General features: G+C 60.4%; 391 protein-coding genes, 7 tRNA genes, 3 rRNA genes, 1 other RNA gene and 4 pseudogenes (2 of these 406 cut by a window edge). 220 read left to right on the plus strand and 186 right to left on the minus strand.

Translation table 11 applies throughout. From position 1 onward, the window contains the following. The 3 genes in view from asd to J3Q04_RS02775 are tightly spaced (at most 42 nt apart) and all read right to left on the minus strand, a layout consistent with a single transcriptional unit that may run on beyond the window. Positions 1–180 carry the 5' end (the start) of an archaetidylserine decarboxylase gene (gene asd / locus J3Q04_RS02765; RefSeq protein ID WP_434608095.1) on the minus strand. 681 nt of this gene lie to the left of the window's left edge, so only the first 180 of its 861 coding nucleotides appear in the window; the start codon lies at positions 178–180; its stop codon lies beyond the left edge, outside the window. A gap of 17 nt (positions 181–197) precedes the next feature. Next, complete coding sequence (locus tag J3Q04_RS02770) at positions 198–1013, minus strand: rhodanese-like domain-containing protein (protein WP_420766179.1); 816 nt, start codon at positions 1011–1013, stop codon at positions 198–200. Positions 1014–1055: 42 nt separating this feature from the next. Beyond that, positions 1056–2594 carry an HDOD domain-containing protein gene (locus tag J3Q04_RS02775; RefSeq protein ID WP_420766180.1) on the minus strand — a complete coding sequence of 513 codons (1539 nt, stop codon included), beginning with the start codon at positions 2592–2594 and terminating at the stop codon, positions 1056–1058. 166 nt (positions 2595–2760) lie between these two features. On the opposite strand from J3Q04_RS02775, the gene motA reads away from it, so the two are divergent. Next, positions 2761–3612 (plus strand): flagellar motor stator protein MotA, encoded by an 852-nt coding sequence (motA, locus tag J3Q04_RS02780; protein ID WP_198797221.1) that lies wholly within the window; start codon positions 2761–2763, stop codon positions 3610–3612. 162 nt (positions 3613–3774) lie between these two features. After that, positions 3775–4845 (plus strand): flagellar motor protein MotB, encoded by a 1071-nt coding sequence (gene motB / locus J3Q04_RS02785; protein ID WP_434608092.1) that lies wholly within the window; start codon positions 3775–3777, stop codon positions 4843–4845. Positions 4846–4925: 80 nt separating this feature from the next. Here the strand turns inward: motB and rsgA are convergent, their stop codons facing one another. Next, complete coding sequence (rsgA, locus tag J3Q04_RS02790) at positions 4926–5957, minus strand: small ribosomal subunit biogenesis GTPase RsgA (protein ID WP_053117887.1); 1032 nt, start codon at positions 5955–5957, stop codon at positions 4926–4928. Between the two features lie 118 nt (positions 5958–6075). Between rsgA and orn the strand changes: the two genes are divergently transcribed. Then, positions 6076–6618: an oligoribonuclease gene (gene orn, locus J3Q04_RS02795; RefSeq protein WP_420766315.1), complete on the plus strand. Its 543-nt coding sequence runs from the start codon at positions 6076–6078 to the stop codon at positions 6616–6618. Between the two features lie 246 nt (positions 6619–6864). After that, entirely contained in the window at positions 6865–7476 is a 612-nt protein-coding gene (locus J3Q04_RS02800; protein WP_420766182.1) for a trimeric intracellular cation channel family protein, read from the plus strand. On the opposite strand, the gene queG is transcribed toward J3Q04_RS02800, so the two are convergent. Next, entirely contained in the window at positions 7458–8537 is a 1080-nt protein-coding gene (queG, locus tag J3Q04_RS02805) for a tRNA epoxyqueuosine(34) reductase QueG (protein WP_420766183.1), read from the minus strand. The two genes, J3Q04_RS02800 and queG, sit on opposite strands and share 19 nt — an antisense overlap. Before the next feature lie 63 nt (positions 8538–8600). Between queG and J3Q04_RS02810 the strand changes: the two genes are divergently transcribed. The 13 genes and pseudogenes from J3Q04_RS02810 (at position 8601) to J3Q04_RS02870 (ending at position 23611) form a co-directional block, all read left to right on the plus strand. Continuing rightward, positions 8601–10100 carry an NAD(P)H-hydrate dehydratase gene (locus tag J3Q04_RS02810; protein WP_434608089.1) on the plus strand — a complete coding sequence of 500 codons (1500 nt, stop codon included), beginning with the start codon at positions 8601–8603 and terminating at the stop codon, positions 10098–10100. Continuing rightward, on the plus strand, positions 10088–10558 hold the full coding sequence (gene tsaE, locus J3Q04_RS02815) for a tRNA (adenosine(37)-N6)-threonylcarbamoyltransferase complex ATPase subunit type 1 TsaE (protein WP_434608087.1): 471 nt from the start codon (positions 10088–10090) through the stop codon (positions 10556–10558). The genes J3Q04_RS02810 and tsaE overlap by 13 nt, the downstream gene beginning before the upstream one ends. Continuing rightward, complete coding sequence (locus J3Q04_RS02820; protein ID WP_434560970.1) at positions 10559–11989, plus strand: N-acetylmuramoyl-L-alanine amidase; 1431 nt, start codon at positions 10559–10561, stop codon at positions 11987–11989. After that, on the plus strand, positions 11986–13899 hold the full coding sequence (mutL, locus tag J3Q04_RS02825; protein ID WP_434608084.1) for a DNA mismatch repair endonuclease MutL: 1914 nt from the start codon (positions 11986–11988) through the stop codon (positions 13897–13899). The genes J3Q04_RS02820 and mutL overlap by 4 nt, the downstream gene beginning before the upstream one ends. After that, positions 13899–14870 (plus strand): tRNA (adenosine(37)-N6)-dimethylallyltransferase MiaA, encoded by a 972-nt coding sequence (miaA, locus tag J3Q04_RS02830; RefSeq protein WP_434608083.1) that lies wholly within the window; start codon positions 13899–13901, stop codon positions 14868–14870. Before mutL ends, miaA begins: the two co-directional genes overlap by 1 nt. 92 nt (positions 14871–14962) lie before the next feature. Beyond that, complete coding sequence (hfq, locus tag J3Q04_RS02835) at positions 14963–15223, plus strand: RNA chaperone Hfq (protein WP_003186419.1); 261 nt, start codon at positions 14963–14965, stop codon at positions 15221–15223. A gap of 12 nt (positions 15224–15235) precedes the next feature. Beyond that, complete coding sequence (gene hflX / locus J3Q04_RS02840) at positions 15236–16537, plus strand: ribosome rescue GTPase HflX (RefSeq protein WP_420766189.1); 1302 nt, start codon at positions 15236–15238, stop codon at positions 16535–16537. 85 nt (positions 16538–16622) lie between these two features. Then, a complete protein-coding gene (gene hflK, locus J3Q04_RS02845) occupies positions 16623–17798 on the plus strand; it encodes an FtsH protease activity modulator HflK (RefSeq protein ID WP_420766190.1) in 1176 nt (391 codons plus the stop codon). After that, positions 17798–18667, plus strand: a complete 870-nt coding sequence (hflC, locus tag J3Q04_RS02850; RefSeq protein ID WP_420766191.1) for a protease modulator HflC — start codon at positions 17798–17800, stop codon at positions 18665–18667. The genes hflK and hflC overlap by 1 nt, the downstream gene beginning before the upstream one ends. A gap of 323 nt (positions 18668–18990) precedes the next feature. After that, a complete protein-coding gene (locus J3Q04_RS02855) occupies positions 18991–20178 on the plus strand; it encodes an ATP phosphoribosyltransferase regulatory subunit (protein ID WP_420766192.1) in 1188 nt (395 codons plus the stop codon). A 55-nt stretch (positions 20179–20233) separates the two neighbouring features. Beyond that, complete coding sequence (locus J3Q04_RS02860; protein WP_003186407.1) at positions 20234–21526, plus strand: adenylosuccinate synthase; 1293 nt, start codon at positions 20234–20236, stop codon at positions 21524–21526. Between the two features lie 1125 nt (positions 21527–22651). Next, positions 22652–22705: pseudogene (locus J3Q04_RS02865) on the plus strand (hypothetical protein); the annotation flags it as partial. 201 nt (positions 22706–22906) lie between these two features. Next, positions 22907–23611: a methyl-accepting chemotaxis protein gene (locus J3Q04_RS02870; protein ID WP_420766316.1), complete on the plus strand. Its 705-nt coding sequence runs from the start codon at positions 22907–22909 to the stop codon at positions 23609–23611. 115 nt (positions 23612–23726) lie between these two features. On the opposite strand, the gene J3Q04_RS02875 is transcribed toward J3Q04_RS02870, so the two are convergent. From J3Q04_RS02875 to J3Q04_RS02890, 4 genes are all read right to left on the minus strand, one after another. Beyond that, positions 23727–25292: an ABC transporter permease gene (locus J3Q04_RS02875; protein WP_434608079.1), complete on the minus strand. Its 1566-nt coding sequence runs from the start codon at positions 25290–25292 to the stop codon at positions 23727–23729. Continuing rightward, positions 25292–26302 (minus strand): extracellular solute-binding protein, encoded by a 1011-nt coding sequence (locus tag J3Q04_RS02880; protein ID WP_434608077.1) that lies wholly within the window; start codon positions 26300–26302, stop codon positions 25292–25294. Before J3Q04_RS02880 ends, J3Q04_RS02875 begins: the two co-directional genes overlap by 1 nt. 164 nt (positions 26303–26466) lie before the next feature. Further along, a tRNA-Leu gene (locus tag J3Q04_RS02885) sits at positions 26467–26553 on the minus strand. Positions 26554–26728: 175 nt separating this feature from the next. Beyond that, positions 26729–26815, minus strand: a tRNA-Leu gene (locus J3Q04_RS02890). A 226-nt stretch (positions 26816–27041) separates the two neighbouring features. On the opposite strand from J3Q04_RS02890, the gene rnr reads away from it, so the two are divergent. The 13 genes from rnr (at position 27042) to J3Q04_RS02955 (ending at position 45496) form a co-directional block, all read left to right on the plus strand. Continuing rightward, entirely contained in the window at positions 27042–29660 is a 2619-nt protein-coding gene (rnr, locus tag J3Q04_RS02895; protein ID WP_434608075.1) for a ribonuclease R, read from the plus strand. Then, positions 29657–30418 (plus strand): 23S rRNA (guanosine(2251)-2'-O)-methyltransferase RlmB, encoded by a 762-nt coding sequence (gene rlmB, locus J3Q04_RS02900; RefSeq protein WP_420766196.1) that lies wholly within the window; start codon positions 29657–29659, stop codon positions 30416–30418. Before rnr ends, rlmB begins: the two co-directional genes overlap by 4 nt. A gap of 304 nt (positions 30419–30722) precedes the next feature. Continuing rightward, entirely contained in the window at positions 30723–31151 is a 429-nt protein-coding gene (gene rpsF, locus J3Q04_RS02905; RefSeq protein WP_420766197.1) for a 30S ribosomal protein S6, read from the plus strand. A gap of 28 nt (positions 31152–31179) precedes the next feature. Then, complete coding sequence (gene rpsR / locus J3Q04_RS02910; protein WP_002551829.1) at positions 31180–31410, plus strand: 30S ribosomal protein S18; 231 nt, start codon at positions 31180–31182, stop codon at positions 31408–31410. Between the two features lie 36 nt (positions 31411–31446). Beyond that, positions 31447–32340, plus strand: a complete 894-nt coding sequence (locus tag J3Q04_RS02915) for a hypothetical protein (RefSeq protein ID WP_420766198.1) — start codon at positions 31447–31449, stop codon at positions 32338–32340. A gap of 18 nt (positions 32341–32358) precedes the next feature. Continuing rightward, a complete protein-coding gene (gene rplI / locus J3Q04_RS02920; RefSeq protein ID WP_003186385.1) occupies positions 32359–32805 on the plus strand; it encodes a 50S ribosomal protein L9 in 447 nt (148 codons plus the stop codon). A 117-nt stretch (positions 32806–32922) separates the two neighbouring features. Next, the gene (gene dnaB, locus J3Q04_RS02925; protein WP_420766199.1) at positions 32923–34320 is read left to right on the plus strand and encodes a replicative DNA helicase; all 1398 of its coding nucleotides are present in this window, start codon (positions 32923–32925) and stop codon (positions 34318–34320) included. Between the two features lie 203 nt (positions 34321–34523). Next, complete coding sequence (locus J3Q04_RS02930) at positions 34524–36824, plus strand: YgiQ family radical SAM protein (RefSeq protein WP_420766200.1); 2301 nt, start codon at positions 34524–34526, stop codon at positions 36822–36824. A 297-nt stretch (positions 36825–37121) separates the two neighbouring features. Continuing rightward, complete coding sequence (locus J3Q04_RS02935; protein ID WP_420766201.1) at positions 37122–38048, plus strand: NAD synthetase; 927 nt, start codon at positions 37122–37124, stop codon at positions 38046–38048. After that, positions 38045–38506 (plus strand): hypothetical protein, encoded by a 462-nt coding sequence (locus J3Q04_RS02940; RefSeq protein ID WP_420766202.1) that lies wholly within the window; start codon positions 38045–38047, stop codon positions 38504–38506. The genes J3Q04_RS02935 and J3Q04_RS02940 overlap by 4 nt, the downstream gene beginning before the upstream one ends. A gap of 175 nt (positions 38507–38681) precedes the next feature. After that, the gene (locus J3Q04_RS02945; RefSeq protein WP_434608071.1) at positions 38682–41975 is read left to right on the plus strand and encodes a DUF2126 domain-containing protein; all 3294 of its coding nucleotides are present in this window, start codon (positions 38682–38684) and stop codon (positions 41973–41975) included. A 141-nt stretch (positions 41976–42116) separates the two neighbouring features. After that, a complete protein-coding gene (locus J3Q04_RS02950; protein WP_434608069.1) occupies positions 42117–44603 on the plus strand; it encodes a circularly permuted type 2 ATP-grasp protein in 2487 nt (828 codons plus the stop codon). Beyond that, a complete protein-coding gene (locus J3Q04_RS02955) occupies positions 44603–45496 on the plus strand; it encodes a transglutaminase family protein (RefSeq protein ID WP_420766205.1) in 894 nt (297 codons plus the stop codon). Before J3Q04_RS02950 ends, J3Q04_RS02955 begins: the two co-directional genes overlap by 1 nt. A gap of 121 nt (positions 45497–45617) precedes the next feature. On the opposite strand, the gene J3Q04_RS02960 is transcribed toward J3Q04_RS02955, so the two are convergent. Further along, complete coding sequence (locus J3Q04_RS02960) at positions 45618–45815, minus strand: hypothetical protein (protein WP_434608067.1); 198 nt, start codon at positions 45813–45815, stop codon at positions 45618–45620. Between the two features lie 68 nt (positions 45816–45883). After that, positions 45884–46471: a TIGR00730 family Rossman fold protein gene (locus tag J3Q04_RS02965; protein ID WP_434608065.1), complete on the minus strand. Its 588-nt coding sequence runs from the start codon at positions 46469–46471 to the stop codon at positions 45884–45886. A gap of 339 nt (positions 46472–46810) precedes the next feature. Between J3Q04_RS02965 and azu the strand changes: the two genes are divergently transcribed. Beyond that, on the plus strand, positions 46811–47257 hold the full coding sequence (gene azu / locus J3Q04_RS02970; protein ID WP_434560950.1) for an azurin: 447 nt from the start codon (positions 46811–46813) through the stop codon (positions 47255–47257). A gap of 111 nt (positions 47258–47368) precedes the next feature. On the opposite strand, the gene nadE is transcribed toward azu, so the two are convergent. From nadE to J3Q04_RS02985, 3 genes are all read right to left on the minus strand, one after another. Beyond that, positions 47369–48196, minus strand: a complete 828-nt coding sequence (nadE, locus tag J3Q04_RS02975) for an ammonia-dependent NAD(+) synthetase (protein ID WP_420766209.1) — start codon at positions 48194–48196, stop codon at positions 47369–47371. Positions 48197–48200: 4 nt separating this feature from the next. Beyond that, positions 48201–49427 (minus strand): nicotinate phosphoribosyltransferase, encoded by a 1227-nt coding sequence (pncB, locus tag J3Q04_RS02980; protein WP_420766210.1) that lies wholly within the window; start codon positions 49425–49427, stop codon positions 48201–48203. 136 nt (positions 49428–49563) lie between these two features. Continuing rightward, positions 49564–50475, minus strand: coding sequence for a LysR family transcriptional regulator (locus tag J3Q04_RS02985; protein WP_420766211.1), 912 nt, complete (start codon positions 50473–50475; stop codon positions 49564–49566). Positions 50476–50666: 191 nt separating this feature from the next. Here J3Q04_RS02985 and amaB point away from each other — a divergent pair, with 191 nt between their 5' ends. From amaB to J3Q04_RS03025, 8 genes are all read left to right on the plus strand, one after another. Then, positions 50667–52157 carry an L-piperidine-6-carboxylate dehydrogenase gene (amaB, locus tag J3Q04_RS02990; protein WP_420766212.1) on the plus strand — a complete coding sequence of 497 codons (1491 nt, stop codon included), beginning with the start codon at positions 50667–50669 and terminating at the stop codon, positions 52155–52157. Positions 52158–52304: 147 nt separating this feature from the next. Next, on the plus strand, positions 52305–53588 hold the full coding sequence (amaA, locus tag J3Q04_RS02995) for an L-pipecolate oxidase (RefSeq protein ID WP_434608062.1): 1284 nt from the start codon (positions 52305–52307) through the stop codon (positions 53586–53588). A gap of 370 nt (positions 53589–53958) precedes the next feature. After that, positions 53959–55095, plus strand: coding sequence for an ABC transporter substrate-binding protein (locus J3Q04_RS03000; protein ID WP_420766214.1), 1137 nt, complete (start codon positions 53959–53961; stop codon positions 55093–55095). A 191-nt stretch (positions 55096–55286) separates the two neighbouring features. Next, the gene (locus J3Q04_RS03005) at positions 55287–56201 is read left to right on the plus strand and encodes an ABC transporter permease subunit (RefSeq protein WP_420766215.1); all 915 of its coding nucleotides are present in this window, start codon (positions 55287–55289) and stop codon (positions 56199–56201) included. A gap of 2 nt (positions 56202–56203) precedes the next feature. Beyond that, positions 56204–57484 carry a high-affinity branched-chain amino acid ABC transporter permease LivM gene (gene livM / locus J3Q04_RS03010; protein ID WP_434608059.1) on the plus strand — a complete coding sequence of 427 codons (1281 nt, stop codon included), beginning with the start codon at positions 56204–56206 and terminating at the stop codon, positions 57482–57484. Continuing rightward, complete coding sequence (locus J3Q04_RS03015) at positions 57481–58353, plus strand: ABC transporter ATP-binding protein (RefSeq protein WP_420766217.1); 873 nt, start codon at positions 57481–57483, stop codon at positions 58351–58353. The genes livM and J3Q04_RS03015 overlap by 4 nt, the downstream gene beginning before the upstream one ends. Next, on the plus strand, positions 58350–59066 hold the full coding sequence (locus J3Q04_RS03020) for an ABC transporter ATP-binding protein (RefSeq protein ID WP_053117959.1): 717 nt from the start codon (positions 58350–58352) through the stop codon (positions 59064–59066). Before J3Q04_RS03015 ends, J3Q04_RS03020 begins: the two co-directional genes overlap by 4 nt. An 850-nt stretch (positions 59067–59916) precedes the next feature. Then, positions 59917–60681, plus strand: a complete 765-nt coding sequence (locus J3Q04_RS03025; RefSeq protein ID WP_434608057.1) for an SDR family oxidoreductase — start codon at positions 59917–59919, stop codon at positions 60679–60681. 72 nt (positions 60682–60753) lie between these two features. Here J3Q04_RS03025 and J3Q04_RS03030 read toward each other — a convergent pair whose 3' ends face one another. The 9 genes from J3Q04_RS03030 to J3Q04_RS03070 form a co-directional block, all read right to left on the minus strand. Beyond that, on the minus strand, positions 60754–61887 hold the full coding sequence (locus J3Q04_RS03030; protein WP_434608054.1) for an AGE family epimerase/isomerase: 1134 nt from the start codon (positions 61885–61887) through the stop codon (positions 60754–60756). Positions 61888–62068: 181 nt separating this feature from the next. Then, complete coding sequence (locus tag J3Q04_RS03035; protein ID WP_434560938.1) at positions 62069–62641, minus strand: HupE/UreJ family protein; 573 nt, start codon at positions 62639–62641, stop codon at positions 62069–62071. A gap of 30 nt (positions 62642–62671) precedes the next feature. After that, complete coding sequence (gene ureG, locus J3Q04_RS03040; RefSeq protein WP_420766222.1) at positions 62672–63286, minus strand: urease accessory protein UreG; 615 nt, start codon at positions 63284–63286, stop codon at positions 62672–62674. Positions 63287–63295: 9 nt separating this feature from the next. Beyond that, the gene (locus J3Q04_RS03045; RefSeq protein ID WP_434608051.1) at positions 63296–63970 is read right to left on the minus strand and encodes an urease accessory protein UreF; all 675 of its coding nucleotides are present in this window, start codon (positions 63968–63970) and stop codon (positions 63296–63298) included. Continuing rightward, positions 63967–64467 (minus strand): urease accessory protein UreE, encoded by a 501-nt coding sequence (ureE, locus tag J3Q04_RS03050; RefSeq protein WP_434608049.1) that lies wholly within the window; start codon positions 64465–64467, stop codon positions 63967–63969. Before ureE ends, J3Q04_RS03045 begins: the two co-directional genes overlap by 4 nt. Positions 64468–64835: 368 nt before the next feature. Continuing rightward, a complete protein-coding gene (locus tag J3Q04_RS03055) occupies positions 64836–65222 on the minus strand; it encodes a hypothetical protein (protein WP_420766225.1) in 387 nt (128 codons plus the stop codon). Further along, the gene (locus J3Q04_RS03060; protein ID WP_434608047.1) at positions 65219–66631 is read right to left on the minus strand and encodes a PAAR domain-containing protein; all 1413 of its coding nucleotides are present in this window, start codon (positions 66629–66631) and stop codon (positions 65219–65221) included. The genes J3Q04_RS03055 and J3Q04_RS03060 overlap by 4 nt, the downstream gene beginning before the upstream one ends. 357 nt (positions 66632–66988) lie before the next feature. Then, complete coding sequence (locus tag J3Q04_RS03065; RefSeq protein WP_039592574.1) at positions 66989–67621, minus strand: TetR family transcriptional regulator; 633 nt, start codon at positions 67619–67621, stop codon at positions 66989–66991. Positions 67622–67773: 152 nt separating this feature from the next. Then, a complete protein-coding gene (locus J3Q04_RS03070) occupies positions 67774–68325 on the minus strand; it encodes a hypothetical protein (RefSeq protein WP_434608045.1) in 552 nt (183 codons plus the stop codon). A 390-nt stretch (positions 68326–68715) separates the two neighbouring features. On the opposite strand from J3Q04_RS03070, the gene J3Q04_RS03075 reads away from it, so the two are divergent. Next, positions 68716–70791 carry an AsmA family protein gene (locus J3Q04_RS03075; RefSeq protein ID WP_434608043.1) on the plus strand — a complete coding sequence of 692 codons (2076 nt, stop codon included), beginning with the start codon at positions 68716–68718 and terminating at the stop codon, positions 70789–70791. A gap of 116 nt (positions 70792–70907) precedes the next feature. Here the strand turns inward: J3Q04_RS03075 and J3Q04_RS03080 are convergent, their stop codons facing one another. Together J3Q04_RS03080 and J3Q04_RS03085 are read right to left on the minus strand one after the other, a co-directional pair. Then, positions 70908–71438, minus strand: a complete 531-nt coding sequence (locus J3Q04_RS03080) for a ferritin-like domain-containing protein (protein WP_420766229.1) — start codon at positions 71436–71438, stop codon at positions 70908–70910. Between the two features lie 56 nt (positions 71439–71494). Next, complete coding sequence (locus J3Q04_RS03085) at positions 71495–72436, minus strand: LysR substrate-binding domain-containing protein (RefSeq protein WP_434608040.1); 942 nt, start codon at positions 72434–72436, stop codon at positions 71495–71497. 130 nt (positions 72437–72566) lie between these two features. On the opposite strand from J3Q04_RS03085, the gene J3Q04_RS03090 reads away from it, so the two are divergent. From J3Q04_RS03090 to J3Q04_RS03105, 4 genes are all read left to right on the plus strand, one after another. Continuing rightward, positions 72567–73205 carry an FMN-dependent NADH-azoreductase gene (locus J3Q04_RS03090; protein WP_434608038.1) on the plus strand — a complete coding sequence of 213 codons (639 nt, stop codon included), beginning with the start codon at positions 72567–72569 and terminating at the stop codon, positions 73203–73205. 102 nt (positions 73206–73307) lie between these two features. Further along, positions 73308–74198, plus strand: a complete 891-nt coding sequence (locus J3Q04_RS03095) for an alpha/beta fold hydrolase (protein ID WP_434608036.1) — start codon at positions 73308–73310, stop codon at positions 74196–74198. 151 nt (positions 74199–74349) lie between these two features. Beyond that, positions 74350–74622, plus strand: a complete 273-nt coding sequence (locus J3Q04_RS03100; protein ID WP_434608034.1) for a PsiF family protein — start codon at positions 74350–74352, stop codon at positions 74620–74622. 110 nt (positions 74623–74732) lie between these two features. Then, entirely contained in the window at positions 74733–75746 is a 1014-nt protein-coding gene (locus tag J3Q04_RS03105; RefSeq protein ID WP_420766234.1) for an AI-2E family transporter, read from the plus strand. A gap of 120 nt (positions 75747–75866) precedes the next feature. Here the strand turns inward: J3Q04_RS03105 and J3Q04_RS03110 are convergent, their stop codons facing one another. Further along, a complete protein-coding gene (locus J3Q04_RS03110; RefSeq protein WP_434608031.1) occupies positions 75867–77141 on the minus strand; it encodes an Hsp70 family protein in 1275 nt (424 codons plus the stop codon). Between the two features lie 296 nt (positions 77142–77437). Between J3Q04_RS03110 and J3Q04_RS03115 the strand changes: the two genes are divergently transcribed. The 5 genes and pseudogenes from J3Q04_RS03115 to J3Q04_RS03135 all read left to right on the plus strand — a co-directional run bounded on the left by J3Q04_RS03115 (position 77438) and on the right by J3Q04_RS03135 (position 89256). Beyond that, positions 77438–78376 carry a DnaJ C-terminal domain-containing protein gene (locus J3Q04_RS03115; RefSeq protein ID WP_434608029.1) on the plus strand — a complete coding sequence of 313 codons (939 nt, stop codon included), beginning with the start codon at positions 77438–77440 and terminating at the stop codon, positions 78374–78376. A gap of 222 nt (positions 78377–78598) precedes the next feature. Continuing rightward, the gene (locus J3Q04_RS03120) at positions 78599–78898 is read left to right on the plus strand and encodes a chaperone modulator CbpM (RefSeq protein WP_420766237.1); all 300 of its coding nucleotides are present in this window, start codon (positions 78599–78601) and stop codon (positions 78896–78898) included. A 220-nt stretch (positions 78899–79118) separates the two neighbouring features. Next, a pseudogene (locus tag J3Q04_RS03125) lies at positions 79119–80036 on the plus strand (dermonecrotic toxin domain-containing protein); the annotation flags it as partial. A gap of 2784 nt (positions 80037–82820) precedes the next feature. After that, the gene (locus J3Q04_RS03130) at positions 82821–84056 is read left to right on the plus strand and encodes an NEL-type E3 ubiquitin ligase domain-containing protein (RefSeq protein WP_434635625.1); all 1236 of its coding nucleotides are present in this window, start codon (positions 82821–82823) and stop codon (positions 84054–84056) included. Between the two features lie 142 nt (positions 84057–84198). Further along, the gene (locus tag J3Q04_RS03135) at positions 84199–89256 is read left to right on the plus strand and encodes an NEL-type E3 ubiquitin ligase domain-containing protein (protein ID WP_434608027.1); all 5058 of its coding nucleotides are present in this window, start codon (positions 84199–84201) and stop codon (positions 89254–89256) included. 46 nt (positions 89257–89302) lie between these two features. On the opposite strand, the gene ureC is transcribed toward J3Q04_RS03135, so the two are convergent. The 11 genes from ureC to urtA form a co-directional block, all read right to left on the minus strand. Continuing rightward, complete coding sequence (ureC, locus tag J3Q04_RS03140) at positions 89303–91003, minus strand: urease subunit alpha (RefSeq protein ID WP_434608025.1); 1701 nt, start codon at positions 91001–91003, stop codon at positions 89303–89305. Between the two features lie 138 nt (positions 91004–91141). Next, the gene (locus J3Q04_RS03145) at positions 91142–91447 is read right to left on the minus strand and encodes an urease subunit beta (protein WP_420766241.1); all 306 of its coding nucleotides are present in this window, start codon (positions 91445–91447) and stop codon (positions 91142–91144) included. Continuing rightward, positions 91444–91977, minus strand: a complete 534-nt coding sequence (locus tag J3Q04_RS03150; RefSeq protein WP_434608022.1) for a GNAT family N-acetyltransferase — start codon at positions 91975–91977, stop codon at positions 91444–91446. The genes J3Q04_RS03145 and J3Q04_RS03150 overlap by 4 nt, the downstream gene beginning before the upstream one ends. A 5-nt stretch (positions 91978–91982) precedes the next feature. Further along, positions 91983–92516 (minus strand): GNAT family N-acetyltransferase, encoded by a 534-nt coding sequence (locus tag J3Q04_RS03155; RefSeq protein WP_420766243.1) that lies wholly within the window; start codon positions 92514–92516, stop codon positions 91983–91985. A 9-nt stretch (positions 92517–92525) separates the two neighbouring features. Then, entirely contained in the window at positions 92526–92828 is a 303-nt protein-coding gene (ureA, locus tag J3Q04_RS03160) for an urease subunit gamma (RefSeq protein WP_420766244.1), read from the minus strand. A 148-nt stretch (positions 92829–92976) separates the two neighbouring features. Beyond that, complete coding sequence (locus J3Q04_RS03165; RefSeq protein WP_434608020.1) at positions 92977–93819, minus strand: urease accessory protein UreD; 843 nt, start codon at positions 93817–93819, stop codon at positions 92977–92979. 31 nt (positions 93820–93850) lie between these two features. Then, positions 93851–94549 (minus strand): urea ABC transporter ATP-binding subunit UrtE, encoded by a 699-nt coding sequence (gene urtE, locus J3Q04_RS03170; protein ID WP_434560905.1) that lies wholly within the window; start codon positions 94547–94549, stop codon positions 93851–93853. Between the two features lie 131 nt (positions 94550–94680). Beyond that, positions 94681–95553, minus strand: a complete 873-nt coding sequence (urtD, locus tag J3Q04_RS03175) for an urea ABC transporter ATP-binding protein UrtD (protein WP_434608018.1) — start codon at positions 95551–95553, stop codon at positions 94681–94683. Then, positions 95550–96629 (minus strand): urea ABC transporter permease subunit UrtC, encoded by a 1080-nt coding sequence (gene urtC / locus J3Q04_RS03180; protein WP_420766248.1) that lies wholly within the window; start codon positions 96627–96629, stop codon positions 95550–95552. Before urtC ends, urtD begins: the two co-directional genes overlap by 4 nt. Beyond that, positions 96629–98131 carry an urea ABC transporter permease subunit UrtB gene (urtB, locus tag J3Q04_RS03185; RefSeq protein WP_434608014.1) on the minus strand — a complete coding sequence of 501 codons (1503 nt, stop codon included), beginning with the start codon at positions 98129–98131 and terminating at the stop codon, positions 96629–96631. The genes urtC and urtB overlap by 1 nt, the downstream gene beginning before the upstream one ends. A gap of 162 nt (positions 98132–98293) precedes the next feature. Continuing rightward, entirely contained in the window at positions 98294–99559 is a 1266-nt protein-coding gene (gene urtA / locus J3Q04_RS03190; RefSeq protein WP_420766250.1) for an urea ABC transporter substrate-binding protein, read from the minus strand. Positions 99560–99829: 270 nt separating this feature from the next. On the opposite strand from urtA, the gene J3Q04_RS03195 reads away from it, so the two are divergent. Then, positions 99830–101365 (plus strand): class I SAM-dependent methyltransferase, encoded by a 1536-nt coding sequence (locus J3Q04_RS03195; RefSeq protein WP_434608012.1) that lies wholly within the window; start codon positions 99830–99832, stop codon positions 101363–101365. Here the strand turns inward: J3Q04_RS03195 and J3Q04_RS03200 are convergent. From J3Q04_RS03200 to cbiE, 10 genes are all read right to left on the minus strand, one after another. Further along, the gene (locus J3Q04_RS03200; protein WP_434608009.1) at positions 101340–102350 is read right to left on the minus strand and encodes a FecCD family ABC transporter permease; all 1011 of its coding nucleotides are present in this window, start codon (positions 102348–102350) and stop codon (positions 101340–101342) included. The two genes, J3Q04_RS03195 and J3Q04_RS03200, sit on opposite strands and share 26 nt — an antisense overlap. Beyond that, complete coding sequence (locus J3Q04_RS03205) at positions 102347–103294, minus strand: ABC transporter substrate-binding protein (RefSeq protein WP_434608007.1); 948 nt, start codon at positions 103292–103294, stop codon at positions 102347–102349. Before J3Q04_RS03205 ends, J3Q04_RS03200 begins: the two co-directional genes overlap by 4 nt. Then, the gene (locus J3Q04_RS03210) at positions 103291–104079 is read right to left on the minus strand and encodes an ABC transporter ATP-binding protein (RefSeq protein WP_434608005.1); all 789 of its coding nucleotides are present in this window, start codon (positions 104077–104079) and stop codon (positions 103291–103293) included. Before J3Q04_RS03210 ends, J3Q04_RS03205 begins: the two co-directional genes overlap by 4 nt. 202 nt (positions 104080–104281) lie before the next feature. Further along, positions 104282–105661: a PepSY-associated TM helix domain-containing protein gene (locus J3Q04_RS03215; protein ID WP_434608003.1), complete on the minus strand. Its 1380-nt coding sequence runs from the start codon at positions 105659–105661 to the stop codon at positions 104282–104284. Between the two features lie 242 nt (positions 105662–105903). Then, on the minus strand, positions 105904–106350 hold the full coding sequence (locus tag J3Q04_RS03220) for a DUF2946 domain-containing protein (protein WP_434608001.1): 447 nt from the start codon (positions 106348–106350) through the stop codon (positions 105904–105906). 12 nt (positions 106351–106362) lie between these two features. After that, the gene (locus J3Q04_RS03225) at positions 106363–106842 is read right to left on the minus strand and encodes a copper chaperone PCu(A)C (protein ID WP_434608000.1); all 480 of its coding nucleotides are present in this window, start codon (positions 106840–106842) and stop codon (positions 106363–106365) included. A 45-nt stretch (positions 106843–106887) separates the two neighbouring features. Beyond that, on the minus strand, positions 106888–107286 hold the full coding sequence (locus J3Q04_RS03230; protein WP_434607998.1) for a DUF2946 domain-containing protein: 399 nt from the start codon (positions 107284–107286) through the stop codon (positions 106888–106890). Positions 107287–107459: 173 nt separating this feature from the next. Beyond that, positions 107460–108182: a cobalt-precorrin-6A reductase gene (locus tag J3Q04_RS03235; RefSeq protein WP_434611673.1), complete on the minus strand. Its 723-nt coding sequence runs from the start codon at positions 108180–108182 to the stop codon at positions 107460–107462. An 11-nt stretch (positions 108183–108193) separates the two neighbouring features. After that, positions 108194–109291 carry a cobalt-precorrin-5B (C(1))-methyltransferase gene (locus J3Q04_RS03240; RefSeq protein WP_434560883.1) on the minus strand — a complete coding sequence of 366 codons (1098 nt, stop codon included), beginning with the start codon at positions 109289–109291 and terminating at the stop codon, positions 108194–108196. Next, a complete protein-coding gene (gene cbiE / locus J3Q04_RS03245; protein WP_434607996.1) occupies positions 109284–110495 on the minus strand; it encodes a precorrin-6y C5,15-methyltransferase (decarboxylating) subunit CbiE in 1212 nt (403 codons plus the stop codon). The genes J3Q04_RS03240 and cbiE overlap by 8 nt, the downstream gene beginning before the upstream one ends. Positions 110496–110855: 360 nt before the next feature. On the opposite strand from cbiE, the gene cobG reads away from it, so the two are divergent. The 5 genes from cobG to J3Q04_RS03270 all read left to right on the plus strand — a co-directional run bounded on the left by cobG (position 110856) and on the right by J3Q04_RS03270 (position 122633). Beyond that, entirely contained in the window at positions 110856–112175 is a 1320-nt protein-coding gene (gene cobG, locus J3Q04_RS03250) for a precorrin-3B synthase (protein WP_434607993.1), read from the plus strand. Beyond that, complete coding sequence (locus tag J3Q04_RS03255; RefSeq protein WP_434560877.1) at positions 112168–112794, plus strand: precorrin-8X methylmutase; 627 nt, start codon at positions 112168–112170, stop codon at positions 112792–112794. The genes cobG and J3Q04_RS03255 overlap by 8 nt, the downstream gene beginning before the upstream one ends. Continuing rightward, complete coding sequence (locus J3Q04_RS03260; RefSeq protein ID WP_434611672.1) at positions 112794–113525, plus strand: precorrin-2 C(20)-methyltransferase; 732 nt, start codon at positions 112794–112796, stop codon at positions 113523–113525. The genes J3Q04_RS03255 and J3Q04_RS03260 overlap by 1 nt, the downstream gene beginning before the upstream one ends. Continuing rightward, the gene (gene cobJ, locus J3Q04_RS03265; RefSeq protein WP_434607991.1) at positions 113522–115222 is read left to right on the plus strand and encodes a precorrin-3B C(17)-methyltransferase; all 1701 of its coding nucleotides are present in this window, start codon (positions 113522–113524) and stop codon (positions 115220–115222) included. Before J3Q04_RS03260 ends, cobJ begins: the two co-directional genes overlap by 4 nt. Positions 115223–115559: 337 nt before the next feature. Beyond that, positions 115560–122633, plus strand: a complete 7074-nt coding sequence (locus J3Q04_RS03270) for a TcdA/TcdB pore-forming domain-containing protein (protein ID WP_434607988.1) — start codon at positions 115560–115562, stop codon at positions 122631–122633. A gap of 100 nt (positions 122634–122733) precedes the next feature. Here J3Q04_RS03270 and J3Q04_RS03275 read toward each other — a convergent pair whose 3' ends face one another. Then, complete coding sequence (locus tag J3Q04_RS03275; protein WP_434607986.1) at positions 122734–123396, minus strand: hypothetical protein; 663 nt, start codon at positions 123394–123396, stop codon at positions 122734–122736. A 223-nt stretch (positions 123397–123619) separates the two neighbouring features. Between J3Q04_RS03275 and J3Q04_RS03280 the strand changes: the two genes are divergently transcribed. Then, positions 123620–124444: a hypothetical protein gene (locus J3Q04_RS03280; protein WP_434607984.1), complete on the plus strand. Its 825-nt coding sequence runs from the start codon at positions 123620–123622 to the stop codon at positions 124442–124444. 18 nt (positions 124445–124462) lie between these two features. On the opposite strand, the gene J3Q04_RS03285 is transcribed toward J3Q04_RS03280, so the two are convergent. From J3Q04_RS03285 to prmA, 8 genes are all read right to left on the minus strand, one after another. Further along, a complete protein-coding gene (locus J3Q04_RS03285; RefSeq protein WP_230148745.1) occupies positions 124463–125059 on the minus strand; it encodes a MarC family protein in 597 nt (198 codons plus the stop codon). 62 nt (positions 125060–125121) lie between these two features. After that, on the minus strand, positions 125122–127896 hold the full coding sequence (locus tag J3Q04_RS03290) for a response regulator (RefSeq protein WP_434607982.1): 2775 nt from the start codon (positions 127894–127896) through the stop codon (positions 125122–125124). A gap of 99 nt (positions 127897–127995) precedes the next feature. Beyond that, positions 127996–129291: a phosphoribosylamine--glycine ligase gene (gene purD / locus J3Q04_RS03295; RefSeq protein WP_434560865.1), complete on the minus strand. Its 1296-nt coding sequence runs from the start codon at positions 129289–129291 to the stop codon at positions 127996–127998. A 189-nt stretch (positions 129292–129480) separates the two neighbouring features. Continuing rightward, positions 129481–131088 (minus strand): bifunctional phosphoribosylaminoimidazolecarboxamide formyltransferase/IMP cyclohydrolase, encoded by a 1608-nt coding sequence (purH, locus tag J3Q04_RS03300; RefSeq protein ID WP_434607979.1) that lies wholly within the window; start codon positions 131086–131088, stop codon positions 129481–129483. Positions 131089–131171: 83 nt separating this feature from the next. Continuing rightward, positions 131172–131492 (minus strand): DNA-binding transcriptional regulator Fis, encoded by a 321-nt coding sequence (gene fis, locus J3Q04_RS03305; protein WP_007921650.1) that lies wholly within the window; start codon positions 131490–131492, stop codon positions 131172–131174. Next, the gene (gene dusB / locus J3Q04_RS03310) at positions 131489–132496 is read right to left on the minus strand and encodes a tRNA dihydrouridine synthase DusB (protein WP_434560863.1); all 1008 of its coding nucleotides are present in this window, start codon (positions 132494–132496) and stop codon (positions 131489–131491) included. The genes fis and dusB overlap by 4 nt, the downstream gene beginning before the upstream one ends. Positions 132497–132680: 184 nt before the next feature. After that, positions 132681–133904: a DUF3426 domain-containing protein gene (locus J3Q04_RS03315; protein WP_434607976.1), complete on the minus strand. Its 1224-nt coding sequence runs from the start codon at positions 133902–133904 to the stop codon at positions 132681–132683. Positions 133905–133934: 30 nt separating this feature from the next. Beyond that, entirely contained in the window at positions 133935–134813 is an 879-nt protein-coding gene (prmA, locus tag J3Q04_RS03320) for a 50S ribosomal protein L11 methyltransferase (protein WP_434607973.1), read from the minus strand. Positions 134814–135004: 191 nt separating this feature from the next. On the opposite strand from prmA, the gene J3Q04_RS03325 reads away from it, so the two are divergent. Then, positions 135005–138982 (plus strand): dermonecrotic toxin domain-containing protein, encoded by a 3978-nt coding sequence (locus J3Q04_RS03325; RefSeq protein WP_434607971.1) that lies wholly within the window; start codon positions 135005–135007, stop codon positions 138980–138982. A gap of 79 nt (positions 138983–139061) precedes the next feature. On the opposite strand, the gene accC is transcribed toward J3Q04_RS03325, so the two are convergent. From accC to J3Q04_RS03350, 5 genes are all read right to left on the minus strand, one after another. After that, positions 139062–140417 carry an acetyl-CoA carboxylase biotin carboxylase subunit gene (gene accC / locus J3Q04_RS03330; protein WP_420766275.1) on the minus strand — a complete coding sequence of 452 codons (1356 nt, stop codon included), beginning with the start codon at positions 140415–140417 and terminating at the stop codon, positions 139062–139064. Positions 140418–140434: 17 nt separating this feature from the next. Beyond that, positions 140435–140899, minus strand: coding sequence for an acetyl-CoA carboxylase biotin carboxyl carrier protein (gene accB, locus J3Q04_RS03335; protein WP_434560857.1), 465 nt, complete (start codon positions 140897–140899; stop codon positions 140435–140437). Positions 140900–140947: 48 nt separating this feature from the next. Continuing rightward, positions 140948–141400, minus strand: coding sequence for a type II 3-dehydroquinate dehydratase (gene aroQ, locus J3Q04_RS03340; RefSeq protein WP_420766277.1), 453 nt, complete (start codon positions 141398–141400; stop codon positions 140948–140950). A gap of 349 nt (positions 141401–141749) precedes the next feature. Then, positions 141750–143696: a methyl-accepting chemotaxis protein gene (locus tag J3Q04_RS03345; protein ID WP_434635432.1), complete on the minus strand. Its 1947-nt coding sequence runs from the start codon at positions 143694–143696 to the stop codon at positions 141750–141752. A 51-nt stretch (positions 143697–143747) separates the two neighbouring features. Then, positions 143748–145418 carry a diguanylate cyclase gene (locus J3Q04_RS03350; protein WP_434607968.1) on the minus strand — a complete coding sequence of 557 codons (1671 nt, stop codon included), beginning with the start codon at positions 145416–145418 and terminating at the stop codon, positions 143748–143750. Positions 145419–145836: 418 nt separating this feature from the next. Between J3Q04_RS03350 and J3Q04_RS03355 the strand changes: the two genes are divergently transcribed. The 6 genes from J3Q04_RS03355 to J3Q04_RS03380 all read left to right on the plus strand — a co-directional run bounded on the left by J3Q04_RS03355 (position 145837) and on the right by J3Q04_RS03380 (position 152536). Beyond that, on the plus strand, positions 145837–146904 hold the full coding sequence (locus J3Q04_RS03355; protein ID WP_420766279.1) for a DUF2333 family protein: 1068 nt from the start codon (positions 145837–145839) through the stop codon (positions 146902–146904). Positions 146905–146907: 3 nt separating this feature from the next. Then, complete coding sequence (locus tag J3Q04_RS03360) at positions 146908–147465, plus strand: NUDIX hydrolase (protein WP_434607966.1); 558 nt, start codon at positions 146908–146910, stop codon at positions 147463–147465. Positions 147466–147634: 169 nt separating this feature from the next. Further along, positions 147635–148006: a translation initiation factor Sui1 gene (locus tag J3Q04_RS03365; RefSeq protein ID WP_420766281.1), complete on the plus strand. Its 372-nt coding sequence runs from the start codon at positions 147635–147637 to the stop codon at positions 148004–148006. A 209-nt stretch (positions 148007–148215) separates the two neighbouring features. Further along, positions 148216–150129 (plus strand): arginine decarboxylase, encoded by a 1914-nt coding sequence (gene speA, locus J3Q04_RS03370; RefSeq protein ID WP_039593533.1) that lies wholly within the window; start codon positions 148216–148218, stop codon positions 150127–150129. 302 nt (positions 150130–150431) lie between these two features. Then, complete coding sequence (locus J3Q04_RS03375) at positions 150432–151742, plus strand: type VI secretion system Vgr family protein (protein ID WP_434560853.1); 1311 nt, start codon at positions 150432–150434, stop codon at positions 151740–151742. After that, positions 151739–152536 (plus strand): DUF4123 domain-containing protein, encoded by a 798-nt coding sequence (locus tag J3Q04_RS03380; protein ID WP_434607962.1) that lies wholly within the window; start codon positions 151739–151741, stop codon positions 152534–152536. The genes J3Q04_RS03375 and J3Q04_RS03380 overlap by 4 nt, the downstream gene beginning before the upstream one ends. Before the next feature lie 3 nt (positions 152537–152539). Here J3Q04_RS03380 and J3Q04_RS03385 read toward each other — a convergent pair whose 3' ends face one another. Both J3Q04_RS03385 and J3Q04_RS03390 read right to left on the minus strand, forming a co-directional pair. Beyond that, entirely contained in the window at positions 152540–153889 is a 1350-nt protein-coding gene (locus J3Q04_RS03385; RefSeq protein ID WP_420766284.1) for an MATE family efflux transporter, read from the minus strand. 70 nt (positions 153890–153959) lie between these two features. Then, positions 153960–154253: a hypothetical protein gene (locus tag J3Q04_RS03390; protein ID WP_420766285.1), complete on the minus strand. Its 294-nt coding sequence runs from the start codon at positions 154251–154253 to the stop codon at positions 153960–153962. A 164-nt stretch (positions 154254–154417) separates the two neighbouring features. On the opposite strand from J3Q04_RS03390, the gene J3Q04_RS03395 reads away from it, so the two are divergent. Genes J3Q04_RS03395 through J3Q04_RS03410 form a run of 4 tightly spaced genes read left to right on the plus strand, consistent with a single transcriptional unit; the run spans position 154418 to position 156683 of the window. Further along, positions 154418–154723 carry a MazG-like family protein gene (locus J3Q04_RS03395; protein ID WP_434607959.1) on the plus strand — a complete coding sequence of 102 codons (306 nt, stop codon included), beginning with the start codon at positions 154418–154420 and terminating at the stop codon, positions 154721–154723. Beyond that, positions 154720–155469 (plus strand): methyltransferase, encoded by a 750-nt coding sequence (locus J3Q04_RS03400; protein ID WP_434607957.1) that lies wholly within the window; start codon positions 154720–154722, stop codon positions 155467–155469. Before J3Q04_RS03395 ends, J3Q04_RS03400 begins: the two co-directional genes overlap by 4 nt. Before the next feature lie 25 nt (positions 155470–155494). Beyond that, positions 155495–156103, plus strand: a complete 609-nt coding sequence (locus tag J3Q04_RS03405; RefSeq protein ID WP_434607954.1) for a DUF4136 domain-containing protein — start codon at positions 155495–155497, stop codon at positions 156101–156103. Positions 156104–156125: 22 nt separating this feature from the next. Beyond that, a complete protein-coding gene (locus J3Q04_RS03410; protein ID WP_420766289.1) occupies positions 156126–156683 on the plus strand; it encodes a DUF4136 domain-containing protein in 558 nt (185 codons plus the stop codon). Positions 156684–156713: 30 nt separating this feature from the next. Here the strand turns inward: J3Q04_RS03410 and J3Q04_RS03415 are convergent, their stop codons facing one another. Further along, entirely contained in the window at positions 156714–157568 is an 855-nt protein-coding gene (locus tag J3Q04_RS03415; RefSeq protein ID WP_434607951.1) for a MaoC/PaaZ C-terminal domain-containing protein, read from the minus strand. Between the two features lie 2 nt (positions 157569–157570). Further along, a complete protein-coding gene (locus tag J3Q04_RS03420; protein ID WP_434607949.1) occupies positions 157571–158923 on the minus strand; it encodes a 3-oxoacyl-ACP reductase in 1353 nt (450 codons plus the stop codon). Positions 158924–159067: 144 nt separating this feature from the next. On the opposite strand from J3Q04_RS03420, the gene J3Q04_RS03425 reads away from it, so the two are divergent. After that, the gene (locus J3Q04_RS03425) at positions 159068–160345 is read left to right on the plus strand and encodes an acetyl-CoA C-acetyltransferase (protein WP_420766292.1); all 1278 of its coding nucleotides are present in this window, start codon (positions 159068–159070) and stop codon (positions 160343–160345) included. On the opposite strand, the gene J3Q04_RS03430 is transcribed toward J3Q04_RS03425, so the two are convergent. Continuing rightward, the gene (locus J3Q04_RS03430) at positions 160332–161360 is read right to left on the minus strand and encodes a bile acid:sodium symporter family protein (protein ID WP_434607947.1); all 1029 of its coding nucleotides are present in this window, start codon (positions 161358–161360) and stop codon (positions 160332–160334) included. The genes J3Q04_RS03425 and J3Q04_RS03430 overlap by 14 nt on opposite strands. A gap of 79 nt (positions 161361–161439) precedes the next feature. Here J3Q04_RS03430 and J3Q04_RS03435 point away from each other — a divergent pair, with 79 nt between their 5' ends. Beyond that, positions 161440–162231 (plus strand): AraC family transcriptional regulator, encoded by a 792-nt coding sequence (locus J3Q04_RS03435; RefSeq protein ID WP_434607943.1) that lies wholly within the window; start codon positions 161440–161442, stop codon positions 162229–162231. 209 nt (positions 162232–162440) lie between these two features. Continuing rightward, positions 162441–163334 carry a PA4780 family RIO1-like protein kinase gene (locus tag J3Q04_RS03440; RefSeq protein WP_434607941.1) on the plus strand — a complete coding sequence of 298 codons (894 nt, stop codon included), beginning with the start codon at positions 162441–162443 and terminating at the stop codon, positions 163332–163334. A gap of 59 nt (positions 163335–163393) precedes the next feature. Here the strand turns inward: J3Q04_RS03440 and cueR are convergent, their stop codons facing one another. The 3 genes from cueR to J3Q04_RS03455 form a co-directional block, all read right to left on the minus strand. Further along, complete coding sequence (cueR, locus tag J3Q04_RS03445) at positions 163394–163795, minus strand: Cu(I)-responsive transcriptional regulator (RefSeq protein WP_434607939.1); 402 nt, start codon at positions 163793–163795, stop codon at positions 163394–163396. Beyond that, positions 163792–166185, minus strand: coding sequence for a heavy metal translocating P-type ATPase (locus J3Q04_RS03450; protein WP_434607937.1), 2394 nt, complete (start codon positions 166183–166185; stop codon positions 163792–163794). The genes cueR and J3Q04_RS03450 overlap by 4 nt, the downstream gene beginning before the upstream one ends. 127 nt (positions 166186–166312) lie before the next feature. Next, entirely contained in the window at positions 166313–166696 is a 384-nt protein-coding gene (locus J3Q04_RS03455; RefSeq protein ID WP_434560831.1) for a hypothetical protein, read from the minus strand. A 147-nt stretch (positions 166697–166843) separates the two neighbouring features. On the opposite strand from J3Q04_RS03455, the gene J3Q04_RS03460 reads away from it, so the two are divergent. Together J3Q04_RS03460 and J3Q04_RS03465 are read left to right on the plus strand one after the other, a co-directional pair. Then, on the plus strand, positions 166844–167041 hold the full coding sequence (locus J3Q04_RS03460) for a heavy-metal-associated domain-containing protein (protein ID WP_420766298.1): 198 nt from the start codon (positions 166844–166846) through the stop codon (positions 167039–167041). 93 nt (positions 167042–167134) lie between these two features. Continuing rightward, a complete protein-coding gene (locus J3Q04_RS03465) occupies positions 167135–168337 on the plus strand; it encodes a multidrug effflux MFS transporter (RefSeq protein WP_420766299.1) in 1203 nt (400 codons plus the stop codon). A gap of 1 nt (position 168338) precedes the next feature. On the opposite strand, the gene J3Q04_RS03470 is transcribed toward J3Q04_RS03465, so the two are convergent. Together J3Q04_RS03470 and J3Q04_RS03475 are read right to left on the minus strand one after the other, a co-directional pair. Then, a complete protein-coding gene (locus J3Q04_RS03470; RefSeq protein ID WP_420766300.1) occupies positions 168339–168509 on the minus strand; it encodes a hypothetical protein in 171 nt (56 codons plus the stop codon). Positions 168510–168662: 153 nt separating this feature from the next. After that, the gene (locus tag J3Q04_RS03475) at positions 168663–169676 is read right to left on the minus strand and encodes a zinc-binding alcohol dehydrogenase family protein (protein ID WP_434607934.1); all 1014 of its coding nucleotides are present in this window, start codon (positions 169674–169676) and stop codon (positions 168663–168665) included. Positions 169677–170033: 357 nt separating this feature from the next. Between J3Q04_RS03475 and J3Q04_RS03480 the strand changes: the two genes are divergently transcribed. After that, positions 170034–170768 (plus strand): ArsR/SmtB family transcription factor, encoded by a 735-nt coding sequence (locus J3Q04_RS03480; RefSeq protein WP_420766302.1) that lies wholly within the window; start codon positions 170034–170036, stop codon positions 170766–170768. Between the two features lie 85 nt (positions 170769–170853). After that, on the plus strand, positions 170854–172233 hold the full coding sequence (locus tag J3Q04_RS03485; RefSeq protein WP_434607932.1) for an MFS transporter: 1380 nt from the start codon (positions 170854–170856) through the stop codon (positions 172231–172233). 116 nt (positions 172234–172349) lie between these two features. On the opposite strand, the gene J3Q04_RS03490 is transcribed toward J3Q04_RS03485, so the two are convergent. Next, positions 172350–173303, minus strand: a complete 954-nt coding sequence (locus tag J3Q04_RS03490; protein ID WP_420766304.1) for an adenosine deaminase — start codon at positions 173301–173303, stop codon at positions 172350–172352. Between the two features lie 164 nt (positions 173304–173467). Here J3Q04_RS03490 and J3Q04_RS03495 point away from each other — a divergent pair, with 164 nt between their 5' ends. Continuing rightward, positions 173468–174559 (plus strand): calcium:proton antiporter, encoded by a 1092-nt coding sequence (locus J3Q04_RS03495; protein ID WP_420766305.1) that lies wholly within the window; start codon positions 173468–173470, stop codon positions 174557–174559. Positions 174560–174618: 59 nt separating this feature from the next. On the opposite strand, the gene J3Q04_RS03500 is transcribed toward J3Q04_RS03495, so the two are convergent. The 5 genes from J3Q04_RS03500 to J3Q04_RS03520 form a co-directional block, all read right to left on the minus strand. After that, positions 174619–175977, minus strand: coding sequence for an 8-oxoguanine deaminase (locus tag J3Q04_RS03500; RefSeq protein WP_434607929.1), 1359 nt, complete (start codon positions 175975–175977; stop codon positions 174619–174621). Between the two features lie 149 nt (positions 175978–176126). Further along, positions 176127–176813, minus strand: coding sequence for an SDR family oxidoreductase (locus tag J3Q04_RS03505; protein WP_420766307.1), 687 nt, complete (start codon positions 176811–176813; stop codon positions 176127–176129). 423 nt (positions 176814–177236) lie between these two features. Further along, complete coding sequence (locus J3Q04_RS03510; RefSeq protein ID WP_420766308.1) at positions 177237–177830, minus strand: IMPACT family protein; 594 nt, start codon at positions 177828–177830, stop codon at positions 177237–177239. A 6-nt stretch (positions 177831–177836) separates the two neighbouring features. After that, complete coding sequence (locus J3Q04_RS03515) at positions 177837–178499, minus strand: TetR/AcrR family transcriptional regulator (RefSeq protein ID WP_420766309.1); 663 nt, start codon at positions 178497–178499, stop codon at positions 177837–177839. A gap of 104 nt (positions 178500–178603) precedes the next feature. Then, positions 178604–179524, minus strand: coding sequence for a LysR family transcriptional regulator (locus J3Q04_RS03520; RefSeq protein ID WP_434560819.1), 921 nt, complete (start codon positions 179522–179524; stop codon positions 178604–178606). Between the two features lie 122 nt (positions 179525–179646). On the opposite strand from J3Q04_RS03520, the gene J3Q04_RS03525 reads away from it, so the two are divergent. The 13 genes from J3Q04_RS03525 to J3Q04_RS03585 all read left to right on the plus strand — a co-directional run bounded on the left by J3Q04_RS03525 (position 179647) and on the right by J3Q04_RS03585 (position 200257). After that, positions 179647–180996 (plus strand): aspartate aminotransferase family protein, encoded by a 1350-nt coding sequence (locus J3Q04_RS03525; RefSeq protein ID WP_434607926.1) that lies wholly within the window; start codon positions 179647–179649, stop codon positions 180994–180996. Positions 180997–181058: 62 nt separating this feature from the next. Continuing rightward, complete coding sequence (locus J3Q04_RS03530; protein WP_434607924.1) at positions 181059–182552, plus strand: CoA-acylating methylmalonate-semialdehyde dehydrogenase; 1494 nt, start codon at positions 181059–181061, stop codon at positions 182550–182552. A 636-nt stretch (positions 182553–183188) separates the two neighbouring features. Further along, a 16S ribosomal RNA gene (locus tag J3Q04_RS03535) occupies positions 183189–184727 on the plus strand. Between the two features lie 65 nt (positions 184728–184792). Continuing rightward, a tRNA-Ile gene (locus J3Q04_RS03540) sits at positions 184793–184869 on the plus strand. Between the two features lie 27 nt (positions 184870–184896). Beyond that, positions 184897–184972, plus strand: a tRNA-Ala gene (locus J3Q04_RS03545). Positions 184973–185222: 250 nt separating this feature from the next. Beyond that, positions 185223–188114, plus strand: a 23S ribosomal RNA gene (locus J3Q04_RS03550). 154 nt (positions 188115–188268) lie between these two features. Next, positions 188269–188384: ribosomal RNA gene (gene rrf / locus J3Q04_RS03555) — 5S ribosomal RNA — on the plus strand. Together the 16S, 23S and 5S rRNA genes with 2 tRNA genes alongside form the textbook arrangement of a ribosomal RNA operon. A 155-nt stretch (positions 188385–188539) precedes the next feature. Next, complete coding sequence (gene recC, locus J3Q04_RS03560; RefSeq protein WP_434607922.1) at positions 188540–191992, plus strand: exodeoxyribonuclease V subunit gamma; 3453 nt, start codon at positions 188540–188542, stop codon at positions 191990–191992. After that, complete coding sequence (gene recB, locus J3Q04_RS03565) at positions 191989–195678, plus strand: exodeoxyribonuclease V subunit beta (protein ID WP_434607920.1); 3690 nt, start codon at positions 191989–191991, stop codon at positions 195676–195678. The genes recC and recB overlap by 4 nt, the downstream gene beginning before the upstream one ends. After that, positions 195675–197762, plus strand: coding sequence for an exodeoxyribonuclease V subunit alpha (gene recD / locus J3Q04_RS03570; RefSeq protein WP_434607918.1), 2088 nt, complete (start codon positions 195675–195677; stop codon positions 197760–197762). Before recB ends, recD begins: the two co-directional genes overlap by 4 nt. 146 nt (positions 197763–197908) lie before the next feature. Next, a complete protein-coding gene (locus J3Q04_RS03575; protein ID WP_434607916.1) occupies positions 197909–198484 on the plus strand; it encodes a YfiR family protein in 576 nt (191 codons plus the stop codon). Next, positions 198481–199749, plus strand: coding sequence for a diguanylate cyclase domain-containing protein (locus J3Q04_RS03580; RefSeq protein ID WP_420765645.1), 1269 nt, complete (start codon positions 198481–198483; stop codon positions 199747–199749). The genes J3Q04_RS03575 and J3Q04_RS03580 overlap by 4 nt, the downstream gene beginning before the upstream one ends. A 4-nt stretch (positions 199750–199753) precedes the next feature. After that, positions 199754–200257, plus strand: coding sequence for an OmpA family protein (locus tag J3Q04_RS03585; protein ID WP_420765644.1), 504 nt, complete (start codon positions 199754–199756; stop codon positions 200255–200257). Here J3Q04_RS03585 and J3Q04_RS03590 read toward each other — a convergent pair. Next, positions 200254–201201: a LysR family transcriptional regulator gene (locus J3Q04_RS03590; RefSeq protein ID WP_434611670.1), complete on the minus strand. Its 948-nt coding sequence runs from the start codon at positions 201199–201201 to the stop codon at positions 200254–200256. The genes J3Q04_RS03585 and J3Q04_RS03590 overlap by 4 nt on opposite strands. A gap of 141 nt (positions 201202–201342) precedes the next feature. Between J3Q04_RS03590 and J3Q04_RS03595 the strand changes: the two genes are divergently transcribed. Together J3Q04_RS03595 and mmsB are read left to right on the plus strand one after the other, a co-directional pair. Next, entirely contained in the window at positions 201343–202869 is a 1527-nt protein-coding gene (locus J3Q04_RS03595; protein ID WP_434607913.1) for a CoA-acylating methylmalonate-semialdehyde dehydrogenase, read from the plus strand. A gap of 10 nt (positions 202870–202879) precedes the next feature. Then, positions 202880–203767, plus strand: coding sequence for a 3-hydroxyisobutyrate dehydrogenase (mmsB, locus tag J3Q04_RS03600; protein WP_434607911.1), 888 nt, complete (start codon positions 202880–202882; stop codon positions 203765–203767). A gap of 119 nt (positions 203768–203886) precedes the next feature. Here mmsB and J3Q04_RS03605 read toward each other — a convergent pair whose 3' ends face one another. Both J3Q04_RS03605 and J3Q04_RS03610 read right to left on the minus strand, forming a co-directional pair. Next, entirely contained in the window at positions 203887–204231 is a 345-nt protein-coding gene (locus J3Q04_RS03605; protein WP_003177747.1) for a cupin domain-containing protein, read from the minus strand. A gap of 98 nt (positions 204232–204329) precedes the next feature. After that, positions 204330–205211, minus strand: a complete 882-nt coding sequence (locus J3Q04_RS03610) for a LysR family transcriptional regulator (protein ID WP_420765641.1) — start codon at positions 205209–205211, stop codon at positions 204330–204332. Positions 205212–205424: 213 nt separating this feature from the next. On the opposite strand from J3Q04_RS03610, the gene J3Q04_RS03615 reads away from it, so the two are divergent. Beyond that, complete coding sequence (locus tag J3Q04_RS03615) at positions 205425–206189, plus strand: sulfite exporter TauE/SafE family protein (protein ID WP_434607909.1); 765 nt, start codon at positions 205425–205427, stop codon at positions 206187–206189. Here the strand turns inward: J3Q04_RS03615 and J3Q04_RS03620 are convergent. Further along, positions 206179–206493 (minus strand): putative quinol monooxygenase, encoded by a 315-nt coding sequence (locus J3Q04_RS03620; protein WP_434607907.1) that lies wholly within the window; start codon positions 206491–206493, stop codon positions 206179–206181. The genes J3Q04_RS03615 and J3Q04_RS03620 overlap by 11 nt on opposite strands. A 198-nt stretch (positions 206494–206691) precedes the next feature. Between J3Q04_RS03620 and J3Q04_RS03625 the strand changes: the two genes are divergently transcribed. Together J3Q04_RS03625 and J3Q04_RS03630 are read left to right on the plus strand one after the other, a co-directional pair. Next, positions 206692–207282 (plus strand): NAD(P)H-dependent oxidoreductase, encoded by a 591-nt coding sequence (locus J3Q04_RS03625; protein WP_420765638.1) that lies wholly within the window; start codon positions 206692–206694, stop codon positions 207280–207282. 42 nt (positions 207283–207324) lie between these two features. Further along, entirely contained in the window at positions 207325–208251 is a 927-nt protein-coding gene (locus tag J3Q04_RS03630) for a LysR substrate-binding domain-containing protein (RefSeq protein ID WP_434560799.1), read from the plus strand. Positions 208252–208371: 120 nt separating this feature from the next. Here J3Q04_RS03630 and J3Q04_RS03635 read toward each other — a convergent pair whose 3' ends face one another. Continuing rightward, positions 208372–209817 (minus strand): SulP family inorganic anion transporter, encoded by a 1446-nt coding sequence (locus J3Q04_RS03635; RefSeq protein WP_434607904.1) that lies wholly within the window; start codon positions 209815–209817, stop codon positions 208372–208374. 273 nt (positions 209818–210090) lie between these two features. Here J3Q04_RS03635 and J3Q04_RS03640 point away from each other — a divergent pair, with 273 nt between their 5' ends. The 6 genes from J3Q04_RS03640 (at position 210091) to J3Q04_RS03665 (ending at position 215023) form a co-directional block, all read left to right on the plus strand. Next, positions 210091–211440 carry a gluconate:H+ symporter gene (locus J3Q04_RS03640; protein ID WP_434607902.1) on the plus strand — a complete coding sequence of 450 codons (1350 nt, stop codon included), beginning with the start codon at positions 210091–210093 and terminating at the stop codon, positions 211438–211440. A 21-nt stretch (positions 211441–211461) separates the two neighbouring features. Then, positions 211462–212322, plus strand: coding sequence for a MurR/RpiR family transcriptional regulator (locus J3Q04_RS03645; RefSeq protein WP_434607900.1), 861 nt, complete (start codon positions 211462–211464; stop codon positions 212320–212322). Position 212323: 1 nt separating this feature from the next. After that, positions 212324–213790: an N-acyl-D-amino-acid deacylase family protein gene (locus J3Q04_RS03650; protein WP_434611668.1), complete on the plus strand. Its 1467-nt coding sequence runs from the start codon at positions 212324–212326 to the stop codon at positions 213788–213790. 131 nt (positions 213791–213921) lie between these two features. After that, positions 213922–214290, plus strand: coding sequence for a glyoxalase superfamily protein (locus J3Q04_RS03655; RefSeq protein ID WP_434560793.1), 369 nt, complete (start codon positions 213922–213924; stop codon positions 214288–214290). A 71-nt stretch (positions 214291–214361) separates the two neighbouring features. Then, on the plus strand, positions 214362–214607 hold the full coding sequence (locus J3Q04_RS03660; protein WP_039592371.1) for a FitA-like ribbon-helix-helix domain-containing protein: 246 nt from the start codon (positions 214362–214364) through the stop codon (positions 214605–214607). Further along, complete coding sequence (locus J3Q04_RS03665; protein WP_434560789.1) at positions 214604–215023, plus strand: type II toxin-antitoxin system VapC family toxin; 420 nt, start codon at positions 214604–214606, stop codon at positions 215021–215023. The genes J3Q04_RS03660 and J3Q04_RS03665 overlap by 4 nt, the downstream gene beginning before the upstream one ends. A gap of 53 nt (positions 215024–215076) precedes the next feature. Here J3Q04_RS03665 and J3Q04_RS03670 read toward each other — a convergent pair whose 3' ends face one another. The 8 genes and pseudogenes from J3Q04_RS03670 to J3Q04_RS03705 all read right to left on the minus strand — a co-directional run. Then, complete coding sequence (locus tag J3Q04_RS03670; protein WP_434635627.1) at positions 215077–215940, minus strand: methyl-accepting chemotaxis protein; 864 nt, start codon at positions 215938–215940, stop codon at positions 215077–215079. A gap of 42 nt (positions 215941–215982) precedes the next feature. Beyond that, positions 215983–216996 (minus strand): annotated as a pseudogene (locus tag J3Q04_RS03675) (methyl-accepting chemotaxis protein); the annotation flags it as partial. 338 nt (positions 216997–217334) lie between these two features. Beyond that, on the minus strand, positions 217335–218075 hold the full coding sequence (locus J3Q04_RS03680; protein ID WP_434560787.1) for an SDR family oxidoreductase: 741 nt from the start codon (positions 218073–218075) through the stop codon (positions 217335–217337). Next, positions 218072–219229: an alkene reductase gene (locus tag J3Q04_RS03685; RefSeq protein WP_434607897.1), complete on the minus strand. Its 1158-nt coding sequence runs from the start codon at positions 219227–219229 to the stop codon at positions 218072–218074. The genes J3Q04_RS03680 and J3Q04_RS03685 overlap by 4 nt, the downstream gene beginning before the upstream one ends. Positions 219230–219264: 35 nt before the next feature. Next, positions 219265–220734, minus strand: a complete 1470-nt coding sequence (locus tag J3Q04_RS03690) for an NAD-dependent succinate-semialdehyde dehydrogenase (protein WP_434607895.1) — start codon at positions 220732–220734, stop codon at positions 219265–219267. A 93-nt stretch (positions 220735–220827) separates the two neighbouring features. Beyond that, a complete protein-coding gene (locus J3Q04_RS03695; RefSeq protein WP_420765626.1) occupies positions 220828–221511 on the minus strand; it encodes a type 1 glutamine amidotransferase domain-containing protein in 684 nt (227 codons plus the stop codon). Positions 221512–221829: 318 nt separating this feature from the next. Next, positions 221830–222432 carry a TetR/AcrR family transcriptional regulator gene (locus J3Q04_RS03700; protein ID WP_420765625.1) on the minus strand — a complete coding sequence of 201 codons (603 nt, stop codon included), beginning with the start codon at positions 222430–222432 and terminating at the stop codon, positions 221830–221832. Positions 222433–222616: 184 nt separating this feature from the next. Further along, positions 222617–222724 (minus strand): annotated as a pseudogene (locus tag J3Q04_RS03705) (phosphonoacetaldehyde hydrolase); the annotation flags it as partial. Between J3Q04_RS03705 and J3Q04_RS03710 the strand changes: the two are divergent. Further along, entirely contained in the window at positions 222707–223555 is an 849-nt protein-coding gene (locus tag J3Q04_RS03710; RefSeq protein WP_434607892.1) for a LysR substrate-binding domain-containing protein, read from the plus strand. The pseudogene J3Q04_RS03705 and the gene J3Q04_RS03710 overlap by 18 nt on opposite strands. 131 nt (positions 223556–223686) lie before the next feature. Here J3Q04_RS03710 and J3Q04_RS03715 read toward each other — a convergent pair whose 3' ends face one another. Both J3Q04_RS03715 and J3Q04_RS03720 read right to left on the minus strand, forming a co-directional pair. Continuing rightward, positions 223687–224568, minus strand: a complete 882-nt coding sequence (locus J3Q04_RS03715) for an NmrA family NAD(P)-binding protein (RefSeq protein WP_434607890.1) — start codon at positions 224566–224568, stop codon at positions 223687–223689. 180 nt (positions 224569–224748) lie between these two features. Further along, positions 224749–225384: a glutathione S-transferase family protein gene (locus J3Q04_RS03720; protein WP_434607888.1), complete on the minus strand. Its 636-nt coding sequence runs from the start codon at positions 225382–225384 to the stop codon at positions 224749–224751. Positions 225385–225551: 167 nt separating this feature from the next. Between J3Q04_RS03720 and J3Q04_RS03725 the strand changes: the two genes are divergently transcribed. Together J3Q04_RS03725 and J3Q04_RS03730 are read left to right on the plus strand one after the other, a co-directional pair. Next, complete coding sequence (locus J3Q04_RS03725) at positions 225552–225977, plus strand: MarR family winged helix-turn-helix transcriptional regulator (RefSeq protein ID WP_434560767.1); 426 nt, start codon at positions 225552–225554, stop codon at positions 225975–225977. Positions 225978–226043: 66 nt separating this feature from the next. Then, positions 226044–226592: a nuclear transport factor 2 family protein gene (locus J3Q04_RS03730; protein ID WP_434607884.1), complete on the plus strand. Its 549-nt coding sequence runs from the start codon at positions 226044–226046 to the stop codon at positions 226590–226592. 132 nt (positions 226593–226724) lie between these two features. Here the strand turns inward: J3Q04_RS03730 and J3Q04_RS03735 are convergent, their stop codons facing one another. Further along, entirely contained in the window at positions 226725–227288 is a 564-nt protein-coding gene (locus J3Q04_RS03735; protein ID WP_434560763.1) for a TetR/AcrR family transcriptional regulator, read from the minus strand. A gap of 97 nt (positions 227289–227385) precedes the next feature. Between J3Q04_RS03735 and J3Q04_RS03740 the strand changes: the two genes are divergently transcribed. From J3Q04_RS03740 to J3Q04_RS03755, 4 genes are all read left to right on the plus strand, one after another. Then, the gene (locus tag J3Q04_RS03740) at positions 227386–228030 is read left to right on the plus strand and encodes a glutathione S-transferase (RefSeq protein ID WP_434560761.1); all 645 of its coding nucleotides are present in this window, start codon (positions 227386–227388) and stop codon (positions 228028–228030) included. 72 nt (positions 228031–228102) lie between these two features. Beyond that, a complete protein-coding gene (locus J3Q04_RS03745) occupies positions 228103–229071 on the plus strand; it encodes an alpha/beta fold hydrolase (protein ID WP_434607881.1) in 969 nt (322 codons plus the stop codon). A 110-nt stretch (positions 229072–229181) separates the two neighbouring features. After that, positions 229182–230183 carry a quinone oxidoreductase family protein gene (locus J3Q04_RS03750; protein ID WP_434607879.1) on the plus strand — a complete coding sequence of 334 codons (1002 nt, stop codon included), beginning with the start codon at positions 229182–229184 and terminating at the stop codon, positions 230181–230183. An 832-nt stretch (positions 230184–231015) separates the two neighbouring features. Continuing rightward, positions 231016–231318 (plus strand): hypothetical protein, encoded by a 303-nt coding sequence (locus J3Q04_RS03755; RefSeq protein ID WP_434607877.1) that lies wholly within the window; start codon positions 231016–231018, stop codon positions 231316–231318. A gap of 405 nt (positions 231319–231723) precedes the next feature. Here J3Q04_RS03755 and J3Q04_RS03760 read toward each other — a convergent pair whose 3' ends face one another. The 13 genes from J3Q04_RS03760 to J3Q04_RS03820 form a co-directional block, all read right to left on the minus strand. Next, positions 231724–234954, minus strand: coding sequence for a type I restriction endonuclease subunit R (locus J3Q04_RS03760; protein ID WP_434607875.1), 3231 nt, complete (start codon positions 234952–234954; stop codon positions 231724–231726). Next, a complete protein-coding gene (locus J3Q04_RS03765; protein WP_434607873.1) occupies positions 234947–236155 on the minus strand; it encodes a restriction endonuclease subunit S in 1209 nt (402 codons plus the stop codon). Before J3Q04_RS03765 ends, J3Q04_RS03760 begins: the two co-directional genes overlap by 8 nt. Positions 236156–236306: 151 nt before the next feature. Then, positions 236307–238385 carry a type I restriction-modification system subunit M gene (locus tag J3Q04_RS03770; RefSeq protein WP_324184416.1) on the minus strand — a complete coding sequence of 693 codons (2079 nt, stop codon included), beginning with the start codon at positions 238383–238385 and terminating at the stop codon, positions 236307–236309. Between the two features lie 425 nt (positions 238386–238810). Then, entirely contained in the window at positions 238811–239086 is a 276-nt protein-coding gene (locus J3Q04_RS03775; protein WP_324184417.1) for a hypothetical protein, read from the minus strand. Further along, positions 239083–240063, minus strand: coding sequence for an integrase domain-containing protein (locus tag J3Q04_RS03780; RefSeq protein ID WP_434607869.1), 981 nt, complete (start codon positions 240061–240063; stop codon positions 239083–239085). The genes J3Q04_RS03775 and J3Q04_RS03780 overlap by 4 nt, the downstream gene beginning before the upstream one ends. A gap of 944 nt (positions 240064–241007) precedes the next feature. Then, positions 241008–242264, minus strand: a complete 1257-nt coding sequence (locus J3Q04_RS03785) for an integrase domain-containing protein (protein ID WP_434607867.1) — start codon at positions 242262–242264, stop codon at positions 241008–241010. Between the two features lie 187 nt (positions 242265–242451). Continuing rightward, positions 242452–242845, minus strand: a transfer-messenger RNA (tmRNA) gene (ssrA, locus tag J3Q04_RS03790). Positions 242846–242940: 95 nt separating this feature from the next. Further along, positions 242941–243222 carry a hypothetical protein gene (locus J3Q04_RS03795; protein WP_420765600.1) on the minus strand — a complete coding sequence of 94 codons (282 nt, stop codon included), beginning with the start codon at positions 243220–243222 and terminating at the stop codon, positions 242941–242943. 128 nt (positions 243223–243350) lie between these two features. Beyond that, on the minus strand, positions 243351–246161 hold the full coding sequence (locus J3Q04_RS03800) for an FAD-binding and (Fe-S)-binding domain-containing protein (RefSeq protein ID WP_434607864.1): 2811 nt from the start codon (positions 246159–246161) through the stop codon (positions 243351–243353). Then, positions 246158–246829, minus strand: coding sequence for a LutC/YkgG family protein (locus J3Q04_RS03805; protein ID WP_420765598.1), 672 nt, complete (start codon positions 246827–246829; stop codon positions 246158–246160). The genes J3Q04_RS03800 and J3Q04_RS03805 overlap by 4 nt, the downstream gene beginning before the upstream one ends. Continuing rightward, entirely contained in the window at positions 246826–248283 is a 1458-nt protein-coding gene (locus J3Q04_RS03810; protein WP_434607861.1) for a LutB/LldF family L-lactate oxidation iron-sulfur protein, read from the minus strand. The genes J3Q04_RS03805 and J3Q04_RS03810 overlap by 4 nt, the downstream gene beginning before the upstream one ends. Then, positions 248280–249104, minus strand: coding sequence for a (Fe-S)-binding protein (locus J3Q04_RS03815; RefSeq protein ID WP_434607858.1), 825 nt, complete (start codon positions 249102–249104; stop codon positions 248280–248282). Before J3Q04_RS03815 ends, J3Q04_RS03810 begins: the two co-directional genes overlap by 4 nt. Before the next feature lie 149 nt (positions 249105–249253). Then, positions 249254–250948 (minus strand): lactate permease LctP family transporter, encoded by a 1695-nt coding sequence (locus J3Q04_RS03820; protein ID WP_434607855.1) that lies wholly within the window; start codon positions 250946–250948, stop codon positions 249254–249256. Between the two features lie 264 nt (positions 250949–251212). Here J3Q04_RS03820 and J3Q04_RS03825 point away from each other — a divergent pair, with 264 nt between their 5' ends. Beyond that, positions 251213–251980, plus strand: coding sequence for an FCD domain-containing protein (locus J3Q04_RS03825; protein WP_434607853.1), 768 nt, complete (start codon positions 251213–251215; stop codon positions 251978–251980). Between the two features lie 120 nt (positions 251981–252100). Here the strand turns inward: J3Q04_RS03825 and smpB are convergent, their stop codons facing one another. Beyond that, positions 252101–252583 carry an SsrA-binding protein SmpB gene (gene smpB / locus J3Q04_RS03830; protein WP_434560725.1) on the minus strand — a complete coding sequence of 161 codons (483 nt, stop codon included), beginning with the start codon at positions 252581–252583 and terminating at the stop codon, positions 252101–252103. 118 nt (positions 252584–252701) lie between these two features. Between smpB and J3Q04_RS03835 the strand changes: the two genes are divergently transcribed. The 3 genes from J3Q04_RS03835 to J3Q04_RS03845 are packed head-to-tail and all read left to right on the plus strand — an operon-like array spanning position 252702 to position 254852. Continuing rightward, positions 252702–254105, plus strand: coding sequence for a sodium-dependent transporter (locus J3Q04_RS03835; protein WP_434607850.1), 1404 nt, complete (start codon positions 252702–252704; stop codon positions 254103–254105). Positions 254106–254112: 7 nt separating this feature from the next. Then, positions 254113–254556: a type II toxin-antitoxin system RatA family toxin gene (locus J3Q04_RS03840; RefSeq protein ID WP_420765592.1), complete on the plus strand. Its 444-nt coding sequence runs from the start codon at positions 254113–254115 to the stop codon at positions 254554–254556. Next, positions 254553–254852 (plus strand): RnfH family protein, encoded by a 300-nt coding sequence (locus J3Q04_RS03845; protein WP_434607847.1) that lies wholly within the window; start codon positions 254553–254555, stop codon positions 254850–254852. Before J3Q04_RS03840 ends, J3Q04_RS03845 begins: the two co-directional genes overlap by 4 nt. A gap of 62 nt (positions 254853–254914) precedes the next feature. Here the strand turns inward: J3Q04_RS03845 and bamE are convergent, their stop codons facing one another. Then, positions 254915–255442 (minus strand): outer membrane protein assembly factor BamE, encoded by a 528-nt coding sequence (bamE, locus tag J3Q04_RS03850; RefSeq protein WP_039592330.1) that lies wholly within the window; start codon positions 255440–255442, stop codon positions 254915–254917. A gap of 97 nt (positions 255443–255539) precedes the next feature. Here bamE and fur point away from each other — a divergent pair, with 97 nt between their 5' ends. Beyond that, positions 255540–255944, plus strand: a complete 405-nt coding sequence (fur, locus tag J3Q04_RS03855) for a ferric iron uptake transcriptional regulator (RefSeq protein WP_420765589.1) — start codon at positions 255540–255542, stop codon at positions 255942–255944. 77 nt (positions 255945–256021) lie between these two features. Here fur and recN read toward each other — a convergent pair whose 3' ends face one another. After that, positions 256022–257695: a DNA repair protein RecN gene (recN, locus tag J3Q04_RS03860; RefSeq protein ID WP_420765588.1), complete on the minus strand. Its 1674-nt coding sequence runs from the start codon at positions 257693–257695 to the stop codon at positions 256022–256024. 241 nt (positions 257696–257936) lie between these two features. Between recN and grpE the strand changes: the two genes are divergently transcribed. The 8 genes from grpE to J3Q04_RS03900 all read left to right on the plus strand — a co-directional run bounded on the left by grpE (position 257937) and on the right by J3Q04_RS03900 (position 268383). Continuing rightward, on the plus strand, positions 257937–258503 hold the full coding sequence (gene grpE, locus J3Q04_RS03865; RefSeq protein WP_039592327.1) for a nucleotide exchange factor GrpE: 567 nt from the start codon (positions 257937–257939) through the stop codon (positions 258501–258503). Between the two features lie 101 nt (positions 258504–258604). After that, positions 258605–260521, plus strand: a complete 1917-nt coding sequence (gene dnaK, locus J3Q04_RS03870) for a molecular chaperone DnaK (protein WP_420765587.1) — start codon at positions 258605–258607, stop codon at positions 260519–260521. A gap of 290 nt (positions 260522–260811) precedes the next feature. Next, positions 260812–261936, plus strand: coding sequence for a molecular chaperone DnaJ (dnaJ, locus tag J3Q04_RS03875; protein WP_420765586.1), 1125 nt, complete (start codon positions 260812–260814; stop codon positions 261934–261936). A 9-nt stretch (positions 261937–261945) separates the two neighbouring features. Further along, complete coding sequence (dapB, locus tag J3Q04_RS03880; RefSeq protein WP_420765585.1) at positions 261946–262752, plus strand: 4-hydroxy-tetrahydrodipicolinate reductase; 807 nt, start codon at positions 261946–261948, stop codon at positions 262750–262752. 255 nt (positions 262753–263007) lie between these two features. Beyond that, complete coding sequence (gene carA, locus J3Q04_RS03885) at positions 263008–264144, plus strand: glutamine-hydrolyzing carbamoyl-phosphate synthase small subunit (RefSeq protein WP_420765584.1); 1137 nt, start codon at positions 263008–263010, stop codon at positions 264142–264144. Positions 264145–264249: 105 nt separating this feature from the next. Beyond that, positions 264250–267471 carry a carbamoyl-phosphate synthase large subunit gene (gene carB / locus J3Q04_RS03890; protein WP_420765583.1) on the plus strand — a complete coding sequence of 1074 codons (3222 nt, stop codon included), beginning with the start codon at positions 264250–264252 and terminating at the stop codon, positions 267469–267471. A 2-nt stretch (positions 267472–267473) separates the two neighbouring features. Further along, complete coding sequence (greA, locus tag J3Q04_RS03895; RefSeq protein ID WP_420765659.1) at positions 267474–267950, plus strand: transcription elongation factor GreA; 477 nt, start codon at positions 267474–267476, stop codon at positions 267948–267950. A 28-nt stretch (positions 267951–267978) separates the two neighbouring features. Beyond that, positions 267979–268383 (plus strand): MFS transporter, encoded by a 405-nt coding sequence (locus J3Q04_RS03900; protein WP_420765582.1) that lies wholly within the window; start codon positions 267979–267981, stop codon positions 268381–268383. 10 nt (positions 268384–268393) lie between these two features. On the opposite strand, the gene J3Q04_RS03905 is transcribed toward J3Q04_RS03900, so the two are convergent. Then, entirely contained in the window at positions 268394–268702 is a 309-nt protein-coding gene (locus tag J3Q04_RS03905) for a YhbY family RNA-binding protein (RefSeq protein WP_181287543.1), read from the minus strand. Between the two features lie 107 nt (positions 268703–268809). Here J3Q04_RS03905 and rlmE point away from each other — a divergent pair, with 107 nt between their 5' ends. The 17 genes from rlmE to J3Q04_RS03990 all read left to right on the plus strand — a co-directional run bounded on the left by rlmE (position 268810) and on the right by J3Q04_RS03990 (position 284787). After that, positions 268810–269460 (plus strand): 23S rRNA (uridine(2552)-2'-O)-methyltransferase RlmE, encoded by a 651-nt coding sequence (gene rlmE / locus J3Q04_RS03910; RefSeq protein WP_039592319.1) that lies wholly within the window; start codon positions 268810–268812, stop codon positions 269458–269460. A 192-nt stretch (positions 269461–269652) separates the two neighbouring features. Beyond that, the gene (gene ftsH / locus J3Q04_RS03915) at positions 269653–271563 is read left to right on the plus strand and encodes an ATP-dependent zinc metalloprotease FtsH (protein WP_420765581.1); all 1911 of its coding nucleotides are present in this window, start codon (positions 269653–269655) and stop codon (positions 271561–271563) included. Positions 271564–271571: 8 nt separating this feature from the next. Continuing rightward, the gene (gene folP / locus J3Q04_RS03920; protein ID WP_434607838.1) at positions 271572–272423 is read left to right on the plus strand and encodes a dihydropteroate synthase; all 852 of its coding nucleotides are present in this window, start codon (positions 271572–271574) and stop codon (positions 272421–272423) included. Between the two features lie 16 nt (positions 272424–272439). Beyond that, on the plus strand, positions 272440–273777 hold the full coding sequence (gene glmM / locus J3Q04_RS03925; protein ID WP_420765579.1) for a phosphoglucosamine mutase: 1338 nt from the start codon (positions 272440–272442) through the stop codon (positions 273775–273777). Between the two features lie 66 nt (positions 273778–273843). Continuing rightward, the gene (gene tpiA / locus J3Q04_RS03930; RefSeq protein WP_420765578.1) at positions 273844–274599 is read left to right on the plus strand and encodes a triose-phosphate isomerase; all 756 of its coding nucleotides are present in this window, start codon (positions 273844–273846) and stop codon (positions 274597–274599) included. 4 nt (positions 274600–274603) lie between these two features. Then, positions 274604–274987 (plus strand): preprotein translocase subunit SecG, encoded by a 384-nt coding sequence (gene secG, locus J3Q04_RS03935; protein WP_420765658.1) that lies wholly within the window; start codon positions 274604–274606, stop codon positions 274985–274987. 21 nt (positions 274988–275008) lie between these two features. After that, positions 275009–275094: transfer RNA gene (locus J3Q04_RS03940), tRNA-Leu, on the plus strand. A 97-nt stretch (positions 275095–275191) separates the two neighbouring features. Further along, positions 275192–275268, plus strand: a tRNA-Met gene (locus J3Q04_RS03945). A gap of 136 nt (positions 275269–275404) precedes the next feature. Continuing rightward, positions 275405–275863 (plus strand): ribosome maturation factor RimP, encoded by a 459-nt coding sequence (gene rimP, locus J3Q04_RS03950; RefSeq protein ID WP_420765577.1) that lies wholly within the window; start codon positions 275405–275407, stop codon positions 275861–275863. Between the two features lie 59 nt (positions 275864–275922). After that, positions 275923–277404, plus strand: coding sequence for a transcription termination factor NusA (gene nusA / locus J3Q04_RS03955; protein ID WP_420765576.1), 1482 nt, complete (start codon positions 275923–275925; stop codon positions 277402–277404). Between the two features lie 27 nt (positions 277405–277431). Beyond that, the gene (gene infB / locus J3Q04_RS03960; RefSeq protein ID WP_434607835.1) at positions 277432–279951 is read left to right on the plus strand and encodes a translation initiation factor IF-2; all 2520 of its coding nucleotides are present in this window, start codon (positions 277432–277434) and stop codon (positions 279949–279951) included. A gap of 159 nt (positions 279952–280110) precedes the next feature. After that, complete coding sequence (gene rbfA / locus J3Q04_RS03965; protein WP_181287552.1) at positions 280111–280512, plus strand: 30S ribosome-binding factor RbfA; 402 nt, start codon at positions 280111–280113, stop codon at positions 280510–280512. Between the two features lie 3 nt (positions 280513–280515). Then, the gene (gene truB / locus J3Q04_RS03970) at positions 280516–281433 is read left to right on the plus strand and encodes a tRNA pseudouridine(55) synthase TruB (protein ID WP_420765573.1); all 918 of its coding nucleotides are present in this window, start codon (positions 280516–280518) and stop codon (positions 281431–281433) included. A gap of 143 nt (positions 281434–281576) precedes the next feature. After that, a complete protein-coding gene (gene rpsO, locus J3Q04_RS03975; RefSeq protein WP_011332409.1) occupies positions 281577–281846 on the plus strand; it encodes a 30S ribosomal protein S15 in 270 nt (89 codons plus the stop codon). 194 nt (positions 281847–282040) lie between these two features. Beyond that, positions 282041–284146 carry a polyribonucleotide nucleotidyltransferase gene (gene pnp, locus J3Q04_RS03980; RefSeq protein WP_420765572.1) on the plus strand — a complete coding sequence of 702 codons (2106 nt, stop codon included), beginning with the start codon at positions 282041–282043 and terminating at the stop codon, positions 284144–284146. 127 nt (positions 284147–284273) lie between these two features. Next, a tRNA-Thr gene (locus tag J3Q04_RS03985) sits at positions 284274–284346 on the plus strand. Between the two features lie 135 nt (positions 284347–284481). Beyond that, a complete protein-coding gene (locus J3Q04_RS03990; protein WP_420765571.1) occupies positions 284482–284787 on the plus strand; it encodes a DUF6388 family protein in 306 nt (101 codons plus the stop codon). 38 nt (positions 284788–284825) lie between these two features. Here the strand turns inward: J3Q04_RS03990 and nadC are convergent, their stop codons facing one another. Beyond that, positions 284826–285674 carry a carboxylating nicotinate-nucleotide diphosphorylase gene (nadC, locus tag J3Q04_RS03995; RefSeq protein WP_434607831.1) on the minus strand — a complete coding sequence of 283 codons (849 nt, stop codon included), beginning with the start codon at positions 285672–285674 and terminating at the stop codon, positions 284826–284828. Positions 285675–285907: 233 nt separating this feature from the next. On the opposite strand from nadC, the gene J3Q04_RS04000 reads away from it, so the two are divergent. From J3Q04_RS04000 to J3Q04_RS04015, 4 genes are all read left to right on the plus strand, one after another. Continuing rightward, on the plus strand, positions 285908–288118 hold the full coding sequence (locus J3Q04_RS04000) for a DUF1631 domain-containing protein (protein ID WP_434607829.1): 2211 nt from the start codon (positions 285908–285910) through the stop codon (positions 288116–288118). Positions 288119–288181: 63 nt separating this feature from the next. After that, positions 288182–288742, plus strand: a complete 561-nt coding sequence (gene ampD / locus J3Q04_RS04005) for a 1,6-anhydro-N-acetylmuramyl-L-alanine amidase AmpD (RefSeq protein ID WP_434560713.1) — start codon at positions 288182–288184, stop codon at positions 288740–288742. Then, positions 288739–289575 carry a regulatory signaling modulator protein AmpE gene (gene ampE / locus J3Q04_RS04010; RefSeq protein WP_434560711.1) on the plus strand — a complete coding sequence of 279 codons (837 nt, stop codon included), beginning with the start codon at positions 288739–288741 and terminating at the stop codon, positions 289573–289575. The genes ampD and ampE overlap by 4 nt, the downstream gene beginning before the upstream one ends. A gap of 1622 nt (positions 289576–291197) precedes the next feature. After that, positions 291198–291878 (plus strand): methyl-accepting chemotaxis protein, encoded by a 681-nt coding sequence (locus J3Q04_RS04015; RefSeq protein WP_434674609.1) that lies wholly within the window; start codon positions 291198–291200, stop codon positions 291876–291878. Between the two features lie 133 nt (positions 291879–292011). Here J3Q04_RS04015 and J3Q04_RS04020 read toward each other — a convergent pair whose 3' ends face one another. Together J3Q04_RS04020 and cra are read right to left on the minus strand one after the other, a co-directional pair. Then, complete coding sequence (locus J3Q04_RS04020) at positions 292012–292788, minus strand: TatD family hydrolase (RefSeq protein ID WP_434607827.1); 777 nt, start codon at positions 292786–292788, stop codon at positions 292012–292014. A gap of 16 nt (positions 292789–292804) precedes the next feature. Next, on the minus strand, positions 292805–293800 hold the full coding sequence (gene cra / locus J3Q04_RS04025) for a catabolite repressor/activator (RefSeq protein ID WP_434607825.1): 996 nt from the start codon (positions 293798–293800) through the stop codon (positions 292805–292807). A gap of 286 nt (positions 293801–294086) precedes the next feature. Between cra and ptsP the strand changes: the two genes are divergently transcribed. The 4 genes from ptsP to J3Q04_RS04045 all read left to right on the plus strand — a co-directional run bounded on the left by ptsP (position 294087) and on the right by J3Q04_RS04045 (position 301390). After that, entirely contained in the window at positions 294087–296951 is a 2865-nt protein-coding gene (gene ptsP / locus J3Q04_RS04030; RefSeq protein WP_434607823.1) for a phosphoenolpyruvate--protein phosphotransferase, read from the plus strand. After that, complete coding sequence (pfkB, locus tag J3Q04_RS04035) at positions 296951–297892, plus strand: 1-phosphofructokinase (protein WP_434560703.1); 942 nt, start codon at positions 296951–296953, stop codon at positions 297890–297892. Before ptsP ends, pfkB begins: the two co-directional genes overlap by 1 nt. Positions 297893–297905: 13 nt before the next feature. After that, positions 297906–299651, plus strand: a complete 1746-nt coding sequence (locus J3Q04_RS04040; RefSeq protein WP_434607820.1) for a PTS fructose-like transporter subunit IIB — start codon at positions 297906–297908, stop codon at positions 299649–299651. A gap of 197 nt (positions 299652–299848) precedes the next feature. Continuing rightward, positions 299849–301390 carry an alkaline phosphatase D family protein gene (locus J3Q04_RS04045; protein ID WP_434607818.1) on the plus strand — a complete coding sequence of 514 codons (1542 nt, stop codon included), beginning with the start codon at positions 299849–299851 and terminating at the stop codon, positions 301388–301390. Positions 301391–301525: 135 nt separating this feature from the next. Here the strand turns inward: J3Q04_RS04045 and J3Q04_RS04050 are convergent, their stop codons facing one another. Further along, positions 301526–304051 carry a PepSY domain-containing protein gene (locus J3Q04_RS04050; RefSeq protein ID WP_434607816.1) on the minus strand — a complete coding sequence of 842 codons (2526 nt, stop codon included), beginning with the start codon at positions 304049–304051 and terminating at the stop codon, positions 301526–301528. 216 nt (positions 304052–304267) lie between these two features. Next, positions 304268–306586, minus strand: a complete 2319-nt coding sequence (locus tag J3Q04_RS04055; protein ID WP_434607813.1) for a TonB-dependent receptor — start codon at positions 306584–306586, stop codon at positions 304268–304270. 207 nt (positions 306587–306793) lie between these two features. Between J3Q04_RS04055 and J3Q04_RS04060 the strand changes: the two genes are divergently transcribed. The 4 genes from J3Q04_RS04060 to J3Q04_RS04075 all read left to right on the plus strand — a co-directional run bounded on the left by J3Q04_RS04060 (position 306794) and on the right by J3Q04_RS04075 (position 311699). Beyond that, positions 306794–307474 (plus strand): Fe2+-dependent dioxygenase, encoded by a 681-nt coding sequence (locus J3Q04_RS04060; protein WP_434560693.1) that lies wholly within the window; start codon positions 306794–306796, stop codon positions 307472–307474. A 57-nt stretch (positions 307475–307531) separates the two neighbouring features. After that, positions 307532–308242 carry a tetratricopeptide repeat protein gene (locus tag J3Q04_RS04065; RefSeq protein WP_434611665.1) on the plus strand — a complete coding sequence of 237 codons (711 nt, stop codon included), beginning with the start codon at positions 307532–307534 and terminating at the stop codon, positions 308240–308242. A 257-nt stretch (positions 308243–308499) separates the two neighbouring features. Then, positions 308500–310731, plus strand: coding sequence for an alpha-xenorhabdolysin family binary toxin subunit A (locus J3Q04_RS04070; RefSeq protein ID WP_434607810.1), 2232 nt, complete (start codon positions 308500–308502; stop codon positions 310729–310731). A gap of 89 nt (positions 310732–310820) precedes the next feature. Continuing rightward, positions 310821–311699, plus strand: coding sequence for a hypothetical protein (locus J3Q04_RS04075; protein WP_434607807.1), 879 nt, complete (start codon positions 310821–310823; stop codon positions 311697–311699). Between the two features lie 42 nt (positions 311700–311741). Here the strand turns inward: J3Q04_RS04075 and J3Q04_RS04080 are convergent, their stop codons facing one another. The 5 genes from J3Q04_RS04080 to J3Q04_RS04100 all read right to left on the minus strand — a co-directional run bounded on the left by J3Q04_RS04080 (position 311742) and on the right by J3Q04_RS04100 (position 316873). Beyond that, complete coding sequence (locus J3Q04_RS04080; protein WP_420765555.1) at positions 311742–312905, minus strand: type III PLP-dependent enzyme; 1164 nt, start codon at positions 312903–312905, stop codon at positions 311742–311744. A 501-nt stretch (positions 312906–313406) separates the two neighbouring features. Beyond that, the gene (locus J3Q04_RS04085) at positions 313407–314564 is read right to left on the minus strand and encodes an osmoprotectant ABC transporter ATP-binding protein OsmV (protein WP_434607804.1); all 1158 of its coding nucleotides are present in this window, start codon (positions 314562–314564) and stop codon (positions 313407–313409) included. After that, entirely contained in the window at positions 314561–315214 is a 654-nt protein-coding gene (locus J3Q04_RS04090) for an ABC transporter permease (protein ID WP_420765553.1), read from the minus strand. Before J3Q04_RS04090 ends, J3Q04_RS04085 begins: the two co-directional genes overlap by 4 nt. Positions 315215–315229: 15 nt before the next feature. After that, positions 315230–316132 (minus strand): glycine betaine ABC transporter substrate-binding protein, encoded by a 903-nt coding sequence (locus tag J3Q04_RS04095; RefSeq protein ID WP_434607802.1) that lies wholly within the window; start codon positions 316130–316132, stop codon positions 315230–315232. Positions 316133–316156: 24 nt separating this feature from the next. Next, entirely contained in the window at positions 316157–316873 is a 717-nt protein-coding gene (locus tag J3Q04_RS04100) for an ABC transporter permease (RefSeq protein WP_420765551.1), read from the minus strand. Between the two features lie 333 nt (positions 316874–317206). Between J3Q04_RS04100 and J3Q04_RS04105 the strand changes: the two genes are divergently transcribed. From J3Q04_RS04105 to J3Q04_RS04115, 3 genes are all read left to right on the plus strand, one after another. Further along, complete coding sequence (locus J3Q04_RS04105; protein ID WP_434607800.1) at positions 317207–318790, plus strand: peptide chain release factor 3; 1584 nt, start codon at positions 317207–317209, stop codon at positions 318788–318790. 425 nt (positions 318791–319215) lie between these two features. Then, positions 319216–319464, plus strand: a complete 249-nt coding sequence (locus tag J3Q04_RS04110) for a hypothetical protein (protein ID WP_434611663.1) — start codon at positions 319216–319218, stop codon at positions 319462–319464. Between the two features lie 191 nt (positions 319465–319655). Next, positions 319656–321497, plus strand: coding sequence for a glycosyltransferase (locus J3Q04_RS04115; protein ID WP_434607798.1), 1842 nt, complete (start codon positions 319656–319658; stop codon positions 321495–321497). 165 nt (positions 321498–321662) lie between these two features. Here the strand turns inward: J3Q04_RS04115 and J3Q04_RS04120 are convergent, their stop codons facing one another. Next, positions 321663–322022 carry a DUF6124 family protein gene (locus J3Q04_RS04120; RefSeq protein WP_434607796.1) on the minus strand — a complete coding sequence of 120 codons (360 nt, stop codon included), beginning with the start codon at positions 322020–322022 and terminating at the stop codon, positions 321663–321665. 198 nt (positions 322023–322220) lie between these two features. On the opposite strand from J3Q04_RS04120, the gene J3Q04_RS04125 reads away from it, so the two are divergent. Next, on the plus strand, positions 322221–322472 hold the full coding sequence (locus J3Q04_RS04125; protein WP_420765549.1) for a hypothetical protein: 252 nt from the start codon (positions 322221–322223) through the stop codon (positions 322470–322472). Positions 322473–322693: 221 nt separating this feature from the next. Here J3Q04_RS04125 and J3Q04_RS04130 read toward each other — a convergent pair whose 3' ends face one another. The 10 genes from J3Q04_RS04130 to J3Q04_RS04175 form a co-directional block, all read right to left on the minus strand. Then, positions 322694–323674, minus strand: a complete 981-nt coding sequence (locus J3Q04_RS04130; protein WP_030139820.1) for a peptide ABC transporter ATP-binding protein — start codon at positions 323672–323674, stop codon at positions 322694–322696. Then, a complete protein-coding gene (locus J3Q04_RS04135) occupies positions 323674–324642 on the minus strand; it encodes an ABC transporter ATP-binding protein (RefSeq protein ID WP_420765548.1) in 969 nt (322 codons plus the stop codon). Before J3Q04_RS04135 ends, J3Q04_RS04130 begins: the two co-directional genes overlap by 1 nt. Before the next feature lie 10 nt (positions 324643–324652). After that, positions 324653–325564: an ABC transporter permease subunit gene (locus J3Q04_RS04140; protein WP_434607793.1), complete on the minus strand. Its 912-nt coding sequence runs from the start codon at positions 325562–325564 to the stop codon at positions 324653–324655. A gap of 10 nt (positions 325565–325574) precedes the next feature. Further along, positions 325575–326585, minus strand: a complete 1011-nt coding sequence (locus J3Q04_RS04145; RefSeq protein WP_063322947.1) for an ABC transporter permease subunit — start codon at positions 326583–326585, stop codon at positions 325575–325577. 76 nt (positions 326586–326661) lie between these two features. Beyond that, positions 326662–328257, minus strand: a complete 1596-nt coding sequence (locus tag J3Q04_RS04150) for an ABC transporter substrate-binding protein (protein WP_434607790.1) — start codon at positions 328255–328257, stop codon at positions 326662–326664. Between the two features lie 75 nt (positions 328258–328332). Further along, positions 328333–329769, minus strand: a complete 1437-nt coding sequence (locus tag J3Q04_RS04155) for an OprD family porin (protein WP_434607788.1) — start codon at positions 329767–329769, stop codon at positions 328333–328335. A gap of 172 nt (positions 329770–329941) precedes the next feature. Continuing rightward, positions 329942–331543, minus strand: a complete 1602-nt coding sequence (locus tag J3Q04_RS04160) for an ABC transporter substrate-binding protein (RefSeq protein ID WP_434560671.1) — start codon at positions 331541–331543, stop codon at positions 329942–329944. A gap of 300 nt (positions 331544–331843) precedes the next feature. After that, on the minus strand, positions 331844–333469 hold the full coding sequence (locus tag J3Q04_RS04165) for an ABC transporter substrate-binding protein (RefSeq protein ID WP_434607785.1): 1626 nt from the start codon (positions 333467–333469) through the stop codon (positions 331844–331846). A 255-nt stretch (positions 333470–333724) separates the two neighbouring features. Next, positions 333725–335326, minus strand: a complete 1602-nt coding sequence (locus J3Q04_RS04170) for an ABC transporter substrate-binding protein (protein WP_434607783.1) — start codon at positions 335324–335326, stop codon at positions 333725–333727. 697 nt (positions 335327–336023) lie between these two features. Then, the gene (locus tag J3Q04_RS04175) at positions 336024–336740 is read right to left on the minus strand and encodes an SIMPL domain-containing protein (protein ID WP_434607781.1); all 717 of its coding nucleotides are present in this window, start codon (positions 336738–336740) and stop codon (positions 336024–336026) included. A gap of 343 nt (positions 336741–337083) precedes the next feature. On the opposite strand from J3Q04_RS04175, the gene J3Q04_RS04180 reads away from it, so the two are divergent. The 4 genes from J3Q04_RS04180 to J3Q04_RS04195 all read left to right on the plus strand — a co-directional run bounded on the left by J3Q04_RS04180 (position 337084) and on the right by J3Q04_RS04195 (position 341719). After that, positions 337084–338346 carry an ATP-binding protein gene (locus tag J3Q04_RS04180; protein ID WP_420765538.1) on the plus strand — a complete coding sequence of 421 codons (1263 nt, stop codon included), beginning with the start codon at positions 337084–337086 and terminating at the stop codon, positions 338344–338346. Beyond that, positions 338339–338899 (plus strand): response regulator transcription factor, encoded by a 561-nt coding sequence (locus J3Q04_RS04185; protein WP_003177957.1) that lies wholly within the window; start codon positions 338339–338341, stop codon positions 338897–338899. Before J3Q04_RS04180 ends, J3Q04_RS04185 begins: the two co-directional genes overlap by 8 nt. A 90-nt stretch (positions 338900–338989) precedes the next feature. Then, the gene (locus J3Q04_RS04190; RefSeq protein WP_420765537.1) at positions 338990–340717 is read left to right on the plus strand and encodes an ABC transporter ATP-binding protein/permease; all 1728 of its coding nucleotides are present in this window, start codon (positions 338990–338992) and stop codon (positions 340715–340717) included. 255 nt (positions 340718–340972) lie between these two features. Beyond that, positions 340973–341719 carry a FadR/GntR family transcriptional regulator gene (locus J3Q04_RS04195; RefSeq protein WP_420765536.1) on the plus strand — a complete coding sequence of 249 codons (747 nt, stop codon included), beginning with the start codon at positions 340973–340975 and terminating at the stop codon, positions 341717–341719. Between the two features lie 192 nt (positions 341720–341911). Here the strand turns inward: J3Q04_RS04195 and J3Q04_RS04200 are convergent, their stop codons facing one another. After that, positions 341912–342295 carry a hypothetical protein gene (locus J3Q04_RS04200; protein WP_434607778.1) on the minus strand — a complete coding sequence of 128 codons (384 nt, stop codon included), beginning with the start codon at positions 342293–342295 and terminating at the stop codon, positions 341912–341914. 371 nt (positions 342296–342666) lie between these two features. On the opposite strand from J3Q04_RS04200, the gene kdgD reads away from it, so the two are divergent. The 5 genes from kdgD to J3Q04_RS04225 all read left to right on the plus strand — a co-directional run bounded on the left by kdgD (position 342667) and on the right by J3Q04_RS04225 (position 349291). Then, positions 342667–343578, plus strand: coding sequence for a 5-dehydro-4-deoxyglucarate dehydratase (kdgD, locus tag J3Q04_RS04205; RefSeq protein WP_186613371.1), 912 nt, complete (start codon positions 342667–342669; stop codon positions 343576–343578). Between the two features lie 128 nt (positions 343579–343706). After that, a complete protein-coding gene (locus J3Q04_RS04210; protein WP_434560661.1) occupies positions 343707–345152 on the plus strand; it encodes an aldehyde dehydrogenase family protein in 1446 nt (481 codons plus the stop codon). A gap of 85 nt (positions 345153–345237) precedes the next feature. After that, positions 345238–346602, plus strand: a complete 1365-nt coding sequence (locus J3Q04_RS04215; RefSeq protein ID WP_434560659.1) for an MFS transporter — start codon at positions 345238–345240, stop codon at positions 346600–346602. Positions 346603–346614: 12 nt separating this feature from the next. After that, positions 346615–348168 (plus strand): galactarate dehydratase, encoded by a 1554-nt coding sequence (gene garD / locus J3Q04_RS04220; RefSeq protein WP_434607775.1) that lies wholly within the window; start codon positions 346615–346617, stop codon positions 348166–348168. A gap of 181 nt (positions 348169–348349) precedes the next feature. Further along, positions 348350–349291, plus strand: coding sequence for an AEC family transporter (locus J3Q04_RS04225; RefSeq protein WP_434607773.1), 942 nt, complete (start codon positions 348350–348352; stop codon positions 349289–349291). A gap of 136 nt (positions 349292–349427) precedes the next feature. Here J3Q04_RS04225 and J3Q04_RS04230 read toward each other — a convergent pair whose 3' ends face one another. From J3Q04_RS04230 to gatC, 6 genes are all read right to left on the minus strand, one after another. Next, a complete protein-coding gene (locus J3Q04_RS04230; protein WP_420765530.1) occupies positions 349428–349808 on the minus strand; it encodes a carboxymuconolactone decarboxylase family protein in 381 nt (126 codons plus the stop codon). Beyond that, entirely contained in the window at positions 349805–350866 is a 1062-nt protein-coding gene (locus J3Q04_RS04235; RefSeq protein ID WP_434611661.1) for a calcium/sodium antiporter, read from the minus strand. The genes J3Q04_RS04230 and J3Q04_RS04235 overlap by 4 nt, the downstream gene beginning before the upstream one ends. Positions 350867–350915: 49 nt before the next feature. Continuing rightward, complete coding sequence (locus J3Q04_RS04240) at positions 350916–351293, minus strand: septal ring lytic transglycosylase RlpA family protein (protein WP_420765529.1); 378 nt, start codon at positions 351291–351293, stop codon at positions 350916–350918. 106 nt (positions 351294–351399) lie between these two features. Continuing rightward, positions 351400–352845 (minus strand): Asp-tRNA(Asn)/Glu-tRNA(Gln) amidotransferase subunit GatB, encoded by a 1446-nt coding sequence (gatB, locus tag J3Q04_RS04245; RefSeq protein WP_434560651.1) that lies wholly within the window; start codon positions 352843–352845, stop codon positions 351400–351402. Positions 352846–352855: 10 nt separating this feature from the next. After that, on the minus strand, positions 352856–354307 hold the full coding sequence (gene gatA / locus J3Q04_RS04250) for an Asp-tRNA(Asn)/Glu-tRNA(Gln) amidotransferase subunit GatA (RefSeq protein WP_434607770.1): 1452 nt from the start codon (positions 354305–354307) through the stop codon (positions 352856–352858). 16 nt (positions 354308–354323) lie between these two features. Further along, a complete protein-coding gene (gatC, locus tag J3Q04_RS04255) occupies positions 354324–354611 on the minus strand; it encodes an Asp-tRNA(Asn)/Glu-tRNA(Gln) amidotransferase subunit GatC (protein WP_039592252.1) in 288 nt (95 codons plus the stop codon). A gap of 214 nt (positions 354612–354825) precedes the next feature. Here gatC and mreB point away from each other — a divergent pair, with 214 nt between their 5' ends. From mreB to tldD, 8 genes are all read left to right on the plus strand, one after another. After that, positions 354826–355863 carry a rod shape-determining protein MreB gene (mreB, locus tag J3Q04_RS04260; RefSeq protein WP_002555108.1) on the plus strand — a complete coding sequence of 346 codons (1038 nt, stop codon included), beginning with the start codon at positions 354826–354828 and terminating at the stop codon, positions 355861–355863. 171 nt (positions 355864–356034) lie between these two features. Next, positions 356035–357123, plus strand: a complete 1089-nt coding sequence (gene mreC, locus J3Q04_RS04265) for a rod shape-determining protein MreC (protein ID WP_434560647.1) — start codon at positions 356035–356037, stop codon at positions 357121–357123. Beyond that, on the plus strand, positions 357120–357608 hold the full coding sequence (gene mreD, locus J3Q04_RS04270) for a rod shape-determining protein MreD (RefSeq protein WP_249876151.1): 489 nt from the start codon (positions 357120–357122) through the stop codon (positions 357606–357608). The genes mreC and mreD overlap by 4 nt, the downstream gene beginning before the upstream one ends. A 98-nt stretch (positions 357609–357706) precedes the next feature. Beyond that, positions 357707–358303, plus strand: a complete 597-nt coding sequence (locus J3Q04_RS04275; protein WP_434607767.1) for a Maf family protein — start codon at positions 357707–357709, stop codon at positions 358301–358303. A 56-nt stretch (positions 358304–358359) separates the two neighbouring features. Further along, positions 358360–359817, plus strand: coding sequence for a ribonuclease G (rng, locus tag J3Q04_RS04280; RefSeq protein WP_420765526.1), 1458 nt, complete (start codon positions 358360–358362; stop codon positions 359815–359817). Positions 359818–359877: 60 nt separating this feature from the next. Continuing rightward, complete coding sequence (locus J3Q04_RS04285; protein WP_434607764.1) at positions 359878–363681, plus strand: YhdP family protein; 3804 nt, start codon at positions 359878–359880, stop codon at positions 363679–363681. 76 nt (positions 363682–363757) lie between these two features. Next, positions 363758–364621 carry a carbon-nitrogen hydrolase family protein gene (locus J3Q04_RS04290; protein WP_434560641.1) on the plus strand — a complete coding sequence of 288 codons (864 nt, stop codon included), beginning with the start codon at positions 363758–363760 and terminating at the stop codon, positions 364619–364621. A gap of 5 nt (positions 364622–364626) precedes the next feature. Then, the gene (gene tldD, locus J3Q04_RS04295) at positions 364627–366069 is read left to right on the plus strand and encodes a metalloprotease TldD (protein WP_186710681.1); all 1443 of its coding nucleotides are present in this window, start codon (positions 364627–364629) and stop codon (positions 366067–366069) included. Positions 366070–366113: 44 nt separating this feature from the next. On the opposite strand, the gene yjgA is transcribed toward tldD, so the two are convergent. Continuing rightward, entirely contained in the window at positions 366114–366638 is a 525-nt protein-coding gene (yjgA, locus tag J3Q04_RS04300) for a ribosome biogenesis factor YjgA (protein WP_420765523.1), read from the minus strand. 153 nt (positions 366639–366791) lie between these two features. On the opposite strand from yjgA, the gene pmbA reads away from it, so the two are divergent. Next, positions 366792–368138, plus strand: coding sequence for a metalloprotease PmbA (gene pmbA, locus J3Q04_RS04305; RefSeq protein WP_420765522.1), 1347 nt, complete (start codon positions 366792–366794; stop codon positions 368136–368138). Between the two features lie 218 nt (positions 368139–368356). On the opposite strand, the gene J3Q04_RS04310 is transcribed toward pmbA, so the two are convergent. The 10 genes from J3Q04_RS04310 to J3Q04_RS04355 all read right to left on the minus strand — a co-directional run bounded on the left by J3Q04_RS04310 (position 368357) and on the right by J3Q04_RS04355 (position 375399). Next, a complete protein-coding gene (locus J3Q04_RS04310) occupies positions 368357–368632 on the minus strand; it encodes an HPr family phosphocarrier protein (protein ID WP_420765521.1) in 276 nt (91 codons plus the stop codon). Positions 368633–368647: 15 nt separating this feature from the next. Continuing rightward, positions 368648–369505 carry an RNase adapter RapZ gene (gene rapZ, locus J3Q04_RS04315; protein WP_420765520.1) on the minus strand — a complete coding sequence of 286 codons (858 nt, stop codon included), beginning with the start codon at positions 369503–369505 and terminating at the stop codon, positions 368648–368650. A gap of 2 nt (positions 369506–369507) precedes the next feature. Next, entirely contained in the window at positions 369508–369972 is a 465-nt protein-coding gene (gene ptsN / locus J3Q04_RS04320) for a PTS IIA-like nitrogen regulatory protein PtsN (RefSeq protein WP_420765519.1), read from the minus strand. A 12-nt stretch (positions 369973–369984) separates the two neighbouring features. Continuing rightward, positions 369985–370293 (minus strand): ribosome hibernation-promoting factor, HPF/YfiA family, encoded by a 309-nt coding sequence (hpf, locus tag J3Q04_RS04325; RefSeq protein WP_090281780.1) that lies wholly within the window; start codon positions 370291–370293, stop codon positions 369985–369987. A gap of 75 nt (positions 370294–370368) precedes the next feature. Continuing rightward, positions 370369–371865, minus strand: coding sequence for an RNA polymerase factor sigma-54 (locus tag J3Q04_RS04330; RefSeq protein WP_434560635.1), 1497 nt, complete (start codon positions 371863–371865; stop codon positions 370369–370371). Positions 371866–372060: 195 nt separating this feature from the next. Next, the gene (gene lptB, locus J3Q04_RS04335) at positions 372061–372786 is read right to left on the minus strand and encodes an LPS export ABC transporter ATP-binding protein (RefSeq protein ID WP_047228667.1); all 726 of its coding nucleotides are present in this window, start codon (positions 372784–372786) and stop codon (positions 372061–372063) included. After that, positions 372786–373334, minus strand: coding sequence for a lipopolysaccharide transport periplasmic protein LptA (lptA, locus tag J3Q04_RS04340; RefSeq protein ID WP_420765517.1), 549 nt, complete (start codon positions 373332–373334; stop codon positions 372786–372788). The genes lptB and lptA overlap by 1 nt, the downstream gene beginning before the upstream one ends. Next, positions 373321–373893, minus strand: a complete 573-nt coding sequence (lptC, locus tag J3Q04_RS04345; protein ID WP_420765516.1) for an LPS export ABC transporter periplasmic protein LptC — start codon at positions 373891–373893, stop codon at positions 373321–373323. Before lptC ends, lptA begins: the two co-directional genes overlap by 14 nt. Before the next feature lie 7 nt (positions 373894–373900). Further along, the gene (locus J3Q04_RS04350) at positions 373901–374425 is read right to left on the minus strand and encodes a KdsC family phosphatase (protein WP_039592232.1); all 525 of its coding nucleotides are present in this window, start codon (positions 374423–374425) and stop codon (positions 373901–373903) included. After that, a complete protein-coding gene (locus J3Q04_RS04355) occupies positions 374425–375399 on the minus strand; it encodes a KpsF/GutQ family sugar-phosphate isomerase (RefSeq protein ID WP_420765515.1) in 975 nt (324 codons plus the stop codon). Before J3Q04_RS04355 ends, J3Q04_RS04350 begins: the two co-directional genes overlap by 1 nt. A gap of 272 nt (positions 375400–375671) precedes the next feature. On the opposite strand from J3Q04_RS04355, the gene J3Q04_RS04360 reads away from it, so the two are divergent. From J3Q04_RS04360 to hisC, 10 genes are all read left to right on the plus strand, one after another. Continuing rightward, positions 375672–376481 (plus strand): ATP-binding cassette domain-containing protein, encoded by an 810-nt coding sequence (locus J3Q04_RS04360; RefSeq protein WP_434607757.1) that lies wholly within the window; start codon positions 375672–375674, stop codon positions 376479–376481. Then, positions 376481–377278 (plus strand): lipid asymmetry maintenance ABC transporter permease subunit MlaE, encoded by a 798-nt coding sequence (mlaE, locus tag J3Q04_RS04365; protein WP_420765513.1) that lies wholly within the window; start codon positions 376481–376483, stop codon positions 377276–377278. Before J3Q04_RS04360 ends, mlaE begins: the two co-directional genes overlap by 1 nt. Further along, on the plus strand, positions 377278–377745 hold the full coding sequence (gene mlaD / locus J3Q04_RS04370; RefSeq protein ID WP_420765512.1) for an outer membrane lipid asymmetry maintenance protein MlaD: 468 nt from the start codon (positions 377278–377280) through the stop codon (positions 377743–377745). Before mlaE ends, mlaD begins: the two co-directional genes overlap by 1 nt. A gap of 11 nt (positions 377746–377756) precedes the next feature. Continuing rightward, positions 377757–378410, plus strand: coding sequence for an MlaC/ttg2D family ABC transporter substrate-binding protein (locus tag J3Q04_RS04375; RefSeq protein WP_420765511.1), 654 nt, complete (start codon positions 377757–377759; stop codon positions 378408–378410). A gap of 8 nt (positions 378411–378418) precedes the next feature. Beyond that, a complete protein-coding gene (locus J3Q04_RS04380; protein WP_434560631.1) occupies positions 378419–378724 on the plus strand; it encodes an STAS domain-containing protein in 306 nt (101 codons plus the stop codon). Positions 378725–378838: 114 nt separating this feature from the next. After that, entirely contained in the window at positions 378839–379078 is a 240-nt protein-coding gene (locus J3Q04_RS04385; protein ID WP_003221710.1) for a BolA family protein, read from the plus strand. Between the two features lie 22 nt (positions 379079–379100). After that, on the plus strand, positions 379101–380366 hold the full coding sequence (murA, locus tag J3Q04_RS04390; protein WP_144922830.1) for a UDP-N-acetylglucosamine 1-carboxyvinyltransferase: 1266 nt from the start codon (positions 379101–379103) through the stop codon (positions 380364–380366). Between the two features lie 126 nt (positions 380367–380492). Further along, positions 380493–381128, plus strand: coding sequence for an ATP phosphoribosyltransferase (gene hisG, locus J3Q04_RS04395; protein ID WP_047699553.1), 636 nt, complete (start codon positions 380493–380495; stop codon positions 381126–381128). A gap of 123 nt (positions 381129–381251) precedes the next feature. Beyond that, complete coding sequence (hisD, locus tag J3Q04_RS04400) at positions 381252–382577, plus strand: histidinol dehydrogenase (protein ID WP_434607752.1); 1326 nt, start codon at positions 381252–381254, stop codon at positions 382575–382577. 1 nt (position 382578) lies between these two features. Beyond that, the gene (gene hisC, locus J3Q04_RS04405) at positions 382579–383631 is read left to right on the plus strand and encodes a histidinol-phosphate transaminase (protein WP_434607750.1); all 1053 of its coding nucleotides are present in this window, start codon (positions 382579–382581) and stop codon (positions 383629–383631) included. A gap of 204 nt (positions 383632–383835) precedes the next feature. Here the strand turns inward: hisC and J3Q04_RS04410 are convergent, their stop codons facing one another. From J3Q04_RS04410 to algW, 3 genes are all read right to left on the minus strand, one after another. Then, entirely contained in the window at positions 383836–384555 is a 720-nt protein-coding gene (locus tag J3Q04_RS04410; RefSeq protein ID WP_434607748.1) for a DUF4198 domain-containing protein, read from the minus strand. Positions 384556–384675: 120 nt separating this feature from the next. Beyond that, complete coding sequence (locus tag J3Q04_RS04415) at positions 384676–384954, minus strand: hypothetical protein (RefSeq protein ID WP_434611704.1); 279 nt, start codon at positions 384952–384954, stop codon at positions 384676–384678. A 156-nt stretch (positions 384955–385110) separates the two neighbouring features. After that, the gene (algW, locus tag J3Q04_RS04420; RefSeq protein ID WP_420765507.1) at positions 385111–386271 is read right to left on the minus strand and encodes a Do family serine endopeptidase AlgW; all 1161 of its coding nucleotides are present in this window, start codon (positions 386269–386271) and stop codon (positions 385111–385113) included. Positions 386272–386375: 104 nt separating this feature from the next. Here algW and J3Q04_RS04425 point away from each other — a divergent pair, with 104 nt between their 5' ends. The 3 genes from J3Q04_RS04425 (at position 386376) to cysN (ending at position 390213) form a co-directional block, all read left to right on the plus strand. Continuing rightward, a complete protein-coding gene (locus J3Q04_RS04425; RefSeq protein ID WP_434560621.1) occupies positions 386376–387134 on the plus strand; it encodes a Nif3-like dinuclear metal center hexameric protein in 759 nt (252 codons plus the stop codon). 253 nt (positions 387135–387387) lie between these two features. Next, positions 387388–388305, plus strand: coding sequence for a sulfate adenylyltransferase subunit CysD (gene cysD / locus J3Q04_RS04430; protein WP_030139871.1), 918 nt, complete (start codon positions 387388–387390; stop codon positions 388303–388305). 9 nt (positions 388306–388314) lie between these two features. Further along, entirely contained in the window at positions 388315–390213 is a 1899-nt protein-coding gene (gene cysN / locus J3Q04_RS04435) for a sulfate adenylyltransferase subunit CysN (RefSeq protein ID WP_420765505.1), read from the plus strand. A gap of 170 nt (positions 390214–390383) precedes the next feature. On the opposite strand, the gene J3Q04_RS04440 is transcribed toward cysN, so the two are convergent. The 3 genes from J3Q04_RS04440 to J3Q04_RS04450 form a co-directional block, all read right to left on the minus strand. Then, a complete protein-coding gene (locus tag J3Q04_RS04440) occupies positions 390384–391292 on the minus strand; it encodes an acyltransferase (protein WP_434607745.1) in 909 nt (302 codons plus the stop codon). Next, positions 391293–393392 carry a phosphate acetyltransferase gene (gene pta, locus J3Q04_RS04445; RefSeq protein ID WP_420765503.1) on the minus strand — a complete coding sequence of 700 codons (2100 nt, stop codon included), beginning with the start codon at positions 393390–393392 and terminating at the stop codon, positions 391293–391295. A gap of 89 nt (positions 393393–393481) precedes the next feature. Continuing rightward, entirely contained in the window at positions 393482–393820 is a 339-nt protein-coding gene (locus J3Q04_RS04450; RefSeq protein WP_420765502.1) for a DUF3565 domain-containing protein, read from the minus strand. Between J3Q04_RS04450 and J3Q04_RS04455 the strand changes: the two genes are divergently transcribed. From J3Q04_RS04455 to J3Q04_RS04465, 3 genes are all read left to right on the plus strand, one after another. Next, the gene (locus J3Q04_RS04455) at positions 393789–394274 is read left to right on the plus strand and encodes an FKBP-type peptidyl-prolyl cis-trans isomerase (RefSeq protein WP_265066092.1); all 486 of its coding nucleotides are present in this window, start codon (positions 393789–393791) and stop codon (positions 394272–394274) included. The two genes, J3Q04_RS04450 and J3Q04_RS04455, sit on opposite strands and share 32 nt — an antisense overlap. Before the next feature lie 122 nt (positions 394275–394396). Continuing rightward, on the plus strand, positions 394397–394879 hold the full coding sequence (locus J3Q04_RS04460; RefSeq protein ID WP_434607742.1) for a glutathione peroxidase: 483 nt from the start codon (positions 394397–394399) through the stop codon (positions 394877–394879). A 188-nt stretch (positions 394880–395067) separates the two neighbouring features. Beyond that, positions 395068–396171, plus strand: a complete 1104-nt coding sequence (locus tag J3Q04_RS04465; protein WP_434607740.1) for an NADH:flavin oxidoreductase — start codon at positions 395068–395070, stop codon at positions 396169–396171. Positions 396172–396226: 55 nt separating this feature from the next. Here the strand turns inward: J3Q04_RS04465 and J3Q04_RS04470 are convergent, their stop codons facing one another. Together J3Q04_RS04470 and cysZ are read right to left on the minus strand one after the other, a co-directional pair. Then, entirely contained in the window at positions 396227–397426 is a 1200-nt protein-coding gene (locus tag J3Q04_RS04470; RefSeq protein WP_434607738.1) for a glycosyltransferase family 4 protein, read from the minus strand. A 40-nt stretch (positions 397427–397466) separates the two neighbouring features. Continuing rightward, on the minus strand, positions 397467–398222 hold the full coding sequence (gene cysZ, locus J3Q04_RS04475) for a sulfate transporter CysZ (RefSeq protein ID WP_434607736.1): 756 nt from the start codon (positions 398220–398222) through the stop codon (positions 397467–397469). A gap of 312 nt (positions 398223–398534) precedes the next feature. On the opposite strand from cysZ, the gene trxB reads away from it, so the two are divergent. Further along, entirely contained in the window at positions 398535–399497 is a 963-nt protein-coding gene (gene trxB / locus J3Q04_RS04480) for a thioredoxin-disulfide reductase (RefSeq protein WP_420765497.1), read from the plus strand. Between the two features lie 195 nt (positions 399498–399692). Here the strand turns inward: trxB and J3Q04_RS04485 are convergent, their stop codons facing one another. The 6 genes from J3Q04_RS04485 to folM all read right to left on the minus strand — a co-directional run bounded on the left by J3Q04_RS04485 (position 399693) and on the right by folM (position 403513). Continuing rightward, on the minus strand, positions 399693–400943 hold the full coding sequence (locus J3Q04_RS04485; RefSeq protein WP_434607734.1) for a 2-aminoadipate transaminase: 1251 nt from the start codon (positions 400941–400943) through the stop codon (positions 399693–399695). A 180-nt stretch (positions 400944–401123) separates the two neighbouring features. Next, positions 401124–401462, minus strand: coding sequence for a HopJ type III effector protein (locus J3Q04_RS04490; RefSeq protein ID WP_434607732.1), 339 nt, complete (start codon positions 401460–401462; stop codon positions 401124–401126). Beyond that, a complete protein-coding gene (locus J3Q04_RS04495) occupies positions 401455–401751 on the minus strand; it encodes a DUF1244 domain-containing protein (protein WP_420765494.1) in 297 nt (98 codons plus the stop codon). Before J3Q04_RS04495 ends, J3Q04_RS04490 begins: the two co-directional genes overlap by 8 nt. 97 nt (positions 401752–401848) lie before the next feature. Continuing rightward, on the minus strand, positions 401849–402229 hold the full coding sequence (folX, locus tag J3Q04_RS04500; protein WP_420765493.1) for a dihydroneopterin triphosphate 2'-epimerase: 381 nt from the start codon (positions 402227–402229) through the stop codon (positions 401849–401851). Next, positions 402230–402787: a GTP cyclohydrolase I FolE gene (folE, locus tag J3Q04_RS04505; protein ID WP_434560605.1), complete on the minus strand. Its 558-nt coding sequence runs from the start codon at positions 402785–402787 to the stop codon at positions 402230–402232. Between the two features lie 21 nt (positions 402788–402808). After that, positions 402809–403513, minus strand: a complete 705-nt coding sequence (gene folM / locus J3Q04_RS04510; RefSeq protein ID WP_420765491.1) for a dihydromonapterin reductase — start codon at positions 403511–403513, stop codon at positions 402809–402811. 346 nt (positions 403514–403859) lie between these two features. On the opposite strand from folM, the gene J3Q04_RS04515 reads away from it, so the two are divergent. Continuing rightward, on the plus strand, positions 403860–404819 hold the full coding sequence (locus tag J3Q04_RS04515) for a MerR family transcriptional regulator (RefSeq protein WP_434560603.1): 960 nt from the start codon (positions 403860–403862) through the stop codon (positions 404817–404819). A 7-nt stretch (positions 404820–404826) separates the two neighbouring features. Here the strand turns inward: J3Q04_RS04515 and J3Q04_RS04520 are convergent, their stop codons facing one another. Next, positions 404827–405432, minus strand: coding sequence for a hypothetical protein (locus J3Q04_RS04520; protein ID WP_434607729.1), 606 nt, complete (start codon positions 405430–405432; stop codon positions 404827–404829). Positions 405433–405481: 49 nt separating this feature from the next. Continuing rightward, positions 405482–405955 (minus strand): PAS domain-containing protein, encoded by a 474-nt coding sequence (locus J3Q04_RS04525; RefSeq protein WP_434560601.1) that lies wholly within the window; start codon positions 405953–405955, stop codon positions 405482–405484. A 154-nt stretch (positions 405956–406109) separates the two neighbouring features. Here J3Q04_RS04525 and J3Q04_RS04530 point away from each other — a divergent pair, with 154 nt between their 5' ends. From J3Q04_RS04530 to J3Q04_RS04545, 4 genes are all read left to right on the plus strand, one after another. Continuing rightward, a complete protein-coding gene (locus tag J3Q04_RS04530; protein WP_434607727.1) occupies positions 406110–406568 on the plus strand; it encodes a flavodoxin in 459 nt (152 codons plus the stop codon). A gap of 132 nt (positions 406569–406700) precedes the next feature. Further along, positions 406701–407483, plus strand: coding sequence for a class II aldolase/adducin family protein (locus J3Q04_RS04535; protein WP_434607725.1), 783 nt, complete (start codon positions 406701–406703; stop codon positions 407481–407483). Then, positions 407483–408385: an alpha/beta fold hydrolase gene (locus J3Q04_RS04540; RefSeq protein WP_434607723.1), complete on the plus strand. Its 903-nt coding sequence runs from the start codon at positions 407483–407485 to the stop codon at positions 408383–408385. Before J3Q04_RS04535 ends, J3Q04_RS04540 begins: the two co-directional genes overlap by 1 nt. Positions 408386–408532: 147 nt before the next feature. Continuing rightward, positions 408533–409444, plus strand: coding sequence for an SDR family oxidoreductase (locus J3Q04_RS04545; protein WP_420765484.1), 912 nt, complete (start codon positions 408533–408535; stop codon positions 409442–409444). Positions 409445–409486: 42 nt separating this feature from the next. Here J3Q04_RS04545 and J3Q04_RS04550 read toward each other — a convergent pair whose 3' ends face one another. Beyond that, on the minus strand, positions 409487–410251 hold the full coding sequence (locus J3Q04_RS04550; RefSeq protein ID WP_434560595.1) for an N-acetylmuramoyl-L-alanine amidase: 765 nt from the start codon (positions 410249–410251) through the stop codon (positions 409487–409489). Between the two features lie 742 nt (positions 410252–410993). On the opposite strand from J3Q04_RS04550, the gene J3Q04_RS04555 reads away from it, so the two are divergent. The 4 genes from J3Q04_RS04555 to J3Q04_RS04570 all read left to right on the plus strand — a co-directional run bounded on the left by J3Q04_RS04555 (position 410994) and on the right by J3Q04_RS04570 (position 417751). Beyond that, complete coding sequence (locus J3Q04_RS04555) at positions 410994–412787, plus strand: DUF1302 domain-containing protein (RefSeq protein ID WP_420765482.1); 1794 nt, start codon at positions 410994–410996, stop codon at positions 412785–412787. A 22-nt stretch (positions 412788–412809) separates the two neighbouring features. Beyond that, positions 412810–414177: a DUF1329 domain-containing protein gene (locus J3Q04_RS04560; protein ID WP_434607721.1), complete on the plus strand. Its 1368-nt coding sequence runs from the start codon at positions 412810–412812 to the stop codon at positions 414175–414177. Positions 414178–414322: 145 nt separating this feature from the next. Further along, positions 414323–416875 (plus strand): LuxR C-terminal-related transcriptional regulator, encoded by a 2553-nt coding sequence (locus tag J3Q04_RS04565; RefSeq protein WP_434607719.1) that lies wholly within the window; start codon positions 414323–414325, stop codon positions 416873–416875. Positions 416876–417049: 174 nt separating this feature from the next. Continuing rightward, entirely contained in the window at positions 417050–417751 is a 702-nt protein-coding gene (locus J3Q04_RS04570; RefSeq protein ID WP_434607717.1) for a hypothetical protein, read from the plus strand. Here the strand turns inward: J3Q04_RS04570 and J3Q04_RS04575 are convergent. Next, positions 417716–418537, minus strand: coding sequence for an IclR family transcriptional regulator (locus J3Q04_RS04575; protein ID WP_434607715.1), 822 nt, complete (start codon positions 418535–418537; stop codon positions 417716–417718). The genes J3Q04_RS04570 and J3Q04_RS04575 overlap by 36 nt on opposite strands. Positions 418538–418688: 151 nt before the next feature. On the opposite strand from J3Q04_RS04575, the gene hmgA reads away from it, so the two are divergent. Genes hmgA through maiA form a run of 3 tightly spaced genes read left to right on the plus strand, consistent with a single transcriptional unit; the run spans position 418689 to position 421949 of the window. Beyond that, positions 418689–419993 (plus strand): homogentisate 1,2-dioxygenase, encoded by a 1305-nt coding sequence (gene hmgA, locus J3Q04_RS04580; protein WP_434607713.1) that lies wholly within the window; start codon positions 418689–418691, stop codon positions 419991–419993. 3 nt (positions 419994–419996) lie between these two features. Then, complete coding sequence (fahA, locus tag J3Q04_RS04585; RefSeq protein ID WP_434607712.1) at positions 419997–421301, plus strand: fumarylacetoacetase; 1305 nt, start codon at positions 419997–419999, stop codon at positions 421299–421301. A gap of 9 nt (positions 421302–421310) precedes the next feature. After that, positions 421311–421949 (plus strand): maleylacetoacetate isomerase, encoded by a 639-nt coding sequence (gene maiA, locus J3Q04_RS04590; RefSeq protein WP_434607710.1) that lies wholly within the window; start codon positions 421311–421313, stop codon positions 421947–421949. A 125-nt stretch (positions 421950–422074) separates the two neighbouring features. Here the strand turns inward: maiA and J3Q04_RS04595 are convergent, their stop codons facing one another. Continuing rightward, positions 422075–422878 (minus strand): SirB1 family protein, encoded by an 804-nt coding sequence (locus J3Q04_RS04595; RefSeq protein WP_434560581.1) that lies wholly within the window; start codon positions 422876–422878, stop codon positions 422075–422077. Positions 422879–423063: 185 nt separating this feature from the next. On the opposite strand from J3Q04_RS04595, the gene J3Q04_RS04600 reads away from it, so the two are divergent. Then, complete coding sequence (locus tag J3Q04_RS04600; protein WP_434607708.1) at positions 423064–424083, plus strand: Glu/Leu/Phe/Val dehydrogenase dimerization domain-containing protein; 1020 nt, start codon at positions 423064–423066, stop codon at positions 424081–424083. 76 nt (positions 424084–424159) lie between these two features. On the opposite strand, the gene J3Q04_RS04605 is transcribed toward J3Q04_RS04600, so the two are convergent. After that, positions 424160–424420, minus strand: a complete 261-nt coding sequence (locus tag J3Q04_RS04605; RefSeq protein ID WP_003205410.1) for a YebG family protein — start codon at positions 424418–424420, stop codon at positions 424160–424162. A 291-nt stretch (positions 424421–424711) separates the two neighbouring features. Here J3Q04_RS04605 and J3Q04_RS04610 point away from each other — a divergent pair, with 291 nt between their 5' ends. After that, positions 424712–425212 carry a phosphate-starvation-inducible protein PsiE gene (locus tag J3Q04_RS04610; RefSeq protein ID WP_434560577.1) on the plus strand — a complete coding sequence of 167 codons (501 nt, stop codon included), beginning with the start codon at positions 424712–424714 and terminating at the stop codon, positions 425210–425212. On the opposite strand, the gene J3Q04_RS04615 is transcribed toward J3Q04_RS04610, so the two are convergent. Further along, entirely contained in the window at positions 425209–425526 is a 318-nt protein-coding gene (locus J3Q04_RS04615) for a DUF3509 domain-containing protein (RefSeq protein WP_420765471.1), read from the minus strand. The two genes, J3Q04_RS04610 and J3Q04_RS04615, sit on opposite strands and share 4 nt — an antisense overlap. 507 nt (positions 425527–426033) lie before the next feature. Here J3Q04_RS04615 and J3Q04_RS04620 point away from each other — a divergent pair. Continuing rightward, positions 426034–426444, plus strand: coding sequence for an HPF/RaiA family ribosome-associated protein (locus J3Q04_RS04620; protein ID WP_039591615.1), 411 nt, complete (start codon positions 426034–426036; stop codon positions 426442–426444). Positions 426445–426505: 61 nt separating this feature from the next. On the opposite strand, the gene J3Q04_RS04625 is transcribed toward J3Q04_RS04620, so the two are convergent. After that, entirely contained in the window at positions 426506–427381 is an 876-nt protein-coding gene (locus tag J3Q04_RS04625) for a helix-turn-helix domain-containing protein (RefSeq protein WP_434607705.1), read from the minus strand. 136 nt (positions 427382–427517) lie between these two features. Here J3Q04_RS04625 and J3Q04_RS04630 point away from each other — a divergent pair, with 136 nt between their 5' ends. Continuing rightward, on the plus strand, positions 427518–428420 hold the full coding sequence (locus J3Q04_RS04630) for a DMT family transporter (protein ID WP_420765469.1): 903 nt from the start codon (positions 427518–427520) through the stop codon (positions 428418–428420). Between the two features lie 44 nt (positions 428421–428464). Here J3Q04_RS04630 and J3Q04_RS04635 read toward each other — a convergent pair whose 3' ends face one another. The 4 genes from J3Q04_RS04635 to J3Q04_RS04650 form a co-directional block, all read right to left on the minus strand. Next, complete coding sequence (locus J3Q04_RS04635) at positions 428465–429436, minus strand: 2-hydroxyacid dehydrogenase (RefSeq protein WP_434607702.1); 972 nt, start codon at positions 429434–429436, stop codon at positions 428465–428467. Positions 429437–429636: 200 nt separating this feature from the next. Then, positions 429637–430383 carry a YkgJ family cysteine cluster protein gene (locus tag J3Q04_RS04640; protein ID WP_434607700.1) on the minus strand — a complete coding sequence of 249 codons (747 nt, stop codon included), beginning with the start codon at positions 430381–430383 and terminating at the stop codon, positions 429637–429639. Between the two features lie 76 nt (positions 430384–430459). Beyond that, a complete protein-coding gene (locus J3Q04_RS04645) occupies positions 430460–430786 on the minus strand; it encodes a hypothetical protein (protein WP_420765466.1) in 327 nt (108 codons plus the stop codon). Between the two features lie 133 nt (positions 430787–430919). After that, complete coding sequence (locus J3Q04_RS04650; RefSeq protein ID WP_420765465.1) at positions 430920–431822, minus strand: chemotaxis protein CheV; 903 nt, start codon at positions 431820–431822, stop codon at positions 430920–430922. Between the two features lie 292 nt (positions 431823–432114). On the opposite strand from J3Q04_RS04650, the gene J3Q04_RS04655 reads away from it, so the two are divergent. Continuing rightward, entirely contained in the window at positions 432115–433677 is a 1563-nt protein-coding gene (locus tag J3Q04_RS04655) for a glucan 1,4-alpha-maltotetraohydrolase domain-containing protein (protein WP_434607696.1), read from the plus strand. Between the two features lie 18 nt (positions 433678–433695). Here J3Q04_RS04655 and norR read toward each other — a convergent pair whose 3' ends face one another. Then, positions 433696–435249 carry a nitric oxide reductase transcriptional regulator NorR gene (norR, locus tag J3Q04_RS04660; protein ID WP_434607694.1) on the minus strand — a complete coding sequence of 518 codons (1554 nt, stop codon included), beginning with the start codon at positions 435247–435249 and terminating at the stop codon, positions 433696–433698. Positions 435250–435399: 150 nt separating this feature from the next. Here norR and hmpA point away from each other — a divergent pair, with 150 nt between their 5' ends. The 7 genes from hmpA (at position 435400) to cyoE (ending at position 442999) form a co-directional block, all read left to right on the plus strand. After that, complete coding sequence (gene hmpA / locus J3Q04_RS04665; protein ID WP_434607691.1) at positions 435400–436581, plus strand: NO-inducible flavohemoprotein; 1182 nt, start codon at positions 435400–435402, stop codon at positions 436579–436581. 274 nt (positions 436582–436855) lie between these two features. After that, the gene (locus J3Q04_RS04670) at positions 436856–437365 is read left to right on the plus strand and encodes a disulfide bond formation protein B (RefSeq protein ID WP_420765461.1); all 510 of its coding nucleotides are present in this window, start codon (positions 436856–436858) and stop codon (positions 437363–437365) included. 787 nt (positions 437366–438152) lie between these two features. Beyond that, positions 438153–439100 carry a ubiquinol oxidase subunit II gene (gene cyoA, locus J3Q04_RS04675; RefSeq protein ID WP_420765460.1) on the plus strand — a complete coding sequence of 316 codons (948 nt, stop codon included), beginning with the start codon at positions 438153–438155 and terminating at the stop codon, positions 439098–439100. 3 nt (positions 439101–439103) lie between these two features. Continuing rightward, a complete protein-coding gene (gene cyoB / locus J3Q04_RS04680) occupies positions 439104–441134 on the plus strand; it encodes a cytochrome o ubiquinol oxidase subunit I (RefSeq protein WP_434607688.1) in 2031 nt (676 codons plus the stop codon). 3 nt (positions 441135–441137) lie between these two features. Beyond that, the gene (locus J3Q04_RS04685) at positions 441138–441764 is read left to right on the plus strand and encodes a cytochrome o ubiquinol oxidase subunit III (RefSeq protein WP_039591598.1); all 627 of its coding nucleotides are present in this window, start codon (positions 441138–441140) and stop codon (positions 441762–441764) included. After that, on the plus strand, positions 441765–442100 hold the full coding sequence (gene cyoD, locus J3Q04_RS04690) for a cytochrome o ubiquinol oxidase subunit IV (protein WP_039591596.1): 336 nt from the start codon (positions 441765–441767) through the stop codon (positions 442098–442100). An 11-nt stretch (positions 442101–442111) separates the two neighbouring features. Beyond that, positions 442112–442999, plus strand: coding sequence for a heme o synthase (gene cyoE / locus J3Q04_RS04695; protein ID WP_434607686.1), 888 nt, complete (start codon positions 442112–442114; stop codon positions 442997–442999). Positions 443000–443190: 191 nt separating this feature from the next. Here the strand turns inward: cyoE and J3Q04_RS04700 are convergent, their stop codons facing one another. The 6 genes from J3Q04_RS04700 to J3Q04_RS04725 all read right to left on the minus strand — a co-directional run bounded on the left by J3Q04_RS04700 (position 443191) and on the right by J3Q04_RS04725 (position 448345). After that, positions 443191–443895, minus strand: a complete 705-nt coding sequence (locus J3Q04_RS04700; protein WP_434560559.1) for a hypothetical protein — start codon at positions 443893–443895, stop codon at positions 443191–443193. Positions 443896–444016: 121 nt separating this feature from the next. Continuing rightward, positions 444017–444760 carry a DUF72 domain-containing protein gene (locus J3Q04_RS04705; RefSeq protein WP_434607684.1) on the minus strand — a complete coding sequence of 248 codons (744 nt, stop codon included), beginning with the start codon at positions 444758–444760 and terminating at the stop codon, positions 444017–444019. Between the two features lie 76 nt (positions 444761–444836). Further along, positions 444837–445850 (minus strand): sensor domain-containing diguanylate cyclase, encoded by a 1014-nt coding sequence (locus tag J3Q04_RS04710; RefSeq protein ID WP_434564149.1) that lies wholly within the window; start codon positions 445848–445850, stop codon positions 444837–444839. A 141-nt stretch (positions 445851–445991) separates the two neighbouring features. Continuing rightward, positions 445992–446741: a hypothetical protein gene (locus J3Q04_RS04715; RefSeq protein ID WP_434607682.1), complete on the minus strand. Its 750-nt coding sequence runs from the start codon at positions 446739–446741 to the stop codon at positions 445992–445994. Next, the gene (locus J3Q04_RS04720; protein ID WP_420765454.1) at positions 446734–447351 is read right to left on the minus strand and encodes a hypothetical protein; all 618 of its coding nucleotides are present in this window, start codon (positions 447349–447351) and stop codon (positions 446734–446736) included. Before J3Q04_RS04720 ends, J3Q04_RS04715 begins: the two co-directional genes overlap by 8 nt. An 85-nt stretch (positions 447352–447436) precedes the next feature. Next, a complete protein-coding gene (locus J3Q04_RS04725) occupies positions 447437–448345 on the minus strand; it encodes a LysR family transcriptional regulator (RefSeq protein ID WP_434607680.1) in 909 nt (302 codons plus the stop codon). A 98-nt stretch (positions 448346–448443) separates the two neighbouring features. Here J3Q04_RS04725 and J3Q04_RS04730 point away from each other — a divergent pair, with 98 nt between their 5' ends. Then, positions 448444–449619 carry an aspartate aminotransferase family protein gene (locus tag J3Q04_RS04730; protein ID WP_434607678.1) on the plus strand — a complete coding sequence of 392 codons (1176 nt, stop codon included), beginning with the start codon at positions 448444–448446 and terminating at the stop codon, positions 449617–449619. A 152-nt stretch (positions 449620–449771) separates the two neighbouring features. Next, positions 449772–450506 (plus strand): OmpA family protein, encoded by a 735-nt coding sequence (locus tag J3Q04_RS04735; protein ID WP_420765451.1) that lies wholly within the window; start codon positions 449772–449774, stop codon positions 450504–450506. Between the two features lie 231 nt (positions 450507–450737). On the opposite strand, the gene ehuA is transcribed toward J3Q04_RS04735, so the two are convergent. The 4 genes from ehuA to ehuB all read right to left on the minus strand — a co-directional run bounded on the left by ehuA (position 450738) and on the right by ehuB (position 453850). Then, complete coding sequence (gene ehuA, locus J3Q04_RS04740) at positions 450738–451607, minus strand: ectoine/hydroxyectoine ABC transporter ATP-binding protein EhuA (RefSeq protein WP_434607675.1); 870 nt, start codon at positions 451605–451607, stop codon at positions 450738–450740. Then, positions 451607–452263: an ectoine/hydroxyectoine ABC transporter permease subunit EhuD gene (gene ehuD, locus J3Q04_RS04745; protein ID WP_420765449.1), complete on the minus strand. Its 657-nt coding sequence runs from the start codon at positions 452261–452263 to the stop codon at positions 451607–451609. The genes ehuA and ehuD overlap by 1 nt, the downstream gene beginning before the upstream one ends. After that, a complete protein-coding gene (gene ehuC / locus J3Q04_RS04750; RefSeq protein ID WP_045156852.1) occupies positions 452260–452919 on the minus strand; it encodes an ectoine/hydroxyectoine ABC transporter permease subunit EhuC in 660 nt (219 codons plus the stop codon). The genes ehuD and ehuC overlap by 4 nt, the downstream gene beginning before the upstream one ends. Before the next feature lie 73 nt (positions 452920–452992). After that, positions 452993–453850, minus strand: coding sequence for an ectoine/hydroxyectoine ABC transporter substrate-binding protein EhuB (ehuB, locus tag J3Q04_RS04755; RefSeq protein WP_420765448.1), 858 nt, complete (start codon positions 453848–453850; stop codon positions 452993–452995). A 290-nt stretch (positions 453851–454140) separates the two neighbouring features. Between ehuB and J3Q04_RS04760 the strand changes: the two genes are divergently transcribed. From J3Q04_RS04760 to J3Q04_RS04790, 7 genes are all read left to right on the plus strand, one after another. Then, a complete protein-coding gene (locus tag J3Q04_RS04760) occupies positions 454141–455535 on the plus strand; it encodes a PLP-dependent aminotransferase family protein (RefSeq protein WP_434607672.1) in 1395 nt (464 codons plus the stop codon). 307 nt (positions 455536–455842) lie between these two features. Beyond that, positions 455843–456814 (plus strand): hydroxyectoine utilization dehydratase EutB, encoded by a 972-nt coding sequence (gene eutB / locus J3Q04_RS04765; protein WP_434607671.1) that lies wholly within the window; start codon positions 455843–455845, stop codon positions 456812–456814. A 21-nt stretch (positions 456815–456835) separates the two neighbouring features. Further along, positions 456836–457828, plus strand: coding sequence for an ectoine utilization protein EutC (eutC, locus tag J3Q04_RS04770; protein WP_420765445.1), 993 nt, complete (start codon positions 456836–456838; stop codon positions 457826–457828). A 39-nt stretch (positions 457829–457867) separates the two neighbouring features. Beyond that, entirely contained in the window at positions 457868–459058 is a 1191-nt protein-coding gene (gene doeA, locus J3Q04_RS04775; protein ID WP_434607669.1) for an ectoine hydrolase DoeA, read from the plus strand. Between the two features lie 3 nt (positions 459059–459061). Continuing rightward, a complete protein-coding gene (doeB, locus tag J3Q04_RS04780) occupies positions 459062–460063 on the plus strand; it encodes a N(2)-acetyl-L-2,4-diaminobutanoate deacetylase DoeB (RefSeq protein WP_434607667.1) in 1002 nt (333 codons plus the stop codon). A 187-nt stretch (positions 460064–460250) separates the two neighbouring features. After that, positions 460251–460730 (plus strand): Lrp/AsnC family transcriptional regulator, encoded by a 480-nt coding sequence (locus tag J3Q04_RS04785; RefSeq protein ID WP_434607665.1) that lies wholly within the window; start codon positions 460251–460253, stop codon positions 460728–460730. 130 nt (positions 460731–460860) lie between these two features. Then, on the plus strand, positions 460861–461373 hold the 5' portion of the coding sequence (locus tag J3Q04_RS04790; protein WP_434607663.1) for an NAD-dependent succinate-semialdehyde dehydrogenase. It continues 975 nt past the right edge of the window; the window shows 513 of its 1488 coding nt (coding positions 1–513); it begins with the start codon at positions 460861–460863; the stop codon falls past the right edge of the window.

The following is a 461373-nucleotide window of genomic DNA, read 5'->3' on the forward strand; positions in this document are numbered from 1 at the left end:
ATAGGCAGTGAGGTCTTCCACCAGCGCCTGGGACATGTCCACCTGGTAACGCTTGGCGAACCAGGCCGTGAAGGCGTTCTTGAACCAGCGAACGCGACACTCGGCGATGCAGCCGGCCAGCCGCGACAGCAGGTGGTGCGGCAGCAGGTATTGGGAGAGGATGAACAAGCGGTTTTTCATTAACTGTCCTTAAATCTTCAAAGCTCGATGGGCGTGTCGGGATGATTGCCCCATTCGCCCCATGAACCGGCATAGCCCTTGACCCGCGGATAACCGAGCGCCTTGGCCACCAGATAGGTGAAGCCAGAGCGGTGGTGGGTCTGGCAGTGGGTGATGACTTCTTTATCGGGCGTGATGCCCAGCTGTTCGAGAATCTGCGGCATGTCCTTGCGGATGCGCAGGCTGCGCGCAGGATCCATGCCGGCCGTCCATTCGAAATTGACCGCGCCGGGGATGTGTCCGCCCCGGGCCGCCACGACTTTTTCACCGGAATATTCCAGCGGGCCGCGCGCATCCCAGATCGCCAGGTCTTTCGAGCCAAGACGGCTTTGCAGGTACTCGCGAGTGGCGGTGGGTTCGTCGTGCAGCACCAGGCTGACATCGCCGGCGGCCGGCGCCGGGGTGTCGATCGACACCGGCAGGCCCTGGTCCAGCCAGGACAACAGCCCGCCGTCGAGATAGTGGTAGTTGGAGTGCCCGATCACGTCGAGCAGCCAGATAAAACGCCCGGCCCAGCCGCCGCCTTCGTCGTCATACACCACATAGACCGCGCCAGGGTTATGCCCGAGTTCGCCGAACAGCGTTTCCAGGTCGGCCTTCGCCGGCAACAGTCCCGGCGCCGGGGGCTGGCCCAGTTGCGTGCGTTTGGGATCGACGAAGCGCGCGCCAGGAATATGGCCGGTGCTGTAGCGCGCCGCGCTGGTCAGGTCCACCAGAATCAGATTGGGAGCATCGAGGCGCGGCAAGAGCTCGTTGGGCTCGATTACCAGCGGCAAGCCAGAGAAGTCAGGCATGTGAGGTCTCCTGGGGCGCAAAGGGAAAGGATTGTAGCAAGTTCAGCGGCCACGGTTGGTAAAGCTGTGCAGGGCCCTTTCGATGCATTGCACGGTTTTGCCGAAAGCCTGAACGGTCACGTCCGAGAACGGACCGCCACCCTGGTCCGCGACCACTAGCATGATCACCCGTCCATTACACGTCAGTGAGCGCAACAGCAGGTGCTCGCCTCGGAACAGGGCGCGAAGGCCCGGAGGCAGCAAGGCGGAAAACTGGGCGTTGTTCTCTGGAGTCAGGCGAACCTGGGCCTGTTGAGCCAGTAGTCGCTGCAAGACCTTGCTTTGGCTGATGGAGAAGCTCATCGCCGCCGCTTCCTTGGGCAGGCCGGCGGTCTGATGCACACGAACGCTGGTCTGGCTGCGATCGGGCATTAAAATCATCACCCGGCGCATGCCGCACGCCACCAGGGTATCTCGCGCCGAAGTGGTCAGGTGCATGGCGTTGCTGAAAGGGCTCGGTTCCACCAACAGCGCGGCGCATTGCTTGCGCCATTGGGACAGGTCCTGGGCGCTGGGCGGGGCGGCGGGCAACAAGCCGGGATGCACGCGGCGGCTGCCCGGGGGCCAGATCAGTGCCACGGCGGGGTGCCAGAGGTCCGGCATGGTGTGCTGGCGAGCACTGTTGGCGGCTTGTTGATGCAGTTGCTGCTGAAGTTCGTCCATCGGCATCTGCAGATACAGGCTGGTGAGGTATTGCCAGCGAGCGCTGTGCGGGCTTTCCCAGGCCTCTTGCGCCGACAATGCCAGACCATTGGCCAGCAGCACTGTATTGGCGGGTTGATTGAGCCAGCGCCGCAGCGTTGGGTCGTCGTCCAGGCGATTCTGCTGGCGTAGCGGATGTTCGCTGTCGCGGGCGATGCGCAGCACTTTCATCAGTTCGCGGCGTTCATTCAGCAGCAGGCGATAGCCTTGTGCCACCCAGATGGGCAGGCGCCACGCCTCCACCAGCGCGAGGCAGATGTTCAGCAGGCTGACGCCGAACAGTTCGCGCTCGACCTGTCTGGCCGGCTGGCGTTTATGGACGACCCGCAGCTCCCATTCCGCCAGCAGGCGTGGATGGGTCAGGGCCAAGGGCCAGAGCGGCGACAGGAACAACAGGCTGCCCCAGTGGATGTCCTGCCACAGCCGCGCCAGGCGGCTAGCGAAAAAACCATTGGCCTGTTGTGTGGCGTGCTGGCTGATCAATTGCAACTGGCGCAGGGCGACCGGTATCTGGTGCGCCGGTAGCGAAGGCAGGCGCGCGAGCAATTCCTCGGTGCGCTTGAGGCCGAGGCGGTTGATCGCCACTTCGAGGTTTTCAGCCGGCTCCGCCAGGCTGCCGTGGGTGTGATGGTTGGCTTCGCGGATGACGCTCAGGGCCAGCGCGGGGCTGTCCTGCATCAATTCGGCGATGTCGCGCAACGAGCGGCGGCTGTCGGAAATGGCCTTGCAGACCAGGTCATGACTGGCCTGGGGCACCGGCAAATGGACGCCTTCGAGCAGCTTTACCCAGCCTTCGATCGTGGTCGGTCTTGGAGTTGGAACGTTCGTTTCGTTAGCCATGGTTGGACGTGATCTTCGCATGAGGTATCTACGCCCGGAACGGGGCAAATTGGCTTTTCGCCGGAACTGGCTATAGTCTGGCGCAGTTTTGCCGATAAGTAGAAGAAGAGATTTTTCAGCTTCCGAATATGACCTTGAACCCGACTTAAATAAGTACTTTCTATCTATGGCTAAAATTATCGGCATCATTGTCGTGTTCGCGAGCGTGCTCGGCGGATACGTGCTTTCCCATGGCAAGATCGCTGCGCTGATCCAACCGTTCGAGGTGATGATCATCGGCGGTGCGGCTCTTGGCGCATTCCTCCAGGCGAACCCTGGCTATATGACCATGCATGTGCTCAAGAAATCCTTGAGCATGTTCGGCTCGCGCTTCAGCCACACCTTCTATCTTGAGGTGCTGGGGCTGGTCTACGAGATCCTCAACAAGAGCCGCCGCGAAGGCATGATGGCGATCGAGGGCGACATCGAAGACGCCGCCGCCAGCCCGATCTTCGCCAAGTACCCTTCGGTGCTGAAAGACGAGCGCATGACCGCGTTCATCTGCGATTACCTGCGCATCATGTCGTCCGGCAACATGGCGCCCCATGAGCTGGAAGGCTTGTTCGACATGGAGCTGTACAGCCTCAAGGAAGACCTGGAGCACCCATCCCACGCAGTCAACGGCATCGCCGACGGCATGCCCGGCTTCGGTATCGTTGCGGCGGTATTGGGTATCGTGGTGACCATGGCGTCCCTGGGGGAAGGCGACCAGGCTTCCATCGGCCTGCACGTGGGTGCGGCACTGGTGGGTACCTTCTTCGGTATTTTGGCCGCGTACGGTTTCTTCGGCCCGCTGGCCCACTCCCTGGCCCATGACGCCAAGGAAGAACTCAATGTCTATGAAGCCATCAAGGCTTCCCTGGTGGCCTCGGCCTCGGGCATGCCACCGTCCCTGGCGGTGGAGTTCGGCCGCAAGGTCCTGTACCCGGCGCACCGTCCAAGCTTTGCCGAGCTGGAACAAGCGGTTCGCGGTCGATAGTGCTCTGCTTTGCAGATACGTTCCTTTTTTGGCGAGTGACTGTTGCTGCCAGACAAGGCGCCGCGACGAGTCATAGCCCGCTATGGCGAGGAGCGGCAACACAGTATGGCAGCAACAGGCACCGTCAAAATGGAACAGTATTTGTGAAGCAGAGCACTCGTTATGGAGAATAACCAACCGATCATCGTCAAGCGCGTCAAGCGTATAGCTGGCGGGCATCACGGCGGCGCCTGGAAAATCGCTTTCGCTGACTTTGCCACGGCGATGATGGCGTTCTTCCTGGTGCTGTGGCTGCTGTCCACGGCGACGCCGGAACAGAAGATCGCGATCGCCGGTTACTTCAAGGACCCGGTGGGTTTTTCCGAGAGCGGCACGCCGTACATCATCGATCTGGGCGGCTCGCCTGTCCTGGCGCCGGAAAATACCCTCAACCCCGAGGTCAAGTCCCAGCCCCAGCCCGACAAGGCGACCGTCGACGCCAATGAGGCCGAGGGCATGGCCGAGCAGGTCGAGCGCGAGCGCCTGGAATTGCTCCTGCAAGAGTTGCAGAACAAGGTCGAAGAAAATCCCGAATTGCAGAAATTCAAGGACCAGATCCTGTTCGAGATCACGCCGAACGGCCTGCGCATCCAGATCATGGACGCCGATAACCGGCCGATGTTCGACTCTGGCAGCGCGCGGCTCAAGCCGTATTTCGAAGACATCCTGCTGGCCATGGCCGACACCATCAAGGCGGTGCCGAACAAGATCAGTATCAGCGGCCATACCGATGCCAAACCGTACGTGGGCAAAGGCGATTTCGGTAACTGGGAACTCTCGGCCAACCGCGCCAACGCGGCACGTCGCGCCCTGGTGGCGGGCAGCTATCCGGATGAGCAAGTGGCGCGGGTGGTCGGTTATGCGTCTTCGGCACTGTTCGATCGCCAAGACCCTTTCAATCCGGTCAACCGGCGTATCGATATCGTGGTGTTGACCAAGAAGGCCCAAAAAGCCATCGAGGGTTCACAAGCAGACGATTCGGTGCCCGATTCGGTGCCCGGTTCGGTGCCCGATTCGGCCCAAGGCGAGGGCGCGCCAGGTGAAGTGTCGGTGCCACCGGCCGCGCCAGGTGCAGCGGTCGATCCGAACGCCTTGCCGGCGGACCAGCAGCCGGTGCCGGCCCACGAGTTGCGCGAACGCCTGAACCTGTTCGACGACGCCGCACCGAAACCGGCCGAGCCGCCGGCGCAGTGATCCACAAAAAAGCCGACATCATTGTCGGCTTTTTTGTGGTTATCGGTTTACTTGAGACTCGTCACCATAGTGACCAACAGTCAGTAACTGCTCTCCGGCAGGCTGGCAATGATCGAGCGGTAACTGTTCATCCGTTGCTGGTGCACGCGGCCTTCTTCCAGTGCCTTGAGCAAGGCGCACCCGGGTTCGCGATCATGCTTGCAGTCGCGGAAGCGGCAGGTGCCGATCAGCTCGTTGAATTCGATGAAGCCGGCTTCGACATCCGCCCGGCTGACGTGGCCCAGGCCGAATTCGCGGATGCCCGGCGAGTCGATCAGTTCGCCGCCGCCGGGAAAGTGGAACAGCCGCGCGGTGGTTGTGGTGTGCGTGCCCTGGCCGGACAGCTCGGACAACGGCCCGACGCGGGTCTCGACCTCTGGCAGCAGGCTGTTGACCAACGAAGACTTGCCGACGCCGGACTGGCCGACGAACACGCTGATGCGTCCGTCCAGTTGCCGCTGCAATTGTTCCATGCCGTTGCCGTGATGGGCGGAGACCTCCAACACTGGGTAACCCAGGTCCCGATAGACCGACAGCAGTGCATTCAGCGCCGGGGCGTTGTGCTCATCGATCAGGTCGAACTTGTTGAGCAGCAGCAGCGGACGGATGCCGGCGTGTTCGGCCGCTACAAGGTAGCGGTCGATCAGGTTGGCGTGGGGCTCGGGCAACGGAGCGAACACGATGACGATCATGTCGACGTTGGCGGCCACTGGCTTGAGTTGGCCCCGGCTGTCGGGACGGCACAGCTCGGTGTGCCGGGGCAGTTGCGCGACGATCACGCCGATGCCCTGGTTGCCGGCACGCCAGACCACTTGGTCGCCGGTCACCAGCGCTGGCAGGTTGGCGCGCAGGTGGCAGCGGAACACCTGGCCGGCCAGTTCGCCTTCCTGGGCCTCGACCTCGACCTGCACACCGAAGTGAGCGATCACCAGGCCGGTCTGCTCGGGGCCCAGGTCACCGCCTTCCAAGGCTTCGACAGCGCTGGATTCGCGCTTGGCGGCACGGGCGGCACGCTCGCCCTGGATCTTTTCGATGCGCCAGTTCTGACGACGATTGAGTTGGCGTTTGGCCATGGGTGTTCCGTATGAAGAAATACATCGATTGGTTTAAAACGGCGGCGAGTTTAGCACGCCCAAGGGGCTGCCTAAGCTAAACTGCGCAGCTAAGCCGAGGAGCTCCCCCATGCAAAACCTGCAAAACCCGCAGAACCTGATCTGGATCGACCTGGAAATGACCGGTCTGAACCCTGACACCGACGTCATCATCGAAATGGCCACCATCGTCACCGACAGCGATCTCAATACCTTGGCCGAAGGGCCGGTGATCGCAATCCATCACAGTGACGAGATCCTGGCCGGCATGGACGAGTGGAACACCCGCCAACACGGCGGCTCGGGCCTGACCCAACGGGTGCGCGAGAGCAAGATCAGCATGGCCGAGGCTGAAGCCCAGACCATCGCTTTCCTCGAACAATGGGTGCCTAGGGGCAAGTCGCCGATCTGCGGCAACAGCATCTGCCAGGACCGTCGCTTCCTGTACACCCACATGAAATCCCTGGAAAGCTATTTCCATTACCGCAACCTTGACGTCTCCACGCTCAAGGAACTAGCCGCTCGCTGGGCTCCCGAAGTGCGCGACAGTTTCCAGAAAGGCAGTACGCACCTGGCCCTGGACGACATCCGCGAATCCATCGCCGAGCTGAAGCATTACCGCAAGCACTTCATCAAGTTCTGAGCCAACCCCAAGCGATTGGCGGGCAAGCTTTTGTGGCGAGGGGATTTTCCCGTTGGGCTGCGGAGCAGCCCCTTGACCTGATGTCTGGTTGTGTCAGGCCGGTCGGTGTTGGTTGTATTTGGGGCTGCTTTGCAGCCCAGCGGGGATAAATCCCCTCGCCACGCTCCGGCAGCCGGCGGATCTTGCCCTCTTTTGGTGCCCGCCCAAACTGGCTAGACTGCGCGCCTTCCCGCAAGGACCGCCACCATGTTGCTGATGCTGTATCTGATCGCCATTACCGCCGAAGCCATGACCGGCGCGCTATCCGCCGGGCGGCGTGGCATGGACTGGTTTGGTGTGGTGCTGATCGCCTGCATCACGGCGCTGGGTGGTGGCTCGGTGCGCGACGTGTTGCTCGGTCACTACCCGCTCACATGGGTCAAGCATCCGGAATACCTGGTGCTCACCACCGCGGCTGCGATGCTCACGGTGTTCCTGGCGCGCTGGATGCGTCACCTGCGCTCGCTATTTTTGGTGCTCGATGCCGTGGGGTTGGTGGCATTTACGCTGATTGGCTGCATGACTGCGCTGGAAATGGGCCATGGCATGTTGGTCGCCTCGGTGAGCGGCGTGATCACGGGGGTATTTGGCGGCATCCTGCGGGATATCTTCTGTAACGATATTCCGCTGATCTTCCGTCGCGAGCTCTACGCCAGCGTCTCGTTTGCCGCCGCGTGGTGCTATTTGTTATGCGTCTACCTGCAATTGCCCAGCGAGCAGTCGATCCTCATCACATTGTTTGGCGGTTTTCTGCTGCGGCTCCTGGCGATTCGTTTTCACTGGGAAATGCCTAAGTTCGTCTATAACGACGAAGTCTGACGCGTGGCGTGCTGGCGCAGCGCCCATTCCACGTGTTCGCGCACCAGTTCCGACGGATAATCGCGCCGCGCCTCCAGCGCTTGCAGCACGGGAATCGTTGACGGCGCGTTGCCCAGGCCCACCGCCAGATTGCGCAGCCAACGTTCGTACCCAGCACGGCGCAACGGTGAGCCTTCGGTACTGCTGAGGAATTTTTCCTCGTCCCACATGAACAGCTCCGCCAGCCCGGCGTTGTCCAGGTTGTGCCGTGGCTTGAAGTCGCTTTCGCCGGATGGCCGGGCGAAGCGGTTCCATGGACAAACGATCTGGCAGTCATCGCAACCGAACACCCGGTTGCCGATCAAGGGCCGCAGATCCTCCGGAATGGCGTTCTTCAACTCGATAGTGAGGTATGAAATGCACCGTCGGGCATCCAGTACATAAGGGCCGACGAAGGCATTGGTCGGACAGATGTCCAGGCAAGCGGTGCATTTCCCACAATGCTCGGTGCCGTGGGGCGGGTCCACCGGCAACGGCAGGTCGACAAAAAGCTCGCTGAGGAAAAAATAACTGCCGGCCTTGCGGTTCAGGACCAGGGTGTTCTTGCCGATCCAACCCAGGCCGGCCTGTTCGGCAATGGCTTTTTCCAGCACCGGCGCGCTGTCGACGAAGGCGCGATAGCCGAAGGGGCCGATGGCCTCTTGGATTTTTTCCGCCAGTTGCTGCACGCGCTTACGGATCAATTTGTGGTAATCGCGGCCCAACGCATAACGCGAAACGTAGGCTTTTTCCGGTTCGCCAAGTAATTGGGCCATTTGGGTGTCGCCCGCCAGGTAATCCATGCGCAGCGACACCACCCGCAGCGTGCCGGGCACCAGTTCTTCAGGGTGCGAGCGTTTGCTGCCATGGGCGCCCATATAGTCCATTTCGCCGTGGTAGCCGGCCTCGAGCCAGCGTTGCAGATGTTGTTCATGCTCGGCCAGGTCCAGGCCGCTGATGCCGACCTGCTGGAAGCCCAGCTCGCGGCCCCATTCCTTGATGGATTGGGCGAGGGTGGCAAGGTCTGTGGGAATGGCAGGCATGAGGCGAGAGAAACCGGAGCTGAGATGCGTATAATTCTGCCAGACATCGGAGCCCGAAGACGCATGCCGCAGACTAAAGATGATTTTCCCGACGCGCTGTACAGCGCCGCGCAGGTCCGGGCCTTGGATGCACAGCTGATCGCGGCAGGCACCAGCGGCTTCGAACTGATGCAGCGTGCCGCCCGCGCCACGTGGCGAGCTATCGTGCGACGTTGGCCGCAAAGCGCTGAATTGACCGTGCTGGCCGGGCATGGCAACAACGCCGGCGATGGCTACCTGGTCGCTGCCCTGGCTCGCCGAGCCGGCTGGTCGGTACGGGTCCTGGCCGTGGGCGAGCCCCGGCGCCTGTTGGGTGATGCCGCCAATGCCCATGCAGAGGCCGTGGCCGTGGGTGTGTCGGTGGAGCCTTGGTCGGACGATAGCGAGCTGCGGGGAGTGCTGCTCGACGCGCTGCTCGGCACCGGGACCACCGGCGAAGTGCGCGAGCCTTATATCCGGGCGATCGATACGATCAATGTCAGCGGTTTGCCGGTCGCGGCGGTGGATATACCGTCGGGGCTGTGTGCGGACACCGGCCGAGTGCTCGGGACCGCCGTGGCGGCTGACCTGACCGTGACGTTCATCGGCTTGAAGCTTGGCTTGTTCACCGGGGATGCGGCGGATCGAGTCGGTGAGTTGGTGTTCAACGACCTGCACGCCGACCCTGACATTGTTGAGTCGGCGCCTTCCAGTGCCCGCCTGCTCCTGCCAGTTAATCTGCCGCGCCTGACGCCTCGCCCGCCCACGTCCCACAAAGGCAAGTTCGGTCACGTGCTGTTGATCGGCGGCGACCGGGGTTTCGGCGGCGCGATCCAGATGAGCGCCGAAAGTGCGCTGCGCTGCGGCGCGGGCATGGTTTCGATGGCCACCCGCAGCGAGCACGTCGCCTCGGCGCTGGTCCGTTTGCCTGAGGTGATGGTGCAGGGCACTCATTCGGCCAATCAATTGATGGGCTTGCTCAAGCAGGCCAACGTCCTGGTGGTCGGCCCGGGCTTGGGCCAGGCTGCCTGGGGACGCAGCCTGTTGTCGGCGGCGGCCAATGCTGCGCTGCCCCAGGTGTGGGACGCCGATGCCCTGAATCTGTTGAGCCTTGGCGCGGTCAGCCTGCCCGAACATTGCGTCATTACCCCGCATCCGGGCGAGGCAGCGCGATTGCTGGGGATATCCACGGCTCAGGTGCAGGCCGACCGCTCGGCGGCGGCTCACGCCTTGAGCCAGAAATACACAGCTACCGTGATCCTCAAGGGGGCCGGCAGCTTGATCGCCAGCCCGGACGGCCGCCTGGCGGTTTGTACCCAAGGCCACCCGGCCATGGCCACCGCCGGCCTGGGGGATGTGCTCGCCGGGGTCGTCGGCGCGTTGCTGGCCCAGGGGCTGGAAGCGTTCGAGGCCGCATGCCTGGCGGTCTGGCTGCATGCCAGCGCGGGCGTCCAGTGCGGTCGCTCGGGCCGGGGATTGGCGGCGACCGATCTGATCCCGGCCATTCGTCAGTTGTTGGAGGAGCATTCACCGTGTCTGAAGTAACCCTGTACTTGGCGGACGAACAAGCCATGACACAATTTGGCGCGCGTATCGCGCAAATCACCGCAGGGCATGGCTTGATCTTTCTCGAGGGCGACCTCGGCGCGGGAAAAACCACCTTGTCCCGTGGCATCATCCGTGGTCTCGGGCACGTCGGCTCAGTCAAGAGCCCTACTTTCACCCTGGTCGAGCCCTACGAGATCGGCGACATCCGAGCGTTTCATTTCGATCTGTATCGGCTGGTCGATCCCGAAGAGCTGGAGTTCCTCGGCATCCGTGATTACTTCGAAGATGACGCCTTGTGCCTGATCGAATGGCCCCAGAAAGGTGCAGGCTTTTTGCCAAAGCCGGACCTGACCATTACCATTGGCGCGCAGAATGGCGGGCGTTCGCTGAAACTGACACCGCAAGGCTCGCGTGGCGAGTCGTGGTGTGCCGCCTTGGCTTTGGAAACTAATTAAATGATGGGGTTTGGTATGCGCTTTCGCGCGGTGGTTGCTGTCGTAGGACTGTTGCTTACGGCACTGGCCGTCGATGCTGTGGCTGAGACAAAGGTCAACAGCGTTCGCCTCTGGCGGGCGCCGGACAATACCCGGCTGGTGTTCGACCTGACAGGCCCGGTGCAGCACAGCGTATTCACCCTGACCGCCCCGGATCGCCTGGTGATCGACATCAATGGCGCGTCCTTGGGCGCGCCGCTGAACGTGCCCACCGCCAACACTCCGATTACCGCCATGCGCTCGGCCCAGCGTACGCCGACCGACCTGCGGGTGGTCGTCGACCTGAAACAGGCGGTGACCCCGAAGAGCTTCACGCTGGCGCCCAACGCCCAGTACGGCAACCGGCTGGTGGTGGACCTGTTCGATAACCCGGCCGATGCCGCGCCGACACCGCCGCCGCCGACCAAAGTCGCCACGGTGCCCGCCGTGCCGGTCACGCCCACTGAACCCGCGATCAAGCTGCCACCGGCCCCGGCCGGCAAACGCGACATCATTGTGGTTATCGACGCCGGACACGGTGGCGAAGACCCTGGCGCCTCGGGTTCGCGCGGGCAGCGTGAGAAGGACGTGGTGCTGTCCATCGCCCGCGAACTGCAACGCCAAGTCAACGGCATGAAAGGCTTCCGCGCCGAACTGACCCGCACGGGCGACTATTTCATTCCCCTGCGCGGACGCACGGAAATCGCCCGCAAGAAGGGCGCGGACCTGTTCGTCTCGATCCATGCCGACGCCGCACCCTCCAAGGCTGCGTTTGGCGCCTCGGTATTTGCCTTGTCCGACCGTGGTGCCACTTCCGAGACCGCCCGCTGGCTGGCCGACAGTGAAAACCGTTCCGACCTGATCGGCGGTGCTGGCAACGTCAGCCTCGACGACAAGGACCGGATGCTCGCCGGTGTGTTGCTGGACTTGTCGATGACCGCCTCGTTGACCTCCAGCCTGAACGTCGGCCAAAAAGTGCTGAGCAACATCGGCCGCGTCACGCCATTGCACAAGCAGCGGGTCGAGCAGGCCGGGTTCATGGTGCTCAAGTCGCCGGACATCCCGTCGATCCTGGTGGAAACCGGGTTCATTTCCAACGCCAACGAAGCCTCTAAACTGTCGTCGTCAAGCCACCAGCAGGCCTTGGCCCGATCCATCAGCAGTGGCGTGCGGCAGTTCTTCCAGCAGAATCCACCGCCCGGCACCTACATCGCCTGGCTGCGCGATTCGGGCAAGATCGCCCAGGGCCCGCGCGACCATCGAGTCAACCCGGGCGAAACCCTGGCTATGATCGCCGTGCGCTATCAGGTGTCGCCCGCGACCTTGCGCAGCGCCAACAATCTGCAAAGTGACGAGCTGAAGATCGGGCAGACCCTGACCATTCCTGGCAACGAAGTGGCGGCCAAGCAATGAGCGATGACGTGATCGACAGCACCGCCCGCATCGAACTGCTCAGCCCTCGGCTGGCGAACCAGATCGCCGCCGGCGAAGTGGTCGAGCGCCCCGCGTCGGTCATCAAGGAGCTGCTGGAAAACAGTCTCGACTCCGGGGCCAGGCGTATTGACGTCGATGTCGAGCAGGGCGGGGTCAAGCTGTTGCGGGTGCGCGACGACGGTCGCGGCATTCCCGCCGATGACCTGCCGCTGGCCCTGGCGCGTCACGCGACCAGCAAGATTCGTGACCTGGAAGACCTCGAACGGGTCATGAGCCTGGGGTTTCGTGGCGAGGCGCTGGCGTCCATCAGTTCGGTGTCACGCCTGACGCTCACGTCCCGCACCCGAAACGCCGATCAGGCCTGGCAGGTCGAGACCGAAGGCCGCGACATGGCTTCCCATGTGCAACCCGCCGCTCATCCGGTGGGCACGTCGGTTGAAGTACGGGACTTGTTCTTCAATACTCCGGCCCGGCGCAAGTTCCTCAAGGCCGAGAAAACCGAATTCGATCATTTGCAGGAAGTCATCAAGCGCCTGGCCCTGGCACGTTTTGACGTGGCGTTTCACCTGCGCCACAACGGCAAGACCATCCTCAGCCTGCACGAGGCCAACGATGATGCGGCTCGCGCCCGGCGTGTGGGCGCGGTGTGTGGCGCGGGTTTTCTGGAGCAGGCCTTGCCCATCGAGGTGGAGCGCAATGGCTTGCACCTGTGGGGTTGGGTCGGCTTGCCGACGTTTTCCCGCAGCCAGGCGGACCTGCAATATTTCTACGTGAACGGCCGTGCGGTGCGCGACAAATTGGTGGCCCATGCGGTGCGCCAGGCCTACCGCGATGTGCTGTTCAATGGTCGGCATCCCACCTTCGTGCTGTTCTTCGAAGTCGACCCATCGGTGGTGGACGTCAACGTCCACCCGACCAAGCACGAAGTGCGTTTCCGTGATGGACGCATGGTCCACGATTTCCTCTATGGCACGTTGCATCGAGCCCTGGGCGATGTTCGGCCGGAAGATCAGTTGGCGGCCCCGGCGGCCGTGGCCGGCATGGTCCGGCCGACCGGGCTGGAGGCCGGCGAGTTTGGCCCCCAGGGGGAAATGCGCCTGGCGGCCCATGCCCTGCTGGAGCAACCCCAGCCCCAACCAGCCTACAACACAGGCGGAAGCGGCGCTGGCAGCGGTTATCAGTATCAATACACGCCGCGCCCACAATCCAATGTGCCGGCAGCCGAGGCCCAGGCCGCGTATCGCGAGTTCTTCAAGCCTCTGCCTGAAACCCCTGCAGCGACATTGCCCGACGGTCAGGGAGATATACCACCGTTGGGTTATGCCCTGGCGCAGCTAAAAGGCATCTACATCCTTTCCGAAAACGCCCAGGGCCTGGTCCTGGTGGATATGCACGCCGCTCACGAGCGGATCATGTACGAGCGATTGAAGATCGCCATGGCCAGCGAAGGCTTGAGCGGCCAACCGTTGTTGGTTCCCGAATCCCTGGCCGTCAGCCAGCGCGAAGCCGATTGCGCTGAAGAGCACATGAGCTGGTTCCAGCGCCTGGGCTTCGAGCTACAGCGCCTGGGCCCGGAAACCCTGGCGATCCGGCAGATCCCGGCCTTGTTGAAACAGGCCGAGGCCAATCGCCTGGTCAGCGACGTGCTGGCGGACCTGATGGAATATGGCACCAGCGACCGGATCCAGGCGCACTTGAACGAATTGCTCGGCACCATGGCCTGCCACGGCGCGATCCGCGCCAACCGGCGCCTGGCCCTGCCGGAAATGAACGGCCTGTTGCGGGACATGGAAAACACCGAACGCAGCGGTCAATGCAACCATGGCCGGCCGACCTGGACCCAACTGGGCCTGGACGACCTGGACAAACTGTTCCTGCGCGGTCGTTGATGAGCCAGTTGCCACCCGCGATTTTCCTGATGGGGCCGACGGCCGCCGGCAAGACCGACCTGGCCATCGAACTGACCAAGGTCTTGCCCTGCGAGTTGATCAGCGTCGATTCGGCGCTGGTCTACCGGGGCATGGACATCGGCACCGCCAAACCGTCGAAAGCTTTGCTGGCTGAATATCCCCATCGGCTGATCGACATCCTCGACCCGGCCGAAGCCTATTCGGCGGCTGATTTTCGGCGTGATGCGCTCCAGGCCATGGCCGAGATCACTGCGCGAGGCAAGATTCCGCTGCTGGTGGGCGGTACGATGCTGTACTACAAAGCCCTGGTCGATGGCCTGGCGGACATGCCGGCGGCCGATCCCGAGGTGCGCGCACAGATCGAAGAAGAGGCTGTGCGCCTTGGCTGGCAAGCGCTTCACGAACAATTGGCGGTGATCGATCCTGAATCGGCGGCGCGCATTCACCCCAACGACCCGCAGCGGCTCAGCCGGGCCCTGGAGGTTTATCGGGTGAGCGGCCAGAGCATGACGGCCCTGCGGCAGCGACAATCTGCGCAAAGTACTGAAGCAGCCGCTTCGGGACTGCAACAATTGCCCTATACTGTCGCGAATCTGGCCATCGCTCCGGCGAACCGGCAAGTGCTGCATCGGCGAATTGAACAAAGATTCACATTAATGTTGGAACAGGGATTCATAGACGAGGTCGTAGCCCTGCGTGAGCGAAGTGACCTGCATGCCGGGTTGCCGTCTATACGTGCGGTGGGTTATCGACAAGTCTGGGACTACCTGGACGGCAAGCTGACGTCAGCCGAGATGCGCGAGCGTGGAATCATTGCCACGCGCCAATTGGCGAAACGCCAGTTCACCTGGCTGCGCAGCTGGACTGACTTGCATTGGCTTGACAGCCTTGATTGCGACAATCTGCCACGCGCCTTGAAATACCTCGGGACCATCTCCATATTGAGCTGAGTCCTTGCAATTGCCGTCTATCCTTGGGGGTGTGACGGCCCAAGCCATCTGAATTCCGATTTTTATAATTGATCCTTAAAGGAGTGCGGCACATGTCAAAAGGGCATTCGCTACAAGACCCTTACTTGAACACTTTACGTAAAGAGAAAGTTGGGGTGTCCATCTATCTGGTCAACGGGATCAAACTGCAAGGCACGATCGAGTCGTTCGACCAGTTCGTCATCCTGCTGAAGAACACCGTCAGCCAGATGGTCTACAAACACGCTATCTCGACAGTGGTGCCGGTTCGTCCGATTCGTCTGCCTAGCGCAACCGAATCCGAAGGCGGTGACGCTGAGCCGGGTAACGCTTGATAGGAGCCTCCTTTGTTCTTTGAGCGCCACGGTGGTGGTGAGCGGACCATTCTCGTTCACTTGGAAGGACAGGACCCTGAGGCGCGCGAAGATCCGCAGGAGTTTCAGGAATTGGCAATTTCGGCCGGCGCCGAGACCGTCGCGTTTTTCAACGTGCCGCGTCATCGGCCAACCGCCAAATTCCTGATCGGCAGTGGCAAGGTCGAGGAGTTGCGCGACCTGGTCAAAGCCGAGCACATCGATCTGGTGATTTTCAATCACATCCTCACGCCCAGTCAGGAACGCAACCTCGAACGTGTCTTCGAGTGCCGCGTGATCGACCGCACCGGGCTGATTCTCGATATCTTCGCCCAACGCGCGCGTACCCATGAAGGCAAGCTCCAGGTCGAACTGGCCCAGCTTGAGCACATGAGCACGCGGCTGGTCCGCGGCTGGACTCACCTTGAGCGCCAGAAAGGCGGTATCGGCCTGCGGGGCCCGGGTGAAACCCAGCTGGAAACCGACCGGCGCCTGCTGCGGGTTCGCCTGCGCCAGATCAAAGGGCGGCTGGAGAAAGTCCGCAGCCAGCGCGAGCAATCGCGGCGCGGCCGCAAGCGGGCCGACATCCCGACGGTTTCACTGGTGGGTTATACCAACGCCGGCAAATCAACCCTGTTCAACAACGTCACCCAATCCGATGTCTATGCCGCCGACCAGTTGTTCGCCACGCTCGACCCGACCTTGCGTCGGCTCGACCTGAGCGACCTCGGGCCCATCGTGCTGGCCGATACCGTGGGTTTCATCCGGCATTTGCCGCATAAGCTGGTCGAGGCTTTCCGGGCTACGCTCGAAGAGTCGAGCAACTCCGACCTGCTGCTGCACGTGATCGATGCCGCCGAACCGGACCGGATGCTGCAGATCGAACAGGTCATGGTGGTGCTGGGAGAGATCGGGGCCCAGGACTTGCCGATCCTCGAGGTATACAACAAACTCGATTTGCTCGAAGGCGTGGAGCCGCAGATCCAGCGCGATGCCGACGGAAAGCCGCAGCGGGTCTGGCTTTCGGCCCGTGATGGCAGTGGCCTGGACCTGCTCAAGCAGGCCGTGGCGGAACTGCTGGGCGATGACCTGTTTGTGGGCACCTTGAAGCTGCCGCAGCGTTTTGCCCGGCTGCGTGCGCAGTTTTTCGAGTTGGGGGCGGTGCAGAAAGAAGAACACGACGAAGAAGGCATCTGCCTGCTGGCCGTTCGCCTGCCTCGGTCGGAACTGAACCGGCTGGTCAGTCGCGAAGGGCTCCAGCCGATGGAATTCATCGAGCAACACACTTTGCAATAAAAGCCTGAGAAAGCTGTGTCAGGCATTCTGTAGCATTGGCCGGCGCGCCGTGGGTGCGTCTTTGCTTTATCAGATGGAGAGCGCTATGGCTTGGAATGAGCCGGGTGGCAACTCGAATAACCAGGATCCCTGGGGCGGCAAGCGTCGTAACAACGGCGACCGCAAGGGACCACCGGATCTCGACGAGGCCTTCCGCAAGCTGCAGGACAGCCTGAACGGTTTGTTCGGTGGTGGTAGGAAACGCGGTGACGATGGCGGCAGCCGTCCGGGCAAGGGCGGCGGTTTCGGCCTGCTCGGCATCGGCCTTGTCGTGCTCGCGGCTGTCTGGCTGTACAGCGCGGTGTATGTCGTGGACGAGCAGGAGCAGGCCGTGGTGCTGCGCTTCGGCAAATACTACGAAACCGTCGGCCCGGGCCTGAACATCTATTTCCCGCCGATCGACCAGAAGTACATGGAAAACGTCACGCGCGAGCGTGCCTACTCCAAGCAGGGCCAGATGCTGACCGAAGACGAGAACATCGTCGAAGTGCCGCTGACCGTACAGTACAAGATCACCAACCTGCAGGACTTCGTGCTCAACGTCGACCAGCCGGAGATCAGCCTGCAACACGCGACTGAAAGCGCCCTGCGCCACGTGGTGGGTTCCACCGCCATGGACCAGGTGCTGACCGAAGGTCGTGAGCTGATGGCCAGCGAAATCAAGGAGCGCCTGCAACGGTTCCTCGATACCTATCGCACCGGTATCACGGTCACCCAGGTCAACGTCCAGAGCGCAGCGGCACCGCGCGAAGTGCAGGAAGCCTTTGACGACGTGATCCGCGCCCGTGAGGACGAGCAACGCTCGCGCAACCAGGCCGAAACCTATGCCAACGGCGTTGTGCCGGAAGCCCGTGGTCAGGCCCAGCGCATCATCGAAGATGCCAACGGTTATCGCGACGAAGTGGTTTCCCGCGCCAAGGGTGAGGCTGATCGCTTCACCAAACTGGTAGCCGAGTATCGCAAGGCGCCTGAAGTCACGCGCCAGCGCCTGTACCTGGACACCATGCAGGAAGTCTTCAGCAACACCAGCAAGGTCCTCGTTACCGGCAACAAGGACGGCCAGAGCAATCTGCTGTACCTGCCGCTGGACAAGATGGTCGAGAGTGGTCGCAACACCGGCACACCGCCAACCGGCGCGGCGGCAGCCGCCAGCAATGAAGCCAATGCCCGCGCGGCGGCGGACCTGCAGCAACAGCAAGCACGTACCAGGGAGAGTCGCTGATGAGCAATAAATCGCTGATCGCCCTTATTGTCGGCGTCGTCGTGGCGATCGCTGCCTGGAACTGCTTCTATATCGTGGCTCAGACCGAGCGCGCGGTGTTGCTGCAATTCGGTCGCGTGGTCCAGGCTGATGTCCAGCCAGGGCTGCATGTGAAGGTGCCGTACGTTAACAAGGTGCGCAAGTTCGATGCGCGCTTGATGACGTTGGACGCACCGACGCAGCGCTTCCTGACGCTGGAAAAGAAAGCCGTGATGGTCGATGCCTACGCCAAGTGGCGCGTGAAGGATGCCGAGCGCTTCTACACCGCGACCTCTGGTCTCAAGCAGATCGCCGACGAACGTTTGTCCCGTCGCCTGGAGTCGGGCCTGCGTGACCAGTTCGGTAAACGTACCCTGCACGAAGTGGTGTCCGGTGAGCGCGACGCGCTCATGGCAGACATCACCCGCTCGCTGAACGCGATGGCGGAAAAAGAGCTGGGTATCGAAGTGGTCGACGTGCGTGTCAAGGCCATCGACCTGCCGAAGGAAGTGAACCGCAGCGTGTTCGAGCGCATGAGCACCGAGCGTGAGCGTGAAGCCCGCGAGCACCGTGCAAAGGGTAACGAGCTGGCCGAAGGCATCCGTGCCGACGCCGATCGTCAACGCCGCGTGCTGCTGGCCGAAGCCTATCGTGAATCGGAAGAGGTCCGTGGTGATGGTGATGCCCAGGCCGCTGCGATCTACGCCAAGGCCTATGGCCAGGACCAGGAGTTCTACGCGTTCTACCGTAGCCTGCGTGCCTACCGTGAAAGCTTCGCGAACAAATCCGACGTCATGGTCCTGGACCCAAGCAGTGACTTTTTCCATTACCTGGAAAAGGCCAAGCCTTGATGCGACGTTGACCTGAAGCACTCCGCCCGGCGGCTAAAACGTCGGGCGGGGTGATCCTTTGGGAAAACGTGTGTATGATGCGGCAGCCGGGAAATTCCCGGCTTTTTTGCGTCTGCGCGTTCGATTGTGGTTTATACGGTGCAGGCGTCGGGTTGAATGACCCGACAGGTTTTTCGAGGAAAGTGCTTGGCGAGGCCGATCCAGGGCCATTCGTCACGTCGCCCTTGCGCGTTGTTTGCGGTTTTTCGCATGACGCGGGCATTTTCTGCTTCACTCAAGGCCAGCCCGAAAGCTGGCCGCCCGGACCATAGGGGAATGGCGTAATGGCAACGGTAGACCGCTGGCTGCTGCCAGATGGCATCGAAGAAGTACTGCCACCGGAAGCCGCGCGTATCGAAGTAGCGCGTCGGCAGGTGTTGGATCTGTTCCAGAGTTGGGGTTACGAGTTCGTCGTTACCCCGCATATCGAGTACCTGGAATCCCTGCTGACCGGTGCGGGCCAGGACCTGGATTTGCGCACCTTCAAGGTTATCGACCCGCAATCGGGCCGGCAGATGGGCTTTCGGGCCGACATCACGCCACAAGTGGCACGCATCGATGCCCACACCTTGCGCCGCGAAGGCCCGAGCCGTCTGTGCTACGCCGGCAGTGTCCTGCATGCCCAGCCGCGTGCCTTGTCGTCTTCGCGCAGCCCGATCCAGTTGGGCGCCGAACTCTATGGCGACGCCAGCCCAGTCAGTGACGTGGAAGTCATCAGCCTGATGTTGGCCATGCTGCAACTGGCCGACGTGCCGGATGTCCACATGGACCTGGGCCATGTCGGCATCTACCGTGGCCTGGCCCGTGCGGCCGGTTTGTCCGGTGAAGTGGAGCAGCGGTTGTTCGACGCCTTGCAGCGCAAGGCCATCGATGAAGTCATCAGCCTGACCGAAGGGCTGCCGAGCGACCTGTCCGGCATGTTGCGGGCATTGGTGGATCTTTGCGGCGGCCGTGAAGTGCTGGGCGCGGCCCGCGAACGCTTGGCCGGCGCGCCGGCACCGGTGTTGGCGGCGCTGGACGACCTGTTGGCGATTGCCGAGCGTCTGTCGGTGCGTTTCCCTGAGTTGCCGCTGTATTTCGACCTGGGTGAGCTGCGCGGCTATCACTATCACACTGGCGTGGTGTTCGCAGTGTTTGTACCGGGCGTTGGCCAGTCCATCGCCCAGGGCGGTCGCTACGACGACATTGGCGCCGACTTCGGTCGCGCCCGTCCGGCGACCGGCTTCTCTACCGATTTGAAAACCCTGGTGACCCTGGGGCGTGCTGAAATCGAGTTACCGTCCGGCGGTATCTGGATGCCTGACAGTACGGATGCGGCACTCTGGCAGATGGTCTGCCAGTTGCGCAGTGAGGGTCAGCGTGTCGTCCAGGCCTTGCCTGGGCAACCTTTGGCCGCCGCCCGTGAAGCGGACTGCGACCGGCAATTGATTCAGCAGAACGGGCTTTGGCAAGTATTGCCGCTGGCTTCTTGAGTTTTCCTGCCGGCCTGGAGCCGGCACCAAGTTTGCGCGAATGAGGACAAGTGTTATGGGTAAGAATGTCGTAGTCCTGGGCACCCAGTGGGGTGATGAGGGCAAAGGCAAGATCGTTGATCTGCTGACCGAACATGCTGCCGCCGTAGTGCGCTACCAAGGTGGCCACAACGCCGGTCACACCCTGGTGATCGACGGTGAAAAAACCGTTCTGCACCTGATTCCATCGGGCGTGCTGCGCGAAGGCGTGCAGTGCTTGATCGGCAACGGTGTGGTGGTGGCGCCCGACGCCCTGCTGCGGGAAATCATCAAGCTGGAAGAGAAAGGCGTACCGGTGCGCGAGCGCCTGCGCATCAGCCCGTCCTGCCCGCTGATCCTGTCCTATCACGTTGCGCTGGACCAGGCCCGTGAAAAGGCCCGTGGCGAGCTGAAGATCGGCACCACCGGCCGCGGCATCGGCCCGGCCTATGAAGACAAGGTGGCCCGTCGTGGCCTGCGGATCGGTGACCTCTTCCACCGTGAGCGTTTCGCCGCCAAGCTGGGCGAGTTGCTGGATTACCACAACTTCGTGCTGGTCAATTACTACAAAGAGCCGGCCATCGACTTCCAGAAGACCCTGGACGAGTGCATGGAATACGCCGAGTTGCTCAAGCCGATGATGCTCGACGTCACCGCCGAGCTGCACGAGCTGCGCCGCGCCGGTAAGGACATCATGTTCGAAGGTGCCCAGGGCTCGCTGCTGGACATCGACCACGGCACCTATCCGTACGTCACCAGCTCCAACACCACCGCTGGCGGCATCGCCACCGGTTCGGGTTTTGGCCCGATGTACCTGGACTACATCCTGGGCATCACCAAGGCCTACACCACCCGCGTCGGTTCGGGGCCGTTCCCGACTGAGCTGTTCGACGACGTCGGTGCGTTCCTGGCCAAGCGTGGCCACGAGTTCGGTGCAACCACCGGTCGTGCCCGTCGTTGCGGCTGGTTCGACGCCGTCATCCTGCGTCGCGCCATCGACGTCAACAGCATCTCGGGCCTTTGCCTGACCAAGCTGGACGTGTTGGACGGCCTGGAAACCATCAACATCTGCGTGGGTTACAAGAACCAGGACGGCGCTGTCATCGACGCACCGACCGACGCCGACAGCTACATCGGCCTGGAGCCGGTTTACGAGCAGATGCCAGGCTGGACCGAGTCCACCGTGGGTGCCAAGACCCTGGAAGAGCTGCCAGTGGCCGCGCGCAACTACATCAAGCGCGTCGAAGAGTTGGTCGGCGCGCCGATCGACATTATTTCGACGGGGCCGGACCGCAACGAAACCATCGTTCTGCGTCATCCATTTGCCTGATAAGTCGTTGATGTAACAAGCAAAGGGCTCCGTATGGAGCCCTTTGTCGTTTCTGCCTGTCGGGCGGCATGACACTTGCTACGCATCTCCATTAAGGCACCCCTTCCAGGCGTGCCATCAAATTAATGGCGTTTGGTAGAGGGATTTCACGTGTCGGCCGTTCTCTCACTGTTACAAAGCCGTTTGCTGCGGCCTGTTTTCGTTACCCTCGGTATCGCCCTTTTGGTGCAGGTGCTGGTGGCCGTTGCGCTTACCCGAAGCACGGTCACCGCGCTTGAGTCCGACCTGGGCGCGCGCCTGGGCGTTGACAGCCAGAAACTGGCGGGTGAGTTGGAGCAGGCTGGGCGAGAAGTCACCTCCAGCCTGGACAGCTTGTCCACCAGTACCCGCCAGCGATTGACCGCGGGGTTGTCTTCCCGTCTGAAGGACGAGCAGGCTCAACTGCGTGCAACCCTGGAAAAAGACCTGAGGGATTCCGCCAATGATATGGCGCAGCTTCTGGCCTCGGTCGCGCCCCGGGCAATGTGGGACAGCGACGTGCCCACCCTGTCCGAATTCGCCCGTCGGGCCCAGCGCAATCCCAATGTACTGTTCGTCATTTATGACGACGCCGCAGGGGAACACCTGACTCGCTACCTGAACCGGGAAAACCCGATCAACAAGGCCCTGCTGGAAAAGGGCAAGGGCGATCGGGCGCTGGATAAAGTATTGGATGCGGCGAAGAACGATCCATCGGTTTATTACCTCGAAGCGTCGATCAACCCCAATGGCGTCGAGATCGGCAAGGTGCTGATGGGCGTTTCCACCGCCTCGGTGGAAACCGACCTCAAGGCGCTCGACCAGCGCTTCTCCGCGCTGATTGCCAGCAGCGATCAATTGGTGGGCGACAGCCTCAAGGGCGCGGCTGCCGACAGTGCCGCAGCCATGCGTGGCCGCCTGGGCTCGGCGCAGGCCACCGCCACCGATATGCAGACCAATACCGCCGTCACGGTTCAAGAAGCCGCAGAGACCTTGCGTTGGCGCATCGGCCTGGGCCTGGCGTTGGTAGGGTTGGGCGTGTTGGTGTTGTTGGCCGTGGTGCTGGGGCGTCGGGTGGTCAATCGCTTGAAGTTGTTGATCGCCGCGATGAACGATCTGGCGGCGGGCGAGGGTGACCTGACCAAGCGCGTGCAAATCAACAGCAAAGACGAAATCGGCGACATGGCTTCGGCGGTCAACCGCTTTGTGGATAAATTGCAACCCATCGTGCGCGAGGCGGGCGATGTGGCCCAGCGTACCGGTCAGGAGATCGGCGCGATGACCCTGCGCAACTCGGGCGCCGACGCGGCGGCCGGCATGCAGCGCGATGAAGTGGCCGAGAGCCTGCGTGCGCTGTCGCAGATGGCCGATGAGGCTCAATCGGAAAGCCAGGCGATGCAGGCGGCCTTGCAACAGGTAGCGGAGATCCGTCAGGCCACCGATGAAACCACCCGCACGTCAGCCAAGGTCGGCGGCTTGATCGAAGCGTTGGCCGGGCAGGTCGACACGGGGGCGAAAGTCATCGAACGGCTGGCCCAGCAGAGCGAGCAGATCGAAGTCGTGTTGACGGTGATCCATGGTATTGCCGAGCAAACCAACCTGTTGGCCCTGAACGCGGCCATCGAGGCGGCGCGCGCCGGGGAGACCGGACGCGGCTTCGCGGTGGTGGCGGATGAAGTGCGGGCGCTGGCAAGCAAGACCCAGAGCTCGACGGGCGATATCCAGGCGCACATCGTGGCCTTGCAACAAGGCGCGCGCGAAGCCGTGGCGGCCATCGGCCAAGCGGGACGGCAGGCCAATGAAGGTCTGTCAGTGTTGCGTGACAGCGCGCGGCTGCAGCAGTCGGTGCAGGCGTCGGTCGAGCAGGTTCACGCGGCCATCGGCTTGGCGACTCAAGCAGCCGCGCATCAAGCCCAGGGCGCGCAAGCGGTACGCGGCCGGGTTGAGACCATCCACGCCCAGGCCGAGAAGGCTGCCCAGGCGGTGGTCGAGACCACGGCCAGCGGCAAGGTGCTGGATAAACTGGCGGCGCAGTTGAAGGCCAGCCTGGGTCAGTTCAGGGCTTGATTCGAGGTTGTGGCGGGCCCTTCGCGAGCGGGCTCGCTCCCACAGGTTTTTTGCCGTTTACAAAACGGGTGTCTACACCAACTTTGTGGGAGCGAGCCTGCTTGCGAAAGCGGACTCAGCGACTCAGATACATCCGCGTCGTCAGCAAATAGACTGGCAACCCCGACACCAGAATCAACAGCGCCGCATAGGGCGCCGCCGCTGCGAATTCCACATTCGACGTATGTGCCCAGACCGCCGTCGCCAACGTATTGAGTCCGGTCGGGCTCAGCAACAGCGTCGCGGTCAATTCCTTCATCGCATCCAGGAACACCAGGGCGAACGCCGCGCCCAGGGCCGGGAAGATGATCGGCAGGGTCACCCGACAAAACGCACCGAGCGACGAAGCCCCCAACGTCCGCGCCGCTTCTTCCAGTTGTGGGGCGGCCTTGTTCAGCGCCGTACGCACCGGTGCTTGGGCCAGCGGCAGGAACAGCAGCGCATAGGCAATCAGCAGCAGGCCGGAAGTCTGGTACAGCGCGGGCACGTAGTGCAGGGCGAAATACACCAGGCTCAGGGCGATGACCAGGCCCGGCAGCGCGTGCAGCAAGTAGGGCAGGCGCTCGGCCCAGATCGCCAGCCGCCCCTTGTGGCGCACCACCAGCAGGCCCACCGGTACCGCCAATACGAGGCAGAGGGCGGCGCCGCCCAGCGAAAGCGCCAGGGACGACAGCAGCGCTTCGCCGATCTCGCCCGCCGGGAACGCCGCGGAAGTGCCCACGGCCAGCCAATACGCCAGCATTCCCAGCGGGATACCGCTGCCGATGATCGCCAACGCCAGGCAATACAGTTGACCGCAAAGCATCCACCGGCCCAGGCGTACTTGTTCGGCCTGGCGTGCCGCGCCTTGCCCGGTGCGCACATGGCGCCCCTTGCCGCGCACCCGCAGTTCCAGCCACAACAGGACCAGGCACAGCGTCAGCAATACCGCCGACAACATGGCGGCATTGGCGTTACTGAATTCCAGCTCGAATTGTTGATAGATGGCTGTGGTGAAGGTCTGCAGCCCGATGATTGACAGTGCGCCGAACTCCACCAGCATGTGCAGGGCAATCAGCAACGAACCGGCCAGCAGCGAAGGCCAGAGCAGCGGGAGCGTGACGCGAAAGAACACGCCCCAGCGATTTTGCCCCAGGGTGCGGGCAGACTCTTCGAGGGACGGGTCGAGGTTGCGCAGCGTTGCGGCCACGGGGAGGAAAATCAGTGGGTATTTGGACAGGGTCATCACCAGGATTGCCCCGCCCAATCCCTCGAATTGCGCACTGAGGGATACCCAGGTGAAGCTGCTGACAAACGCCGGCACGGCGAACGGCAGGCACAAGACAACGCCCCAGATACGACGCCCCGGCAGGTTGCTGCGTTCCAGCAGCCAGGCCAGGGACAGGCCGACGATGCCGCAGGCCAGCGTGACGCCGGCCATCAACGCCAAGGTGTTGCGCAGCAAGCCGAATACATAGGGCCGCCACAACAGATGCAGTGCCTCGGTCCAGCCGGCCTGCCAGGTCTTGGTGACGACGTAGAGCAGTGGCAGCAGGCTCAGCAAAACGAGCAGCAGCACGGGCAGCAGCAACCCGATCGAGGGGCGCTTGCGCCGGGGCACGTAGACCCCGGCTGGAGGAGAGGCGCTCAGCGACGACATCATCAGTTCAAGCCGACTTCACGTTCCAGCTCCAATGCTTCTTCGGCGTTACCCAGGTCGGCGGGCGTCACTCTTGGCGGCTCCAGTTCATTGAACGGCTTGAGGCCGCGATCCGACGTCATGCCCTTGTGCAAAGGATATTCGGCGGACGTCTGGGTAATCACCCGCTGCCCCTCCTCGCTGGCCATATAGGCAAGCAACTGTTGGGCCTCCTTGGGGTGTTTGCTGGATTTCAGTGCCGCGGCGCTGGAGACGGTGACCAGGCCACCGGCATCACCGCCAGTGAAGTAATGCAGCTTGGAATCCAGCTGTCCCTTCTCCCGCTGCAGGGCGAACCAGTAGTAATTGTTCACCAGGACCGTCGCCACTTCACCGTTCTCCACGGCTTTGAGGGCGACCATGTTGTTGCTGTAGACCTTGCCGAACGCACGTAGCCCGGTGAGCCATTCTTCGGCGGCTTCCTTGCCGTGCAATTTGATGATCGCAACGGCTTGTTCCTGGAATGCGCCGCTGGTCGGTACGAAGCCGACCTTGCCTTGCCATTGTGGCTGGGCGAAATCGAGGACGGTTTTCGGGAGGTCCTTTTCATCGATCAGTTTGGGGTTATAGGCAACCACGCGAACGCGAGCGGTCACGCCCATCCAGGAGCCGTTGCTGGCGACATAATCCTTGGGAAGCACGTTGAGGGTCGCATCGTCGATCTTCGCCAGCAGACCTTGTTCACCAAGTTTGTTCAGCGGCGGCGATTCTTCGGTATAGATCACATCGGCCGGGGAGCGGTCGCCTTCCTCGACGACTTGGCTGGCGAGCTGGTTGCTGCTGCCCTTGCGAACGTTGACGTGGATACCGGTCTTGGCTTCGAAGGCCTTGGCCAGTTCATCGCCGACTTCTTTGTGTTGGCCGTTATAGAGTGTCAGTTCAATTTTGTCGGCGGCTTGGGTGAGGGGTGTTGCGAGGGTCAGGCCGAGCAGGGTGCAGGTCAGGGCGCGGCGCAGGGTGGTTCGAAACATCATTCGCGGGGTTCCTCACTGTCGTGTAGCAAAAACTTGTAACAATGATAAACGATATTGTTTCTCATGTGCGTTGTGGCGAGGGAGTTTTCGGGTGCCGGAAACGCAAAAACCCGCTTTCGCGGGTTTCTGTGAGGTTCAAGGTGTATAACCTTGAAGCTTGAATTTGGTGCCCAGAAGAAGACTCGAACTTCCACGACCTTGCGGTCACCAGCACCTGAAGCTGGCGTGTCTACCAATTTCACCATCTGGGCAGCATCTGCAGCGTTGCCGCTGTTGATGTGGTGCACTATACGGAGCGCGTTTTGATCTGTAAACCCCTGTTTTTATTTTGATAATTGCCAAACACATTCCAGGGGCCTGAAACGCAAAAACCCGCTTTCGCGGGTTTTTGTGAGGCTGGCAGGCCGTTGACCTGCTGCTCGAAATTGGTGCCCAGAAGAAGACTCGAACTTCCACGACCTTGCGGTCACCAGCACCTGAAGCTGGCGTGTCTACCAATTTCACCATCTGGGCAATATCGGCAACGTGAGTGCGTCGTCGATGGCGCGCACTATACGGAGCGTGTTTTTAACTGTAAACCCCCAGGAACAAAAAAAACGCTAAATTTCACGAGCGGTGCAATCAGGGGCTTCAAAGGCCTGTCGAAAGACTTTAGAAAAGGCATCTGCTGCTTGAAATTTCCCGTTTCATTACGCCTATGCCAAACTAACCCGCATATAGACAAGGTGAAAACTCTCTAATGGCCGATTGGCAGTCCCTCGATCCCGAGGCCGCTCGTGAAGCGGAAAAATATGAAAACCCTATTCCTAGCCGCGAACTGATCCTGGCGCATCTCGCCGATCGGGGTTCGCCTGCTAGCCGTGAGCAGCTGGTCGAAGAGTTCGGCCTGACCACCGAGGACCAGCTCGAAGCCCTGCGCCGCCGTCTGCGTGCCATGGAGCGCGATGCTCAACTGATCTACACCCGGCGTGGCACTTATGCTCCGGTCGACAAGCTCGACCTGATCCTGGGCCGTATCGCCGGTCACCGCGACGGTTTCGGTTTCCTGATCCCCGACGATGGCAGCGACGATCTGTTCATGAGCCCGGCGCAGATGCGCCTGGTGTTCGATGGCGACCGTGCGCTGGCCCGGGTGTCCGGCCTGGATCGGCGCGGGCGCCGTGAAGGCGTGATCGTCGAAGTGGTGTCCCGTGCGCACGAAACCATCGTGGGGCGTTATTTCGAGGAAGGTGGCATCGGCTTCGTCGTCGCCGACAACCCGAAGATCCAGCAGGAAGTGCTGGTCACCCCAGGTCGCAACGCCAACGCGCAGATCGGGCAGTTCGTCGAGGTGAAGATCACTCACTGGCCAACCCCGCGCTTTCAGCCTCAGGGCGATGTGGTGGAAGTGGTCGGCAACTACATGGCGCCGGGCATGGAAATCGACGTTGCCCTGCGCACCTACGACATTCCTCACGTCTGGCCTGAAGCGGTCCTGAAAGAGGCCGCCAAGCTCAAGCCGGAAGTTGAAGAGAAGGACAAGGAAAAGCGCATCGACCTGCGTCACCTGCCGTTCGTCACCATCGACGGTGAAGACGCCCGGGACTTCGACGATGCGGTCTACTGCGAAGCCCGGCCCGGCAAGTTGCGCCTGTTCTCCGGCGGCTGGAAGTTGTATGTGGCCATTGCCGACGTTTCCAGCTACGTGAAGCTCGGCTCGGCGCTGGACGCTGAAGCCCAGGTGCGCGGCAACTCGGTGTATTTCCCCGAGCGCGTCGTGCCGATGTTGCCAGAGCAACTGTCCAACGGCTTGTGCTCGCTCAACCCCCATGTCGATCGCCTGGCCATGGTTTGCGAGATGACCATCTCCAAAGCCGGCGAGATGACTGACTACTGCTTTTATGAAGCCGTGATCCATTCCCACGCGCGCCTGACCTACAACAAGGTCAGCGCGATGCTGGAAACGCCGAAGCTGGCCGAGTCGCGCAAGCTTCGTGGTGAATACACGGATGTGCTGCCGCACCTCAAGCAGCTCTATTCGCTGTACAAGGTATTGCTGGCGGCGCGTCACGTACGGGGCGCGATCGATTTCGAAACCCAGGAAACCCGGATTATCTTCGGTACCGAGCGCAAGATCGCCGAAATCCGGCCGACCGTGCGCAACGATGCCCACAAGCTGATCGAGGAATGCATGCTGGCGGCCAACGTCGCTACCGCCGAGTTCCTGAAGAAGCATGAAATCCCTGCCTTGTACCGGGTCCACGACGGCCCGCCGCCGGAGCGCCTGGAAAAATTGCGGGCCTTCCTCGGTGAGCTTGGCTTGTCCCTGCACAAAGGCAAGGAAGGTCCGACGCCGAAGGATTACCAAGCCCTGCTGGCGAGTATCAAGGATCGTCCGGACTTCCACCTGATCCAGACTGTGATGCTGCGTTCTTTGAGCCAAGCGGTGTACAGCGCCGATAACCAGGGCCACTTCGGCCTCAACTACGAGGCGTACACCCACTTCACATCGCCGATCCGTCGCTATCCCGATCTGCTCACGCACCGGGCCATCCGCAGCGTGATCCATTCGAAGATGAACACCCCGCACGTCAAGCGTGCCGGTGCGATGACCATTCCGAAGGCGCGTATCTACCCGTACGACGAAGCGGCTCTGGAGCAACTCGGCGAGCAGTGCTCGATGAGTGAGCGGCGCGCCGACGAAGCGACTCGCGACGTGGTGAACTGGCTCAAGTGCGAGTACATGAAGGATCGCGTTGGCGAGTCGTTCCCGGGCGTGATCACCGCCGTGACCGGGTTTGGCCTGTTCGTCGAGTTGACCGATATCTACGTCGAGGGCCTGGTGCATGTCACCGCGCTGCCGGGTGACTACTACCACTTCGACCCTGTGCATCACCGCCTGGCCGGCGAACGCACCGGCCGCAGCTTCCGTCTTGGCGATACCGTCGAAGTACGGGTGATGCGCGTCGACCTGGATGAACGCAAGATCGACTTCGAGATGGCGGAAAAAACCATCAGCGCACCGATCGGCCGCAAGAAGCGTGGCGCCGAAACCACAGCGCCTGCCGCCAAGACCGCCGCCGAGCCCGCACCGTCCAAATCCGGACGTCGCGGTCCGGCCAAGGAAAAGGCCGGCGAAGCCTATCGTCCGAGCGATGCGGCGGCGAAGAACGCCGAATTGCGTAAGAGTCGCGAAATGAAACAGGCCTTGCTGGCCGAAGCCAAGAGCGGCGGTAAAGCGGCGTCCGGGGGCAAGGCCGGCCGGTCGGCTCCGGAGAAGGCGAGCGGCAAGCCGAGCAAACACCGTAAAGGCCCGCCGAAAGCAGGCTCGGCCCCTGCCAAGAGTGGCGGGGCGCGTAAACCCAAGGCCAAATCATGAGTCAGTTGGAAAAAATCTACGGCGTGCATGCCGTGGAGGCGTTGTTGCGTCACCACCCCAAGCGGGTCAAGCAGATCTGGTTGGCGGAAGGTCGTAGCGACCCGCGGGTCCAGACCTTGGTCGAGCTGGCCGGCGAAAACCGCGTTGCGGTCGGTCAGGCCGAGCGGCGCGAGATGGACGCCTGGGTCGAAGGGGTGCATCAAGGCGTCGTGGCCGAGGTCAGCCCGAGTCAGGTATGGGGCGAGGCGATGCTCGACGAGCTGCTCGATCGCACCGAAGGCGCGCCGTTGTTGCTGGTACTGGATGGCGTGACCGACCCGCACAACCTCGGCGCCTGCCTGCGTTCGGCGGACGCCGCCGGTGCGTTGGCGGTGATCGTGCCCAAGGACAAGTCCGCGACATTGACGCCGGTCGTGCGCAAGGTCGCTTGTGGCGCTGCGGAAGTTATCCCGTTGGTGGCAGTGACCAACCTGGCGCGCACCCTGGAAAAGCTCCAGCAGCGCGGCTTGTGGGTTGTCGGCACGGCGGGCGAGGCCGAGGTCAGTATTTATGACCAGGACTTGACCGGCCCTACCATCCTGATCATGGGCGCCGAAGGAAAGGGCATGCGCCGTCTGACCCGCGAGCATTGCGATTACCTGGTCAAGCTGCCGATGGCCGGCAGCGTCAGCAGCCTCAATGTCTCGGTCGCCACCGGTGTGTGCCTGTTCGAGGCTCAGCGCCAGCGTGGCGCCAAGTCGGCCGCCAAAAAAAACTGATCTTGCAGTAACCCTCTGTGGGAGCGAGCCTGCTCGCGAAAGCGGTCTGACATTCGGCATCTATGTTGAATGAGATACCGCTATCGCGAGCAAGCTCGCTCCCACATTGGTTTTGTGTAAGGGGCAAATGCGGTTGTTCAAATAATCACCAATTGCCTTGCGCCGCCCTCGGCCCTTCTCTACAATTGCGCCCCTTGCTGTGATGGCAGGCACTTATGTGTCTAGCGTCCTCAAGTCCATAAGTGTCATTCACTCCTTGTCTGACCGTTTTTGAGCGGCAGGCTACAACCCGTAAGGAGCATTCATGCGTCATTACGAAATCATCTTTTTGGTCCACCCGGATCAAAGCGAGCAAGTCGGCGGCATGGTTGAGCGTTACACCAAGCTGATCGAAGAAGACGGCGGCAAAATCCACCGTCTGGAAGATTGGGGCCGTCGTCAACTGGCCTACGCAATCAACAATGTTCACAAGGCTCACTACGTGATGCTGAACGTTGAGTGCACCGGCAAGGCCCTGGCCGAGCTGGAAGACAACTTCCGCTACAACGATGCAGTGATCCGTAACCTGGTCATCCGTCGCGAAGAAGCCATCACTGGCCAATCCGAGATGCTCAAGGCTGAAGAAAACCGCAGTGAGCGCCGTGAGCGTCGCGACCGTCCTGAGCATTCTGACAGCGCCGAAGGCGATGACAGCGATAGCGACAGCGACAACAGCGATAACGCTGACGAGTAATCCACGGACCTTTTAAGGAGCCAATCACATGGCACGTTTCTTCCGTCGTCGTAAATTCTGCCGCTTCACCGCTGAAGACGTGAAAGAGATCGATTACAAAGATCTCAACACTCTGAAAGCCTACGTATCCGAGACCGGCAAAATCGTTCCAAGCCGTATCACCGGTACCAAAGCTCGTTATCAGCGTCAGCTGGCCACCGCTATCAAGCGCGCCCGCTTCCTGGCCCTGCTGGCCTACACCGACAGCCACGGCCGCTGAGACCGGGCAGTCGACAAGTAGTAAGGGATTGAATGCATGCGCGCCTTAGCTGACTTCATCATGCGGGGACGTATGCAGGCCACTCTTGTAGTGGCTGGATGTGCGGCATTGCCGTTGTTGTACTGGTTGGGTGCTGCCGCCGGGAGTCTTGTACTCCTGCGGCGCGGATTGAGGGACGCCTTGGGCGTTCTTGCTCTGGGACTTCTGCCAGCCTTGCTCTGGTGGATGTATTCCGCGGACCCGCGTGCAGTCATGGTGCTGCTGGGGTCTTCGGCGCTGGCGTTGGTGTTGCGCGCCAGCGAATCCTGGAACCGCGTGCTGCTGGTCAGCATAGCGATAGGTGTGGTGTTTTCAGTGGTGCTCGGGGTGGCTTTTGCGCCCCAGATCGAGATGCTGTCGCAGGCTTTGATAAAAATCCTGCCCGAGGCACTCGGTGATCTCTACCAACGGATGTCGGTAGAAGAGCAGGCGCGTTTCGCGTCCCTGATCGCCCCCGTCCTGACCGGACTGATTGCGGCCTTGTTGCAGATCGTCAGTGTGCTGAGCCTGGTTATCGGGCGCTACTGGCAGGCGTTGTTGTACAACCCGGGTGGTTTTGGTCGCGAGTTTCGCGCCATCCGTTTCCCGCTTGGGCTGGCGATGTTGCTGTTGGCGGGCATGCTTCTGGGGCCGAACTTCGGTCCGCAGATGGCAATGCTCACGCCGTTGTGCAGTGTACCGCTGGTCTTTGCCGCCCTGTCCCTGATTCACGGGCTGGTGGCGCAAAAGCGACTGGCCAGATTCTGGCTGGTGGGGTTGTACGTCACGTTGCTGCTGTTCATGCAGCTGATCTATCCGTTGCTGGTGGTCCTGGCCATCGTCGACAGCCTGATTGATTTTCGCGGTCGTATGGCGCCGAAAGACGCCGACAACGCGAACGGTGAAGGTTAAAAGTTAGAGGATTTTCACATGCAACTGATCCTTCTGGAAAAAATCGCCAACCTGGGCAACCTGGGCGACAAAGTAAACGTTAAGGCCGGCTACGGTCGTAACTACCTGCTGCCTTTCGGCAAGGCCACCGCTGCGACCGCTGCCAACCTGGCTGCGTTCGAAGAGCGTCGCGCCGAGCTGGAAAAAGCCGCCGCAGACCGTAAGGCATCGGCTGAAAGCCGTGCTGCCCAACTGGCCGAGCTGGAAGTGACCATCACTGCCACCGCTGGCGACGAAGGCAAGCTGTTCGGTTCGATCGGTACTCACGACATCGCTGACGCACTGACCGCCTCCGGCGTTGAAGTTGCGAAAAGCGAAGTTCGTCTGCCGAACGGCACCATCCGCAACGTAGGCGAATTCGACGTAGCCGTGCACCTGCACGCCGAAGTTGAAGCCACCGTACGCGTTGTCGTGGTAGCAGCCTAAGCAACACCTGTCGGCTGGCACCCTCGGGTGCTTGCCGGTAACATCGGGCACGATCCTGTCTACAGGTCGTGCCCTTTGTCTTTCTGCAATTGCTGAATTTCATAACCAGACGTGGCCATGAACGAAATCACCGCCCCCGAGCAATATGATCTGCAAACCGCTGCCCTGAAGGTGCCTCCGCATTCCATCGAGGCCGAACAGGCCGTGCTCGGTGGCCTGATGCTGGACAACAACGCCTGGGAGCGTGTGCTCGATCAAGTTTCCGACGGCGATTTCTACCGGCATGACCACCGCCTGATTTTCCGCGCGATCGCCAGGCTGGCCGACCAGAACATGCCGATCGACGTCGTGACCCTGGCCGAGCAATTGGACAAGGAAGGGCAGACGTCCCAAGTCGGCGGCCTCGGTTACCTGGGCGAACTGGCGAAAAACACACCGTCGGTCGCCAACATCAAGGCGTACGCACAGATCGTGCGCGAGCGGGCAACCTTGCGTCAGCTGATCGGCATCAGCACCGAGATCGCCGACAGCGCGTTCAACCCGGAAGGACGCACCGCCGCCGAGATCCTCGACGAAGCCGAGCGACAGATCTTCCAGATCGCCGAGGCACGACCGAAAACCGGCGGCCCGGTGAGCGTCAACGACCTGTTGACCAAGGCCATCGACCGCATCGACACCTTGTTCAACACCGACAACGCCATTACCGGTTTGTCCACTGGCTACACCGACCTCGACGAGAAGACCAGCGGCCTGCAGCCGTCCGACCTGATCATCGTCGCCGGCCGTCCGTCCATGGGTAAGACGACCTTTGCGATGAACCTGGTGGAAAACGCCGTGCTGCGCAGCGACAAAGCGGTGCTGGTGTACTCCCTCGAGATGCCAGGCGAATCGCTGATCATGCGTATGCTCTCGTCCCTGGGGCGTATCGACCAGACCAAGGTCCGTTCCGGCCAACTGGAAGACGACGATTGGCCGCGCCTGACCTCGGCGGTCAACCTGCTCAACGACCGCAAGCTGTTCATCGACGACACGGCGGGGATCAGCCCATCGGAAATGCGCGCCCGGACCCGCCGCCTGGTGCGTGAGCACGGCGACATCGCGCTGATCATGATCGACTACCTGCAATTGATGCAGATCCCCGGGTCCAGCGGTGACAACCGGACCAACGAGATTTCCGAGATCTCCCGTTCCCTCAAGGCCCTGGCCAAGGAATTCAACTGCCCGGTGGTGGCCCTGTCCCAGTTGAACCGCTCGCTGGAACAGCGTCCGAACAAACGCCCGGTGAACTCCGACTTGCGGGAATCCGGAGCGATCGAGCAGGACGCCGACGTGATCATGTTCGTCTACCGTGACGAGGTGTATCACCCCGAGACCGAGCACAAGGGTATCGCCGAAATCATCATCGGCAAGCAGCGGAACGGCCCGATCGGCTTTGTTCGCCTGGCCTTCATCGGCAAATACACACGCTTCGAGAACCTGGCGCCGGGTAGCTACAATTTTGATGATGACGAATAACCTGTTCTCTTGATCAGCCTTTGTGGCGAGGGAGCTTGCTCCCGCTGGGCTGCGAAGCAGACCCAGTTGTACTTGTAATCGAGCTGTGTGGGATATCCGGCTGCTGCGCAGCCGGACGGGAGCAAGCTCCCTCGCCACAATTGGTTATTTTTTGTGCTATATTCCGCGCCCGCGATTTTTCATCCTTTATACCGGTCATCGACATGCAAGCAGCCAAGCCGTTATTTGACTATCCCAAGTACTGGGCCGAATGTTTCGGCCCGGCGCCGTTCCTGCCCATGAGCAGGGAGGAGATGGATCAGCTCGGCTGGGATTCGTGCGACATCATCATCGTGACCGGTGATGCCTACGTCGATCACCCGTCGTTTGGCATGGCGATCATTGGTCGTTTGCTGGAAGCCCAGGGCTTTCGTGTCGGTATCATTGCGCAGCCGAACTGGCAGTCCAAAGACGATTTCATGAAGCTCGGCGAGCCTAATCTGTTTTTCGGTGTCGCGGCCGGCAACATGGACTCGATGATCAACCGTTACACCGCCGACAAGAAAATCCGTTCCGATGACGCCTACACCCCAGGTGGCCTGGCGGGCAAGCGGCCGGACCGTGCGAGTCTGGTCTATAGCCAGCGCTGCAAGGAAGCCTACAAGCATGTGCCCATCGTGCTGGGCGGTATCGAAGCGTCCCTGCGCCGCATTGCTCACTACGATTATTGGCAGGACCGGGTGCGCAACTCGATCCTGATCGACGCCTGCGCCGACATCCTGCTCTACGGCAACGCCGAGCGAGCGATCGTCGAAGTCGCCCAGCGCCTGTCCTACGGCCACAAGATCGAAGACATCACCGATGTGCGCGGCACCGCCTTCATCCGCCGTGACACGCCGCAAGGCTGGTATGAAGTCGATTCCACGCGCATCGACCGTCCGGGCAAGATCGACAAGATCATCAACCCGTACGTGAATACCCAGGACACCGCTGCTTGCGCCATCGAGCAAGAGAAGGGGCCGGTTGAGGACCCGAGCGAAGCCAAGGTCGTGCAGATCCTGGCGAGCCCGAAGATGACCCGCGACAAGACCGTGATCCGCCTGCCGTCGGTGGAAAAGGTCCGTGGCGACGCGGTGCTCTACGCCCACGCCAACCGTGTGTTGCACCTGGAAACCAACCCGGGGAACGCCCGTGCGCTGGTGCAGAAGCACGGCGAAGTCGACGTCTGGTTCAACCCGCCGCCCATTCCGATGACCACCGAAGAAATGGATTACGTGTTTGGCATGCCTTACGCACGTGTTCCTCATCCAGCGTACGGCAAGGAGAAAATCCCGGCCTACGAGATGATCCGTTTCTCGGTGAACATCATGCGCGGCTGCTTTGGTGGCTGCACCTTCTGCTCGATCACCGAGCACGAAGGGCGGATTATCCAGAACCGTTCCGAAGAGTCGATCATTCGCGAGATCGAAGAGATCCGCGACAAGGTGCCGGGCTTCACCGGTGTCATCTCCGACCTCGGCGGCCCGACCGCGAACATGTACCGCATCGCCTGCAAGAGCCCGGAAATCGAATCCGCGTGCCGCAAGCCGTCCTGCGTGTTCCCCGGCATCTGCCCGAACCTGAACACCGACCATTCTTCGCTGATCCAGCTGTACCGCAGCGCCCGGGCCTTGCCTGGGGTGAAGAAGATCCTGATTGCCTCCGGCCTGCGTTACGACCTGGCGGTCGAGTCGCCGGAATACGTCAAGGAGCTGGTGACGCACCACGTCGGCGGTTACCTGAAGATCGCCCCGGAGCATACCGAGGAAGGCCCGCTCAACCAGATGATGAAGCCGGGCATCGGCAGCTATGACAAGTTCAAGCGGATGTTCGAGAAGTACACCAAGGAAGCGGGGAAAGAGCAGTACCTGATTCCGTACTTCATTGCCGCCCACCCAGGCACCACCGACGAAGACATGATGAACCTGGCGCTGTGGCTCAAGGGCAACGGCTTCCGCGCCGACCAGGTGCAGGCGTTCTATCCGTCGCCGATGGCCACGGCCACCGCCATGTATCACTCGGGCAAGAACCCGTTGCGCAAGGTGACCTACAAGAGCGACGCGGTGACCATCGTCAAGAGCGAGGACCAGCGCCGTCTGCACAAGGCCTTCCTGCGCTATCACGACCCGAAAGGCTGGCCGATGCTGCGCGAGGCGCTGACCCGCATGGGTCGCGCCGACCTGATCGGGCCGGGCAAGCATCAGTTGATCCCGCTGCATCAGCCTTCGACCGACAGCTACCAGAGCGCTCGTCGCAAGAACTCGACGCCGGCTGGCAGCCACAAAGTGGGCAAGGAAACCACGAAGATCCTGACCCAGCACACCGGCCTGCCTCCGCGCGCCAGTGATGGCGGCAATGCCTGGGACAAGCGCGAGCAGGCCAAGGCCGCCGCGTTCGCCCGCAACCAGAAGGCCGCCAAGGAGCGCAAGGACGCGGCCAAGGGCAAGGGGCCCAAGCCGGCGCGCAAGCCTGTCGTGCCGCGCTGATCATCCGCCACCTAAAACGCCAGCTTAAATGCTGGCGTTTTGCTTTCTAGCGGGCGTGCTGGCTGTTTGTTATCGTGGCGACCGCCAACGGCGTGACGGCGGATGCATAGCTTTTTGTGGCGAAGGAGCTTGCTCCCGCTGGGCTGCGAAGCGGCCCCAACAATCCCATGCAATGTTCCCAGGCAGACCGTGCCGGCCGGTTTACGACGGCTTCGCCGCCGAGCGGGAGCAAGCTCCCTCGCCACAGGGGTTCTGTGTGGAAAGAATTAAATCCATCGATTTTCAAGGACGATTCATATGAGCAGCGCTACAACGGGCATCGGCATGGACCTGAACTTCTCCCAGTTCATGGCCCGCAAACGCATTGAAAGCCAAGTCAACCTGCCACGTCTGTTCGCCGCCATCGATGCCGACCCCAACATTGCCGGGGCGGGCGTGGTGTACATCGATTCCGAGTACAACGTAGTGACGCTGCGCGAATTCAAGCCGATTTGCAGCATCGCGCCCAAGCGAATCATCTTGCGCGAGGCCAAGAAGTACATCGCCCCGCAGCAATTCATCGATCAGGTAAAAAGCAGCCCGCGTGAGTCAAAGCTCGGGACTGAGTCGATGAATGCCGGTTTTTCCTGTGTCGCCGCTGTCATCGGTTGGGTGGTGGTGTTCAGTGGGAGCGTCGCTGTGCCGTTTACGGCGGGGGCCAGTGCCTTTGTCGTTGCGCTGGGCGCCGCTGCCGCGACGGCCAGTACCGCGCAATGCGTCATAGGCGGGATGCGGGTGGCGAATGAGTTGACCAATCCTACTGGCAACGATGAGATGAACGACGCCGATTGGTACAACATCGTAAGCCCCATTCTTGACGGTGTTTCCCTTGTCGGCGTCGGTGGCTCGGCTCTCACGACTGTTCGGCTGCTAAAGGCCAGCAAAGCAGCGGGCACCGGGAAGAGCTGGTATCAGTTGCTCAAAGGCCTGAGTCGTCAGGAGCGCAGCAAACTGACAAAGGAATTGTTGACCCTGAAAGATCCGAGTCTTACCGCCAAGCTGCTTAAACTGCAGCAACGAGCGGGCGCCTTGCCCAAGCGTTATTCCTCCGCTGAAATCAGGCATGCCACGCTGACTCAGATAAAGGATTCTCTCGGCGGCGCTTTGGGGATCATCGGCAGTTATACCGGTGATGGCGCCGTGAAGACTGTTGCCGTCGGGCTGTATGAGGAGTTCACGGAATGATCGGCGGCGGATCACTGAGGCAGTTCCTCGCCCGTTATTTTCCGGTGTTCATGGGGGCGATCTTTCTGGGCTGCTTTTCCGGGTCTACGCTGCTCGTTTTGTGCGCAGGTACTTATTGGCGTGCCTTGGAGCCTTCCGTCAGGAGCAACTACGTTGGTCTCGGCACTTTGGCTCTAGTGAGTGTCCTGGTCTTGGGCAATCTCATGATCGCACGCGGGCGCGCCTGGGCGATCTGGTGCGTGGCGGGTTATTTCCTCGCTTGCCTGGCGGCGGTGCTGCCGACGTTCGCTTATGGACCGCACCAAGGTGTTTACGTGTTTGCAGTGCTGTTGCCGCTACTGGGGCTATTGCTGCTCAATAGCAAACGCCACCGGGAAATGCGCAGCGAACTCATCGAAATCCGTCACCAACGCGAACGCATCATCCAGTCCGCCAAGGCCTCGCGCCCGCGCCGCTGAGTCGATTCGCTACCCTCTGCGCCGCATTTATGTGCGGCCTTCGCAGATCAATACAGGCATCGCGCGGTTTTAGTGCTCTACTGCCCTGAGTAGAGGTTGAAAGTGTCCGGCCTGCCTGCATGGCATAAGTCTTGCGCCGCTTTCGATAACGCCCAGGCTCCGCAGGAGGCACGCCGTGTCGATCCATGTCGCTTTGCACCATGTCACACACTATCGCTACGAGCGCGCTGTCGAACTCGGTCCACAGATCGTTCGCCTGCGTCCGGCGGCCCATAGCCGCACGCGCATTCTTTCGTACGCGCTGAAGGTTTCCCCCGATCAGCATTTCATCAATTGGCAGCAGGATCCCCAGGGCAATTACCTCGCGCGGCTGGTGTTCCCGGAAAAGACAGATGAGCTGCGGGTGGAGGTCGATCTGGTCGCCGAGATGGCGGTGTTCAATCCGTTCGATTTTTTCCTCGAGCCTTACGCCGAGAAAATCCCGTTCACCTATGCGGCTGACGAAAAACACGAGCTGATGCCCTACCTGGAAAAGCTTCCGCTGACGCCGAAATTCAAGGCGTATCTGGACAGCGTCGACCGCACGCCGTTGCCAGCGGTGGACTTTCTGGTGGCGCTCAACCAGCGCTTGAGCGAAGACATCAACTACCTGATCCGCATGGAGCCGGGCGTGCAGACGCCGGAGCATACGTTGGAGCACGCGTCCGGCTCCTGTCGCGACTCGGCCTGGCTGCTGGTGCAGCTGTTGCGTCACTTGGGCCTGGCGGCGCGTTTTGTCTCCGGTTACTTGATCCAGCTGACCGCCGATGTGAAAAGCCTCGACGGCCCGTCCGGTACGGAAGTGGATTTCACCGACCTGCATGCCTGGTGCGAAGTGTACCTGCCCGGCGCCGGATGGATCGGCCTCGATGCCACGTCCGGGTTGTTCGCCGGCGAAGGGCATATCCCATTGGCGTGTAGTCCTGATCCGTCCTCGGCGGCGCCCATCAGTGGCCTGGTGGAACCGTGCGAGTGTGAGTTCAGCCACGAGATGTCCGTCGAGCGAATCTGGGAAGCGCCACGGGTCACCAAACCCTACACCGAAGAACAATGGCTGGCGATCCAGGCGTTGGGTCGGCAGATCGATGCGGACCTGCAGGAAGGTGACGTGCGCCTGACCATGGGCGGTGAGCCGACCTTCGTTTCCATCGATGACCCGGACGGCGCCGAGTGGAACACCGCGGCGCTTGGACCGGACAAGCGCCGCCTCAGCGCAGAATTGTTCCAGCGCATGCGCGAACATTACGCGCCGCAGGGGCTGGTGCATTTCGGCCAGGGCAAGTGGTACCCCGGCGAGCAATTGCCGCGTTGGTCGCTCAACTGCTATTGGCGGCGTGACGGGGTGCCGATCTGGCACAACAGCGCGTTGATTGCCGACGAGAAAAAAGACTACGGCGCCGATGGCGAATTGGCTGGGCGTTTTCTGGCGAGTGTCGCTGAACGCTTGAAAATTCCCACGCAATTCGTGTTTCCCGCCTACGAGGATAATTTCCATTATCTCTGGCGCGAAGGCTCGTTGCCTTCGAACGTGACGGCTGAGGATTCCCGTCTGGAAGACCCGTTGGAGCGGGCGCGATTGCGCAAGGTCTTCAGCCAGGGGCTGGGCAAGGTGATCGGTCAGGTCCTGCCGCTGGCACGCACCGCCAAGGGCGACCAATGGCAAAGCGGGCGCTGGTACCTGCGCGACGATCATTGCCGGCTGGTGCCGGGGGATTCGCCACTGGGCTACCGCCTGCCGCTGGCGTCTCAGCCGTGGGTGACGGCGGCCGAATATCCGTTCATCCACCCCACCGACCCGAACCAGGATTTGCCCGAGCTACCCGACACCGAGCAGTTGAAGCATCACGGCGAGCCGGCGCTGGAACAGGAGCGCGTGCCAAAGGTCGACGAATCGGCCGATTGGCTGACCCGCACCGCCTTCTGTGCCGAGGCCAGGGAAGGGCGGCTGTACCTGTTCATGCCACCGCTGGAGCGGGTCGAGGATTACCTGGAGTTGGTCAGCGCCATCGAAGCGACGGCGCAGGAACTGGGTTGCCCTGTTTTGTTGGAGGGCTACGAGCCACCGAGCGATCCGCGCCTGAGCAATTTTCGTATCACGCCAGACCCGGGTGTCATCGAGGTCAACGTGCAGCCTTCGGCAACTTGGGAAGAATTGGTCGAGCGCACCGAGTTTCTTTACGAGCAAGCGCGACTGAACCGGCTGACCACCGAGAAATTCCTGATCGATGGCCGGCACACCGGTACCGGTGGCGGTAACCATTTCGTACTGGGCGGCGCGACACCGGCAGATTCACCGTTCCTGCGGCGCCCGGACTTGCTGCGCAGCCTGATCAGCTACTGGCACAACCACCCGTCATTGTCCTACCTGTTTTCCGGATTGTTCATCGGCCCGACATCCCAGGCACCGCGCGTGGACGAGGCGCGCAACGATGCGTTGTATGAGCTGGAAATAGCCTTCGCGCAAATGCCACAGCCCGGCGACGAATGCCCGCCGTGGTTGGTGGATCGGCTGCTGCGCAACCTGCTGATCGACGTCACCGGCAACACCCATCGCGCCGAGTTTTGCATCGACAAGCTCTATTCGCCGGACGGCGCCACCGGACGGCTCGGCTTGCTGGAGCTGCGCGCTTTCGAAATGCCGCCCCACGCGCGCATGAGCCTGACCCAGCAATTGCTGTTGCGGGCGTTGGTGGCGCGGTTCTGGCGCGAGCCCTATGCACCGGCCAAACTGGCGCGCTGGGGCACCGAGCTGCATGATCGTTTCCTGCTGCCGCACTTCATCGAGCAGGATTTTGCCGAGGTCATCGAAGAGTTGAATGGCGCCGGCTACCCGCTGCGTGCCGAGTGGTTCGCCGCGCACCTGGAGTTTCGCTTTCCCAAAGTGGGCGACTTCGCAGTCAACGGTGTCGAGCTGCAGTTGCGCCAGGCGCTGGAGCCTTGGCATGTGCTGGGGGAAGAGGGCTCGGCGGGCGGCACGGTGCGTTATGTGGACTCGTCCCTGGAGCGGTTGCAGATCAAGCTTACGGGGCTGGCGCCACAACGTTACCTGCTGACCTGCAATGGCGTGCCGGTGCCGTTGCAGCCCACCGGCCGGGTGGGGGAGTTTGTCGCCGGGGTACGTTTCCGTGCGTGGCAACCGTTCAACTGCTTGCAGCCGACCATCCCGGTCCATGCGCCGTTGGTCTTCGATGTGCTCGACACCTGGATGCAGCGCTCCCTGGGCGGCTGCCAATACCACGTGGCGCATCCGGGCGGGCGCAACTATGACAGCCTGCCTGTCAACGCCAACGAAGCGGAGAGCCGGCGGATGGCGCGATTCTTCCGTATTGGACATACGCCCGGAAAATTGCCGATACCCAGCCTGGCGGTGGATGACGATTTTCCCTTCACGCTCGATCTGCGACGCTTTCACCGGACCTCAAAAAGCTAGCTGGACCTTGTGGCGGGGGATAAATCCCCTCGCCACGATTGCACTCTGAAAACCCAGGTCGGATCCAACACAAACACACCTATCCGGGCGTCATGCGCTTGCGCTAGTCTCACCTATCATCGCTGTCCTGCCGAGCTTTCCATGCCTGACCTGCTTGACCGTTACCCGCTGACGACGGGCACCTATCACGAACTGCTGGACGGCAGCGGCGCGGTGCGTGCGCACTGGCAACGGCTGTTCGACCAGTTGCAGCGCAGCACGCCGGGCCAATTGGTCCAGCGCCAGGCACTGCTGGCACGGCAGATCCAGGAAAACGGTGTCACCTATAACGTCTATGCCGACCCTAAGGGCGCCGACCGGCCGTGGGAGCTGGACCTTCTGCCCCACGTCATCGACGCCCAGGAATGGAAGCTGTTGTCGGCCGGCATTGCCCAGCGCGCGCGTTTGCTCAATGCGGTACTGGCCGACCTGTACGGACCGCAGCGGCTGATCAGTGAAGGGCTGCTGCCAGCGGAGCTGGTCTTCGGACACAACAATTTCCTCTGGCCTTGCCAGGGCATCGCTCCGCCGGACGGTGATTTCCTGCACTTGTATGCCGTGGATCTGGCGCGTGCGCCCGACGGCCGCTGGTGGGTCACCGCCGATCGGACCCAGGCGCCCTCAGGGGCGGGTTATGCGCTGGAAAACCGCATGATCGTCTCTCGTGCCTTTCCCGATCTCTATCGCGACCTGAAGGTGCGGCATCTGTCCGGTTTCTTCCGCACCTTGCAGGAAACCCTGGCGCGACAGGCCCCCAGCGATGGCGAGCCGCCGCTGGTGGTATTGCTCACGCCGGGACGATTCAACGAAAGCTATTTCGAACATCTCTACCTGGCGCGCCAACTCGGCTATCCCCTTGTGGAGGGCGGTGACCTGACCGTTCGGGACGCCACGGTGTACCTCAAGACCCTCAGCGGCCTGCGCCGGGTTCACGCGATCATGCGTCGGCTCGACGACGATTTCTGCGACCCCCTGGAGTTACGCACCGATTCGGCCCTTGGCGTACCCGGATTGTTGGACGCGGTGCGCCAGGGCCGGGTATTGGTGGCCAATGCCCTGGGCAGTGGCGTGCTGGAGTCGCCAGGTCTGCTGGGCTTCCTGCCGCGGATCAACCAGTATCTGTTCGGCGAAGAACTGCTGCTGCCCTCCATCGCCACCTGGTGGTGCGGCGAGCCGCCGGTGCTGGCCCAGGCGCTGGAGAAATTGCCCCAGTTGTTGATCAAGCCGGCGTTTCCTTCCCAGAGTTTCGCACCGGTGTTCGGCCGCGATCTGAACGAGGAGCAGCGCGGCCAGCTGGCGGCGCGCATGCAGGCGCGGCCCTATGCGTATGTCGCGCAAGAGTTGGCGCAACTGTCCCAGGCTCCGGTGTGGCAGGCCGAACACGGCCAGCTCCAGCCCCGGGCGATCGGCATGCGCGTGTATGCCGTAGCGGGAAAAGACGATTATCGGGTCTTGTCCGGCGGCCTGGCCCGAGTGGCCGCCGAGGCCGATGCCGAAGTGGTATCGATGCAGCGCGGCGGTGCCAGCAAGGACACCTGGGTGCTTGGAGAGCAGGCACCCGGCGGCGAGCAATGGAAGGCCCAGCGTACCGTGGGTGTTCACGATCTGGTGCGGCGTGATCCGTACCTGCCCTCCCGGGTGGTGGAAAACCTGTTCTGGTTCGGTCGCTACTGCGAGCGTTGCGATGACAGTGCGCGTCTTTTGCGGATCATGTTGGCGCGGTACGTCGATGGCGATGACCCCCAGGCCTTGCAATCGGCGGTGTCTCTGGGCGAAAGCCTGATGTTGTTGCCTGAGGAGGGGGCATTGCCCGAGCGCTTGCTGGCTGCGGTCCTGGGGGATGACTGGTCGTTCAGCCTGCGCTCCAACCTGCAGCGCTTGCAGTGGGCGGCCTCGCAGGTGCGCGGCAAGCTGTCGCGGGAGAACTGGCAGGCACTGGTGGAGTTGCAGCGGGAAGCCATGGAGCTGGAAACCAGCGAGCCGGATTTCGGCGAGCTGTTGGATTTCCTCAACCGCCTGGTGATGTCCCTGGCCGCATTGTCGGGGTTCGCCCTGGACGACATGACGCGCGACGAGGGTTGGCGTTTTCTCATGATCGGCCGACGCCTGGAGCGCTTGCAATTTCTCAGCAGCAGCCTGGCGGCGTTCCTGCGGGGCGAGGCGGTATTCGATCAGGCCGGGCTGGAATGGTTGTTGGAATTGGGCAACAGCAGTATCACGTACCGCTCGCGCTACCTGGCGGTGGCGCAGTTGATTCCGGTGCTCGACCTGTTGTTGCTGGACGAACAGAACCCCCATGCGGTGCTTTTCCAATTGAAACTGGTGGCGCGCACCCTCAAGCGCTTGAACGATGATTTTGCCGCGCCGAGAGAAACCGCCCTGCCGGAGTTGGTGGCGCGCCTTTCGCGGTTCGACTTGCGGTGCCTGGAGAATCCGCTGTTCGGTGAGGCCAGCTTGCGCGCGGCGGTCGATGGCCTGGCCGATCTGTTACAGGAAGTCGCCGACGTCAGCGCCCAGGTCTCCGATCGCCTGGCCTTGCGACACTTCGCCCACGTTGACGATGTCAGCCAACGCACGGTATCCGTCTGATGAGTGCCCGTTACCAGATCCTCCATGACACCCATTATCACTACGACAGCCCGGTGTCCCTCGCGCAGCAACTGGCTCATCTATGGCCGAGACACTGCGAATGGCAGCGCTGTACCGAGCAACAGCTGTCCATCAGCCCGGAGCCGACGACCCGCCGTGACGAACACGATGTATTCGGCAACCCGCTGACCCGCCTGGCTTTCGAGCGGCCTCACGATGAGCTGCTGGTCAACGCCCGGCTGAGCGTCGAGGTGCTCGCGCGGCCCGCGCTGGATTTCAACCTGTCGCCGGCCTGGGAGTCGACCGGTAACGCCTTGACCTACAGCGGCCGGCCCCTGACGGCACAATGGATGGACGCGTGCCGCTACCGTTTCGAATCACCCTACGTGCATCTCAAGCGCAGCTTCGTCGAGTTTTCCGAGAGCTGTTTCCCGGCCGGCCGACCGTTGATGGTCGGTGTGCGGGCGCTGATGGAAAAAATCTTCGAGGAGTTCACCTTCGATGCCGAGGCCACCCAGGTCGCGACACCGCTGGTAGAAGTGCTGGAGCGACGCCGGGGTGTCTGTCAGGACTTCGCCCATCTGATGTTGGCCTGCGTGCGTTCCCGCGGGTTGGCGGCGCGGTATGTCAGTGGCTACCTGCTGACCCAGCCACCGCCCGGCCAGGCCCGGCTGATCGGGGCCGATGCGTCACACGCCTGGGTCTCGGTGTTCTGCCCGGTGCTGGGCTGGGTGGACTTCGACCCGACCAACAACGTGCAGCCGGCGCTGGAACACATCACCTTGGCCTGGGGGCGGGATTTTTCCGATGTGTCGCCGCTGCGCGGGGTGATCCTGGGGGGCGGTACCCATGATCCGGATGTTCGGGTGACGGTGATGCCGCTGGAGTCATAAGAAGATCCATCGTGGGAGCGAGCCTTCTCGCCAAAGCGGCGGTTCAGCCAGCATGGAAGGGCCAGGCAAACCGTCATCGCGAGCAAGCTCGCTTCCACAGGGCATCGGCGGAACGCTGAATTCAGGCGTCGGGTGCCTGGTCTTTCGGCACATCCACATCGTGTTCTGCCGCCACGTCGCCGTCGCCGTCGCCGTCGCTGTCCGGGTTCAGGGCCGCTTCTTCAGCCGAAGCCTTCTTGCGCTGGAGCTTTTCCTCTTTCTTCTGCTCCTTGGCCAGGTCTCTTTGACGTTTGGCGAAGGAATAATTGGGTTTAGCCATGGGCGATCCTCTGGGGTCGAAGGTGAGGTTGAGCGGCGCGTATTCTGCCCTGTATCGGGACCGAGCCGTTAGCTTGGTTTTTGTTCGGCCCACTTTGGCTGCACGGACGGTTGCCATTCGTCCAGCGCATCGAGCAGTGTGTGCGCAGATTCGCTCACCTGCAGCATGTCACGATGCGGCGCGCGGACGAAGCCTTCGCCGACGATATGATCGAGGAAGCCGGTGAGCTTGCTGTAGAAACCGTTCACTTCCAGCAGCCCCAGCGGCTTGCCGTGATAACCGAGCTGACCCCAGGTCCAGACTTCGAACAGTTCCTCCAGGGTGCCGAGCCCGCCGGGCAAGGCGATGAAGGCGTCGCTGAGCTCAGCCATGCGGGCCTTGCGCGCGTGCATGCCGTCTACCACTTCAAGGCGCGTCAGGCCGCTGTGACCGATTTCCTTGTCTTTCAAACTTTGCGGGATGATGCCAATCACTTCGCCGCCAGCGGCGAGGGCTGCATCGGCAACGACACCCATAAGACCGACCGCGCCACCGCCGTAGACCAAGGTGAGTTTTCGTTCGGCCAAAGCACGGCCCAGGGCCTGGGCCGCTTCCAGATAGGCCGGGTGGCTGCCGGTGCTGGCGCCGCAAAATACACAAACAGACGCTATGGACATGCTTCACTCCGCGATTCGATGACCGGACCAGAGTAAAGCCTGCCCTTTGTTGCGCAAAGAATTAAACCTCGCGGCGAGGTTTTTCATAGGTGCCACTGGCACCGCAGGCGTAGGCGGCGAGCAAGCTGCATAACAGGCTGTTGAGGTTCATGACCAGCACTCCAGGGTTGATGGGACAGATCTTAGAGGTGCGTCATACTTCTGGCCGGTTGATTCTGTCCATCAGGCTGATAGTCTTAAGTTGTATACAATCTTTGACTCAGGTCATAGGAACTTGCCAGAAAATCAGGCAGTCTTCCCCTCTGACGGATTTCGTTAACCATGCTTTGGAGATTCATGATGTTCGCCAAACTTGTAGCAGTATCCCTGTTGACGCTGGCCAGCAGCCAACTGATGGCAGCGGAGTGCAAGACCACCATCGATTCCACCGACCAGATGACCTTCAGCACCAAGGCCATCGAAATCGATAAGAGCTGCAAGACGTTCACCGTTGAGCTGACTCACTCGGGTAACCTGCCGAAAAACGTGATGGGTCATAACTGGGTGCTGAGCAAAGAGGCCGACATGCAGCCGATCGCCACCGATGGCCTGGGCGCCGGTATCGACAAGAACTATCTCAAGGAGGGTGACGCCCGCGTTATCGCACACACCAAGGTTATCGGCGCCAAGGAAACCGACTCGGTGACTTTCGATGTCTCTAAGCTGGACGCTGCCGAGAAGTACGGTTTCTTCTGCTCGTTCCCGGGCCACATCTCGATGATGAAAGGCACGGTTACCCTGAAGTAACAAATTTCAGGCAGAAAAAAGCGCCCCCGTGCAGGGCGCTTTTTTTATACCAGGCAATAACCTTTGTGGGAGCAAGCTTGCTCCTACATGGGCCTGTCCACCAAATGGTGGTCAAGGAGCGTACGGCATCACTCGCTTGTGCTCGGTCTTGCGGTAGGTGTCGCAGATAATCTTCGCCGCTTCTTCGCGAATCGGTTGGCCATGCAGGAACGCGTCGATCTCGGCATAGGTCACGCCGTGGGCCGCTTCGTCCGGCTTGCCAGGCGACAGGTCTTCCAGGTCGGCGGTGGGGACTTTTTCCACCAGCGATTCCGGCGCGCCAAAGTCGCGGGCGATGGCCCGGACCTGGTTTTTCACCAGCCCGCTCAGCGGCGCCAGGTCGCAGGCGCCGTCACCGAACTTGGTGAAGAACCCCATCACCGCTTCGGCCGCATGATCGGTGCCGATCACCATGCCCTGTTCGGCGCCGGCGATGGTGTATTGCGCCACCATGCGCATCCGCGCCTTGGTATTGCCCAACACGAAATCCCGCGAGCCCGGCGCCTTGCCCTCGAACGCGAGGACTTCCTTGGCCAATGCCTTGACCGCCGGGCCGATATTGACGGTATGGCGCTCGTCTGGCTCGATGAAATCGACACAGGCCTGGGCTTCGTGTTCGTCGAACTGGGTCTCGTACGGTAAGCGCACGGCAACGAACTTGTACGCCGCATTGCCGGTTTTTTCCCGCAACTCGCGCACGGCACGCTGGGCCAACAGGCCGGCGGTCAACGAGTCGACCCCGCCGCTGATGCCCAGTACCAGGCTCTTGAGCCCGGAGTTGACGAGGCAGTCCTGGATGAAGCTCACCCGACGAGCGATTTCGGCCTTGAGGGCGGCGTCATCGGCAAATGGCGGTTGGACCTTGAGCTGTTCAGCAATCTCACGCTGTACGGCTTGCATGAATTCACTCCTTGCTTGATGTGCCAGAAAGGGCGGCAGGTACTTGGAAAACATGTCGCATATAGGCGACGAAATTCGGGTCCTTGCAGTGGGTCTTACCGGGCTCGTCTGAAATCTTGGCCACGGGTTGCCCGTCACAACTGATCATTTTAAGCACGATGCTCATGGGCTCCACGCCTGGAATGTCACAGGTCAGGTTGGTCCCGATACCAAAGCTCACATTAATGCGACCACGCAAGGCGCGGAAAATCTCCAGGCATTTTGGCAATGTCAGGCTGTCGGAGAACACCAGGGTCTTGCTCATCGGGTCGATACCCAGCTTGTGATAGTGGGCAATGGCTTTCTCGGCCCAGATGACCGGGTCACCCGAATCATGGCGCAAGCCGTCAAACAGCTTGGCGAAGAACAGATCGAAATCCTTGAGGAAGGCGTCCATGGTGATGCAATCGGTCAGCGCGATGCCCAGCAGCCCTCGGTATTCGCGCACCCAGCAGTCGAGCGCGGCGATCTGACTGTCGATCAGCCTTGGGCCCAGTTGCTGGTGAGCCATGATCCACTCATGGGCCATGGTGCCCAAGGGTTTCATGTCCAGTTCACGGGACAGATGCACGTTGCTGGTGCCGACGAAGCGTCCCGGAAAGTCGTGCTTGAGCACGTTGACCACTTCTTCCTGGGTTCGGTAGGAGAACCGACGGCGGGTGCCGAAATCGGCCACTTGCAGTTCGGACAATTCCTCGGCACTGGCATTGGCGTTCAGCCAGTCGAACTTGCGATAAAGCTGTTCCCGCGCCTGTTCCAGAACGATTTCACGGTAGCGATAGCGGTTGCGCACTTCGCTGACAATGGCCAGCAAAGGCACTTCGAACAGGATGACGTGCAGCCATGGCCCGCGCAGGCGGATAAACAGCTCGCCGTTTTCGATGCCCGTGTGCACATAGCGCAGGTTGAAACGGAACAGGCCCAGAAAGCGCAGGAAATCCGGTTTCAAGAAGCAGATGCGTTCGAGAAAACCCAACTGGTCGGCGCTCAGGCTCAGCTCGGCCAAGCGTTCGATCTGGAAGCGGATCTCCGCAAGGTAGGGCCGCAGGTCTTCGCTGTTTCGGCAGCGGAACTCCCACTCCACTTCGACGTTGGGGTAGTTATGCAGCACCGCCTGCATCATCGTCAGCTTGTAGAAGTCGGTGTCGAGCAGGTTCTGCACGATGCGATCGGCAAATACACTCTCGCTCATAACGTGAATCTCCAGACAGGTGGCTGCGGCGGGCAGCGGCGTACGGCAGTTCGTAGTGAAAGGGCTAGTGGCGCATAACCGTGGTGGGTTTTGCCAGTGTTTTTTGCCTCACACGCCTTCGTGGCGAGGAGCCCTCTTATTGTTGCGCAATATCAGCACCGTCGATCTGCTCCAACATCCACTCCACGAACATCCGCACCTTGGGCACTTCCGCCGAATGTTCCGGATAAGCCAGATAATAGGCATTGGTGCTGGGCATCGCATGCTGCCAGGGAATGACCAGCTTGCCGTCGGCCAGTTCTTCTTCCACCAGGAACCTGGGCAGCAGGGCCACGCCGCAGCCGACCTGGGCTGCGCGGATGCACATATAGAAGGTTTCGAAGCGCGGCCCGTGGTAGCTGTGTTCGGTGTGATAACCCAGGTCTTCGAACCAGTCGTGCCAAGCCTGTGGGCGCGAGGCGTTTTGCAGCAGGACCAGATCGGTCAGTTGCGTCGGGTCGGTGAAAGGCTGGTCCGGCAGGCTGCCCGGCGCGCAGACTGGCACCAGTTCTTCGCCGAACAGTTTCAAGGATTCAGTTCCGGGTCGTGAGGCTTGGCCAAAATAGAACGCCAGGTCACTGCGACCTTGCTGTAGGTCATCGGCCTCTTGCTCGCTGCACAGGTCCAGATGAATGCTGGGATGGCGCAGGCGCCAGCCCTTGAGCCGTGGGACCAACCAGCGCGCGCCGAACGTTGGTGGCGTAGACACGCGCAGGACTTCGGTGTCACCACCGTAGGAACGCAGGTAATGAGTGGACATCTCAACTTGGGTGAGGATTTTTCGTACTTCTCCCAGGTACAAATCCCCTGCGGGAGTCAATTGCAGGCGTCGACGCACGCGACGGAACAGCAAGTGCTGGAGCAACTCTTCCAACTGCGCGACCTGTTTGCTGACGGCGCTCTGGGTCAGGTTCAATTCTTCGGCGGCGCGGGTGAAGCTCAGGTGACGGGTCACTGCTTCGAAGCACTGCAGCGCGGTGATCGACGGCAAATAGCGTTTATTGAGCATGATGGAGCCTTATTTTTTGTCGCTCTGCTTTTGTGCTGAAGAGTCTGCTTCAGGGGCAGCATGAATAAACGGAATGATATCTCGCTTAAAGGTCGTTTGTTGGCAAGTCTCGGGCCAGCTACAACTACAGGTCTGATCAGCCGTGTTCGTCCGGCTGCCACCCCATTGTCTTTCGCTTGAGGAATTTACCCATGGTTGCTGCATTGCTTGATCGTCTGGGTGTCGACCCGGCCTTGTACCAGAACGGCACACAGCCAGTGCATTCGCCCATCGATGGCAGTCGCATCGGCGCGGTGAACTGGGAAGGCGCCGCCGAGGTCGAGCAGCAGGTCAGCCGGGCCGAGCATGCCTTTGACCTGTGGCGCAAGGTGCCGGCCCCCCGTCGTGGCGAGCTGGTGCGCCAGTTCGGCGATCTGTTGCGTGAATACAAGGCCGACCTCGGTGAACTGGTGTCCTGGGAAGCCGGCAAAATCACCCAGGAAGGCCTGGGCGAAGTGCAAGAGATGATCGACATCTGCGATTTCGCCGTCGGCCTGTCCCGCCAGCTTTACGGCCTGACCATCGCGTCGGAGCGCCCCGGCCATCACATGCGTGAGACCTGGCACCCGCTGGGCGTGGTCGGCGTAATCAGCGCCTTCAACTTCCCTGTTGCAGTCTGGGCCTGGAACACCACGTTGGCCCTGGTCTGCGGCAACCCGGTGATCTGGAAGCCTTCGGAAAAGACTCCGCTGACCGCCCTGGCGTGCCAGGCCTTGTTCGAGCGCGTACTGAAGAACTTCAGCGACGCGCCACCGTACCTGAGCCAGGTGATCATCGGCGGTCGCGATGCCGGCGAAGCCTTGGTGGACGACCCGCGCGTGGCGTTGATCAGCGCCACCGGCAGCACCCGCATGGGGCGTGAAGTGGCGCCGAAAGTCGCGGCGCGCTTCGCCCGCAGCATTCTCGAATTGGGCGGTAACAACGCCATGATTCTGGCCCCGAGCGCCGACCTGGACATGGCGGTGCGCGCGATCCTGTTCAGCGCCGTCGGCACCGCCGGCCAGCGCTGCACCACCTTGCGCCGGCTGATCGCCCATGAGTCGGTGAAGGAAGAAATCGTCACCCGGCTCAAGGCTGCCTACTCGAAAGTGCGCATCGGTCATCCGTTGGAAGGCAATCTGGTGGGCCCGCTGATCGACAAGCAAAGCTTCGAGAACATGCAGGACGCACTGGAGCAGGCCCTGAGCGAAGGCGGGCGGGTGTTTGGCGGCAAGCGCCAGCTCGAAGACCAGTTCCCGAATGCCTATTACGTTTCGCCCGCCATCGTCGAGATGCCGGAGCAAAGCGACGTGGTGCGCCATGAAACGTTCGCACCGATTCTTTATGTGGTCGGCTACAAGGATTTCGCTGAAGCGCTGGACTTGAACAACTCCGTGCCCCAGGGCCTGTCCTCCTGCATTTTCACCACCGACGTGCGTGAAGCCGAGCAATTCATGTCGGCGGTGGGCAGCGACTGCGGCATCGCCAACGTCAACATCGGCCCGAGCGGCGCGGAAATCGGCGGCGCCTTCGGTGGCGAAAAGGAAACCGGCGGCGGTCGCGAATCCGGCTCCGATGCATGGCGCGCCTACATGCGCCGTCAGACAAACACCGTGAATTACTCGCTGGAGTTGCCGTTGGCACAGGGGATTACGTTTGACTGAGAACCGGTCAAGTGTCCTTGTGGGAGCGAGTCTGCTCGCGATAGCGGTGTGCCAATCACTTCTGATGTGACTGATTCGCCGCCATCGCGAGCAGGCTCGCTCCTACATTGAATTGTGTGTTTGTTGGGTTTCTGTTGGAGTCTGGCAATGCCGTTACGCGAAGAATGTCTGTGGGAAAAACTGACGCCGCAAAGGCCTGAAAATACTGCGCTCACTGGCGAGATCAAGGTGGACGTCTGCGTCATCGGCGCAGGTTTTACCGGCCTGTCGGCGGCGGTGCATTTGCTGGAGCAAGGCAAGCGTGTCGCGGTGCTTGAAGCTCATCGGGCCGGGCATGGCGGATCGGGGCGTAACGTTGGGCTGGTGAATGCCGGTCTGTGGATCCCGCCGGACGAGATCGAGGCTGGGTTTGGCGCGGCAGTGGGCAGCCAGCTCAACCGTATGCTGGGCGCTGCGCCGGCGTTGGTGTTCAGCCTTGTCGACAAGTACGCCATCGATTGCCAGCTGCGCCGCGAAGGTACCTTGCACATGGCCCATAACGCCCGGGGCGAGGCGGACCTGCGCAGCCGCGAAGAACAATGGAAGCGCCGTGGCGCGCCGGTTGAGCTGCTCACCGGCCAAGCCTGTGTCGATGCCACCGGCACCGACAAGATCGCCGCGGCGTTGCTCGATCGCCGGGCCGGCACGCTCAATCCGATGGCCTATGCCAGTGGATTGGCCAAAGCCGCCAAGGATCTTGGCGCCCATATGTTCGACCATTCGCCGGTGACGCGGTTGGAGCGCCAAGGCCAGCGTTGGTCGGTTCAGACCGCCCAGGGCTCGGTGCTGGCCGAGCAAGTCGTGATCGCCTCCAACGCCTATACCGAGGGCGACTGGACCGAATTGCGGCGCAATTTTTTCCCCGGTTATTACTACCAGGTGGCCTCGGTCCCGCTGGACGACGAGGCGGCCCGACGCATCCTGCCGGGCGGGCAGGGCTCTTGGGATACCCGCCAGGTGTTGAGCAGCATTCGCCGGGACAAGGACGGTCGCCTGCTGCTGGGCAGCCTGGGCAACGGTAACCGCAAGCCAGCCTGGTTCCTCAAGGCCTGGGCTGACCGGGTGCAGCAGCACTATTTCCCTTACCTGAAGCCGGTGGAATGGGAATGCACCTGGACCGGTTGCATCGCTTTCACGCCTGATCATTTGATGCGTCTGTTCGAACCGGCACCCGGCCTAGTGGCAGTGACCGGTTACAACGGGCGGGGCGTGACCACCGGCACTGTCGTGGGCAAGGCATTTGCCGATTACCTGTGCCACGGCGATGCCAAGGCGCTGCCGATCCCCTTCGCGCCGATGCAGCCTTTGGCGGGTGTCGGCCTGCGCAGCTGCTTGTATGAAGCGGGCTTTTCGCTGTACCACGCGGGCCAGTGCTTGCGCATCGTCATCTGATTGTTGAAAAGTGTTTCTGATGGCGGCGTTTTTTAGTTGAACGTCTAGCCTGTTATGGTGCGGGTTGTAGCAGCCGCGCACCGACAGTGTGCAGTTCGGTGACGTAGGTTGTTACACAGTGGTTGCACGCCGTTTCATGCGGCGGTTGCAATGATGGCTCATGGAGGGTTTTACCTACTTTTAAATCAGGTTGCACCTCGTGCGGTTTAGACGGTTGCACGCCCTGTGAAAAAGGGCCCGAAACAGTCGAAATAACAATAAAGCAGCGACTTTTTTAAGAATAAAAAACCGATGGCACGGCCCTTGCTCTGAGCTTTTCAGTGAAGTGAAGTCGCAGTGCCAACTAAAAAAAACCTTGGAGCACCACCTCATGTCCCAGACGTTTTACAAGAAAGGCTTTCTGGCCCTCGCAGTGGCAACTGCGCTGGGTGTTTCTGCGTTTGCTCAAGCTGATGTGAAATTCGGTGTGGCGGGGCCGATGACCGGTGCCAACGCTGCGTTTGGCGAGCAATACATGAAAGGTGCGCAGGCAGCGGCCGATGTCATCAACAAAGCGGGTGGCGTCAACGGCGAAAAAATCGTACTGGTAGCCGGCGACGACGCCTGCGAACCCAAGCAAGCCGTGGCCGTGGCCAACCGTCTGGTTGACCAGGACAAGGTCATCGGTGTGGTCGGGCACTTCTGCTCGTCCAACACCATCCCGGCTTCCGAGGTCTATGACGAAGCCGGCGTCATCGCCATGACCCCCGGTTCGACCAACCCGGCCGTGACCGAGCGTGGCCTGAGCGCGATGTTCCGTATGTGCGGTCGTGACGACCAGCAAGGCATCGTGGCCGGCGACTACATCGTCGATGTCCTCAAGGGCAAGAAAGTCGTCGTGCTGCACGACAAGGACACCTACGGCCAAGGCCTGGCGGATGCCACCAAGGCACAACTGGCCAAGCGTGGTGTGACCCCGGTGTTGTACGAAGGCCTGACCCGTGGTGAAAAAGACTTCAGCGCCGTGGTCACCAAGATCCGTTCGGCCGGTGCCGACGTGGTCTACTTCGGCGGCCTGCATCCGGAAGCCGGCCCGTTGGTTCGCCAGCTGCGCGAACAAGGCCTCAAGGACGTGAAATTCATGTCCGATGACGGCATCGTCACCGACGAACTGGTCACCACCGCTGGCGGCGCGCAATACGTCGATGGCGTGTACATGACCTTTGGCGCCGACCCACGCCTGCTGCCCGACAGCAAGGCCGTAGTAGACGCTTTCCGTGCCCAGGGCGTCGAGCCTGAAGGCTACACGTTGTACGCCTATGCGTCGGTCCAGGCCTTGGCTGCCGGCTTCAACGGCGCCAAGTCCAACAAGGGCGAAGACGCTGCCAAGTGGCTGAAAGCCAACCCGGTGAAAACCGTCATGGGCGAAAAAACCTGGGATTCCAAGGGTGACCTGAAAGTCTCCGACTACGTGGTCTACCAGTGGGACAAGGATGGCAAATACCACCAGTTGGAAAAACAGAAGTAATTTGAAGGGATGACTAGCCTGTGGCGAGGGAGCAAGCTCCCTCGCCACGGAGACTGTGCTCACCCTGTCCTGATTGGCATTAGCCAACGGCCCGTCTGTTTTTTTCTACGAGCCGCACATTTTTGGGCGCTGGGCTTCGAACCCGTCGTCGCGTCCCCGGGATGTGCTGTCTCACTGCGTGAGATTGCGTTATGGATGGTATTTTCCTGCAGCAACTGATCAATGGCCTGACCCTCGGGTCGGTCTATGGTCTGATCGCCATCGGCTACACAATGGTCTACGGCATCATCGGCATGATCAACTTCGCCCACGGCGAGGTTTACATGATTTCCGCTTACCTCGCGGCAATCAGTCTGGCTCTGCTGGCTTACTTCGGTATCGAATCCTTTCCGCTGATGATCCTTGGCACCCTTGTGTTCACGGTCGTGGTCACCGGGGTCTACGGCTGGGTCATCGAACGCGTCGCCTACAAACCCCTGCGCAACTCAACCCGGCTGGCACCGCTGATCAGTGCCATCGGCATTTCGCTGATCCTGCAAAACTATGCACAGATCAGCCAGGGCGCCCGTCAACAGGGTGTTCCGACACTGCTTGAAGGCGCCATGCGCGTCGACATCGGTACCGGTTTCGTGCAGCTCACCTACACCAAGATCTTCATTCTGATCGCCGCGTTCGCCGGCATGGCGCTGCTGACCTACATCATCAAGTACACCAAGCTCGGACGCATGTGCCGCGCCACCCAGCAAGACCGCAAGATGGCCTCGATCCTGGGGATCAACACCGACCGGGTGATTTCCTACGTGTTCATCATCGGTGCAGCCATGGCGGCCCTGGCCGGTGTGCTGATCACCATGAACTACGGCACCTTCGACTTCTATGCCGGCTTCATCATCGGCATCAAGGCGTTCACCGCGGCGGTACTCGGCGGCATCGGCTCCCTGCCTGGGGCGATGCTCGGCGGGATCATCCTCGGGATTTCCGAGTCGCTGTTCTCCGGTCTGATCAACTCCGACTACAAAGACGTGTTCAGTTTCTCGCTGCTGGTGCTGATTCTGATCTTCCGTCCCCAAGGCCTGTTGGGTCGCCCACTCGTGGCGAAGGTGTAAGTATGTCTGCTGCCAATAAACCGCTTGATATCAAACAGAGCGTCATCGACGCGATCCTGGCCGGCCTGATCTCGCTGATTGTGTTCGGGCCGATCGTCGGCGTGGTGCTCGATGGCTACAGTTTCAACCTGCAGCCGGCCCGCGTCGGCTGGCTGGTGGCGATCGTGATGGTCGGGCGCTTTGCCCTGAGCCTGTTCCTGCAAACCTCCAAGGGACTCAAGATTCTCCAGGGTTTCGAGAGCACCGGCTCCGGCGTGCATGTGCTGCCTCCGGACTACAAGTCGCGCCTGCGCTGGATCATCCCGGCGCTGATCGTGATCGCCATCGTGTTTCCATTCTTCGCCAACAAGTACGTGCTGACGGTGGTCATCCTCGGGCTGATTTACGTGCTGTTGGGCCTGGGCCTGAACATCGTGGTCGGCCTGGCCGGGCTGCTCGACCTGGGTTATGTGGCGTTCTACGCCATCGGTGCCTATGGGCTGGCGCTGGGCTACCAATACCTGGGGCTGGGTTTCTGGACCGTGTTGCCGCTGGCCGCCATCGCAGCGGCGATGGCCGGGTGCATATTGGGCTTCCCGGTGTTGCGAATGCACGGTGACTACCTGGCCATCGTGACCCTGGGGTTTGGCGAAATCATCCGGTTGGTGCTCAATAACTGGCTGTCGTTCACTGGCGGACCGAATGGCATGCCGGTGCCTTCCCCGACCTTCATGGGCCTGGAATTTGGCAGGCGAGCGAAGGACGGTGGGGTGCCGTTCCATGAGTTCTTCGGCATCGACTACAACCCCAACGTCAAATTCCTGTTCATTTACATCGTGCTGTTCATCACCGTCCTGTTGGTGCTGTATATCAAGCATCGCCTGACCCGCATGCCGGTCGGTCGCGCCTGGGAAGCCTTGCGCGAAGATGAAATTGCCTGCCGCTCCATGGGCCTGAACCATGTGCTGGTCAAGCTCTCGGCCTTCACCATCGGTGCCTCCACCGCGGGCCTGGCGGGTGTGTTTTTCGCCAGCTATCAGGGCTTCGTCAATCCATCCTCGTTCACCTTCTTCGAGTCGGCGCTGATTCTGGCCATCGTCGTTCTGGGTGGCATGGGATCGACGGTGGGTGTGGTGATCGCGGCATTCGTGCTCACCGTGGCACCGGAGCTTCTGCGCAGTTTCTCTGAATACCGGGTGCTGCTGTTCGGCGTGTTGATGGTGCTGATGATGATCTGGCGCCCGCGAGGCCTGATTCGTATCAGCCGTACCGGCGTGACGCCGCGCAAGGGGGTAGCGCCATGAGCGAAGTCGTACTCAAAGTCGAAAACCTGATGATGCAGTTTGGTGGCATCAAAGCCCTCAGCGACGTGAGCCTGCAGGTCGAGCGCAACTCGATCTTCGCCCTGATCGGCCCCAACGGCGCGGGCAAGACCACCGTGTTCAACTGCCTGACCGGCTTCTACAAGGCCTCGGGCGGCAAGATCGAACTCAACGTACGCGGCGAACAGACCAACGTGATCAAGCTGTTGGGCGAAGCGTTTCGTCCTACTGATTTTGTCTCGCCGAAATCCTTCGCCAGCCGGCTGTACTACAAGATGTTCGGCGGCACCCACCTGGTGAACCGCGCCGGCCTGGCGCGCACCTTCCAGAACATTCGTCTGTTCAAGGAAATGTCGGTACTGGAAAACCTGCTGGTGGCCCAGCACATGTGGGTCAACCGCAGCCTGATCGCGGGCATCCTCAACACCAAGGGCTATCGCAAAGCTGAAAGCGACGCCCTGGACCATGCCTTCTATTGGCTGGAAGTGGTGGACTTGGTGGATTGCGCCAACCGCCTGGCCGGCGAGCTTTCCTACGGCCAGCAGCGCCGCCTGGAAATCGCCCGGGCCATGTGCACGCGTCCGCAGATCATCTGCCTCGACGAACCGGCCGCCGGCCTCAACCCCCAGGAAACCGAAGCGCTGAGCGCAATGATTCGGCTGCTGCGCGACGAGCATGATTTGACCGTGGTGCTGATCGAACACGACATGGGCATGGTGATGAGTATTTCCGACCACATCGTGGTGCTGGACCACGGCAACGTGATCGCCGAGGGTGGTCCCGAGGCGATTCGCAACGATCCGAAGGTGATCGCGGCCTACCTGGGCGCCGACGAAGAGGAGCTGGTATGAGTGGACCTATCCTCGAACTCAAGGAACTGGACGTATTTTACGGGCCGATCCAGGCCCTGAAGAAAGTCTCGATGCACATTGGCGAAGGCGAAACGGTGAGCCTGATCGGCTCCAACGGCGCGGGCAAATCCACGCTGCTGATGTCGATCTTCGGCCAGCCCCGCGCTGCGGGCGGGCAGATCATCTACCAAGGCGTGGACATCACCCACAAGTCGTCGCACTACATCGCGTCCAACGGTATCGCCCAATCGCCGGAAGGACGGCGGGTATTCCCGGACATGACCGTCGAGGAAAACCTGCTGATGGGCACCATCCCCATTGGCGACAAATATGCCAGCGAAGACATGCAGCGCATGTTCGAGTTGTTTCCCCGGCTCAAGGAGCGGCGCAACCAGCGGGCCATGACCATGTCCGGCGGCGAGCAACAAATGCTCGCCATTGCCCGGGCACTGATGAGCCGGCCGAAGTTGTTGCTGCTCGATGAGCCGAGCCTGGGGCTGGCGCCAATCGTGGTGAAACAGATCTTCGCCACCCTGCGTGAATTGGCTTCCACCGGGATGACGATCTTCCTGGTGGAACAGAACGCCAACCACGCGCTCAAGTTGTCGGACCGGGCCTATGTCATGGTCAACGGCGAAATCCGCCTGACCGGTACCGGCAAGGAACTGCTCGCCAACGAAGAGGTGCGTAACGCGTATCTCGGCGGCCATTGAGGCGGCGGCTGCAACAAAAAAACCGGCGAGTGATCGCCGGTTTTTTTATCTCTCCAAAACGCCACCAACCCCTGTGGGAGCGAGCCTGCTCGCGAAGGCAGTGGATCAGGCGACATTCATGTATCTGATACGCCGCCTTCGCGAGCAGGCTCGCTCCCACAGTGAAATTTGTAGGGGTTCAGCAATTGTGGACAACAATCCTGACCCTCTGTGAAATCGCGACATAAAGTCGCCGCAAACAGTTGTTTTGTCACGGTTTTGACTTGTCCCCGTTTGCTGTGGAGCTGGCTGTGGGTAACGTGGGAGTAGCTGGCTGTAAGCCTTTGAATACGTGCCTTTCAGGCCTGTGATCGTTTTTTGATCAGGCATCTTTGGTTAAAGGGGAGCGGCTGTTGTCAACAGTTTTATGTGGGTGGAAATGGGCTCGAAAGTCTGTGGGCAAGCCTGTGGATAAGTCTGTGACTAAACTCTGGAAAGACGGCGCTCAGCGGCGTGATTGCTGGCTTGGAGCCATCGCGACATCAAGCGCCGCCTTATAGCAGATAACCTGATCTGCACAACCTGACTTGCCAGGTCAAGCGAAAAAATATTCCAAAACCCGCGCAAAGCCTTGTGCACAAAGGGTTACCGGTTTTTCACTTGCCCCCGTTTATTGTGGACCTACCTGTGGATAAGGTGCGGGCAACCCGCTGCGGCCCTTGCTGGACAAGGCCTGACGCTCATTGTTTGTTTTTTGAGCAATCGCAGGATTAAAGCGTTGATCAAGCCTTGCCCCTGGCGGGCCAGCCCGGGCATGCTGTGGGCCGATTTCCATTCAATGGCTGTTTGAAGCCCAAGCAAGGAGAACACGATGTCTGACACCCTGTTTATCACTGGCGCGACGTCCGGTTTTGGTGAAGCCTGTGCCCGTCGTTTCGCCGAGGCCGGTTGGAAGCTGGTGCTGACCGGCCGTCGTGAAGAACGCCTCGATGCCCTTTGTGCCGAGCTGTCGAAGCAGACCGAGGTCCATGGCCTGGTGCTGGATGTGCGTGATCGCAAGGCCATGGAAGAAGCCATCGGCAACCTTCCGCCATCCTTTGCCACGCTGCGCGGGCTGATCAACAATGCCGGCCTGGCCTTGGGCGTCGATCCGGCGCCCAAGTGCGACCTTGATGATTGGGACACCATGGTCGACACCAATGTGAAAGGTCTGATCTACAGCACGCGCCTGCTGCTGCCGCGCCTGATCGCCCATGGTCGTGGCGCTGGCATCATCAACCTGGGTTCCATTGCCGGTAATTACCCGTATCCAGGCAGCCATGTTTATGGCGCGAGCAAGGCGTTCGTCAAACAGTTCTCCCTGAACCTGCGTTGCGACTTGCAAGGCACGGGTGTGCGGGTGAGCAACATCGAGCCGGGCCTGTGCGAGAGCGAGTTCTCGCTGGTGCGTTTTGGTGGCGACCAGGCGCGCTACGACGCGACCTACGCCGGCGCCGAGCCGATCCAACCGCAGGACATCGCCGACACCATTTTCTGGGTGCTCAACACCCCGGCGCACATCAACATCAACAGCCTCGAACTGATGCCGGTGAGCCAGACCTGGGCCGGGTTCGCCATCGAACGCAACAAGGCCTGACCGCTGGCCTTATTGAGCTGGAAATGATGAGCTGTTGTGGCGAGGGTGCAAGCTCCCTCGCCACGAAAAGTGTTACGCCAGGTAGTCGGCCAGACCGCGGTAGCAGGTCAGAAGATGATAAGGGGTGGTCGAAGGCATGTCCCGGCGGCTGACGATGCCGTCGGCGTCAAGACATTCATTCCAGCCTCGGGGATGCAAGAAATGCTGCTGCAGCGCTTGCAGTTGACGCAGCAAGGCATTGTCGCTTCCCGGGCGCAACGTCAATGCCCGCAGGTATTCCGCTTGGGCCCAGATGCGTTGAGTGGCGTCGCGTGGGGTCGATTGCGGCGCCAGGCTCAGCATCGCGCGTACCGCGCTGGAGTCCGGATCGACACCTTGTCGCTCGGTAAAACCAAAGCTGTGCTCCAGCGCCGTGTGCAGCTTGCCACCACGCAACAAGGGCGATGAGGCCAGCAGGAAATACCATTCGAATTGATGGCCTGGCTCGAACCAGTTATCCACAGCCTTGAGTGGTTTCTCCATCATGACCTTCTGTTCCGGGTCCACGAAGTGCCGGTACATCCCATCGCAAAGGCTCAGCAACGCCTGGCGCACGGTGGCATCGTCGCGAACCGAGAGGGTTGCCAGGAACGCTTCGGCCAGGTGCATCAGCGGATTCTGCAACGGGCCGGATTGGCAGGTCGACCAGTCACGCACCAGGCTGGCTTCGTAGAGACCGTCCCCGGTGGCGAAGCGCCGGCTGATCACTTCCAGCGCGGCGTTCAACGTCGATTCCACCAACGGCTCGCGAACCTTGCCCCAGTAATGGGCGCAGGCGAACAGGATAAACGCGTGGGTATAAAGGTCTTTGCCCGTGTCCAGCGGCGCGCCCTGCGGGTCGATGCTGTAGAACCAGCCGCCATGTTCGGCGTCGTGGAAATGCCGCTGCAATGAGCGGAACAACGCGGCGGCGCGCTCCTCGGCCTGCGGCACCTCACCGATCAGGCTGGCGAACACATACAGCTGCCGCGCACAGGCCATGGCCCGGTAACGCTGGGGCGGCAGCGGCTGGTGCTGGCTGTCGAGGGATTCATAGGGCAACGCCAGTTCGGCATTCCAGCCCGGGCCCTGCCACATCGGCACGATCACGTCGTGAAAATGCTGGCGCACCGTGGCGAACAGGGCGGTCAATTCAGGCTGGGGAGCGGGGCGGGAAGCATCAGGCATTGGCGGACGTCGTCACGGCGGGGGCGAATGCGCGACATGGTAGCAGAGTGACCGACTCCAGAGAGATGACGCCTGTAAGTCCGTCATCGCGAGCAAGCTCGCTCCCACAGGGCGGGGCGTACACCGATCAAAGTGGGGGAGCGAGCTTGCTCGCGATGAGGGCCGGCTGGGCGCTAGAGAATCAACCCGCCAACAGCCAAACCCCGGCCGCCGCCGAAGCCGCCCCAGCCAACCGCACCAATGGCGCCGCCGCTCGCGGCAACACCCGCACCAGCGCAAAACCTGCGCCGTGCAACGCCGCTGTCGCTGCGACAAAGCCTACGGCGTAAGCCCAGGGGCTGGACATGTCCGGCAGCTCCAAGCCATGGGCCACGCCATGGAACAGCGCAAACACCGCAGTCGCAGCGACAGCCAGGCCCAGCGGTGGACGCACGGCCAGTGCCACCGCCAGGCCCAGGGCGAGTACCGAGGCGGCGATCCCGCTTTCCAACGCCGGAAGGTGCAGGCCTTCAAAACCCAGCACGCCGCCAAGCAGCATTGCGCCGACGAAGGTACACGGCAGTGCCCAGCGCGCAGCGCCTTGTTGTTGGGCGGCCCACAAACCGACCGCGAGCATCGCCAGCAAATGATCGAGCCCGCCGATCGGGTGGCCCAGCCCGGCGATCAGGCCATTATCGCCGTGGCCGGGGTGGGCGAAGGCCAGCGCCGGGGTCAATAGCAGGGCGAGGGCGCCGCAGATACGTTTGCATGTCATGGAGAAGCTTCCTTGTTGAAATGGGAAAGATCACGCGGCCGTCAACAGGCCTTGGCGCTCGATGAAGGCGATGATGTCGTCCAGGCCCTGGCCGGTCTTCTGGTTGCTGAAGACGAACGGCTTGCCGTTGCGCATCCGCTGGGTATCGCTGTTCATCATTTCCAGGGACGCGCCGACCAGTGGCGCCAGGTCGATTTTGTTGATCACCAGCAAATCGGACTTGCAGATACCCGGCCCGCCTTTGCGGGGCAGCTTGTCGCCCGCCGAAACGTCGATGACATAGATGGTCAGGTCCGACAGTTCGGGGCTGAAGGTAGCCGACAGGTTGTCACCGCCGGACTCCACCAGGATCAGGTCCAGGCCTGGGAAACGCCGGTTCAACTGGTCCACTGCTTCCAGATTGATCGACGCGTCTTCACGGATCGCCGTGTGTGGGCAGCCGCCGGTTTCGACGCCAATGATCCGTTCCGGCGCCAGGGCTTCGTTGCGCACCAGGAAGTCGGCGTCCTCGCGGGTATAGATGTCGTTGGTGACCACCGCGAGGTTGTAGCGCTCGCGCAGGGCCAGGCACAGGGCAAGCGTGAGCGCGGTCTTGCCGGAGCCCACCGGGCCGCCGATACCCACGCGCAGAGGTTGTGTGTTCATGTGTGTCTCCTAGGAACGAAACAGGCGGCTGTACTGGCGCTCATGAGCCATGCACGCCAGGGACAGGCCAAACGCGGCGCTGCCGTAATGATCGGGATCGATGTTCGAGGCGATGTGCTGGGCTTGTTGCAGCACCGGCAACAACTCGCTCGTCAGGCGCTGGGCGGCTTGTTGACCCAGGGGCAGGGTTTTCATCAGCACCGCCAATTGGTTTTCCAGCCAGCTCCACAACCAGGCGGCGAGGGCGTCCTGCGGGCCGATGTTCCAGGCGCGCGCCGCCAAGGCCCAGCCCAGCGCCAGGTGGGGTTCGCCGCGCTGCTGCAGAAAGTCGCGGGCCGCACTGTCGAGTTCCGGCAGGCCGGCGAGCAGCTGCTGCAACGAGTAACCCATCTGCCGGCTTTCCTGAAACAGCTCGCGGGTTTCCCGGCTGGCGCGGTGTTGCTCGCAAAGTTGCCGCAGCCTGTCCCAATCGTCAGCCGCGGCGGCTGTGCAATGGGCCAGCAGCAGAGGCGCTTCGAAGCGCGCCAGGTTCAGCAGCATTTGGTCGCTGAGCCATTGGCGTGCGTCGTCGGGCGTCCGAACCTGGCCGTTATCCACCGCCATTTCCAATCCCTGGGAATAGCTGTAGCCGCCAATCGGCAGTTGTGGACTGGCCAGGCGCAGCAGCGCCCAGGCCGGGTTCATGTGCGCACACCAAACTGGTGCAGGCGCGGCGCGTAGTTGAAATCTTCATCGCCGTGCCGGGAATGATGGTGGCCGCCGCCGTAGGCGCCGTGTTCTGGCTGGAATGGGCCTTCGATGGATTCGGCGGTGGCGCCCAGCTGTTCGAGCATCGCCTTGAGCACGTAGTCGTCCAGCAAGCGCAGCCAGCCATCGCCTACTTGCAGGGCCACGTGGCGATTACCCAAGTGGTAGGCCGCGCGGGTCAACTCGAACGCATTGGCGCAGGTGACATGCAGCAACTGCTCGGGACGCGCGCAGACACGCACGATGCGCCCGTCCTCGGCCTGCAGGCATTCGCCGTCGTACAGCGGTGGCTGGCCTCGTTCGAGGAACAGCCCCACGTCCTCGCCTTCGGCACTGAAACAGCGCAGGCGGCTTTTGCTGCGTGCGTCGAAGGTCAGGTGCAACTCGGCGTCCCAGCCTGGTTGTGTGTCGATTCTGCGGTGAATCACCAGCATCGGAGTGCTTCCAGCAATGAACATTGCTGTGTTTAGAGCAAGGGGCTTGCCAATCGAAGATGGTGTAGGAAATACCTGGGGATGGCGTTTCAGGATGGGGCGGATTGCGTGCCGTTATGGTGCGCTTGGTGGTGTTGCGCACCATCTTGTAGCTTGCACGGCGCACTGTGGAAGCGAGCTTGCTCGCGATAGTGGTAGACCAGCCGACATCAGAGTTGCCTGACCTGCCCCCATCGCGAGCAAGCTCGCTCCCACACGAAAGCGCTGCCTAGTTCAAGCCTGACAGTGCCTTTCTGGCCATATGATGTGCTGACCATCGCGATCAGAGTTGAATCACAAGACACAGGTCGAGCTATGGGACAGGAAGACTAAGCGAGACCAAACTTAACGAGCATGGCAAGAGCAATCATTACCGATAGAAGTGCGATAACACACCACTGCAGTGCTACTAGCTTGCGCTTAAGGCTCGCGGGAAAACTATTTATGTCTTCGACATTAAGTCCGCCTCTTTTGAGGTAGAAATTGGGAAAGGTGATGAGTCCGGAAATACCGCCTACCAGCATCAATTTTCCCCAAGGACCACCATGGCGCAGTGATGCGATCGTCATGACAGCTGAACAATTTTTCAAGTGATCCAATATTAGGTCCATTTTTTTGTAAGCCAAGTACAGACACATTCCAATCCAAATGAAAATTCCTCCCAAATCAATTATCCCAACGACCATAAATAATTTTTCAGAGACGCTCACAGTCATTGGGCAGCCTCATAGATAAGTTCGCCTGTTTTTTCACCCAGTATTCCTCCAAGGACACCCCCCGCAAGCGACCCCGTTCCGACCACCAGAAGACCGCACCCCACCATTGCCAACCCTCCTGTCGGCACACTTAACCCGATACAGATCGCTCCAACCACAGGCCCAGTCAGGGCGGCGCCTGCTGCTACACCACCTGCCACGCCACCCGCGAAGCTGCCAGTCTCAGCGAACTTAACTTTCTTACAAGCCTGCGCACTATCTGCCGTGCAAACATCCTGGACCTTCATATACGAAGCTCCACCACCAATAATCGGGCCAACCCACCCCCCGTACTTGATGATTTTGGCCGCTTTGGAGACACCCTCAATATGTGTCGCATAACCTGGAATCTGACCTGCGCCACCAGCCTTGGTCCAACGGTGGACCAAACTGCGACTGGAGATGCCCAAGGCGCTTTTCAAGTTTGGATGATCTGGAAGCCCAGTGCCCTTTCGCGTCAGGGTGGTCAGATGAGTGTCGAGCCTAGAAAGCAGTTGTTTGCGCTCTGCAAAAAAATCCGACGACCGTAAGTGCCCATCGCGCCGGAAAGTACGTTGATGCAACGCCTCGATATCCCGCAGAACAGTTTTAACGTCCTCCAGATTTTTGGCGAAGATGGCTTCACCAACACCGATGGCAGTCGAGCCTTGGGCGAAGAAAGTCTCGATTTCATCTCGATGCCGGGCCATGAAGTCGGCCTCGTCCGCGCTTAGCGGCTCAAGGGCATCGTTGATCCATATTGCTGTTTCCATCAACAGCGCCTCTTCGCGGGTGCATTGATGATTGTTCGGATCGCTCAGCACGATCATCGAACCGGCCTTGACCACATCGCGATAAGGATTGAGCGCGCGGAATTTGCGCATCACCGCCGGGTCGGGTGATTGGAACAGCGTCGCCTCCAGCGCTTCGCGGGTCACGCTTCTGGGCACAACGTAGAAGCCCGGTTCCAGGGGTTCTACGCGGGTGGATGTGCGGGGCGGCGGGCTGATTGACGGGGCGAGAAACGATTGGCGTGAAGCACTTGGTGCGTGGGTCGCGGTCGCGGGCTGTGGAGCCGGCTGAGCGGCTCGGTTGGCTTGCGGTGCAGAATTCGCACCTTCATAAGTGGCCCAGGATACCGAGGGGATCAGTTGCGCTTTGCAGGGGCAGGTACTGTGACTATCCAACGTGCCGGCCATTCGCTTGCCATGGCTGACCATGTGCGCTATGCCGCCCCTGATCTGATAGATTTTTCCGTCCTTTCCACACGAAACCCGGTCCCCTTCGCGGGCGTGCAGCAGGCCGAACATATTGACCCTGCCATCGCCATCCAGCACTTCACCACCACACGTGGTCTTGTCGCCCCGGCCAATGAAATAGCCTCTGTTCATTGCGTGTTCTCCTTCATTTCATTCCGGCGCGCACGGCGGCCCACGGCTGGCTCTACCGTGGGCAAAAAATCTTCTGCGTTCATTTTCATGGCTCCTATACCAGTCCGTCTTACGCAAGGGCGCGTTGACAGTTCTCGGAAGCGATGAATAAGACGATGAGCCGCTGATTGAGCGCAATTCCGGCGCGGGTGGCATTTGCAGCGAATAGGAAAGTTCGCAGGCTCGGATGCGCCTTTTCCTACATCGCGGAACATCTGTCCCGTGGTTTTTCGGGAGGCGGTGTGTCAGGTAAGCAACCAGGGGACCGAGACTCCGCCATCGCGAGCAAGCGCCTTCCCACTAAGGAAACATCAGGCGCTATTCGGTACTGCCCAATCCACGCCAATGCTTGAGGCCAATGAAGATGAACCGCAGTTGCTGGGTAATCTTCGCCTGGGGCGTGAGGTGCTCGGGCAGGGCTTCGGCGGGCGGGTCGATGATGTCCGGCAAGGTGGCGAAGACACTCTTGACGATGAGATCGGCCATTACGTTGAGCCCGGCGAGGTCCAGGTGCTGGAGTTTCGGCATCAGCGCCAGGTCGGCGGCCAGGTCCGAGCTGATGTCTTCACGCAGCCTCGCGATGGCTTGTCGGACCGGCTGCGATCCACCGTATTGCTCGCGAGCCAGGAACAGAAACTGGGATCGGTTGGCATGAACCACGTCGAGAAAAATCCGCACTGACGCGTCGATGATGCCGCCCATGACGAACTCGTTGTGACGTACCAGTCGTATGGTTTCGCGAAAGGTCTGGCCGACTTCGCTGACGAGCGCCAGGCCCAATTGGTCCATGTCCTGGAAGTGTCGGTAGAACCCGGTCGGTACGATGCCTGCCGTCTTGGCCACTTCACGCAGGCTCAGGCTGCCGAACCCCCTGCCACATTCCATCAAGTGGCGGGCTGCGTCCATCAGGGCGTTTCGGGTCTGTTGTTTCTGTTCGGCGCGGGGCAGCATCGCAGGACTGACTTCCGAGTCATGGGAGCGACGCACTCTAGCAAATCGGCTTTGCCGTCGTCGAACGGTAGGAGGTAATCGGGGAAAACGAGGTGCTGGAAAATCAAAAGCCCGATTCAAGGAATCGGGCTTTTTTCATAACCACCATGGGCTCAGCTCACTTCGCCGCGGCGTTTGATGACGCGATCGCCGCCGTCCGCAGCAAGGAGTTGGCCTTGTGGAGTGCGACCGGAACCATCGGCAGCCAGGGTCTGGCCTTGTGGGGTGCGGTCGGAACCGTCAGCGGCCAGGGATTCGCCCAGTGGGGTGCGGTCGGAACCGTCAGCGGCCAGGGATTCGCCCAGTGGAGTACGGTCGGAACCATCGGCAGCCAAGGTCTGGCCTTGTGGAGTACGGTCGGAGCCATCGGCAGCCAAGGTCTGGCCTTGTGGAGTACGGTCGGAACCATCGGCAGCCAAGGTCTGGCCTTGTGGAGTACGGTCGGAACCATCGGCAGCCAAGGTCTGGCCTTGTGGAGTACGGTCGGAGCCACCTTCAACCAGGCCTTTTTCTTCCAGGCGGTCACGGCCACCTTCGGCGACGGTTTGGCTGTAGACAGAGTGGCTGTCCTTGACCTGTGGAGTGGCTTGTTCGGAAGCTGGCAGGGCGAAAGCGGTAGAGGCCAGCAGTGAAAGGGAAAGGCTCATCAGTATTTGGCGTTTCATGATCGTTGCTCCTCGGGAGGGCTGAAAAGTGGGTACGAGGGCAATGCTACTCTCGATAAGTCGATATAAAAGTTCATAAAGACAATGGTAATAATCAACAGAATTGATTGTTCCGCGCAAAGGCTCTAGAACGGGGGTTTCAGGGCAGCAGTTTTGCCCTGAAGTGGGTAGTTTGTACTCACTCGCGCCCCGCAGATGTGCGGGGGCGGTAACAGGTAGCTGTCGAGTCGGTCAGGTTCGTGCGTGTTTTTTTAGTGCCGTTCGTCACCCTTGGTGGTAAACCTGTTGGCCGTTTTGCCTGTCCAACGATCATCGCAACGAGCCGGCTACAGGTTCGTGCTGCCCCAGACGTCGCGGTCCGGACGTCCATCTGCCTCAGGAGCCTTGTGCATGACGCGCACCTCAAAAATCTTCGCCTGGGGCTTTGCCTGCCTCGTTGTCCTGCTGACCGTGCTGGTGCTGTTCATCGCGTTCTTCGATTGGAACCGCATCAAGCCTGCGCTCAATGCCAAGGTTTCCGAAGAGCTGCATCGCCCATTCGCAATCAATGGCAACCTGGCGGTGATCTGGCGGCGCGAACCCGGCGAGGGCGGCTGGCGGGCATGGCTGCCATGGCCGCATGTGGTCGCCGAAGACCTGACCCTGGGCAACCCGGATTGGTCGAAGCTCCCGCAGATGGTCACGCTCAAGCGCGTCGAGTTGCGTATCTCGCCCCTGGCGTTGCTGGCGCGGCGGGTGGCCATCCCGCGTATCGACCTGACAGGCCCCGACGCCAGCCTGCAGCGCCTGGCCGATGGACGGGCCAATTGGACTTTCCAGTTCGATCCAAAGGACCCGGACGCCGAACCGTCCAGTTGGGTGGTGGACATCGGCGCCATCGGTTTTGACAAGGGGCATGTCACGCTCGACGACCAGACGCTCAAGACCCGGCTCGACGTGCTGGTCGACCCGTTGGGCAAGCCCATTCCCTTCAGTGATATCGTCGGGGAAAAAACCGCGAAAAGAACCCGGGAACAGGGCTCGTCACCACAAGACTATGCCTTTGCCTTCAAGGTCGACGGGCAATATCACGGGCGGGGTCTCAGCGGATCCGGCAAGGTCGGCGGCCTGCTGGCGTTGCAGGATGCGGCACAACCTTTTCCATTGCAGGCCCAGGCGAAGATCGCCGACACCCGCGTCGAACTGGCCGGCACCCTGACCGACCCAAAGAACCTCGGCGCCCTTGACCTGCGTTTGAAACTGTCCGGCAACAGCCTGGCCAATCTTTATCCGCTGACGGGCGTGACCCTGCCGGATTCGCCACCGTATTCCACGGACGGCCGATTGATCGCCAAGCTCCACGAGCCGGACGGCGCACAGTTTCGCTACGAGGCGTTCAACGGCAAGATTGGCGACAGTGACATCCACGGTAACCTGGCCTATGTCGCCAGCCAGCCCCGGCCGAAACTCAGCGGTGCGCTGGTGTCCGACCAGTTGTTGTTCAGTGATTTGGCGCCGTTGATCGGCGCAGACTCCAATGCCGAACAAAAAGCCCGTGGCGGCGCCAGCAAACAACCGTCCGACAAGGTGTTGCCGGTGGAGGAGTTCCGCACCGAACGCTGGAGTGCGATGGACGCCGACGTGGAGTTCACCGGCAAGCGTATCGTTCACAGCGAGCAGTTGCCGTTCACCGATCTCTACACGCACCTGGTGCTCAACGACGGCCAACTGAGCCTGGAGCCCCTGCGCTTTGGCGTCGCCGGTGGCCGGCTCGATGCGCAGATCCGCCTCAACGGCCACACCCAGCCCCTCGAAGGCCAGGCGAAATTGACTGCGCGGGGCTTCAAGCTCAAGCAGTTGTTCCCGGGATTCGAGCCAATGAAGACCAGTTTTGGTGAACTCAATGGCGACGCGGATATTTCCGGGCGCGGCAATTCGGTGGCGGCGTTGCTGGGCACCTCCAATGGCACCCTGAAGATGCTCATCAACGACGGCGCCATCAGCCGCGAGCTGATGGAACTGGCGGGGCTCAACGTCGGCAATTACGTGGTGGGAAAAATCTTTGGCGACAAGGAAGTGAAGATCAACTGCGCAGCGGCTGATTTCGATATCAAGACCGGCCTGGCGACCACGCGCCTGTTCGTGTTCGACACCGAGAACGCGATTATCTATATCGACGGTACGGCGAACATGGCCACCGAACAACTGGACCTGACCGTCACGCCCGAGTCCAAGGGCTGGCGGTTGATTTCTCTACGCTCGCCGCTGTACGTGCGGGGCACGTTTGCCAACCCTGCCGCCGGCGTCAAGGCCGTGCCACTGATGTTGCGCGGTGCCGGGATGGTTGCCCTGGGTGTCATCGCCGCACCGGCGGCGGGGCTGTTGGCCCTGGTCGCGCCCAGCGGTGGCGAGCCGAACCAGTGCGCGCCGTTGCTTGAACAGATGAAGGCGGGCAAGGCGCCGGTCACGGTCAAGCCTACCCGGTAGCCGAGTAGTGATGCTACCGGCCTCACCGCGATCAGGCTCGCTCTCGCCTTCGATCGAGTTTCTTCAAAAGAAGAACGCGATCCCCTGTGGGGGCGAGCCTGCTCGCGAAAGGCGTATCAGAGATCGGCCAGGATATCGGCCATGTCATCAGCGTGCTCTTCTTCCTGGGCCAGGATGTCTTCGAAGATGCGCCGAGTGGTTGGGTCTTTTTCGCCGATGTATTGGACGATTTCCCGATAGCTGTCGATGGCGATACGTTCGGCGACCAAGTCTTCGAACACCATTTCCTTGAGCGTATTGCCTGCCACGTACTGGGCGTGGGAGTGCCGAGTCAACAGGTCGGGGTTGAATTCCGGTTCGCCACCCAGTTGCACGATGCGTTCGGCGAGCCTGTCGGCGTGCTCGGATTCCTGGTTGGCGTGTTCGAGAAACTCACTCGCCGCGACACCGGCCTTCAGGCCGGTGGCCATGAAATAGTGACGCTTGTAGCGCAGTGTGCAGACCAGTTCGGTGGCCAATGCTTCGTTGAGCAGGCGGATGATTTCCTGTCGATCGGCGTTGTAGCCTTCGGTGACCGCGCCGTTCTGGACGTTCTGGCGCGCACGTTCGCGCAGGGTCGTGACGTCGGATAAGTGCATGTCGCTCATCTCGTTCTCCTGGAGGCTGATCCGGTTAGGCGTCACGCTCTGCTGGCGCGATCGCTCTAGTTCTGAGTGATGCGATCCTGGAAAAGTTTTACCGGATTTTTCAAGGCGTGCCCGGACAAGCGTGCTTCCTCCTCCACCCATTGGAAAAAAGCCCGCACGGGCGGGTGCCGCTCTCGTCCCGGCACGCAAAGCGCACTGTAGCCGGCACCGCTGACTTGGACCTTGGGGCGATAACCCACCAGCAACCCGCTGGCGACGCTTTGCGAAGCGAGGATATTGCTCGCCAATACCAGGCCCTGGCCGGCGATAGCCGCTTGCAGGGCGTAGTGCTCTTCATCGTATTCACGTATGCAAGGTTGCCGGGTCATCCAGCTTTCCTCCGCCTGGGCGCACCAGGCGTCCCAACCGTGGGCGTACAGCTTGGCGTTATGCCAGCGCACGCTGATCAGTGTCGGCGGCTGCCGGGTGGCCAGCGCGACTTGTTCCGGCGAGCCATACACGCCGAAGCTCTCTTCGAACAGGCACATGCCATAGAGGTTCGAGTAGCCGTCCAGGCTGTAGCGCACCACCAGATCGACGCTGGCGTCCTGAAGCAAGTCGATGACTTCGCAATGGGTGTCCAGGCGTACGTTGATGTTCGGATGGCGCGCGTAAAACCGCCCCAGGCGCGGCACCAGCCACAGGGCGGCAAACGCCGCCGTGGTGGATATCGTCAGGTGCGTGGTGCTGCGTTGCGGGCGCAGGCTGTCGACGCTTTGTGCAACTTCCAGCAATGCCCCGTGCAAGCTGTGGAACAGCCGCTGTCCCGCGTCGGTGAGGCGTACCCGGCGCGGCAAGCGTTCGAACAACTGCGCCCCCAGCCAGGTTTCCAGGGAGCGGATCTGGTGGGAAATCGCTGTCGGGGTGACCGCCAGCTCTTCGGCCGCCGCCTTGAAACTGAGCAGGCGTGCAGCCGCCTCGAAGGCTCGCAAGGCATTGAGGGGCAGGGTGGCAAACATTGGAAATCTCCGTATGGATGAAAACAACTCATCCGGATGAACTAACGCTCATTTGCGATCAAGGGCGACCGGGCTCCAATCTTAAAGCCACAGGCCGTTCCGATTGTAGTCGCATTAGAAGGAGTTACAGATGAGCAGCATTCTTGTCGTACAGGGTAGCCCACGCGGTGAGCGTTCCCATTCCCGACGTCTGACGGAGGCATTCATAGCGGCGTGGCAGGCCGCCAATCCACTTTGCCAACCGACTCGCCGCGAGGTGGGCCGCACCGTCATCCCTGCGGTCAACGAAGCCTTTATTGCGGCGGCGTTTTACTCCGAGCCCCAGGCGCGGCCATTGACCATGCAGGCCGACCTGGCGCTGAGCGATGCGCTGGTTGCCGAACTGCAAGCCCACGATCGCTTGGTAATCTCGGCACCCATGCACAATTTTGGCGTGCCCAGCGGCGTGAAAGCCTGGGTCGACCAGATCGTACGCATCGGCGTGACGTTCAACCACAGCCTCGACAACGGTGTTTCCCAGTACGAGCCGCTGGTGTCGGGCAAAAAGGTGCTGATCGTGACCAGCCGTGGGGACTTCGGTTTTGGCCCCGGTGGCCAATTGGAGGCCATGAACCACGCCGACACCTGGCTGCGGGCGGTGCTGGGCTTCATCGGTATCAACGACGTGACGGTGGTGGCGGCCGAAGGCGAAGAGTCCGCCGAGCACAGCTTCGCGCGTTCCTATGCCGAGGCCGAGCAACGCTTGCTAGCGCTCGCCCGAACCTTTTGAGGACCTGGGGCTTGCCGCGATCGGGCTGAAGTGCCTCGGGTGTCATAGACTGGTCATCATCGGTACTGATGCTGACCACCTCTTGATCGCAAGGATGTCGCCATGTCGCAACGCTGTGCCACTCGCTACCCCTTGGTGCTGGTCCCGGGCATGCTCGGTTTCATTCGCCTGGTGTTGTATCCGTACTGGTATGGCATCGCAGAGGCATTGCGCCGGGGCGGGGCCGTGGTGATTCCTGTGAAGGTCTCGCCCTTGCATTCATCCGAGGTTCGCGGCGAGCAGCTGTTGGCCCGGATTGAGGAAGTGCTGCGGCAAACCGGCGCGCAAAAGGTCAACCTGATCGGCCACAGCCAGGGCGCCCTCACTGCCCGCTACGCCGCGGCCAAACGCCCGGACCTGGTGGCGTCGGTCTCTTCGGTGGCCGGCACCAACCACGGTTCCGAGCTAGCCGATTATCTGCAAACCCATTACCCGGCCGACAGCGCCAAGGGCCGGGTGCTCAGTGCCTTGCTGCGGCTGATCAACGCGATCATGAGCCTGCTGGACACCGGTTATCACGGGCCACGGCTGCCAGCCGACCTGAAGGCATCCCATGCTTCGCTCACCACTGCCGGGGTGGCGCTGTTCAACGAACGTTATCCACAGGGGCTGCCCCAAACCTGGGGCGGACACGGGCCGGAAGAGGTCAATGGCGTGCGTTACTACTCCTGGTCGGGGACGTTGCAGCCGGGCAAGACCGACAAGGGTCGCAACCTCTTCGATGGCACCAATCGAAGCTGCCGGTTGTTCGCCCGCACCTTCGTGCGCGAAGCCGGGCAGAGCGACGGCATGGTCGGGCGCTACAGTTCGCACCTGGGCACGGTGATCCGGGATGACTACCCGCTGGACCATTTCGACATCGTCAATCAGTCGCTGGGGCTGGTGGGCAGGGGGGCGGAGCCGATCCGGTTGTTTGTCGAGCATGCCGAGCGGTTGAAGGCGGCAGGCTTGTAGGACGCAGGGCGTCGCGCGTTATCGTTCGTTGCCGACATGCTCCAGACACTGGTAGTTCATGCTCGGGAAATCGAACAGATGAAGGTGTAACAGGCTTTGTCTACACTGCACCCCATCGCCACACCCTCGTGCGGCAACCAGGAGAAACACCATGAAGATGCTCCGTGTCCCTTTGTTGATGATGGGTTTGCTGCTGTGTTCCCAGGGGTTCGCCGCCACGGCCCAACAAACCAAGATGACCACCTGCAACGCCGACGCCACCACCAAGGCCCTCAAGGGTGACGAACGCAAGGCCTTCATGAGCAACTGCCTCAAGGCGACCCCACAGGACCGCATGAAAAGCTGCAATGCCACTGCCACCGAGCAGGCGTTGAAGGGTGACGCTCGCAAGGCGTTCATGAGTGAGTGCCTGAAGAAAAAATAAGCGCCGGATCTTCTGAGCCCTGGGCCAAATCGGCCGATACAATCCCTAGTGCTGCCAGCGGATCGCTGGCAGACTGCCGATCCTTTCATGCCGTTTTGTCCTGGGGCTGTATGCCAACGTTTTCTCAGCGTCATGTGTTGTTGGTGATCAGTTGGGTGATCATTTTTGGTGGGCTGTTGCTGGTGTTGCCGCTGCGCCTGTTGCCGAGCCTGTTGGCCGGGTTGCTGGTGTTCGAGCTGGTCAACATGCTCACTCCGCAGTTGCAACGATTGATCGAAGGCCGGCGTGCCCGCTGGTTGGCGGTGGCATTGCTCGGCACGTTGGTGGTCAGTGTGCTGACCCTGATCTTTGCCGGCGCCTTCAGTTTCCTGCTGCACGAAGCGGAAAATCCCGGGGCCTCCCTGGACAAGTTCATGACCGTGGTCGATCGCGCCCGTGGGCAACTGCCGCCGTTCATCGATGCCTACCTGCCGGCCAGCGCCGCCGAGTTCCGGGTGGCGATCGGTGATTGGGTGAGCAAGCACTTGAGCGACCTGCAGCTGGTGGGCAAGGACGCGGCCCACATGTTCGTGACGCTGTTGATCGGCATGGTGCTCGGCGCCATCGTCGCCCTGCAGCGCATCCCCGACCTGACCAAGCGCAAGCCCCTGGCCGCTGCGCTGTTCGATCGCCTGAACCTGCTGGTCAAGGCCTTTCGCAACATCGTCTTCGCCCAGATCAAGATTTCCCTGCTCAATACGTTCTTCACCGGGATTTTCCTGGCGGTGGTGCTGCCGCTGTTCGGCATCCAGCTACCCCTGACCAAGACCCTGATCGTGATGACGTTCCTGCTGGGGCTGTTGCCGGTGATCGGCAACCTGATGTCCAACACCCTGATCACTGTGGTCGCCCTGTCATTGTCGATCTGGGTGGCGGTGGCCGCGCTGGGTTACCTGATCGTGATCCACAAGCTCGAATACTTCCTCAACGCCCGTATCGTCGGCGGACAGATCAGCGCCAAGTCGTGGGAATTGCTCATGGCGATGCTGGTGTTCGAAGCCGCGTTCGGCCTGCCGGGGGTGGTGGCGGGGCCTATCTACTATGCGTATCTCAAGAGTGAGTTGAAGCAGGTAGGGATGGTTTGATCCGACCGTTGTATCGATTGATCTACCGCTTTCGCGAGCAGGCTCGCTCCCACAGTTCGATCGCATTCGGTCAAACTGTGGGAGCGAGCCTGCTCGCGAAGGGGGCGCCTCGGTCCTGAATCAGGCCTGACTCCCATACCGCTTCATCGCCTCGATCGCCAATCCACTGCCGATACTGCCAAAGATATTGCCTTCCACATGCCGCGCCTGGGGAAGCATCGCCGAGACGCTGTTGCGCAGCGCCGGGATGCCGCTGGAGCCGCCGGTGAAGAACACCGTATCGACCTGATCAACCCGCACGTTGGCATCGTTGAGCAACTGCGTGACGCTGCCGCGTACCCGCTCAAGCAAGCCGTCGATGGCCGACTCGAACAAGGCCCGGCTCAGATCGACGCTCAGGCCCGGTTCGATCCGGTCCAGGGCCACATGGCGCTGGTCGGCGTGGGTCAGGTGAATCTTGGTCTCTTCCACTTCCATCGCCAGCCAGTGCCCGGCGCGCTGTTCGATCAGTTTGAACAGCCGGTCGATGCCCGCGGTGTCTTCGATGTCGTAGCGCATGCTGCCCAGGGCCAGGGTGGATTTCTGCGAATACACCGCGTTGATCGTGTGCCAGGTCGCCAGGTTCATGTGGTGGCTGGTGGGCATGTAGGCGCCGCTTTTCATGCGGCTGCCGTAGCCGAAAAGCGGCATCAGGCCTTGCAGGCTGAGTTGCTTGTCGAAGTCGGTGCCGCCGATGTGCACGCCACCGGTCGCGAGGATGTCGGCGTGACGGTTATCGTGGGTACGACGCTCGGGCGACAGGCGCACCAGGGAGAAGTCCGACGTACCCCCGCCGATGTCGACGATCAGCACCAGCTCTTCTTTCTCGATGGTCGATTCATAGTCGAAAGCCGCCGCGATGGGCTCGTACTGGAACGACACTTCCTTGAAGCCAATGGCGCGGGCGACGTCTACCAGGGTGTTCTCGGCTTCCTGGTCGGCCATTTCGTCGTCATCGACAAAAAACACCGGGCGGCCCAGCACCACTTCTTCGAATTCTCGACCGGCAGTGGCTTCGGCGCGTTTCTTCAACTGGCCGATGAACAGCCCCAGCAGGTCCTTGAACGGCATCGCCGTGCCCAGCACGCTGGTGTCGTGCTTGATCAGCTTGGAGCCCAACAGGCTCTTGAGCGAACGCATCAGCCGGCCTTCGTAACCTTCCAGGTATTCGTGCAGCGCCAGGCGACCGTACACCGGGCGGCGCTCTTCCTGATTGAAAAAGACCACCGAGGGCAAGGTGATCTTGTCGTCCTCCAGCGCGATCAACGTTTCCATGCCGGGGCGCAGCCAGCCGACAGTGGAGTTGGACGTGCCGAAGTCGATGCCGCAGGCACGGGCCGGGGATGCGTTTTTCATGTCTTTCAGATTCCGGTCGAAAAAACGGCCGCGCAGTGTATGCCAGTGCGGCGCGGATTCGAAGGCCGGTTATCCGCTAATTCGCAAACACGGGCCTTGAAAGACGACGTCACACCCCCAAACTTGCTGGCATGAGCCTGGCAGCCATCGGGCGGACACAAGAACCGCCACCCGCTGCCGATAAACTTCTGATGCGCCGCCCGGTCCCAATCTTGAGGCTGGTCAACCCGCTGTCCGGTCATCCGGGCATGCCGTGCGTGGCGGTGCGACATCGATAACGGATGGTGATGCTTAAGATGGACTTCAAAGACTATTACAAGATCCTGGGTGTCGAGCCGACGGCCGACGATGCCACGATCAAGGCTGCCTATCGAAAGTTGGCGCGCAAGTACCACCCGGACGTGAGCAAAGAGAAGGACGCCGAAACCAAGTTCAAGGACGTCTCCGAAGCCTATGAGGCGTTGAAAAGCGCCGACAAGCGTGCCGAGTACGACGACCTGCGCCGTTATGGTCAGCACGGACAGCCATTCCAGGGACCGCCGGGTTGGCAGAGCCGTGGCGGTTTTGGTGGCCAGGATACGGGTGACTTCTCGGACTTCTTCAGTTCGATCTTTGGCAATCGCGGGCCGGGTTTCGGTGGCCGTCAATCGGGTCGCAGCGCCGGCCGTCGGGGGCAAGACGTGGAAATGGAATTACCGATCTTCCTGGAAGAAACCCTGTCGAACGAGTCGAAGAAGGTCAGTTTCCAGGTGCCGCAATACAACGCGGCGGGCCAGCACGTGAGCAATACCAGCAAGAGCCTGAACGTGAAGATCCCGCAGGGCGTGATCGATGGCGAGCGCATCCGCCTCAAGGGCCAGGGCGCGCCCGGCATCGGCGGTGGCGCCAATGGCGACTTGTACCTGACCATTCGTTTCGCCCCGCACCCCAAGTTCGACGTCGAAGGCCAGGACCTGATCATCACCTTGCCCCTGGCGCCGTGGGAATTGGCCCTGGGGACCGAGGTGGCGGTGCCGACCCTCACCGGCAAGATCAACCTCAAGGTGCCGGCAGGCAGCCAGAACGGCCAGCGCATGCGCGCCAAGGGCCACGGCCTGCGCAACAAGGCCGGCGAGCGCGGCTACCTGTTCGTACAGCTCAAGGCCGTGATGCCCAAGGCCAGCGATGAATCGGTCAAGGCGTTGTGGGCCGAGTTGGCGAAGAAAGCTGCGTTCGATCCTCGGGAGCACTTCTGACCGGTAATCACAGGCCTGGCAACGCACGCCGTGGCGAGGGAGCTTGCTCCCGCTGGGCTGCGAAGCAGCCCCAAAACCATTCGACACGGTGCGCCAGGAAAAACCGGTAGGCAGGTTTTACGACTGCTGCGCAGCCGAGCGGGAGCAAGCTCCCTCGCCACAAAACCGGGTTTTCACAATCCTGGCTAGACTCGACAGTTGAAGCATTGGGAGAAGCAGACCATGAACGACCCGATCATCGAACTGAACCTGATGGAATTCTGTGAAGCCGCTGCGTTGGCGGATGTCCACGTGATTGAAATCGTCGAGCACGGCATCCTCGAGCCCCACGGCGCGGCCCCGACCGATTGGCGTTTCACCGATTACGAACTGGTCCTGGCCCGCCGGGCCGCCAAGCTGCGCCGTGAGTTGGAACTGGAATGGGAAGGTGTCGCGCTGGCGCTGGATCTGTTGGAGGAGGTCCAGCAGTTGCGATCCGAGAACCGTCGGCTGCGCCAGCAACTGGGCCGTTGGGTGGAGTAGGCACGCGCGGGGTCCCTGGCGGAAAAAAACGATAAATAGTTACCGCACTCGTCAGTGACGCGCTGGGTAGGCTCGGGTTTTCCACCATCAAGGATGATCCGAAATGCCATTACCTATTTCTGCCGTTAGCGACCCCGGCATGACGCCGCTGCCTGAAAATCGCGGCGTCCATGTCGACCTGCTCAGGCAGCGCGTTCCCGATTGGTACATCGGGGCCGTCATGCGGCGCCAGCAGGCGTTGAGCGACCACGACCTGAAACTCCCGGCCTGGTACCCCAAGACCTCCCACGAAACCCGGACCCGCCTCAAGGACCAGCATGCGCGCTACCGCGCCAGCCTGAACCTGATCGACAACAGCTTGGGCCGCATCGAGGATATCCGCGCCTTTGCCAAGCCGTTGCTGACCCAGGCCATCCAGCAGGAATTCAAGCGAACCCTGAATGTGGAGAAGGTTTATTACGCCCGCCAGTACGCAAGCAAGACACGCAAGGACCTGGGCAGCACGCTGCTTCACCGCCTGACGGGCGAGGCCTGGGATACCTACGAGTACCGAGGTGCTTCGCTGCTGGAAACGGCACTGGCGAACTTCGAACCCGACGAAGAGCAAAAGCTCGATTGCGATGGCTGCCATGTCATCACCACCACGGCGCTGACCGTCAGCGGTACGCCTGCGCCTACGCTGGAGGCCGTTCGGGCGGGGGCGTTGCCAATCGCTCCGCACGCCTTTGCCAGACTATGCCGCAAGCTGGACCTGGGGCGCCGCTACCAGCAGCACATTCGCGCCATCGCTCGACCCGCTGACGAAGACGCCCGCCGCCGTCTGGACCAGCAAATGCGCGACCACCACCGTCAGTCGTTGGCGCTGAGTGTCGAAGTCGCCTGGGCCAAGGCCGACATCAGCCGTGACACGTACCTGATGCTGCGGCAAGTGGTCGGCGATCAGGACGGCGCCATGCTCGACGGGTGACCGGTGACGTTCACTTCGCTGAAAATCTTCGACACCGAACTGGTCGGCCCGGTACTGATGGGGCCCGACCGGGAAAATACCCGGCGCCTGGAGCGTGTGGTGGCGTATCTACCGGGCGATCCCGAGCATCCTCTCAAGGAGTATCCGTCCAGCACCGAATTCATGGTGGAACTGCGTCGGCGCCTCCATGGCATCGCCTACCGACAGTTTTTCAGCCGTTTCGTACCGCTGAGTCAGCAAGGGCATTTTTTCAAGCAGTTCGACCAGTTGTACCAACCCTCTCCCGAGGCCGATACCCAATCGGACTATCCGCTCAAGCCCTCGTTCAAAAATTTGCGCATGGCCGCATCGCCCATCACCGGCTCGCTGTGGGAAGCCTTGCGCCGCGAGCAACTGCAGAAAATCGAGATGGACGCGCGAACGGTGGCGGTGCCCACCGCCGATGAAGACAAAGCCGCCCGCCTGGCGCGCCTGGAGAGTTGGACGAACACGGTGATCGACGTGCTTAACCAATTGGCATTCGTGGTGCCTGCGTTGGGGCCACTGATGCTGACCGTGGCGGCCGTGCAGATGTTCGAAGAAGCGTTCGAAGGTATCGAGGCGTTCGAGCAGGGGGAAACCCAGGAGATGTGGGCGCACTTTTCCAGCGTGGCGCTCAATATCGCGTTTATGGTCGCAGGCGCCAAAGTGTTGCCGAAGATCCAGGCATCGGCCAGGGTGGATCGGTTGGAAGCGGTTGAACGGGCCAGCGGGGAGTCGCGACTCTGGAACCCTGATCTCACGCCGTACCGCAGTCCTTTGCGCCCACTCGCCGGCGCCGTCCCGGACAGTCTAGGGCTGTACGAGGTCAGTGGCCGCAAGGTCCTGCCATTGGACGGGCACCACTACGAAGTACAACAGGACCCGATTACCCACCGCTATCGCATCCGTCATCCTTCCCGGCCGGATGCCTACCAGCCCAAGCTGACGCACAACGGCAGCGGCGCCTGGAACCATGAACTCGAAAGACCACAGGGTTGGAAAGGCACAACCCTGATGCGCAGGCTGGGCCATCGGGTCGAGGATTTCAGCGACAGCGAACTGGAGCAGATCCGCATCGCCAGTGGCACCAGCGAGGACGTGTTGCGACGCATGCATGTGGAAGGCGAGCCGATGCCCGCATTGCTGGCCGATACGGTCAAGCGCTTTGACTTGGCGCGACAAGTCGACAATTTTATCGGGCAACTGCAAAGCGACGATTCGCTGCGACAGGACGAAGCCGATCCAGTGACGCAGTTGCACTTGCTTGCCGGTTATGGCCCCTGGCCAAGCGGGCTGAGATTGAAGGTGGTGGACGGGGCGGGCAAGACGCTCTGGCGGTATGTTCGTCCATCCCAGGGCTCGGCTCCGGTGAGTGATGTGATCATTCCCGAGGCAAAGGTGCGTACCTCTTCGGTGCTGAAGAATCTGATCGAGGCGGTGGACGCGACCGGGAAGGATCTGCTGGCCGACACCCGTCCGGCGATAGCGAAAACGAACATGGATGCTCGGATTCGCCAGCTCAGGAACAACCTCGCGGAAGTGGCGCGGCGTGAAAAAGTCCAGCTGCTCAATGATTACTACGCCAGGAGCCAAGAGCCAGTGGACCCTCGGGTGGCGTTGATCAAATCCCGCTTCCCATCGGTGCCGGCCGCGGCCATCGAGCAGATGATCACCGATGCCAACCGTGGGGAGCTTCAGCAGATGGCCGCGTGGAATGACGCCGATCCCACCCAGACCAAGCCGATTCCGCTGCGCATCGCCGAGGAACTGCGTCATTGTCAGCGAACGGTGCGTTTGAACCGGGCCTATGAAGGCCTGTACCAGCCTGCGTTGGCGACCGCGGACACGCCCCGATTGGCGCTGGCAACGCTCAAGACCCTGCCCGGCTGGAGCGACACGGTGCGTATCGAACTGCGAGACGATCATGCCTCCGGCGCCTTGGTCGACAGCATCGGGCCGCTGGAGGCGGCGCAGACCAAGATCGTGGTCAGGGACGGTGCTCGCTACCAGGCCCTTGATGACCGGGGCAATGAATTGAGCCATTGGGGCAGCGTCTTCGACGCGTTGCAACACGCCCTGCCGGACGCCGAGCGCCAGGCCATGGGGCGCCCTTCGATCCACCAGGGCGGCCTGCTGGAAAAGGCCCTCGGGAAAGCGCCATTGCCGCGCAATTCGTTGGCGCGAATCTTGAACTTGCCCGCCATCAAGCCATCGTTCCGCTCACCGATGCGCCTGGCGTCGGGCGCGGTGGGATACCCGCTGAGCGGGCTGCGAGCCTTGTTGGGGCTGGGGCGTTCGGTGGAAAGTCGCGTTCTGGAGTTGTACCCCAACCATACGAACGAACAGGTCCGGGCGTTGCTGGCTTCATTGGGCGACGGCGCCGTGGCGGAGCTCAAGCGACGCAAGATCGAGCTGGACATGCTGGATCGGGACCTCGACCGTTGGGCCAATACGACCAGTTGGATTTATTCGGGCGACCGCATGGAGCAGGTGCCACCCGTGCGCAAGCGCGGGGTGGCCGATCAGATCAAGCGTTGCTGGAGGCGCCAGACCGCCGTGGAGACAGCCGCGGATGGCCGCGCGGCGGGCTATCAGCTCGATCTGGGCCGGCTGACAGTCGGTTACCTGCCGGAGCTGTCGGCGGATTTCAGCCACGTGGCCTCGCTGAAAATGGCAGGCATGGACCTGTCACAACAGGCCTGCGAAGGTTTTCTCTCCGGTTTTTCCTCTCTTCGCTGGCTGGACATGACTGACAACCGCCTGGCCCAAATTCCCGCGGCCTTGGGGGCAATGGATGGCCTGACCAAGCTGCTGCTCAAGGACAACACCATTACTCTGACCCCTCGTTGTGTTGAAGTCCTGCAGGGTCTTACCCGACTGAAGGTCCTCAATCTGGAAAACAACCCCGTGGGGCAGCTGCCGGATTTCAGTCGAATGTCCGATTTGCGCGGCCTGGGCCTCAAGGGCACCGGAATCGACACCTGGCCCGCCGGCCTGCACGGCTTGCCGCTGGAGTTCGTCGATTTGCGCGACAACCAGTTGACCGACGTTCCGGAGGCGCTGCTCAACCCGGCGGCGGCTGACGTCCTTGCCACGGCCCGCGTCAACGGCGTGACTTTCCTCCAAGGCAATCCATTGAACGCAGCGACCCAGCAGCGCCTGCATGATTACTGGGCGGACCTGTGGCGTGAGCATCCCGAGTGGATAACGTTGCGTCAACACGGGGCGTTTGGTCATGTCGCGGTGGGAACGGCGGCCAATGTGCAGCAGTGGGTGCAGAATTTGCCCGACAGCCAATTACCCAACAAACGCGCGTTGTGGCAAAGCCTGGCGAGTGAACCGCAATCGGGTGAGTTCTTCGAGCTGTTGAATCGCCTGGCCACCTCCTATCAAGGCGAAGAAAGCTACTCGGACCTGCAGTTGCGTGTCTGGCAAATGCTGGAAGCGGCCGAGGCTTCCACCGACCTGCGTCGTGAGTTGTTCGAACTGGCGGGGGCTCCGGCGTGTGAGGACCGCGCAGCGTTATCGTTCAGCTACCTGGAAATCAGATTGATGATTCACGACGCCAAGGCCACGGCCAATGGCGAGGCTGAGGCCGGGACGTTGATCAAATTGGCCAAGGGATTGTTTCGCATCGATGAAGTGGAGCGCATCGCTCTGGAGGACATTCAGCGACGGCGTGACGCCATCACGGCCCGCCGGGACCTGTCGGCCGAGCAGAAGGCCCGGCACCTGGCAGAGATAGAGGAAGTCGAAGTGCGCCTCGCCTACCGGGTGGGGCTGAGGGATCGGCTGGCGTTACCGGGGCAGCCAAAAGGCGGGCGTTTTGTCCACCTGGGCAACGTCACCCAGGACATGCTGGATGCAGCCGCTACCCAGGTCCTGGCCCTGGACGATTCACCTCGGCAGGTGCAATCGCTGCTGGAGCGTGAATTCTGGATCGACTTTTTGAAACAGCAGCATGAAGCCGCGTTCCAGGCGCTGACCGACACCCTTATCACCGACCAGCTTGCATTGGATGAGGCCAAGGCAGCCGGAACCCTGGAGGAGGCTGACTATGGGACCAAGTCCGAGGCACTGGGCCTGCAGCACAGCGTCAAGGAAGCGGAGCTGATCCAGTCATTGACCGAGGAAGAGCTGGACGCGCAGGTGCAAAGTACTGATCTGTAACGCGGATTCTTGGGTCCGGAGCGGGGGTGAGGCCGCGGTGGGTTGTTTGTCATGTCCTGTGATGGAAGCGATAAATAGTTACCGCATTCACGGAGCGAGCAATGGATAGGCTCGGGTTTTCCAACCTCAAGGATGACCCGATATGCCAGAGCCTACCGTTGCAAAAAGCGCCACGACTTCACCCGCTTCGAAACACGGCGAGCACGACGATCTGCTCAGAAGTCGCATTTCCTCCTGCTACATGAAAGCCACCGCGCAGCGCCAGAAGGCGCTGAGCGATCATGACCTGGAGCTTCCAGACTGGTACGTGAAGACGACCCACCAGACCAGGGCCAACCTAAAAAGCATTCACGAGCGCTACTGCGCAATTTTCAACCAGGTCGACTACGCGCTGGGCAAGGTCCAGGACATACGGACCTTCGCCGAACCCTTGCTCAGCCAGGCCATCCAGACAACCTTCAGGCGTACGCTCAATGTCCGGGAGGTTTATTTTGCCCGCAAGTTCGCGGTCAAGACGCGTACCGACATGGGTATCAACTTGCTCCATCGACTGACGGGCGAGGGCTACGACACTTACCAATACCGGGGCGGTTCGTTATTGGACGTCGCGCTGGCCAATTTCGAACCCGATGAAGAGCACAAGCTCGACTGCGATGATTGCCACCTCATTACCACCACGCCGGTGTCCGCCGATGGCACCTTGAGTCATACCCTGGAATCCGTGCGCGCGGGAGCATTGCCCATAGCCCCCGAGGCGTTCATCAAGCTATGCCGCAAGCTCGACCTGGGACGCAAGTATCGGGAACACCTCACGACGATCCTGGAACCGAACGACCGCCAGGCCCGCGAACGGTTGGATGAACAGTTGCGCGAGCATCACAAGCAACTCCTCACGATCAGTACCGAGATCGCCCACGCCAAGGCGGACATCCGGCAGGACACCTACCGAATGTTGCAGCGGGTAGTGGGTGGGCAGCCCTCGGCCGAGCTGGACGGCCGCGCGGTGACCTTCGCGACGTTGACGGTCCTTGACGTCGAGCTTGTCGGGCCTTTGCTGATCGGACCGGAGCGCGACCGCAGTACCCGGTTGGAGCGGGTCGTGGCGTATATCCCGGACGACCCCGAGCACCCGGTGAAGGAATACGCCTCCAGCTACGAATTCATGGTCGAACTGCGTCGCCGCCTCCACAACCTCGACTACCGGCGCTTCTTCAGCCGCTTCGTGCCGCTGCATGAGCAAGGGCATTTCTTCGAGCGTTTCAACCGTCTCTTCAAACCCTCTTCGCAAACCGATGCCAAAGGCGACTTCCCCCTCAAGTCGAACCTGCCCAGGCTGCCGATGAGCGCGTCCGACCTCAAGGGTTTCTTGTGGGAGACGCTACGGGTAAATCAGGTCCGCAAGATTTACCAAGACGCACGGGTCGCGGCAGTTCCTACAGGGGATGAAGACAAGAAGGCGCGTCAGGCGCGCCTGGAAAGTTGGGAAAGCACGGTCATCGATGTGCTCAACATGGCGGCGTTCGTTGTTCCCGGGCTCGGTCAGGTGATGATGGCGGTGTGGGCGTTGCAGATGCTGTACGAGGCGTTCGAAGGCATCGAGGCGTTCGAGCAGGGCGAAACCAAGGAAATATGGGCGCACGTTTCCAGCCTGGCGCTTAACGCCGCGTTCATGGTGGCAGGCGCCAAAGTGCTCCCGCGCATCATGCCATCGGCTACGGTGGATCAACTGGCGCCCGTCACTTCGCCGACTGGCGAAAGACGGCTCTGGCGACCCGACCTGGCGCCTTACCGGAGCGATCTGGAGCCGCCCGCGAATTCGCAACCCGATGCCCTGGGCTTGCACCGCGTCAACGGTCGCGACGTCTTGCCATTGGACGACAGTCACTACGAAGTCCAGCAAGACCCGGCCACCCAACGTTATCGCATTCGCCATCCTTCCCGACCGGATGCCTATCAGCCCGAGCTGACAAACAACGGCAGCGGTGCCTGGAACCATGAGCTGGAACAGCCGCGAAGCTGGGACGGTACGACCCTGATGCGCCGGCTCGGCCACCGCGTCAAGGATTTCAGCGATGCCGAGCTCGAGCACATTCGTACCGCCAGTGGCACCAGCGAGGACGTGCTGCGGCGCATGCACGCCGAGGGCGAGCCGGTGCCGGTGTTGCTGGACGACACGATCAAGCGCTTCGACATCGCTCGCAAGGTCGATGCTTTCCTGCTGCACATGCAAAGCGAAGATCCGCTGATCTATGAGAAAGCCGATTCGATGACGCAGCTGCACTTGCTCACGGGTTACGGCCCATGGCCAGAAAACTTGAAGCTGAAGGTGATCGACAGCGCGGGCAAGTCTCTGTGGGAATACGCTCACCCAACGGATGGAACGTCCTTGATCCGTGAAGTCATCGTCAGCGATACGGAAGTGGATTCATCTTCATTCCCCAGGAACCTGATCGAGGCCGTGGATGCGACGGGCAATGATCTGTTGGCCGGCACGCGGCCGGCCATCGCGAAAACCGACATGAACGCCCGGATCCAACAGTTTCGCAAGAATCTCCTTGAAGTGGCGGTGCGTGAGAAAAACCAACTGATCCATGATCACTACGCCAAGGGCGATGTGTCGAAAGACCCGCGGGTCAAGCTGATCAAATCCCGTTTTCCTTCGGTTCCGGCGGCCGCCATCGAGCAGATCATGGTCCACGCCAGCCCTGCCGAAACCCGGCAGATGGCGGGATGGGATTACACCGATGCCACCCAGACCAAACCCATCCCGCTGCGCATCGCCGAAGAGTTGCGTCACTTTCAGCGGGCGATCCGTTTGAATCGGGCCTACGAGGGCTTATATCAGGAGAGCCTGGCCACGGCGGACACACCTCGCCTGGCACTGGCGACCCTCAAGACGTTGGCGGGCTGGAGCGATACGGTACGCATCGAGCTGAGGAAAGATTTCACCTCTGGGGACTTGATCGACAGCGTCGGGCCGGCGGATTCGACGCAGGTAAAAATCGTCGTCAAGCGTGACGATCTTTATCAGGCCCATGACGACAGCGGCAATGATTTGAGCAGTGAGGGCAGCCTCTACGCAGCCTTACAACATGCGCTTCCGGATGCAGAGCGCCAGGCGATGGGCCGCCCTTCGATCCTCCATGGCGCGCTGTTGAAGGACGCGATCGGTGCGGCGCCGGTGAGCCGAGCTTCATTGGCGAAGGTCTTGAAGATGCCGGCAGTCAAGCCGTCGCTCGTCTCGCCTATGCGCCTGGCTTCGGGCAGATACGGCTATCCCTTGGGCGGGCCTTTGGAATGGCTGCGCCTGGGCCGGTCGCCGGAAAGACGGGTGCGAAATTTGTTCCCCGATTATTCCCCTCAGGAAGCCCGGGTCTTTGTGCGGGAATTGGGCGACGGAGCGGCCGCGGAGATCGGGCGCCTTGAAACCGAGTACCGTACGTTGCGCAACGAGCTGGACCGTTGGGTCGCTTCCACCGAGACGGATGAAGGGAACGACGATTTATCGGCGTCATGGCGACGAGTCAAGCAAATCACCGCCGATCGTATCCGTAAATGCTGGAGACGCCAGTCCCGGGCCATCATCGTGGTCGACGGCCGGCGTGTCGGGTATGAGCTTGATTTGAGCTGGATGCATCTGAGGTCGTTGCCGCAACTGTCGGCTGATTTCAGTCACGTGACCTTCCTGAAACTTTATAACATGGGTTTGTCGCAACAAACCTGCAACGGTTTCCTCACGCGTTTTCCTGCCCTTCGTTGGCTGGACATGAGCCATAACAACCTGACCGAAGTGCCGGAGGCGTTGGCGGCAATGCCCCGTCTGAGCAACCTCACGCTGGCATCGAACCAGATCGGCCTGACGCCGCGAGGTGTTGAGATCCTGGCCGGCCTGCCCGCCATGGAATTCCTTACCCTCAGCGACAATCCACTGGGTCGTTTGCCGGACTTCAGCACCATGCCGGCCCTGACGGAGCTGTCGCTTCGAAATACCAGGATCGACACCTGGCCCACGGGCCTGCTAGAACAGCCGCTGGAGGAACTGGACTTGCGCGCCAACCAACTGACCGAAGTGCCGGCACACGTGATCGATCCGCCCGCCGACCAGGCCCACGCCACGGCCCGGCTCAATGGCGTGACCTTTATCCAGGGTAATCCGATGAGCGAGGCGACTGGGCAGCGCTTGCGGGAATATTGGGCGAATCTTCAGCAGGCCCATCCCGAATGGGTCGCGCCGCGCAGGCCAGGAACACTCCAGCTGGCGGCCAACGCTGTGGTGGGCATGCGGCCAGACGTGCGGCCATGGCTGCGTGATCTGCCGTCCGAACAACGGGAGGATAAAAAGGCCCTGTGGCAGAGCCTGCAGGCAGATCCGTTATCCGGGGAGTTCTTCCAGTTGCTGAGTCGGTTGATCGGGTCCTATCAGGACGTGGCTGACTATTCGGACCTGCAGGCCCGCGTCTGGCAGATGCTGGAGGCTGCCAGGGATTCCACTGAATTGCGTCGTGAGCTGTTCGAACTGGCCGGCGAGCCGGCCTGTGAAGATCGGGCTTCGTTGTCATTCAGCAACCTGGAAATAAAGATGATGATCCACAACGCCAAGGCCCTGTCGGTGGAAGGGGATGAGGCTGCCACGCTGATTCGCCTGGCCAAGGGATTGTTCCGGCTGGATGAAGTGGAGCGTATAGCGCTGCGGGACATCCAGGGGCGTCGTGCTGCCATCAATGCCCGTGAAGAACTCACCGCCGCACAAAAGACCGAGTTGATCAGGCAGATCGAGGAAGTCGAGGTCCGGTTGGCCTATCGTGCGGGGCTCCGGGACCGGCTGGAATTGCCGGGGCAACCGAAAGGTGGACGCTTCACCAGCCTGGGCAACGTCTCCAGCGCCATGCTCGATGCCGCGGCCGCCGAGGTGTTGTCCCTGGACGACTCGCCCGAACAAATGCAGTCACTGGTGGGCCGTGATTTCTGGATCGACTATTTGAAGCAGCAACACGCGGCAGACTTCCAGGCATTGACGGACGCCCTCACTGAGGATCTGCTGGCGCTGGATGAGCAGAAAGCGGACGGAACCCTGGAGGAAGCTGACTACAACAGTCGAACCGAGGCGCTGGGCTTGCAGCAAAGGGTCAAGGAAGCGGAGCTGATCCAGTCGTTGACCCAGGATGAACTGGATTCGCCCCAGGAGAGTACAGACCTGTAAGACGAACCGGCGGCGAGGGCACTTGCCTTCTCGCCGCCGGCTCTGTTCAGAACAGGAAATAGCGCTGCGCCATCGGCAACACGTCGGCCGGTTCACACCACAGCAGCACGCCGTCGGCCTTGACCTGATAGGTCTGCGGGTCGACGTCGATACTCGGCAGGTAGTCGTTGTGGATCAGGTCGGTTTTCTGCACGTCGCGGCAGCCTTTGACCACGGCGATTCTTTTCTTGAGCCCAAGTTGTTCCGGCAGCCCGGCCTCGGCGGCGGCCTGGCTGATGAACGTCAGGCTGGTGGCGTGTCGCGAGCCGCCGTAGCTGGCGAACATCGGCCGGTAATGCACCGGCTGCGGCGTCGGGATCGAGGCGTTGGCGTCCCCCATCAGGCTGGCGGCAATCGCTCCGCCCTTGAGAATCAGCGTCGGCTTGACGCCAAAGAATGCCGGGCGCCACAGCACCAGGTCGGCCCATTTGCCCACTTCGATGGAGCCCACTTCGTGGCTGATGCCGTGGGTGATCGCCGGGTTGATGGTGTACTTGGCGATGTAGCGCTTGATGCGGAAGTTGTCGTTGCCTTCGCCGTCGCCGGGCAGGGCGCCGCGTTGCTTCTTCATCTTGTCGGCGGTCTGCCAGGTGCGGGTGATCACTTCGCCAACGCGGCCCATGGCCTGGCTGTCGGAGCTGATCATCGAGAAGGCGCCGAGGTCGTGGAGGATGTCTTCGGCGGCGATGGTCTCGCGGCGGATACGGCTTTCGGCGAACGCCACGTCCTCGGCAATGCTCGGGTCCAGGTGGTGGCAGACCATCAGCATGTCCAAGTGTTCGTCGATGGTGTTGCGGGTGAACGGCCGGGTCGGGTTGGTGGAGCTGGGCAGCACATTGGGGAAACCGCAGGCCTTGATGATGTCCGGCGCATGGCCGCCACCGGCGCCTTCGGTGTGGTAGGTGTGGATGGTGCGGCCCTTGAACGCGGCCAGGGTGGTCTCGACGAAACCGGACTCGTTGAGGGTGTCGGTGTGGATCGCGACCTGAACGTCGTACTGGTCGGCCACGCTGAGGCAGTTGTCGATGGCCGCCGGGGTGGTGCCCCAGTCTTCGTGCAGCTTCAGACCGATGGCCCCGGCCTTGACCTGTTCGACCAGCGGCTCCGGCAGGCTGGCGTTGCCCTTGCCGGTGAAACCCATGTTCATTGGGAAGGCGTCGGCGGCCTGAAGCATGCGCGCCAGGTGCCACGGCCCGGAGGTGCAGGTGGTGGCGTTGGTTCCGGTGGCCGGGCCCGTGCCGCCACCGATCATGGTGGTGACACCGCTCATCAGGGCTTCTTCGATCTGCTGCGGGCAGATGAAGTGGATGTGGGTGTCGATGCCACCAGCGGTGAGGATCATGCCTTCGCCGGCAATCACTTCGGTGCTGGCGCCGATGGCGATGGTGACGTCGGGCTGGATGTCCGGGTTGCCGGCCTTGCCGATGGCCGCGATGCGTCCCTCCTTGAGGCCGACATCAGCCTTGACGATGCCCCAGTGGTCGATGATCAGCGCGTTGGTGATCAGCGTGTCGACGACCTCGGCAGCCAACAGCTGGCTCTGGCCCATGCCATCGCGAATCACCTTGCCGCCGCCGAATTTCACCTCTTCGCCGTAGGTGGTGAAATCCTTTTCCACCTCGATCCACAGCTCGGTGTCGGCCAGGCGGACCTTGTCGCCGACGGTGGGGCCGAACATGTCGGCGTAGGCTTGTCTCGAAATCTTCATGTGCTCGCCTTGAGACTCAATTAATAGTAAGGCCGTTCGCTGCGCTCACTTTTCGCGAGCAGGCTCGCTCCCACAATTGATCGCATTCCCTTGTGGGAGCGAGCCTGCTCGCGAAGGGGCCAACGCAAATGCCGTGACCTAAAGGTCGCCCATGATCCGCCCGGCAAACCCGAACACCCGGCGATGCCCGGCCAGGTCCACCAGTTCCACCTCTCGGCTCTGACCCGGCTCGAAGCGCACGGCGGTGCCGGCCGGGATGTTCAGGCGCATGCCACGGCTGGCGGCGCGGTCGAAGGCCAGGGCGTCGTTGGTCTCGAAAAAATGAAAATGCGACCCGACCTGGATCGGCCGGTCGCCGCTGTTGGCGACCTTCAGCGTCACGGTGCGGCGGCCGGCGTTGAGCTCGATATCGCCGGGCTGAACCTGGTATTGGCCTGGAATCATTGCGGTTGTCCCAAAGTCTTGTAGTAGATGGCGGTCGGGGTATAGGTCCCGTCCGGGCTCTGGCAGTAGTCGGGCAGTTCTCCGACGCGGGTGTAGCCCATGGCGCGGTAGAACGCCTCGGCTTCGGAACCGGCCTCGGTGTCGAGGTACAGCAGCCCACGCTTGTCCTGACGGGCGCCGAGCTCCAGGGCGCTCATCAATTGCTGGCCCAGGCCCCTGCGACGAGCGTCGCCGCGCACCAGCAGTTTTTGTACTTCGGCACGGTTGAGGCCGTTGGGCTTCTGGCACAGGGCGAGCTGGACGCTGGCCTGTACCTGTTCATCCTTGACCACCACCCACAACAGCAGGTGACCCTGATTGAGGCTGGCCTGGACTTCGTCGAAATAAGCCCTGGCCGGTACGGCATCCAGGTCGGCCATGAACCCCACGCTGGCGCCATGACCCACGGCGTCGAGCAACAGGTCGACCAGGCCCTGGCGATAATGCGCAAAGCTTTCAGCGTGGATTCGACGCAACTGGGCGGCGTTCATCGGTATCACTCCTTGTCCATGGCGGGCGGTGGCGCCCCGGGGTCGAGGACCAACTGCATGAAGGTCAGGTCCAGCCAACGGCCGAACTTGGTGCCCACCTGGGGCATCTGCCCGGTGGTGACGAAACCCGCCCGCTCATGGAGGCGAATCGACGCCGCGTTGCCGCTCTCGATAGCGGCGACCATGACGTGCTTGCCGCAGGCCCGGGCGCGCTCGATCAGGTCACTCATCAGCACAGGGCCAAGGCCCTTGCCGCGCTGGTCCCGGCAGACGTACACCGAATGCTCGACGGTGTGGCGGAAGCCGTCGAACGGCCGCCAGTCGCCGAACGAGGCATACCCAAGCACGTTGTCCTCGGCATCGATGACCACCCGTACCGGGTAGCCCTGGGAGCGCCGGGCACTGAACCAAGCCTGGCGATTGCCCAGGTCCACGGGCTGCTCGTTCCAGATCGCCGTGGTGTTGAGCACGGCATCGTTGTAGATGTCGCGGATCGCCGGCAGGTCGCGGTGCTGGGCGTCTCGGATCTGATAAGTCATGCCGTTGCCTCAGACGATGGGTTGGTGGACGGTTACCAGTTTGGTGCCGTCGGGAAACGTCGCCTCTACCTGGATTTCCGGGATCATTTGCGGGATGCCTTCCATCACCTGCTCGCGGCTCAGCAAGGTGGTGCCGTAGTGCATGAGCTCGGCCACGGTCTGGCCGTCGCGGGCGCCTTCGAGCAACGCGGCGGAAATGTAGGCCATGGCCTCTGGGTAATTGAGCTTCAAGCCCCGGGCCAGTCGCCGCTCGGCGACGAGGCCGGCGGTGAAGATCAGCAGCTTGTCTTTTTCGCGTGGGGTCAGGTCCATGTGCAATCCATAAGGGCAGATAAAAATTTTGCAGTAGACACATTCCACTGTGGGAGCGAGCCTGCTCGCGAAAGCGGTGTGTCAGTCAACAATCATGTTGGATGTTCTATTGCTTTCGCGAGCAGGCTCGCTCCCACAGAGGAAATAACTAAGTACTCCAGATTCTTGGTGGCACGGCTTCTTTTCCAAGCAATGCAGGCCTGAGCAAGCGCCACAACTCAATCAACCACCCCCGCGCCAACAATGCCTCGCTCGCCAGGCAGCGTGCCACGACCAGGCCGGGCAGTTGGGTCAGGTCGCCACGCACGGCATGGTCCAGGGAGCGGCAGCGCTCCAGCAGCTCGCTGTCGATCTCGCCGGTCACCAGCAAGGTGGCTAACACCGGGTCGCCGCCCAGGCCGATGGGGGAGTCGAGCAACCCATCGCCACCGGCGATGCGCTGACGCTCGTGCCAGAGCAACTGGCCGTCGCGGCGGATGTCCAGCCACGACTGAAAGTGTCCCACGTCGAACCGCTCGCCGCTGGCGGGCCGACCGAGGGCAACGATGTCCCAGTAGAACAAGCGGGCGTCGCCTTGCAGATCGATGTTCGTGCTGAGTTCGGCCTGGGCCGCGCTGAAGACGATGGTTTCCTGAGGCAGCCATTCCAGGGTCGCGCCGGGGGCCACGCTCAGGCTCAGTTGCTGGTACGCCGGGCCGGCGGCGCGGTACCACTTGGCCGCGCCGGGGCTGGTCAATTGCGCCCAGGCGCCCTGGCCGACCTGGGCCGAAATGTCCAACCGATCCCCACCGGCAATGCCGCCGGGCGGGTGGACGATGATGTGCTGGCACACCTCGGGACCTTCGGCGTACAAGTGCTTCTGCACCCGCAACGGGCCTTTGTGCCGGCGCTGGACCGGGCGCGTGCAATCACCGAATCGGGCATAGCCCAAGTCCAGCTCGGCGTGCCAGCTGGGGGTGAACAGGGCGGATGGCGATACAGGTAGATTCATGATTTTCTGATTGTCGTCGGGACGCTACAGACTAGATCGTAACCAATCCGCGCACACCCTCGGCTTCCATATTTTCTCCACGGCCCTGCTGCACGATCTCGCCCCGGGACATCACCAGGTACTGATCAGCCAGCTCGGCGGCGAAGTCGTAGAACTGCTCCACCAGCAAAATCGCCATGTCGCCCCGGGCCGCGAGTTTCTTGATCACCGCGCCGATCTCCTTGATCACCGACGGTTGGATGCCCTCGGTGGGCTCATCGAGAATCAACAGGCGCGGCCGACTGGCCAGGGCCCGGCCGATGGCGAGCTGCTGTTGCTGGCCGCCGGACAGGTCGCCACCCCGGCGTTGTTTCATCTGCAGCAGCACCGGGAACAATTCGTAGATGAAGGCCGGTACTTCCTTGGCTTCTGAGCCCGGAAAGCGCGACAGGCCCATCAGCAGGTTTTCTTCCACCGTCAGCCGCCCGAAAATTTCCCGGCCCTGCGGCACATAGGCGATGCCGGCGTGGACCCGCTGATGCGGCTTGAACGTGGTGATGGCCTTGCCTTCCCAATTCACCACGCCTTCCTTGGCCGGCAGCAGGCCCATCAAGCATTTGAGCAGGGTGGTCTTGCCCACGCCGTTGCGACCGAGAAGGCACGTCACCTCGCCGACCTTCACGTCGAACGACAGGCCGCGCAGGATGTGGCTACCGCCGTAGTATTGGTGCAGCTTGTCGACTTGCAGCATGTCTTGAATCCCCTTGTGTCCCTTGTGGGAGCGAGCCTGCTCGCGAATGCGGTGTGTCAGTCACAGTTATCCCGACTGATACCCCGCATTCGCGAGCAGGCTCGCTCCCACAGGGAACAGCATGTTTCGATCTAGCGACCGAGGTACACCTCGATCACCCGCTCATCGGCCTGCACCTGTTCCAGCGACCCTTCGGCCAGCACGCTGCCCTGGTGCAGCACGGTGACGTGGTCGGCAATCGCGCCGACGAAGCCCATGTCGTGCTCCACCACCATCAGTGAATGCTTGCCCGCCAGGGATTTGAACAGCTCGGCGGTGAAGTCGGTTTCGGCGTCGGTCATGCCCGCCACCGGCTCGTCAAGCAGCAGCAGTTGCGGGTCCTGCACCAGCAGCATGCCGATCTCCAGGAACTGCTTCTGGCCGTGGGACAGCAGCCCGGCGGCGCGGTTGGCCGAAGGGGCGAGGCGGATCGTCTCGAGCACTTCGCTGATGCGGTCGCGTTGCTCGCCGGTCAGCTTCGCCCGCAGGCTGGCCCACACCGATTTGTCGGTCTTGAGCGCCAGTTCCAGGTTCTCGAACACGCTCAGGGCTTCGAACACCGTCGGCTTCTGGAACTTGCGCCCGATGCCGGCCTGGGCAATCTCGACTTCGCTCATGGTCGTCAGGTCGAGGGTTTCGCCGAACCAGGCCTTGCCGTGGCTGGGACGGGTCTTGCCGGTGATGACATCCATCAGCGTGGTCTTGCCGGCGCCGTTGGGGCCGATGATGCAGCGCAGTTCGCCGACGCCGATGTACAGGTTCAGGTCGTTCAGCGCCTTGAAACCGTCGAAGCTGACGCTGATGTCTTCCAGGGTCAGGATGGTGCCGTGGCGGGTGTTCAGGCCTACGCCGGCGGCCCGGCCGAGGCCAATGGCGTCGCGGCTGCTGCCTTGGTCCCGATTGGCATCGAGAGGGGGTTCAATAATCGGTTCGAGCATGAAATCCGCTGTCGGTGTGATTTTCATTGTTCGCCCCTTTTCTTCAACAGCCCGATAACGCCTTTGGGTAGATACAGGGTCACGACGATGAACAGGGCACCGAGGAAGAACAGCCAATATTCCGGAAACGCCACGGTGAACCAGCTCTTCATGCCGTTGACCACGCCGGCGCCCAGCAACGGCCCGATCAGCGTGCCGCGCCCGCCGAGCGCCACCCACACGGCGGCCTCGATGGAGTTGGTCGGCGACATTTCGCTGGGGTTGATGATCCCCACCTGCGGCACGTACAGCGCCCCGGCCAGGCCACACAACACCGCGCTCAACACCCAGACGAACAGCTTGAAGCCACGGGGATCGTAGCCGCAGAACATCAGGCGGTTTTCCGCGTCGCGCAGGGCGGTCAGCACCCGGCCGAACTTGCTGCGAGCCAGGCGCCAGCCGATGAACAGGCTCGCCACCAACAGCAGCACTGTGGCAAAAAACAGCACCGCGCGGGTGCCCGGCTCGGTGATGCCAAAGCCCAGGATCGAACGGAAATTGGTGAAGCCGTTGTTGCCGCCAAAGCCGGTCTCGTTGCGGAAAAACAGCAACATCCCGGCGAAGGTCAGGGCCTGGGTCATGATCGAGAAGTACACGCCCTTGATCCGCGAGCGGAAGGCGAAGAAACCGAACACCAGCGCCAGCAAGCCCGGCGCCAGCACCACCAGGCACATCGCCCAGAGGAAGCTGTCGGTGCCGGCCCAGTACCAGGGCAGCTCGGTCCACGACAGGAACGTCATGAACGCCGGCACGCCATCGCCGGCGGCTTGGCGCATCAGGTACATGCCCATGGCGTAGCCGCCCAGCGCGAAGAACAGGCCGTGGCCCAGGGAGAGCAAGCCGGCGTAGCCCCAGACCAGGTCCAGCGCCAGGGCGACAATGGCGTAGCAGAGGATCTTGCCCACCAAGGTCAGGGTATATGCCGAGACATGCAGCGGGTTATCCACCGCCAACAGCGACAACACTGGCAGGCTCAGCAGCACGGCGAGGATCACCGCGCCGACGGCGAGGGTGACTTTGGGTCCGGCCTTTTGCGTGGCCGTAAGCATCAGGGGCTGGTTCATCAGTCGATTACCCGTCCTTTAAGCGCGAAGAGGCCTTGCGGACGCTTCTGGATAAACAGAATGATCAGCGCGAGGATCAGGATCTTGCCGAGCACGGCGCCGATCTGCGGTTCGAGGATCTTGTTGGCGATGCCCAGGCCGAACGCGGCGAACACACTGCCGGCCAACTGGCCGACGCCGCCGAGCACTACCACCAGGAACGAGTCGATGATGTAGCTCTGGCCCAGGTCCGGGCCGACGTTGCCGATCTGGCTCAGGGCAACGCCACCGAGCCCGGCGATGCCCGAGCCGAGGCCGAAGGCGAGCATGTCCACCCGCCCGGTGGGCACGCCGCAGCAGGCGGCCATGTTGCGGTTCTGGGTCACGGCGCGCACGTTCAGGCCCAGGCGCGTCTTGTTCAGCAGCAACCAGGTCAGCACCACCACGAACAGCGCGAAAGCAATAATCACGATGCGGTTGTACGGCAGCACCAGGTTCGGCAGCACCTGGATCCCGCCCGACAGCCAGGCCGGGTTGGCGACTTCCACGTTCTGCGCGCCGAACACCAGGCGCACCAGCTGGATCAGCATCAGGCTGATGCCCCAAGTGGCGAGCAGGGTTTCCAGGGGCCGTCCGTAGAGGTGGCGGATTACCGTGCGTTCCAGGGCCATGCCGATGGCGGCGGTGATGAAAAACGCCACCGGCAAGGCGATCAGCGGATAGAACTCGATGGCGTTCGGGGCGAAGCGCTGGAACAGCATCTGCACCACATAAGTGGAATAGGCGCCGAGCATGAGCATCTCGCCGTGGGCCATGTTGATCACCCCCAGCAAGCCAAAGGTGATCGCCAGGCCAAGGGCGGCCAGCAGCAGGATCGAGCCCAGGGACATGCCGCTGAACGCCTGGCCCAGCAGCTCGCCGATCAGGAGTTTGCGCTTGACCTGGCCGAGGCTGGTTTCGGCGGCGGTGCGCACGGCGGCATCGGTTTCGACACCGGGTTCGAGCAGGTTTTCGAGGCGAGTGCGGGCCAGCGGGTCGCCGGTTTCCCCCAGCAGTCGCACGGCCGCCAGGCGCACGGCGGGGTTGGTGTCCACCAGTTGCAAATTCGCCAGGGCCAGGCTCAGGGCGGCGTGGACATCTTCGTCCTGCTCGCCGGCCAGTTGCCGATCAAGGAACGCCAGTTGCGCCGGGCGGGCGCTTTTTTGCAGCTGTTGCGCGGCAGCCAGGCGCACGCCGGCATCGACGGCGAGCAGTTGATGGCTGGCCAGGGCGGTTTCGATCAGCCCTCGCAAGCGGTTGTTCAGGCGCAGGGTCTTGGGTTGGCCATCGACGGTCAACTGGCCTTGCTGCAAGGCGTTGATCAGTTCGACACGCTCAGGCTCCGGCTGCGCGGCCCAGGTTTCCAGGAGCTTGGCCTGCTGGGTCGGGTTGGCGGCGACGAAGTCTTCGGCGTCGCCGGCATGGGCGCCCAGTGGCAACAGCAGGGCCAGGGCGAGGATGAGGCGGTAAAGGGCGGTGGGCATATGCTAGGCCTTGCGCAAACTTCTTTCTTTGTGGGAGCCAGCTTGCTCGCGATAGCGGTGTGTCAGTCACATGTCTTCTGGCTGATCCGCCGCTATCGCGAGCAGGCTCGCTCCCACAAGGGGTGTGTGTCGGCCCGGGGATCAGGGCCGACTCCCATGGGCTCAGTTGCTCTTCACCGCGTAGTCAGGCTTCTTGTCGTTGCCGGCGATGAACGGGCTCCACGGTTGCGCGCGGATCGGCCCTTCGGTCTGCCAGACCACGTTGAACTGACCGTCGGCCTGGATCTCGCCGATCATCACGGGCTTGTGCAGGTGATGGTTGGTCTTGTCCATGGTCAGGGTGTAGCCCGACGGTGCGGCAAAGGTCTGGCCGGCCAGGGCTTCGCGGACTTTGTCGACGTCGGTGGACTTGGCTTTTTCCACCGCTTGGGCCCACATGTGGATGCCGACGTAGGTGGCTTCCATCGGGTCGTTGGTCACGGCTTTGTCGGCACCCGGCAAGTTCTTGGCCTTGGCGTAGGCTTTCCAGGAGTCGACGAACTTCTTGTTCGCCGGGTTATCCACGGACTCGAAGTAGTTCCACGCCGCCAGGTTGCCGATCAAGGGTTTGGTGTCGATGCCGCGCAGTTCTTCCTCGCCCACCGAGAACGCCACGACCGGTACGTCGGTGGCCTTCAGGCCCTGGTTCGCCAGCTCTTTGTAGAACGGCACGTTGGAGTCGCCGTTGACGGTGGAAATCACGGCAGTCTTGCCGCCGGCCGAGAATTTTTTGATGTTGGCCACGATGGTCTGGTAATCGCTGTGGCCGAATGGGGTGTAGACCTCTTCGATGTCCTTGTCCGCCACGCCTTTGGAGTGCAGGAACGAGCGCAGGATCTTGTTGGTGGTGCGCGGGTAGACGTAGTCGGTGCCCAGCAGGAAGTAGCGCTTGGCGCTGCCGCCTTCTTCGCTCATCAGGTATTCCACCGCCGGAATCGCCTGCTGGTTCGGCGCCGCGCCGGTGTAGAAGACGTTCGGCGACATTTCTTCGCCTTCGTATTGCACAGGGTAGAACAGCAGGCCATTGAGCTCTTCGAACACCGGCAACACGGATTTACGCGACACCGAGGTCCAGCAGCCGAACACCACGGCGACCTTGTCCTGGGTCAGCAATTGCCGGCCCTTTTCGGCGAACAGCGGCCAGTTCGACGCCGGGTCCACGACCACCGCTTCGAGCTTCTTGCCGTTGACCCCACCCTTGGCGTTGATCTCGTCGATGGTCATCAACGCCATGTCCTTGAGGGACGTCTCGGAGATCGCCATGGTCCCGGACAGCGAATGCAGGATGCCAACCTTGATGGTCTCGGCGGCCTGGACGGTCCAGGTCATGCCCATCGCGGCAATGCTTGCCGAGAGTGTAAAAGCCTTGATCAAGCTACGACGCTTCATTGTGCGATCTCCGTGGACTTATGATTGTTAAGGGCAGATGCAAACGCTGGAAGCGCTTTTGCAAGGGGTGTGCCCAGTTGGAGAAAGGCGTTGAAACGCGGGGATGGCGGCGAGGCAGGAAAATGACAATGCACCATCAGTGACCGTATCGCGGGTGTTGGTGCAATGTGCCGCTCCGCATTGGGGCGTGGATCGGGGTTGACTCAAGGTGAAATTTTCAACTGCCCGACTATGCTGACGCTTCTGCCATTCTGAAGTAGGGGAATCCGTTTGAATGACGCTGGCGTTGCGAACCATTTTCTTTTGGACGAGACGGCTGTTTTTGACGTGCTGCCTGAAGTCAGACGGGCCGAGCATCCCCGATGGATGCATGTGACGCATTTGAGGGAAGGACGGTATTCGCTGATTCTCACCGCTGGTGAACGCCTTCGAAGTAGCACGCTGAGGGTGTCTTCTGATTCAAGGTTATACGTTCGCTTTTCGGCTGCCCTGCCCAGCATCAGTTTGGATGGGCTCACCTGTGCCTTTGTTTTTTTGGATGATGGGGCCCAAGCCGAATGTCCACTTGGCATGTTTCATTTTGGAGGAGGGCCTACGCCGTCGGAATGCAGGACGGTAACGCTGGATCTGGCTTGGTTGGCCGGCAAACGTGGCCGTCTCTTGATAGAGTGCGGGCCAGGTGCGCAGAACGATCCTACCGCCGACTGGCTAGCGATATCTGACTTGTGCATCGCCAGGGAGGAGGAGATGAAGGCCCTTCTGGCTAAGACACATCATTCAATGCGCATGAAAAACGAGATAGCGCATTTCAGTAGCGTCTACCGGAACGAGTTCTACTCCAAAGTGCAGGAACAACAGCGTGCTAATGCAATGGGCGTTGCTCGCAACGTGCGCCGATTGGATGGAATGGCTCCTGCGCCAGAGCGTGGTGCGCAGGCTGATGTTGTGATCCTCGAACCGTTCGAAGGTGAGGCAGCCTACTCCTATGCGACTCGTCTCCTGAGGGCGAATGTCCCGCAAACTCCGCCTGATTTCCAAGCGAGGCTGCGCCAGAAAGTCAGGGATCATGGGGAAATAAAAGTCTTGTCGATCTGCAGTGGCGCCGCGCGGATAGAGGCGGGCCTGTCGGCGGCTATTCCCGAAGGGGTGCAGTGGTCGCTGTTGGATATCAATGAGGACCTGCTGCAGATCGCTGCAAAGCAGTTTCCGCCAGGCATCAGCCTCGACTTGATCGTGGCGGATGCGAACAACCTGGTGCCTACCGGTGAGCAGTGGGATGTCATTATTTGTGTTTCGGCATTGCATCATTTGGTAGAGCTGGAAAAGGTCATGTTCTTTATCTCCCGCAGTTTGAAAAATGACGGCGAGTTCTGGAGTGTCGGGGAGGCGGTGGGACGTAATGGCAATCGCTTGTGGCCCGACGCGATAGTCGCTGCTGATGCGGCGTTCTCAGCCTTGCCGGCGCGTTATCGGTTAAATGCCGATACCCAGGTCGTCGATGCAGTCATTCCAGACAAGGACCACTCGATTGGGTGTTTCGAGGGGATTCGAAGCGAGGACATCACCGCGCTGCTTGAACGCTGGCTCAAGCCTGTGGATGTTTACCGTACCAACTGCTTCCTCTGGCGAATGGTCAATCTGGCCTACAGTGGAAATTTCAATCTTGAACAAGCGCAAGATCGGGCGCTGGTCATTGATATGGTCCGAGCGGAGCTTGAGCATTTTCGTCATGGCGGGCTGGGGACCGAGCTGTTCGGCGTGTACAAAAAGAAGCATCTTTTCAACGACGGCGCATCAAGCCAATGAAGAAAAGCCCGCCGATGGCCGCGGTAGCGACCCCAATCGGCAAATCCTCCGGCGCGATCAGCGTGCGGGCCGCCACGTCCACCCACACCAGGAACAGGCTGCCGAGCAGCACGCAGGCAGGCAACAACCGACGGTGCTCGGCGCCCACCAGGCGCCTGGCGATGTGCGGCACCATCAACCCGACAAAGCCGATCGAGCCGCTGATGGACACCAGCACGCCGGTCATCAAGGACGCGATCAGGAAAATCCACAGCCGCACCTTCGCCGCGTTCAGGCCCAGGGTCACGGCGGTCTGCTCGCCGGCCATCAGCGCGTTCAAGGGCCGGGCCATGCCCAGCAGCAACACCAGCCCCAACAGCACGCTGGCGGCTGGCACGGCCAGCAGTTCCCAGCGCGCCAGGCCCAGGCCACCGAGCATCCAGAACATCACCGCCGAACTGGCGCGATGATCACCGAGGAATAACAGCAGGTTGGCCGCCGCCATCATCACGAAGGACACCGCCACGCCACACAGCAATAGCCGATCGCTCTCCAGGCGACCGTGGCGGGCAGCGATGGCCAGCACCAGCAACATGCTCAGCAATGCACCGATGAACGCGGCGAGGGGCAGGGTCAGCAGGCCGATGATTTCACCGACATGCAACACCACGATCACCGCACCCAGGGTCGCGCCGGAGGTGACGCCCAGCAGATGCGGATCGGCCAGTGGGTTGCGCGTGACCGCTTGCAGCACCGCGCCGATCAACGCCAGCCCCGCGCCCACCAGGGCTCCGAGCAGCAGGCGCGGGACGCGTATCAGCCAGACGATATGTTCCTGGCCGGGCGTCCAATACACCTCGCCGACACCGAAGGCCTTGTGCAGCAACAGGTCCCAGACCACGGCCACCGGCACCCGCGCCGGCCCGAAGCCCAGGGACACCACGCACGACACCAGCAACAGCGCGCCGAGAGTCATCAGCAGGGCGGCGTAGCGACGATCGTTCATTGGCCGTGGAAACCCCGCGCCAGGGTTTGCACCGCCAGCACGTTATCGATGCCCGGGGTGGCCTGCACGTAGGGGATCACGATGAAGCGCCGGTGCTTGATCGCATCCACCGATTGCAGCGCCGGGTTCGCCAGCAAGAACTGCTGCTTCTGCTCGGCACTGACTTCGCCATAGTCGACGATCACGATGACCTGGGGGTTGCGCTCCACCACGTTCTCCCAGTTCACCCGGGTCCAACTGGTTTCCACGTCATCGAGGATGTTGCGTCCGCCGGCAGCGTCGATCAGGGCCTGGGGCATGCCCAGGCGCCCAGAGGTCATGGCGCGATCTTCGCCGCTGTCATACAGGAACACGCGCTGTCTTTGGGTTGGAAGATGCTTGCGCACCTCGGCCACCTGGGCCTGCATCGTCTCGATCAGCGCATCGGCGCGGTCCTGCACGTCGAAAATTTTCCCCAGGTTGCGCAGGTCGTTGTAGGTGTCTTCCAGGGAAGCCGGCGGACGTTTCATCACGAAGGCGCAGGATTCGGTCAACTCGTACACGTTGATGCCCAGTGGTTGCAGGGTTTGCGGGGTCAGGTCGCCGCCCACGCGCATGCCGTAGTCCCAGCCGGCGAAGAAGAAATCGACGTTGGCATCGAGCAGGGTTTCCACCGAGGGGTATTTGGCGGCCAGTTCCGGCAGGCCTTCGAGGATCTTCGCCATCTCGGGTGTCACCGATTTCCAACCGCTGATGCCGCTGTAGCCGACCATGCGCGGCTTGAGGCCCAAAGCGAGCATCATCTGCGTCATGTTGATGTCATGGCTGACGGCGTGGCGAGGGGCCTCGTTGAACACCACCTGGCGATTGCAGCTCTGGATCGTCAAGGGGTAGCGGGTGGCTTCGGCCAGGGCATGGGCACTGCCCAGCAGCAGGGGTAGCAACAGCAGCAAGCGCAAGGTCATGGTTGGGTTATCCAAGTGATTCGTGGGTAGCCGGACAGGGGATGTTCGTCCACCAGGGCTTCGACGCCGAACACCTCGCGCAACAGCTCGGCGGTGAGGACATCCCTGGGCGTGCCGCTGGCGACGATGCGCCCATGTTCGATCACGTACAGGCGATCGCAGAAGGCGGCCGCCAGGTTGAGGTCGTGGAGGCTGGCGAGGGTGCCGATGCCCAGGCCCTTGATCAGTTGGAGCAATTGCAACTGATAGTGGGGGTCGAGGTGGTTGGTCGGTTCGTCGAGGATCAACAACTGCGGTTGTTGGGCCAGGGCGCGAGCAAGGATCACCCGCTGTTTTTCCCCGCCCGACAACGTGGCGAAGGCATGATCGCCAAAGCCTTCGAGCCCCGCCGATTCCAACGCCTGGAGCACCCATCTGCGGTCTTCTTCGTTGTCGCCATCAAACAAGCCCTTATGAGGCGTGCGACCCATGGCGACCACTTCTTTCACCGTCAGGCCGAAGGCGTCGGGAAACTCTTGCAGCACCACGGCGATGCGCTGTGCGCACCAGCGCGAGGATTGTTGCCAGAGGTTGTGATGCTCGAGTCTGACCTCCCCCTGTTCCGGCCGGCTGAAGCGATAGGCGCAGCGCAACAGGCTGGTCTTGCCGCTGCCATTGGGGCCGATCAATCCGACAAACTCCCCGGCCGCCACCTGCAACGTGGCGTCACGCAGCTGGAACTGGTGATGGCAATGGCCATGGCCCAGGGGCGTCCAGGCGAGATTGGAAAGGGTCAGGGAGGTCATGCGTTCACTCAAGTTATTGGCTCGCAACCCCAGTCCATTGTGGGAGCGAGCCTGCTCGCGATCGCGGTGGGTCAGCCGATTAAGATGCGACTGACCGATTGCGATCGCGAGCAGGCTCGCTCCTACAGGGGAAGGTATTCATCCTTTGGGAAGCGGGCGCGATTGTAGAGGTTTCGCGCCGCTTTTCGTTAACGCGCGGTCTTCAGCTTGAAGATGAGACGATCTCAGGTTGACGATTCAAGCGTGTGACGAGCCGGTCCAGCAACCACACCACCACCAGCGAAACCCCCACCAGCGGGAACACCACCGCCAGGGCCAGCATGATGAACACCCCGGTCTTCCACGTCGGCAGGTCGTGGCGCAGCGGCGGGACGCCGAACTTGCCCAGGGGCCGGCGCTTCCACCAGATCACCACGCCGCTCACGGCGCTGAGCAGGATCATCAGGCAAACCAGCAGCACAAGGATCTGGTTCAGCGGGCCGAACATCTTGCCTTCGTGCAGCATCACGCCGGTTTCGGTGGCGCGGGCCACGACGCTGTAATGTTCCCAGCGCACATCGGCCAGGACCTTGCCGGTGTATTGGTCCACGTGCAGAGTCGCGTCGTTGCGCGGGTCATCGGCGAACACGGCGATGGTGAACACGCCCGAGGCGGTCGTTGGGAAGGTGATGCTGTAGCCGGGCTCGACCTGGCGTTCGGCGGCGATGTCCTGCACCGCCTGCAGGCTGATGGTTGGCGCGGCGGGGCCTTCGTGCATGCCGCCGTGGGCCATGTGTTCGGCATGGTCGCCGGACATCGGCATCGGCGTGTTCTCCATGGCCCATGGCACGGTCTGGCGGTGAGCGTTGTTGAGGCTGCCGGCTTCGACGTCGGACTTGGGCACGTCATTCCACATCGCCGCCGGGAAGCGGTTCCAGAGGTCCGCGTATTGCTTGCCCCAGAAGCCGGTCCAGGTCATGCCGCTGAGCAACATCACCAGCAGGAACGCGGCGCCCCAGAAGCCGACGACGACGTGCAGGTCACGCCAGAACACCCGCCCGCGCGCGCTCCAGCGCGGCCAGAGGACGCCGGCCGACGACTGCCCGCGCGGCCACCACAGGTACAGGCCGGAAACCACCAGCACCACGCCCCAGCCGGCGGCCATTTCCACCAAGCGGTCACCCACCGTGCCGATCAGCAACTCGCCATGGATCGCCCGGGCCATGGCTTGCAAATTGTTTTTTGCATCCTGCTCGCCGAGTACGTTGCCACGGAAGGGGTCGATGAAGACGTTCAGCTCGTGGCCCTTGTCGATCACCACGAATTGCGCGCTGCGTTCGGCGCTGACCGGTGGCAGGTACTGCTTGACCTGGCCTTCGGGGTAGGCCTGGCGGACCTGCTTGAGCAGATCGTCGGCTGCCAGGGTGTGATGCCCGGCCGGTACGTTCAACAGGTTGCCGTACATCAATGGGTCGAGTTGCGGCTTGAACAGGTAAATGATGCCGGTCAGGGCCAGCATGACCATGAACGGCGCCACGAACAGCCCGGCATAAAAATGCCAGCGCCAGGCCAGGTTGTAGAAGTTCGGTTTCGGTAGGCTCATTGCAAAGCGCTCCGCAGGGCAAATTCGGTTCTTCAAATGGGGGCTGAACGATGCAATCGATGTGGGAGCGAGCCTGCTCGCGAAAGCGGACCAGCCAACAATGATGTGAATGACACATCACTTTCGCGAGCAGGCTCGCTCCCACAGTTTTTTATGTTTGCTTCGGCCAAGCTGTCAGGCGCTCATACCCGCATGCAGGACAGCCTTGGGCTGTCCCGCATGCGGGTGAGCAAGCGTCAGGCTTACGCGTCGAGGGGCGGTGCGCGGGTGCGGGCGCCAGGGAAGAGCGCCGGTCGGGCATGGCCCAGGCGCGGGAAAGGGCTCGTGTAGGTGCGGGTAAACGGTGTGGCGAAGACGGTGAACGTGTGGCCGCCAGGCAACGCGGGGCAGTTGAACAGCAGGCTGCAATAACCGCATTTCTCCCACAGCGCATGATGGTCGCTCTGGGGCGGGCAATCGTCATCTGCTGGCGCTTCGTGTGCCGACATGTCCATGCCCATCTCCATGTCCATGTCCATGCCTATGGATACAGGCGTGGACATGGACATGCGCTGATCCATCGGCATCGACTGGGAAACCAGCGGGCCGATAAAAATCATCAGCATGGCGAACAGGCTGATCCAGCTACCGCGGGTCAGGCTCAATGGCTGACGGCGGTGCATGGAAAGGCTGGTGCGACGAAGTTGCATGGGCGGCTATGTCTATTGGGCGTGCATGTGCGTTTGGGTGCCGTCGGGGGCTTTTTTCTGCACCGTGACGTTCACCGTGACATCCCCGGCCTTTTCGAAATGCAAGGTCATGGGGAAACGTTTGCCGTCGCTGAGCAGGCTACGGTCCTTCAGGTCCAGCAGCATTACGTGGTACGCCATCGGTGCGAAGGTCACCGTTGCGCCTGGAGCGATAACTATGCCGTCCACCGGTTGCATTTTCATCAAGTCGTTTTGCATCACATGTTCATGGAGCTCGGCCTTGCCGGCGATGGGTGAGTCGACACTGAGCAGTTTATCCTCGGACCTGCCGCCGTTGTGGATAATGAAGTAGCCGGCGACGGTCGGCGCATTGGGCGGCAATTCCTGGGACCACGGGTGGGCGATCTCAAGCTCCCCGGCCTTGTACTGGTGAGCTTGGGCGAAGCCAACGGGAAGCAGCAGGGCGACCAGCAGGATGAGTCTGTTCAACATGGCAATTCTCCGGAACGATTCAGGGCGCAGGTGGGTGCGGAAGAATCAGGCCAGAGGCGAGGCGCGGGGATTTAGACTGGGCCATTGTTGGCGTGGCGTGGGGCTGTCGAGCTTCGAATGGACGACATTGCGATGGGCCAGTTGCGCATCCAGATACAACTGCGGGGCGTGCCCGGCAATCGCCACCAACGGCGCCGGGCCTGAGCAGCACCAGCAATGCTGCATGGTCGAGTGAGGATCCTGTCGCGGCGTTCCCTGTTCGAACTTACCCAGGGAAATCGCCACCAGTTTTGTTCCGCCGGAAGAGCAGAAACTGCCCCAGAGCAATTGTTCGGTTGGCGTGTCGGCGGTCGTACCGCTGCCATTGGAAAGCGGCATGGCGAGCATGTTGAACAGCACTGCGAAGCAGGCGATCCAGGCAAATGCAAGCCGTTGTCGGGACATGGGGCAATCCGCTCGGTTGGGCGATCAGGTGGCCGGTATTTAGCCTGATCGGGAGGCAGAAGTAAAAAAGCCACGTGCGGTGTAGGGTCGCAGGGCTTGTGAGTAACAGTAGCAAAATATTTTCAGATGAGTGGTGCTGACAGGACAGGCTTGTAGGACTGTGCAGGTTTCTGTCAGGCCAACTGCCGCAGCCCCTGCAACACCTCATCCGCCGTCCCAAACTCCCGATCCACCTCCGGCAACATTGGCCGCTTCAGTACCAATACCGGCACTCCTCGCTGCCGCGCCACGTCCAGCTTCGGTTCAGTCGCGGTGCTGCCGCTGTTCTTGCTCACCAGCACATCGATCCGCCGCCGTTCGAACAGCTCACGCTCGCCCTCGATATGAAACGGCCCCCGGGCTCCGATCACTTCGCAGCGCTCATTGCCGGGGTAAACGTCCAACGCCCTCAAGGTCCAGAATTGCTCTGGCGGGATTTCATGCATGTGTTGCAGCGGCTCTCGGCCAAGGGTGAACAGAGGCCGGTGGAAGGGGCGCAGGGCTTGGATCAGTTCGGCCCAGTCGGCGACTTCGCGCCAGTCATCGCCGGCCCGGGGCTGCCAGGCCGGACGGCGCAGGGCCCAGCAGGGGATGGCACAGGCGTGGGCCGCATGGGCGGCGTTGTGGCTGATTTGGGCGGCGTAGGGGTGAGTTGCATCCAACAGCAGCTCGATGCCCTCGGCGCGGATGAATTGCGCCAATCCTGCGGCGCCGCCATAGCCGCCGACGCGCACCTGGCAGGTCAGGTCGGTGGGGATGCGGCCGATGCCGGCCAAGCTGTAGATGTGCTGGGGGCCAAGCGTGCGGGCGATGGCCAGGGCTTCGGTGACGCCACCGAGGAGCAGGATGCGTTTCATTTCAAGGCTCTTCATGACAAGGCTCCGGCGTGGCCGACAATCCCACCCTGGCGGTCGATGGCGAAGACTTCGACCTGGACCTGGGCCGGCACCACGCTGCGGGCGAAGGCCAGCGCGTGCTCGCACACCGCATCGCCGAGGGCGATGCCGGCGGCGCTGGCCATTGCCAGGGCTTGCTGGCTGGTATTGGCTTGCCGGATGCCCTGTTGCAAAACCTCATCGGCGCCGAGGGCGGCGGCCCATTCGGCCAGTTGTGGCAGGTCGATGCTCGAATGGCGGCTGTGCAGGTCCATGTGGCCGGCGGCAAGTTTGCTGATCTTGCCAAAGCCGCCGCAGAGGCTGAGTTTTTCCACGGGTACCTTGCGCACATGCTTGAGCACGGCGCCGACGAAATCGCCCATTTCGATCAGGGCGATTTCCGGCAGATTATAGACCCGGCGCATGGTGTCTTCGCTGGCGTTGCCGGTGCAGGCGGCGATGTGCAGGTAGCCGTTGGTTTTCGCCACATCGATGCCCTGGTGGATCGAGGCGATGTAGGCCGCGCAGGAAAAGGGCCGGACGATGCCGCTGGTGCCAAGGATCGACAGGCCGCCGAGAATGCCCAGTCGCGGGTTCATGGTTTTCAGCGCCAAGGCTTCGCCACCCTCGACATTGACCGTGACTTCGAAGCCACCGGCGTAGCCGCTTTCCTCGGCCAGCCGGCCCAGGTGATCGTTGATCATCTGGCGTGGCACCGGGTTGATTGCCGGCTCACCGACGCCCAGCACCAGCCCCGGTCGCGTCACCGTGCCCACGCCGCGACCGGCGACGAAGCGCACGCCGGGTTCGGCTACCAAGCGCACTTGGGAAAACAGCAGGGCGCCGTGGGTTACGTCCGGGTCATCGCCAGCGTCCTTGATCGTCCCGGCCTCGGCGCCTTGCTCGGTCAATCGGCAGAACTCCAGGCGCATCTGCACCTGCTTGCCCTTGGGCAAGACGATTTCCACGGCGTCGGCCTCGGTGCCGCGCAACAACAAGCGGGCCGCCGCCAGGCTGGTGGCGGTGGCGCAACTGCCGGTGGTCAGGCCGCTACGCAGGGGGGCGGGTTGTTCGGCGGTTTCGTCACGCATCGAGGGGCTTCGTCAGGTCCAGCAAGGTAATCGGCAGCGCCTGGCGCCAGGTGTCGAACTCACCCAACGGCTGCGCCTGGGCAATGTGGATGCGGGTCAGCTCACCGCCATGGCGTTCGCGCCAGCCCATGAGGGTCATTTCGCTCTGCAGGGTCACGGCGTTGGCGACGAGCCGCCCGCCGGGCTTGAGGTGGGCCCAGCAGGTGTCGAGTACGCCTTCGCGGGTGACGCCGCCGCCGATGAATACCGCGTCCGGCCGCTCCAGGTTTTCCAACGCTTGCGGGGCGCTGCCGCGAATCAATTGCAGGCCCGGCACGCCGAGTGTGTCGCGGTTGCGTTCGATCAAGCCTTGGCGGCCCTCGTCGACTTCGATGGCCAGGGCCCGGCAACTGGGGTGGGTGCGCATCCATTCGATGCCGATGGAGCCGCTCCCGGCACCGACATCCCACAGCAATTCACCAGGCGTGGGGGCGAGGCGGGCGAGGGTGATGGCGCGCACGTCGCGCTTGGTCAATTGGCCGTCATGTTCGAACGCGGTGTCCGGCAGACCGGCCAGGCGTGACAGGCGCTGTGTCGATGGTTCGGCCCGGCATTCGATGGCGATCAGGTTCAGGTCGGCGACGGTTTCATCGGACCATTGCGCGGCGCAACCGTCGATCCGGCGTTCTGCCGCACCGCCGAGATGCTCCAGCACAGTCATGGCGCTCGGGCCGAAGCCGCGCTCGCGCAGCAACGTCGCCACCGCGCCGGGGCTGTGGCGATCATTGCTCAGCAGCAACAGCCTCACGCCTGTGGATAAATACCCATTGAGCACCGCCAGGGGGCGCGCCACCAGCGACAGCGGGACCACGTCCTGCAGCGGCCAGCCCATGCGCGCCGCCGCCAGCGAACAAGAGGACGGCGCGGGGATGACCAGCATCTGATCACCCGGCACTTGTTTCGCCAGGCTGGCGCCCACGCCATAGAACATCGGATCGCCGCTGGCCAGCACGCACACTGCTTCGCCCTTTCGAGCCAGCAGCGGCTCCAGGGAGAACGGGCTGGGCCATAGCTCCCTTTCGCCGCGAATACACAGTGGCAACAGTTCCAACTGGCGAGCGCTGCCCAGAATCCGCGGCGCCCGCAGCAATGCATGGCGAGCCGTTCGGCCCAGGCCCTTGAAGCCATCTTCACCGATGCCCACTACAGTCAGCCAGGGGGTCATCTCTGTTCCTCGAATAAATGGGGTTGTTCGGCGCACTGGTTGCGTCCGCGAACCGGGCCGCCATCATACCGCGCCCTGGCGGATCAGGCGTGGACCATCCCTCGTGGGAGCGAGCCTGCTCGCGATGCCGGCGTCACATTCAACACTCATTTTTTCAGGCACACCGCTATCGCGAGCAAGCTCGCTCCCAAGTGTTCGCCTTTACTGAACAGCATTGCTCCCACAGTGGGATGTGTGATGGATGCAGGATTTGTGTATGCACGATCGGCAATCCGACCAGCAAGCTTTTCATGACCCCAGGCAAAGCAGGCATAATGGCGGCCTTTCGCCGATGCGGCGCTCCTACTTGCCGGTTATAACTTGAACGAACGTCCGTCCCGCCACGTCATACGCCCCTCGGGTTGCCCCGGGTTGCTGCGTGTCGTCCAGGCGCTGGACGGTGGGATCTGTCGGATCAAGCTCGATGGCGGTTCGATCCAGGCGGACCAGGCCGAGGCCGTGGCATTGGTGGCCGAGCGGTTCGCCGGCGGTGTGATCGAGGCGACCAACCGAGCCAACCTGCAAGTTCGTGGGATCGGCCCCGAGCGCGACGCGCTGATCGAGTCTTTGCTGGCTGCTGGGCTTGGCCCTCGCAATCCGGCCGGCGATGACGTGCGCAATCTCATGCTCAGCCCCTCGGCCGGCATCGATCGGCGGATGCTCATCGACACTCGCCCATTGGCCGAACAGATCCTCACTACGTTGCAAACCCACGAACGTTTCCATGAACTGTCGGCCAAGTTCGCCGTGCAACTGGACGGTGCAGAAGCACTGGCGATGCTGGAACATCACCACGACCTGTGGTTGTCGGCGTTGGTACGCGATGGTGAGCCCTGGCTGGCCTTCGGCTTCGCTGGCGTCCCGCTGGACGAGCCGGCGGGACGGGTACCCCTGGCCGAAGGGCACGCCTTGGTGGTGGCGGTACTTGAGCTGTTCCTCGACCTGGCCCGCCCCGACCAGAACCGCATGCGTGAGTTGCTGGCTGAACTCTCCGCGGATGAATTCGTCACGCTTTTGGCCCGCCGGGTACCGCTGCAACCCTGCCCGGATTGGCGGCGGGTTGCTTCGACTGATGGCTTGCACATCGGTATTCATCCCCAGCATGACGAGGGCGTTTTCGTTGGCGCCGCGGTTCCCCTGGGCCGGCTCGATGCCGCCATGCTGCGCGGCGCGGCGCGGCTGGCGCGGGAGAAGGGCGACGGCAGCCTTCGTTTCACCCCTTGGCAAAGCCTGTTGCTGCCTAACGTTCGCGCCGATAACGCCGCCGGTGTACTGGCGCGGCTCCAGGCGCTGGGCCTGTTGGTTTCGGTCGATCAGCCCCTGGCGCAGCTCATCGCGTGCACCGGGTCCAGTGGCTGCGCCAAGGCCATGGCCGACACCAAGGCCGACGCTCACCAATTGGCGGAGCGGCTGCACCGCCGTGGCCAGGCGCTGAGCATTCATTTGTCCGGTTGCCCGCGTTCCTGCGCGGCGGCCCATATCGCGCCCGTCACCTTGTTGGCGGTCGCCCCCGGTCGTTATGACCTGTATTTTCGCGATGCGACGCTGCCGGGTTTCGGCGCGTTGCAGGCGCACAATCTGACTATCGAAGCGCTCGACCACTGGCTCGACGCTCATCCCCGGAGCCCCCTTGATGCTTGATTACATCCGCGACGGTCAGGAGATCTATCGCAACTCCTTCGCGATCATCCGCGCCGAGGCCAACCTGGCGCGCATACCGGCCGATCTGGAAAAACTCGCGGTGCGGGTGATCCACGCTTGCGGCATGGTCGAGGCGGTCGATGGCCTGCAGTTTTCCGAGGGCGCGGGCACGGCCGGTCGCCAGGCGCTGGCGGCCGGCGCGCCGATCCTGTGCGACGCGCGGATGGTTTCCGAGGGCGTGACGCGGGCTCGCCTGCCGGCCAACAATCCGGTGATCTGCACCTTGCGTGACGAGCGCGTGCCGGCGTTGGCCCTGGACCTGGGCAACACCCGCTCGGCGGCGGCCCTTGAGCTGTGGCGCCCACACCTGGAAGGCAGCGTCGTGGTCATCGGCAATGCTCCAACGGCACTCTTCTACCTGCTGGAAATGCTCGACGCCGGGGCGCCAAAACCGGCCCTGATCCTCGGTTTTCCGGTGGGGTTTGTCGGCGCCGCCGAATCCAAGGCGGCGCTGGCGGCCAACAGCCGGGGCGTGCCGTTCGTGATCATGCAAGGGCGGCTCGGCGGCAGCGCCATGGCCGCCGCCGCCGTCAACGCCCTCGCCACGGAGGTGGAATGATGCAGCAGCCAGGACGCCTGATCGGCCTCGGCGTAGGGCCCGGTGACCCCGAACTGATCACAGTCAAAGCCTTGCGCCTGCTGCGCGAATCGCCCGTGGTGGCGTACTTCGTCGCGAAGGGCAAGAAGGGCAACGCTTTCGGCATCATCGAGGCGCATTTGCAGGTCGCGCAAACGTTGCTGCCGCTGGTCTATCCAGTCACCACCGAGGTGCTGCCAGCGCCGCTGTCCTATGAAGAGGTGATCGCCGATTTCTACGACACCGCCGCCGAACAGTTGGCCGTACACCTGGACGCCGGTCGCGACGTGGCGGTCATCTGCGAGGGCGACCCGTTCTTCTACGGCTCCTACATGTATCTGCACGATCGGCTGGCCGAGCGTTATGTCGCCCAAGTCATCCCGGGCGTGTGCTCGATGCTCGGTGGTGCCTCGGTGCTCGGCGCGCCGCTGGTCTATCGCAACCAGAGCTTGTCGGTGCTTTCGGGGGTATTGCCCCACGGGGAACTCAAGCGCCGGCTGGCCGACGCCGACGCGGCGGTCATCATGAAGCTGGGACGCAACTTCCCCAAGGTTCGACAGGTGTTGCAGGAGCTGGGTCTGGATGGGCGGGCGTTGTATGTGGAGCGAGCTACCATGGCCAACCAGAAAATCGTCCCGCTGGATGAAGTCGAGCCGATGTCCTCGCCGTATTTCTCGCTGATCATCGTCCCTGGCGAACGGTGGCAGGGATGACGGCAAAAGCTCCTGCCATTGTCATTCTCGGCACCGGCAGCCTGGCAACGGCCCGGCGAATCCAGCAACGTTATCCCGAGGCTTTGATCCATGGGCTGGCGGGCCGGGTCGAGGGCAGCGATCGGCCATACGCCGAGTTTGGCGCAACGTTGCGCCAGCTCTATCAGGAGGATTCGCCGATCATCGCGCTATGCGCGGCTGGCATTGTCATCCGCACGCTGGCGCCGCTGTTGCTGGAGAAGGGCGTCGAGCCGCCGGTGCTCGCCGTGGCCGAGGATGGCAGCGCCGTGGTGCCGTTACTGGGCGGCCTGGGGGGCGTGAACGTCATGGCCCGCGAGATTGCCGGGGCGCTCCAAGTCGCGCCGGCCATCACCACCAGCGGCGAATTGCGTTTCGGCACATGCCTGCTTAATCCGCCAGGCGGCTACAGCCTTGGCGACCTGGAGCAAGGCAAGCGCTTCGTGTCCGACCTGTTGGCCGGTGAGCCGGTGCGGATCGAGGGCTCGGCGCCGTGGCTGGACCAGGCGCAGTTGCCACAGGATGCACAGGCGCGGCTGGCGATTCGTGTCGACAGTGCCGCGGGCGTGCCGGCGGCGGATGAGTTGCGCATCTATCCGCGCAACGTCGTGGTCGCGGTGAGCGCCGGCGCGTCAGACGATTCCACCGCCATTGTCCAAGCGCTGGCCCAGGCGGGGCTTGCAGTGCAGTCACTGGCCTGCCTGTTGGCGGCGGACAGCGACATGGCGCGCCCGCAATTGCAGCAAGCCGCTTCGGCCTTGGGCGTACCGCTGCGATTCGCCGCGCCCGACGGCAGCGTCGCGCAGTGGCTTGCCGGTGCCTTGGGGCAGCCGGTATCGATTCAGACCACGGGCAATATCGCCATTGCCGTGGCCGCACAACCCGTCGATCCGCAACGGATCGGACGCGCGCGCGGACGTCTGGCGGTGATCGGTCTTGGCCCTGGCGCGGCCGAGCTGATGGTGCCGGCCGTGCGCGCCGAACTTGACCGCGCCACCGACGTGCTGGGGTATGAAACCTATGTGCGCATGGCCGGCCCTTTCCGTGCCGACCAGATGCAGCATTGCACCGACAATCGTGAAGAGATGCAGCGCGCCCGGCACGCCTTTGAACTGGCTGCCCAGGGGCGATCGGTGGTGGTGGTGTCTTCGGGTGACCCTGGCGTATTCGCCATGGCGGCGGCGGTGCTCGAAGCGTTGCATGAATCCAGTGACCCGGGCTGGCATAACGTCGACTTGCAAATCCTGCCGGGCGTGTCGGCCTCCCTGGCCACCGCCGCCCAGGCCGGCGCGCCGCTGGGGCACGATTTCTGCGTGATGTCGCTGTCGGACAACCTCAAGCCCTGGTCGATTATCGAGAAACGCCTGGCCCTGGCGGCCGAAGCCGACCTGGCCCTGGCGTTCTACAATCCGATTTCCCGTGCTCGCCCATGGCAGCTGGGGCGGGCGCTTGAGATCGTGGCTGAACACCGCGCACCGGATACTCCGGTGGTCTTGGGGCGCGACATAGGCCGTCCCGGCCAGACATTGCGTGTTACGACACTGGGGCAGTTGACCCCGGAGCAGGTCGATATGCGCACGATGGTGCTCGTGGGTTCTTCCACGACCTGTGTCTTCCCTCGTGCCGAGGGTGGAAACTGGGTCTACACCCCACGGTGGTACGGCGATAAACCGCTCTGAATACATCTGGCGGCCCGTTCGGGTCGCTGTCTTTAAGTTACCCTCCTTTTTTTGAGTCTCGACCGATTCGTTGAGGCGAGTTAGTTCAGGTTAGTTGTCAGGTCTTGTTTGACGGTGTTCGGCTGCCTCGCGGTCAAGTGTAACTTTTTAATGGTTTTATCTTGAATGATGATTGACGGAGCGACTGGTTGAGGTTCGCCCGGGTGACGGTTATGTTTGTGCCGTCAAATGTGAACTGTTCTATTGTCTTTTAAAAGTATGCGCGAGTGCAGGGAAGTGCTCGTTTAAAACAATGCCTGCCCCGTCGGGCTGCTATATCAAATGGAATTGCCGTTTTATGAAACGATTCAAGGATTCGCCCGTGAGGGATTACGCCACTTTCGACAATTTGGTGGCGCGCGATGCGCTAGAGCGGATATTGTTGCCTTATTCAGGTACCGAAGGATATGACGCAGCGCTTAGATACTATGACAGCTGTGTCAAAACCCGAGATACGTCTGAAATGCTGACGCCTTTGGCGTTGCTGAAAAGAACCTTGGAGTCGCTTCAGGGGCAAAGCAGGCGTAGGCGTGCGTCAGAATCGTCTTCGGACCCGGCCAGCGAGGATAGGGGCCTGAGGCGTAGTCATCGCAGGGTAGAAAGTTACGAAACGCGCCTGTCCAACCGTATTGAGTTAATGAAACAACCTGTCAGCGAAGTGCCACGAAAACTGCATTTTGTTTGGCTTGGCGGAGGCTTGGGCGATATTCAGCTGGATTACCTTCGCCTGTGGAAACAGGTAATGCCCAAAGATTTCACCGTGAATGTCTGGCATGACCCGGATGGGCTATTGGTACACGAAACTACGCGAATTATCGTTGAGGCGGCGAAGGCTGATACATGGGGTGGCGAAGAGCAGGTCGCGACCTCGGGTCATGAACTGGCGGATCGCTATGAAGTGCGAGTAACGGCCCTAAAGCGCCAGATGTCCAGGCACATCGATCGGGCAGTTCAGCAGGGTAAAAATGCAGATGAGGCGCGCATCGATTTATTGGTTCGCGGATATGAATGCGATGAAAGTGTTCTGCGCGCACTGAAGAATAAGAACGCTAAAGTCATGCACGGTTTGAGCGACGAAGGCGTGCAACTGCGCAGTGTCCGTGAGCTTCAGGCTTTCCCTCGTCTGGGGGATTTTTATCATCGTGAAATGTCCTTGCGCGGCAACCTCGCGGCAGCCTCGGACATTGTGCGGATGCTGGTGGTGCATGACGAAGGTGGTATCTACAGCGATGTGGACTTCTTGCCACCCTTTGTCCAGAGCATGGCGGGCATTGATGTCAGCCGTCTCAAGCGTGCCGAACGACTGGGTGTGTTGCAGTTACTGCTGAACAAGAATCCCGGTTGGATGCCGGGTCGCCAGGCGCTGGTCGATCGATACACGGACTACACCGCTGACATCCCTGAAGAGCATCGCGGGGCGTTGGAACAATTTGCAGAAACTGCCCCGTCGTTGAAGGAGGTGTTTGCGCCGTTTACGGATGGCCGTGCGCGTGCCGACAGTTTGCGCCTGGCCCAGATCGACGATGGGGAATCCAATGCCTTGATTGTCAGCCATCCGGGGTCGGCTGCGGTCAATGCCATTATCGAGCGCTTCGAGATTCATCATCAGGCATTGCTCGCCGTTGAGCGCGAAGCCGGAAAAGATAATATCAATTTCCATGAGGCCGACCGCATCTCGAATCTTGCGGAGGGAGTTCTCAAGGTTGAATTCGATATCGTCGACGAAAAGACCGGCATTGAAGATCGCCGTGCCATGAGGCTTCGCGTGGCAATAATGGACTATTTCAGTGACGGTTTACGTCCCCAGGCCGAGGGATCGATATTCCTGACGGGGCCGGGCGCCGTGCGGGCGGGCCTGATGGAATATGGGAGCAGGTTCCTCACGCCACAGGGGGCTGAAGCGCTGCGCAAATCCGTTCGGTTGAACACGGGCTTCAACAACATGACGGAGGAAGAGCAGGACCATTCATGGAAGGAAAATGCCGCAGACATGGACGCCTGGTTCGCGGCCGAAAAAGCTCGCTGGACCGAGGGCCGAATGCAAGCCCGCTACACCGCGAACCTGGCGGAACTGCTCAAGCCGTACAGTATCGAGTTCGAGGAAGGCTGGCCGGTGATCGAGGGGCGCCATGTACTCTCCACCGACGTGCTACAGCCACTCGCCGATGAGTTGGGCGAGCCCTTCATTGCCGCGATGAGTCAGGCTCACACCGGTGAGGTGGTATTCGATAAGGTCATTCCCCTGGGGTTCGATGACCGCCAGGCCATTCGCGTCCAAGGCATTGGAACGTTCAGCCCTGCGGCACCGATCGATCCGCGGTTGCAGCCGTTATCGATCGCCAGACTCTTGGAAGATCTCGCCGACGGTCACCTTGAAGTCCTCCAGTTGAGGCCCCTGCAACGTCTGCTGATCGGCGCGTTGGTCGGTTTGAAGACGCTGGATAACGGCGGTTTTGACGTGGCTCGCTCGCAGTTGGACAACCTGATCAACGATTTCAAGAAGTCGGGAACGCTCAGCCGCTACGCGACGATCGAGCGCACGTTATACCTGCATCAGGCGCCGGCGTTCCTGGCAGGGGTTGCCAGTGCCGCGGACGCTTCGCCCGGGCATGCGCAAAGCGCATTGGACCTGAAGAAAAGCGCCCTTGAACAGCCCTTGACGTTACGCCAGTGGGGCCAGCAGGTAACCCGCATCCAGCAGGCAGCAATGCGTGAGTACCGGGGGCAGGTAGTCAGGCAGCTGAACAACGTGCTCTTTGCCGTTGACCCGGACGCCTTCAGGTCTGTACCCCAGGACCTTTTGCTCCAAGGCCCGGGCGAACGCGTAGCTGGACGCTGCTACCCATTGTCCTTGCTCATGGCGGCAGCTTTCAGGCAGGGTCCGGGCGCGGTTAGTACGCTGTGCAACCGGTTCGACCTGGCGGTCATGGGCCATGACAAGGATGATTCGGCTGTTTTCCTGAACAGCCTGGAGTCATTGCGCGACATGCGAATGGGCGACGTGGGGAGGGCGCTGGGGCGCTCTGGCCTGGACGAAGTCCTGGGCTTTTTGCAGGGCGAGACGGCCAGTACGCTGATGCTCAATTCAGATAACCACGCCATGCTCATCGCCAGAACCCTGGAAGGCGGACACACGACCTATCACTTCTACGATCCGAATTTCGGTGTGTTCAGCTATCAGGACGCGACGGGTTTCACGCTGGCGCTGAAAGAGTTTTTTATCACGCAAGGAATGGCCGCCCAGTACGGTGCATATGGCGAAGAGAATCGTCCTTCGTTCGACTTGTTCGAACTGGACGGTAACCGAGTGGCGAAGGAGGTGTTACCCAATACGGTACGGGTTTCGCAGTTGTTGCTACCCGACGCTTTACGAGGCCAGTCGCAACGCTCTGTCAGGACGCGGATCGCCAGCGCCCGGGGACAATCGCTGCAGGACAATCCGCGACTTGGCAGTTGCTTGCTGGCCTTGGATGGCCATTGGTGGGCGCAACAGATCGCTGAAGCGACCGCTCATCTTCAGCAGACGAATGACGAGGCCTCAAGCCTTGTTCCGTTGTTCGACACCGTGGAGAAAAATCCGGACGGGATGTACGAGATATCCCTGGTCGATCCGGTCAATCCAGAGCATTCAATACGGATCGAGACGAATGAGCCTCGCCTCCTGAGAATAAAGAATCACCTCTTCGAACGTTTTTCGACCTTGGCCAACCATCCCGCCGTTTTGGACGATCCGACCGCGGTAGGCAGTGTCCACACGCTGAACGCCGGCTTTGCCATACAGGCGATGATGAACGCGCTGAGAGGGCGGGAAGGGGCTGGTGCTGCGCCGGCCCTGGCGGTGCGATTGCATGCCTATGTCAATTACGCGCAAATGGCCCATGGCACTGTGGCCGACGTCGCCGGGCTGGTCGGCCTGGCCCGCAAAGCCCTGGATGAAGAGAAGCTGATCGCCCGCACCGTCGCACCGGTGGTCAAGGCCTCCGTGGGCGCCACTATGAGCGAAGCGACGGGGGGATTGCTGCAACTGGCGAATGTCGGGTTCGACATCTACCAATTAGCGACCGCGCATAACGATGTTGAACGCGCGCATTTCGGTACCCAACTGGCTTTCGATTCGGGCGGCCTTGCATTGTCGGCGGGTGCCCTGATGGCGGGCGCCACGACCGGGGCGTTCCTCGGCAGCGCTTCCGTGTTGCTGGCGGGGCTGGGCGTTGGAGTCGCCGCACTGGCCCAGGGGTTTGCCAACATTGCCGAGGAAGCCAAGCAGGTCGGGTTGTTTTTCGATGAGGTGGCAAAAGCCCACTTGAACGCCTATCGGCTCGACGCGGCTCATGGCGCCTGGAAGCCACGCCCGTCGCTGATCATCGACGCCGTGAATCTGGCCGATGGAACCCTGAACCTGGGCAGTCCCAAGCTGTATCCCTTGTACGATCATTTTGGCGTGCCATCGTTTTCGACCGACCGCGGCCAGCCGATCGATATCCGCGGGGAACTGGACTTGCCGTCTCGAGTCAGCTTCACGCCGCCCGCCGGCCAAGCCATCGTCTTGCCGTGCATTCCGCAGACCTGTTACCGCTACGAATACAAGGCTCTGCCCTTTGCGAACTGGCGCCATGACACCGGTTTCGACACGGCGCGACGCCTGGAGAAAAGAAAGGCGAACGGCGAATGGCTGTTCCTTTTTTCCTTCTATTCGTTTCCCAGTGAGTACATCCTCCATCGTCTTTTCGAGCCGGACTATAGTTCAACCACGATCGATGTAGTGCTGGATGATACCGATCGTTCGCTGGTGATCCCCGAGCTTCCGCCGATCTGGCACACATTGATCACTTATCGCATCCAGGGCGCCGGCAAGCGGTGTGCGGTGCTGATCAACCCCGGTGTGAAGCTGGCTCTCGGTACAACGCAACCAGGTCATTCGAGCTGGATACTGGACGCTCCCTGGGCCGAGGAAAGCGATATCAAGTTTCCATCCACGGAAAGCCTGTCCATTGGTGACGTTGAGGTGACATTCACTGCAACTGGACGTCATGAGGTTTTGTTGCGGACCGCCCAAGGAAAAGTGTTCCAGGTAGACCGAGGCTCTCGCCAGCTCAATGTTGTCCTGGAGGTGGTGCCGGAGTGCCAGGGCCAGCAGGCACTGCAGGAACATTTCAAGGCCTTGAACCAGCAGCACCGGCTGACGGCCCAGTACACGCCGGTTCGCCAATACCTGATTCCGTTCGAAGACCCGAACCCCCCGCGACACGTTACGGCTTGGTACGACTCGAAAGAGGACCGTTTCCTCTACATCCGCGATGAAATCATAGGTGACGAACCGACATCGCTTGGGGCGGTGGTAAATGGTTATGCCTGGTTCTATGACACGATGGATGTGAGGATCTGGCAAGTCGACGCTAAGACAGGGCTGTTGAGCCGACACTATTGGTTGTGGGGTTCAATAAGCGTAAAGGCGGTGATCAAGAGTGTCGAGGCTGACGCACAGGGGATCATCCATATCGTGCAGCAGATTACCCGCAAGGATGGCAGCATCGATGTTCTGGCTTATGTCATCCAGGATGAGAGACTGCTGCTGACTTCGATCACACGAGGTTTGGACTCCAATCTGGAAGGACTTCTGGGGAGCAGCGAAACCCTTCGCGACTGGTCGCAAGTGCTTGCGGATGGTTTTGAATATTCGTCGTCGTTCGGAGGGATGCACACCTTCGAAACTGTCACCTGGCAACCGGCTCCCTTTGTATCGATCTGCTGGAAGCTGGACGATGCAGACAGGGATATGGCCTGGGTGCGCTGGAGCGATAACCTGATCATTCGTCCCGTGCCGCCACCCAAGCATCACCGCGGCTGGCGTGACACGATCAAGGACGGGACCGAGCTGACCCTGTTGAGCCTGGCAGACGAAATCGATGCGTTCATGATTTTCGACCGCAAATACCGGACGGTGTGTCGTCGCCAGCGCACCCTTGTCGATGGCAAGGCAGTTTGGTCCGATAAATGGCGGCAGAGGGGGAGCGTCGAGGATTTCGTCGCCACGGACAACGGATACGCGGCCATGAGGTCCGACGGCTTGTTCTTCAACCTGACCCGCCAGGGAGACCTTCGGTTTGGGGGCATAAACGAATATTGGTTCAAGGCGCCGCCGCAGAAACAAGAGCATTGGTGGCCTGCCCTGGAGTCAATTGCCCGCGAGCAAAATACAGATCGTTTCGACCTTCTGGGGCTGGTGGCTCCCGACGGCAAGACGAGGTTGTACGCCTGGTACGTCGACAACAGGCTGCTGCTGGCTAAACCGGAGCACGCGACCGTCCTTCGTCTTTTGAACGTCACCCCGGATGGCGAGGCGGCCTGGTTGTTCGATATGTCCAATGGCGAGGTCCTTCGCCAGGCCCTGGTCGATCATGAACAGGTGGAGCGCGCGTTCGGTCAAGGTTCGCAGTTGCTCCAGGCTGACGTGTTGGCTCCTGCGACACGTGAGTGGGCGCCCTGGAAGTTCGTCAACCTGACGGTAGACGGACCGGGATTGCGTGGTGTCACCGAGGAGGGCCTGGTGATCATGCTGCGAGATCCTGGACACGCTTTGCTCACCGGAGTCACCCGTGAGTGGGTGGTCACCCAGGGCGGGCGAGAGCAAAAAGCGCTTGAGCGATTGGCGAGGTCCATCTCCCATAGCGCCCTGTTGACGGTGGAAGTGCCTGATGGCCTGGCGTGGTTCGTCGCCGATACCGGGCGCATGATCCGAATACCCAGGGTTGCCTTCGCGCAAGGATTCGAGGTGCTTGGAACCCAGCACCAGACCAACGTGTTACTTCGCGAAAACAAGGATGGGAAACTGCTGACATACCCCCGCGAAGGGGATGCGGGACCGCTCAGCTATGTTCAGCGTGAGGGCGAGGTGCTGGTTGTCCAGAGCGCCGAAACGAAGGTTGATGATCTGCCCGCGCTGCTTCCAGACGATGTGACAACGTTGGTCCTGCGCATGGGCGAAGGTGCGGTGACTTACCGACTTCCACCGTCCATCTGGTGGCAAGTCCAGTCGGTCATCCTTGACTGCCGGCCTTCGTTGCCCGACAAGGCAACCGTTCCCGGCACGTTGATCTGGGACCTCAAGGAGCCTGAGCAACTACAGTTGAGCATTGTCGATGAACACCTGGTGATTTTTGATCCGAACAGCGGACGCAGTGTGATTTGTCGTGAGGTGTTTGCCACCGATGTCAGCTTGCGTGGCAATGTGCGGTTCAGTTTCGACGGGGCTCGTTACTATGCCGTTTCGACATGGGTGACGCAGGTGGGCGCTTTGTCGGGTAGCCAGAGCATCACGCTAAAGGAGTTGCTGGAAACATCGGCGGCGAGGGAAGTCGATTTGGCGGGTTGATCCCTGGCTAAATCGAGCGGTAAGAAAAAGGGCTGCGGATGTGATCCACTAGCAGCCCTTTTTAATGGGCGCTCAACGGATAGCACCCCTTCGAGTTCCGTTACTGGCCGCTTATGCGGCGGTTGCTTCGTAGGGCAAATCGCCTCATGAGTTGCTCGTCAAGTTTCTTCCGGATTAATTCCCTTCGTGTGTCCAGCCTGCTTCTGTCAAGTCTCAAGTACGCTTTGCGTTGGATCACTCGGGCGGTGCGGTTCTCCCAATTCCAGAACAAAAAACTGCTTCTTTTTACATTAACGCTCAGTTCGAGCTTAAACAGAGCGACATGCAGGTTGCCTTGTGAGTCGTATCGAGCCGGGACAATTTGAAACGATTCGCCCTGGAGCGTTTCCGTATCGAACGATAACAGGGCCGGATTGTTGGCCTTGAAGGTGTCCAATGTATCGATCATTGCATTCGCTTGCCGTGAATCACGCATCGCGTCGGCGCTTCGTACCAGGAACTCCGCCACGGAACCGGATAAAAGATGTTGTGTGCTTTCGAAGACAGACCCGTCATAAAGCCCCCAGCCGAGAAAATTCAGTGTGTTGACATATTCGCCAAACCAATCGCGGGGGTTGGCGTGACGGAGATAGCCGAGGTCGGCCGATAGGGTGGCTATATTGGTGCAGTCTGCAATGTCGTCGTGGTCTTGTAGGGAAAGTGCCCCGATATATGAGAACAGATTCGGGCCCGTTACGAGTCCGGTTAATAGTTTGTCGGCCATGACAAAAATTTCCTTCATTAGAGAGGGTGGGTTAGTTGAAGGGCTACTATCGCAGAGTGTTTATAAAGGTAGGAATGATAGTTGTCGTCTAAATATGTTTTTGGCGGTGGTAGGGGTGGTGCGACATATATCGTATTTGCTTTTTGATTGTGAGTTTGGTTGTGCGTGGTTTAGATTGTTTTTTGTCCGCAGGAGCGGTCAGTCATTAAAAAAGGAAAGTAGTATGGAAAAGTTTGATAGTGTCGTTAGCGTTGCGCAAAGTTTGGAGTTGGTGAGTGCTCGCATCAATAGGCGGAAGGCGTTGGTTGATACCGGGCGGCGTACGCGCAGGTCCGTTATGCAGACAGTGCAGGATAATCCCAACAAGGAAATGGATGCCTTGATGCTCGGGGATGCACTTTTGGGTTATGGCAATAATATGTCGCTCAATAACATGGCGATCATGGAGAACCTGATCACCATGTCAATCATGGAGGCCAACTATGAGGTGCCTGGCGGCAAGAATACTCATGGCTGGTATGAGGCTTTCATTCGATGCTTGCAGGATCTTGGCTGCTTTGTGGCCGATGACGGCTACTCGCGCTATTCCGAAAATTCGCTACAGGTGGATATGGACAATGTCATCAGCGACATCGTCAAAGGAGTTATCGATGGCGTGAAAGCCAGCCTACCGGCGGCAACGGTACTTGGTGCGGTGGTCAGTACGACAATTGATGGTTTGAAGCAGGACAAGGAGACCATTGACCTATTCAATACCCAAGTCAAGTCCGCCGATGGTGCGCGCCTGTCTGTCCTTCCTTGTGAGCAGTTACCCAACGGTATTCTCATCGCATCCTCCAGTTCGATAAAACAGACCGGCTCCTCAAGTAACGGTGGCGTTCTTTTCGTGAACTGGCGTGCGTCGGCACGGGATATCTTCCGGGGCAAATCGTTCGTGACCTTCAACCCGGAACGTTACGAGGCACTCAGGAACGATATTGAAGGGTATTTGGGCAAGCATCGCAGGGAAGTTCTGAGTAAACGCTTCAGCCGCCGCAAGAGCAGCTAATTCCTCTCTCGGCCAAGGTCACGGCACCAGATAGCCTCTCACCCCGGTGAAAATGATCTGGGCCGCCAGCGCACAGACAAACAACCCCATCAGCCGGCTGACAATCTGCAAGCCCTGGTCGCCGAGGATTCGCTCGATGCGGCTGGACAGGTAGAGCACCACGCCGACGGTGAAGCTGGCCAGGGCGATGCTGATGATCGCCATGAGCTTGTCGTCCCAGTGCGGCTGGCTTACGCCCATCACCAGCAGGGCGCCGATGGTGCCGGGGCCGACGGTCAACGGAATGGTCAGCGGGACGATGGTCACGTCCTGCTGAACATTATCGGTTTGTACCGCCGACTTGCCCTGGGCCATGCCCAAGGCCGAAATGAACAAGACGCTGCCGGCGCCGATACGGAACGCATCCACCGTGATGCCGAACACGCTGAAGATCACCCTGCCAAACAAATACAGCAACACGCTGGAAACCAGCGTTGCGGTCGCGACTTTCCAGGCCAGGCGACGCTGTTCCTTGCGGGAATAGCCGCGTGTCAGGCTGATAAAACACGACAGCACGAAAAAGGGGCTGTAGAGCACCAACATTTTCAGGTAAACGCTGAACAGCACATGGAGCATGGTCAAGGCTCGTGACAGAGGAAGACGACGGGAGTCTATCAGGCGATTTGGCGCCTGTCGGCTCAGGACGTATGCGCTGTATTGTTTTGCTGATCGCGCTGGGCCACCCAGTGTTCGATCAGCTCACGCAACTGCGACAGTTCCACCGGCTTGGCCATGTGCCCGTCCATGCCCGCCTGGCGAGCGCGCTCCTTGTGTTCGGCGAGGATATGCGCGGTGAGCGCCACCACTGGCGTGCGGGTGCGCTGGTTTCCGACTTCCCAGGCGCGTAGCTGTTGGGTGGCGGAGAACCCATCGAGAATGGGCATCTCACAGTCCATCAGGACCAGGTCGTAGCGTTGCTCTTTCATCGCCTTGAGCGCTTCTTCGCCGTTGCTGGCGGTGTCGGGTTGCAGATTGAGCTTGCCGAGCATGCCGCGAATGACCTTGGTGGAGATGGTGTTGTCTTCTGCCACCAGGATGCGGAAATCGCTGGGGACCTTCACTGGGAGTGGCAGGCCGGCGTTGACCGGGACATTTGGCGCCTGGCCTTTATTACGCTGGTTCAGTTCGTCCGCCAGGGTGGTCTTGAGCGTGTAACCTGCCACGGGTTTGGCGAGGATGCGCTTGACGCCGCTGTTGCGCGCCACGATCTTGCTCGGCGCGTTGCTGATGCCGGTCAGCATGATCAGCAGGATATCGTGGTTGAGGCTTGGGTCTTCCTTGATCTTGGCGGCCAGTTGCATGCCGGTCATGCCAGGCATGTTCTGGTCCAGCAGCACCACGTCGAAGTAGTCGCGCAGGTGCGCCTTGGTGCGCAGCAGCGCGAGGGCTTCCTTGCCCGACGGTACGGCGCTGACGTTCAGGCCCCAAGCGCTGCATTGCTGCACGAGCACCTTGCGGCAGGTGTCGTTGTCATCGACCACCAAGACCCGCGCGCCCTGTAGCGGGCCATCGAGGTCGGCGGTCGGATGTTCCAGGCGGTCTGGGTCCAGCGGCAAGGTCAGCCACAAGGTGCTGCCTTGGCTGCTGCCACTCTTGATGCCGAATTCGCCATTCATCAGCATGATCAACTGGCGAGCGATGACCAGCCCCAGGTTGCCGCCCAGGCGCGTGGCCGATAGGACGTTCTTGCTGTGCAGCTCGGCATGCATCAACGTTTCGCGTTCTTCGGCATCCATGGGCGAGCCGCTGTCCTGTACCGCGATTCGCAGGCGCGGTTGACTGCTGCGCTCGTCGAGGGCGACAACGATCAGGACCTCGCCTTCATCGGTTTTCTTCAAGGCATTTTCCAGCAGGCTCAACAGCGCCTGACGCAGCCGCGTCGGATCGCCGCTGATGACCCGAGGCACTTGGGGCTGGATGAAGCTGATCAGCTCGACATTCTGCTGTTCGGCCTTGGCGCGGAAGATGCTCAGGCAGTCCTCGATCAGTGCATTGAGATCGAACTGCACGTCATCCAGCTCGATTTGCCCGGATTCGAGACGGGAAATGTCGAGAATCTCGTTGATCAGGGTAAGCAGTTCATTGCCGGCGCTGTGGATCGTCTGCACGTAGTCGCGCTGTTTGACGGAGAGCGGCGTGCCCAGCAACAGCTCGGTCATGCCCAGCACGCCATTCATCGGTGTGCGGATCTCGTGGCTGATCTTGGCCAGGAACTCGGCCTTGGCGTTGATCTCGGCATTGCTCGCCGCCAGGTCGCGGCTCAGGCTGAAACGGTTTTCATTGATCGATCGCTGGCGTTCGCCCAACGCGACGCTCATCAGCAGGCCGCTGACGCAGATAATGACCAGCAAGGTGACGATCAGCCCTTGGGGCGCGACTTCGGTCAGCCCTTGCAGGGCTGGAAGAATGATCAGCGTACCCAGGTTGAACACCACCATGGCGGCGACGAAAAGCCGCGCCGGGCGGTAGCCCTTCTGCCAGTGCCAGGCGCTGACGAACAGCATGCTCAGGCCGGCCAGGGCCACCAGCGCATAAGTCATGATATTGAGGGGCAGCGTGTTGACGAATAACAGCAACAGGCTGCAGAGCATAATGAAGACAATTTCGCCCAGCAGCAGCCGGTCCAATGGATGCGGTCCCAGTGGGGCGAAATAACGATAGGCGAACATCAAGCCGCAGGGCGCGGTCAGCAACAAGGCCAGATAGGCACCCGGCGTCTGGATCGCCGGCCAGTCAGGCAGCCAGGCCCCAGCGAGGTTCAGCAGCAGTACCAGGCTGAGCATCAGCAGCCCTTCGCAGGCGGCCAGCCACAGGCAACTGCGCGACCGGGTATAAGCGTAGCGGGTGAGGTTGTGCAGGATCAGCATGGCGATACAGCCGAACAACAGCCCATAGACCAGCGTCTGGTTCTGGTTGGCCGCCGCCAGGACCGCCGGCTGCAACGTGACATAGGGGCGCAGTTCGTAGCGCGATGCCAGTCTCAGGTAGACGTCCAGCGATTTATCGCTGCGCGGCAAGGGCAGCATGAAATCGCTGCTGGGCACCGTAGGTTCGGTATGCGGCATGGCGTTGCCGGTGACTTGTTGGCTGACCAGAGTGTCGCCATCCAGCACATAAAGATTCAGGCGCGACAGATCGGGCGCGAAGACCCGCAGGATCTGTTCATGCCTGTCGGGGGAAAGCCGGAAGCGCAGCCACAGGGCTCCCCCCGGCTCGGCTGCCTTGAGGTGATCCAGGTCAATGGGGCTGAACTGGTTGGTATAGCGGGCAGAGCGGATGTCGCTCAGCTTCAGGTCGCCCTGTTCGTCGAGCAATACCGCCCAGCCGCTGCCGGGCGCAGCCTGTGCCGGGAACACGCAGAGCAGCGTCAGCAGGGTAACGGTCAAGCTTATGGCAATCCTGAGCCAGCGCACGGCGAAATCCCTTCGTAGGTTGATGCCAGATGATAACTATGCGCGGCGCCCGAGCAGACAGGCAAGAGCTCTGGACCCTTGCCTGTCTGAATGACCGGATTATTCCAGGTTTTCGCCACGCTCGCGTGCAATGGCACGGTAGCCAATGTCCTTGCGGTAGAAACAGCCTTCCCAATCAATCTGCGCGGCAAGCTTGTAGGCTTGCTGCTGAGCGGCGTCGACGCTGGCACCCATGGCAGTGGCGCATAACACTCGACCACCAGCCGTCACGACCTGGCCGTCCTTCAATGCCGTACCTGCGTGGAAAACCTTACCTTCCAACTGGGCGGCGGCTTCCAGGCCCTTGATGGCGCTGCCCTTGGCGTAGTCGCCCGGGTAACCACCGGCCGCCAGCACGATGCCAACGCTCGGACGTGGATCCCATTGGGCTTCAACCTTGTCCAGCGCTTGGGCCAGAGCGGCCTCGACCAGCAGCACCAGGCTCGATTGCAGGCGCAGCATGACCGGCTGGGTCTCAGGATCGCCGAAACGGCAGTTGAATTCGATGACTTTTGGGTTACCAGCCTTGTCGATCATCAGGCCAGCATAGAGGAAACCGGTGTAGACGTTGCCTTCCTCGGCCATGCCACGCACGGTTGGCCAGATGACCTGGTCCATCACGCGCTGGTGAACGTCGGCGGTGACCACTGGCGCGGGGGAGTAGGCACCCATGCCGCCGGTGTTCGGGCCGCTGTCGCCATCGCCGACGCGCTTGTGGTCCTGGCTGGTGGCCATGGGCAGGACGTTCTTGCCATCGACCATGACGATGAAGCTGGCTTCCTCGCCGTCGAGGAATTCTTCGATTACCACACGGGAACCGGCGTCACCGAAGGCGTTGCCAGCGAGCATGTCGCGTACGGCTTCTTCGGCCTCGCTCAGGGTCATGGCCACGATCACGCCTTTACCAGCGGCCAGGCCATCGGCCTTGATCACGATCGGTGCGCCTTTTTCGCGCAGGTAAGCCAATGCCGGTTCGATTTCGGTGAAGTTCTGGTAGTCGGCAGTTGGGATCTTGTGGCGCGCCAGGAAATCCTTGGTGAACGCTTTCGAACCTTCCAGCTGCGCGGCGCCGGCAGTCGGGCCGAAGCAGTCCAGGCCACGGGAGCGGAACAGATCGACTACACCGGCAACCAGTGGTACTTCCGGACCGACGATGGTCAGCGAGACATTTTTCTCGGCGAAATCGGCCAGTTGCTCCAGGGCCAGCACGTCGATGGCGACGTTCTCGCACTTGGCTTCGATGGCGGTGCCGGCATTGCCCGGAGCGACAAAGACCTTCTGCACGCGCGGATCCTGAGCCACTTTCCAGGCCAGGGCGTGTTCACGGCCACCGCTGCCAATGATCAAAACATTCATTTCAAAAAACCTCGATGACGCTGATTCGGTTTGGAGCCTAAGGCGTTTTTACGCCGTAGGAGGCTGCAATGAAGTCGGTAGATGCAAGGCGGAGTCGACCTTGATGAGCGGAGTTGCCTTATGGCAATGAGCATCATCGAGGTCGGCTCCAACGCAGCAGATGCCGACTTCAGTGCGGCCGTTCTCTTGTTAGTGGCGGAAGTGGCGCATGCCTGTGAATACCATTGCAATCCCTGCCTCGTCGGCGGCAGCAATCACTTCTGCATCACGCATCGAACCACCCGGCTGGATCACCGCGGTGATGCCGACCTTGGCCGCATTGTCGATGCCATCACGGAACGGGAAGAACGCATCGGAGGCCATGACCGCGCCCTGGACCTGCAAACCAGCGTGTTCAGCCTTGATGGCGGCGATGCGAGCCGAGTTCACGCGGCTCATCTGACCGGCGCCGACGCCGATGGTCTGGCGGTTCTTGGCGTAGACGATGGCGTTGGATTTGACGTACTTGGCGACTTTCCAGGCGAAGATCAGGTCGTTGATTTCCTGCTCGCTCGGGGCGCGCCGGGTCACGACCTTGAGGTCTTCACTGCCGATCATGCCGATATCGCGGCTCTGGACCAGCAGGCCGCCGTTGACGCGCTTGTAGTCCCAGGCCGGCGCCCGGTCGGCCGACCATTGGCCGCAGGCCAGCAGGCGCACGTTGGCCTTGGCGGCAACAATAGCGCGGGCTTCTTCGCTGACGGAGGGGGCAATGATCACCTCGACGAACTGGCGCTCGACGATGGCCTTGGCGGTCTCGGCGTCCAGTTCACGGTTGAAGGCGATGATGCCGCCAAAGGCCGACTCGGTGTCGGTGGCGTAGGCCAGCTCGTAGGCCTGGCGGATGCCGCCCTCGGCGTCCGGGCTCACCGCCACGCCGCACGGGTTGGCGTGCTTGACGATTACGCAGGCTGGCTTGACGAAGCTCTTCACGCATTCCAGCGCGGCGTCGGTATCGGCTACGTTGTTGAAGGAAAGTTCCTTGCCTTGCAACTGGGTGGCGGTGGCGATGCCGACTTCGGCAGGCTTGGCTTCCACGTAGAACGCCGCGCTCTGGTGCGGGTTCTCGCCGTAGCGCATTTCCTGGGCCTTGACGAATTGGGTGTTGAAGGTGCGCGGGAATTCGCTGCGGCCTTCGGTGCCCAGGGTTTCGGCCGCCTGGTTCACGGTGCCCATGTAGTTGGCGATCATGCCGTCGTAGGCCGCGGTGTGTTCGAAGGCCTTGAGCATCAGGTCGAAACGCTGGGCGTAGGTCAGGCCACCGGCCTTGAGATTTTCCAGCACGCTGGCGTAGTCGCTGGCGTTGACCACGATCGCCACGTCTTTATGGTTCTTGGCCGCCGAGCGGACCATGGTCGGGCCGCCGATGTCGATGTTCTCGATGGCGGTCGGCAGGTCGCAGCCGGGCTTGTTGATGGTGGCTTCGAACGGGTAGAGGTTGACCGCTACCAGGTCGATCGGCTTGATGCCATGTTCGTTCATGATGGTGTCGTCGATGCCGCGACGGCCCAGTATCCCGCCGTGGATTTTCGGGTGCAGGGTCTTGACGCGACCGTCCATCATTTCCGCGAAACCGGTGTAGTCAGCGACTTCCACCGCGGCGACGCCGTTGTCCTGCAGCAACTTGAAGGTCCCGCCGGTGGAGAGGATCTCGACGCCCAACTGTTGTAGCTCGCGGGCGAATTCAAGGATCCCGGTCTTGTCGGAGACGCTGATCAAGGCGCGGCGGATCGGCAGGCGGGTGGTCTGGTCGGTCATTTCAGGTTCCATCAAAAGCAAGGGAAGTCAGCAAAAAAGGCGACCGTTTTTTACGCGGGCGCCTTTCTGGTTTGATTGAATGCTTAAAGTAGATCGTACTGCTTGAGTTTCTTGCGCAGGGTTCCGCGATTCAAGCCCAGCAGCTCGCTGGCCTTGGTCTGGTTGCCCTTGACGTAGTTCATCACGCTTTCGAGCAGAGGCGCCTCGACTTCGGAGAGCACCAGGTTGTACACATCCGTGACGGCAGCGCCCTCAAGGTGGGCGAAATAATTGTGCAGCGCCTTCTCGACGCTCCCGCGAAGGGTCTGGCCTTCTTCGCTGGGCGTATTGAGGTGCTGTTTCAAATTCACGTTGTCGCTCACGGGTGCTGTTCCACTCACTAAAGTCTCGGTCATCATCGTCATGCGGCCACCCCTTCGTCCCCTGTCAGGCTCTTGTAACGTTCGGCGAAAAACGCCTGAACGTCGGCGCATTGTGCTTGCGTACCATCCAAACGATTGAAACGGGCGCGAAACTCCCTGGCGCCCGGCAGGGTTGCGAGATACCAGCCCACATGCTTGCGAGCGATGCGTACGCCCATGACTTCTCCGTAGAAGGCATGCAGCGCGGCCAGATGCTCTAGCAGAATACGTTCCACCTCGGACAACTGCGGCGCAGCGAGCTTTTCTCCCGTGCGCAGGTAATGTTCGATTTCACGAAAAATCCATGGCCGCCCCTGGGCGGCCCGGCCGATCAACAGGCCGTCGGCACCGGTCGCGTCCAGCACGTACCGGGCCTTCTCGGGCGAGTCGACATCGCCATTGGCGAAGACCGGAATGGACACCGCCTGCTTGATCGCGGCTATGGTGTCGTACTCGGCTTCGCCGGTGTACAGGTCGGCACGGGTGCGGCCATGGACCGCAAGCGCCGTGATACCTGCCTGTTCGGCGATCTTCGCCACCGTCAGGCCGTTCTTGTTCTCCCGGTCCCATCCGGTGCGGATCTTCAGGGTCACCGGCACATCGACCGCGGCGACAACCGCCTGCAGGATCTCGGTGACCAGCGCTTCGTCTTTCAACAGTGCCGAGCCTGCGGCCTTGTTGCAGACCTTCTTCGCCGGGCAGCCCATGTTAATATCGATAATCTGCGCCCCCAGCTCTACGTTGGCTCGGGCCGCTTCCGCCAACATCTGTGCATCACCACCGGCGATCTGTACCGAGCGCGGCTCGGGATCACCTTCGTGGATCATGCGCAGGCGCGATTTGCGGGTGTTCCACAAACTCATGTCGCTGGTGACCATTTCCGAAACCACGAGTCCTGCGCCCAATCGTTTGCACAACTGACGGAAGGGCTGGTCGGTGACGCCCGCCATAGGGGCCAGGACCAGACCGTTCTGCAATGTATATGGGCCGATGCGTACCGCCGACATAGGAGTTCCCTGAAGTGGGGCCGGATCATGAGACTTCGAAAAAGGGTTGGCATGATACCCGCTCTCGATGACTGGATAAAGGTCGAATTGGATAAAATCTGAACAGCTATTCCGTTATCGCCAGCGGTTTGGTTTGGGTCGGGCGAGTCAGAATGCCGTCGTCAATCGATCGACCCTGCAGCCTTCATTCGGGCGAATGGAAGCTCAGGCTGTAGTTCACCGCCTTCGGTCCCGGATCGAGGATGTCCAGGGCGATATGGATCGGCGTCTGCGGCGGCATTTCCCCCCGGCCTTCGAGATCGCCGCCCAAATACTCACCCGGCTTGAAACGGCGACTGGCGATCAGGTGGCCGTTGAGGTCGGCAAAGCGCAGCTCCAGCAGTGGGAAGGGCTGGGAGAAGGGCGCGCGGTTGTAGATGATCGCATCCACCACCAGGGCTGCGCTGAACTCTGGATGGCTGCGCACCACCAGGTTGCTGCTCTTGATCTTGGCGATGTCGACCTTGGAGGGGACGTCGCAGCCGATGGCCGGGCAGATTTGCAGGAACCACGGGCGGTACTGGTCCTGGCGAGCCAATTCCTCGAAGTGATAGGCGATGTACTGACCGCCCAGGGCGGCGGCGGCGAGCAGCACCAGCAAACCCCAAAGCAAGCGCCGGCCCCAGGGCGAGCGGCGTTTGCGCCAATCCAGTTGCAGCGGGTCGTCGTCCAGGTCCTGGAGGGCTTCGGCGCGTATGCCGGGCTCCTGGCGATCACGTTTCTTGCGCGGTGTCGCCAGCGGCTCCGGCTCGTCGTCCAGGTCGTCCGTGGCGGACAGTCGCTCCAGGTGCTCGTCGGTCTCCTCGTCCGGCGCCAGGCTCAGCGGGGCGACGGGCTCATCGTCCGGTTCCAGCGGCTCGAGGGCCAGGGACAAGGATGGCTCGGTTCGCGGCGGGCGGGCCGGTTCATGGGGCTCGAACGGTTCGAGAGGGGGCTGGATGGCGGTCTCGGCGCGCTCGGCGGTGGATTCGCTGTACAGGCTGTCAGCCCAGGGCTCCTGGTCGCTCGAAGGATGCTCGCGCAGTGCGCTCAGGTTGTCTTCGCGGCGCCGTCCGAAGGTGTCGGGTGCGCGTTTGTCGCGCCGTTCCAGACGAGCCAGTTCCTTGTCCAGGTCATCGAGATCCAGTTCGGCGGCAGTCCATTGTTTCTGGCTGATCGCCCGTGGCGCTTCGACCACGGGTTTTGCCGGGGAAGCTGGAGCAGTAGCGACGTCCTTGGTGGCGCGTTGCTCCAGCAATTGCTTCGCGGCATTGAACACTTGCAGGCACGAGCCGCAACGAACCACCCCGCGTGCGACGCTCAATTGAGCATGGCTGACGCGAAAACTGGTGTGGCAATGCGGGCACTGAGTGACGAAGCTGTCGGTCATGCGGCAATCCGGTCGATACAGGCGGTCATTCTAGCGCCGACGTCCAGTGATGCGCACCCAGCCATCGCGATTGGCGATCGGGTCCAGGTTGAAATCCGCGGCATAAGCGGCAGCGACTTCTTCACCCTGTTCGGCGAGGATGCCCGACAATGCCAGGCGTCCGCCCGGTTTGACCAGGCTCGACAATTGCGGCGCCAGGGACACCAGCGGGCCGGCAAGAATGTTCGCCACCAGCACGTCGGCCTGTACCTTCGGCAGATCCTCGGGCAAGTACAGCGGGAACAGCGCTTCGTCGATGTTGTTGCGCCCGGCGTTGTCGCGGGAGGCTTCCAGGGCCTGGACATCGATGTCGGTGCCGACCGCTTCCTTGGCACCCAGCAGCAGGGCGGCGATGGCCAGGATCCCCGAGCCGCAGCCGAAGTCAAGCACATTGCAGCCGTCCAGGTCCTGGCCGTCGAGCCATTCCAGGCACAGCGCGGTGGTGGGATGAGTGCCAGTACCGAAGGCCAGGCCAGGGTCCAGCAGCAGGTTCACCGCGTCCGGTTCCGGCGCTGCATGCCAGCTCGGCACGATCCACAGGCGCTGGCCGAAACGCATGGGTTGGAAGTTGTCCATCCAACTGCGTTCCCAATCCTGGTCTTCAATCACTTCGCTGTGATGTTCGGGCAACGGGCCGCCGGTGAGCAGCCCCAAATGGGCGAGCACGCTGGCCGCCTCGGTGCCGCCTTCGAACAGCGCCAGCAGGTGGGTGTGGGACCACAGCGGGGTGGTGTTGAGCTCAGGCTCGAAGATCGGCTGGTCTTCGGCGTCCATGAAAGTCACCGATACGGCACCTACTTCAAGAAAGGCGTCTTCGTAGGTTTCGGCTTGTTCCGGGCTGATGGCCAGGCGTACTTGCAGCCAAGGCATGGCGGGCACCTTTGAAAAATCGATAGGGGGCAGCAGGAGGCTGCAAAGGCGCGCAGTGTACGCCAGGTCGCTCCCAAAGTGGATAAGCGAGGCCTGGACTGGCCCGGTTGGTGTTTCGATATATATATGTATGACATTGGCCTGCCGCAGGGCGGATAAGGTGCGCATCCACACAACAGGGAAGGATGTGCATGGACGACATGGCCGAGTGGCAACAAGACAGGGATGGCGCGACGTCGTTATCTGACCGGAAAGAGGCATCTGCCCAGGCGATTCTGGAAAAGCTGACGGGCTGGCAGACTGTTATCGAGGCAAAGATGCAGGCCCAGAATACTTTTCTGGAGGAGCTGGAAGTTTATCTGCTGGTCGGGCTGCGTACCCATTATCGTCATGGCAACATCGATTCAGACTTCATTGGCACGCTGCTCGACGCGGTGTTGCAACGCAAGATCGACCCGTCGCCCGCGGTTTATGACGAGCATCAGGATGCGCCTTATCGCTGGGAAGGGGGGGCTGACCTGGGGTTCTCGGCTGAACGTCGGGATATCCTCGAGCAGGTCCTCGAAGGGACCGCTTCGACCATCCTCAACCATTACGAGGACTATCTTCGGCGCCATTGGAAAATGGCCGGACACGATGCTGCGCTCGAAAGCATCGTCCAGGAAAAACTCAACGAGCATGTGGCGGCAATCGACGCCATCCTTCAACCGCAAAGGTTGGTTGGGTTGGATGTCGAGCAACTGCGCGCAAGGATAGAGGAGCTGCAACAATCCTGGCGCCACATGGGGAAAGCGAATGCGCTGGCGACCCCTCGGGAGCGACGGGCATTGGAAGCGATAATGCGTGCGCAATTGCCTGATTGGCTACGGGGGTTGGGTGCAGCCGACCGTAAACGGTTGGAGGCGTTGAGCGAACATGCTGGGCAAACCCAGGCAATGGTCGATGAATTGCTCGACGGCTTGGGCTCCCTGGAAGCGTTCGCTCGGCGCCAGGCCCAAGGCTACATCAGGCGCGAGCTGGACATGGAAGTCGAACCTGACAGGGTTCGCGTGCAGCTGCAGTGGCGAGCGGTCATTGGCCAGCCTGTGCGAACCTATAACCTGAGTGAACTGGTGGCGGCGGGGCCGGTCAGGCCCGATGCGGTGACGGTGCGCCTGGTGGAGAATGGCGGCATGCTGCGCAACGAGCCCCTTGCCTCGGCATTCGTGGGGCAGATGTTGTCGAGCCTGGACGCACCTGCCGGTTACTTTTCTGCATTGTCGAGTCGGTACAACCGCGCGGACCTCAAGGACGCCCTGCTCGATTGGTTCATGGCGCGATTGCGACACAGCGCATTTGTCGCGCGGTGCGCGGGCCTAGTCACGGTGTCCAGCCACGACGAGCTCTACACCTTTCTGAACAGCTCATTTGCTGGACAAGGCGTGGGTGGATTGCAGGTTACCAATGTCGAACTGCCCAATTCGTTCCGATGCGCCGATCTGCTGCTGTTCTACCACGACGATGCACAGGGACAAGTCAGCGCCCCCCTGCTGTATGCCCCTGGTAAGCCCGATGGGCAGGAGTGGATCGCCCTGCCTTCGCTTCGGGCCGTGAGCGCCGAGATCGGTAGCTGGATTGCGAGCGAAACGGGTCGTGAATACCTGTTGCAGCAGATCTCCCCGGTTGAACGTGACAGCGCTCGGGGATATTTTGTCGGCGTGAGGCAAAAGCCGACCACGTGGGATTTGAGCAGGGACCCCAGAGGGACGCAAAAAGGGCTCAGGCATTGTCTTGAGCAGGCTGTCCTGACAGGGCTGAACCACAATCTGCAGCAGGTGGAATGGCACGACTCGCCTCGCTGGTACTCGGCCTTGCCACTTGAATCGCGGCGAAGCATCAGTGGCTTGAAGCAAGAGTCCCTGGTCCATCAGCAGGTCTTCGATGAGCAGTTGGCGGGTTATGAACTTTTTGTCGACTTTGCCAAGCGTACCGTCACGCAAGCGATTGCTCCGTATATGCGCAGCAAGGGCGTACGAGAACCGGTGGATCCGGAGACGGTTCTTATCGACTACTTCCCGGGGCTGGGAAGTGACAGGAGGGTAACCAGCCTGCTGGAACTCGCGATTTATGGGTACGACGACAACGCTGGGATAGACAACCCGAAACAAGGTGTGCGCTCGTCCGTTGGACAGGATTTGGGCCAGGTCCGCAGCGCCGACCTGGCGCTTTATGTTCGTGGGGCCTACCTGGGCGAAAAATACGCCAAGGAAATCCGTGCCAGGTTTCTCGATGCCAATGACCCGCAATACCAGAAGCGTCGCGATGCCTGTCGCTACATGCTGCTGGCGAAGATGGATCGCGACCTACGTATCGCGTATGGCCGGTCAGTGTTGAGCACCGACGCGTTCAACTGGCTCACGCGGCAAGTCACGTTGCTGAGCGACAGGAGACCGGCTGGCGGCCCCATCTATCCAGCGACGGCGGTCACGCGTGAAGGTGTGTTCAAGTTTACGGTCAACGGTCATGTCGTGTTGGGCGTCTACGTTTTCGCCTACTTCGAACCGAAGGGCTCCTACTGGCTGTACACGCCCGATGCCCCGGACGGCATCCGTTTTCGCAACTACCTGGCCTTCACCGGGCGCACCGCGGCGCAACTGCACGATTATGTCGTGGAGCGGGTGGCATTGATCGCGCGTGGTTCCGTCGAACAATCGTTGCGGGCATTGGGGGCAGGTACCACGCGCGTCGATACCCTGCGTGAATTCAGCCGTGTGGTCGATATCGACGCTGAGTTCGATGCCTGTATCGAGCGGGCTATCGCGGACGTGGAAGATGTCACCACCCGTCGTGCAGAGGCCATCACGCAGCAGATTCAAAAAGGGCTGCTCTTTGCGGCTGCGCCGGTGTGCATGGTCTTCCCGCCGTTTGCCCTGCTGTTGGATATCGTATTTATCGGCCTCAGCTCCAAGCAGGCAATCGAGGCGCATAGGCAGGGCGATACCCAGGAGGCTCTCGAGCATTGGCTGGAGGTTTCCTGGGGCGCGCTGCTGGCGGTGCCAGGGGTGACCGGCATGGCTGCATTGCTGCGCCGTTCGGTGATGAGTCTCAAGCGTGCGGCCAAGCCGTTGTCGTTGTCGGCGCAACGTCTGAAAGGCGCTGCGGTATCCGCTGTGAACAAGGATACCGGGCCGCTGGTCCAGCCCATCCGTTTGGAGCCAAGGCAGGCGGTCGACGCAACGCCTGAAAATCTGCAATGGGTGAGCGAGGAGGGGATTTTCTACGGCACCTACCGCAGTCCGCCCAGCGCATCGCAGCCACGAAGTACCTATTACATACGCAGCCGGGGCCGGTACTTCCAGGTAAAGGAGGACGCTTACTTTGGCGGTCTATGCCTGGTGGATGCCAGTCGTCCCGGCGCGCTATACAACATGCCCATACGCAGGATGACGAATGGCAAGTGGACGCATAACAGCGTTGGCTTGAGAGGGGGTAATGATGGCGTGCGTAACCTGGGGCGAGTCGACGATCTACGGGAGGCGTTCCCGGGGCGCGTCGATCCTGACGTGACAAGAGGCGCGTTGCAGGGCGAGGCCGTAGTAGCACGCTTCAATGAGGCGACGGCTGACGGGTATCTGTTCTCGCTCAACGCCCAGACATGCGTGATCGCTTCGTTATATAACCCCGTTACCCGAGTGGGGGCGGTCATTCATTTCGATCACAATATTGGCAGGCTCATAGAGGAAGGTGTCGAGGCTCTGTTGCGGCGCCTTGGCGGATCCGCAAAGGATATCCGCGTCACGCTTGTAGGTGGGGACTGGTTGACGGGTCTGGACATTGGCGAGCCGGTCAGGACCGTGATGCGGCGCAAAGGCCTTGAGCCAACCTGGGACTTCTGGTCGTATTCTTCCTGCTTCGGTAATACCTATGGTGTATCGCTGAACCTCAAGAGCGGCATCACTTCGGTCTTCAAGATGTCGCAGACCCAAGTCGAGCGTTATTACGCCCCAGTGCTGTCTCGGGCCAAGTACAGTACCGATCCGGTATCGATACGTGCGCGTAGATTCATGACGCGCACGCGCAGCGAACCTTTGATGGCAAACGCCAACGGTGCCGTCCGCACCCGCCAGGGCAGGCCAGCGACAACGGCGCAACTTGCGATGAACAGGTTCTCGATGGTGAGCCTGAACTGAGTGGGTCTTCTAGCCCGACGATGGGCAAAAAAAGACCCCGGGCCAAACGGACCGGGGTCTTTTCACATCCCTTGGAGCATCAGTGCTGGTTGCCCAGCTTGTGTTCCAGGTAATGAATGTTGACGCCACCCTCACAGAAACCCTCGTCGCGGACGAGATCGCGGTGCAGCGGGATGTTGGTCTTGATCCCGTCCACCACGATTTCATCCAGCGCATTGCGCATGCGCGCCATGGCTTCTTCACGGGTCGCCCCGTAGGTGATCAGCTTGCCGATCAGCGAGTCGTAGTTCGGCGGAACCGCATAACCGCTGTACAGGTGCGAATCGACGCGAACGCCGTTGCCACCTGGCGCGTGGAAATGCTTGACCGTGCCTGGGCTCGGCATGAAGGTCTTCGGATCTTCAGCGTTGATCCGGCACTCCAGCGAGTGGCCGCGAATAACGACGTCATCTTGAGTGAACGACAGCTTGTTGCCGGCGGCGATGCTGAGCATCTCCTTGACGATGTCGATACCGGTGACCATCTCCGAAACCGGGTGCTCCACCTGAACACGGGTGTTCATTTCGATGAAGTAGAAACGACCGTTTTCGTACAGGAACTCGAAGGTGCCGGCGCCACGGTAGCCGATGTCGATGCAAGCCTTGACGCAGCGAGCCAGGACTTCCTGGCGAGCTTGCTCGTCGATGCCCGGTGCCGGTGCCTCTTCGAGGACCTTCTGGTGACGACGCTGCAGCGAGCAATCGCGGTCGCCCAGATGGATGGCCTGGCCCTGGCCGTCGGACAGAACTTGCACTTCGACGTGGCGTGGGTTGGTCAGGAATTTTTCCAGATAGACCATCGGGTTGCCGAACGCCGCGCCTGCTTCGGAGCGGGTCAGTTTTGCCGAGGAAATCAGGTCTTCTTCCTTGTGAACCACGCGCATGCCGCGACCACCGCCGCCGCCGGCGGCTTTGATGATCACCGGGTAGCCGACTTCGCGGCCGATGCGCAAAGCGGTTTCTTCGTCTTCAGGCAGCGGGCCGTCGGAACCCGGAACGGTGGGTACGCCTGCGGCGATCATGGCGTGCTTGGCGGAAACCTTGTCGCCCATCAGGCGGATGGTCTCGGCTTTCGGGCCGATGAAGGCAAAACCGGAGTTTTCGACCTGTTCGGCGAAGTCGGCGTTTTCCGCCAGGAAGCCGTAGCCAGGGTGAATGGCGGTGGCGCCGGTCACTTCGGCGGCGGCGATAATCGCCGGGATGTGCAGGTAAGAGTGCGCAGCCGACGCGGGACCGATGCAGACGGATTCGTCCGCCAGGCCCAGGTGCATCAGTTCTTTGTCGGCCTTGGAGTAAACGGCGACGGTCTTGATGCCCATCTCTTTGCAGGCACGCAGAATCCGCAGGGCGATCTCACCGCGGTTAGCGATCAGAACTTTTTCCAACTTCGCAGTCATCAAAGGCTCTCCGCAGTTCAAACGATGGTGAACAGCGGTTGGTCGTACTCAACCGGCTGGCCGTCTTCAACGAGGATGGCTTCGATCACACCGCTGGTTTCAGCTTCGATGTGGTTCATCATCTTCATGGCTTCGACGATGCACAGGGTGTCGCCTTTCTTCACGGTCTGGCCAACTTCAACGAAGGAAGGCGAGGTTGGGGAAGACTTGCGATAGAACGTGCCCACCATTGGCGAGCGGGCAACGGTGCCGTTCAGCGCTGGCGCGGCAGGTGCGGCTGGCGCTGCGGCGGCGGCCGGAGCTGCTGCGGGAGCAGGCGCAGCGGCTGGAGCCTGCATCGGTGCAGGTGCGTAGAACTGCTGGGCCGGGGTCTTGCTGTGACGGCTGATGCGTACAGACTCTTCGCCTTCCTTGATCTCGAGCTCGTCGATGCCGGACTCTTCCAGCAACTCGATCAGTTTCTTAACTTTACGGATATCCATGAATCATCAACTCCCAAGGGTCGGTCAGGGGCGTTTAACGCTTGTTGTTCAAGCTGTTGCCTGTTTTTCAAGCTGCTCTAGGGCGGCCTCCAGGGCCAGTCGGTAACCGCTGGCGCCAAGGCCGCAGATCACTCCCACCGCTACATCGGAGAAGTAGGAGTGATGGCGGAAAGGTTCGCGTTTGTGCACGTTGGACAAATGCACTTCGATGAATGGGATGCTCACCGCCAGCAGCGCGTCACGTAATGCGACGCTTGTATGTGTAAAAGCTGCTGGATTGATCAAAATGAAGTCCACGCCTTCGCCACGCGCGGCATGGATGCGGTCGATCAACTCGTATTCGGCATTGCTTTGCAGATAAAGCAAATGATGGCCGGCGTCCCGGGCCCGCTGTTCCAGGTCCTGGTTGATCTGGGCCAGCGTCACGGCGCCATAAACGCCCGGTTCACGGGTGCCAAGCAGGTTCAGGTTGGGTCCGTGCAGGACCAATAGGGTCGCCATCTGCTGTTCCTTGTTATCTGTGAGCAGGTGTCAGAACCCGGAGACTATGCCGCAAAGCCTTTATGACTGTCCAGTTCTCGGCAATAGCCAGCACGTTGACCGATGTTTACGCGAAGTTTGTGACTGAGCTTTATCATCCGGTCATTCGGTTGAACTGACCCACCGCTATCGCGAGCAGGCTCGCTCCCACAGGGGGATGTGCGGTGAGCATCTTCCTTGGGCCATACCTAATAAATGTGGGAGCGAGCCTGCTCGCGATGACGCCGACACATTCAATACCCATGCAAACTGAGCCACCGCTATTGCGAGCAGGCTCGCTCCCACAATGGGTTTGTAGTGTTTGCTGAGGTCATACCCGAAATGCCTGGACTGCGGTGTGCAACCGCCCGCCGAGCACCAGGAGGTTGTCGCCTTGCTCGCGACCCTGGCCGATGCGCAGCAGGTTATCCCCGCCCAGTTGGTGAATGCGCTCGCTGTGGTCGCGGATTTCGCTGACAGCGCCGCTTTGCTGAGCCGTGACATCGGCGATTCGCACGGCGGTATCGGCGATGGTCTGGATGGCTGCGACGATTTCATCCAAGGCGCCGTCAGCCGCCTGGGCCTGGCTGGCGGTGGCCTCGGCGTGTTCAACCTGGGCGCGCATGCCATCCACTGATTGGCGCGCGGCCAGTTGCAAGCGGGCGATCAGCGCCTGGATTTCCGAGGTGGCGCCAGCGGTGCGTTGGGCCAGGGAACGGACTTCTTCAGCCACCACCGCAAAGCCCCGGCCCATTTCCCCGGCGCGGGCGGCTTCGATGGCGGCGTTGAGGGCAAGCAGGTTGGTCTGGTCGGCAATCGAGCGAATGACCGTCAATACGCCACCAATGGTTGCCGACTCCTCGGCCAGTTGTTCGATCATTTGCGCATTGCCTTGCACTTCGCCCACCAACGCATGGAGGCCGGCGAGACTCAAACCGATGACTTGCTGGCCATGTTCCACGGCGTTACCGGCGCTGCGACTGGCCTGCGCGGCCTGGCTGGCATCGCCAGCCACTTGCTGGATGGTCGCTTCCAGTTCGCCGAGCGAGTCACGGATCAATGCGGTGTCGCCGGCCTGGTCCTCGGCGCCACTGTGCAGTTCGCCGCTCAACTCGGCCAGGGCGCGGCTACTGCCAGCGACCTGTTCGGCGTTCACCCGAATGGTGCCCACCAGGTCCACCAGATAAGCGCGCAGGCGATTGAGGGACGCCTCGATGTCTTGCATTTCACGGTTGCCGGCGCCCATGTGGATGCCCCGGCTGAAGTCGCCTTCGGCCCAGGTGGACAGGGCCGGCGCCAGGTGCGTCAAGGTGCGGGCCAGGCGCCGTTGCAAGGTGTCGATGAGCAGCGCGATCAGCAGGATCAAGCCGATCATCACGCCCTGGATCAAGCGAACCTCCCTCTGAATCTGCCCATGCTGGGCACGTACCGCCGGTTCCAGGGTGTCGATGGCCGTCTGTGCATCAGCGATTTTCAGGTGGGTGGCGCGGCTCAGTTCGGTGCGCTTTTGGATCAGCTCCCGAGTGCGGGTCAATTCCGCAGGGTAGCGGCCGAGCAGGCTGTTGAGCTCACGCTTGAGACCGATGCCGGCGTCCTCGCTGACAGTTTTTTCCTGGGTTTGCAGGCCCATCAGCGCGGCAAAGTCATCGCTACCCGATTCGCTGCTGGCGGTTACGCCCAGCAGAGGCAGGCTCTCGAGGCGTTCTGCTTGCACACGGATGCCTGCCAGTTCCCGCTCGACATCGGCGGCCAGTTCGCTGCGACCGCTGCTGACCAATTTGTCACGGGTGAGGGACAACCGACCCAGGTGCTGTGAAGCGGCGAACAATGGAGGCGAGTAGGCCGGGGCGCCACTTGCGTACTGGGCGAGTCGATCGAGACTGGCGCTCAGTTCCCGTTCGGCCTGCAACAACAGGGCCTGTGGGTCGCCGGCCAGCTTGCCGGCGGCCAGCAGGTCGGTCTTGCTGAAGTTGTCGAGGTTGGACAGGCTTGGGCGCAAGGTCTTGGCCAGGTCCGGTGGGAACTGGTCCAGCTCCTTTTGCAGGCCCTCCAGTGCTTGGGTGGCCGCGCTGAGGCGCAGGGCGTCGCCGCTGGCCAGGTAGTCCTCGATGTTGCGCGCCACTTCGCTCTGGAACTGCCGCGACAGGCCGAGGTAGCGTTCCATCAACAGGTAGGGTCGCTCCAAGGCAATCTGCGACCACCAAAGGGTCGCGCCAAGGCCAAGGCATACGGCAACTAAGAGAAGGGTGTTGAGATTGGTCAGCAGCTTCAGGCGCATCAAGGGTCTACCGGGGGCAGAATCGAAGTGCCTGAAGTTATTGCGTTTGCGTTACACGTTTATGACTGAATCAGTGGAATCCGATGAAAAGGTGGCACTTTGCTTTGATTGTCTGGCGCTCTGTACCCGGTTGCGTCCGGCATGCTTGGCGCGGTACAGCGCTTCGTCCGCCTGGCTGGCCATCATCAGGCTGTCGGACGCTTCGCTCATTTCCACCACGCCGGCGCTGAAGGTGCACCACAGGTCCTGGGGTTGGGCCGGGTAATGGATTTCGGCGAAGCGTTGGCGGATTTCGTCCAGCACCTGGCAGGCTGCATCAATATCGGTGTCGGGCATGACGATAGCGAACTCTTCGCCGCCATAGCGCCCGATGAAATCGGTCTTGCGCAGGCGCTGCTTGAGAAACAGCGCCAGGCTCTTGATCACTCGGTCCCCCATGGGGTGGCCGTGGCTGTCATTGACCCGCTTGAAATGATCGATGTCCAGCATGGCGAAACTCAAGGGCTTGCCTTCGCGGCGGGCGCGAAAACTGCAATCCTCGAGCAATTGCAGGATATGGGTGTGGTTGTAGAGGCCGGTGAGGCTGTCGCGCACCATTCGCGCCTTGAGATTGCGCGCCCGGGCCGCGCGGTTGCGCACGGTGGTGATCAGGTGCCGGGGTTTGATCGGCTTGGTCAGGAAGTCGTCGCCGCCTTCGCTCATGGCGTCGAGCTGCTTATCCAGGTCGTCTTCGGCGGACAGGTAGATGATCGGCACGCTGACATAACGGTCGTTGTGGCGAATTACCTTGGCCAGTTCCGTGCCGGTGCAAGCGGGCATGTACATATCGAGAATGATCAGGTCGGGCTGGAAGTCCGCCAGTTCGGCCATTGCCTGGATCGGCTCGATCAACGTCCGGGTGATGATGCCGGCGCTGTTCAGCAGCCGTTCGGTGTGCAAGGCCTGGGCGCGGGAGTCATCGATGATCAGCACTTTATAGGGCTCGTACTGGGCGACGCAGGTCAGCACTTCGATTTTTTCCAGCAGGCTCGACGCCTCGAGCGTGCCGGTTAGAAATTCCTGGCCGCCGGCGCGCACCGCCGCCAGGCGGGTGGGCGTATCGGTTTCAAGCAGGCTGAAAAAGAGCAGCGGGATGGCCTGGTCGAGGCCTTCCTGGGCTTGGGCCGCCAACGTCAGGCCCACGCCAGGGCCGCTGAAATCCACGTCCATGACGATCGCCGCGGGCAGGCGCTCGACCATCGCGGAGCGGAACGCGGCGATACTGTTCAACGCATGGGCGCTGAGGCCAAAGAATACCAACTGCTTGGCCAGCCGTTCCGCGCGGTCATGGTCTTGCAGCATCACGTAGATGGGCTTGCGCAGCGGTGGCAGAAAGGTCTGCTCGAGTTGATCGCCGTGGCGCAGGCCGGTGCGGGACAGGCGTTGCATCAAACGGTTGATGTCGCTGATCAACTGGCTGCTCAGGCGGCCGCGATTGGCATCCACCGCTTGCAGCGACTGGCTGATGCCGTGGGCAAGCTGGCAATGCTCGGGCTGTTCGAAACGCTCGGCAAAGCGCAGCAGGCGCAGATTGGCTTCGCTGAGCTCAGACAGGTCGTTACTCGACCACTCGCTGCGTTGCAGGCGCTGCCATATCTCAAGGATCTGGCGAGCTTGATGAATTACCCGCTGGGCAAAGTGGTGCTTGAGGCGCTCACGGCTGGGGTCTTCTGACTCGGTCATATCCTGACTACTAGTTAGGGGGCATGCTGAGGTCGACTGGTGGCTCTATGCTAGCACCTCTTTTCCCTTACATGAGTGTCGTACGTCAATAAACTGCCAAGAGATGCGATTCAGTTTTCGACCGCACGGTCTTCGATTGGCGGCCTGTCATGCACCGGGGGCCGAGAATAGAGGCTTTCGGGGGTTTTTTGGACTGTTTGTCCAGTTGCTTCGTTGGGTGCGCAAGCACGATTCGATTCGCTGATATCGAGTCAGCTCGCTACCAAATCATGACTGGCAGGGTTAAGGGAAACCCTTAGGTGGCTCCTGGTCTGGTGGCGGTAATTGTCCTATAAGCCCAACGACGGATGCCGGCCAAGGCACGTTGATGTAAGGTTGTGGTCGAACCGTGAACTCAAGTGATTGAAGGAACATCGCCATGCTGGACTGGAAAAACCGCGCGGGCAGCGCGCCTGAACGCGCCGCCGAGCCGAAATCGGACACCCGCAGCTACCTGGGCGGGCTGTTTTTCAGCCGGGCACTGGCCACGCTCATTGGTTTGTATCTGCTGGTGACCATTGCGGTGGGTTGGTATTGGAGCCAGGAGCCGGCGCTGTTTCCCGTGCAGCAGAACGCCCAGGCGGCGGCCGAGAAGGACGGCAGGCAAATGGTGGTCGGCTACACCACCGTCGAAACCCTCAAGACCGTGGCCGGAACCTTGCTGACCAAGCAGGGTGGCTACATTTCCAATGACCGCTTCCCGCCGGGCCTGTGGATGGACAACATGCCGAGTTGGGAATACGGCGTGCTGGTGCAGGTGCGCGACCTGAGCCGCGCCTTGCGCAAGGATTTCGCCCGCTCGCAGTCACAGTCCGCCGAAGATGCGGACCTCGCCAAGGCCGAGCCGCGCTTCAACTTCGACAACCGCAGCTGGGTGCTGCCCTCCAGTGAGTCGGAGTACCAGGAAGGCATCAATTCCTTGAGTCGTTACCAGGCGCGCCTCTCCGATCCAGGCCAGAAGAGCGCATTGTTCTATGCCCGCGCCGACAACCTGAACAACTGGCTGGGCGATGTCGGCACTCGCCTGGGGTCGTTGTCCCAGCGGCTGTCCGCCAGCGTCGGCCGGGTCAAGCTCAACACGTCGCTGAAAACCGAAATCCCCGCGCCCGGCCAAGTGCCGCAGGTCGACGAAGAAGTGGTTGAAACCCCATGGCTGCAAATCGACAACGTGTTCTACGAAGCCCGTGGTCAGGCCTGGGCGCTGTCTCATTTGCTGCGCGCCATCGAGGTGGACTTCGCCGACGTGTTGGCCAAGAAGAACGCCACGGTCAGCGTGCGGCAGATCATTCGTGAGCTGGAAGCCTCGCAAGAGCCGGTCTGGAGCCCGATGATCCTCAATGGCAGCGGTTTCGGTGTATTGGCGAACCACTCGCTGGTCATGGCCAACTATATTTCCCGCGCCAATGCGGCGGTCATCGACCTGCGTCAGTTGCTGAACCAGGGCTGATCGATGGACGAAAGCACCCGGGAGGCGGCTCACCGAGCGGCTTCGGATGCCGAGCTCATCGCCTGGGTCGACGAGCATGACAACCTGCTCGGCAGCCTGGTGCGCTCGGATCTGCGCGAGCGCGGCCTGATCGGGCGGGGCACCTATATCATGTTGTTCAATTCGGCCGGGGAGTTGTGTGTCCATCGGCGGACGCTGAGCAAAGCCATCTATCCCGGTTACTGGGATGTCGCGGCCGGCGGCATGGTGCAGGCGCACGAGAGCTACGCCGAGTCGGCGGCCCGCGAGCTTGCCGAAGAGCTCGGTGTCAGCGGCGTGGAGCTGGTCGCCCACGACCATTTCTATTTCGAAGACACCGGCAGCCGCCTGTGGTGCTCGGCGTTCTCGGCCGTGTGGGATGGTCCGTTGGTGCTGCAGCCCGAAGAAGTGCTGGAGGCGCGTTTTCTGCCCGTCGAGCAGGTGCTCGATGAAATCCGCCACAAGCCTTATTGCCCGGACTCCCTGGCGGCTCTTGCGCGCTATTTGCGCGCCTGCGAAGCCGGTGTCGCAAAGAAGCTCTAAATTGGCGCCGATTGGCCCTTAGCAAGTCGCCTTTTTGCCGTTACACTGCGCGACTTTTCAAGCTTGGCCGACATCGTTCGGCCCAGTTGCGCTGCCCCTGCCTGAGTGGGGCTTCGCGGTCGAGGCTTTCGCCCCTTGACCAGTCTTTGTCCTCCGAAGAGGATTGCCGGTGGCCAAAAAAGCCGCATCCTTCGCCGCCCTGGGTGGCCTGGTATTTTCTACCGACGCCGGTCGTCATTGCCCCGATTGCCGCCAACCGGTGGATGCCTGCATCTGCAAACAGACAATCATCCCCGAAGGGGACGGTATCGCTCGCGTGCGCCGCGAAAGCAAAGGTCGCGGCGGCAAGACGGTGACGACCATTACCGGTGTGCCGCTGGCCGAAGACGCCCTCAAAGAACTGGCGACGACGTTGAAAAAACGCTGTGGCACGGGTGGCGCGTTGAAGGACGGCGTCATCGAGATCCAGGGCGATCACGTCGAGCTGCTGTTGGCGGAACTCACCAAACACGGTTTCAAGGCAAAGAAATCCGGCGGCTAGCAGCCTCTGTGAAAACCACCCCGGCTTGATCCGAACCCCGGTTCGGGGTCGCCTACATGGTTTTCACAGAGCCTGTTCTGAACGGGTTCTAAACTCAGCGCTGCGGGCAGGGTCTACCGTGCTTACAGGCAAATCGTCATTTCCATTCTCTACACTGCGCCAGCCTGCGACCGGGTGGGTGCATTTTGACTTCTTTATAGGGGACTTCGATGTCCGTACGACGCACACGCAAAGACGATGGCAGCCAATGGACAGTTGCGGACAGCCGCAGTGTTTACGGGATTCGCCATTGGGGGGCCGGGTATTTCGCGATCAATGAAGCCGGTCGCGTCGAAGTCCGTCCGAACGGCCCCGACAGTTCGCCCATCGATTTGTACGAGCAAGTCGACCAGTTGCGCCAGAGCGGCCTTTCGCTGCCCTTGCTGGTGCGCTTCCCCGACATCCTGCAAGACCGGGTGCGTCAGCTCACCGGCGCGTTCGACAGCAACATCGCGCGCCTGGAATACCAGAGCCAGTACACCGCGCTTTACCCCATCAAGGTGAACCAGCAGGAAGCGGTGATCGAAAACATTATCGCGACACAGAACGTGTCGATCGGCCTGGAAGCCGGCTCCAAGCCCGAGCTGCTGGCGGTGCTGGCCCTGGCGCCGAAGGGCGGGACCATCGTCTGCAACGGCTACAAAGACCGCGAGTTCATCCGCCTGGCGCTGATGGGCCAGAAGCTGGGCCATAACGTTTTCATCGTGATCGAGAAAGAATCCGAAGTCGGCCTGGTGATCGAAGAAGCCGCGTCGCTCAAGGTCAAGCCACAGGTCGGCCTGCGGGTGCGCCTGTCGTCCCTGGCGTCGAGCAAGTGGGCTGACACCGGTGGCGAAAAATCCAAGTTCGGCTTGTCGGCCGCGCAGCTGTTGTCGGTGGTCGAGCGCTTCCGTGGCGCGGGCCTGGACCAGGGCATCCGCCTGCTGCACTTCCACATGGGTTCGCAGATCGCCAACCTGGCGGACTACCAGCATGGCTTCAAGGAAGCGATCCGTTATTACGGCGAGCTGCGCAACCTTGGGCTGCCGGTGGATCACATCGACGTCGGCGGCGGCCTGGGCGTGGACTACGACGGCACGCACTCGCGCAACGCCAGCTCCATCAACTACGACATGGACGATTACGCCGGTGTCGTGGTGGGCATGCTCAAGGAGTTCTGCGATGCCCAGAGCCTGCCGCATCCGCACATCTTTTCCGAAAGCGGTCGTTCGCTGACCGCGCACCACGCCATGTTGGTGGTGCAAGTAACCGACGTCGAGAAACACCACGATGACGTCCCGGTCATCGAGAACAAGGAAAGCCTGCCGGAAACCGTGCAGTGGCTGGTGGACCTGCTGGGCCCGACCGATATCGAGATGGTCACCGAGACTTACTGGCGAGCCACCCATTACATGAGTGACGTGGCAGCCCAATACGCCGATGGCAAGCTGACCCTGGCGGAAAAAGCTTTGGCCGAGCAGTGCTACTTCGCGGTGTGCCGTCGCCTGCACAATTCGCTGAAGGCCCGCCAGCGTTCGCACCGCCAGGTGTTGGACGAGCTCAACGACAAGCTGGCCGACAAGTACATCTGCAACTTCTCTGTCTTCCAGAGCCTGCCGGACACTTGGGCGATCGGCCAGGTATTGCCGATCCTGCCGCTGCATCGCCTCGACGAAGAGCCACTGCGCCGTGCCGTGCTGCAAGACCTGACCTGCGACTCCGATGGCAAGATCAAGCAGTACGTCGACGAGCAGAGCATCGAGACCAGCCTGCCGGTCCACTCGCTCAATCCAGGCGAGGATTATTTGTTGGGTATTTTCCTGGTGGGTGCCTACCAGGAAATCCTGGGTGACATGCACAACCTGTTTGGTGACACCGACTCGGTGAACATCTACCAGAACGCCGATGGCAGCGTGTACCACGCCGGTATCGAAACCCACGACACCATCGAAGACATGTTGCGCTATGTGCACCTGTCGCCGGAGGAGTTGATGACTCACTACCGTGACAAGTGCGCCAGCGCCCGGATCACGGCAGCCGAGCGCACTCAGTTCCTGGATGCGCTGCGTCTGGGGCTGACGCGTTCGTCCTACCTTTCTTCCTGACGGCGGCCCCTTGCGGGGCCGCTATTGCAGGCTAGAGCGATTCATCGTGGCGAGGGTAGCTCGCTCCCGCTGGCGCGCAATGGTCCCGATGGGGCCAGATGCGCCCAGCGGGAGCAAGCTACCCTCGCCACGTTGTATCTGCATTGCAAACCCGTGCGCAGCGTTTATTGGCCTATTGATGCCGTTTAGCTGACGGCGTCCTAATTTCATGTAGTCCCTTTCCTAAATAGTCCTTGAGCCCTCTACTCGTCCTCTGCTGTCGGCGAGAATGCCCGGTCGCCCCTCCTGTAGAGAAAACGCCGATGTCCGATCCAGCCTGCGAGCTACCTTTTCGTCTGGAGATAGCCGGTCTGTCCGAACCTTTCGTCGTCGTAGCCTTAACAGGCAATGAAGCCATCAGCGAACCCTTCGTTTTCGAAGTGGAGCTGTCGGTCAGCGACATGGCCCTGGACATGGCCGGGTTGCTGTACCGCAACGTCTGGCTGAGCTTCGGAACCAAGGATCAAGGCATCCACGGGCGACTTCACGAAATCGTCCACCGCCATGGCGAGAGCTGCCGGGTACGAATCGGGCCGAAGCTGGCGAGCCTTGCGCAGCGTTTCAGTCAACGGGTCTTCAATGCCTGCTCGGTGCCACAGATCATCCGCCAGGTCCTGGGCGGGCATGGTATCAACGGCCGCAGCCTGTGCCTGGATCTGAGCAACGCTTATCCTTCGTTGGATCTGTATACCCAGTACCGCGAATCCGACCTGCATTTCCTACAACGAATGTGCGCCCAGGCGGGTATCCACTTTCATTTCGATCACACCCGGGACGGGCAATGCCTGGTTTTTGCGGATACGGCGGGCAACGTTCCGACGATGGACAAGGCTTTGTACAGTGTTGAAGGGCGGGCCCGCGCAGTGCGTGCGTTCACGGTGAAGGCGGATATCCACGGAGCGTTGGTCGCCCAGGGCCGTAGCGATCTGACGCACTTGCACGCCGGCCAGATCCTGTCGCTGAAGGGCCATCCTCATGGAAAGTGGAACCAGGGCTGGTTATTGACGCAGGTTGAACACCACGGTCATGCGGGCGGTTATGGCAATCTTTTCCAGGCCATTCCCTGGGGGATGCCCTTCCTGGTGGACAGGGCGCCGGACAAGCCTGTCATGGTGAGCAGGCAACGCGGCTGGGTCGTGGAAGTGGATGAGCCGCGAGTGGCCGGGCGAGTGGCGGTGCAGTTCGACTGGGCCTATCAGGGAGAGGGCGCCATCCCCAGCCATTGCTGGCTGCCCTTGGCACCCGAACTTGCGGCGCGTGGCGTGGGGACGATTGCCGAGGGCACCGAGGTTCTGGTGAGTTTTATCGAGGGCGACCCGGACCGTCCCCTGGTCAGCGCATTCCTGGGTGGCGCCCCCGGCGCGCAGTCAACGCAGGCGCCTTCTCCCACCGCGCCTGCCGGGGAAATTCCCGGGGCTTCTGGAGTCGATTCATCCTTGTTGTCCGCAATCAAGGATGGTGAGCCACTGGTCTTGCTGTGCCTTTTGCCAGGCGGGGGGCGTTTCAGCCCTTGTGCGCAGCCGGTGTGTACCTGTCGCATGGTGATGGGACAGGGCGCGGGCGCGGCGCCATGAATGTGGCCACCTTGCCGGGTCCCGCTCCCCAATGGCTGCTGTTAGACGTTCCGGACGCGCCCGAGGCCGCACAGCGCCTGAAGGAACAGTTTGCCGAGGTGCCGCGTTTTGCCCTGTTCGAGGGAACCGAGTTCGACGGAGCGAGATCACACGGCCCGTTGTTGGTGGATCTTAGGCAATCGCCTGCGCTGGCCAGCCTGTGCCATCTGGACGCTCGATCCTGGCCCGGGTTGCTGTTGGTGACCTCGACGCCAGCCGAGTCCTTGCTGGTACATTTGCGGCGCATGCTGACGGTGACGCTGGGCCTGCATTACAAGGCCTTCCTGAGTTATTACAACCCGCACACCGCCAGCTATTTTTTCGATGCCTGCGATCCCCGGGAGCTCAGTTGCTGGCTGGGACCGATCAGCCTGTTGCGCTGGTTCGGTGGCACCTGGTCCGATCGGACGATGGGGTGCCAGGGGTGGCAACAGCTCTCCAATCCCAGGCTTGCGGTGCCTGCGCTGGAAAACGAGCATGGCCTCAGCGACAGGCAACAGGTCAAATTGCAGGAGTGCTTCCTGGAACGTCACGTCTGGCGATGGTCTCGCTCCACTGGCCATGACTATTGGGTGCTCTGGGACTACGTGCAACAGGGGCGCAAGCTGGGGTTCAGCGAGCAGGCCGTTCTCGACGGCTGGTTATGGCTGCGCTTGCAATACCCCGATGCCGAGCCCGTGCCGGGGCTGCCTGGTGGTTCCCAGCGAGAACGTCTCGATCATTTGCGACGTTTCTGGCAAGGCAAACAGGGCTGAACATCATCGAGTTTCGGCATCGACCCAGCCGCCACGACGGTGCAAGAGCCAGGCGACCGTCCCGAGCGTCAGGCTGCGCACCGTCATGAACAACAGGAAAGTGATCCACAGTCCGTGGTTGCCGAGTCCTTGCAGCGCCCAGGCCAGCGGCAACACCAGCAACAGGGTCAGGAGCATGCCGTTGCGCATTTCCCGGGCGCGGGTGGCGCCGATGAACAGGCCATCGAGCAGATAGCTCCACACGGCAATCAATGGCAGCGTTGCCAGGTAAGGCAGGTAGCGGTAAGCGGTGTCGCGCACGTCGGCAATGTCGGTCTGCATGTCGATGAACAAATGTCCGGCCAGCAGAAACAGCAGTGCGAACCCGACGCTCGCGATCAAGGACCAACCGCAGGCGACCACCAGCGAACGGCGCAGGGCCAGGCGGTCGCGAGCGCCAATGGCGTGGCCGCACAGCGCTTCCACCGCATGGGCCAGGCCATCCAGGGCATGGGCGGTAAGCAGCAGGCCATTGAGCAGCAGCGCATTGGCCGCCACCGTCGCGTCCCCCAGCCGCGCGCCTTGCACGGTGATCAGGAAAAACACCGATTGCAGCACCAGGCTGCGGATGAAAATGTCCCGGTTTACCGCCAGCAGCGGTCGCCAGCTCTGCCACAGGCTCAGGGCGGCCCAGGCGATCCGCCCTGGCCAGGCGCGCAGCGTCCTTCGGGCCAGGGCCAGGCCCACCAGCGCGCCCGCCCACTCGGCGATGACCGAGGCGCGTGCCGAACCCGTCACGCCCCAATCCAGGCCGATGACGAACCACAGGTTCAAGGCGATGTTCACCAGGTTGGTGACCAACAGGATCGTCAACGGTGCGCGGGCGTTCTGGGCGCCAAGGAACCAGCCCACCAGCGCGTAACTGGCCAGCGCCGCCGGCAAGCCGAAAAGCCGTGTATGAAAGAAATCCCGGGTCAATTGGTCGAGCTCGGCCGAGGGCTGCATGAAGTGCAATGCCACGTCGCTCAACGGAACCCCGACCGCCCCAAGCACCACCGACAGCCCCAACGCCAGCAAGAGTCCTTGCAGCAAGACCTGCCGCAGCGCAGCGCCATCGCCACGCCCGGCTGCCTGGGCGGCGAAACCGGTTGAGCCCATGCGCAGGAACCCCATGGCCCAGGCCAGCACCGTGTACAGACTCGCCCCGACCGCCACCGCGCCCAACTGATGGGCATGGGGCAAGTGGCCGATGACGGTACTGTCCACCAGTGCTACCAGCGGTACGGATATATTCGAGAGAATCATTGGCGCGGCCAGCGCCCATACCCGACGGTGGGTGAGGCGGTCGCGCCAGTCGGCGATCAGGTTGGACATGGTGGCTCCTTGATGGAGCGCGATTGTAGCGTTATCGCAGCGTTCGTTCCTGATGTCGCCCTGTTTGTCTTCAGTGGATGATCCAGCTCAGCAACCACAACCCCAATACCAGCCAGATAATGCCCATGACAATCGAGGCCCGCATGAAGGCGCGGATCGCCGAATACAGCAGCATCAGCCCGAGGATAAGTGCGACGATGCTGATGATCGAGGTGTCCATGCCAAGCGTGCGGGACAGGCCATCGACAAAATTGCCACCGGCATTGGCCAAGGTGTTGAACAGCCCGCTGAGCAGGTCGACGATGAAACGGATCACCGAACCGAGCGCCTGGCCGAGCCATTCGAAGAAACTTTCTACCTGCATGTTTGCATCCTGATGGAGAGGAATCGGAATCGAGCCGTCGGCTCCTGACTGTAGGAGTTGTGGCGGCTGCGATCGTTCGATTATGGAGCAATTCACCGCTTCGTACCGAGACGCTTGCCTTCCCTCGTCATCGCCCCGAAGCTATGCGCATTCAGGAGAACCCGATGAACCTTGTTGAACTGACCGAACGCCTGCATGCCATTCGTGACCGTAACGATTGGCGGCAATTCCACAGCCCGAAGAACCTCGCCATGGCCGCCAGCGTCGAGATGGCCGAGCTGGTCGAGATTTTCCAATGGCTGACCGAGGACCAGTCGCGCCAGCTGCCCGCGGAAAAACTGGCCCACGCCGGGCAGGAAGTCGGTGACATTGTGTTGTACCTGTTGCTGCTGTGCAGCGAGTTGGGCTTGGATATGGACGCCGTGGTGCGCGGCAAATTGGCCGACAGCGAGCGGCGGTTCGCCCCATGAGTGACCGTCATTTCGACCAGCTCGCCACGCGTTTCGCGGAAAAAATCTACGGCGGGGCCAAGGGGGCGATCCGCCTGGCGGTGCTCCAGGCCGATTTGCTTGAAGCCTTGCCTGACCGCCCGTTGCGTATTCTGGATGTTGGCGCGGGCCTGGGGCACATGTCACTGTGGCTGGCCGAGCGTGGTCACCAGGTGACCTTGGCTGAACCGGCCGAGCCCATGCTTGAGGGTGCCCGTCAGCGGTTTGCCGAGGCCGGCCAGGACGCAACGTTCATTCAGGCGCCGTGGCAGGACCTGCTCGGCCAGCTCACCGAACCGTACGATCTGGTGCTGTGTCACGCGGTGCTGGAGTGGCTGGCCGAGCCCCACGCGATCCTGCCGGTTCTGCATCAACTGACGGCGTCTGGCGGCTGGTTGTCGTTGGCGTTCTACAACCGCGACGCGCTGGTTTATCGAAACTTGCTCAAAGGGCATTTCCGCAAGTTGCGCAAAAACGACCTGGCCGGTGAAAAACAGAGCCTGACCCCGCAACAACCCCTTGATCCTCGCCAATTGGCGGCGCAACTTGAAGACCTGTGGCAGGTCGAAATTCAAAGTGGCGTGCGGGTTTTTCATGACTACATGCCGGTGCAATTCCAGGGCCGCGTAGAACTCGCGCAATTGCTGGAAATGGAACTGGCCCACCGGCGCCACCCAGCGTTTGCCGGGTTGGGACGCTACCTGCATTGGGTCTGTCGTCCCCTCTGATCCGGAAGAGCAGTCGGAGAGCGAAATGAAAGGTCGTTCAGGATTATTGGTGTTATGCCTCGGGCTGGCAGCCTGCCAGAGCGACAATCCGTATGTCGCGACTTCCAATCCGTTGCCGCCGGCGCCGCCCGAGGCCGCCAAAGTGTTCGATCGCAGCGCCTATCCGGCGCCGCCCCGTGACTATGGCCGCTATCGCAGTTGGGCCTGGCTCAACGGTCGGTTGCCGCCGGGTACTGCCTGGGCGGATTCGGCCCAGGTGGCCGAAGCGGTAAGCGCAGCGTTGGACCAACGCGGGCTGCGTCCGCTGCATGACAATCGCCCGGCGGACCTCTTCGTCAGTGCCGACCTGCGCCTGGAAACCCGGCTGCGGCAGGTCCGGGACGACTATGACGCGGGCTATTACGGCGGCTACAACCGCTACGGGCCGGGTTATGGCATGTACAACACCATTCCCGTGATGCGCACCTATCAGGAGCAGGTCGTGGTGGTTCGGGTCGATCTGTTCGACGCCCGAAATGGCCAGCCCGTGTGGAGCGCCAGCGCCGAGACCAGCCAGCGCGGCAATCAGAGCGAGCGCACCGATGCCATTCGTGACGCGGTGGAAAAGGCCATGTCGGCCTATCCTCCCAGTTGATTCAAACAACGGAGAAAAAACCATGTTTCGCCGTCTTGTCCCGCTTGCCCTTGCCCTGTTGCTCAGCGCCTGCGCTTCCAACCAGGTCAATCATGATTTCGACACCAGCCGCGACTTCGCGGCCTACCGCAGCTGGAGCTGGAAGGAGCCGGCGTTGCAATATCGCCCGGACGATCCGCGCATCAAGAGCGACCTGACCGAACAGCGCATCCGCCAGGCGGTCGCCGATCAACTCGACCAGCGTGGCCTGCGTCCGGCTTCGGGCGGCGCGCGGGGCGATGTGCAGGTCCAGGCCTACCTGATCGTCGAGGATCGCCAGCAACAGGTGACGACCAACTATGGCGGCGGTTGGGGCGGCCCATGGAATGGTTATTGGGGCGGGCCGATGTACAACGAAACCCGTAACCTCAGCTACAAGGTCGCCACCGTGCAGATCGACCTGCTCGACGGCAAGGATGGCAAGCTCGTCTGGCGTGGCAGCGACGAGCAATTGCTCAGTGATTCACCCAACCCGATGGATCGCAGCGCGAAGGTGCGCGAGACGGTGGGGCGGATCCTGTCCAACTACCCACCGCGTTGATTGGTTGACCTATAGGTTGGGTGGAAATACTCAAGCAACCGGCTGCCAACTTCCCAGCATATGCTCCAGCTCACCAGCCCCCACCAATCGCAATTGCCCGCTAGAACCGGCCGCGCTCGCCAGCAATGTCACCTCGCTGGGCAGGCGCACCGGCTTCTTGAACGTTACGTCGATTTCGATATTGGCTTCGGGCAAATGATCATCGAGCGCCGCCAACGTCCTTGCCTTGTTCCACAGACCATGGGCGATGGCAGTGGGGAAGCCGAACAACCGGGCGCTGGCGCCGCTCAGGTGGATCGGGTTGTAGTCGCCTGACACCTTGGCGTATTGCCGGCCAATATCCACGGGTGCGGTCCAGCGTGTCACTTGCGTCAACTCGGGGCTGTCCTCGGATGAGTCCTCGGCCAATGCGCCGTCAAGCTGGACGCCTTTGCAGAGCATCTGGCTTTGTGCCTGCCACAAGGGGCCCAACTGATCTTCGATACGGGTCACCAGATCGAATACCGCCCCCTTGGCATGAGGCCGCAGGTTCTCGACGTTGACGCTCGCCCGCACCTGGCTGACACCGCCCATGGGCCGCAGCACGCGGATGCGGTTGTTCAGGTGGATCAAGCCCAGCAATGGGAACGGGAAATCCCGGGCGGTCAGCAATTGCATCTGCAAGGCGAACGCCAGCACGTGTGGATAGGTCGGCGGCAATAGTCCGCTTTCGCTGAAACCACACACTTTGCGATAGGCCGCCAGGTTCTTTTGGTCGACCTGGATCACTTGGCGCAGCCCGACGTCAGGCAGGACCGTGCCGGTGATCTTGCGGCGAGTCGCGGCCTTGGCGTAGAGCCCTGACATCGAAGGGGCGGTGTTTATCTCCTGCCATTGGATCGTCATGGTCACGCCCCCAACAAGCTTTGCCCGCACACGCGCAGCGCCTGCCCGGTTACGGCGCCGGTGCCTGGTTGTGCGAGCCAGGCCACGGCTTCGGCGACGTCCTGGGGCAAGCCGCCCTGGCCCAGCGAACTCATGCGGCGCCCGGCTTCACGCAGGGCGAAGGGAATGTCGGCGGTCATGCGTGTCTCGATAAAGCCCGGTGCCACCGCGTTGATGCTGATTCCCCGCGCCTCCAGGCCAGGCGCCCAGGCTTGGGCGAGGCCGATCAGCCCGGCCTTGCTCGCGGCATAGTTGGTCTGGCCGCGATTGCCGGCGATGCCGCTGATGGAGGCAAGCAACACGATCCGGCCATTGTCCCGCAGGGTGCCGCTGTCGAGCAGGGCCTTGGTCAGCACCTGCGGCGCGTTGAGGTTGACCGCCAGCACCGCGTCCCAGAACTCGGGCGTCATGTTGGCGAGGGTCTTGTCCCGGGTGATGCCGGCGTTGTGCACCACGATGTCGACGCCGTCGGGCAGGTGTTCGATCAACTGCGCGGCGGCATCTTCGGCGCAGATGTCCAGCGTCACGCTGCGCCCACTCAGGCGCGCGGCCAGGGCGTCCAGGTCAGCCTTGGCTTGCGGGACATCGAGCAGGATCACATCGGCGCCGTCACGGGCCAGGGTTTCGGCGATGGACGCGCCGATGCCACGGGCGGCGCCGGTTACCAGCGCCTTGAGCCCTGTGAGCGGTCGCGTCCAATCCTGGACCTGGGTCTGGCAGGCCTTGAGGCGGATAACCTGCCCGGAAACGTAGGCACTCTTGGGCGACAGGAAAAACCGCAGGGCCCCCTCCAACTGCGCTTCGGCGCCGTCACCGACATAAAGCAACTGCAGCGTCCCGCCATGGCGCAACTCCTTGGCCAGGGAGCGGCTGAAGCCTTCCAGCGCCCGTTGCGCACTGGCGGCAAACGGGTCATCGAGGCTTTCCGGGGCGCGACCGAGGATGACGACATGGGCGCTGTGGTCGAGGTTTTTCATGAGGGGCTGGAAGAATTCGCGCAACTGCTTGAGCTGCTCGACCTGCACCAGATGGCTGGCGTCGTACACCACCGCCTTGATTTTCGGGCCGTGGCCGGGGATCCATTCGGTCGCCAGCGTCGGTTCGCCACCGTAGATGAAAATCGCGTCGGTCAAGCGCTTGGCGAACGTGGCGACCTGTTCGGTCAGGGGGCCACCGCCCAACAGCAAGGCGCCCTCGATAGGCCGCAGCCGCCCGGCCTGCCAGCGTTCCAGGCGCACCGGGGAGGGCAAGCCCAGAGCGCCAACCAGACGCAGGCCAATGGGCGAGTTGGCGAAGTCTATGTAACGGTCTGACATGGAACACACTCCGGCTGATGAGGTTCCAAGTGTGGACCATGTTTGGCAATTGGTCGTTCGATCGCCCGGATAAAGCCTAAGCTTGTGGCTGGGCACGTTACCGCAGGCCAATTTCACACATTCGCGCATACAGGGGAGTTCTTCATGGCACAGCTACGCCGCGTCGCGATCATCGGTGGTAACCGCATTCCGTTCGCCCGCTCCAACGGGCCCTATGCCACCGCCAGCAACCAGGCGATGCTGACGGCTGCGCTCGAAGGTTTGATCGAGCGCTACAACCTGCACGGTGCTCACATCGGGGAAATGGCCGCGGGGGCGGTGCTCAAGTTTTCCCGGGACATGAACCTGACTCGCGAATGCGTGCTCGGCTCACGGCTGGCACCCAGCACCCCGGCCTATGACGTGCAACAGGCGTGCGGCACGGGGCTAGAAACCGTGCTGCTGGTGGCGAACAAAATCGCCCTGGGCCAGATCGACAGCGCCATCGCCGGCGGCGTGGACACTACCTCCGACGCGCCCATCGGCGTCAATGAGGGGCTGCGCAGGATCCTGCTGCAAGCCAATCGCTCCAAGACCACCGCCGATAAGATCAAGGCTTTTCTGCAACTGCGTCCCCAACACTTGGTTCCCGACCTGCCGCGCATCAACGAACCGCGCACGGGCCTGAGCATGGGCGAGCATTGCGAGTTGATGGCGCAGACCTGGCAGATTCCCCGAGACGAGCAGGACCGTCTGGCCCTGGAAAGTCATCAGAAAATGGCCGCTTCCTATGCCGAAGGCTGGCATAACGATTTGATGACGCCGTTCCTGGGCCTGACCCGCGACAACAACCTGCGCCCGGACCTGACCCTGGACAAGCTCGCGTCCCTCAAGCCGGCCTTTGAAAAAAGCGCCAAGGGCACGCTGACCGCAGGCAATTCCACGCCGCTGACCGATGGTGCCTCCCTGGTATTGTTGGGCAGCGAAGAGTGGGCGAACGCCCGCGGACTGCCAATCCTGGCCTACCTGCGTGACGGTGAAACGGCAGCGGTGGATTTCGTCAACGGCGCTGAAGGCCTGCTGATGGCGCCGGTCTATGCGGTGCCGCGCTTGTTGGCACGCAACGGCCTGACGTTGCAGGATTTCGACTACTACGAAATCCACGAGGCGTTCGCGGCCCAGGTCTTGTGTACATTGAAGGCCTGGGAGGACCCGGATTACTGCAGATCCCGGCTGGGCCTCGACACGCCGCTGGGCGCCCTCGACCGCAGCCGATTGAATGTGAAAGGCAGCTCATTGGCCGCCGGGCATCCATTCGCCGCGACGGGCGGCCGTATCGTCGCCAACCTGGCCAAACTGCTGGACGCGGCCGGGAAGGGCCGGGGCCTGATTTCCATCTGCGCGGCGGCCGGCCAGGGTGTGACGGCGATCATCGAGCGCTGACCATCGCCTCGCGCGTGGGCGCAGCCTGGGCTCGCTGGCGGCTGGCGTAGCGTTCGGCGAGGATCGAACAGACGATCAGTTGCATGGGGTGATAGATCATGATCGGCAGCAGGATCAGCCCCAGGCCGGGATCGGTGCCGAAGATCAACGCCGCCATCGGCACCCCGGCGGCCAGGGATTTTTTGCTCGCGCAGAACACTGCAGCGATTTCATCGGCGTTGCTGAACCGCAGAGCGCGGGCGGTGCGGGTGGTCATCCACAGGATAATGGCCAGCAGTACGGCGCTGCCGAGCACCGCGCTAACCAGCACGCCATTGCCTTGTTGTCGCCAGATCCCGGAAACCATCGAATTGCAGAACGCGGCGTACACCAGCAGCAGGATGACCAATTTGTCGATGATGCTGGTATAGCGCTTGTATCGGGCGAAGAAACCGGCCAGCCAGCGCCGCAGGAATTGCCCAAGCACCAATGGCAGCAGCAACATCAGGCACAGATCGAGAAGGGTCGAGCCCAGGTCGATGCCACCGGCACCGCTGCCGACCACCAGGCTGACCAGCAGTGGCGTCAGGAAAATCCCGAGCACGCTGGACAGGCTGGCGTTGAGAATCGCCGCCGGCACGTTGCCGCCCGCGCTGCCTGTGAGGGCCACCGACGAGGAGATGGTCGAGGGCAGGGCGCACAGGTAAAAGAACCCCAGCATCAATAGCGACGGCACATGGCGGCCCAATGACCAATCACCGATCAGCCAGATCAAGGGAAACACGACGAAGGTAAAACCTTGCACCATCAAATGCAGCCGGACGTTCTTCAAGCCGTGGCGGACCTGCTCCCCGGACAAGTTGATCCCATGGAGGAAAAACACCACGAAGATGCCGATGTTGACCACCCACTCCGCATGCATCGCGCCGCCCGTGGCGCCGAATCCGGGAAAGAAATACGCCAACAAGGTGGCAAGCAACATGCCGCACAGGAACCAGTCGGTCACCAGGCGTTTGAGGTGTCTGAGGATGTGCATAGGGCACCGCAAGTTGTATGAGAAGTCTACTTAGCCTAACGTCGGCCTGAACAGTCGTCTTGCGATATAAGGCCAATCAATGCCGACTAACGGACAGCAGCAGCTTGAACGGCGCATTCCCGATCTGACGGAACTGCCTCGGCCACTTTATGCTCGGGTCGAAAGCCTGGATGCGGGTTCATGGACCCAGGTGCATCGACACGATTGGGTGCAGTTTTCCTATGCCATCAGCGGTGTGCTCGGCGTTCATACCGCCGAGGGCAGTTTCTTCGCGCCGCCGCAACGGGGCATCTGGATCCCGGCCGACCTCGAACATCACGTCGTGACATCCACCCGTGCGGAAATGCGCAGCCTTTATGTGCATCGCCAGGCTTGCCCGTGGGGCGATGGGCGTTGCCGGGTGCTGGAGGTCACGCCCTTGGCGCGAGAGCTGATCAAGGTCTTCTGCCAATTTCCCGCCGCCTACCCGCAAGGCGATACCCAGGAGGCGCGGCTGGTGCAAGTGCTGCTGGACCAGTTGGCGGCATTGCCGGAAGTGGGTTTTTCCCTGCCGCTGCCACGGCATGCCCGCCTGCTGGAGCTGTGCAACGAGTTGATCGAACAGCCCGAATCCTGCGTCACCCTGCAAGCCTGGGCCGAGCGACTGGGCACATCGGAAAAGACCCTGACCCGTTTGTTTCTACGTGAAACCGGCCTCAACTTTCGCGCGTGGCGCCAACGCATGCGGCTGTTGTCCTCCTTGGGGTCGCTGGAGAAAGGCGACAGTGTGACCAGCGCGGCGCTGTCTTGCGGGTATGAGTCGACGTCCGCTTTCATCGCGGCATTCAAGGGATTGTTCGGTTTCACCCCGGGCGAACTGTTCACTCATTGAGCCCTTGTCAGTTCTTGTCGCAAATACTTGCTTATCCAATGACCTGCGACGGGCCGGGTCTCGGCTATGATCTTGCGCGGTTGATCTGATCCGGCACAGTGTGTGCATTCAGGGTTCATAGGTCGGAACCCCTCCCCGTGAAGGGAGGATTGCCGTATAACGACCTGTCATTCGCGTGTTTGGTAATAAAGGACCCAGAATAAAAGCTGATGAAGACTCCAAAACGCATTGAACCCCTGATCGAGGACGGTCTGGTCGACGAGGTGCTGCGCCCACTCATGAGTGGCAAAGAAGCAGCTGTTTATGTGGTGCGCTGCGGCAATGAGCTGCGTTGCGCCAAGGTCTACAAGGAGGCGAACAAGCGAAGTTTTCGCCAGGCGGCCGAATACCAGGAAGGTCGCAAGGTCCGTAACAGTCGTCAGGCCCGCGCCATGGCAAAAGGTTCGAAGTTCGGGCGCAAGGAAACTGAAGACGCTTGGCAGAACGCCGAAGTGGCTGCGTTGTTCCGGTTGGCCAACGCCGGTGTGCGAGTGCCCAAGCCGTACGACTTCCTTGAAGGCGTGCTGCTGATGGAACTGGTGGCCGACGAGTATGGCGATGCTGCGCCACGCCTGAACGATGTCGTGCTGGAGCCGGACCAGGCACGCGAATATCACGCCTATCTGATTTCTCAGATCGTACTGATGCTGTGTACCGGCCTGGTGCACGGCGACCTGTCGGAGTTCAACGTGCTGCTCACGCCGACAGGCCCGGTCATCATCGATCTGCCGCAAGCGGTGGACGCCGCTGGCAACAACCACGCCTTCAGCATGTTGGAGCGGGATGTCGGCAACATGGCGTCTTACTTCGGCCGTTTCGCTCCGGAGCTCAAACGCACCCGGTACGCCAAGGAAATGTGGGCGCTTTATGAAGCCGGCACGTTGCACCCGGGCAGTGTGTTGACCGGTGAGTTCAACGAGCCCGAAGAGCTGGCGGATGTTGGCGGGATCATGCGCGAGATCGAGGCCGCGCGCCTGGACGAAGAACGACGCCAGGCTGTGCGCGCCGCCGACGATGCGCCGCCAGGCAAGACCGAGGAGCCGCCTCCGCCTTGGATGCAGTGATCGGTTGTCCCAGAAACCCGGCCCAGGCCGGGTTTTTTATTTGTGTTCGGTATAGGGCATCACTTCTTGCAACACCCCGATTCCAGCTCCTTGAGGATAGGGCAGTCGGGCCGGTGATCGCCCTGGCAGTGTTCCACCAAGTCCTGGAGGGTATCGCGCAGCTCCGCGAGTTCACGGATTTTCTGGTTCAGTTCATCGATGTGTAGCTTGGCCAGGGTCTTCACGTCGGCACTGGCACGTTGGCGGTCCTGCCAAAGCGTCAACAGTTTGCCGACTTCCTCCAGGGAAAACCCCAGGTCCCGGGAGCGCTTGATGAACGCCAGCGTGTGCAAATCATCGGTGCTGTAGATCCGGTAGCCGCTGTCCGTGCGATGGGCCGCCTTGAGCAAGCCGATGGATTCGTAATACCGGATCATCTTCGCGCTAAGGCCACTCTGGCGGGCCGCTTGGCCGATGTTCATCGCTTGTCCTCCAGATCTGCGGGTGTCCAGAACTTCAACAGTAATGCATTGCTGACCACGCTGGCGCTCGACAGCGCCATGGCTGCGCCGGCCAGCACCGGGTTGAGCAAGCCGAACGCGGCCAGGGGAATCCCGACCAGGTTATAGACGAAGGCCCAGAACAGGTTCTGGCGGATCTTTGCGTAGGTCTTGCGGCTGATATCCAGCGCCGCCGGCACCAGGCGAGGGTCGCCGCGCATCAGCGTGATGCCGGCGGCGTGCATCGCCACGTCGGTGCCGCCGCCCATGGCGATGCCAATGTCGGCTGCGGCCAGGGCCGGGGCGTCATTGATGCCGTCGCCAACCATCGCCACCACCGAATGGCCCCTCAGTCGCTCGACGATGGCGGATTTGTCGGCCGGCAATACTTCGGCGTGGATGTTGTTGATTCCCAGCGCCTGGGCCACAACCCGAGCGCTGCCTCGGTTATCGCCGGTGAGCAGATGGATGGTGATATGACGCTGGTTCAAGGCCTCCACCGCCGCCAAGGCGCCCGGCTTGAGTGTGTCGCCGAAGGCAAACAGGCCGAGGACGCGAGGTGTCGAGCCTTGATCGATCAGCCAGGACAACGTCCGACCTTCGGTTTCCCAGGCCTGCGCCGCCTCGGCCAGCGAGTCGGGGTCTGGACCGAGCTCTTCCAGCAAACGCCGATTGCCTAGCGCCAGTCGGCGCCCGTCGAGGCTGCCGGCGATGCCGCGCCCGGTAAGCGACTGGCTATCGCTGATGTCCGGTACGTTCAAGCCGCGCTCGGCGCAGGCGTCCAGCACTGCTTTGGCCAGCGGATGCTCGCTGCCCCGTTGCAGGGCGCCGGCCATTGTCAGCAGCGCATTTTCTTCACCTTCGAGCGCCGCCAAGTGATCAATGCGCGGCGCGCCGGACGTCAAGGTTCCGGTTTTGTCGAACACCACTGTGTCCACGTCATGGGCGCGCTCCAGCGCCTCGGCGTCCTTGATCAAGATGCCGTGGCGCGCGGCGACGCCGGTGCCGGCCATGATCGCTGTCGGCGTCGCCAGGCCCAGGGCACAGGGGCAGGCGATCACCAGCACGGCGACGGCGTTGATCAGTGCTGTCTCCAGCGGCGCTCCGTAGAGCCACCAGCCCGCCAATGTCGCAAGGGCCAAAAGCAACACAACCGGCACGAAGACCTGGCTGACTCTGTCCACCAGCTTCTGGATGGGGGCCTTGGCCGCCTGGGCGTCTTCCACCAGGCGAATGATGCGCGCCAGGACCGTCTCTGCGCCAAGGGCCTGGGTGCGCACCAGCAAACGACCTTCGCCATTGATCGCGCCACCGGTGACCTTGTCACCGGGTTGCTTGGGCACGGGCAGGCTTTCGCCACTGATCAGTGCCTCGTCGGCATGGCTCTGGCCTTCGATCACTTCGCCGTCCACCGGGAATCGCTCGCCAGGCTTGACCAACACCCAGTCATTCAAGCGCAGCGCGTTGATGGCAACATCCCGTTCCTCGCCGTCGATCACCTGAACAGCCCGCTCCGGTCGCAGGGCTTCGAGGGCGCGGATGGCGCTGGCGGTTTGTCGTTTGGCACGGCTTTCCAAATATTTGCCGAGCAATACCAGGGCAATCACCACGGCCGAGGCCTCGAAGTACAAGTGCGGCATGCTCCCGGGCTGGGCAATCGCCCATTCGTAGAGACTCAGGCCATAACCGGCGCTGGTGCCCAGGGCGACCAATAGGTCCATATTCCCGGCCCCGGCGCGGACAGCTTTAAAAGCCGCGACGTAGAAACGTGCACCGAAGATGAATTGGACGGGCGTCGCCAACGCGAACTGCAGCCAGGCTGGCAGCATCCAGCTCACGCCGAAGGGCTGCAACATCATCGGCAATACCAAGGGCAGGGACAGCAAAATTGCCAGTATCAGTGCCAGCCGCTCGCGGTTCAGTCGATCGCCCTGGTTTTTTCGCGGTTGTTCCACCTCCCAGACACTGGCGTCATAGCCGGCGCGCTTGACCGCTTCGAGGAGCGTTTGCGGGTCGATCTGGCCCAGCAATTCGAGGTGAGCCCGCTCATTGGCCAAGTTCACGCTGGCGCGATGCACGCCGGCGACTTTGCTCAATGCTCGCTCGACCCGTGCAACGCAAGAGGCGCAGGTCATGCCTTCGATGCTCAATTCCAGGGTCTGCACGGGAACGCCGTAACCTGCTTGTTCGACTGCCTCCATCAAGGCGGGCAGGCTTCCTTCTGGCGCCTGGACCCGCGCCTGTTCCGTCGCCAGGTTGACGCTGACGGCACTGGCACCGGTCACCTTGCGCAACGCTCGCTCGACTCGCCCGGCGCAGCTGGCGCAGGTCATGCCGCAGATCGGCAGATCGAAAATAGTGGGTTCAGGCATGGGGCAGGCTCCCTGTAGTGGACGACCACAGGATCAACCTTGCCATGTTGGCAAGGTCAAGCGCCAATGCAAAAGCTTGCACGTTGCACTGTGGGAGCAAGTTCGCTCCCCCATGTTAGGGGCAACGTCAGTATCCGAGGTCAGCCTGCTTGAGGTACATGCCTTCCCCATTCGCTGCGATTCGGTATTTCAGAATGTCGCCGGCCTTGAGCGTGATGTCCTGCGATCCCGGAGCGAGCATGCCCGGGGCGCAACCCGCGGCCTGGCCAGGCAGCAGTTTCAGGCGCAAGGAAAACCGACCGGGCGGCAGATTGAAGGAGGTGCTTTGCTCTTGGAATAGCCTGGCCGAGAGCTGATCCTCGATGTAGATGCCGATTTCGCAACTGGTCGGCACTTCCAGGCGCTCACGAGAAATGATCAGCACACCATAATCTTCGCCAACAGCCGATGCCTGGGGGGCCACTGCTGAAAGACCGAGCATGCAAAACAGGCTGAACGCTGACCAGCGCATGGCTGAACCTCCGGTATGAAATCCTGATAGGTGCAGCTTGGCCGAGCAGGACGCCGATTGCCAGCCCGGCAGTTTTTGCCAAAACTTGACCTTGCCATGATGGCAAGCTTGAAACTGTGGTCAATTCCAATCCCAAGGAGTCATTTCATGCAAATCTTCAATGTTCGAGGAATGTCTTGCGGTCATTGCGTAAAGGCCGTTACCCAGGCTGTGCAGGCTCAGGATCCAACCGCGCAGGTGCAAGTGGATCTGGGGGCTGGGACCGTCCAGGTCCAAAGCACGTTGCCGCAGAAGACGGTGATCGATGCGATAAGGGAGGAGGGCTACGAAGCCAGTCCCGCCTGAGATTCTTAATCGTTAGCGACCTATCGGAATGTTCAAGAGCGCTCAGCCCGGCTAAACTGTCGGGCTGCCGACTGACGCTGATCTGGACGCCTGATGAACCTCCGTACCATTCTGATTCTTGGCGCCTTGAGCGCTTTCGGTCCCTTGGCGATCGATTTTTATCTGCCGGCGTTCCCGGCGATGGCAATCGCTTTTGGCACCGATGAAAAACATATCCAACTGACCCTGGCGGCTTATTTCCTCGGGCTGTCCCTCGGCCAACTGGCCTACGGGCCGGTGGCGGATCGCTTCGGACGGCGTATCCCGCTGCTGGCGGGGGTCGGCTTGTTCACCGTGGCATCCCTGGCCTGCGCCTACGCGCCAAGCCTCGAATGGCTGATCGGCGCCCGCTTCGTGCAGGCCTTGGGCGGATGCGCGGGAATGGTGATTTCCCGGGCGGTGGTCAGCGACAAATGCGACGCAGTGGGCTCGGCCAAGGTGTTTTCGCAGTTGATGCTGGTAATGGGCCTGGCGCCGATCCTCGCGCCGATGCTTGGCGGCCTGCTGGTGAACGTTTACGGTTGGCAATCCATTTTCATTGGGTTGACGTTGTTCAGTGCGCTTGCGGCGACGGCGGTTGCCTTGTGGTTGCCGGAAAGCCTGCCTGAGCATGTGCCACGGCAACCGTTGTCCGGGGCATTGCGCCAATACGGTCGCCTTCTCAAGGACTCTGTTTTCCTTGGTCATGCCTTGACAGGCGGCATCGCGATTGCCGGGATGTTTGCCTACATCGCCGGTTCGCCGTTCGTTTTCATCAAGCTCTATGGCGTGCCCGCTGAGCACTTCGGCTGGCTGTTTGGTACCAACGCGGCGGGCTTCATCCTGGTGGCGCAAGTCAATGCCAGGCTGTTGTCCAAACGCGGTCCGGCCTTCCTGCTGGCCCGCGCGGTCTGGGTCTATTGGATTGCCGGGCTGAGTTTGTTGGCCATCAGCGCCTTCCAGCCGGAGCGGTTGTGGCCGTTGTTGATCCCGCTCTTTATCTGCATCGCCAGTCTGGGTTGCATCATCCCCAATGCGTCGGCTTGCGCCATGAACGGGCAGGGTGCCCGGGCGGGGAGCGCCTCGGCCATGTTGGGATGCCTTCAGTTTTCCGTCGCTGCGGGTGCCGCCGCGTTGGTGGCAGCGCTACATGACGGCACGGCGGTGCCGATGGCGATCGTCATCAGCCTTTGCGGATTGTTGGTGGTCGGCGCGGCAATGCTGACCCGTCGTCTGCAAAACGCTTTGGCGCTTGCCCAGGCGAGTCAGCGAAGCTGATTCAACCGGCCGCGCGCTGCTGATGTTCGGGAAAATGATGGGGCGCTCGAATGCGCGCTTGCAGGGTGTTCGCGAAAGCCTGGGCTTCGGCTTCGGAGCGAAAGGTCACGACATGCTGGTCAAGGCGCACTTGCCATTGGGATTTTGCCACCTCTTTTATCAGGATCTTCATTGCTGACCTCCTCGTGTAAAAGATTGCGTTGCAAAGGCCTCGAGTGTAGACCCGATTGCGAGCGCAGTTGTGACAACGGTCAATTGTCGGACTGACGGTGCAGGCTTTTGTGGCGAGGGAGCAAGCTCCCTCGCCACGGGCGACTGCCCGGCATCAGAATCCTTCAAGCACGATCTTACCCTTGGCCTTCCCACTTTCAAGCAATGCGTGGGCTCGGCGCAGGTTCTCTGCATTGATCACGCCGAAATGTTCGCCCACCGTTGTTTTCAAGGTGCCGGCGTCGATCAATCCCGCCACGCGATTGAGCAGCTTGTGCTGTTCAAGCATGTCGGCTGTCTCGAACAGGGAACGGGTGTACATGAACTCCCAATGCAACGACAGGCTCTTGCGCTTGAGCTTGGTCACGTCCAGGGATTTCGGGTCGTCGATGAGGGCCAGCTTGCCTTGGGGCGCCAAGGCTTCGACCAATTGATCCAGGTGCTGGTCGGTCTGGGTCAGGCTGGCCACGTGGGTAACTTGAGCCTGGCCTGCCTGCTTGAGGACTTCGCTCAGCGGCTGGCTGTGATCGACCACCAGGTCGGCACCCAGGTCACGCACCCAATCCACTGTCTGCGGTCGGGACGCGGTACCGATGACCTTGAGGCCGGTGAGCTGGCTGGCCAGTTGCGTCAGGATCGAACCCACGCCCCCGGCGGCGCCGACAATCAGCAGGGTCTGGCCCTGGTCATCCTGGCCTTCTTTTATCTGCAGCCGGTCGAACAGTAGTTCCCAGGCGGTGATCGCCGTGAGCGGCAGCGCGGCGGCTTCGGCGAAACCGAGGGTCTTGGGCATGTGGCCGACGATACGCTCATCCACCACATGCATTTCGCTGTTGCCACCGGCCCTGGCGATGGAACCGGCATAGAACACCTTGTCACCAGCCTTGAACAGCGTGACGTCGCTGCCCACGGACTTGACGACTCCAGCCACGTCCCAGCCCAATACCTTGCCGGCACCGCCTTCTGGCTGCACGTTCTGGCGAACCTTGGTATCGACGGGGTTGACCGAGATGGCCTTGACCTCCACCAGCAAGTCTCTCGGGCCGGCAACCGGCTCCGGCAGCTCGACGTCTTGCAGCGCGCGAGGATCGCTGATGGGCAGTGATTGGTAATAGGCGATGGCTTTCATGAAGCGGCTCCGTGAGCAGGGACGATGGCGCCCATGTTTGGCGATTTGGGGGCGGGGTAAAAGCGGCCAAACCAACAGGCTCTTTCAGTGTTTTTTTGATAATGACCATTAGTCGCGGGCAAATAGAGATTTTTCCCTCACGCACAATCGCCTCCAAAGGTTTCTGGAGGACAGGAAACCTTGATCCGCACGCTTATACTAGCGGCCGCCTGTGTCAGCGTTGAAACGGGCACGACGGCAAGCGAAGTCCGCACGGGCATGCCGGTCTTCCAGGCGGTCAGCCGCTTTGGGCGGCACCTTCTTACGGGTCAATATGCCCCAAAGCAGTAGACAGACGATTCAACAGGGAGTGAATACATGGAACATGCACCTTGCATCAGCCAGATTGCCACGCTGCTGGCCGACCCAAAGCGTAGCGCGATGATGTGGGCGTTGATGGATGGTACGGCCCGACAGGCCGATGAATTGGCTTTGCTGGCCGGGCTTTCGCCCTCTTCGGCCAACGCCCATCTGGGGCGGTTATCCACGGGCGGTCTGTTGAAAGTCGAAGTCCGCGGCCGCAAGCGTTTTTTTCGCCTGGCGGCCCCCGAGATCGGTGCCGCCGTCGAGGCGTTGGCGAGTGCAACCCTTGCCAGCACGCCGCGACAGGTTCCAGAAGTTTTCAAACGCGGCCTCATGCCAACCAAGGCGCCGACGGCACCGGCTTCGCTGATGCGCGCCAGGCTTTGCGATGATCATCTGGGCGGTACCCTGGCGGCGGATCTGTATCAGCGATTGTTGGATGCCGGATGGCTTGAACAGGTTGAGCAGCGGGTAATCGTCACGCACAAGGGCGCGAACCAGTTGGCCGGGCGTGGCCTGTTCATCCAGGCACTGGCTCATCGCAACGCGCGCATTGCTTGCCCCTGCCCTGATTGGAGTGAGCGGCGCCCGCACTTGGGTGGCGCGCTGGGGGCTGCGTTGCTGCAGTTGTTCATGCAATCGGGTTGGCTGAGCCTTCCAAATGACTCGAGGGCCCTGCAGGTGACCACCCTCGGCCAGCAGGAAATCCATCGGTTCGCCAGGCAGGACACCTTGGAAATGGCGCTCTAGGGCTGTCGGCAGGTCGCTATCAGCAATAGTCGCCTGTGAGGTTCGCGCACACTCGGTCTGGGGTTCTTTCGGATTGGGGAATGCAATGGACACTCACGTTTACAGTGCCGCGGAACGACTGGAGCGATTGCCGATCAGCGGCTATCACCGGGTCATATTCATCATCATCGCCTTGGCGTTTTTCTTCGACTCCATGGACCTGGCCATGATGACGTTCTTGCTGGGGTCGATCAAAACCGAGTTCGGCCTGAGTTCGGCCCAGGCAGGGCTGCTGGCCAGCTCGAGCTTTTTTGGCATGGTGGTGGGCGCCTCGCTGTCGGGCATGTTGGCCGATCGATTTGGACGAAAGCCGGTGTTCCAGTGGAGCATCGTACTGTGGGGGGTGGCCAGTTACCTGTGTTCCACCGCCCAGGACATCGAGACATTGACGTTGTTTCGTGTCCTGTTGGGCGTCGGCATGGGCATGGAGTTTCCAATTGCCCAGTCGATGCTTTCGGAGCTTATTCCAGCGAAGCGCCGTGGACGCTACATCGCCTTGATGGACGGCTTCTGGCCGCTTGGCTTTGTGGCGGCGGGCGTGTTGTCGTATTTCCTCCTGCCGGTGATCGGCTGGCGTGACATTTTCCTGGTATTGGCGGTGCCGGCGGTCTTCGTCCTGGTGATTCGTTTTTTCATTCCCGAATCGCCGCGTTGGCTGGAGCAGGCTGGCCGGGGCGATGAAGCGGATGCCGTGCTCAAGCGGATCGAAGACAAAGTCCGCGCCTCGCTGGGCACGCACGATTTGCCCGAGCCCATTCGCCTGCCGAGGCTGGCGACCGTGCCTGGCAACTTTTTCTCGGCCCTGGCGCAGATTTGGTCACCGTTGTATCGCCAACGCACGGTGATGATCTGGAGCGTCTGGTTCTTTGCCCTGCTCGGGTTCTACGGGCTGACCTCCTGGCTCAGCGCCTTGTTGCAGCAATCGGGTTTTGCGGTGACGCAGTCGGTCTACTACACGGTTCTGATTTCTCTCGGCGGGATCCCCGGTTTCCTGATGGCGGCCTGGCTGGTGGAACGTTGGGGGCGCAAGCCGGTGTGCATCATCACGCTGCTGGGCGGCGGGGTCATGGCATTTCTGTATGGTCAGAGCGCGGTGTTCGGCGGCAACGTCGGCCTGCTGATAAGCACCGGACTGTTGATGCAGTTCTTCCTGTTCGGCATGTGGGCGGTGCTTTACACCTATACACCGGAGCTTTACCCCACTTCGGCGAGAGCCACGGGATCGGGCTTTGCCTCGGCGGTCGGACGCATCGGTTCGCTGCTTGGCCCCTTGATAACAGGGTTGGTATTTATCACCGGGCAAGGCGGTGTGTTTGCCCTGGGCGCGCTGTGCTTTGCGGTGGCGGCGGGTGTGGTCTGGTTGTATGGAATGGAGACGCGGGGCAAGACGCTGGAGGAGTTGAGCGAAGCGAATGTCGCTGACTGAACACAGTCTCCTGTGGGAGCGAGCTTGCTCGCGATAGCGCCGGGTCAGCCAACATCAATGTTGAATGATCGACCGCCATCGCGAGCAAGCTCGCTTCCACAGGCGTTGAGACGGGCTTAAGGTTTTACCAGTCGCGCATCCAGGCTGTTTTGCGCCAAGCGCTTGGCCTGGTCTTGAGTCATGCCCAAATGCGTATGCAGCGCATGGAAGTTTTCGGTGACGTAACCGCCGAAATACGCCGGGTCATCGGAGTTCACCGTTACCTTCACGCCGCGTTCGAGCATATCGAGGATGTTGTGCTGCGACATGTCGTCGAACACGCAGAGCTTGGTGTTGGACAACGGGCACACCGTCAGCGGGATTTGCTCGTCGATGATTCGCTGCATCAGCCGTTCATCTTCGATTGCCCGAACGCCGTGGTCGATGCGCTGGATCTTCAGCAGGTCCAAGGCTTCCCAGATGTACTCGGGCGGACCTTCCTCGCCAGCGTGGGCGACGGTCAGGAAACCTTCGTTTCGCGCGCGGTCGAACACCCGCTGGAATTTGCTTGGTGGATGGCCCATCTCCGAGCTGTCGAGGCCGACGGCCACGAACGCGTCACGGAACGGCAGCGCCTGGTCGAGGGTCTGCTCGGCCTGTTCTTCGCTCAGGTGGCGCAGGAAACTCAGGATCAGGCCGCTGGTGATGCCCAGTTGCTGTTCGCCGTCCTTGAGGGCGGCGGCGATGCCGTTGAGCACCACTTCGAATGGAATGCCGCGATCGGTGTGGGTCTGGGGATCGAAGAACGGTTCGGTGTGGATCACGTTCTGCGCCTTGCAACGCAGCAGGTAGGCCCAGGTCAGGTCATAGAAATCCTGGGAGGTGCGCAGCACGTCGGCGCCCTGGTAGTACAGGTCGAGAAATTCCTGCAGGTTGTTGAAGGCGTAGGCCTGGCGCAGGGTGTCAACGTCGTTCCATGGCAGGGCGATCTTGTTGCGTTCGGCCAGGGCAAACAGCAACTCGGGCTCCAGCGAGCCTTCCAGGTGCAGGTGCAGTTCAGCCTTGGGCAAGGCGTTCAGCCAGTCGTACATGTCTTTTTCTCATCAGCGAATCGATGGCGGGCATTCTACAGGGGTAGGCGCCGATGTCTGGTAAAACCTGACCGGCTGATCCACTACGCAGGCCGCATCCGCACGAAACGTTCCCGGCCCGTCACAGTCTAGTAGCTCATGACCCGTCCATTGCCAGGCCCACGATGTTCTCGTTGATCAAGCAAGAAAAACTGCTGTTGTTGGCCCTGCTCGCCGCCTTCGTCGCCTACCCGCTGGAACATTGGTTTCTGGGCAGCGGGCAGGCCGTGGCGCTGGCGAGTGGGTTGGTGCTGATCGGTTTTATTGTTTCTGCGTCCATGCGCGTTGCTCATCACGCGGAACTGTTAGCGGAAAAGGTTGGCGATCCCTACGGCACCATGATCCTGACCTTGTCGGCGGTGCTGGTGGAAGTCGTGATCCTGGCGATCATGATGAGTAACGAGGCATCACCCACCCTGGTACGAGACACGATTTATTCTGCGGTCATGCTCGACATCAATGGCATTCTCGGGCTCGCGGCTTTGATGGGGGGGCTCAAGCATGGCGAGCAGGTCTATAACGATGACTCGGCGCGCACCTACAGCGTGATGATTCTCACCGCCATGGGCGTGTCGATGGTGGTGCCGGAGTTCATTCCACAGGAAAACTGGAAACATTATTCGGCGTTCACCATCGGCGCGATGGTCGTGTTGTATACCTTGTTCCTACGGATGCAGGTGGGACCCCACAGCTATTTTTTCAGCTACAGCTACCCGCAAAAGCGCCGCAGGAAAGAGCCCGTGGAAACCGAGCCGAAACCCATCAGCCTGGCATTTTCCATCGGCGCATTAGTGTTTGGCGTAGTGGTAATCGGTGCGCTGGCAGAAGTCATGTCCAAAGCCATCGACCTGGGGCTGGAGGGCTCCGGCGCGCCGCCAGTGGTCACGGCAATCCTGGTGGCGGCCATCTCCGCTGCGCCGGAGATCCTCACGGCCCTGCGCGCAGCCCTGGCCAATCGCATGCAGTCGGTGGTCAACATCGCGCTGGGGGCGTCGTTGTCCACCGTGATCCTGACCGTGCCGGTGATGGAAGCGATGGCGCTCTACACCGGGCAACCTTTCCAGATGGCGATGACGCCGGTGCAGACGGTGATGATTTTCATCACCCTGATCGTCAGCGCCATCAACCTCAACGATGGCGAAACCAACGCCATCGAGGGGATGACCCATTTTGTGTTGTTTGCGACGTTTGTGATGTTGTCGTTGCTGGGCCTTTAGCTTGTCAGAGTCCTTGTGGGAGCGAGCAGACTCGCTCCCACATTCGTCCTTTGATTGGGTCACGATGCAGCAATCAGCTCCCGCGCGGCCTGGCTGTGATCGGCAATCAACCCTTTCAGGTCGAGGCCTTCGATCTGTCCGTCGATCACACGCCACTCGCCTGCAACCATAACTCGATCCGCCCGATCGGCACCGCACAGCAGCAGTGCCGAGATCGGGTCGTGGCTGCCGGAAAAGCGCAACTCATCAAGTTTGAATAGCGCCAGGTCAGCCTGCTTGCCCACCGCCAATTCACCGATGTCGCTGCGCCCCAGCAATTGCGCCGAACCCCGGGTCGCCCAGCCCAGTACTCGTTCCGGTGTGATCGCTTGTGCGCCGTAGCGCAGGCGCTGGATATAGAGCGCTTGGCGGGCTTCCAGGATCATGTTCGAGGCATCGTTGGAGGCTGAGCCGTCAACCCCCAGGCCCAGCGGGGCGCCGGCGGCAGTGAGTTCTAGCGTCGGACAGATCCCCGAGGCCAGGCGCATGTTCGAGCTGGGGCAATGACAGATACCGGTGCCGGCGGCGCCGAGACGGACGATTTCGTCCGGATTGAAATGAATGCCATGGGCCAGCCAGGTGCGCGGGCCCAGCCAGCCGACGCTGTCCAGGTAATCGACGGTGCGCAGGCCGAAGCGTTGCAGGCAGAAATCTTCTTCGTCGAGGGTTTCGGCCAGGTGCGTGTGCAGGCGTACGTCGAGTTTTTCCGCCAGTTCGGCGCTGGCGCTCATGATCTCGGGCGTGACTGAAAACGGCGAGCACGGCGCCAAGGCAATCTGGATCTGCGCGCCATCGCCTCGTTGGTGATAGCGGGCAATCAATCGCTGGCTGTCGTCGAGAATCACCTGGCCCTGCTGGACGGTCTGTTGCGGCGGCAAGCCACCGTCGGCTTCGCCCAGGCTCATGGAGCCGCGAGTCAGCATTGCGCGCATGCCCAGCTCGCGAACGCTTTGAACCTGCACATCGATCGCATTTTCCAGGCCTTGCGGGAACAGATAATGATGATCGGCCGCCGTCGTGCAGCCTGACAGCAGCAGTTCAGCCAGCGCCACCTTGCTTGCCAGCGCGAGTTTTTCCGGCGTCAGTCGTGCCCATACGGGATAGAGGGTTTTCAACCAAGGGAATAGCGGCTGGTTGACCACCGGTGCCCAGGCGCGGGTGAGGGTCTGATAGAAGTGGTGATGAGTGTTGATCAGCCCAGGCAGGATTACATGATCGCGGGCGTCAAAGACTAGGTCGCAGGGCTGGCCGGGTTGCTGGCCGAGGCCCAGCAGTTCGACGATCGCACCGTCCTGCAGGACGAGACCGCCACGGGCATCGAGGCCGTTGGCCGTGAAGACGGCGAGGGGATTTTTTAACCAGGTACGGGTCGCAGGCATGATGGCCGGCTCCTCTGAAAGTGGGTTCAGGTTAGCCAGCTCAGTGATGCCCTGTCTGCTGATCCAGGGGCGCCATGGGAGGGCGCGGGTCGGAGTTTACTCAGGTTGTTCGGCACATATCCAGTCCCCGGCGACGTAATGGGTGGCGTTTACCAGGGAATCGTCTCGCCCCTATAATTGACGAAGTGATGCCCGCCCTTGCCGGTGAAGGCATTGACCTGGTCGATCAGCCCACGGGTACTGGTCGGGACGTCTATCTCGGCACCTTCACCGCCCATGTCGGTCTTCACCCAGCCCGGATGCAGGGACAGTACGGTCAGCGACTGCTCGCCCAATTGACTGACGAAACTGTTGGTCATTGAGTTGAGGGCGGCTTTGCTTGCCTTGTACAACGCCAGTTCCGGCGCGTCGGGCATGGTCACGCTGCCCAGTACGGAGCTCATGAAAGCCAGCACGCCGCTACGTTCGCGAATCTGCCCGACGAAGCGCTGGGCCAGATTGATCGGTGCCACTGCGTTGGTGAAGAACAATTGGCCCACCTCCGCCAGCGTTGCGCCGCCAGGGTTCTGATTGGCCGGGCCCTTTACGCCGGCGTTGACGAACAGCAGGTCGAAGATTTCGCCCTTGAGTTGCTGGCTCAAGGCGATGACGGCTTGCTGGTCGTCCATGTCGAGCCTTTCGATTCGCACCGGACCCAGCGCTTTCAAGGCGTCCGCGTGCTGCGGGTTGCGCACGGTAGCAGTGACGTTCCAGCCGTCGCTGAGCAACGTCTTTACCAAACCCAGGCCCAAGCCCCTGGAAGCACCGATGATCAATGCATTTTTCGCCGAATTCATGAAGGCATCCTTGAAAGAAAAGGCCATGGATTTAATGGACAACATTGCCCGAGCCGTTGTTTCAACTCGTGACGCAACGCGTCGGGTTTGTATCACCGTATCGATTGATTAAAAATTGATCAAGCGGCTGCGGTCCATGCCGTTACTGAGGCTGCTGGACCCATGAACGGGTTATCCACAGCTTGTTCCACAGTAATTGTGCGCAAGCTCCAAGGTCGGGAATAAGCCCCGGGCGGCTTTCTTCTAAAGGTGATAAAGCGCCGCAAGTGATTGTTTTGCTGACGGATCTCTGAAGTCTGGATGCCCCTGTACGAAAAATGTACAAATCCCCGAAAGCCGCATGACAGAAGGGTTACAGCGTGGTACGCCCAGGTTATCCACAAGCGGGTGCACAGCGCGTGTGGGCAAATCCGCGTTTTGCCGTCACACGGCGGTCTCACGCTCCAGGCGTATGTGCCCGCGACTCAGGTCGGCCAGCCGTGCCTGCAGCGTTTCGATGTGTTCTTCGCCCACCGCCAATTGAAGCTCTACACCATCGGCGGTGAAATGCTCGGCGTTCACCAACCCCCCGCATTCGGTTGTGCGCAGTTTCACCAGGGCCAGTTCCGCGAACCCGCAAACGCAGCGCAGCCCCACGCGGCTGATCAATTCAATCTTCTCGGCGTTTTGCAGGCATTTGTTTGCACCGCCGCCGTACGCCCGCGCCAACCCACCGGTCCCCAGCTGGATTCCGCCGTACCAGCGGATCACCAGCACCACCACCTGATCGCAGGCTTGGGCCTGGATGGCTGCCAGGATCGGACGTCCGGCGGTACCGCCTGGTTCGCCATCGTCGCTGCTGCGGTACTGGTTGCCGAATTTCCAGGCCCAACAATTGTGCGTGGCGGCCAGGTCGCTGTGCTGTTCGATAAAGGCCTGGGCCTCGGCAGGGCTGTTGATGGCGGCGGCAAGGGTAATGAAACGGCTTTTGCGGATTTCTTCACGGTACTCACAAAAGCCGGCGAGGGTATAAGGCATGTAGTCCTAGGATCTGTATGAGAGGTCAGGTGTCAGGCCGCAGCCTTTTAGAATGATACGGATCAAGTTGTCGCCAGCGTCGATCATGTCTTGCTTGGTCAGCTTGCTGCGACCGGTCACGCGGCAGATCTGGGTAGCAAAGTCGGCATAATGCTGGGTGCTGCCCCATAGCAGGAAGATGAGATGCACCGGATCGACCGGGTCCATTTTTCCTGCATCGATCCAAGCCTGGAAAACAGCCGCTCGGCCCTTGAACCAGGCCTGATAGTCCTGGTTGAAATATTCGCTCAGGCACTCGCCGCCGCTGATCACTTCCATGGCGAAGATCCGCGATGCCTGAGGTTGGCGCCGCGAGAACTCCATCTTGGCGCGAATGTAGCGGGTCAATGCCTGCGCCGGATCGTCTTCGGCCGTCAGGGAATTGAACGTGCTGTCCCATAACTCGATGATGTTGCTCAATACCGCCACGTAGAGCCCGAGCTTATTGGTGAAATAGTAGTGCAGGTTGGCCTTGGGCAATCCAGCCTTCAAGGCAATCGTATTCATGCTGGTGCCCTTGAAACCGTGACGGGCGAACTCATCCTCGGCGGCCCTGAGGATGGTCTCTTCGTTCTGTTGACGAATGCGGCCGGTAGGCTTGCCGCCATGGGCGGGAACTTCAAAAGTCATGGACGTTTCCGGGCTGGGTCTGTGGGTGCGGGCAAATGCGTTCATAGCGCACCGGCGCGGATCAGACAAGTGCTGCGGCTATAAAAGCGGCACGTTGAAGAAATTCAGCGTGTTGCCGCGAGATTTTCGAGGAAGCTTTCCAGCACCAAATGAGGGCGACGTCCCTTGCGCGTGACTGATGCCAGGCTCAGGTCGTAGAAACGCGCGAAGGGTTTGAGCGCGCGTAGGCGACCTTGTTGTACCCAGAGATTGGCGTAGTGATCTGGTAGATAACCGATATAACGACCCGTGAGAATCAGAAACGCCATGCCTTCGCGGTCCGATGCGCTGGCCGTGCAGTTCAGTGCCTGGTAATGGGCCTGGATGTCGGCCGGCAAGCGAAAGGTTGGCGCGATGGCGTCTTGGGTATTGAGGCGAGCGTCTTCGAGTTGCTGGTCGTCCACGTAAAACAGTGGATGACCGACCGCGCAATACAGCAGCGAGCGTTCGCTGTAGAGCGGTTGGTATTCAAGACCTGAAAGGGCGCTGGCCTGGGGGACCACGCCGACGTGAAGGCGACCGTCGAGTACGCCTTGCTCGACTTCGTTGGGTGCGATCATGCGAATCTGGATTTGCACGTCTGGCCCGCGTTCTTTCAACTGGGCCAAGGCGTGGGTGATACGCATATGCGGCAGGGTGACAAGGTTGTCCGTCAGGCCAATGATCAATTCGCCGCGTAAATGTTGATGGAGGCCGTTGACCTCGGTACGGAAACTTTCCAGCGCACTTAATAGTTGCAGCGCCGACTGATAGACCTCGCGGCCTTCTTCAGTCAGGGAAAAGCCCGCGCGGCCACGCTGGCACAAGCGCAGCCCTAGGCGTTGTTCAAGATCATTCATCTGCTGGCTGATAGCCGAGCGGCCGATCCCGAGGACCGTTTCGGCGGCAGAAAAACCACCGCATTCCACCACGCTGCGGAAAATGCGCAGCAAGCGGATATCGAAGTCGCTGACCTGGGCCAGCGGATCGGAACGACGCATGCTCATAGTTTAGTAATCCGCTGACTGAAGGTTAGAAAAGCTGGGTTTCACCGACTTTATCGCCGTGGCAACGTAGTCGCAACAACGCTCCTGATTTCATACCGTTTATGTCTTGCGAGGTTTTGTCGATGAACATGCCCGAACACGCTGTCGGTTCCCTGGCCAGCCAGCTCAAGCTGGACGCTCATTGGATGCCTTATACGGCCAATCGCAATTTCCAACGCGACCCTCGCCTGATCGTCGCTGCCGAAGGTAGCTGGCTGACCGATGACAAGGGACGCAAGGTCTACGATTCGCTGTCGGGATTGTGGACATGCGGCGCCGGGCACACCCGCAAGGAGATCCAGGAAGCGGTCGCCAAGCAACTGGGCACGCTCGATTACTCGCCGGGATTCCAGTATGGACATCCGTTGTCGTTCCAATTGGCGGAAAAGATCACCAACCTGACCCCGGGCAACCTCAACCATGTGTTCTTCACCGATTCAGGTTCCGAGTGCGCCGATACCGCAGTGAAGATGGTTCGCGCTTATTGGCGCCTCAAGGGGCAGGCCACCAAGACCAAGATGATCGGTCGTGCCCGCGGTTATCACGGTGTGAATATTGCCGGCACCAGCCTGGGCGGGGTCAGCGGCAACCGCAAATTGTTCGGCCAAGCCATGATGGATGTTGATCATTTGCCCCATACCTTGCTGGCCAGTAACGCCTATTCCCGCGGCATGCCCAAGGAGGGCGGGATCGCCTTGGCCGATGAGCTGTTGAAGTTGATCGAGCTGCACGACGCTTCCAATATCGCCGCCGTGTTTGTCGAGCCGATGGCTGGGTCCGCCGGTGTGCTGGTGCCGCCAGAGGGATACCTGAAGCGTCTGCGGAAAATCTGCGACCAGCACAACATTTTGCTGGTGTTTGACGAAGTGATCACCGGGTTCGGTCGTACCGGCGCGATGTTTGGTGCCGACAGCTTTGGCGTGACGCCGGACGTGATGTGCATCGCCAAGCAAGTCACCAACGGTGCAATTCCGATGGGGGCGGTCATTGCTAGCAGCGAAATCTACCAGACGTTCATGAGCCAGCCGACGCCTGAATATGCCGTGGAATTCCCCCATGGCTATACGTACTCGGCGCACCCAGTGGCGTGCGCGGCGGGACTGGCGGCGTTGGACCTGCTGCAAAAAGAGAATCTGGTGCAGGGTGTGGCCGAGGTGGCGCCGCATTTCGAGACCGCATTGCATGGCTTGAAAGGCTCGAAAAACGTTATCGATATTCGCAACTTTGGCTTGGCCGGGGCGATCCAGATCGCCCCCCGTGACGGTGACGCTATCGTGCGTCCTTTCGAGGCGGGAATGGCACTGTGGAAGGCTGGGTTCTATGTGCGCTTTGGCGGCGATACCTTGCAGTTCGGGCCGACGTTCAACAGCAAGCCGCAGGACCTGGATCGCCTGTTCGACGCAGTTGGTGAAGTGCTGAACAAGATCGACTGATTTCTTCTATATAGAGAGACGCTCGTTAATGGGCGTCTGGTGATCAATTTCCTGGAGTCCCCATGAGCCTCATCCCGCATTTGATCAATGGCGAACTGTTGAGCGATAACGCCCGTACAGCCGATGTGTTCAACCCGTCCACCGGCCAGGCAATCCATCAAGTACCGCTGGCGGATCGCGCAACTGTCCAGCAGGCGATCGATGGCGCCAAGGCCGCTTTCCCGGCCTGGCGCAACACGCCGGCGGCGAAGCGCGCCCAAGTAATGTTCCGTTTCAAGCAACTGCTGGAGCAGAACGAGTCGCGCATCGCCCAGTTGATCAGCGAAGAACACGGCAAGACCCTGGAAGACGCGGCGGGGGAACTCAAGCGGGGTATCGAAAACGTTGAGTTTGCCTGTGCGGCGCCGGAAATCCTGAAGGGCGAATACAGTCGCAATGTAGGGCCGAATATCGATGCTTGGTCAGATTTCCAGCCTTTAGGTGTCGTGGCGGGTATCACGCCGTTCAATTTCCCGGCAATGGTGCCACTGTGGATGTACCCGCTGGCTATCGTCTGTGGGAATTGTTTCATTCTCAAGCCGTCGGAGCGCGATCCGAGTTCGACACTGCTGATCGCCCAGCTTTTGCTAAAAGCCGGTTTGCCCAAAGGTGTATTGAGCGTAGTCCATGGCGACAAGGCGGCGGTGGATGCTTTGATCGAGGCGCCGGAGGTAAAAGCGCTGAGTTTTGTCGGGTCGACACCGATCGCTGAATACATCTATGCCGAAGGTACTCGTCGAGGTAAGCGCGTCCAGGCGCTGGGTGGTGCGAAGAACCATGCGGTGCTGATGCCGGATGCAGATCTGGACAACGCAGTCAGCGCCTTGATGGGCGCGGCGTACGGTTCGTGCGGTGAGCGCTGCATGGCGATTTCGGTGGCGGTATGTGTCGGCGATCAAGTAGCGGATGCCCTGGTGGCCAAGTTGGTGCCGCAGGTCAAGGCACTGAAGATCGGTGCGGGGACTTCTTGCGGATTGGACATGGGGCCGCTTGTTACCGGGCAGCACCGCGACAAGGTCAGTGGGTATATAGAGGAGGGCGTGTCGGCGGGGGCATCATTGATTGTCGATGGTCGTGGCTTGAGCGTTGCGGGGCACGAGGAAGGCTTTTTCCTGGGCGGTTGCCTGTTTGACCGCGTGACGCCTGAGATGCGCATCTACAAGGAAGAAATCTTCGGGCCGGTGCTGTGTATCGTCCGGGTCAATAGCTTGGAAGAGGCGATGCAACTGATCAACGATCACGAATATGGCAACGGCACCTGCATCTTTACCCGTGACGGCGAAGCGGCGCGGTTGTTTTGCGATGAGATTGAAGTCGGCATGGTTGGCGTCAATGTTCCATTGCCAGTGCCTGTCGCCTATCACAGCTTCGGTGGTTGGAAGCGTTCACTTTTTGGTGACTTGCATGCCTATGGTCCGGACGGGGTGCGTTTTTATACCCGTCGCAAGGCCATTACCCAACGCTGGCCGCAGCGTGCCAGCCATGAGGCTTCGCAGTTTGCATTTCCCAGTTTGTAACATGTAAGTGAAGAGGCCGGCGCCCCTGGGCGTCGGCCTCTGTATTTCCGGGGTTTCTGACTGATATGACAGAATTATGAAAATAAAGGGTTGACGGCAAATTCTGGATGTCTATAATTCGCCCCACTTCCGGCGCAGTCGAAACGGAAAACTCCTTGAGTTTCAATGAGTTAACCAAGTTTCGGTAAGTGCTTCGCTTCAGTTCATCGAAGCACGGGAGGAGTGGGTAGGCCGGTTTGTTGGGCGCTATCGACGGTTCGATCCTCTCGGTCGAAAGCGGTAAAAAAGAGGTATTGACAGCAGCGAGTAACGCTGTAGAATTCGCCTCCCGCTAACGAGAGATCGAAAGCGCAAGTGGTTGAAGTTGTTAAGGATTTCCAAGCGAAACTTTGAAAACTTCTTAAAATAACCGCTTGACAGATACACGGGGCGCTGTAGAATGCGCGCCTCGGTTGAGACGAAAGGCTCAACCCACCGCTCTTTAACAACTGAATCAAGCAATTCGTGTGGGTGCTTGTGGAGTCAGACTGTTAGTCAACAGATTATCAGCATCACAAGTTACTCCGCGAGAAATCAAAGATGTAACCAACGATTGCTGAGCCAAGTTTAGGGTTTTCTCAAAACCCAAAGATGTTTGAACTGAAGAGTTTGATCATGGCTCAGATTGAACGCTGGCGGCAGGCCTAACACATGCAAGTCGAGCGGCAGCACGGGTACTTGTACCTGGTGGCGAGCGGCGGACGGGTGAGTAATGCCTAGGAATCTGCCTGGTAGTGGGGGATAACGCTCGGAAACGGACGCTAATACCGCATACGTCCTACGGGAGAAAGCAGGGGACCTTCGGGCCTTGCGCTATCAGATGAGCCTAGGTCGGATTAGCTAGTTGGTGAGGTAATGGCTCACCAAGGCGACGATCCGTAACTGGTCTGAGAGGATGATCAGTCACACTGGAACTGAGACACGGTCCAGACTCCTACGGGAGGCAGCAGTGGGGAATATTGGACAATGGGCGAAAGCCTGATCCAGCCATGCCGCGTGTGTGAAGAAGGTCTTCGGATTGTAAAGCACTTTAAGTTGGGAGGAAGGGCATTAACCTAATACGTTAGTGTTTTGACGTTACCGACAGAATAAGCACCGGCTAACTCTGTGCCAGCAGCCGCGGTAATACAGAGGGTGCAAGCGTTAATCGGAATTACTGGGCGTAAAGCGCGCGTAGGTGGTTCGTTAAGTTGGATGTGAAATCCCCGGGCTCAACCTGGGAACTGCATTCAAAACTGTCGAGCTAGAGTATGGTAGAGGGTGGTGGAATTTCCTGTGTAGCGGTGAAATGCGTAGATATAGGAAGGAACACCAGTGGCGAAGGCGACCACCTGGACTGATACTGACACTGAGGTGCGAAAGCGTGGGGAGCAAACAGGATTAGATACCCTGGTAGTCCACGCCGTAAACGATGTCAACTAGCCGTTGGGAGCCTTGAGCTCTTAGTGGCGCAGCTAACGCATTAAGTTGACCGCCTGGGGAGTACGGCCGCAAGGTTAAAACTCAAATGAATTGACGGGGGCCCGCACAAGCGGTGGAGCATGTGGTTTAATTCGAAGCAACGCGAAGAACCTTACCAGGCCTTGACATCCAATGAACTTTCCAGAGATGGATTGGTGCCTTCGGGAACATTGAGACAGGTGCTGCATGGCTGTCGTCAGCTCGTGTCGTGAGATGTTGGGTTAAGTCCCGTAACGAGCGCAACCCTTGTCCTTAGTTACCAGCACGTTATGGTGGGCACTCTAAGGAGACTGCCGGTGACAAACCGGAGGAAGGTGGGGATGACGTCAAGTCATCATGGCCCTTACGGCCTGGGCTACACACGTGCTACAATGGTCGGTACAGAGGGTTGCCAAGCCGCGAGGTGGAGCTAATCCCACAAAACCGATCGTAGTCCGGATCGCAGTCTGCAACTCGACTGCGTGAAGTCGGAATCGCTAGTAATCGCGAATCAGAATGTCGCGGTGAATACGTTCCCGGGCCTTGTACACACCGCCCGTCACACCATGGGAGTGGGTTGCACCAGAAGTAGCTAGTCTAACCTTCGGGAGGACGGTTACCACGGTGTGATTCATGACTGGGGTGAAGTCGTAACAAGGTAGCCGTAGGGGAACCTGCGGCTGGATCACCTCCTTAATCGACGACAGCAGCGGCTCCATGAGCTCCCACACGAATTGCTTGATTCATTGAAGAAGACGATTGGGTCTGTAGCTCAGTTGGTTAGAGCGCACCCCTGATAAGGGTGAGGTCGGCAGTTCGAATCTGCCCAGACCCACCAATTTCATGGTGTACCCTGTAGCGATACGGGGCCATAGCTCAGCTGGGAGAGCGCCTGCCTTGCACGCAGGAGGTCAGCGGTTCGATCCCGCTTGGCTCCACCATTACAGATTGGTTCCAACGTTTAAAGCTTAGAAATGAGCATTCCATCCGCGGGATGATGAATGTTGATTTCTAGTCTTTTGATTAGATCGTTCTTTAAAAATTTGGGTATGTGATAGAAAGATAGACTGAACGTTACTTTCACTGGTAACGGATCAGGCTAAGGTAAAATTTGTGAGTGGCTCTTAGAGCCAGATCGAATTTTCGGCGAATGTCGTCTTCACAGTATAACCAGATTGCTTGGGGTTATATGGTCAAGTGAAGAAGCGCATACGGTGGATGCCTTGGCAGTCAGAGGCGATGAAAGACGTGGTAGCCTGCGAAAAGCTTCGGGGAGTCGGCAAACAGACTGTGATCCGGAGATGTCTGAATGGGGGAACCCAGCCATCATAAGATGGTTATCTTGTACTGAATACATAGGTGCAAGAAGCGAACCAGGGGAACTGAAACATCTAAGTACCCTGAGGAAAAGAAATCAACCGAGATTCCCTTAGTAGTGGCGAGCGAACGGGGACTAGCCCTTAAGCTTCTTTGATTTTAGCGGAACGCTCTGGAAAGTGCGGCCATAGTGGGTGATAGCCCTGTACGCGAAAGGATCTTAGAAGTGAAATCGAGTAGGACGGAGCACGAGAAACTTTGTCTGAATATGGGGGGACCATCCTCCAAGGCTAAATACTACTGACTGACCGATAGTGAACTAGTACCGTGAGGGAAAGGCGAAAAGAACCCCGGAGAGGGGAGTGAAATAGATCCTGAAACCGTATGCGTACAAGCAGTGGGAGCCCACTTTGTTGGGTGACTGCGTACCTTTTGTATAATGGGTCAGCGACTTATTTTCAGTGGCGAGCTTAACCGAATAGGGGAGGCGTAGCGAAAGCGAGTCTTAATAGGGCGTCTAGTCGCTGGGAATAGACCCGAAACCGGGCGATCTATCCATGGGCAGGTTGAAGGTTAGGTAACACTGACTGGAGGACCGAACCGACTACCGTTGAAAAGTTAGCGGATGACCTGTGGATCGGAGTGAAAGGCTAATCAAGCTCGGAGATAGCTGGTTCTCCTCGAAAGCTATTTAGGTAGCGCCTCATGTATCACTGTAGGGGGTAGAGCACTGTTTCGGCTAGGGGGTCATCCCGACTTACCAAACCGATGCAAACTCCGAATACCTACAAGTGCCGAGCATGGGAGACACACGGCGGGTGCTAACGTCCGTCGTGAAAAGGGAAACAACCCAGACCGTCAGCTAAGGTCCCAAAGTTATGGTTAAGTGGGAAACGATGTGGGAAGGCTTAGACAGCTAGGAGGTTGGCTTAGAAGCAGCCACCCTTTAAAGAAAGCGTAATAGCTCACTAGTCGAGTCGGCCTGCGCGGAAGATGTAACGGGGCTCAAACCATACACCGAAGCTACGGGTATCACGTAAGTGATGCGGTAGAGGAGCGTTCTGTAAGCCTGTGAAGGTGGGTTGAGAAGCTTGCTGGAGGTATCAGAAGTGCGAATGCTGACATGAGTAACGACAATGGGTGTGAAAAACACCCACGCCGAAAGACCAAGGTTTCCTGCGCAACGTTAATCGACGCAGGGTTAGTCGGTCCCTAAGGCGAGGCTGAAAAGCGTAGTCGATGGAAAACAGGTTAATATTCCTGTACTTCTGGTTATTGCGATGGAGGGACGGAGAAGGCTAGGCCAGCTTGGCGTTGGTTGTCCAAGTTTAAGGTGGTAGGCTGAGATCTTAGGTAAATCCGGGATCTTAAGGCCGAGAGCTGATGACGAGTTACCCTTTGGGTGACGAAGTGGTTGATGCCATGCTTCCAAGAAAAGCTTCTAAGCTTCAGGTAACCAGGAACCGTACCCCAAACCGACACAGGTGGTTGGGTAGAGAATACCAAGGCGCTTGAGAGAACTCGGGTGAAGGAACTAGGCAAAATGGCACCGTAACTTCGGGAGAAGGTGCGCCGGTGAGGGTGAAGCACTTGCTGCGTAAGCCCACGCCGGTCGAAGATACCAGGCCGCTGCGACTGTTTATTAAAAACACAGCACTCTGCAAACACGAAAGTGGACGTATAGGGTGTGACGCCTGCCCGGTGCCGGAAGGTTAATTGATGGGGTTAGCTAACGCGAAGCTCTTGATCGAAGCCCCGGTAAACGGCGGCCGTAACTATAACGGTCCTAAGGTAGCGAAATTCCTTGTCGGGTAAGTTCCGACCTGCACGAATGGCGTAACGATGGCGGCGCTGTCTCCACCCGAGACTCAGTGAAATTGAAATCGCTGTGAAGATGCAGTGTATCCGCGGCTAGACGGAAAGACCCCGTGAACCTTTACTATAGCTTTGCACTGGACTTTGAATTTGCTTGTGTAGGATAGGTGGGAGGCTTTGAAGCGTGGACGCCAGTCTGCGTGGAGCCATCCTTGAAATACCACCCTGGCAACTTTGAGGTTCTAACTCAGGTCCGTTATCCGGATCGAGGACAGTGTATGGTGGGTAGTTTGACTGGGGCGGTCTCCTCCTAAAGAGTAACGGAGGAGTACGAAGGTGCGCTCAGACCGGTCGGAAATCGGTCGTAGAGTATAAAGGCAAAAGCGCGCTTGACTGCGAGACAGACACGTCGAGCAGGTACGAAAGTAGGTCTTAGTGATCCGGTGGTTCTGTATGGAAGGGCCATCGCTCAACGGATAAAAGGTACTCCGGGGATAACAGGCTGATACCGCCCAAGAGTTCATATCGACGGCGGTGTTTGGCACCTCGATGTCGGCTCATCACATCCTGGGGCTGAAGCCGGTCCCAAGGGTATGGCTGTTCGCCATTTAAAGTGGTACGCGAGCTGGGTTTAGAACGTCGTGAGACAGTTCGGTCCCTATCTGCCGTGGACGTTTGAGATTTGAGAGGGGCTGCTCCTAGTACGAGAGGACCGGAGTGGACGAACCTCTGGTGTTCCGGTTGTCACGCCAGTGGCATTGCCGGGTAGCTATGTTCGGAAAAGATAACCGCTGAAAGCATCTAAGCGGGAAACTTGCCTCAAGATGAGATCTCACTGGAGCCTTGAGCTCCCTGAAGGGCCGTCGAAGACTACGACGTTGATAGGCAGGGTGTGTAAGCGCTGTGAGGCGTTGAGCTAACCTGTACTAATTGCCCGTGAGGCTTGACCATATAACACCCAAGCAATTTGTAGACTCGAAAGAGGCCAGATTGCGGTGTTGTGAAGACGAAACGAACCGAAAGTTCGAGATACTCACAAGCAACACGCTATCACATACCCATTCGCTGGAACGTGACCGCAAGGCACGCGCTGGCTACCGAATTTCTTGACGACCATAGAGCATTGGAACCACCTGATCCCATCCCGAACTCAGCAGTGAAACGATGCATCGCCGATGGTAGTGTGGGGTTTCCCCATGTGAGAGTAGGTCATCGTCAAGATTAAATTCCGAAACCCCTATCTGCTGATGCAGGTAGGGGTTTTGTTTTGCCCGCAGGAAAGTTCTTACGATAAGCGCGGACAGCTCCCGGCTGCCACAGCCCACCGACAGTGCTAAGGTTCTGCCCTAGCTTTTGCACTTTTCAAGGATGCCTCTATGCCGGACGCGACGTCCCTCAGCCCTGCTTTCATGGTGGTTCATGGGAATCGCCTTGATGAGTTGCGCAGCCTGGTTATCAGCCTGATGCGACGCTATCCGCTAGGCCCGCTTGAAAATGAAATCGCCCTCGTTCAAAGCAACGGCATCGCCCAATGGCTGAAGTTGGCACTGGCTGAAGATCCTGAAGACGATGACAGTGGCGGCTGCGGAATTGCGGCTGCCATCGAGGTGCAGCTGCCCGGCAGTTTCATGTGGCAGCTCTATCGAATGGTGCTTGGCAGTGATGAAATTCCGGCTAAATCCTTACTGGATAAGGCGCCGCTCACATGGAGGCTGATGCGTCTCCTGCCGCAGCTAATTGAACAGCCTCATTTCGAACCGTTGCGACGTTTCCTGTCTGACGACACTGATTTACGTAAGCGCTACCAATTGTCCGAGCGTCTGGCTGATCTTTTCGACCAGTATCAGGTGTACCGAGCCGACTGGCTTGAAGATTGGGCGCAGGGACGGCACCAGACAAGGAGCGTGCGTGGTGAAACAAAGCCGCTCGCGCCGGCAAATTGCTGGCAAGCGGAGCTGTGGCGAGCGCTGCTGTTGGATGTGGGTGAAGAGGGCATGGCTCAAAGCCGTGCCGGCGTTCACCAGCGCTATCTTGAGCGCATCAATCACCTTGAAGCCGCTCCCGAAGGCCTACCGGCTCGCGTAATCGTGTTCGGTATTTCTTCACTGCCAGCCCAAGCGCTTGAGGCCCTGGCCGGTCTTTCACGGTTCAGCCAGGTTTTACTGTGTGTTCACAACCCCTGTCGTTACCATTGGGCGGACATCGTCGCCGACAAGGACCTGCTTCGTCACCAATACAAACGGCAGGCACGAAAAAGCGGCATGCCAAATGTCCTGGATTCGCAGACTTTGCATCAGCATGCACATCCGCTGTTGGCTGCCTGGGGAAAGCAAGGGCGCGACTACATCAACCTTCTCGACAGCTACGATGATCCAAACACCTATCGCTCGGTATTTCGCGAAGGGCGTATCGATCTGTTCAGCGACGGTAATCCCACGACCCTCCTTAGTCAGCTGCAGGACGATATCCTGGAATTGCGCCCCTTGGATGAAACCCGGCAACACTGGCCTTCAGTCGATACGCAACAAGACGAGTCGATCCGTTTCCATGTGGCCCACAGTGCCCAGCGTGAAGTTGAGATCCTTCATGATCAATTGCTTGCGCACTTCAGCAAGGATTCGTCCCTGCGTCCCCGGGATATCATCGTCATGGTCCCGGATATCGACAGTTATACGCCGCATATCCGCGCCGTGTTTGGCCAGCTTGATCGGGGTGACCCTCGTTTCATCCCCTTCACCCTGACAGATCAGGGCCAGCGTGGCCGTGACCCTTTGCTCATCGCCGTCGAGCATTTGCTCAGGCTCCCGGATAGTCGGTTTCCGGTCAGCGAGATTTTCGATCTGCTGGACGTGCCAGCGTTGCGCGAGCGGTTTGGCATCAATGAGGCCGACTTGCCGATACTGCACCGCTGGATTGAGGGAGCAGGCATTCGCTGGGGGATGAATGCCCGGCATCGCGCCAGTTTGGGTTTGCCCGCAGAGCTTGAGCAGAACAGCTGGCGTTTCGGCCTGCGTCGCATGTTGCTGGGGTATGCGGTTGGCGATTCAGAGGCTTACGAGGGCATCGAGCCCTATGACGAAATCGGTGGCCTCGATGCGGCTTTGATCGGTCCGCTGGTGGCTTTGCTGGATGCGCTGGAAGTCGCTCACCGGGAGCTGAGCCAGCCAACCTCTCCCAAGGAATGGGGGGCGCGTTTGCATAACTTGATGCAATTGTTCTTCCTGGCAAGCAACGAGCACGACGATTATCTGCTGGCCCAACTCGAGGACCTGCGTGAAACCTGGCTGGAAAGCTGCGATTCGGTCGGGCTGGAGGATGAGCTTCCTTTGACGGTTGTCAGGGAAGCCTGGCTGACCGGACTGGATCAGGGGAAGTTGTCCCAACGTTTCCTCGCCGGAGCGGTCAACTTTTGTACGTTGATGCCGATGCGAGCGATACCCTTCAAGCTGGTTTGTTTGCTGGGAATGAATGACGGCGACTATCCACGAGCTCAGCCACCGCTGGATTTCGACCTCATGGGCAGCGATTACCGCCCAGGCGATCGTTCCCGGCGTGAGGACGATCGGTACCTACTGTTGGAAGCGCTGCTTTCTGCCCGGGAAAAGCTCTACATCAGTTGGGTCGGTCGCAGTATTCGTGACAACAGCGATCGGCCGGCATCGGTCTTGATCGGCCAGTTGCGTGATCATCTTGCCAGTGGGTGGCGGTTGGCAAATGGTGATGAGGGTCTACTCGAGGCGTTGACTCAGGAGCATCCTTTGCAGCCGTTCAGCGCCCGGTACTTTTATCAGGGTGACGGGCTGTTCAGCTATGCCGGTGAATGGCGTTCGCTTCACGAGGCCCAAGAACACAGCGCGCTGCCTGCAATGTTGGAGCCCTATGCCCAGGAAGAGCCATTGGGGATCGCTCAGTTGCAGGATTTTCTGCGCAATCCTGTTCGTCATTTCTTCAGCCAGCGACTCAAGGTGTTCTTCGAGACTTTCGAAGCCCCCCTGGCCGATGACGAACCTTTCGTTCTTGATGCCCTGCAGCGCTACAGCTTGAGCGACAGCCTGCTCGAGGCCGCCCTTGTTCGCCTCGACCAATCGGACCTGGCGTTGGCGGCGCACGCCAAGCGGTTACAGAACAGTGGCCTGCTGCCCATGGCGGGTTTCGGTGAAAGCCTGCAGCGCGAGTTGATCGAGCCGTTGCCTGACCTGCTGCAGCGCTACCAGCAGCTCCTGTCTTCATGGCCCACTCCACTGACCAGCGCCGTCCCCGTCAGCCTTCGTATACACGATGTCAGCGTAGAAGGATGGCTTAGCGGCCTGCATCAGCGAGGCGATGGCTCGGTCCTCGCCATTACCGCTATCCCCAACAGCATCGGATCTACCAAGACCCGCAAATGGCATCGACTGATACGGGTCTGGGTCAACCATCTTGTAGCCTGCGCCAGTGGGCTTTCGATGACTACGGCGTTGGTCGCCAGTGATGACAGCTTGCTGCTCGCCCCTTTTGACGAAACCGTAGCGCGCCAGGTCCTTGGCGACCTGCTGCAAGCCTGGCGGGCTGGTATGCGCCAACCCTTGCCAATCGCGGTGAAGACCGCGTTCGCCTGGCTCGACCAAAGCGACCCGGAGAAAGCCCTGGCGGCGGCTCGCAAAGCCTACGAAGGTGACGGGCTGACGTTTGAGGGGGAGCGCCGGGAAAGCCCTGCCCTGGCACGGCAATACCCCGACTTCAATGCGCTGGTCGCTGACGAAACATTTCCCGACTGGTGTGATGCGGTTTATCGGCCGCTACTCGAAGCGCCTTGGCGCTCACTGGTGAGCGAGGACGTACATCCATGAGCCGGAAAACTCCCTGGGCCCTGGCCTTCCCGCTACGTGGCAGTCAATTGATCGAGGCCAGTGCCGGTACCGGGAAAACCTTTACCATTTCGGCGTTGTATTTGCGCCTGGTGTTAGGGCATGGCGACCCGCAGACGCGGTTTGACCGCGAGCTGCTTCCTCCGCAGATTCTGGTAGTGACCTTCACCGATGCCGCGACCAAGGAACTGCGGGAGCGTATCCGTACGCGCCTGGCGGAAGCGGCGCGTTTTTTTCGCGATGAGATTCCCGCCCCGGACTCGTTGATTGCCTCGTTGCGTGATGAGTTCGGGGAAGGGCAATGGGCAGCCTGCGCGAACCGGCTCGATATAGCCGCGCAATGGATGGACGAAGCGGCCGTTTCGACTATCCATAGCTGGTGTCAGCGAATGCTTCGCGAGCATGCCTTCGACAGTGGCAGCCTGTTTACGCAAACCCTGGAAACCGATCACAGCGAGTTGCTCGCAGAGGTGCTGCGCGACTACTGGCGCCTGTTCTGCTATTCGATGCAAGGTGAAGCGCTGCACTGGGTGCGGGCTCACTGGGGCGGGCCTGCCGCCCTGCTGCCCCGGGTAAGGGGTTTGTTTTCCAGTTCTCGAGGTGAGGCGCAGGGGATCGAGCCGGCCGAGCTGATCGTCGCATCCCTTCAGGAACGCAGCGCGGCATTGCTCGACCTCAAGGCTCCTTGGCGACAATGGGCCGTGGAGTTGTTGGAAATCTGCCAGCAGGGCGTTGCCAATAAAAGCGTCGACGGACGCAAGATGCAGGCTCGCTATTTCGAACCCTGGTTCCAGAAGATCACGGCCTGGGTCGAGGACGAAAGTCTCGAGCTGCTGGACATTGGCACCGGCTTCACACGGCTGACGCCCGAGGGCATGGCCGAGGCCTGGAAAGGCGATGTGCCCAGTCATCCCGGGCTGGATGCGATGTCGGGCCTCAAGGCCAGCCTGGACGCCCTGCCCACCCCGGACGCGGCGGTGTTGCAGCATGCCGCGCAATGGGTCGGGACACGCTTCGAAGCGGAGAAACGGCGCCGGGCTGAAATGGGTTTCGACGACATGCTGCTGCGCCTGGACGCGGCGTTGCAGGCTGAAGGCGGGGAGCGGCTGGCTAGCCTGATTCGCGAGCAGTTCCCAGTGGCGCTGATCGATGAATTCCAGGACACCGATCCGATCCAGTACCGAATCTTCGAAAGCATCTATCGCATTGAAGACAACAATCCGCAGAGCGGGCTGTTCCTGATCGGTGATCCGAAGCAGGCCATTTATGCGTTTCGCGGCGCCGATATCTATACCTACCTGCGCGCCAGGGAAGCCACCGCTGGCCGGTTGCATACGCTGGGGACAAACTTCCGCTCCAGCCATGCCATGGTCGGCGCGGTGAATCAGGTTTTCCAACATGCCGAGGCGCGTCAGCAGGGGCGAGGGGCTTTCCTGTTCCGCGAGCCATCGGGTGACAATCCCGTGCCGTTCCTGCCCGTCGAGTCCCAAGGGCGCAAAGAGAGCTTGCGGGTTTCGGGGCAGACTGTCGCTGCCCTGAATGTTTGGCACCTGGTCTCTGACCAGCCAGTTTCCGGAGCGGTGTATCGGCAGCAGATGGCCGCAGCCTGCGCCAGCGAAATCACTGCGCTGCTCAACGGCGGCCAGTCGGGGCGCGATGGCTTTTTCCATGATGGGGAAATGCTTCGTGGTCTTCTGCCGGCCGACATCGCCATTCTCGTGCGCGATGGCAAGGAAGCGCAGGCCGTGCGCGGCGAGTTGTCCGCACGAGGCGTGCGCAGTGTCTATCTATCAGACAAGGACTCGGTATTTGCTTCCCAGGAAGCAAGGGATTTGCTGACCTGGCTCAAGGCATGTGCCGAGCCGGATGTGGAGCGACTGCTGCGCACAGCCCTGGCCAGCACTACGTTGAACCTGCCGCTCACAGAGCTTGAGCGCCTGAACCAGGATGAGTTGGCGTGGGAAAGCCGTGTGATGCAATTCCGGGGCTATCGGATGGTCTGGCGCGCGCAAGGTGTGCTGCCGATGCTGAGGCGCTTGTTGCACGACTTCAAATTGCCTCAGTCCCTGATGGCACGTGATGACGGCGAGCGGGTGCTGACCAACCTGCTGCACCTTTGTGAGTTGTTGCAGCAGGCCGCCGTCGAGCTGGATGGCGAGCAAGCCATGATTCGTTACCTGGCCGAGCATCTGGCCATGACCGGGCAGGCGGGAGAAGAGCAGATCCTTCGCCTCGAAAGCGACGAGCAGTTGGTCAAGGTAGTGACGATCCATAAGTCCAAGGGACTCGAATACCCCCTGGTGTTCCTCCCGTTCATATGCTCGACGAAGCCGGTGGATGGCAGTCGACTTCCGCTGCATTACCACGATGAGCGCGGCCAGGCGCAGATCAGTCTCGCCCCGACCCCGGAATTGATCGCCAAGGCCGATGACGAGCGTCTGGCAGAGGATCTGCGTCTTTTGTACGTGGCACTTACCCGTGCCCAGCACGCCTGCTGGCTGGGTGTCGCCGATCTCAAGCGCGGCAGTAATAACCGCTCGATTCTACATTTGTCTGCCCTGGGCTATCTGTTGGGTGGTGGTGCGCCGTTGAACGAGTCGGTAGAGCTCAGACGTTGGTTGGAAGACCTGCGGCAAGGCAGCCAGGCGGTGAGCTGCCTGGATATGCCCCAGCCCAGCGACGAGCACTACCGACCCGCACGCAACGACGCGGTATTGCTTGAACCCTTGATTCCGTTGCGCAAAGCCAGTGAGAACTGGTGGATTGCTTCCTACAGTGCGTTGCGTTTCGGCGACAGCCTCAACGTGGGCGGTGACACCGCACCGGAAAATCCCCAAGCCCAGAAACTGTTCGATGATGAGCGACTCGATCCAGACGCCCCGCGGGAAGTTGCGGCTGCGGGCGGTGACATCCACCGTTTTCCCCGTGGGCCCAACCCCGGTACCTTCCTGCATGGGCTCCTGGAGTGGGCTGCCGGCGAAGGATTCCCGACGGCGCCAGCCATCATTGAGGATGCCATTGCCCGACGCTGCAACCGCCGGGGTTGGAATGGCTGGATCAAAACCCTTGGCGACTGGTTGTTGCACCTGATCAAAACGCCTCTGTGTATTGGCGGCGGCCAAGCGCCGGTGGTGCTGGAAGACTTGACCCGGTTCCAAGTGGAAATGGAATTCTGGTTCGCCAGCCACAAGGTCGATGTGCTCAAGCTCGATGATCTGGTTTGCCGATTCACCCATGACGGCGTGGCTCGTGTCGCTGCGGAACCGGTATTGCTCAATGGCATGTTCAAGGGTTTCATAGACCTGACCTTCGAGCACGACGGTCGATATTATGTGGCCGATTACAAGTCCAACTGGCTGGGATTGGACGACGCCGCCTACACCATGCAGGCCATGGAGCAATCGATCCTGGATAACCGCTACGACTTGCAATACGTGCTGTACCTGTTGGCCTTGCACCGCCAGCTCAAGGCGCGCTTGCCCCACTATGACTACGACAAGCATGTTGGCGGCGCGCTGTATATATTCCTTCGTGGCACACGCGCTGCCAGCCAGGGTGTCTACTTCACCAAGCCTGCGCGCGCCTTGATAGAGCAACTGGATCGCCTGTTCCAAGGAATGCCCGAGCCCAAGGCGGAGCCGGCTTGGGTGCAGGGAGAACTGTTATGAGTCGTTCTTTTGCGGACCTGCTTCCCAAGAATTCCGACGACGAGAGCCTGGTGGATTTGGCGCCCTTGAGCGACGTGGACGACCTGTTGCTGCTGCTGACTCGCTGGGTGGAGCGCGGTTGGCTGCGAGCCTTGGACAGGGCATTCGTAGCTTTCCTCCATGAACTGTGCCCAGAAGACGACCCGCTGGTGCTGCTTGCCGCGGCCCTTGCCAGCCATCAATTGGGGCACGGGCATGTCTGCCTGGATCTGTTCGAAACACTCAAGGAGCCGGATTTTGCGTTGTCCTTGCCACCGGAGGGAGACCTGCAGCCCGGCGTGATGCTATTGCCGTCGCAGGTTTTGCAGACACTCGATGGTGCCGACTGGTGCAAAGTACTGGCTTCCAGCCCGCTGGTCGCCCTGGCAGGCGACGAGCGTGAGCAGGCACGACAACGGCCGCTGGTACTCGCCGGTAAACGTCTTTATCTGCGTCGCTACTGGGGCTACGAGCGACGAATCGACGATGCGTTGCGTCAACGGCTGGCCGACCACGGAGCGGTGCCTGATGACTTGGATGAGCGCCTGGCCGGGCTGTTTGGTCCGGCCAGCGCGACGGGGCCGGTCGACTGGCAGAAACTGGCCTGCGCGCTCGCGACCCGAAGCGCGTTCAGTATCGTCACGGGCGGCCCCGGCACCGGCAAGACCACCACGGTCGTGCGTCTGCTCGCCTTGTTGCAGGCACCCGCTGTCGAAGCAGGTAAGCCGCTGCGCATTCGTCTGGCCGCGCCCACCGGCAAGGCGGCGGCGCGCCTGACCGAGTCCATCAGCCAACAGGTTCGCACGCTGGACGTCACCGATGCCGTGCGTGAACGCATTCCCTGCGAAGTCACCACGGTCCATCGCCTGCTGGGCAGTCGTCCCGGTACGCGTCATTTTCGTCATCATGCAGGCAATCGCCTGCCACTGGATGTGCTGGTCATCGATGAGGCTTCGATGATTGATCTGGAGATGATGGCCAATCTGTTGGATGCGCTGCCGTCCCATGCGCGTTTGGTATTGCTGGGGGACAAGGACCAGTTGGCTTCGGTCGAAGCCGGCGCGGTGCTTGGCGATTTGTGCCGCGATGCCGAAGAGGGTTGGTATAGCCCACAGACTCTGGCGTGGCTCGAATCCGTCAGCGGCGAAAACCTGATGACAAGTGACCTGAAGCAGGACCTCGAAGGTACTCACCCCCTCGCCCAGCAAGTGGTCATGCTCAGGCATTCCCGGCGTTTCGGCGAGGGCAGTGGGATTGGCCAGTTGGCCCGCCTGGTCAATGGACAACAGCCGGAGCAGGCGCGGAACCTATTGCGCAAGGGCCAATACCCCGATCTGTCCACGTTGGCGTTGAAAGGCGAACACGATACTGCGCTGGAACGTTTGCTGCTGGATGGCCAAGCCTCCGGGCCGCAGGGATATCGGCATTATCTGAGCGTCTTGCGGCAACGGCGTCCGGCGGCCTCCCGTCCGCTGGAAGACGATTGCTGGAATGATTGGGCTCGGGAGGTCTTGTCGGCGTTTGACGAATTCCAGTTGCTTTGCGCAGTGCGCAGAGGCCCGTGGGGTGTCGAAGGGTTGAACCAACGGATCACTGCCGCGCTGCTCAAGGCACGGCTGATCGACAATGACCAGCTTTGGTATGAGGGGCGTCCGGTATTGATGACGCGCAATGATTACGGGTTGGGATTGATGAATGGCGATATCGGCATTGCCCTCAGGTTGCCTGAGCGTGACGGACCGGATGCCGGAAAACAGGTGCTGCGGGTTGCATTTCCTCGTAACGACGGCCGAGGTGGCGTGCGTTTTGTGCTGCCCAGCCGATTGAACGATGTGGAAACCGTATACGCCATGACCGTGCATAAGTCCCAAGGCTCGGAGTTCACTCACACGGCGTTGATCCTTCCGGATGCCCTGAATCCTGTACTGACCAAGGAATTGGTGTACACCGCTATCACCCGGGCCAAACAATGGTTCAGTCTGATAGAGCCACGCGCGGGAATTTTCGAAGAGGCGGTGCAACGCAAGGTCAAGCGCTTGAGCGGCTTGATGTTGGAATGGGAGTAAGGTGACGCAATGATCGGTTTTGGTGTGCCAGTGCGTTGCTTGCGCTAATGCCTGTTTTTTGTCGGAGCTCTTTGTAGGACACTGTCTCGCTGGCTTTTTGACACTGTGCTATCGTTCCGGCTCTTATCTACAACAAGAGATCATTCATGACGGCGGTGGGACGGGAGGCGGTGCGCAGCAAGGATTGCAGGCATTATTTGCTTGCCTTTCTTTTGTGGCTGCTGTCGCCTGCGGTCATTGCCCAGGACCCGCCGGCTGCTACTCGAGCCGACCAGCGAGCCGAGGCGGTCACCCAGGTTGTATTAGGCATTCTCAGTTATGCGCGGTGGCCGGTCGAGCCAACGCAACTGCAACTGTGTATCGTCGGCCCCACCCAATATACCGATGACCTCGTCAAAGGCACCACCCAGGCGACCGGTCGCCCCGTGACCGTGCAGCGTGTGCTGGCTGATTATCCGAGCATCACCGCTGACTGCAACGCCGTCTATATCGGCAATCTGAGCACTGCTGAACGCTCCCGTCTGTTTGCTTCGCTGATTGGCCAACCTGTGTTGAGCATCAGCGAGGGCGGGGATGAATGCACCGTGGGCAGTCTGTTTTGCCTGCGGGTCGGTGATGAGCAAGTGTCGTTCGAGGTCAATCTCGACTCGGTCGCCCGTAGTGGCGTGCGCATCCATCCCAGTGTCCTCCAACTATCACGCCGCAGGCCTGCCGCCCCATGAGTTCGTCAAAACCACGAATTCGTCCCACGTTGGGGTCGGTCATCGGTCGCGGTCATTTGATCGTCGCGCTGGTGGCGATCGCCATGGCCAGTGTTTCCCTTACATTGCTGGGCGTGCTTGCCTTGCGTGTCTACGCCGATCACAACCTGCACCTCATCGCCCGTTCGATCAACTACACCGTGGAAGCGGCAGTGGTGTTCGATGACGAGGCCGCCGCCACCGAAGCGCTGGCCTTGATCGCCACCACCGAAGAGGTGGCCGATGCGCAGGTATTCAATGAGCAGGGCCGCTTGTTAGCGCGCTGGCAGCGGCCGGAGACCGGACTTCTTTCAGAGCTGGAAATGCACATCGCCAAGGCATTCCTGGAAAAACCCATCAGCCTTCCCATCGTCCACCAAGGGCAAAATATCGGCAGGATCCTGCTGGCGGGGCATGGCGGCAGTCTGTTGCGTTTTCTGCTCAGCGGCCTGGCGGGAATCATCGTGTGTACGGCGGTCAGTGCCTGGGTCGCGCTGTATCTGGCGCGACGTCAGTTGCGGGCGATCACTGGACCGTTGCGCAGCTTGGCTGAGGTCGCCCACGCCGCACGCTGCGAGCGAGCCCTGGACCGAAGGGTTCCCCCGGCCGACATCGCCGAGCTGGATAACCTGGGAAATGACTTCAATGGATTGCTCGCTGAGCTCGAGTCCTGGCAGACCCACCTGCAAAGTGAAAACGAGACCTTGGCTCACCAGGCCAGCCACGACAGCCTGACCGGGTTGCCGAACCGGGCATTTTTCGAAGGTCGATTGATCCGCGCCTTGCGCAATGCCAGCAAGCTCGACGAGCAAGTGGCCGTCCTGTATCTGGACAGCGATCGCTTCAAAGGCATCAATGACAACTTCGGCCACGCCGCCGGCGACGCGGTGTTGACTGCCGTCGCGACCCGGGTGCGGGCTCAGTTACGAGAAGATGACCTTGTGGCACGCCTGGGCGGCGACGAATTCGCGGTGCTGCTGACGCCGTTGCACAAGATCGAGGATGCCGAGCGAATCGCCGAAAAAATCATCGCCAGCATGGAAATGCCGATCCAGTTGCCAGGTAATGCCTCGGTGTTGACCTCCCTCAGTATCGGCATTGCCGTTTACCCCGAGCATGGGGCAACGCCCGGTGCGCTGCTCAGCGCCGCCGATGCGGCGATGTACCAGGCCAAACGCCTCGCCCGAGGCGGTCAACACACGGCGGGTGCGGAGCACCCGGTCGCGGAACTTCAAACCAGGAGCTGAATGCATGCTTTCGAATGCTCGTTTTTCTCTGCTGCGGTTCGCAGCATTTTTATTGATCACCGTATTTACCCTCGCTGGGTGTCAGACCGCCCCGCAAAAGGGCCTGACCCCAGCGCAAATCGCCGTCCTCAAGGAGCAGGGTTTCAAGTTGACGGAGGAGGGCTGGGCCTTCGGCCTCTCAGGCAAAGTGCTGTTTGGCAGCGATGTGGAAACCCTCAATCCAGCCAGCACCGAAATTGTCGAGCGCATTGGCAAGGCGCTGCTGGGCGCGGGTATCGAGCGAGTTCGCATCGATGGTCACACCGACGCATCAGGCTCCCAAGCCTATAACGAACAACTGTCGATACGTCGGGCCGACAGCGTCGGTAAAGTATTGATCGGCGTGGGCATGCGCGAAGAGAACGTCCAGTCGCGCGGCCTCGGCAGCAGCCAGCCCGTCGCGTCCAATGACACCGCCAGCGGCCGCACCGAAAACCGCCGCGTTGCCATCGTTGTCATCGCCGATTAGTCGGCAAAAACCATCTCCCGGCTGTTGCCCATCAGCAATGGCCGGTTCTGCTCAGTCACATCCCTGATGTAGTCCCATAACAACGTAATCCGCTTGAGCTTCCTCAAATCCTCCCGGCAGTACATCCAGAACTGCCGGGTAACGGTGATTTCGTCTGGCAGCACCGGCAACAGGCGTGAGTCCTGGGCCGCGAGGAAGCACGGCAGGATTGCCAGCGACCGACCTTGCTGCGCAGCGACGAACTGCGCGATCACGCTGGTGCTGCGTAGATGTGCGTGCGCGCCGGGCAAGACATTGGCCAGGTACAGCAGCTCGGAGCTGAATGCCAGGTCGTCGACATAACTGATGAACGAATGCTTGCCCAGATCCGCCGGATGGTGGATGGGCGGATGGTTGTCCAGGTAGTGCTGGGTTGCGTAGAGCTGCAGCCGGTAATCACACAGCTTGCAGCAGACATACGGGCCATGTTCAGGGCGCTCGAGGGCGATGACAATGTCGGCTTCGCGCTTGGAGAGGCTGATGAAGTGCGGCAGCGGCAGGATGTCCACTGAAATCGCCGGGTACGCATCGACGAAGCGGCTCAATTGCGGCGTGATGAAAAAGCTGCCGAAGCCTTCGGTGCAACCCATGCGCACATGGCCGGACAGCGCGACGCCGGAGCCAGACACCTGTTCGCAAGCCATGTGCAGCGTGCTTTCGATCGATTCGGCGTAGCCCAGCAACCGCTGGCCTTCGGCCGTCAGGACAAAACCGTTGGTCCGGGATTTTTCGAACAGCAGCGTACCCAATGAAGCTTCCAGCGAGCTGATGCGTCGCGACACGGTGGTGTAGTCGACCGCCAGGCGCTTGGCGGCTGTGCTGGCCTTGCGGGTACGGGCCACTTCGAGGAAAAACTTGAGGTCGTCCCAGTTCAGCGAACCGAGGGAGGTGATGTTTTTTTGCATGATGGACCGGTTTTTATGTGCGTTCTTATTAGAAGTTTGCACATCTATACTCCATAAACCGTCTCATCACCAAGCGTGCTCGTGCGTCTTGGTCTTAGCTGAACCAGCGCTCTCTATATAAGAACAATCCCGGAGGCCAGCATGAACGTTTCCCTCACGCCCAGCGACACTGCCCTGCATACCGTCAAATTGTTGATCGATGGCGAGTGGGTTGAATCCCGATCCAACGAATGGCACGACATCGTCAACCCGGCTACCCAACAGGTGCTGGCGAAGGTCCCGTTTGCCACGGCCTCGGAAGTCGATGCAGCCATCGCCGCTGCCCAGCGTGCCTTCCAGACCTGGAAACTGACGCCCATCGGTGCGCGGATGCGCATCATGCTCAAGCTCCAGGCCCTGATTCGCGAGCATTCCAAGCGCATCGCCGCGGTGCTGAGCGCCGAACAAGGCAAGACCATCGCGGATGCCGAAGGCGATATTTTCCGTGGCCTTGAAGTGGTCGAGCACGCTTGTTCCATCGGCACCCTGCAGATGGGCGAGTTCGCCGAGAACGTCGCCGGGGGCGTGGACACTTACACACTCCGCCAGCCGATCGGGGTATGCGCGGGAATCACGCCGTTCAACTTTCCGGCGATGATCCCGTTGTGGATGTTCCCGATGGCCATCGCCTGCGGCAATACATTCGTGCTCAAGCCGTCCGAACAGGATCCGTTGTCGACCATGCTGCTGGTGGAACTGGCCATCGAGGCCGGCGTACCGGCGGGCGTTCTCAATGTGGTGCACGGCGGCAAGGACGTGGTGGATGCGCTTTGTACCCACAAGGACATCAAGGCCGTTTCCTTCGTCGGCTCCACAGCGGTAGGCACCCACGTCTATGACTTGGCGGGCCGCCATGGCAAGCGCGTGCAATCGATGATGGGCGCGAAGAACCATGCGGTGGTGTTGCCCGATGCCAATCGCGAGCAAACCCTCAACGCTCTGGTCGGCGCCGGTTTCGGCGCGGCGGGCCAGCGTTGCATGGCCACCTCCGTCGTGGTGATGGTGGGCGCGGCCAAGCAATGGTTGCCGGAGCTGAAGGCGCTGGCGCAGAAGCTCAAGGTCAACGCAGGCAGCGAGCCGGGCACTGATGTCGGCCCGGTGATTTCCAAGCGAGCCAAGGCGCGGATCCTTGAATTGATCGAAAGCGGCGTGAAGGAAGGCGCGAAGCTGGAGCTCGACGGACGGGAAATCAGCGTGCCGGGTTTCGAGCAGGGCAACTTTGTCGGCCCGACCCTGTTTTCCGGCGTGACCACCGACATGCGCATCTACACCGAAGAAATCTTCGGCCCGGTGCTGGTGGTGCTGGAAGTCGACACCCTGGATCAGGCCATTGCCCTGGTCAACGCCAACCCATTCGGCAACGGCACCGGCCTGTTCACCCAGAGCGGAGCGGCAGCGCGCAAGTTCCAGAGCGAAATCGACGTCGGCCAAGTGGGCATCAACATTCCGATCCCGGTGCCGGTACCGTTCTTCAGCTTCACCGGTTCCCGTGGTTCGAAGCTTGGCGACCTTGGCCCTTACGGCAAACAGGTGGTGCAGTTCTACACTCAGACCAAGACCGTTACCGCGCGTTGGTTCGATGACGACAGCGTCAATGACGGTGTGAACACCACCATCAATCTGCGTTAAGGAGCCGGACATGAACATCGCATTTATCGGCCTGGGTAATATGGGCGCTCCTATGGCGCGCAACCTGCTCAAGGCCGGCCATTCGCTGAACCTGTTCGACCTGAACCAGACGGTGCTGGCCGAACTGGCGGCGTTGGGCGGCACGATCAGCGCCTCGCCCCGCGATGCGGCCCAGGGTGCGGCGCTGGTGATTACCATGCTGCCGGCCGCCGCCCATGTACGCAGTGTCTGGCTGGGTGAGGACGGCGTCCTCGCCGGCATCGCCGCTGATACGCCGGCCGTTGATTGCAGCACCATCGATCCGCAGACCGCTCGTGACGTGGCGGCCGCCGCTGCGAAGCAAGGAGTGGCGATGGCTGATGCGCCCGTCTCGGGCGGTACTGGCGGCGCGGCGGCGGGCACGTTGACCTTCATGGTTGGCGCTACGGACGAGCTGTTCGCCACCCTGCAACCGGTGCTGGCGCAAATGGGCCGCAACATCGTGCACTGCGGCGAAGTCGGCACCGGGCAGATCGCCAAGATCTGCAACAACCTGCTGCTGGGGATTTCCATGGTGGGTGTCAGCGAGGCCATGGCGCTGGGCGATGCCTTGGGGATCGACACCCAGGTGCTGGCCGGCATTATCAACAGCTCGACCGGGCGGTGCTGGAGTTCGGATACCTACAACCCATGGCCGGGCGTGATCGAAACGGCACCAGCGGCGCGCGGTTATACCGGCGGTTTCGGCGCGGACTTGATGCTCAAGGACTTGGGCCTGGCCACCGAAGCCGCGCGCCAAGCCCGTCAGCCGGTGATATTAGGCGCGGTAGCGCAGCAGCTATATCAGGCGATGAGCCAGCGGGGCGAGGGCGGCCAGGATTTCTCGGCGATTGTTAACAGCTATCGCAAGCCGCAGTAAAACTTGAGGCGCTCTGAAGTTTTTGTGGCGAGGGGATAAATCACCTCGCCACAGGGTAGTGCATTCTGGAAGTTGTTTGCCGAGCGACCGCGTCGGGTGGTCTCTCGGTTTTTTTTATGTCAGGCAAACACGAAATACTTGCGCACGGTCTCGACCACTTCCCAAGTGCCTTTCATGCCCGGCTCGACGACAAAAATGTCACCGGCGCGCAGATGGATCGGCGCCATGCCGTCCGGGGTGATCACGCAATAGCCTTCCTGGAAATGGCAGTACTCCCACTTCACATAGTCCACACGCCATTTGCCGGGCGTGCAAATCCAGGTGCCCATGATCTTGCTGCCGTCTTCGCTGGTGTAAGCATTGAGGTTGACGGTGTGCGGATCGCCTTCGAGTTTTTCCCATTTGCAGGCATCGAGTACGGGCAGCGGATGGGTGTCGCGCAGGACGGTGATGGGGGCGGTCATGTGAGCTCCGAAAAGGGGCAAAAAAGAAGCTGCACCCTAGCGCGGAGCAGGACTGGGCAGATGCCTGTGCTCGACACCGGGCTGTCCAGAAGCGCGCATTATTCGGCCAAATGCTGAGCCAGGGCTTTGGCATAGGGCGGCAAACCTTCGAAGTTACGGGCGCAGAGCAGCAGCGCTCGTCGGGTCCAGGTCTCTTGCAACGGGACGCACCGATACGCGGGCTCGGACGGTCGCCGGTCGATGGCAGCCTTTGGCACGATAGCGATGCCAGCGCCGTGGGCCACCATGCGAATCACCCCATCGAAACTGTCGGCGCGAATGCGGATCTGCATGCGTGAGCCGATGTGCAGGGCCTGTTCTTCCAAGTGGATCGCCAAGGCGCTGGAGGCGTTCAGGCCGATATAGTCGTGATTGAGGGTCTCGCTGAAACGCACGGCTCGGCCGTCAGCCAGCGAATGTCCGGTCGGTAGGATCAATACCAGCGGGTCGTCGCGAAATGGCCAGGCCTGAAGGTCATCGGTGTTCACCGCGTCGGAAACGATACCCAGGTCCGCTGTGCCCTGGCGCAGCGCATGGGTGATCCGGGAGCTGGGCAACTCCTGCAGGTCGATGTCGAGATTGGGATGGGCCTTGAGAAAACCGGCGAGCAATTCGGGCAGGTACTCGGTCATGGCGCTGGTGTTGCAGAGCAGCCGCACCCGGCCTTTCGCGCCTCGGGCGTATTCGGCCAGATCCTGCTGGAGGCGTTCGGCATGTTGCAGCAGGATCCGCGCATGTTCGGCCAGCGCCTTGCCGGCCGGCGTCGGGGTGACGCCGCGTCGCCCGCGTTCAAGCAGGTCGATGCCCAGGGACGCCTCCATGGCACGGATTCGCGCACTGGCCGCAGCCAGGGACAAATGGCTGCGGGCCGCGCCGGCGGTGATGTTGCCAGCGTCGAGGACGTTCAGGTAGAGGCGCAGGTCGGTGAAGTCGAGGTGCATGGCCGGGGTTCCTGTCTCAGTGTTGCGGCGCCGGGTTTATCGTCATCGCGAGCAAGCTCGCTCCCACAGTTTCGAATGCAATCCCTTAGGGGAGCGAGCTTGCTCGCGATGGCGCCAGTAGCATCGCCAAAGTTACCAGCCTCTTGCAGGAAGAGAGGCACCCTCAGTATATGGCACATTTCAAAACCAAGGCCCGGGGCGCACGATAGCCCTATGGACACACTCTTCGCTTTCTACCAGGACCTCGGTCTGGCCCTTTCGTTGCTGGTCATTGGCACCTTCCTGCTGGCCGGTACCGTCAAGGGGGTGATCGGTCTCGGCCTGCCGACCATCGCCATGGGCTTGCTCGGGCTGGCTATGGCCCCGATGCAGGCTGCAGCGCTGTTGATTATTCCGGCGACATTGACCAATGTCTGGCGGTTGACGTTTGGCGGGCATTTGCGCGCGCTCATACGGCGGCTGTGGCCGCTGCTGCTGGCGATTTTCATCGGCACCGGATTCGGTACGTTGTGGATCGGCATGGTGGGCGGGGCATGGGCAATAAAGGGACTGGGCGCCGCGCTGATGGTTTACGCGTTGAGCGGCTTGTTTCTACCAACGTTGCGGGTCGGTGTCGGGCAAGAAGGCTGGCTTGCTCCGCTTTGCGGCTTGCTCACCGGTGTGATCACTTCGGCCACTGGCGTGTTCGTGATTCCAGCGGTGCCTTATCTCCAGGCGTTGGGCTTGAACCGAGATGAGCTGGTCCAGGCCCTGGGCTTGTCATTTACCGTTTCAACATTGGCCTTGGCGGCCGGGCTGTTGTGGCGAGGCGCCTTGGGCGGCGGCGAGTTGAGCGCGTCGCTGCTGGCGCTGATACCGGCGTTGCTGGGGATGTGGTTGGGGCAATGGTTGCGCCAGCGGCTCAGCGCCGTGCTGTTCAAGCGGGTGTTTTTCATCGGCCTCGGCGTGCTCGGCGGCCATCTTTTGATCAGCGGTTAGCCGAAGAGGGGCTGAGCATGTCGACGCGACGAATCTCGAAGTCTCGTTCCAGGTAATCCATACGTTGTTCGAAAAATTGCTTCATATGCGGCAGGTTCGAGTGCACATCCAGATCGGCCTGGGATGCCCAGACTTCATAGAAGATGAACAGCGTCGGGTCCTGCTGGTCCCGCAACATGTGGTACTCGATGCAGCCGGGCTCGGCCCGACTCGGTTCGACGTAAGCGCGGAACAAGGCTTCGAAGGCTTCGGCTTTTTCCGGTCGGGTCTTGGCATGCAGGATGAAACCGTGCAATTCACTCATCAGGGCTCGGGCTCCAGGATTAAAGGACTGTAAGAGTTTAAGGCAACAATCGGGCAGCGATTCGTGCATATGGATCAAAACAGTTTTGCCGTTCGGGTGCTTATTCCACGCGAGTCTCATCGGTACTCTGCCGCGATCTTTTTAATCTTCCAGTGAGCGACGGCCCAGCGGCCACGCCTGGAATCGATGAGGCTTGCAATGAAAAAAGTCCTGTTGCTCAACGGCGGTAAGCAATTCGCCCATTCCGACGGTCGCTACAACGCCACCCTTCACGACACCGCGCTCAGCGTCCTGGACCGAGGCGGCCTTGATGTGAAAACCACCTTCATCGACGGTGGCTACGACATCAAGGAAGAAGTCGCCAAGTTTCTCTGGGCCGACGTAATCATTTATCAGATGCCTGGCTGGTGGATGGGCGCTCCGTGGACCGTGAAGAAATACATCGACGAAGTCTTTACCGAAGGCCACGGTAGCCTCTATGCCAGTGACGGCCGGACTCGTTCCGATGCGTCGCAAAAATACGGCAGCGGTGGTTTGGTACAGGGCAAGCAATACATGTTGTCGCTGACCTGGAACGCCCCGCAGCAAGCCTTCGACGACCCGACGGACTTCTTCGAAGCCAAGGGCGTGGACGCGGTGTATTTCCCATTCCACAAGGCCAATCAGTTCCTGGGCATGACCGCTCTGCCGACCTTCCTGTGCGTGGACGTGATGAAGCGCCCGAACATCGAAGAAGATGTGGCGCGGTATGAGCGGCATCTGATCGAGGTGTTCGGCCTTTCGCGGTAATCGGGCTACTATCGGGACTTGCCTGAAAGCGAGAGGACACCTGTGAAAGCCAGATCCGACGAGTTGCAGATCTTCGTCTGCGTGATCGAATGCGGGTCGATCTCCGCCGCCGCCGAGCAAGTCGGGCAGACGCCCTCGGCGGTCAGTCGCACCTTGTCGCGCCTGGAAGCCAAGCTCGACACCACGTTGATCAACCGCACCACGCGGCGCATGGACCTGACTGAAGAGGGCAAGTATTTCTTCGAGCAGGCCAAGGGCATTCTCGACCAGATGGATGAGCTGGAGGAGCGGCTGTCGTCTCGCCATAAGACCCCCGCCGGGCGCTTGCGGATCAACGCGGCATCGCCGTTCATGCTCCACGCCATCGTCCCCCACATCGAAGAGTTCCGCACGCTGTATCCGGATATCCAGCTGGAGCTCAACAGCAACGACTTGATCATCGATTTGCTCGAACAAAGCACGGACGTCGCCATTCGTATCGGTACGCTCACGGATTCGACGCTCCATGCCCGCTCACTGGGTTGCAGCCCGTTGCACATTCTTGCCAGTCCGGCTTACTTGAAGCGGCGGGGGACGCCCTCAAGCGTTGCCGAGCTGGCGGAACATTCGCTTTTGGGGTTTGCCCAGAACGACGGGCTCAACCAGTGGCCACTGCGTCACATCCACGGCGATCGCTGGCCGATCCAGCCGGCCATCAGTGCGTCCAGCGGCGAAACGGTGCGTCACCTGGCGCTGCAAGGGCAGGGCATTGCCTGCCTCTCGGACTTCATGACCCGGGACGACATCCGCGCCGGTCGGCTCAAGGTGTTGCTCGCCGATGCCAACAGCGGTTATCGCCAGCCGATCAATGCGGTGTACTACCGCAACTCCCAACTGGCCCTGCGCATCCAGTGCTTCCTGGACTTCATCCAAGGCAAGCTCGCCGGGTACGCTTCGAGTCCCAAGAGAGCCGACCAGATCGTTAATTAAAGCGTGGAACCTGTGGGAGCGAGCTTGCTCGCGATGGCGCCGGGTCAGTCAGCATTGATATGGCTGGCCCAACGCTGTCGCGAGCAAGCTCGCTCCCACAAGTTTTGTGCCGGGGTCCTGTCAATCGTGGTGCACATCCGCGCGCTTGAGCATTCGCTTGCAACGCTCGGACAGATGAAACACCCGCAGGTGCTTGCCGGCCTTGCTGTAGCGCTCGCGCAGGGTCATCAGCGCGGCGATGGCCGAGTAGTCGACGAAGCTCAGGTGACGACAGTCAAGGGTAACGAGATCAGGGTCGTTGGCCGGGTCGAACTGGTTGAGAAACGGCGTCGTCGAGGCGAAGAACAAGGTGCCGTGCACGCGATAGAGCTTGCTGCCGTCCGCTTCCAGTTGCGCGTCGGCATACAGCTCCCGGGCTTGTTGCCAGGCGAAGTTGAGCGCCGCGATGATAATCCCGCAGAGCACGGCGACGGCCAGGTCGGTGAATACCGTGATGACGGTCACCGCGATGATCACCAGCACATCGTTCGCCGGTACCTTGTTGACCACTCGCAACGAGGCCCAGGCGAATGTCTGCTGCGACACCACGAACATCACGCCCACCAGCGCCGCCAGCGGAATGCGCTCGATCAGCGGCGACAGGAACAACACGAACAGCAACACCATCACCCCGGCCACGACGCCCGATATCCGCCCGCGCCCGCCCGAGCTGAGGTTGATCATCGTCTGGCCGATCATGGCGCAACCGCCCATGCCGCCGAACAACCCGGAGGCCATGTTGGCCGCGCCCAGCGCCACGCATTCACGGTCAGGATAACCGCGGCTCTCGGTGATCTCGTCGGTCAGGTTCAGGGTCAGCAGGGTTTCCAACAAACCGACCATCGCCATGATGACGGCGTAAGGCGCGACGATCAGCAGGGTTTCGAGATTCCAGGGAATGTCCGGCAGGGCGAAAACCGGCAAGCCGCCTGCAATGTGCGCCATGTCGCCCAGCGTCCGGGTAGGCAAGCCAAGCAGATAGACCGCCAGGCCAACGCCGAGGATCGCCACCAGGGCCGGCGGCACGCTGCGGGTCAGGCGCGGCAGCAGGTAGACGATGGCCATCGTCAGCGCCACCAGGCCGACCATCAGGTAGAGCGGGGGGCCACTGAGCCAGGCGCCGTCGCGCTTGAAATGCTCCAGTTGCGCCAAAGCGATGACAATTGCCAGGCCATTGACGAACCCCAGCATCACCGGATGCGGCACCATGCGCACCAGCTTGCCCAGTCGCAGCAGCCCAAACGCCATCATGATCAACCCGCCCAGCAGCACGGTCGCCAACAGGTATTGCACGCCGTGCTGTACCACCAGCGCGACGATCACCACCGCCATCGACCCCGCCGCGCCCGACACCATCCCGGGCCGACCACCGAACAACGCGGTCAGCGTGCAAATGATGAACGCGCCGTACAGCCCCATCAGTGGGTTGAGGTGGGCCACCAGGGCGAAGGCGATGCATTCGGGGAGCAAGGCGAAAGAAGTCGTGAGGCCGGCGAGGGCGTCGGCGCGAAGGCGTGCTGGTTTCATGGTTTACCTGACTGGGCGCCGGTGGACGGTCGGCTGCCGGGGAAGCGGTGTGAAGACAGGTGCGGATGGTACGGAATTGAGTGCAGGGCGGCCAGTCGTCTGTGGGCGATGAAAATCTTGCGCTGAATTTTCATCGTCGCCCTGTCGCGATGTCCATCAGCGACATTTTTTGTCTGTGCGCGAAAATTACTTTCAGTGGGCTTGAAGATTTCCCGTCGAAATGATTTATGACTTTCACAACACATCGACGTGACCCCATTCGAGGAGTAACGCATGGCACCTGCTTTCGGTTATTGGCTATTGGTCTACGCGGCCATCGCCATCATTGCACTGATCGTTTTGATTGCGCGCTACCGGCTCAATCCGTTCATCGTGATTACCCTGGTTTCCATCGGCCTGGCGTTGCTGGCCGGGATGCCGCCCTCGGGTGTGGTGGGGGCGTACGAGGCGGGTGTCGGCAAGACGCTGGGGCACATCGCGTTGGTGGTGGCCTTGGGCACGATGCTTGGCAAGATGATGGCCGAGTCCGGCGGCGCGGAGCGGATGGCGCAGACGTTGATCGAACGATTCGGCGAGCGCAATGCCCATTGGGCAATGGTCTGCATCGCATTCCTGGTCGGTTTGCCGCTGTTTTTCGAAGTCGGTTTTGTGCTGCTGGTGCCTATCGCCTTTACCATCGCCCGACGCGTGGGCGTGTCGATTTTGATGGTGGGGCTACCCATGGTCGCCGGGCTTTCGGTGGTCCATGCGCTGGTGCCGCCGCACCCGGCCGCGATGCTGGCGGTGCAGGCGTTCCAGGCGTCGGTGGGGCAGACCTTGCTGTACGCGATCCTGGTCGGCATTCCCACTGCGATCATCGCCGGACCTCTGTACGCCAAGTTCATCGTACCGCGCATCCAACTGCCCGCTGAAAACCCGCTGGAGCGCCAATTTCTCGATCGGGAGCCACGGGCCAATCTGCCTGGCTTCGGCATAACGCTGGGGACGATTCTGTTGCCGGTGATCCTGATGCTGATTGGCGGCTGGGCCAACCTGATCTCCACGCCGGGGAGCGGTTTCAATCAGTTCCTGTTGTTTATCGGCAACTCGGTGATCGCCCTGCTGCTGGCGACCATCCTCAGCTTCTGGACCCTCGGCCTCGCCCAAGGCTTCAGCCGCGAGTCGATCCTCAGGTTCACCAACGAATGCCTGGCGCCGACGGCCAGCATCACCTTGCTGGTGGGGGCGGGCGGTGGTTTGAACAGGATTTTGGTGGATGCCGGGGTCACTCAGCAAATCGTCGGCCTGGCCCAGGAGTTTCAATTGTCGCCCCTGGTGATGGGGTGGCTGTTCGCCGCATTGATGCGTGTTGCAACGGGGTCGGCCACGGTGGCGATGACGACGGCGTCGGGCATTGTCGCGCCCGTGGCGATTGGCCTGGGTTATCCCCATCCCGAGTTATTGGTGCTGGCGACCGGAGCTGGGTCGGTTATCTTGTCCCACGTCAATGACGGCGGCTTCTGGCTGATCAAGGAATACTTCAATATGACCGTCACGCAAACGTTCAAGACCTGGACGGTGCTCGAGACATTGATATCCCTGGTCGCGTTCGCCTTGACCCTTGGGCTTGCCCGCGTGCTCTGACCGCCATTGCAAGGAACCGTCATGGACATCCTCTACCAGATCCGCTCCCGTCAGGATTCTTTCAGCGCCGGCGAAGGAAGAATCGCCCGGCTGATGCTCGACGACGTAGGATTTGCCGCCTCCGCCAGCCTGGAAGAGTTGGCCCAGCGCGCGGAAGTCAGCAGCGCCACGTTGTCGCGCTTTGCCCGTACCGTCGGTTGCCGCGATCTGCGAGACCTGCGCCTGCAGCTGGCCCAGGCCAGTGGCGTCGGCAGTCGCTTCCTCGACCCCGCCGGCGCGCCCGAGCAATCGGCGTTTTATGGACAGATCGTTGGGGACATCGAATCGACGTTGCGCCAGCACTTGGCAGCGTTCGAAGAGCCGCAGTTCGGCGATGCGGTACGGATGATCGGCAAGGCACGAATGGTCCATGCGTTCGGCCTCGGTGGCTGGTCGGCGCTGTGTGGCGAAGAATTACAGGTGCGCCTGGTGCGTTTCGGCTACTCGATCGCCGCCTGCCGCGACCCGGTGATGATGCGCATCACCGCCACTTCGCTGAGCGATCAACACTTGGTCATTGCCTGTTCACTGACTGGTATCACGCCGGAGTTGTTGAGCGCGGTTGAACTGGCCCGCAGCTACGGTGCTCCGATCTTGGCCATCACCCGTGCCGACTCGCCACTGGCCCGCCTGGCCGACGTGGTGTTGCCGCTGCAAGGCGCCGAAACCTCGTTCATCTACAAACCCACGGCGGCGCGCTACGGCATGCTGCTGGCCATCGATGTGCTCGCCACTGAACTGGCGCTGGCTCATCCGCAAGACAATCAAGAGCGCCTGCGGCGGGTCAAGCTTGCCCTGGACGATTACCGTGGCGGCGACGATCGCCTGCCGCTGGGAGACTGAAATGCTGTACGACACACTCATCCGCAACGCCTTGGTGATCGATGGTCACGACAAGCCTGGCTATAACGCCGACGTGGCGATTCGCGCGGGTCGCATCGAGCGCATCGGCGATCTGGGCGACACCCGGGCGGTTGACGAAATCGACGCCGCTGGCCGCGTGCTGGCGCCAGGATTCATCGACGTGCACACCCACGACGACACGGTGGTCATCCGCCAACCGCAAATGCTGCCCAAGCTCAGCCAGGGCGTGACCACGGTGATCGTCGGCAACTGCGGCATCAGCGCGTCACCGGTTCGCCTTCAGGGCGATCCGCCGGACCCGATGAACCTGCTCGGCACCGCCCAGGCGTTTGCCTACCCACGCTTCGCTGATTATCGTTCGGCGGTGGAGGCGGCGACACCAGCGGTCAACGTAGCCGCCTTGGTCGGGCACACGGCGCTGCGCAGCAATCATCTGGACGACTTGTTGCGCACCGCCAGCGCAGGAGAAATCGCCGCCATGCGTCAGCAACTGCGTGAAAGCCTGGAGGACGGTGCGCTGGGCCTGTCCACCGGCCTGGCCTATGCCAACGCGTTCTGCGCATCCACTGACGAGGTCATGCAATTGACCGAAGAGTTGGCGGCGTTCGGCGCGGTCTACACCACCCATCTGCGCAGCGAATTCGAGCCGGTGCTGGAAGCCATGGACGAGGCGTTCCAGATCGGTCGTCATGCCCAGAGCCCGGTCATTGTTTCCCACCTCAAATGTGCCGGCGCCGGTAACTGGGGACGTAGTCCACAGGTGCTCGCGGCGTTGGAAAACGCGGCGAAAACCCACCCAGTTGGTTGTGACTGCTATCCCTATGCGGCGAGCTCTTCGACACTGGACCTCAAACAGGTGACTGATGCCCACCGCATCACCATCACCTGGTCGACACCGCATCCGCCCATGGGCGGTCGAGACCTGGCAGACATCGCCGCCGAATGGGACGTGTCGCTCCTGGAAGCGGCGAGTCGCCTACAGCCGGCAGGTGCGGTGTATTACGGCATGGATGAAAGCGATGTAAGACGAATCCTCGCGCACCCTTTGTCCATGGTCGGCTCTGATGGCCTGCCCGAAGACCCCTTTCCGCACCCACGGCTGTGGGGCGCTTTCCCTCGAGTCTTGGGACATTTCAGTCGAGACATCGGGCTTTTTCCGCTGCATACCGCCGTCCACAAGATGACAGGGCTTTCAGCCGCGCGCTTCGGCCTGAAGGAGCGGGGCGAAATACGTGAAGGACATTGGGCGGACCTGGTGTTGTTCAATCCACAGACCATCCGCGACGTCGCGGACTTCAACGAACCGCAACGGGCGGCGGAAGGCATTGACGGCGTGTGGGTCAACGGCATCCTGAGTTATTGCAAAGGGCAAGCGAATGGCAAAAGAGAAGGACGTTTCCTGGCGCGTGAAGGCGACCTGCGCCACGGATTTCACTGCTCCCGATAGCATTCAAAGGCAAGCAGTTGCATTAGTTGACGTCACAATAATGGCACTACGACACTAAAGAAGCCCAATCACAGGCCGAAGCATTGGGGTCAACCCATCTAAACTGGGTCTTTTCAGCCAGGGAGCAACCCATGAGCTTCGGTAAAACCACTCCGATCCTGCGGATCTTCGATGAAACCAAGGCGTTGGCGTTCTATGTCGACTTCCTGGGCTTTACCGTCGACTGGCAACACCGCTTCGGTGACGACTTTCCGTTGTACCTGCAAGTCTCCCGTGGTGACTGCGTGCTGCACCTGTCCGAGCACCATGGCGATTGCACGCCGGGCTCGGCGTTGCGAATCGAGACTGATGAACTGGAAGTCTTCCAGCAGCAATTGATCGCCAAGCAATATCGCTACGCCCATCCACAGATCCAGGCCATGCCGTGGGGTAGCCAGGACATGACCGTGATGGATCCGTTTGGGAATCGGTTGGTCTTTACGAACGCGATCAGTGTGTAACGGCGGCTGGACAATTCGACGACTCGTCGACTAATCTTGCAGTCAATGATTTCATTGATTGCGGTGGCGTTATGGCTAGTATCACGATTCGAAATCTAGATGATCAAATAAAAGAGCAACTGCGTATCGCTGCGGCTCACAATGGTCATTCAATGGAGGAAGAGGCTCGTCTTATCCTGGGGCGCGCACTGGCCACGGTTAATTCTGCGGGAGGATTGGGAAGTCGTATTCGAAACAGGTTCCGGGCCCTGGGGGGCGTTGAGCTTGACCTACCGTCCCGTGACGAAAAAGCAAAGGCGGTGGATTTCTCTGAATGATAATCCTCGATACCAATGTGATTTCCGAATTCATGCGCGTTGAGCCGGATACAAAAGTTCTGACTTGGGTCGATTCACAGCCAGCGATGGATCTGGTCATCTGCGCTATCACGGTAGCGGAAATTCTTCATGGTATAGCCAGGCTGCCCTTCGGCAAGCGAAAGCAGAAGCTCGAATCCCATGCGATGGCAATTTTTGAAGAGGATTTTGCAGGCAGGATTTTATCTTTTGATGCCCATGCGGCTGTTGAGTACGCAACGCTTGTTGCGTCGTGTGAGGCCAAGGGTAAGGCGGCGGGTATGGCCGATGCGCAAATTGCGGCTATTTGCCGGTCTCACGGCGCGCCGATTGCCACACGCAACATAAGAGACTTCGAGTTTCCGGGGATTGAGGTGATCAACCCCTGGAACGCTTGAGCTGCATCGGTAGGCAAGACGCCCGTTTCCATTGGAAGCGGGCGTTTGCGTAATCAAACCCTGAAATGACTGACCATCTGCTGCAACTGACCGCCCAACCGCGCCAGTTCAACACTGGACGCTGCGGTCTCTTCGCTGGCGGCGGCGGTTTGTTCGGAGACATCGCGCACGTTGATGATGCTGCGGCTGATCTCTTCGGCCACGGCGCTCTGTTGCTCGGCGGCGGCGGCGATCTGCTGGTTCATCGACTGGATGTTCGACACCGTGCGGGTGATGTTCTCCAGTGACACGCCGGCCTTGCGGGTCAGTGCCACGCTGCTGTCGGTGAGGTTGCGGCTGTTGTTCATCACGGCGGCCACTTGCTGGGTGCCGTTCTGCAGGCCGGCCACCAGGCCTTCGATTTCCTCGGTGGATTTCTGCGTGCGTTGAGCCAGGCCACGGACTTCGTCGGCGACGACTGCGAAGCCACGACCGGCTTCACCGGCGCGGGCCGCTTCGATGGCGGCGTTGAGCGCCAGCAAGTTGGTCTGCTCGGCGACGGCCTTGATGACGTCCATCACCGCGCCGATCTTGTCGCTTTCCTGCTGCAGAACGGTCATCGCATCGGTAGAGCGCACCACTTCACTGGCCAGGCGTTCGATCTGAGCGATGGCTTCGTTGACCACCTGGTCGCCATCACGGGCTTCACCGTCGGCGGCGGCCGCGGCTTGGGACGCTTCTTCGGCGTTGCGGGCGACTTCCTGGACCGTGGCGGTCATCTCATGCATGGCGGTCGCGACCTGGTCGGTCTCGACTTTCTGGCTGTTGACGCCGGCGCTGGTCTGCTCGGTGACGGCCGACAGCTCTTCGGCGGCGCTGGCGATCTGCGTCACGCCATCGCGGATGCCGCTGATGAGGTCGCGCAAGGTCACGCCCATGCGGGCGATGCCTTGTTGCAGGACGCCGAGTTCATCGCGACGGGTAACGATAACGTTCTGCGACAGGTCGCCGCCGGCGATGCGCTCTACCACGGCGAGCGTTTCACGCAGCGGGCGAGTGATCTGGCGAGTGATGACCACGGCGGCAATGACGCCCACCAACAAGGCCAGCAAGGTGCTGACCAGTTGCAGCGTGCGGGCTTGGGCGCTTTCGTCGTCGCGACGGTCGAGTTGGATCTGGTACAGCTGCTCGCTCAGGGAGACGATGGCCGCGCCTTGGTCAGTCATTTCCTTGCGTGCCTGTACAACATCGGCCGTGGCCAATTTGAAAGCCTGTACGGCGCTGCGGTATTGGACCAGGGTCGACTCAAGCTGGCGCAGCTCACCTTGGCGGGTACTGGCGAAGTATTCATCGAGCGGCTTGAGCGACGCGATGGCGGCATCCAGTTGGGCGAAGGCCTTGCGTTCGGTATCGGCGTTGGGATTGGCGGTATAGCCGCGCACTTCATAACGAGCCAGCATGAACGCCTGCTTGGTCTGGGTAATGGCCTGGAACTGCTCAAAGCGTTCATCGCTGAGGGCCATTTGCTTGACGTCCGAATCGATTGCTTCGATCAGCTTGTAGGCCGTCTCGGCGTTTGCGCCCATGACCTCACGGGCGGAGTTGCCGGTACGGTAGGCGCTGCGCATTTTGTTCAGCGACACTTGATAGGCGTTGATGGTCGCATTCTGCTCTTTGAGCAGTTTGACGTTTGCAGGGCTTTTGAAACTGTTGAGCAGCGCATTCTGCTGCGCCAGGAAACCATCAAGGGTGGTCTGTACATTTTGCGCGGCGGTCTCGTCGCCGTTGGTCAGCATGTATTGCAGGCGCGTGACGCGTAGCTTGGTCAGGCCAGCGTTGAGCTGGGTGATGTCGCTCATCCAGTTGCTGCGGTCGATCAAGCCACCCAGGCTGGTCCAACTGGTCAGGGCCAGGAGACAAGTCAGTACCAGCACCAGGCCGAAGCCCAGGCCCAGTTTCATGTTGACGCTAATGTTGCCAAACCAGCTATTCATCAAATTCCTCCAGGAACGTTGCGCTGCTTGATCGTCGGTTGGCTGGAAGATTGTTGTTGTTAAGAGCCAGCAAAAACGTTTAACGGAGCTGTATCGGCGGCTGGTCCTGAATCTGAAAGTTTTTTTGTCGGGATGAGGAATGACAGGCAAAAAAAAGCCCGCGGGAGAGCGGGCTAAAACCTTAGTTTCTTGAATGAGCGAGGGGACTGTAACGGATCACATGAAGACCCGGGGTGAAGAAAAATTCATTCGATGCGGCTACGTATGTCCCGAGTACCGGTGGACGATCCGCACCTGAAGTCCTCTACGGTCAAGTCCCCTTTTGTCTTTCCCTTTTGTCAAAACTCCTGTTGAGTCGGACGGAGCACGATTTCGTTGATGTCCACATCGTTCGGCTGCTCGATCGCGAAAGCGATGGCACGAGCCACCGAGGCAGCCGGGATTGCTTTCTTGTAGAAGTCCAGCACGGTGTCTTTGGCTGTGCCGAAGGTGCTGTGCTTGAGGTCGCTGTCCACCGCGCCGGGTGCGATGGACGTCACGCGAACCTTGTCGCCTACTTCCTGGCGCAAGCCTTCGGAAATGGCGCTGACGGCGAACTTCGTTCCCGAGTACACCGTTCCACCGGGTGCAAAGACTTTCACTCCAGCCACGGAGCTCAGGTTGATGATGTGTCCGCTTTCCTGCGCGAGGAAACGTGGCAGCGCCGCTGCGATACCGTAGAGCGTGCCCTTGAGGTTGACGTCGATCATGGCGTCCCATTCATCGGTGTTGACCTCCGCCATGGGGCGAATCGGCATCAGTCCGGCGTTGTTGATCAGCACGTCGAGCTTGCCGAAGTCGGTCACGACCGCGGCGACCACGGCCTCGACCTGGCGTTTGTCGGTGACGTCGAGGGTGTAGGCTTTGGCCGCGCCACCCTGGCGAGCGATCCCGGCCACCACGGCCTCCAGTTTGTCAGTCCGCCGTGCGGCCACTGCCACCTTGGCGCCGCGTGCAGCCAGCAGGCGAGCGACTTCGGCGCCGATGCCGGTGCTGCCGCCGGTGATCAGGACGACTTTGCCTTCGATTCCTTCGTTCATGCCAATACCTCTTCTTTTACGTCAGATGTGGAGGGGCTGTACCGCGGGTAGTCGGTGAACCCTTGCTCGTTGCCGCCATACAGCCCAGCGGCGTTCAAGGTGTTCAGCGGCCAGCCGTTGGCGATGCGCTCAGGCAAGTCGGGGTTGGCAATGAAGGGACGACCGAACGCAACCAGGTCGGCCAGGCCCGCTTCGACCAGGCGTGCCGCGCGATCCGCAGTGTACAAACCGGCATAGATGATGCGACCGCTGAACGTGCGTCTGACCTCGCGACGAAACGCGTCGGGCAGGTCCGGCGCATTCGGCCAGTCGGCTTCGGCGATCGAGAGGTAGCCTACGCCTGCTTGCTCAAGCACCTTGATGGCCTCGATGTAGGTCTGGTGCGGATCTTCTTCGACAAAGCCGATGTACACCCGGTCTTCGTCGGTGCTGGTGAACAGCGGCGTGAAGCGCACCCCGACGCGTTCGGGCCCGACCACGGCGCTGACGGCTTGCACCACTTCGCGCAAGAAGCGCAGGCGGTTGTGCAGCGAGCCGCCGTATTCATCGGTGCGCTGGTTGGCATGGGTCGAGATGAACTGATTGACCAGATAGCCATTGGCCGAGTGGATTTCAATGCCGTCGAAGCCGGCGCTCAGGGCATTGCGTGCGGCCTGGGCATAGAGTTCGACCAGCGTCTTGATCTCGGCGACGCTCAATTCCCGAGGCATGGACGGTTCCACCAGAGTACCGGTGCCAGGGCCGGTTTCGATGAAGGCCTTGGCCTTTTGCGCCTGGATCGGCGACGGCGCGATGGGGGCGGCGTTGTTGGGCTGCAGTGCGTTGTGGGACACCCGGCCAACGTGCCAAAGCTGGGCGAAAATCACCCCGCCCTTGGCATGCACGGCGTCGGTCACGGTGCGCCAGCCATCGATCTGCGCCTGGCTGTAGATGCCTGGCGTCCAGGCATAACCTTTGCCCCGAGGCTCGATCTGGGTGCCTTCGCTGATGATCAGGCCGGCGCTGGCCCGTTGTTGGTAGTAGCGCGCCATCAGGGCCGTGGGAATGTCGCCGGGCTGTCCGCTGCGTTGGCGGGTGAGTGGCGGCATGACGATGCGGTTCTTCAGCGTGATGGAGCCCAACGAGGTGGGCTCGAACAACGAGCGATGTTCCATGATTCGATTCCTTGTCGCGTCAATGTCGGGTGGGCTTACAAACCACCGAGGCTGAGGTATTTGAGGTTGAGGTATTCATCCAGGCCATGAGTCGAGCCCTCGCGGCCGATACCGCTATCCTTGACCCCGCCGAAGGGCGCTTCGACGGTGGTGATGACCCCGGCGTTGATGCCGATCATGCCGCTCTGCAAGGCGCGGGAGACGCGGAAGGTGCGCGCCAGGTCGCGGGTAAAGAAGTACGCGGCCAGGCCGAACTCGGAGGCGTTGGCGGCGTCGATGCCTTCTTGTTCGGTGCTGAAGCGGAACAGCGCTGCCACGGGGCCGAAGGTCTCTTCCTGGGCGATGAGCATGTCGGCTGTGGCGTCAGCGATCACGGTGGGCTCATAAAACGTCGCGCCGAGCGCATGGCGTTTGCCACCCAGCAATACCCGACCGCCTTTGGCTTGGGCGTCTCGCACGTGCGCATCGACCTTGCTGACGGCGGCCTGGTTGATCAGCGGGCCTTGCTCGACGCTCTCATCGAAGCCGTTGCCGATTTTCAGCTGCCGGACCCGTGCCGTCAGGCGCTTAGCGAACTCGTCATAGATACCGTCCTGGACATAGAAGCGGTTGGTGCATACGCAGGTCTGGCCACTGTTGCGAAATTTTCCGGCGATGGCATTTTCGACGGCCAGGTCGAGGTCGGCGTCGTCGAAAATGATGGTCGGTGCGTTGCCGCCCAACTCCATCGACAATTTCTTCATGCTGTCGGCGGATTGCTTGTACAGCAGCTTGCCGACGCGGGTGGAACCGGTGAAGGTGATCTTGCGCACCAACGGGTTGGCGGACAGTTCGCCGCCCACCGCGGCACCGTCGCCTGTGACGACATTGACCACACCGGCGGGGATGCCCGCTTGCTGCGCCAACACACCATAGAGCAGGCCGGAGAACGGCGTGAATTCGGATGGTTTGATGACGATGGTGCAGCCGGCCGCCAGCGCCGGAGCGACTTTGCGCGAGAGCATGGAGAAGGGGAAGTTCCACGGCGAGATCGCTCCCACCACGCCGACGGGCTCGCGGGTGACCAGGATCTGCCGGTCTTTCCAAGGCGAGGGAATGATCTCGCCATTGATGCGCCGCGCCTCTTCGGCAAACCACTGAATGTAGTCGGCGCCCAGTTTCATTTCGTTGCGCGCTTCGGCCAGCGGCTTGCCTTGTTCGAGCGTCAGCATGCTGGCGAGGATGTCGAGGTTGTCGCGTACCAACTGCGCCATGCGATTGAGCAGAATGGCGCGCTCTGCCGCGGTGGTCAGTGACCAGGATGCGAACGCTGCCTGTGCGGCGTCGATGGCGCGGCGTGTTTCAACAGCGCCGCTCCAAGGGATCTGGCCGATCTGGCTCTCGGTGGCTGGGTCGTTTACCGCGAAGTGGCTGGCGTCATCCGCTGCCACCCACAGGCCGTCGATATAGTTGGCTTCTTTCAGCCAGCCAGCGTCTTTGATCTGCTGCAAGTTGAACGCAGTCATAAGTGTCTCCAGGAATGTGAGGGCTTTTGCCGATGGCGTCGGGGGATGTCGTAGAGTGCGGGAGACCTGCGGCGTCTCCCGCCCAAGGCTTGATCAGGCGTTGTTCAGCAGCTCTGTCAGGACCTTCGCGGCTTCGCTGGACGAGCCGGGGTTCTGGCCGGTGATCAGCAGGCCGTCGCGAACCACGTAGGAGGCCCAGTCCGGGCCTTTCGAGTACAGGCCGCCGTTGGCCTTGAGCATGTCCTCGACCAGGAAGGGCACGACGTGGGTCAGGCCGACTGCCTCTTCTTCGGAATTGGTGAAACCGGCAACTTGCTTGCCTTCGACCAAGGGTGTGCCGTCAGCCTTCTTTACATGGCGCAGGACGCCCGGGGCATGGCACACCAAGGCAGCGGGCTTGCCGGCGGCGATGAAGGACTCGATCAACTGGATCGAGACCGGGTCTTCTGCCAGATCCCACAGCGGGCCGTGGCCGCCTGGGTAGAAAACCGCATCGAAATCGGCAGGCGATACGCTGTCCAGGCGCACGGTGTTGGCGAGCAGCGCTGTGGCTACGGCATCGGTTTCGAAGCGGCGGGTCAGGTCTGTCTGGAAGGACGGCTCGTTGCTCTTCGGATCGAGCGGTGGCTGGCCACCCGCTGGGGACGCCAGGACGATCTCGGCGTTGGCGCCCAGGAAGGTGTAATAAGGCGCTGCCAGCTCTTCGAGCCAAAAACCGGTTTTGCGGCCGGTATCGCCAAGGGTGTCGTGTGAGGTCAGAACCATGAGAATTTTCATTTTGTGCTTCCTTTTTTCAGTTGGGTCGTGAGGTCACGACAAATCGTTAAATTAGACCGGTCGTCTAGTTGGTTGACGGCGAACGATCATTGGTTGACTGGCTAAGGCTGTAGTTCTTTGTTCCCAGAGGTGAACGTGCTGCTACGGTATTTGAAATTAGACCGGTCGTCTAGTAACTTTTTGAAATTTTTTACGGCTGCTATTCAGGGGCTGCAAGTGAGCGTAGGAAGAATCGTAGAAACGTCGGGGAAAAAGCGGCGAGGGATGACGCGAGCAGTGCGACGCCGTGACGGGCGCTACACCGCTCATGCCGGTGTATCAGGACAGGTTGAGAAGCTGGCGAGTCGTGGACATCGCCGTCTCGAAGGGTTGGACGCTCTTGGTGATCTTCACCATGACGCTAGCGCCGACCCAAAGTTGATAGAGGCTCTGCGCAACCTCGTGGGGAGTACCGCTGATGGTCAATGAGCCCTCGGCCAAGCCGGACTCGATCCCACTCGCCAGGCGATCGATGATTCCTGACGTACCGCGATTAAGCACTGCACGCATGGCCTCGGAAAGGTCAGCGACTTCCACGCCCAGCTTCACCGCCAGGCACTTGCCCTGGCAATCATGAAAGGACTGGGTGTCCTGCCAGATGCGGAAATAGTCCAGCAGACGCTGCGCCATCGTCAGGCCCGGCTGGGCGAGGGTCCGGTCGATATCGTCGAGATAAGTCTCGAAATAGTTCTCGAGCAGGGCCTCGCCAAACGCGTCCTTGGAGCCAAAGTAGTGATAGAACGAGCCCTTCGGCACACCGGCAGTCGCCAGGATCTCGTTCAGACCCACCGCGGTATAACCTTTGGCGGCCATGATTCTTTGGCCCACATCAAGGATGCCTTGGCGGACGTCGGATGTTTCGCGGATCTTTAGAGTATTCATGGGGGCGATGCTAATCGTTTCTAGTCGATCGGTCTACTAGTGGGAGATGGATGCCACTGCTTCCTGGGTAATGAAATGGAAGGCACAAAAAAGACGCCTTTTGGGCGTCTTTTTTGTTGGGCTGCGCCAGGGTCGGCGCGCCTGATAGGGCAATTGACGATGCCAACTGCCCGGGAACAGGAACTCAGGTGTTTTGAGGCATTTCGCCTCTCGACAGGCGTGCATTGATGTCATCGATCACTGCCGGAAACTCCGCGATGGTGTCGATCAAGTAGTGCGGGCGCGAAGCTTCAGCGCGGGGGCACGATCACTTGGGCTTAGCCAACCGACGGTCACCACGCAGATACAGGCGTTGGAGCGCTTGCATAACCTGGAGTTGTTCCACCGCCGTGGGCGCCGCGCCGAGCTGTCGACGGTTGGCCGCCAACTGCTGCCTATCGCCCAGCAGTTGATGGCCCTTGAAGCCGAAGCGCATGGCTTATTGCGTGACTCCGGGACAATGGTCAGGGGACAGTTGCGACTGGGGGCGGTTGGCCCGTTTCACGTCATCGAAATGGTCGATGCTTATCGTCGCGAGTTCCCCCAGGTAGAGCTGTCGATCCGGGTGGGCAACTCGGCCTCGGTGTTGGCGGACTTGGAAAACTACGTAACAGACATCGGAGTCCTCGCAGGCCTGCATGAAGATCCGTCGTTCCACTCCACGCTCTATGCCCGGCACCGGGTAATCGTGTTTGCTCATCACCAGCATCCGCTGGCACAGCGCGATGTCGTACGCCTGGAAGAACTACAGGGGCAGCCGATGTTACGCCGCGAGCAAGGCTCGACGACACGCCTGGCATTTGAGCGGGCGCTGGCCGAACGGGACGTGACGCCGCGTATGGTCATGGAGATCGGTAGTCGAGAGGCACTACGGGAAGCAGTCGCCAGGGGCATCGGCCTGGGTGTTGTGTCCGAGGCCGAGTACATCCCAGGTGCAAACCTCAAAGCCATTCGTATCGAAGGGGATCCGGTGCATACAGAGACGTACCTTTACTGCCTCGCCGAACGCCGCAGCCAGGTCATCGAGACGTTCCTGGCCTGTGCAAACCAGGCCCGGCTCAAACGTCCGGACGGAGCTCAGTGACTCGTCACCTGAGGCGGATAGTTGGTGAATGCACATCTGGGGATACTTGCCTTGGGACATGTGACACCCGGAGGCAGGTTGGCTTCCGGGTGTCTGGCTACAGCATCGCTTATCGCAATTCGACAAGGACTTTATCTGCTGAACAGTTCCTTGTGTAAGGTCACGAACGCTTGAACAGTCATCGGTGGCTGTCCCGTGATTTCGCCAATAATGGAATCCTCACCGGCGAACACACCCTGCTGGTAGTCCTTGGCAACTTCCAGCAGATGCTGAATGAGGAAAGGCTGTAAGCCGTCGCTCTGCAACTCCTGGCGGTACTGATCCAGTGTTATCGCCACGTATTTGATGTCACGACCTAATACTCTGCCGACTTCGTCAGCTACGGCCTGTTGGTTCAGTTCCACCGGACCGTACAACGGGTACGTCCTGCCCTTGTGGGGCTGCGGGTTTTCCAGGATGGCAGCGATCAGCCGAGCCTGATCCTCTGCTGCGATCGGCGCGTGACGACCTGAACCAAACGGCAGGCGAATCTCGCTGTGTTCAACAATGTGTTTTCGCCAGTGCGGGTAGATCAGCCATTGTGCAAAGTAAGTGGGCCGCAAGTGGGTCATATCCAGGCCCGACCAGTCAAACACTCGCTCGGCTGTGTAGTGGTTGAGGGCTGCGTGACTCTTGGCCACGCGACGTGCCGAAATTTGAGACATGTTTACAACTGACTCTACCCCGGCTTCTCTAGCAGCGAGAGCGAAGTGGGCAGTCGCTTCGATCAAGCCAGGTGCGATTGGGTAAACGAAATAAGCTCGCTTGATGCCTTCAAGCGCTGCTCGAACTGCGTTCAAGTCCAGCAGGTCTGCGACCACAACATCGGCACCCAGTTGGCGCAATCTGTCCGCTCGTTCATCGTTCGTGCGGACCAGCGCACGTACCGCGTATTTTTTCTCACGCAATATCTCAACGGTTCTCCGGCCGGTAAAACCGCTGGCGCCGGTAATGAGGATAGTGGGACTCGTCATCGTTTTCTCTCTCTTAGGTTCCAACCGAATATGTCGCTGGAAATTATTATTGCCGTAATATAATTAGATTATGACAATAATCATTGTCAACGAATAATTCAGCTCGGGGAAATCAGCGGTACCTTAGGGGGGAGGTGGCGTTGTTGCAGGAGGCGAAAATCAAGACATGGCGCTGAACGATTATTTTCGCAACGACGGCGCAGATTCAAACGCCTGCAAACCCAGCCTCACTGCGGGCCGGGTTTCTATCAACGCCAGCCAGCGTGTCATACGGGGCAGTTTTTCCCAGTCAACTTGGCCGTGCACCGATCTTGCAAACGTAAACGCCGAAATATCGGCCATTGAGAAGAAGTCGCCCGCCATGTACTCACCTTCAAGGAAAGCTTCCGCCATCAGCAGGTGCTCCAGCGCTCTTCGATCCAGTGGCGCAGAGGCGTCTTGTTGCCCTGTCTGGCGCAGGAAAAAAGCGCTGTGGCTAGGAGCGATAACATCAGTAACGAAGAAATAAAACCGGTCATAAACCCTATATCGTTGAGCGCTCGGTCTTTCGGGCGACAGCCGACCAGGCGCCTGCTCGTCAGCGTATTGAATAATTGCGTTCGATTGATTGATGACTAGGGCGGGGGAAACGCTGTGATCGGCAAACGTCGGAACCTTACCTAACGGGTTAAGCGCCAGATATTCCGGGGCACGCTGATCGCCCGAGCGCAGATCAAGGCACCTCGGGGTAAATTCTATGCCCGCTTCAGCAAGGGCGATCGCAGCTCGAATACTGTTTCCCGTTGACGCGCCGTAGAGTTCTCGTGTTTCGGACATAAATTTCCCAGCCTCGTAAATTAGGTTTGCGAATGCCGCGAACACGGGCGATCTGGGGCCGTTGCGACAGTTTTACCGACCTTTCTGAGTTTCGTTGGCACCGCGCAAGTCTCGGTGTCTCAATATTTGTACTTGACTGGTGTGTATATGCACATATTATGGGCGTCATGAAAAGCCCCCATGATGCCGACCTTTGTCATTGTCTCGCCGCAAGACGCCATGCGCGTCTGCTCACCCGCCTCTACGACCGGCATCTGGCTGCTGCGAGCCTCACTGTCTCGCAATTTTCCGTTCTTGCACTGATCAATGAACATCCCGGGATCATGATCGCCGAACTGGCGGAGGTGATGGTCATGGAACGAACGACGTTGGTTCGGGCATTGAAGCCGCTGCAGAGCGAAGGTTATGTCGCTAGCCATGCCGAAGGGCCGCGATCTGCCATCAGACTCTCGCTGTCAGCGCAAGGACGAGCGAAGTTCAAGGAGGCTGAACCTCATTGGAAAGCTGCGCAGCTTGAGCGTGAGGATCAAATCGGTGAGGCCGCAGCTGTGCAGATTCGTAACTCGCTTCTTGAGCAAACCGGTGGCAAATGAAATTTTTTTTGCGCGTTAGATGTGCAATTGCACATATAATTTCCTACCTGAAATGAGGAAGTACTCATGAAAGCTTTTCCGAGAATTTCGTCCCAGAGTGGCGTCGATACAGCGGAGCGAATCAGCGCGATCGACTTCGTGAACAGGGTCAATTGGTGGTTTGAGACTTGGGATGTTGAGGCCATGGTCGATGCATTTCTACCGGACGCCGTCGCCTACCACTTCCATGGCACCATTCGTGGGCACGATGAGATCCGACAGTTTTTCGAGAAGGACTACCCATACCTGATCCCAGGGGTCAGCCGACACGCTACCAATCACATCGTTGATGTCGATGAGGATGGAGTAGTGGTGCGATATCAGAATTTGCTTGTGCGCTACGCCACGCCAGAGTTGGCAGCGATGCTGGGAGATGGGCAGGCCATTGATAGTCCCGGTGATTTGCCAGGCATCTGGCTGTACTCGCCCATGATGGATCGCTTGCGTCGAACTGAACACGGCTGGAAAATCTTCGAACGATTCATAGGCGGTTCAACCATCAACACAGAGCTCAACCCACCGACAACTGATCCTGCTGAACTTGCCGCGTATATGCCTCAGCTGAAGCAAGCGTAACAATCATCGTCGAACTGGATGATGCCGGCGTCGTTAGTCACTGATCGATTTTCATTGCGGTACCTGCAGCGATTGCTCGCGTCGCTGCAGGTATGGCGCCTCAATCAAGGCGTGTCGACAAAACAGCGAACCTTAAGGCAATAGACCTGCCGAGCGATACGTCTCGATTGTCTTGTCAAAAACGCTAATGTCATCACGCCCCCGAGCGATCAACTGAGCTCCTTCCACCGCCGCATAGATCGCCAGTGCCTGATGTTGTCGTTCCTCGAGGCTCAACTGTGGCCGGCAAACAGACAACACTTCCGTCAACCAGCGCACATTCAGTTCGGTAAAGCCGTCGACCTCTGTCCTCACCTCGGGTGGTAAGTCATCGTATTCGGCAGCCATGATCCCGCACAGGCACATGCGATTGTCATTGACCAGTGCCATGCGAAATACGTCGGTGTAACCCTTCATCCACACATTCAGATCTTCGGAATGGGCGCGTAGACCATCAAGGTACTCAAGACCATCCTCGGTGTAACGTTTGGCCAAAGCCGCACCCAAGTCACCTTTGGTAGGGAAGTGGTAGTGAATGCTCGCGCTCTTGATGCCGACCTCTTTGGCCAGTTCACGAAAGCTCAAGCCGTTGTAGCCTCGGGTCTGCACCATTTTTCGGGCAGCCGCCATGATCATTTCTCGCGTATCCGTCGTCACAACTTTACCTTTCTATCGATAGATAGACGTTGACAGTGAAAATACTCTTGCCGTAGCTTATACCTATCGATAGGTAGATAGATAGTATGGAGCTCGTATGAAGATTTTTGATATTCCTGGTTTTCCTAACCCGCTGCGCATTCGTATCGTTCTGGCCGAAAAAGGCCTGGGCTCGCAAATAGAGTTCATCAAGATCGACCTGCCCGCAGCGGAACACAAGCAACCCGCGTTCCTGGCGATCAACCCTCTGGGGACCGTCCCAGTTCTGCAATTGGATGACGGCACCAACATTTCCGAATGTACCGCAATCACCGAGTATCTGGACAATCTGGACGGCAACCCGATTCTCACCGGCAAGACGCCGAAGGAAAAGGCCATTATCCACATGATGCAAAAGCGCGCGGAGTCCGAACTGGCGGATCCGGTCGGGTTTTACTTCCACCACGCCACGCCGGGGCTCGGTGCCGCACTTCAGCCATACAAGAGTCCTGAATGGGAAGGTCGTATCGAATGGGGTAACCGTCAACGCAACAAAGCGGTGGCTGGGATGCACTACTTCGATCAAGTGTTGCGTAGCCAGCCCTATATCGCTGGCGAGCATTTTTCCATGGCCGACATCACGGTATTTGCCGGGCTTATTTTCGCCGGTTTCGCGAGTATTGCCATTCCCGATCAATGCAGCGCGCTGTTGGCATGGCAGACAAACGTGCAGCAACGTCCAAGTGTAAAAAATCCGGCCTGATCCTGCTCCGTCCCGACCGGCAATCAGTCAGGACGGACCCTAAACCAACTCGTCTTTGTCAGGTATTTCTACATGACCGTTCTCAACACCCGATGGGCGTTGCGCCATACCCTGGCCATCGTCGCGCTGACGGCTACGTGCTCGACACTGACCGTTCAGGCAAGCACCACCCCCGCAGACAAAGCTGCTCAAAGCTACACCCATCAAACCGCTCCTACGCGGTTCATCGAAGTCGACGGCGTGCGCCTGGCATATCGTCGCTTCGGCAAACCCAGTGGCGTGCCACTGGTATTTCTCCAGCATTTCGTTGGCAACCTGGACAGCTGGGATCCTAAAGTCATCGACGGTTTTGCCCGTGATCGGGAAATTATCCTCTTCGACAATGCCGGCGTCGCCAGTTCCGGCGGTGAAGTGCCGAACACTATCGAAGGCATGGCCAAATATGCCGCCGGCCTGCTCCAGGCACTGAACGTGAAAAAGGCTGACTTGCTGGGCTTTTCCATGGGCAGTCTGATCGCACAGCAAGTGACGCTTGATCATCCGAACCTCGTACGTCGCCTGATTCTGGTTGGCTCATCACCTCGCGGTGGAGTTGGTATGGAATCGCTGACGCCGGAATTCCAGGGCTATCTGGTAAAAAAACGAGCCGTACCGGATGAACTGCTGCTGGACGTTTTCTTTACCCAGACCGCTGAAAGCCAGGCCGCCGGACATGAGTTCCTTACCCGTCTGCGCTCACGTAAGGTCAATCGCGATGTCGATGTCGATAGCAAGACTGCACCCGCACAAGCAGCCGCCATCGCGGCCTGGGGAGTACCGGCCGACAACGCCGATGATTATCTGAAAGGCATCAAGCAACCGACGTTAATAGTCGCCGGTAGCCATGACATTGTCTTCTATACGGCCAATGACGTGACCTTGCAGCAGACTTTGCCCAACGCCCAACTGGTGATCTACCCGGATTCAAACCATGGCGCGATCTATCAATACCCGGATCTGTTTTTGAGACACGCCACGCTGTTTCTCAATGGGGTGAAATAGCCGAAACAATGCTGTGGCGATTTGCTCGGCAGCACATACCGCGCCTCCGATCAGCCTCCAAGTCAGGCCTGCGTTCACAGATCTGACGTGCTAAGAATCCAGGACCTCAGATGATGAAAGCGATTCAGTTCCGTAGCTTCGGCGGGCCCGAAGTACTCGACTACGTCGACTTGCCAACGCCCACGCCGGGGGCCGGAGAGGTGTTGATAGACACCTCTGCGATCGGGGTGAATTTTCCAGATATTCGTGAGCGGTTGGGCATGTATAACCGGCCCGAAACACGCGTTGGAGGTGTCACGCTGCCGCATGTCGCCGGACTTCAGGTCGTCGGACGCGTTTCGCAAAGAGGGGAGGGCGTTGACCCTGGCATTGTCGGGCGCAAGGTCATGGCCTTGATGCCTAAAGGCGCATACGCACAACAGGCTATTGCTCGTGCTGACATGCTGGTAACGCTGGATGAGTCAGCAAACGACGTCGCCATGGCGGGTTTACCTTGTCAGGGAGTGACTGCGTTTCTAGCTCTACGCACATGCGCGCATTTACAGTCTGGTGAAAGCGTTTTGATTCAGGGCGCCGCCGGGGGGGTTGGCAGTCTGGCTGTGCAGATTGCTAAAGCCATGGGCGCAAAGACGGTTTTCGGTACGGCCAGCACTGAAAGCCGACGCGCATTCGTGCGCGGTCTTGGGGCCGACTATGCCATTAGCTACGACACTCCTCAGTGGCCGGAACGCGTGCTTGAGCTGACCGAGGGGCGTGGAGTTGATGTGATCCTCGAAACCATCGGCAGCGAGGTATTCGATCAGAACTTTGAGTGTCTCGCCATGCTGGGACGTTGTGTGGTGGTGGGCTCCACGCGGGGGCCAGGCAAGGCGTTGCCGCCTCGTCGGTTAATGGCCAAAGCGCAAACGTTGGCCGGCATGTACCTGCCGGCATTCTTCCAGCGCCCAACATTGATTCGCGAGGCTTTGCAGTTCCTCGCTGATGGCGTTACAGATGGATTGATCAGACCAGTCATCGGCGCGACGTTACCCTTGAGCGAAACGGGGCTGGCGCACGCGTTATTGGAGCGAAGGGAAGTTCAAGGCGTCATTGTGCTGGACCCGAACCTCTAATATTGGAACGTCGATTCCCCCGAATTTTCCTGTGGGCTGGTGTCGCGAGAACGTCCGGGGCGGCCATGCGACGTCAGCTGATATTTACTATCGATTCATCACTGTCGCTGGCAAGGAATGTTTTATCGGGAGGGCCGGCGTTCCTCATAAACCAACCACTCTGCTACTTCATGGTTTTGCGCCGTCTTTGCACGCGTTTCGCGGCCTGATCCCTGAGCTAGCACCCTATTTTTCAGGTGCTGGCCCCTGATTACCTCGGTATGGCAAACAGCGCTATCTCCACAGCAACATCGCCGACACCGCTTACTTTCGACACGCTAGGTCAATCTGATGAGGGTGTTAGGAATCGAAGCCGCGGTAATCTGCGCGTCTGATTTTTTGAGCCGTAGCTCCTGACTCGGAGCTGTCGATCGTCACCATCGCCCCGAGGACGTAATCGTTGTCTTTCGCCTTGACCTGTGGTTGGAAAGGCGGGGGGCTGGAGCCGGCATGAAAGCACCTCTCACAATAAAAGCCGGCATTCTCGGGCTTTCAGTTTCTGATTGGGCCGCCGATACATTGACCACTCATTTCAAATGGATGTAATCGGATGGTCATGTACTTGCTCCTGTCGGGGCTCGGCTTAATGGTTGCTATGCAGCTGGCCATTTTCTGCGTTGCCATAAAAAATTCGTTACCCCAGGCCATGCTCTGCTTAGTCATACCTTTTTACGTGTATGTCTATGCGAAGAAAGATTTACAAGCGAAGGTGTTCCTCTGGGGATGGTATTCGGGAGTTGTTTTGCTCATCGCGGGGGTCGTGGCCTCAGCTTAAAGATATCTCAACCTATCCATGAGCCTCGGCATTGCCGGGGCTTTTTCGTTTTCGGCTCCACCACCCCTTTTGCCCCGAATCCAGCGGGAGCAGGCAAGAGTCCCGGCGCTTTTGCCTTCTAGACCGTCCTTTCAGCCTTTCTTTCACGACCGCGAAATCAAAAACCAGGAGTTGCGTGATGAGGGCACCGCCACGCTCGCCGGCCGTGGTCGCAAACCCAAGGCAACAGTCAAAAAACCACTCGCCGGAAATCCCGACAAGCGTGTGCTGAACACGGATGTGCCGCAGTTTCCTACCGGTCACGAACATCGCACCTATTGAGGCAAAAAAGGCAGCTGCGTTGAAAGCTAAGTGTCTGATTGGTTAGCTTGTTTGGGCCGGGGTAATCTGAAACAAGTCGGTATCTATATGTTTTTTCTAGTTAATAATTTATTGGTCATCTTGCTTGGAATACCAGTTGGAACGCTGCGTGGTCTGGATTCCGATGGACGGTGCTTTTTGAGCTCCGCCCCACAAACAAATCGGGCTCGAATCTATCGGGCAAATGGTCGCGCTGTTAATCGTTGCCCCTGCGTATACGGTGTCCCACTCGCGGGTACAGGGGCCCCAAGCAAACGATACCGTCATTGATTGCGGTGTTTGCGAAACCGACTCTCGAAGTACTGCGCAGTCTCTTTGTCGGTGCAGTACGGTGAATCGGCCTCTGGCTTCCCGAGATACGAAATTTTATGCCGCCCACTTCCTGCCATGACTCGCGTAATCGAGTATCAGCTCGAATACGTTGTTGCACTTTTCCTTGAAGATCGCCCGGTTATAGCTGTCTGGCAGGTTGTTATCGAGTACTTGCTCAACGACTGTGCGGACGATGCGCTGGGTCTGGCCATCCTTGAACCAATCTTGCACCAAGACCTTGGGCTGGCCATCTAGCAAGCGTTGCAGGAGCGACTTGGCAGCCAGCTTAACCTTCTGAGTTTCATCTTGGGTCATGCTGTCCTTCTTCAGTAGGTCGAACAGTTCCAGTTCATCCTCACTCAGCCCTTCGCGAATATGCCGGTCGTCTTCGGCACTCAGGGCTTCCAGATAACGCAGCAGCTCTTCGTGGTAATCCTCCGTGGCCGACCCGCCAGCATTGTAACGATCGATGATTTCCTGCAGGCGCTGAGCGAAGTCGCTGCGAGTTTTATTCACAGCCATCATCTGCGCTATCTTCTGCTCCAGAAAGCCACGCAGATCGGCGATCTCGATGTTTTTGTATACAGTCTGTTTGAACTCTTCCCGCAGCTTGTCGAAGTCGATCTTGCTCAGGTCCCAGGTGCGGCCCTTGCGCACGATCTGGTAAGCGCCTTGTGGTTCTTGTTGATGAAAGGCTTCGGCATTATCCACCACTACGCTTTCATCTAGAAGTTCGTCGATGCGCCGTGTTACTCGGTTGATATCTACCTGTTCGACTAGGCTGTCAATCACTCCACGCAGGTAATCGAAAGCTGCCACCACCCGCACTAATTGGTTACCGAGGATTTCCGGTTTGCACGCCTCGTACAGGGCTAGGATGGTGTTCTGGTAGACGTTGAAGGTTTTCCGCCACTCTTCGTTGCCGAGCAGGATGTCGGCGAACTCGTTGAAACGACCGAGGTTCTTGAAGATCTCCTTACGACCCAACACTTCTTCCAAATTGATCGCACGCTCGCGGCAATAATCTAGGCCTTCGGCAATGGCATCTTCCAGTAGACCACGCAATACACTTTTATCTTGCACAGGCGGTTTGTCGGTACCTTCTTCGCCCTGGGCATAGTCCTTTAAGGCCTGCTTCATATTGCGGAAGACGTTGTAATAATCGACGATTTCTCCGTTGCTTTTGGGGATGCCATTTATCTGGTGCGAGGTTACCCGATTGGCGCGGGCGATGGTCTGCATCAGGGTGTGCCCCTTCATCGGCTTGTCGAGGTACAGTGTCGAAACGGTCGGCGCATCGAAGCCGGTCAGCCACATGGCACAGACGAACACCAGCTGCAGCGGATGCTCGGGGTCTTTGAAGTTGTGCTCGATATCATGGCCGTGCTCGTCTAGCGCATTGATACGCTGGCGATGGCGGAGGGCCTCCAAGCCCTGCTGCTTGAACTTCTCCTCCTCGCCAGCTTCCTCGCTGATTACCACCGCCATCTGCACACCATGCATATAGGCGACGATTTTTTTCAGCCGAGCCTTTTCCACCTCGTTGGGGGTTTCTTTGATCCTCTTGCGTAGGGCTTTCAGTTCTTCCTTCCACAGCCGCTGCACCTTGTCGTACAGCTTTACCGCCGTGAACTTGTCCACGGCGATGACGATTCCCTTGCCCAAATAACCCCGGCGCGGGAAGTGGTAGACGATGTCGCGAGCGATTGTCTCCATGCGGTCGTCACGTTTGATAACCTGTATTTCCTGGGAAAACTGGCGCTCGAGCTTTTCCTGCTGCGCCTCGTCGAGGTTTTCCTCTTCGAGAATCTGATAGAACTCCTCGCTAAGGTCGTCGTTCTGGATCAGCACCTCGGGCACACGCTTCTGGTAGAACAACGGCACGGTGGCACCGTCGTCCATCGATTGTTGGAAGTTGTATTCGGATACGTAATCGCCAAACCACTGATTGGTCTTGCGTTCGCGACCCAGCAGCGGCGTGCCGGTAAAGGCGACGAAGTTGGCCTGGGGCAGGCCGGCGCGCATGTTTTCCGCCAGGCTCTTGTACTGGGTACGGTGTGCTTCGTCGACGATCACCACGATATCGTCACGCGGCGATAGCAGCGGGTAGGTCTTGCCTTTGTCGTAGCGGAATTTTTGGATCAGGGTGAACACCAGTCGCTTGCTCTGGCCGAGAAAGGCGCGCAACTCTTCGCTGTTTTTAGGCCGAGCGGCTTCGTGGTGCTGCACCGTGCCAGTGTTGAGAAAGTTGCGGAAGATTTGTCCATCGAGGTCGTCACGGTCGGTTACCACCAGAAAGGTGAAATGCCCCGGTAGTTTGCGCAGAATCTTGCGCGCATAGAAAATCATCGAAAAGCTCTTGCCTGAGCCTTGGGTGTGCCAGAACACCCCGAGTTTGCCGCGCAGCACCTTGCGCTGCTGGAAGCGCGCGAAGGCGCGGTTGACGCCGATAAACTGGTGGTTCTGGGCGATGATCTTCTGCGTCTGCTTGTGGAACAGCACGTAGTTTTCCACGTAGTCCAGCAGCAACTCGGGGGCGAGCAGGCCGCTGATCACTCGCTCGATGCTGGTGCCCTGCTCCTTGATCTGTGCGCGGTCGAGCTTTTCTTTCTCGTCGTCCACCCGTAACCAACTGAAAAAATGCTCCCACTCTGCGGTCAAGCTGCCGACGCGGGTTTCCAGGGCATTGCTGAGTACGCAGAAAGCGTTGGTAAGAAACAGTTGCGGGATAGTCTGCCGGTAACGCACCAAGTTGTCGTCGTAGGCATTGCGCACGGGGATATTGGAGTTTTTCAGCTCGATAAATACCAACGGTATACCGTTCACATAAAGCAGAACATCGGGGCGCAGATATTTGTCATTAATCCCTTTGATCCATAGCTGAGTCACAGCGAGAAAATCATTGTTGCTCGCCTCTGCGAAGTCGATCAGTCGCAGCTGCTCCTGTTGCCATTGGTCGTTCTGCTGGTAACGCACGGCGATGCCGTCACGCAGCAACGCATCCAGCTCGCGGTTGGCGGCCACTGGAGTCATGGCCTGACGGCGCTCGGCGAACTGTGCCAGGGCCAACTCCCGCGCCGCCTCGGGTATATGCGGATTAAGCCGCCGAGCGGCTGCCTGCAATCTGTCGCCGAGAATCACTTCGCGCTTGTCATGGCGACCGGAGCCATCCTGCACTTCACCGGGCTGCGCGGTCATGCAATTGAGCACTTCATAACCGTATAGCTCGTGCAGCCGCTCCAGCAGAGTGCGCTCGATATCGTCCTCGGTAAACAGATTAGGCATGGGCGATTTCCTGTTGGGTCGCGTCGACCTCGCGCATGCTAGGTGGAAAGTGGATATCCAGTTGATCGACGGAGAGTTTGCCAGAGATTAGGCGGGTAAGCAGCGCGTTGCGTGATTTTTGAAGGCTACTGCAAGCTTCGACCAATTTATCTTTCTGATTGAAGAGCACAGACACATGCTTGTCGAACGCTTGCTGTAGTGGCTTATCAGGCACAGCAATTGAAATTCCATTGAGATGATTTCTGTTCAAGGACGGAACTCCGGCGCCGGAATTGAATGAAGCTAATCCCATGTTTTTCAGCGTGAAGTAAATTAGATATGGCGAGTTACCATAAAACTTTTGCACATAAAGCGCCGTGTTCAATGGCCAAGCACGTTCGTTAACAAATAAAACCGTGCCCAAACTTCCTGAGCGACCGGTACAAATTACTGGTGGCTCCACTTTAAATTGGTTGTGGTAAGCCTTAATCGAGGTTGACGCGATGATAGGGAAGTCTCCATCTTCTATCTGTGCGTCTGGAAGGTCGTACCCACGTTTAAGACCGCAAAACTCACCAAATTTTTTCATTTTCCAAGTGCTTGGTATACCTTTCTCAAATCTAGTCTGTTGATATCCAGGAAAGCGAAAGCGCACGAACCATTCGCGATAGAGCTCTTCGGCCGCTTGCGCCAGAAGCCCGATACGGCGACGGTTGTTATCGATTAAATCGTCGTAGGTGGAGAGGGCTGCGGCGATTTTCTTCTGCAGCTCAAGTTTGGGGCGGCGGACTTTAATATTTTCAAATACGGATTTCGGGACAATTGGAGTATCAATGCCGGAGTTATACGAAAAAATTATCGGCTCGTAGGTTCGTAGCAGATAATATACAAATCTGTAGTTATGCTCCTCGTTAGGTACAACTGTATTTATCTGCTGATTAGTGATGCATGGCTGAATCGTTATTCCCATCTTCCCGAAGGCAAAGCTCAGGCTGGTGAACATGACCGAGTTTTGCGGAATGACCTGGCCTTTGAATTTCTCCAAGGCGCTCGCGGTTATTTTTGTTTCGGTTTCAGAAACAAAACAGCTGTCTCGTGTCAGGTCTTTCGGCGATACAAAAAGCTCATCGCCTCCGTAGTATTCCTGACTTGCGGTTGGCGGTGTCTTACCCGTAACCACACGTCCCAGCTGTTTGATGGGAATAACATTCCAGTCACTCATAAAAGCCATTCCTAATTATGCCCCGACTCATCATCCAACCGTCCCTCTGTCTCCGACATCATTTTCACTGCAGCCGTACGCCGGCGCTCGATCAAGTCATTCTTCATCGGTAACGCTCCTTTTGGGTACGATCTAAGACTGGCAGTCGCACTCAGGCCTCGCCAGTCAGTTGGAGGATGTTATGGGCTATCACTGCTTCCAGCTCTCGGGCTTCGCCATTGAGGTGGGCCAGCTCGTCGTTCATTGCCAGCATACCTTCGATAAATTCCTCTTCGGTCTTTCCGTCTTCCTCGATGACCACGCCGACATAGCGACCGGGGTTGAGCGAGTAATCCTGCTCTTTCACTTCTTCCAACGTGGCCAACTTGCACAGGCCAGTGACGTCTTCATACTTTGCGGCGGGAAAACGCTCTTGCAGCCATTGGATATGCTGGAAGCAGCTTTCCGCGCCTTTTACTTCTTCACGAAGTTTTTCCAAAGCAGTTTTCAGCACTTTTGTTTCGCGATCAGTGCTGCCGCGCTTGCCTTCGGCCCTGGCCGCTTCGACTATGCGCTTTTCGTGCTGGCGCACGGCCTTGTCCAGACGTTTCAGGTTGGCATGCAGGCCGGCGAAGAAAGGATCGAAGGTTTCGCGCAGGGCATGCTGGGCCTGGTTCTTAACATCCACCTCGGCATCGTCCAGGTGTCGGGCTAGGTAGGTGACATAGGCATCCTGCAGAGGCTTCAGCTCGACCCACTGTTCGCGTAGGTCTAGCACCGCTGCACGGCCTTCGGCTTCTTGCAGCATATCTAGCAATTGATCGGACAATGGCTGGATATGCGGCTGATTTTCCACGAGGCGCGCCACGCCAGCGGCAAAGTAATTGTTGATCAAACGCACGAACTCATCACGCTGGCCGCGATTCAACTTGCTGATGATAGCGATGTTCTGCAATTGCTCGTCGTTGAGTTCTCGCAGGGAGCGGGTGAGCTGGGTGAATATGTTACGTGCGTCGATAAACAGAATGCGTTCGTCCTGCTTAGCCTTGTCGAAAAACCACAGTGTGGCCGGCAGGGTGACGGTATAGAACAGGTTCGACGGCAAGCTGAGCATGGCGTAGATCAGGTTATTTTCGATAAGCGTCTTGCGAATCTCGGCCTCAGAATGGCGGGCGTCGGAGGCCGAGTTTGCCATCACCAATGCGGCGCGACCCTTGGGAGTGAGTGAGGTGGCGAAGAGGTTGATCCACAGGTAGTTTCCGTTGGGTACGGTCTCTTTGCCCTCTTCGCCCTTCTTGGCTTTGGATTTATTGCGCGGGATGCCGTAGGTGTTGAAGCGGCGGTCGTTTTCCACTGTGGCCAAGGATACGTCGTCGACGTTGAACGGCGGATTGGCCATCACGTAATCGAACTGGCCGAAGCTGTTGTGCGGATCTTCGTAGTAACTATTGGCCTGCATGATGGTGCCGCGCAAGCCGTTGACCGCCAGGTTCATCTTGGCCAGCTTGACGGTTTCCAGGGTCTTTTCCTGGCCGTAGACGTAGATATGGCCGTCGTTCCCGGGATGGGCATCGGCACGGTGCTGCTCGATAAACTGCGCGGACTGCACAAACATACCCGCCGAACCGCAGGCAGGGTCATAAACCTTGCCGCCGTGGGGCTCGATGATTTCCACCATCAACTTGACCACCGAGCGTGGGGTGAAGAACTCACCGCCGCCCTGGCCTTCGGAGAGGGCGAACTCGGCGAGGAAGTATTCGTAGATCTGGCCAAAAATATCGCCAGTGGCATCCTGTGGAATGTCGTTGAAGGTACGTAGCAGTTCCTTGGGGATGCCCTTGTTCTGCGCAGAGCGGGTGAGGCGGAAGTATTCATCCTGAGGCAGCACGCCCTGCAGTTCGGGCTTGTACTCCTCGATGGCCTTCATCGCCTCATTGATGGCCTTGGCGATGTCCTTGCTATCTTCTAGGTTGAGCAAGTAGTCGTAACGGGCGTGGTTGGGCAGGTAGAAACCGCACTTCTCGATGGCGATATCGGCTAGGGATTTCTCTAGACGGGTGTCCTTGTAGGCGAGGAAGTCGCGGTGAATGGCCTCCTCATGCTGCTTGAACTTGTTGTCCGCGAATTTTAGGAAGATCAGACCCAGAACCGGGGTGGAGTATTCGCTGGCCTTGAGGTCGGAGTTGGCGCGCAGGTTGTCAGCGGCGCGCCAGAGGTCGGCTTCGAGTTTCTGTAGCTGCTCTTTGGTCATGGGTTCTGCTTAAGGGATTCAAGGGGGCTACGCATTATGAACAGGAGTATTCCAAGTTCCGAGACCGTGCGCCAGCCAAAACGCGCCATTGCATTATTCAATCATGAGCTAACGCAGGAAGGGGGGGGCGAGGTAATCGGGCGCGTATCGCTTCTGGCTTTGGTGTCACCTCCCGGCGTCCGCTCGTGGCCGATTCTGTTGAAAAAGTCGGTTCTTCCAGGCTACCCCCATGCTGACCGCTGAAAACGCCTTGCTTGCGCATCGCTACGCGTAAGCTGAGCCGAGAATCCCCAGCTCAAGGTCCTGATTTCAATCTTACGCGCGTACTTTTCTGGCGAGAAAACCATGGCCGACTTCTTCAACAGAATCGGCCGTTTGCTGCTCTCCACGGAAGGCATCTATGGATCGACTGCAGCCGGTCTCACTCAGAGATTAAAAACCCATGATTTTTGTAGACGACGAGCGAGCAGTCGCACGGTCAGCAAATAGTAATACCGCGTCGCCTCGCTGCGACGATTTAGGCGATGCTCAAGAAACCAAGCCACATGCTTTTTCTGCCAAGCCCAAGGCGTCTGTCGCTGCCAGCGCTCTGATATTTCAGCTTGGATGATTCTCGCCTGCCGCAAATGGCGTTGCTGTGTGGTGTGTGATCCGGTCAGCACGCCAGCCAAAAATAATCCCATATCGAATGGCTTACTCATGTGCGTCTTCCAACGTAGGCGGCGGCCACATCGATCCGACCGTGTCCCAGCTCATAGCTGATTTGCCTCCGGGCCTCACGATCAAGATATCGATCTATCTGGCGACACTCATCGACATTGATTGGCGCGCGGTGTTGGGTGATTTTTTCATAGCGCTCACATGCGTACGCCGCTCGCAGCTCATGGAAGCCTTTGAGGTTGTGTGCATGCAGGATTTCCCGCGCAGGGCGGATGATTTTTTGCAGAATGTTCAGGTAGCTCTCGCAAGGCGCAATGAGGTTGCGGCTACCCGCAGGCAACACCTGGCGTGCAAACCCAAGTGCACCTCGAACATGATCGTCCACCGCAATCCAACGTGGCGCCGAGGCACCGGCGCGGCCGCCTTTGGTGCCATCCTGGATGTTGATCCTGCCTAGGTCGTTTGCCTCACGGCTTAGCCGTGGCAGGTCAGCCAAGATGGCCTCACGCAAGCGCATGCCAGTGGCTCGTGCCAACAAAACGATCGCAGCGGCTCGTAGCTGATGATGGCGGCAAAGCGCATCGACGATCAGGTTAACCTGTTCGCGGTCTTGGCCCTGAGGCACCGATTGTCGAACCCCGGTGCGCTTCATACCCAACGCCTTGCACGGACTTGGCAACTTCACACACTGATCGCCGCGAAGCGCCGCCATGGTCCTGTTAACGCTGGATAGCCGGTTTTGTGCAGTGCTGATGGCGAGGTCACCGCACGCTACAATGTCGCGCAGATACGCCGCATAGTCGGCCAACACCTTCCGATCAATCTGCCGCGCATCATTGATACCGGGTCCCTGTTCGGAGCGGCACCACTTCACGAATGCCTGCCACCGATCACAGTGTGCCTTGACCGTGCCGTAGTGGCCGCCGGCGAACATGTCTTTCAGCGCCAGCGGCCCTGCATAGCTCAATTGTCTGCCGTAGCCAAAATTACGGCCGTCGCGCCTACCCACTAATGCCATGTCGATCACCTCATCGCCCGTTTTCCGATCCTCGCCCCACGTCATCCCGCCAAGAATGCTGAGTGTTATCAGGGATCAAGGCCCCTGCGACCTGTGGGGATGTCATCTAACGCGGGACTGGCGGCTCCTTACGTCCGGGAGCAAGGGCATCTCATGATCTGGCCTCCTGAGCACCGTTACCGGTGGGCGGGTGGAGACTGCATTGGCTGACGAGACCAGTGCCGCGAGATCCTGAGCCAGGTGCAAGCAGCAATGTGATGACCGGGGCATGCCTGACTGTCAGTCAGGTGCAGTCCATTCCCTGGTCTGCGGCACCATCATCTACAGGGCTGTTGCAGGTGACATCGGCGTTTGTCACGCCGATTGTCACGAGGGGAGTTGCCGCAAAGCCATGTGCGATGACGGCTGCAGCAGTGGTAGAAGTGCCCGTCTCTTTCCAGAAGAAAGAGACGGGCACAGGTTGGCGCAAAATTCGGCCAAGCGGATAGATTGCTGCAGGGCAGCACACTAGGGTGTAGCTGGCGCACGAGGGCCATGAGATTAGAGAGCATCCATCACCGGGGAGGTGACCGGGCGAGCTGCCGGATGCGAATCGCCCTTGGGGAGAACCACCGCGCGAACGGCGTGACCTTGAAGGTTCGGGTCACCTGGGGTGCTGTCATCGACAGCGCTTGCACGGCCATTTCTACGCCTATGGATAAACCCGGTCAAGGGTCGAAGTTCATCGCTATTTGGGACGTGAAAAGCATTTATCCACCAGTGGAATTCCCTGGCAAATTCCGGACAACGTCGTGGCTTTTAGCTCTTCAAAGTATGGTCCATCCAAACAGGGCGGCTTTGCAGCCCTGTTTGGACGGACCCGCGCTTAGAAGCGGATAAGCGAGGTTGCTTGCCCAGAATCCCAAGCGCTCAGTTGTTGCTGCCGTTATTGCGGCTGTACGGCGCTAGCGGATCGGCACCACGTTCTTGTCTCTGACTTTGCCGTATGTCGAGGCAAGCAGGCTGCCGGTGGCGGCTTTCTGGATGTACTCACTCCACCACGCCATCATCGGACGCCGGCGCTCGATGTAGTCGGCTCGGTTGTAGGCGCTGCGCACCTCATCCTTGTCGACATGCGCCAGTGCGACCTCAATGAGCTCCGGGTCCCACCCATGCTCATTCAAGATGGTGCTGGCCATCGAGCGCATGCCGTGGCTGACCAACCGGTCCTGGAACCCCATGCGTTTCAACGCCATGTTGGCGGTCTGGCTATTGGCGTGAGTGCGCGGATTTCTGTCTGCCGGGAAGACGTATTCGCGATGGCTGCTGTGAGTCTTCAGTGACTCCAACAGTGCGACAGCGTGATCACTCAACGGGATGCTGTGTGGGCGGCGCTTCTTCATCCGCTCCGGAGGGATAGTCCAGATACGCCTTTCAAAGTCGATGTCTGCCCAGCGAGTAGTTGCCGCCTCGGCAGGGCGAGTCATGGTGTGCAACTGCCATTCGATCAGGCAGCGGGTCGTGCGTTTGATACTGGCGTTCGCGATCTCCAGCATGAGCTCCGGGAGCTCTTCTGGCGGAAGCGCAGCCATGTTCTCTTTCTTGGGCTTCTTGAATACTGCCCTGATGCCGGTGAGTGGGTTGGCGAAGATCAGGCCGGAGTTGACGCCGTAGGTCATGATCTCGTTTAGCCGCTGGCTGAGACGCTTGACCGTCTCCAGGCTGCCTTTCGCTTCGATTGGGCGAAGCAATCCGATCACCATCGGTGCGGTGATTTTCGCGAGTGGTGTCGTCCTCAAGTCCGGGAGCACGTGCAGCGTGAGCGACCGCCAAATGTCCTCGGCATAGGCCGGGCTGACCGAGTCTTTCTTGAGCTCGAACCAGGCGGTGGCCACGTTCTCGAAGGTGTGTTCTGTTTCTGCGCGCTTCGCTTCATTTAGCGTATTACGCTGCACCTTGGGATCGATGCCCTGGGCGAGCAGCTCGCGCGCGTCGACTGCCTTCTTTCGTGCGTTCGCCAGTGACAGTTCGGGGTAGGTCCCGAAGCCGATGTTGATGCGCTTTTTGGTCACCGGTTCGCGGTAGTTGAAATTCCACAGTAACGAGCCGTTGCTGCGTACGCGGAGCTGCAAACCGTCACCGTCCGTGAGGACGTAATCCTTAGACGCGGGTTTGACTCCCTTGAGCTGTCGATCGGAGAGACGGAGGTTTTGAGCAGGCATGAGATTCTCCTCAGGCACTGATTCGGTATTCCAAAGATTAGCACCGGATGAGGTGGAATACCGTCTGGAATACCCGAATGGCTGGAACTCAAAAACTCTCAAAAGACCGCAAAAGCGCTGGAGGCCGCGTATTTACTGGATCGCAGACACAAAAAAAGACGTCCGTGGACGTCTTTTTTTGATCATTTGGTGGAGCCGGGGGGATTTGAACCCCCGTCCGCCAGTACTCCGCTGTCGGTACTACATGCTTAGCCGTGTCTATTGAGTTAACCCGCAGCGACCCGACGGGCAGGGTGCTTTGGGCGAGTTGTGTAAGTTTTAGCCGCTTCGTCCACAACGTACTGCACGGCGATTCCGTTCTATATGACAATCACTTTGGGTTTACGGACATCCCCTGGTGATTGCTGGACCCGAAGGTACCAGAAGGGAAGGGCTAAGGCTGCTTACGCAGCGAGAGCGTATTCCCCGTAGGTTTCGTCATTGGCAACTATAGGAAGTTGCAACAGTGGATTTACGAGTTCTGTTACCAACTCGGCATGCACCTAAAGTTTCGCAACCGGCGTCGAATCCTAAACGGCCCCGAACCTGACACTCCGTGAATCTCTGGAGCGACAGGCCTGCGTAGTGTACGCCAATCGAGCGAGCAGGCCAACCCGAAGGTTGGCCTGCTTATCGATCACTTGTTGGTGCCGTCAGAGGTTTTTCTGATTTCCAGGATGGTCCGATCGGTTTCGGCGACACAATCGTCAACTTTCCCTTCAGCCTTGAGCGCCTTTGCCTTCGCCACGCTGGTTTCCACACGGCCCTGTAAGTCGGGTGAGGACTGATACTGCGTCTTGGCGTTCTCGATGGTTTGGATATTGGTGTCACACTGGCTGTCCGGCTTACTTGCTGCGAACGAACCGGTTGCCAACATTGAGGCGGTAACGAACAGACCTAACAGTGCAGAACGCTTCATATCTATCTCCTTGAACTGAGGATCCAGACTTGGCTGGCCGTCAGGACGGATGACCGAATGGAGGGAAAGCCCCGATCTTCGGGGCTTGTTCTGTGGACTACCGTCTCGCTCAAGGGTTCTATTTTTCTTCACGTCACCCTGGCACGGGTCACTCGATCAACCAGGTAGACGAGGCCGTGGTAGTCGATTGCGCCATGCTGCGTAAGACCGATCTCACAGGTGCGGCTGGTGGAAATTCCCTCGCTGCAATGTTGTACCGCGTCCTTCAAGGTGCGTAATGAGTGGGCGTTCAGTTCCGGCGTGGTGAAACCTTTGTCACCGGCAAAACCGCAGCAATGGATGCCTTCAGGTATGACCACGTTTTTGCTGCACCTGCGCGCCAGGTCGATCAACGCCTGGCTTTCACCGAGGTGTTGGGTGCTACACGTGACATGCACTGCGATTGGCGCCTCCTGTGGCATGAAGTCGAGGCGATCCATCAAGTGCGTGCGGATGAAGCGCACCGGGTCATAGAGATCCAGGCGTACGTCACTCAAGTCCTGGACCAGGCGCAGGGTGCAGGGGCTGGTGTCGCAGTAGATCGGGTCGAGCCCGCCCCGGCTGGCCTGCAGCAACGCGCCGATCAGTTCCTGGCGTTTCTGCTCGGCTTGCTCGGCGTAACCTTTGGACGCAAAGGGCTGGCCGCAGCAAAGGCTGTCCACATTGTCCGGGATGACAACTTGATAGCCGGCCTTTTCCAACAGGCCACGAGTCTTGTCATGCAGCGACATTTGTTCCTTGTCCCCTGCCGCAGGTCCCATGACTCGCGACACGCAGGCCGCCAGATAAACCACTCTGGGTCGTTCGTCCGACACGGCGGGACTGAATCGAATGGCCCTTTCCGGCTGCGGCATGGCGTGGGTCCACTGTGGGACCTGGCCTTTGGACAAGCGTGTCAGTCCTGCGGACAAACGCGCCAGCCTCGGCGCCCCCAAGAGCATCCGCGCACCATTGGCAACATGCAGGGTAAAGCGCGCCCCTTGCAATGCGGTTGTGAAATTACTTGCAAGCCAGTCGGCGGTTTTCGTACGCGTCGCGTCGCGTCCGCGGAGCTTTTTAACCAGTTCGCCGGTATTGATGCCTACAGGGCAGCGTTGGGCGCACAGCCCGGTGGCGGCGCAGGTGTCGATGCCCTGGTATTGATAGGCCGCTTCGAGCTGCGAAGTGTCCATGCCATCGCGTTTTTTCGCCTGTATGTCCCGCCAGATCACGATGCGCTGGCGCGGGCTCAGGGTCAGGTCCTTGGACGGACACACTGGCTCGCAGAAGCCGCATTCGATGCACTTGTCCACAATCTCATCGGCGGCTGGCAAGGGTTTGAGGTGCTTGAGATGAATCTGTGGGTCTTCGCTGAGCACCACATCCGGGTTGAGAATGCCGTTGGGGTCGAGCAGGCGTTTGAGTTGCCACATCAATTGATAGGCATCGCTGCCCCATTCCAGCTCGACGAACGGCGCCATGTTGCGGCCGGTGCCGTGCTCGGCTTTCAGTGAGCCGCCAAACTCCACCGCCACCAGGTGCGCCACGTCATCCATGAACGCCTGGTACCGTGCGACTTCTTCGGTATTGTTGAAGCCCTGGGTGAAGACGAAGTGCAGATTGCCCTCCAGCGCGTGTCCGAAAAGGATCGCTTCGTCGTAGTGATGTTTGTCGAACAGCGCGATCAGGCGATTCACGCCGATAGCCAGTTGTTCGACTGGGAAGGTCACGTCTTCAATGATCACAGTGGTCCCGGTCTTGCGAACCGCGCCCACGGCGGGGAAGGTGTCCTTGCGGATCGCCCAGAGGCGAGCGTTTTCCCGCGGGTCTTCGGTGAAGTCGACCTGCTTTTCTACCGGGAAGCCGGCCAATGAGGCAATGATCCGTGCCAGCTGTTCTTGCAGCAGCGATGACGAAGCCGCGCGGGATTCGATCAGCAGGGCGCAGGCATTGTTCGACAAATGCTGTACGAAATCCGGCATGCCGGGTTTGTCCTGTACCGAACGCAGGCTGCGGCGGTCCAGCAGCTCGACGGCGGAAACCGGCTGGCTTTTCAACACGGTGACGGCGTTGCAGCAGGTTTCCACGTCCGGGAATACGATCAGCGCTGACGCTTTGTTCGGGTGATCGATGACGGTGTTGTAGGTCACCGCGCTGATGAAGCCGAGGGTGCCTTCGGAGCCCACCAGCAGGTGGCTCAAGATATCCACAGGCTCGTCGAAATCCACCAAGGCGTTGAGCGACAGGCCGGTGGTATTTTTCAGACGGTATTTGTGGCGAATTCGGGCGGCCAGTTCCGTGTTGGCGCGGGTCTCGCGGCCGAGGGTCGCCAGTCGTTCCAACAGTTCACCGTGGCTTGTCCGGAAGGCCGCCACGCTGGCGGCGTCTTCGGTGTCCAGGCGCGTGCCGTCGGCCAGGACCAGGCGGATGCCGGCCAGGGTGTGATAGGTATTCTGTGCGGTGCCGCAGCACATGCCGCTGGCGTTGTTGGCGACGATGCCGCCGATCTTGCAGGCATTGATCGACGCTGGGTCCGGGCCGATCTTGCGCCCGAACGGGGCGAGCCAGGCGTTGGCCTGGGCGCCGATCACGCCGGGTTGCAAACGAATCTGCGTGCCCTGCTGGCGAATCTCGCGACCGTTCCAGTTATCCCCCAACACAATCAGCACCGAGTCGCTGATGGCCTGGCCGGACAGGCTGGTACCGGCCGCGCGGAAGGTGGCGGGAACGAGATCACGCTGGGCCAGTTTCAGCAGGGCAATCACCTCGTCTTCGGATTCGACGCGTACCACCAGTTTCGGAACCAGCCGATAGAAACTGGCGTCGGTGCCGAACGCCAAGGTCGATAGCGGGTCGTCGAAACGTCGCTGCTGCGGGATCAGCTGTAGGACATCGCGCAGGAAAGGGGCTGGAAGTGTCATTGGTCCTCCAGAATCAGCACCACCAGATCCTTCGGGCCATGGGCGCCATAGGCCAGGACTTGCTCGATGTCGGCGGTTTTCGACGGACCCGATACCAGCAGGGCGTTGGTGGGCATGCCCTGGGCCCACTCGAATTCCTGTTGCACTTCATAGAAGTTGTCGCGGATCTCGCTGGCCTTGAGCAAGGCGAAATGCACTGGTGGGACGAGGCTCATCAGTCGCGGTTCTTCCCGCGTCGGCCACAAAATCAGGCTGCCGGTCGCGGCGATGGCACCCAGGGTGCCGGTCAGGCTGGCGGGGGTTTCGTTGAACAGTTCGGCTTTCCATTCTTCCACAGGCCGATCGTAGGACTTAAGAGCAGGCAGGTCCGGATTGTTCGCCCAGAACTGTGCGATTTTTTGCCCGTGAGGCGTCGTCGGGGCGATCAGCAGGCTCGGCAGTTGGCGGTCCCGCAGCAGTTGCGCCAGCAGCGCCGGCCAGTTCTCACCGGAGGTCAGGTGGATCTCGGTGTGTACCGCCTCCATCAGCTTGCGCAATTGCGGGATGCGTTCTTCGGGTGCGTAGCGGTAGGTCTGCGTCACCAATTCGACGTCATAGTTGTCGGCAACCGGAGTTGTGCCTGTGAGGCTTTTACGCAGTTTGGCGAGGATATTTTCCTTGGCGCTCATCGGCGGTCTCCCTGCGGGTTCAGGTGGTCGCGGGCCAGGTCATGCAGCGAGCGGGCGGCGGGTTTCGGGGCGCTGTGGTTCTGGGTCCAAGGCCCGACGTTCTGCGGTGTCAGGGCGCGCAGGCGCGTGGCGAAGAACGCGAACAACCGGTACAGCCGTGGCGAGCTGTTGAGCCGGGCCCAGGCATTCCAGATGAACCGTTCCTTGCCCGAGTATTTGCTGCCCTGGCCGCGCATCACCGGGTTAGGGCTATTCGGTGCCTTGACGTTTTCCTCTCGCAGCCGCCGCAACAGGGCCGGGATCGGAATCTTCACCGGACACACTTCGCCACAGGCGCCGCACAACGAGGAGGCGCTTGGGTGATCCGGCACCTTCGCCAATCCGACCATGTGCGGCGTGATGATTTTTCCGATAGGCCCCGGGTAGACCTCACCGTAGGCATGCCCGCCAATTCGGGTGTAGACCGGGCAATGATTCATACAGGCGCCGCAGCGGATGCAATTCAGGGTCTGGCGCAGTTCGCTGTCGGCAAACGCCTGGCTGCGACCGTTATCCAGCAGGACCAGGTGGACTTCCTGAGGCCCGTCCAACTCATCGGCCTTGCGTGGCCCGGAGATCATGTTGACGTAGGTGGTGATCGGCTGGCCCAGGGCCGAGCGGGTCAGCAGCGAAAGCAGCGGAACGACGTCCCGCAGGTTTTCCACGACTTTTTCGATGCCGGTCACGGCAATGTGCACCGGCGGCACCGTAGTGGACATCCGCCCGTTGCCTTCGTTTTCCACCAGCAGCAGCGTGCCGGTTTCGGCGACGGCAAAGTTGACGCCCGAAACGCCGATGTCGGCTTCGAAAAATTTCTGCCGCAAGACCTTGCGACCGATCTGAATGAGTTGGTCAACGTCCTTGGTGTATTCCACGCCAAGTTTGTCGTGGAACAAGGACGCGACCTGACCGGCATTCTTGTGGATCGCCGGCATAATGATGTGGGAAGGCTTCTCGTGGTCGAGTTGGACGATGTATTCCCCCATGTCGGATTCGAGACACTCAATGTCCCGAGCCTCGAGGAAATGGTTCATCTCCATCTCTTCGCTGACCATCGATTTGCCCTTGATCACTTGCCGCGCCTCGTGAGCGCGGATGATCGAAAGAACGATGCCGTTGGCTTCGTCCACCGTTTCCGCCCAGTGCACTTTCACACCGTTGCGGGTCAGGTTGCTTTCAAGTTGCTCGAGCAGGTCGGGCAGCTTGGATAACGCGCGGGCCCGGACAGCGTTGCCGAGCACTCGCAAATGTTCTCTTTCGTGGGCATCGCTGAAAGACGTTGCCCGTTTTGTCATCAGTGAATCCATCGCGCTGCGAAAGTTGTTTCGCAGTTGCGTGTCGTCCAGCGCCTTGTGGGAGCGGGCGCGAAAATCTTCCTGCACCTCAACGGTCGGAATCAGCGTCGGCGTGCTCATGCGGCACCTCCGGTTCGCTGCCAGAGGAAACTTGCCAAGTGTTGGCCGCGCAACGCTTCCTGCTGTTTTTCCAAGGCGCCGTTGATGTTCATCAAGCACCCGCAGTCGGCGCTGACGACCTGGTGCGCGCCGGATTCCTTCAGCGCTCGGGTCTTGTCGGCCACCATCGCGCCGGAAATATCCGGCATGCGAACGCTGAACGTCCCACCAAAACCACAGCATTCACTCTCATGGCTGTGGTCGACTCGCTCCACATTGCGCAGCTGCGCCAACAACGCACGGCCATGCAGGTGGGTGTTCATTTCCCGTCGTGCCGAGCAGGACGTATGCAGCGCGACCTTCACTGGCGTGCCACTGTCGTTCAATTGCACCTTGCAAACGAACAGCAGAAACTCCGCCAATTCATAGGTCCTGGCGGCCAGCGCCTGGACCTGCTTGAGCATTTGCGGCTCGTCCTTGAACAGGTCGGCATAATGCTCGCGCAGCATGCCGGCACATGAGCCCGACGGCACGACCACCGGGTAATCCTCGGCGAATGACGCCAATTGCGCCCGCGCCACTGTCCGCGCCTGTTCCGTGTAACCCGACGTGTAGGCCGGTTGCCCACAACAGGTCTGGCCCTGTGGGTAGTCCACCCGGATTCCTTCGCGCTCGAGGAGATGAATCGCATCCATCCCGGCTTCGGGGTAGAACAGGTCGACCACGCATGTCCCGAACAGGTAGACCCGAGCAGGTTTCTCGCTGGGGTACTGCCGGGGCTCGGGCAATGGCGGGGCGACACGGGTCGCGTTCGGCACGGCGTTATAAAAAAGCTCGCTCATCAGGCGTGTCTCCGGGTGGTCCCGGTTATCCGTCTGCTGAGGCTGCTGAATATAGAGGGGAAATCTTTCAGCAGCCTTGCAGACCCGGTTGTGAATAGCGGACGACGATTACGGTTCGGCGTCGGTTTTTTCAGTGCTTCGTGTAGTACTCAGTGAACCAGCATGCCGGTGAACCAGTAGGCCTGAGCCAGCGTGATCAGGCCAACGATCGTTGCAAAGAATAGGCTGTGTTTCAGGGTGAAACGGAACAGATCGGATTCTTTGCCAACCAGCCCGGTCGCTGCGCACGCCACGGCGATCGATTGTGGCGAAATCATCTTGCCGGTCACGCCGCCGCTGGTATTGGCCGCCACCAGCAAGGTGTCATTGACGCCGATCTGGTGCGCGGTGGTCGCTTGCAGCGAACCGAACAGCGCGTTGGACGAGGTGTCGGAGCCGGTCAGGAACACGCCCAGCCAACCGAGGAACGGCGAGAAGAACGGGAACGCTGCGCCAGTGCCAGCCAATACCAGGGCCATGGTCGACGACATCCCCGAGAAATTGGTGACGAAGGCGAAGGCCAGCACCATGCCGATGGACAGGATCGGCCAGCGCAACTCAAAAAGCGTCTCTTTAAAAGTGGTAAGACCAGTTCTGAAATCGATTTTCAACACCAGCATCGAGATCAACGCGGAGAAGAAAATCGCTGTGCCGGTCGCCGAAATCGGATCGAGCTTGAACACCGCCGGGATGGCGGTCGGGTTGACCACGATTGGCGCGGACTTGATCACCAACTGGTCCAGGTGCGGGATCGCGAAGTTGAACACCCAACCGTACATCGAGCCGCCAGGGGCGAACATTGCCTTGAATGGCTTCAGCGTCCAGATCGTCACCAGCACGGTGAGGATCAGAAAAGGCGACCACGCCTTGATGATTTCTCCCAGGCTGTAGGGGGACGCCACGGTGCTGCGAGGCTGGCCGAAACCACCGGCGCTGGCGGTGATGGCTGCGCTGGACGTTGCGCCGGCGATCTGGGCGCCTGCGGTGCGCTTGGGCTGCCAGATTTTCAGGAACAACGTCAGCGAGACCAGGCTGGCCAGGGCCGAGGTGATGTCTGGCAGTTCCGGGCCGATGAAGTTCGAGGTGAGGTACTGAGTGATGGCGAAACTCAAGCCCGCCACCAGTGCCGCCGGCCAGGTTTCTCGCACGCCGCGCAGGCCATCCATCATGAATACCAGCCAGAACGGCACGAACAGCGACAGCAATGGCAGCTGTCGGCCGGTCATGGCGCCGATCTTGAACGCATCGATGCCGGTGACTTGGCCTGCCACGATTATCGGGATGCCCAGCGCGCCGAATGCCACCGGGGCGGTATTGGCGATCAGGCACAGGCCCGCGGCATAGAGGGGATTGAAGCCCAGGCCCACCAGCAATGCGGCGGTAATCGCGACGGGCGCGCCGAAGCCGGCGGCACCTTCCAGGAAGGCGCCAAAGCAGAAGCCGATCAGCAGCACCTGAAGGCGCTGGTCGTCGGTGATCGACAGCACCGAGCTGCGGATCACTTCGAACTGGCCGCTCTTGACGGTCAGCTTGTAGAGAAATACCGCGGCAACGATGATCCAGGCGATAGGCCACAACCCATACGCAAAACCATAACCCGCCGCCGCGAACGCCATGTCCGCCGGCATCTGGAATGCAAAAATCGCGACCGCGATCGCCAGCGCCAGGGTGATGCTGCCGGCCACGTGCCCCTTGAGGCGAAACACCGCCAGGGCAAGGAAGAAAAATACGATTGGAATGACGGCCGCGAGTGCGGACAAGCCTAGGCTGCCGAGCGGACTGTAAAGCTGTTGCCAGGTTTGCATATTGGGTGAGCCCCTAATTGTTTTTGGTCAGGCACTGGTCAGCGGCTTTGGATAATTGGTAATACCAATTTACAAGCGCTGTCGGCTAGGGTAAAAGCCTTGGTTGTCATGTGTCAATTTGTCGCCCGGAAACTTTCGTCGCATAACACCCAGCCGATGGCATCCGCCCCGTCGGCATCCGTGGTTTTTGATAGGTGTGGAAGGGGCTCGGATGGGCCAGAATAGAGAGCCCGGCGAGCTGTCGGGTCCGTGGAGAGTCGAGTTATGGGGTTTGATCAGATTCGTCAGCGCCGTTTGTCTGACGATATTGTCGAGCGGCTTGAAGGCATGATCCTTGAGGGCACGTTGAAATCCGGCGAGCGGTTGCCGGCCGAGCGGACCCTGGCCGAGCAGTTCGGCGTGTCACGTCCTTCGTTGCGTGAAGCGATCCAGAAACTGACGGCCAAGGGCTTGCTGATCAGTCGCCAGGGCGGCGGCAACTATGTTGTGGAGTCGCTGGGCTCGACGTTCAGTGATCCGCTGCTGCACCTCTTGGAAAGCAACCCCGAAGCGCAGCGCGACCTCCTTGAGTTCCGGCATACCCTGGAAGCGTCCTGCGCTTATTACGCAGCACTTCGGGCCACGGAGGTCGATCGGGAGCGGCTGACGACAGCCTTTGAAGCGTTGCAGAATTGTTATTCGCGCCACGAGGACGTGAGCCGGGCAGAGGAGGGCGCGGCAGATGCGCGTTTTCACCTGGCGATCGCCGAGGCCAGCCATAACGCTGTCTTACTGCATACGATCCGAGGATTGTTCGACCTGCTCAAGCGCAATGTGGTGACCAATATCGGCGGCATGTACAAGCAGCGCAGCGAGACGCGCGACATGCTGATCAGCCAGCATCGGGAGCTTTATCAAGCCATCATGGACGGGCACGCCGAGTTGGCGCGGGAAGTGTCCAGCCGACACATCTTGTACGTGCAGGAAGTCTTGGAAGAGGTGCGTCAGGAAGTGCAGCGGGTGGCGCGAGCGGAGCGGCGCAAGGGCATCTGATCGAGCTTGCGAACCTTTTGGGAGCGAGCTTGCTCGCGATGGCGGCCTATTCGACACATCTACAGTCGATGTGACGACGCTATCGCAATCAAGCACGCACCCACGGTCGCTCCGGGCTGGCTACTCTTCCTTGCCCTTGTTGCGCACCGCACGTTGCAATTCGCGACCGGCATCGCGCTCGCGTTCGGTATCACGCTTGTCGTATTCCTTCTTGCCCTTGCCCAGCGCGATCTCGCACTTGATCAAGTGCTTGCTCCAGTACAGCGATGTACAGACGCAGGCATAACCCTTCTGCTGCACGGAAGCGAAGAGCTTCTCCAGCTCGCGCTTGTTGAGCAGCAGCTTGCGCGAGCGCACAGGGTCGGCGATGACGTGGGTGCTGGCGGTGGTCAGCGGCGTGATATGACTGCCCAGCAGCCATGCTTCGCCGTCCTTGAGCAAGACATAACTGTCGACCAGTTGCGCCTTGCCGGCACGCAAGCTCTTTACTTCCCAACCGGCCAGGACCATGCCAGCCTCGAAACGTTGTTCGATGAAGTAATCGTGTCGCGCCTTTTTGTTTTGCGCGATGGTCCCTGTGGGGTGTTTCTTCTGTTTAGCCATAGGGGCGGCATTATAGGCAGTTGCGTGCGTGTCGGCTACGGTGAACCTGTGTGCTTGAGCAGGTTGCATGAATCCCGGACAATGCGGCCTCTTTTTTGAACGCTTGGGCGTGATCACGATGTCGACAGACAAGGTTTCTGTCCACGGCAGTTGGGCTAGCCGCTGGGTCTTCATATTCGCCGCGACCGGTTCGGCCGTCGGGCTGGGTAGTATCTGGAAGTTTCCGTACATGGTCGGTGTCTATGGCGGCGGCGCCTTCGTGCTGATGTTCCTGGCGTGCATCGCGCTGATCGGTGCGCCGGTTATGTTGGCTGAGACGCTGATCGGTCGTCGCGCCCGGCAAAGTCCGGCCAATGCCCTGAAAGTGCTGGCGGTGGAGGCGGGGCATTCGTCGAAGTGGTCCTGGGGCGCATTCGCCGGGATGATCACGGCGCTGCTGATCCTGTCGTTCTATAGCGTGGTCGGTGGCTGGTCGCTGGACTACATCATCGACATGGGGCGCGGCGACTTCCAGAACGCAACGCCCGATCAGGTTGGCGCCTACTTTGGGAGCGTGATCGCCGATCCCTGGAGGCTGACGCTCTGGCACACGCTGTTCATGGTGCTTTCCGCCGTCGTGATTGCCCGTGGTGTCGTCGCGGGCCTTGAGCGCAGCCTGCGAATCATGATGCCGCTGCTGTTCGTGATGATCCTGGTGCTGCTGGGCTACAGCATGACCACGGGGCACTTCATGGAGGGCGTGCATTTCATGTTCGATTTCCAGCCGGAAAAAGTCATGGATGGACTGTTGCCGGCCATGGGGCACGCTTTTTTCTCTCTGAGCGTGGGGGTCGGTTCGATCATGATCTACGGCGTCTACATGCCCAAGAGCGCCTCTCTCACCAAGACAGTCGTCGGCGTTGCGCTGCTGGACACCTTCGTGTCGTTGTTGGCTGGGGTGGCATTGTTTCCCATTGTGTTCGCTGCTGGCCTGAACCCTAGCGAGGGGCCGGGGCTGATGTTCGTCAGCCTGCCATTTGCCTTCGGCAGCATGGCGTTCGGCCAAGTGATGGGCGTGGTGTTTTTTGTCCTGGTGGCAATTGCCGCCTGGAGTTCGGCCATTTCCTTGCTCGAGCCGATGGTGGCTTATCTGGTTGAGCGGACTCGCCTCAGTCGTGCCTGGGTGACTTTCTGGCTGGCTTTCACTTGCTGGTTCGTGGGGCTGGGTACGGTTTTTTCCTTCAATATATGGAAGCAGGCAAAGTTTTTCGTGAACGAAGGCGACCTGTTCCACCTCTATCAGTGGGGAGCAACCGGAGGGTTGGATTTCTTCGGTGTGATTGATTTCTTCACGTCGCGGATCATGTTGCCCTTGGGCGGTTTGTGTTTCGTGGTGTTTGCAGGGTGGATCATGGGGCGTGAAGCCGTGCGCGATGAGCTGTCGCTACGCAGTCCTGTATTGTTCGCCTTGAGTCTGTTCTTGATGCGCTATGTGGCGCCCATTGGCATTCTTGTAGTGTTTGCCACCCAGCTGTGGAAGTGACGCTTACATGACGACACATATTCAACGCTCGGCCCTCCTGCCCTATCCGGCCCAGGCGCTGTACGACTTGGTCAACGACGTGGCGAGTTACCCGCAATTCCTGCCCTGGTGCTCGTCCGCCGAGGTGCTCGAAAGCTCCGAAACCCATATGCGCGCGAGCCTCAATGTCGCCAAGGGCGGGTTGAGCCAGCACTTCGTCACTCGTAACACCTTGGTGCCGGGCCAGTCCATCGAGATGAACCTTGAGGAAGGGCCTTTCAATCAGCTCCATGGCGTCTGGGTGTTCAAGGCGCTGGGTGAGAAAGCCTGCAAGATCAGCCTGGACCTGTCGTTCGATTACGCCGGGCCGCTGGTGCGGGCGACATTAGGCCCGTTGTTCAATCAGGCGGCCAACACCCTGGTCGACGCTTTTTGCCAGCGTGCCAAGCAGAATGCCGAGCTCAAGCGTTGATTGAGATAGAAGTGGTGTATGCCGGTGTCGATCGTCAGGTATTGCGACGATTCGCCGTCCAGGAAGGGACGTCCGTTCGTGCTGCCCTGATGGCGTCGGGTATCGCTGCGGATTTTCCGGAGCTGGATTTGAAGACGAGTCCGATCGGGATTTTTGGTCGGGTGGTTGCAGATCCGGACCGGCAGCTGGTGCAGCCAGCCGACCGGCTTGAGATTTACCGGCCATTGTTGGCTGACCCCAAGGAAATTCGTCGCCTGCGGGCGGCCAAGGCAGCCCAGGCTCGTCGAACTGAGTAAAAAACTGGGTTGTATTGCAGGCAATAAAAAACCCGGCATGCCGGGTTTTTTATTGTCGCGATTTATTGCGGCGAGGTGTCCAGAGGTTCTGGCGTCGGGACAGGTACGGTCTCGACGTTGTCCACGTCCTTCTGGATCTGATCCAGCAGCGAACCTGGCTTGGCCGGTTTTTCCGGTTTCGGCTGTTCGGTGTTCTGGGTCGGGTCGGTGACCGTGGTGCCGCTATCCTTGCCCATGATGGCCTCGTCGCGGCTCACGCCGGGCATGAAATCTCCCGACAAGCTGACGAGTTGATCATTGGCATTGAAAATAACGCTGATGCGTTCCTGCTGCCGCTCGCCGCCGCCTGGCTGCAAGCTGTACAGGTAATCCCAGCGATCGGCATGAAACGTGTCGGTCAACAGAGGGTTGCCCATGATAAACCGTACTTGCCGGCGGGTCATTCCCGGGCGTAACTGGTCTATCATGTCCTGCGTGACGACATTGCCCTGCTGGATGTCGATTTTGTAAACCCCGGGGAATGAACAACCGGCGAGTGCGAGCAGTCCCACGAAGGTGAAACTGGTTAGCAAGAGCTTGGTGTTTTGCATCGGTGGGCGACTTCCACTATCTTGGCTGGGACAACGTAAACACCGATCATACCCGCATTAAGAGAAGCTGCGAAGCAGCATCGCGAGAAAGCTGACCATGGTTGAAAATAGCGAACTACGCAAAGCCGGCCTCAAAGTGACCCTGCCTAGGGTCAAGATTCTGCAAATGCTCGACTCTGCCGAGCAGCGCCACATGAGTGCCGAAGACGTCTATAAGGCGCTCATGGAAGCTGGCGAGGATGTCGGTCTGGCCACGGTCTACCGTGTCCTGACTCAATTCGAAGCTGCCGGGCTGGTCGCTCGTCATAACTTCGATGGCGGTCATGCTGTCTTTGAATTGGCTGACGGGGAGCACCATGACCATATGGTGGATGTTGAGACCCGTGAAGTCATCGAATTCATCAGCCCTGAAATCGAGCAACTGCAAAAGGCTATTGCTGAGGAGTATGGCTTCGAGCTGATCGATCACCATCTCGTCCTGCATGTGCGCAAGCGCAAATAAGCTTGTGGCGTGGGCTCAGGCCCTCAGAACAAAAGAAGGCGACCCTCGGGTCGCCTTCTTTCTTTCAACGGCCTCTGTCAGGTTTTCGCCGCAACCACCATTTTTTTAGCGTGGGCCAAGGATTCCTTGGTCAGGTCTATTCCTCCGAGCATCCGAGCGACTTCTTCCACGCGTTCATTTTTGTTGAGTTTGGACACTGCGGTACGAGTGGCGTCTTCGCCGCGCACCTTGTGGACAAATAGATGTTGGTGTCCCTGGGCGGCAACCTGGGGCAGGTGAGTGACCGTCAGGACCTGTCCACGCTCGCCCAATCTGCGCAGCAACTGGCCGACAATTTCCGCCGTAGGGCCGCCAATGCCGACATCCACCTCGTCGAACACCAGCGTTGGCACCCGTGATGTCTGTGCCGTGATGACCTGGATTGCCAGGCTGATACGCGACAGCTCGCCGCCGGAAGCCACTTTTGCCAACGCCTTAAGGGGTTGCCCGGGGTTGGCGCTGACCAGCAGTTCCACTTGCTCCAGCCCGTTAGGCTGAAGATCATCACCGCCGTTAGGGTGCAGTTCGATGGTGAATCGGCCCCCTGGCATGCCCAGGCGCTGGATCTCCTGTTCTACCGCGCTCGCCAAGCCCGTCGCGGCTTGTCGGCGCAATTCGCTGAGCTCCTTGGCCTTTTCCTGGTAATGGCGCGCAAAGGAGGCCAGTTCATCCCCGAGCCGCTCGATGGATTCATCATTGGCGTTCAGGCTTTCCAGTTCCTCCAGCAGCCGTTGCTGCAGTTCGACGACGTCGGTTGGCTGGACGCGATGCTTGCGGGCCAGCGTATAGATAGTGTCCAGGCGCTCTTCCAGAAACTGGAGGCGTGCCGGGTCGGCATCGAAATGATCAAGGAAGCGGTTCAACTCTCCGACGGCTTCTTCGACCTGGATCTGGGCGCTGGTCAGCAGGTTGCTCGCTTCGCCCAGGGCTCCCACGGCATTGCTGACGCTGGAAAGTCGGTTGATGCTTGCGGTCAGCGCACTGAGCACATTGCCGGAATCACTTTCGCTGCATTGCTCGACCACTTGCCGACAGACACCGAGGAGTGCCTCGGCATTGGTCAGGTTCTTGTGCTCCTGCTCAAGTTCCTCCAGCTCGTTTTCGCCCAGGGCCAGGTTTTCCAGCTCTTCAAGCTGGTAGCTCAACAGTTGGTGGCGGGCCCGTTGTTCATCGCCTGAGTTGGAAAGTCGATCCAGTTCCTGCCGGGTCTGTCGCCAGCGTTGGGCGGCCAATTGAACCTGGCGGGCCAGGTCGGTGGCACCCGCGTACTCGTCGAGCAAGCGACGATGGGTGTCGGTCTTGAGCAGCGATTGGTGTTCATGCTGGCTGTGAATATCGATCAGCAGTTCGCCGAGTGCCTTGAGGTCGCCGAGGGGGCAAGGGGTGCCGTTGATATAGCCTCGGGAGCGGCCCTCGGCGGTGATGACCCGGCGCAGGATGCACAGCCCATCGGTGTCCAGGTCGCGCTCGGCCAGCCAGGCGCTGGCTTCGGGGATGTCGACGAGGTCGAATGTCGCCAGGATGTCGGCCTTTTCCGCACCGGGACGTACCACGCCGCTATCAGCGCGGTCGCCAAGTGTCAGTCCCAGGGCGTCGAGCATGATCGATTTGCCGGCACCGGTTTCACCGGTAATCACGCTCATGCCTCGATCGAGTTCGAGGTCGAGATGTTCGACGATGGCGTAGTTGTGTACGGACAGGTGCACCAGCATAAGGCCGCTCCCAGGCATTAGGTCTGGTTATTTATACAGTGTTTTGTTTCGCGCTGACAATGCCTGCGCTTAGCTCGATTTGCTTGGACCAACAGATCCCTTAGTGCTGCGAGGAATGATTATGCTGCTGCCTTTTGTAGGGTTAATTCGTCAGATGGCCCTTGAAGCTGGAAAACCCGGCCCCATATACCGGGGCAGAAGCGCGAGTCGAGCTCGCGGACGAAATTGAAAGGAGAAATCTATGGCTGACGAACAGACGCAGGACACCCAAAATCTAGACGCCAATCAGGCTCCCCAGGATTCGGGTGAAGACCTGGCGGCACGTGTACAAGTGCTCGAAGAGCAACTGGCCGGTGCGCAGGATCAGGCGTTGCGTGTAGCAGCCGATCTGCAGAACGTCCGCCGTCGTGCCGAGCAGGATGTGGAAAAGGCTCATAAGTTCGCCCTGGAACGTTTTGCTGGCGACCTGCTGCCGATCATCGACAGCCTGGAGCGGGGTCTGGAGCTGTCCAACCCGGACGACGAGAACATCCGTCCAATGCGTGAAGGCATCGAGCTGACCCTGAAAATGTTCCAGGACACGCTCAAGCGTTACCAGCTTGAAGCGATCGATCCTCACGGTGAACCCTTCAACGCCGAGCACCATCAGGCCATGGCGATGCAGGAAAGTGCAGACGTCGAGCCAAACAGCGTGCTGAAAGTGTTCCAGAAGGGCTATCTGCTCAACGGTCGTCTGCTGCGCCCGGCCATGGTTGTGGTCAGCAAGGCGCCAGCGCCGGTTTCGCCTTCTATTGATGAGCAGGCTTGAAATCGGGCGAAACGGCCCCATTAAGAAGTCAAGCGTTTAAGTGCTACCGCAGTTAACCACCAATGCTGCGGCAACAAAATCCAAGTTCCGGGAGAGTCAAGATGGGCAAAATTATCGGTATCGACCTGGGGACCACCAACTCGTGCGTCTCCGTGCTGGAAAACGGCAAGGCCAAGGTTATTGAAAACGCTGAAGGCGCGCGCACCACGCCGTCGATCATCGCGTACGCCAACGATGGCGAAATCCTGGTGGGTCAGTCCGCCAAGCGCCAGGCTGTGACCAATCCGCATAACACCCTGTACGCGGTGAAGCGTCTGATCGGTCGCAAGTTCGACGAAGAAGTCGTTCAGAAAGACATCAAGATGGTGCCTTACAAGATCGCCAAGGCTGACAACGGCGACGCCTGGGTTGAAGTGAACGGCCAGAAAATGGCGCCGCCACAGATCTCGGCTGAAATCCTGAAGAAAATGAAGAAAACCGCCGAAGATTACCTCGGCGAAGCAGTGACCGAGGCGGTTATCACTGTCCCTGCTTACTTCAACGACAGCCAGCGTCAGGCGACCAAAGACGCCGGCCGCATCGCGGGCCTGGACGTAAAACGCATCATCAACGAACCAACCGCGGCCGCTCTGGCCTACGGCATGGACAAGGCCAAGGGCGATCACACCGTGATCGTTTACGACCTGGGTGGCGGTACCTTCGACGTTTCCGTGATCGAGATCGCTGAAGTCGACGGCGAGCACCAGTTCGAAGTGCTGGCGACCAACGGCGACACGTTCCTCGGTGGTGAAGACTTCGACATCCGCCTGATCGACTACCTCGTCGATGAGTTCAAGAAAGAAAGCGGCATGAACCTCAAGGGTGACCCGCTGGCCATGCAGCGCCTCAAAGAAGCCGCTGAAAAAGCCAAGATCGAACTGTCCTCGAGCCAGTCGACCGACGTGAACCTGCCGTACATCACCGCAGACGCCACCGGTCCGAAGCACCTGAACGTGAAGATTTCCCGCGCCAAGCTCGAAGCGCTGGTTGAAGACCTGGTTCAGCGCACCATCGAGCCTTGCCGCATTGCGATGAAAGACGCCGGTATCGACGTGGGTTCGATCAACGACGTGATCCTGGTCGGCGGCCAGACCCGTATGCCGCTGGTGCAGAAGCTGGTAACCGATTTCTTCGGTAAGGAAGCTCGTAAGGATGTGAACCCTGACGAAGCCGTTGCCATGGGTGCCGCCATCCAGGGCGCCGTTCTGGCTGGTGACGTGAAGGACGTTCTGCTGCTCGACGTCAGCCCGCTGACCCTGGGTATCGAAACCATGGGCGGCGTGATGACTGCGCTGATCGAGAAAAACACCACGATTCCTACCAAGAAATCCCAGGTGTTCTCGACTGCCGATGACAACCAGAGCGCCGTGACCATCCACGTGCTGCAAGGCGAGCGCAAGCAAGCCGCCCAGAACAAGTCGTTGGGCAAGTTCGACCTGGCCGAGATTCCACCGGCTCCACGTGGCGTGCCACAGATCGAAGTGACCTTCGACATCGACGCCAACGGCATCCTGCACGTCGGCGCGAAAGACAAGGCCACCGGCAAGACCCAGTCGATCGTGATCAAGGCCAACTCCGGCCTGTCCGAAGAAGAAATTCAGCAGATGGTTCGCGATGCTGAAGTCAACGCCGAGGAAGACCGCAAGTTCGAAGAGCTGGCAAGCGCGCGTAACCAGGGCGATGCCTTGGTGCACTCGACTCGCAAGATGATCGCCGACGCCGGTGACAAAGTGACCGCCGAAGAAAAAACGGCGATCGAAGCGGCTGTAGTTGCTCTTGAAGCTGCCGTCAAAGGCGACGACAAGGCGGCCATCGAAGCGAAGATCGAAGAGTTGTCGAAAGTCTCCGCGCCAGTGGCTCAGAAGATGTATGCCGAGCAGGCCCAGCCCGCTGAAGGCGCAGCGCCGCAAGGCGAGTCGGCCGAGAAAACCGACGATGTCGTCGACGCTGAGTTCGAAGAAGTGAAAGACAACAAGTAATCGCTTGTTGGTCGGCCGGTTGACTGCTTTTGTGCGGTGGCTGGTAGGATGTCGCCGCGCGGGAGCTTGCTCCCGCGTTGGCGTGTCTGGAGGCAGCTAATTTTTGCAGCATGCGACAAAGCTCGGGTGCTGACGGTGGGTTCGGGAATGCTCCTGCTTTCCGGGCGATATGCACCGAGACCAGGATCGTTGAATCGACGTGAGTTGGGTTCGGGCCTGTATGGAGGCCCAACGAGTTTGGCGAGGTTCAGGAGAGGTTTGCCGAACGTCCTATAAGAGTGCAAAGACTAATGGCAAAACGTGATTTTTACGAAGTATTGGGTGTTGAGCGGGGGGCCAGCGAAGCAGAGCTGAAGAAGGCCTATCGTCGCCTGGCGATGAAACACCACCCGGACCGTAATCCCGGCGACAAGGCTTCGGAAGAGATGTTCAAGGAGGCCAACGAGGCCTATGAAGTCCTGTCCGATTCCAGCAAGCGCGCGGCTTACGACCAGTACGGCCATGCCGGCGTCGACCCTAGCATGGGTGGCGGCGGTGCCGGTTTCGGCGGACAGAACTTCTCCGATATTTTCGGCGATGTGTTCAGTGATTTCTTCGGTGGCGGCCGTGGCGGTGCCCGTGGTGGCGCTCAGCGAGGCAGTGACCTGCGCTACACGCTGGAGCTGAGCCTCGAGGAGGCGGTGCGGGGGACCACGGTCAATATCCGTGTTCCGACGCTGGTCAATTGCAAACCATGCGACGGCTCGGGTGCCAAGAAGGGTTCCTCGCCAGTCACTTGCCCTACCTGTGGCGGTATCGGCCAGGTTCGCATGCAGCAAGGCTTCTTCTCGGTCCAGCAGACCTGTCCGCGCTGCCATGGCCAAGGCAAGATCATTTCCGATCCGTGCGATGCCTGCCATGGCGAAGGGCGTGTCGAAGAGTACAAGACGCTGTCGGTGAAAGTGCCGGCCGGTGTCGACACGGGCGACCGTATCCGCCTGTCCGGCGAAGGCGAGGCAGGTGCCCAGGGTGGTCCGACTGGCGACTTGTATGTGGTCATCAACGTGCGCGAACACGCGATCTTCCAGCGTGACGGCAAGCACTTGTTCTGCGAAGTGCCTATCAGCTTCGTCGATGCGGCGCTGGGTGGCGAGCTGGAAATCCCGACCCTCGATGGTCGCGTCAAGCTGAAGATCCCTGAGGGGACGCAAACAGGCAAGCAATTCCGGATTCGCGGCAAGGGCGTGGCGCCGGTGCGTGGCGGTGGTGCGGGTGACCTGATGTGCCGCGTTGCGGTAGAGACACCGGTCAACCTGAGCCGGCGTCAGCGAGAACTGTTGGAAGAGTTCCGCAGCTCGTTGGCGGATGACAATAGCCACTCCCCTAAAACCACTGGCTGGTTCGAAGGCGTGAAGCGCTTCTTCGGCGACCTGTAAGGAGTGGGCATGCGACGTATTGCTGTGATGGGCGCCGCGGGGCGCATGGGCAAGGCGCTGGTCGAAGCGGTGCAGCAACGCTCGCCGCTTTCGGGCCTGACCGCTGCCATCGTGAGGCCCGACAGTACGCTGGTAGGCGCCGATGCTGGCGAGTTGGCCTCGCTTGGGCGTATCGGCGTGCCAATGTCCGGTGGGCTGGAAAAGGTGCTCGACGAGTTTGACGTCCTGATCGATTTCACCCTTCCGGAAGTGATGCTCAAGAACCTTGCCATCTGCCGCAAGGCTGGCAAGGCCATGGTGATCGGCACGACCGGCCTGGATGCCGCGCAAAAGCAATTGCTGGCCGACGCAGGCAAGGACATCCCGATTGTATTTGCGGCGAACTTCAGCGTCGGCGTGAACCTGTCGCTGAAGTTGCTGGACTTGACTGCTCGAGTGTTGGGCGACGATGCGGATATCGAAATCATCGAGGCACATCACCGGCACAAGATCGATGCGCCTTCGGGCACCGCGTTGCGCATGGGTGAAGTGATTGCCGATGCGCTGGGTCGCGATTTGCAGGAAGTGGCCGTGTACGGGCGCCAGGGGCATACCGGTGCTCGGGACAGAGACACCATCGGTTTCGCGACCGTGCGTGGCGGCGATGTGGTGGGTGATCACACCGTGCTGTTCGCGACTGAGGGCGAGCGTTTGGAAATTACCCACAAGGCATCGAGCCGGATGACCTTCGCCAAGGGCGCTGTGCGTGCCGCGCTTTGGTTGGATGGTCGTGAGCCTGGTTTGTACGACATGCAGGATGTTCTCGACCTGCGTTGATGTCTCTGAAGACGGGGTTCAGGTTATACTGAGCCCCGTTTTACGCCGCTTCGCGACGACCTGTCGCATTCCCCTGCCTTTCAGGCTCATTAGCGGTGGACCAAAAAAGCCTTTTTCTGTAAGCTACAGCTTTAGTGTGTCCACTAAAAGCGCGCAGAATAATTCAGTGAACAAGCGGGGTGACGTGTCCATACGTCACTCCGCTTTTTTACAACCTGCGATCGCCCTTTCAGGCTTTATTTACGGGAGGTCTTCTTGACTAAGCCAGCCATACTCGCCCTTGCTGATGGCAGCATTTTTCGCGGCGAAGCCATTGGAGCCGACGGTCAGACCGTTGGTGAGGTGGTGTTCAACACCGCAATGACCGGCTATCAGGAAATTCTTACCGATCCTTCCTACGCCCAACAAATCGTTACCTTGACCTATCCGCACATCGGCAACACTGGCACCACGCCGGAAGACGCTGAGTCCGATCGTGTCTGGTCCGCTGGCCTGGTCATCCGCGACTTGCCGCTGGTAGCGAGCAACTGGCGTAACACGATGTCCCTCTCCGACTACCTGAAAGCCAACAATGTCGTGGCGATTGCCGGTATCGATACCCGCCGCCTGACCCGCATCCTTCGGGAAAAAGGCGCGCAGAACGGCTGCATCATGGCCGGCGACAACATTTCCGAAGAGGCGGCCATCGCCGCCGCCCAGGGGTTTCCAGGCCTCAAGGGCATGGACCTGGCGAAGGTCGTCAGCACCCAGAAGCAATATGAGTGGCGCTCCTCGGTCTGGGATCTGAAAACCGACAGCCACGCGACGATCGAAGCCTCCGAGCTGCCGTACCACGTGGTCGCGTACGACTACGGCGTCAAGTTGAATATCCTGCGCATGCTGGTCGCACGTGGCTGCCGCGTGACGGTAGTGCCAGCACAAACCCCGGCGGCTGACGTCCTGGCGCTCAAGCCTGATGGCGTGTTCCTGTCCAACGGCCCGGGTGACCCGGAGCCTTGCGACTACGCCATCCAGGCGATCAAGGATGTGCTGGAAACCGAGATTCCGGTATTCGGTATCTGCCTCGGTCACCAATTGCTTGCCCTGGCCTCGGGTGCCAAGACCGTCAAAATGGGTCATGGCCATCATGGTGCAAACCACCCGGTCCAGGACCTGGACACCGGCGTCGTCATGATCACCAGCCAGAACCACGGTTTTGCCGTCGACGAAGCGACCCTGCCGGCCAACGTGCGCGCGATTCACAAGTCGCTGTTCGATGGCACGCTGCAAGGTATCGAGCGTACCGACAAGAGCGCGTTCAGCTTCCAGGGCCACCCAGAAGCGAGCCCGGGCCCGAACGACGTGGCGCCGCTGTTCGATCGCTTCATCAACGAGATGGCCAAGCGACGCTGACCGCGTGAAGCCCGAGGGCGGCCCCGAAAACGGCGGCCCCCTCGGGCGCTTCAAAGATTGTTCGACGGCCTAGCCGACTGACCTGCGGATTTGAGTGACAAACCCATGCCAAAACGTACAGACATAAAAAGCATCCTGATTCTCGGCGCTGGCCCGATCGTGATCGGCCAGGCCTGCGAATTCGACTACTCCGGCGCCCAGGCCTGCAAAGCCCTGCGCGAAGAGGGCTATCGCGTCATCCTGGTGAACTCCAACCCGGCCACCATCATGACCGACCCGGCCATGGCCGACGCCACCTACATCGAACCGATCAAGTGGCAAACCGTTGCCAAGATCATCGAGAAGGAGCGCCCGGACGCTCTGCTGCCTACCATGGGCGGCCAGACCGCGCTGAACTGCGCCCTTGAGCTGGAGCGCGAAGGCGTCCTGGAGAAATTCGGTGTGGAAATGATCGGCGCCAACGCCGACACCATCGACAAGGCCGAGGACCGTTCGCGTTTCGACAAGGCGATGAAATCCATCGGCCTGGACTGTCCGCGCTCGGGTATCGCCCACAGCATGGAAGAAGCCAACGCGGTCCTGGAGCGCCTTGGTTTCCCGTGCATCATCCGTCCGTCCTTCACCATGGGCGGCACCGGTGGTGGCATCGCCTACAACCGCGAAGAATTCGAAGAAATCTGCGCCCGTGGTCTCGATTTGTCGCCGACCAAGGAATTGCTGATCGACGAATCCCTGATCGGTTGGAAAGAATATGAAATGGAAGTTGTCCGTGACAAAAAGGACAACTGCATCATCGTCTGCTCCATCGAGAACTTCGACCCGATGGGTGTGCACACCGGTGACTCGATCACCGTTGCGCCGGCCCAGACCCTGACGGACAAGGAATACCAGATCCTGCGTAACGCCTCCCTGGCGGTATTGCGCGAGATCGGCGTGGAAACCGGCGGCTCCAACGTCCAGTTCGGCATCTGCCCGAACACCGGTCGCATGGTGGTCATCGAGATGAACCCGCGGGTGTCCCGTTCCTCGGCACTGGCCTCCAAGGCCACCGGTTTCCCGATCGCCAAGGTCGCCGCCAAGCTAGCCGTGGGCTACACCCTGGACGAGCTGTCGAACGACATCACCGGCGGCAAGACACCGGCGTCCTTCGAGCCGTCCATCGACTACGTCGTGACCAAGCTGCCACGCTTCGCCTTCGAGAAGTTCGCCAAGGCCGACGCTCGCCTGACCACCCAGATGAAGTCGGTCGGTGAAGTCATGGCCATCGGCCGGACCTTCCAGGAATCCCTGCAGAAAGCCCTTCGCGGCCTGGAAGTGGGTGTTTGCGGCCTCGATCCGAAGCTGGACCTGAGCAACCCGGAAAGCATGAGCGAGCTCAAGCGCGAGCTGACCGTGCCGGGCGCCGAGCGTATCTGGTACGTGGCCGATGCCTTCCGCGCCGGCATGACCGTCGAACAGATTTTCGGCATGAACATGATCGATCCTTGGTTCCTGGTGCAGATCGAAGATCTGATCAAGGAAGAAGAGAAGGTCAAGACCCTGGGCATGTCCAGCATTGACCGCGACACGATGCTGCGCCTCAAACGCAAAGGCTTCTCCGACCAGCGCCTCGCCAAGTTGCTGGGCGTGACCGACAAGAGCCTGCGCGCCCATCGTCACAAGCTGGAGGTTTTCCCGGTCTACAAGCGCGTCGACACCTGCGCCGCTGAGTTCGCCACCGATACCGCCTACCTGTACTCCACGTACGAAGAAGAGTGCGAAGCCGCGCCGTCGAGCCGTGACAAGATCATGATCCTGGGTGGCGGCCCCAACCGGATCGGCCAGGGCATCGAATTCGACTACTGCTGTGTACACGCGGCACTGGCCCTGCGCGACGACGGTTACGAGACCATCATGGTCAACTGCAACCCGGAAACCGTATCCACTGATTACGACACGTCCGATCGTCTGTACTTCGAGCCTGTCACCCTGGAAGACGTGCTGGAAATCGTCCGCGTCGAGAAGCCAAAAGGCGTGATCGTCCAGTACGGCGGCCAGACCCCGCTGAAACTGGCTCGTGCCCTTGAGGCCGCTGGCGTGCCGATCATCGGTACCAGCCCGGATGCCATCGACCGCGCGGAAGACCGCGAGCGCTTCCAGCAGATGGTCGAGCGCCTGAACCTGCGCCAGCCGCCAAACGCCACCGTGCGCAGCGAAGACGAAGCCATTCGCGCCGCCGCGAAGATCGGCTACCCGTTGGTTGTTCGTCCGTCCTATGTATTGGGCGGTCGCGCGATGGAAATCGTCTACCAGGAAGACGAACTCAAGCGTTACCTGCGCGAAGCGGTCCAGGTGTCCAACGACAGCCCGGTATTGCTTGACCACTTCCTCAACTGCGCCATCGAGATGGACGTGGATGCGGTCAGCGACGGCAAGGATGTGGTGATCGGCGCGATCATGCAGCACATCGAACAGGCCGGTGTTCACTCCGGTGACTCCGCTTGCTCGTTGCCACCTTACTCGCTGCCGGCGCACATCCAGGACGAGATGCGCGAACAGGTCAAGAAAATGGCCTTGGAGCTGGGCGTCATCGGCCTGATGAACGTGCAACTGGCCCTGCAGGGCGAAGACATCTATGTCATCGAAGTCAACCCGCGCGCTTCCCGGACCGTGCCGTTCGTTTCCAAGTGCATCGGTGTTTCCCTGGCAATGATCGCTGCACGGGTCATGGCTGGCAAAACCCTGCAAGAGCTGGGCTTTACCAAGGAAATCATCCCGAACTTCTACAGTGTGAAAGAAGCGGTGTTCCCGTTCGCCAAGTTCCCGGGTGTTGACCCGATCCTCGGCCCGGAAATGAAATCCACCGGTGAAGTCATGGGCGTGGGCGATACTTTCGGTGAGGCTTTCGCCAAGGCCCAGATGGGCGCCAGCGAAGTGTTGCCGACGGGTGGCACGGCGTTCATCAGTGTGCGTGATGACGACAAGCCACTGGTTGCAGGCGTGGCCCGTGATCTGATCAACTTGGGCTTCGAAGTGGTCGCCACTGCCGGTACTGCCAAGCTGATCGAAGCAGCAGGCCTGAAAGTGCGCCGCGTGAACAAGGTGACCGAGGGCCGTCCGCACGTGGTCGACATGATCAAAAATGACGAAGTCACGCTGATCATCAACACCACCGAAGGTCGCCAGTCGATCGCTGATTCCTATTCCATCCGTCGCAATGCGCTGCAGCATAAGATCTACTGCACCACGACCATTGCTGCCGGCGAAGCGATCTGCGAAGCGCTCAAGTTCGGCCCTGAGAAGACCGTACGTCGCTTGCAGGATCTACATGCAGGATTGAAGGCATGAGCATAACCAAGTACCCCATGACCGTTCAGGGCGCTCGCGCCCTGGAAGAAGAGCACGCTCACCTGACCAAGGTCGAGCGTCCTCGCTTGAGCCAGGCCATCGGTGAGGCCCGTGAACTGGGCGACCTGAAGGAAAACGCCGAATACCACGCTGCCCGTGAAGAGCAGGGCATGGTCGAGGCGCGTATCCGTGACATCGAAGGCCGTATGCAGAACGCGGTGATTATCGATGTCACCACGATCCCGCACACGGGCAAAGTGATTTTCGGCACCACCGTGGAAATCGCCAACGTCGAGACTGATGAAAGCGTCACTTACCAGATCGTTGGTGAGGACGAGGCGGACATCAAGCTCGGCAAGATTTCAGTCGGTTCCCCTATCGCCCGTGCCTTGATTGCCAAGGAAGAGGGTGACGTGGTTGCCGTGAAGACGCCTGGCGGTGTCATCGAGTATGAGATTGTCGAAGTCCGTCATATCTGAACGAAGGCGCCCGCTGCGAGCGGGCGCCATGATCTGGCAGCTCGCCCAGATGTTGTGGGTGGGCGGCGTCTGGTTGCTGCACATCGGTCTGCTGCCGGTACTGGGCAAAATTGGCCTGGCGCCGCTGCTTATCGATGAAATCGCGAGCATGCTGACGGCGCTGCTGGTGGGATTTTCCGCAGCGTGCGTGCTGTTTCAGGCTTTGGTGTTGGTTCAGGCTGAGGGTTTTGTCAGTCTATGGCGCGACATTCGTGGGCAATTGCTGCTCATGTCGTTGTACGCATGCGGTATGTTCCTGGCGGTGCGTCTCGGTTGGCCAAGTGCAACGCAGTGGCAGGTATTCAGTTACCTGATACTGGGCTTTTCCGGATTGGTGCTAGTGTTGCAACCGGTTCCCGGCTGGAGCGGCAGGGTGTGCGAAGCACACCCTTGACCCTTTGGTATCACTTGAAGCGGTGAACGTTCGACAATTGCTTGTTGACGCTGAAGTTCTTGCGGTAAATCAGCGCCATCTTGCCGATGACCTGCACGAGGTCTGCCTTTCCGACTTTACACAGTTCGGCAACGGCAGCCAGGCGGGCTTCGCGGTCGAGGATGTTGAGCTTGATCTTGATCAGCTCGTGATCGCCCAAGGCGCGTTCCAGTTCGGCGAGCACACCCTCAGTCAAACCGTTGTCAGCCACAGTCAAAACCGGTTTCAGATGGTGGCCAATGGATTTGTATTGTTTCTTCTGCTCTTGAGTGAGCGGCATAATCTGACCCCTGCGTCTGATCTTGTAAAAAGCGGCGGCCAGTTTACCCGAGCGAGTCCGGGACCGCCCAGTTAATCACGACGCGATTTATTTTTTAGAGGTGGCCCGTGGCCCGTTCCAAGACTAGCCAGAACTGGCTCAAAGAACATTTCAACGACCCGTACGTCAAAATGGCGCAAAAAGACGGCTATCGTTCGCGCGCCAGCTATAAATTGCTGGAGATCCAGGAAAAAGATCGCTTGATTCGTCCTGGCATGACCGTGATCGATCTCGGCGCAGCGCCGGGAGGCTGGTCGCAAGTAACCAGTCGTCTGATTGGCGGCCAGGGGCGGCTGATCGCGTCCGATATCCTTGAAATGGACGGCATCCCCGATGTCACCTTCATCCAGGGCGACTTCACGGAAGACGCGGTGTTGGCGAAAATCCTGGAGGCCGTCGGAAATACCGAAGTCGACCTTGTGATTTCCGATATGGCCCCCAATATGAGTGGATTAGCGGCTGTCGACATGCCTCGTGCGATGTTTCTGAGCGAGCTGGCCCTGGATCTGGCTGGGCGGGTTCTGCGTCCGGGTGGTGATTTCCTGATCAAGGTTTTCCAGGGTGAGGGCTTCGATGAGTACCATAAGGGTATCCGCAAGCTGTTCGACAAAGTGCAGATGCGCAAGCCGTTGTCGTCCCGTGACCGTTCTCGCGAGCAGTACCTGCTGGCGCGTGGGTTCCGCGGGATTGAAGGCGCTGCCAGTGATGAGCGTCTTTAATCAGGGGCGATAGTTTTTTTTGTCTCGCCTTGAAAATGGCAGGTAACGAAAATTCCGCGAGTCAAAGTTTCACAAAGGGTTACAGACGGCGCCTGCCAAGTCGCAGGTAATGTAGTAAGTTAGGCCGGTGAATATCATGCGAAGCGCGCGCCAGTAGCGGAGCTTGCTTCAGAGGGTAGTTAATTGAACGATATGGCAAAGAATCTGATCCTGTGGTTGATCATCGCTGCTGTCCTTGTGACCGTGATGAACAACTTCTCCAGCCCTAACGAGCCGCAGACCCTCAACTATTCCGACTTCCTCCAGCAGGTCAAGGAAGGCAAGGTCGAGCGCGTAGCCGTTGATGGCTATGTGATTACCGGCAAGCGCGCCGATGGCGACACTTTCAAGACCATTCGTCCGGCTATCCAGGACAACGGCCTGATTGGCGACCTGGTGGACAATCATGTCGTGATCGAAGGCAAGCAGCCCGAGCAGCAAAGCATCTGGACCCAGCTTCTGGTCGCCAGCTTCCCTATCCTCGTGATCATTGCGGTGTTCATGTTCTTCATGCGCCAGATGCAGGGTGGAGCCGGAGGCAAGGGCGGGCCGATGAGCTTCGGCAAGAGCAAGGCTCGGCTGTTGTCCGAAGATCAGGTCAAGACCACCCTTGCCGACGTCGCGGGTTGCGATGAGGCGAAGGAAGAAGTGGGTGAGCTGGTCGAGTTCCTGCGCGATCCGGGCAAGTTCCAACGCCTGGGTGGCCGCATCCCACGTGGTGTGCTGATGGTTGGCCCGCCGGGTACAGGTAAAACGCTGTTGGCCAAGGCGATTGCCGGCGAAGCGAAAGTACCGTTCTTCACGATTTCCGGCTCCGACTTCGTCGAAATGTTCGTCGGCGTGGGCGCCAGCCGTGTTCGTGACATGTTCGAACAAGCCAAGAAACACGCGCCGTGCATCATCTTCATCGACGAAATCGACGCGGTCGGTCGTCACCGTGGTGCTGGTATGGGTGGTGGTCACGACGAACGTGAGCAAACCCTCAACCAGTTGCTGGTGGAGATGGACGGTTTTGAAATGAACGACGGCATCATCGTGATTGCCGCCACCAACCGTCCTGACGTGCTTGACCCCGCGCTGTTGCGTCCAGGTCGTTTCGACCGCCAAGTCGTGGTGGGGCTGCCAGACATCCGCGGTCGCGAGCAGATCCTGAAGGTCCACATGCGCAAGGTGCCAATGGGTGACGATGTCGCTCCAGCGGTCATCGCCCGCGGTACGCCGGGTTTCTCCGGTGCGGATCTGGCGAACCTGGTAAACGAAGCGTCGTTGTTCGCGGCCCGTTCCGGCAAGCGCGTCGTTGAAATGAAAGAGTTCGAATTGGCCAAGGACAAGATCATGATGGGCGCCGAGCGCAAATCGATGGTCATGTCGGAAAAGGAAAAGCAGAACACGGCTTACCACGAGGCGGGTCACGCTATCGTCGGTCGAGTGGTGCCTGAGCATGATCCGGTTTACAAGGTTTCGATCATCCCGCGCGGTCGCGCGCTGGGTGTGACGATGTTCCTACCGGAAGAAGACCGCTACAGTCTCTCCAAGCGTGCCTTGATCAGCCAGATCTGTTCGCTGTACGGCGGTCGTATCGCTGAAGAGATGACGTTGGGTTTCGATGGCGTGACGACTGGTGCGTCAAACGACATCATGCGTGCCAGCCAGATTGCGCGAAACATGGTGACCAAGTGGGGCTTGTCCGAGAAGCTCGGGCCGCTGATGTATGCCGAGGAAGAAGGCGAAGTGTTCCTTGGCCGCGGTGGCGGTGGTCAACATGCAAGCTTCTCCGGTGAGACTGCCAAGCTGATTGACACTGAAGTTCGCAGCATCATCGACCACTGCTACGGCACGGCGAAGCAGATCCTCACGGACAATCGCGACAAGCTGGATGCGATGGCTGATGCCTTGATGAAATATGAAACCATCGATGCCGAGCAGATCGACGACATCATGGCAGGCCGCACGCCACGTGAGCCTCGGGATTGGTCCGGTGGCACGGGTGCCTCAGGTACGCCTCCGGCGGTGCAGGGCGAGCGCCCGGAAACACCCATCGGCGGCCCGGCTGCCGACGTTTAAGGCTTGAAATGACTTCTGTTCAGTCCTCGACCCGGTTGCCTTGCGGCAACCGGGTTCTTGATTTGGCCCGTGTGCATGTCATGGGCATCCTCAATGTCACTCCAGATTCCTTTTCCGATGGTGGGCGCTTCAGTCAGCTCGACGCTGCGTTGCGACATGCGCAAGCCATGGTCTGCGCTGGCGCGACGTTGATCGATGTTGGCGGAGAGTCCACTCGTCCCGGTGCGCGGGCGGTTTCGCCTACGGAAGAGCTGGAGCGAGTGGCGCCGATTGTCGAGCGCATCCATCGCGAGCTCGATGTCGTCATCTCAGTCGATACGTCCACGCCGGCAGTCATGCGGGAGGCGGCGCGCTTGGGGGCGGGGCTTATCAATGATGTTCGCTCCTTGCGTCGAGATGGCGCTCTGGATGCGGCCGCCGCTACGGGCCTGCCGGTTTGCCTGATGCATATGCTGGGCGAGCCTGGAACCATGCAGGACGACCCGCATTATGACGACGTGACCAAGGAGGTGGGCGAGTTCCTGGCGGAGCGCATGAACCAGTGCGCTGCCGTGGGCATTCCCGCCGAGCGCATTATCCTTGACCCTGGATTCGGTTTTGCGAAGACAGTGGCCCACAATCTAAGCCTGTTCAAACATATGGAAGCCTTGCATGCCCTTGGGCGACCCTTGTTGGTTGGGGTTTCGCGAAAGAGCATGATAGGCAACGCCCTGGGGCGTCCGGTAGGAGAGCGCCTCTATGGAGGTCTCGCCCTGGCGGCCCTGGCCATTACGAAAGGCGCGCGTATATTACGGGTGCATGATGTGATCGAAACAATGGATGTCGTGCGGATGATCGCCGCGGTGGATTCAGCCGAATAAGAATGATGGAGCACTTATGAGCAAAAAATACTTTGGCACCGACGGTATCCGTGGTCGGGTCGGCGAATACCCCATTACCCCCGATTTCATGCTCAAGCTTGGCTGGGCTGCCGGCATGGCGTTCCGAAAGATGGGGGCCTGCAAGGTCCTGGTCGGAAAGGACACGCGCATATCCGGCTACATGTTCGAATCGGCCCTTGAGGCCGGCCTGACCTCCGCAGGTGCCGATGTCATGCTGCTCGGACCGATGCCCACACCTGCCATTGCCTACCTGACGCGTACATTCCAGGCGCAGGCTGGCATTGTGATCAGTGCGTCGCATAACCCTCATGACGACAACGGCATCAAGTTCTTCTCCGGCAAGGGCACCAAGCTGCCGGACGAAATCGAACTGATGATTGAAGAGTTGCTGGACGCGCCCATGACGGTCGTCGAGTCGAGCAAGATCGGCAAGGTATCCCGGATCAACGACGCATCGGGTCGCTACATCGAATTCTGCAAAGGCAGTGTTCCAACCGGTACCAGTTTTTCGGGGCTGAAGATCGTTGTCGATTGTGCCCATGGAGCAACCTACAAAGTTGCACCGAGCGTTTTTCGAGAGCTGGGCGCCGAGGTGGTGGTGCTTTCTGCCCAGCCTAACGGGCTGAACATCAACCATAACTGCGGTTCGACCCACACCGAGGCATTGCAGGCGGCTGTACTGGCTGAGCATGCGGATCTCGGTATCGCCTTTGACGGTGATGGCGACCGAGTGCTGATGGTCGATCACACCGGTACGGTTGTCGACGGTGATGAGCTGCTGTTCATTATTGCTCGTGATTTGCACGGTCGGGGCAAGCTGCAAGGTGGTGTTGTCGGGACATTGATGAGCAACCTCGGACTTGAGCTGGCCCTGGCTGACCTGGATATCCCCTTCGTGCGCGCCAATGTGGGCGACCGCTACGTGATTTCCGAGCTGCTGGAGCGCAGTTGGGTGATTGGTGGTGAGAACTCGGGGCACATCGTTTGCTTCGACCATACCACCACCGGTGATGCGATCATTGCCGCGTTGCAGGTGCTGATGGCGCTCAAGGCGCGCAACGAAGGGCTCGCCCAGTCGCGCCAGGCGTTGCGCAAGTGTCCGCAGGTATTGATCAACGTACGTTTCGGTGGCGGTGTGAATCCACTCGAACACACGATGGTCAAGCAAGCCAGCGAGCGAGTGACCCAGGCGATGGCTGGGCGCGGAAGGGTATTGTTGCGCAAGTCAGGGACAGAGCCTTTGGTGCGTGTAATGGTCGAAGGCGAGGATGAAGCACAGGTCCGTGGTTATGCCGAAGAGTTGGCAAAACTCGTTACTGAAGTTTCTGCCTGAATTCGGCTTGCCAGTCATGAAACGGTTGGGTAACATCTGCGCCCACTTTGACCGACGAGGTACAGCATGCGTCGCCCTATGGTAGCTGGTAACTGGAAGATGCACGGTACCCGCGCCAGCGTCGCTGAGCTGATCAAAGGCCTTCGTAGTCTGGCCTTGCCAAGCGGTGTTGATGTCGCGGTATTCCCGCCTTGCCTGTATATCAACCAAGTGGTTGATGGCTTGAAAGGCAAGTCGATTTCGATCGGTGCGCAGAACTCTGCGGTGGAATCCATGCAAGGCGCGTTGACCGGTGAGATTGCACCGAGCCAGCTCGTTGATGCAGGTTGTTCGCTGGTTCTGGTAGGGCACTCCGAGCGCCGCATGATCATGGGCGAGCAGGATAAAGCCCTGATCCGCAAGTTTGCTGCGGCCCAGGCCTGTGGCCTTGTTCCGGTGCTGTGCGTAGGGGAGACCCTGGAACAGCGTGAATCCGGGCAGACGCTTGAAGTGGTAGGGCGCCAACTGGGTAGTATTATCGAGGACCTGGGTGTCGGAGCCTTTGCCAAGGCGGTCATCGCTTACGAGCCTGTCTGGGCCATTGGTACCGGACTGACGGCTTCGCCGCAGCAGGCGCAGGATGTGCACGCCGCCATCCGAGCGCAGCTGGCGGCAGAAAATTCTGAAGTGGCACGAGGTGTGCGGCTTCTATACGGCGGCAGCGTGAAGGCGGCCAATGCGGTCGAACTGTTCGGCATGCCGGATATCGATGGGGGGCTCATTGGTGGAGCGTCCCTGAATGCAGATGAGTTCGGTGCGATCTGTCGCGCCGCGGGAAACTGAAAAAATGCTGGAAACAGTCGTAGTCGTTTTTCATCTGCTGGGCGCGCTGGGTGTTGTCGCTCTCGTATTGCTGCAGCAGGGTAAAGGTGCGGATGCTGGTGCGTCTTTTGGTGCAGGTGCTTCAAATACTGTATTCGGAAGCCAAGGTTCCTCTACCTTTCTTAGTAAGTTTACTGCTATACTCGCCGCCGGTTTCTTCATAACCAGCTTAGGGTTAGGTTACTTTGCTAAAGAGAAGGCTCATGAGCTGACTCAGGTAGGTTTGCCAAACCCAGCGGTGTTGGAAGCGCCAAAGCAGCAACCGGTTTCTGATGATGTCCCGGTGCTTCAAGAGCAAAAGTCGGCCAACTCGGCGACTGACGTGCCTCCAGCTCAAGAGCAGAAGTAGGAAAGTTTCAAACGCTGTATTGCCGAGGTGGTGGAATTGGTAGACACGCAACCTTGAGGTGGTTGTGCCCATAGGGTGTAGGGGTTCGAGTCCCCTTCTCGGTACCAATTATCAGGAGAGCCCGCTATTGCGGGCTTTCTTGTAGGTGGAAGGGTTACATTGACCCTATAAGGGATCGGTCGTATACTTCCGCCCCAGCTTTGTCGCGGGATGGAGCAGCCTGGTAGCTCGTCGGGCTCATAACCCGAAGGTCGTCGGTTCAAATCCGGCTCCCGCAACCAGTTTCAGGGCCCCTTCCAAGGGGCTTTTTGTTAGCTGGACACTTTACAACGCCGCTGTTCAACGGCGTTTCAAGGATGGGCGTTTCGCCCATTTTTTATTTTGCACAGCATGCACTACATGCACGAGGGGGTTCAGGTGTCGAGCAAGCTAGAAGAGTTGCAGGCCTTGTTGGCCCCGGTGGTCGTGGCCCTAGGCTATGAATGCTGGGGTATTGAGTTTTCGGCTCAAGGTCGCCACTCAATGTTGCGCGTTTATATTGATAAAGAAGGCGGTGTGCTGGTGGACGATTGCGCCATTGTCAGCCGTCAGATCAGCGGTGTGCTGGATGTTGAAGATCCAATCACATCCGAATACACCCTTGAAGTTTCCTCGCCTGGCATGGAGCGCCCTCTGTTCACCCTTGAGCAGTTCGCTTTGTTTGCCGGTGAACAAGTGAAAATCAGGCTGCGCTCGCCTTTCGAAGGTCGACGCAACTTCCAGGGCCTTCTACGCGGTGTAGAAGAGCAGGACGTCGTGGTTCAAGTAGATGAACACGAATTCCTGTTGCCGATCGATATGATCGACAAGGCCAACATTATTCCCAGTTTTGACTGATACGTGCCAGATACTGCGGATCCCGCGGATCCAATGGCTTGCGAAAGGCGAGGCGTACGATGAGCAAAGAAGTACTGCTGGTTGTTGAGTCGGTATCCAATGAAAAGGGCGTACCGGCTAACGTTATTTTTGAAGCGCTGGAGCTGGCCCTGGCCACTGCTACCAAGAAGCGGTTCGAAGACGAAGTTGATCTGCGTGTGGAAATCAATCGCCACACCGGTGCCTACGAGACTTTCCGTCGCTGGACGGTAGTCGAGGAAGAGGACCTGGACGATCCGGCTATCGAAACCTGGCCGAGCAAGGTCGCGGAAACGCACCCGGGCGCCAAGGTCGGCGATGTCGTCGAAGAAAAAATCGAATCCATCGAGTTCGGTCGCATCGCTGCACAGACTGCCAAGCAGGTCATTGTGCAGAAAGTTCGCGAAGCCGAGCGCGCACAAGTTGTTGACGCTTATCGCGAGCGCCTGGGAGAAATCATCTCCGGCACCGTGAAAAAAGTGACACGCGACAACGTGATCGTCGACCTGGGCAACAACGCCGAAGCGTTGCTGGCCCGTGAAGACATCATTTCTCGCGAAACCTTCCGGGTCGGCGTGCGTTTGCGCGCGCTGCTCAAGGAAATCCGCACCGAGAACCGGGGCCCGCAGCTGATCCTGTCGCGTACCGCGCCGGAAATGCTGATCGAGCTGTTCCGCATCGAAGTGCCGGAAATTGCTGAAGGTCTGATCGAAGTCATGGCCGCGTCCCGTGATCCGGGTTCGCGCGCCAAGATCGCGGTCCGCTCCAAGGACAAGCGCATCGACCCGCAAGGTGCCTGCATCGGCATGCGTGGTTCGCGTGTCCAGGCCGTATCCGGCGAGTTGGGCGGCGAGCGTGTGGACATCGTCCTCTGGGACGACAACCCGGCTCAGTTCGTGATCAATGCCATGTCGCCTGCTGAAGTGGCGGCAATTATCGTCGACGAAGATGCCCACGCCATGGACATCGCCGTTGGCGCAGACAATCTCGCTCAGGCCATCGGTCGCGGTGGTCAGAACGTGCGTCTGGCCAGCCAATTGACTGGCTGGACCCTGAACGTGATGACCGAATCGGACATCCAGGCTAAGCAGCAAGCTGAAACCGGCGACATCCTGCGCAACTTCATCGAAGAGCTTGAAGTCGATGAAGAGCTGGCGCAGGTGCTGGTGGATGAGGGCTTTACCAGCCTGGAAGAGATTGCCTACGTACCGGTGGAAGAAATGCTCAACATCGACGGCTTTGACGAGGAAATCGTCAACGAGCTTCGCGCTCGGGCCAAGGATCGTTTGTTGACCAAAGCCATCGCTACTGAGGAAAAGCTGGCAGACGCCCATCCGGCCGAAGACCTGCTCTCGCTTGAGGGCATGGACAAGGATTTGGCGATGGAACTGGCGGTGCGCGGCGTAATTACCCGCGAAGACCTGGCCGAGCAGTCTATTGACGACCTGCTCGACATCGACGGCATTGACGATGATCGTGCCGGCAAGTTGATCATGGCCGCCCGAGCCCACTGGTTCGAGTAATTAGGCGCGGCCTGAGGAGAGAAGTGCATGACGCAAGTCACGGTGAAACAACTGGCCGATGAGGTCAAAACACCGGTAGAGCGCCTGTTGCAGCAGATGCGTGAGGCAGGTCTGCCGCACACCGCCGCCGAGGAACATGTGACCGACAGTGAGAAGCAGTCCCTGCTGACTCACTTGAAGAGCAGTCACAAGGCGAAAGTGGAAGAACCGCGCAAGATCACACTGCAGCGTAAAACCACCAGCACCCTGCGTGTTGCCGGTAGCAAAAGCATCAGCGTTGAAGTACGCAAGAAGAAAGTCTTCGTACAGCGCAGCCCGGAAGAAATCGAAGCCGAGCGCAAACGCGAACTGGAAGAACGTCGTGCAGTGGAAAATGCTGCTCGCCAGAAGGCTGAAGAAGAAGCCAAGCGTCGCGCTGAAGAAGAAGCGCGTCGCCAGCCTGCTGCTGCGCAACCCGCTCCAGTCGAAGCTGTCGAGGCTGCGGCCCCGGTAGCCGAGCCTGTGCGTGAAGCCGCACCGGTCGCGGCACTAGCGCCGGCTCCGGCCGACACTCGCAAGCGCGATGAGCAGCGTCGTCCCGACAAGCCACGTGCCGACGACAACCGTCGTGGCGGTAACGATGGCGAGCGCAAGAATGCTCCTCATCGTGCTTCGGTCAAGGAAAAGGCGCCGGCTCCACGCGTTGCGCCTCGTACTACCGACGAAGAAAGCGATGGCTTCCGTCGCGGCGGTCGCGGCAAGGCCAAGCTGAAGAAACGCAACGCCCACGGTTTCCAGAGCCCTACCGGCCCTGTCGTGCGCGAAGTGAAGATCGGCGAGACCATCACTGTGGGCGACCTGGCCCAGCAGATGTCGGTCAAGGCTGCTGAAATCATCAAGTTCATGTTCAAGCTGGGTACCCCGGCCACCATCAACCAGGTACTGGATCAGGAAACTGCCCAGCTGGTCGCCGAAGAACTGGGCCACAAAGTGACCCTGGTCAGCGACACCGCCCTGGAAGATTCCCTGGCCGAGTCGCTGAAGTTCGAAGGTGAAGCGGTCGCCCGTGCGCCGGTCGTGACCGTCATGGGTCACGTTGACCATGGTAAGACGTCGCTGCTCGACTACATTCGTCGCGCCAAGGTTGCGGCGGGCGAGGCTGGCGGTATTACCCAGCACATCGGCGCCTACCACGTTGAAACCGACCGCGGCATGGTGACGTTCCTCGACACCCCGGGTCACGCCGCGTTTACCGCGATGCGTGCCCGTGGTGCCAAGGCCACCGACATCGTTATCCTGGTGGTCGCGGCGGACGACGGCGTCATGCCGCAAACCATCGAAGCTGTTCAGCATGCCCAGGCAGCTGGCGTGCCGCTGGTGGTTGCAGTGAACAAGATCGACAAGCCGGGCGCTGATCTCGATCGCATCCGCAGCGAACTGTCGGTTCACGGCGTGACCTCTGAAGAGTGGGGTGGCGACACTCCATTCGTCCCGGTTTCCGCGAAGATGGGTACTGGCGTCGACGAACTGCTCGAAGCCGTCCTGTTGCAGGCCGAGGTTCTGGAATTGACCGCTACGCCTTCGGCTCCAGGCCGTGGCGTGGTGGTTGAATCGCGCCTCGACAAGGGCCGCGGCCCGGTGGCGACCGTGCTCGTCCAGGACGGTACCCTGCGCCAAGGCGACATGGTGCTGGTCGGTTCGAACTATGGCCGCGTGCGCGCCATGCTCGACGAGAACGGCAAGCCAATCAAGGAAGCCGGTCCGGCTATCCCGGTCGAGATCCTCGGCCTGGACGGTACTCCGGACGCTGGCGACGAAATGAGCGTTGTGGCTGACGAGAAGAAAGCCCGTGAAGTCGCGCTGTTCCGTCAAGGCAAGTTCCGCGAAGTCAAGCTGGCCCGTGCTCACGCCGGCAAGCTGGAGAACATCTTCGAGAACATGGGCCAGGAAGAGAAGAAGACGCTCAACATCGTCCTCAAATCCGACGTCCGTGGCTCGCTGGAAGCTTTGCAGGGCGCTCTGAACGGCCTGGGTAACGACGAAGTGCAAGTGCGCGTGGTCGGTGGCGGTGTCGGTGGTATCACCGAATCCGACGCCAACCTGGCACTCGCCTCCAACGCTGTACTGTTTGGCTTCAACGTGCGTGCCGATGCCGGTGCTCGCAAGATCGTCGAGCAGGAAGGCCTGGACATGCGTTACTACAACGTGATCTACGACATCATCGAAGACGTCAAGAAAGCGTTGACCGGTATGTTGGGCAGCGACGTGCGGGAGAACATCCTGGGCGTGGCCGAAGTTCGCGATGTGTTCCGTTCGCCGAAGTTCGGTGCGATCGCCGGTTGCATGGTGATCGAAGGTGTCGTTCACCGTAACCGTCCTATCCGTGTATTGCGTGAAGACATCGTTATCTTCGAAGGCGAGCTGGAATCCCTGCGCCGCTTCAAGGATGACGCTTCCGAAGTGCGTGCCGGCATGGAGTGCGGTATTGGCGTCAAGAGCTACAACGACGTCAAGGTTGGCGACAAGATCGAAGTCTTCGAGAAGGTCCAGGTTGCTCGCAGCCTCTGACTCGCGCACTTCAAGAGCCGCATCGGGCAGCCGCATGAACATGCGCTGCCGTGCAGGCGGACTCTAAACGCAACGCCCGGTCTGGCTTTTGCCAGGCCGGGCGTTTGCCGCTTTCAGACCTCGCGGGTTTCACCGTGGGGCAGTAACAGGTAACAAGACATGGCAAAAGAATACAGCCGTACCCAACGAATCGGCGATCAGATGCAGCGCGAGCTGGCCCAACTGATCCGTCGCGAAGTCAAGGACCCGCGCGTTGGCCTGGTCACCATTACCGCAGTGGAAGTCAGCCGTGACGTCGGTCATGCCAAGATTTTCATCACCGTGATGGGCCAGGACAGCGCCGAAGAAATCGCCCAGAGCATCAAGGTGCTCAACTCGGCCGCCGGCTTCCTGCGCATGCAGTTGGCCCGGGAGATGAAGCTGCGCAGCGTTCCGCAGTTGCACTTCCACTACGACGAAAGCGTCGTGCGAGGCGCGCATCTGTCAGCGCTGATCGAGCGCGCCGTGGCTGAAGACAGCCAGCACCCGGCTGCGGCTGAACCCGAAGACACCAAGGAGTAACCGGTGGCTCAGGTCAAACGTATCCGTCGTAACGTCAGCGGTATCATCCTGCTCGACAAACCGTTGGGATTCACCTCCAACGCAGCCCTGCAGAAGGTTCGCTGGTTGCTCAACGCCGAGAAGGCTGGCCACACCGGTAGTCTCGATCCGCTGGCTACTGGCGTGCTGCCCCTGTGTTTCGGCGAGGCGACCAAGTTCTCCCAGTACCTGCTCGATTCCGACAAGGGTTATGAAACCCTGGCGCAGTTAGGCAAGACCACCACCACGGCGGACGCCGAAGGTGAGGTTTTGCTGGAACGCCCGGTGACCGTTGGTCAGACGGATATCGAGGCGGTCTTGCCGAAGTTTCGCGGGCAAATCAGTCAAATACCGCCGATGTACTCTGCCCTCAAGCGCGATGGACAGCCGTTGTACAAACTGGCCCGTGCAGGTGAAGTAGTGGAGCGTGAACCGCGTTCTGTTACTATTGCGCGCTTGGAATTGCTGGCCTTTGACGGTAATACTGCACGGCTAGCCGTGGATTGCAGCAAAGGCACCTATATCCGTACCCTGGTGGAGGATATCGGCGAGCAACTCGGCTGTGGCGCGTACGTGGCAGAATTGCGGCGGACCCAGGCCGGGCCTTTCACGTTAGCCCAGACGGTCACGTTGGAAGAGCTCGAAGCCGTGCATGCCGAAGGCGGGAATGAAGCGGTCGACCGCTTCCTGATGCCGTCGGACAGCGGTTTGCTCGACTGGCCGCTGCTGCAGTTCTCTGAACACAGTGCGTTCTACTGGCTCAACGGCCAGCCGGTACGTGCCCCGGATGCGCCGAAGTTCGGCATGGTTCGGGTACAGGATCACAATGGTCGCTTCATCGGTATCGGTGAAGTGAGCGAAGACGGGCGCATTGCGCCACGTCGATTGATTCGGTCGGAATGACCGGAACCAGCCTGCGTAACAACAGGCTGGCGAGTGTGGCTGTTAACAGGCACGGTCACTACTCATTTATAGATACAGGGATTTGTCCCTGGCCTGTTGAAGCTGTTTCATTGAAACAGTTTCCTGACTAAAAGGATTGCCTCATGGCTCTCGACGTTCAAGAAAAAGCTCAAATCGTAGCTGACTACCAGCAAGCTGTTGGTGACACTGGTTCGCCAGAAGTGCAAGTTGCACTGCTGACCGCCAACATCAACAAACTGCAAGGTCACTTCAAGGCCAACGGTAAAGATCACCACTCCCGTCGTGGTCTGATCCGCATGGTAAACCAGCGCCGTAAACTGCTGGACTACCTGAAAGGCAAGGACGTGAGCCGTTACAGCGCTCTGATCGCTCGCCTGGGTCTGCGTCGCTAATAAGCGATTGCGCTAGAGGTTGGTGGTCTGTCGTACGTCAGGGGTTTCCCGTTGGCGCATGGCAGGCTCCCAGCCTCAAGTTTTATCTGGATGCACGTTTTACCCTGGACAGTTGCCGGGCCGATTCCCGTCATTGCCCAAGAATTTCGCAAGAAGACAAGTTCCCCCAAGAGCCACAAAGAAGGTAGGACACCGTGAACCCGGTAATCAAAAAATTCCAGTTCGGTCAGTCGACCGTTACCCTCGAGACCGGCCGTATCGCCCGTCAGGCCTCCGGCGCAGTGCTGGTCACCGTTGACGACGACGTCAGCGTATTGGTGACCGTTGTCGGCGCCAAGCAAGCCGATCCAGGCAAGGGCTTCTTCCCTCTGTCTGTCCACTACCAGGAAAAGACTTACGCAGCCGGTAAGATCCCTGGCGGTTTCTTCAAGCGCGAAGGCCGTCCTTCCGAGAAAGAAACCCTGACTTCACGACTGATCGACCGTCCGATCCGTCCGCTTTTCCCAGAAGGCTTCATGAACGAAGTGCAGGTCGTCTGCACCGTCGTGTCCACCAGCAAGAAGACCGATCCGGACATCGCTGCGATGATCGGTACCTCGGCTGCCCTGGCCATCTCCGGCATTCCTTTCGATGGCCCGATCGGCGCTGCCCGCGTCGCCTTCCACGAAAGCACCGGCTACCTGCTGAACCCGACCTACGAGCAGTTGAAGGCATCGAGCCTGGACATGGTCGTGGCCGGTACTTCCGAAGCCGTGCTGATGGTTGAATCCGAAGCCAAAGAACTGACCGAAGACCAGATGCTGGGCGCCGTGCTGTTCGCCCACGACGAGTTCCAAGTGGTGATCAACGCCGTCAAGGAACTGGCCGCCGAAGCCGCCAAGCCAACCTGGACCTGGGCGCCACAGCCAGAAGCCACCGAGCTGCTGGGCGCGATCCGTGCCGAGTTCGGCGACGCGATTTCCCAGGCCTACACCATCACCATCAAGGCCGACCGTTATGCGCGTCTGGGCGAGCTGCGTGACCAGGTCGTCGCCAAGTTCTCTGGCGAAGAAGGCCAGCCATCGGCCAGCGACGTGAAGGCTGCGTTCGGTGAAATCGAATACCGCACCGTTCGCGAAAACATCGTCAACGGCAAGCCGCGTATCGATGGTCGCGACACCCGCACCGTACGTCCGCTGAACATCGAAGTCGGCGTTCTGCCGAAGACCCACGGTTCGGCACTGTTCACCCGTGGCGAGACCCAGGCACTGGTCGTTGCAACACTGGGCACCGCCCGTGACGCGCAACTGCTGGACACCCTGGAAGGCGAAAAGAAAGACCCGTTCATGCTGCACTACAACTTCCCTCCGTTCTCGGTGGGCGAGTGTGGTCGCATGGGTGGCGCCGGTCGTCGCGAAATCGGCCACGGCCGTCTGGCCCGTCGTTCGGTCCAGGCCATGCTGCCAGCCGCTGACGTGTTCCCGTACACCATCCGCGTGGTATCGGAAATCACCGAATCCAACGGCTCGAGCTCGATGGCTTCGGTCTGCGGCGCTTCCCTGGCCCTGATGGACGCTGGTGTGCCGATGAAGGCTCCGGTTGCCGGCATCGCCATGGGTCTGGTTAAAGAAGGCGAGAAGTTCGCTGTCCTGACCGACATCCTGGGTGACGAAGACCACCTGGGCGACATGGACTTCAAAGTGGCCGGTACCGCCAAAGGCGTCACCGCACTGCAGATGGACATCAAGATCAAAGGCATCACCGAAGAGATCATGGAAATCGCCCTGGGCCAAGCCCTGGAAGCGCGCCTGAACATCCTCGGCCAGATGAACCAGATCATCGGTCAGTCCCGCACCGAGCTGTCGGAAAACGCTCCGACCATGATCGCGATGAAAATCGACACCGACAAAATCCGTGATGTCATCGGTAAAGGCGGCGCGACCATCCGTGCGATCTGTGAAGAAACCAAGGCCTCGATCGACATCGAAGACGACGGTTCGATCAAGATCTTCGGCGAAACCAAGGAAGCGGCGGAAGCAGCACGCCAGCGCGTCCTGGGCATCACCGCCGAAGCCGAGATCGGCAAGATCTACGTCGGCAAGGTTGAGCGCATCGTCGACTTCGGCGCATTCGTCAACATCCTGCCGGGCAAGGACGGCCTGGTTCACATCTCCATGCTGAGCGATGCTCGTGTCGAGAAAGTGACCGACATCCTGAAAGAAGGCCAGGAAGTGGAAGTGCTGGTACTGGACGTGGACAACCGCGGCCGTATCAAGCTGTCCATCAAGGACGTCGCGGCAGCCAAGGCATCGGGCGTTTAAACACTCCCTCGCTTAGCCGCTGAACAAGCAAACGCCCCGACTGGTTCGGGGCGTTTTGCTGTGCGCGCAAAAATCATTTTTGCCGCGGGTTGCCTGCCCTCTGGCTCAATGCTAGGTTTAGCCCCACGCCCGTGTAGCTCAGTCGGTAGAGCAGCGCACTCGTAACGCGAAGGTCGCAGGTTCGATTCCTGTCTCGGGCAAAGTCACACTTGTTTTCAGATGATCCCCCGAATGGTTCTGAAGGCCAGGTAAACCGGGCTTCCAACGGCTTCCTGCGTCAGAGAGATCCTTGATGATCCAGATCCATCTTCCATTCCCAGATCAGCGAGAACGCCATGACCGTCAAAGAATTGAGTCAAGAAGCCAGACACCAAGAAGCCCTGGAAAAGTACTTGAACGAAACGCCGCAGCTGCGGGATGAGATCAAGGACCTACCCGCCGATGATCAGAAAGACCAGATCCAATGGGCGTTCGAAGACGAGGCCGAAGCCCAGGGGCTGCAGCCTTGGGAGTTGACGCTCAAATACACCAGCACGCCTGAAGAGTTCGAGGCGCAGCGCCTTGCCTTGCACAAGGAGGCTGCCGAGGTGTTGGGTGTGGAATGGGATGAATACTGCGAGATGAACAATCTGGTGGTCTGAAGAAAACGCCAGCCTTTTGAGGCTGGCGTTTTTCGTTGTCAGAGGCTCAAGCGCATCGACAAATCCACGGCCTTCACATCCTTGGTCATCGCACCGATAGAGATGTAATCCACTCCGGTCTCGGCAATCGGGCGCAACGTGCTCTCGTTGATGCCGCCGCTGGCTTCCAGCTTGGCCTTGCCGCCGTTCAGACGCACCGCTTCGCGCATGTCGTCCAGGCTCAGTTCGTCGAGCATGATGATGTCGGCACCTGCCGCCAGCGCTTCTTTCAATTCCGCCAGGCTTTCGACTTCGACTTCCACCGGTTTACCCGGTGCGATCTGCTGGGCGGCGCTGATGGCCTGGGCAATCCCGCCGCAAGCGGCAATGTGGTTTTCCTTGATCAGGAACGCGTCGTACAGGCCGATGCGGTGGTTGTGACAGCCACCGCAGGTCACGGCGTACTTCTGGGCCAGACGTAGCCCAGGCAACGTTTTGCGAGTGTCCAGCAGCTTGACCTGGGTATCGGCGACGAAGTCGGCCAGGTAGCGAGCCCGGGTGGCAACGCCCGATAGCAACTGCAGGAAATTCAGCGCGCTGCGTTCGCCCGTCAGCAGTGAGCGGGCCGGGCCTTCGAGGTGGAACAGGGCTTGGTCAGGGCTCACGCGGTCGCCGTCATGTACTTGCCAATGCACCGCGACACGTTGGTCCAACTGCCGGAACACCGCATCCACCCAAGCCGTGCCGCTGATGATCGCTGCTTCACGGGTGATGATGGTGGCCTTGGCCAGGCGTTCGGCGGGGATCAGTTGCGCGGTGATGTCGCCGCTGCCGATGTCTTCCAACAGCGCGCGGCGCACATTGGCTTCGATTTCGGCGGTCAGGTCGGCGAGATGTAGATTCGGCATAACAGGCTCCACGAACAAAGTGGCCGGATTATATCCGCTTGGCACCTGTTGGCTTGCATTTGGTCGCGTCCACGCAACATTTACCCGAAATGCCGGTCATTTATTGCGATCTCTTTGAGCCTGTTCACAGAGTCCTCTGGTATGGCGGGCTCTTTTTACCGGATAATCCGCCTTTCGTTTGACGTCATGAGTTTGACGTCGCGAGCCGAAGAATGCCGTTTCAGGAGTCCAGGATGCATAACGACGGGAATGTAGTGCCTTTGCATAAAGTGCCTACCGACCAGGCGAATCGTTCGCCGCTCGCCCGGCTGCCGGTCATTCTGCTCCAGGTTCGCGACAAGGCCGCGCAGCAGTTGCGCGTGGGTCTGCAGGGCTTGTTCGATAACGCCGATGACACGTTGTTCGAGATGGCCGACCGGGCGCGCAATGATCTCGAGCAGAACCTCTACTTCGAAGCCATGCGCGACTTGCGTTTGAAACGCAAAAGCATCGAGCGTGAATTCATTGAACAGTTTTTCGAGGCTTTTGTCAGTCTCGCCCAGTACGACCTTACCCAGGCGACCCTGGCACCCGTGGTGGGCGCCATACCGGCCCAGCCAAACCATGACGAGCTGGAGCGCCGCCTGGCGGTGGAAACCATGGTCGCCCGAGTGATCAGCCGCGACGGCGTGTCGCTCGACCAACTCACGGCGCGGCTCAGTGTGTTGCTGGACCGGCCATTGACGAACCAGTTGAACCCGTTAAGCCCAGGTTTATTGTGCGGGCATTTCCTTCAGGCTGGACGCAACCTGGGCGTGGGGATCAAGGTCAAGCTGATCCTGCTCAAGCTGTTCGAGCGTTATGTGCTCAGCGAATGCGACCAGTTCTATGCGCAGGCCAATCAATTGCTCGCCGCGACGGGCGTGTTGCCGGACCTCAAGATCTCACCGTCGCGACGGGCATCGGATCGTGTCGAGGAAGTCGCCCAACCCAACGTCGATGGCGCCGCCAGGCCAAGGGCCGATGACGTCGACGACAGCGTCCAGGAGGTCTTCGCCGCGTTGCAGAAATTGCTGGTGCAGGTACGCGGCAGCGTCGCGCCAACCTTGGAAGCCAGCGCCCCAGCCCAGCCGATTTCGAAACGGGACCTGCTGCGATTGTTGTCTCATTTGCAGCAGTACGTTCCCTCGCTCACGGTGCAGGACGAGTTCGACCTGCGCAGCCAGCTCGAACAGTTGCTGACGCGTGTCAGCGTCAAGAGTGGCAAGTCCCGGGTCGTCGACGGCGCCGACGAAGACGTGATCAACCTGATCGCGATGATGTTCGAGTTCATTCTCGACGACCAGAACCTGCCGGACTCCCTCAAGGCGCTGATCGGTCGACTGCAGATTCCGATGCTCAAGGTCGCGGTACAGGACAAGAGTTTCTTCAGCCGAGGCAATCATCCGGCCCGCCGGCTGCTCAACGAAATTGCTGCCGCTGCGATGGGCTGGGGCGATTGCGATGATCATCAGCGCGACAGTCTTTACCTGCGCATCGAGCAAGTCGTGCAGCGTTTGTTGAACGACTTCGTTGACGACCCGGCGATATTTTCCGAAGTGCTGGCGGACTTCCTGGCGTTCACCAGCGACGAACGTCGTCGCAGCGAACTGCTGGAGCAACGCATTCGCGACGCTGAAGAAGGGCGGGCCAAGGCCGAACTGGCCCGACAGCGGGTCGAAGGGGCGCTGAACCACATCATGCTGGGCAAGGTCTTGCCCCAGGCCGTGGTGGATTTCGTCCAGCAGGCCTGGAGCCAGGTGTTGTTGCTGACCGGCTTCAAACATGGCGAGCAATCAGCTGAATGGCAGGCCGACGTGCTGACCCTCGAGCAGTTGGTGTGGAGCGTCCAGCATCACGAAGAACCCGACGCCGGCCTGCGCTTGCTGGCGATGGTGCCGGAGCTGCTCAAGGCCCTGCGCGACGGCTTGAGCCGTTCGGCGTTCGATCCGTTCGCCACCAGCGAATTCTTCAGCGAACTGGAAGTGCTGCACGTCCAGGCTCTCCAACGGCTGGGCCAGGCAACGGAGCAGGCACAGCCGGCGGATTCGCCGGTGCTGGTCGAGGTGGTGGAGCCCATCGTCCTGCGGGCTGCGCCGGTAACCGCGACGGACGAACCGACCGTACGCTTGCCTGCCGATGACGTGGGCCTGCTCCAGGTCGATCAATTGCGCCTGGGAAGTTGGGTCGAGTTCCAGGAAGACGAAGACAACAACCTTCGTTGCAAACTCGCGGCGATTATCCAGGCCACTGGCAAGTATGTCTTCGTCAACCGTACCGGCCTCAAGGTCCTTGAGCACAGCCGCACCAGCCTGGCCTTGGAGTTCCGCCGTGGGGCGGCGCGGTTGCTGGACGATACCCTGTTGTTCGACAGGGCGCTGGAATCCGTGCTGGGCAACCTGCGCCAGCTCAATCGCGGCAAGTGATCGCGCAGCCGGGCCCGATCGCGGCATACTGACGGCCTTCACCGTCTCATCGAAGGAACCTGTATGCAGCTGGACTCCGCGAGCGGTTGGTGCGATGGCGTGCGTCATTGCCCTTCGCCCAACTTCAATGCGCGCCCCGAGGGCGAGATCTCCCTGCTGGTCATCCACAACATCAGCTTGCCACCGGCACAGTTCGCCACGGGCAAAGTGCAGGAATTTTTCCAGAATCGCCTGGATGTCACGGAACATCCCTATTTTGCGGGTATCGCGGACCTGCGCGTGTCCGCGCATTTTCTGATCGAACGTGACGGCACCGTGACCCAGTTTGTCTCTTGTCTTGATCGTGCCTGGCACGCTGGTGTTTCGTGTTTCGAAGGGCGGGAGACGTGTAACGATTTTTCCATAGGCATCGAGCTTGAAGGCACCGATGACCTGCCGTTCACCGACGGGCAATATGTCGCCTTGGTGGACTTGACCCGGCAGCTGCAAAAAGCGTTTTCGGCGATCACGGTGCAGCGCATCTGCGGGCACAGCGACATCGCGCCGGGTCGCAAGACCGATCCGGGGCCGGCATTCGACTGGGCGCGTTACCGCGCGGCCCTGACAGAAGGGGAAGGACAATGAGTTTTCTGGTGTTGCTGCTGGCGGTCTGGATCGAGAAGTTCTCGGCCTTGCGCCAGCGGGTCCAGCGTGACGGCGGCTGGCTGGGCGAGCTGAACAAGCTTGAAGCGAGTCCGCGCTGGGGCAACCGGCCTTGGCTGGTGCTGGTGGTGATGGTTCTGCTGCCGGTTTCGCTGCTGGCGTTGCTACTCTGGGTGTTGGAGCCGGTGGCCTATGGTTTGCTGGCGCTGCCGATCCACCTGTTGGTGGTGATATACAGCCTGGGGCGCGGCGATCTGTTGGCTGATCTCGGGCCGTTTCGCGATGCCTGGCGTCGTGAAGACCTGCAAGCGGCCACCCACGTGGCCAAGCGTGACCTGAACATCGATGCCGATGACGGTGAGCAGTTGCTCGAACGGGTCCAGGGGCATTTGCTATGGCAGGCTTACCAGAGTTTTTTCGCGGTGATCTTCTGGTACTTCCTGCTGGGACCCGTGGCCGCCCTGAGTTATCGATTGTTGGCGTTGGCCGCCGAGCACAGCCAGAACCCGGGTGTGGCCGAGCGTGCAGCGCAACTGCGCCACGCCTTCGACTGGGTACCGGTGCGATTGCTGGCGGCGAGCTTCGCCCTGGTGGGCAACTTCGTCGCGGTCAGTCGGGTCATGCTGCATGAACTGTTGAACTGGAACATCAGCGCCGCCGACCTCATCGACAAAGTCGGCTTGGTCGCCGGCGAGATTCCCACGCCGGTCGCCGGGCCGGACGGCATCAACAGCCTGGATCGACTTTGGGAATTGCTGCTGCGCGCTGCGTTGCTCTGGTATGCCGGGTTCGCGTTGTGGACGGTGTTGGCCTGATCGAACCCAGCAAGTTCGTAACGCTAAGCTGTCGTGGCGAGGGAGCTTGCTCCCGCTCGGCTGCGCAGCAGTCGTAAACCAGGATAAAAACGATCCCCTCTGCGCAAAACCCACGGGGCCTGCCGCACAGGCCAGCGGGAGCGAGCTCCCTCGCCACTGGATCGTGTGCCCTCGTTAACCTTAAGTTACAAATCTCTCCGCCGAATTAGGCTATACAGGAACAGCGTCCGAATAGTGGCTTTGTGCTGTCTCCGTGCGCAGCTCATAACAATAAAAACTACCGGGAGACTTCCCTTGTGAAGAGTTTGCTCTGGCCCGCCGTCGCCCTGATGAATCGCCTGAGCTTCGGCATGAAGTTCAGCCTGATCAGTGTTTTGTTCCTGCTGCCGATGCTGGTGACCAATTTCTTTCTGGTGCGTGATTCCTACCGCGAGTTCCAGGGCACGCAAGTGGAGCTGCAAAGCCTGGATTTGCTGGGCAGCAGCCTGGCGCTGCGGCGCGACCTGGAGACGCTGAACGACCTGGTGCAGATCAATGCCAGCCTGGGCCAGTCGGGCAAGGCCGGCGACGTGGACGCGAAGATCGCCGCGCTCGAGCACAAGGTGCTCGCCCGGTTGCAAGGCATGACGGCCATGGCGATGGAGCCCGAGCACGTCAGTGCCTTCGATACCAAGCGCGACGAAATGATCGCCGCTTTCAAGGCCCAACAAGCCGAAAGCTCGCTGCAGAGCAAAAGCGCGTTGATCGGCAATCTGCTCAACAATGCACAAATATTCGGCCAGATCATCGCCAGTCAGGCCGGCCTGAGCCGTGACAACCAGGCCGACATCCGCCAGCTCAGCGAGCTGATCGTCGGCCTGACGCCCAGGGTCACTCAAATTTTGGGCGAGGGCCGTGCCTTGGGCGCTTCTTCGTTGGGGTTGGGTTTCCTCAATTCCGCGTCGAGTACCCGGTTCGATGAGTTGCTGGTGCAAATCGAGAAGCTCCAGGGCGAATATGAGCTGAAACTGCAGGACGCGCTGGGCTCGAGCAAGGCGGTCGGACAAGCACTCGCCGATCAGGCCGGTGGCAGCAAGAGCACCCTCAAGCAAGCGGCCGAGCTGATTGAAAACCAGGTTGTCATGGCGGACACCCTCGATGCGCCATGGCCGGCATTCTTCGATCAGGTCAGCGGCCTGATGGAGCAGACCTATCGGTTGAACGAGGCGACGTTGGGCTTTCTCGGTGTGCAATTGCAGCACCGCCTGGAGCAGAACCGCAGCCACATGGTGCTACAGGCGGTGGCGCTCGCAGCGGTGTTCCTGTTGATTTTCTATCTGTACGCCGGTTTCTACGCCTCGACACGCACGACGCTCAAGCACCTGGGGGCGATGATGGACAAAGTCGCGGCGGGGGATATGACAGTCAGTTTCGTCGCCCGCAGCAAGGATGAGCTGGGCGAGTTGGGCGAGGTGTTCAATGGCACCGTGGCGAAGATCCATGATTTGATCGAACAGGTCGGCCACACCGTCGCCGAGGTCGAGCGCCAGGCCGGGCAGGTGGAAACGGTATCGGCCCAGAGCAACCAGGCCGTGGCCGGCCAGCGCAGCCAGATCGAACTGGTCGCCACGGCGATGAACCAGATGTCCGCCACTGCCCAGGAAGTCGCCCGCAGCGCTGCGGCGGCGGTCAGCAGCGCCCATAGCGTGAATGATGAAACCCTCAGTGGACGAGGCTTGGTGGAATCCCAGCAGGGCAGCATCGCCCGGCTCGCCAGCGAAATCGACCAGTCGGTGCAGGTGATCAATCAACTGGCGACCGACAGCCAGGCCATCAGCCGCGTCCTCGATGTGATCAAGAGCATTGCCGAGCAAACCAACCTGCTGGCCCTCAACGCCGCTATCGAAGCCGCCCGGGCTGGCGAGCAAGGGCGCGGATTCGCGGTGGTGGCCGACGAGGTGCGAACCCTGGCCAAGCGGACCCAGCAGTCGACCGAAGAAATCGAAGCGATGATCAGCCGCCTGCACGGCGGCGTCGGTGCCGCCGTCAAGGCGATGGGCACCAGCCATGAGATGGCCAGCGGCACGGTTGGCCAGTCGGAGAAGGTCCAGCAGGCGCTGGAAAACATTCTTGGCGCCGTTGGCATGATCGTCGACCAGAACCAGCAGACCGCCGTCGCCCATGACATCGACCAGAACATCGTCGAGATCAACCGCGCCGGCGAACGCACCGCCGAAGGGGCTCACCAGACCGAAGACGCCAGCCGCGAACTGTCCTCCCAGGTGGTGCGGCTCAAGCAACTGATCAATGCGTTTCGGGTGTGATCTCCTGCCTCACCACAGGCCCAATGTGGGAGCGAGCCTGTGTGGGAGCGAGCTTGCTCGCGATGGCGGAGTGTCAGCCAATGAAAGGTTGCCTGGATCACCGCTATCGCGAGCAAGCTCGCTCCCACAAGGATCACCACTGGAATAGCTGCCGGGCGTTTGCCGTGCTGGCCTCGGCCAGTCGTTCAGGCGTCACCGCCATGATGCCCGCCAACGCCTCGCAAATCGCCGGCAAATGCACCGGGCTGTTGCGTTGCCCGGGAAACATCGACGGCGCCATGTCCGGTGAGTCGGTCTCCAGCACCAGCGCATCCAGCGGCAGTTTCGGCAGCACCCGGTGCATGCGCAGGGCCTGGGGCCACGTGGCCGCGCCGCCGAGGCCGAGCTTGAAACCGAGCTTGATGTATTCGCGAGCCTCTTCGAAGCTGCCGGCAAAGGCATGGATGATGCCCGCACGGGCCGGGCAGATGCGTTTGAGCGTCGCGATCACGGCGGCGTGGCTGCGACGTACATGGATCAGCGCCGGCAGTTCGAAATCCCGGGCCAGTTCCAGCTGCGCCTCGAACAGCGTTTGCTGGCGATCGCGGTCCAGGGTCTGGACGTAATAGTCCAGGCCGATTTCCCCCACCGCGCACAACTGCCGATGCCCGGCCAGGCGCTCCAGCCATTCGCGCAACTGCGCCAGGTCTTCGCCGCGATGCTCGTCGAGAAACACCGGGTGCAGGCCCAGCGCGGCATGCAGGTGCGGGTCGCTTTGGACCAGGTCCCAGACGCGCTGCCAATTGTCCCGATATACGCCCAGCACCACTATTTCCCGGACACCCAAGGCGCGGCTTTCGGCCAGCAGCGCCGGGCGATCCGCGTCGAAATCCGGGAAGTCCAGATGAGTGTGCGTGTCGATCAACTGCATATCCGCACCCTGAACCTCAGCCCTGGTGAATGCGCTGCTTGAACGTGCGCGCAATCGCCTGGACACCGGGTTGATAGACATCGTTTTCGATGGCCGCCAGCGCCAGTTCCAAGGCTTTGTCGGCGATCAGTTGATGCTGCTGGGACATGGCGTTGACCGGCAGCGGCAGGAAATCCAACAGTTGCGTGTCGCCAAAGGTGCCCAGGCGAAGGGGACGCGCCTTGAGCGGAAAATCATGCAGGGCATCGAACACCCCTTGCAGCAGCACATAAGAGGTGGTGATCAGCGCGTCGGGGAGATGGCCCAGGCGCGCGAGCATGTCATCCATCAGCTGACGACCGCATTCACGGCTGAACGACTCGCCGTGCTCGATCAGCACCTGGCCTTCGAACCCGGCCAGCGCCTCGCGGAAACCGGCGGTCCGCTCCTGGCTGATGCTCAGTTCGGGGCGGGCGCTGATCAGCGCGATCTGCCGTGGATTCGTTTCCAGCAGGCTTCGAGTCAGTTGCAGGCTGGCCTGGCGGTCGTCGCTGATTACCGAGCAGAACTGCGCCGGTTCCATCACCCGGTCGATGGCGATGATCGGGATGCCCTTGGCCTGCAATTGGCGGTAGCTATCGTCTTCGGCGGGCAGGCAACTGGCAACGATCAGCGCATCGCAGCGTCGGGCGCGGAACAGTTGCAGCAACTGGCGCTCGCTATCAGGCGCATCATCGGAGCTGGCGATCAGCAACTGATAACCTCGGGCGCGGGCACCTTGTTCCAGCAGCTTGGCGATACGCGCGTAACTGGGGTTCTCCAGGTCGGGCAGGATGAACCCCAACGTGCGGGTATGCCGGCTGCGCAGTCCGGCGGCCTGTGGGTTGGGCGTGAAGCCATGCTCTTGGACCACCGCCCGCACCCGTTCGACGGTCGCGTTGCTGATGCGTTGCTGTTCGGCCTTGCCGTTGATGACGTAGCTGGCGGTGGTCACGGACACACCGGCGAGCTGGGCGATATCACTGAGTTTCAACCCGGTTTTCCTTGTTTTTTCGAGTTTGCCCCGACAATGAAGGCTCATCCTACCCGATTCGGATCGATGGTCACCCCCGGACGCTTTCGACAAGTTGCACTTCAAGGATGGGAGATTATCGAGTAACGTGCCAATCTTTCTAGATTAAACGTTTCAGCAGGCGTATTTTCAGGGCTTCAGGGTTTTCGGTCGCACTGCCGCGATACCGCCGCAAGCCGTTTGCAACGCTAAGCTGATTCATTCAAAACAATACCTGGCGCCAACCGGACGCCAAAAAGGAGAAAGCATGCTCGAGCTCACTCTAGAGCAGATATCCATGGCCCAGGTGGCTGTGGATAAAGACGCCGCGCTGCAACTGCTCGCTGACAAACTGGTGGCCGATGGCCTGGTAGCCGAGGGTTATCTTGCCGGATTGCAGGCCCGCGAGGCCCAGGGCTCGACCTTTCTTGGCCAAGGTATTGCCATCCCCCACGGTACTCCGCAGACCCGCGACCTGGTGTATTCCACCGGCGTGCGCTTGCTTCAATTTCCCGAAGGCGTGGACTGGGGCGACGGCCAGATCGTTTACCTGGCGATCGGCATCGCCGCCAAGTCCGACGAACACCTGCGCCTGCTGCAACTGCTGACCCGCGCCCTCGGCGAGACCGATCTGGGCCAGGCATTGCGTCGCGCCGGCAGCGCCGAAGCCTTGCTGAAACTGCTGCAAGGCGCGCCGCAGGAACTGGCGCTGGATGCGCAGATGATCGGCCTCGGCGTGTCGGCCGACGATTTCGAAGAACTGGTGTGGCGCGGCGCCCGTTTGTTACGCCAGGCCGATTGCGTGAGCAACGGCTTCGCCGGCGTGCTGCAGCAGGTCGAAGCGTTGCCTCTCGGCGATGGGCTCTGGTGGCTGCACAGCGAACAGACCGTCAAGCGCCCGGGCCTGGCCTTCGTCACGCCCGACAAACCCATTCGTTATCTGGGCCAACCCCTGAGCGGGTTGTTCTGCCTGGCCAGCCTCGGCGAGGCCCACCAGGCGTTGCTGGAAAGGCTTTGCGCATTGCTGATCGAAGGTCGCGGCCACGAATTGGGCCGCGCTACCAGCAGCCGCAAGGTCCTGGAAGTGCTGGGGGGCGAACTGTCCGCCGACTGGCCCAGCGCGCGCATCGGACTGGCGAATGCCCACGGCCTGCACGCGCGCCCAGCGAAAATCCTTGCCCAGCTGGCGAAAAGTTTCGAAGGCGAGATCCGCGTGCGCATCGTCGACGGCCAGGACAGCGCCGTATCGGTGAAGAGTCTGAGCAAACTGCTGAGTCTGGGCGCCCGTCGCGGTCAGGTCCTGGAGTTCATTGCCGAACCCAGCATTGCCGCCGACGCGTTGCCGGCGTTGCTCGCAGCCGTCGAAGAAGGTCTCGGCGAAGAGGTCGAACCGCTGCCGCCACCGAGCGCGCCGCGAGAAACCACCATTGCCGAAGTTGCCACCGTGCTGCTCGCGCCGGAATCCGGCAGCCTGATCCAGGCCGTCGCCGCCGCGCCGGGCATTGCCATCGGTCCGGCGCATATCCAAGTGCAGCAAGACATCGATTATCCACTGCGTGGCGAGTCTCCGGCGATCGAGCGCGAGCGTCTACAAAACGCCCTAGGCCAGGTACGTCGGGACATCGAGGGCTTGATCGAGCGCGCCAAGGCCAAGGCCATCCGCGAGATTTTCATCACCCACCAGGAAATGCTCGACGACCCGGAACTGACCGACGAAGTCGACACCCGCCTGAAGCTGGGCGAGAGCGCGCAAGCGGCGTGGATGGGCGTGATCGAAGCCGCCGCGAAGGAACAGGAAGCCCTGCAGGATGCCTTGCTTGCCGAGCGCGCCGCCGATCTGCGGGATGTTGGCCGTCGGGTGCTGGCGCAGTTGTGCGGCATCGAGACCCCGGCTGAACCGGATCAACCCTACATCCTGGTGATGGACGAAGTCGGCCCCTCCGACGTCGCGCGCCTGGACCCGGCCCGCGTGGCGGGGATCCTCACCGCACGCGGCGGCGCCACCGCCCACAGTGCCATTGTCGCCCGCGCCCTGGGCATTCCGGCCTTGGTGGGCGCAGGCGCGGCGGTGTTGCTGTTGGCGCCGGGCACGTCCTTGCTGCTGGATGGGCAGCGTGGTCGGCTGCATGTCGACCCGGACGCCGCGACCCTGCAACGGGCCGCTGAAGAGCGCGACACCCGTGAGCAGCGCCTGAAAGTCGCCGCCGAACAGCGCCACCAACCGGCGCTGACCCGCGACGGTCATGCCGTTGAAGTATTCGCCAACATCGGCGAAAGCGCCGGCGTCACCAGCGCGGTGGAGCAGGGCGCCGAAGGCATCGGCCTGTTGCGCACCGAGCTTATCTTCATGGCCCACACCGAGGCCCCGGACGAAGCGACCCAGGAAGCCGAATACCGCAAGGTGCTCGATGGCCTGGCCGGTCGGCCGCTGGTGGTGCGCACCCTCGACGTCGGCGGCGACAAGCCGTTGCCTTATTGGCCGATCGCGAAGGAAGAAAACCCCTTCCTCGGCGTGCGCGGCATCCGCCTGACCTTGCAGCGCCCCCACGTCATGGAAGCGCAACTGCGCGCCCTGTTGCGCTCGGCGGACAACCGTCCGCTGCGGATCATGTTCCCCATGGTCGGCAGCATCGACGAGTGGCGCCAGGCCCGGGACATGACCGAGCGTCTGCGTCGGGAGATCCCCGTGGCGGATTTGCAGTTGGGCATCATGATCGAAGTGCCGTCCGCCGCGCTGCTGGCGCCGGTACTCGCCAAGGAAGTCGATTTCTTCAGCGTCGGCACCAACGACCTGACGCAATACACCCTGGCGATCGACCGTGGTCACCCGACCCTGTCGGCCCAGGCCGACGGCTTGCACCCGGCGGTATTGCAACTGATCGACATCACCGTGCGCGCCGCCCATGCCCATGGCAAATGGGTCGGTGTGTGCGGCGAGCTGGCGGCCGATCCGCTGGCGGTGCCGGTGTTGGTGGGCCTGGGCGTGGACGAGTTGAGTGTCTCGGCCCGCAGCATCGCGGAGGTCAAGGCACGAGTCCGCGAATTGAGCCTGACACAAGTACAAACCCTGGCCCAAGCGGCATTGGCCGTGGGCAGCGCCGATGACGTGCGCGCATTAGTGGAGGCGCTGTAATGGCGAAGATTCTTACCCTGACCCTTAACCCGGCGCTCGACCTCACGGTTGAGTTGGCGCGCCTGGAACCGGGCCAGGTCAACCGCAGCGACGCCATGCACGCCCACGCCGCCGGCAAGGGCGTGAACGTGGCGCAGGTGCTGGCGGACCTCGGCCACACCCTGACCGTCAGTGGTTTCCTGGGTGAAGACAACGCCCAAGTGTTCGAGACGCTGTTTATCCAGCGTGGCTTCGTCGACGCTTTTATTCGCGTCCCCGGCGAAACCCGCAGCAACATCAAGCTGGCCGAACAGGACGGACGCATCACTGACCTCAACGGTCCTGGCCCGATGGTCGATGAAGCCGCGCAACAAGCGTTGCTGGAACGTCTCGAGCAGATAGCCCCAGGCCACGATGCCGTAGTGGTTGCCGGCAGCATGCCCCGAGGCGTCAGTGCGCAATGGTTGCAGGCGCTGATCATGCGGCTCAAACAGCTCGGCCTGAACGTCGCCCTCGACACCAGCGGCGAAGCGTTGCGCGTCGCCCTGGCGGCGGGGCCATGGCTGATCAAGCCCAATACCGAGGAACTGGCCGATGCGCTAGGTTGCGACGTGGTGACCGAGGTCGCCCAGGCACAAGCGGCTCAGCGGTTGCATGCCCAAGGCGTGGAACATGTGGTGATTTCCCACGGCGCCGACGGTGTGAATTGGTTCAGCGTTGGTTCGGCCCTGCATGCCTCGCCGCCCAAGGTCACTGTCGCCAGCACCGTGGGCGCCGGCGATTCGCTGCTGGCCGGCATGCTGCATGGATTGCTCGCTGCCCACGCACCGGAGCAGACCCTGCGCACCGCCACGGCCATCGCCGCCATGGCGGTCACCCAGATCGGGTTCGGCATCCACGACACCGCCTTGCTGGCGTCGCTTGAACAGGGCGTGCGCGTGCGCCCCCTGACAGAACAATAAGAGGGTTCGCAAGATGAAATTAGCCATTGTGACGGCTTGCCCGAACGGCATGGTCACCAGCGTGTTGTGCGCCCGCCTGCTGGATGCGGCGGCCCAGCGCCAAGGTTGGAGCACCAGTGTCGAAGTCCATGACGCGGCCCACCCGGAACGCCAGTTGTCGGCGGCGACCCTCGAAGCGGCCGAATGGGTATTGCTGGTTGCCAGCGGCCCGGTGGACCTGTCGCGATTCGTTGGCAAGCGGGTGTTTCGCAGCACCCCGGCCCTCGCCCTGCAGGACGTTGACGCGGTGCTACGTCGCGGCGCCGAAGAGGCCCAAGTGCTGGGCGAGGCCGAGGTGCTCGCCGAAGAACCTGCGCCGTCGACCGAACGCGCCCCGCGCCTGGTGGCCATCACCGCGTGCCCGACCGGCGTCGCCCATACCTTCATGGCCGCTGAAGCCTTGCAACAGGCAGCGGCACGCTTGGGTTATGACCTGAAGATCGAAACCCAGGGCTCGGTGGGCGCCCGCAACCCGCTCAGCCCCGAGGCGATTGCCGAGGCCGATGTGGTGTTGCTGGCGACCGATATCGAGGTCGCCACCGAGCGTTTCGCCGGTAAGAAAATCTATCGCTGCGGCACCGGCATTGCGTTGAAACAAGCCGAAGCCACGCTGAAAAAAGCCTTGGCCGAAGGCGTCCAGGAAAGCGCAGCGAGTGGTGCTTCCACGGGCCCGGCGAAGGCGGAAAAAAGCGGTGTCTATAAACACTTGCTGACGGGTGTTTCGTTCATGCTACCGATGGTGGTAGCGGGTGGCTTGATGATCGCTTTGTCGTTCGTGTTTGGCATCGAGGCCTTCAAGGAACCTGGCACTCTCGCAGCGGCGCTGATGCAGATTGGCGGCGACACCGCATTCAAATTGATGGTGCCGCTGCTGGCGGGCTACATCGCCTATTCGATTGCTGACCGACCTGGCCTGGCGCCAGGGATGATCGGCGGGATGCTGGCCAGCACCCTGGGCGCTGGATTCATCGGCGGCATCATCGCCGGTTTCCTCGCCGGTTATGCGGCCAAGGCGATCAACCGTTACGCGCGCCTGCCTCAGAGCCTTGAAGCGCTCAAGCCGATCCTGATCATTCCGTTGCTGGCGAGCCTGTTCACCGGCCTGGTGATGATCTACATCGTCGGCAAACCGGTGGCGGGCATGCTTGAGGGTCTGACCCATTTCCTCGACAGCATGGGCACCACCAACGCGCTTTTGCTGGGCGTGCTGCTGGGGGCGATGATGTGCGTGGACCTCGGTGGGCCGATCAACAAAGCCGCCTACGCGTTTTCCGTGGGACTGCTGGCTTCGCAAAGTTATGCACCCATGGCCGCGACAATGGCCGCCGGCATGGTGCCGCCGATTGGGCTGGGCATCGCCACGTTCATAGCCCGCCGCAAGTTCGCCAAGACCGAGCGTGAGGCCGGTAAGGCAGCGCTGGTGCTGGGGCTGTGCTTCATCTCCGAAGGCGCGATCCCGTTCGCGGCCAAGGATCCACTGCGGGTGATCCCGGCCAGCATTGCCGGCGGCGCGCTGACCGGTGCGCTGTCGATGTACTTCGGCTGCAAACTCATGGCGCCTCACGGCGGGCTGTTCGTGATGCTGATCCCCAATGCCATCAACCACGCGCTTTTGTACCTGCTGGCGATCGTGGCGGGGAGTTTGGTGACGGCAGTGGCGTATGCGCTGCTCAAGCGACCGGAAGTGATGGAAATGGCGTTGGAGCCGGCGAAGGCCTGATCGCTTTTGAGACAGTAACTTTCCCCTTGTGGGAGCGAGCCTGCTCGCGAATGCGGTGTGTCAGTCGATGAGTTTGTTGTCTGACACACCGCTTCGCGAGCAGGCTCGCTCCCACAAAGGTCATTGATGTCCGTAAAATCCCTGTCACACCCACTTCACACAGCCATGCTTAAGTTTTCCCATTTGGGGAGAACACCATGAGCGAATTCGACCTGGGCCGCCGCCGTGTGATGCAAGTCGTTGGCGCGGGCTTGTTGCTGCCCGGGCTGGCCCCGGCCGTGATCGCTTCGGTCAAGGACCGGCCCGTGTTGACCGAAGGTGTGCAGTCGGGCGACTTGCAAGGTGATCGCGCGATGATCTGGAGCCGCAGTGACCGCCCGGCGAGGATGGTGGTGGAGTGGGACACCCGCAGTCAGTTCCCCAACCCCCGGCGCTTCGTCTCGGCGCTGGCCGATAGCCGCAGCGATTTCACCGCTCGGGTCGAGCTCACCGGCTTGCCACCCGACCAGGCGATTTTCTACCGCGTGCATTTCCAAGACGCCCAGAGCGGTGTGGCCAGCGAGCCGTGGCTCGGCCACCTGCGCAGCGTGCCGCAGTTCAAGCGCAACATCCGTTTTGTCTGGAGCGGCGACACCGTCGGCCAGGGTTTTGGTATCAATCCGGACATCGGCGGCATGCGCATCTATGACGCCATGCGCCTGCGCCTGCCGGATTTCTTCATCCACAGCGGCGACACCATCTATGCCGACGGCCCGGTGCCGGCGCAGATCACCACAGAGGGCGGGCGCATCTGGCGCAACCTGACCACCGAAGCCAAGAGCAAGGTCGCCGAGACCCTGGATGAATATCGCGGTAACTACCGCTACAACCTGATGGATGATAACGTCCGCCGTTTCAACGCCGAAGTGCCGCAGATCTGGCAGTGGGACGATCACGAAGTGGTCAACAACTGGTCGCCGGGCAAGCAACTGGACGAGCGCTACCAGACCAAGGATATCCACAGCCTGGTCGGTCGTGCGCGACAGGCCTGGTTGGAATACGCGCCGATGCGCCTGCAGAAGGCCGATGGGGGAGGGCGCATCTACCGCAAGCTCGGTTACGGGCCGATGCTGGATGTGTTTGTGCTGGACATGCGCAGCTATCGACAAGCCAATGACGCGAACCTCGGTGCGGCCAAACCGTTCCTCGGGCGGGAGCAGTTGGACTGGCTCAAGCGCGAATTGAAGCAATCCGGTGCCCAGTGGAAAGTCATCGCTGCTGACATGCCCATCGGCCTGGGCGTGCCGGATGGCGAGGTCAGCCCCGGCGTTGCGCGTTGGGAAGCGGTCGCCAACGGTGACCCGGGCGAGGCCCAGGGGCGCGAAGTCGAGATCGCCGAATTGCTCGGTTATCTGCGCAAGCATCAGGTGCGCAACTACGTCTGGCTCACCGCCGATGTCCACTATTGCGCCGCCCACCACTACCACCCCGAACACGCCGCGTTTCAGGATTTCGAACCCTTCTGGGAGTTCGTCGCCGGCCCATTGAACGCCGGCAGCTTCGGGCCCAATCCCTTGGACAAGACCTTCGGCCCTGAAGTGGTGTTCCAGAAAGCCCCTCCGGCCCAGAACACCTCGCCGTTTGCCGGCTATCAGTTCTTTGGCGAGGTGGACATCGACGGGCAGAGCGGGGAGATGAGCGTGGTGCTGCGGGACCTGGAAGGCGTGGCGGTGTTCGAGAAGAAGTTGCAGCCGGTGTGATCAGAGGCCACTACAGACCCCATGTGGGAGCGAGCCTGCTCGCGAAAGCGGTGTGCCAGGCAACACTTGTGCAAACTGACACACCGCTTTCGCGAGCAGGCTCGCTCCCACAGGGTTGATGTTGGGTGACCAGGATCAGTACACATCCCGCCGATACCGCCCTTGCTCGATCAGCTTCTCCACTTCCTCACGCCCCAGCACCAGGTTGAGCACGTGATCCACCCCTGACGCCATGCCTTGCAGGCTGCCGCAGACATAGATCACCGCGCCGTCGGCCAGCCATTGCTTGAGCAATGCCGCCGATTCCAGCAGGCGATTCTGGACGTAGATTTTCTTGTCCTGGTCTCGGGAGAAGGCCAGGTCCAGTCGCTCCAGGTCGCCGGAGGTGACCCATTCCTGAAGCTCATCGCGACAATGGAAATCGTGTTCGCGGTTGCGTTCGCCAAACAGCAGCCAGTTGCGTTGCATGCCCTCGGCAACACGGGCCTTGAGCAAACTGCGCAGGCCGGCCAGGCCGGTTCCGTTGCCCAGCAGGATCATCGGTACGCCTTGGGGTGGCAGATGAAAGCTGCTGTTGCGTCTTACCCGCAAGCTGATTGGGCTGCCCAGCGGCGCATGTTCGGTCAGCCAGCCGGAGCCGACGCCCAGGCTGCCATCGGCGCGGCGCTCCTGGCGCACGATCAGTTCCAGCACGCCATCGGCGGGGATCGATGCGATGGAGTATTCGCGCATGCCCAGCGGTGCCAACGCCTCCACCAGTGCCTGGGCGTGCAGGCCGACCAAGTGGGCGCGGTTTTCCGGCAACTGGCGTGTCGCCAGGGCTTGTTCGAGTGTCTGCTGCAAGCCGTCGACGTGTACCCGAGCAATACCGGCGATGCCCAGCCCATCGAGGAAATGTTCAATGGCCCATGGATCATTGCGCGGCAGGATTTCCACCAGGTCACCGGCCAGCCAACTGCTCGGCCCCGGTGCGGTGAGGCCCAGCAGGTATACGCCAGACCCGCAGCTGTCGGGGTTGAGCAGGGTGCGTTGGTTCAACGTCCAATGCTCGAAACTCGGCGCCTGCCAGGCGTCCGCCGGGGCCTGGCCGGTGAGTTCCGCCAGCTGTTGTTGCCAGTGGCGCAAGGCGTAAGGATCGCCGCTGTCCACTTCCACCGGCGCGAACAGTGTCTTGCCGCCGTGTTCCGCCAGCCAGGCATGCAGGCGGCGGGCGAAGCCGCAGAAGTTTTCATATTGGCGGTCGCCCAGGCCCAGCACCGAATATTGCAAGCGTTCCAGGCTCAGCGGCTGGCCCAACACCTTGCGCTCGAAACCCCGGACACTGTCGGGGCCTTCGCCATCGCCAAAGGTACTGACCACGAACAAGGCGCGAGTGGAGCTGTTCAAATCCTGCTCGCTGACGCCGGCCAATGGCCGGACCTTCACCGGCAGGCCGGCGGCCTGGAGCTGGCCGGCGGTCTGCCAGGCCAGTTGCTCGGCGAAACCGCTCTGGCTGGCGAAACCGATCAGCCACGCCGGGGCGTCACCAGGGGTTTGGGTCAGCGCCTGGCGGGCCTTTTGGACCTGGCGCTTCTTGCGTCGACGATCGAGATACAACAGCCAGCCAGTGATGAAAAACAGCGGCATGGCCAGCGCGGCGACGGTCACCAGGATCCGGCCGACCAGGCCGAAGTAGCTGCCGACATGGAGGGCGTAGATGCTGGTCAGCAATTGCGCCTTGAAGCTTTTGTCGCTGTAGCGGCTGTGACGGCTGACGACGCCGGTGGCCGGGTCGAGGATAAGCTGGTTCAGCGCCCGGTCATGGGGGGAGTTTTTCAGCAGGTAGAACACGGTCGCCGGTTGTCCCGCTACCGGCGGCATGCGCACGTTATAGGCGGACAGGTCGGGGCCGGCGGCGCTGTAGATGCTGCTCCACATGGCGCGGTAGTCGGCGATCGGCGCCGGGCCACCGGGTGCGGGGCCGCGCTTGCGCACGCGCTCATCCTTGGGCGAATCGGAAAGCAGGCGGGTTACGCCTTTGTTGTACCACTCGTAGGACCAGGTCAGCCCGGTCAAGGCGGCCAGCAGGTAGAACACCAGGCACCAGGTGCCCGCGACGGAGTGCAGGTCCCAATTGAAACTGCGGCCTTTTTTCGCCCAATCGAGGGTCAGCCAGGCGCGCCAGTTTTTCCATTGGCGCGGCCAGCGCAGGTAAAGCCCGGACAGGCAGAAAAACACCAGGATCAGCGTGCACGCGCCGGTGATCTGCCGGCCTACGTCGTCCAGGGTGAGGACGCGGTGCAGACGGAGCATCAGACCAAAGAAGTCCTGCCCCACCACATCCCCCATGAATTGCGCGTTGTAGGGATTGAAGTAGCGCATCGGGCCACGCTTTTCCCCGGGCGAGGCGGTGAAAACCGCCCGTGCGGCGTTGCCGCTGTCGGTCTCTACCCAGAGCATGCTGACGGTCTTGCCGGACGCGGCTTCGATCTGTTCCACCAGTTCGGCAGGCGGCAATATGCCGGCCGGTTGCTTTTCAACCGTCAGCACCTGTGGGTTCAGCGCGCGCAGGATCTCGTCCTGAAACGACACCAACGCACCGGTAATGCCCATCAATGCCAGGACCAGCCCGGCACTGATGCCAAAGAACCAGTGCAACTGGAACAGGGTTTTCTTCAACACGTCGCCCGCCTTGTTCGTTCAATACTGTTTGTCACGGCGTGCATTATGCCGTGTGTTATCGAGAACCATTCATAAACACACCTGAAAGCCCCGATCATTTGCATGAGCGGGGCTTTTTGCCCGGTGCCGGTCCGTGATGGCCGGGGGCTCAGTCCCGTGGGAGCGAGCTAGCCCCCACAAGTACATTGCCTGACCATCGGCATCGGGTTTTCGCCTTTAGAAGTGGAAGTTGGTACTCAACAACGCGGTACGCCCGGCCGCCTGGTTGGCGAAGTGGGTCGAGAAAGCCTTGTCGTAGTAAGTCTCGTCCGTCAGGTTCTGCACGTTGAGTTGCAGGTCCAGGTTTTTGCTGACCTTGTAGCTGGCCATGGCGTCGTAACGCACGTAGGAATCGACCATCGTAGTATTCGCCACGCTGCCAAATACATCGTCCACATAAAAGGCACCGCCACCGATGGTCAGCTTCGGCGTGAGGGCATAGGTGGTCCAGACGCTGGCGCTGTTCTTCGGTGTGTTGGGCAATTGATTGCCATCGGTAACACTCAACGGCCCGCCATCGACCTGTTCGCTGTCCAGGTAGCTATAGCCGGCGAACACTTGCCACTTTTCCGTGAGCTTGCCGCTGGCTGACAGTTCGAGGCCGTCGACGCGGGTCTTGCCGGCGTTTTCATAGGTGGTGGTGTCGACCTGGACCCGGGCGTTTTCCTTCTCGGTGCGGAAGATAGCGGCCGTCAGTGACAGGCGACTGTCGAGCAAGTCCCACTTGGTGCCGATTTCGTAGTTCTTGGTGGTTTCCGGCTCCATGTCGCTGGCGAGCAGGTTGCCGCTGCGGTCCGGCGTGCCACCCAGCGGGTTGCCTTCCTGACCTTCACCGACCGTGTTGCCCGGCGGCGTGGCCGAGGTGGCGTAGGACGCATAGATGCTGCCGTTGTCCGCCGGTTTCCAGACCAGGCCGAACTGGCCGGTAACGAACTCGCTGGTGTCATCACCCTTGGAAGTGGTGGTGCCGGCGGCATTGTAGGTTTTGTATTTCGTGTCGAAGTGGTCGTAACGCAAGCCCATGTTCACCAGCCATTGCGGTGACAGCTCCAAAGTGTCGAACACGTAAAGCGCACGGGTGACGCTGGTGGTGTCGGTGCCGGCGTAGTTGCGGGAAATCGCGCCGTTCCAGGGATCGTTCGGGTTTGGATTGGACAGCGACGTGCAGTTGTTCCCGCTTGGCGAGCCGACTGTCGCCGGGGTGCAGTTGGTGTTCGCGGCGGCGGTGCCCGGCACGGTGTCGGTGTTGACGTTGTAAGAGGATTTCTCGCCGGTTTCGCGGCTCAGTTCGATGCCTGTGGAGAAGCTGTTCTTGAATCCTGCGACGTAAAAATCGCCAAACAGATCGGTCTGGTTGGTGGTGGTGTCGACATTGCTGACGCGGGTGTTGGCCCGGCGCCAGACCGTACCATTGTTGACGTTGCCCTTGCTGTCGTCGGGCTGGGTCAGGATGTAGTCCTGCATGCTGGAGCCGTGGCGCAGGGTGTTCTTGACCGTCAGTGCATCGCTCAGGTCGTGCTCGATGGCGATGGTCGCCGTGTCGACGCGAGTCTTGCGGAAGTCGCGGTCGGTGAGGCCGTAGAAGTTACTGCTGTCGCCGCCGGCGTAGGGCTTGTCGGGGTTGGCCTTGGTGCGATCGGCCGTACGACCCGAGGCGGGCACGGTGTAGGGAATGCCCGAATCCGGCAGGTCGTTGCTTTCCAGGTGGTAGTAATCGAGGTTGACCCGGGTATCGGTGCCCAGGCCGAACGCCAGCGATGGCGCGACGCCCCAGCGGTCGTAGTTGACCTTGTCACGACCGGCGACGTTGCTTTCATGGCTCATCAGGTTGAGACGGCCGGCGGCGCTGTCGCTGAACTGGTAATTGCCGTCCAGTGTGTAGCGCTGGGTCTGGTCCGAACCCCAGGTGAAACCGCCGTCGAAGGAGTCGCCCAGATGCGCTTTCTTGCTCACCAGGTTGATGGTGCCGCCGGCGGCGCCACGGCCACCGATGGCGGAGTTGGGGCCCTTGCTGACCTCGATGGACTCGACCGCGAAGATCTCCCGGCTCTGGGAACCGGTGTCACGCACGTTATCCAGGTAAGTGTCGCCCTGGGCATCGAAGCCACGGATGAAGGGGCGGTCGCCCTGGGGGTTGCCGCCTTCACCCGCGCCGAAAGTAATGCCGGGCACGGTGCGCAGCGCGTCTTGCATGTTGAGCGCGCCGGTGTCCTTGAGCACTTGCTGGGGGATGACCGTCACCGAGCGTGGCGTGTCGACCAGCGGCGCGGTGTATTTCGAGGACGAGGCTTTCTCGACCTGATAGGACGTCGTGTCCTGGGCTTCGCCGGTGATACTGGTGGCATCCAGGGAAATGGCATTGCGCGGGGCTTTTTCTTCGGTATTTTCTGCCGCCTGGGCCATCTGCGCCACGGAGGTTGCACTGAGCGCGACGCCGATGGCGGAAGCCAGTAAACGAGGTGAATGGGCCGGTGATTGTAGTTGTTGACGCGACATGAACAGTGCCTTCCCCAAGGTTTGAGGCCGCGGAATATAGGGGAAACAGGTATTTGTATCAATTGCGAAATATTGCTATTTGAGAGGAATTTACATTCTTTACAATTTGCCCTTACGGTTTCCGTCGAGTGGTGCGTTGTGCGGGGTTGTGCACAGCCAATAAGAATCACTACCATTGGCGCCCCTCTATCCACAGGTCCGAATGCCATGTTGTTGCACATCCCCGGTGTGTTTAGCGCCGAAGAAGCGCAGCGTATTCGTGAAGCGCTGGAGCAGGCCGAATGGGAGGACGGCAAGGTCACCGCCGGTTATCAATCGGCCAAGGCCAAGCACAACCTGCAACTGCCCGAGGGCCATCCCCTGGCCAAGGAGATCGGCGCGGCCATGCTTGAACGGCTGTGGAAAAACCCGCTGTTCATGTCGGCGGCCCTGCCGCACAAGGTGTTCCCGCCATTGGTGAACTGTTACAGCGCTGGCGGCAGCTTCGATTTCCACATCGACAATGCCGTGCGCCAGCCCAAGGGCAGTGCCGAGCGGGTGCGCACCGACCTATCGGCGACGCTATTCTTCAGCGACCCGCAGGACTACGACGGCGGTGAGCTGGAAATCCAGGACACCTACGGCACCCAGCGGGTCAAGCTGCCGGCCGGCGACATGGTGTTGTATCCGGGGACCAGCCTGCACAAGGTCAACGCCGTCACCCGGGGCGCGCGCTACGCCTCGTTTTTCTGGACACAAAGCCTGGTGCGCGAAGACAGCCAGCGGGCACTGCTGTTCGAGATGGACGGCGCGATCCAGCAATTGACCCGGGACGTACCCGACCACCCTTCGTTGATCCGCCTGACCGGCACCTATCACAACCTGTTGCGCCGCTGGGTCGAGGTGTAAGTGGCGGATTTTCGTCTGCGCCGAGAAGAGGTGCTCGACGGCGAAAGCCTCAAAGCCATGCTCAAGGTCAGCCCGGCGCGCGCGGCCCAAGCGATTCTCATCGCTGCTGGCGCTGGCGTGCTGGAGGCCCAGGCGCTGCTTGGGCAAATTCTGTTGGATGGGCAGGGCATCGAACAGGACAAACCCCTGGCCCTGCGCTGGTTCGACATCGCCGCCCAACGCGGGCACTTGATGGCGCGCAACATGCTGGGCCGTTGCCATGAGCATGGTTGGGGCTGTGTTGCCGATCCTGCAGTCGCTGCCGCCCATTATCGACAGGCCGCCGAGGCAGGGCTGGATTGGGCGATGTACAACTACGCCAACCTGTTGGCGACCGGGCGTGGGGTTACTGAAGATCAGCCGCAGGCGTTGGCCCTGTACCGCCGTGCCGCAGAATTGGGCCACGCCAAGTCAATGAACCTGCTGGGGCGTTATCTGGAGGACGGGCGCTGTTGCCCGGCGGATCCAGTTGCGGCGGCCGAGTGGTATCGGCGTTCGGCCGAAGCTGGAGATTTCCGAGGCCAGTTCAGCCATGCGGCGGTGCTGGCGCAAGAAGGTCGCATCGACGAGTCCCTGACTTGGCTGCGCGAGGCGCTGGCGGGTGGAAATGTGAGTTTCCTTCGCGTGAGCAGTGAGGCGTTGCGGGATGCTCTGCATCCGGAAGTTCGTGCCATGGCTTGTGCTTATCGGCAGCGGCTTTTTCAAATAACGGGCAGCAACAACTCATAACTAGGCCTGCCGCCAGCCCTATGTCTTTCAACAGTGTCGCTTTCCATAAACATATTTGGATCTTTTTAACTTTCAGGATTTGTCGGGTCGACAGTTTTGCGCTTTGGCGCGCTCGGCTGTTTTTTTTGTTAATACTTGAATCGTTGTCGGTGGTCATGGATCTGCTCTAGAGTCTTTTCGCGATCGGCTATTAATAAAGTAGGTATTTATGCGCGGTCGATGGCGGTAATCTATCAATTGAAGACAGGAAGTCTTTTATGGAATTCAAGTTGAGGAAAGAGGTGGTCGAGGCGGCCGCTAAAGCGCCCAAAGTTTTCGTCGAGGCGTCGCTTGGGGGGGGTGGTCAATATAACAGAGCGCCTGGGATACAATTAACCAAGGAACAGGTCATCAGCTTGAGACGGTATGAAATGTTGGGATTGTCGCTTCCTCAGCGGCTAACTGACGTGATTAGCTATTTGAACTATGGCGCCGGTGATGCGGGTCGCCCAGGGCTGACGCCCATGGATTTTTTGGGAACATTTACCACGACGTATGATCATGCTAGGCGTTGGTCACCGTTACGTGAAAAAATTCAACTGACCGGCGCTGACCTGCAAGGCTTTGCCCGTATTATCGTCGGGCGGGGAGCTGCGATCTCCGAAGTTTATGGTGATCTTAGATCGTCCAGGTATCTGGAAGAACACAACATAACTACCATTGAAGAATACCTGAAGCTGAAGGTTGAAATTCCGCACCTTCCTGATCTGGCGCTCCCATCGGGGGATATCCGGGAAATAAAGTTCTATCTCAACAGCATACTGGATGGGGTCAAGAGCCGTCATGTCTCCGCTGAAGCGGTCCGACGGGAGCTGGATAGTTTCGGGACCGACATGCGAGAAAAGGTATTGCCGAGAATTAAGTTGCGCTTGAAAGCTGTGACTGAAAACCCCTATGAAGACGAAATTCGGAGCATTCAGGAGGACATCGATCAACGTGCCGCTGAGATTGATGAACTCAACAACCAATACGATGCCATGGTCAAGGAAGCGATTGTTGCCGCAGCGACATTGAATGTCGGCGGTCTGATCATGGGTATTTACCAGGGCGTTCAGGCCGAGAACATACGCAAAAAGCGTAACGAACTGAAAAGCACCCAAGATACCGCTATCGCGAAATTGGGTAGCAAACATCAAACACTTTCTTCATTGAACCGGGTGCGGGGTGATCTTCAAAATCTCAGTGCGGTCACGATTGAAGCGGAAGTCGCTACGCAGAACCTTATGTTGGTCTGGAATTCGCTCAGCCAGTTCATTGAGGACTCTCTGAAGACAGTCGATGAGGTACACGATGCGGTGTCTCTGAGATCGTTCCATAATAGTCTCAAACTGGTGGTTGAACCTTGGGGCGAAGATATAGGCCCTACCGCGCGGGCGCTGAACGCGATTTTTGAAGAGGCTCAACGGGAAATTGATGCCGGTAATTTGATCAGGACAAGGAGCGTACAAATGTATTCGTTATCAAGTGGTGTGGATTATCCGCAAATCAATATCATGGCGTTGTATGGCTACAACTCGAATGTCCAGACTGCAAAGACGCAAACGCAGTTTCTCGCTGAACGGCATGATTACCTACCGGCCGTGGTGGGCAGAATGACGGGTTTGGCCACCGCTATTGACAGCCAGACGTTCAACCTTCGCAACACCGCACAGAGTGCGCTTCATATCCTGAATAGAACAAACGGACGGCTTGAAAGATATCAGGACGAACTTGAAGAGCCTGGCAGTGAGTCGGATAAGCAAGAGGTACGCTACGATATGGAGAAAGCGCTTCGAGCCACATCCGGAGAAATTAGCCAGCAGGTCGACAACCTCAAGCAGATCGAACTTAACCTGAGCGCCCGATACGACAGGGAAGCATCGAAACAATGGACGCTTGCATTGCTGCAAGACCGGACATTTGTAGAAGAGCAAAAAGATAAGGCCGAAGCCAAGCGTGTCGAGCTGCTTGAACAGGTCGCTTCGGTGTCCAATGCTATCGAGTTGATTGGAAGAAACGGCGTCGAAAAAATTGGCCAGGAAGCTCAGCTGACAGTGGAGAGTCTGATGGCAATGGGTATGGCACCTCCTCAGATGCAGGTGGCATTGTTGGCGATGGACACTTTGAAAAAAACGATCGCAGGTATAGGAGAAACCCTTTCCTACCTCAATATGGTTGCCGGGCGCGACAGGCTTCGTGACAGGGCTCATCAACTGATGATGGAGGCGGGAGACCGGCACAAGGAACTTTCTGAGGTCCAAGGGAAAATCGACTTGGTTGAGAGTCTGGATAGGTTGGACAGTGTTCGCTGGGACTACCTCAAGGAGTTTGGAAATGTCGTGGCTGCCTATGAGAAGTTTTCAAAGGCATTCGCGTGGGAAAGGTCGCGGCCCGTCGAAGAGAATGTCCGTAACGCGCGCGCGCTCATTCCTGGATTCACGCAATACTTACGACCCATTCTCCAGCCATGAAAAAGTCTGGCACCGCGTCGGCATGCGCCGATTGAATTAATGCTATAGGCGATGGCGGTCCGAGAGGCGGCCATCGCCAGGAACATCTCATGGATCGATATGGACATGATTTTACTGAGGGGCAGCGCAGGGCATTGGACCGTTATATTTCTTTCCTTGGCGGCTTGCGCTCGGTCTTTGACAGGATATCGGCAGTTCTTGAAAGGAGCCGCATCAGCGGTCATCAGGCAGCGTCGCTTCCTAGGGATTCGCGATTAGACAACGCGTACTTCAACGGGCGGGCCCTTTCGGCATTAGGGGGGGATGTCAGTGATACCAAGGCGCTCGTCGATACTCATGTGGCTGAACTGAGGCTGTTCGCGGGAGAAGCGTTGGGTCTGGCAGAGAAAACCCCCAGGCAAACGCCACTTTCTGAAATTGACTACAGACGTTTCAGTCTTTCTCGTTCCGAACGTTGGAAACTAACGTCACCGAAGAATGTTGGGGATCTGGTCCATGAGCTTTACCTTCGTCTTGTTGACGTCAGAAGTGCCATCAGGCAACTCGACTTCAAGTTCGCCGGGATAAACCAGGACTCGTTTGGGGTGTACTCGATATTCACGAGGGCCATGGATCACCGAAGCTGCTATTGCCATGATCGACCGACGCTGGCGCAGGCACTGTTCCAGCAGGCCAGCACTTCACCGTCATGGGACCTGGGTTATTCCTCCACGGATGCGTCAATCAGGGCTACGGAGTACAAGGCTGATATTGCCGCCCTGTTCAATATTTTCAGTAACCTTAATTCCCAGATGGGGTTGCTTGCCCGAGCGTTATACCTGTCCATGGACGCTGCGATGCTAGAGGTCGAGCGAGCAAGTTATGCCGGCAATCTCAAAGAATTGAATTTTGGATTGGGCGCAGCCATTGAGACACTCGAGCAATGCACGACGATGCTGGATGACTTTCACAGGTGGCTATGCAGATAAAAAAGGTCCATGGTTTCCCATGGACCTTCTCATTCAGCCGTATTAAACGTAAAACGACTTCAACGGCGGAAACCCATTGAACTCCACCGCGCTGTAGCTGGTGGTATAGGCGCCGGTCGACAACCAATACAGGCGATCACCGATCGCCAGGTTAAGCGGCAAGCCGTACTTGTAGTTCTCATACATGATGTCGGCGCTGTCGCAGGTCGGGCCGGCGATCACTACTTCTTCCATCTCGCCTTTTTTCTCGGTCCAGATCGGGAACTTGATGGCTTCGTCCATGGTTTCGATCAGGCCGGAGAACTTGCCCACGTCCGTGTACACCCAGCGCTCGACGGCGGTACGGGACTTGCGCGCCACCAGCACCACTTCGCTGACCAGGATACCGGCGTTTGCAATCAACGAACGGCCCGGCTCCAGGATGATTTCCGGCAGGTCGTCACCGAAGTCTTCCTTGAGGAAACGGATGATTTCCTCGGCGTAGGTTTCCAGGCTGTTGGTACGAGTGATGTAGTTGGCCGGGAAGCCGCCGCCCATGTTGATCAGCTTCAAGACGATGCCGTCTTCTTCCTTCAGGCGCTCGAAGATCACCTTGACCTTGGCGATAGCCGCGTCCCAGACGCTGATGTCGCGCTGTTGCGAGCCAACGTGGAACGAGATGCCGTACGGCACCAGGCCCAGGTCGCGGGCGAGGATCAGCAGGTCCATGGCCATGTCGGTCTGGCAGCCGAACTTGCGCGACAATGGCCAGTCAGCGGTGGTCGAGCCTTCAGTGAGGATCCGCACATAGACCTTGGAGCCCGGCGCGGCCTTGGCGATGTTGCGCAGGTCGGCTTCGGAGTCAGTGGCGTACAGGCGCACGCCCTTGTCATAGAAGTAGCGGATGTCTCGGGATTTCTTGATGGTGTTGCCGTAGCTGATCTGCTCCGGGCCGACGCCACGGCTCAGGACCTTGTCCAGCTCGTAGATCGAGGCGATGTCGAAGTTCGAGCCTTTTTCCTTGAGCAGGTCGATGATTTCCACCGCCGGGTTGGCCTTGACGGCATAGTAGACCTTGGCGAATTCGAAACCGGCGCGCAGGTCGTCATAGGCCTGGGCGATCATCGCGGTGTCGATCACCACGAACGGGGTTTCCTGCTTGTCGGCGAACGCCTTCATTTTCTGAAAGGTTTCGCGCGCGAAATAATCTTCGACCTGGATCGACATACTTGGGACTCCTACTGGCAAACATCAGAATCAATGGGTTTGAGGGCAAGCTGCCCCCGCGAACGTCCTCCGTATCCCCACTTTGGTTCGCCTACTTCCCAAGGCATGTCGCCGAAAGCAAAAAGGCCATGGGACGCTTGATTCCCTTGGCCTTGCTGTCTCGTCGTCAGTACTTGAGCCGGATGGATCGTTTCCAGCATGGACGTTCGGCGCGAACTTTAGGGCGTGAGGGACCTGAGATCAACTAAAAATGTCGCGTTTTTGCACGCATCCGTCGTGCGGTCCGCGACAGCTCATGATGTAACCGACCTGCGTGACAGATTGACGTTCCCCTCGATCGGTTTTCGAGCTTGCTCAATATGGCTTTTGCCTTTGTGGCGAGGGAGCTTGCTCCCGCTGGGGCGCGCAGCGGCCCCAAAAAAGCGACGAGCGCTTCGCACTGGAGCGCCAGCCCGGTCAAGCGGGAGCAAGCTCCCTCGTCACAAAAGCAGTCGTGCTTGGTCAGACTGAGGCAGCCTCCGCCGGCGAGACAATACTGGTCTTGCCCCCACGGGACTTGCCGGAGCTCAGGTACTCGGCAATCGATTCCTGCGTCACTTCGCCGAGGAACACCCGCTCGGCGTCCATCACCGGCAGCCACGAGCGATTGAACTCGTACATGCGTGACAACAGGATCCGCAGATGTTCGTCGTAGGCGGCGGTGGCATTGAATTCCCGCAGGTACTGGCCGCAGGTTCCGGTCTGACGGTACAGGTCGCGGCGTCTTACATACCCCAGGGCCTTATTCTCGGCACAGGTGACCACCACGTAGCGCCGGTCATGTTCGTCCATCAGTTCCAGCGCCTCGGCCACCGGGGTTTCGGGGCTGACCGAGGGGGCGTTGTCCGCCGCGTCTTCGGCCTTGACCAATAGCAGGCGCTTGAGCGTGCTGTCCTGGCCGACGAAATTGCTGACGAACTCATCGGCGGGATGTGCCAGCAGCGTGTCCGGGTGATCGCACTGGATCAATTTACCGGCGCGGAAGATCGCGATCTTGTCCCCCAGCTTGATGGCCTCGTCGATGTCGTGGCTGACCATGATCACGGTCTTGTTCAGCGCCCGCTGCATCTCGAAGAACTCGTTCTGGATCATCTCGCGGTTGATCGGGTCGACCGCGCCGAAGGGCTCGTCCATCAGCAACAGCGGCGCATCGGCCGCCAGGGCGCGGATGACACCGATCCGTTGTTGCTGGCCGCCGGACAATTCGCGCGGGTATCGGTGCAGGTATTGCTTGGGTTCAAGCTTGATCATGCTCATCAATTCGCGGGCGCGGTCGTGGCATTTCTGCTTGTCCCAGCCCAGCAGGCGTGGGACGACGGTGATGTTTTCCTCGATGGTCATGTTCGGGAACAGACCGATCTGCTGGATCACGTAGCCAATATTGCGGCGCAGGGTCACCTCGTCCAGGCCGGTGGTGTCTTCGCCATTGATCAAGACCTTGCCCGAGGTCGGCGGGATCAGTCGGTTGATCATTTTCAGCGTGGTGCTCTTGCCACAGCCCGACGGCCCGAGGAACACGCAGATCTCGCCTTCGTTGACGGTCAGGTTCACCGAGTCCACGGCTTTCACATCCTTGCCGTTGCTCTTGAAGGTTTTGCTGAGGTTTTGTAATTCGATCATTTCAGTAATCCTTTCGGAGTCAACGAGCGTTGCAGCCATTGCAAAAGCAGGTCGGCGAAGATGGCCAGGAGGCTGACCAGCAAGGCGCCGACGATCAGCATCGACATATCGCTGCGGCTGATGGAAGCGAGGATGAGCACGCCCAGGCCACCGGCGCCGATGGTGGCGGCGATGGTCATGACGCCGATGTTCATGACCACGGCGGTGCGCACGCCGGCCAGGATCACCGGCACGGCGATGGGCAGTTCGACCATGCGCAGGCGCTGGCCGAAGGTCATGCCGATGCCGCGGGCGGCTTCGCGAATACCGGGTTCGACCCCGGTCAGGGCCAGGTAGGTGTTGCGCATGATCGGCAACAGTGAATAAAGAAACACCGCGGTGATCGCCGGCATCGGCCCCAGGCCTTGGCCGAACTTGGAATAGAACGGCAGCAGCAGCCCGAACAGGGCAATCGACGGAATCGTCAGCAGCACCGTGGCGCTGGCCTGCAACGGGCCGGCGAGCGCCGGGAAGCGGGTCATGAAAATGCCCAGCGGCACGCCGATCACGATTGCCAGGGTCACGGCGATGCCCACCAGGGTGATGTGCTGCCAGGTCAGGTGCAGCACCAGCGGCCAGTCCAGATGGGAAAAGGCGTCAAGAAAATCCATGGCTTTTCCTCCAGGTCATTGGGTTGAGAGCAGCGAATGCTGACGCAGGAAATCGGCGGCAACGGCGGAAGGGCTTTCATGATCCACGTCCACGCGGGCATTGAGCTGGCGCATGGTTTCGTCGTCGAACAGTTCGGCCAGGGGCTTGAGTTGCGCGGCCAGTTGAGGGTGCGCGTCAAGGAATGCCTGGCGTACCACCGGCGCGGCGGTGTAGTCGGGGAAGTAATGCTTGTCGTCTTCCAGCAGCTTCAGTTTGAAGGCATTCAGGCGCCCGTCGGTGGTGTACACCAAACCGGCGAAAACCTGGCTGTTGCGCAGCGCCGTGTAGACCAGGCCCGCGTCCATCTGGCGGATGTTCCTGCGGGTCAGGTTCATACCGTACTGCTTGACCATGCCGGCCAGGCCGTCGGAACGGTTGGCGAACTCGGTGTCCAGGGCAACCAGATGGTTCTCGTCGGCCTCGGCCTGCAACACCGCGTTCAACTGGCTGATGGAATTGATCTGCGGGTACTTCTTCGCGACTTTTTCAGGAAGGGCCAAGGCGTAGGTGTTGCTGAATTTCGACGGAGCAAGCCAGACCAGGCCTTTTTTCGCGTCGAGTTCTTTCACTCGAGCGTAGGATTGGGCGCTGTCGAGTTTTTCGGTGACATGGTTGTAGGCCACCAACGACACGCCGGTGTACTCCCAAAGCAAATCCAATTGCCCGGATTCCTGGGCGCTACGGGCCAGGTTGCTTCCCAGGCCGCCGGTGACTTGCGCGTCGTAACCTTTGTCACGCAGGTATTGCGCGGTGATTTCCGCCAGCAATGTCTGCTCGGTGAATACCCGGGCGCCGAGGCGGATCAGCGGTTTTTCAGCGGCTTGGGCAAACCCTGCGAACAGCAGCAGGCACCCCAGAATCAAGCTCATCTTCTTCATAACGTTTCCTTTATCCAGCCAGGCTCAGGACGGTCGTAGACCGCGTTCCAGCCAGAGGCGGCTGGCCAGTGTCACCAGCCCGTCGAGCAGCAAAGCGAGCAGGGCGGTGCAGGCTGCGCCGAGCAGCAATTGCGGCTGGTTGTTCAAGGCGATGCCGGGGAAGATCAGGCTGCCAAGGCTGTTGGCGCCGATCAGGAACGCCAGGGGCGCGGTGCCGACGTTGATCGCCAGGGCCACGCGCACCCCGCCGACTATGATTGGCACGGCGTTGGGCAATTCGACTTTCCACAACACCTGGCGCGCAGTCATGCCGATGCCGATAGCGGCTTCCTTGAGGGAACCCTGAACGTTTTTCAGGCCTTCATAGGTGTTGCGCACGATGGGCAATAGTGAGGCGAGGAAGAGGGCGAAGATGGCGGGCCCGTTGCCGATGCCCAGGACGCCTAGGGCGATGGCCAATACGGCCAGGGGGGGCACGGTGTTGCCGATGTTGAACACTTGCATGAAGCGTTCGGCACGCCCGACCATGCCGGGGCGGCTGAGGAGTATGCCGGCTGGGATGCCGACTATCAGGGCCGCCAACATGGATGCCAATACAAGCATCAGGTGCGCTTGCAGGTAAAACAGCAGATCGTCGCGGTAGCGTTGGATCGTATCGATGCCAATCCAGTGGACCAACAGGGCCAGGAGTGCGACGACGAACGCAGCCCCTGTCAGCCCTTTGCCATAGCGGATAGCCACAGGCGGACTCCTTTTTCTTTTAGTCGGCGCACGCTTTGCTCGGGCGGCAAACCATCATGGGATGCCGGGAAAACGTTCGCGAGAAGCAGCTCTTTTCGAGGCGGGTCAAAGGACCGTCGAAGCGAGCCATGGGCGCAGCCTCGTCAGGCTAACTTGCTGATTTTGCAGGCCCCGACGGTTGCTCATATCAGGGTTGTGGACGGCTCCACGCGGCAAAAGGTTCCCATGCTGGGCAGCATTTGGCCACCCTCGATGTGCTCAACGGTTCGGTTCCTGGCCCAAGTTGAGCTATAATCGCCGCCCTTTTTTGAATCACCTGCCAGGCGATTTCCCATGACCAAACAGGCCGCCGAAGTCGCGAAACGCCGCACTTTCGCCATTATTTCCCACCCCGATGCCGGTAAGACGACCATCACCGAAAAGCTCTTGCTGATGGGCAAGGCGATTGCGGTGGCCGGCACGGTGAAATCCCGCAAGTCCGACCGCCATGCCACCTCTGACTGGATGGAGATGGAAAAGCAGCGGGGTATCTCCATTACCACGTCGGTCATGCAGTTCCCGTATCGCGATCACATGATCAACCTGCTCGACACCCCGGGCCACGAAGACTTCTCGGAAGACACCTACCGCACCCTGACCGCGGTGGACTCGGCCTTGATGGTTCTCGACGGCGGTAAGGGCGTCGAGCCACGGACCATCGCGCTGATGGACGTCTGCCGTCTGCGTGACACGCCGATCGTGAGCTTCATCAACAAGCTCGACCGCGACATCCGCGACCCGATCGAATTGCTCGACGAGATCGAAGCCGTCCTCAAGATCAAGGCCGCGCCGATCACCTGGCCGATCGGTTGCTATCGCGACTTCAAGGGCGTGTACCACCTGGCCGACGACTACATCATCGTCTACACCCCAGGCCACGGCCATGAACGCACCGAAACCAAGATCATCCAGAAGCTCGACTCCGACGAAGCCCGCGCGCACCTGGGCGATGAGTACGAGCGTTTCGTCGAGCAACTGGAGCTGGTGCAGGGCGCCTGCCATGAGTTCAACCAGCAGGAATTCATCGATGGGCAACTGACCCCGGTGTTCTTCGGGACCGCCCTGGGCAACTTCGGCGTCGACCATGTGCTAGACGCCGTGGTCGACTGGGCCCCGCGCCCGCTGCCGCGCGTTGCCAACGAGCGCACCGTGGAGCCGGTGGAAGAGAAGTTCGCAGGCTTCGTGTTCAAGATCCAGGCGAACATGGACCCCAAGCACCGCGACCGCATTGCCTTCATGCGTATCTGCTCCGGCAAATACGAAAAAGGCATGAAGATGCGCCACGTGCGCACCGGCAAGGACGTGCGTATCGGCGATGCCTTGACCTTCTTCTCCTCGGAACGCGAGCAACTGGAAGAAGCCTTCGCCGGTGACATCATCGGCCTGCACAACCACGGCACCATCCAGATCGGCGACACCTTCACCGAAGGCGAAGCCCTGGGCTTCACCGGCATCCCGCACTTCGCCCCGGAACTGTTCCGCCGCGTACGCCTGAAGGACCCGCTCAAATCCAAGCAGTTGCGCCAAGGTTTGCAGCAATTGGCCGAAGAAGGCGCCACCCAGGTGTTCTTCCCGGAGCGCAGCAACGACATCATCCTCGGCGCCGTCGGCGTGCTGCAGTTCGACGTCGTCGCCAGCCGCCTGAAAGAGGAATACAAGGTCGAATGCTCCTACGAGCCGATCACCGTTTACTCCGCCCGTTGGATTGAATGTGACGATAAGAAAAAGCTCGAGGAATTCTCCAACAAGGCCGTGGAAAACCTTGCGCTGGATGGTGGTGGGCACTTGACCTACCTGGCGCCTACCCGGGTGAACCTGGCGCTGATGGAAGAGCGCTGGCCGGATGTGAAATTCCGCGCGACGCGGGAGCATCACTAAGCAGTAAGCGTTTAAAGCCAAAAGCTGTGGGAGCGAGCCTGCTCGCGAAAGCGATAGGTCAGCTTGCCTGGATGTTGGTTGTGCCGGCCTCTTCGCGGGCAAGCCCGCTCCCACAATGGTCTTGTGTCAGATCCTCGATCTCCCGGTCATCCATAGCCCCTGTGGGAGCGAGCCTGCTCGCGAAAGCGGTGGGTCAGGCTGCCTGGATGCTGGATGTGCCGACCTCTTCGCGAGCAGGCTCGCTCCCACACTGGGTTTTGGGTGTTAGTTGGTTTTGAAATAAGGCTTATTCGAAACCATTCTGTCGTGTGGGGGCATTTCTGGCGGTTCGGTGGCGTCTTATCTGGTGAACCGGGCAGTTCAGAACAAGATTTTCTTGAGCGCCGTCGGGCCCCGGCTTTATCCGGAAAAAGAAGGAATTGGTCATAAATAAGCTGCTACGCATGATGTTTTTGCTGAAGGTGTTGGTGATGCTGTCTCTCGGTTCAACGGTTGCCTGGGCTGAGTGCGATGAGCATGAAAAACATGCATCAAGCGGATCGGTGGCGCAGGGTGAGTTGATGCTTGCCGCGACCGATGCGGACGCAGGCGATCCGGACGATGGCGAGGATGATGATGGTTCGCCAATCGATACGCCGGATGATGAGGATCCGGAAGGCGATAGCCAGACGTAGATTTTTGACCTGAAGAAAACCCCTCCAGCCCCAACTGAAACTTAGTTGGGGCTGGAGGGGTTTTTTGTTTACTACTTGCTAATAACTTAGGCTGTCTACTGTCATCTTTGACAGTAGACAGCCCTATCCCGACGCGCATAGATTCGGCTCGACAAACGCTTCACATGTAATGTCAATACAGGGAGACGATCGTGGAGTCGTTATATTTTGCTGCCACACTTAACGTCTTAAGTGCGCTTATTCTTTGGGCCAGATATTCCTATGCCAAGCCGTCGGCATATTTTTGGAGTGGTCTCTGGATAACGAGTTTCATATCGAGTCTCATCTCAGTCGCCGTCGTTACAGGAGAGATGGAGGGGGCGTTGTTTTCTTTGCTAGGCGGAGTAGCTTTAGGGTTTTTAGTTCGTTTTTATATTCCAATTATCAGTCTGTTTGGTGTCGGGCTGCTGGTGGCTAGGTTTACTGTGCCTGTGGCTATCCTGATTTTTGTAAATCAAAAAATTCAGCAAGTGGAGTTGGGGATTTTACTTTGGGGTTGTATCTATGTTTTTCAGCTTATTTGTCTGCTCATCGCGGTATTTTATATGCTTTGCAGAGTGCTTGAAGACTTGCCGAGATTTACCATCAATTTTCCGAAGCGTGATGCTGCGCTGCAAAAAATAAGTATGGCCGATGGGCGGTGGAATCCGTTGATTTCCATACATGTTCCTTGTTATGCGGAACCTCCGGCTTTGGTTATTGCCACCCTAAGTGCAGTGGCGAACCTTGAGTATAATAATTTTGAGGTGTTGGTTGTTGACAATAACACAAAAGATCCTGAGCTTTGGAAGCCGGTTGAAAAATTCTGTACAAAACTAGGGCAACGATTTTGTTTTTTTCATGTCGATCCTCTCGCTGGTGCAAAGGCGGGCGCCATAAATTTTGCGCTACGTCACTCGAACGTCGACGCAGAAATTGTTTTGATTATCGATGCGGATTATATAGTGGACCCTGCGTTCATAAGGCGATATATCGCACTTTTTGAAGATGAAAAAACGGGGTTCGTGCAGACCAGTCATGACTATCGGGAGTGGCGGGGTAATCCGTTTTTATCTGGCGTTTATCATCACTATTTAATTGGCCATAAAACAGTACATCCTGCCTTGAACGAATACGGTGCCGGTTATTTGGTGGGTACGGTGTGTATGGTTAGGCGTCATTTGATTGAAGAACTCGGCGGGTGGGCAGAATGGGCGCTTACCGAGGATCTGGAGCTGGCCATGAGAATTATGGCTAAGGGATATACAGGGCATGTATTCAGCGACACATGGGGCAAAGGGCTTATACCAGAAACTCTGGACGGGATAAAAAAACAACAGTTTCGTTGGTGGGCGGGAGCCACCCAGGAGTTCAGGGTGAATTGGCGTCGATACCTTGGGCTGACTAACGAAAAAATGACGGTGGCTCAAAGAAGCTTGAGATTGTATACGACCTTTAAAGATTGTATCGGTGCGTGCGCATTTTTGGTGGATATATCTTTTTTTCTCGTTTGCGTCTTTCTGGTGTCGAGTTCGCAGGTATTGCAAATACCCCATGGTTTCTTGGGTTTGATTGGGGCGGCAGTGGTTGTAAAATTTCTTGAAATATGGATCGGCGTCAGAGAACTGGGGAGCAACGAAGTGCGTGATTATTTCATGACATTGATGCTCAAAGGTGCCCTGAGATGGGTGGGTGTGAAGGCGTTCATTTTACCTTTATTTAAACTCCAGATTTCGTGGGTTAGAACGAATAAGTTCAAACAATCCGGAAATTTTCTGCGAGGGGTTAAGTCGTCTTCGGTCGAAATTTTGATAGGGCTCATTTATCTCCTGTGTGCTCTGTTTCTCGTGCCTTTTGCACATTTCGTAGAGTTTGACCTCGTGGCGTTGGTGTCCATCTGGTTTTTTATTCAAGGCGGATCGTTCTTCTGTACGCTAGTCATGGCAATCGTTAGTGAGAGCGCATTGGATCAGGAGCGACTGGAATTAGCCAAGGTGACTGATAGCGAGGTGTGAGGATCTAGCGCTTGGCGCTAAGTTGACGCGCGGCTTGTGGGGGCGAGCTTGCTCGCGATGGCGGCGTTTTTCAAGGTAGTGGTTCAGCTTGCATGGACGGGCTGCCGGCCTTGTAGTCGAGGCGCCTACAAATGCCGGCCAGCCCTTTTGATGTGCGGCGAGTTGCTAGCGTGGATCGGCGATATCCAGCGCCCGATTCGCCAGTAGCTCACTCACCTCTGTCACTTGTAGGATCCCCATCGCAACATGCCGGCGAGAACCCTCAAGATCGAACGCCAAGTCGCTGATCATGGCGTTGGCGGAGGCCAGGTTTTCGCTGAGGTTGGCGAGCAGGCTTTCAGTATCGATGCTCTCGACGACAGTGAAGAGCTGCGCTGCTGACGGGGCTTTCTTGGCTTTGGCCTGTTCCGGCTTCAAATAATAATCGAGCGCCCGCTCAGTGGCTTCGTGGAATTTTTCCGGGGCGAGGCTTGAATAGGACGAGGTGGGGTCTGATTCTGGTGGGTTTTTGTGCCACTTCTCCATTCTTGATCACCCAAACCCAGGCAATGGGAAACGGCGATCAGCACCTTTTGTAATAAGGTTTATTCAAAACTTGTCTTTACGATGGCGGCATTTCTAGCTGTTTCGGGGCGTCCTATCTTGTGTGCTACTTTGTTCAAAATTAGCTTCCCTTAAGCGCCATCGGGCTCTGCTGTATCCGGATAAAGAAGGAATTGGGCTATGAATAAGCTGCTGCGCATGATGTTTTTGCTGAAAGTTTTGGTGGTGCTTTCCCTCGGCTCAACGGCTGCGTGGGCCGAGTGCGATGAGCATGAGAAACACGCCTCGAGCGGTTCGGTGGTGCAAGGCGAGATGATGCTGGCCGCGACCGATGCGGACGCAGGCGATCCGGACGATGGCGAGGATGATGATGGTTCGCCAATCGATACACCGGATAGCGATGAAGATGCAGAGGGCGATAGCCAGACGTAGATTTCTGACCTAAAGAAAACCCCTTCAGCCCCAACTGAGAGTCAGTCGGGGCTGGAGGGGTTTTTTATGCCAGATGTACTGCCCCCAAGGCGAAGATTCACCCCTGTGGCGAGGGAGCTTGCTCCCGCTGGCCTGCGCAGCGGGCCCAAGAAAGGGGGGCCGCTGCGCGGCCCAGCGGGAGCAAGCTCCCTCGCCACAAGAGCTTTATCTACCTTCTGCGTTTATGCAGCACCGTCGAGGAACCGCTCGGCGTAGTGACACGCCACCAACCGGTTATCCAACGGCCGCAACGCCGGTTCTTCAGTCTTGCAGCGCTCGGTCGCGTACGGGCAGCGCTTGTGGAAGGCGCAGCCGGACGGCGGGTTCAACGGATTGGGCAGTTCGCCGACGATTTTGATCTTCGGCTTGTTCGGGTCCGGGTGGATGGTCGGGGTGGCCGACAGCAGCGCCTGGGTGTACGGGTGCAGCGGGCGGCTGTAGATCGACTCGTTGGGGCCCATTTCCACTGGGCGGCCGAGGTACATCACCATCACGTCGTCAGCGACGTGCTGGACCACCGCCAGGTTGTGGGAAATGAACACGTAGGCGGTGTTGAATTCCTGTTGCAGGTCCATGAACAGGTTCAGCACCTGGGCCTGGATCGATACGTCCAGCGCCGAGGTCGGTTCGTCCGCCACCAGCACCTTGGGTTGCAGCATCATGGCGCGGGCCAGGGCGATGCGCTGGCGCTGGCCGCCGGAGAACATGTGCGGGTAGCGCTGGTAATGCTCGGGACGCAAGCCCACCTGCTTCATCATCGCCTGGACTTTCTCACGCCGCTCGGTGGCCGACAGGTTGGTGTTGATCAGCAACGGCTCGGCCAGTTGATCACCGATTTTCTGCCGCGGGTTGAGGGACGCATACGGGCTCTGGAACACCATCTGCACGTCTTTACGCAGTTGCTTGCGTTCGGCCTTGTTGGCGCCGGCCACTTCCTGACCGGCGATTTTCAAGGAGCCGGCGGACGGCTCTTCGATCAGCGTCAGGGCCCGGGCGAGGGTGGATTTGCCGCAACCGGATTCGCCCACCACGGCCAGGGTCTTGCCGGCCTCCAGTTCGAACGACACCCCGTTGAGGGCGCGCACGGTCGCATGGCCCTTGAACATGCCACGGGACACTTCGTAATGACGGGTCAGGTCACGGGCGGTAAGTACGACGGCCATCACGCCACCTCCTGGTTCAACGGGTAGAAGCAGCGGGCGAGGCTGTTGGTTTTCGGATCGAGAGCAGGGCGCTCCTGGCGACAGTTGTCGCGCACATACGGGCAGCGCGGCGACAGCAGGCAGCCTTGCGGACGGTCATAGCGACCGGGAACGATACCCGGTAAGGTCGCCAGGCGCTCGGCGCCCATGCTGTGTTCCGGAATCGCCGCCAGCAGCGCTTCGCTGTATGGGTGGGCGGGAATGTCGAACAACTGAGGCACCTTGCCCACTTCCACGGCCTGGCCGGCGTACATCACGCACACGCGCTGGGCGGTTTCAGCCACGACGGCGAGGTCGTGGGTGATCAGCACCAGGCCCATGTTCTGCTCTTTTTGCAGGGCCAGCAGCAGGTCCATGATCTGCGCCTGGATGGTCACGTCCAGGGCTGTGGTCGGTTCATCGGCAATCAACAACTTCGGCTCGCCGGCAATCGCCATGGCAATCGCCACGCGCTGGCTCATGCCGCCGGACAGTTGGTGCGGGTACGCGTCCATGCGGCTGGCGGCGCCGGGAATTTCGACTTTTTCCAGCAGTTCGATGGCGCGCTTGCGGGCGGCTTTGCCGGACATCTTCAGGTGCAGGCGCAGCACTTCTTCGATCTGGAAACCGACGGTGTAGCTGGGATTGAGCGCGGTCATCGGGTCCTGGAACACCATCGCCAGGTCCTTGCCGACGATCTGCCGACGCTGGCGGTTGCTCAGCTTGAGCATGTTCTTGCCGTCGAAGTTCAGCGCGTCGGCGGTGACGATGCCTGGGTGCTCGATCAGGCCCATCAGCGCCATCATGGTCACGGATTTACCCGAACCCGATTCGCCGACGATCGCCAGGACTTCGCCTTTGTCCACGCTCAGGTCCAGGCCGTCGACCACCGGCACGGCGGTGGCGTCGCCGAAGCGGACGTTGAGATTCTTGATTTCTAGCAGTGACATGGGAATCTCCTCAGGCGGCATTCTTGAGTTTCGGGTCCAGCGCATCGCGCAGCCCGTCGCCCATCAGGTTGATTGCCAGCACGCTGAGCAAAATGGTCAAGCCAGGCAGGCTCACGACCCACCAGGCGCGTTCGATGTAGTCGCGGGCCGAGGCCAGCATGGTGCCCCATTCAGGGGTTGGCGGCTGCACGCCGAGGCCGAGGAAGCCCAGGGCGGCGGCGTCGAGGATCGCCGAGGAAAAGCTCAGCGTCGCCTGGACGATCAGCGGTGCCATGCAGTTGGGCAGCACGGTGATGAACATCAGGCGCGGCAGGCCGGCACCGGCCAGGCGGGCGGCGGTCACGTAGTCGCGGTTCAGTTCGCCCATCACGGCGGCGCGGGTCAGGCGCACGTAGGATGGCAGCGAGACGATGGCGATGGCGATCACGGTGTTGATCAGGCCTGGGCCGAGGATGGCGACGATCGCCACGGCCAGCAGCAAGGACGGCAGGGCGAGCATGATGTCCATCAGACGCATGATGGTCGGGCCGAGGATGCGCGGGAAGAACCCGGCGAACAGCCCCAGCAGGATGCCCGGGATCAACGACATCACCACCGACGACAAGCCGATCAGCAGCGACAGGCGCGAGCCCTGGATCAGGCGCGACAGCAGGTCGCGGCCCAGTTCGTCGGTGCCCAGCAGGAATTGCATCTGCCCACCTTCCAGCCAGGCCGGTGGCGTCAGCAGAAAGTCACGGTATTGCTCGCTCGGGTCATGAGGCGCGACCCACGGAGCGAAGATCGCGCAGAACACGATCAGGGTCATGAACATCAGCCCGGCGACGGCGCCCTTGTTGCGGGAGAACGCTTGCCAGAATTCTTTGTAAGGGGATGGGTACAGCAGGCTTTGATCGACTGCTACCGCGGTAGTTGGAGTACTCATGGTCTTGATCTCAGCGCTGGTGACGGATGCGTGGGTTGGCAAAGCCGTAGAGGATGTCCACGACGAAGTTGACCAGAATCACCAGGCAGGCGATTAACAGGATGCCGTTCTGCACCACGGGATAGTCCCGGGCGCCGATGGCTTCGATCAACCACTTGCCGATGCCCGGCCAGGAGAAGATCGTTTCGGTCAGGACCGCACCGGCCAGCAGCGTGCCGACTTGCAGACCGACCACGGTCAGCACCGGGATCAGCGCGTTGCGCAGGCCATGCACGAACACCACGCGCGACGGCGACAGGCCCTTGGCCTTGGCGGTGCGAATGTAGTCTTCGCGCAGCACTTCGAGCATCGAAGAGCGGGTCATGCGGGCGATCACCGCCAGCGGAATGGTGCCCAGCACGATCGCCGGCAGGATCAGGTGATGCAGCGCATCGAGGAACGCGCCCGGCTCGTCGGCCAGCAGCGTGTCGATCAGCATGAAGCCGGTTTTCGGCTCGATGTCGTAGAGCAGGTCGATCCGCCCCGACACCGGCGTCCAGCCAAGGGACACCGAGAAGAACATGATCAGGATCAGGCCCCACCAGAAGATCGGCATCGAGTATCCCGCGAGGGAGACGCCCATCACCCCATGGTCGAACAGGGATCCTCGCTTGAGTGCCGCGATCACCCCAGCCAGCAGGCCCAGGATACCGGCGAACAACAAGGCGGCCATGGACAGTTCCAGGGTCGCGGGGAACAGGGAGCTGAACTCGGTCCATACGCTTTCACGGGTACGCAGCGATTCGCCGAGATCGCCCTGGGCCAGTTTGCCGATGTAGTCCAGGTATTGGGCATACAGCGGTTTGTTGAGGCCAAGGCGTTCCATTGCCTGTGCATGCATTTCGGGATCGACCCGACGTTCGCCCATCATCACTTCCACGGGGTCGCCGGGGATCATGCGAATCAACGCGAAGGTCAGCAAGGTGATGCCGAAGAACGTGGGGATCAATAATCCCAGTCGGCGGGCAATAAAACTAAACATCTTCAGGTGTACCTCATCAGCCGGTTAGGCGTGCCCTTCGAGGCTTGGGGTCAAGCGTCGAAGGGCGTTTTCTTATCTACTTCACCTGGGTGGTGGCGAAGTTGTTGGTGGTGAGCGGGCTAATCACGTAGCCCTCTACGTTCTTGCGCATTGCCGTGAACATGCGGGTGTGGGCCATGCTGATCCATGGCTGGTCCTGGTTGAAGATCACCTGGGCCTGTTCATAGAGCCTGGCGCGCTCCTCGGGGTTCACTGTGGCGCGTGCCTGGTCGAGCAGCGCCTGGAATTTCTCGTTGCACCAGCGCGCGTAGTTTTCGCCGTTCTTGGCGGCTTCGCAACTGAGCATAGGCGTCAGGAAGTTATCCGGGTCGCCGTTGTCGCCCGCCCATCCGGCGGACACCATGTCGTGCTCGCCGTTTTTCGCGCGCTTGAGCATTTCGCCCCACTCCATCACGCGGATGTCGACCTTGATCCCGACTTTCGCCAGGTCGGCCTGCATCATTTGCGCGCCGAGCATCGGGTTGGGGTTGGTCGGGCCGCCGCCGTTGCGGGTGAACAAGGTAAACACGGTGCCTTCCGGCACGCCGGCTTCCTTGAGCAACTGGCGGGCCTTGTCGAGGTCGCGGGTCGGGTTCTTCAGTTCGTGATTGAAGCCCAGCAGTGTCGGCGGGTACGGGTTAACCGCCACGGTGGCGTTGCCCTTGCCGAACAGGGCGTTGACGTAGGCTTCCTTGTCGAAGGCCAGGTCGATGGCCTTGCGTACACGCACGTCGCTCATGTACTTCTTGCTGGTGTTCAGCGCGGTGTAGGAAACGGTCATCGCGTCCAGCTCGGTGACCTTCAGGTTCGGGTCTTTCTTGATGCTGGGGATGTCATCGGGTTTTGGGTACAGCGCGATCTGACATTCGTTGGTCTTGAGTTTCTGCATGCGCACGTTGTTGTCGGTGGCGATGGCCAATACCAGCGCATCGGCCGGTGGCTTGCCACGGAAGTAGTCCGGGTTGGCCTTGAAGCGAACCTGGGCGTCCTTGTTGTAGCGCTGGAAGACGAATGGGCCGGTGCCGATCGGCTTGCTGTTGAGGTCGCCGGCCTTGTTGGCCTTGAGCAACTGGTCGGCGTATTCAGCCGGGTAGATCGAAGAGAACGCCATGGCGATGTCGGCCAGGAACGGCGCTTCGCGGCGGGTCAAGGTGAACTTGACCGTGTGCTCGTCGACTTTCTCGACGTTTTTCAGCAGTTCCTTGAAGCCCATGCTTTCAAAGTACGGGAAGCCCACGCTCGACAGTTTATGCCACGGATGATTCGGGTCCAGCTGGCGCTGAAAGCTCCAGACCACGTCGTCGGCGTTCATGTCGCGGGTCGGCTTGAAGTAATCGGTGGTGTGGAACTTGACGCCCTTGCGCAGGTGGAAGGTGTACGTCAGGCCATCGTCGCTGATGTCCCAGGATTCGGCCAAAGCCGGAATCACTTCGGTGGTGCCGGGCTTGAAATCAGCCAGGCGATTGAAAATGGTTTCCGCCACGGCATCGGCGGTGACTGCAGTCGTGTACTGGACCATGTCGAAGCCTTCCGGACTGGCTTCTGTGCAAACCACAAGGGGTTTGGCCGTGGCGCCAACGGCGACACTCAGCAGCGCGGCGGCGATGGCGGCGCGTAGGGGGTTCATGTTCATCGTCAATCCTCTGCAATCGGGTAATTGGCAAAAGACCGGGCGGGCGACCTTTTGAGTCGACCGCCCGGTGGCAGTTTAGAGAATGTTGAACGGGATGGTGGTGACCAGACGGAATTCGTTGATGCTGCCGTCGGCCTGGTTCTCGCTGGCGCGGTGAGCGGTGTAGGTCGCACGGATCGCGGTGGCCTTCAACGGACCGCTCTGCACGGCGTAGGAAGCACCGATGCCGTACTCGTAGTGATGTTCACCGTCCATGGCCTGGACGCCGTCGTAACCCTTGCCAACTACGCCTTTGTTACCGGTGTAGTGAGTGCCATCGATACCCCAGCCGCGGGCTTGGTAGACGTTGAACTTCAGGCCCGGCACGCCGTACTCGGCCATGTTCAGGCCATAGGCGATCTGGAAGGATTTCTCGTTCGGGCCGTTGAAGTCCGACAGCAGGGAGTTGGCCAGGTAGATGCCGTTGGTTTCGTGCAGGTAGTCGAAGTACTCGTCGCCATTGATTTCCTGGTACGAGAAGGTCACGGTATGAGCCTGGTGAGTCAGGCCGAACGACAGCGAGTAGGTATCGTTGTCGATATCGCCCAGCAGGGCAGAACCCGAATCGACGGTCTTATAGTAGTTCAGGCCAGTGGTCAGGCTCAGTACCGAGCTGTCGCCAAGCACGTGGCTGGCGCCGAAGTAGTACTGGTTCCACAGGTCTTCGGCCTGGGTGCCCCACAGGCTGGTGGTCAGGCTGGCGAGCGGCTGGTAAGTGATACCGGCGGTATTTACATGGTCGGCTTCAGCCGAGGAGTTACCGTATTCGGAGCGGAACTTGCGCTGGCTCTGTTCGGTACGAGGCGAGTTGCGATCGAAGGTGCCGATATCGAAAGACAGGTTCTCCAGCTCTTCGCTGTGCAGGCTCACACCTTCGAAGCTCGAAGGCAGGGCACGGTTGCCTATCACATCGACCATCGGGCTGCTGAAATTCTGGCGACCTGCAGTCAGGGTAGTGTTCGAGACACGGGCCTTGACGTTGGCCAGGCCCAGCTTGCTCCACTGGTCGACAGCATCGCCGCCATTCTCAGTCAGGGTACGGTTGTTTCCGCGGCCGCCTCGTCCTGGCTCTGGAGCGCCACCATTGGCCGATGCCAGATTCTTGCGGTCGCGCTCCAGCGCGATAGCGTTGTAGGCAGCCACTTCGGTACTGAAGCCAACAGTGCCCTCGGTGAAGCCCGAGTTGTACTTGATGATGGTGCCTTGCATCCAGTTGATGCGGCGATCAGTTGGAGCCAGGGCGCCGTTCTTCTGATACGAGAATTTTGCGCCACGCTTGAGTTGTTCGTTGGAGTACCAGTTACGGGTACTGCCCTCAAGCTTTTGCCCTTCAATAAAGCCCTTGGCTTCGGATTGAGCGCTGCTGGTCTTGACCGTCACCGGCGTAACCGCCTGGCTCTGGGACTCTGCATAGGCCGTCGCGGTGATGCTGCTGATGGCCAAGGCCAGTATCGCGGTGCTGCTCAGTTTCATCGGTAACGCTCCTTTTTCTTTCTTTTTTATGCCGTTCTTTTTTGGTGATACGGCTATTTGGTTTACAGCTCATTTGCAGCGTGCAAACGTTTGCCTGGCGCCGGATCGGCGAATTACGGCAAGACGTCTGCGTGAGGGCTTCCAGGGAAGCCCTCGCTGTGCGGCGATACGGTTATGGGTTCAGGCTGACGCCCGAGAAGACGTTGCGACCGAAGGGGCTGACTTTGAACCCTTCGACTTTGGCGCTCAGCGGCTGGTTGACCGTCGAGTGGGCAACAGGGGTGATCGGCACTTGCTGCTTGAGCAACTGCTGGGCCTGTTTGTAGAGCACGGTGCGCTTTTCGCGGTCGGTGACGATCTTGGCCTGCTTGATCAGCTTGTCGTAATCCTGGTCACACCACATGGAGTAGTTGTTGCCACCAATGGCGTCACAGCTGTACAGCGTGCCCAGCCAGTTGTCCGGGTCACCGTTGTCGCCGGTCCAGCCGATCAGGCTGATGTCGTGCTCGCCGTTCTTGGTGCGCTTGATGTACTCGCCCCATTCATAGCTGACGATCTTCACTTTCAGGCCGATCTTCGCCCAGTCGGCCTGGAGCATCTCGGCCATCAGCTTGGCGTTGGGGTTGTATGGGCGTTGCACGGGCATGGCCCAGAGGGTGATTTCGGTGCCTTCCTTGACTCCGGCGGCCTTGAGCAGCTCTTTGGCTTTTTCCGGGTTGTAAGGCGTGTCCTTGATGGTCTCGTCGTAGGACCATTGGGTCGGTGGCATGGCGTTCTGCGCCAGTTGCCCCGCGCCCTGGTACACCGCGTTGAGAATGCCTTGCTTGTTCACCGCCATGTCCAGCGCACGGCGCACTTCGACCTGGTCGAAGGGTTTGTGGCGAGTGTTATAAGCGATGTAGCCGAGGTTGAAGCCGGGCTTCTCGATCAACTGCAGCTTGGGATCGTTCTTCAAGGCGGGCACGTCGGCAGGACGCGGATGCAGCGTGACCTGGCATTCGTTGGCCTTGAGTTTCTGCACCCGCACCGACGCATCGGTGTTGATGGAGAAGATCAGGTTTTTCAGCTTCACCCGCTCCGGTGCCCAGTACTTGTCGTTGGCGACGTAGCGAATGTTGGAGTCTTTCTGGTAGCTCTTGAACTCGAACGGCCCGGTGCCGATCGGCTTTTGGTTGATATCGCTCGGCTTGCCGCCCTTGAGCAACTGGTCGGCGTATTCAGCCGACAGGATCGAGGCGAAGCTCATAGCGATGTTCTGGATGAACGCTGCGTCGACGCTGTTCAGCGTCATGACTACCGTCAGCGGCCCGGTCTTTTCTACCTTGGCGATGTTCTTGTTCAGGCTCATGCCGTTGAAGTACGGGAACTCAGTGGGGTAGGCCTTGCGGAACGGATGCTGCGGGTCAAGCATGCGGTTGAAGGTGAACAGCACGTCGTCGGCGTTGAAATCCCGGGTCGGCTTGAAGTAATCGGTGGTATGAAACTTCACCCCTTCGCGCAGGTGGAAGGTGTACTTCAAGCCGTCTTCGGAAATGTCCCAGCTTGTTGCCAGGCCCGGGACGACATTGGTCGCGCCTTTTTCAAACTCGGCCAGGCGGTTGTACAGCGGCTCGGCGGCGTCGTTATCAGTGGCGGTGGTGTATTGCGCGGTGTCGAAACCGGCGGGGCTGCCTTCGGAACAGAACACCAGGCTGCCGCCGGCGGCCTGGGCTGCGGATGTGGCGGCCAGCAGGCCGGTGCCCAGCAATGCGGATAAAACCAAGGTATGGCGCATGACGCTCCCTCTTTCGTTCGGGGTGTTTGTCAGCGAACCGGCGTCCTTCTTCGGGGACAGGTCCGGGGCACTGGGCTCATTCCATTGCGTAAAACAGCGATGCCACAGCATTAGCAAACCGGTAGCCCGACGGTATGAGTCGTGGGCGAGGCGGTAAATGCGTAACGCCTGAAAGACATGTGGGAAAAGGCGATGCCCTCTCGGCTACCGCTGTGTGCGGTGCTTCCAAAGGCAGGCGGTTTCCTTGGGTCTTGGCGGATAGCACAACGGCGACGTTGAAAGCGCCGCCGTTGCCTATCGTTATTTGCTGACGCTGACGCCGTAGAAGGAGTTCAAGCCAAATGGGCTGATCTTGAAGTCCTGCACGTTGGCGCGCATGGGTTGATACACCGTCGAGTGAGCGATAGGTGTCATCGGCACAGCATCCTTGAGGACGTGTTGTGCCTGTTTGTAGAGGTCGGTGCGCTTGGCCTGGTCGGTGGTGCGCTTGGCTTCTTTCACGAGGCCGTCGAACTTCTTGTCACACCATTTGGAAAAGTTGTTGCCTTGCAGCGAGTCGCAGCCAAACAGCACGTTGAGCCAGTTGTCCGGGTCACCGTTGTCACCGCTCCAGCCAATGATCATGGCCTGGTTCTCGCCACCTTTGGAACGCTTGATGTACTCGCCCCATTCGTAGCTGGTGATCTTGACCTTCAGGCCGATCTTGGACCAGTCATTCTGCAGCATTTCCGCCATCAGTTTGGCGTTCGGGTTGTACGGACGCTGAACCGGCATGGCCCACAGAACGATCTCTGTGCCTTCCTTGACGCCGGCTTCCTTGAGCAGCGCCTTGGCTTTCTCTGGGTCATATTTGGCATCTTTGATGGTGGTGTCGTAGGACCACTGGGTCGGTGGCATGGCGTTGACCGCCAGCTGGCCCGCTCCTTGGTACACAGAGTCGATGATCTGTTGCTTGTTCACGGCCATGTCCAAGGCTTGACGAACTCGCAGGTCAGCCAGTGGGTTGGGCTTGTCGTCGCCTTTGACTTTGTCCATCACGTTGTAAGCTACATAGCCCAGGTTGAAACCCGCCTGATCAGGCATCTTCAGCGCTTTGTCGTCCTTCAGGGCCTGGAGGTCGGCCGGGCGTGGGAAGAGAGTGATCTGGCACTCGTTCTTCTTCAACTTCTGGATACGCACCGACGGGTCGGTGGTGATGGCGAAGATCAGGTTGTCGATCTTCACGTCTTCAGGCTTCCAGTATTCCTTGTTGCCGGTGTAGCGGATGTTGGAATCTTTCTGGTAGCTCTTGAACACGAACGGGCCGGTGCCGACCGGCTTCTGGTTGATGTCCGGGGCCTTGCCTTCCTTGAGCAGTTGGGCGCTATATTCGGCGGACTGGATCGAGGCGAAGCTCATGGCCATGTTCTGGATGAACGCGGCGTCGACATCTTTGAGGGTGAACTTGACGGTGTGGTCGTCGACTTTATCGATCTTGGTGATGTTGGTGTCCATCCCCATGTCGGTGAAGTACGGGAATTCGGTTGGGTACGCCTTACGGAACGGGTCGTCCTTGTTGATCATGCGATTGAACGTGAACAGCACGTCGTCGGCATTGAATTCACGGGTCGGCTTGAAATACGGGGTGGTGTGGAACTTGACGCCTTCACGCAGGTGGAACGTATAGGTGAGGCCGTCTTCGGAGATGTCCCACTTGGTGGCCAGGCCAGGAATCACGGCGGTGCCGCCGCGCTCAAACTGGGTCAGGCGGTTGAACATGGTTTCTGCAGAGGCATCGAAGTCGGTTCCGGTGGTGTACTGACCGGGGTCGAAACCGGCCGGGCTGCCTTCGGAGCAGAACACCAGGTTAGTCGCGGCGGAAGCGAAAGGAGCGCTGGCTAACAAGCCTGCACCGACTAAAAACGGAATGACCGCGTGTTTAAGCATGTTGGCCTCATGATTTGTTGTCATTTTTGGATTTGAGGGCGACCTCGTGAGTCGTCCTGCGGATACTTATGCAGGCCCCATACCCAATGCAAGATCTAGAGCGGTTTCAACTCTGAAACAGTGGCACGAACGTACCTTAATGTCGCATCTTTGTAACTTTTGACGCATTTGATCGTTTGCGCAGGTTTTTTTGGGGCAAAAGGCGCCCGCTGGCGGTGCGGCGCAGGGCTGCTGCGCACCGCCATGGGGCGGGTTTTACTTGTTCAAACCCACGCCGTAGAAAGGTGTCAGGCCAAACGGGCTGAGTTTGAAATCCACCACTTCCTTGCGTATCGGCTGGAACACCGTTGAGTTGGCAATGGGTGTGATGGGCACCTGCTGCTTGAGGATTTTCTGCGCCTGCTGGTACAGCTCGATCCGTTTTTGCCGGTCGGTCGCGACCTTGGCCTGCTGGATCATCCGGTCATAGGCCGGGTCGCACCACTTGGCGTAGTTGCTGCCCTTGACCGCCGCGCAGCTATAAAGCACGCCGAGCCAGTTGTCCGGATCACCGTTGTCGCCGGTCCAGCCATAGATCATTGCGTCATGCTCGCCGTTCTTGGCGCGCTTGATGTATTCGCCCCATTCGTAGCTGACGATGTTCGCCTTGATACCAATCTTGGCCCAATCCTGCTGGATCATTTGCGCCGACATCCGCGCGTTGGGGTTGGAGGCGCGCTGCACCGTCATCGCCCATAAATCAATGGTTGTACCGGGCGCAACCCCGGCTTCCTTGAGGAGCGCCTTGGCCTTGGTCACGTCATGGGGCGCGTCCTGGATCGCAGGGTCGAACGACCATTGGGCCGGTGGCAAGGCGTTTTGCGCCAGTTGCCCAGCGCTCTGGTACACCGCTTTGATGATCGCTGGCTTGTCGATGGCCATGTCCAGCGCCTGACGGACCTTGAGCTGGTCCAGCGGCGGGTGCGTCACGTTGTAGGCCAGGAAGCCCAGGTTGAAGCCGGGCTGCTTGAGCACCTGCAGGTTCGGGTCTTGCTCCATCACTTCGATATCGGCCGGGCGCGGATAACCGCTGACCTGGCATTCGCCACGCTTGAGCTTTTGCAGGCGTACGGCGGCGTCCGGGGTGATGGAAAAAATCAGGTTGTCGAGCTTCACGTCCTCGGGTTTCCAGTACGCGGTGTTGGCGACGTAGCGGATCTGCGAATCCTTCTGGTAGCGCTTGAACACGAACGGCCCGGTGCCGACGGGTTTCTGGTTGAGGTCGCCGGCCTTGCCTTCTTTCAACAATTGCGCGGCGTATTCGGCCGATTGCACCGAGGCAAAACTCATCGCCAAATTTTGCACGAACGCGGCGTCGACGTTATTGAGGGTGAAGCGGACGGTGTGCTCGTCGACCTTCTCGACGCTCTTGATCGTGGTGTTCAGGCCCATGTCGGTGAAATACGGCGATTCGGTGGGGTAGGCCAGGCGGAACGGGTGTTGTGAGTCGAGCAGACGCTGGAAGGTGAACAGCACGTCGTCGGCGTTGAAGTCGCGGCTCGGGGTGAAGAAGTCGGTGGTATGAAATTTCACACCCTCGCGCAGGTGGAAGGTGTAAGCCAGGCCATCGGCGGATACGTCCCAGCTTGACGCCAACCCGGGCTCGACCTCGGTGCCGCCGCGCTTGAACTGGGTGAGGCGGTTGAACACGGTTTCGGCCGAGGCATCGAAGTCGGTGCCGCTGGTGTATTGGCTGGGGTCGAACCCGGCGGGGCTGGCTTCGGAGCAGTAGACCAGGGTGGTGGCGGCTTGGGCCATTGGGGCGCTGCTGATCAGGGCCAGCGCGAGCAGGAGGGGCTTGAAGGTGGTTCTGTCCATGAAATCCCTTGGGGGCGGTGAGGTTTTCAGGAGAGTAGCGTTGCGGGTGGGGGTGGGGGAAATATCGAAAAGTGAGGGGGACCGTGGGGTTTGGGTATAGCGTTTCTCCCGGGTCGTACACCTGTCAGGTCTGTGGGAGCAAAGCTGAACTGGTAGTCGACCTGGCTCTCCCGGTCATACCCAATCCATTTGTGGGAGCGAGCCTGCTCGCGAAGGCGGCCTTGTAGCCTGCCTATCTTTTCACGGATGTACCCGATCAGTTGTGGGTGGGTTTGTTCGCGAAGGTCACCTGAAGGCCCAGGTGTGAAGGCTGTACATTTCATGCCTGAGAAAAACATTTTGACTTTTCAAGGAGGCCTAATCTTTCGCTGTCCACGTTCCATAAAACGTGGCCAGTTCTCTCGTGCTGCTTTTGGAAATGTCAAAACTATTGTGCGACTCCGTTCCGAGAAGACCCCAGCAGAGGTCGAAGCAATATGCCTATGTCCCGCCGACCACCAAACCTGTGGCGAGGGAGCTTGCTCCCGCTGGGGCGCGAAGCGGCCCCAACAGCAGCGACTGCATCCATCTGATACACCTAGGTGTCTGGTTTGGGGCCGCTGCGCAGCCCAGCGGGAGCAAGCTCCCTCGCCACGGAGTTTTTGTCGCTCGGCTTCGGTGGTTCAGTCAGTAAAATTAACTGAACCACCGCCGATCATCACTGCATCAACACCTCAACAACCCCATCCGCCGTCATCGTCACTTTGCTGGTGCCTGCTTCCACTTCCGGCGTGACCGACTCGGCATCCATGGACGCCGCTTTCATCATCATCTGCGGGCGCATGTACGGTTGTGGATAACCGTTGGTGTTGAAGTTCAGGTTGACGATCTTGTAACCCTTGCCGCCCAAGGCTTCGGTGGCGAGTTGGGCGCGGGCCTTGAAGGCGTTGACGGCGTCCTTGAGCAGGGCGTCTTCGCTGGTCTGGCGGGTGGCGGTGGCGATGGCGAAGTCCATGCCGGCCATTTTCATGTCGGTGAGCAACTCGCCGGTGAGTTTGGACAGGGCGGCGAAGTCGGCGCTTTCCAGGCGCAGCTCGGCGCGTTCGCGCCAGCCGGTGATCTTCTGACCCTTGTTATCGTAGACCGGGTAGCTGTTGCGGCTGCCTTGGCGCAAGTTGATGTCCTTGACCTGCTTGGCCTGGCCAATGGCTTTGTTCAGTGTGGTGCTGACGGTGGCCGCGAGTTTGGCCGGGTCGGTGTTCTGTTCCTCGGTGTAGAGGGTGACGATCATCAGGTCGCGGGCCACTTCCTGGCTGGCTTCGGCGCGCAGGGATATCTGGTTGTAATGAAGCTCATCGGCGGCCACGGCCGGCAGGCTGGCGACGGTGCCGAGGCTGAGGGCGAGCAGGGCGGCGGGGCGACTGAACGTGTGCATGAAAGCTCCTTGGGATGATGCGCAGGGGTAGGTTCCGGGCCTGCGTGAACGATAAGACTCTAGCGTTTATGGTGCGGTTCGCACAGTTACAACTTCTATACAGATCGCAGCCCAGTGGCTTTTCGTGGCGAGGGAGCTTGCTCCCGCTCGGCTGCGCAGCAGTCGTAATCTTTTGGGCCTGCTGCGCCCGAAGCGTCGGACCGGTCCAGCGGGAGCAAGCTCCCTCGCCACAGGGGGCTATGTAGCGTCCAAAGCTGTGGCGCTTTGCCGCATATCCGCCGCTGCAAGCCCTGCCTTGGTTATACTCCATGCGATCCGCCTGGAGCGCTCATCAGGAGAGCTCATGCTCGCCCCTTTGCAAATGACTTCCGCTTCGCGCCAGAACCTATGGCGCCTGACGTTTATCCGCATTCTGGTCCTCGCAGCCCAGGCCGGCTCGGTGGGGCTTGCCTATTGGTTCGACCTGCTGCCGCTGCCTTGGCTGCAACTGGCAATCACGCTGGTCTTTTCCAGCGTACTTTGCGCGTTGACTGCGATTCGCCTGCGCACCTCATGGCCAGTGACCGAACTTGAATACGCTGTGCAACTGGCCTGCGACCTGTTTATCCACAGCGCGCTGCTGTATTTCTCCGGCGGCTCCACCAATCCTTTCGTCTCTTATTACCTGGTGCCGCTGACCATCGCCGCCGTGACACTGCCGTGGCGTTTTTCGCTGATCCTGTCCGGCATCGCCCTGGCGCTGTACACCTTGTTGCTGGCGCGCTTCTATCCGCTGGAAACCTTCCCCATCGCCCGGGAAAACCTGCAGATCTACGGCATGTGGCTGAGCTTCGCCCTGGCGGCTGCGGTCATCACCTTTTTTGCCGCGCGCATGGCCGAAGAATTGCGTCGCCAGGAAGAGTTGCGGGCGATCCGTCGTGAAGAAGGCCTGCGGGACGAGCAACTGCTGGCCGTGGCGACCCAGGCCGCCGGCGCTGCCCATGAACTGGGCACGCCGCTGGCGACCATGAGCGTGCTGCTCAAGGAAATGCGCCAGGACCATAAAGACCCGGCGTTGCAAGAAGACCTCAGTGTGCTGCAAGACCAGGTCAAGCTCTGCAAGGAAACCCTGCAATACCTGGTGCGCGCCGCCGAGGCCAACCGCCGGCTGGACATCGACATGCAGGCGGTCACGTTCTGGCTCGACGATGCCCTGAACCGTTGGCACCTGATGCGCCCCGAAGCCAGTTATCGCTTCCAGTGCCTGGGCAAGGGCACGGTGCCGCGCATGGCGCCGCCGCCGGACTTGACCCAGGCCTTGCTGAACCTGCTGAACAATGCCGCCGACGCCTGCCCGGAAAACTTGGAAGTGGTGCTGGACTGGGACGCCTATGAACTGACGATCTGTATTCGCGATCACGGCGCCGGTGTGCCGCTGGCGATTGCCGAGCAGATCGGCAAACCGTTTTTCACGACCAAGGGCAAGGGTTTCGGCCTGGGCCTGTTTTTGAGCAAGGCCAGCGTGACACGCGCCGGCGGCTCGGTGAAACTCTACCCCCATGAGGAAGGCGGTACGCTCACCGAGCTGCGCCTGCCCCATGCCGACCGAGGAGACGAATATGAGTGACGAGATCCAAGTCGACGGCGAAGAACTGCCGCACCTGCTGCTGGTGGATGACGACGCCACCTTTACCCGCGTCATGGCCCGGGCCATGTCCCGTCGCGGTTTTCGGGTCAGCACCGCCGGTTCCGCCGAAGAGGGCCTGACCATCGCCCAGGCCGACCTGCCGGACTACGCCGCCCTCGACCTGAAAATGGACGGCGACTCCGGCCTGGTGCTGCTGCCCAAGCTGCTGGAGCTGGACCCGGAGATGCGCGTGGTGATCCTCACCGGTTATTCGAGCATTGCCACCGCGGTCGAGGCCATCAAGCGCGGCGCGTGCAACTACCTGTGCAAACCGGCGGATGCCGACGATGTGCTGGCGGCGCTGCTGTCCGAGCACGCCGACCTCGATACCCTGGTGCCGGAAAACCCCATGTCGGTGGATCGCCTGCAATGGGAACACATCCAGCGGGTGCTGACTGAGCACGAAGGCAATATTTCCGCCACGGCTCGTGCCTTGGGCATGCACCGGCGGACCTTGCAGCGCAAATTGCAGAAGCGTCCGGTGCGTCGCTGAACCTGCGCTGAACGAATGCTGTCCCTCTCGCGACAGATCGGGCCGTTGCTCTATCATCGGCCCGAGTTATTCCTTTATTGAGCCTTAACCATGAATCAGAACGCTGAATATTCCGCGGTCAATGACGCGGTGCGCGGCCATTTTTTGCGCCGTGTCTGGCAGATGACCACGCCATACTGGCGCAGTGAGGAGAAGGGCAAGGCCTGGACGCTATTGATCGCCGTGATCGCGCTGTCGTTGTTCAGCGTGGCGATTTCGGTGTGGGTCAACAGTTGGTACAGGGATTTCTACAACGCCCTGCAAGAAAAGGACACCGTGGCATTCTGGCGGTTGATCCTGTACTTCTGCGGCATCGCGGCGGTAGCGATCCTGGGCGCGGTGTACCGCTTGTACCTCACGCAAATGCTCACCATCCGCTGGCGGGCCTGGCTCACCGAGCAGCATTTCGCCCGCTGGCTCAACAACAAGAACTACTACCGGCTGGAGCAGGGTGGCTACACGGACAACCCCGACCAGCGGATCTCCGAAGACCTCAACAGTTTTACCAGCAACACGCTGGAGCTGGGCCTGGGGCTGCTTCGCACGGTGGTCAGCCTGGTGTCGTTCTCGATTATCCTGTGGGGCGTGTCTGGCAGCATCGAGGTGTTCGGCTACACCATCCCTGGCTATATGTTCTGGTGCGCGTTGGTCTATGCGGCGGTGGGCAGTTGGCTGACGCACCTGATCGGCCGTCGCCTGATCGGTCTGAACAACAACCAGCAGCGCTTCGAAGCCGACCTGCGTTTCTCCATGGTGCGGGTGCGCGAGAACGCCGAGAGCATCGCGCTCTATGGCGGCGAGCCTAATGAGAATCGTCGCTTGAGTGGTCGTTTCGGCCTGGTCTGGCACAACTTCTGGGACATCATGCGGGTGTCCAAGCGCCTGACATTCTTTACGTCCGGCTACGGCCAGATCGCAATCATTTTCCCATTCATCGTCGCCGCGCCGCGTTATTTCGCGGGCAAGATCCAACTGGGCGAGCTCATGCAGATCAACTCGGCGTTCGGTAATGTGCAGGAGAATTTCAGTTGGTTCATTACCGCCTACGCCAACCTCGCCGCGTGGCGCGCCACCTGTGACCGTCTGCTGAGTTTCCGCCAGGCGATGAGCGACAACGAAGAGCGCGTGCCGGCCATTGATGTACAGAGCCAGGGCAACGAGCTGAAGGTCCACGATCTCGGGCTGGACCTGAACGATGGTCGGCATCTGCTGACCCATGGCGAACTGAGCGTGGAGCCGGGCGAGCGGGTGATGCTCAGTGGTCGCTCCGGCAGCGGCAAGTCAACGTTGCTGCGGGCGATGGGGCATTTGTGGCCTGCGGGGCATGGCAGCATTCTCCTGCCCTCGGCGCGTTATCTGTTCCTGCCGCAAAAGCCCTACTTGCCGATTGGCAGCCTGCGGGAAGTGCTGAGTTACCCACAGGCGGGCGATGTCTACCCCAACGAACGTTATGCACAGGTGCTCGAAACCTGTCGCCTGCCGCACCTGGTGGCGCGGTTGGATGAAAGCAACCACTGGCAGCGCATGCTCTCGCCCGGCGAGCAACAACGCCTGGCCTTTGCCCGTGCGTTGCTTTACGCGCCACTGTGGTTGTACATGGACGAAGCGACTTCGGCGATGGATGAAGAAGACGAGGCGACGTTGTACCAGGCGCTGATCGACCAGTTGCCAGGCCTGAGCATTGTCAGTGTCGGGCACCGAAGCAGCTTGAAACGTTTCCATCCGCGACATGTGCGTATCGAAAATGGCCAACTGGTGGAGCAGGCCGTGACCGCTTGATTGTCATTGTCGAACGCTGTTGCGGCGAGGGGATTTATCCCCTCTGGGCGCGAAGCGCCCCTTTCAAATCAACGGTCTTGATATTGAGTCTGCCAATAGACCAAGGGGCTGCTACGCAGCCCAGCGGGGATAAATCCCCTCGCCACAGCGATGCATGGCAGTAACCTTTGAAAAGGCCCACCAGTGAGCACGGTGATCGTACAACCGCGTTGCGCTATGATGCATACTTAGCCGCCTGTCAAATAGAGACACACCATGGAAAACCCGATCAACGTCCCACGCCTTCCCCGCAAGCGCCGCAGCCTGGCGCAGGAGCTGGTGACGGTGCTGACCGAGCAGATTCGCGACGGCCTGCTCAAGCGTGGCGATAAGTTGCCCACCGAGTCGGCGATCATGGAGGCCCATGGCGTCAGCCGCACGGTGGTGCGCGAGGCAATTTCCCGTTTGCAGGCGGCCGGCCAGGTTGAAACCCGCCATGGCATCGGCACCTTCGTGCTGGACACGCCCAGCCCGAGCGGCTTTCGCATCGACCCGGCGACGGTGGTCACGCTGCGCGATGTGCTGGCGATCCTGGAGTTGCGCATCAGCCTGGAAGTGGAATCCGCCGGGCTCGCGGCGCAGCGCCGCAGCGATGAGCAACTGTCGGCGATGCGGGCGGCGCTCGATGCCTTGAACGAAAGCGCGGCCCACGCCAGCGACGCGGTGGCCTCGGACTTCGCCTTCCATCTGGAAATCGCCCTGTCCACCGGCAACCGTTACTTCACCGACATCATGACCCACTTGGGCACCAGCATCATCCCGCGCACCCGGCTGAACTCGGCGCGCCTGGCCCATGACGACCAACAGCACTACATGGATCGACTGAGTCGCGAGCACGAGGAAATCTACGAGGCCATCGCTCGCCAGGATTCCGATGCGGCCCGTGCGGCCATGCGTTTGCACCTGACCAACAGCCGCGAGCGGCTGCGCCAGGCCCATGAAGAGGCGCAGGCGCAGGGCTGAAAGTCGCTCACTGCTAGGGCGCCGAGGATGCTGTTGTGGCGAGGGAGCTTGCTCCCGCTGGGCTGCGAAGCGGCCCCAGGTTGATGGCGGTTGCTGCGCAACCGAGCGGGAGCAAGCTCCCTCGCCACAACGGTGCTTTGTTTGACTTCGGATCTTTGTGTCGACCTTACGTGCAGGTATGTGGACAATAACTTACGGCTCGATCTTCAGCCTTATCGGCTTGGAGTACCTGTATTCCTCCGACTCACCATATGTCTGATAGCGCAGTTGGACCTCTTCGCCTAAGTACTTTTTCAGTGCCTCCTTGGGCAGAGTCATCACAGTGTTCTCGGTTTTTTGCTGGGGATTTTCAGGGTCCGTGAAGTCCACCAATGATCCACGTTCTCCCGTCCACCCAGGTTTTTCCCCATCGGGAGCGAGTATCAAAAAGGCATCGTCGTATAGAGGTACTTTTTGCTTTCCCGCAATCACAACGGTGAGTCCACTTTCTTGCATCGCTGACAGGCTGATGTTGACCGTCCCTGTGGATGGGTTTTCTGGATAGTTCTGAACGGTTGGCTTCGCATATATTTCCATGATGTCACTCCTTGTGAGGCAGCCCTGATCGTCGCGTACGGGCGACTCACTTAAAAGATTGTGAAAAGGGACTACGGCCGTGTCCAGCACAGCCATGTCTGGTTATGCCCCCATGCAGTAACGACGCCTACTGACAGAGTTGACAGTGGCGACGAGCGGTCGTGGAGGCCCGGCCAGCAAGTTTCATCCGTCTCCCAATCACGCCCAAAGCCCCGGTTTACAAGGCCTCGCGCGGAACACCCCAACCCCGACACCCGACAAAAGACGAAATACAGTTGACGCCCACATTTTAAGTTGTACGATGACCTACAACTTCACATGAAGCTGAACCATTTCCACAACACAACATTTGCGTCCAGGGTGTTCGAATAATGAATCCACAAGAACTGAAGTCCATCCTCTCGTCGGGCCTGCTGTCGTTCCCGGTTACCGATTTCACTGCCAATGGCGATTTCAATCGCGACAGCTACATCAAGCGCCTCGAGTGGCTGGCCCCGTACGGCGCCTCTGCATTGTTCGCGGCGGGCGGCACCGGTGAATTCTTCTCCCTGGCCGCCAGTGAGTATTCGCAAGTCATCAAGACTGCCGTCGATACCTGCGCCACCAGCGTGCCAATCCTCGCCGGCGTCGGCGGTGCCACCCGCCAGGCTATCGAATACGCTCAGGAAGCCGAGCGCCTGGGCGCCAAGGGTCTGTTGCTGCTGCCGCACTACCTGACCGAAGCCAGCCAGGACGGCGTTGCCGCCCACGTTGAAGCCGTGTGCAAATCGGTGAAGATCGGCGTGGTGGTGTACAACCGCAACGTCTGCCGCCTGAACGCGACCCAGCTGGAACAACTGGCCGAGCGCTGCCCGAACCTGATCGGCTACAAGGACGGCCTGGGCGACATCGAACTGATGGTGTCGATCCGTCGTCGCCTCGGCGACCGTTTCAGCTACCTGGGCGGCCTGCCGACCGCTGAAGTCTACGCCGCGGCCTACAAGGCCCTGGGCGTGCCGGTCTACTCCTCGGCGGTGTTCAACTTCATCCCGAAAACCGCGATGGACTTCTACCACGCCATTGCCCGCGAAGATCACGAGACTGTCGGCAAGATCATCGACGACTTCTTCCTGCCATACCTGGACATCCGCAACCGCAAGGCGGGTTACGCGGTGAGCATCGTCAAGGCCGGCGCGAAGATCGTTGGTTATGACGCGGGCCCAGTGCGCACGCCGCTGACCGACCTGCTGCCAGAAGAGTACGAAGCCCTGGCCGCGCTGATCGACAAGCAAGGCAAGCAGTAACAGACCCGACAAGGCCGCTGAGCAATCAGCGGCTTTTTGCGTAAGGCTTGATCGTTTCCACGTGCGCGTGGAAACGCAGCCAGGGACGCCCTGCGTTCCTAGACAGCTTTTGTGAGAGGAGAAGCTCCGTGGCAGATGCAAAGCGTTTCGATAACTACATCAACGGTGAGTGGGTGGCCGGTGCTGACTATTGCACCAACATCAACCCGTCTGACTTGTCCGACGTCATCGGTGAATACGCCAAGGCTGACGCAGCGCAAGTCAACGCCGCCATCGAAGCCGCCCGTGCCGCGTTCCCGGCCTGGTCGACCTCGGGCATCCAGGCCCGTCACGATGCGCTGGACAAAGTCGGCAGCGAAATTCTCGCCCGTCGCGAAGAGCTTGGCCAACTGCTGGCCCGGGAAGAGGGTAAGACCCTGCCCGAAGCCATCGGCGAAGTAACCCGCGCCGGCAACATTTTCAAATTCTTCGCCGGTGAATGCCTGCGCCTGTCGGGCGACTACGTGCCGTCGGTGCGCCCGGGCGTCAACGTCGAAGTGACCCGCGAAGCCCTCGGCGTGGTTGGTCTGATCACTCCGTGGAACTTCCCGATCGCCATCCCTGCGTGGAAAATTGCCCCGGCCCTGGCCTACGGCAACTGCGTGGTGATCAAGCCCGCCGAGCTGGTGCCGGGCTGCGCCTGGGCCCTGGCCGAGATCATTTCCCGTGCCGGTTTCCCGGCCGGTGCGTTCAACCTGGTGATGGGCAGCGGCCGTGTGGTCGGTGACATTCTGGTCAACAGCCCGAAAGTCGATGGCATCAGCTTCACCGGTTCCGTGGGCGTCGGCCGGCAGATCGCGGTCAACTGCGTGGCGCGCCAAGCCAAGGTCCAGCTGGAAATGGGCGGCAAGAATCCGCAGATCATCCTCGACGACGCCGACCTCAAGCAGGCGGTCGAATTGGCGGTGCAGAGCGCGTTCTACTCCACCGGCCAGCGTTGCACGGCATCGAGCCGACTGATCGTCACTGCCGGTATCCACGACAAGTTCGTTGCGGCCATGGCCGAGCGCATGCAATCGATCAAGGTCGGTCACGCGCTGAAGGCTGGCACTGACATCGGCCCGGTCGTTTCCGAAGCCCAGCTCAACCAGGACTTGAAGTACATCGACATCGGCCAGAGCGAAGGTGCGCGGCTGGTCAGCGGTGGTGGTGTAGTGACTTGCGACACCGAAGGTTACTTCCTGGCGCCGACCCTGTTCGCCGACAGCGAGGCTTCGATGCGCATCAGCCGCGAAGAGATCTTCGGCCCGGTGGCCAACGTCGTGCGCGTGGCTGACTACGAGGCGGCGCTGGCGATGGCCAACGACACCGAGTTCGGCTTGTCGGCCGGTATCGCCACCACGTCGTTGAAGTACGCCAACCACTTCAAGCGCCACTCCCAAGCAGGCATGGTGATGGTCAACCTGCCAACCGCCGGCGTGGATTACCATGTTCCGTTCGGTGGGCGCAAAGGTTCGTCCTACGGTTCGCGCGAGCAAGGTCGCTACGCGCAAGAGTTCTACACCGTGGTGAAGACCTCCTACATCGGCTCGTAATACGCAAGACCGGCCGGCGCCGGGCTCTGGCGCCGACCGTACAATTTGATTTCCCGCATAAAAATAAATAGTGGAAGTAGATTACATGCAAGAGACCAAGCCGACGCACGTCCGCTATTTGATCCTGCTCATGCTGTTTTTGGTGACGACGATCAACTATGCCGACCGCGCCACCATCGCCATCGCTGGTTCCAGCCTGCAAAAAGACCTCGGCATCGACGCCGTCACCCTCGGTTACATCTTCTCCGCTTTCGGCTGGGCCTACGTGGCCGGGCAGATTCCTGGCGGCTGGCTGCTCGACCGTTTCGGGTCGAAGAAAATCTATGCACTGAGCATTTTCACTTGGTCGCTGTTCACCGTGCTGCAGGGCTACGTCGGTGAGTTCGGCATGTCCACGGCGGTGGTTGCGCTGTTCATGCTGCGCTTTCTGGTCGGGCTGGCCGAAGCGCCTTCTTTCCCCGGCAACGCCCGTATCGTCGCGGCCTGGTTTCCCACCGCCGAACGTGGCACCGCCTCGGCGATCTTCAACTCGGCGCAGTATTTCGCCACCGTATTGTTCGCGCCGCTGATGGGCTGGATCGTCTACCGCTTCGGCTGGCAGCACGTGTTCATCGTCATGGGCGTGATCGGCATCGTGTTCTCGCTCGTCTGGCTGAAGGTCATCTACAGCCCGCGCCAGCACCCGATGATCAACGAGGCCGAGTTCAACCACATCGCTTCCAATGGCGCGATGGTTGACATGGACCAGGACAAGGGCAAGGAAAAGAAAGCCGACGGTCCGAAGTGGGATTACATCCGCCAACTGCTGACCAACCGCATGATGCTCGGCGTGTACCTGGGCCAGTACTGCATCAACGGCATCACCTATTTCTTCCTGACCTGGTTCCCGGTGTACCTGGTGCAGGAGCGCGGCATGACCATCCTCAAGGCCGGTTTCATCGCGTCCTTGCCGGCCATTTGCGGTTTCATTGGTGGCGTCCTCGGCGGGGTGATTTCCGACTACCTGCTGCGCAAGGGCCATTCGCTGACCTTCGCCCGCAAGGCGCCAATCATCGCCGGGCTGCTGGTGTCCAGCAGCATCGTGGCGTGCAACTACGTCGATATCGAATGGATGGTGGTGGGCTTCATGGCCCTGGCATTCTTCGGCAAGGGCGTGGGCGCATTGGGTTGGGCCGTGGTGTCCGACACGTCGCCAAAACAGATCGCCGGCTTGAGCGGTGGCCTGTTCAACACCTTCGGCAACCTGGCGTCGATCACCACGCCAATCGTCATCGGCTACATCATCAGCGCCACCGGTTCGTTCAAGTGGGCCCTGGTGTTCGTCGGTTGCAATGCGTTGGTGGCGGTGTTCAGCTATCTGGTCATCGTGGGCCCGATCAAGCGTGTGGTGCTCAAGGAGCCCACGGCCAGGGAAGCCGACCTATCCAGCCTGTCTGAAGCCAAATCCTGAGGAATGGCGTCCATGAATCTGATTGAACATGCCGATTCGCCCCGTTACATCCGCCTGCACGAGCGGGACAACGTGGTGATTGTTGTCAACGACCAGGGCGTACCCGCCGGGACCGAGTTCCCGGACGGCCTGGTCACCGTGGACTTCGTGCCACAGAGCCACAAGGTCACCCTGGTGGACATTCCCGAGGGTGGCGAGGTGATTCGCTACGGCCAGGTCATTGGCTACGCGCTGCAACCGATCCCTCGTGGCAGCTGGGTCAAGGAAGACCAATTGCGCATGCCCACCGCGCCACCCTTGGACAGCCTGCCGCTGTCCACCGATGTGCCGGCGGCGGATGCGCCACTGGAAGGCTACACCTTCGAGGGCTACCGCAACGCCGACGGCACCGTCGGCACGCGCAACATCCTGGGCATCACCACCACGGTGCAGTGCGTCACCGGGGTGCTGGACCATGCGGTCAAGCGCATCAAAGAAGAGCTGCTGTCCAAGTACCCGAACGTTGATGACGTGGTGGCGCTGACCCACAGCTATGGCTGCGGTGTGGCGATCACCGCCACCGACGCCTACATCCCGATCCGCACCGTGCGCAACCTGGCGCGCAACCCGAACCTGGGTGGCGAGGCGCTGGTGATCAGCCTGGGCTGCGAGAAATTGCAGGCCGGGCAGGTGATGCACGAAGGCGATAGCTCGGTGGACCTCAGCGAGCCATGGTTGTATCGCTTGCAGGATTCCAGCCACGGCTTTACCGAGATGATCGAGCAGATCATGGAGTTGGCCGAGACGCGCCTGAAGAAACTCGACCAGCGTCGGCGCGAAACCGTGCCCGCCTCGGAGCTGATCCTGGGCATGCAGTGCGGCGGCAGCGATGCGTTCTCCGGCATCACCGCCAACCCGGCCCTGGGCTACGCCTCGGACCTGTTGCTGCGGGCCGGTGCGACGGTGATGTTCTCTGAAGTCACCGAAGTGCGCGATGCGATCTACCTGCTGACCTCCCGGGCGCAAACCCAGGAAGTCGCCCAGGAACTGGTGCGCGAAATGGACTGGTACGACCGTTACCTGGCCAAGGGCGAGGCCGATCGCAGCGCCAACACCACGCCGGGCAACAAGAAGGGTGGGTTGTCGAACATCGTCGAGAAGTCCTTGGGCTCGATCGTCAAATCCGGCAGCAGCGCAATCAGCGGCGTGCTTGGCCCGGGTGAGCGCTTCAAGCAAAAGGGCCTGATCTTCTGCGCCACGCCGGCCAGCGACTTTGTCTGCGGCACGCTGCAACTGGCGGCGGGGATGAACCTGCACGTGTTCACTACCGGTCGGGGCACCCCGTACGGCTTGGCCATGGCGCCGGTGGTGAAGGTCTCGACCCGTACCGAACTGGCCCAGCGCTGGCCGGACCTGATCGACATCGACGCCGGCCGCATCGCCACCGGGCGCGCGACCATCGAAGAGTTGGGCTGGGAGCTGTTCCACTACTACCTGGACGTGGCCAGCGGCAAGAAACAGACCTGGGCCGAGCAGCACAAGTTGTTCAACGACATTACCTTGTTCAACCCGGCGCCGATTACCTGATCCGGCGCTGATCGCGAGCAGGCTCGCTCCCACAGGGATGTGGGGGTGAATGTGGATTCTGTTATCGCTGGAGATCCAATGTGGGAGCGAGCCTGCTCGCGAAGAGGCTCGACCAGACGCCAACGTCGTGAGTGGCTTATCATTAGCCACCTAACGACACCTCCTTCTCAAGGTCCTCGGCATGCTGGCAATTTTCCTCGAAACCCTGAACGTCACCGCGCCGGTGTTCGCCATGCTGTTTCTGGGGACGCTGCTCAAGCGCATCGGCTGGATCAACGACAACTTCATCCACATCGCCTCGTCGCTGGTGTTCAACGTCACCATGCCGGCGCTGTTGTTCCTTGGCATTCTGCACGCTGATTTGCACGCGGCTTTGCAGCCAGACCTGCTGATCTATTTCTCGATTGCCACCCTGGTGAGTTTCGCCATGGCCTGGGGCTGGGCGATCTGGCGTTGCCCGCGGGAGGATCGCGGGATCTACACCCAGGGCGCGTTTCGTGGCAACAACGGCGTGATCGGCCTGGCATTGGCCGCGAGCATGTATGGCGACTATGGGATTTCCCTGGGGGCGATTCTGGCGGCGCTGGTGATCCTGTTCTACAACACCCTGTCGACCATCGTGCTGGCGGTCTACAGCCCGGTGATCAAGTCCGACCCCTGGAGCATCTGCAAGAGCGTGATCAGCAACCCGCTGATCATCAGCGTGCTTGCCGCCGCGCCGTTCGCCTATTGGCGGATCGGCCTGCCGAACTGGTTCGAGACGTCGGCCAAGTATCTGTCCCAAATGACCTTGCCCCTGGCGCTGATCTGCATCGGCGGCACGCTGTCCCTTGCGGCCTTGCGCAAGAGCGGCAAGATGGCCCTGAGTTCGAGCCTGGTGAAGATGGTCGGCTTGCCGTTGGTGACTACTCTGGGCGCATGGTTGTGGGGTTTTCGCGGGGCGGAACTGGGGATCCTGTTCCTGTACTTCGGCAGCCCCACCGCCGCCGCCAGCTACGTCATGGCCCGCGCCGCGAATGGCAACCACGAGCTGGCGGCGGCGATCATCGTCATCACCACCTTGATGGCGGCGATTACCACCAACCTGGGGATCTTTGTGTTGCAGTGGGGTGGGTGGATCTAGCTTCAGGTTTGCAGCGTTCTATCGATCCTTTCGCGAGCAGGCTCGCTCCCACAGGGGATTTTCGGTGGGCACAAATCTTGTGTTCACCACCGGCCAAATGTGGGAGCGAGCCTGCTCGCGAAGGCGATCGCCCAATTCACTCAGGTTTCTGGTAACTATCGATCACTTCCTGCGCCGCCCGAAACGCATCGATCGCCGCTGGCACGCCCGCGTACACCGCGCAATGCAGCAACGCTTCGCGAATTTCTTCTACCGTGCAGCCATTGTTCAGCGCGCCACGCACGTGGCCCTTGAGTTCCTGCGGGCACTTGAGGGCGGTGAGGGCGGCGAGGGTGATCAGGCTGCGGGTCTTCAGCGGCAGGCCTTCGCGGCTCCAGACGCTGCCCCAGGCATGTTCGTTCACGAAATCCTGCAGCGGCTGGGTGAATTCGGTGGCGCTGCCCAGGGCGCGGTCGACGAACGCATCGCCCATCACTTTGCGACGCATATCGAGGCCGGTCTTTGGATTGTCGGTCATGGCAAATCCCTCTTGTGGTGTTGGCGGCGCCAGGCGCGCAAGGAAGTGAACAGCAGAAACGCGAGCAGGGCCGGCAGCACGTAGAACAACATCAATCGTTCAAGCTGGCCGGCCAATGGCATGCCGGTGGTGAACGACACCACATGCAGCCCGTACGCCGTGTACAAGCCCAGGAACAGCAGCCCTTCGGCGCGGGTGACGCGATAGCCGGAATAGAACACCGGCAGGCACAGCACCGCGACGCCAAGCATCACCGGCAGGTCGAAGGCCAGGGCATTGGGCGAGACCGAGAGCGCAGAAGGCGCGGCGAGGGCGGTCACGCCCAATACACCCAGAAGGTTGAACAGGTTGCTGCCGATTACGTTGCCTACTGCGATGTCCCGTTGACCCCGAAGGGCGGCGATCAACGAAGTGGCTAGCTCCGGCAGCGAGGTGCTCACGGCAACGATGGTCAGGCCGATGATGCGCTCGGACAACCCCAGGTCGGTCGCCACTTCCACCGCCGCGCCCAATAACAGGTTCCCGGCGAAGACCAGCATCGCCAGGCCCGAAACGATCATCACCAGGCCCTTGGGCCACGAACCATGGGCAACTGCGCCTCCCAGCGGATGTGGTCGCGCGGAGTGCCGGGACTGGCGCAGCAACAGGCCCAGGTACACCGCCAGGGCTACCAGCAGCAGGACGCCGTCGAGTCGGGTCAGTTCTTCGTTCCAGGCCAGCACGAACACCAGCAGGCTGGCGCCGATCATCAGCGGGATATCCAAGCGCACCAATTGACGCGAGACGCGCAGCGGAATGATCAGCGCCGACAGCCCGAGGGTGACGAGGATGTTGAAGGTACTGCTGCCGATCACACTCCCCACGGCGATGTCAGCGTTCTGTGCCAGGGTCGCTTGCAGGCTGACAGCCATTTGCGGTGCGCTGCTGCCGAATGCGACGACGGTCAGGCCGATAATCAGCGGCCGCACCTGCAAGCGTGCCGCCAGCCCCACGGCGGCACGCACCAGCAACTCGGCGCCGGCGATCAGCAACAGCAGAGCGCCACACAGTTCGATCAGGCTGAGCAGCGGTAAAGCATTGATCAGGGAAATGGCCGGGCTCCGTCTATCAGTCGTCGAGGGCTTGCACACGCACACGCGCGGTACCGCTGCGCAGCATGCCCAATTGTTCGGCCGCGGCGCGGGACACATCGATCAGGCGCCCACGGGTATACGGGCCACGATCGTTGATACGGACCACAACGCTGTCGTTGTTTTTCAGGTTGGTGACTTTCACCCGGGTGCCGAACGGCAACTGGCGATGCGCGGCGGTCAGGCCGTGCTGGTCGAAGCGCTCGCCGCTGGCGGTACGCTTGCCATGGTGCCTGGAGCCGTAATAGGAGGCGACGCCGGTCTGGTCGTAGCCGTGTGGATCGACCGTCCCGCTCTGGCTGGCGCAACCGGCCAGCAGGGACAGCAGGGCGCAGGCGCCGAGGAGACGCTTCATTGAGGAGTTTCCCACATCGGTGTGGTTGTGAAATTCATTGTGGCGAGGGAGCTTGCTCCCTCGCCACAGGGGACCGAGCCAGACCAGAAGACTGGCTCCATGGCAATCAGCCTTCGAGCTTGCTTTTGAGCAGTTCGTTGACTTGCTGCGGGTTGGCCTTGCCCTTGGAAGCTTTCATGGCCTGGCCGACGAAGAAGCCGAACATCTTGCCGCGCTTGGCTTCGTCCGCCGCACGGTATTGCTCGACCTGCTCGGCGTTGGCCGCGAGCACTTCATCGAGCACGGCGCTGATCGCACCGGTGTCGGTGACCTGCTTCAGGCCGCGCTTGTCGATGATCTCGTCTGCGCTGCCCTCACCATTGGCCATGGCTTCGAACACCATTTTGGCGATCTTGCCGGAAATGGTGTTGTCCTTGATCCGCAACAGCATGCCGCCCAGTTGCTCGGCCGAAACCGGCGACTCGTCGATTTCCAGGCCCTGCTTGTTCAACAGGCTGCCCAACTCGACCATCACCCAGTTGGCCGCCAGCTTGGCGTCGCCGCCGATGCTCACGACTTTCTCGAAGTAGTCGGCCTGTTCGCGGCTGGTGGCCAGGACGTTGGCGTCATAGCTCGACAGCCCGAACTGCGCCTGGAAGCGCTCGCGTTTCTGTGGCGGCAGTTCCGGCAGGGTGGCGCGTACTTCATCGAGGAACGAATGCTCGATGACCACCGGCAGCAGGTCCGGGTCGGGGAAGTAACGGTAGTCGTTGGCTTCTTCCTTGCTGCGCATCGGACGGGTCTCGTCCTTGTTCGGGTCGTACAGGCGGGTCTGCTGGATGACTTTGCCGCCGTCCTCGATCAGTTCGATCTGGCGTTGGATCTCGCTGTTGATCGCCTTTTCGATGAAGCGGAACGAGTTGACGTTCTTGATCTCGCAGCGGGTGCCGAACTCGGCCTGGCCCTTGGGACGGATCGACACGTTGCAGTCGCAACGCAGCGAGCCCTCGGCCATGTTGCCGTCGCAGATGCCCAGGTAGCGCACCAGGGCATGGATCGCTTTGACGTAGGCCACGGCTTCCTTGGCGCTGCGCATGTCCGGCTCGGAGACGATTTCCAGCAGCGGCGTGCCGGCGCGGTTCAGGTCGATGCCGGTGGCGCCGTTGAATTCTTCGTGCAGGCTTTTGCCGGCGTCTTCTTCCAGGTGCGCGCGGGTGATACCGACGCGCTTGACCGTGCCGTCTTCCAGGGCGATGTCCAGGTGGCCCTTGCCGACGATCGGCAGTTCCATCTGGCTGATCTGGTAGCCCTTGGGCAGGTCCGGGTAGAAGTAGTTCTTGCGGGCGAACACGTTGTGCTGGCCGATCTCGGCGTCAATCGCCAGGCCGAACATCACCGCCATGCGCACCGCTTCGGCGTTGAGCACCGGCAGCACGCCGGGCATGCCCAGGTCCACCAGGCTGGCCTGGGTGTTGGGCTCGGAACCGAAAGTGGTCGAGCTACCGGAAAAGATTTTCGACCGGGTGGTGAGCTGGGTATGAATCTCCAGCCCGATCACGACTTCCCATTGCATGTGTTTCTCCTCAGAAGCCGGTTGGGGTGCGGGTGTGCCAGTCAGTATTCAATTGATACTGGTGGGCGACATTCAACAGGCGGCCTTCCTGGAAATACGGCGCGAGCAACTGCACGCCCACCGGCAGGCCATCGACGAAGCCGGCCGGCATGGACAGGCCCGGCAAGCCGGCGAGGTTGGCGGTGATGGTGTAGACGTCTTCCAGGTACTCGGCGACCGGGTCGCTGTTCTTGGCGCCGAGCTTCCAGGCCGGGTTCGGCGTGGTTGGGCCGAGGATGATATCGACCTCGTTGAAGGCGGCCATGAAGTCGTTCTTTACCAGGCGGCGGATTTTCTGCGCCTTTAGGTAGTAGGCATCGTAGTAGCCGGCGGACAGCGCGTAGGCGCCAACCATGATCCGGCGCTGCACTTCGGCGCCGAAGCCTTCGCCACGGGAGCGCTTGTACAGGTCGACCAGGTTTTGCGGGTTCTCGCAGCGATAGCCGAAGCGCACGCCGTCGAAACGCGAGAGGTTAGAGGAGGCTTCCGCCGGGGCGATCACGTAATACGCCGGAATGGCGTGCTGCATGTTCGGCAGGCTGATTTGCTTGATGACCGCGCCGAGCTTTTCCAGCTCCTTGATGCTGTTTTGAATCAGATCGGCGATGCGCGGGTCGAGGCCGGCGCCGAAATATTCCTTCGGCACGCCAATGCGCAGGCCTTGCAGCGAACCGTTGAGGCTGGCGCTGTAGTCCGGCACCGGTTCATCGATGCTGGTGGAATCGTTCGGGTCGAAGCCGGCCATGCCTTGGAGCAGGATCGCGCAGTCTTCGGCGGTGCGGGCCAGCGGGCCACCCTGGTCGAGGCTGGAGGCGTAGGCAATCATGCCCCAGCGCGAGACGCGGCCGTAGGTCGGTTTCAGGCCGGTGAGGTTGGTGAACGCAGCTGGCTGGCGAATCGAGCCACCGGTGTCGGTGGCGGTGGCGGCCGGCAACAGGCGCGCGGCCACGGCGGCGGCGGAACCACCGGACGAGCCGCCCGGTACGTGTTCAAGGTTCCACGGGTTTTTCACCGCGCCGTAATGGCTCGACTCGTTGGCCGAGCCCATGGCGAACTCGTCCATGTTGGTCTTGCCCAGGGTCACGGTGCCGGCGGCGGCCAGCTTGGCGACCACGGTGGCGTCGTACGGGGCCTTGAAATTGTCGAGCATCTTCGAGCCGCAGCTGGTGCGGATGCCCTGTGTGCAAAACAGGTCCTTGTGGGCAATCGGCGCGCCAAGCAGGGCGCCGTTCTCACCCTTGGCGCGACGGGCGTCGGCGGCCTTGGCCTGGCTCAGGGCCAGTTCTTCGGTGAGGCTGATGAAGCTGTTGAGCTGCGGATCGAGCTGGGCGATGCGCGCCAGCAGGGCCTTGGTCAGCTCTTCGGAGGAAAACTTTTTGTCGGCGAGTCCGCGGGCGATCTCGGCCAGGGTCATCTGATGCATGAGAGGCTCTTTCCCTTTAGTCGATGACTTTCGGAACCAGGTACAGGCCGTTTTCGACCGCTGGCGCGATGGACTGGTAGGCCTCGCGGTTATTGGACTCGGTGACGACGTCGGCGCGCAGGCGCTGGCTGGCTTCCAGTGGGTGGGCCAGCGGCTCGATACCGTCGGTATCGACCGCCTGCATTTCGTCGACCAGCCCGAGGATGCTGTTCAGGGCAGAAGTGATGTGTGGAAGATCGGCTTCATTGAGGCCCAGGCAGGCCAGATGAGCGATTTTTTCCACGTCGGAGCGTTCAAGCGCCATGGGATTCTCCAGTGGAAAACAAAACGGACGCAGTCTGTCCGTGTGTTAGATTGTCGGAACACTACCGCATTTCTACGGCGCTACGGCCGCGATTGTAGGGTTTGGTGCACAGAAAAGCGGCCAATTTAACATATTGGCGCCTTGCCCAAAATCCCTGTCGTTGTTAGAGTTTGCCGCACTTTTTTACCCACGCGTTGCCTAGGGTCCCTTTCCCATGTTCAAGAAACTGCGTGGCATGTTTTCCAGCGATCTCTCCATCGACCTGGGCACTGCCAACACCCTTATTTACGTGCGCGAGCGCGGTATCGTCCTGAATGAACCCTCGGTCGTGGCCATCCGCACCCACGGTAACCAGAAAAGTGTCGTGGCTGTCGGTACGGAAGCCAAGCGCATGCTGGGCCGTACACCGGGCAACATTGCAGCCATTCGCCCCATGAAGGACGGAGTGATCGCCGACTTCAGCGTCTGCGAAAAGATGCTGCAGTACTTCATCAACAAGGTTCACGAAAACAGTTTTCTGCAGCCCAGCCCTCGTGTGCTGATCTGCGTGCCCTGCAAGTCCACCCAGGTGGAGCGTCGCGCCATCCGTGAATCGGCCCTGGGTGCCGGTGCTCGCGAAGTATTCCTGATTGAAGAGCCAATGGCCGCAGCCATCGGTGCCGGCCTGCCGGTGGAAGAAGCCCGTGGTTCGATGGTCGTCGATATCGGTGGTGGTACCACTGAAATCGCCTTGATCTCCCTCAACGGTGTGGTCTACGCCGAATCCGTGCGTGTGGGCGGCGACCGTTTCGACGAAGCGATCATCACCTACGTACGTCGCAACTACGGCAGCCTGATCGGCGAATCCACCGCCGAGCGCATCAAGCAGGAAATCGGCACGGCCTACCCGGGCGGTGAAGTGCGCGAAGTCGATGTTCGCGGTCGCAACCTGGCCGAAGGCGTTCCACGCGCGTTCACGCTCAACTCCAACGAAGTGCTCGAAGCGCTGCAAGAGTCGCTGGCAACCATCGTCCAGGCCGTCAAGAGCGCCCTGGAGCAATCGCCGCCGGAGCTGGCCTCGGACATCGCCGAGCGCGGCCTGGTGCTGACCGGTGGTGGCGCGCTGTTGCGTGACCTCGACAAACTGCTGGCCCAGGAAACCGGCCTGCCGGTGATCGTTGCCGAAGACCCGCTGACGTGCGTTGCCCGCGGTGGTGGCCGTGCGCTGGAAATGATGGACAAGCACACCATGGACCTGCTCTCCAGCGAATAAATCTGGCGCAGTGGTCTATGTTGTTTGCGCTCGGGCGGCACTTTGCAGTGCTGCCCGTTGGCGTTTATCTTCTGTCATTCGTATCCAGGCCGGTTCGATACCGTATGAATAAAGACAACGTTTGCCTGGGAGGAGCGGCTTATTAAACCGCTTTTTGCCAAAGGCCCCTCATTGGGTGTACGCCTGCTGGTGTTGACCGTGCTGTCGGTTGCGCTGATGGTGGTGGATGCCCGCTTCACGCTGCTCAAGCCAGTGCGCAGCCAGATGTCGCTGGTGTTGATGGAGTCCTACTGGATCACCGATCTGCCGCAACGGTTGTGGCAGGGTGTGGCCAGCCAGTTTGGCAGCCGGACCGAACTGGTCGCCGAGAACGAAAAACTAAAGACTGAAAACCTGCTGCTGCAGGGACGCATGCAGAAGCTGGCGGCCCTCACCGAACAGAACGTGCGGCTGCGCGAGTTGCTCAACTCCTCGGCGCTGGTCAATGAGAAAGTCGAAGTGGCCGAGCTGATCGGCATGGACCCGAACCCGTTCACCCACCGCATCATCATCAACAAGGGCGAGCGCGACGGCGTGGTCCTCGGCCAGCCGGTGCTCGATGCCCGTGGCCTGATGGGGCAGGTGGTGGAATTAATGCCTTATACGTCTCGTGTGCTGTTGCTGACCGATACCACCCACAGTATCCCGGTGCAGGTCAATCGCAACGGCTTGCGGGCAATCGCAAGCGGCACCGGCAACCCCGAGCGCCTCGAACTTCGCCATGTGGCCGATACCGCCGACATCAAGGAAGGCGACCTGCTGGTCAGTTCCGGCCTCGGCCAGCGGTTTCCGGCTGGTTATCCCGTGGCGACGGTCAAGGAAGTCATTCATGACTCTGGCCAGCCGTTCGCGATCGTGCGGGCGGTGCCAACGGCTGCGTTGAACCGCAGCCGCTACCTGCTGCTGGTATTCAGCGACAACCGCACGCCTGAAGAGCGCGCCAACGATGCCGCCGTGGCCCAGGAGGCCCAGGACCAGCAGAGCGGCGAATCGCCTGCTCCGGCCACACCTGCGCCCGCGCCCGCACCTGTACCAGCCACTGTGCCCAAGCCCCAGGCTGCGACGGCCCCGGCAACAACAGCTCCGGCCGCACACGCCGCGGCTCCCGCCCGACCGGCCGCAGCCCAGCAGCCGGCGGTCCAACCCGCCCGGCCCGCGACCAAGCCACCGGCCCCAGCGCCTGCCGCCACGCCCGCCACCAGGGGAGCACGTGAAGAATGAGCAGTACTCGATCCGGTAATGGCTGGATGGTCTGGCTGACCTTTGCCATCGGCCTGTTGCTCAGCGTTTCCCCGCTGCCGCAGTTCATGGAGATCCTGCGCCCGCTGTGGCTGGCCTTGCTGCTGGCCTTCTGGGCCCTGGCCTTGCCGCACAAGGTCGGCATGGTCACGGCCTGGTGCCTGGGGCTGGCCGAAGATGTGCTCTATGGCACGTTGCTGGGTCAGAACGCGCTGATCCTGACCTTGATCACATTCCTGGTGCTGTCGTTGCAACAACGCCTGCGCATGTTCCCGATGTGGCAACAGTGCTTGGTGATCCTGGTGATCTTCGGCTTGGCGCAACTGGTGCAATTATGGCTCAGCGCCTTGACCGGTAATCGCCAGCCGACCCTGGCGCTGGTCTTGCCGGCCCTGGTCAGCGCATTGCTCTGGCCGTGGATAAGTTTCGGTTTGCGCGGCTTGCGGCTGCGTTTCAAAATCAACTGATTCGGTCAGGATATCTACACTTTTTTGATGACTTACATCCCTGTGGCGAGGGAGCTCCCTCGCCACAAAAGCCGGTCGCCTATAAGAGAGATGTCTTGATGAAACCGCTTTACCTCGCCTCAGGGTCGCCGCGCCGGCGTGAATTGCTCACGCAGATCGGGGTGCCATTTACCGCCATCGGTGCGGACATCGACGAAACTCCCCACGATCACGAAACCCCATCGGCCTATGTAGAGCGCTTGGCGCGTGGCAAGGCCGATGCTGGACGACGTGCCCTATCAAATGACATCGATGGCTGCGTGCTCGGCGCGGACACCGCCGTGGTGCTGGATGGACAAATTCTCGGCAAGCCTCAGGATCAGGCCGACGCCGTGTCGATGCTCCTGGGCCTGTCCGGGCGCGATCATGAGGTACTGACCGCCATTGCCGTGCTGGATGCCGAACGCTGCGAATCCCGGGTGGTTCGCAGCCGCGTGCGCTTTCGCCTGATCACGGAACAGGAAGCGCTCGCCTATTGGGCCAGCGGCGAACCGCGAGACAAGGCCGGCAGCTATGGTATCCAAGGGCTGGGCGCGGTGTTCGTCGCCGGGCTTGAAGGCAGTTATTCGGCCGTGGTCGGCCTGCCGCTCTGCGAAACCGCAGAATTGCTCGGCCATTTCGGCATACCCTGTTGGCAAACCTTGAGCGCGCGTTGAGCGCCGTCTGACTAGATGCGGCCATAATCGTGAATATGCCTGAACGAGACCCTGCCATGAGTGAAGAGATTCTGATCAACATCACGCCGATGGAGTCGCGCGTGGCGGTGGTTGAAAACGGTGTCCTGCAAGAAGTTCACGTCGAGCGCACGCAAAAGCGTGGCATCGTCGGCAATATTTACAAGGGCAAGGTGGTGCGGGTTTTGCCGGGCATGCAGGCAGCCTTCGTTGACATCGGCCTGGACCGCGCGGCGTTCATCCACGCCTCGGAAATTTCCATGCGCGAAGGGCCGGCGGTGGAAAGCATCAGTGCGCTGGTCCATGAGGGCCAGAGCCTGGTGGTGCAGGTCACCAAGGACCCCATCGGCTCCAAGGGCGCGCGCCTGACCACCCAGCTGTCGATTCCGTCGCGCTACCTGGTGTACATGCCGCGCACCGCCCACGTCGGCATATCCCTGAAGATCGAAGACGAAGCCGAGCGTGAGCGCCTCAAAAAAGTGGTCAGTGACTGCGTGGAAAAAGAAGGCATCAAGGAAGCCGGCGGCTTCATCCTGCGTACGGCCGCCGAAGGCGCCGGGGCCGATGAGATCCTCATGGATATCCGCTATCTGCGCAGGCTCTGGGACCAGATAGCCGCGCAGATCAAGACCATCGCCACTCCCAGCGTAATCTACGAAGATCTGGGCCTGGCGTTGCGAACCCTGCGTGACCTGGTCAGCCCGAAGATCGAGAAGATCCGCATCGATTCCCGGGAAACCTTCCAGAAAACCACCCAGTTCGTCGCCGAGCTGATGCCGGAAATCGCCGACCGCCTGGAGCACTACCCTGGCGAGCGGCCGATTTTCGACCTGTACGGCGTCGAAGATGAGATCCAGCGCGCCCTTGAACGCAAGGTGCCGCTCAAGTCCGGCGGTTACCTGGTGGTCGATCCGGCCGAGGCGATGAGCACCATCGACGTCAACACAGGTGCCTTTGTCGGCCATCGTAATCTCGAGGAAACCATCTTCAAGACCAATCTTGAAGCGGCCACGGCCATTGCCCGGCAATTGCGCCTGCGCAACCTCGGCGGGATCATCATCATCGATTTCATCGACATGGAAGACGAAGAGCACCAGCGCCAGGTGCTGCGCACCCTGGAAAAACAGCTGGAGCGCGATCACGCCAAGACCAACATCATCGGCATCACCGAACTGGGCCTGGTGCAGATGACCCGCAAGCGCACCCGCGAAAGTCTTGAACAAGTGCTGTGCGAACCATGCAGCAGTTGCCAGGGCCGGGGCAAGCTCAAGACCCCGGAAACCGTGTGTTACGAAATCTTCCGGGAAATCCTCCGGGAAGCGCGCGCCTACCAGGCCACTGGCTATAGAGTGTTGGCGAACCAGAAAGTGGTGGACCGGTTGCTCGATGAAGAGTCGGGCAACGTCGCGGAGCTGGAAACCTTTATCGGCCGCACGATCCGTTTCCAGGTGGAGACCATGTATTCGCAGGAACAATACGACGTGGTGTTGCTCTGACGTGGCATGCGCAGTGGCGAGGCCGCGGCGAGAATGCCTTTGCCAAGGGGGGCTGCTGACATGGAGCGTCTGACACGCCTGTTGGGCACATTGACACGCTGGGGGCTTGGCCTGTGTGCGCTGCTGCTGGTCGTGCTGGCCTTGTACGTGAGCCTCGGCCGGGAGTTGGTCCCGCTGGTGGCTGAATACCGTAGCGAGGTCGAGGCCCGTGCCGGCGAAGCGCTCGGCATGCCGGTGCACGTCGGTAGCCTCGAAGGCGGCTGGAACGCCCTGGCCCCCATCTTCGCCGCGCGCGATGTAGTGGTCGGCGACGGCCCCAATGCCCTGCACCTGGATCATGTGCGCGCCGTGCCCGCGGTGTGGGACAGCCTGGTGGCCCGCCAGGTGCGCATCGCCCATCTGGAAATCAGCGGCCTGAAGATCAGCCTCAAGGAAGGCGCCGACGGGAAATGGGCCCTGGAAGGCCTGCCAGTACGGGACGACCAGCCACTCGATCCGCAGCAACTGTTGAACCGCATGCAAATGGTCTCGAAGCTGTCGGTGCTCGACAGCCAAGTGACGTTGCAGCCACTGGACCATCCGCCCCTGAGCCTCACCTACGTTGGCTTGAGCCTGCGCACCGGTGCCTCCCGCCAGCGCCTGGACGCTCGGCTGACCCTGCCCGACGGCCAGCCCGTGGCGATCAACCTGCGTACCCGCATCCGCGCCAGCGATTGGAAAAATGGCGTGGCCGATGCCTACTTGAGCCTGCCGCAAAGCGATTGGTCCCAATGGCTGCCTAAACGCCTGACCCGGCAATGGAATTTTTCCGAAATCAAGGCGGGGGGCGAGTTCTGGCTCAGCTGGGGCGCGGGCACGGTGCAAAGCGCGGCCGTGCGCTTGAACGCGCCGCAGCTCCAGGGCGCCTATGCCGACCGCAAGCCCGTGCAGATCCATAACCTGGCCCTCAACGGCTATTTCCAGCGCAGCAGCCAAGGATTTATCGCAACCTTCGACACTCTGGCGATGAGCCTGGGTGACACCCGCTGGGAGTCGCGCCTGCAGCTGCAGCAGACCGACGCCACCGACAAGGCCGAGGAACGCTGGCACGTGCAGGCCGATCGTCTCGACTTGACGCCGCTCACGCCGCTAATCAATGCCCTGGCGCCATTGCCGGAAGGCGTCGCCACCGCCATCGACCGACTCAAGGTGACCGGTGGCTTGCGCAACGTCTTGCTCGACTACCGGCCACACAATACCGGTGATCAAAAAGTCAGCTTCGCCACCAACCTCGACACGGTGGGTTTCAACGCCTATCACGGGGCCCCGGCGGCACGTAATGTTTCGGGCAGCCTGAGCGGCGACCTCGGCGGCGGCGAACTGCGCATGGACAGCAAGGATTTCTCCCTGCACCTGGACCCGATCTTCGCCAAACCCTGGCAGTACTTGCAGGCCAACGCACGGCTGACCTGGAAGTTGGACAAGCAAGGGTTCACCTTGATCGCGCCTTACCTAAAGGTGCTGGGCGAGGAGGGCCGGATTGCCGGGGATTTCCTGATTCGCCTGCATTTCGATCACAGCCAGGAAGATTACATGGACCTGCGGGTCGGCCTGGTGGACGGTGATGGGCGCTACACCGGCAAGTACCTGCCGGCCGTTCTCAGTCCGGCGCTGGACGAGTGGCTGCGCACCGCAATTGTCAAAGGCGCGGTGGATGAGGGCTTCTTTCAGTATCAAGGCTCGCTGAACAAAGGCGCCGAGGATGCGGCTCGCAGCATCAGCCTGTTTTTCAAGGTGCATGACGCTGAGCTGGCGTTCCAGCCCGGCTGGCCTTCGGTCAGTAAGGTCAGCGGCGATGTGTTTGTCGAGGACAGCGGCGTACGCATCTTCGCCAGCCAGGGGCAACTGCTGGGCACCCAGGTAAAAGACGTTTCGGTGAACATTCCCCACGTGCCGACCGGGCAAAACTCTCATTTGCTGCTCGACGGTGGGTTTGCCGGAGGGCTCGGCGACGGGTTGAAGATCCTCCAGACCGCGCCCATCGGCACGGCCGAAACATTCGCCGGCTGGGAAGGCGAGGGCGACCTGCGCGGCAGCGTAAAGCTCGATATCCCGCTCGTGAAAGGCGAGCAACCGAAGATCCTCGTGGATTTCTCAACGGACAAGGCTCGGCTCAAACTCAGCGAGCCGGCCTTGGAATTGACTCAACTCAAGGGGGATTTCCGCTTCGACAGCAGCAAGGGGCTGAGCGGCAAGAACATTGCGGCCCGGGCATTCGACCGACCCGTGACCGCGCAGATATTCGCCGAGGGCCGCACCGGCGCGCTCAATACGCGTGTCACGGCGTCCGGACGGGTTGAGGTGAAGAAACTCACCGACTGGCTGAGCGTGACCCAGCCGTTGCCCGTCTCCGGCGTGATTCCTTACCAGTTGCAAGTGATCCTGGACGGCGCCGACAGCCAGCTGTCGATCAATTCCAATCTCAAAGGCGTCGCGGTGGATCTGCCGGCGCCCTTCGGCATGGCGGCTGATGCCGAGCGCGACACCGTGTTCCGTATGACATTGCAGGGGCCGGAGCGGCGTTACTGGGCCAATTACGGCGACCTGGCCAGCTTCACTTATGCCGCCCCGAGCGGAAAAACGGCCGATGGCCGTGGCGAATTGCTCCTGGGCGGGGGCGATGCAGTGCTGCCGGGAGCGAAGGGGCTGCGCCTGCGAGGCACGCTATCGGAGCTGGATGTGGGTCCCTGGCAGGATCTGTTGGGCAAATACGCCGGCCAGGACCCGGGCGGCAGCGCCCGGCAAGTGCTCAGCGGTGTCGACCTGAAAGTGGGCAAACTCACGGCGATGGGCACGACGCTGGACCAGGCATCGGTGCAACTGGACCGCAAGCCGGACGCCTGGGCCATGCGGCTCGACAGCCAGCAGGCCAAGGGCAGCGTCAACGTGCCGGACGCAAAGGCCGCCCCCATCGGTATCAAGCTGGACTACGTGCGCCTGCCCGCTGCCGACCCGACGGTGCAGGCCGACGAAAACGCCCCGGATCCGCTGGCTTCGGTTGATCCGAGCAAGATACCGGCCCTGGATATCGCCATCGACCAGTTGTTCCAAGGGCCTGATCTGATCGGCGCCTGGTCGTTGAAGGTGCGTCCAACCGGTAAAGGTATTGCGTTGAACGATCTGGACATGGGCCTCAAGGGCATGGTCCTCAATGGCAATGGCGCTTGGGAAGGTGCGCCGGGCTCGACCAGCAGTTGGTACAAGGGGCGGATCAAGGGTAAGAACCTGGCCGATGTGCTGAAAGGCTGGGGATTCGCCCCCAGCGTGACCAGCCAGGAGTTTCGCCTGGACGTTGACGGCCGTTGGCCTGGTTCGCCCGCCTGGGTGGCCACCAAGCGCTTCTCCGGAAGTCTCGATGCGTCGCTTACCAAGGGGCAGTTCGTCGAGGTCGAAGGCAGCGCGCAGGCGTTGCGGGTATTCGGCCTGTTGAACTTCAACTCCATCGGCCGCCGCCTGCGCCTGGATTTCTCCGACCTGTTTGGCAAGGGGCTGAGCTATGACCGGGTCAAGGGCTTGCTGGTGGCGAGCAATGGCGTCTATGTAACGCGTGAGCCCATCGCCTTGACGGGACCTTCGAGCAACCTGGAACTGAACGGAACGCTGGACATGGTCACTGACCAGGTCGACGCCAAGCTGCTGGTGACGTTGCCGGTGACCAACAACCTGCCCATCGCCGCGCTGATTGTCGGCGCCCCGGCGGTGGGTGGGGCATTGTTTTTGATCGACAAACTGATCGGTGACCGCGTAGCGCGTTTTGCCAGCGTAAGATACGACGTCAAGGGGCCGTGGAAAGAGCCAAAGATCAGCTTCGACAAGCCGTTCTGACGAGTAACGCTAGCCCTTGTGGGAGCGAGCAAGCTCGCTCCCACAAGAGGATGATGCACAAAATGAGGGAGGCAGCATGCCAGTCGCCGTGATTCAAATGGTCAGCCAAAGCGATGTCCTCGCCAACCTGGCCCGCGCCCGTGTGCTGTTGGAACAGGCAGCGGCTGGCGGTGCGAGGCTGGCGGTGCTGCCGGAAAACTTCGCCGCCATGGGGCGGCGGGACGTTGCCGACATCGGTCGCGCCGAAGCCTTTGGTCAGGGACCGATCCTGCCTTGGTTGAAACAGGTCGCTCGCGACCTCAGGTTATGGATTGTCGCCGGCACGCTGCCATTACCGCCGGAGGACGAGCCCGAAGCCAGGGCTCATGCCTGTTCGTTGCTAGTGGACGACCAGGGCCAGATCGTGGCGCGTTACGACAAGCTGCACCTGTTTGACGTGGACGTGGCGGACAATCGTGGGCGCTACCGCGAATCCGATGACTATGCTTATGGTCGCAACGTGGTGGTCGCCGATACTCCCGTGGGCCGGGTGGGCCTGACGGTCTGTTACGACTTGCGTTTCCCGGAGCTCTACAGCGAGTTGCGAGCGGCCGGGGCTGAGTTGATCACCGCGCCTTCGGCCTTTACAGCAGTAACCGGCGCCGCCCATTGGGACGTATTGATTCGCGCCCGAGCCATCGAGACCCAGTGCTACCTGCTGGCGGCAGCCCAAGGCGGGACGCATCCGGGGCCAAGGGAAACCTTCGGCCACGCTGCAATTATCGACCCATGGGGGCGGGTGCTGGCGCAACAGGATCAAGGCGAGGCGGTGCTGCTGGCCGAGCGCGACAGCAGCGAACAGGCGTCCATCCGGGCGCGCATGCCGGTGGCGAGCCATCGGCGCTTTTTCTCGCAGGGCGCCCGACAGCGACCTGCCCAAGACGACGAATTCAAGGCGTAAAACATATGAGCGGGTTGTTGTCCTCAGTCAGTGAACACCTTTTAGCCCCCGGTGGCGTGACCCTCGAAAGCCTGCAAGGCGTGCTGGGTGACCTGGCCGGCCCGGGCATCGATGCCGCCGACCTGTATTTCCAGGGGCAGATTTCCGAGTCCTGGTCGTTGGAAGACGGCATCGTCAAGGAAGGCAGTTTCAACCTTGACCAGGGCGTCGGCGTACGGGCCCAGTCCGGTGAAAAGACCGGTTTTGCCTACAGCAACGCCATCACCCTCGAAGCCCTCGGCGCCGCGGCCCGTGCCGCTCGTTCGATCTCGCGCGCCGGGCAAAACGGCACGGTCCAGGCGTTCAGCAGCCAGGACGTGGCGCAGCTGTATGCGCCGGATAATCCATTGGAGGTCATGAGTCGCGCCGAGAAAGTCGAGCTGCTCAAACGCATCGACGTTGCCACTCGCGCCCTCGATCCACGGATCCAGCAGGTGTCGGTGAGCATGGCGGGCGTCTGGGAGCGAATCCTGGTGGCGTCCACCGATGGTGGCCTGGCGGCGGACGTCCGGCCCCTGGTGCGGTTCAATGTCAGCGTGATCGTCGAGCAGAACGGCCGGCGTGAGCGCGGCGGTCATGGCGGCGGCGGGCGCACCGACTATCGTTATTTCCTCAGCGAAGACCGCGCCATGGGCTACGCCCGCGAAGCCCTGCGCCAGGCGCTGGTCAATCTGGAAGCGATTCCGGCCCCGGCCGGCACGTTGCCGGTGGTGCTGGGCTCCGGCTGGTCCGGCGTGCTGCTGCATGAAGCGGTCGGCCACGGCCTGGAAGGCGATTTCAACCGCAAGGGCAGCTCTGCCTACAGTGGTCGCATGGGTGAAATGGTCGCCTCGAAACTCTGCACGATCGTCGACGACGGTACATTGGCCGGGCGTCGGGGCTCCCTGAGCGTTGATGACGAAGGCACCCCGACCGAGTGCACCACCTTGATCGAAAACGGCGTGCTCAAGGGCTACATGCAGGACAAGCTCAATGCTCGCCTGATGGGCGTCGCTCGCACCGGCAACGGTCGTCGCGAATCCTACGCGCACCTTCCGATGCCGCGCATGACCAATACCTACATGCTGGGCGGCCAGAGCGATCCGGCGGAAATCATCGCCTCGGTGAAAAAAGGCATCTATTGCGCCAACCTCGGCGGCGGCCAGGTGGACATCACCAGCGGCAAGTTCGTGTTTTCCACCAGCGAGGCCTACCTCATTGAAGACGGCAAGATCACCGCGCCGGTCAAGGGCGCGACCCTGATCGGCAACGGGCCGGAGGCGATGAGCAAAGTGTCGATGGTCGGTAATGACCTGTCGCTGGACAGTGGCGTGGGCACGTGTGGCAAAGACGGCCAGTCGGTGCCGGTGGGTGTCGGCCAGCCGACCTTGAAGATCGATGCGATCACCGTGGGTGGCACGGGCGCATGACGGAGCCTTGGGTGGAGTGCAAGGCCTCCACCCAAGGACGAGACTCAGCGCAGGCCGCGTTGAGTCTCGTCCAGCTCACGGATGTATTTGAAGATTTTACGGCTCGAGGCCGGCGGCTTGTTGTGCGCCAGTTCGTGCTGGGCCTGACGGATCAGGGAGCGCAATTGCTGGCGATCGGCCTCCGGGTAGTCGATGACGAATTTTTCCAAGGTGCCGTCATCGCCAGCGATCAAGCGATCACGCCAGCGTTCCAGGTTGTGGAAGCGCTCGTTGTACTGCCGGGTGGAGGCATCGAGCTGGTCTAGCAAAACCAGGATCGCGTCAGTGTCCTGGTCGCGCATCAGTTTGCCGATGAACTGCAGGTGCCGTTTACGCGCGATATTCGCGGTGTGCTTGGGCGCATCGGCCAGGGCCCGGCGCAAGGCGTCGGTCAACGGCAGTTTGGCCAGCAAGTCAGGCTTGAGTGTTGTCAGGCGCTCGCCGAGGTCAACCAGAGCATGCAGCTCGCGTTTGACCTGGGATTTGCTTTTTTCACCCTCGTAGAGGGAGTCGTCGTAAGAATCAACCATGGTGGCAGTCCGCAAAGAAACGCCGCCATGATAACCAGTCGGGGGCCGCTTGTCCGGCCCGGTCGCTAGAAGGCCAAGGGTTTGTACGAAAAACAGCGCAGGCAGTTTGCGTGCAAACCCGATACCGAAAGCAGAATTTGAGTGGAGAACACCATGAGTGCAGTTCAGAGCGTCGGTCCGCAGGCATTGCCGGCACTGCAGGAGCAAGTCGAGCAGATTCTCGCCGAGGCCAAGCGACAAGGTGCCAGCGCCTGTGAGGTGGCGGTATCGCTGGAGCAGGGATTGTCGACTTCGGTGCGCCAGCGCGAAGTGGAAACCGTTGAGTTCAATCGGGATCAGGGTTTCGGCATTACCTTGTACGTAGGCCAGCGCAAGGGATCGGCCAGCACTTCGGCCAGCGGGCCCGACGCCATTCGTGAAACGGTGGCCGCGGCGCTGGCGATCGCCAAGCACACGTCCGAGGATGACGCCTCGGGGTTGGCCGATGCCGCCCTTATGTGCAAGGAACTGAAGGATTTCGATCTGTTCCACGCCTGGGACATCACGCCCGAGCAAGCCATCGAACAGGCGCTGCGCTGTGAGGCGGCGGCATTCGATGCCGACCGCCGGATCAAGAATGCCGACGGTACGACGCTCAATACGCACCAGGGTTGCCGGGTTTATGGCAACAGCCATGGCTTTATCGGCGGTTACGCTTCGACCCGTCACAGCCTCAGTTGTGTGATGATCGCCGAGGCGGACGGGCAGATGCAGCGCGACTACTGGTATGACGTCAGTCGCCAGGGCACGTTGCTGGCGGACCCGGTGAGCATCGGCCAGAAAGCCGCACAACGGGCAGCCAGCCGCTTGGGCGCGCGGCCGGTGCCGACCTGTGAGGTGCCGGTGTTGTTTTCTGCCGAGCTGGCCGGTGGTCTGTTTGGCAGCTTCCTGTCGGCGGTGTCTGGCGGCAACTTGTACCGCAAGTCGTCGTTCCTGGAAGGCGCGCTGGGGCAGAAGCTGTTCCCGGAGTGGATGACCATTGACGAGCGTCCGCACCTGATGCAGGCCATGGGCAGCTCGGCATTCGACGGCGATGGCCTGGCCACTTACGCCAAGCCGTTCGTGGAAAACGGCGAGCTGGTGTCCTACATCCTTGGTACCTATTCGGGCCGCAAACTCGGCATGCCGAGCACCGCCAACGCTGGCGGTGTGCATAACCTTTTCGTTACCCATGGCGAAGAAGACCAGGCGGCATTGCTTCGGCGCATGGGCCGGGGGCTGTTGGTAACGGAGTTGATGGGCCATGGGCTGAACATGGTGACCGGGGATTATTCCCGTGGCGCGGCGGGTTTCTGGGTCGAGAATGGCGAGATCCAGTTCCCGGTTCAGGAAGTCACCATCGCCGGAAACATGCGTGACATGTTCAAGCAGATCGTGGCGGTGGGGAATGATTTGGAGCTGCGCAGCAACATCCGCACGGGCTCGGTGTTGATCGAGCGGATGACCGTGGCGGGTAGCTGATACTCAAGGCCACAAAAAAAGGCGCGTCATTCATGTGGATGACGCGCCTTTTTTGTGTCGATTAGAGCTCATGGCAAGTCCGTTTTTGTGGCGAGGGAGCTTGTTCCGCTGAGCCGCGAAGCGGCCCCAACATCTTGCGGCCGCTGCGCACTGGAGCGCCAGCCCGGCCGAGCGGGAGCAAGCTCCCTCGCGACGAAATGGCCTTGGGTCCGGAGGAGTTATTCCCCCTCGTCGAAATAGTTGTTGATCAGCGCCACCAAGGCATCCATCGCCTCCTGGGCCTGTTCGCCCTCGGTGCTCAAGTGGATCTTGGTGCCCTTGCCAGCGGCGAGCATCATCATCGCCATGATGCTTTTACCATCGACGGTACTCTCAGGCGTGCGCCCGACCCGGATCGTGGTCTCAGGAAACTGACCCGCCACACCTACGAATTTCGCCGACGCTCGGGCATGCAAACCCAGCTTGTTGATGATTTCAATTTCACGAGCAGGCATCGCGGTGTGAATCCTTTAGCTGAGGTCGCGGTGGCGAACCTGGACGTTCTTCAGGGATTGTTGCAGGAGCTGACCCAGGCGTTCGGTCAGGTAGACGGAGCGGTGATGGCCACCCGTACAGCCAATGGCGATCGTGACGTAGGCGCGGTTGCTAGCGGCAAAGCGGGGCAGCCATTTGAGCAGGTAGCTGGAAATGTCCTGGTACATCTCTTCGACATCCGGCTGGGCGGCCAAGTAGTCGATTACCGGTTGGTCCAGCCCGGACTGCTCGCGCAGTTCCGGTTTCCAATAAGGGTTGGGTAAACAGCGGACATCGAACACCAGGTCGGCATCTACCGGCATTCCGCGTTTGAAACCGAACGATTCGACGAGAAAGGCCGTACCCGGTTCTGGCTGGTTCAGCAGGCGCAACTTGAGGGTGTCGCGCAGTTGATACAGGTTCAGGTTCGTGGTGTTGAGCTTGAGGTCCGCCAGGTCCGCGATGGGCCCGAGCAGTTGGCTTTCGTCATGGATCGCTTCGGCCAGGGAGCGGCTCGCATTGCTCAGTGGATGGCGCCGGCGAGTTTCGGAGAAACGCTTGAGCAAGGTTTCTTCGTCGGCATCCAGGTAGAGCACATCGCATTGGATATGGCGGCTGCGCACTTCCTCGAGCAGTTCGGGGAAGCGCGACAAGTGGCTGGGCAGGTTACGGGCATCGACCGACACGGCGACCAGCGGTTGCGCCAGTTCGGTGTGGATCAGGGCGCGCTCGGCCAACTCCGGAAGCAGGCCTGCCGGCAAGTTGTCGATGCAGTAGTAGCCGCTGTCCTCGAGCACATTGAGGGCGGTACTTTTACCGGAGCCGGAGCGGCCACTGACGATGATCATGCGCATGTTTAATGACCGTTCTGCTCGTCCAGGACAACCTGATACAAAGCGTCGTTACTCGTTGCGCTGCGCAGTCTTTCGCGCACTTCCTTGCGGTCCAGCATGCTGGCGATCTGGCGCAGCAGCTCAAGGTGCGCATCGGTCGCCGCTTCCGGAACCAGCAATACGAACAGCAGGTCGACCGGGGCGCCGTCGATGGCGTCGAAATCTATGGGTGCTTCAAGGTGCAGTAGCGCGCTGATGGGCGACGTACAGCCTTTGAGGCGGCAATGTGGAATGGCGATGCCGTTGCCAAAACCGGTGGAGCCTAGTTTTTCACGGGCGATAAGGGCCTCGAAGACGTCCTGCATTTCCAGATCCGGCACTTCGCGGTGGATCAGGTTGGCAATTTGTTCGAGGGCTTTCTTCTTACTGCCACCCGGCGCGTTCACCTGGGAACGGCCGGGGGTCAGGATGGTTTCTAGTCGGATCATGGATTGGGGGGGTTAACGACCGGTTGCGCCCTGGAGGAGGCTCTGGGTCTTTTCCTTATGCTTTTTGAGTTGGCGATCCAGCTTGTCGGTCAGCAGGTCAATCGCGGCATACATGTCATCATGCTCCGCATTGGCAACCACTTCTCCGCCGGGAATATGCAGTGTGGCTTCGATCTTCTGCTTCAGCTTTTCGACGTTCAGAATGACTTGCACGTTGGTGATCTTGTCGAAATGCCTCTCCAATCGGTCGAGTTTTTCGCCGATGTAGGTGCGCAGGGGTTCGGTCACTTCCAGTTGGTGTCCACTGATGTTGACTTGCATACAGCTTCTCCTTCGTTGCCAGTGCATAAAGCGGCAGGCTGGGTGCCTGCCACTGGAACGCTGTGGCGTGGCCTGTTACATCAACCGCTTGCGTTCGCTCGAAGGTGCGATCCCCAGGGATTCGCGGTATTTGGCGACGGTACGGCGGGCCACCTGAATGCCTTGTGCCTCCAGTAAACCAGCGATCTTGCTGTCACTCAACGGCTTTTTCTGATTTTCCGCCGCGACCAGTTTTTTGATGATCGCGCGGATGGCCGTGGACGAGCATTCGCCGCCTTCGGAGGTGCTGACGTGGCTGGAGAAAAAGTATTTCAATTCATAGATGCCCCGAGGGGTATGCATGAATTTCTGGGTGGTCACCCGTGAAATCGTCGATTCGTGCATGCCCACCGCCTCGGCAATGTCATGCAGGACCAACGGCTTCATCGCTTCGTCGCCATATTCCAGGAAGCCGCGCTGATGCTCGACGATCTGGGTGGCGACTTTCATCAGGGTTTCGTTGCGGCTCTGCAGGCTCTTGATGAACCAGCGCGCTTCCTGCAACTGGTTGCGCATGAAGGTGTTGTCGGCGCTGGTATCGGCGCGTTTGACGAAACCTGCGTACTGGGCGTTGACGCGCAGCTTGGGCATCGACTCCTGGTTGAGCTCCACCAGCCAGCGATCGTTGTGCTTGCGCACGATTACGTCGGGGACGACGTATTCGGGCTCGGTGGATTCGATCTGTGAGCCAGGACGCGGGTTGAGGCTTTGCACCAGCTCGATGACCTGGCGCAGTTCATCTTCCTTGAGCTTCATGCGACGCATCAGTTGGCTGTAGTCGCGTCCGCCCAAAAGGTCGATGTAATCGGTCACCAGGCGCTTGGCTTCGGCCAGCCACGGGGTTTTGGCGGGCAATTGGCGCAGCTGCAGCAACAGGCATTCGCCCAGGTTGCGAGCACCGATGCCGGCGGGTTCGAACTGCTGGATGCGATGCAAGACGGCTTCGATCTCGTCCAGCTCGATGTCGAGCTCGGGGTCGAAGGCTTCGAGGATTTCTTCCAGCGTCTCGTCCAGGTAACCCTGGTTGTTGATGCAATCGATCAGGGTCACGGCGATCAGGCGATCGGTATCGGACATCGGCGCCAGGTTCAATTGCCAGAGCAGATGACTCTGCAAGCTCTCGCCGGCGGACGTGCGGGTAGTGAAATCCCATTCGTCGTCATCGCCGCTCGGCAGGCTGCTGGCGCTGGTCTGATAGACGTCTTCCCAAGCCGTGTCCACGGGCAGGTCGTTGGGAATGCGCTCGTTCCATTCGCCATCCTCAAGGTTGTCCACCGTGGGGGCGGCTTCCTGTTGGTAGGTTGGTTCCTGGATTTCCGGGGTGGTTTTCTGCTCGACATTGTCGGCCAGTGGATCGGTGTTGTCGAAGTCGTCGCCCTCTTCCTGGCGTTCGAGCATCGGATTGGATTCCAGGGCCTCTTGGATTTCCTGTTGCAGGTCCAGGGTCGACAATTGGAGCAGGCGGATGGCCTGTTGCAGCTGCGGTGTCATCGTCAGCTGCTGGCCCATTCTCAAGACTAGCGATGGTTTCATGGCAGGGGCTTAACACCTTATTTGCCGGCGCACATGCGCCATCCACTACAGGGCGCCGGAGCGCCAAACTTAAGCAAATTATATGCCTGAAACTGAAGTGTTTGCCTAGGGGGCGTCTTCAATTAATTGAGAGTGCCCCACGGGTCGTCATCGGACATTCGGCGCCACCCAGGCCTTCGCCTGAGGCTTCGTGGCTTAAAGGCGGAACTCGTGGCCCAGATACACTTCCTTGACCAGCTCGTTGGCCAGGATGGTGGCCGAGTCGCCCTCGGCGATCAACTGGCCGTCGTTGACGATATAGGCGGTCTCGCAGATGTCCAGTGTCTCGCGCACGTTGTGGTCGGTGATCAGCACGCCGATCCCCTTGGCCTTGAGATGATGGATGATCTGCTTGATGTCGCCCACCGAAATCGGGTCTACGCCGGCGAAGGGTTCGTCGAGCAGAATGAATTTCGGCGCGGTAGCCAGGGCGCGGGCAATTTCCACGCGACGACGTTCGCCGCCGGACAGGCTCATGCCCAGGTTGTCGCGAATGTGGCTGATATGGAATTCCTGCAGCAGGCTCTCCAATTCCTGACGGCGGCCGGCCTTGTCGAGCTCCTTGCGGGTCTCGAGGATGGCCATGATGTTGTCGGCCACCGACAGTTTGCGGAAGATCGACGCTTCTTGCGGCAGATAACCGATACCGGCCTTCGCCCGGCCGTGCATCGGCTGGTGGCTGACATCCAGGTCGTCGATCAGTACGCGGCCCTGGTCGGCCTGAACCAGCCCGACGATCATGTAGAAACAGGTTGTCTTGCCCGCGCCGTTGGGGCCGAGCAAGCCAACGATCTGGCCGCTGTCGATGGACAGGCTGACATCGCGCACAACCTGGCGGCTCTTGTAGCTCTTGGCCAGGTGCTGGGCTTTCAGAGTTGCCATTACTGCGCCTTCTGCTCGTCGGTTTTCTTTTTCGGCTGGATCACCATGTCGATCCGCGGACGCTGTTCGGTCACCTTGCTGCCAGTGGCACGGCCGGCGCTGGCCAGCTTCTTGACCGTGTCGTAGACGATCTTCTCGCCTTGGGTCACGTTGTTGTCCTTGTCGACGACCTTGGCGCGGTCGATCAATACAACGCGGTCCTGGGCGGCGTGATACTGGATGGTGACCCCGTAACCCTGCACAGGCTTGGTGTCGCCTGCGGTCTGCAACTGTTCGAAGTACGCCAGGTTGCCCACGGATGTCACTACGTCGATATCGCCGGACTGGGTGCGGGTGATGGTGACGGTATTGCCGGTCACCTTCATCGAGCCCTGGGTAATGATCACGTCACCCTTATAGGTGGCGACACCGTTCTTGTCGTCCAGTTGCGCGTCGTCGGCCTGGATGCGGATAGGCTGGTCGCGGTCGTTGGGAAGGGCCCAGGCGCTCGCGCTTCCCAGTGCAGCGCCCAGACTGAGCAAAATAGGGAGGGTTTTAGCGAGCTTCATACTGTCCTCTTACTTTCGATAGCAGGTGTATCCTGCTTTCCTTCAAATACGCCTTCATTCCCACGCCGGTCGACACGCCGCCAGCGCCGTCGATTCTAACGGGTTGCTCGGTCTGCGCATATTCTCGCTGCGGGAAGACCGTCATGCGACTGCTGGTGATGATGGTCGTACGGTTCTTTTCATCGGTCCGTGCGATGCGCACCGAGTCGATCAGTTCGACTTCGGTGCCGCCGGGATTGACCTCGGCCCGTTCGCTCTGCACGTGCCATGGAAATTCGGTACCCCGGAACATGTTCAGGTCCGGTTTGGTCACCAGCGTGACGTCGCTGGCCTTTACATGATCGACCTTGTCGGCCGTCATTTCGTACTGCACCTTTCCGTCCGGCAGGTATTGCAGGGTATGCGTATTGGTCGCATACCAGTCGATGTCATTTTCCTCGACCTTGGCCGCGGGTTGGTCAAGGAAGCGTTCCGGGCTGATGTTCCAATAGCCCACCGCAGCGAAAATCGCGGCGATGCAGCTGAACACCAGAATGGTGCGAATCTTCTTGCTTAGCATAAATGGCTCACAAGTATGCGGCGTTGGCCGCTTCGAGGTGGCCCTGGGCACGCAGGATCAGTTCACAGAATTCACGGGCTGCACCTTCGCCGCCCCTTGCCGTGGTGACGCCATGGGCGTGCTCGCGCACGAACGCCGCTGCGTTGGCCACTGCCATGCCCAGGCCGACCCGACGGATGACCGGCAGGTCCGGCAGATCGTCGCCCAGGTAGGCGACCTGTTCATAGCTTAGATTGAGTTGGCCAAGGAGCTCGTCCAGAACCACCAGTTTGTCTTCGCGGCCCTGGTAAAGGTGGGGGATGCCCAGGTTCTTCGCCCGCCGTTCGACCACCGGGGTCTTGCGGCCGCTGATAATGGCCGTTTGCACGCCCGAGGCCATCAGCATCTTGATGCCTTGGCCGTCGAGTGTGTTGAAGGTCTTGAATTCGCTGCCGTCTTCGAGGAAATAAAGGCGGCCGTCGGTGAGTACACCGTCGACGTCGAATACGGCGAGCTTGATGGTCTTGCCCCGTTGCAGCAGGTCGGTCGTCATTACATTACTCCAGCACGCAGCAGGTCGGACAGGTTGAAGGCGCCGATCGGGCGGTCTTCGTCATCCACTACCACCAGTGCGTTTATCCTGTGGTCTTCCATGATTTTAAGGGCTTCGGCGGCAAGCATGTCGGCGCGGGCGGTCTTGCCGTGCAGCGTCATGACTTCGTCGATGGTTGCGTTGCGAATGTCGATCGCGCGGTCGAGGGTGCGGCGCAGGTCGCCGTCTGTGAAAATCCCGGCGAGCTTGCCGTCGGCTTCGAGGATCACGGTCATGCCCAGGCCCTTGCGGGTCATTTCCATCAGCGCATCTTTGAGCAGCGTGCCGCGTTGCACCTGCGGCAGCTCTTCTCCGGCGTGCATCACGTTTTCGACTTTCAGCAACAGGCGACGGCCCAGCGCGCCACCGGGATGGGAAAAGGCGAAATCCTCCGCCGTGAAGCCCCGGGCTTCCAGCAGGGCCACGGCCAGGGCATCGCCCATGACCAGTGCCGCGGTGGTGGAGGAGGTCGGGGCCAGGTTCAGCGGGCAGGCTTCGTGCTCGACATGGACATTGAGGTTCACCTCGGCGGCCTTGGCCAACGGGGAGTCCGGGTTGCCGGTGATGCTGATCATCTGGATGCCCAGGCGCTTGATCAGCGGCAGCAACGTGAGGATTTCATTGGTCGAGCCGGAGTTGGACAGGGCCAGGATGACATCGTCCCGGGTAATCATGCCCATGTCGCCGTGGCTGGCTTCGGCCGGGTGGACAAAAAATGCCGTCGTGCCCGTGCTCGCCAGCGTGGCGGCGATCTTGTTGCCGATGTGGCCGGACTTACCCATGCCGACCACGACCACGCGGCCCTTGCTGGCCAGAATCATCTCGCAGGCACGTACGAAATCAGCGTCGATGTGGGCCAGTAAGCCTTGTACGGCTTCGAGCTCGAGGCGGATGGTACGTTGTGCCGATTGAATCAGGTCGCTGGATTGGCTCATGTCAGATCGTATAGCCCGATGAAAAGGCGGCGATTATAGCGGTAATGAACGATTCCCTCACGTTAGTTCGTCACGCTTTGTTCGAACGGTTGCAAGGCTGGACATAAAATGTGGTGTTTTACCTTAAGCCAGGCTTAACGGGCGGGGGGTTGGCCTTGGGCGCCTGACGCTTGCAGTGATATAGTTCGCCGCCGGTTCGTGTGCCCGGCGGTACCGGCATTTGTCGGCTGGCCTGGGCATTCGGATATGAGGCTGCATCGCAAGGAGTTTAGATGAGTGCCGACAACGCCTACGCGGTCGAGCTGAAGGGACTGTCCTTCAAGCGAGGGACGCGCAGCATTTTCAATGACATCGATATTCGCATCCCGCGCGGCAAGGTGACCGGCATCATGGGGCCTTCCGGGTGCGGAAAGACCACGCTGCTGCGGCTGATGGGGGCACAACTGCACCCTAGCGCCGGCGAAGTCTGGGTCAATGGCCAGAACCTTCCAAAGTTGTCGCGCAGCGATTTGTTCGATGCGCGCAAGCATATGGGGGTGCTGTTCCAGAGCGGCGCGCTGTTTACCGACCTCGATGTGTTCGAGAACGTGGCGTTTCCCCTGCGGGTCCATACCGAACTGCCGGACGAAATGATCCGCGACATCGTTTTGCTCAAGCTGCAGGCCGTCGGGCTGCGCGGGGCCCTGGATTTGATGCCGGATGAACTGTCCGGTGGCATGAAGCGTCGCGTGGCGTTGGCGCGGGCCATCGCCCTCGATCCAAAAATCCTCATGTACGACGAGCCCTTTGTTGGCCAGGACCCCATTGCCATGGGCGTGCTCGTGCGGTTGATCCGCCTGCTCAATGACGCCCTGGGCATCACCAGCATCGTGGTGTCCCACGACCTGGCCGAAACCGCGAGCATCGCCGACTACATCTATGTCGTTGGCGATGGCCAGGTGCTGGGGCAGGGTACGCCCAAGGAATTGAAGGATTCGGACAACCCACGCATTCGCCAATTCATGAAAGGTGACCCGGACGGTCCGGTGGCGTTTCATTTTCCGGCCACGGATTACCGTACCGATCTGCTGGGGAAGCGCTGATGCGCAAGAAATCATTAATAGAAAGAATTCGCCTGTTCGGCCGTTCCGGCATCGACGTGCTGGCCGTGCTGGGGCGTTCCACGCTGTTCCTGATGCACGCACTGCTCGGACGCAATTCGACCGGAGGCGGTTTTGGCCTGCTGGTCAAGCAATTGCATTCGGTGGGGGTGATGTCCCTGGTGATCATCGTCGTCTCGGGCATCTTCATTGGCATGGTACTGGCGCTCCAGGGCTTCAGCATCCTGTCCAGCTATGGATCGGAGCAAGCGGTCGGGCAAATGGTCGCGCTGACCTTGTTGCGCGAGCTCGGGCCCGTGGTGACGGCGCTGCTGTTCGCTGGGCGTGCCGGGTCGGCGTTGACCGCTGAAATCGGCAACATGAAGTCCACCGAGCAGTTGTCCAGCCTGGAAATGATTGGTGTCGATCCGCTCAAGTACATCATTGCCCCGCGCCTGTGGGCCGGCTTCATCTCGCTGCCGGTGCTGGCGATGATCTTCAGTGTCGTGGGGATCTGGGGAGGCTCCTGGGTGGCCGTCGATTGGCTGGGGGTCTATGAAGGTTCCTACTGGTCCAACATGCAGAACAGCGTCGACTTTCTCGACGATGTGCTCAACGGTGTGATCAAGAGTGCCGTATTCGCTTTCGTGGTCACCTGGATCGCCGTGTTCCAAGGTTATGACTGTGAGCCCACGTCAGAGGGGATCAGCCGTGCCACAACCAAGACCGTGGTCTATGCCTCGTTGGCCGTCCTGGGCCTTGACTTTATTCTGACCGCCTTGATGTTTGGAGATTTCTGATGCAAAACCGCACCCTGGAAATCGGTGTCGGCCTTTTCTTGCTGGCTGGCATCCTGGCTTTGCTGCTGCTGGCCCTGCGAGTCAGTGGACTGGCGCCGACCGCGAGCACCGATACTTATAAACTTTATGCTTATTTTGACAATATCGCCGGTTTGACGGTCAGAGCCAAGGTAACCATGGCCGGTGTCACCATCGGCAAGGTCACGGCAATCGATCTGGACCGCGACAGTTTCACCGGTCGGGTAACGCTGCAACTGGAAAAGCGGGTGGATAACCTGCCGACTGACTCCACTGCATCGATTCTCACGGCTGGGCTGTTGGGCGAGAAATACATCGGTATCAGCGTGGGTGGGGAAGATGCCTTGCTCAAGGACGGTGGGACCATCCACGATACACAGTCGTCCCTGGTGCTCGAGGACCTGATCGGTAAATTCCTGCTCAATACCGTGAACAAAGACGCCAAATGAGGAGCTATTGAATGATCTCTATCCTGCGACGCAGCCTGCTGGTCTTGCTGGCGGCCCTGCCGCTGATGGGCAATGCCGTGGCGGCGCCTTCGGCGCACGACATCATCAAGACCACCACGGATCAACTTCTGGCGGATCTCTCTGCCAATAAGGAAAAGTACAAGCAGGACCCGGGTGCGTTCTATGAATCCCTGAACCGTATCGTCGGGCCGGTCGTGGATGCCGATGGCATTTCCAAGAGCATCATGACCGTCAAATACTCGCGCAAGGCTACGCCCGAGCAGATGACCCGCTTTCAGGAAAACTTCAAGCGCAGCCTGTTCCAGTTCTATGGCAACGCCTTGCTCGAGTACAACAACCAGGGCATCACGGTCGATCCGGCCAAGGATGAGTCAGGTGATCGCACCAGCGTCGGCATGACGGTCAAGGGCAATAACGGCGCCGTATATCCGGTGTCCTACACGCTCGAGAAAATCAGCGGCGAGTGGAAAGTACGCAACGTGATCATCAACGGCATCAACATCGGCAAGTTGTTCCGCGATCAATTCGCCGATGCGATGCAGCGCAACGGCAACGACCTGAACAAGACCATCGACGGTTGGGCGGGTGAAGTCGCCAAGGCGAAGGAAGTTGCCGAAGATGCCCAAGAGAAGCAGCAACAATGAATGCGTCGGTGAGTGAGTCGGCCGTTCGCCTGGGCGAGTCTGGCGAGTTGCTGCTCAGTGGCGTGCTGGATTACCGCACCGGTCCGGGTTTGCGCAAGCAGGGCCAGGCGTTGATCCAATCCGCCAAGGCCGCCGAGTTGGTCATTGACTGCTCGGCGGTGGAAAAGTCCAGCAGCGTCGGTCTGTCCCTCCTGCTGTGCTTCATGCGCGACGCCAAGGCCGCCGGCAAGACGTGGAGCATCCGTGGGATGCCTGAGGACATGCGCGAAATAGCCCAGGTCAGCGAATTGACCGAGCTGTTGGAGCACCCCTGATTCACAACTTCGTAAAAGCCCCCCGTCAGAGTCCTGCTTCGCGGGGTTCGCAGGCGCGGGGCTTTTTTGTATGATGTGCGACCCGTGCGCACAGGGCGCCGATTGAGGTTGAGCATGCAGGCTGTAGAAGTGAAGAGCTTCCTTGAAGGAAAGCTGCCTGGTACGCAGGTGGAAGTTGAAGGCGAAGGCTGCAATTTCCAGCTGAACGTGATCAGCGATGAACTGGCGGCGTTGAGCCCGGTGAAGCGTCAGCAGAGCATCTATGCCCATTTGAACCCATGGATCGCCGATGGCAGCATCCACGCGGTCACTATGAAATTTTTCAGCCGCGCGGCCTGGGCCGAGCGCACCTGAGCCCAAGGGCGTCGAGATTCTTATGGATAAATTGATTATTACCGGCGGCGTTCGCCTCGATGGCGAAATCCGTATTTCCGGAGCAAAGAACTCCGCGCTGCCGATCCTGGCCGCGACGCTGCTGTGCGATGGCCCTGTGACCGTGGCCAACCTGCCGCACCTGCACGACATCACCACGATGATCGAGCTGTTCGGCCGCATGGGCATCGAACCTGTGATCGACGAGAAACTCGCCGTCGAAATCGACCCACGTACCATCAAGACCCTGGTCGCGCCGTACGAGCTGGTCAAGACCATGCGTGCCTCGATCCTGGTGCTCGGCCCGATGGTCGCCCGTTTCGGTGAAGCCGAGGTGGCGCTCCCTGGCGGTTGCGCCATCGGTTCGCGTCCGGTGGACCTGCACATCCGTGGCCTGGAGGCCATGGGCGCGGTGATCGATGTCGAGGGCGGCTACATCAAGGCCAAGGCCCCTGAAGGCGGCCTGCGTGGCGCGCATTTCTTCTTCGATACCGTCAGCGTGACCGGGACCGAGAACATCATGATGGCCGCCGCATTGGCCAAGGGCCGCAGCGTGCTGCAAAACGCCGCTCGCGAGCCCGAGGTGGTGGACCTGGCGAACTTCCTGATCGCCATGGGCGCCAAGATCAGCGGCGCTGGCACCGACACCATCACCATCGATGGCGTCGAGCGCCTGCACTCGGCCACTTACAAAGTGATGCCGGACCGTATTGAAACGGGCACCTACCTGGTTGCCGCCGCCGTCACCGGTGGCCGCGTCAAGGTCAAGGACACCGATCCGACCATCCTTGAAGCTGTGCTGGAAAAACTCAAGGAAGCTGGCGCCGAAGTCACCTGCGGCGAAGACTGGATCGAAGTGAACATGCACGGCAAGCGGCCGAAAGCCGTCAACGTGCGGACCGCTCCCTACCCAGCGTTCCCGACCGACATGCAGGCGCAGTTCATCTCCCTCAACGCCATTGCCGAAGGCACGGGCGCGGTGATCGAGACGATCTTCGAAAACCGCTTCATGCACGTCTATGAGCTGCACCGCATGGGCGCCAAGATCCAGGTCGAAGGCAACACCGCCATCGTCACCGGCGCCGAGAAACTCAAGGGCGCGCCGGTCATGGCAACCGACCTGCGGGCCTCGGCCAGCCTGGTGATCTCGGCCCTGATCGCCGAGGGCGATACCTTGATCGACCGCATCTACCACATCGACCGCGGCTACGAGTGCATCGAAGAAAAACTGCAGATGCTCGGCGCCAAGATCCGCCGCGTGCCGGGCTAGTTCCGGCTGCATGGCACAAGGATGTGCCAGGATTTCGTTTCAAATCGAGGGTGGTTGCGCCCTCGATGTATGTCCGGCGCCGCTTGCGACCGGGCATGAGTACCTTGATTAGGACTGACGTTTCCCATGTTGACCATCGCACTGTCCAAGGGCCGCATCCTTGACGACACCCTGCCGCTTCTGGCTGAAGCGGGCATTGTGCCGACCGAGAATCCGGACAAGAGCCGCAAGCTGATCATCCCCACGACCCAGGCCGACGTGCGCTTGTTGATCGTGCGCGCCACCGATGTGCCGACGTACGTGGAGCATGGCGCCGCCGACCTGGGCGTTGCCGGCAAGGACGTACTGATGGAATACGGCGGCCAGGGTTTGTACGAGCCGCTGGACCTGCGCATCGCTCGCTGCAAGCTGATGACCGCTGGCAAGGTCGGCGCGCCCGAGCCCAAAGGGCGCCTGCGGGTCGCGACCAAGTTCGTCAACGTTGCCAAGCGCTACTACGCCGAACAAGGCCGCCAGGTCGACATCATCAAGCTCTACGGCTCGATGGAGCTGGCGCCGTTGATCGGCCTGGCGGACAAGATCATCGACGTGGTCGACACGGGCAACACCCTGCGCGCCAACGGCCTGGAACCCCAGGATTTCATCGCCGACATCACCTCCCGGCTGATCGTCAACAAGGCTTCGATGAAAATGCAGCACGCCCGTATCCAGGCTTTGATCGATACCCTGCGCAAGGCAGTGGAATCGCGACACCGCGGCTGATTCACCTGCGCGACCTTGAGTCGCGCCCGTCTATCCGCGTCATAGCCAATTTTCTCAGGTGCCCCCGCGAATGGACTGGTAGCTTAGGGCGCCTGAGCATTTGCCATTAATGAGGCCCTCGCTATGACCGCTCCCACCTCGATTCGCCGACTCAATGCTGCCGACCCGGATTTCGCACATCATCTGGATCATCTGCTGAGCTGGGAGAGTGTGTCCGACGACTCGGTCAACCAGCGGGTGCTGGACATCATCAAGGCCGTGCGCGAGCGTGGCGACGATGCCTTGGTGGAATTCACACAGAAGTTCGACGGCCTGCACGTGGCGTCGATGGCCGACCTGATCCTGCCGCGCGAGCGTCTGGAACTGGCCTTGACCCGAATCACCGTGGCCCAGCGCGAAGCCTTGGAAAAAGCCGCGTCCCGGGTACGCAGTTATCACGAGCGGCAGAAACAGGATTCGTGGAGCTACACCGAGGCCGACGGCACGGTGCTGGGCCAGAAGGTCACGCCGCTGGACCGCGCCGGCTTGTACGTGCCGGGTGGCAAAGCGTCCTATCCGTCCTCGGTGCTGATGAACGCGATCCCGGCCAAGGTCGCCGGCGTGACTGAAGTGGTCATGGTTGTCCCGACCCCGCGCGGCGAAATCAACGAACTGGTGCTGGCTGCCGCCTGCATTGCCGGCGTGGACCGGGTGTTCACCATCGGCGGTGCCCAGGCCGTGGCCGCGTTGGCCTATGGCACGCAAAGCGTGCCGCGGGTCGACAAGGTAGTCGGTCCGGGCAACATCTATGTCGCCACTGCCAAGCGCCACGTGTTTGGTCAGGTCGGCATCGACATGATTGCTGGCCCTTCGGAAATCCTCGTGGTGTGCGACGGTCAGACCGATCCGGACTGGATCGCCATGGACCTGTTTTCCCAGGCCGAGCATGACGAAGATGCCCAGGCCATCCTGGTCAGCCCGGACGCCGAATTTCTCGACAAAGTGGCCGCCAGCATCGACAAGTTGCTGCCGACCATGGACCGCGCCGAGATCATCAACACCTCCATCAATGGCCGTGGTGCCCTGATCAAGGTCGATGACATGGAGCAGGCCATCGAAGTCGCCAACCGCATCGCGCCGGAGCACTTGGAACTGTCGGTTGCCGATCCCCAGGCTTGGCTGCCGAAGATCCGCCATGCCGGCGCGATCTTCATGGGCCGTCACACCTCCGAGGCGCTGGGCGACTATTGCGCCGGACCGAACCATGTACTGCCGACCTCCGGCACCGCGCGCTTCTCGTCGCCGCTGGGGGTTTATGACTTCCAGAAACGCTCCTCGATCATTTTCTGCTCGGAGCAGGGCGCGTCCGAACTGGGCAAGACCGCGTCGGTGCTGGCCCGTGGCGAATCGCTGAGCGCCCACGCCCGCAGCGCCGAATACCGCATCAAAGACGAACGGAAGGGGAACTGAAATGAGTAGATTCTGGAGCCCGTTCGTCAAGGACCTGGTGCCGTATGTGCCAGGCGAACAGCCGAAGCTGACCCGCCTGGTCAAGCTCAACACCAACGAGAATCCCTATGGCCCATCGCCCAAGGCCCTCGCGGCGATGCAGACCGAACTCAATGACAACCTGCGCCTGTATCCGGACCCCAATAGCGATTTGCTGAAAAGCGCCGTCGCCCGGTATTACGGTGTGCAAACCAACCAAGTGTTCCTGGGCAACGGTTCGGATGAGGTGCTGGCGCACATCTTCCACGGTCTGCTTCAGCACAACCAACCGGTGTTGTTCCCGGACATCAGCTACAGCTTCTACCCGGTCTATTGCGGGCTGTACGGCATCGCGTTCGACGCGGTGCCGCTGGATGAACAGTTCCGGATCGACCCGACGGATTACGCCAAGCCGAACGGCGGGATCATCTTCCCCAACCCGAACGCGCCGACCGGCTGCCTGCTGGCGCTTGACGCGGTCGAGCAGATCCTCAAGGGCAGCCCGGATTCGGTGGTGGTCGTCGACGAGGCTTACATCGACTTTGGTGGCGAAACGGCCATCAGCCTGGTGGATCGGTATCCGAACCTGCTGGTCACGCAGACGCTGTCCAAGTCTCGCTCGTTGGCGGGATTGCGAGTGGGCCTGGCGGTGGGGCATCCGGATCTGATCGAAGCGTTGGAGCGGATCAAGAACAGCTTCAACTCCTATCCGTTGGGTCGTCTGGCAAATGTCGGTGGCGCGGCGGCGTTCGACGATCGCGAGTATTTCGACCGAACCTGCCGGTTGGTGATCGAGCACCGCGAGTGGGTGGTGGCCAAACTGGAGGCCAGGGGCTTTGAAGTGCTGCCATCGGCGGCCAACTTCATTTTCGCTCGTCACCCCCGGTACGACGCAGCGGGGTTGGCGGCGAAACTGCGTGAGCAGGGCGTGATCGTGCGGCACTTCAAGCAGGAGCGCATCGCGCAGTTCCTGCGGATCAGCATCGGTACGCCGGAGCAGAACCAGGCGCTGATCGACGGCCTAGGCGAGCTCTAAAGCGCTGCATGGATCCTGTGGGAGCGGGCTTGCTCGCGAAGGCTGTGTGTCAGTTAACGCCTGGATGACTGACCCAACGCCATCGCGAGCAAGCTCGCTCCCACATTGATTTCAGGGCGTCCTAACGATCAGCGACACTGAAATCCTTTGTGGGAGCGAGCTTGCTCGCGATAGTGGCCAGATCAGCTCCCACAATTTCAGCGCTTACTCGTGATGCGGCTCGCCAAGGAACGTCAGCGACGTAAACACCCCGCGCGTCGCGACATCCTTATTGTCCTTGAGCGGGATTTCCATCTGCGCGGCAATGACATTCAACCCTTCATTACGTACCGGTACCTTGGCCCGTCCCTCGGCGTCGGTTTGCGTGGTGACAGTACCTGGCGCGCTGCGATAGTCGCCCACCAGTTTCACGCCAGCGGCAGGTTTGCCATCGATCAGCACTCGCACCGGCAAAGGCTGGCCGGGGCCGACGGTCAGTGGGTCGACTTCCGGTACGATGACGAACTTGATCTGATCCAGTTTCGGCAGCTTCGCTCCCGGCTCATAGATCGCCAGGCTGTACTTGAAGGTCTGGGTCGATTCGATCGCCCCGGGTACCTTGCTGCGGCCTTCGTTGATCCACTTCTTGTCGGCGGTCTGTGACCACATGCCGTTGTCCAGGGCGACGGCCAGCACGGCCGGCGGCTTGAGGGGTTGCAGGCGAGCGTGGTCCGGCAGACGCTCCACGGTGACGGGGATCATGTTGCCGCCCAGGTCGTAGGCCCAGGCGCCACTGATTTTCTTCGCCTTGAAGGCGTTGTCCTCGGCGCCGTGACCGTAGATCACTTCGATGTTGCCGCGTCGCTGTTCTGTCCACAGGCCATGGGCCGAAGCCTGGGTGGCCAGGAGCAGGGCGAGCAGGGTGAAGGTCTTGGGGTATTTCATGCTGACTTCCTTATAGATTGGGGGTGAGGCTGACAGTGAAGTTGCGTGGATCACCGGGCGTGACCCAGTAATTGCTGTAGGAGCGTTCGTAGTATTTTTCGTCGAAAATGTTGTTCAGGTTCAGGCCCCGAGGTCGACCATCCCCCGTACTTCAAGTTGAGTAATGCTGTCGTGCCAATTGTTGTCTCGCTCACGGTAACGACGGTTCACCGTGTGGCCGTCGGCATTCAACGGGCGCGCTTCGGAAGCGAATCCCCAGAGTTCACCCTGCTTGTAATGGCTGGCCAGATGCACATTGATGGCGTCCAGTTCCAGGGGCTGGATTTCTTCGGCAAAAGCCGGATCGCCGAGCAACCCCAGGGTGAGGCTGGCAATGGAAATCCGTTTCAGAGATGACATGTTATGTTGTTCCAATTTTGCATTGAAACAATATAACACTACTAATGAGAATTTATGCTATCTGTAATTTCAGGTGTGGTTGTGGTCGCTGGATATCGAGAAGATGTGGCGAGGGGATAAATCCCCTCGCCAAGTAATCTCGCCAAAGTGGCGTGCTTACTGTTCTTCTTTAAGCACCACCGGCGCGGGTGGCGGGCGCAGGCCAATCTCAGCCGTGAGCTTGAGTTCCTTGCCGTTGCGCATGACCTGAATCGTGACCTTGTCGGTGGGTTTGATCCGCGCTACCTGGTTCATCGAGCGCCGGCCATCGCCGGCCGGTTCGCCGTCGATGCTCAGGATGACATCACCCAATTGCAGGCCTGCCTTCTGCGCCGGACCGTCGCGGAAGATGCCCGCCACCACGATGCCGGGTCGCCCGGACAAGCCGAACGACTCCGCCAGTTCCTGGGTCAGCGGTTGGACCTCGATGCCCAGCCAGCCACGAATCACCTGGCCGTGTTCGATGATGGACTTCATTACCTCCATGGCCAGCTTCACCGGAATGGCAAAACCGATGCCCTGGCTGCCACCGGATTTGGAAAAGATCGCCGTGTTGATCCCGGTGAGATTGCCGTTGGCATCCACCAGGGCGCCACCGGAGTTGCCAGGGTTGATGGCAGCGTCTGTCTGGATGAAATCTTCGTAGTTGTTCAGGCCCAGTTGGTTTCGGCCGGTGGCGCTGATGATGCCCATGGTCACGGTCTGGCCAACGCCGAACGGGTTGCCGATTGCCAGGGTCACGTCGCCGATTCGGATGCTGTCGGAACGGCCAATGGTGATCGCGGGGAGGTTCTTCAGATCGATCTTCAGTACCGCGAGGTCGGTTTCCGGATCGCTGCCGATCACCCGGGCCAGGGTTTCACGGCCGTCCTTGAGTGCTACCACGATCTGGTCGGCACCGCTGGTGACGTGGTTGTTGGTCAGGATATAACCTTCCGGGCTCATGATCACACCCGAGCCCAGGCTCGACTCCATACGCTTCTGCTTGGGCGAGTTGTCGCCGAAAAAACGCCGGAATTGCGGGTCTTCAAACAGCGGGTGGTTGGGCTTGTTGATGACTTTGGTGGTGTACAGGTTCACCACCGCCGGCGCCGCCAGGGTGACCGCGTCGGCATAGGACACCGGCCCCTGCTGCGGCGCCTTGGCTTGGGGCGCTTGTTGCAGGTTGACGTCGAGGCTTGGCAGCCCGACCCATTCCGGGTAGCGCTGGATAATCAATAAAGCGACAAGCACGCCGGCCAACAGCGGCCAGCCGGAAAAACGCAGCGCCTTGAACATTAAGCACGTCCTACAAAGGTTGCAGGCGGGATGGGACCGCCCATAATGTCGCGCATTATACGAGGCCGCGCGCGCCTCTGGACGGGATATTTAGGAGTCTTTTCATGGCCGTCGCCCTGAACACCCTGGTAGAAGAAGCGGACCGTTACCTGGCAAGCAGCCGGATCGCCGATTATTGCCCTAACGGCTTGCAGGTCGAAGGCGCCCCGCAGGTGATGCGTATCGTCAGCGGCGTGACGGCCAGCCAGGCGTTGCTCGATGCTGCCGTGGAGGCCGAGGCCGACCTGGTCCTGGTGCATCACGGCTATTTCTGGAAGGGCGAGAATCCCTGCATCACCGGGATGAAGCAGCGGCGCCTGAGAACCTTGCTCAAGCACGATATCAGCCTGCTGGCCTATCACTTGCCCCTGGACTTGCATGCCGAAGTCGGCAACAACGTACAACTTGCCCGACAACTGGACATCACCGTCGAAGGGCCGCTGGATCCGGATAATCCAAAGATCGTCGGCCTCGTGGGTTCTCTGTCCGAACCGATGACGCCTCGGGATTTCGCCCGCAAGGTCCAGGAAGTCATGGGCCGCGAGCCGTTGCTGATAGAAGGGGAACAGATGATCCGCCGAGTCGGCTGGTGTACCGGTGGCGGCCAGGGATACATCGACCAGGCGGTACTGGCCGGCGTCGATCTGTACCTCAGTGGCGAGGCGTCCGAGCAGACCTTCCACAGCGCGCGGGAAAACGGCATCAGCTTCATCGCCGCCGGGCATCATGCGACCGAGCGCTACGGCGTCCAGGCGCTGGGCGACTACCTGGCGCGGCGTTTTGCGCTGGAACACATCTTCATCGACTGCCCGAATCCGATCTGAGCCACTGATTGCCCCCTGTGGGAGCGAGCCTGCTCGCGAAAGCGTTATACCAGACACATTGATATTGACTTAGACACCGCCTTCGCGAGCAGGCTCGCTCCCACAAAAGACCAATGCGGCACCCGAACCGGCAGGCATATCCATATGCTGTTTCGATCTAGTTGGCGCCCTGATTAGAAGAGGTCGCTGTGCTAGGATTCCCCGCTCGAACACGGCCCGCTGGCCGTTCATAAGAAAGCTTTCGTGAGTAGCCATGGTCGACAAACTGACGCATCTGAAACAGCTGGAGGCGGAAAGCATCCACATCATCCGCGAGGTGGCCGCCGAGTTCGATAACCCGGTGATGCTGTACTCCATCGGTAAAGACTCCGCCGTGATGCTGCACCTGGCACGCAAGGCGTTCTTCCCCGGCAAGCTGCCGTTTCCGGTGATGCACGTCGACACCCGGTGGAAATTCCAGGAAATGTACAAGTTCCGCGACCGCATGGTCGAAGAGCTCGGCTTGGACCTGATCACCCATATCAACCCGGACGGCGTGGCGCAGAACATCAACCCGTTTACCCACGGCAGCGCCAAGCACACCGACATCATGAAGACCGAGGGCCTGAAACAGGCGCTCGACAAGCATGGTTTCGACGCAGCCTTCGGTGGCGCCCGTCGTGATGAAGAGAAGTCCCGTGCCAAGGAGCGCGTCTACTCGTTCCGCGACAGCAAGCACCGCTGGGACCCGAAGAACCAGCGCCCGGAGCTGTGGAACGTCTACAACGGCAAGGTCAACAAAGGCGAGTCGATCCGGGTCTTCCCATTGTCGAACTGGACCGAGCTGGACATCTGGCAGTACATCTACCTCGAAGGCATCCCGATCGTGCCGCTGTACTTCGCCGCCGAGCGTGAAGTGATCGAGAAGAACGGCACGCTGATCATGATCGATGATGAGCGCATCCTCGAGCACCTGTCCGACGAAGACAAAGCCCGAATCGTCAAGAAGAAAGTACGTTTCCGTACCCTTGGCTGCTACCCGTTGACGGGCGCGGTGGAGTCCGAGGCCGAGAGCCTGACGGACATCATCCAGGAAATGCTCCTGACGCGAACTTCCGAGCGCCAGGGCCGGGTCATCGACCACGATGGCGCAGGCTCGATGGAAGATAAAAAACGTCAGGGTTATTTCTAAGGGGTTGTCATGTCGCACGCATCTGATTTGATCAGCGAGGACATCCTCGCCTACCTGGGCCAGCACGAGCGTAAAGAGCTGCTGCGCTTTTTGACCTGCGGTAACGTCGATGACGGCAAGAGCACCCTGATCGGGCGCCTGCTGCACGACTCCAAGATGATCTATGAGGATCACCTGGAAGCCATTACCCGTGATTCGAAGAAAGTCGGCACCACCGGTGACGATATCGACCTGGCGTTGCTGGTCGATGGTCTGCAGGCCGAGCGCGAGCAAGGCATCACCATTGATGTCGCCTACCGCTATTTCTCCACCGCCAAGCGCAAATTCATCATCGCCGACACCCCCGGCCATGAGCAATACACCCGCAACATGGCCACCGGTGCTTCCACCTGTGACCTGGCGATCATCCTGGTGGATGCCCGCTACGGCGTGCAGACCCAGACCCGTCGCCACAGCTTCATCGCCTCGTTGCTAGGCATCAAGCACATCGTCGTGGCCATCAACAAGATGGACCTCAAGGACTTCGACCAGGGCGTGTTCGAGTCGATCAAGGCCGACTACCTCAAGTTCGCCGAAGGCTTGAAGATGAAGCCCACCAGCATGCACTTCGTGCCGATGTCGGCCCTCAAGGGCGACAACGTGGTGAACAAGTCCGAGCGCTCGCCGTGGTACACCGGCCAGTCGCTGATGGAAATCCTCGAGACCGTGGAAGTGGCGGGCGATCGCAACTTCACCGACCTGCGTTTCCCGGTGCAGTACGTCAACCGTCCGAACCTGAACTTCCGCGGTTTCGCCGGCACCCTCGCCAGCGGCATCGTGCACAAGGGCGACGAAGTGGTGGTGCTGCCTTCCGGCAAGAGCAGCCGCGTGAAATCCATCGTCACCTTCGAAGGCGAGCTGGAGCACGCCGGCCCGGGTCAGGCTGTCACGCTGACCATGGAAGACGAGATTGATATCTCCCGTGGCGACCTGCTGGTGCATGCCGACAATGTCCCGCCGGTCACCGACAGCTTCGAAGCGATGCTGGTGTGGATGGCCGAGGAGCCGATGCTCCCGGGCAAGAAATATGACATCAAGCGCGCCACGAGCTACGTGCCCGGTTCGATTGCCAGCATCGTCAACAAAGTCGATGTGAACACCCTCGAGGAAGGTCCGGCCAGCGCGTTGCAACTCAACGAAATCGGCAAGGTGAAGATCGCCCTGGATGCGCCGATCGCCTTGGACGGTTACGAGAGCAACCGCACCACTGGCGCGTTCATCGTCATCGACCGTCTGACCAACGGCACCGTGGGCGCGGGCATGATCGTGGCCCAGCCGCTGGCCCACGGCAGCAGCACGCACCACGGCAAACTGGCCCATGTGTCGGTGGAAGAACGTACCCAGCGCTTCGGCCAGCAGCCGGCCACGGTGCTGTTCAGCGGCCTGTCGGGCGCGGGCAAGAGCACGTTGGCCTATGCGGTGGAGCGCAAGCTGTTCGACATGGGCCGTGCGGTGTTTGTACTCGATGGCCAGAACCTGCGCCACGACCTGAACAAGGGGCTGCCGCAAGACCGTGCCGGACGTACCGAGAACTGGCGTCGCGCGGCTCACGTCGCCCGTCAGTTCAACGAAGCCGGCCTGCTGACCCTGGCTGCGTTCGTCGCGCCGAGTGCCGAAGGCCGTGAACAGGCCAAGGACTTGATCGGCCGCGAGCGCCTGGTGACCGTCTACGTCCAGGCCTCGCCAACGGTATGTGCCCAGCGTGATCCACAAGGGCTGTACGCGGCTGCCGGCGATAACATTCCGGGCGAGTCGTTCCCATACGACGTGCCGCTGGATGCCGACCTGGTGATCGACACCCAGTCGCTGACGTTGGAAGAAAGCGTCAAGCAAGTGCTGGATCTGCTGCGCAAGCGTGGCGCGATCTAAGGGAAACAGCTGCAAGCGGCAAGTAAAAGCCCGCCGATGAGTGATCATCGGCGGGCTTTTTTGTTGTCTGGAGGGACGCCATCGCGAGCAAGCTCGCTCCCACAGGTATTTGCCTCAGCAGTGACCATTGTGGGAGCGAGCTTGCTCGCGATGAGGCCGGTGCAGCCAGCTCAAGACTTGTCGGGATATTCCCGATGCATCTGCTCAAGCAGCGCATCCTTGTCCTGCCACAGCTGGTTGATCCAACCCTGGAACTCCAGGCGATATTCCCCGTCCTGGTCGTAGCTTTTGCCAATGAACTGCGGCGGTATCTTCAGCTCCTGGAAGTGCACCACCACCTCGCCAACGTTGCCGCAGAGCAAATCCCGATACCCCGGGCGGCCGCCCGGATAATGAATCGTCACGTTGATGATCGACTCCAATTGTTCGCCCATCGCATCGAGCACAAACGCGATGCCGCCGGCCTTGGGCTTGAGCAAGTAGCGAAACGGTGATTGCTGCTGGGCATGCTTGCTTTCGGTGAAGCGCGTGCCCTCAACGAAATTGAAAATACCCACCGGGTTGTTGCGGAATTTCGCACAGGTGCTGCGGGTGGTTTCCAGGTCCTTGCCTTTCTTTTCCGGATGTTTTTCCAGGTAAGCCTTGGAGTAACGCTTCATGAACGGGAAGCCCAGTGCCCACCAGGCCAGGCCAATCACCGGCACCCAGATCAGCTCTTGCTTGAGGAAAAACTTCAACGGTCGGATGCGTCGGTTCAGCACGTACTGCAACACCATGATGTCGACCCAGCTTTGATGATTGCTGGTGACCAGATATGAGTGTTGGTAGTCCAGGCCTTCCAGCCCGCTGATATGCCAGCGGGTACGGCGCAACAGGTTCATCCAGGCCTTGTTGTTGCTGATCCAGGCTTCGTGGATATGGCTCATCAGCCAGTCGGTAATACGCTGGGCAGCGGGGAAGGGCAGCAACAGTTTGAAGATCGCCACGATGAACAGCGGCGTGCAGCAGGCGATGGTGTTCAACGCCAACAGCAGCGAGGCGATCACGCCCCGTACAGGGGGAGGCAGGAAATCCAGCATTTAAATATCCAGAGGTCGGTTGGCGGCTTGAATCGCGGTCAAGGCGATGGTGTAGACGATGTCATCGACCTGGGCGCCACGCGGCAAGTCATTCACGGGCTTGCGCAGACCTTGCAGCATTGGCCCGAGGCTGACGCAATCGGCGCTGCGCTGCACGGCCTTGTGGGTGGTATTGCCGGTATTGAGGTCCGGGAAAATGAACACGGTGGCCCGACCTGCGACCTGGCTGTTGGGCGCCAGTTGCCGTGCCACGGCTTCGTTGGCGGCGGCATCGTATTGCAGCGGGCCGTCGATCAACAGCCCCTGTTGCGCCTCATGGGCCAGCAGCGTTGCTTCGCGGACCTTTTCCACTTCTTCGCCGCTGGCCGACTCACCGCTGGAATAGCTGAGCATCGCGACCCGTGGCGTGATGCCGAACGCCGCGGCGGAGTCGGCGCTTTGCAAGGCGATCTCGGCCAGTTCCGCAGCGCTTGGGTGCGGGTTCATCACGCAATCGCCGTACACCAGCACTTCCTCGGGAAACAGCATGAAGAATACCGACGACACGAGCGAACAGCCCGGCGCGGTCTTGATCAATTGCAACGCCGGGCGGATGGTATTGGCGGTGGAGTGGATGACGCCGGAGACGAGCCCGTCCACTTCATCCAGCGCCAGCATCATGGTGCCGATCACCACGGTGTCTTCCAGTTGCTGCTCGGCCATGGGGGCGTTCAGGCTTTTGCTCTTGCGCAGCCGCACCATGGGCTCGACGTAACGCTCGCGAATCACATCCGGGTCGAGAATCTCCAGCCCCGGCGGCAGTTCGATACCCTGGGCGCGGGCCACGGCCTCGACGTCGGCCGGTTTTGCCAGCAACACGCAGCGGGCGATGCCCCGCGCCTGGCAAATGGCGGCGGCTTGCACTGTCAGCGGTTCGCTGCCTTCCGGCAATACAATGCGTTTGTTGGCAGCCTGGGCGCGCTGGATCAGTTGATAGCGGAACACCGCCGGTGACAGGCGCATCTCCCGTGGCGTGCCGCAGCGCTGGTGCAGCCATCGGGCGTCCAGGTGGCTGGCGACAAAATCGGTGATTATTTCCGCGCGTTCGCGGTCATCGATGGGGATTTCCTTGTTCAAGCCGTTGAGCAGATTGGCGGTGTCGTACGAGCCGGTGCTCACCGACAGCACTGGCAACCCGGCCTGCAACGCACCGCGGCAAAGGTCCATGATGCGTGGATCGGGCAGGGTGTCGCTGGTCAGCAGCAGGCCGGCCAGCGGTACGCCATTGATCGCCGCCAGGCTCACGGCGAGGATGATGTCGTCGCGATCACCAGGGGTCACCACCAGTACGCCGGGCTTGAGCAGTTCCACGGTGTTGCGCATGGTGCGGGCGCAAATGATGATGTTGCTCATGCGCCGTGTTTCGTAGTCGCCGGCATTGAGCACCTGCGCGCCCATCAGGTCGGCCACGTCGCGGGTACGCGGGGCGTTGAGCTCGGGGCGAAACGGGATGCAGCCGAGCAGGCGGAAGTCGCCGCTGCGCAGCAACGGAGAATGTTCCTTCAGGCGCGCGGTGAACGCCTCCATGCTTTCGTCGGTGCGAACCTTGTTCAAGATCACGCCGAGGACTTTCGGGTCCTTGGGGCCGCCAAACAGTTGTGCCTGCAACTCGACGCGACCGGAAAGCTCCGTCAGCACTTCGTTTTCCGGCGCCGACACCAGAATCACTTCGGCGTCCAGGCTCTTGGCCAGGTGCAGGTTGACCCGGGCGGCGTAGCTGGCGCTGCGGGTCGGGACCATGCCCTCGACGACCAGTACGTCCTTGCCGACGGCGGCCTGCTGATAGAGGGTGATGATTTCTTCCAGCAGCTCATCGAGCTGGCCATCGCCGAGCATGCGCTCCACATGAGCCAGGCCCAGCGGTTGCGGCGGTTTGAGGCCGTGGGTGCGGGCCACCAGTTCGGTGGAGCGTTCCGGGCCGGTATCGCCAGGATGAGGCTGGGCAATGGGTTTGAAAAAGCCGACTTTGAGCCCGGCCCGTTCCAGGGTACGCACCAGCCCGAGGCTGATGGAGGTCAGGCCCACGCCAAAATCGGTGGGTGCGATAAAAAAAGTTTGCATGCGGATTCTCTAAGGGTGCATGGCCAGTGCCCTGTATTTGCGAAACAGGGCACCAGGGCGCGACCTATGACTGGTCATCTACCCACAATTCAGTCGCCAAGGTTATCGCTAACCGGGCCTTGAGCGCACCAGCCGCAAGCAAAGGGCTGGCCGATTTTTTCAATACGTTGCGCCGGGTCCAGTACCCAGGCCCGGGATTGCCACGGTGGCTGGTGGCGCAGGTGCTGGGTGTGGCCGCAAGACAGCTCGACGACCCAGTGTCCGTCCTCATCCTGGCGGAAACCCGTGACCGTTGGTCTGTTCGAGCTAGCCCGTTTGTCCGGGTTCCGTTCGCTTTCGGGCAAATCCTTGTTTAGACTTGTCCGTTCTTCATTCTTATGCAAAAGGTCTCGCCCCATGCTGATCGCCGCCAATAAGGCTGTCTCCATCGACTATACCCTGACCAACGACGCTGGTGAGGTCATCGACAGCTCTGCCGGCGGCGCTCCGCTGGTCTACCTGCATGGTGCAGGCAACATCATCCAGGGCCTGGAAAAAGCCCTCGAAGGCAAAACCACCGGCGACGAGCTGAACGTGACCGTCGAGCCGGAAGACGCCTACGGCGAGTACTCCGCCGAACTGGTCAGCACCCTGAGCCGCAGCATGTTCGAAGGTGTGGATGAGCTGGAAGTCGGCATGCAGTTCCACGCTTCGGCGCCGGATGGCCAGATGCAGATCGTCACCATTCGCGACCTGGACGGCGATGACGTCACCGTTGACGGCAACCACCCGTTGGCCGGCCAGCGCTTGAACTTCCAAGTCAAGATCGTCGATATCCGTGACGCCAGCCAAGAAGAAGTTGCCCATGGCCACGTCCATGGCGAAGGCGGCCATCACCACTGATTCCTGCGCTACGTTCAAGGAACCAGTGAACTGGAAAGGCGCCATACGGCGCCTTTTTAGTCGCTTGCTGTTAGCATCACCCATGGCTGTATCGAAAAGATCTGCAAACCTGGAGTTTCGTCATGAGTGCTTTCCACGACCTTAAACTGACAACCCTGGATGGTCAGGAGCTTCCTCTGGCACCGTTCAAAGGGCAAGTCGTGCTGGTGGTCAACGTTGCCTCCAAATGTGGCCTGACGCCTCAATACGCGGCGCTGGAAAATCTCTACCAGCAGTACAAGGACAAGGGCTTCAGTGTGCTGGGCCTGCCCTGCAACCAGTTCGCCGGACAAGAGCCTGGAACCGAGCAGCAAATCCAGGAATTCTGCAGCCTCAACTATGGCGTGACGTTCCCGCTGTCCAGCAAGCTGGAAGTGAACGGTCACGAACGTCATCAGCTCTATCGTCTGCTGGCGGGCGAGGGCGCCGAGTTCCCTGGAGACATCACCTGGAACTTCGAAAAATTCCTGCTCGGCAAGGACGGCCGGGTGCTGGCGCGTTTCTCGCCGCGCACGCCGCCCGATGATCCTGCGGTGATCCAGGCGATCGAAAAAGCCCTGAGCTAAACCGTCAGGCGAACCTTTGTGGCGAGGGGATAAATCCCTCGCCACGTATTGCGGACCTCAAAACAAAAGCGTTCTCTCGGCTCCCTTCTGATCCTTAATCACTCCAATCAATAGTGCTACCCATCACTGCTTCGGCTCCATATTATCGTCGTCATATATGAACCGTGACCGATCCCGTGGAGTGCCCCATGCCTGTACAAGCCCTGTTCAAACCCTTTCAGCTCGGCACGTTCCAGCTGCCGACCCGGGTCGTGATGGCGCCGATGACCCGTTCCTTTTCGCCGGGCGGCGTACCGAACAGCAAGGTGATCGAGTACTACCGTCGTCGCGCGGCGGCCGGGGTTGGCCTGATCATCACCGAGGGCACGACGGTCGGTCACAAGGCGTCCAATGGCTACCCGAACGTACCGTATTTCTACGGTGACGCCGCGCTGGCGGGTTGGAAGAAAGTAGTCGATGCGGTGCACGCCGAAGGCGGCAAGATCGTTCCGCAATTGTGGCACGTAGGCAATGTCCGACGCCTCGGTACCGAGCCGGACGGCGCCGTACCAGGCTATGGCCCGACTGAAAAGCTCAAGGATGGCCAGGTCGTGGTTCACGGCATGACCCAGGCAGACATCGACGAAGTCATCGCCGCCTTCGCCCAAGCGGCAAAAGATGCCAAGGGTATCGGCATGGACGGCGTCGAGATCCACGGCGCCCACGGCTATCTGGTGGATCAGTTTTTCTGGGAAGGCAGCAACCAGCGCACGGACGGTTACGGCGGCGACCTGGCCAACCGTTCGCGCTTCGCCATCGAGCTGATCCGCGCCGTGCGCGCTGCGGTGGGCGAAGGTTTTCCGATCATTTTCCGATTTTCTCAATGGAAGCAGCAGGACTACACCGCGCGCCTGGTGCAGACGCCTGAGGCGCTGGAAGCGTTCCTCAAGCCGTTGGCCGATGCCGGCGTGGATATTTTCCATTGCTCCACGCGTCGGTTCTGGGAGCCTGAGTTCGACGGTTCGGACCTGAACCTGGCCGGCTGGACCCGCAAGCTCACCGGCAAGCCAACGATTACCGTCGGCAGCGTCGGTCTGGACGGCGAGTTCCTGCAGTTCATGGTCAATACCGACAAGGTTGCCCAACCGGCCAGCCTGGAAAACCTGCTGGAGCGCCTGAACAAGGAAGAGTTCGACCTGGTGGCGGTGGGCCGTGCTCTGCTGGTGGATCCCGACTGGGCGCAGAAAGTGCGTGACGGGCGTGAGCAGGACATCCTGCCGTTCAGTCGCGAGGCGTTGATGACCTTGGTGTAAGCGGCGTCTGCCTTCGCGAGCAGGCTCGCGATGGCTGCCTCGGCATCATCGGATATCAACGCACAATCGGCGCAGCAGGCAGGACCTGCTCGCCGACACAAGCGCTTCGCAATAACGCCTCGAACTGCTCGATCACCGCCCCCCAGCCCTGGCGGCTGGCATGCTGGCGCGCGTTGAGCCTCACGCAACGCAAGGCCTCTGGCTCTTCCAGCAGCCAACGGGCCGCGTCGCAAAATGCCTCTTCATCCCCAGGCATCGCCAATACGCCGTTATAGCCATGACGGATGTGCTGCGCCGCCGCGGCCTGGTCGTAGGCCACCACGCCCAGCCCGGATGCCAGTGCTTCCAGCACAACGTTGCCGAAGGTTTCGGTCAGGCTCGGAAAGACAAACACATCCCCGGACGCGTAATGGGCGGCCAGCGCTTCGCCACGTTGCGCCCCGCAGAATATCGCCTCGGGCAGTTGTTGCTCGAGAGCGAGCCGCTGTGGGCCGTCTCCAACGATCACCAGTTTGATTTGCCGTGTCGCAAAAGCACTGCGCAGGGTGTCGAAACTACGTTTGAGCAGCGCCAGGTTTTTCTCCGGTGCCAGGCGTCCCACATGAAGCACCGCGATAGCGTCATCATCCAGGCCCCAGCTCTTGCGCAAGGCGGCTGAGCGTTTGGCCGGATGAAACAAATGGCTATCCACGCCACGGGACAACAATGCCACGCGTTCGAAATGCCGGCGTTCCAGTTCCAGGCGCTGGCTGACGCTGGGCACCAGCGTCAGGCTTGAGCGGTTATGGAACCAGCGCAAGTAATGCGTGAGCCCACGGCTCAGCAGGCCGAGGCCGTATTGCTGGGTGTATTGCTGGAAGTTGGTATGGAAGCCACTGACCACCGAAATACCCAGGCGCCGCGCGGCACGCAACGCAGACAAGCCCAGCGGCCCTTCGGTGGCGATATACAACACGTCCGGGCGATGACGCTTCCAGCGCCGCAACAGCTTGTGCATCGAAGCCTGTCCCCACTGCAAACCCGGATACCCCGGCAATGGCCAGCCCCGGCACAGCAGCAATTGGTCGTCACTGGTCAGACCCTGGTCTCCCGCCTGGCGAGGGCGAATCAGTTCTACCCGATGCCCGCGGGCGCGCAAACCGTCATGGAGACGACCCAGGGTATTGGCTACGCCATTGATTTCCGGCGCAAAGGTTTCGGTGACGAGCGTGACGTGCAGGAGTGTGGTCATGGCCCCAGTGTCGACCGGGGCCATTTCGCCAGTGTGACGTCAGGATGACGGATTTGTGACCGGGTCAGCCCTGACGCGCCAGCGCCGTCTCGGCGCCTTGCTCCCGCACCCAGAACAACGTCGCCCCGGCCACCGCCGCCGGCATCATCAGAATGTTCACGAAGGGAATCAGCAGCACCAGGTACACGCTGCCGCCAAAACCCAGGCTCTGCCAGCGCTTTTCCCGCAGCCAGGCGAGCATTTCGTTCCAGCCCAGCTTATGGTTGTCCGCCGGGTAGTCGATGTACTGGATGGCCATCATCCAGATCCCGAACAGCAACCACAGTGGCGCGGCCACCAGATTGACCACCGGGATGAACGAAAGCACGAACAGCCCCAGGGCCCGGGGCAGAAAATAACCGAGCTTGCGCGCCTCTCGAGCCAGGGTGCGCGGGACCATGGCGACCAACTCGCCCCAACTGAACGCTGGGAAATCATCCGTGCCGCGTACTACCACTTCGACCTTCTCGGCGAGAAAACCGTTGAAAGGCGCCGCGATGATGTTGGCAAGCATCGTGAAAGTGAAAAATACCATCAGCACCACAAGGACGACGAACAGAGGCCACAGGACATAGCTCAGGAAACTCAGCCAATCCGGCAGCGACGGCATCAGCGTGTCGACCCACAAGCTGAACTGGTGGCCGGCGAGGTAGATCAGCCCGACGAACAGCACCAGGTTGACAGCCAGCGGCAGCAGAACAAAAAGGCGCAGGCTGGGGCTCAGGACCAATTTGAGCCCTTCGCGCAAATATTGCGGGCCGGACAGGACGGGGGCGGGCATAGGTGGCTCCAAGGGTAGTGGACGCGCCTGACCTTACCGACTTTGCCTTGTGCGGGAAAGTCGCGACACGGCGTGTAACAAAGGTTTAGCGCAGGTTTGTCGCTATCGGCGGCGTCGCGGCGGATAGAGCTCACCTATGAGCTGGATTGTTAAACCGTATTTCCTTAATCTTCGGTCCCTCGATACGCTGCACCCATTCTTTTTACAGGACTGTCGAACCCAAGCCTTCCCCAAGTGCATCAACAGTCTTTTTTTATTCCCGCCGCTCAGCCGGCGTTCCGGGCCGCAGGGTCCGGTCAACAGGAGCAGGTCATGTCTGAAGTCCGTCATTCGCGTGTGATTATTCTCGGTTCCGGCCCTGCCGGTTACAGCGCCGCGGTTTATGCGGCACGTGCCAACCTCAAGCCGTTGTTGATCACCGGCATGCAAGCCGGCGGTCAATTGACCACCACCACCGAAGTCGACAACTGGCCAGGCGACGTCCACGGCCTGACCGGCCCGGCCTTGATGGAGCGCATGAAAGAACACGCCGAGCGCTTCGAGACCGAGATCGTCTTCGACCACATCAATGCCGTGGATTTCGCCGCCAAGCCATACACCTTGACCGGCGACAGCGCGACCTACACTTGCGACGCCCTGATCATCGCCACCGGCGCCAGCGCTCGATACCTGGGCCTGCCGTCGGAAGAAACGTTCATGGGCAAAGGCGTTTCGGCCTGCGCTACCTGCGACGGTTTCTTCTACCGCAACAAACCCGTGGCGGTGGTCGGCGGCGGCAACACCGCGGTCGAGGAAGCGCTGTACCTGGCCAACATCGCCAGCACGGTCACCCTGGTTCACCGTCGCGAAACCTTCCGTGCCGAGAAGATTTTGATCGACAAGCTCAACGCCCGCGTCGCCGAAGGCAAGATCATCCTCAAGCTCAACGCGACCCTGGACGAAGTGTTGGGTGACAACATGGGCGTGACCGGCGCGCGCTTGAAGAACAACGATGGCAGCTTCGAAGAAATCAAGGTTGACGGCGTATTCATCGCCATCGGCCACACGCCGAATACTTCGTTGTTCGAAGGCCAGCTGGAGCTCAAGGACGGCTACCTGGTCGTCAAGGGTGGCCGCGACGGCAACGCTACCGCCACCAGCGTCGAAGGTATCTTCGCCGCCGGCGACGTGGCCGACCACGTCTACCGCCAGGCCATCACCTCGGCTGGCGCAGGTTGCATGGCGGCCCTGGACACCGAACGTTACCTGGACGGCCTGCAGAACGTTTCGTTCTGATTCATCGGGCATTAAAAAAACCGGCTTCGGCCGGTTTTTTTGTGCTTGGTGTTTAACACAACTTCATGGGCGGTTTCTGTGGAAGCGAGCTTGCTCGCGATGGCGTCAGACCAGTCAATGCCGGTGTTGACTGATATACCGCGATCGCGAGCAGGCTCGCTCCCACAAGGTTATGTGTGGTCAGGAAAACCTTGATCAGGCCAGTTCCCCCAGGCACGCCTCCAGGATGTCCAAGCCCTCTTCCAGCACCGCCGCTTCGGTCGTCAACGGCGCCAGCAGCCGGATGATGTGCCGCGATTTACCACTGGGCATCAGCAGCAGGCCCGACTCACGTGCCAGGGCCAGCAGTTGTGTCAGTTGTGCCGGGGCCGGGGTGCCATCGGCGTGGGCCAGTTCGATCCCGCGCATGGCGCCGACGCCGGTCAGGCGGCCCAGGTACGGCGACAGCCCACGGCGGCGCCACGACTCGTAGCGGCTGACGATCGCTTCTTCCTGTTGTGCGCCCCACGCGTGGAGATTGGCGTCAGTCATTTCATCCAGCGTTGCCAGCGCGGCGGCGCAGGCGATGGGGTTGCCAGAATAGGTGCCACCGAGCCCACCCTTTGGCAGGTTATCCATCAGCGACTTGCGCCCTACCACCGCCCCCAGAGGGACACCGCCAGCGATGCTTTTGCCCAGCAGGATCAGGTCCGGGTCGATCCCCAGTCGCGAGAACGCGAAGCGCTGGCCGGTGCGGCCGAAACCGGACTGGATCTCATCGACGATCAGCACGATGCCCTTGTCGTCGCAGAACTGCCGCAACGCCTGGCCGAACGCCACGTCCATCGCCAGGAAACCGGCTTCGCCCTGCACCGGCTCGACGATGAAACAGGCCACGTCGTTTACATCGATCTCGACGCTGAACAGCCTGTCCATGGCTTTCAGCGCTTCGGCGCACGTCACGCCATTGTCGTGGCTGGGGTAGGGCAGGTGATAGACCGGTCCGGGCAGTACGCCGACTTTCTGTTTGTACGGCGCGACCTTGCCGTTGAGATTGAGGGTGGCGAGGGTTCGCCCATGGAAGCCGCCGTCGAAAGCAATCACGGCAGTGCGTCCCGTGGCGCCGCGCACGATCTTCAAGGCATTTTCAGCCGCTTCGGCGCCGCTGTTGGTCAGCATGCCGCTCACCGGATAACCGACCGGGATGAATGCGGCCAGGCGCTCCATCAATTGGAGGTAAGGCGCGTGGGGCACGGCATTGAAGGCGTAGTGCGTCAGGCGGGTGGCTTGCTCGCGGATCGCCTCGACGATGCGAGGATGACAATGGCCCAGATTCAACACGCCAATGCCACCCACGAAATCAATATAGCGCTTGGCGTCGCAATCCCAGACCTCGGCATTTTTCCCGTGGCTGAGACTGACGGGGTGAACGAAGGAAATCGATTGGCTGATGCTGTCGCGGCTCATGGATGACGGCTCGGAAGAAGAAAGGATTTGCCTTATCTAAGCCGCGAGAAGCAGTGCCCGGCAAACGAAATAAAGTCGCCGGGTCAATCATAAAAGTCGGGATGTGGTGAGGTGCCATTTAACTTGAGACGTATTCCCCGTAGCGAGGGAACAAGCTCCCTCGCTACGACAGCGGGTGAATCAGCGGCGTTGCAATGGCTGGGCTTCGAACTTCACCCCCGCCAACCCGTGGGCTATCAGCGCGCGGATATTGCCGTGGTCGCTGTCTTCGGGCGTGTTCAGTACCGAACGGTAGTGCTCGCCGAATGCCAGGAGCGCCTCTTTGTCGCTCAAGCCTTCAAGCAGTGCCAGGCCCAACGTCTTGCAGGAGCCTTCGTTCTGCCCGGCCGCGTTCTTCACGCCACCGTTGTCGAAGGCCTGGGGCTGGTAGTCGTAGCCTTCGGCAATGAACGCCAGGGTGTCGGCAAAGACATGCTCACCGCTCTCGAGGCTGGCGCGGAAAGTGTTCAGGTCAAGCATCGGGGTTTCCTTTGGCAAACGCCGCTTGCTGCTCGGCATTGGCTTCTTTCTGGTATTGGGCTTTCCATTCGGCATAGGGCATGCCGTAGACAACTTCGCGCGCATCATCGAGGCTGACCTCGACCTGACGCTCATCGGCGGCGGCCTTGTACCACTTGGACAGGCAGTTGCGGCAGAAACCGGCGAGGTTCATCAGGTCGATGTTCTGCACATCCTTGCGGCTGTCGAGGTGGGCAACCAGCCGGCGGAAAGCGGCGGCTTCAAGTTCGAGGCGTTGTTGGTCGTTCATGAGGGTCTCTGCGAGACAGCTTCAAGCGGCGAGCTTCAAGCTGCTAGTTGGTTTGCGGCGTTCAGGCTTGAAGGTTACAGCTTGAGACTGTTGGCGGCTACGGAGTAGCCCTGCTTGCTGCGAGCGTGATCGATACGGACTCGGCGAAGCGCAACGCGTGTGGCTTGTCGACTTCGACCTCGGCGTACAGCACCGACTCGTTCGCCATGACCAGGTCCAGCAACTCCTGGGTGAGGCGTTCGAGCAGGGCGAAGCGATTGCCTTCCACATGGGCAATGACTGCCTTGGTAATGGTGCGGTAGTTCAGGGCGTGGTCGATGTCGTTGTCGCGCACGGCCTCTTGAGCCGCGTAGAGAATGGTCAGGTTGATCAGCACATCCTGCTTGTTGAGGATTTCATCCTCATTGATGCCGATGAACGTACGCAGGCGCAGGTCCTTGACCTTGATACGCGCCATGGCGGGTTGAAGTTGAGGCATTTATTGGCTCCGTCGAATCAATTGCAGAAACTCCTGACGCGTGGTGCTGGATTCGCGAAAGGCACCGAGCATCACCGAGGTGTTCATGGTCGAGTTCTGTTTTTCCACACCGCGCATCATCATGCACATGTGTTGGGCTTCGATCACCACCGCAACGCCCGCAGCCTGGGTGACCTCCTGCACGGCGTCGGCAATTTGCCGGGTGAGATTCTCCTGGATTTGCAGGCGGCGGGCGAACATGTCCACCAGCCGGGCGACCTTCGACAGCCCCAGGACCTTGCCCGTTGGAATATAAGCCACATGGGCCTTGCCGATGAAGGGCAGCAGGTGATGTTCGCACAGTGAATAAAGCTCGATGTCGGCGACGATCACCATTTCATCGCTGTCGGAAGCAAACAGAGCGCCGTTGACGATCTGCTCGACGCTTTGCTCGTAGCCATGACACAGGTACTGCATGGCCTTGGCCGCGCGCACCGGAGTATCCAGCAGGCCTTCGCGCTCCGGGTCTTCGCCCAGGCCGATCAGGATCTCACGGTAATGCTGGGGCGAAAGCGCCATGGATACTTCCTCGAACCGTGACTATTTGATGTGCCGCCCGCCATTTACCGTCAGGGTCGTGCCGGTGACATATGAGTTATCCAGCAGATAACGCAAACTCTGGTACATGACTTCGCTGCCGGGCTCGATACCCAGCGCGGACTTGGCCAGGGCCTTGGCACGATAGGTTGGGTCGTCGCCGGGATTGAACAGTAGCAGGGCCGGGGCGATACCGTTGACTTTGATGGCCGGTGCATACTTCGCCGCAAATGACAGTGTCAGACTTTCGAGGCCGGCCTTGGTGGCGCAATAGGCGATGTGCTTGCTGCTGCCTTTGCGTGTCACGTCATCGCTGATGTGCACGATATCCGCTGGGACCGAACGACGCAGAAGCTCGGCGCAATGCAGGTTGATCAAGTAAGGCGCGAGCATATGGACGCCAAACATGGCGTTGAACGCGGTGGCTTCGCTATCCGGCGTCTCTGCCAGCCAGGCCGAGGCGTTGTGCACGATGGCTCGCAACTGGTCGGTGTGCTGCTTGAGCAGATCGATGAACGCCAGGATTCCCGGTTCGCTGGCAAGATCGGCAAACAGCACCGTGGCCCCCAGGTCCCGCAGCGTCTGCACGCCCGGGCGTTCGGTGCGGTAAGTGGCTATGACCGGCTGCCCGTCCTCCAATAAACGTCGGGCGCAGTGCAGGCCGACGCGTTGGGCTGCGCCGGTGATCAGGATCGGGGCGGTGGACATGGGACGGTTCGGCTCGGTTCGCGGCACAAGCAAAAACTATAACAGCGACGGCCGGCGCCTCCTATGCGTAAAGACGAATCCAGCGCTGGGGCGCTGTCAGGGGGTTAACGATTTCGAGACCGGTTCCCTTGACCGGGGACCCAGACATTTTGTTTCGCTTTGTAACGATGGCTATGGGAAAAACGCCCCGTGGGCGTTGGGCTGCGCCTGGTAGCAGGGTGCGCGAGCATTGTTCCTTTCGAGCAATAAACAACGAATCCGCAGGGCGGACGTGTTTGTCCTTGTCAGCCCATGGCACGAAAGGGGTAAACTGGGATCCAATTTTCCAGCTGGGAAATCCAGGCAAATGAGCGCGATAGTCGAGGAAAACCACCCTTCTCAGGCATCTGTCGCTTCGACCCGCGAGGATTTGCTTCCGATTCGGGAAGTCGCCCGGTTGACGGGGGTCAACCCGGTGACCTTGCGTGCATGGGAGCGTCGCTACGGCCTGATCCAGCCCACACGCACCGAAAGCGGGCATCGCTTGTATTCTTTGATCGATATCGAAAAGGTGCGGAGCATTCTCGCCTGGATCGAGCGCGGGGTCGCCGTGAGCAAGGTGGGTAAGATCCTTGCGAAAACCGAATCGGTACGGCCAGTCTCCAAGTTTATTTCACCCGATCTGGTTCGTGCCGATTACAGCGATTGGCAGCAGCAGGTGTCGGATGCGGTCGGCAATTTTGACGACATTGAACTGGATCGTGTCTACGGAAAGATTTTCTCGAGTTACGCCGAGCCCGTGGTATTCCAGGACATTCTGATGCCGCTCTGGCGAGACCTGCTGCATCGCCAGCATGAGTTCGGGCATACCAGCGAATGGCTGTTCTTCGACGGTTTCTTGCGTTCGCGGGTCATGCACCGTCTCTTGCTCAAGCGTGAGGCAACCTCGCGGCGAGTGCTGGTCAGTGCCGTTGCTGGTCAATGCCGGGAGTTGGAGTTGCTGGTAACAGCGCTGTTCGTTTCCAAGGCAGAGGTGGGCGTGCGGGTCATGCCCGTCGGGCAGCCCTTTGATGAACTGACGCTGGTTTGCCAGAAGATCCGGCCGTTGGCGTTGGTGCTGGTCTCCAATCATGCACCGGCCGCCGAATTGCCCAGGCGGCTGACCAAATTGGCGATGGGCCTGGATTGTCCCCTGTTGCTGGCCGGCGAAGCATCCGACCTGGCACAGGAAAGCCTGGCGGGATCGCCGATCGCTTGTCTGGGAAATGAGGGTTCGGTGATGGGGCAGCGCTTGCATCAGTTCCTGGCGGGTAACCTGGATACGTGAACCGCGTTTAGAAGTGCATCGCCGGATGGGTCAGGCGGTGCTGTTGCAGGATGTATTGGCGCAGGCGCTCGGTTTCGTCCTGGTCATGCTGGGCCAGGTGATAGGCATACATGCCTTGCTCTGTTTCCCGTTCGAAAGTCCCGCGAAGAGAAATCCTTTCATAGCCAGACGGGCTGAACCACAGGGCGAATTGCTTGGACGGCTTGGTGCGATTGCGTATTTCCAGCAATACGCCTTTGCAAGAGACCTCGTGCACCCATAAGGGCCCTGGCTGGCCCTTGGCGTTCTCCAGGGCGACCGGTTCATCGAGCGTCAAGCGCCACGGGCGCACCTTCGGCCCCTCTTCATAGATGCTCGGCACACCCAGGCGAAGGTGCATCGCGTGGAATTCATCTTCGACGAGTTGTAACGGAAAGGTCATCTGTTGATTTTCGAAATTGGCCTGCAGCGTGACCTGTTCGTTCGCCGCCAGGCGTGTCAGCAGATCACGGATCTGCGACCCACCGTTTACCAGCAAGCTCGACGTGACATCCCGCTCGTTCAACTGCGGGTTGTGCTGCATGGTCCGGATGAAATCCAGCTCATCCTGGGTGAGAAGGGCGTCGCGCTGCATAAGGTGCTCGAAAAAAATTACTTTCACCGGTGATTGTAGTGACTGACCGCTAGTTCGCGGTTTTGTTTTCGCCATTCGTCGCATGGAGGCGCGCGACGGTTTCCCGGGCTTCAGCCAACTCCGCTTCCAGTTGGGTAATGCGCTGTTGAGCCTTCACTTGGGCCGTTACGTCTTTTTGCACACCGACGAAATAGGTGTGGCCGTCAGCCTCGTTTTTCACCGTGGACAGCGACAACTCGTTCCAGAACGGTGTGCCGTCCTTACGGTAGTTGCGCAGGATCTGCCGGCAGGAGCCGCCTTGCTTCAACGTCGTGCGAATGAATTCGAGGGAAGGCTGGTCGCGATCACCCGACTGCAAAAAACGGCAGTCCTGGTAGAGGATTTCGTCACTGCTATAGCCAGTCAGCCGCTCGAATGCAGGGTTCACGTAGATCAGTATGTTGTCTTCGCCTTCCTTCTCGGCGATGACGATCCCGTCGTTCGAAGCGTTGATCACCAATTGCATCAGATGAGCGTTGATCATGAAACCTTCCCTGTTGAGCAGCCGAATAAACGCTTTATAAAAAAGAACGTCGAGCGATGTCTATTTGCCATTATCTGGTGTTGAGAGTCAATCGCAGCTTTTACCCGCAGCCTGTTACTATTCCGGTCTTCTATTCAGCTTCAGGATCAGATTGATGAAAGTCGCGATTCTTTCCGGCTCCGTATACGGCACGGCCGAAGAAGTTGCCCGCCACGCCGAAACAATGTTGCGTGATGCCGATTTCGAAACCTTCCTTAATCCGCGGGCAACCTTGGCGGATATCCTGTCCTTCGGACCACAAGCGTTGCTGGCCGTAACGTCGACAACGGGCATGGGTGAGCTGCCGGACAACCTGATGCCGCTGTACTCAATGATTCGCGACCAGCTGCCCGCATCGTTCCGCGGCTTGCCTGGCGCTGTCATCGGCCTGGGTGATGCCAGTTATGGCGACACGTTCTGCGGCGGCGGCGAGCAGATGTTTGAATTGTTCGCCGAGCTGGGCGTGCAGCAAGTACTGCCTATGTTGCGCTTGGATGCCAGTGAAAGCGTTACGCCTGAGTCGGATGCCGAACCCTGGCTGAAGGAGTTGATCGGCAAATTGAAGCCGGCCTGATGTGACCCGCTCGGCCAGTAAGCTGGCTGCCAATGCAACTACCGCCCTCGCTGGAGCTGACTAGACTGGTTTTTTTGTTCACGAAGAAGTGGACGTTTTCTTATAACAAGAAGCCAGAGAGAGGTCATAGCCGTGAGCGTAGCGTCCCTTCAATCGGCAGCCAGCATCAAGGATCAGGTCAGTGCAGCCGAATGGCAAACCCGAGTCGATCTTGCGGCCTGTTATCGGCTGATCGCGCTGCATGGCTGGGACGACCTGATCTTCACCCATGTCTCTGCGAAGGTGCCTGGCACGGAAGAGTTTCTGATCAATCCGTACGGCTTGATGTTCCAGGAAATCACCGCCTCGAACCTGGTCAAGATCGATCAGGCTGGCAACAAGCTAATGGACAGCCCCTACGAGATCAACCCCGCGGGCTATACCATCCACAGCGCGATTCACGAGGTGCGGCACGACGTGGCGTGTGTGCTGCACACCCACACCGCCGCCGGCGTCGCGGTGTCGGCGCAGAAGCAAGGAGTGCTCCCGATCAGCCAGCAGTCGTTGTTCGTACTGTCGAGCCTGGCGTACCACCCTTATGAAGGGGTGGCTTTGAATCCTGAGGAAAAAGTCCGCCTGCAAGCTGACCTCGGTGAGAACAATTTCCTGATGTTGCACAACCATGGCCTGCTGACCTGCGGCGGGACGATTGCCGATACGTTCCTGATGATGTTCATTTTCCAGCGAGCCTGCGAAATCCAGGTCCTTGCCCAGACCGGCGGCGCCGAGCTGATTGCCATCGAGCCGCAGGTGCTGGCCGGTGCCCGTGCGATGGTGGCCGGCGTGACCAAGAGCGCCCAGGGCATGGGAGGCGCGTTGGCCTGGCCGGCGCTCCTGCGCAAACTCGACCTGCAAGATCCGAGTTATAAGAGCTGATGCCCATGGTCCAGATCCCCTTGCGTATCTGGCGCCAGCGCGGCCAGACGTTCATGTTTCGTGGCCACGCTATCCGTTACTGGACTGCGGGGCACGGCGAGCCATTGCTGCTTATCCACGGGTTCCCTACCGCAAGCTGGGATTGGCACTACCTTTGGCAGCCGCTGGCACAACGTTATCGGGTGATTGCCTGCGACATGCTCGGTTTTGGTGACTCCGCCAAGCCGGTGGACCATGTCTACAGCCTGCTCGAACAGGCCGATCTGCAACAGGCATTGCTGGCCCACCTGAATGTGACGCAAGCGATCCATATACTGGCCCATGACTACGGCGACAGTGTGGCGCAGGAGCTCATCGCCCGGCATGGCGAGGCACGCGCCAATGTCGCCAGTTGCACCTTTCTCAATGGCGGTTTATTCCCGGAAACCCATCGTCCGGTGCTGATGCAAAAACTGTTGCTCAGCCCTCTGGGTTGGCTGATCGGCCGGGCGTTTTCCAGGGATGGCCTGGTCAAGAGTTTCCGACGGATCTTCGGCCCTTGGACTGCTCCCACCGAGAGTGAACTGGATGATTACTGGAGCCTGGTCGAAACCCATCGCGGGCCACGGATCATGCACAAACTCATTGCCTATATCCCGGAGCGGCGCGTGCAGCGTGATCGCTGGGTCAAGGCGATGCAGCGCGGCGAGGTGCCCATGCGGGTGATCGATGGGGCGTTCGATCCCATTTCCGGCGCGCATATGGTGGCGCGCTACCAAGCCCTGGTTCCCAACCCCGACACAGTGTTGTTGCCCGATATTGGTCACTACCCCCACACCGAGGCGCCTGTACAGGTGCTCAAGCATTACCTCGCGTTTCGTGAAGCCATCGCTGCGCCTTCCCGGCAACTGGCGTGTTCCTGACGCTTGCCTCAGGGCGACGTAGCGCAACCGGGGCATCATCCCTGCACCTTATCGGCTGCTATTCACTTTCTCCCTTGTTGATTGTGACTGGTCGGCTTGTACAGGAGACTCGTGGCAATGTCCTATCGGCCTGTTGGAGTTCTGCCCATGAATGATTCTGTGCGCTTCGAAGATAAAGTCGTGATCGTCACCGGAGCCGGTGGCGGCCTGGGTCGCGCCCATGCGCTGTTGTTCGCCAGGCATGGCGCAAAAGTGCTGGTCAACGATCTTGGCGGTTCGGCGCAGGGGGAGGGAGCCAACGCTTCGGCGGCGGATCGGGTGGTCAGTGAAATTCGCGAAGCCGGCGGCGTTGCCGAAGCCAATCACGATTCGGTTACCGATGGCGACAAGCTAGTACAGAATGCCCTCGACGTGTTCGGCAGGGTTGATGTTGTCGTCAACAACGCCGGTATCCTGCGAGACAAGACTTTTCACAAAATGGACGATGCCGATTGGGACCTGGTGTATCGCGTTCATGTCGAAGGCGCTTACAAAGTTACTCGTGCGGCCTGGCCGCATTTGCGCGAGCAGAATTATGGCCGGGTAATCTTCACGGCTTCCACGTCCGGCATCTACGGCAACTTTGGCCAGTCCAATTACGGCATGGCCAAGCTTGGTCTCTATGGCCTGACTCGCACCCTGGCCATCGAAGGTCGCAAGAACAATATCCTGGTCAATGCCATCGCTCCCACCGGCGGCACCCGCATGACCGAAGGCCTGATCCCGCCGCAAGTGTTCGAGCAACTCAAGCCTGAACTGGTCAGCCCACTGGTGGTGTACCTGGCCAGTGAAGCCTGCCAGGAAACCTCCGGATTGTTCGAAGTGGGCGGCGGCTGGATGGGCAAGGTGCGCTGGGAGCGCAGCCTCGGCGCGGGGTTCGACCCGCGCGAAGGTTTCTCGCCGCAAGACGTCGCCGCCCACTGGCAGCAGATCTGTGACTTCCAGGATGCTGTTCACCCGAATGACAACCTCGAAGCCTTGAAAGAGATGATGGCTAACCTGCAGCGTTACGCCGTTTAAACCCATCGCCCGGACCGGTTGCCGTCAGCAGCGGTGACCGATTCAGGGGAAGTATTTCTTCACCAGGGCAGCCAGATTCGCGGCGGTCTCGATGTCCATCACACCGTCATACTTGGCCGGGCGGAAGTGCAGTTGGAAGGCGCGTACGAGTCGTTGAAAGCCTACGGTTGTGGTGGCCGCCGACGTGTCATAGCCATACCTCCTGAATAATCCCAGCAATTGTTCGCGAAGCGGGATTCCCTGGGTTTGGTATGCCTGCATGTAAGTTTTCTGGGTGCAATCGTCAAACCAAGCCCCAATTCCCTTGAGATACAGCGCGCGCCAAGGAAACATCGGGCCCGGGTCGCTTTTTCGCCCCGCAGCGATGTCCGAATGCGCCACCACGTTGACCGGGCTGATGTCCGGATATCGCTTGAGAATGTCGGATGCCAAATACTCGATGGCCTCGATTTGCTGGGCCTTATAGGGCGGAAAGGTAAATTGGCCTTGGTTGTCGGTGGCCAGGTTGACAATTTCAACGCCAATCGAAGTGTCATTCAAATTGCTGCGGTTGCCCCAACTGCTCACACCGGCATGCCAGGCCCGCTGGTTTTCGTCTACAAGGTTGAAGATCTGTGGCTCTTTAAAGCCAGCCTTCAAGTAAGTGGGGTCGGCAAAGTCGGGGATAAGGTAATGAGCACTGACCGAAGGACCGGTCAGTGCGGTGATGGAAGAGGCGAAGTTGCCGGCTGTGTAATGGAAGACCAGAAAGCGAATGCGGCTATTAAAACCTTTTCTAGAGCGATAACTTGTATTGTTTATCTGCATATCAATAATCCACTGATGAAAATCGAAGCGAAGTGCTGCGATTGACTTCAGCGTAACAGTGAAATTTTTATGTGCGCGTAGTTGGGTTCTCGGTTTGTTGTAGGAACTGGCGCTAGGTGGTTGAGGATTTTTTAATGGCAGTGAGGGTTAGATAGATAGGAAGAGTTTGAATGGCCGAAATAGCTATTCCTGGCGTCCCGTCGCGAAAATAGATAATGGTTAATTAAATAAACTCGGCAGCTGAGGGATTACCTAGGTGTTGTAGGAATCGAGAAGTTTTTATCGAGAAAAATAACCTACAAATAAAAAAGGCCGCTGCAAAAGCAGCGGCCTAAGCATGACGTTGGAAAGGAGCTACAAATCAACGTCAGTTGTACACGGGGACGATGGATTGATGCGCAATCCATCCGAATGACGGTGCGTCAGGCGCGGGGGACGCCAGGCGACTTGTGCTTGCGGGCCCGTTGTCCTGCAAGCCCGGCCAGCATAGTAGGCGCAGGCTGTAGGAAACAGTCCGGTTACGGACATGCACTGTTGCAGTGCGCGCAACAGTTGCGAGCACCATGTTGGTCATGCGCGGCATTGATGACCCATCATCCAGTCCGTTCATGCTTGCCGCATAAGCCGTTCCCGCACGGGCAGTAATCCTTTTGGGGTACAGCGCGAATACCCCCTTGGTGCGCTTATCGCCCAATGCCGGCGGCAGTAGGGTGAAGGCTCTGTCACTCACCGGGGAAGACGCATGACAACAATAACAATGCGCGCCATCTTCAAGCCGCAGGCGCTGGCCGTCGCGGTGGCCTTGGGTTGCTGTGCCCAGGCGCAGGCCGTTTCTTTCAACATTGGCGAGATCGAGGGGCAGTTCGACTCCTCTCTGTCCGTCGGCGCGAGCTGGGGCATGCGCGATGCCGACAAGGATCTGGTCGGTACGGTCAACGGGGGGAGGGGGCAATCCTCCACCGGTGACGATGGGCGACTTAACTTCAAGAAAGGCGAGACCTTCTCGAAAATCTTCAAGGGCTTGCACGACCTGGAACTCAAGTACGGCGACACCGGTGTGTTCGTGCGCGGCAAGTACTGGTACGACTTCGAACTCAAGGATGAAAACCGGGAGTTCAAGGACATCAGCGACAGCAATCGAAAAGAAGGCGCCAAGTCATCGGGCGCGCAGATTCTCGATGCCTTTGTCTATCACAACTATTCCATCGCCGATTTGCCCGGCACCGTGCGCGCCGGCAGGCAGGTGGTCAGCTGGGGTGAAAGTACCTTCATCGGTAACTCCATCAACAGCATCAACCCGGTGGACGTGTCTGCGTTCCGTCGTCCGGGCGCGGAGATCAAGGAAGGCTTGATCCCGGTGAACATGCTGTTTGCTTCCCAGGGCTTGACGGACAAGCTCACTGTCGAAGGTTTCTACCAGATAGAGTGGGACCAGACGGTCGTCGATAACTGCGGTACGTTCTTCGGCAACGATGTGGTGGCGGATGGATGCACCACTGGTTACACCGTAGGCAGCCCGGCGATTGCGCCGTTCGTACCGCTGACCGAGGCATTTGGCCAGGGCATCCAGGTGACCAGCGAAGGGGTTGTGATTCCCCGCGGCGGTGACCGCGATGCGCGGGATTCCGGCCAGTGGGGGACGGCGTTGCGCTGGCTCGGCGATGATACCGAGTACGGCCTGTATTTCATGAATTACCACAGTCGTACGCCTACCGTGGGCACCACTACGGCCGGACTGTCCACGTTGTCCGCGCTGCCCGGCATGATTGCGATAGCCGAGGGGATTGCTCCGGGCAGCGGCGCGGGACTGGCACAAAGCGTAATGCTGGGTCGCGGTGGGTATTATCTTGAATACCCTGAAGACATCCGCCTGTACGGCGCGAGCTTCTCCACCACGCTGCCGACAGGCACTGCGTGGACCGGCGAGATCAGCTATCGCCCCAATGCACCGGTGCAGGTCAACACCAATGACCTGACGCTCGCCTTGGTGAACCCGATCGCCGGTGGCGCCGCGTCCCCCATCGCCACCTCGCCGGGCGCCGACAACACCGGCTACCGCCGCAAGGAAGTCACCCAGCTCCAGAGCACCCTGACCCACTTCTTCGACCAGGTATTGGGCGCCGATCGCCTGACCGTGGTAGGCGAGGCGGCGGTCGTGCATGTCGGTGGTCTCGAGTCGAAAGACGAGCTGCGTTACGGCCGCGACTCGGTCTATGGCCAGTACGGCTTCAACGGTGACACCGATGGATTCGTCACGTCGACGTCCTGGGGCTACCGCGCTCGGGCGATTCTCGACTACTCCAACGTCATCGGCGGGGTCAACTTCAAGCCCAACGTGTCCTGGTCCCACGATGTGGCCGGCTATGGGCCCAACGGCCTGTTCAACGAAGGCGCCAAGGCCGTCAGCGTCGGCGTCGATGCCGATTACCGCAATACCTACACCGCCAGTCTGAGTTACACCGACTTCTTCGGCGGCGATTACAACGTTCTCGAAGACCGCGACTTCCTCGCGCTGAGCTTCGGCGTGAACTTCTGATCTGGCTGACAAGGAAAACCCAATGCGCAAGACGATCCTGCAATGCGGTGCCCTGGCCCTGAGCCTGCTGGCCGTGAACGTGATGGCGGCGGTCTCGCCGGAGGAAGCGAACAAGCTGGGCACCAGCCTTACGCCTCTGGGCGCGGAAAAGGCCGGCAACGCTGACGGCTCGATCCCGGCCTGGACCGGCGGCATTCCGAAAAACGCTGGCGCCGTGGACAGCAAAGGCTTCCTGGCCGATCCGTTCGGCAATGAAAAACCACTGTTCACCATCACCGCCGCGACCGTGGACAAATACAAGGACAAGCTGTCCGACGGCCAGGTCGCGATGTTCAAGCGCTACCCGGAAACCTACAAGATCCCGGTCTACCCGACACATCGCAGTGTCGGCCTGCCGCCGGAGATCTATGAGGCGGCCAAGCGCAGCGCGCTCAATGTGAACGCCATCAACGACGGCAACGGCCTGGCCAACTTCACCGGCAACCGGTATTACGCGTTTCCGATCCCGAAAAACGGCGTGGAAGTGCTGTGGAACCACATCACCCGGTACCACGGCGGTAACCTGCGGCGCGTCATCACCCAGGCCACGCCACAGACCAATGGCAGCTTCACGCCGATCCGCTTCGAAGAAGAGATCGCCGTGCCGTTCCTGATCAAGGACGCCGACCCGGAAAAAGCCAGCAACGTGTTGACCTACTTCAAGCAGGAGGTCACGGCGCCGGCGCGCCTGGCCGGTAACGTGCTGCTGGTACACGAGACGCTCGACCAGGTGAAGGAACCGCGCCTGGCGTGGATCTACAACGCCGGCCAGCGCCGGGTGCGACGTGCCCCGCAGGTGGCCTATGACGGCCCGGGGACGGCCGCCGACGGCTTGCGTACCTCCGACAACTTCGACCTGTTCTCCGGCGCGCCGGACCGCTACGACTGGAAGCTGATCGGCAAGAAGGAAATGTACATCCCGTACAACAGCTACAAGCTCGATTCGCCAAGCCTCAAATACGATGACGTGATCAAGGCCGGCCACATCAACCAGGACCTGACCCGCTACGAATTGCACCGGGTGTGGGAAGTGGTCGGGACGGTCAAGCCCAGCGAGCGGCATATCTACGCCAAGCGTCACATGTACATCGACGAGGACAGCTGGCAAGCGGCGCTGGTGGACCATTACGACGGTCGCGGCCAGTTGTGGCGCGTGGCAGAGGGGCATGCCCAGTTCTACTACGACCATCAGAACCCGGGCTACACCCTCGAGGCGCTCTACGACATCATCGCCGGCCGCTACATCGCGCTGGGCATGAAGAACGAAGAGAAACACGCCTACGTATATGGGTTCGAGGCTCGGGCGGCTGACTATACCCCGGCGGCGTTGCGTTCGAGTGGGGTCCGGTAAGCCTACTGGCGGGACAGCGAAAGGAAGACCGGCAACCGAGTTGCCGGTCTTTTTTTTATGGCCGCCAATCAGCGCGCTGAATACTTCTCCTAAGGTGGTCGACACCGGTCTAGGGTGAAGGAACAACAATAAAAGGGACCTCGCAATGACCGCCATGACCCCGTGTCCGGACCGTCCAGGGCTGCTGCCTCGCCTGTCTTCGACACACGTGCCGCGCAGGTCGTTGAGCGAGCCCCTGTTGGCTTCCGAGGCGCGGGTAAAACTGCTTTGCGCACCGGCGGGAAGTGGCAAGAGCGCATTGTTCGCCGAGTGTTTCCTGCAAGCGCCCGCGGGGTGCCGCTTGCATTGGCTACCCTTGGCGGGCGCGGTGATGGACGCCGCGCAACTGTGCGAATGCCTGGCGCAAGCCCTCGGGCTGCCGGTGACGGATGAGACAAGCCTGTTGGCTCATCTGGCGCGTTTGCAAATCCCGACGTGGCTGTTCCTGGACGATTATTGCCGCACGCCCAATCCTGAGCTGGACCTGTTGCTTGACCGTTTGTTGAACACCAGCAGCCCGGCATTGCACCTGTGGTTGAATGGACGCCGTCGTCCCCATTGCAACTGGCCACGCTTGTTGCTCGATGACGAATTGTATGAAGTCGACGCCCCGGCCCTCGCGTTTTCTTGCGACGATATCCAGCAACTGCTGGCGCATCTGCCCGGCCCGCTGGCAGCGCGCACGGCCCGGGAAGTGATACAGCGTAGCGGCGGCTGGTGTGCCGGCGTGCGCATCACTTTGCTCGAACGCTGTGAATGGGCACGCCGGCACGCAACGCCGGGGCGGCCCGGCACTTTGCTGGATTACCTTGAATACGAACTGTTCGGTACGTTGACCCCGGAGTTGGCCCAGGCCTGGCGCGTGCTGGCGCACCTGCCGCGCTTCAACGGGCAGCTTTGCGCCCATCTTTTCGGCGATACGGTGGGCGCCGAATGCCTTCCGTTGCTGCTGGACCTGGGATGCTTTATCGGACCCTGGGAGCAGTCATCGGATTGGCTGCGGATTTTCCCGCCCCTGGCGCGATTGGTGCGTGAGGAGCCCTGGCCACAAGGCCGCTCCTGGCATCGACGAGCCTGCCAGTGGTTTGCGGCCGAGCAGGACTGGCCGATGGCATTCGAACAGGCCATGCAAGCCGGGGAATTCGAGACCGCCGTCAGTCTCCTGCAACACTTGCATTTCGAACATGTCCTGCAAGGCAGCAATGCCCAATTGCTGCTAGCCCTGCATGATCAGCAGGGCGAAGCGCTGTCGCTCGGAACCGCGCAATCGGTCGGGGTGATCACGACCGCCTTGCTCTTCGCCGGACGCTTCGACCAGGCTGAAGGCTGTATCGAACAGCTGACCAGGTTCCTGCCCCAACCGCTGGCTTGTCAGCAGCGAGAGCTGATTGCCCGCTGGCAGGTCTTGCGTGGTTGGTTGTTGCACTTGCGCGGAGACGGCGAACAGGCGCGCGAACATTTTTTCCAGGCCCAGGCCGGCCTGGACCCGGAGGCTTGGGCCCTCAAGGTGCTGTGCCTGATTGGCCAGACACAACAGGCGCTGCTTCAAGGTGAATTGGCGCTGGCGCAGGCGATCAATCGCCAGGCGCTATGTGTCGCGCGCGCCGGGGGCTCGCTGGTGTTCGAAGGGCTATTGGAGTTGGACCACGCGCAAATCCTGGAGCAGCGCGGCGCGCCTCACCGGGCCGACCACTTGTTGGGCGCTGTTCAGGCGTTGCTCGATAAACCAGGGCAGGATTTCTCTGCGTTGCTGGGACGTATCGCCTTGCGGCGGGGACGCCTGGCGTTGCGCATGGGGCTTGAGGAGCAGGCTGGCGAGCATTTTCAGGCAGGGCTCGAAGCCGGCTTGCGCAGCCAGGACAAGCAAGTGCTCTATGGCTTTCTCGGCAAGGCAAGCCTGGCCGCCAACCAGGGCGACTATGGCGAAGCCTTCATGCAGCTTCGCGACGCCGAACGGATCATGCAACAGCGGCACATCCCCGAGACGGTATACCGTGGTGTACTGCTGCAAGTCAGCTGTCAATTCTGGCTGCAGCAGGGGCGCCCGGAACTGGCCCATGAAGTCTTGACCCGAGTGTTGCGGCATTTTCGCGGACCGCAGGCCAAGCACGCGCCGCCAGCGACCCTGGAGTTGATTCCGCGCCTCGAATACTTGCTGGTGCTGACCGAAGTCTATCTGCACCGGGCGCAGGAACCACAGGCCCGGCTCCGGGAAATGATCGCCCAGGCGCAACGTTGCGAAATGCATGGGTTGGAGACCGAACTGGTACTGGTATTGGCGGAAGTCGTCTGGCTGTCGGCCGATCGCTCCCAGGCGCGTGCTCTCATGCAAGAAGGGCTTGAGCGGGTTGCCTGCTGGCGGGCGCAACAAGCCTTGCGCGAGCTGTGCCTGCGTCAACCGGATCTGGTGCGCGCCGCCCAATCCGGTGAACAACTCGAACCGCCACCCACGGTGCCCGAGGAAACCGTGCTCAGCCACCGTGAGTTGGAAGTGCTCGAGTTAATTGCACAGGGTTATTCTAACCAACAGATCGCCGAACAACTGTTCATCTCATTGCACACAGTAAAAACCCATTCGCGTCGCATCCACAGCAAGCTGGGCGTGCAACGACGTACACAAGCTGTCGCCAAAGCCAAGGTCTTGGGCGTGATGAGTTAAATAAAGAACTTACGCCCGCTTACATATCATCGGGGAAAGGTCGAAGCGTGTTGGTGTATAAGTTCCGGGCTGAAGTTGGTTCGACTGAAGTTCATCTGCCCCGGCACCGTAACGAGTGTCGTCAATTCAAGAATCGAACAGGAAGTTTGATTCGATACAGAACAAGGAAGTTTTATGTACGCTCCATTGTTTGCTTCACATTCGCAAAGGCTCGTCGCCCTCAAGAAAACGCGAGTGGACTTCGCTGTGCAGGTGTTATTGGGAGAGGCCCTGGAAGGGCTGGAAGTCAATCCCCACAACAATTATTTGAACACGCTGACTGATGTTTCTGGCGCCGAGGTGGTTTCTTCCGTCACCTTGTTTGATGAAGCGCTGGCTTGCGTTGAAAAACAACTTGCCCCTCACTACACCCAAGGTGTTAGTGAAGTCTTCAGCAAGCGTTATTCTTTCGCCGCTGAGGATCGGATCAAGGGATTGGACGTGATCGGCTTTGAGAGGATCGTCATCGATATCGTCTCCAGCCTGACTGACGGTCCCTCGATGGATCTATCCCGGCCTGGCCTGAAGTCACTCGCCGTTGCGGACCTTGAGTCGATCCTGAAGGACCACCTGCCAGGCATCGACCTGAATGAAACCTATGTCACCGGTTTTGCGCCCGACGGTCTGGGCGGCCGGGTGATAACCTCATCGCAGAAGTTGGCGGACTATCTCTTGGCTCACTTCGATGATGACAATATTCCCTTTCATGCCAAGGGCGACCATCAGGCCGTGTACACGGTGGCCTTCAGCGGGGAAGCCAGGCATGCTCATCCGCAGCTGACCACTGGCCACCTCAACGACCTACTGATCCGGATCGTGCCGCACTTGCTGGGCTGATCCCGGGGCGCCCTCGTAGCCCATGCGCCAGCTCACGGCCCGGGTCGCCGCCAACAGGCGCTGCGCCGCCGGGCCGTTCTCATCGGCGTGGAACAGCGATGTCGGGCCGACAATCGTGATCACCGCCGCGACGTCGCCCATGGCGTTGAACACGGGTGCGGACAACGCATCCACTCCGGGCATCAGCAAACCATGCACATGATGCAGGCCACGATTGCGGATGTGTTCGCACAGCGTTGCATAGGCCTGCTCGTCGGCCAGGGCATGGCCGTCGGTGGCGCGTACTTCCTGGTCGCGCAACTCGATGGTCTCGCGCTCCGGCAGATAGGCACTGAAAACCAGCCCGGTGGATGAGCTGAGCAAAGGGAGTACCGAGCCCAGTTGCGTCACCACGGTCACGGCCCGCACGGCGGGCTCGATTCGCACCACCGTTGCACCGTGGTTACCCCATACCGCCAGGAAACAGGTTTCGTTCAAGTCATCGCGCAACTCGGCCAAGGGCAGGGCGGCCACCTGCAATACATCCATGCCATTCAACGCCGCCAAGCCCACGCGCAAGGCCTCGCGACCCAGGCCGTAGTGATTGGTGGCTGTGTTCTGTTCGGCAAATCCGCTGGCGATCAACGCCTGAAGATAACGATGGACCTTGCTGGCGGGCATTTGCACGTGTTCGGCCAGGCGCGACAGCGACGTGGACGGCGACAGCTCGGCCAAGGCCTTGAGGATATCGGTGCCGACCTCAGCGGAGCGGACTTTCTGTTTACCGTTGCCGGGCAGGTTTTCCATGGAGGTTCGGGTCCGTAGGGCGAATGGGCGTCTTTATAGCTTGACGGTCGTCGCCGAGCAAATTACGTTGTGCGTAATTTGATTACGATAAAAACAACCCGGTACGCCTCAAGTTTTTCATTGAGTGACGGGCCGCATCTCAGGAGGCTCCATGAACCTCGATTCCACGCCGTCGGACGTGCTTTATCAGTCTGGCTTCGGTAACGAATTTTCCAGCGAAGCGCTGCCTGGCGCCTTGCCGGTTGGCCAGAACTCGCCGCAAAAAGCGCCGTACGGGCTGTATGCCGAATTGTTTTCCGGTACCGCCTTCACCATGGCCCGCAGCGAAGCGCGGCGAACCTGGATGTACCGCATCCGGCCATCGGCCAACCATCCGGCCTTTACCAGGCTGGAACATCAGCTGGTCGGCGGCCCGCTGGGCGAGGTCACGCCGAATCGCCTGCGCTGGAGCCCCCTCGAAATTCCCGGCGAACCGACCGATTTCATCGACGGCCTGGTGCGCATGGCCGCCAACGCTGGCGCGGACAAACCGGCTGGCATCAGTATTTATCACTACCGGGCCAACCGTTCCATGGAGCGGGTTTTCTTCAATGCCGACGGCGAATGGCTGGTCGTGCCGCAATCAGGGCGGTTGCGGATTGCCACCGAGTTGGGCGTGCTGGAACTGGCGCCCTTGGAAATCGCCGTGTTGCCCCGTGGCTTGAAATTCCGCATCGAATTGCTCGACGCCCAGGCTCGCGGTTATATCGCCGAAAACCATGGCGCGCCGTTGCGCCTGCCGGACCTGGGGCCCATCGGCAGCAATGGCCTGGCTAACCCGAGGGATTTCCTGTCGCCGGTCGCTCAATACGAAAATCTCGCCCAACCCACTACGTTGATCCAGAAATTTCTCGGGGAGCTGTGGACCTGCGAACTGGACCATTCGCCGTTGGACGTGGTGGCCTGGCATGGCAACAACGTGCCATATAAATATGATCTACGCCGTTTCAACACTATCGGCACGGTCAGCTTCGACCATCCGGACCCGTCGATTTTTACCGTGCTGACGTCGCCCACCAGCGTCCATGGCTTGGCAAATCTCGATTTCGTGATTTTCCCGCCGCGCTGGATGGTGGCCGAGAATACCTTCCGTCCACCTTGGTTCCACCGCAATCTGATGAATGAATTCATGGGGCTGATCCAGGGCGCCTACGATGCCAAGGCTGAAGGTTTCCTGCCGGGAGGCGCGTCGCTGCACAGCTGCATGAGCGCCCATGGTCCCGACGGCGAAACTTGCACCAAGGCCATCAATGCCGAACTCAAACCGGCAAAAATCGACAACACCATGGCGTTCATGTTCGAGACCAGCCAAGTGCTGCGCCCGAGCCGTTTCGCCTTGGACTGCCCACAATTGCAAACGGACTACGATGCCTGCTGGGCCTCGTTGCCGGTCACCTTTGACCCGACCCGGAGATAATCCATGACTCAAGTTTCATCCACCCGTAGCTGGGTCGACTCCGCCAACGGCCATGCCGACTTTCCCTTGCAGAACTTGCCGCTGGGTATTTTCAGTCCGGCTGGCGAATCCCCGCGCAGCGGCGTTGCCATCGGCGATCGGATTTTCGACTTGCAGGCGGCGCTGCAAGCAGGCCTGTTCGACGGCGCTGCGGGCGAAGCCATCCGGGCGATGGAAGACGGCCAGTTGAATGCGTTCTTCGACCTCGGCCGTGGCGCCCGCGTTGCCTTGCGTGAACAGTTGCTGGAGTTGCTGCGCGAGGGCAGCCCTCGGCGGGACGAGATCGTGGCCCAGGGTGAAAAGCTGCTGCCACTGGCAGCGAACTGCCAAATGCACCTGCCGGCGAAAATCAACGACTACACGGATTTCTACGTCGGCATTGAGCACGCGCAAAATGTCGGCAAGCTATTTCGGCCGGACAATCCGCTGCTGCCTAACTACAAATACGTTCCCATCGGTTACCACGGACGTGCCTCGACGGTCCGGCCGTCGGGCACCGATGTACGCCGCCCGAAGGGCCAGACCTTGCCGGCTGGGCAGGCCGAGCCAACGTTCGGCCCCTGCGCGCGGTTGGACTACGAGCTGGAACTGGGGATCTGGATCGGCAAAGGCAACGCCCTTGGCGAGCCGATCGCCATCGGCGACGCGGCCGAGCACATTGCCGGTTTCTGCCTGCTCAACGATTGGTCGGCCCGGGATATCCAGGCCTGGGAATACCAGCCACTGGGGCCGTTCCTGTCGAAGAGCTTCCTGACCAGTGTCTCGCCATGGGTCGTGACCGCCGAAGCCCTCGAACCGTTCCGCCGTCCGCAGCCAACGCGTCCCGAGGGCGATCCGCAACCGTTGCCGTACTTGCTGGACAAACGTGACCAGGCTGAAGGGGCATTCGACATCGAGTTGGAAGTGCTGCTGCTGACCGAAGCCATGCGTGAGCAGAACCTGCCGGCTCATCGACTGACCCTGAGCAATACCCAATACATGTACTGGACGGTCGCGCAAATGGTTGCGCACCACAGCGTCAACGGCTGCCAGTTGCAAGCGGGCGATCTGTTTGGCTCGGGTACGCTGTCGGGACCGCAAAGCGGTCAGTTTGGCAGCCTGCTGGAAATCACCGAGGGCGGGAAGAAGCCGATCGAACTGGCATCTGGCGAAGTCCGCAAGTTCCTGGAAGATGGCGATGAAATCATCCTGCGCGCCCGTTGCAGCCGCGAGGGCGTCGCGTCCATCGGCTTCGGCGAGTGCCGCGGCAAGATCCTGTCGGCACGGTGAGGCATGGGAATGGAACTCTATACGTATTACCGTTCCACTTCGTCCTACCGGGTGCGTATTGCCTTGGCGCTCAAGGGCCTGGATTACCAGGCCCTGCCCGTCAACCTGATCGCCGCGCCGGGGGGCGAGCATCGCCAGCCGGCGTACCTGGCAATCAATCCACAGGGGCGGGTACCGGCGCTGCGCACCGATGAGGGGGCGCTGCTGGTGCAATCGCCGGCCATCATCGAATACCTGGAGGAACGTTATCCACAGGTGCCGCTGTTCAGCGGCGACCTTGCGACCCGCGCCCATGAACGTGGCGTCGCGGCGCTGATCGGTTGCGATATCCATCCCCTGCACAACGTCAGCGTGCTCAACAAGCTGCGCAAATGGGGACACGATGAAATGCAGGTGACTGAGTGGATCGCGGACTGGATCAGCCAGGGGCTGACGGCGGTGGAGCAATTGATTGGTGACAACGGCTACTGTTTCGGCGAATTGCCTGGCGTGGCGGATGTGTACCTGATCCCGCAGCTGTACGCCGCCGAGCGGTTCAATGTTTCATTGCAAGCCTACCCGCGGATCCGCCGTATCGCGGCGTTGGCGGCTGGGCATGAGGCCTTTACGCGGGCGCATCCGGCGAACCAGCCCGATACCCCTGCCTGATTTGGCATAAGGCGGCCTATCGCCGTCGCGAGCAAGCTCGCTCCCACACAGGGCACGCCAGACCCAAGCCCTTCGTGGGAGCTCGCTATGGCGATACAACAATCATCAAGATTCAAAAAGCCCGTTCAATGCACAATCGAATTGGGCGGCAGATGCCCCAGTCGCTCGGTCAAGCGCAGCCGTTGAATTGGATCTTCACTGAGCATCAAGGCATGCTCAAGGTCAAAACGTTCGGCGTTGGGGCAGTCGAGCCGTTGATAGAGGCTGGCGCGCGCCAGGTAGTCGGCGGCGTTGGCGTTGCCCATTTCCAAGACGCGTTCGGCGTCGATCAGTGCCGCAATGTAATCATCATTGGCCAGATGCAATTGCCGCAGGTTGCGCGACAACCGTTGCAGCATTTGCATCGGCTCGGCATTGATCAGATGTTCAGCCTTGAGCTGCAGGTTCGGGCCATATTGGCGTTGCAGTAATTCCCGGCAATCGTTGGGGTACAACCGACGGCCACCGCATGGGTCGAGCAGATGATCGGCGCCGGGCACCCGCAACAGGAAATGGCCGGGAAAGTTGACGCCCGCCAGCGGGATTTCCAAGCCGCGAGCCAGTTCCAAGGCTATCAGGCCCAGGGCTAGCGGCTGGCCATGCTTGCGCGCCAGGACCTTGTCCAGCAACGCCGCGCGAGGGCGTAGCGGGGCGGAGTCGTCCTGTGCGAAACCCAGGTCATTGAGGCGTCGAAGCAACGGTTGGCCCAGTTCGCTGGCCGGCAGCATGGGCAGGCCATGGCTGACGTGCCGTTGCAGCTCCTGAAACACCTGCAGCAACGCCGGTACGTCCACTTCTCGATCGTGTTCGGCGGCAATCCATAGCGCGGCTTCGAACAACGCCGGTGGGGAACGGTGCAGACAGTCAAAAAAGGCTTGGCGCGGCTTCATCACAGTCTCCGGACTATGCCTCGTTTTAGCTCTGCCGTGGCTTTTCGTCCAGTCTCGCAAATACGCAGTAACAGGTTATGCCTAAAAAGCTGCGCGACACTTGGGCTTATTCCGGCGTGCTCCAGCAAATTTCGACCGCGCGCCTATACTGGCGAAACAGACAAAAGTGATTCGGGAGCCTGTCGATGTTTGCTCTCATGCAAAGCTCCCGCCTTGAATCGCTGCACTTGAGCGTAGACCCGGCAAGCGGGTTGAAGGCGGTGATTGCCATTCATTGCAGCCGACCGGGGCCTGCCCTGGGTGGCTGTCGTTATCTTTCCTACCCCGACGACGAAAGTGCCGTGGCGGATGCGGTGCGCCTGGCCCAAGGCATGAGCTATAAAGCCGCCTTGGCTGGTTTGCCGGTGGGTGGGGGAGTGGCGGTCATCATGCGTCCGGCGCATGTCGACAGCCGGGCCGCACTGTTCGAAGCCTTCGGGCGCTGCATCGAGCAGTTGGACGGACGCTACATCACCGCCATCGACAGCGGCACGTCCGTGGCCGACATGGATTGTATTGCCCAGCAGACCCGTCATGTCACTAGCACCACCGCCGCGGGAGACCCGGCGCCCCACGCGGCGATGGGCGTTTTCGCCGGCATCCGTGCCACGGCCATGGCCCGCCTGGGCAGCGATAACCTGGAGAGCCTGCGGGTTGCCATCCAGGGCCTGGGCAATGTCGGTTATGCCCTGGCCGAACAACTGCACGCAGCGGGCGCGGAATTGCTGGTCAGCGACATCGATCCCGGCAAGGTCCAATTGGCAATGGAACAATTGGGCGCCCATCCCATTGCCAACGATGCCTTGCTCAGTACCCCTTGCGACATCCTGGCGCCGTGCGGTCTCGGCGGCGTGTTGAACAGCCACAGCGTGGCGCAACTGCGCTGCTCGGCGGTGGCGGGCTCGGCTCATAATCAATTGAGCAATCTGCAAGTCGCTGATCAGCTGGAAAGGCGCGGGATCCTTTATGCCCCGGACTACGTCATCAACTCAGGCGGCCTGATCTACGTCGCCCTGAAGCACCGCGGTGAAGAATTGCCAACCATCACCGCGCACCTGTCGAAGATCGGTGCGCGGCTCACGGAAGTCTACGCCCACGCCCAGGCGGAAAAACGCTCGCCGGCCCGAGTGGCCGACGAATTGGCGGAGCGTTTGTTGTACCGATAAAAAAAGATCGCAGCCTTCGACAGCGTGTGCATGGAATATCTAATGCACGCGCTGTCGAAGGCTGCGATCTGTTGGTTCATTCGTCCGACGGATTGAGCAATTCGGACAGGGCGTCCGGCTGGCTCTTGAATGCCTTAGCGAATACATCGCGATTCTTCGCCATGTAGATTCCTGCTTCCTCCACCTGTTGCTCGCTCAGCGATGGAACGGCTTTTTGCAACACCTCGGCCAGCAATTCAGCGAGCTCCAGCATTTTGTCATGACGGTCAGCTTCGGCTTTATCCATGAACAAGCGCTCCAGATCTCGGCTGCTGCGGTATACCACTTCGACGGCCATTCACCACCTCACATGCCTTCACATTGGTTTGTCTGTGTGACTACTGTATTTATATACAGGGCAAAGAATAAGCGAATCCTTTCCCTTTGGGTAGTGGCTTTTTAATGTAGACCGGTTTCCAGACTTGTCGCGCACGCCATGTTGGTGCTCGGCATGGCCGATTCAGGTCGGCACGTGTCGAATACCAGCCCATCGCCATCTCATCTCTGACAATGGCCTTTTTTCTGCATGCAGAAAACCGTCACGTCCATCCCGCATCATCCGGTCGAGTCGACCTAAGGAAACTACATCGTGAAAATCAACTGGGCCGAGAACCTGCGCCAGAACGTGCATCAACTGGCCGAATCCCTGGGCAACCTGTTCGTCGAGACGTTCCATTACCTGGCGTTGTTCGCCATCGGTGCGGTGACCGCCTGGGCGGCGGTGATGGAGTTTATGCAGATGATCGAGGTGGGGCACATCAAGATCGACGATATCTTGCTGTTGTTCATCTATCTGGAACTGGGGGCAATGGTCGGGATTTACTTCAAGACCAACCACATGCCGGTGCGTTTCCTGATCTACGTGGCAATCACCGCGCTGACGCGACTGTTGATTTCCAACGTCTCCCACCACAGCCCGCCGGACCTGGGAATCATCTACCTGTGCGGCGGCATTTTGTTGCTGGCGTTTGCGATTCTGGTGGTGCGCTACGCCTCGTCGCAGTTTCCGTCGGTAAAGATCGAACATCCGCACCGCAAGATCGGTGCGGGTTCCAGCGAGCATTCGGAGGTTGAGAAAGGCGAGATCTAAACGCCGACAGCGGAGGGTGCCGGGCCTTGTGATTGCGGTGGTGGCACCTTGATGTTGTCGCCGCCGGTCATGGCCTCGAGAATCGCTACGGCACTATGGCCCTGTTCGATGGCAATGCCGAACTGGATGCTTTGCACCAGGCGTCGAAGCCGTTCCGGATCGTTGCGTTGCTGGGCGCTGATCATGCGCTTGGCGACGATGCGCCCGCCCTTGGACAGGGTCAGCATGATGCTGCCATCCAGGCCCTGGATGCTCAAGTTGATTTGGTATTGCGGCGCGAAGGCGTCCGTAATGATCTGAAAAGGATTGTCCATGATGCGTCACCGCCTGATTGAACGTGCAGTTGTTGACCGGCCTTGATCGGGATTAGTTCGCAACACCGGACCGTCGGCCATTCCATGTTCGTGTTCATCCAGCAATCGAGGGGCCGGGCAGGCGATGGATCGGTAGATCCCTGCCTGCGGCAGCTCCGCCATGAAGTTTGCAAGGCGCATGCCGGAATAACTTCGGACCAATGAGCCGGGGGGCGGGCTGGCGAATGCTCTGCGATGCAGGTCTGGGCGTAGCCCTTTTCAGGGCAACGAGGGGCGGATGTTCCCTTGCGGTGCAGGCTAAAGAGAGGATTGTCGGGAGGGATGCGTGGCGAGGCAACTCCCGACATTAACAGCGCTTCTGGCGATTGTCCGGCTTTATTTGCAAATGAATATTTATCTTTTTTTGGGGCTTGAATTGTTCCGCTGCCAGCCCGACTCTGTATTCAAGGGGCCGTTGCGCTAACGTCGATGGGCCCCTGGCGAGCTAGCCGAAATAAGGGATGAACTATGCAAATCCAAGTCAACAGCGATAACCATATTCAAAGCAGCATCCGACTGGAGGAGTGGGTACGTACTACCATTGAAAGCACGCTCGAACGTTACGAAGAAGACCTGACACGGGTCGAGGTTCATTTGGGGGATGAGAACGGCGACAAGCCTGGTCCCCACGATTTGCGATGCCAGCTTGAAGCCCGGCCAAAAGGCCATCAGCCAATTTCGGTGACACACAAGGCTGAATCGCTGGAACTTGCCATCGAAGGTGCTGCCACCAAGCTGGAACATAAGCTGGAGCATCTGTTCGGAAAATTACGCGGCAAGCGTGGCGCCAGCAATGGCCAGACAGAATCGATTGCCCTGGCCGATGCAATGCTGGAGGAAGAATTCCTGGAAAACGAACGAGCCGCGCTCAACGGCTGATCCTTCCGTCTATCGAGACGTCTGACTGAAAACGGGCCTGCAATCGCAGGCCCGTTTACGTTCAGCGCAAAAATGCCTGCCGATATTCTCCGGGCGTCGCGCCCAGGGACTGGCGAAAGCGATTGGCGAAATGACTCGCGCTGGCGAATCCGCAGGCCAGCGCCACGTCGCCCAACGGCTGTGGGGTGGTGCGCAGCAGGTATCGCGCCCGTGAAAGGCGCCGCGCCAGCAGATACTGATGGGGCGGGAGCCCGAAGCTCTCGCGAAACATCCTGGCGAAATGGTATTCGGACAAGGCACACAGGGCTGCCAGTTGCCCAAGGCTGACGGCCTCGCCCAGATGACTGTCGATGTAGTCCACTAGCAGACGCCGTTGATGAGGCGCCAACCCTCCCTTCAAGCGCAGCCCCTGGCGCGGGCTCACCTGACTGAGCAGCAGATGACCGAGCAGGTCGTGGGCCAGGCTGGTGCAGAGCAGGCGTTCGGCGGGCTCTTCCCAGTTCAGTCTGATCAACTGATGAAAGCGCCGCGCTTGCTGTGGGTCGTCAAGGAAGGTCGCCTCGTGCAACTGCACCTGCCGGGGTTCGCGGTCGAGCAAAGTGACGCAACCGACGGCAAATTGTTCGGAACTGAAATACAGATGGGCAAGACGGATATCGCCATTGATGACCCACGCCGACTCATGGCCGGCCGGCAAGACGCAGAGCTTGCCCGGCGCCCCGGTGGTATCGGGCCGCTCGCGACGAAACGTACCGGTGCCACCGGCGATGTAGCATGACAGCGTATGGTGAGTCGGCGCCTCGTAATCCCGGGCGTCGTGATGATTGCTCCACAAGGCAGCCGCCATGCCGTCACCGAGCTCGGCGCTGTGCTCGAGGCGAGCATTGGGCGAGCTGTTGAGGGCTTGGAAGACTTGTAGGGTTTGCAGCGTGGCCATGATCGGTTCTCCAACGCTTGCATCCTACTCTGTCGAAAGCCCGGTGCCAGCCCGTCACCGGTAAAAACCGCAAGTTTGCGCAAGCGCGGGGCAGGTGTCGGCATGACACTGGAGGCCAATGCCAGGAGTTACCGTCATGAACCTTTCGTTGTATCTGCTCACCGTGCTCATATGGGGCACTACCTGGATCGCCCTGAAGTTGCAGCTAGGCGTCGTTGCCATCCCTGTGTCGATTGTCTACCGCTTCGGTCTTGCAGCGCTGATCCTGTTTGTAATGCTGTTGCTCAGCCGGCGCCTGCAAGTGATGAACCGGCGCGGCCACCTGATTTGCGTTGCGCAGGGGCTGTGCCTGTTCTGCGTCAACTTCATGTGTTTCCTCACCGCGAGCCAGTGGATTCCCAGTGGGCTGATCGCCGTGGTGTTCTCCACCGCAACCCTCTGGAACGCTCTGAATGCCCGGGTGTTCTTCGGCCAGCGGATCGCCCGTAATGTCTTGCTGGGCGGAGCCTTGGGATTGTTGGGATTGGGGCTGCTGTTCTGGCCGGAACTGGCTGGCCACAGCGCAAGCCCGCAGACGTTGCTAGGGTTGGGGTTGGCGCTGCTGGGCACCTTGTGTTTCTCGGCGGGCAACATGCTTTCGAGCCTGCAACAGAAGGCCGGCCTCAAGCCGTTGACCACCAATGCATGGGGCATGGCGTATGGGGCGACGATGCTGGCGGTATGGTGCCTGTTCAACGGCATACCATTCGACATGGAATGGAACGTGCGATATGTCGGCTCGCTGCTGTACCTGGTGATCCCGGGCTCGGTCATCGGTTTTACCGCCTACCTGACCTTGGTCGGCCGCATGGGGCCAGAGCGAGCAGCGTATTGCACGGTCCTGTTCCCGGTGGTGGCGCTGAACGTCTCGGCATTCGCCGAAGGCTATCAATGGACGGCGCCAGCGCTGGTTGGGCTGCTGTTCGTGATGCTGGGCAATGTGCTGGTGTTTCGCAAAGTGCGCCCGGTCGCTATGAAGGTTGCCTTGGGTGCCCGCTGAGCGGGCAAGGATGCAGGCCCGCTGGGGCGGGCCTGGGAGTGTGTTTATTTCCAGCTTTGCGGGTTGACCAGGTTCGCCGGTCGATCGCCCATCAAGGCGCTGCGCAAGTTTTCCACAGCGAGATTGGCCATGGCCTCACGGGTTTCGTGAGTAGCCGAGCCGATATGGGGCAAAGTCACCGCATTCTTCAACTGGAACAGCGGCGAAGCGGCCAGTGGCTCTTTTTCATAGACATCCAGCCCGGCGCCGCGAATGCGGTTGTTCTGCAAGGCTTCGATCAACGCCGGCTCGTCCACCACGGGGCCCCGGGAGATGTTGACCAGGATAGCGCTCGGTTTCATCAGGGCCAGCTCGCGTTGGCCTATCAGGTGACGGGTCTTCTCGCTCAAGGGCACCACGAGGCAGACGAAGTCCGCTTCGGCCAGCAACTGGTCCAGGGAGCGGAATTGCGCGCCCAGCTGATTTTCCAGATCAACCTTGCGGCTGTTCCCGCTGTACAGGATTGGCATGTTGAAGCCCAGTCGACCACGCCGGGCGATGGCCGCGCCAATGTTGCCCATGCCGACGATGCCCAGAGTCTTGCCGTGCACATCGCTGCCGAACAGCTGCGGCCCGACTGACGCCTGCCACTGTCCGGCCTTGGTCCAGGCGTCCAGTTCAGCGACGCGGCGGGCGCTGCTCATCAGCAGGGCGAAGGCCAGGTCGGCCGTGCTTTCAGTGAGCACGTCGGGGGTATTGGTGAGCATGATCCCGCGTTCGTTGAAATACGCCAGGTCATAATTGTCGTAACCCACCGACACGCTGGAAACCACTTCCAGTTTCGTCGCGTTCTGCAGTTGCTCGCGGCCAAGCTTGCGACCGACACCGATCAGTCCGTGGACGTGGGGCAGGGCTTCGTTGAACTGCGCGTTGATGTCGCCGTTCGCTGGGTTGGGCACGATCACGTCGAAGTCCTGTCGCAGGCGCTCGATCATGGGAGGCGTGATACGGCTGAAGGCAAGTACGGTTTTTTTCATCGTGCAAGGCTCTCTGCGTGGGATACCAAGCACGCTAACATTCTTGGCGCGGGTTAGGCGAGAGGCGGGGAGTAATCGCAGCAGCGCAAGTCCTTTATGGGGGCGAGCTTGCTCGCGATAGCGGTGCATCAGGCACCGGGAGCTTGGCAAAGATATCGCCATCGCGAGCAAGCTCGCTCCCACTGGTAGTCTCTACGAAATCAGGCGGCCCGCAGGGAAATGAAGGCGTAATTGGCCGGTGCCTCGGTGACCACGCTTGCGCCACTGGCCGTGACCTGGCTGGCGATATCATCTCCCGACAAGTGGAACTGCCACTCGGCTTGCTGCTCCAGTGGCTGCAAACGGGCCTGGTCGATAGCCACGGCAAAGGCCGCCATGTCCGGCAGATACGCGGTAAACCCGTCGCCTTTCAGCGCAGTAGTGTGGATGCCCAGGGACGCGCATATGCGCGCCTTGGTGCCGACTTCGTCACGATCGGCCTGGCGTGAACGAGCGATCAGCCCGGCCAGTTCCGGGTCAACCAGCTCCCCACCGATGATTAACTTCGGGCCCGTTTCCCACGACTCCGGCGGGCAATCCTTGGCGGCGGGATTGAGCGGGATATGCGGGTTGATTTCCATGGGATAGATACGACACACCAGGGGGCGGCGTTCGTAGATACGGCAAAGATTGTCGGCGTCCAGGTTATGGCAGGGGCCGGCGTTATAAGCGGCGAAGGTGATCGCCACCATGGCTTCGCTCGTGCCACTGCGCACGACGGTGGAACGGCGTTCGGCATGTTCGCGTTGAGCCACCGGCAAGCCGAGGCCATTGGGCAGGAAGGCCTCGGCCAGGACGATCACCTGGCCGCCATCATTGGCCCACATCCGCGCCTCGTCGAGGGTCAGGGGGACGTGGTGACCGGTGCAGCATTTACCACACCCTACACAGGAAAACGTTGTGTTCATTGACTGACCGAATGGGAAAGGCTGGAAGGCGTCGGAAAAACGCCGGCTGAGCCCTGCGTAGCAAATTATGCGCCAGTCACCGGGCAGGACCGGCCGGACGGATCGAGTCCCATTCGGTCACGACCGCGGTCTTGGTTTTCTTGCGGTAAAGGCACAGCTCGGTGCCGGTGGCGCCGTTCATGTGTTTCTGAGGGTACTGGCCTTGCAGCAACAGCGCGGTGTAGCCGACCCGGTCGTCGAATTGAGCGGCGGTGCCGACCGGTTCGGCGTTCTTCAATCCACTGGCCTTGACGCAGCTGGCGAGCACTTTTTTGTCGTAGGCGGCCCAGGCATCGGAGCTCGATGCATGAACCTGCGAAGACACCGCGGCCAGGGCGAGAAGAATCAGGGTAGGGGCTTTCATCAGGGAAATCCTTGTTCTGGGATGCCAAAACAAGAGTATGCCTGAGGTTGCAAGAGAGGGCTGTTATCGAGGCTGGTCGCGGTCTCGTTGTGCCTAAAAGCGACAACGAAACCTGCGATCGGCTTCGGTGAAATCAACGACCTTGTTCGGCAACGGCCTTGGCCGCCGTGATCAGGCATTTGGTCAGTTCGGGCGAAGAGAACTTGGTGAGTACGCCGTTGGCGCCGGCGAGCCGGGCTTTTTCGCTGTTCATCGCGCTGTCTAGCGACGTGTGCAGCAGCACGTAGATATGCGCGAAATCGGGCGTTTCGCGCAGGGTCCGGGTGAGGGCGTAGCCATCCATCTCCGACATCTCGATGTCCGAAACGATCAGGTTGATCTCCTGTGCGGTGCCTTGCAGTTCCAGCAGGCAGTCAATGGCTTCCTTGGCGCTGCGTGCGGTGTGGCATTGCAGGCCCAGGTTGCGCAGGGTATGCACCGATTGTTGCAGCGCGACCTGGCTGTCGTCGACCACCAGAATTCGAGCATCGCCGAGCACTTCGGCGTCTTCCATGCTCAGCTCGGTCGGCGCTGTCTCGATTTGCGCCGGGGCGATGCCGTGGATGACTTTTTCGATATCCAACACCTGCACCAAGGTGCCATCCACCGAGGTCACGCCGGTAATGAACGCCCGTACGCCGCCAGAGCCGTAGGGCGGTGGCTTGATGTCTGTCGTCAGGCAATGGACGATCTTGCTCACCGCCTGTACGTGCAGCCCTTGTTTGGAGCGGCTGACGTCCGTCACGATCAGGCAGCCGCCGTCCGGGTCTTCGAGCGGCCGCTCGCCAATGGCACGGCTCAGGTCGATCACCGACAACGATGCCCCGCGCAGCGTGGCGATGCCTTTGACGTGCGGATGCGACTCCGGCAGCTTGGTCAGGGGCGGGCAGGGAATGATTTCACTGACCTTGAGCAGGTTGATCGCCATCAGCTTGCCGCTGCGCAAGGTAAAGAGCAGAAGCGAAAGAGAATCTGCGCGGGCTTTGTTGGAGGACATAAAAACCTTCTGTTGAAAAGGTGGGGCGAGCGCGAACATCGCCAAGACAGCTTTTGATAACGGGTTATCGACGTGTTGGAGGCTGGCTTTAGGTTCTGTTCGAAAACTAATGCGGCGATGGCCGTGCCCTTCTGTCCGAACTGGTATTTCTTACAGGTTCCGATTCGCAGCGTCCGACTCATGCTGCCCCTTCCTTATCCAGGATGGGAGCAAGCAAATGAATCGGAACAAAGGCATGTTCAAAAGGGCCGTGTGGTGGGTTGTCTCGCTCATCGGCGGGCTTGGGGTCGCAATGACATTCGTCCAAGGGGCGGACCTTCAGGGCAATAGCCCCCAAGGCGTGCGCTATGGCGGTGGCGATGAGATTTTGCTCCAGGGATTCCATTGGAATTCCACTCGACTGCCTGCGGGCAACTGGTACACGACGCTCATATCCCTTGCTCCCAAGGTTGGCGCCGATGGGTTTACCGGGATCTGGATGCCGCCACCGTGGCGCGATGTCTCCAGTTGGTCGAAGCCGGATGCCGGAACCAGCGGTGGTGGAGAAGGTTATTACTGGAGCGACTTCGACAAGAACGGCGGGTACGGCACTGAGACCCAATTGAAGGCTGTCGTGGCGGCATTACAGGCTGCGAAAGTCAAAGTTATCTTCGATGTGGTGCCCAATCACATGAATCGCCCGAATATCGGGCCGACATTGCAAGCGCTGCTCAGTGACAAGACGGCCTGGCGTGACGGTTGCGCGCAATGCGATACCGGCGAGCCCTTCGAAGGAAGTTCTGACCTGAACATTGGCAACAGCAAGATCTTCTCGATGTTCAGGAGCGAATTTGAAAACCTGCGTGACAACTATGGCGCGGCCGGGCTGCGCTTCGATTTTGTCAAAGGCTATGGGGCTGATTCCGTCAACGACTGGATGAACAATTTTGGCAGCAACCATTTTTGCGTGGGCGAATTATGGAAGGGGCCCGGCGAATACCCTGTCGATGACTGGCGCCATAACGCCGGCTGGCAGGAGGCGCTCAAGGATTGGTCCGATCGCGCCCACTGCACCGTATTCGATTTCGCGCTCAAGGAGCGCCTGCAGAATGGGACGATCACCGAATGGCGCAATGGTCTCAATGGCAATCCGGATCCTGCCTGGCGATCCATTGCCGTGACTTTTGTCGACAACCATGACACCGGTTATTCGCCTGGCTTCCTGGGTGGGCAGCATCACTGGGCCCTGCCGGAGCACCTGCGCGACAAGGCCTATGCCTATATCCTCAGCAGCCCGGGTACGCCCATGGTCTATTGGCCGGATATGTACGATTGGCCGAGGGGCGCCTTGATCCGGCAGCTTGTTGCCCTACGTCGAGACGCGGGAGTTCGGGCTGATTCGCCTATTGTGTTTCTTGGAAATTATTCAGGCCTGGTGGCGAAGACCACGGGTGGCAAGCAAACGCTGCTGGTCGCCCTCGGGTCTGATCTTGACAGCGCCAAGGTGCCGGCTGCCTTTACCCCGGCTCTGGACAGCAACAGCGGGGACATCCGTATCTGGCGTTCCGCCCCGCAAGCCAGCAGCGTCAATGTCCAGTTGAAGTGCGACCAAGGCAAGACTCAGCCCGGGGAAAGCGTTTATGCCGTCGGTTCGAGCCTTGAGCTGGGAGACTGGTCGCCGGCTCGGGCCGTGCGCTTGACGGACGTGAGTCAATATCCGCTGTGGCAGGGTCGAATCGACTTGCCTGGGGGCGAGCAATATGAGTGGAAATGCATCGTCCGGCGTGACCAGGACGCGCAGGTGATTCGCTGGCAGGCCGGCGCCAATACGGCATTCGTCGCCAAACAGGACGGGATCAGCGCCGGCAGCTTCTAGAGGATTGCGTACGGCCGGTTACTTGAGTCCCAGCCGTTTCGCCATTCGTCCCAGATTGGCCCGGTCCAGGCCCAGCTCACGGGCCGCGCTGGCCCAGTTATGCTGATGGCGTTCCAGGCAGGCGTTGATCATCTGCCGCTGGTAGTTCTCCGTGGCCTGGCGTAAATCCCCCGTCACCGGCACCGTGCAAGTGGATGCCGGGCGGGCGGTAGGAAGGTCTTCCGGCGCGGCATGGGGCAAGTCAAGGTCATTGGCGCTCAAGCTGAGGATTCTCGGTCGTACCGGATGGTTGCCTAATGCTTTCAACGCGCTGCGACCGATCAGGTGTTCCAGCTCGCGCACGTTGCCAGGCCAATCGTAGGCCAGGAGTGCGGCTTGGGCATCGCTGGTCAAGCGCAGGCTGCCCAGGCCCATGCGTGAACGGTTCTGCTCGAGGAAAAAACCGGCAAGAAGCAGCACGTCGCGTCCGCGGTCGCGCAGCGCGGGCACCTGTAGCGGGTACACACTCAGTCGATGATAGAAATCGGCCCGGTAACGGCCGTTGCGCACTTCTTCGGCGAGGTCGCGATTGGTGGCCGCGATCAGACGCACGTCGACGCGGTGTTCCTTGTCCGAGCCCAGGCGCTGCAACTGCCCACTTTGCAGGACGCGCAATAATTTTGCCTGGACAGTCAAGGACAGCTCGCCCACCTCATCGAGGAACAACGTGCCGCCATCGGCCAGTTCGAACTTGCCCCGACGGTCGTTGGTGGCACCGGTGAAAGCACCGCGTACATGGCCAAACAGCTCGCTCTCCACCAAGGTATCCGGAAGGGCGGCGCAATTGAGGCTGATCATCGGCTGGTCGGCACGGTTGGAGGCGGCGTGAATGGCTTGGGCGACCAATTCCTTGCCGACCCCGGTTTCGCCGGTGATCAGCACCGTCAGGTCGCTGCCACCCACGAGCTTGATTTCCTCCACCAGGCGTTTGTGGGCCTTGCTTTGGCCGACCATGTCGCGATGCTGCTGGCCGCTCGCCTGACGATAGACCTCGGCGCGGTGATGCTCGTCTTCAGCCTTCAAGGCCAGCCGCTCGATACGTTCGGCAGCGCTGACCGTGGCCGCGGCGAGGCTGGCGAAGGCTTGCAAGGCGCTCAGGTCGATAGGCTCAAAGCGTTCCGGGTCCAGCGAGTCCAGCGTCAGCAAGCCCCACGGCTGCTCATCGACGAACAGCGGGCAACCCATGCAGTCATGCACTTCCAGATGCTCGTCCAAGCCTTCGACCAGCCCATCGTAAGGGTCGGGCAGGTCGCTGTCGGTTGCAAAGCGAGTGGGTAGCGGATTGCCTAGCAATGCCTCGAAGCGGGGGTGTTCGCTGATGCGGAACCGGCGCCCCAGCGTATCTGTACTCAAGCCATCCACCGCCAGCGGCACGAGGCAATCCCCATCCAGGCGCAACAGCGCGGCGGCATCGCACGGCAGCAGGGCGCGCAGGGCGCCGAGCAAGCGGCGGTAGCGCTCGCCCTCCGGCAGCTCGCGGGAGAGGTCTGCCACCAGTGGCAGCAGTGACGTTAGCAGGGAGGTCGCGGTCATAATGACTCCATCTGGTCGTAATGACTATAAACGCTGCCGTGTCTTTATGACTATGTTGTTTTCAACTTACTGAAAAACAAGCATAAATTTTCTGGCATGGAATGTGATAAGCAAGATATCAGTTATCTATGTCACGTGAGGGGTTTACCCATGCTGAGTCAAGAACAGCGCGCCATCATTCGTTCCACCGTTCCGTTGCTCGAGAGCGGCGGGGAAGCGCTCATCACTCATTTCTACCGCATGATGTTGTCCGAATATCCACAAGTGCGCCCACTGTTCAATCAGGCTCACCAAGCCAGCGGCGACCAGCCTCGGGCGCTGGCCAATGGCGTGCTGAAGTACGCCCGGCATATCGATCAGCTCGACCAACTGGGCGACCTGGTGGCGAAAATCGTCAATAAGCATGTCGCTTTGCAGATTCAACCCGAGCATTACCCGATTGTCGGCGCCTGCCTGCTGCGGGCGATTGCCGAGGTGCTGGGCGAAGAAATCGCCACGCCTGAAGTGATTTCGGCATGGGGCGCCGCCTATAACCAATTGGCCGATATCCTGATCGGTGCCGAAGCTGGCCTGTATGACCAGAAGGCCGCGGCACCGGGTGGCTGGCGCGGTGAGCGGGCGTTTATCCTGGTCGACAAGGTACAGGAGAGCGCGGAAATCACTTCGTTCTACTTCGAGCCGGCAGACAAGGGGCCCATCCTGCAAGCGGAGCCAGGCCAGTACATCGGCATGAAGCTGCTCCTGGATGGCGAGGAAGTACGCCGCAACTATTCCTTGTCGGCGCTTGCTGACAATGGTCGGTACCGCATCAGCGTCAAGCGCGAGGCGGGTGGCCGGGTGTCCAACTACCTGCACGACCATTTCCCGATCGGCAGCGGCATCCAGCTGTTTCCGCCGTCCGGAGACTTCTACCTCACCGACAGCGACAAGCCTTTGGTGCTGATCAGCGGGGGCGTTGGCATCACTCCGACCCTGGCGATGTTGCAGGCGGCATTGCAAACCGAACGCCCGGTGCATTTCATCCACTGCGCGCGCAACGGCCGTGTACATGCCTTCCGCGACTGGATCGACGACCTGGCCGGGCGGCATCCGCAACTCAAGCGCTTCTATTGCTACGACGAGCATGACGGCGCGAGCCCTGCGGCTGACAAGGTGGGGCTGTTGAGCCAGGATCAACTGGCGCAATGGCTGCCGGAACAGCGTGACCTGGACGTCTATTTCCTTGGACCGAAAGGTTTCATGGCGGCGATCAAGCGCCATCTCAAGGCCTTGGGCGTGCCGGCGGAGCAAAGCCGCTACGAGTTCTTCGGGCCGGCGGCGGCTTTGGAATAGCCTTTATCGCGAGCAAGCTCGCTCCCACAGGGAATTGTGGCGCGCACAAAACTGTGTCGCTGCGATGAACATTGTGGGAGCGAGCCTGCTCGCGATAGCGGTAGCTCTGCCGACGCGCCATTGGAATTAATCCGCGCTTAACCCCCTTCCTGTTTATTCCCTCGATGCTGCCGGCTGCCGCTCGTTCACTATCTGCGTGTAGACTTCGGCCATCCGACAACGCGCCGAGCACAGTCATGCGGCGCGTCGATCCATGCAGATGAAGGGAAACGCAATGAGTGAACAAATGATGCGCCTGGGCCGTGAGCGGCGCTACCTGGTGTTGCTGGGGGTGATCTGCCTCGCACTGATCGGCGGCGCGCTGTATATGCAGGTCGTGCTGGGTGAGGCGCCATGCCCACTGTGCATCCTGCAACGCTATGCGTTGTTGCTGATCGCCCTCTTTGCCTTCATCGGTGCGGCCATGCGCACTCGCCGCAGCCTGACGATTTTCGAAGGGTTGGTCGTGCTGTGTGCGTTGGCCGGCGCGGGCGTGGCGGGGCATCACGTCTACACGCAGTTCTTTCCGGCGGTCAGTTGTGGCGTCGACGTCTTGCAGCCGATTGTCGATGACCTGCCACTGGCGAAGATCTTCCCGCTGGGTTTTCAGGTTGATGGTTTCTGCTCCACGCCGTATCCCCCTGTCCTGGGATTGTCGCTGGCGCAGTGGGCGTTGGTGGCATTCGTGTTGACCGCCGTGCTGGTGCCCTTGTTGGTGTCCCGTAATCGCAAAGCCCTACGCTAGAGTCGATCTGCACAGACGCCCCGGTTTTTTCACCAAGACCCGGGGCGTTTTTTATTTCGGCGCCGTTTGGGACCCGCCTTGATCCGAAGCAGGAATGCCCTGCGACGATGTGCGACACGTTGTCACACATCGTGCCTCTGCGTTCCTTTCAAGCGGTGAATTGACGCTGCAACCTGTAATAAAAAAACGGCCTGATATCCTCCCCGACCGCAATATTGTCATCTTCCATGCAGGCATTTTTAACAGCGAAGCGCCGTGACGCCTAGGCCCCGTAAAACGGGCGCTGACGGGTCATGCAAGCCCGGCGAAAACGTACGCAGCTGTCTAAATCGGGCGTAGTAGCCTTACGTTTTTTGGGGTTCTTGTTGAGAATGTATTTCGATAACATGCTGGCCCGTTGCAATATCGGCGATAGATTGTTGCCGGATCGGATAAAAATTATTTCGGGTTAAGACATGGTCTCCAACGCCGCAGCTCACTACAATCGCCCGCACCGATTTTCCGACCCGGCTCAGGCTTGAGCACGAGAGTGGTCGAAGGGCGCCAGCGCCCCATGCGACCCCAGGTGTCGGTGCCTCCAACTACCCGCACCAAATGGAATTGGGCTTGAGAACTAGGCCTTTGACCAACGAATAAGAACTCACTGCTGGCCCGGGATGTGTCGAACAGCCGCTGACGTTCGACGGGCAGCCCTTATTCAATTCAAGAAAATGCCAACCCTTGGCAGGGTGAAGTGTTGGCGATCAAAACCCAACTGCATTGCGCAAGCTGCTTTAGAGGTCGTGAGATGAGTAAAAACAGGTACCCCCGATTACTAGGCTTGTTGCCGCTGCTCGGCACGTTGCTGCTGGGAGGCTGCAACATGACCCTGCTCGATCCCAAGGGCCAGGTCGGCCTGGATGAACGAAACCTGATCATCACCGCCACGCTGCTGATGTTGCTGGTCGTTGTGCCGGTTATCGTCATGACGTTCTTGTTCGCCTGGAAATACCGCGCGTCCAACACCAGTGCCACCTACACCCCGAAATGGTCCCACTCGACCAAGATCGAAGTCGCGGTGTGGACCATTCCGGTATTGATCATCATTGCCCTGGGTTACATCACCTACAAGTCGACCCACGCACTGGACCCGTACCGTCCGCTGGATTCCGACGTCAAGCCAATCACCATTGAAGTGGTCTCGATGGACTGGAAGTGGCTGTTCATCTATCCGGAACAAGGTATCGCCACGGTCAACAAGATCGTGTTCCCGGCCCACACGCCGATCAACTTCAAGGTCACCTCCGACACCGTGATGAACTCGTTCTTCATCCCGGGCCTGGGCGGCCAGATCTACGCGATGGCCGGCATGCAGACCAAGCTGCACCTGATCGCCAACCAGAACACCGAACTTGAAGGTATCTCCGCCAACTACAGCGGCGCGGGTTTCACCGGCATGAAGTTCAAGGCGACCGCCACCACCCAGGAAGAATTCGACGCCTGGGTAAACGAAGTGAAGAAGGCACCTAAACAGCTTGAAAAAGCTGAATACGAAGCCCTTTCCAAGCCGAGCCAGAACAACCCAGTCGAACTCTACTCGTCGGTCACGCCGAACCTGTTCCAGACCATCATCGATAAGTATGAAGGGATGAATCCGGGCAAGCCGATGCATCACGAGAAGAAAGAGAAGGAAGTGGCCCACAACATGGAAGGGATGGACATGAGCTCGCATTCAGCTGCCGGGGCAGAGGAGTAAACGATGTTTGGTAAATTAAGTTGGGAAGCGATCCCGTTCCACGAGCCGATTGTCATGGTGACCCTCGCCATCATCGGGCTCGGTGGCCTGGCGCTGTTTGCGGGTATTACTTATTTCAAGAAGTGGACGTACCTGTGGACTGAATGGTTGACCTCGGTCGACCACAAGAAGATCGGCGTGATGTACATCATCGTCGCCATGGTCATGTTGCTGCGCGGTTTTGCCGACGCGATCATGATGCGTACCCAGTTGGCCATGGCCACCGAGGGCTCGCCCGGCTACCTGCCGCCTGAACACTATGACCAGATCTTCACCGCCCACGGTGTGATCATGATCATTTTCATGGCGATGCCATTCTTCACCGGCCTGATGAACCTCGCAGTGCCGCTGCAGATCGGCGCCCGTGACGTTGCCTATCCGTTCCTGAACTCCTTGAGCTTCTGGCTGCTGGTTTCCGGCGTCGTGCTGATCAACGTTTCCCTGGGTGTCGGCGAATTCGCCAAGACCGGTTGGGTTGCCTATCCGCCGTTGTCGGGGCTGCAATACAGTCCGGGCGTGGGGGTGGACTACTACATCTGGGCGCTACAGCTATCCGGGTTGGGGACAACGCTGACAGGGGTCAACTTCCTGGCCACCGTGCTGAAGATGCGTACCCCTGGCATGAAGCTGATGGACATGCCGATCTTCACCTGGACCTGCACCTGGGCCAACGTGCTGATCGTCGCTTCGTTCCCGATCCTCACCGCTACACTGGCTCTGCTGACGCTTGACCGCTACATGGATTTCCACATTTTCACCAATGAACTGGGTGGAAATCCGATGATGTACGTCAACCTGTTCTGGGCTTGGGGTCACCCTGAGGTGTACATCCTGATCCTGCCGGCGTTCGGTATCTTCTCCGAAGTCATCTCGACCTTCTCCGGCAAGAAACTGTTTGGCCACCACTCGATGATCTACGCTTCGGGCGCGATCTCGGTACTGGGCTTCATGGTCTGGCTGCACCACTTCTTCACCATGGGTTCGGGTGCAAGCGTCAACGCCTTCTTCGGCCTGGCGACCATGCTGATCTCGATCCCGACGGGTGTGAAGCTGTTCAACTGGCTGTTCACCATCTACCAGGGCCGCCTGCGTTTCACCAGCCATGTGCTGTGGACTCTGGGCTTCATGGTGACCTTCGCCATCGGCGGTATGACCGGCGTACTGCTGGCCATTCCGGGTGCTGACTTTGTGCTGCACAACAGCCTGTTCGTGATCGCGCACTTCCATAACGTGATCATCGGCGGCGCCGTGTTCGGCTACATCGCGGGCTTTGCGTTCTATTTCCCGAAAGCGTTCGGCTTCAAGCTGCACGAAGGCTGGGGCAAGGCAGCGTTCTGGTTCTGGATCTCGGGCTTCTTCGTCGCGTTCATGCCGCTCTATGCACTGGGCTTCATGGGCATGACCCGTCGCCTGAACGCCACCACCAACCCTGAGTGGGTGCCGTACCTGTACGTCGCCATGTTCGGCGCGGTGATGATTGCCGTGGGTATCGCCTGCCAGCTGATCCAGTTGTACGTCAGCGTGCGTGACCGCAAGAAGCCGGAAAACATGTGCGAACACGGTGACCCGTGGAATGCCCATACCCTGGAATGGTCGACTTCTTCGCCACCACCGTTCTACAACTTTGCCGTGCTGCCGAAAGCGGACGTCATCGACCCGTTCACCGAAGCCAAGGAAAACGGCACCGCGTACGAGGCTCCGGCCAAGTACTCGCCGATCCACATGCCCAACAACACCGCCACCGGTGTGGTCATGGGCGGGCTGTTGACCGTGTTCGGTTTCGCGATGATCTGGCACATCTGGTGGCTGGCCATCGCCAGCCTGGTCGGCACCGTGGTGTATTTCGCCTTCCATGCCGCCCGTGACGATCAGGGCTACATGGTGCCGGTGGATGTCATCGAACGCATCGAAGCCGAGCAGCACAAGCGTCTGGTCGCGGCCGGGAAAGTCCCTGCCACCGCCACCCGTGTTGAAACCTCGTTGGAACAGGCTTAAACCATGTCGAACTTAGTGACCAATGTTGGACACGCCCATGGTCATGACCATGGGCACGATGACCATCACCACGACTCGGGCGAGATGACCGTATTCGGTTTCTGGCTCTACCTGATGACCGACTGCATTCTGTTTGCGTCGATCTTCGCGGTGTACGCGGTGCTGGTTAACAACGTCGCCGGTGGCCCGTCGGGCCACGACATCTTCGAACTGCCTTATGTACTGGGCGAAACCGCGCTGCTGCTGTTCAGTTCGATCACCTACGGCTTCGCCATGCTGGCGTTGTACAAGGGCAAGAAAACCCAGGTCCTGGGCTGGTTGGCGATGACCTTCCTGCTGGGCGCCGGCTTTATCGCCATGGAGATCAATGAGTTCCATATCCTGATCGCCGAAGGCTACGGCCCGAGCCGCAGCGGTTTCCTGTCCGGGTTCTTCACCCTGGTCGGCACCCACGGTCTGCACGTGACCAGCGGTCTGATCTGGATGGCGATCATGATGTACCAAGTCCAGAAAAACGGCCTGACCGCCACCAACAAGACGCGCCTGAGCTGCCTGAGCCTGTTCTGGCACTTCCTGGACGTGGTGTGGATCTGCGTATTCACCGTTGTTTATCTGATGGGGACCCTGTAAATGGCTAACGCTCATTCCCATGATGGCCACGACGCCGGCCACGGCAGCGTCAAGTCCTACGCCATCGGTTTCATCCTGTCGGTGATCCTGACCGTCATTCCGTTCGGCCTGGTGATGTACCCATCGCTGCCCAAGAGCCTGACGCTTTGGATCATTCTGATCTTCGCCGTGGTCCAAGTATTGGTCCACCTGGTGTACTTCCTGCACCTGGACCGTTCGGCCGCCCAGCGTAACAACGTGATTGCGTTTGTCTTCGCTGCGCTGGTGATCGTACTGCTGGTCGGCTTGTCGCTGTGGATCATGTTCAGCATCCACACCAACATGATGGCGCACTGAGGAAAGTCCGGATGTCACTGAAGCACTTTATCCAAATCACCAAGCCGGGGATCATTTTCGGTAACGTGCTTTCTGTGGCGGGCGGGTTTTTCCTGGCCTCGAAGGGGCATGTCGATCTGGCCATCTTCCTGGCGGCGATGATCGGCACTTCCCTGGTGGTGGCGTCCGGTTGCGTGTTCAACAACTGCATCGACCGTGATATCGACATCAAGATGGAACGCACCAAGAACCGGGCGCTGGTCCAAGGCCTGATTCCGGTGCAACTGGCCCTGGCGTTTGCCACGGTGCTGGGTGTGGCCGGCGTGGCGCTGCTGTACTGGGTCGCCAACCCGCTGGCGGCGTTGTTCGCGGTGATCGGCTTTGTCATCTACGTCGGCCTCTACAGCCTGTACCTCAAGCGCAAGTCGGTTCACGGCACGCTGGTGGGCAGTCTGTCGGGGGCGATGCCGCCGGTGATCGGTTATGTCGCGGTCAGCAACAGCTTCGACATGGCGGCGGTGACGCTGCTGGTGATGTTCAGCCTGTGGCAGATGCCGCATTCCTATGCCATCGCGATCTTCCGCTTCAATGATTACCTGGCGGCCTCGATTCCGGTATTGCCCGTCAAGCGCGGTATCCAGGTGGCCAAGAAACACATCCTGCTCTACATCCTGGCCTTCCTCGTGGCGACCTTGATGCTGACCTTCAGCGGCTACGCCGGCATGAGCTACCTCGCCGTCGCCGCTGCCATGGGCATGTACTGGCTGTACATGGCCTGGACCGGCTACAAGGCGGTGGATGACACGGTCTGGGCACGCAAGCTGTTCGTGTTCTCGATCTTCACCATCACTGCCCTGAGCGTGATGATGTCCCTGGATTTCAAGGTGCCGAGTGAGTTGTTGCTGACTTACGCGCCTTAAGCGACAGAGGCAGTAAAAAAAGCCCCGCCTTCGAGAGAAGTGCGGGGCTTTTTCTTGGGTGTTACTTGGGACTTCTGTGGGAGCGAGCCTGCTCGCGAATGCGCCCGTTCAGCCAACATCACCTCAAATGATCCACCGCATTCGCGAGCAGGCTCGCTCCCACAAGGGACTCGACTCGACGCGGGCTTATTTTATTGCTGGGCGATGCTGTAGCCGTCGAACGCTTTCTGCTGTTGCAGGGCAGTGACGATGCTTTTACGGGTAACTGGTTGTTCGGTGCCGTCATTGTCCAGGAAGGTCTCGCTTTCCAGTTCGGCTTCGTCGCCTTCACCAACAAAGCTGAAACCCAGGAACTCGAAGGCCTCGCGGTCGACGTTCGGCTTGGAGCGCGGCGTGCGCAGGGGCAGGGTGACGCTGATGCCGTCCTTGCTGATGACGAACACCTCGGCTTCCTTTTTGGGCCGCGAGGCCTTGCCTTTGCTACCGCTTGGGTTGCTGATCGCCTGGTGGGTCTGGTTCAGCACTTTCAAGGCCAGGCCGTAGACCAGTTCCTGGAAATCCGCATCATCCTTGTAGCTGGAGAGAATGCGGCTGATGGGGAAGCGGCTGCTCAGGTCTTCCAAAGCAGCAAAATCCGCAGCTTCGGCGTCCTTGAGTTGCTTGAGCTGGCCCATCAGTTCGTAGGCCTTGTCGTCATCGAACGCGTCGTGAGCCTGGCGGATGGCGGTGCGCAGTTCGCGGATCTGGTCGCTTTCGCGGTTCGACTGGAACGCATCCAGGACCATCTCGCTGATGGTCTTGGCCTGGGGCAGATGCTGTGAAAGATTGATGGAGTTTTCGTATTCCGCTTTGGACGACAGGGTGATTACGGATTCAGCGGTATTGGAATCGGACATTGAAATTTCACTACTTCTGTTAGCGGGATATGGCGAGAAAGGGGTTGAGCTTTTTTCCGGCCGCCTAATCTATTGGACGCGGGCGGCGTTGTCACGGTCGGACCGGTCGCCGGTACGCATTTCATCCGCGCAACAGCGCCATCAACCGCAACGCGTCCGGGGTCGCTGCGCCGCTGGCCGTGTTATCGAATATGCACCAGGTCGGTGTGTCCGGGGCGGCTTTCAAGGCTTGGGCGATTTGCTTGAGCCGGACATCATCGTAAGGGGTGTAATAAATCTTCGGCGAGCCGTGCATACGGTAATAACGAATGCCGGGCCACCCCGCCGGTTGGTCGCCCCCCGGCAGCGGCGAGGGATCGGCGGCCACGCGACCGATTCGCTGGGTCTGCAGCATCGCCATGGCGGGTGGTGCGAGCCAGCTCGGGTGTCGAGGTTCAAGCACCGCATCGCCTTGGTAACGATCACGCAAAACCTTGAAGAAGGTCTCGGCCTGGGCGTCGTCAAAGGCCAGCGAAGGTGGCAGTTGAATCAGCAGGCAGCCGAGTTTTTCCCCCAGTTGCGAGCACTGCCCGAGGAATTCTTCCACAAGCCCCTCGCAATCGACCAAGCGTCGTTCGTGAGTGATCTGCTTTGGCATTTTCACCGAGAAGCGAAATTCTGCGGCCACGCTGTCCGCCCATTTTGCATACGTGGCGGGGCGGTGCGGGCGATAGAACGAACTGTTGATCTCCACGGCTGGAAAGCGTGCGCTGTAGCGCTGCAGATGGGTGCCTTCATCGGGAAAGGACGGCCATTGCGCCTTGGGCAATGACCAGCCCGCGCAGCCCAGGAAATGGATTGAAGAGCGTGAGAGTCGAGTTGCCAATGTGGGAGGCCTGATTGCGGGGACAAAGCTATGACCGCAACAAACGCCTCATGGATTCATTCTTCGCAAGCAGAGGTCAGTCGCATATCACGTTCTTGCCGGCCATCTTCGAGCGATACAGCGCCTGGTCCGCCCGATCCATCAATACCTCTTGGGTTTCGTCTTCGATCCGCTGCACCACACCGAAACTCATGGTGATCTGGAAATCCCCTACCGGGAGCAGGTCGGACAGGCCGCGGCGTATGGTTTCGGCCATCAGGACCGCATCGGCCAAGGATGTATTTGGCAAAATCATAATGAATTCATCGCCACCCCAACGCACCAACAGGTCGCTGTCGCGCTCACAACGCTTGACCGCCTGCACCACTTGCACCAGCGCCGCATCACCGAATGCATGGCCGTATCGATCGTTGATGTCCTTGAAATCGTCGATGTCCATGGCGATCAGCGACAACGGTTCGCGAAAGCGCTGGGCGCGTTCGCAAGCCTGAGGCAGCGTCTGCTCCAGGCGATACCGATTAGCGACCAGGGTCAATGCGTCGGTTTCGGCGAGCCTGCGGTTTTCGTCGAGTTGGATCTGCAATTGATGGTTGACCCGCGACAACTCACGGGTGCGCTCTTCGATGACCGCTTCCAGGGATTTGTTGCGCCGTTCAAGTTGCTCGAATAGACGCTTCTTGTCGTCGATGCTGCGATGGGCGCCGATCATTCGGGCCACGCTGCCGTCGGGGTTGCGAGCGATGACGTAGCCGCGGTCTTCGATCCAGATATACGAGCCGTCATGCGTGCGACAGCGGTATTCGGCTTGGTATTTTGCCGAGCGTTGTTGAAGGTAGTCATCGAACAGTGACATCACCTGGGGGTAATCCTGCGGATGGATCACGCTCTCCCAAGTCAACACGGTGTTGCTCAGCGAATGAGGCGAGTAGCCGAGCATGGTGTACCAACCGGGGTTGCGATAAACGAACCCGGTATTGGCGTTCCAGTCCCAGATGCCATCGCTGACCAGTTCCATGATGGTGTGCAGCACGCTTTCGTCCAGATCGGACAAATCGAACCGCAGCAAATCGATCTTCGAGGCGTCGTCCATCATTGTTCCCTCAATCAGCCCTGATATCAAAATGCTCTCCGAGGGTGAAGAGTAGCCGATGGGCTTAGGGGTCACTAGGGGTGACATGGTGCATCTGAAGTAGCGCCTTAAGGCTACAAATCAAGAAGTAGCCTTTTCAGGCTACTGGTCGGCGATCAACTTTAATGCATTCATGACGAGCAGCCCTGTTCCTATGCTCAAGGTAAAGCTGAGTAGGGTGCCTAATAATACGTATTCGCTGATGGACCGTACTTTGGCATTCTGGATTTCATTGAAGCGAAGGATGCTTTTTGCGGTGAGAAGAAAACCGACGGCCTCCCATTGCTCCAGCAAGACAAATGTCAATATGAGTAATCGCTCCAGATAGCCGATCAATGTCCCTGCGTTGGTCAAGGAGCCTACAGTGTCGATTTCTTTAATCCATGGACTGAGTACTGTGCCAATCAATGCTGAAGCGGGTCGTAGCATCGCGAGATAGGCGAGGCCAACCGTAAGATTTGTCGTGGTCATTAGTTTTGCCAGAGCGCCTTGAACACTCGCAGCACTGCTGTCAGAGAGCAGGCAGATCGTGGCCAGGCTGGCAACTAGAACAGTTTGTCGGGCAAGCAGAGCCCATAGCGGTGATTTGGTAGGGTCATGAATAAAGATGAGGGTAATCAGTTTGGCGGTTGCCATCAACAATCCGGCTTTAGTGGCTAAAGCACCGGTTTGCCCCGCCAGTATCAGCAGCAGGGAAAAAACTGCGAAATAGATACCTAGCATGATCAGGTTGCAGGCGATTTGTCGGGTACGGCTGGCGGAGGTTTTTGATGTGAAATAACCGGATATCCAGAAGTCCAGAAGCACATGCGCGAATAACAGGATTACGAGCAATCTTGACGATTCAATCACTGCCCAGCTCCTTGATCCACCGGCTGGTGCTTGCCAGGTATTTGTCCAGTAAACGCGCTTGGGCGCGCTGCAGAGCTTTGTTGATGGTGACCCGGGACTTGCCTAGGCTGTGGGCGATGGTTTGTTGGTTGGTTTCCTCTATCAGGTGCAGCGCATAGGTCTGGGCTTCGACCACTGTCCATTCCTCCAGTACGGCTGCAACGAACTCTGTTACCAATCCTGCGCGCTCTTGGAATTCCTGGTGATTGCAGAACACGGCCAGCGTATTTTTTTTCATGCTATCGAGCCCTTGGCCGGAAAGGACGAAAGCTTCACCATAGGTTTGCGATTTGCGTGCCGAGCCAATGCCCACGGCGATGCGCGCATCCCAACGCTCGCCTTCGGGGCTGGCCTCGATCAAGGCGGCTCGCAAGGCGATGGCACAGTGGAAAGCTTGTTCGGGCTGGCTCATCAAAAGTTGAAAACCGTCACCTCTAAAAATGTCCGCTTTCGCTTGGTAGCGTTTTTCCTGCTGTCCCAACACCTTTTCCAGGCGTGCGATGTACGCAAGGGTATTCCCTGCGCTCTGCGAGTGAATCAGGTCACCGGTCAATACCGCTTCTGGCTTCATTGATTGAATGTGCTCAGTCGTTAGAATCTAAAAAGTAGCCTTTAAAAGCTACTTCTACAATAGTAGCCTTAAAAGGCAAATTTCTCTATCCGACGGGCCTCGCCCAGTACTCCAGGGCAAACTCGACAAAACTGCGCAGCTTCGGCAAACGGTAGCGATCCTGGGCGTACATCAGGCTCATCGGGCGATGAGGCAGTTGATAGTCCTGGAGCAGCGCCACCAGATGCCCTTCCTGCAGATCCTTTGCCACCAGCGCGTCGGGCAGCATTACCACGCCCATGCCGGCGAGCGCGGCACGGTGCAGGCCCGAAGAGCTATTGATCAGCATCGGGCCGGTCACCGGGATTTTGACTTCGCCTTCCGGGCCGTTGATTGGCCAGTGTTCCTGGGCGAAGCGCCATTCATCGCCGGCGGAATAGGCAAACGACAGGCAATCATGGAGTCGCAAATCGTCGGGCTTGCACGGTGTGCCTCGCCGAGCGAGGTAAACGGGAGACGCGCAGATGGTCAGGGTGTAGTCCACCAAGGGGCGGGCGATCAGCTTCGGATCGGGGAGCCCCAGTCGGATGGCGACATCGAAGCCATGGTCGAGCAGGTCGAGGCGCTGGTTGGTCAGTACCACATCGAGCTTGACCTGTGGGTAGCGCTGGCTGAACTCGGCCAGTGCTGGCGCCAGGCGCTCCGTGCCGAAGGTCAGCGGCGCGGTGATGCGCAAGGTGCCGGTGGGGTCGCCTTGGGTCTGTTCCGCCAGGCGCTCTGAGTCGGCGACCAGCCCGAGCACCTCCAGGCAACGTTGGTAATAGGCTGAGCCGAATTCCGTCAAGCGTTGACGACGAGTCGTACGATTGATCAGGCGCACGCCGAGGCGTTGTTCCAGCGCACGAAGATGATTGCCTACCATGGTGGTGGACATTTCGCACGCCAGGGCTGCCGCTGTCAGGCTGCCCGTCTCCACGACTTTTACGTAAACAGTCATTGCCTGGAACAAGTCCATTATCAAGCTCGGCTTATAAATGATTGAAGTGAAGCAGCGTTTATCCATCGAGGGTGGCTAACCATACTGGAAAAAACCACCCGATGGAGCTAGATGTCATGACCGCCGCTTGCCTGATGAGCACTTACCAACCTCTGGCACTGAGTTTCACCCATGGCCTGGGGACTCGCCTGTGGGACCAGGACGGCCGCGAGTACCTCGATGCGGTGGCGGGTGTGGCGGTGACCAACGTCGGGCACTCCCATCCCCGGCTGGTGGCGGCCATCAGTGAGCAGGCCGGCCTGTTGCTGCACACCTCCAACCTGTACAGCATCGACTGGCAACAACGGTTGGCCGGCAAACTCACGCAGTTGTCGGGAATGGACCGGGCATTTTTCAACAACTCCGGAGCCGAGGCCAACGAAACCGCACTGAAACTGGCGCGTCTGCACGGCTGGCACAAAGGCGTCGAGCAGCCGCTGGTGGTGGTCATGGACAACGCCTTCCATGGGCGCACGCTGGGCACGATGTCCGCCAGCGACGGCCCATCGGTGCGGCTGGGATTCAATCGGTTGCCGGGGGATTTCATCAAGGTGCCGTTTGGCGATCTCGCGGCGTTGGAAAAAATCCAGCAAACCCATGGCGAGCGTATCGTCGCGATTCTGGTGGAGCCGATCCAAGGGGAAAGTGGCGTGCAAGTCGCGCCGCCGGGTTACCTGCGGGCGCTGCGGGACCTGTGCAGCCGGCGCGCCTGGTTGCTGATGCTCGACGAGATCCAGACCGGCATCGGCCGCACCGGCCAATGGTTTGCGTTCCAGCACGAAGGCATCGTGCCGGACGTCATGACTCTTGCCAAAGGCTTGGGCAATGGCGTCCCCATCGGTGCCTGCCTGGCCCGGGGCAAAGCCGCCGAGCTGTTCACGCCCGGCAGTCATGGGAGTACGTTTGGCGGCAATCCCCTGGCCTGCCGTGTGGGTTGCACGGTGCTGGACATCATTGAGGAGCAAGGCCTGGTGGCGAACGCCGGGCGTCAGGGCGCACAGTTGCTCAGCCGGCTGCGGGCTGAGTTGGCGGATAACCCGAACGTGTTGGAGGTCCGAGGCCAAGGGTTGATGATCGGCATCGAACTCAAGCAACCGGTCCGTGACCTGACCTTTCGTGCTGCCCGGGACCATGGCCTGCTGATCAACGTCACCCGGGGCAAGACCATCCGCCTGTTGCCGCCGCTGACGATTGACGGGCGGGAAGTGGAGATGATCGCCAGGGGTGTGAGCCGCAGCCTTGCGCAGGAGTGAATGCCCAAGGTCTGGCGACGGCGGGTGTTGTTCAGTCAGGGCGAAACGCAGCGCAACGGGACGGAATTTTTAACGATTGCCGCGTTCCAACGCCCGCCAGAGTCGATTGCCTACACTTTGGCAACCAGACTGAAAATCCCAGGAGCATCTTCATGTTCACCTCGCGTCGCTTGATCGTTGTCGCTACCGCCGTGGCCCTGTTGTCCGGCTGTGCGTCGCCCAACCCCTATGACAATCAGGGCCAGGCCTCTACCGACTCGTCGGGCATGAGCAAAACCGCCAAGTACGGTGGCCTCGGTGCGCTGGCCGGGGCACTGGCCGGTGCGGCCATCGGTCACGATAACCGGGGCAAGGGTGCGTTGATCGGCGCTGCGGTGGTTGGCGCCTCGGCGGCCGGCTACGGCTACTACGCCGACCAGCAGGAAAAGAAGCTGCGTGCGAGCATGGCCAATACCGGCGTTGAGGTGCAGCGCCAGGGCGACCAGATCAAGCTGATCATGCCGGGCAACATCACCTTCGCCACCGACTCGGCGAACATCGCCTCCAGTTTCTACCAGCCGCTGAACAACCTGGCCAACTCCCTCAAGGAATTCAACCAGAACCAGATCGAAATCGTCGGCTACACCGACAGTACTGGCAGCCGTCAGCACAACATGGACCTGTCCCAGCGCCGTGCCCAGAGCGTGGCGACCTACCTGACGTCCCAGGGCGTGAGCGGTGCCAACCTCTCGGCCCGTGGCGCCGGCCCGGACAACCCGGTGGCGAGCAACAGCGACGTCAACGGCCGTGCGCAGAACCGTCGCGTCGAGGTCAACCTCAAGGCTATTCCGGGACAGCAGTACCAGGCGCCGGAGCAGCAGGGGCAGACTTACCAGCAGTATCCTTGATCGCTGGGCTGTAAACGAAAGGGGGACCCCGAAAATGGGGTCCCTCTTTTTTTGCGACTGGCGTTTGGGCTTTTGTGGCGAGGGAGCTTGCTCCCGCTGGGCTGCGAAGCAGTCCTGAGATCATTCGCCTTGATTCTCCTGACACACCGTGTTCGCTGATTTGGGCCTGCTGCGCAGTCCAGCGGGAGCAAGCTCCCTCGCCACGGAGGTGTTCACTTGAGTAATTAGGGGTCAATTCGCCTCTTTCACCGCACTCAAGAACGCACACGTACGCTCCTGCTGCGGGTTTTCGAAAATCTGCGCCGGGGTGCCCTGTTCGTGAATCTGGCCCTTGTAGAAAAAGCACACCCGGTCTGCGAACTCCCGGGCAAAGCCCATCTGGTGAGTCACCATCAGCATCGTCAGGTTGTGTTCGGCGCCGAGTTTGCGGATAACGTTCAAGACTTCGCCGCACAGCTCCGGATCCAGGGCCGAGGTCACTTCGTCAAACAGCATCACCTTGGGCCGCATCGCCAGCGCCCGGGCAATCGCTACCCGCTGTTGCTGGCCGCCAGACAGCTGCGACGGGTAATGGTCTAGCTTGTTGCCCAGGCCCACCAGCTCCAGCAGGTCGACGGCACGCTCGCGGGCTTCTTTCGGGTTCATGCCCAGCACTTGCACGGGCGCCTCGATGACGTTCTGCAGCGCGGTCATGTGGGGAAACAGGTTGAAGCTCTGGAATACCATGCCGATCTTGCCGCGCACCCGGCGGATGTGTCGGTCGTTCGCGGGCACCAGCACGCCGTTGCGGTTGGGCATGTGAGTCAGCGAATCATCCTCGATGCGGATCTGGCCCTGGTCGATACCCTCCAGGGTCATCAACACCCGCAACAGCGTCGATTTGCCGGAACCACTGGGGCCGATGATCGCGACTTTTTCACCGGGCGCGACATCCAGGTTCAAATGGTCGAGCACTGTGAAGCTGCCGTAGCTTTTGGTCACGTCCTGGAAACTCACAATTGGCCGGGACGGTGTCGGGACGTTCATGGCCGGGGCCTCCTGCTGCGATGCCAGCGTGCTGCGCCGGGACAGATCGGTGGGCGTGGACAGAGGTAAAGTCATTAGCGTAGCTCCATGCGCGTTTCAAGGCGCCGTACCAGATAAGCCAAGGCGAGGCTCAGGGCGAGGAAGAACAGGCCGACCAGGGTGATCGGTTCCAGGTAGCGGAAGTGCTCGGAGCCGATATTCTTGGCCTGCTGCATGATTTCCACCACGGTGATCGCCGACAGCACCGGCGTGTCCTTGAGCATTGCCACCAGGTAGTTGCCCAGCGGCGGCACGATGGGGCGCAATGCCTGGGGCAGGATGATGTTGCGGTACGCGTCGTATGGCGCGATGTTCAATGCTGTCACCGCTTCCCACTGCGCCCGAGGCACCGCGTCGAGGCCGCTGCGATAGACCTCGGCAATGTAGCAGGCGTAGTGCAGGCCGATGCCCACGATGCCAACCTGCATGGCCGTCAGGCTCAGGCCGTAGTTGGGCAGCACGTAGTAGAGGAAGTACACCTGGATCAGCAACGGCGTGCTGCGGATGAATTCGATCACCGCCGTGGCCGGCCACGACAGCCAGAATCGGCGGCTGCGCCGGCCAATCGCAAGGAACAGCCCCAGCACGATTGCAATCACAAAGCCGATCAAGGTGATGCCCACGGTGTTGAGGGAGGCGCGCAGCAGGTCCGGGAGAATTTGCGCGGCGTAAGACCAGTCGAACAGTGTCATGACAGACCTCCACGCATCCGGCCCCGGCTCAGCCGCCGCTCGATGTTGCGCATGCCGAAGTTGATGGCCTGGGCGAGGATGAAATACATCACCAGCGCCAGGCTGAAGATCTCCAGGGTCTGGAACGTTGCCTGATCCAACTGGCGCGCCCGGAAACTCAGGTCCGACAAGGTGATCAGCGATACCAGCGACGTGTTCTTCAGCAACTCGATCAACAAATTGGTGCCGGGTGGAATGGCCGCCAGCAACGCCTGGGGCAGGATGATTCGCTTGAAGCGCGTGAAACCGCTGAAGTTCAGCGCCGTGCAGGCCTCGTATTGGCCCTTGGCGACTGAGCTGATGGCGCCGCGCATCACCTCGGCCCCGTACGCGCCAATGTGCAGGCCCAGGCCGACAATCGCCACGGCGTAGGGGCTCAGCTCGATGTTGAACGGCGGCAGCGGCAGCACGAAGAACAGCCAGAACAATTGCACCAGCAGCGACGTGCCTCGGAACACTTCGATGTAGGTGATGGAAAACCAGCGCAACGCGCGCCACGGCGACAGCCGTCCGAGGGCTGCGAGTACCGCCGCGACAATCGCCAGCAGCGAGCCGAAGAAAGTCACCTGGAGTGTGACCCAGGCCCCTTGAATCAATAACGGAAGTAATTCGCCCATGGTTCAACCCGATGTCCGATGAAGCAGGGAACAGGCATCACGCACCGCGCGTCATGCCCGTTTCGGCGTGCCATTAGGGCTGAGCGCAGAGCTCGGCCGCGGTCTTGCTGGTGACGTTGGATTTGTCGAAACCGAACGGCGCGACGGCCTTGAGGTGTTCTTCCGACCCGAGCCATTTTTTCAGCTCGGCGTTGACCGCGTCGCGCAGGTCCTTGTCTTCGGGACGGAAGGCCAGGGCGCCATAGCCGATGTGTGACGGGTCGTCCTTGAATTCAGTCATCGCCTCGACCTTGTCACCGCCCTTGGCGGCCAGGCCTTTCATGGTCAGTTGGGTGCCGACAGCGGCGTCGGCGCGACCGGCGCGTACGGCTTGCAATTGCGCGGTGGTGTCGGGCACCTGGAGAATCTGTTCATCCTTGACCCCGGAATCACGAGCGTACGCCAGGTTCACCGTGCCGGCCATGATTGCCAGCTTCACATCCGGTTGCTTGGCGATGTCTTCATAACTGTGAAGTTTTTTCGGGTTGCCCTTGGCCACCAGCAAGGCATCGGGCAGCTGGTATTGCGGATCGGTGAACAACACTTGCTTGCAGCGTGCCGGGGTGATGTACATGCCGGCGGCAATCACATCGAAGCGACCCGCGCGCAGCCCAGGGATCAGCGAGCCCCATTCGGTGAGCACGCCGTTGACCTGCTTGATGCCCATTTTGGCGAAGATGATCTTGGCAATCTCCGGCGATTCACCCGTGACGGTGCCGTCGGTTTCGGTGAAGGCAAACGGGGTTTCGTTGGCGTAGCCGATGCGGATGCTGCTGTCGCTTTTGATGGTGTCCAGCGTGGCGGCCTGGACGCTGCCGGCCAGGCCCAGTGCGGCACAGGTCAACAACATCCGACGCAAGGGTGCGCAGGTGCCGGGAAGAAAATTGCTCATCGATAAAATCTCCTGTTTCTTGTGGATCCGTCAGCGGACGGTTCTGTGTTAGGAGGCAGTGTGACAAGAGCAAAGCGTACGGCGGCGGATCCGGGCGAGGCCTGGAATCGGTAGCGGCGCCGGTACAGGTCGATCCGGCTTTTTGTCGGGGTAATGAACCCGCCTGGACGATGACCTTGGACCGAGCATACAAAAGCCCCGGCGCGGATTGTATTGCACTAGGACAATTGCTTTGGCGCGATGGCCGCGCAATGCTGTGCGCACCCGTTCTCACGCCGGTCGCAGCCGTTATGGATAAATGGAAGTCAGCCCTGGACCTCGCCCGCAGTGGTGAATCCAAATACAAGATCCTGGTGCAGGCGATCGCCGATGACATCGAACAGGGCGCCTTGGCCAACGACCAGCGCCTGCCGCCGCAACGGCAGGTAGCCGACGCCATGGGCATCAGCGTGCAGACCGTCACCAATGCCTACAAAGAGTTGGAGCGTCAAGGGCTGGTACGTTGCGAAGTAGGGCGCGGCAGTTTCGTCTCGCGGCGCATGAGCGACCGGGTCGCCACTTACATACTCGACAGCCCCGAGCGGGCGCTGGTGGATTTTTCCATCACGCGCATTCTCCACACCCGCGAGCACGACCAGTTATGGCGCGACACCTGCGCCGAGCTGAGCACTGAAGAAGACCAGCCCTGGATCCATGCGTTTCGTCCGATAGCCGGTTTTGAATCCCATCGCGAAGCGGCGGTGCAATGGATCGGGCGCCAAGGCCTGAAGGTCGATCGCAACGATGTGCTGATCACCAATGGCGCCGCCCATGGCATTTTTCTCGCCCTGGCATCCCTCGCCGGGCCCGACGATGTGGTGCTCTGCGAAGGGCTGACCGACCACGGCGTGATCGGCAACTCCCAGGTGCTGGGCTTTACCCTCAAGGGTCTGGACACTGACCGCCATGGCATCGATCCCGAACACTTCGAGGACATGTGCAGCAACGAGCGCATCACCGCCCTGGTGTGCACGCCAAACTTGAACAACCCCACCACCAGCCTGATGCCCGACGCCCGCCGCCGGGAAATCGCCGAGATCGCCCGACGGTTTGGCGTGCATATCATCGAAGACGATGTGTACGGTCCGCTGCTGGACGAACGCCGCGCGCCGCCCATCAGCCACTACCTGCCGGAGCTGTCGTTCTATTGCACGAGCATGACCAAGTCCGTGCTCACGGGGTTGCGGATCGGTTATCTGGTGGTGCCCAAGCGCCTGGCGCTGCGCACCGAAAGCATTCTGCGCGTCAACAGTTGGATGGCCACGCCGATGGTCTCGGAAATCGCCGCCCGCTGGATCCGCGACGGCCGCGCCGATTCGCTGCTGCATCTTCAACGGCGCCTGTTGGCCGGACGCCAGGCGATGGTCACCGAATACATGGGCGAGCATGTGTTGGCCCAGCATCCCCATGCCTTGAACGCCTGGATCGGCATCCCGCCCCACTGGGAAGTGGACAGCCTGGTGCGGGCGTTGCGCCACAAGCACATCGCCGTCACGTCCCCCGACCCGTTCACCGTACGCGGCACCCCCAGGCCGCGCGCGGTGCGGGTGTGCGTCGGCGCCGAATGCAGCGATGAAGAAATGCGCCATGCGTTGATCGGCATGCGGGAGATCTTCAATCAATATCCGCAGATTCATGATTTTTGATGGGCAAGCGGTGGGCTTACTCCAAAGTTGCAGGTGCTTTTGTGGCGAGGGAGCTTGCTCCCGCTCGGCTGCGAAGCAGTCGTAAAAACAGTTAAACGTCTGCAGGTGCGTCTGGTTGAAAGGAGTTGGGTCTACTGCGCAGACCAGCGGGAGCAAGCTCCCTCGCCACAGGGAGCGAGGTGTTCTTTGAGGATTGTGGTCATCTCTTTTGGTCGATAGTGAATGCAAACTAAATTGCCCTAGTACATTCATCACCACAATCCGGCCCTCTTAGACTGCGCCCAACACATCTGCTCGGGACACGGTCATGACAGGGTTGCAGCTTCAGGACATTTACCTCGCTCGCCAGCGCATCGAGTCGCAGGTCAGGCGCACGCCCATGGAGCATTCCCCTAGCCTGTCGCGACGGATGGGCGTGCCCGTATTCCTCAAGCTGGAAGCCCTGCAGATCACCGGCAGCTTCAAGCTGCGTGGCGCGAGCAATGCGGTGGCGCAGCTCAGCGTCGAGCAGAAGGCGCGCGGCGTGGTCACGGCGTCGACTGGCAATCACGGCCGGGCGCTGGCGCACGCCGCGTCGCAACAAGGCGTGCGGGCGATTGTCTGCCTGTCTCACCTGGTGCCATCCAACAAGGTGCAAGCGATTCGTGACCTCGGCGCCGAGGTCTGCATCGTCGGCCAGTCCCAGGACGATGCCCAGCGCGAAGCCGAGCGCATCGCGAACGAGCAGGGCGCGACCTTCCTGCCGCCCTTCGATCACCCGGCGATCATCGCCGGCCAAGGCACCCTCGGCCTGGAAATCCTGGAACAGCAACCGGACGTGGCCCAGGTCCTCGTTCCGTTGTCCGGCGGCGGTCTGTTCGCCGGCGTTGCCCTGGCCCTCAAAAGCGCCAATCCAGCGATCCAGGTCCACGGCATCAGCATGGCCCGAGGCGCGGCGATGCACGCCAGCCTTGCCGCTGGGCAGCCCGTGGATGTCGAAGAACTGTCGACCCTGGCCGATTCCCTCGGCGGCGGTATCGGGCTGGACAACCGCTACACCTTCGCCATGACCCGGCAGTTGATCGATGACCTGCACCTGCTCTCGGAAGCGTCCATCGCCCATGCCATCCGCCACGCCTATCACCATGAACGCCTGGTGCTCGAAGGCGCCGCGGTGGTGGGCATCGCGGCGCTGCTCGACGGCCTGGTCGAGCCGCGTGGACCCATTGTCCTGGTGGTCAGCGGGCGCAACGTCGACACCGAACAACATGCCCGCGTCATCGCTGGCGCCAACGCCTGATCCCCTTTAACGGAGCCTGCCATGAGTGAAGTCACCCTATTGAGCGAAGCTGACCTGCGCAGCTGCGTGGCCCTCGACCTGGCCAGCGTCGACGCCGTCGAGCAGGCTTTTGTGCTGCTGGCCACCGCCGCCGTGGCGATGCCGCCGATCCTGCGGCTGGACATTCCCGAGCACAACGGCGAGGTGGATGTGAAGACCGCTTACCTGCCAGGCCTTGAACGCTTCGCCATCAAGGTCAGCCCGGGCTTTTTCGACAACCCCAAGCTCGGCCTGCCCAGCCTGAACGGCATGATGATGCTGCTTTCGGCGCGCACCGGCCTGCTGGAAGCGCTGCTGTTGGACAACGGTTACCTCACCGCCGTCCGTACGGCGGCGGCTGGGGCGGTGGCGGCGCGTTGTCTGTCCCGCGAGGACAGCCGCAGCGTGGCGCTGATCGGTGCGGGTGAACAGGCGGCGTTGCAGCTTCAGGCGTTGCGGCTGGTGAGGCCCATCGACGAGGTGCGGATCTGGGCGCGTGATGCACAAAAGGCCCAGGCGTTCGGCCTTGCGCTGGCGCGTGACACCGGGCTTGCCGTCACGCCGTGCGACGCCATTGACGCCGCCCTGGAAGGCGTGGACATCGCCATCACCTGCACCCCCAGTCGCGAGCCGTTGATCGAAGCCCGTCATTTGCATCCCGGCCTGCACATCACAGCGATGGGCTCGGACGCGGAACACAAAAACGAAATCTCCCCGCAAGCCTTGGCGGCCGTCGATTGCTATGTCGCCGATCGCCTGAGCCAGACCCGCGTGCTCGGCGAGCTGCACCACGCCTTGGCCGCCGGCACCGTTCGCGATGAGCTGGCGTTGACGGAGCTGGGACAAGTGCTGGCGGGGCAACGGCTGGGGCGCTCCGATGCCGCGCAAGTGACGCTGTGCGATCTCACCGGCACCGGCGCCCAGGACACCGCCATCGCCAACCTGGCGTTCGAGCGGGCGCGGGTGGCGGGCAAGGGCTTTGCGTTCGGTCGCTAGATCATTTTGTTCATGAGTCATTCAACAGAGGGCAGGTGGATGTCAGAGATAGTCGTCAATCTTCCGTTCCAGCGGGAGGAATACGCCCAGCGCCTGGCAAAGGTTCGCGCGGCCATGCAGGCCCAAGGTCTGGAGCTGTTGCTGGTCACCGATCCGTCGAACATGGCCTGGCTCACCGGCTATGACGGTTGGTCGTTCTATGTGCATCAGTGCGTGCTGCTGGCGCTGGACGGCGAGCCCGTGTGGTTCGGTCGCGGCCAGGATGCCAACGGTGCCAGGCGCACGGTGTTCATGCAGGCCGACAACATCGTCGGCTACCCGGACATCTACGTGCAGTCCCGCGAGCGCCACCCCATGGACTATCTGTCCCGCGAGGTGGTCATCGCCCGTGGCTGGGGCGCCCTGAACATCGGCGTGGAGATGGACAACTACTACTTCAGCGCCGCCGCCTACCTGTCCCTGCAAAAGCATCTGCCCGACGCGACGCTGGTGGATGCGGCGGGGTTGGTGAACTGGCAGCGCGCCGTCAAGTCGCCCCAGGAAATCGCCTACATGCGCATCGCCGCGCGCATCGTCGAGAACATGCATGGGCGGATCCTGGAACGGATCGAGCCGGGCATGCGCAAGAACGAACTGGTGGCCGAGATCTACAGCAGCGGCATCCTCGGTGCCGACGGCCATGGCGGCGACTACCCGGCCATCGTGCCGCTGCTGCCCACCGGCGCCGACGCCAGCGCGCCGCACCTGACCTGGGACGATTCGCCGTTCGAAAAGGGCGCCGGCACCTTCTTTGAAATCGCCGGTTGCTACAAGCGTTACCACTGCCCGCTGTCGCGCACCATTTACCTGGGCAAGCCGCCGCAACATTTCCTCGACGGTGAAAAAGCCGTGGTCGAGGGCATCGCCGCCGGCCTGGACGCAGCCAAGCCGGGCAATACCACGGGCGACATCGCCGTGGCGTTTTTCAAGGTGCTGGAGAAGTTTGGCATCCACAAGGACAGCCGTTGCGGCTACCCCATCGGCATCAGTTATCCGCCGGATTGGGGCGAGCGCACCATGAGCCTGCGTCCCGGCGACAACAGCGTGTTGCAACCGGGCATGACGTTTCACTTCATGCCCGGGCTGTGGATGGATGATTGGGGCCTGGAGGTCACCGAGAGCATCCTGATCACCGAGACTGGCGTCGAGACGCTGTGCAATGTGCCTCGTCAATTGTTCGTGAAGGATTGACCCATGACTGAATTGCCGATCAACCCCATTAGCGCCACGGTGGATTTCACCCGCGAAGGCGTGCAACACGGCTTCCTCAAGCTGCCGTATTCCCGGGACGATTCGGCCTGGGGCGCGGTGATGATTCCCATCACCGTGATCCAGCGCGGCAGCGGCCCGACCGCGCTGCTCAGTGGTGGCAACCACGGCGATGAATACGAAGGCCCGGTGGCCCTGAGCAAACTGGCCCAGCAATTGACCGCCGATGAAATCAGCGGACGCGTGATCATCGTGCCGTTCATGAACACCCCGGCGTTCCATGCCGGGCGCCGGACTTCGCCCATCGACAAGGGCAACCTCAACCGCAGCTTTCCCGGGAGGCCAGACGGCACCGTCACGGAAAAAATCGCCGACTACTTCAACCGCACCTTGCTGCCCCTGGCCGACATTGTCCTGGACATTCATTCCGGTGGCCGGACCCTGGATTTCCTGCCATTCGCCGCCTGCCACGTCTTGCCGGACAAACAGCAACAGGCCCGCTGCGAGGCCGGGATGCTGGCCTTCAACGCGCCGTATTGCATGCGCATGCTGGAGCTGGACGCAGGGTCGATGTACGACACTGCCGCCGAGTCTCAGGGCAAGGTGTTCGTCACCACCGAGCTGGGCGGCGGCGGTTCGTCCACCGCCCGCAGCGTGGCGATTGCCGAGCGTGGGGTGCGCAACGTGCTGATCCACGCCGGCATCCTGCGGGGCTTTATCGAGTTACAGCCGTCGTTGGTGCTCGACATGCCGGACGCCAGTTGTTTCATCGCCAGCGAGCACAACGGTTTGCTGGAGATGTGCCGCGACCTCGGTGAAAACGTGAGCAGAGGCGAGGTGGTGGCGCGCATCCATGACACCACCCGCAGCGGCGTCGCCCCGGTCGAGTACCGCGCCGCCCGCAGCGGCCTGCTCGCGGCCCGGCATTTTCCCGGGCTGGTGCAGTGTGGCGATACGTTGGTGGTGATTGCGGATGTATTGGCGTAATGCACCTCAACTGACACACACACACTGTGGCGAGGGAGCTTGCTCCCGCTCGGCTGCGAAGCAGTCGTCGCTTTTTGATCTGAGCGATTACGAAGCTGCTATTGGGGCCGCTGCGCGGCCCAGCGGGAGCAAGCTCCCTCGCCACAGGGACGGTGTGAAATTTGAATTGTCTGGAGAGCCCTGCCCCATGCACAAGCTCGATCGCTACGACTTGAAGATCCTGCAAATCCTCGCCGACGACGGACGGATCACCAAGTCGAGCCTGGCCGAAGCCATCAACCTGTCGGTGACGCCGGCCTGGGAGCGGGTGCGCAAGTTGGAAGCGGCGGGCCTGATCGTTGGCTATCGGGCGCAGATCGATTGGGGCGCGGTGTTCAAGCGTCAACAAGTGTTGGTGGAAATTTCCCTGGCCCGGCACACCGCCCAGGACATGCGTCGTTTCGAACAGCGCATGGTCGCCGCGCCCGAAGTTGCGTTCTGTTATGCCACCGGCGGCGGGGTGGATTACCTGGCAATGATCCAGGCGCCCGACGTCGATGCCTATCAACGTTTCGTCGACCAATTGCTGCTCGAAGACCTTGGCATCGAACGCTACTTCACCTACATCGTCACCAAGACCATCAAGACCGCCGGTGCGTTGCCGGCGGAGCTGGCATCGCCCTCCTGAGCACCGCAGAAACCACTTTACGCCCTGTTCTTTCCAGAAAAAAACCAAGGTCTGAGGCTGCTCAAACGCCCGAAAACCCAAGCGTCGCTGCCCTAGCATGGGTTCACGCACACGCTCTGGAGTGAACGCCATGCCTTACCAACATCCGCTGTTGTTCAAAGCGCTTTGCTACGTCGACGGCCATTGGGTCCACAGCGACAGCGGCCACAGCGTCGCCGTCCACAACCCGGCCAACCGCACGGTCGTCGGCCATGTGCCGATGCTCGACCCGCCGCAGATCGTCGCGGCGGTGGACGCGGCGCATCGCGCATTCCCAGCGTGGCGCGAACTGGGCCTGGATAGCCGTGGCGCGTTGCTGCAGCGCTGGGCGCAGTTGATCACCGAGCACCGCGAGGATCTGGCGCGCATCCTGAGCCTGGAGCAGGGCAAGCCGTTGGCCGAGTCCCGTGGCGAAATCGCCTATGCCGCCAGCTTTATCCCTTGGTTCGCCGAAGAAGCCCGACGCCTCTACGGCCAGAACATCCCCAGCCATATCCCCAACGCGCACCTGGGCACGATCAAGGAACCGGTGGGCGTCTGCGCGCTGCTCACGCCGTGGAACTTCCCCTCGGCAATGATCACCCGCAAGGCCGCCGCCGCGCTG

Source organism: Pseudomonas sp. D4-21 (assembly GCF_051132125.1).
In the GTDB taxonomy this organism is placed as follows: domain Bacteria; phylum Pseudomonadota; class Gammaproteobacteria; order Pseudomonadales; family Pseudomonadaceae; genus Aquipseudomonas.

Bases quoted from the DNA above. Each gene is read 5' to 3' on its own strand.
- J3Q04_RS02770 (WP_420766179.1), bottom strand. From the start codon at position 1,013: ATGCCTGACTTCTCTGGCTTGCCGCTGGTAATCGAGCCCAACGAGCTC.
- J3Q04_RS02775 (WP_420766180.1), bottom strand. From the start codon at position 2,594: ATGGCTAACGAAACGAACGTTCCAACTCCAAGACCGACCACGATCGAA.
- motA (WP_198797221.1), top strand. From the start codon at position 2,761: ATGGCTAAAATTATCGGCATCATTGTCGTGTTCGCGAGCGTGCTCGGC.
- motB (WP_434608092.1), top strand. From the start codon at position 3,775: ATGGAGAATAACCAACCGATCATCGTCAAGCGCGTCAAGCGTATAGCT.
- rsgA (WP_053117887.1), bottom strand. From the start codon at position 5,957: ATGGCCAAACGCCAACTCAATCGTCGTCAGAACTGGCGCATCGAAAAG.
- J3Q04_RS02800 (WP_420766182.1), top strand. From the start codon at position 6,865: ATGTTGCTGATGCTGTATCTGATCGCCATTACCGCCGAAGCCATGACC.
- queG (WP_420766183.1), bottom strand. From the start codon at position 8,537: ATGCCTGCCATTCCCACAGACCTTGCCACCCTCGCCCAATCCATCAAG.
- J3Q04_RS02810 (WP_434608089.1), top strand. From the start codon at position 8,601: ATGCCGCAGACTAAAGATGATTTTCCCGACGCGCTGTACAGCGCCGCG.
- J3Q04_RS02820 (WP_434560970.1), top strand. From the start codon at position 10,559: ATGATGGGGTTTGGTATGCGCTTTCGCGCGGTGGTTGCTGTCGTAGGA.
- mutL (WP_434608084.1), top strand. From the start codon at position 11,986: ATGAGCGATGACGTGATCGACAGCACCGCCCGCATCGAACTGCTCAGC.
- miaA (WP_434608083.1), top strand. From the start codon at position 13,899: ATGAGCCAGTTGCCACCCGCGATTTTCCTGATGGGGCCGACGGCCGCC.
- hfq (WP_003186419.1), top strand. From the start codon at position 14,963: ATGTCAAAAGGGCATTCGCTACAAGACCCTTACTTGAACACTTTACGT.
- hflK (WP_420766190.1), top strand. From the start codon at position 16,623: ATGGCTTGGAATGAGCCGGGTGGCAACTCGAATAACCAGGATCCCTGG.
- hflC (WP_420766191.1), top strand. From the start codon at position 17,798: ATGAGCAATAAATCGCTGATCGCCCTTATTGTCGGCGTCGTCGTGGCG.
- J3Q04_RS02855 (WP_420766192.1), top strand. From the start codon at position 18,991: ATGGCAACGGTAGACCGCTGGCTGCTGCCAGATGGCATCGAAGAAGTA.
- J3Q04_RS02860 (WP_003186407.1), top strand. From the start codon at position 20,234: ATGGGTAAGAATGTCGTAGTCCTGGGCACCCAGTGGGGTGATGAGGGC.
- J3Q04_RS02870 (WP_420766316.1), top strand. From the start codon at position 22,907: ATGGCCGATGAGGCTCAATCGGAAAGCCAGGCGATGCAGGCGGCCTTG.
- J3Q04_RS02875 (WP_434608079.1), bottom strand. From the start codon at position 25,292: ATGATGTCGTCGCTGAGCGCCTCTCCTCCAGCCGGGGTCTACGTGCCC.
- J3Q04_RS02880 (WP_434608077.1), bottom strand. From the start codon at position 26,302: ATGATGTTTCGAACCACCCTGCGCCGCGCCCTGACCTGCACCCTGCTC.
- rnr (WP_434608075.1), top strand. From the start codon at position 27,042: ATGGCCGATTGGCAGTCCCTCGATCCCGAGGCCGCTCGTGAAGCGGAA.
- rlmB (WP_420766196.1), top strand. From the start codon at position 29,657: ATGAGTCAGTTGGAAAAAATCTACGGCGTGCATGCCGTGGAGGCGTTG.
- rpsF (WP_420766197.1), top strand. From the start codon at position 30,723: ATGCGTCATTACGAAATCATCTTTTTGGTCCACCCGGATCAAAGCGAG.
- rpsR (WP_002551829.1), top strand. From the start codon at position 31,180: ATGGCACGTTTCTTCCGTCGTCGTAAATTCTGCCGCTTCACCGCTGAA.
- J3Q04_RS02915 (WP_420766198.1), top strand. From the start codon at position 31,447: ATGCGCGCCTTAGCTGACTTCATCATGCGGGGACGTATGCAGGCCACT.
- rplI (WP_003186385.1), top strand. From the start codon at position 32,359: ATGCAACTGATCCTTCTGGAAAAAATCGCCAACCTGGGCAACCTGGGC.
- dnaB (WP_420766199.1), top strand. From the start codon at position 32,923: ATGAACGAAATCACCGCCCCCGAGCAATATGATCTGCAAACCGCTGCC.
- J3Q04_RS02930 (WP_420766200.1), top strand. From the start codon at position 34,524: ATGCAAGCAGCCAAGCCGTTATTTGACTATCCCAAGTACTGGGCCGAA.
- J3Q04_RS02935 (WP_420766201.1), top strand. From the start codon at position 37,122: ATGAGCAGCGCTACAACGGGCATCGGCATGGACCTGAACTTCTCCCAG.
- J3Q04_RS02940 (WP_420766202.1), top strand. From the start codon at position 38,045: ATGATCGGCGGCGGATCACTGAGGCAGTTCCTCGCCCGTTATTTTCCG.
- J3Q04_RS02950 (WP_434608069.1), top strand. From the start codon at position 42,117: ATGCCTGACCTGCTTGACCGTTACCCGCTGACGACGGGCACCTATCAC.
- J3Q04_RS02955 (WP_420766205.1), top strand. From the start codon at position 44,603: ATGAGTGCCCGTTACCAGATCCTCCATGACACCCATTATCACTACGAC.
- J3Q04_RS02960 (WP_434608067.1), bottom strand. From the start codon at position 45,815: ATGGCTAAACCCAATTATTCCTTCGCCAAACGTCAAAGAGACCTGGCC.
- J3Q04_RS02965 (WP_434608065.1), bottom strand. From the start codon at position 46,471: ATGTCCATAGCGTCTGTTTGTGTATTTTGCGGCGCCAGCACCGGCAGC.
- azu (WP_434560950.1), top strand. From the start codon at position 46,811: ATGTTCGCCAAACTTGTAGCAGTATCCCTGTTGACGCTGGCCAGCAGC.
- nadE (WP_420766209.1), bottom strand. From the start codon at position 48,196: ATGCAAGCCGTACAGCGTGAGATTGCTGAACAGCTCAAGGTCCAACCG.
- pncB (WP_420766210.1), bottom strand. From the start codon at position 49,427: ATGAGCGAGAGTGTATTTGCCGATCGCATCGTGCAGAACCTGCTCGAC.
- J3Q04_RS02985 (WP_420766211.1), bottom strand. From the start codon at position 50,475: ATGCTCAATAAACGCTATTTGCCGTCGATCACCGCGCTGCAGTGCTTC.
- amaB (WP_420766212.1), top strand. From the start codon at position 50,667: ATGGTTGCTGCATTGCTTGATCGTCTGGGTGTCGACCCGGCCTTGTAC.
- amaA (WP_434608062.1), top strand. From the start codon at position 52,305: ATGCCGTTACGCGAAGAATGTCTGTGGGAAAAACTGACGCCGCAAAGG.
- J3Q04_RS03000 (WP_420766214.1), top strand. From the start codon at position 53,959: ATGTCCCAGACGTTTTACAAGAAAGGCTTTCTGGCCCTCGCAGTGGCA.
- J3Q04_RS03005 (WP_420766215.1), top strand. From the start codon at position 55,287: ATGGATGGTATTTTCCTGCAGCAACTGATCAATGGCCTGACCCTCGGG.
- livM (WP_434608059.1), top strand. From the start codon at position 56,204: ATGTCTGCTGCCAATAAACCGCTTGATATCAAACAGAGCGTCATCGAC.
- J3Q04_RS03015 (WP_420766217.1), top strand. From the start codon at position 57,481: ATGAGCGAAGTCGTACTCAAAGTCGAAAACCTGATGATGCAGTTTGGT.
- J3Q04_RS03020 (WP_053117959.1), top strand. From the start codon at position 58,350: ATGAGTGGACCTATCCTCGAACTCAAGGAACTGGACGTATTTTACGGG.
- J3Q04_RS03025 (WP_434608057.1), top strand. From the start codon at position 59,917: ATGTCTGACACCCTGTTTATCACTGGCGCGACGTCCGGTTTTGGTGAA.
- J3Q04_RS03030 (WP_434608054.1), bottom strand. From the start codon at position 61,887: ATGCCTGATGCTTCCCGCCCCGCTCCCCAGCCTGAATTGACCGCCCTG.
- J3Q04_RS03035 (WP_434560938.1), bottom strand. From the start codon at position 62,641: ATGACATGCAAACGTATCTGCGGCGCCCTCGCCCTGCTATTGACCCCG.
- ureG (WP_420766222.1), bottom strand. From the start codon at position 63,286: ATGAACACACAACCTCTGCGCGTGGGTATCGGCGGCCCGGTGGGCTCC.
- J3Q04_RS03045 (WP_434608051.1), bottom strand. From the start codon at position 63,970: ATGAACCCGGCCTGGGCGCTGCTGCGCCTGGCCAGTCCACAACTGCCG.
- ureE (WP_434608049.1), bottom strand. From the start codon at position 64,467: ATGCTGGTGATTCACCGCAGAATCGACACACAACCAGGCTGGGACGCC.
- J3Q04_RS03055 (WP_420766225.1), bottom strand. From the start codon at position 65,222: ATGACTGTGAGCGTCTCTGAAAAATTATTTATGGTCGTTGGGATAATT.
- J3Q04_RS03060 (WP_434608047.1), bottom strand. From the start codon at position 66,631: ATGAACAGAGGCTATTTCATTGGCCGGGGCGACAAGACCACGTGTGGT.
- J3Q04_RS03065 (WP_039592574.1), bottom strand. From the start codon at position 67,621: ATGCTGCCCCGCGCCGAACAGAAACAACAGACCCGAAACGCCCTGATG.
- J3Q04_RS03070 (WP_434608045.1), bottom strand. From the start codon at position 68,325: ATGAAACGCCAAATACTGATGAGCCTTTCCCTTTCACTGCTGGCCTCT.
- J3Q04_RS03075 (WP_434608043.1), top strand. From the start codon at position 68,716: ATGACGCGCACCTCAAAAATCTTCGCCTGGGGCTTTGCCTGCCTCGTT.
- J3Q04_RS03080 (WP_420766229.1), bottom strand. From the start codon at position 71,438: ATGAGCGACATGCACTTATCCGACGTCACGACCCTGCGCGAACGTGCG.
- J3Q04_RS03085 (WP_434608040.1), bottom strand. From the start codon at position 72,436: ATGTTTGCCACCCTGCCCCTCAATGCCTTGCGAGCCTTCGAGGCGGCT.
- J3Q04_RS03090 (WP_434608038.1), top strand. From the start codon at position 72,567: ATGAGCAGCATTCTTGTCGTACAGGGTAGCCCACGCGGTGAGCGTTCC.
- J3Q04_RS03095 (WP_434608036.1), top strand. From the start codon at position 73,308: ATGTCGCAACGCTGTGCCACTCGCTACCCCTTGGTGCTGGTCCCGGGC.
- J3Q04_RS03100 (WP_434608034.1), top strand. From the start codon at position 74,350: ATGAAGATGCTCCGTGTCCCTTTGTTGATGATGGGTTTGCTGCTGTGT.
- J3Q04_RS03105 (WP_420766234.1), top strand. From the start codon at position 74,733: ATGCCAACGTTTTCTCAGCGTCATGTGTTGTTGGTGATCAGTTGGGTG.
- J3Q04_RS03110 (WP_434608031.1), bottom strand. From the start codon at position 77,141: ATGAAAAACGCATCCCCGGCCCGTGCCTGCGGCATCGACTTCGGCACG.
- J3Q04_RS03115 (WP_434608029.1), top strand. From the start codon at position 77,438: ATGGACTTCAAAGACTATTACAAGATCCTGGGTGTCGAGCCGACGGCC.
- J3Q04_RS03120 (WP_420766237.1), top strand. From the start codon at position 78,599: ATGAACGACCCGATCATCGAACTGAACCTGATGGAATTCTGTGAAGCC.
- J3Q04_RS03130 (WP_434635625.1), top strand. From the start codon at position 82,821: ATGTCCGATTTGCGCGGCCTGGGCCTCAAGGGCACCGGAATCGACACC.
- J3Q04_RS03135 (WP_434608027.1), top strand. From the start codon at position 84,199: ATGCCAGAGCCTACCGTTGCAAAAAGCGCCACGACTTCACCCGCTTCG.
- ureC (WP_434608025.1), bottom strand. From the start codon at position 91,003: ATGAAGATTTCGAGACAAGCCTACGCCGACATGTTCGGCCCCACCGTC.
- J3Q04_RS03145 (WP_420766241.1), bottom strand. From the start codon at position 91,447: ATGATTCCAGGCCAATACCAGGTTCAGCCCGGCGATATCGAGCTCAAC.
- J3Q04_RS03150 (WP_434608022.1), bottom strand. From the start codon at position 91,977: ATGAACGCCGCCCAGTTGCGTCGAATCCACGCTGAAAGCTTTGCGCAT.
- J3Q04_RS03155 (WP_420766243.1), bottom strand. From the start codon at position 92,516: ATGACTTATCAGATCCGAGACGCCCAGCACCGCGACCTGCCGGCGATC.
- ureA (WP_420766244.1), bottom strand. From the start codon at position 92,828: ATGGACCTGACCCCACGCGAAAAAGACAAGCTGCTGATCTTCACCGCC.
- J3Q04_RS03165 (WP_434608020.1), bottom strand. From the start codon at position 93,819: ATGAATCTACCTGTATCGCCATCCGCCCTGTTCACCCCCAGCTGGCAC.
- urtE (WP_434560905.1), bottom strand. From the start codon at position 94,549: ATGCTGCAAGTCGACAAGCTGCACCAATACTACGGCGGTAGCCACATC.
- urtD (WP_434608018.1), bottom strand. From the start codon at position 95,553: ATGAAAATCACACCGACAGCGGATTTCATGCTCGAACCGATTATTGAA.
- urtC (WP_420766248.1), bottom strand. From the start codon at position 96,629: ATGAACCAGCCCCTGATGCTTACGGCCACGCAAAAGGCCGGACCCAAA.
- urtB (WP_434608014.1), bottom strand. From the start codon at position 98,131: ATGCCCACCGCCCTTTACCGCCTCATCCTCGCCCTGGCCCTGCTGTTG.
- urtA (WP_420766250.1), bottom strand. From the start codon at position 99,559: ATGAAGCGTCGTAGCTTGATCAAGGCTTTTACACTCTCGGCAAGCATT.
- J3Q04_RS03200 (WP_434608009.1), bottom strand. From the start codon at position 102,350: ATGAACGATCGTCGCTACGCCGCCCTGCTGATGACTCTCGGCGCGCTG.
- J3Q04_RS03205 (WP_434608007.1), bottom strand. From the start codon at position 103,294: ATGACCTTGCGCTTGCTGCTGTTGCTACCCCTGCTGCTGGGCAGTGCC.
- J3Q04_RS03210 (WP_434608005.1), bottom strand. From the start codon at position 104,079: ATGACCTCCCTGACCCTTTCCAATCTCGCCTGGACGCCCCTGGGCCAT.
- J3Q04_RS03215 (WP_434608003.1), bottom strand. From the start codon at position 105,661: ATGAGCCTACCGAAACCGAACTTCTACAACCTGGCCTGGCGCTGGCAT.
- J3Q04_RS03220 (WP_434608001.1), bottom strand. From the start codon at position 106,350: ATGCAACTTCGTCGCACCAGCCTTTCCATGCACCGCCGTCAGCCATTG.
- J3Q04_RS03225 (WP_434608000.1), bottom strand. From the start codon at position 106,842: ATGTTGAACAGACTCATCCTGCTGGTCGCCCTGCTGCTTCCCGTTGGC.
- J3Q04_RS03230 (WP_434607998.1), bottom strand. From the start codon at position 107,286: ATGTCCCGACAACGGCTTGCATTTGCCTGGATCGCCTGCTTCGCAGTG.
- J3Q04_RS03235 (WP_434611673.1), bottom strand. From the start codon at position 108,182: ATGAAACGCATCCTGCTCCTCGGTGGCGTCACCGAAGCCCTGGCCATC.
- J3Q04_RS03240 (WP_434560883.1), bottom strand. From the start codon at position 109,291: ATGCGTGACGAAACCGCCGAACAACCCGCCCCCCTGCGTAGCGGCCTG.
- cbiE (WP_434607996.1), bottom strand. From the start codon at position 110,495: ATGACCCCCTGGCTGACTGTAGTGGGCATCGGTGAAGATGGCTTCAAG.
- J3Q04_RS03255 (WP_434560877.1), top strand. From the start codon at position 112,168: ATGCTTGATTACATCCGCGACGGTCAGGAGATCTATCGCAACTCCTTC.
- J3Q04_RS03260 (WP_434611672.1), top strand. From the start codon at position 112,794: ATGCAGCAGCCAGGACGCCTGATCGGCCTCGGCGTAGGGCCCGGTGAC.
- cobJ (WP_434607991.1), top strand. From the start codon at position 113,522: ATGACGGCAAAAGCTCCTGCCATTGTCATTCTCGGCACCGGCAGCCTG.
- J3Q04_RS03270 (WP_434607988.1), top strand. From the start codon at position 115,560: ATGAAACGATTCAAGGATTCGCCCGTGAGGGATTACGCCACTTTCGAC.
- J3Q04_RS03275 (WP_434607986.1), bottom strand. From the start codon at position 123,396: ATGGCCGACAAACTATTAACCGGACTCGTAACGGGCCCGAATCTGTTC.
- J3Q04_RS03280 (WP_434607984.1), top strand. From the start codon at position 123,620: ATGGAAAAGTTTGATAGTGTCGTTAGCGTTGCGCAAAGTTTGGAGTTG.
- J3Q04_RS03285 (WP_230148745.1), bottom strand. From the start codon at position 125,059: ATGCTCCATGTGCTGTTCAGCGTTTACCTGAAAATGTTGGTGCTCTAC.
- purD (WP_434560865.1), bottom strand. From the start codon at position 129,291: ATGAATGTTTTGATCATTGGCAGCGGTGGCCGTGAACACGCCCTGGCC.
- purH (WP_434607979.1), bottom strand. From the start codon at position 131,088: ATGACCGACCAGACCACCCGCCTGCCGATCCGCCGCGCCTTGATCAGC.
- fis (WP_007921650.1), bottom strand. From the start codon at position 131,492: ATGACGATGATGACCGAGACTTTAGTGAGTGGAACAGCACCCGTGAGC.
- dusB (WP_434560863.1), bottom strand. From the start codon at position 132,496: ATGTCGGCGGTACGCATCGGCCCATATACATTGCAGAACGGTCTGGTC.
- J3Q04_RS03315 (WP_434607976.1), bottom strand. From the start codon at position 133,904: ATGACCGACAGCTTCGTCACTCAGTGCCCGCATTGCCACACCAGTTTT.
- prmA (WP_434607973.1), bottom strand. From the start codon at position 134,813: ATGCCTTGGCTGCAAGTACGCCTGGCCATCAGCCCGGAACAAGCCGAA.
- J3Q04_RS03325 (WP_434607971.1), top strand. From the start codon at position 135,005: ATGGACGACATGGCCGAGTGGCAACAAGACAGGGATGGCGCGACGTCG.
- accC (WP_420766275.1), bottom strand. From the start codon at position 140,417: ATGACTGCGAAGTTGGAAAAAGTTCTGATCGCTAACCGCGGTGAGATC.
- accB (WP_434560857.1), bottom strand. From the start codon at position 140,899: ATGGATATCCGTAAAGTTAAGAAACTGATCGAGTTGCTGGAAGAGTCC.
- aroQ (WP_420766277.1), bottom strand. From the start codon at position 141,400: ATGGCGACCCTATTGGTCCTGCACGGACCCAACCTGAACCTGCTTGGC.
- J3Q04_RS03345 (WP_434635432.1), bottom strand. From the start codon at position 143,696: ATGCGCCTGAAGCTGCTGACCAATCTCAACACCCTTCTCTTAGTTGCC.
- J3Q04_RS03350 (WP_434607968.1), bottom strand. From the start codon at position 145,418: ATGACCGAGTCAGAAGACCCCAGCCGTGAGCGCCTCAAGCACCACTTT.
- J3Q04_RS03355 (WP_420766279.1), top strand. From the start codon at position 145,837: ATGCTGGACTGGAAAAACCGCGCGGGCAGCGCGCCTGAACGCGCCGCC.
- J3Q04_RS03360 (WP_434607966.1), top strand. From the start codon at position 146,908: ATGGACGAAAGCACCCGGGAGGCGGCTCACCGAGCGGCTTCGGATGCC.
- speA (WP_039593533.1), top strand. From the start codon at position 148,216: ATGTCCGTACGACGCACACGCAAAGACGATGGCAGCCAATGGACAGTT.
- J3Q04_RS03375 (WP_434560853.1), top strand. From the start codon at position 150,432: ATGTCCGATCCAGCCTGCGAGCTACCTTTTCGTCTGGAGATAGCCGGT.
- J3Q04_RS03380 (WP_434607962.1), top strand. From the start codon at position 151,739: ATGAATGTGGCCACCTTGCCGGGTCCCGCTCCCCAATGGCTGCTGTTA.
- J3Q04_RS03385 (WP_420766284.1), bottom strand. From the start codon at position 153,889: ATGTCCAACCTGATCGCCGACTGGCGCGACCGCCTCACCCACCGTCGG.
- J3Q04_RS03390 (WP_420766285.1), bottom strand. From the start codon at position 154,253: ATGCAGGTAGAAAGTTTCTTCGAATGGCTCGGCCAGGCGCTCGGTTCG.
- J3Q04_RS03395 (WP_434607959.1), top strand. From the start codon at position 154,418: ATGAACCTTGTTGAACTGACCGAACGCCTGCATGCCATTCGTGACCGT.
- J3Q04_RS03400 (WP_434607957.1), top strand. From the start codon at position 154,720: ATGAGTGACCGTCATTTCGACCAGCTCGCCACGCGTTTCGCGGAAAAA.
- J3Q04_RS03405 (WP_434607954.1), top strand. From the start codon at position 155,495: ATGAAAGGTCGTTCAGGATTATTGGTGTTATGCCTCGGGCTGGCAGCC.
- J3Q04_RS03410 (WP_420766289.1), top strand. From the start codon at position 156,126: ATGTTTCGCCGTCTTGTCCCGCTTGCCCTTGCCCTGTTGCTCAGCGCC.
- J3Q04_RS03415 (WP_434607951.1), bottom strand. From the start codon at position 157,568: ATGACGATCCAATGGCAGGAGATAAACACCGCCCCTTCGATGTCAGGG.
- J3Q04_RS03420 (WP_434607949.1), bottom strand. From the start codon at position 158,923: ATGTCAGACCGTTACATAGACTTCGCCAACTCGCCCATTGGCCTGCGT.
- J3Q04_RS03425 (WP_420766292.1), top strand. From the start codon at position 159,068: ATGGCACAGCTACGCCGCGTCGCGATCATCGGTGGTAACCGCATTCCG.
- J3Q04_RS03430 (WP_434607947.1), bottom strand. From the start codon at position 161,360: ATGCACATCCTCAGACACCTCAAACGCCTGGTGACCGACTGGTTCCTG.
- J3Q04_RS03435 (WP_434607943.1), top strand. From the start codon at position 161,440: ATGCCGACTAACGGACAGCAGCAGCTTGAACGGCGCATTCCCGATCTG.
- J3Q04_RS03440 (WP_434607941.1), top strand. From the start codon at position 162,441: ATGAAGACTCCAAAACGCATTGAACCCCTGATCGAGGACGGTCTGGTC.
- cueR (WP_434607939.1), bottom strand. From the start codon at position 163,795: ATGAACATCGGCCAAGCGGCCCGCCAGAGTGGCCTTAGCGCGAAGATG.
- J3Q04_RS03450 (WP_434607937.1), bottom strand. From the start codon at position 166,185: ATGCCTGAACCCACTATTTTCGATCTGCCGATCTGCGGCATGACCTGC.
- J3Q04_RS03455 (WP_434560831.1), bottom strand. From the start codon at position 166,696: ATGCGCTGGTCAGCGTTCAGCCTGTTTTGCATGCTCGGTCTTTCAGCA.
- J3Q04_RS03460 (WP_420766298.1), top strand. From the start codon at position 166,844: ATGCAAATCTTCAATGTTCGAGGAATGTCTTGCGGTCATTGCGTAAAG.
- J3Q04_RS03465 (WP_420766299.1), top strand. From the start codon at position 167,135: ATGAACCTCCGTACCATTCTGATTCTTGGCGCCTTGAGCGCTTTCGGT.
- J3Q04_RS03470 (WP_420766300.1), bottom strand. From the start codon at position 168,509: ATGAAGATCCTGATAAAAGAGGTGGCAAAATCCCAATGGCAAGTGCGC.
- J3Q04_RS03475 (WP_434607934.1), bottom strand. From the start codon at position 169,676: ATGAAAGCCATCGCCTATTACCAATCACTGCCCATCAGCGATCCTCGC.
- J3Q04_RS03480 (WP_420766302.1), top strand. From the start codon at position 170,034: ATGGAACATGCACCTTGCATCAGCCAGATTGCCACGCTGCTGGCCGAC.
- J3Q04_RS03485 (WP_434607932.1), top strand. From the start codon at position 170,854: ATGGACACTCACGTTTACAGTGCCGCGGAACGACTGGAGCGATTGCCG.
- J3Q04_RS03490 (WP_420766304.1), bottom strand. From the start codon at position 173,303: ATGTACGACTGGCTGAACGCCTTGCCCAAGGCTGAACTGCACCTGCAC.
- J3Q04_RS03495 (WP_420766305.1), top strand. From the start codon at position 173,468: ATGTTCTCGTTGATCAAGCAAGAAAAACTGCTGTTGTTGGCCCTGCTC.
- J3Q04_RS03500 (WP_434607929.1), bottom strand. From the start codon at position 175,977: ATGCCTGCGACCCGTACCTGGTTAAAAAATCCCCTCGCCGTCTTCACG.
- J3Q04_RS03505 (WP_420766307.1), bottom strand. From the start codon at position 176,813: ATGAATTCGGCGAAAAATGCATTGATCATCGGTGCTTCCAGGGGCTTG.
- J3Q04_RS03510 (WP_420766308.1), bottom strand. From the start codon at position 177,830: ATGCCTTATACCCTCGCCGGCTTTTGTGAGTACCGTGAAGAAATCCGC.
- J3Q04_RS03515 (WP_420766309.1), bottom strand. From the start codon at position 178,499: ATGACTTTTGAAGTTCCCGCCCATGGCGGCAAGCCTACCGGCCGCATT.
- J3Q04_RS03520 (WP_434560819.1), bottom strand. From the start codon at position 179,524: ATGAGCATGCGTCGTTCCGATCCGCTGGCCCAGGTCAGCGACTTCGAT.
- J3Q04_RS03525 (WP_434607926.1), top strand. From the start codon at position 179,647: ATGAACATGCCCGAACACGCTGTCGGTTCCCTGGCCAGCCAGCTCAAG.
- J3Q04_RS03530 (WP_434607924.1), top strand. From the start codon at position 181,059: ATGAGCCTCATCCCGCATTTGATCAATGGCGAACTGTTGAGCGATAAC.
- recC (WP_434607922.1), top strand. From the start codon at position 188,540: ATGCCGGACGCGACGTCCCTCAGCCCTGCTTTCATGGTGGTTCATGGG.
- recB (WP_434607920.1), top strand. From the start codon at position 191,989: ATGAGCCGGAAAACTCCCTGGGCCCTGGCCTTCCCGCTACGTGGCAGT.
- recD (WP_434607918.1), top strand. From the start codon at position 195,675: ATGAGTCGTTCTTTTGCGGACCTGCTTCCCAAGAATTCCGACGACGAG.
- J3Q04_RS03575 (WP_434607916.1), top strand. From the start codon at position 197,909: ATGACGGCGGTGGGACGGGAGGCGGTGCGCAGCAAGGATTGCAGGCAT.
- J3Q04_RS03580 (WP_420765645.1), top strand. From the start codon at position 198,481: ATGAGTTCGTCAAAACCACGAATTCGTCCCACGTTGGGGTCGGTCATC.
- J3Q04_RS03585 (WP_420765644.1), top strand. From the start codon at position 199,754: ATGCTTTCGAATGCTCGTTTTTCTCTGCTGCGGTTCGCAGCATTTTTA.
- J3Q04_RS03590 (WP_434611670.1), bottom strand. From the start codon at position 201,201: ATGCAAAAAAACATCACCTCCCTCGGTTCGCTGAACTGGGACGACCTC.
- J3Q04_RS03595 (WP_434607913.1), top strand. From the start codon at position 201,343: ATGAACGTTTCCCTCACGCCCAGCGACACTGCCCTGCATACCGTCAAA.
- mmsB (WP_434607911.1), top strand. From the start codon at position 202,880: ATGAACATCGCATTTATCGGCCTGGGTAATATGGGCGCTCCTATGGCG.
- J3Q04_RS03605 (WP_003177747.1), bottom strand. From the start codon at position 204,231: ATGACCGCCCCCATCACCGTCCTGCGCGACACCCATCCGCTGCCCGTA.
- J3Q04_RS03610 (WP_420765641.1), bottom strand. From the start codon at position 205,211: ATGCACCTCGACTTCACCGACCTGCGCCTCTACCTGAACGTCCTCGAC.
- J3Q04_RS03615 (WP_434607909.1), top strand. From the start codon at position 205,425: ATGGACACACTCTTCGCTTTCTACCAGGACCTCGGTCTGGCCCTTTCG.
- J3Q04_RS03620 (WP_434607907.1), bottom strand. From the start codon at position 206,493: ATGAGTGAATTGCACGGTTTCATCCTGCATGCCAAGACCCGACCGGAA.
- J3Q04_RS03625 (WP_420765638.1), top strand. From the start codon at position 206,692: ATGAAAAAAGTCCTGTTGCTCAACGGCGGTAAGCAATTCGCCCATTCC.
- J3Q04_RS03635 (WP_434607904.1), bottom strand. From the start codon at position 209,817: ATGAAACCAGCACGCCTTCGCGCCGACGCCCTCGCCGGCCTCACGACT.
- J3Q04_RS03640 (WP_434607902.1), top strand. From the start codon at position 210,091: ATGGCACCTGCTTTCGGTTATTGGCTATTGGTCTACGCGGCCATCGCC.
- J3Q04_RS03645 (WP_434607900.1), top strand. From the start codon at position 211,462: ATGGACATCCTCTACCAGATCCGCTCCCGTCAGGATTCTTTCAGCGCC.
- J3Q04_RS03650 (WP_434611668.1), top strand. From the start codon at position 212,324: ATGCTGTACGACACACTCATCCGCAACGCCTTGGTGATCGATGGTCAC.
- J3Q04_RS03655 (WP_434560793.1), top strand. From the start codon at position 213,922: ATGAGCTTCGGTAAAACCACTCCGATCCTGCGGATCTTCGATGAAACC.
- J3Q04_RS03660 (WP_039592371.1), top strand. From the start codon at position 214,362: ATGGCTAGTATCACGATTCGAAATCTAGATGATCAAATAAAAGAGCAA.
- J3Q04_RS03665 (WP_434560789.1), top strand. From the start codon at position 214,604: ATGATAATCCTCGATACCAATGTGATTTCCGAATTCATGCGCGTTGAG.
- J3Q04_RS03670 (WP_434635627.1), bottom strand. From the start codon at position 215,940: ATGGGCGTGACCTTGCGCGACCTCATCAGCGGCATCCGCGATGGCGTG.
- J3Q04_RS03680 (WP_434560787.1), bottom strand. From the start codon at position 218,075: ATGAACGAAGGAATCGAAGGCAAAGTCGTCCTGATCACCGGCGGCAGC.
- J3Q04_RS03685 (WP_434607897.1), bottom strand. From the start codon at position 219,229: ATGGAACATCGCTCGTTGTTCGAGCCCACCTCGTTGGGCTCCATCACG.
- J3Q04_RS03690 (WP_434607895.1), bottom strand. From the start codon at position 220,734: ATGACTGCGTTCAACTTGCAGCAGATCAAAGACGCTGGCTGGCTGAAA.
- J3Q04_RS03695 (WP_420765626.1), bottom strand. From the start codon at position 221,511: ATGAAAATTCTCATGGTTCTGACCTCACACGACACCCTTGGCGATACC.
- J3Q04_RS03700 (WP_420765625.1), bottom strand. From the start codon at position 222,432: ATGAATACTCTAAAGATCCGCGAAACATCCGACGTCCGCCAAGGCATC.
- J3Q04_RS03715 (WP_434607890.1), bottom strand. From the start codon at position 224,568: ATGACGAGTCCCACTATCCTCATTACCGGCGCCAGCGGTTTTACCGGC.
- J3Q04_RS03720 (WP_434607888.1), bottom strand. From the start codon at position 225,384: ATGTCCGAAACACGAGAACTCTACGGCGCGTCAACGGGAAACAGTATT.
- J3Q04_RS03725 (WP_434560767.1), top strand. From the start codon at position 225,552: ATGAAAAGCCCCCATGATGCCGACCTTTGTCATTGTCTCGCCGCAAGA.
- J3Q04_RS03730 (WP_434607884.1), top strand. From the start codon at position 226,044: ATGAAAGCTTTTCCGAGAATTTCGTCCCAGAGTGGCGTCGATACAGCG.
- J3Q04_RS03740 (WP_434560761.1), top strand. From the start codon at position 227,386: ATGAAGATTTTTGATATTCCTGGTTTTCCTAACCCGCTGCGCATTCGT.
- J3Q04_RS03745 (WP_434607881.1), top strand. From the start codon at position 228,103: ATGACCGTTCTCAACACCCGATGGGCGTTGCGCCATACCCTGGCCATC.
- J3Q04_RS03750 (WP_434607879.1), top strand. From the start codon at position 229,182: ATGATGAAAGCGATTCAGTTCCGTAGCTTCGGCGGGCCCGAAGTACTC.
- J3Q04_RS03755 (WP_434607877.1), top strand. From the start codon at position 231,016: ATGAGCCTCGGCATTGCCGGGGCTTTTTCGTTTTCGGCTCCACCACCC.
- J3Q04_RS03760 (WP_434607875.1), bottom strand. From the start codon at position 234,954: ATGCCTAATCTGTTTACCGAGGACGATATCGAGCGCACTCTGCTGGAG.
- J3Q04_RS03765 (WP_434607873.1), bottom strand. From the start codon at position 236,155: ATGAGTGACTGGAATGTTATTCCCATCAAACAGCTGGGACGTGTGGTT.
- J3Q04_RS03770 (WP_324184416.1), bottom strand. From the start codon at position 238,385: ATGACCAAAGAGCAGCTACAGAAACTCGAAGCCGACCTCTGGCGCGCC.
- J3Q04_RS03775 (WP_324184417.1), bottom strand. From the start codon at position 239,086: ATGAGTAAGCCATTCGATATGGGATTATTTTTGGCTGGCGTGCTGACC.
- J3Q04_RS03780 (WP_434607869.1), bottom strand. From the start codon at position 240,063: ATGGCATTAGTGGGTAGGCGCGACGGCCGTAATTTTGGCTACGGCAGA.
- J3Q04_RS03785 (WP_434607867.1), bottom strand. From the start codon at position 242,264: ATGCCTGCTCAAAACCTCCGTCTCTCCGATCGACAGCTCAAGGGAGTC.
- J3Q04_RS03795 (WP_420765600.1), bottom strand. From the start codon at position 243,222: ATGAAGCGTTCTGCACTGTTAGGTCTGTTCGTTACCGCCTCAATGTTG.
- J3Q04_RS03800 (WP_434607864.1), bottom strand. From the start codon at position 246,161: ATGACACTTCCAGCCCCTTTCCTGCGCGATGTCCTACAGCTGATCCCG.
- J3Q04_RS03805 (WP_420765598.1), bottom strand. From the start codon at position 246,829: ATGAGCGCCAAGGAAAATATCCTCGCCAAACTGCGTAAAAGCCTCACA.
- J3Q04_RS03810 (WP_434607861.1), bottom strand. From the start codon at position 248,283: ATGAGCACGCCGACGCTGATTCCGACCGTTGAGGTGCAGGAAGATTTT.
- J3Q04_RS03815 (WP_434607858.1), bottom strand. From the start codon at position 249,104: ATGAGCGAGCTTTTTTATAACGCCGTGCCGAACGCGACCCGTGTCGCC.
- J3Q04_RS03820 (WP_434607855.1), bottom strand. From the start codon at position 250,948: ATGCAAACCTGGCAACAGCTTTACAGTCCGCTCGGCAGCCTAGGCTTG.
- J3Q04_RS03825 (WP_434607853.1), top strand. From the start codon at position 251,213: ATGGGGTTTGATCAGATTCGTCAGCGCCGTTTGTCTGACGATATTGTC.
- smpB (WP_434560725.1), bottom strand. From the start codon at position 252,583: ATGGCTAAACAGAAGAAACACCCCACAGGGACCATCGCGCAAAACAAA.
- J3Q04_RS03835 (WP_434607850.1), top strand. From the start codon at position 252,702: ATGTCGACAGACAAGGTTTCTGTCCACGGCAGTTGGGCTAGCCGCTGG.
- J3Q04_RS03840 (WP_420765592.1), top strand. From the start codon at position 254,113: ATGACGACACATATTCAACGCTCGGCCCTCCTGCCCTATCCGGCCCAG.
- bamE (WP_039592330.1), bottom strand. From the start codon at position 255,442: ATGCAAAACACCAAGCTCTTGCTAACCAGTTTCACCTTCGTGGGACTG.
- fur (WP_420765589.1), top strand. From the start codon at position 255,540: ATGGTTGAAAATAGCGAACTACGCAAAGCCGGCCTCAAAGTGACCCTG.
- recN (WP_420765588.1), bottom strand. From the start codon at position 257,695: ATGCTGGTGCACCTGTCCGTACACAACTACGCCATCGTCGAACATCTC.
- grpE (WP_039592327.1), top strand. From the start codon at position 257,937: ATGGCTGACGAACAGACGCAGGACACCCAAAATCTAGACGCCAATCAG.
- dnaK (WP_420765587.1), top strand. From the start codon at position 258,605: ATGGGCAAAATTATCGGTATCGACCTGGGGACCACCAACTCGTGCGTC.
- dnaJ (WP_420765586.1), top strand. From the start codon at position 260,812: ATGGCAAAACGTGATTTTTACGAAGTATTGGGTGTTGAGCGGGGGGCC.
- dapB (WP_420765585.1), top strand. From the start codon at position 261,946: ATGCGACGTATTGCTGTGATGGGCGCCGCGGGGCGCATGGGCAAGGCG.
- carB (WP_420765583.1), top strand. From the start codon at position 264,250: ATGCCAAAACGTACAGACATAAAAAGCATCCTGATTCTCGGCGCTGGC.
- J3Q04_RS03900 (WP_420765582.1), top strand. From the start codon at position 267,979: ATGATCTGGCAGCTCGCCCAGATGTTGTGGGTGGGCGGCGTCTGGTTG.
- J3Q04_RS03905 (WP_181287543.1), bottom strand. From the start codon at position 268,702: ATGCCGCTCACTCAAGAGCAGAAGAAACAATACAAATCCATTGGCCAC.
- ftsH (WP_420765581.1), top strand. From the start codon at position 269,653: ATGGCAAAGAATCTGATCCTGTGGTTGATCATCGCTGCTGTCCTTGTG.
- folP (WP_434607838.1), top strand. From the start codon at position 271,572: ATGACTTCTGTTCAGTCCTCGACCCGGTTGCCTTGCGGCAACCGGGTT.
- glmM (WP_420765579.1), top strand. From the start codon at position 272,440: ATGAGCAAAAAATACTTTGGCACCGACGGTATCCGTGGTCGGGTCGGC.
- tpiA (WP_420765578.1), top strand. From the start codon at position 273,844: ATGCGTCGCCCTATGGTAGCTGGTAACTGGAAGATGCACGGTACCCGC.
- secG (WP_420765658.1), top strand. From the start codon at position 274,604: ATGCTGGAAACAGTCGTAGTCGTTTTTCATCTGCTGGGCGCGCTGGGT.
- nusA (WP_420765576.1), top strand. From the start codon at position 275,923: ATGAGCAAAGAAGTACTGCTGGTTGTTGAGTCGGTATCCAATGAAAAG.
- infB (WP_434607835.1), top strand. From the start codon at position 277,432: ATGACGCAAGTCACGGTGAAACAACTGGCCGATGAGGTCAAAACACCG.
- rbfA (WP_181287552.1), top strand. From the start codon at position 280,111: ATGGCAAAAGAATACAGCCGTACCCAACGAATCGGCGATCAGATGCAG.
- rpsO (WP_011332409.1), top strand. From the start codon at position 281,577: ATGGCTCTCGACGTTCAAGAAAAAGCTCAAATCGTAGCTGACTACCAG.
- J3Q04_RS03990 (WP_420765571.1), top strand. From the start codon at position 284,482: ATGACCGTCAAAGAATTGAGTCAAGAAGCCAGACACCAAGAAGCCCTG.
- nadC (WP_434607831.1), bottom strand. From the start codon at position 285,674: ATGCCGAATCTACATCTCGCCGACCTGACCGCCGAAATCGAAGCCAAT.
- J3Q04_RS04000 (WP_434607829.1), top strand. From the start codon at position 285,908: ATGCATAACGACGGGAATGTAGTGCCTTTGCATAAAGTGCCTACCGAC.
- ampD (WP_434560713.1), top strand. From the start codon at position 288,182: ATGCAGCTGGACTCCGCGAGCGGTTGGTGCGATGGCGTGCGTCATTGC.
- ampE (WP_434560711.1), top strand. From the start codon at position 288,739: ATGAGTTTTCTGGTGTTGCTGCTGGCGGTCTGGATCGAGAAGTTCTCG.
- J3Q04_RS04015 (WP_434674609.1), top strand. From the start codon at position 291,198: ATGTCCGCCACTGCCCAGGAAGTCGCCCGCAGCGCTGCGGCGGCGGTC.
- J3Q04_RS04020 (WP_434607827.1), bottom strand. From the start codon at position 292,788: ATGCAGTTGATCGACACGCACACTCATCTGGACTTCCCGGATTTCGAC.
- ptsP (WP_434607823.1), top strand. From the start codon at position 294,087: ATGCTCGAGCTCACTCTAGAGCAGATATCCATGGCCCAGGTGGCTGTG.
- pfkB (WP_434560703.1), top strand. From the start codon at position 296,951: ATGGCGAAGATTCTTACCCTGACCCTTAACCCGGCGCTCGACCTCACG.
- J3Q04_RS04040 (WP_434607820.1), top strand. From the start codon at position 297,906: ATGAAATTAGCCATTGTGACGGCTTGCCCGAACGGCATGGTCACCAGC.
- J3Q04_RS04045 (WP_434607818.1), top strand. From the start codon at position 299,849: ATGAGCGAATTCGACCTGGGCCGCCGCCGTGTGATGCAAGTCGTTGGC.
- J3Q04_RS04055 (WP_434607813.1), bottom strand. From the start codon at position 306,586: ATGTCGCGTCAACAACTACAATCACCGGCCCATTCACCTCGTTTACTG.
- J3Q04_RS04060 (WP_434560693.1), top strand. From the start codon at position 306,794: ATGTTGTTGCACATCCCCGGTGTGTTTAGCGCCGAAGAAGCGCAGCGT.
- J3Q04_RS04065 (WP_434611665.1), top strand. From the start codon at position 307,532: ATGCTCAAGGTCAGCCCGGCGCGCGCGGCCCAAGCGATTCTCATCGCT.
- J3Q04_RS04070 (WP_434607810.1), top strand. From the start codon at position 308,500: ATGGAATTCAAGTTGAGGAAAGAGGTGGTCGAGGCGGCCGCTAAAGCG.
- J3Q04_RS04075 (WP_434607807.1), top strand. From the start codon at position 310,821: ATGGATCGATATGGACATGATTTTACTGAGGGGCAGCGCAGGGCATTG.
- J3Q04_RS04080 (WP_420765555.1), bottom strand. From the start codon at position 312,905: ATGTCGATCCAGGTCGAAGATTATTTCGCGCGCGAAACCTTTCAGAAA.
- J3Q04_RS04085 (WP_434607804.1), bottom strand. From the start codon at position 314,564: ATGATCGAATTACAAAACCTCAGCAAAACCTTCAAGAGCAACGGCAAG.
- J3Q04_RS04090 (WP_420765553.1), bottom strand. From the start codon at position 315,214: ATGGATTTTCTTGACGCCTTTTCCCATCTGGACTGGCCGCTGGTGCTG.
- J3Q04_RS04095 (WP_434607802.1), bottom strand. From the start codon at position 316,132: ATGAAGAAGATGAGCTTGATTCTGGGGTGCCTGCTGCTGTTCGCAGGG.
- J3Q04_RS04105 (WP_434607800.1), top strand. From the start codon at position 317,207: ATGACCAAACAGGCCGCCGAAGTCGCGAAACGCCGCACTTTCGCCATT.
- J3Q04_RS04120 (WP_434607796.1), bottom strand. From the start codon at position 322,022: ATGGAGAAGTGGCACAAAAACCCACCAGAATCAGACCCCACCTCGTCC.
- J3Q04_RS04125 (WP_420765549.1), top strand. From the start codon at position 322,221: ATGAATAAGCTGCTGCGCATGATGTTTTTGCTGAAAGTTTTGGTGGTG.
- J3Q04_RS04130 (WP_030139820.1), bottom strand. From the start codon at position 323,674: ATGGCCGTCGTACTTACCGCCCGTGACCTGACCCGTCATTACGAAGTG.
- J3Q04_RS04135 (WP_420765548.1), bottom strand. From the start codon at position 324,642: ATGTCACTGCTAGAAATCAAGAATCTCAACGTCCGCTTCGGCGACGCC.
- J3Q04_RS04140 (WP_434607793.1), bottom strand. From the start codon at position 325,564: ATGAGTACTCCAACTACCGCGGTAGCAGTCGATCAAAGCCTGCTGTAC.
- J3Q04_RS04145 (WP_063322947.1), bottom strand. From the start codon at position 326,585: ATGTTTAGTTTTATTGCCCGCCGACTGGGATTATTGATCCCCACGTTC.
- J3Q04_RS04150 (WP_434607790.1), bottom strand. From the start codon at position 328,257: ATGAACATGAACCCCCTACGCGCCGCCATCGCCGCCGCGCTGCTGAGT.
- J3Q04_RS04155 (WP_434607788.1), bottom strand. From the start codon at position 329,769: ATGAAACTGAGCAGCACCGCGATACTGGCCTTGGCCATCAGCAGCATC.
- J3Q04_RS04160 (WP_434560671.1), bottom strand. From the start codon at position 331,543: ATGCGCCATACCTTGGTTTTATCCGCATTGCTGGGCACCGGCCTGCTG.
- J3Q04_RS04165 (WP_434607785.1), bottom strand. From the start codon at position 333,469: ATGCTTAAACACGCGGTCATTCCGTTTTTAGTCGGTGCAGGCTTGTTA.
- J3Q04_RS04170 (WP_434607783.1), bottom strand. From the start codon at position 335,326: ATGGACAGAACCACCTTCAAGCCCCTCCTGCTCGCGCTGGCCCTGATC.
- J3Q04_RS04175 (WP_434607781.1), bottom strand. From the start codon at position 336,740: ATGCACACGTTCAGTCGCCCCGCCGCCCTGCTCGCCCTCAGCCTCGGC.
- J3Q04_RS04180 (WP_420765538.1), top strand. From the start codon at position 337,084: ATGCTCGCCCCTTTGCAAATGACTTCCGCTTCGCGCCAGAACCTATGG.
- J3Q04_RS04185 (WP_003177957.1), top strand. From the start codon at position 338,339: ATGAGTGACGAGATCCAAGTCGACGGCGAAGAACTGCCGCACCTGCTG.
- J3Q04_RS04190 (WP_420765537.1), top strand. From the start codon at position 338,990: ATGAATCAGAACGCTGAATATTCCGCGGTCAATGACGCGGTGCGCGGC.
- J3Q04_RS04195 (WP_420765536.1), top strand. From the start codon at position 340,973: ATGGAAAACCCGATCAACGTCCCACGCCTTCCCCGCAAGCGCCGCAGC.
- J3Q04_RS04200 (WP_434607778.1), bottom strand. From the start codon at position 342,295: ATGGAAATATATGCGAAGCCAACCGTTCAGAACTATCCAGAAAACCCA.
- kdgD (WP_186613371.1), top strand. From the start codon at position 342,667: ATGAATCCACAAGAACTGAAGTCCATCCTCTCGTCGGGCCTGCTGTCG.
- J3Q04_RS04215 (WP_434560659.1), top strand. From the start codon at position 345,238: ATGCAAGAGACCAAGCCGACGCACGTCCGCTATTTGATCCTGCTCATG.
- garD (WP_434607775.1), top strand. From the start codon at position 346,615: ATGAATCTGATTGAACATGCCGATTCGCCCCGTTACATCCGCCTGCAC.
- J3Q04_RS04225 (WP_434607773.1), top strand. From the start codon at position 348,350: ATGCTGGCAATTTTCCTCGAAACCCTGAACGTCACCGCGCCGGTGTTC.
- J3Q04_RS04230 (WP_420765530.1), bottom strand. From the start codon at position 349,808: ATGACCGACAATCCAAAGACCGGCCTCGATATGCGTCGCAAAGTGATG.
- J3Q04_RS04240 (WP_420765529.1), bottom strand. From the start codon at position 351,293: ATGAAGCGTCTCCTCGGCGCCTGCGCCCTGCTGTCCCTGCTGGCCGGT.
- gatB (WP_434560651.1), bottom strand. From the start codon at position 352,845: ATGCAATGGGAAGTCGTGATCGGGCTGGAGATTCATACCCAGCTCACC.
- gatA (WP_434607770.1), bottom strand. From the start codon at position 354,307: ATGCATCAGATGACCCTGGCCGAGATCGCCCGCGGACTCGCCGACAAA.
- gatC (WP_039592252.1), bottom strand. From the start codon at position 354,611: ATGGCGCTTGAACGCTCCGACGTGGAAAAAATCGCTCATCTGGCCTGC.
- mreB (WP_002555108.1), top strand. From the start codon at position 354,826: ATGTTCAAGAAACTGCGTGGCATGTTTTCCAGCGATCTCTCCATCGAC.
- mreD (WP_249876151.1), top strand. From the start codon at position 357,120: ATGAGCAGTACTCGATCCGGTAATGGCTGGATGGTCTGGCTGACCTTT.
- J3Q04_RS04275 (WP_434607767.1), top strand. From the start codon at position 357,707: ATGAAACCGCTTTACCTCGCCTCAGGGTCGCCGCGCCGGCGTGAATTG.
- rng (WP_420765526.1), top strand. From the start codon at position 358,360: ATGAGTGAAGAGATTCTGATCAACATCACGCCGATGGAGTCGCGCGTG.
- J3Q04_RS04285 (WP_434607764.1), top strand. From the start codon at position 359,878: ATGGAGCGTCTGACACGCCTGTTGGGCACATTGACACGCTGGGGGCTT.
- J3Q04_RS04290 (WP_434560641.1), top strand. From the start codon at position 363,758: ATGCCAGTCGCCGTGATTCAAATGGTCAGCCAAAGCGATGTCCTCGCC.
- tldD (WP_186710681.1), top strand. From the start codon at position 364,627: ATGAGCGGGTTGTTGTCCTCAGTCAGTGAACACCTTTTAGCCCCCGGT.
- yjgA (WP_420765523.1), bottom strand. From the start codon at position 366,638: ATGGTTGATTCTTACGACGACTCCCTCTACGAGGGTGAAAAAAGCAAA.
- pmbA (WP_420765522.1), top strand. From the start codon at position 366,792: ATGAGTGCAGTTCAGAGCGTCGGTCCGCAGGCATTGCCGGCACTGCAG.
- J3Q04_RS04310 (WP_420765521.1), bottom strand. From the start codon at position 368,632: ATGCCTGCTCGTGAAATTGAAATCATCAACAAGCTGGGTTTGCATGCC.
- rapZ (WP_420765520.1), bottom strand. From the start codon at position 369,505: ATGCGCATGATCATCGTCAGTGGCCGCTCCGGCTCCGGTAAAAGTACC.
- ptsN (WP_420765519.1), bottom strand. From the start codon at position 369,972: ATGATCCGACTAGAAACCATCCTGACCCCCGGCCGTTCCCAGGTGAAC.
- hpf (WP_090281780.1), bottom strand. From the start codon at position 370,293: ATGCAAGTCAACATCAGTGGACACCAACTGGAAGTGACCGAACCCCTG.
- J3Q04_RS04330 (WP_434560635.1), bottom strand. From the start codon at position 371,865: ATGAAACCATCGCTAGTCTTGAGAATGGGCCAGCAGCTGACGATGACA.
- lptB (WP_047228667.1), bottom strand. From the start codon at position 372,786: ATGGCAACTCTGAAAGCCCAGCACCTGGCCAAGAGCTACAAGAGCCGC.
- lptA (WP_420765517.1), bottom strand. From the start codon at position 373,334: ATGAAGCTCGCTAAAACCCTCCCTATTTTGCTCAGTCTGGGCGCTGCA.
- lptC (WP_420765516.1), bottom strand. From the start codon at position 373,893: ATGCTAAGCAAGAAGATTCGCACCATTCTGGTGTTCAGCTGCATCGCC.
- J3Q04_RS04350 (WP_039592232.1), bottom strand. From the start codon at position 374,425: ATGACGACCGACCTGCTGCAACGGGGCAAGACCATCAAGCTCGCCGTA.
- J3Q04_RS04355 (WP_420765515.1), bottom strand. From the start codon at position 375,399: ATGAGCCAATCCAGCGACCTGATTCAATCGGCACAACGTACCATCCGC.
- J3Q04_RS04360 (WP_434607757.1), top strand. From the start codon at position 375,672: ATGAGTGCCGACAACGCCTACGCGGTCGAGCTGAAGGGACTGTCCTTC.
- mlaE (WP_420765513.1), top strand. From the start codon at position 376,481: ATGCGCAAGAAATCATTAATAGAAAGAATTCGCCTGTTCGGCCGTTCC.
- mlaD (WP_420765512.1), top strand. From the start codon at position 377,278: ATGCAAAACCGCACCCTGGAAATCGGTGTCGGCCTTTTCTTGCTGGCT.
- J3Q04_RS04375 (WP_420765511.1), top strand. From the start codon at position 377,757: ATGATCTCTATCCTGCGACGCAGCCTGCTGGTCTTGCTGGCGGCCCTG.
- J3Q04_RS04385 (WP_003221710.1), top strand. From the start codon at position 378,839: ATGCAGGCTGTAGAAGTGAAGAGCTTCCTTGAAGGAAAGCTGCCTGGT.
- murA (WP_144922830.1), top strand. From the start codon at position 379,101: ATGGATAAATTGATTATTACCGGCGGCGTTCGCCTCGATGGCGAAATC.
- hisG (WP_047699553.1), top strand. From the start codon at position 380,493: ATGTTGACCATCGCACTGTCCAAGGGCCGCATCCTTGACGACACCCTG.
- hisD (WP_434607752.1), top strand. From the start codon at position 381,252: ATGACCGCTCCCACCTCGATTCGCCGACTCAATGCTGCCGACCCGGAT.
- hisC (WP_434607750.1), top strand. From the start codon at position 382,579: ATGAGTAGATTCTGGAGCCCGTTCGTCAAGGACCTGGTGCCGTATGTG.
- J3Q04_RS04410 (WP_434607748.1), bottom strand. From the start codon at position 384,555: ATGAAATACCCCAAGACCTTCACCCTGCTCGCCCTGCTCCTGGCCACC.
- J3Q04_RS04415 (WP_434611704.1), bottom strand. From the start codon at position 384,954: ATGTCATCTCTGAAACGGATTTCCATTGCCAGCCTCACCCTGGGGTTG.
- algW (WP_420765507.1), bottom strand. From the start codon at position 386,271: ATGTTCAAGGCGCTGCGTTTTTCCGGCTGGCCGCTGTTGGCCGGCGTG.
- J3Q04_RS04425 (WP_434560621.1), top strand. From the start codon at position 386,376: ATGGCCGTCGCCCTGAACACCCTGGTAGAAGAAGCGGACCGTTACCTG.
- cysD (WP_030139871.1), top strand. From the start codon at position 387,388: ATGGTCGACAAACTGACGCATCTGAAACAGCTGGAGGCGGAAAGCATC.
- cysN (WP_420765505.1), top strand. From the start codon at position 388,315: ATGTCGCACGCATCTGATTTGATCAGCGAGGACATCCTCGCCTACCTG.
- J3Q04_RS04440 (WP_434607745.1), bottom strand. From the start codon at position 391,292: ATGCTGGATTTCCTGCCTCCCCCTGTACGGGGCGTGATCGCCTCGCTG.
- pta (WP_420765503.1), bottom strand. From the start codon at position 393,392: ATGCAAACTTTTTTTATCGCACCCACCGATTTTGGCGTGGGCCTGACC.
- J3Q04_RS04455 (WP_265066092.1), top strand. From the start codon at position 393,789: ATGCTGATCGCCGCCAATAAGGCTGTCTCCATCGACTATACCCTGACC.
- J3Q04_RS04450 (WP_420765502.1), bottom strand. From the start codon at position 393,820: ATGGAGACAGCCTTATTGGCGGCGATCAGCATGGGGCGAGACCTTTTG.
- J3Q04_RS04460 (WP_434607742.1), top strand. From the start codon at position 394,397: ATGAGTGCTTTCCACGACCTTAAACTGACAACCCTGGATGGTCAGGAG.
- J3Q04_RS04465 (WP_434607740.1), top strand. From the start codon at position 395,068: ATGCCTGTACAAGCCCTGTTCAAACCCTTTCAGCTCGGCACGTTCCAG.
- J3Q04_RS04470 (WP_434607738.1), bottom strand. From the start codon at position 397,426: ATGGCCCCGGTCGACACTGGGGCCATGACCACACTCCTGCACGTCACG.
- cysZ (WP_434607736.1), bottom strand. From the start codon at position 398,222: ATGCCCGCCCCCGTCCTGTCCGGCCCGCAATATTTGCGCGAAGGGCTC.
- trxB (WP_420765497.1), top strand. From the start codon at position 398,535: ATGTCTGAAGTCCGTCATTCGCGTGTGATTATTCTCGGTTCCGGCCCT.
- J3Q04_RS04485 (WP_434607734.1), bottom strand. From the start codon at position 400,943: ATGAGCCGCGACAGCATCAGCCAATCGATTTCCTTCGTTCACCCCGTC.
- J3Q04_RS04490 (WP_434607732.1), bottom strand. From the start codon at position 401,462: ATGCTTGACCTGAACACTTTCCGCGCCAGCCTCGAGAGCGGTGAGCAT.
- J3Q04_RS04495 (WP_420765494.1), bottom strand. From the start codon at position 401,751: ATGAACGACCAACAACGCCTCGAACTTGAAGCCGCCGCTTTCCGCCGG.
- folX (WP_420765493.1), bottom strand. From the start codon at position 402,229: ATGCCTCAACTTCAACCCGCCATGGCGCGTATCAAGGTCAAGGACCTG.
- folE (WP_434560605.1), bottom strand. From the start codon at position 402,787: ATGGCGCTTTCGCCCCAGCATTACCGTGAGATCCTGATCGGCCTGGGC.
- folM (WP_420765491.1), bottom strand. From the start codon at position 403,513: ATGTCCACCGCCCCGATCCTGATCACCGGCGCAGCCCAACGCGTCGGC.
- J3Q04_RS04515 (WP_434560603.1), top strand. From the start codon at position 403,860: ATGAGCGCGATAGTCGAGGAAAACCACCCTTCTCAGGCATCTGTCGCT.
- J3Q04_RS04520 (WP_434607729.1), bottom strand. From the start codon at position 405,432: ATGCAGCGCGACGCCCTTCTCACCCAGGATGAGCTGGATTTCATCCGG.
- J3Q04_RS04525 (WP_434560601.1), bottom strand. From the start codon at position 405,955: ATGATCAACGCTCATCTGATGCAATTGGTGATCAACGCTTCGAACGAC.
- J3Q04_RS04530 (WP_434607727.1), top strand. From the start codon at position 406,110: ATGAAAGTCGCGATTCTTTCCGGCTCCGTATACGGCACGGCCGAAGAA.
- J3Q04_RS04540 (WP_434607723.1), top strand. From the start codon at position 407,483: ATGCCCATGGTCCAGATCCCCTTGCGTATCTGGCGCCAGCGCGGCCAG.
- J3Q04_RS04545 (WP_420765484.1), top strand. From the start codon at position 408,533: ATGAATGATTCTGTGCGCTTCGAAGATAAAGTCGTGATCGTCACCGGA.
- J3Q04_RS04550 (WP_434560595.1), bottom strand. From the start codon at position 410,251: ATGCAGATAAACAATACAAGTTATCGCTCTAGAAAAGGTTTTAATAGC.
- J3Q04_RS04555 (WP_420765482.1), top strand. From the start codon at position 410,994: ATGACAACAATAACAATGCGCGCCATCTTCAAGCCGCAGGCGCTGGCC.
- J3Q04_RS04560 (WP_434607721.1), top strand. From the start codon at position 412,810: ATGCGCAAGACGATCCTGCAATGCGGTGCCCTGGCCCTGAGCCTGCTG.
- J3Q04_RS04565 (WP_434607719.1), top strand. From the start codon at position 414,323: ATGACCGCCATGACCCCGTGTCCGGACCGTCCAGGGCTGCTGCCTCGC.
- J3Q04_RS04570 (WP_434607717.1), top strand. From the start codon at position 417,050: ATGTACGCTCCATTGTTTGCTTCACATTCGCAAAGGCTCGTCGCCCTC.
- J3Q04_RS04575 (WP_434607715.1), bottom strand. From the start codon at position 418,537: ATGGAAAACCTGCCCGGCAACGGTAAACAGAAAGTCCGCTCCGCTGAG.
- hmgA (WP_434607713.1), top strand. From the start codon at position 418,689: ATGAACCTCGATTCCACGCCGTCGGACGTGCTTTATCAGTCTGGCTTC.
- fahA (WP_434607712.1), top strand. From the start codon at position 419,997: ATGACTCAAGTTTCATCCACCCGTAGCTGGGTCGACTCCGCCAACGGC.
- maiA (WP_434607710.1), top strand. From the start codon at position 421,311: ATGGAACTCTATACGTATTACCGTTCCACTTCGTCCTACCGGGTGCGT.
- J3Q04_RS04595 (WP_434560581.1), bottom strand. From the start codon at position 422,878: ATGAAGCCGCGCCAAGCCTTTTTTGACTGTCTGCACCGTTCCCCACCG.
- J3Q04_RS04600 (WP_434607708.1), top strand. From the start codon at position 423,064: ATGTTTGCTCTCATGCAAAGCTCCCGCCTTGAATCGCTGCACTTGAGC.
- J3Q04_RS04605 (WP_003205410.1), bottom strand. From the start codon at position 424,420: ATGGCCGTCGAAGTGGTATACCGCAGCAGCCGAGATCTGGAGCGCTTG.
- J3Q04_RS04615 (WP_420765471.1), bottom strand. From the start codon at position 425,526: ATGGACAATCCTTTTCAGATCATTACGGACGCCTTCGCGCCGCAATAC.
- J3Q04_RS04620 (WP_039591615.1), top strand. From the start codon at position 426,034: ATGCAAATCCAAGTCAACAGCGATAACCATATTCAAAGCAGCATCCGA.
- J3Q04_RS04625 (WP_434607705.1), bottom strand. From the start codon at position 427,381: ATGGCCACGCTGCAAACCCTACAAGTCTTCCAAGCCCTCAACAGCTCG.
- J3Q04_RS04630 (WP_420765469.1), top strand. From the start codon at position 427,518: ATGAACCTTTCGTTGTATCTGCTCACCGTGCTCATATGGGGCACTACC.
- J3Q04_RS04635 (WP_434607702.1), bottom strand. From the start codon at position 429,436: ATGAAAAAAACCGTACTTGCCTTCAGCCGTATCACGCCTCCCATGATC.
- J3Q04_RS04640 (WP_434607700.1), bottom strand. From the start codon at position 430,383: ATGAACACAACGTTTTCCTGTGTAGGGTGTGGTAAATGCTGCACCGGT.
- J3Q04_RS04645 (WP_420765466.1), bottom strand. From the start codon at position 430,786: ATGAAAGCCCCTACCCTGATTCTTCTCGCCCTGGCCGCGGTGTCTTCG.
- J3Q04_RS04650 (WP_420765465.1), bottom strand. From the start codon at position 431,822: ATGTCCTCCAACAAAGCCCGCGCAGATTCTCTTTCGCTTCTGCTCTTT.
- J3Q04_RS04655 (WP_434607696.1), top strand. From the start codon at position 432,115: ATGACATTCGTCCAAGGGGCGGACCTTCAGGGCAATAGCCCCCAAGGC.
- norR (WP_434607694.1), bottom strand. From the start codon at position 435,249: ATGACCGCGACCTCCCTGCTAACGTCACTGCTGCCACTGGTGGCAGAC.
- hmpA (WP_434607691.1), top strand. From the start codon at position 435,400: ATGCTGAGTCAAGAACAGCGCGCCATCATTCGTTCCACCGTTCCGTTG.
- J3Q04_RS04670 (WP_420765461.1), top strand. From the start codon at position 436,856: ATGAGTGAACAAATGATGCGCCTGGGCCGTGAGCGGCGCTACCTGGTG.
- cyoA (WP_420765460.1), top strand. From the start codon at position 438,153: ATGAGTAAAAACAGGTACCCCCGATTACTAGGCTTGTTGCCGCTGCTC.
- cyoB (WP_434607688.1), top strand. From the start codon at position 439,104: ATGTTTGGTAAATTAAGTTGGGAAGCGATCCCGTTCCACGAGCCGATT.
- J3Q04_RS04685 (WP_039591598.1), top strand. From the start codon at position 441,138: ATGTCGAACTTAGTGACCAATGTTGGACACGCCCATGGTCATGACCAT.
- cyoD (WP_039591596.1), top strand. From the start codon at position 441,765: ATGGCTAACGCTCATTCCCATGATGGCCACGACGCCGGCCACGGCAGC.
- cyoE (WP_434607686.1), top strand. From the start codon at position 442,112: ATGTCACTGAAGCACTTTATCCAAATCACCAAGCCGGGGATCATTTTC.
- J3Q04_RS04700 (WP_434560559.1), bottom strand. From the start codon at position 443,895: ATGTCCGATTCCAATACCGCTGAATCCGTAATCACCCTGTCGTCCAAA.
- J3Q04_RS04710 (WP_434564149.1), bottom strand. From the start codon at position 445,850: ATGGACGACGCCTCGAAGATCGATTTGCTGCGGTTCGATTTGTCCGAT.
- J3Q04_RS04720 (WP_420765454.1), bottom strand. From the start codon at position 447,351: ATGAAGCCAGAAGCGGTATTGACCGGTGACCTGATTCACTCGCAGAGC.
- J3Q04_RS04725 (WP_434607680.1), bottom strand. From the start codon at position 448,345: ATGGACTTGTTCCAGGCAATGACTGTTTACGTAAAAGTCGTGGAGACG.
- J3Q04_RS04730 (WP_434607678.1), top strand. From the start codon at position 448,444: ATGACCGCCGCTTGCCTGATGAGCACTTACCAACCTCTGGCACTGAGT.
- J3Q04_RS04735 (WP_420765451.1), top strand. From the start codon at position 449,772: ATGTTCACCTCGCGTCGCTTGATCGTTGTCGCTACCGCCGTGGCCCTG.
- ehuA (WP_434607675.1), bottom strand. From the start codon at position 451,607: ATGACTTTACCTCTGTCCACGCCCACCGATCTGTCCCGGCGCAGCACG.
- ehuD (WP_420765449.1), bottom strand. From the start codon at position 452,263: ATGACACTGTTCGACTGGTCTTACGCCGCGCAAATTCTCCCGGACCTG.
- ehuC (WP_045156852.1), bottom strand. From the start codon at position 452,919: ATGGGCGAATTACTTCCGTTATTGATTCAAGGGGCCTGGGTCACACTC.
- ehuB (WP_420765448.1), bottom strand. From the start codon at position 453,850: ATGAGCAATTTTCTTCCCGGCACCTGCGCACCCTTGCGTCGGATGTTG.
- J3Q04_RS04760 (WP_434607672.1), top strand. From the start codon at position 454,141: ATGGATAAATGGAAGTCAGCCCTGGACCTCGCCCGCAGTGGTGAATCC.
- eutB (WP_434607671.1), top strand. From the start codon at position 455,843: ATGACAGGGTTGCAGCTTCAGGACATTTACCTCGCTCGCCAGCGCATC.
- eutC (WP_420765445.1), top strand. From the start codon at position 456,836: ATGAGTGAAGTCACCCTATTGAGCGAAGCTGACCTGCGCAGCTGCGTG.
- doeA (WP_434607669.1), top strand. From the start codon at position 457,868: ATGTCAGAGATAGTCGTCAATCTTCCGTTCCAGCGGGAGGAATACGCC.
- doeB (WP_434607667.1), top strand. From the start codon at position 459,062: ATGACTGAATTGCCGATCAACCCCATTAGCGCCACGGTGGATTTCACC.
- J3Q04_RS04785 (WP_434607665.1), top strand. From the start codon at position 460,251: ATGCACAAGCTCGATCGCTACGACTTGAAGATCCTGCAAATCCTCGCC.